This is a genomic window from Streptomyces sp. NBC_00510, assembly GCA_036013505.1.
GTDB lineage: Bacteria > Actinomycetota > Actinomycetes > Streptomycetales > Streptomycetaceae > Actinacidiphila.
Genome location: CP107851.1, coordinates 1,551,280 through 2,008,036, shown reverse-complemented (window position 1 = coordinate 2,008,036; position 456,757 = coordinate 1,551,280). Strand labels below are relative to the sequence as shown.

The following is a 456,757-nucleotide window of genomic DNA, read 5'->3' as shown; positions in this document are numbered from 1 at the left end:
CGACGGTGGCCACGGACCAGCCCTCGCCGGCGAAGAGCGAGGCGGGACCGCCGGGGCGCCGGTAGGTGGCGGAGGTGTTGTCGACCGCGACGACGTGCAGGCCCTCCAGGCCGACGGCGCCGGCGAAGGCGACGGCCTCGTGGTTGCTGCCCTCGTCCAGTTCGGCGTCGCCGACCAGCACCCACACCGCGGCGTCGGTCAGGCCCTGCGCCCGCAGCCCCAGGGCGCTGCCCACGGCGATCGGCAGCCCGTGGCCGAGCGAGCCGGAGCCGATCTCGGCGCCCGGCACGAGCACGCGGTCCGGGTGGTGACCGAGCGGCGAGCCGAAGGAGCCGAAGCCCGGCAGCCACTCCTCCGGGACGAAGCCCTTGGCGGTGAGCACCGCGTAGTACGCCATCGGGCCGTGGCCCTTGGAGAGCAGGAAGCGGTCCCGGCCGGCGTCCTCCGCGGTCCCCGGGGTCACCCGCAGCACGCGGTCGTAGAGCACCCACAACACGTCGAGGGTGGAGGTGGCGGCGGGCCCGTGCTTCTCGTCGCCGGTCATGAGCGACATCAGCCGCCGCAGGTCGTCGTAGCCGTACGCGGTGTCCGTGCTGGTCGGAGTCATAAGGAGAGGGTGCAACTTCAAGTCGGCTTGAGGTCAAGCGCTACCCTCGGGCCCATGAGCGACCCCGCACCGCGCCGCGACCGCCTGGCCATCGGTGAGCTCGCCGCCCGCAGCGGCCTGGCCACCTCGGCCCTGCGCTACTACGAGGAGCTCGGCCTCATCCGCTCCGAGCGCACCGCCGGCGGGCAGCGCCGCTACGCCCGCGCCACACTCCGCCGTGTCGCCTTCATCCGGGCCGCCCAGCGCGTCGGCCTGTCGCTGGAGGAGGCCGGCGCGGCCCTCGCCCGGCTCCCCGAGGACCGCGCCCCCAGCGCAGCCGAATGGAACACCGTCGCCCGCACCTGGACCCGCCGCATCGACGAGCAGATCGCGGAGCTCGAACGGCTCAAGGGCAACCTCACCGGCTGCATCGGCTGCGGCTGCCTGTCCCTGCGCAAGTGCGCCCTGTACAACCCGGACGACACCGCCGCCGCCAAGGGCCCCGGCGCGCGCTACCTGCTGGGCGACGAGTCGGCTACACCCCGTCGACCTTGAACGGGTCGTGCTCGGCCAGCAGCTTGTCCAGCCGGGCCTGGTCCACCCGGCTCGTGACCTGGCCGGCCTCCTGCCGGTCGCGGACGACCTTGGCGAGCGTGAACGCCGAGGTCACCACGTAGAGCAGCCCCACCGCCAGGAAGGCCCGCACCCACGGGCCGACCGGCAGATAGGCGATGCCCACGACCATCGCCCCGAGGGCGACGGCGAACGAGATCGCGGCCTGGGCCGAGAAGGCCGCGGTCGTCTGCTGCTGGATCGGATTGGCCATGATTGAAGCATCGGCCGTCGTGGCCCGCGCCACATGAGTACGGCTACTCATCCCGGGCCGGGTACCCCGTCGCGGCGGCGCCCGGCGTGCTGCGGGAATGGTGCGAGCGAGCACCCGACGACGTGCGGTATTGTTCTCGTGCGCGGTCGGCCGGGCGGGAAGCCCGGGACGAAAGCGACACCGGGACGTGGCGCAGCTTGGTAGCGCACTTGACTGGGGGTCAAGGGGTCGCAGGTTCAAATCCTGTCGTCCCGACGGTGTCGACCAGCGGGTTTGTCATTCATGACAAACCCGCTGGTTGCGTTTGCGGCACATGAGGCGCGGCCGGAGCGGTACGACCCCGGCCGGCCGCCCCCTGGCGGAGCCGCGCCGCCCCCGGCCGCCGAGGGCCGCGCGGCTCCGCCGGGGGGGCGGCCGTGCGCCGTGCCACCGGGCCGGAAAACGCTTGGACTCCACGTGGGCCGCCGCGGGACACTGCCACTTCCGGACCGCCCACTCATGCGCACCTCGGCGCCGCCGTACCGCCACGGCGGCAGCGGCACCTCCCGGAGAAACCCGCGGCAGCACGCCGCACGACACCACAGGGTGGAGATGGGATCGCCTGAATCACGCAGGTTCCGGCCGGCCAGGGGCCCGGTGCTGCTGGCACTCCGCTACTACGGAGGGGAGTTGGCCCGGTTCCGGTGGCTGACGCTTCCGGCGATGCTGTCGCCGGCCCTCGGCAACATCGGCATCAACTACGTCGCACCGCTGATCGTCGCGAAGCTCGTCGGCGGCTTCGTCGACGGCACCGCTCCCGGCATCGGCTCGACCCTGCCCTACGTCCTGGCCTTCGCCGGCGTGCTGCTGCTCGCGGAGACGCTGTGGCGCATCGGCCTGCACTGCCTGAACCGCCTCGACGCCCGCGGCATCGAGCACCTGTACGTGGTCGGCATGGACGAGCTGTTCGCCAAGGACGCGTCGTTCTTCCACGACAACTTCGCGGGGTCCCTCACCAAGCGGGTGCTGAGCTTCGCCTCGCGCTTCGAGGAGTTCGTCGACACGCTGACGTTCAGCGTCCTGGGCAGCTTCGTACCGCTGCTGTTCGGGTCGGTGGTGCTGTGGGCCTACGAACCGCTGCTGGTCGTCGGCCTCTTGGCGATGATCGCGGTGACGGCGCTGTGCGTGGCGCCCCTCATCCGCCGGCGCCAGGCGCTCGTCCGCCGGCGCGAGGAGGCGATCGCCCGGGTGTCCGGGCACGTCGCCGACAGCCTGATGAACATGGACACGGTCCGGGCGTTCGCCGCGGAGGAACGCGAGGCCGCCGAGCACCGCTCCCGTGTCGCCGAGTCGCGAAGGCTCACGCTCAAGTCGTGGGACTACGGCAACCTGCGCATCGACACCCTGGTCGCACCGCTGTCCGTGCTGACCAACGCGCTCGGCCTGCTGCTGGCGGTCACGCTGGGTGCGGGCACGCACGGCGTGGAGGCGGTCGTGGTGGCCTTCACGTACTACTCCAACGCGACGCGGATCATGTTCGAGTTCAACCAGATCTACCGCCGCCTGGAGAGCTCGATGACGGAGGCGGCGCAGTTCACCGAACTGCTGCTGAAGCCGCCCACCGTGCTCGACCCGCCCGCGCCGGAACCGCTGCGGTCCCGGGGTGCCGACGTCCGCTTCGAGCACGTGACCTTCGCCCACGGGGGCGCGGAGCCGCTCTTTGAGGGGCTCGACCTGGCCGTGCCCAGCGGTGCCAGGATCGGGCTCGTCGGCCGGTCGGGCGGCGGCAAGACCACGCTCACCCGGTTGCTGCTGCGGATGAACGACATCGACGGCGGCCGGATCCTCATCGGCGGGCAGGACATCAGCCGGCTGCGCCAGGCCGACCTGCGCAGCCTGATCTCCTACGTGCCGCAGGACCCGGCGATGTTCCACCGGTCGCTGCGGGACAACATCGCCTTCGCCCGGCCGGACGCCACCGAGGGCGAGATCCGCCGCGCGGCCATGGCGGCCCACGTCACGGAGTTCGCCGACGCGCTGCCCGGCGGCTTCGACACCATGGTCGGCGAGCGCGGGATCAAGCTCTCCGGCGGACAGCGGCAGCGGGTCGCGCTCGCCCGGGCGATCCTGCGCGACGCGCCGATCCTGCTGCTGGACGAGGCGACCAGCGCCCTGGACTCGGAGAGCGAGGTCCTCGTCCAGGAGGCGCTGTGGCGGCTGATGGACGGGCGGACGGCGCTGGTGGTGGCGCACCGGCTGAGCACGGTCGCCGGCATGGACCGGCTGGTCGTCCTGGACCGCGGGCGCATCATCGAGCAGGGCACCCACCAGGAACTGCTCACGGAGGAGGGCGCCTACGCCAAGCTGTGGCAGCACCAGTCCGGAGGCTTCCTGGACGACACCGCCGAGCGGGCCGACCTGCACTGAACCCGGTCGCCCGGTCGCCCGGTCGGTCAGGCCGTCCCGGTGGGCTGCGTCACCGCGATCGACACATCGGTGCCGGGCACCTCACGGCCGTCGTCGGTGAGGAAGCCCACGTGGACGGCATGGCCGGTCGAGCGCGTCCGCCGGCGCGCGGAGGGGCCGGACGGGCGCGGCCGGTGGCGGTCGCCCCACTGCTGCAGCGAGGCCATGACGAGGTCGAGCTCCCGCCCGGCCTCGGTCAGGTGGTAGCTCTGCCGCTGCCTGCTGCCCGGCTCCTGGTACGTGCGGGTGCACAGCACCCCGGCCTCGACGAGCAGCTTGAGGCGGGCGCTGAGGAGGTTGGGCGCGATCCCGAGCGACGTCTGGATCTCGGCGAAGCGGTGCCGCCCGGCGAAGACCTCGCGCAGCACCAGCAGGGACCAGCGCTCACCGAGGATCTGCAGGCTCCGCTCGATGGAGCAGGCCGGCTGGTCCTCCTGGGGGCCCGACACGTGCCGTCCGGTCGTCACCGCGGCTCACCTCCTACCCGATGCGGCGGAAGGACAGTGTACACCTAGGTTTCCTCCTGCTACTCAGCCCCGGGCGGGAGGGGCCCGGAGCGGCCGGGGGACGCGTCACGGCCGTTGTCGGAGGCGATGGCTACGGTGGTCGCATGCCCGATTCCGAAGACGTCCGCCGCATCGCCCTCTCGCTCCCCGAGACGGTGGAGAAGGAGGCCTGGAGCATGCCCACGTTCCGGGTCGCCGGGAAGATGTACCTGACGCTGCCCGACGACGAGACGTCCTTCGCCGTGCGCTGCCCCATGCACGAGCGGGGCGAGCTGATCGCGGCCGAGCCGGGGAAGTTCTGGGTGCCGCCGCACGAGGCCGGATCGAACTGGGTTCGGGTACGGCTCGCCGCCCTGGACGACGTGGACGAGCTCCGGGACATCGTCGCCGACTCCTGGCGGCAGGCCGCGCCGCCGCGGCTCACCGAGACGGCGGGCCCGCCCGCGGGAGCCGGCGCGTGACGTCCCCGACGACCCCGCCCCCGCCCCCGCCGCTCAAGGCCGACTTCACCTTCACCGGCCGGATCGAGCGGACCGCCACCGAGGCCGCCCGCGCCGAGGCGCACGGCGCGGACGGCGTGCTGGTCAACGAGATGCGGCACGACGCCTTCCTCCAGCTGGCCCTCGCCGCGGGCGCCACCCGGCGGGCCGACCTGGTCAGCGGCGTGGCGATCGCCTTCGCCCGCAACCCGATGACGGTGGCCACGGCCGCGTACGACGTCCAGCGGCTCTCCGGCGGGCGGATGACCGTCGGCCTCGGCTCTCAGGTCAAGCCGCACATCACGCACCGCTACGGCATGCCCTGGTCGCGGCCCGCCGCCCGCATGAAGGAGTTCGCGGGCGCGCTGCGCGCCATCTGGCACAGCTGGCAGACCGGCGAACGGCTCCGCTTCCGCGGCGAGTTCTACACCCACACGCTGATGACGCCGATGTTCGACCCGGGCCCCCTGCCGTCCGGGCCGCCCCGCATCTGGCTCGCCGGCGTCGGCCCCCTGATGACCGCCGTCGCGGGCGAGGTCGCCGACGGGCTGATCTGCCACGCCCTCACCTCCGCGGACTACCTGCGGCAGGTGACCCTCCCCGCCGTGCACAAGGCCAGGGAGTCCTCCGAGCACGCGGGGCAGCCCTTCGACGTGGTGGGCAACGCCCTGGTCGCGACCGGCCGTACGCAGGAGGAGTACACGGCGGCCCTCACCGCCACCCGCGAGAGGATCGCGTTCTACGCCTCGACGCCCGCCTACCGCGCCGTGCTCGACCTCCACGGCTGGGGCGAACTCCACGACGAGCTGCACCGGCTGTCCGTGCGCGGCCGCTGGGCCGAGATGGGCCGGCTGGTCGACGACGAGGTCCTGGACGCCTTCGCCCTCCACGGTGAACCGCGGGAGGTCGGCCGGGCCGTGCGCGACCGCTTCGCGGGCCTGTGTACACGCGTCACCGTCTCCCTCTCCCACGACACCGACGACACCCTCGCCCTCGACGTGCTGGCCGGGGTGCGGGACTGACGGGCCACCGGGCCCTGACCAGGCCCGCACGATGATCGGCGGACCCTACATCCATCCGGCCCTCGGCACCTAACTTACGGAAGCTTCACATCCGCGAACGCCGCCGTGCGGCAATGTGTCCTCATGAGATCGCGCCCGTACGTACTGATGTCCGTGGCCTCCTCGCTGGACGGATGCCTGGACGACACGAGCACGACCCGGCTGCTGCTCTCCAACGAGGAGGACTTCGACCGGATCGACGAGGTCCGCTCCGGGGTGGACGCCATCCTCGTCGGGGCCAACACCATACGGTCCGACGACCCGCGGCTGCTGGTGTGCTCCGCCGAACGCCGCGAACGGCGCGTCCGCGCCGGGCTCCCGCCGACCCCGCTGAAGGTCACCGTCACGGAGAGCGGGAAACTGGACGCCGGCGCCCGGTTCTTCACCACCGGGGAGTGCGAGAAGGTCGTCTACACGACGTCCTGCGCGAGCGACTGCCTCCGCGAACGCCTGGGTGACGTCTGCTCCGTCGTCGACGCCGGCGACCCGCTCGACGTCCGGCTCCTGCTCGCCGACCTCGCCGGGCGCGGCGTCGAACGGCTCATGGTGGAGGGCGGGGGAGTCGTCCACACCATGTTCCTCAGCGCCGGGCTCGTCGACGAACTCCACCTCGTGTACGCGCCGTTCTTCGTCGGCCAGGCCGACGCCCCGCGCATGGTGCACCCCGCGGTCTTCCCGCAGGGCCCCCAGCACCGGATGACGCTCGCGGAGACCCGGCAGATCGGCGACGTGGTGCTGCTGCGCTACCTGCCGCGTCAGGACGCCTGACCAAGCCACCAGCGGGGCCGTGCCCTGCTGCGCCGGCGCGCCCCGGCCACAGCACGTCCCGGCCGAACGGCCACAGCGGCGAGCCCAGGGCGAGCAACCCGCGAACCTGCGACGCCTGGGTGACGCCCCGCGACCCCGCGCCGCGTGACGGAAGCACTCGCGGGCCCGGCGTCAGGGGCGCCGTGCGACAAGCACAGGCCCCGGCAGCGGAAGACGCCGCCGGGGCCTCGAACGGGCCGGGTCAGGAGGCCCGGCCGCCCGCGGACGCGGACACCAGCGTGCGGGTCTCCGCCACCATCCCCTCGGCCCCCGTGAAGCCCGCGGCGGACCGCGGTGCCGGCCGGTGCCGCCACAGCCACAGCACGTCACGGCCGAACGACCAGACCAGCGAGCCCAGCGCGAGCAAGGTCAGGGCCGCGGAGACCTCCAGCGGGACCAGCCCCGAACAGGCCAGGAGCAGGACGACGCCCTGCAGTGCCGCCACCGTCTTGCGCGCGAAGCTCGGCGGGAGCGGGGCGTTGAGCCACGGCAGCACCCACGCCGCCGCCACGAAGGCGTAGCGCATGGCGCCGATCACCAGCACCCACGGGCCCAGCGTCAGGGCGAGCCGCGTGCTCAGCACCAGGATCAGGAAGGCGTCGACCTCCATGTCGAAGCGCGCGCCCAGGGCGGACGCCGTGCCCGTGCGCCGCGCGACCTTCCCGTCCACCGCGTCGAGCGCCAGCGCCACCGCGGTCAGCCCGGTCAGCAGCGGCGCGCCGTGCGCGACGCCGCCCGCCACCATCGCCGTCACGCCGCCGACGAGCACCGCCCGGGCCAGGGTCACGTGGTCGGCCGGGCCCAGTGAGCGGCGTCCCGCCCGCCGCAGGCCCGCGGCGAGCAGCGCCCAGGTGCCCGCCGCGTAGACGGTCCCGGTCAGCCAGCCCACGGTGTCCAGGCCCACGGTGGCCCACAGCGCGGCGAGCAGCGCCAGCTGGGCTGCTGCCGCCCCGGCCTGCTCGCGCCCCGCGGTGCCCCCACGGAACTCGGATCCAACGGTCATCACGGTCATGAGACGTCCCCGCTTGTCGCCTGTGCGGCACAGCCGCGTACGGTACGGGCCCGGCACCACCCGGATGGCGGGTGCCTGTTGCCCGCCATGGAGTACGGAGGAAATCGGTGGAGCGTTCGGCGCGTGCGTTCTGGCTTCGAGAACCCGGCGAGGGCGAGGTCAGGGAGGTCCCCCTGGCGGAACCCGGTCCGGGGGAGGTGCTGGTGCGCTCCCTGTACTCCGGCGTGAGCCGCGGTACCGAGACCCTGGTCTTCCGGGGCGGGGTGCCCGTGAGCCAGCACCAGGCGATGCGGGCGCCGTTCCAGGACGGCGAGTTCCCGGGGCCGGTGAAGTACGGCTACCTCAACGTGGGCGTGGTCGAACAGGGGCCGCCCGAGCTGCTCGGCCGCACCGTCTTCTGCCTCTACCCGCACCAGACCCGGTACGTCGTCCCGGCCACCGCCGTGACGCCCGTGCCCGACGACGTCCCCGCGGGACGCGCGGTGCTGGCGGGCACCGTCGAGACCGCGGTCAACGCGGTCTGGGACGCGGGCCCGCAGATCGGGGACCGGATCGCCGTGGTCGGCGCCGGCATGGTCGGCTCCAGCGTCGCCGCCGTCCTCGCCGGCGTCCCGGGCGCGCGGGTGCAGCTGGTCGACGTCGACCCCTCCCGCGCCGCCGTCGCCGAGGCGCTCGGCGTCGGCTTCGCCCACCCCGACGCGGCGGAGGGCGGCTGCGACCTGGTCGTCCACGCCAGCGCCACCGAGGCGGGGCTCGGCCGCGCCCTGGAACTGCTGGAGCCGGAGGGCACCGTCGTCGAGCTGAGCTGGTACGGCGACCGGCGGGTCAGCCTGCCGCTGGGCGAGGCCTTCCACTCCCGCCGCCTGGTCGTGCGCAGCAGCCAGGTCGGCACCGTCTCACCCTCGCGCCGCACCCGGCGCACCTACGCGGACCGGATGGCACTGGCCCTGCGCCTGCTCGCCGACCCGGTCTACGACGCCCTCGTCACCGGCGAGAGCGACTTCGAGGAGCTGCCCCTGCTGATGAAGGAGATCGCAGGCGGTGAACGTTCCGTGCTCTGTCACCGTATTGCCTACCGTCCCGGTTAGGCCTTTGGGGAAGGTTGTCCTCGCGTGTTCAGTATCACCGTCCGCGACCACGTCATGGTCGCCCACAGCTTCCGCGGCGAGGTCTTCGGACCCGCGCAGCGGTTGCACGGCGCCACGTTCCTGGTGGATGCGACGTTCCGCCGCCAGGAACTCGACGCCGACAACATCGTCGTCGACATCGGCCTGGCGACCCAGGAACTCGGCGCGGTGCTCGCCGCGCTCAACTACCGCAACCTCGACGACGAGCCGGAGTTCGCCGGGACCAACACCTCGACCGAGTTCCTGGCGAAGGTCATCGCCGACCGGCTCGCCGACCGCGTGGCCGCGGGCAAGCTCGGCGAGGGCGCCCACGGCCTGACCGGCATCTCCGTCACACTGCACGAGTCGCACGTCGCCTGGGCGAGCTACGAGCGTCCTCTGTGAGCACGCCCGCCCGCACGGCCGCCCCCGCTCCGGCGGGGGCGGGCCCCGCGTACGTCGTCCTCCCGGGCGACGTCGACGACGCCACCGCGCCCAGCGGCGGCAACGTCTACGACCGCCGTCTGAGCCAGACGCTCGCGGCGGCGGGCCGTCCGCTGCGGGAACTCCCCGTGCGGGGCACGTGGCCCCGTCCGGACACCGCCGCCCGCCAGGCCCTGGCCAAGGTGCTCGCATCGGTGCCGGACGGCGCCGTCGTCCTGCTCGACGGACTCGTGGCCTGCGGCGTCCCCGAGATCGTCGTCCCGCAGACGCGCCGGCTGCGCACCGCCGTCCTGGTGCACCTGCCCCTGGCCGACGAGACCGGCCTCGACCCCGCCGCGGCCCGCGAACTCGACGCCCTGGAGCGCGAGACCCTGCGGGCCGCCGCCGCGGTCGTCGCCACCAGCCCCTGGGCCGCCCGGCGCATCGCCGAGCGGCACGCGCTGCCCGCCGGCCGGGTCCACGTCGTCACCCCCGGCACCGATCCCGCGCCGCTCGCACCCGGCACGCAAGCCGGCACCCGGCTGCTGTGCGTCGCCTCGCTGACCCCGCGCAAGGGCCACGACCTGCTCGCCGGTGCGCTCGCCGCCGTCGCCGACCTGACCTGGACCTGCCGCTGCGTGGGGCCGCTCGGCCGCGACCCCGAACACCTCGCACGCGTACGCGCGCTGATCGGCCGGCACGGCCTCGACGACCGCGTGCACCTCACCGGCCCGCTCACCGGCGAACCCCTCGCGGCCGAGTACGCCGCCGCCGACCTGCTCGTCCTGCCGTCCCGCGCCGAGACCTTCGGCATGGTCGTCACCGAGGCCCTGATGCGCGGCACCCCCGTGCTGGCCACCGCCGCCGGGGGAGTGCCCGACGCCCTCGGCCTGGCACCGGACGGCACACCGCCCGGCCTCCTCGTCCCCCCGGACGACACCACCGAACTCGCCGCGGCGCTCCGCCGCTGGCTCGACGACGCCGACCTGCGCGGCCGGCTGCGCACGGCGGCCCGCCGGCGGCGCGAGACGCTGCACGGCTGGGAGCACGCCGCGCGGCACATGGACGCGGTACTGGAACTGCTGCGGGAGGGAACCCGATGACCACGTCCGACACCGCCCCCTTCACACCGCACTGGCTCGCGCTGCGCGAGGACGCCGACGCCGCGGCCCGCGCCGCGGACCTGCTCGACCCACTCCGCGAGCACCTCGCGGGAGCGGCCCGCGGCACCGGCCCGCTCGTCGTCCGCGACCTCGGCTGCGGCACCGGCTCGATGGGCCGCTGGCTCAGCGGACGACTGCCCGGACCGCAGCACTGGATCCTCCACGACCACGACCCCTCCTTGCTCGACCTGGCCGCGGCGAGCCTGACCGGCCTCACCGCGGGCGGCGGCCCCGTCACCGCCGAGACCCGCGAGGGCGACCTCACCCGGCTCACCGCCGCCGACCTCGCCGGGACCTCGCTCGTCACCGCCTCTGCGCTGTTGGACCTGCTCACCGCCGACGAGATCGACGCCCTCGCCGCCACCTGCAACGCCGCCGCAGTGCCCGTGCTCTTCGGTCTCTCGGTGGTCGGCGAGGTCGAACTCGGGCCCGCCGACCCGCTCGACGCGGAGATCACCGCCGCCTTCAACGCGCACCAGCGGCGCACGGCCGGCGGCCGCGCACTACTGGGCCCCGACGCCCTCGATGCCGCCGGCAGGGCGTTCACCCGGTACGGTGCCACCGTCACGACCCGCCCCAGCCCCTGGCGGCTCGGCGCGGACCGGTCCGCGCTCACCGCCGAGTGGCTGCGCGGCTGGGTGGGCGCCGCCGTCGAGCAGGAACCCGGCCTGGCCGCCCTTGCGGAGCCCTATCTGCGCCGACGGCTCGAAGACTGCGCGGCCGGGCGGCTGACCGCCGTCGTCGGCCACGGCGACCTGCTCGCCCTGCCCGGAGGTGACGCCCGGTGAGGCAACGACTGTGGGCCTGGCTGCGGCTGCTGATCGGCGCGGGCATCCTCGCCGCCCTCGTGTGGCGGCTCGGCACCGGCGCGTTCGTCGACGGCCTGCGGGTCGTCGACGGCCCCGCCGTCCTCGCCGCCCTCGCGATCGGCCTGTTCACCACCGTGACGAGCGCCTGGCGCTGGTGCCTGGTCGCCCGCCGGCTCGGCCTGCGGCTCCCGATGGCCCGGGCCGTGTCCGACTACTACCGGGCGCTGCTGCTCAACGCGGTGCTCCCGGCCGGCGTCCTCGGCGACGTCGACCGGGCGGTCCGCCACGGCAAGCACTCCGGCGACGTCGGCCGCGGCGTGCGCGCCGTCGTCCTCGAACGGGTCGGCGGGCAGGTCGTCGTCCTCGCGCTCGGCGGGGCCGTCCTGCTCACCCGACCCGCCCTGGTCACGGCCATCGCCGGGGACCTCGTGCCGGGCCGGGCCGCCGCGGAGGTCACGGCCGGGGTGCTCCTGGCCGTCGTGGTGCTCGGCGGATGGCTGCTGTGGCGGCGCGGCGCCAAGGGCCGGCAGGCCTTGGCCACCGGGCTGGCCGACGTCCGCAGCGGACTGCTCGCCCGTGGCACCTGGCCGGGCGTGGTCGCGCTGTCCGCGGCAGGACTCGCCGGTCACATCGCCCTGTTCGTGGTCGCGGCCCGCGTCGCGGGCTCGTCGGCACCGGTCACCACGCTCGTGCCGCCGCTCATCCTGGCCCTGCTCGTGATGGGACTGCCCGTCAACATCGGCGGCTGGGGCCCGCGTGAGGCCGCCGCGACGCTCGCCTTCGGCGCGGCCGGGCTGGGCGCCACGCAGGGCCTCGCGACCGCCGTCGTGTACGGGGTGCTCACCCTCGTCTCCAGCCTCCCCGGGATCGCCGTGCTCGCCCTCCCCGGCGTGCGCGCGCTCGCCGCCCGCGTTCAGCGTGCGGAGGACGGCGCCGTGCCGTCCGTCAGGGCGCGGACGAACCGGAGCCCGGGGCGGCCTTCCAGCTCGACCGTACCGGCCGACACGAACCCCGTACGGGTCAGCACCGTGCGGGAGCCCGCGTTGTCCAGCGTGGTGACCGCCCACAGTGTCGTCAGCCCGTACTCCCCGGCCGCCAGGGCGCACACTTCGTGAACCGCGGCCGTGGCGAGCCCCCGCCCGGCCGCGCTCTCGGCGATCCGGTACCCCAGCTCCGCCGACCCGTCCGTCACGTCCACCACGTTGACCCGGCCCAGCACCTCGTCGTCCGCGCCGACCAGTACGTGGAAGTGGCAGACCCCGGCGTCCTGCTCGGCGAGCAGCGCCTGGTGCCGCGCGTCGAAGTACGCGAAGTAGTCGTCGCCCCGGTCCGGTATCGACGCGGCGAAGTACGCGCGGTTCGCCCGCTCGAACTCCAGGAGCGCGGTGGCGTGGTCGGCACGGAGACGTTCCAGGCGAGGCATGGGTCGATGCTAGGGCCTGACGCGGCGGCGGCATGTGAGAGCACCCGGCGTCGGCCGCCGCTCTGCCGGTGCCGCCAAGCCCTGTCGCACAGCCCCCCACCTTCGGCCGGGGGTGCCTCCAGGCACCTCCCAGCGGAGAAGGGGGGCTCCTTTGACGACAGGGCCCAGGACCGGTGCCCGACGGCCTCCGTCACCCCCCGGCTTTCGACGGAGGTGCTGCGTCGGCTGCTGGTTGCCGCGCTCGCGCACCCCGGATGGCTGCAGGCGGCCCCGGGCCCGGCCGCTGCGGCGGCCGGAGCGGCACGGGCTGGGCCCGCATGCGGGCTGGTGTTCGTCCGCGGCTCGGTCCGGGCTCCTCGCTGCCCGGACAGCGCACGTGCCCGTCGAGGAGGGCCGTGCCCCGGGGCCGCAGGGCCGGGGCTTCGGTCCCGGGGATCGTGGCACGGTTCCCTCGGTTCCACGGGACCGTTCCGTCGCCGCCTCGGCCCGCCCGCACGCCCGGCGCGAGCTGCGACGGGCCCGCACCCGGCGGCGGCCCGCAGGGGCGGGCGCGGGAGGCGGCGCCCGGACGTCTTCCCGACCGGTGCCCCGGGCCTGACCGGCGGTCAGGCGCCGCCGCCGGTGCGCCGCGCGAGGGTCCCGTACCGCGACGACACGGCGGCAGCCCTCGGGGCACCCGCGGCACGCGGTCAGGTGGCCGGCGAGGCGGCGGCGTCGGGGCGGGCGTGGCGGCCCGGACGGGGGCTCTCGACGCGCAGGGCGTCCTTGTCGGAGACGAAGAGCGCCGCGACCGCCGAGATCAGGGCCAGGCCCGTGCAGAGCACGAAGCCGGCGTGGTACGCGCCCAGGTTGGCCGTCGTGGTGCCGCCCGCGGTCACGGTGGTGGTCCCGACCGCGGTGAGGAGCGTGGCGATGAGCGCGGTCCCGAAGGCACCGCCCAGCTGCCGCTGCATGTTGAACACGGTCGCCGCCCGCCCCGTCGAGGGAGGGGGGATCGTGGCGAAGGCGGCGTTCTGCGCCGACATCATCACGTGCCCGATGCAGTACCCCAGGACGAACAGCACCCCGCGCAGCACCCACGGCGAGGTGGCCGTCGTGAACCCGGTCATCACCGCCACGCACACGCCCATGCCGGCCGAACCGCCCACCATGAGCCACCGCGGCCCGATCCGCCGGTACAGCCGCGGGGCGATCTGCGCGGCGGCCATCACGCCCACGGCCTCCGGCCAGGTGGCCAGGCCGCTCTCGAAGGCGTTGAAGCCCAGCGCCTCCTGCAGGAACATCGGGTAGAGCCACACCGTGCCGAGGAAGACCGCGCTGAGCGGGAACATCACGACGGTGTTCGCGCGGAACAGCCGGTCCCGGAAGAGCTCCAGGTCCAGCATCGGCATCGTGATCCGCCGTTCCACCAGCACCATCGCGCCGAGCGCCGCGAGCCCCACGAACAGCGGCACGAGGATGCCCGCGGTGCCCCAGCCGTCCTTGGCGCCGTTGGTCAGCGCGTACAGCGTCAGCGACAGCCCGCCGCCGGCCAGGAGGAAGCCGACGAGGTCGAAGCGCCCGGGGCGCTCCAGCCGGTAGTCCGGCAGGAAGAGCAGCCCGAAGACCACGGCCGCGGCGCCGACCGGCAGGTTGACCAGGAAGACCCAGTGCCAGGACACGGCGTCGCACAGCCAGCCGCCCAGCACCGGGCCGACGGCCGGGGCGATCGCGGTCGGCACCATCAGCGCGCGCTGCGCCTTGATCCGTTCCGCCGGCGGGTACGCCCGGAACAGCATGGTCTGGCCGACCGGGACCAGCAGACCGCCGCCGGCGCCCTGCAGGATCCGGTACAGGGTGAGCTGTTCGAGGCTGGTCGACATCGCGCACAGCGCCGACGCCGCGGTGAAGGCGACCAGCGCGGCGAGGAACACCCTGCGGGTGCCGTACCGGTCGGACAGCCAGCCGGCGACGGGGATGAAGACCGCCAGGCTGACGAGGTAACCGATGTTGACGCCGCCCAGCCCGGAGGCCGGCACGCCGAAGTCCTCGCCGATGGCCGGTACGGCGACGTTGACGATGGTGGTGTCCATGATCGCCATGAACAGCGCGGCGACGAACACCACGGCGACCGCGGTGGTCGGCGGAATCCTGCGTGCCAAAAGGAAGCTCCTCGCTCGGGGGCGCCTCCTGCGCGGCGGACCGCGTCCGGACGACACCGGTCACGGCTTCCAGATAAGCCCGGTCCCCGGCGTGGCGCACGCCGGAGTCACCCGCGTGCGTGTATCCGCCGGTTACCGGGGCGTCAGCGGCCGGTCCAGCGGGGCGGGCGCCGGTCCAGGAACGCGGCGACGCCCTCGTGCCGGTCCTCGGAGGCCATCACGGTGCGGGTGGCCTCCTCCGTGGCCCGCCAGCCGAGTCCGTCGGAGCCGGAGAGCCACGCGTCCATCGCCACCAGGCTCGCCTGGACCGCGACCGGGGCGTTCTCGCAGACGCGCGCGGCGAGTTCGAGCGCGCCCGCGAGCGCCCCGCCCTCACCGGTGACCCGGTTGACCAGCCCGGCGGCGTGCGCCCGAGCGGCGTCGACGGGGTCGCCGGTCAGCACCATCTCCCTGGCCAGGTTGACGGGCAGCGCGCGCGGGCCGCGGAACAGCCCCGCACACGTGGGCACCAGGCCGAGCCGGACCTCCGGCAGTCCGAAACGGGCGGTCGCCGCGGCCACCACCAGGTCGCAGGCGAGGACCAGTTCCATCCCGCCGCCCAGGGCGGCGCCCTCGACGGCGGCGACCAGCGGCTTGCGCCGGTGACGGCGGATCAGCCCGTACTCGCCGCCGCGCTCGGTGACGTAGTCGCCGATGGCGTTCAGATCGCTGCCCGCGCTGAAGACCCCGCCGGAGCCGGTGAGCACCCCGGCCCACAGCTCCGGGTCGTCCTCCAGGGTGTTGAACGCCGCGTCGAGCGCCTCGGCCAGGTGCCGGTCCACGGCGTTGCGCTTGTGCGCACGGCACATCCGGATCACCAGGACGCGGCCGTGCCGCTCCGTCCGCACCAACGGCTCTACGGGCGGCTCGGGCTGGGCCATGGCGGGCACCTCCGGTCGGTGGTCGGCGGGGGGTCCCCGGGATCAGCCGACGATATCCCCGTGGCGGCGGTCGCCGGTGGACCGGGGCGGCCGCGCACGGCACGATGGCCAGGGGCTTTACGAGGAGGGTGCCTTGGAGACGACGCGGGACGGATCGACCGGTGAGACGCCGCGCTGGCTCGAGCTGGCGGAGGTGGACAACATCCGCGACCTCGGCGGTCTGCCGGTGCGGGACGGGGGCACGACCCGGCGCGGTGTGGTGTTCCGGGCCAGCACCCTCCAGGAGGCCACGGCGGACGACGTCGAACTGCTGCTCGGCCGGTACGGGCTGCGTACCGTCCTCGACCTGCGCGGCCCGGACGAGGCGGCCCGCGAGGGGCACGGCCTGCTGGCGGACGCCGCGGTGCGCCGGATGAACCTGCCGGTCAGCCGGGTACGGGCGCTGGTCACCGACACCGTCCCGGCGACGACCGCGGACGACGGCGACGCGACCGGCTTCTACCTCGGACTGCTCGACGGCAGCGGCGAGTCGCTGGTCGCCGCGGCGCGCGTCGTCGCCGACACCGACCAGCACGCCGTCGTCTTCCACTGCGCCGTCGGCAAGGACCGCACCGGTGTCCTCGCGGCCCTCCTGCTCGACGCGGTGGGCGTGCCCGCCCCCGCCATCGCCGCCGACTACGCGCTCACCGCACAGCGCGTCGTCCGCATCCGCGCCCGCCTGGCCCGCTTCCCGTCCTACCGCGACCTGCCCGCCGTGGAGCACGCCTTCATGGCCTCGGAACCGCGCGTCATGCACCGCTTCCTGGACGTCCTCCACACCGGCCACGGCGGTGCGGGCTCCTGGCTGCGCGACCGCGGCCTGACGGCGGCGGAACTCACCCGTCTGAAGGAAGTCCTGGTCACCCCGGCCCCGCACTGACCGCTGCCGTTCGTGCGGGCGCGCCCCGGTTCCGCGGTGCCGCGGTGTGCGTCCGGTAGGGGCCGAGCGCGGTCGTGCCCTCGGGCACGGCCTATGCCCGGGGCGTGCCGTCCCAGCGCCACGACGTGGGACGAGGGTGCCCGGGCAGGTCGGCGCGTCCGGTGGCCCACAAAAGGGTGGACCAGGAATCCGTGGACGACGGCGCGTGCGGAAACAGCCGGGCGAGCACCCGGGAGCACAGATCGGCAGGCGGGCTCCATACGAGATCGAGCCCTTGTGCCAGGTCGTGGGTGTGCACAAGCGTCTCCACGATCCCCATCGCGGCGAATCCCTCGGGGTCCGAGACGCCGAAGGCGTGGTGAGCGCGGGTCTGCGGTGGCGTCGTGCGCACCATGGCGACCAGCAGCGCCCCGCTCGCTTCCAGGACCTGCAGCAGACCGGCGGGCCCCGCCGCGCGGTTCGCGTGAATGGCGTTCGCCGGGCCGCCGGGCCGCCGACTCTCCCATACGAAGGGCACCTCGCCGTCCAAGGGCGGTGTCTTGGGGCCCAGTTGTGCCGCGTAGGCGAAGAGGTCGTCGCTGAGGTGCTCGACGGTTTCCCAGCAGTCCCATTCCAGCGAACCGGCCTTGCCCTCCCAAGCAGCCGGGGGCGCCTCTCGGAGGACTGCCACCGCGAGCTGCACGGCGAGGTCGAGGTCATCCGCGGTGACGGGTGACCGTGAGAGGCCGGCATCGGCTGATCGGGACATGGCAGGAGCGTACCGCGACCGAAAGGCCCCTCCCATGGGTCACCGGCCCCGCGACCTGGGCGGCCTTCCGGCGCTCTCGTCGGTGTGCGCGCTGTCAGGAGGCCCGCGGGAAGGCCGGGTGCGCCTCCTTGCCGAGGAAGGTGAAGCGGGTGTCGCCCGTGAGGTGCTCCTCCAGGGCGTCCTTGACGCCCTGGAGGGCCGGGCCGGGGAGTCCGCGCCGCATGCCGGGGCGGGGTCAGGCGGTCGGCCAGAGCGTGACGTGGATGGCGGGGCGGAAGCGGGAGGGGGTGATGCCGGTGCCGGGGGCGCCCATGACGCGGGTGGCGGCGGCGGTGTGGAGGAAGTGGAGGAAGACGTCGGTCGCGGGGGAGCGGAGGCCGGGGGGCAGGACGGTGGCGTACCAGGTGGCGTCCGCCGGGGTGGCCGGGGTGTCGAGGAGGCGCAGCTCGTCGCGCCGCAGACGGGGGGTGACCAGGTGCGCCACCGCGGGCGCCACGCCCGCGCCCTCCGCGGCGGCGTCCCAGGCCGCGGTCTGGTGCGGGAAGACCCGGACGCGGGGTTCCGGCACCCGCAGCCTGCGCAGCAGGCGTCCCGTGTCGGCGCCGGGGTCGGTGCCGGAGGCGTCGACCAGCCACGTCCAGCGGGACGGCGGTCCCGCAGGCCGGGGTGCCCGGGGTCCGGTCACCGCGACCAGCAGGGCGCGGAAGACGGGCTCGCCGATCAGCCCCCCGCCGCGCACCGCACCCAGGTCCGGGCCGAGCGCCACGTCGGCCAGGCGGTGCTCCACCAGCGCCCGCATCTCACTCGTCGTGGCGACGCCGAAGGACGTGTCGATGCGGCGGCCCGTCCGTTCGGCGAAGGCCTCCGTCAGTGAGGGCAGCACGAATTCCGCGAGCGTGCCCGCGGCCACCACGCGCAGCTCGTCGGGCCCGCCCTGCGCCGCCCGCACCGCGGCCTCCGCGTCCGCGCTCAGCGCGACCATGCGCGAGGCGACCGGGAGCAGCCGCGCGCCCGCCGGGGTGAGCCGCATCCCGCCGCCCGGCGCGCGCCGGATCAAGGGGTCGCCGAAGTGCGCGCGCAGCGCGCTGAGCGACTGCGACACGGCGGACTCGCTCACGTTCAGCGTCCGCGCCGCGGCGGTGACGGAACCGAGCCGGGCCACCAGCACGAAGGTGCTGAGCTGCGTCACGGTCACCCTTCGATTTTCCCCCTTTCACCCCGATAAGTGAAGCCTTATCGGCCCATTGCACCGGCGCCTTGGCGAGGCGCAGCATCACCGCACAGGGGGAAGGCCCGGATCCAGGAGGGCGCCATGCAGGTTCCGGCCACATTCCAGTACGCGCGGGCGACCGGCGTCGACCACGCCATCGAGCTGCTCACCCGGTACGGGCCCGAGGCCCGCGTCGTGGCGGGCGGGCACAGCCTGCTGCCGATGATGAAGCTGCGGCTCGCCCAACCGGAGGCGCTGATCGACATCAACGGCCTCGACGAGCTGACCCGCATCCGGGTGGACGGCGGTGAACTGGCCGTCGGCGCCATGGTCCGCCACGCCGACCTGCTGGCCTCGGCCGTGGTCGGCGAGCACTTTCCCGTCCTCCGCGACGCGGAGCGGATGATCGCCGACCCGCTCGTGCGCAACCGCGGCACGGTCGGCGGATCGCTGTGCCAGGCCGATCCGTCCGAGGACCTGTCCGCCGCGTTCTGCGCGCTGCGCGCGACCCTCGTCGCCCAGGGTCCGGACGGCCGGCGGGCCGTGCCGGTGCGGGAGTTCTTCCTCGGCCCGTACGAGACCGTCCTCGGCGAGGCGGAGCTGCTGCTGGAGATCAGGGTGCCGATCCGCTCGCACGCCAGCGCCTACCGCAAGGTGGAGCGCCGTGCCGGTGACTGGGCGGTCGCCGCCGCGGCCGCGGTCCTGGAACTGTCGGCGGGCGTGGTCACCGAGGCGGGCATCGGGCTGACCGCCGTCGGCGCGCCCCGGTTCGTCGCCGAGGAGGCCGAGCGGTACCTGCGCGGGGGACCGCCGGGCGAGGAGCGGTTCGCCGAGGCGGGCCGGATAGCGGGGGAGGAGTGCCGGCCCTCCGCCGACCAGCGTGGCCCCGTCGACTACAAGCGCCACCTCGCCGCCGAGCTCACCGTGCGGGCGTTGCGCGCCGCGGCCGCCCGTGCCCACGGCCAGGAGGCCTGACATGCAGATCACGGTCACCGTGAACGGCGAGCGGTACACCCGGGACGTCGAACCCCGGCTGCTGCTCGTGCACTTCCTCCGCGACGAGCTGGGCCTCACCGGCACCCACTGGGGCTGCGACACCTCCAACTGCGGGGTCTGCGCCGTCTGGCTGGACGGCGCGCCCGTCAAGTCCTGCACGGTGCTGGCGGTGATGGCCGACGGCCACGAGGTCCGCACCGTCGAGGGCCTGGCCGACGGGGCGGAACTCGACCCCGTCCAGCAGGGGTTCGTCGCCTGCCACGGACTGCAGTGCGGCTTCTGCACCCCCGGCATGATGATGACCGCCCGCTGGCTGCTCGACCACGACCCCGACCCCTCCGAGGAGGACATCCGGGAGGCCATCTCCGGCCAGGTGTGCCGCTGCACCGGCTACGAGAACATCGTGCGCTCCATCCGCTGGGCCGCCGAGCAGGGGCGCACCGCGCGACCCGCCGGAGAGACGGCGCAGGAGGCCTCCGGCCGTGAGGAGGTGCGGACATGACCACCACCGGGGAACGGCCGGTCGGCTTCGGGCGGATGACCCGCAAGGAGGACGCCCGTTTCGTGCGCGGCCACGGCACCTACGTCGACGACGTGCGGCTGCCCGGGATGCTCTACGGCGCCGTCCTGCGCAGCCCGCTGGCGCACGCGCGGATCGTGTCCGTCGACACCTCCGCCGCCGAGGCGCACCCGAAGGTCAAGGCCGTGATCACCGGACAGACCCTGGCCGGGCTGGGACTCGCCTGGATGCCGACCCTTTCGTACGACACCCAGGCGGTGCTCGCCACCGACAAGGTGCGCTTCCAGGGGCAGGAGGTCGCCTTCGTCGTCGCCGAGGACCGCTACGCGGCCCGCGACGCCCTCGAACTGATCGACGTGGAGTACGACCCGCTGCCGCCCGTCGTCGACGCCCGCAGGGCGCTCGACGCCAACGCGCCGTTGATCCGCGACGACAAGGAGGGCCAGACCGGCAACCACGTCTTCGACTGGTCCGCGGGGGACAAGGAGCGCACCGACGAGGTGTTCGCCCGCGCCGACCTCGTCGTCACGCAGGACATGCTCTACCCGCGGGTGCATCCCGCCCCGCTGGAGACCTGCGGCACCGTCGCCGACATGGACGCCGTCACCGGCAAGCTCACCGTGTGGTCCACCACCCAGGCCCCGCACGCGCACCGCACCCTCTACGCCATGGTGTCCGGCATTCCCGAGCACAAGATCCGCATCATCTCCCCGGACATCGGCGGCGGCTTCGGCAACAAGGTCGGCATCTACCCCGGGTACGTGTGCGCGGTCGTCGGCTCGATCGTCACGGGCAAGCCGGTCAAGTGGGTGGAGGACCGCTCGGAGAACCTGATGAGCACCTCCTTCGCCCGCGACTACCACATGCACGGGGAGATGGCGGCGACCGCGGACGGGCGGATCCTGGGCCTGCGCGTGAAGGTCGTCGCCGACCACGGCGCCTTCAACGCCACCGCCCAGCCCACCCACTTCCCCGCCGGCTTCTTCGGCGTCTTCACCGGCTCGTACGACATCGAGGCGGCGCACTGCGAGGTCACCGGCGTCTACACCAACAAGGCGCCGGGCGGCGTCGCCTACGCCTGCTCCTTCCGCGTCACCGAGGCCGTCTACCTCGTGGAGCGCATGGTCGACGTGCTCGCCGCCGAACTCGGCACCGACCCCGCCGAACTGCGGATGCGCAACCTGCTGCGGCCCGAGCAGTTCCCGTACCGGAACAAGACCGGCTGGGAGTACGACTCCGGTGACTACCCGCGGGCCTTGCGGCTCGCGATGGACCTCGCGCACTACGACGAGCTGCGCCGCGAGCAGGCGGACAAGCGCGGGCGCGGCGAACTCATGGGCATCGGCGTCAGCTTCTTCACCGAAGCCGTCGGCGCGGGCCCGCGCAGGCACATGGACATCATGGGCCTGGGCATGGCCGACGGCTGCGAGCTGCGCGTCCACCCCACCGGCAAGGCCGTGCTGCGGATCTCCGTGCAGACCCAGGGGCAGGGCCACGAGACGACGTTCGCGCAGATCGTCGCCGAGGAACTGGGCATCCCGCCCGAGGACGTCGACGTGGTGCACGGCGACACCGACCAGACGCCCTTCGGGCTCGGCACCTACGGCTCCCGCTCCACCCCCGTGTCCGGCGCCGCCGCCGCACTGGTGGCCCGCAAGGTCCGCGAACGGGCCCGGCTGGTCGCCTCGGCGATGCTCGAGGTGAGCCCGGACGACCTGGAGTGGACCAAGGGCCGCTGGTCGGTCAGGGGCGACCCCGACCAGGGCCGCACGATGGCCGAGATCGCGCTCGCCGCGCACTCCACCCTCGAACTGCCCGAGGGCGTGGAGGGACACCTCGACGCGACCTGCGTCTACAACCCGCCCAACCTCACCTTCCCCTTCGGCGCCTACATCTGCGTCGCGGACGTCGACGCCGGCACCGGGCAGGTCAAGGTGCGGCGCTTCATCGCGGTGGACGACTGCGGGACGCGCATCAACCCCATGATCGTCGAGGGGCAGGTGCACGGCGGGCTCGCCGACGGGCTCGGCATGGCGCTCATGCAGGTGATCGCCTTCGACGAGGACGGCAACTGCCTCGGCGGGTCCTTCATGGACTACCTGCTGCCCACCTCCGTCGAATGCCCCTCCTGGGAGCTCGGCGAGACCGTCACCCCGTCGCCGCACCACCCGATCGGCGCCAAGGGCGTCGGCGAGTCCGCCACCGTGGGCTCGCCCGCCGCCGTCGTCAACGCCGTCGTCGACGCCCTGCGACCGCTGGGGGTACGTCACATCGACATGCCCCTGACCCCGGCGGCGGTCTGGCGGGCCGCACGGGGACGGCCGTTCCGCAGCGACCTGGCGATCACCTGAGGCCCCCGATGAAGAGCACGGAACTGCTGGACCGCGCGGACCAACTGCGGCAGGGCCGCACCCCGTTCGTCCTCGCCACGGTCGTCCGTGCGCAGCGCCCCACCAGCGCCAAGCCCGGCGACAGCGCGCTGGTGCTGCCCGACGGCACCGTGGAGGGCTTCGTCGGCGGCGTCTGCGCCGAGTCGACCGTGCAACTGCAGGGGCTGCGCCTGCTGGAGACCGGGGAGTCGGTGCTGCTGCGGATCACCCCCGGCGGCGCGGAGGGCGCGGCCGGGCGCGGGGCGGACGGGGGCGGGGCGGAAGGCGAGGGCCTGGTCACCGTCGCCAACCCGTGCCAGTCCGGGGGGACCCTGGACATCTTCCTGGAGGCCCATCTGCCGCCCCTGCTGGTGCACGTGCTCGGCCACGCGCCGATCGCCCGCGCCCTGCTCGACGTCGGCCGGGCCCTCGGCTATGACGCCAGGCCCGCGGAACCCGGGACCCCGCTGCCCGACGACCTGGACGCCGTCGTGATCGCCTCGCACGGCCGTGACGAGGAGGCCTCGCTGGCCGCGGCGGTGCGCGCGGGGGTCCCGTACGTCGGGCTCGTCGCCAGCCCCCGGCGCGGTACCGCCGTCCTCGCCGGGCTCGGGCTGACACCGCAGGAGCGGGCCCGCGTCCACACCCCGGCGGGGCTGGACATCGGGGCCCGGACCCCGGCGGAGATCGCCGTGTCGGTGTACGCCGAGGTCATCGCGGTGCGGCCGCGCCCCGCCGCCCGCCCTGGCGGCCGCCCCGGCACGGGCCAGCCCGCGGCGTCCCAGCGGCCCGTCGCGCAGGCCGTGGACCCGGTGTGCGGCATGAGCGTCGCCGTCACCCCCGGCACCGTCGCGCTGACGGGGCAGGGCGGCGGCGCCGTCTACTTCTGCGGCCCCGGCTGCCGGCACGCCTACACCGACGACCCCACCCGTTACGCGCATGCCTCCTGACCCCGACGCCCTCGTCCCCGACGTCCCCGCCCTGCGCGCCCGGCTCGACGCCGCCGACTACCTCGCCGACGACGCGCTCGCCACGGCCCTGCTGCTCGCCGTCCGCATGCGCCAGCCGATCCTGCTCGAGGGCGAACCGGGCGTCGGCAAGACCGAGGCGGCCCGCGCCCTCGCCACCGTCCTCGACACCCCGCTGATCCGCCTCCAGTGCTACGAGGGGCTCTCCGCCGCGGAGGCGCTGTACGAGTGGAACTACCCGCGCCAGCTGCTCGCGATCCGGCTAGCCGAGTCCCGCGGCGAACCCCTGCGCGACGCCGACCTGTTCACCGAGGACTTCCTGATGCCGCGACCCCTGCTCGCCGCCATCACCCATCCGGGGCCCCGGCCGGCGGTCCTGCTCATCGACGAGGTGGACCGCGCCGACGACGAGTTCGAGGCCTTCCTGCTGGAGCTGCTGGCCGACGCCGCCGTCACCGTCCCCGAACTCGGCACGCGCACCGCCACGGTGCCGCCCGTCGCCGTCCTGACCTCCAACCGCACCCGTGACCTGCACGACGCGCTGAAGCGGCGCTGCCTCTACCACTGGATCGAGTACCCGGACACGGAGCGCGTCGCCGCCGTCATCCGCCGCCGCGTCCCGGGCGCGGGGGAGTGGCTGGCGTCCCGCGTGGCCGGCGCGGTGGACCGGCTGCGCGCCGACCACCGGCTCACCAAGCCGCCCGGCATCGCCGAGGCCGTCAACTGGGCGGGCGCGCTGCGCGCGCTGGGCCTCACCTCGTTCGACGCGGACGCGGCCGACCGCACCCTCGGCGCGGTCCTCAAGTACGCCGAGGACCTCGCGGCGGTCCGCGCCGAGGGTCTCGCGCACCTGGTGGACAGCGATGCATGAGGCCGGGGGTGACGCGAGTAATGCGAGGGTCGAGACGGCTCCGGTACCCGGGCTGGCGGAGGTCGTGGCCACGCTCGGCGAGGCCCTGCGGCGGGCGGGGATACCGGTGGGACCGGACAGGGCGGCGCGGTGCGCGCGGGCGGTGACCGTGCTGGCTCCGGTGACGACGCCGCAGTTGCGGCACTGCGCGCTGGCCACGCTGGTGGCGGACCCGGAGCAGATCCCGGCGTTCGACGCCGTGTTCCGGGAGGTGTTCGGCGGTGAAGGTCCCGGGCACCCGGTCGCGCGGGGGCAGCGGGGCGACCCGCCGCGGTCGTCCGCCGGGGCCGGACGTGCCGCCCCGCGGCGTGGTGCCGGGCGGCCCGCGGAGGACACCCCGGGGCGGGCGCGCGACGTCGGGACACCGACCACCGCCAGCCCCGCCGACCGCCTCGCCACCCGGGACTTCGCGGAGCTGACCGAGGACGAACTCGTCCTCCTGGCACGGGCGATGCGCGCGATCGTGCTCAACACCCCGCTCCGTCCGTCCCGCAGGCGCCGGCCCGCCCACCACGGAGACCGCATCGACCTGCGCCGTACCCTCGCCGCCGGGCGCCGCACGGGCGGGTACCCGCTGCGGCTGCGCCGCTTCGTGCCGCGGCCCCGCCGCCGCGGCCTGGTCGTCCTCTGCGACATCTCGGGGTCGATGGAGCCGTACGCCCGGGCGATGCTGCAGTTGCTCTACTGCGCGTCGCGCGGCGCGCGGGCCGAGGTCTTCACGTTCGCCACCCGGCTCACCCGGCTGACCCCCGTCCTGCGGCGGCCCGGCCTGCCCTCCGACGCGCTGGCGCGCGCCGGGCGTACGGCGCCGGACTGGTCGGGGGGCACGCGGATCGCCGCGTGCCTGGGGGAGTTCAACGAACGGTACGGACGCCGTGGCATGGCCCGCGGCGCCGTCGTGGTGATCGTCTCGGACGGTTGGGACACGGGCGACCCCGCCGTCCTCGCCCGGCACATGGCGGCGCTCGCCCGGGTGGCCTTCCGTGTCGTGTGGGTCAACCCCCGTACCGCCAGCCCCCGTTACCGTCCGCTCGTGGGCGGCATGGCCGCGGCGCTGCCGTACTGCGACGCCGTCGTCAGCGCCCACGACCTGGCGGCCCTGGGCGACTTCGCCGCCGCGCTGTCCGCGCCGGGCCGCCGCCGTGGCGCGGGGCAGGTGTGACGCAGGGCTCCACGCGGGTGTCGGTGCCGGTGTCGGGCGGTGGGTCTCAACCGCCCAGCGCCTTGGCCTCCTTCTCCGGGGCGAGGCCCACCGTGGGCCGGTCGGGGCGCTGGGGTGCCGTGCCGCCCAGCGAGCGCAGCCACTCCCAGGTGTCGGCGACGGTCTCGGCGACGGGGCGGCAGCGCAGTCCGGTGGCGAGGGCGCGGGAGACGTCGGCGGTGTGGAGCGTGTCGTAGAGCTCGCCCGGGGGGAGCCAGACCGGCAGCTCGGTCCACGGCTCGATGCCCGCGGCCAGGACCGTCTCCGGGTCCGTCCAGCGCAGTTCGGCGTCGGATCCGGTCACCGCGGCGCAGGCTTCGAGGAGTTCGCCGGTGGTGGTGTGCCCGGGTGGGCTGACGAGGTTGTAGGCGCCGCCGAGGCCGGATTCCGCGGCGTCCAGGACCCATGCGGCGAGGTCGCGGGCGTCGACGTACTGCAGGGGGAGGTCGCGGGGGCCGGGGGCGAGGACGGGGCCGCCGCGGGCGATGCGGGTGAGCCACCAGGGGAGGCGGCCGATGTTCTCGTAGGGGCCGAGGATGAGGCCGGCGCGGGCCAGCAGGGCGTGGTCGCCGAAGGACTCGGTCGCGGCGAGTTCGCCGCCGCGCTTGGCGCGGGCGTAGTCGACGTCGTGTCCGTCACCGGGCGAGGCGTCCACGACGGGTCCGTCCTCGTCGAGTCCGGCGGGGGCGGGGTAGGTGTACACGGAGCGGCTGGAGACGTAGGCGTACGTCCGGGCGCGCCCGGCCAGGAGGCGGGCGGTGTCCCGTACGGTGGCCGGTGCGCCGGACCAGGTGTCGACGACGGCGTCCCACTCGCCGTGTGCGAGGGCGGCGAGGCCGCCTTCGGTGCCGCGTTCCCCGAGCAGCACGGTGGCGCCGGGCGGCGCTTGGTGCCGGCCGCGGTGGAACACCGTGACCTCCCAGCCCCGCTCGAGCGCGTCCTCGACGACGGCGCGTCCCACGAATTCGGTTCCACCCAGGGTCAGCAGCTTCATACCGGCCACTGTGCCCCGCGGTGCGGCCGGACGTCAGCGATCACGCTGTGGGCGCAATCGTGCGGCGAGGGCGGTGAGCATGAGGTCGACGGCGGTGTCGAAGGAGCTGCCGGCCATCAGGTGCAGGTGGCCGCGGACGGCGGACAGTGCGGGGAAGGCCTGTGGGTCGACCGTCGCGGAGCGGTATTCCTGGGTCCAGGCGCGCCGGTCGGCCTCGCGCTGGGCGCGCGGCAGCGCGAGGTGGGCGGCGTCGAGGGCGGCGTGGCCGAGGACGGTGTCGATGAACGCCAGGTAGAGGGGGACGGCGCTGTCCGGTGCGAAGCCCGCCCGCAGCAGGATGCCGATGCCCGCCTCCACGGCGCGGAACTCGTGTTCGCGGCGGGTGATCCGGTACGAGGCCATGGCGGCGGCGCGCGGGTGCGCGAGGTATCCGTCGCGGACCCGTACGGCCATGTCGCGCAGGGAGGCCTGCCAGTCGTCGCCGGGGGTGAAGCCGTCCATGGCGTCGCCGATGATGCGGTCGGCGACGGCGAGCAGCAGGTCGTCGGTGTTGTGGAAGTAGCGGTAGACCGCGCTGGGGTCGCAGCCGAGGGCCGCGCCGAGGCGGCGGACGCTCAGTGCCTCGGGGCCGTGTTCGCCGATGAGGCGCAGGGCGGTGTCGACGATGAGCGGGCCGGACAGCAGGACGCCCGAGCGGGTGGGGCGGCGGCGCTTGCGTTCCCGGGGGACGCGGTCGCCGGTGGCGGCGGTCATGGGCGGGCCCTTCTCTCGGCGTCGCGCACAGTGAAGGCGCCCGGGCCGCCTTATGTCAACACCATTGACGGTAGATGAACATGGCCTGTTTCATCACAACCCCGCGCGGCTCTTCCCCGTCCGTCCTCCCTCAGAGGAGCCCCAGATGCCGACCACCGGACCCGCCTCAGCCCCCGGACCCGGCAGATCCCCCGCCCAGTTGCGCCGTTCGCTGGGTGTCGTCGACGGCGTCGCCATCGCCGCCTCCAGCACCGCGGCCACCACCAGCATCGGCGTCGGTATGGGCGCGCTCGCCGCGACCGTCGGCCTGCAGGCTCCGGTCGTGCTGCTGCTGGCCTTCCTGCCCGTGCTCGGCATCGCGACCGCGTACGCCCGGCTCAACCGCTCCGAGCCGAACTGCGGCAACGGCTACACGTGGGTCGGTGCGACCCTGGGACCGTGGCCCGGTTTCCTGACCGGCTGGGTGACCCTCGCCGGTTCCGTGGTCTTCATGGCGTACACCAGCGCCATCACCGGCTCGGTGATCCTGGCGTTCGCGAACAAGGCGGGGCTCACCGAGGTCGCGGGGCTCGCCCTGGACCCGGGGTCGACCGCGGTGAGCACCGTACTGGGCCTGGTGGTCCTCACCGGAGTCACCGTCCTGGCCGTCACGGGGGTGCGGGGCGCGACCCGGCTGCAGGCCGGGTTGCTGGTCTTCGAGTACGCCGTGCTCCTCGTCTTCTGCGGCCTGGCGTTCCTGCGCGGCGGTCACGCGGTGCGGGCTTCCTGGTTCGACCCGTTCGCCGTCCACGACGGCACGGCCTTCGCCCAGGGCCTGGTGCTCGCGGTGTTCTTCTTCTGGGGCTGGGACGCGGCGTTCAGCGTCAACGAGGAGACCCGTGACGTCGGTGACTCCGCGCGCGGCGGCACGATCGCCCTGGTCGCGATGCTCGGCATGTTCCTCTTCGCCTCCGTGGCCTTCCAGCGTGAGATGAGCCTGTCGGAGCTGATCGAGAACGGCCCGCAGGCGCTGCCCTACCTCGGTGCGAAGCTCGCCGACGAGCCGTGGGCGAGCCTGCCGCTGCTCGCGCTGATGTTCTCGGCCGTGGCCTCCGTGCAGTCCTCGGTGATCCCCACCGCCCGCGGCATGCTGGCCATGGGACGGGACCGCACGATGGGGCCCGTCTGGACCCGGATCCACCCGCGCTTCGGCACGCCCGCCGTGGGCACCGTCCTGGTCATGGCCGTCGCCGCCGCCATCGCGCTGCTGGCGATGGCCATCCCGCGGCTCAACGACATGCTGCTGGCGGCCGTCAACTCCGTCGGGCTGCTGGTGGCCCTCTACTACGGCCTGACCGCGGTCGCCTGCGCCGTCCGTTTCCGTGGCGCGCTGCGCGCCGGGCCCCGCGAGGCACTGCTGTCCGTGGTGGTGCCCGGCCTGTCCGGCGCGGTGCTCCTGGGCGCCGGCTGCTACCTCGGCCATTCGTACGCCACGATGAGCGACCACTTCGAACTCAGCCCCGGCAACGGCTGGTTCATGCTCGCGCTGCCCGGCGGGATCGTCCTGGCCGGCCTGGTGATGGCCGCCTGCGCCAAGTACCTGCGACGCTCTCCCTACTTCGCCACCGGCCGCGGCACGGACGCGGACGCCCTGACGCTGCCGATGGACCGTACGACCGTCTGACGCACTGCCCGAAGCCCGAAGCCCGAAGCCCGAACCCGGAACCGCGCACCCGAACCGGAAGCCCGGCCCCCCGCGACCCCTGCCCCTGGAGCGCACGCCATGTCCCACCCGCACGCCGACCTCGTCCTTACCGGCGGCCCGGTGCACACCGTCGACCCCGTCCTCGGCCGGGCCACCTCGGTGGCCGTGCGCGACGGCCGCATCGCCGCCGTCGGCCACGACGAGGTACGGGAGCTGATCGGGCCCGGCACCGAGGTCGTGGACCTGGCCGGGAAGATGCTGCTGCCCGGTTTCCAGGACGCCCACGTCCACCCGCTCGGCGCCGGCATCGAGCTGGGCCAGTGCCATCTCGCGGAGGCCCACGAGGCGCGGGAGTACCTGCGGCTCGTCCGCGCCTACGCGGACGGGCATCCCGGCGCAGAGTGGATCACCGGCGGTGGCTGGTCGCTGGACGCCTTCCCCGGCGGCACCCCCACCGCCGCGCTCCTGGACGGCGTCGTCGCCGACCGTCCGGTCTTCCTGCCCAACCGGGACCACCACGGGGCCTGGGTCAACTCCCGCGCCCTGGAACTCGCCGGGATCACCCGGGACACCCCCGACCCCGCGGACGGCCGCATCGAGCGCGACGCCGACGGCAACCCCACCGGGATGCTCCAGGAGGGCGCCCTCCACCTCGTCGGCCGGCTCCTGCCGCCGGTCACCCCGGGCGAGCGGACCGCCGCGCTGCTGCGTGCCCAGCGCGTGCTGCACTCCCTGGGTGTCACCGCCTGGCAGGACGCCATCGTCGGCGACTACGCGAACATGACCGACCCGGTGTCCGCCTACCATGCCCTGATCGCCGACGGGCTGCTCACCGCGCGCGTCGTCGGTGCCCTGTGGTGGGACCGGGCCCGCGGCGCCGAGCAGATCCCCGAACTCGTCGAACGGCGGGCCGCCGTGAGCCGGGGCCGCTTCCGCGCCACCAGCGTCAAGATCATGCAGGACGGCATCGCGGAGAACGGGACGGCGGCGCTGCTCGGCCCCTACCTCACCGCCTGCGGTTGCGCCTCCGCCAACAGCGGCATCAGCTTCGTGGACCCCGCGGCGCTGGCGAAGCACGTCACCGAGCTGGACGCCCTCGGCTTCCAGGTGCACTTCCACGCCCTCGGCGACCGCGCCGTCCGTGAGGCGCTGGACGCGGTGGCGGCGGCCCGTTCGGCCAACGGCTTCCGTGACACCCGGCACCACCTCGCCCATCTGCAGGTCGTCCATCCGGACGACGTCGCCCGCTTCCGCGCTCTGGGCGCCACAGCGAACGTCCAGGCGCTGTGGGCCGCCCACGAGCCCCAGATGGACGAGCTCACCCTGCCGTTCCTCGGCCCCGAACGGGCCGCCTGGCAGTACCCGTTCGGCGATCTGCTCCGCTCCGGCGCGACGCTCGCCGCCGGCAGCGACTGGCCGGTCAGCAGCCCCGACCCGTTCCAGGCCCTGCACGTCGCGGTCAACCGCCGCACCCCGGACGCCCCGGACGGCACCCCCGTCTTCCTGCCGGAGCAGCGCGTCGACCTGGCCGCCGCCATCGCCGCCTACACCGCGGGGAGCGCGTACGTGAACCACCTCGACGACACCGGCACGGTCACCCCGGGCAAGCTGGCCGACCTCGTCGTCCTCGACCGCGACCCCTTCGCCGGGCCGCCCGCGGAGATCGCCGCGACACGGGTGCTGCAGACCTTCGTGGGCGGTCAGCGGGTCTACGCGGCGCCGGACGCGTAGGCGCCCCGGCCGGTCAGTCCTCTTCGGGGCGGTCGGGGCGGACGGCGATGTGGTCGGGTTCGAGTTCGAGCATGACGCGGTTGCGGATGTCGAGGGCGTGGGTGTAGTCGCGGGGGAGCTGGAGGCGGCCGGAGCGGTCGACGGTGGCGTATTCGCTGGCGTGGACGGTGGTGCGGCCTTCGTCGTCGACGCTGGTGCGGCGCAGGACTTCGGAGGCGGTGCGGCCGTCGCGGATGGCGACGGTACGGTCGACCGCGGTGGCCACGGCCTGGTCGTGGGTGACGACGACGATGGTCGTGCCGAGCTCCTTGTTGGCGGTGCGGAAGGCGCCGAAGACCTGCTCGCCGGTGGCGGAGTCCAGCTGGCCGGTGGGTTCGTCGGCCAGCACCAGGGAGGGGTGGTTGGCCAGCGCCACGGCGATGGCGGTGCGCTGCTGTTCGCCGCCGGACATCTGCTGGGGTCGGCGGTCGGCGGCGTAGCCGACGCCCATCAGGTCCAGCAGTTCGGTGGCGCGCTTGGCGCGTTCGGTGCGGCTCTTGACGCGGCCGGCAAGGCGCATGGGCAGGACGACGTTCTGCAGGGCGGTCAGGTAGGGCAGCAGGTTGCGTGAGGTCTGCTGCCAGACGAAGCCGACGACCTCGCGTTGGTAGCGCAGGCGCGCGGCGGCGTTCATGGCGAGCAGGTCGAAGCCGGCGACCGAGGCGGCGCCGGCGGTGGGGGTGTCCAGCCCGGCCAGGATGTTGAGCAGGGTGGACTTGCCGCTGCCGGACGCGCCGACCAGGGCCATCAGTTCGCCTTGCTGCACCAGCAGGTCCAGTCCCTGCAGCGCCTGGACCTCCACGCCCTGGGCGGTGAAGATCCGCACCAGCCGGTCGCAGACGATCAACGCGTCGTGCCCGTAGGCGGGCTGCTCCCGGCTCTCGGTGACGCGCCGTTCCAGGTCCGCCAGCGTGACGTTGCCGCGCTCGGCGGTGCCGGACGTGTTCTGAGTCATGATCGTTCACCCATCCGGAGTTCGGTTCCTTCTCCCCGTCGCCCTGTCAGCCAGGCCTGTACGGCCAGCACCACACAGGCCAGCAGCACCAGCGCGGCCGCAGGCACCAGCAGCGACGCCACGTCGGTGCGCAACACCGCCCCCGACAGGTCGGTGGCGGGCGTGCGGACGGTGAAGGCGAGTGCCACCAGGTCCACGCCCGGACGTACCAGCGGCACGGTGGCCATGCTCACCAGGACACCGCCCAGGGCGCCCAGCAGGACCTGCGGCAGCATCTCCAGCACCGCCAGCCACTGCCGCTGACCGCCCGCCATGCCCATCGTTCGCAGCCGCGCCAGCAACGCCTTGCGCTGCGGCGCGTTGTGGAGCAACGACAACAGCAACGCCAGCACGCTGTACCCCGCGCCCGCCGCCACCGCCGCCAGGTACACATGCCGTGCACCCGACTGCAGCGCCGACGTCGTCCCGTACGAGGCGCGCTGCTCGGTCCGCAGCGTGACCTGCGCCTTGGGCGCGGCCTTGGCCACGAGGGCGCGCAGCGCCTGCGCGTCGATACCGGTGCCCGTCGCATAGAGCGTTGAGGGACCGTGCGCCGGTTCCTTCGTCCCGGGTGCGACCTTCGCCAGGGCGGCCCGCGACACGATCAGGAACTCGTGGTTGGGGGCCGCCGGTGTGGCGTCCTGCGTGCCCACGACGCGCACCATGACCCGCCCGACCGAGGACCTGACGCTCTCGGGGTCGCCGACGCCATTCCCGAACTTTCGCGCGATCGCCGGGGAGGCGATGGCGGGAATGGGCTCCTTCGCGCCCGAGTCGAGCTTGCCGGCGGGGAAGTCGGCGCCCAGGCCGGTGGCCGCCACGAGCTGGGCGTACGGCTTCGGATCGACGACCAGCAGGTCGAACCGGTCCCTGTCGTTGATCAGTTTCTGCCCGGATTCGATCCGGACGCCGGTGACCTCCCGCACCCCCGTGACCTTGCGGATCTGTGCGGTCAGGCCCTGCGGCAGGGCGCCGTAGCTCTGCACGCGGGCGTCCGCGCCGACCGCGGTCACCGCGGCGTGGTCGCGTCCCGACTCGACGCCGGCGAGTACGGATCCGCCGAAGGAGGTGACCGTGAGGGCAACGAGCACGGCCAGCAGTGGCAGCGCCGTGGTGGAGGGGGCGCGTCCGGCGCGGGCCAGGCCCAGGTGCAGCACCGCTCCGTTGAGCCGTGCGAAGGGCCGTGCCAGCAGCCGCACCGGCCAGGGGTACAGCCGCAGCAGCACCAGCGCGGCGACCACCGCCAGCAGCACCGGCGCCGCGGCGGTCAGTACGTCCGCGCCGCCGTCCGCCGTGCCGCGCTGCCGCAGTGCCACCACGGCGCCGGCGACGACGACCACGACCGCCAGCTCGGTCACCGTGCGGCGCCGCGACGGCCGTGCCGCGACGATGTCCTCACGCTGCTCGGGGCGCGGCCGGCGGGCCGTCGCGGCCGCCCGCAGCGGCAGGCTCACCGTGGCCAGGACGGCCACGGCGGTGGCCGACCACACGGCGAGCGCGGCGCGTTCGGCCGGCAGCAGGAGCAGCGCCACGGCCAGGCCGGCCGCAGCTGACGGCACCGCCACGACCGCGCTCTCCGCCAGCAGTCGGCCGGTGAGCGCGCCCAGGCTGATGCCGCGGGCCCGCAGCAAGGTGAACTCGGCCCTGCGCCGGGCCGCCGACAGGCCCGCCGCCATCAGCAGCACGACGGCGCCGACGGTACCCACGCCGACGGCGGCGACCAGGACCAGCGGCTGGGCGGCGGTGCGTTCGGCGACGAAGGGGCCGAGGAGTTCGGCGAGTCCCTGCTCCTCGACACGCAGGCCGCGCTGCCGGGTCTGCAACTGCGCCGCGGCAGGGCCCGCCGTCAGCGCGGACAGCCGGTCGCGCAGCGCGGGGACGTCCTGCGCGGTGAGAGCGTCGACGTCCGCGGGGTGGTGCCAGTAGGCCAGAGCGCCGTCCTGCAGACTCAGCAGGGCCTTGGTGGCGTTCTGGTCGATGAGCGCGGTGAAGTGCCAGTAGCGTACGGGATCGTTGCCCGGGCTGGGCAGCGAGCGCAGGCTGGGCCTGCGCAGGTCGGACTCCGCGTTCCACCAGGCGGCGCCGGGTGTCCGCGGAGTGACGATCCCGGTGACCCGAACGGTCATGACGGATCCGACTGCGTCCTGGAGGTGGAAGGCCGAACCGGTGCGCAGTTTCATGGCCTTGGCGGTGCGGTCGGTGATCACCGCTTCGACGCCGTGGGCGTCGGCGCCGGGCCGGGGCAGACGTCCCTCGAGGAGCCGGGTGTTCGCCGCGAGGTCGGGCTGGGCCACCAGGGTGCTCTTCGGGGGGAGCGGGTCCACCGCGGGGAACCGGGTCAGTCCGGGGTCGGTGGCGACCGTTTCCACGGAACGCACGCCGTACACGGTCCGGTCCGCGTCCAGCGCCAGCGGAGGCCGCACGAGACGCTGGAACTGCGCCTCCGTCGCCTTCAGCGACCGCGGGGTGAGCAGCGCCTCGGGGCCGAAGGGGACGGACAGCTGGGAGACCTGGAGCGACATGGTGACGCTGCGGTTCGGCATCGAGGCGTGTGACACGGTGTCACGCAGCGCGGTGTCCTCGTAGCCCTCGACGGCCCGCGGCAGGGCGGCCGCCAGGAACGCGGTGACGAACACCAGCGCGGCCAGGGCCAGCGTCCCGCCGGGGGCGGCGCGCAGCCGGGCGCGGATCCAGGAGACGTCACCGCTGCGTCGGGAACGGGGCTCGGCCACGTCATTCACCTCCTTGGCGCCGCAGCGCCTGGGCCGGGTCGGCGGACCGCCACGCGGTGAGCATGACGCCGAGCAGGGGCAGCACGGTGACGGCGATCAGCAGCACGGCCAGTGGGCCGGACGGCAGTTCCACCCGGACCTCGGGGACCGGGCTCTGCGCGCGGGCCGTCAGGACGATCAGGGGGACGACCTGCCGGGTCAGCAGTCCGCCGAGTACGGCGCCCACGCCCACCGCGACCAGGACCAGCAGGCCCTGTTCGGCGGCGATCACCCGGGCGAGCCAGCGGCGTGGGGTGCCCAGCGCCCGCAGCATCGCGAACTCCTGGGAGCGTTCGCGCAGCGCTCCGGCCGCCGCGACGACGTAGCCGACCGCGGCCAGCACCGCGGCGGTCACCACGGCGGCGGGCAGCGCGGACACCGGCCCGGCGCCGAGCGGATCGCGTTGCAGCTCGGTCCGCTGCTCGTCGCGCACCAGGAGCGAGGTGATGTCGCCGCGGGCCCGCAAGGCGGCGGCGACGCGGGCGGTCGCGCCGGGCTCGGCCGCCAGCCACCACTCGCCGGGTGCCAGGGAGCCCTGGTCGGTCCCGTTCAACAGAGTGTTGACGGAGCGCAGGTCCAGCAGCAGCGCCCCGCCGTCGGTGTCCTTGTCCTTGGGTGCGGCGGTGGGCAGGGCGCGGACGGCGGCGGTGACGCGGACCGGCACGGTCGCGCCGGCCAGCTGGATCCGCACCGGGTCGCCCACCTTCGCGCCGACCGCCCGCAGGAAGGAGTCGGTGGCAACCCCCGTCAGCGCGGCCGGGGCCTTCGGTCCCGAGGTCACGATCACGGTCGCCTGGTCGAAGCCGCTCGGCATGTACCCCTCGAGGAGCATCTGGCCGGTGTCGTACTCGACGGTCAGCGGTGTGCCCCCGCCGGAGCGCGGACTGCCGGCCCGTGTGGAGACGAAGCCGCGATCGGGGTCCTCGGTGAAGTCCCGGTTGCCCATGAGGGCGTGGGCCTGCCAGGCGGAGCGGGCCGGTACGGGTACGGCATGCGTGGCGCCGTCGGCGGCCACCGCCTGCAGGGCTGTGACGGACAGGCGGTGGTGTTCGGACGACCGGGGCACGGAGAAGCCGGCCTTGATCCCGGTGAGGCGCAGCGGCCCGGCCGGGCCGGCGCCGGGGGCCCGGCCCGCCTCGGTGGCGAAGTCCGCCTCCAGGACGTGGGGTCGGCCGTCGGCGGGGACCTCGCCCAGCGCGATGGTGTAGGGGACGCCGTAGCGGTCGGTGAAGGTCGCCGACAGCCGGTCGCCGATCTCGCTCGCCCTCGCGCGGCCGCGGGCGTCCCGGGCCTGCAGGCGGACGGTCAGGCGGAGCCGTGCCCCATCGTCCGGCAGCGTGAACCCGGCGTCCCGCGAGGCGGCGTCCTCCGTGGGACGCAGGGAGCGCAGCAGGTCCGGGAACGGCCGGTCGGTGAGGTCGTCGCGCAGACCGGTCACCCGGGAGGCCGTGGCGGTGTCCATCGCCAGCACCGTCGCCTCGCGGCCCCGGGGCAGCGGCACCGTGCTGCGGTTCGCCGGGGTCACCGCGGCGATCCCGGAGACGTGGTCGTAGACGCCGCCCTGTCCGAAGGGCTGCGTGGAGGTACCGGCGACGCGGACGTCCGCGCCCGTCATGAAGTCGGCCTGGTCGCGCTGGGACCGCTCCCAGCTCGCGTTCTCGCCGATCGCGAACATGCTGATCGACACCGCGAGGACCAGCAGCAGGGCCGGGCCGGCGCCGCGGCCGCTCCGCCGGGCCAGCTGCCATCCGGCCAGCGCGGTCGGCAGGCCTCGGGAACCGGCCGCCAGCCGCTCCCCGAGGCGGGCGGCCAGCGGCAGCAGACGCAGCGCGAGCACGGCTCCCGCCAGCAGGCAGATCGCGGGGGCCACGATGAGCACCGGATCGAGTCCGAGCTTCCCCGTGGTGTCGGTGGACAGCGCGCCCGTCCCGCCGTCGCGCCGGGACAGCTGCCAGTAGCCCAGGCCTGCCACGAGAAGCAACGCCAGGTCGGTGCCCGCCTGCACGGCACCCGGCAGCGCGCCCTTGCGGGTCCGTGCCTGCCGTTCGACTGCGTAGGTGCCCGTGCGGCGGAGCGCCGGTGAGGCCACCGCCACGGCGCAGGCGAGCGCGGCCAGCACGCCCGCCCACCAGGCCGTGGCGGTCGGTACCTCCAGCCGGACGTCCGCCCGCGCCAGGGCCCCGTGCCCGGCGAGCAGTCGCACCAGCGGCCCGGTCAGGAGCGGTGCGAGCAGTGCCGCGGGCAGCGCCAGCAGCAGTGCCTCGGCGGAGGCCAGGCCCGCGACGCGGGAGCAGGAACCGCCGCGGGCCCGCAGCTGGGCGGTCTCCTCGGAGCGTTCGCTGGCGAGCAGGCCGGCGACGAGCATCAGCGCCAGGCCCGCGAGGACGATCAGCTGCAACGCGCTGATGAGCAGCGTCGAGCGGCTCACCAGCAGATTGCGGTTGAGGTCGGCCGCCAGGGCGGGCAGCTCGCTGCTCGCCGTCGTCTCCCCCTTCAACACCGTGTCGTCCAGCTGCCCCACCGTCCGGCGGACGTCCTGGCCGACGCGGTCGAGGCGGGCGGTGGTCACGGCGGAGAAGTCTGCCCCCGCCGTCCACTGGACCTCGGCGGCCGGGACCACGCCCGAAGCAAAAGCCCGGGGATCGGTGAGCATCGGGCCGTAGGTGGTGAACGACAGCGTCCGCACGCCGCGCCCGGCAAGCGGGTCGAGCCGCCAGTACAGCGCGGACGGGTCCACGGGCTGGTACAGGCCGGTCAGCCGGACGCGCAGCGGCGGCCCGCCGCGGCGGTCGGCGAGCGTGATCACGTCTCCCGGCGTCACGCCGAGGGCCTTCGCGGCCGTGTCGGGCAGCGCGACGGGCACCGGGCCTTCGGCCTCCGGGGCGTCCGGGAAGGTGCCCTCGACCATGGTCACCCGGGAGCGGTCGAACGTGGCGAGCAGCGTGAGGTCCGGGTTGTCCGAGCGTGGCGCACCGGCGGGGCGCAGCTGCGTCGGCAGTCCGTACGCACCGGAGCGGGTACTGGACGAGACCCGCGCCGGCAGCCCGTCGTAGGCCCCCGCGAGGGTCTTGCGCACGCGGGGGTCCAGACCTCCGGTGTCCTGGTCCGTCACCTCGGACGTCACGTCGATCAGCGTCCTGGCGGCCGATGGCCCCTGGAGCGCGCGCCGCAGCCCCGCGTCCCCGACCGCGGCGCTGAACGCGGCCAGCGTGGCCACGGCGCAGGTGGTCAGGACGACGGACAGCAGCGCGGCGCCCAGCAGCAGCCGGTGCGCGCGCAGGCGCAGCAAGACGAAGCCCGGCACCAGTCCCCCCGTTCTCGATGCCCGTAACAGTGTGTTGCGAGTGGTCGACCAGATCACCGCGGAGCGGTGAGGAGTGACACAGACTACGCCCATGTCATGACGTGATCGCACACGTGTCCCCACCGTCACGCTGCGGTGAGGTCAGGAATGGGCGCGCGGATATGATCATCGCATCCGCGATGCCGTGCTCGTTACCACCGTGTGAACAGTGGTAACGAGAGAGCCCCTTATGCTGGCGGGCATGAGCGAGGGACTGCTGGAACGGCGGGAGGGCCCGGCGGGCGACGGGGCCGGCTCCGAGGCGATGGTCGTGGTGGAGGACCTGGTGCGCACCTTCGGCACCGGGGACACCGCGGTGCACGCCCTGGGCGGGGTGTCCTTCTCCGTGGCCCGGGGTGAACTGGTCGCGCTCAAGGGCCGCTCGGGCTCGGGCAAGACGACCCTGCTGAACATCATCGGCGGCCTGGACCGCGCCGACGCCGGCCGCGTCACCGTCGACGGCACCGTCCTGAACGGCCTGGGCGAACGCGAGCTGCTGGCCCTGCGCCGCGACCGCATGGGCTTCGTCTTCCAGTCCTTCGGCCTGCTGCCCATCCTCACCGCCGCCGAGAACGTCGGCGTCCCCCTGCGACTGCGCAACACCCCCCGCGGCGAACGCGAGGACCGCGTCGCCCTCCTGCTCTCCCTGGTCGGCCTCCAAGGCCACGCCGGCCAGCGCCCCGGCGAGATGTCCGGCGGCCAGCAGCAACGCGTCGCCATCGCCCGCGCCCTGGCCAACCGCCCCGCCCTGATCATCGCCGACGAACCCACCGGCCAGCTCGACGCCGACACCGGCCGCGCCGTCATGGAACTCCTGCGCGCCGTCGTCCACAGCGAAGGCGTCACCGCCCTCGTCGCCACCCACGACCCCCAGCTCCTCGCCCTCGCCGACCGCGTCCTGGAACTGCGCGACGGCCACATCACCCCCACCGACTGACCCACGTCCCGGGGCCGCCGCGCCTCCGCCGCCGGCCGGCACGGTGCAGCGCCAGGCCGGACCAGCCGGCCAGGACGAGTCCCACCGCGGTGAACCCCGACCAGAACAGCAGGGGCCCGTGCCCGACGTCACGGCGGGCGACGACCCGCTCGGGACGGTCGGCCCGGTAGACGATGGGGAGCCGGTCCCCGTGGTTCACCTGGCGGCGGTTGGTGCCCGGCGGCAGCGGGTGGGTCACCTCGGCGCCCGCCACGGTGAAGGTCACCCACAGCCGGCCGTCGCCGGAGGCGTCGCGGGCCTCGCGGACCGTGCCCACCGTGTGCACGCCGTAGCGCACGGCCAGGGTGTCCCTGGCCGTCGCGGTCAGCAGCCAGACGCCCGCCGCGAGGAACACCACGCCGGCCAGCAGGAGCGCCAGGGGATGCGCGGAGCCCTCGCCCGAGCCCCGCCCTTCCGATCGCCGGCCGCCTCGCATCGGTTCGTCCTGTGCGTCCCGTGCCCCCATGGAAGCAATTTACGGGAACCACCAGGCCCTGCGGGAGACCGAGTTGGGGGTGTGCCACGCCCACCGAAACGTCCGGGACGACGACCTCGTCGCCGTCGGAGGCCTGGCCGGCCACCTGGTGCCCGGTGACATACCGCGTGCGCGGCTGGAGGAGGCCGCCGCGCGGTTCGCCCGTGCCGCGGGGCGGCCCGCCGCCCGCACCGCCATCGGCCGACCGCGTCCGTTCCGTTTCGTCGCATCCCGGGCCGACCCGCATCCCGGGCCCTGCCACCCCGGCACCCGGCACCCGGCGCCGCTCACCGTGCCCACCGGGACGTCCGGCACGCGGATCTCCCCGTCCGCGGCCGGCGCACCCCGTAGGCTGGCGCGTGCAGCTGGTTCGCCCCGTCCGCCAGGCGGGATGCGTCGCAAGAGGGAACCCGGTGGGAATCCGGGACTGCCCCGCAGCGGTGAGCGGGAACGACCGCCGTCATACGCACTGGACGCGCAAGCGTCCGGGAAGCGACGGCCAGTAGGTGTCTGCCCGGCAGACGTGCCCGTGAGTCCGAAGACCTGCCACTGCCCGTGCCCCGCGGTGGGGCGCGGTTCCACCGGGACCTCGTGGGCGGGTCGGCGGCGGCCTTCGTGTGCCGTGCCGACGTCCCGTGCCGGGGTCCGTGCGAACTCGCGAAGGAGAGTTCCATGGCACTCACGCACATCGGTGCGACCCTCCACGGCTACCCGCGGCAGGGTCCCGACCGGGAGCTCAAGCGGGCCCTCGAGGGCTACTGGGCGGGCCGCGTCGGGGCGGAGGACCTGCTCGCGACCGCCGCGTCCGTCCGGGCGGGCGCCCGGCGCCAGATGCGCGCGGCGGGCATCACCGAGATCCCGACCGGCGGCTTCTCGCTCTACGACCACGTCCTGGACACGGCCTGGGCGGTCGGCGCCGTCCCCGCGCGCTACCGCGCGGGCGAGGTGACGGAGCTGGACGCCTACTTCGCCGCCGCGCGCGGCACGGCGGAGCTGGCGCCGCTGGAGATGACCAAGTGGTTCGACACCAACTACCACTACCTGGTGCCGGAGATCGGCCCCGGCACCGGCTTCGCCCCCGACCCGCGGGGGCAGCTCGCGCAGTACGCCGAGGCCCGGCGCGAAGGCCTGACGGCCCGTCCGGTGCTGCTGGGCCCGGTCAGCTTCCTGCTGCTGTCCAAGCCCGCGCCCGGCGCCGGCGCGGGCTTCACACCGCTCGCGCTGCTGGACCGGCTGCTGCCGGTCTACGCGTCCCTCCTGGCGGACCTGCGGGCCGCGGGCGCGGAATGGGTGCAACTGGACGAGCCCGTACTGGTCCAGGACCAGCCGCGTGCCGTGCTCGACGCCACCGCCCGCGCCTACCGCGAGCTCACCGCCGCCGCGGACCGGCCGCAGGTGCTGGTCGCCACCTACTTCGACGCCCTCGGGGAGGCCCTGCCCGTCCTCGCGCAGTCCCCCGTGGAGGGGCTGGCCCTGGACTTCACCGGCCCCGCCGCCGGGAACCTCGACGCGCTCGCCTCCCTCGGCGGCCTGCCCGGCAAGCGCCTGGTCGCCGGGGTCGTCGACGGCCGAAACGTCTGGGCCGACGACCTGGAGGCCTCGCTCGCCACCCTGGCCACCCTGCTGGGCCTGACCGACCACCTCGACGTGGCGCCCTCCTGCTCCCTCCTCCACGTCCCCCTGGACCTGGCACGGGAACGCACCCTCGACCTGCAGGTCACGCGCTGGCTCGCCTTCGCCCGGCAGAAGCTCGACGAGACCGTCACCCTGGCGCGCGCCCTGTCCGAGGGCCGCGAGGCCGTCGCCCCGCAACTGGCCGCGAGCCGTGCCGCCCGGGCCTCACGTGCCGCCTCCGCCCTCACCCACGACCCCGCCGTACGGGCCCGCTGCGCGGCCGCCGGTCCCGACGACGCCCGCCGCCCCCAGCCGTACGCGGAACGCGCCGCGGCGCAGCGGAACCGGCTCGGCCTGCCGCCGCTGCCGACGACGACCATCGGCTCGTTCCCGCAGACCGCCGACCTGCGCGCCGCCCGCGCGGCCCTGCGGGGGGGGGAAGCTGACGGCGCAGCAGTACGAGGAGCGGATCGCCGCCGAGATCCGCGAGGTCGTCGCGTTCCAGGAGAAGGCGGGTCTGGACGTCCTCGTCCACGGGGAGCCCGAACGCAACGACATGGTGCAGTACTTCGCCGAGCGGCTGGACGGGTTCCTCGTCACCCGGCACGGCTGGGTGCAGTCCTACGGGAGCCGCTACGTCAAGCCGCCGGTCCTCGTCGGCGACGTGTCACGGCCCGCGCCCATGACGCTGCGCTGGACCTCCTACGCGCAGTCGCTCACCGGCAGGCCCGTCAAGGGCATGCTCACCGGCCCGGTCACGATGCTCGCCTGGTCCTTCGTCCGCGACGACCAGCCGCTCGCCGACACCGCCCGCCAGGTCGCCCTCGCCCTGCGCGACGAGGTCGCCGACCTGGAGGCGGCCGGGACCGCGGTCATCCAGGTCGACGAACCCGCGCTGCGCGAGAGCCTGCCGTTGCGCGCCGCCGCCCGCCCCGGCTACCTGGCGTGGGCCACCGAGGCCTTCCGCCTCGCCACCTCCGGGGTCCGCGCGGACACCCAGGTCCACACCCACATGTGCTACGCGGAGTTCGGGGAGATCCTGCCGGCCATCGAGGCCCTGGACGCGGATGTCATCAGCCTGGAGGCCGCCCGCTCCCACATGGAGATCGCGGGTGAGCTGGCTGCCGCCGGCTACCGGCGGGAGGCCGGCCCCGGGGTGTACGACATCCACTCGCCGCGCGTCCCCTCGGAACGGGAGATCTCCGACCTCATCGACCGGGCGCTGCGGGCCCTGCCCGCCGAACGGCTGTGGGTCAACCCCGACTGCGGTCTGAAGACCCGGGCCCCGGGCGAGGTCCGTGCCGCGCTGGAGAACCTGGTGGCCGCCGCGCGCCGGGTGCGGGGGTGAGCGGGATGGCCCCGCGGTACAAGACCCCGGCCGACTCGGCCGTCACGCTCGCCCACATCATGAGCGAGCACGACACCAACCTGTACGGGACCGTCCACGGCGGGGTCGTGATGAAGCTCGTCGACGACGCGGCGGCGGCGGCCGCGGCCCGGCACGCCTCGGGCCCCGCGGTGACCGTCTCCGTGGAGGGGATGGCCTTCCTCCACCCGGCGCACGCCGGTGACCTGCTCACCGTCCACGCGGTCGTGGAGCACGCGGGCCGCACCTCGATGGACGTCGGCGTCCGCGTCACCGCCGAGCGCTGGGACACCCCGGGCCCTGCGACCGACGTCGTCACGGCGCACCTGGTCTTCGTGGCCACCGGCGCCGACGGCAGGCCCCGGCCGGTGGCGGAGCTCAGGCCGGCGTCGGCCGAGGACGAGCGGCGGCACGCCCGGGCGCTGCGCCGCCGCGCCCTGCGCGCCCGGCAGGCCGAGGCGGGCTGACCAGGGGGCCGGGCGGGGCGGCCGGCGGCCCCGCCCGGCGCCCGCCCCGCGTGGCCCGGGACCGGCGCCCCCTCCCAGCCGGAGGGGGCGTCTTGCCCGGGTCGTGGTGTTACGTATAACGTTCGCGCATGTCCCGTATCGCCCTGGTCACCCTCGTCGTCCGCGACTACGACGAGGCCATCGCCTTCTACACCGGCGCCCTCGGCTTCGAGCTCGTCGAGGACGAGCCGCGCCCCGGCGGCAGCCGGTGGGTCGTCGTGCGCCCGCCCGGCGGCGCCGCGGGCAGCGGGCTGCTGCTCGCCCGCGCCAAGAACGACGCGGAGCTGTCGCGGGTCGGCGACCAGACCGGCGGACGGGTCGGCTTCTTCCTGCACACCGAGGACTTCGCGGGCGACCACGCGCGGATGAGCGCCGCGGGGGTGACCTTCCTGGAGGAGCCCCGCCACGAGGCGTACGGCTCGGTCGTCGTCTTCCAGGACCCGTACGGGAACCGCTGGGACCTCCTCCAGCCCGCCGCCACCGCCCCCGCCGACCAGGAGCACACCGCGTGACCGCCCTCGACACCGACCTGATCCGCCGGCTCCCCAAGGCCGTTCTCCACGACCACCTGGACGGCGGCCTGCGCCCGGCCACCCTGGTCGAACTGGCCGCGGAGATCGGCCACACCCTGCCCGCCACCGACCCCGGCGAGCTGGCCGCCTGGTACTACGACGCCGCCAACTCCGGCGACCTGGTCCGCTACATCGCCACCTTCGAGCACACGATCGCGGTGATGGGCAACCGCGAGGGCCTGCTGCGCGTCGCCGAGGAGTACGTGCTGGACCTCGCCGCCGACGGCGTCGTCTACGGCGAGGTGCGCTACGCGCCCGAGCTGCTGGTGCACCGGGGCCTGAGCTTGGCCGAGGTCGTCGAGACCGTCCAGCAGGGCCTGGCCGCCGGCATGGCGAAGGCCGCGGCCGCGGGCACGCCGGTCCGTGTGGGCACGCTGCTGTGCGCGATGCGCATGACCGACCGCAGCCGCGAGGTGGCCGACCTCGCCGTCGCGTACCGCGACGCGGGCGTCGTCGGCTTTGACATCGCGGGCGCCGAGGACGGCTTCCCGCCCGCCGACCACCTCGCCGCCTTCGAGCACCTGCGCCGCGAGAACGTGCCCTTCACCATCCACGCGGGCGAGGCCCACGGCCTGCCCAGCATCCACCAGGCGGTGCAGGTCTGCGGCGCGCTGCGGATCGGCCACGGCGTCCGCCTCGCCGAGGACATCGTGGACGGCAAGCTCGGCCGCCTCGCGGGCTGGATACGCGACCGCCGCATCGCACTGGAGGTCTGCCCGACCTCCAACCTCCAGACGGGCGCCGCCACCTCCATCGCCGAGCACCCCATCACCCTCCTGCGCGACCTCGGCTTCCGCGTCACCCTCAACACCGACAACCGCCTGGTCTCGGCGACCACCATGACCCGCGAGATGGAGCTGCTCGTCACCGAGGCGGGCTGGACGGCGGAGGACCTGCGCGAGGTCACCGTCAACGCGCTCAAGAGCGCGTTCCTCCCCTTCGACGAGCGGAACGCGATCATCCGCGACGTTGTCCTGCCGGGCTACGAGACGGTGCTCGCCGCGGGCAGCTGACCCCCGACGGGGGTGCCGGCCCGGCTCCCGGTCCGGTACCCCGCGTGCGGCGTCCGAGGCGGTGCGCGTGCCGGGGCCGGGGAGGCCCGGTCCGCCCTTGACGCCACCGGGTCCCGTGCGAATGATGGCGCCCTCACCTGTCCGCAGGTCTCCACAGGGGGAGCCGTCACGTGACCCGCGCGCACCACCGTCCCCGTACCGTCCTCGCCATGAGTGCCGAGACCCGTGACGCCGTCCTCGGCGACGCGGCCCTCGAACGCCTCTGCCGTGCCGCCCGCGTCGACCCCGCCCTGCTCGTCGAGGACTTCGGGGACCCCGCGGTGGCGGAACCGCTCGCCGAGGCTGAGGTGCTGCTCACCGGCTGGGGCTGCCTGCCGCTGGACGAGGCGGCGCTGGCCCGCATGCCCGCGCTGCGCGCGGTCGTCCACGCCGCCGGATCGGTCAAGCAGCACGTCACCGACGCCGTGTGGCGGCGCGGCATCCAGGTCTCCACCGCCGCCGCGGCCAACGCGCTGCCGGTGGCCGAGTACACAGTCGCCGCCGTGCTGTTCGCCAACAAGCGCGTGCTGGCCTCGGCGCAGGCCTACCGGGAGGCCCGCGACCGGCCGGAGCCCCCCGACATGCCGGCCGGCATCGGCAACTACCGTCGCACCGTGGGGGTCGTCGGCGCCTCCCGCATCGGGCGGCGGGTCATCGAGCTGCTGCGCCCCTTCGACCTGCGCCTGCTCGTCCACGACCCCTACCTCGACCCCGGCGAGGCGGTCGCGCTCGGTGCGGAACCGGTGGAGCTGGACCAACTGTGCCTGCTCGGCGACGTGGTCACCGTCCACGCCCCCGAACTTCCCGAGACCCGGCGTCTGTTCGACGCCGCGCGCCTGGCGCTGCTGCGGAACGGGACCACGCTGATCAACACCTCGCGGGGCTCGCTGGTCGACACCGCCGCCCTCACCGCCGAACTGGTCTCCGGCCGGCTGCACGCCGTCCTCGATGTCACCGACCCCGAGCCGCTGCCCGCCGACTCGCCGCTCTACGACCTGCCGAACGTCCTGCTGACCCCGCACGTCGCCGGATCGCTCGGCGGCGAGCTGGCCCGGCTCGCCGACACCGCGATCGAGGAGATCGAACGCCTCGCCCGCGGCGCGCCCCTCGCCCACGCCGTCCACCGCGACGCGCTCGCACGCTCCGCCTGAGGAAGGACCGCATGGCCGCCCCCGTCCCGACCCCGGCCCAACTCGCCTGGCAGGAAGCGGGATTCGGCGTCTTCCTGCACTTCGGAATCAACACCTTCAACGGGCGGGAGTGGAGCGACGGCACCCTGAACCCGGCGACCTTCGCCCCCACGGCGCTGGACGCCCGCCAGTGGGCCCGCACCGCGGCCGAGGCGGGCGCCGCCTACGTGGTGCTCACCGCCAAGCACCACGACGGCTTCTGCCTGTGGCCCACCGCCACCACCGGCTACTCGGTGGCCGCCTCCCCCTGGAGGGACGGCGCCGGTGACGTCGTGGGCGAACTCGCCGGGGCCTGCCGCGCGTACGGACTCGGCCTGGGCCTGTACCTGTCGCCCTGGGACCGCAACGCGCCCTGCTACGAGGATCCGGAGGCGTACGACGACCTGTACGTCCGCCAGCTGACCGAACTGTGCACCCGCTACGGCCCGCTGTACGAGCTGTGGTTCGACGGCGCCGGGTCCGAGGGCCGCACGTACGACTGGGAGGCGATCGCCGCGGTCGTCGACGCGCACCAGCCGGACGCCATGGTCTTCAACATGGGCCGCCCCACGATCCGCTGGGTGGGCAACGAGGACGGTCTCGCCTGCGACCCCTGCCACTACGCCGTGGACTCCACCGGCATCAGCGTCTACGACGCGGGGCGGGCCGCCCTGGACCAGGTGCGCTACCTGCCGCCCGAATGCGACGTCCCGCTGCGCGCCAACTGGTTCTGGCAGCCCGACGACCTGCACACCCTCAAGAGCCACGACCATCTGCTGGCCATCTGGTACCGCTCGGTCGGCCTCGGCGCCGGGCTCCTGCTCAACGTGGCCCCCGACCGCCGCGGCCTGGTCGACGACGCCGACCGCGCCCGGCTGCTGGAGTTCACAGGCGAGCTGCGCCGGCGCTTCGCCGCCCCCGTCGAGGCCCTGCTGACCCGGGAGGACGACCACACCTGGACCGCCCAGTTCCCCGGCCCGGTCGTGCTCGACCACCTCGACCTGGCGGAGGACCTGACGGGCGGACAGCGCGTCCGGGAGCACACCGTCCACGCCGGCGGCCGCACCGTCGCCCGGGGCCGCACCGTCGGCGTCCGCCGCGTCCACGTCTTCCCCGAGCGGGAGGTGACCGGCCTGCGCATCCGCCTCACCGGCGACGGCGCGGCCCTGCGCCGCGTCACGGGCTACCGCACGGGCTGCGCGACGATGCCGGAGCTCCCTCAGGTGCGACCGGTGCCGCGGTAGAGGTCCAGTTCGGCGTCGAGTTCGAGGGCGAGGACGGTGGCGTACGGGTCCAGGGCGTCGGGGGAGGGCGCGTCGATCCAGGTGACTCCGGGCACGTCGTGGAGCCCGCCGGTCACGTGGTGGCCCAGCTCCGCGCCCGTGCCCACCACCGACACGCGGCGGACGCGGTTGCGCAGGCCGCGCAGCGCGATCGTCTCGCGCGGGGCGTCGAAGCACACCAGGTACAGGGTGCGGCGGTCGGCGGACAGGGTGCTGGGGCCGTAGTGGTGCCCGGCCGGCAGGCCGGCGACGGTGCCGTACACGGCGTCGGCGTGGCCGCGGATCCAGTCGCCGAGGCCCTCCAGGCGGGCCGTCTGCTCCGGGGTGATGGTGCCGTCCTCACGGGGGCCGACGTCCAGCAGCAGGTTGCCGCCGGCGCCGATCGTCTCGGTGAAGTAGCGGACCAGCTGGCGCACCGACTTGTGGCGGTGGTCGGTGTGCTGGAAGCCCCAGGAGTCGTTGACGGTCAGGCACAGCTCCCACGGCCCGGCCGGCGGTTCGACGGGGATGCCCTGCTCGGGTGTGGCGTAGTCGCCGTGGCTCAGCATGCGCGCGTTGAGGACCGTCTCCGGGTTCCCGGCGAGGATCCGCGCGGCCAGGGCGTCCAGGCCCCACTGCTCCTCGCTGCGCTCCCACTCGCCGTCGAACCACAGCAGGTCGGGCCGGAAGCGGTCGACCAGCTCGCCGACCTGGGCGTCGCGGTAGGCGAGGTAGCGCTCCCAGGCGGCCGGGTCCTCCTTGCCGTCCGCCGGGGCGGCGAAGGGGCTGGTCGCCACGTCCTCCGTGGGCGGGGCGGGGTGGACGACGCTGGGGTAGTCCGGGTGGTTCCAGTCCGAGTGGGAGTAGTAGAGCCCGACCTTCAGGCCGTGTTCGCGCAGCGCCTGCGCGTACGGGGCGATCAGGTCGCGCCCGGCCGGGGTGTGCCGGACGACCGACAGGTCGCCCTGCGCGGTGTCCCACAGGGCGACGCCGTCGTGGTGCCGGGCGGTCAGCACCGCGTAGCGGGCGCCCGCGCGGGCGAAGAGCCCGGCCCAGGCGCGCGGGTCGTACCGCGCGGCGGTGAACCCGTCGAGCTGGCGCATGTACCGCTCGTGGGGGACCTCACCGTTGTAGAAGGCCCAGGACTCGGGCACGCCGTCGACCGCGTAGATCCCGTAGTGGATGAAGATGCCGAGCTTGGCGTCGGCGAACCACGGCTGCAGGGGCATGGCTGACGAGTCCTCGGGGAGGGGGAAGACGACCGCGGGTGCGGGGATACGTCGGAGGAGTCCTGTCCTCCGCCCCGACCCTAAGGGGGATCGGGGTGACTGACAAGAAAGACCTCCGATGTATCGCCGCACCCGCTCCCGCGGCGGCTCGGCCGCTACTTCACCGACCCGGCCATGACCCCCTCCACGAAGTGGCGCTGGAAGGCGAAGAAGACCGCCAGCGGCACGATCAGCGACAGGAAGGCCCCCGGCGCCAGCACGTCGATGTTGGAGCCGAACTGCCGCATCTGGGACTGCAGGGCGACCGTGAGCGGCTGCGAGCCGCTGTCGGCGAAGATCAGCGCGACGAGCATGTCGTTCCAGACCCACAGGAACTGGAAGATGGCCAGGCTCGCGATCGCCGGACGGCCCACCGGCAGCACCAGCTTCCGGAAGATCGTCCACTCCGTCCCGCCGTCCATGCGGGCGGCCTCCAGCATTTCGCGCGGGATCTCCGCGAAGTAGTTGCGCAGCAGGAAGATGGCGAACGGCAGCCCGTACGCCACGTGGAAGAGGACCACGCCCGAGGTCGTGCCGAACAGTCCCACCGCCCCGAACAGCCGGGCCACCGGCAGCAGTCCGATCTGCACCGGCACCACGAGCATGCCGACGACCACCAGGAAGACCCAGTCGCGCCCCGGGAACTCCAGCCAGGCGAAGGCGTACCCGGCCAGGGCGGCAAGGACCACGACGGCGGCCGTGGCGGGCACCGAGATCAGGACGGTGTTCCAGAACGCCTGGGTGATCCCGCTGTCCCCGAGGATCGCGGAGTAGTTGTCGAAGGTCAGCGACCCGGGGTGGACCAGGGCGGTCCACCAGCCGGAACCGGCGTTGTCGTCGGCGTTCCGCAGCGAGGAGACGAACAGTCCGGCCGTCGGGGTGAGCCAGATCAGCGCGACGACCGTCAGCAGGACCTGGACGAGCCCCCCGCGCAGCACCGCGACCAGCCGGCCCGCCACGGAGGGACGCCCGGGGGGCCGGCCGGAGGTCCCGCCGGGCGGGGTGGGCGGAGCGGGGTGCGGAGCGGCGGTCTGCACGGTCATCGGTTGCTCCTGCGGAAGCGTCGGATGTTGAGGGCCATGGCCGGCAGCACCAGCAGCAGGAGGACGACGCCGATCGCGCTGCCCAGGCCCTGGTTGTTGCCGCCGCCGAAGGAGACCAGCCACATCTGGAGCGCCAGGACGTTGGCGTCCTCCTGCACCGGGCCCGGCGCGATGATGTACACGAGGTCGAAGACCTTCATCACGTTGATCACCAGCGTCACGAAGACCACGCCCAGCACCGGCGCGAGCAGCGGCACGGTGATCCTGCGGAAGATCTGCCACTCGCCCGCGCCGTCCATCCGGGCGGCCTCCAGCGTCTCGCGCGGCAGCGAGGACAGCCCGGCGCCGATCAGCACCATGGAGAAGCCGGTCCAGATCCACAGGTAGGCGCCGATGATCGCCGGGGTGATCAGTGTCGGGCCGAGCCAGTCGATGCCCGCGTACGGTTCCGCGAAGTTCTTCCCGGGCAGGCGGACGCCGTACGGGCCGTCCCCGGCTCCTGCGAAGCGGAAGGAACCGTCGTCACCGGTGGTCGTGGTGGCGACCACGGCATCACCCTTGGTCAGTTCCACCGCCATGTGCGGCAGGCCGCGCTCCTGGGGGTCCACGGCGCCGGGCGTGCCCCCGCCGCCCGGGACGAAGTCCAGGTAGACCACGCCGGTGACGGCGTCGTCGGAGACCTGCGCGGGCGCGGCCGGGCGGGCCTGCTTCGGCAGGGACGCGGGCGGCAGGCCGACCAGGCCCAGCGTGACGTCCTTGCCCGGCTCCACCCGCGCGACCGCCTGGTAACCGCCGTCGCCCGACTCCTTCAGCACGTCCGTGCCGCGGGGCCGGGCGCCGGGGTAGGCGGAGGAGTCGTTGAAGGTGTCGTGGACGGCGACGGCGACCGCGTTCATGACGCCGCGCTGCGGGTCCTGGTCGTACACCAGGCGGAAGGTGATGCCCGCGGCGAGGAAGGAGACCGCCATCGGCATGAAGATCAGCAGCTTGAAGGCGGTGGCCCAGCGGATCTTCTCGGTGAGCACGGCCAGGACCAGGCCGACGCCGGTGAGCAGCGCCGGCGCGGCCACGACCCAGATCGCGGTGTTGCGGACGGCCTTGAGGGTGGCCGGGTCGCTGAACATCTCCTGGTAGTTGGCGAGTCCCACGAAGCGGTCGCCGCTCGCGTCGAACAGGCTGCGGCCGACCGAGAAGAGGATGGGGTAGCCGACGAGGGCGCCGAGCAGGGCGAGCGCCGGGAGCGCGAAGACGATCGCCGTGATGCGGGCCCGGCGTGAACGCCGCCGGACGGAGGCCGGGGCGGTGCCGCCCGCCGGGGCGGGCGGCACCTTGCGGGTGAGGGCGGACATGATCCGGCCTCAGCCCTTGTACGCCTTGGCGGCCGCGGCCTCGAGCTTCGCCGCGGTGGCCTTCGGGTCCGACGGGTCGCGCAGGAAGTCCTGCAGGATCTTCCACTCGCCCTTGCCGGGCGTGCCGCCGAAGGCGGGCGGGGTCTGGTCGGACATGTCGAAGCGCACCGTGTCACCGGCGTCGACCAGGGACTTGGCGGCCGTGCGCAGGGTGTCGTCCGCGTAGGAGGCGGGGTCCAGCTTGGTGTTGGGGGAGAGGAAGCCGCCCGCCTTGGCCCAGATCTGCGCGGCCTCGGGGGTGGCCAGGTAGGCGATCAGCTCCATGGCGGCCTTGGCGTTCTTGCCGGACTTCAGCGCCACGGCGGCCTCGCCGCCGCCGACCACCGGTGCCGGGCCGCCGTCGACCGAGGGGAAGGGGAAGAACTTGGCGTCCTCGCCGACCTTGCCGCCCAGGTCACCCGAGATGACACCGCCGACGAAGTCGCCCTCGTAGACCAGGCCGGCCTTGGGGCTCTTGCCGAAGACGTGCGCGACGGAGTCCGGGAAGCTGGTGGCCAGGGCGCCCTTGCGGCCGCCCGCGAGCAGGTCGTCCTCGCCGAACAGCTGGGACAAGGTGGTGAGCGCCTTGACGACGGTGGGGTCGCTCCACGGGATCTCGTGCCGGGTCAGCTTGTCGTAGTTCTCCGGGCCGGCCTGGGAGAGGTAGACGTTCTCGAACCAGTCGGTGAGCGTCCAGCCGTCCGAGCCGCCGACGGCGAAGGCGGGCAGGCCCGAGTCGGAGACGGCGCGGGCGGCGTCCAGCATCTCCGCGAAGGTCTTGGGCGGCTGCACGCCGGCCGTCTCCAGCGCCTGCGGGCTGTACCAGACCGTCGACTTGTCGGAGGTCTTGAAGTACAGGCCGTAGTAGGTGCCGTCGACCGTGCCGAACGTCTGCCAGATCTTGGCGTAGTTCTTCTCCGCGGCGCCCTTCACCTCCGGCGACAGCGGCTGGAGCCAGCCCTTGCCCGCGAACTCCTTGAGCACACCGGGCTGCGGCACCATCGCGACGTCGGGCGAGTCACCGCCCTCGACCTTGCTGCCCAGGACGGTCGCGAAGTTGTCGCCGGTGGAGACGTACGCCACCTTCGCCCCGGTCTTCGCGGTGAAGCCGTCCAGGACCTTCTGGAAGTTCTGCTGCTCGACGCCGGTCCAGACGGCCGCGACGGTGACGGTCTGGCCCTTGAGCTTCTGGGCGCCGGCCGCCGGGCCGGAGTCGGAGGAGGCCTTGGTGTCACCGCCGCAGGCGGTGGTCGCGAGGGCCAGACCGCATATGGCGGTGGCCGCGACGAGGGTGCGCTTCATCGGGGTGGTGTCCCTTCTTCGGTGGAGTGGTGCGGAACGGTCAGGTGCGCGCCGGGTCGTGGACCCACCAGGCGGCGGCGTTGGCGGGGAGGACCCCCGGCGGGCAGGGGGCGCTGGACAGCAGCGGCTGTCCCGGTACGGGGGCGGGGACCGGCTCGTCGCCGAAGTTCACGGCGCAGACCAGGCCCTCGCCGCGGACGAAGGCGAGCACGCCGGGCGGTGCCTCCAGCCAGCGCAGCGTCCCCTCGCCGAGCTGGGGCAGCCGGGCCCGCAGGCCGAGCGCCTCCCGGTACAGGTGCCAGAAGGAACCGGTGTCCAGCAGCGCGCGGTCGGCGCTGTGCTCGGCGAACCAGTCGGGCTGCGGCAGCCACGGCCGGGCCGCGCTGCCCTCGGCGGTGAAGCCGAACGGCGAGGCGTGGCCCGACCAGGGCAGCGGCACCCGGCAGCCGTCCCGGACGAAGCGGCGGCTGCCGGTGCGGCGGAAGATCGGGTCGGTGAGGACCTCGTCCGGCAGGTCGACGACCTCGGGCAGCCCCAGTTCCTCGCCCTGGTAGACGTACGCGGCACCCGGCAGCGCCAGCATCAGCAGCGCGGCGGCGCGCGCCCGGGCGGCGCCGAAGTGCCCGGTGGGGCCGCCCGCGTACCGGGTGACGGTTCTGACCTGGTCGTGGTTGTTGAGCACCCAGGTGACGGTGGACCCGGTCCCGGCGATGTCGCGCAGCGCCTCGGCGATGGCCGTGCGGAACGCCTGCGCGTTCCAGGGGGCGCTCAGCAGGTGGAAGAAGAAGGCCTGATGGAGTTCGTCGGGGCGGACGTAGCGGGCCTGTTCGGCCGGGGTGGGGACGGAGACCTCGCCGACCAGCAGGCGTTCGCGTCCGTCGCGGGCGGTGTACTCCTCGCAGATCGCGCGCCACCGCCGCCAGACCCCGTGCACCTCGGGACGGTTCCAGGCCAGCGGGTTGACGGAGTCGCGGGACCGCTCGTCCGCCGCGGGGTCGGGGGAGTCGGGGAGCGAGGGGTGCTTGAACAGGCCCGCCGCCACGTCGATGCGGAAGCCGTCGACCCCCCGGTCCAGCCAGAAGCGCAGCACGTGCTCGAAGTGCTCCCCGACACGCGGGTCACGCCAGTTGAGGTCGGGCTGCTCCGGGGTGAACAGGTGCAGGTACCACTGGCCGGGCCGGCCGTCCGGCTCGGTCACCCGGGACCAGGCGGGACCGCCGAACATCGCCCGCCAGTTGTTGGGCGGCAGTTCGCCGTGCTCGCCGCGTCCGTCGGCGAAGTGGAACAGCGACCGGGCGGGGCCGCCCGGTCCCTCCGTCAGTGCCTCGCGGAACCACGGGTGGGCGGAGGAGCAGTGGTTGGGGACGACGTCGAGGACGGTGCGCAGACCCAGCCGGTGCGCGTCGGCCACGAGGCGGTCGAACTCGGCGAGGTCGCCGTAGAGCGGGTCGACGCCCGTGTAGTCGGCCACGTCGTAGCCGTGGTCGTGCTGCGGCGAGGGGTAGAAGGGGCTCAGCCAGATCCCGTCGACGCCCAGCTTGCGCAGGTAGGGCAGACCGGCTCGGACGCCGGCCAGGTCCCCGACACCGTCGCCGGTGCTGTCCAGGAAACTGCGCACGTAGACCTGGTAGACCACCGCGTCGCGCCACCAGGGGCGTACGGCGGTGAGTGCCGGGGAGGGGGCGGCGGCGGTGGAGGAACCGTCCTCCAGAGGGGCTGTGAACACCCGTCACCATCCTGACTGCGGGCGCGCGGACGGACACGACACTGCACGCCGCGCGGGGTGGCTCGTTATGCATGCATGTTAAGTAGCAGTGTCAGGAAGGTGTCAACGGAGCTGCCGATAGACGGCGCTTACTGGGGTGAATTGCGTGGGTAAGATCCGCAGTCGAGAACCGAGAGGGTGTCGGGGAGGCCCCCGCAGTTACTTAACAAGTAGGTATGAGGTGGGTGGTGACATCCAGCGAAGGGCGCCGCGGGATCAGCGGTCCCGCACGATCTCCCGCAGCTCGCGGTCCAGCCGTGCGACGGCCTGCTCCGGCGTGGTGTGCAGCGCCAGCGCGTCCCGGCTCACCGCCGCCACCGCCAGGCTCACCTGCTCGTAGCGGGCGCTCTTCGGGCGCGGCTTGGCCGCCCGTACGCTCTGCTCCAGCACCGGCAGGTACGGGTACCGGCGCACCAGCCCGGGGTCCTGGTACAGATCGGCCCACACCGGCGGCAGCGAGCCTTCCGTCAGGACCTGGCGCTGCACGGACTCACCCGTCATGTACGCCATGAGGTCGGCGGCCGTCCGCGGATGCCGCGAGTGCGCGTTGACCGCGAGGTTGGACCCGCCCAGCACACTGGCGCCCGGCCCGTCCGGCCCGGGCAGCGGCACCGCGCCGAAGCGCCCCGCGACCTTGGAGCCGGGCGCGGAGGCGAGGTCGTACACGTACGGCCAGTTGCGCAGGAAGAGCAGCCGGCCGTCCTCGAAGGCCTGCCGGGACTCCTCCTCCTTGAACCGCAGTGCCTCGCCTGGGATCCAGCCCTCGCGCACCCCGCGCACCAGGAAGCCCAGCCCCTCGCGGGCCGCGGCGGAGTCCACGGTGACCCGGCTGCCGTCGCCGCCGAGGATGCCGCCCCCGGCCGACTGCACCGCCTCCGTGACGTTGACGGTCAGGCCCTCGTACGGCAGGAACTGCCCGGCGTAGCCGCCGATCCCGTACTTCGGGGCGAGCGTGCGCGCCTGCCGCTCCAACTCCGCCCAGGTGCGCGGCGGATCCAGGTGCTCCCGGTCGAGGATGTCCTTGCGGTAGTAGAGCAGCCCGGCGTTGGTGACGTACGGGACCGCGTACAGCCGCTCGCGGAAGGTGGCGGTGTCCACCACCGAGGGCAGCAGCCGGTCCAGCGGCAGGCCGCGCGGGTCGACCGGCGCGATCCATCCGGCGCCCGCGAACTCGGAGGTCCACGCCACGTCGATGTTGAGCACGTCGAAGCGGTCGCTGCCGGAGCGCAGGCTGTCTGCCATCTGCGCGCGCACCTCGTCGGCCGCCTCGGGCAGTTCGACGAGGGTCGCCTTCTCCAGGGGGTGGCCACGGTTCCAGCCGTCCAGCACGTGCTGGAGGTAGCCGGTCAGATCGCGACCGGTCGCGAGGGTCACCGGGCCCCGGCCCGTCGTGCCGGGCGGTCCGTCGGCGGCGCGGGCGCCCTCGGAGGCGTATCCCGTCAGCAGCAGGGCAGCGGCGAGCAGGGTCCTGCCCGCGGCCCGCGCCCAGCGCATACGATCCTCCAGGTCCCGCTTCCGGCGACGGCGTCGTCGTCCGAAGGGACATGTATACCTGTTGGACATGCGCGATACTAGCCATTGCGGCAGGATGGCCTGCTCACCGATGATCGGGCTGGTGAGCGGCCCCTAACAAGCAGGTAGCCGGGGAGGAGGCAGGTCGAGCGTGCGCCTTCCGCTCATGGCACTCCTCGCCAAGGGGCCCGCCCATGGTTACGAGCTCAAAACGGCACTTGAGAAGCTTTTCGGTGCGGCCTATCCTCAGCCGAACATCGGCCAGATCTACGTGACGCTGGCGCGCCTGGAGAAGTCGGGACTGATCCGGGGCGAGGACGTCACCCAGTCCGGCCGGCCCAACAAGCGGATCTACGAACTCACCGACGCCGGGCAGGAGGCGGTCGCCGCCTGGTTCGACGAGCCGTCCAGCGAGCCGCGGGTGCGCGACGAGTTCTTCATGAAGCTCGCCCTCGCCCCGGCCACCGGCCTGGCCGACCAGGTCTCCCTGATCAACAAGCAGCGCCGCCACTACCTCAACCTCATGCGGGCCATGTCCCGGCTCGCCGCGGGGGAGGACCGGGACAACACCATCGCGCAGCTGCTGATCGAGGGCGCGACGCTGCATCTGCAGGCGGACCTCGACTGGCTGGAGCGCTGCCAGGAGGAGCTGGAATGAGAAGGGCCGAGCCGCCCCCCGCGGCGCCGCACATGCTCCGGGTCGAGGGCCTGGTCAAGACGCACCGCGTGGACGGCGGCGAGGTCAGGGCCGTGCGCGGGGTCGACCTGGAGGTGCGGCCCGGCGAGTTCGTCGCCGTCACGGGCCCTTCCGGCGCCGGCAAGTCCACCCTGCTGCATCTGCTCGGCGGCCTCGAACGCCCCGACCGGGGGCGGATATGGCTGGACGGGCAGCGGGTCGACCAGCTCAGCGAGGCACGCTGGGCGGTACTGCGCCGGCGCGGCGTCGGCATCGTCTTCCAGTTCTTCAACCTCGTCTCCACCCTCACCGTCGCGGACAACATCGAACTGCCCGCCCTGCTCGCCGGCCGCTCGCCCCGCCAGGTGCGCGCCGCGCGCCAGGAGTTGCTGGCCGACCTCGGCCTGACGGGCAAGGAGGACAGCACCCCCGCCGACCTGTCCGGCGGTGAGCAGCAACGGGTCGCCCTCGCCCGGGCCCTGGTCAACCGCCCGGCCCTGCTGCTGGCCGACGAGCCCACCGGCAGCCTCGACAGCAAGGGCACCCGGGAGGTGCTGCGGCTGCTGACCCGCTGCCACGAACGCGGCCAGACCATCCTGCTCGTCACGCACGACGCCAAGGTGGCCAGCGCCGCGGACCGGGTGATCAGCCTCTTCGACGGCGAAGTGGTCGACGACATCACCCTCGACGCCCCGCCGTACGCCTCGCGTCCCTCCCGTGCCGCCGCCGACGTCGTGAAGCTGCAGGGCTGACCGCCGTGCGCGCCACCGCCCGCTGGGCCCTCGCCGATCTGCGCACCCACCGCGGCCAGGCCCTGTCCATCGTCCTGGCCACCGCGGGCATCACCGTGGCGCTGCTGCTCTCCGTCGCCCTGCTGGTGTACGCGGCCAACCCCTGGCAGCGGATGTTCACCGCCACCGAGGGCGCCCACGTCTGGCTGCGCACGGACGGCCGCGCCGACACCCGCGCGCTGTCCGGGATCGACGGGGTCACCGCGGTCTCCGGACCTTTCCGCACCCTCACCGTCACCGCGCAGCACGGCCGGGAGAAGGCCGCCCTCGACCTGCGGGCCGCGGGCACGAGCCCGCCGTCGGTGGGCCGGCCGCTCATGGACCGCGGGAGCTGGCTGGACGGCGATGACGGCGCCGGCATCGTGCTGGAACGGTCGGTGGCGTCGGCGCTGTGGGCCGAGCCGGGGGACGAGATCAGCGTGACCCGCGACGGACGGCGGAGCACCGTCCGCGTGGTCGGCGTCGCCGGGACCGCCGAACCGCTCTACTCCCCGGGAGACAACCCCGGTGTCGCCTGGGCGTCGCCCACGCTGGTGAGCGGCCTCGCCACCGGCCCGGCACGGTCGGGGCAGACCGTGGGGCTGCGGCTGAAGGACCCGGCGGACACCGCCTTCGTCATCCAGCGGGCCGTCTCCGTCGTCGGACCGGACCGCGTCACGAGCGTCGCCACCTGGCGGGAGGCCCGCGCCGACGCCGAGGGCGACAACCACCTCCTCGGGCTGCTGCTCGGCCTGTTCGGGCTGGCCGCGCTGCTGGCCGCCGCGATCGCGGTGACCGGGGGCATCGCCACCCGCGTCCTGGCGTACGTCCGTGACATCTCCGTCCTGAAGGCGGTCGGCTTCACCCCGGCCCAGGTGGTCCGGATGTTCCTCGTGCAGCACGCGGTGCTCGCCACCGCCGGTGTGGTGCTCGGATCGGTGGCCGCGGAGACGCTCGCGCCGGGCATCCCCGGGCCGATGGGGGACGCCATGGGGCTGTGGCAGGGACTGCCGCAGCACACCTGGGCGCTCCCCGGTACGGCCGTGGCGACCGTGCTGGTCATCGCCCTGGCCACGGTGCTCGCCGCCTGGCGGGCCGGTCGCGTGCCGCCGATCCCCGCCGCGCGGGGGGCCGTTCCGGGACGCCGCAGGATGTCCGGCGCGGCCCGGGCCGCGCTGCGCCTGGGGACCCCGCCCGCCCTGGTGCTCGGCTGCCGCGGCGTGCTGCACCGGCCCGCACGCTCGGCGGCCGCCGTGGCCCGGCTCGCCCTGCCGGTCCTGATGATCACCGTGGCGCTGGGGACCTGGGCCACCCTCGACCGCTTCGAGCACCACCCCGAACTGCTCGGCCAGGCCGGCGCGCTCACCGCCCGCCCCAACGGCCTCACCGACGAGGCCGTCCGGCAGTTGCTCGCCGCACGACCGGAGATCGCCGCGGCACACCCGGGCGTCGACCTCCCCGCGCTCGCCCCGGGCCAGTCGCAGTCCGTCACCCTGCGGGGGATCGGCACCACCGCCGACCCCTACCCCTTCGCCGTCGCGGAGGGCCGGCGCCCCGCCGGACCCGACGAGGCACTCGCCGGGCAGGGCCTGCTCGACGCGCTGCACATCGAGGTCGGCCAGTGGGTCCGGGTCACCGTCGGCGGCACCCCGCACATCCTGCACATCGTCGGCCGCAGCATCGAGACCGGGCACGGCGGACGGGTGATCTCCGCCCCGCTCGACGTGCTGCGGGCCCAGGACGCCTCCATCGGGCCCTCGTACTACAGCCTGGTGCTGCGTCCCGGCGCCGACCGCGCGGCGGTGCGCGGCGCCCTCACGGACGCGTCGCACGGCGCCCTGGAGGTGCGCGAGGTCACCGGCCCCGGCGCCGAGCTCTCCCCGGTGCGCGGCGTGATCATCGGACTGGTCAGCGTCCTCGCGCTGATCGCCCTGGCCGAACTGTCCACGGCCGTCGGCAGCGGCATCCGCGACCACGCCCGCGACATGCGCGCCTACCGCGCCGTGGGCCTGACGCCGCAGCAGACCGTGGCGACCGTCGTGACCGGCGTCGGCCTGGTGGTCCTGGCCGCCGCCGCGGCGGGGGTCGCCGCGGGGGTGTTCGCCTCCGACTGGCTGATCGACCTGCAGGCCGGCTCCAGCGGCGTCGGCGCGGGGATCGCCCAGTCCCCGCCGGTTGCGGCGCTGGCCCTGATCGTCGGCGTGTGCGTCGCGGCGGCGGTGGCACTCTCGCTGCTGCCCGCCTCCCGCGCGGCGGGGGACCGTAATCCGCGGATGCTGTTCAACGCCCAGTGAGGGGAAGACACCGGACGCCGTGCCCCGCCGAACGGGGCCGCCGGGCAAGATCCTTGGTAAGAATGAAGCGCACCGGCCGGCCCGGCTGCGCGGTCCTTGACCGCTCTGTCGGCCGTCGTCGATGCTTGTGTTGCGGCACGTGCGGAATGTGCCGTAATGAGAAACGCCCGTCTCAGGGTTCCGTACCAGCCGAGGAGTGCCCCATGGCTCACCAGGTCCGTGCCGTCGTCGCCCGGGAGAAGGGTTCCCCCGTCAGCCTGGAAACGATCGTCGTGCCCGACCCGGGGCCCGGGGAGGCGCTGGTACGGATCCAGGCCTGCGGGGTCTGCCACACCGACCTGCACTACCGCGAGGGCGGCATCAACGACGACTTCCCGTTCCTGCTCGGCCACGAGGCGGCCGGCATCGTGGAGTCGGTCGGCGACGGCGTCACCGACGTCGCCCCCGGCGACTTCGTCGTCCTCAACTGGCGTGCGGTGTGCGGCCAGTGCCGTGCCTGTCTGCGCGGCCGCCCTTGGTACTGCTTCAACACCCACAACGCCAAGCAGAAGATGACCCTGCTGGACGGCACCGAGCTCTCCCCGGCCCTCGGCATCGGGGCCTTCGCCGAGAAGACCCTCGTCCACGCCGGGCAGTGCACCAAGGTCGACCCGGCCGTCTCCCCGGCCGTCGCCGGGCTGCTGGGCTGCGGTGTCATGGCGGGCATCGGCGCGGCCATCAACACCGGCAACGTCGGCCGCGGCGACTCCGTCGCCGTCATCGGCTGCGGCGGCGTGGGTGACGCGGCGATCGCCGGCGCCCGGCTGGCCGGCGCCGCGAAGATCATCGCGGTGGACATCGACGCGCGGAAGCTGGAGACGGCGAGGAAGCTGGGCGCCACGCACACCGTCAACTCCAAGGAGACCGACCCCGTCGAGGCGGTCCGCGAGCTGACCGGCGGCTTCGGCGCCGACGTCGTCATCGAGGCGGTCGGCCGCCCCGAGACGTACAAGCAGGCCTTCTACGCCCGCGACCTGGCCGGCACCGTCGTCCTGGTCGGCGTGCCCACCCCCGAGATGAAGCTGGAACTCCCGCTGCTGGACGTCTTCGGCCGCGGCGGCGCCCTGAAGTCCTCCTGGTACGGCGACTGCCTGCCCTCCCGTGACTTCCCCATGCTCATCGACCTCCACCTGCAGGGCCGGCTGGACCTGGACACCTTCGTCACCGAGACCATCGCCCTGGACGAGGTGGAGAAGGCCTTCGAGCGGATGCACCACGGCGACGTGCTGCGCTCGGTGGTGGTCCTGTGACGGCCGCCCGCATCGACCACCTCGTCACCTCGGGCACCTTCTCGCTGGACGGCGGCACCTGGGACGTCGACAACAACGTCTGGATCGTCGGCGACGACACCGAGGCGATCGTCGTCGACGCCGCCCACGACGCCGACGCCATCGCCGCGGCGCTGGGCGGCCGCCGCCTGCTCGCGATCGTGAGCACCCACGCCCACAACGACCACGTCGACGCCGCGCCCGCGCTCGCCGCCCGCACCGGCGCGAAGATCCTGCTGCACGGCGACGACCTGCCGCTGTGGAAGCAGACCCACCCGGAGCGCTCCCCGGACGGGGAACTGACGGACGGTCAGGTCATTGCGGTGGCCGGCACCGAGCTCACGGTGCTGCACACCCCGGGCCACGCGCCGGGCGCCGTCTGCCTGTACGCGCCGGCCCTCGGCACGGTCTTCACCGGCGACACCCTCTTCCAGGGCGGCCCGGGCGCCACGGGGCGGTCCTTCTCGGACTTCCCCACCATCATCGACTCCATCCGCGAGCGGCTGCTGACCCTGCCGCCGGAGACGGTCGTCCGCACCGGCCACGGCGACAGCACCACCATCGGCGCCGAGGCCCCGCATCTGGACGAGTGGATCGCCCGCGGCCACTGAGCCCCCGTGACCGCCGCACCCACCGGTGCGGCGGTCACCGCGGTCAGAGCGACCACCCGTAGGCGTGGTCGTTCGCGGTCACCACCGCGAGCACGACCAGGTCGGCCGCCCCCAGTGCGAGCCCCAGCACGGCCCGCCCGCGGCGGGCGGTGCCCTGGAACAGCGCCATCGAGCCCAGCACGAGGGCGGCGGGGCCGAGGACCACGCTGAAGACCAGCAGGCCCACCAGTCCGAGGACGAACGACGCCACCGCCGCGCCGTCCGCGTGGGCGCGACGCGTGCTCACGGGTGTCCCGGGCATCCCTCACCCCTCCCTTCGGTGCGCGACGCGCCGGCGTGCCGCGTACAGCGCGAGCCACCCGACGATGACGGCGGCGACGGCGAGGGTCGCGTGCAGCGGCAGATGCGCGACCGGTCCGAGCAACAGCCCGAACAGGGCCAGTGCGGCCACCAGGAACAGCATGCCGGTCCTTCCCTGTGCTCCGACGTTCCGGGAAATTCGGTGAACAGTTGTACACGGAGCTTCTGCCCACCACCGCTCCCGGAAAACGCGGACCGGCGCCCCGCGGGTGCCGGGACGCCGGTTCGGCCGGAAAGCGCGCCCGCCGCTCAGGCGCTGAGCACCCGCAGCGGCGCGCCGTCCCGGTAGGCCGCGATGTCCTCGACCGCCTGCCGGTAGAAGACCTCGTACGTCGCCTCCGTGACGTAGCCCAGGTGGGGGGTGAGCAGCGCGCCCGGCAGGCTCCGCAGGACGTCCCCGGCGGGCAGCGGCTCGGTGTCGTACACGTCCAGCGCCGCACCGGCGATCCGGCGCTCGCGCAGCGCGGCGACCAGCGCCGGGGTGTCGACGAGCGGACCGCGCGAGGTGTTGACCAGCAGCGCCGTGGGCTTCATCCAGCCCAGCTCCTCGGCGCCGACCAGCCCGGTACTGCGCGCGCTGAGCTTGTAGTGCACGGTGACGACGTCGGACTGCGAGAACAGCTCACGCTTGCCGACCGCCCGCGCGCCGCACGCGGCGGCGTGCTCCGGGTCGAGATTGGCGCTCCACGCCAGGACGCGCATCCCGAAGGCGGTGCCGATCGCGGCGACCCGCGCGCCCAGCCGGCCCAGCCCCACCACGCCCAGCGTCCGGCCGTGCAGGTCGCCGCCGATCGTGTGCTGCCACTCACCGTGCCGCATCCCGGCCGTCTCCTCGGGGAGGTGCCGGACCAGCGACAGGACGAGCCCCCAGGTCAGCTCGGCCGTGGCGTGCGCGACGCTTTCCGTGCCGCACACCGTCACACCGTGCCGGCGGGCGGCGGCCAGGTCGACGGACGCGTTCGCCATCCCGGTGGTCACCAGCAGCCGCAGCGCCGGCAGCGCCGCGAAGCGCTCCTCGGTGAAGGGGGTGCGCTCGCGCATGGCGACCACCACGTCGAAGCCGTCCAGCGCCCCGGCCAGTTCGGCCGTACCGGAGACGTGGTCGTGGAGGAAGACCACCTCGGCTCCCAGCGCGTCCCAGTCGGCGAACCGGTGCGCCGCCTTCTGATAGTCGTCCAGGACGGCGATGCGCATGGTGCGGTCTCCTCGGCTCGATCGGTCGAACGGGTGTCCCCGGGGTCTGTCCTAGTATCTGCTCGGAAAGCGGCCGGAACCCGACAGCCGCCGGAACCGGACGAGGGGTGGGCAGGTGGAGACACCCGGCAGGCGGCGCCGGCTGCGCTGGTGGCCCCGCTCGCTGTACTGGCGCCTCGCGCTCGGCTTCCTGGCGATCACCACGGTCGGCGTCGCGGCCGCGGACGTCTACGCCGCGCGGGCCCTCGCCGACGGCCTGCGGAACCGGCTGGACCAGCAGCTGGCCTCCATACGCCAGGACCGGCTCGACGAGCTGGAGGCCACCTCGGACCTCAAGCCCGCCGGGGCGACGGCCGTGGTGCTGCTCACCGACGCCATCGGCAGGGTCGTCCAGCGCGAGTCCGGCGCGATGGTGGAGCGGGCCGTCATCCGGCTGTCCAGCGCCGACCTGGACCGTATGGCCACCGCCGGCCGGGCGGGCGCGGTCGGCCCGGCCCCGATGCGGGCGGTCGTCGAGAAGCTCCCCGACGGCGGCTACCTGGTGATCGCGGAGTCCACCGCGGACGACGCGGCCACGGTGCACAACCTCGTGGTCATCGAGGCCGTCTCCGGTGTGCCGCTGGTCGCCGGCGTCGTGCTCGGCGCCCTGTACTTCAGCCGCCGCACCATCTCGCCGCTCAAGGAGATCACCGCCACCGCCCGCCGGTTCGCCGCCGAGGGCGCACTCTCGCAGCGGGTCGCCGCCCCGGTGTCGACGGCGGAGGTGGAGGCGCTGGCCGACGCCGTCAACGCGATGCTCGGCCGGGTCGACGAGGAGTTCAACCGCCGCCGCAAGGCCGAGGAGCAACTGCGCGACTTCGTCGGCGCCGCCAGCCACGAACTGCGCACCCCGCTCACCGCGATCGGCGGCTACGCGCAGCTGGTGCGCTTCGGCGCCCTCGACGACCCGGCCCGTCTGGACGACGCCATGCGCCGGGTGCAGAACGAGACCCGCAGGATGTCCGCCCTCGTGGACGAGCTGCTGCTGCTGGCCCGCCTCGACCAGGGCCGCCCCCTCGAGTGCCGCCCCGTGGACCTGGCCGAACTCTGCGCCGACGCGGTGGCCGACGCCCGCGTCGTCGACCCCGACCGCCCGGTGACCCTCGTCGTGGAACCCGGGCCCCACATGGTGACCGGCGACCCCGACCGGCTCCGTCAGGTGGTCACCAACCTGCTGGCCAACGTGGTCGCGCACACCGCCCACGACGTCCCCGCCGAGGTACGGGTCGGCCGCGAGGGCGACGAGCAGATCGTCGACGTCATCGACGGCGGGCCCGGGATACCCGAGGAACTGCGCGAGCGGATCTTCGAGCGGTTCTTCCGCGCCGGTGGCGGCACCCCCCGCCCCGCCCGCCGGGACGACCACCCCGCCCCCGGCAGCGGACTGGGCCTGAGCATCGTGGCCGCGATCGCCGCGGCGCACGCGGGCTCGGTGCGGGTGGAGGCATCGGCGTCGGGTGCGTGGTTCCGGGTGCGGTTGCCGGCGCTCACTGGCGCATGATCGCGGCGACCGCGACGGCCGTCCTGAGGACCTGGAGGTCGCGCGGGCCGTCGACGCGCCGGCCGGTCAGCTCCTCGACCCGGCGCAGCCGACGGTCGAAGAACTTGCGGCGGAGCGTGAGCAGCTCGCACGCCAGGTCGGGGTCGCCGTCGGCGGAGATCACCGCACTCAGCGTCTCCCGCAGCACCTGGTCGTCCAGCACCGGCTGCACCATGCCGACCAGCCGCTGGGCGATGTCGGGCGTCTGCGCGGCCGCGTACTCGACCAGGACGTCGTCCAGCTGGTAGACGCCGGGCCCGAAGCCCAGCGCGTCGACCACCGCGCAGACGTCGTCCACCAGCAGCTGACCCGCCGTCACCTCGTTGTAGGGCTTCCAGTGCACCGCGAGCCGGGCCGTCCCGGCGAGGTCGCGGTGGATGCGGTCCGCCAGGTCGACGGACTCCTCGTGGCGCGGCGCGGGGGTGAGCACGTACAGCCCGCGCGCCGAGGGCAGCACGGCCGTCTCGGGGCCGCCGTGGCCGCGGGCCACGGCCTCGACGTCGCCGAGGGGGAGGCCGGGCGCGCGCAGCGCCATCACGGCGTAGGCGGGCGGGGCGTAGGACGGCCCGGGCCGGGGCGGCTCCGGGACCGAGGCGGGGGCCTCCGACCCGGACCGGGCGAAGTAGCCCCGGTTCAGCTCCCGGGCCACGCGGCGCCCCGCGTCCGTCAGGCGCCGGGCGAACTCGCCGCGCGAACCGTCGGCCCCGGCCGCCGCGTGCCCGCCGGAGACCAGGATGTACTCCGTCGTCTCCTGGACGGCGACCCGCAGCGCGCTCACCGGCTCACCCCGCGCGGCCCAGGCGACCCCCTCGCCGCGGATCCGCGCGGCGGTCTGCTCGCTCCACTCTCCCGAGCCGGAGACGACTTCTATCAGGGCGGCGAACAGCTCCCGCCGCAGCGAGGGCTCGCCTCCGCCGGAGTCGGTGAATCCCAGGTCAAGACAGGAATCCAGGCCCGTGGACACCGGTGCGTGGGTGGTCATGCGCGCAAGCCAAGCACCGGAGTATCAGAGTCACATCAAAGCGGGATCAGAGTCCGCGCTGGGGATCGCCCGCCGTCACGACGGTCAGGGGATCGCCTGCTCGGTCCAGATGCACTTGCCGCCGGGAACGTAGCGGGTGCCCCAGCGCTGGCACAGCGCGGCCACCAGCTGCAGCCCGCGGCCGCCCTCGTCGGTGTCGCCGGCGTGCCGGATCCGGGGGGTGCTGAGACTGCCGTCCGACACCTCGCAGACGAGGGTGCGGCTGCGGATCAGCCGCAGGCCGATGGGGCCCCGGGCGTGCCGGACCACGTTGCCGACCAGCTCGCTGGCGATCAGCTCGGTCGTCATGACCAGTTCGCCCAGTCCCCAGGCGTCCAGCCGGCGGCGGATGTGCTCGCGTGCCTGGCCCGCGGCGAGCGGGTCCTCGGGCAGGGACCAGGAGGCGACGTCGCCGGGCGACAGGGCGTGCGTGCGGGCGATCAGGAGGGCCGCGTCGTCCCCGGCGTGCTCCTGGTGGGGGTCGAGGGCGGCGGCGACCTCGTCGCAGAGCCTTCCCAGGCGCTCGATCTCGCCCCGGCGGCCGTCAGCCGGCCGCACGGGCGCCGCGGCCGGCGCGCCGGTGAGGGCCTTCGCCAGCCCGGCCATCCCCGTGTCGATGTCCCGGCGGGAGGATTCGACGAGCCCGTCGCTGTAGAGCACCAGCAGACTTCCCTCGGGGATCTCGAGCTCCACGGTCGCGAAGGGCGGTGTGGCGGCGCCCAGCGGTGGGTCCGGGGAGTGCCCGGCGAAGTGGACGGTGCCGTCGGGCAGCACCAGCGCGGGCGGCGGGTGCCCGGCCCGGGAGAAGGCGCAGGTGCGGTTCGTGGGGTCGTACACGGCGTACAGACAGGTCGCGTAGAAGTCGTCCCCGAGGTCGCTGACCAGCTCGTTGAGGTGCGCGAGCAGCTCGTCGGGGGGCAGTTCGAGACCGGCGAGGGTGTGCACCGCGGTACGCAGCCGCCCCATGGTCACGGCCTCGGAGATGCCGTGCCCCATCACGTCCCCGATGACCAGCGCGACCCGGTCGGCGGAGAGCGGGATGACGTCGTACCAGTCCCCGCCGACCGTCGTCCCCTCGACGGCGGGCAGGTAGCGCGCCGCGGCGCTGACCGCCGCCAGTTCGGGCAGGACGCGCGGCAGCAGGCCGCGCTGCAGCTCCTGTGCCCGTCCGTGCTCGGCGTCGTACAGCCGGGCCCGCTCCAGGGCCTGGGCGACCAGCCCGCTGAGCGCGGTCAGCAGGGTGCGTTCCTCCTCGCCGAACGGGCGCGGTTCGGAGAAGGAGACGACGCAGGAGCCGACGGCCTTCCCGGAGACGATCAGCGGCAGGAAGGCCCAGGCGTGCTTCTGGGACCACTCCTGGAGGTGGACCCGGGCCGGGTACGCCTCGTGGAACTCCTTGGCGGAGGTGATGTAGCGGGGCACGCGCTCGCGGATGGCGTCGGTGCTGGGGCTGCCCTCGGCGAGCCGGGTCCGGCTGAGCCGCTCCATCAGGCCCGGGGGGTAGCCGACGAAGCCGACCACGCGCAGCAGGTCGCCCTCCAGCGTCTTGATGATCAGCCCGGTGGCGTCGAACAGCGGCAGTACGCGGTCGGCGGCGGCGGCGACGACGTCCTTGACGGTGACGGCCTCGGCGAGCGCGGTGGTCAGCCGGCCGATGTGCGCCGCGCGGTCGGCGGCGGTGCGGGCGGCGTCGGCGCGGGCCTCCTCCGCCAGCCGGTGCTCGGTGACGTCGGTGAGGTAGAGGGTCAGGCCGTCGGGCACGGGCATGACGCGCAGGTGGTAGCGGCGCGTGCCGCCGCCCCACTCGATGTCCGCGCTGACGGTCGCGTCGCCCTCGGCCGCCCGGCGGCAGTGGGCCTCGATCTCCGAGTCGTGGACACCGGGCAGGTCCCACAGCACCGCGCCGACCAGGGGCCGCCGCGCCCCGAGCAGCCGCTCGGCCTGGGGGTTGGCGAAGGCTATGCGGCCGTCGTCGTCGACCGCCAGGAAGCCGTCGCTCATGTGACGCAGGGCCCGGCCGGCGGCGTCCATCGCCACCCGGGTCTCCGTGCTGTCCCACAGCACACCGGCGAGCCGGACGGCCTTGCCGTCCGCACCGAGCACGCTGCGGCCGCGGGCCTGCACCCAGCGGAAGGTCCCGTCGGGCCGGCGGACCCGGTACTCCCAGGCGAAACCGCCGCGGGCCCGGGCGGCCTCCTCGGCGTCGGCGATCACCCAGGGCAGGTCCTCGGGGTGGACCAGCTCCACCCAGGTCTCCAGGCGTCCGTCGTACATCTGCGGGGACATCCCGAAGACGGAGCGCGCGGTCTCGTCGAGGTAGGCCTCGCCGGTGCGGACGTTCCACTCCCAGGTGCCGATGCCCACGTCGGACGGGGTCTCCCGGGGCCGGGAACCCGAGCCGCCCTCCGCCAGGCGCCAGCGTTCGCGCGACCCGACGGCCGCCGTCCGGCCCAGCCGCTCCGACACCCAAGCGGCGATCCCCCGCAGCAGCTCCCACGCGCCGGGAGCCGGCGGTACGGCGCCCGCGGTCACCACCGAGAGCGCGCCGAGCGGGCCCTCGGGGCCGGGGAGCGGTACGGCGGCGAGCCCGGACCCGCCGGGCAGCGGGCCGGGGGTCGTCTCCGTCGTGGGCAGCCACACCGGTTCGCCCCCGGTCGTCGCGCGGCCCGGCGCGGTGGCGTCCTGCGGGGGGAGGAAGAGCCAGGCCCGGGTCAGGTTCCTGGGCAGACCGCTGCTGGCGGCCAGGCGCAGGGGCACTCCGCCCCGGGCCTCCTGCCCGCGCAGGTGGACCAGTCCGCCCAAGCCGTTCAGCGCCGCCACGGCCTGCTGCAGTCCCAGTCGCAGCGCCTCTCGCTCGCCCTGGTCGTCGCCCGAGGACCGGAGCAGGCGCAGCCGCTCCGCTCCCGGCTGGTCGAGCGGCGCTTCAGGCTCCTGGGCGGCGGCTTCGTTCGGGATCGTGCCCTCTTCTCGTCGGCTTTCCTCCGAAGGCCAACATAGCGCCGCGCGCGGGCACCGTCAGCGCGAAGCCGTATCGGCCGGCGCCGCCCTCACCAGGTAGCCCGCCCCCCGCACGGTGCGGATGAGCGACTGGTCGGTGTCGCCGAGCTTCCGGCGGAGGTAGTAGATGTAGGTCTCCACGATCCCGGACTCGCCCTGGAAGTCGCAGCTCCACACGGCGTCGAGGATCTGACCCTTGGACACCACCCGGTCCGGGTTCTCCAGCAGGAAGCGGAGCAGCGCGAACTCGGTCGCCGAGACCTGGACCGGCCGGCCGTGCCGCCACACCTCGTGGGTGTCCGCGTCCAGCTCGACCCAGCCCGCGCGCAGCCGGCGCCCGGCGGGCTCGGGGGCCCGGCCCCGGCGCAGCAGGGCGTTCACCCGGGCCGCGACCTCGTTGATGTCGAAGGGCTTGGTGACGTAGTCGTCGCCGCCCAGGGCCAGGCCCCTGATCTTGTCCTCCACGGCGTCCCGGGCCGTGAGGAAGAGGACGGGCGCGTCGACCCGGGCGGCGCGGAGCCTGCGGCACACCTCGAAGCCGTCGAGGTCGGGCAGTCCCACGTCGAGCAGGATCACGTCGGCGGCGCGGTCGGCCGCCGTGCTCACCGCCTCCTCGCCGGTCCCGGCCGTGACCACGTCGAAGCCCAGGAACTGCAGCGCCATCGCGAGCATCGAGGCGATGCTCGCCTCGTCCTCCACGACCAGCACGCGGGGCTGCTGGGCCGAGACGGTCACGTTCATGCCGCGGGTCACTTCCTCCGGGCCGTATTCCGGCCGTTGTCACACAGAAGAGGAACGGATTATGTCATTCAGTCGAACCCGGACAACCCCCGTGACCGAATCGCGACGATCCGCTGCCGGCCTCCCCCGCGGAGCTGCGGATGAGCCCCCGTCAGATGCGACGTCCGGGTGTCCGGGCGATGCCTTGACAGGGGTGGGGGGCACCCCCACACTGATGTTGCGTCAACCGCAATCAGTTCCGCCATACGCACCGAGGTGTCATGATGATTCCCGTGTGCCGGCTCGCGGATCTCCCGCGTGGCGAGGCTTTCCGGCTCGAGACCGACCCGCCCGTCGCGGTGTTCCACACCGAGGAGGGCGAGCTCTACGCCGTCGACGACACCTGCACCCACCAGGACGCGTCGCTCGCGGACGGCTGGCTGGAGGGGTGCGAGGTCGAGTGCCCGCTGCACGCCTCGAAGTTCGACCTGCGCACGGGTGCGGTGGACGCGCCCCCGGCCCGGCGGCCCGTGCGGACGCACGAGGTCGTGGTCGAGGACGGCATGGTCCACGTACGGCTGTCGGCGGCCGCCCCCGGCCCGCCCTCGTGCGCGGCCGGCCGGCTCGCCGGGGGAGCCGGATGAGAGCGGTCCTCGTGGTCGGCGCCTCGCTGGCGGGGCTGTCGGCGGCGCGGGCACTGCGCGCCCAGGGGTACGACGGCCGGCTGGTGGTCGTGGGCGACGAACCGCACCGGCCGTACGACCGGCCGCCGCTGTCCAAGGAGTTCCTCGCCGGACGCGCCGACGAGGCGGCCCTGGTCCTGGAGGCGGACGGCGAGGACCTCGGGGCCGAATGGCTGCTGGGCGCCCGGGCCGTGACGCTCGACCCGGGCACGCGGGGCGTCGGGCTCGCGGACGGCCGCGCCGTCACCGCCGACGGAGTCGTCATCGCCACCGGGGCCGCTGCCCGTACGCTGCCCGGCGCGGCGGGCCCCTCCGGTGTGCACACCCTGCGCACCCTGGACGACGCCCGCGCGCTGCGGGCCGATCTGGCGCGCGGCGGGCGGCTCGTCGTCATCGGCGGCGGTTTCATCGGGGCCGAGGTCGCCTCGACCGCATACGCCCTCGGCCTGGACGTCACCGTCGTCGAGGCGGCGCCCACCCCGCTGTCGGGTCCGCTCGGCGAGACGATGGGCGGCGTCGTGTCGGGCCTCCACGCCGACCACGGCGTACGGCTGTTGTGCGGCACGGGGGTGCGGGGGACCGAGGCGGACGGCGGCGGGCGGGTGGTGGCCGTGGTCCTGGCCGACGGCCGCAGGCTGCCCGCGGACACCGTGGTCGTCGGCATCGGGGCGCGCCCGTGCACGGACTGGCTCGCCGGGTCCGGGATCGAGCTCGGCGACGGTGTCCTGTGCGGCGCGGACGGCCGGACGGGCCTGCCGGGCGTCGTCGCCGTCGGCGACTGCGCCGCCTGGTACGACCCGGCCGCCGGTGCGCACCATCGCGTGGAGCACTGGACGGGCGCCCTGGAGCGTCCGGCCACCGCCGTCGCCGCGCTGCTGTCCGGCGGCGCGGGCGGGCAACGGGCCCCCCGCCCGCCGTACTTCTGGTCCGACCAGTACGGCGTGCGCATCCAGTTCGCGGGCCGCGCCGCGGGGGCCGACACCGTCACGGTCGAGGAGGGCGTTCCGGAGGAACGCGACGTCCTCGCGGTCTACCGCAGGGGCGGGGTTCCGGTCGCCGTACTGGGGATGAACCGGCCCCGGTCGTTCACCCGTTGGCGCAAGCAGCTGGCCGCCGCCGCGTCTTGACAGCGCCGGAAGCGGCACCACATGCTGCAGTTGCGCAGTGCACACTCCGTTGCTCATTACACAACGTCCCGCAAGGAGTGCCCCGTGACCCCGACCGGCCTGCCGGACAGCCTGATCGCCACCCTCCCCGGCTCCTACTACACGGACCCCGGGATCTTCGCCCAGGAGCAGGAGCGCATCTTCGAGACGATGTGGTTCTGCGTGGCGCGCTCCTCCGAGCTCGGCAGGCCGGGCGCCTTCAGGACCGTGGACGTCGGCCGCGAGAGCATCCTGGTCACCCGGTCCCGGGACCACGCGGTGCGCGCCTTCTACAACGTGTGCCGGCACCGCGGCGCCCGGCTGCTCACCGAGGAGGGCGGCGAGGTCAGGCGGGCGTTCCAATGCCCGTACCACGCCTGGACGTACGACCTGGACGGCAGGCTCGTGGCGGCCCCCAACCTCACCAAGATGCCCGACGTGGGCCGCACCGAGTACGGGCTCGTCCCCGTCCACGTGCGCGAATGGCTGGGCTACGTCTGGGTCTGCCTGGCCGAGGACCCGCCCTCCTTCGAGGAGCAGGTGGTCGGCGAGGTGGTCACCCGGCTCGGGGACGTGGAGTCCCTGGAGCGCTACGGCATTGAGCACCTGAGGGTCGGCCGGCGGATCGTCTACGACGTCAGGGCCAACTGGAAGCTCATCGTCGAGAACTTCATGGAGTGCTACCACTGCGCCACGATCCACCCCGAACTGACCGAGGTGCTGCCGGAGTTCGCCGGTGGCTACGCCGCGCAGTACTACGTCGGCCACGGCGCCGAGTTCGGCGCGGACATCGAGGGCTTCACGGTGGACGGCTCGCCGGGACTGGACCGCATACCGGGGGTCTCCGCGGCCCAGGACCGGCGCTACTACGCGATCACCATCAAGCCGCAGGTCTTCGTCAACCTGGTGCCGGACCACGTGATCTTCCACCGCATGTACCCGGTCGCGGCCGACCGCACGGTCGTCGAGTGCGACTGGCTCTACCTGGAGGAGGTCGTCACCGCGGGCAGGGACGTCGGCCGCTCGGTGGAGCTCTTCGACCGGGTCAACCGCCAGGACTTCGAGGCCTGCGAGCGCTGCCAGCCCGCGATGGGCTCCCGGCTCTACGCCAAGGGCGGGGTGCTGGTCCCCAGCGAGCACCACATCGCCGGCTTCCACGACTGGGTGCACGAGCGCCTCGGCACGGCTCAGCCCAGGTAGCCCATGCGGTGGCTGATCTCGGCGGCCCCGGCGACCAGCAGCGGCGCGAGTTCGCGCATGCGCTCCTGCGTGAAGCGGTACGAGGGGCCGGAGGCGCTGACGGCGGCGATGACCTCGCCGTCGCGCGAGCGGACGGGGGCGGCCATCGCGTGCAGGCCGATCTCCAGTTCCTCCAGCGTCCAGGCGTACCCGCGCTCCCTGGCCTCGGCGAGGTTCTTCTCCAGCTTCGTCCGCGAGGTGAGGGTGTGCGGGGTCAGTTTCTCCAGGCCCGCGTCCGTGAGGAGTTCCGCGCGCTGCGCGGCGGAGAGGTGGGCGAGCAGGATCTTGCCGCTGGAGGTCGCGTGCAACGGCGTGAGCTGGCCTACCCAGTTGTGCGCGGTCACCGCCGCCGGTCCGCGCACCTGGTACAGGTTGATCGCGAAGTGCTTCTCCATCACGGCGATGTTGACGGTCTCGCCGATCTCCTCGGCGAGCCGTTCGCAGACCGGCCGGCCCTGCTGGGTGATGTCGATGCGGCCGGTCACCGCGCCGGCCAGGCGCACGATGCCGAAGCCGAGCCGGTACTTGCCGCGCTCGCCCGCCTGCTCCACCAGCCCGCGTGCCTCCAGTGCGCCGAGCAGCCGGAACGCCGTCGACTTGTGGACCTCGATCTCGGCGGCGACCTCGCTCACGCCGGCCTCGCCGCGCTGCGCCAGGATCTCCAGCACGCTGATGGCCCGGTCCACGGACTGGACGCCGCCCGGCTGAGAAGCGGTTGTTTCGGTATCTGCACTGAAGTTGCTCACAGCGAAACTATACGCGCGGTAAACAACGGCGTCGGGGTTCCCCGGCGGAGTCCGGACGGGAAACACGACCGAAACTCCGATGTCAAGTTGCGCGGATCGCAACCTGGTGCGCATAGCGGCACCGTACTAGCATGCTGCGCCAGTCGACCTGTCGACCGCGCGATCGAGACGAGCGAGACAAGCGAGACGAGTGAGACGAGTGAGACGAGGCTGACATGGCTCCCGTGCAGTACGACTTCGTCATCGTCGGTGGGGGCTCCGCCGGTTGCGCCCTCGCGAACCGGCTCTCCGCCGATCCGGGCAACCGTGTCCTGGTGCTGGAGGCCGGCCGCCCCGACTACCCGTGGGACGTCTTCATCCACATGCCGGCGGCGCTCACCTTCCCCATCGGCAGCCGCTTCTACGACTGGGGCTACGAGTCCGAGCCCGAGCCCCACATGGGCGGACGGCGGATCTACCACGCCCGGGGCAAGGTGCTCGGCGGCTCCAGCAGCATCAACGGCATGATCTTCCAGCGCGGCAACCCCATGGACTACGAACGCTGGGCCGAGGGCCCCGGCATGGAGCACTGGGACTACGCCCACTGCCTGCCGTACTTCCAGCGCATGGAGAACTGCCTCGCCGCCGGCCCCGACGACGAGTTCCGCGGTCACGACGGTCCGCTCGTCCTGGAGCGCGGGCCCGCCTCCAGCCCGCTGTTCCCCGCCTTCCTCGAGGCGGTCCAGGAGGCGGGACATCCGCTCACCGACGACGTCAACGGCTACCGCCAGGAGGGCTTCGCGCCCTTCGACCGCAACGTCCACCGCGGCCGCCGGCTCTCCGCCGCCCGGGCCTACCTCGACCCGGTGCGCAGGCGCCCCAACCTGACGGTGCGGACCCGGACCCTGGTCACCCGGGTGCTGTTCGAGGGCAAGCGCGCCGTGGGCGTGGAGTACGAACGCCGCAAGGGCAGCCGCGAGCAGGTGCGCGCCCGCGAGGTCGTCCTCTGCGGCGGCGCCGTCAACTCGCCCCAGCTGCTGCAGCTGTCGGGCGTCGGCAACGCCGGGGAACTGGCCGCGCTCGGCATCGACGTCGTGCACGACCTGCCCGGCGTCGGCGAGAACCTCCAGGACCACCTGGAGGTCTACGTCCAGTACGCCTGCACGCAGCCGGTCTCCATGCAGCCGTACCTGGCCAAGTGGCGCTACCCCTTCATCGGTCTGCAGTGGCTCTTCCGCAAGGGTCCCGCCGCCACCAACCACTTCGAGGCCGGCGGCTTCGCGCGCAGCAACGAGGACGTGGACTACCCCAACCTGATGTTCCACTTCCTGCCCATCGCGGTGCGCTACGACGGCTCGGCCCCGGCCGGCGGCCACGGCTACCAGGTGCACGTGGGGCCGATGTACTCCGACGCCCGCGGCTCGGTGAAGATCAGGAGCAGGGACCCGCGCGAGAAGCCCGCGCTGCGCTTCAACTACCTGTCCACCGAACAGGACCGCCGCGAGTGGGTCGAGGCGGTGCGCGTCGCCCGCGACATCCTCGGCCGGCCCGCGCTCGCCCCCTTCAACGGCGGCGAGGTCTCGCCCGGCCCCGGGGTCGAGACCGACGAGGAGATCCTGGCGTGGGTCGCCAAGGAGGGCGAGACCGCCCTCCATCCGTCCTGCACCTGCAGGCTGGGCACCGACGCGATGGCCGTCGTCGACCCGGCGAGCATGCGGGTGCACGGCGTGGAGGGGCTCCGCGTGGTGGACGCGTCCGTGATGCCCTACGTGACCAACGGCAACATCTACGCCCCCGTGATGATGATCGCCGAGAAGGCGGCGGATCTGATCCTCGGCCGTGAACCGCTGCCGCCCTCGAAGGCGCAGTTCTACCGGCACCGCGACGCCACCGCCAACTGATCGTGCCCGGTGCCGCGTTCACCGGATCAAGATGTGCCGTACACCCCGTGCCACCCCTTGACGGCCGGTGGCCGTTCGGACAGGGTGTTCCACCACAAGCAATTCGATGCGCTATGTGCAACGAAGCGAGGGCTCCGCGCGTGGCAGACCTGTACCTGGACGGAGAGTGGCGCGAGGCGGTGGCCGGAGGCCGCCGGGAGATCCGCTGCCCCGCCGACGGAGTGCTCGTCGCGACGGTCTCCGAGGCGACCGGCGCCGACGCGGAGGCCGCGGTCGCCGCCGCCCGCGCCGCCTTCGACCACGGCCCCTGGCCGCGCACCCCGGAGCGCGAACGCGGCGCCCTCCTGCTCCGCACTGCCGGCATCGTCGAGCGGGACGCCAAGGAATTCGCCCGCGCCGAATCCCTCGACACCGGCAAGCGGCTCGTGGAGAGCGAGTACGACGTCGCCGACGTCGTCGCCTGCCTGCGCCACTACGGCGGCATCGCGGGGACCTCCGCCGGACGGGTCGTCGACACCGGCCGCGACGACGCCGTCAGCCGTGTCGAGTACGAGCCGGTCGGCGTCTGCGCCCTGATCACCCCCTGGAACTACCCGCTGCTGCAGGCCTCCTGGAAGGTCGCGCCCGCGCTCGTCGCGGGCAACACGTTCGTCCTCAAGCCCAGCGAGCTGACCCCCTCCACCTCCGTGCTGCTGATGCGGGCCCTGGAGGAGGCCGGGCTCCCGCCCGGGGCCGGAAACCTCGTCCTCGGCGCCGGGACCGGGGCAGGCGCCCCGCTCGCCGGGCACCCCGGCGTCGACATGGTCTCCTTCACCGGCGGTCTGGAGACCGGCAAGCGGGTCATGGCCGCGGCCGCCGCCACGGTGAAGAGGGTCGCCCTCGAACTCGGCGGCAAGAACCCCAACGTGGTCTTCGCCGACGCCGACTTCGAGACGGCCGTGGACTTCGCGCTCACGGCCGTCTTCCTGCACTCCGGCCAGGTCTGCTCCGCCGGGGCCCGGCTGATCGTGCAGGACACGGTCCACGACGCCTTCGTCGACGAGGTCGTACGGCGCGCCCGCGCCATCCGCCTCGGCGGCCCCTTCGACCACGCCGCGGAGACCGGCCCGCTGATCTCCGCCGCCCACCGCGACAAGGTCGAGGCGTACGTCGCCGCCGGGATCGCCGAGGGCGCCGTGCTGCGCTGCGGCGGCGCCCGTCCCGCGGACCCGGCGCTCCAGGACGGCTTCTACTACCCGCCGACCGTCCTCGACGACTGCGACCAGGGCATGCGCGTCGTCCACGAGGAGTCCTTCGGGCCCGTGCTGACCGTCGAGCGCTTCACCGACGAGGACGACGCCGTCCGCATCGCCAACGACACCGAGTACGGCCTCGCCGGCGCCGTCTGGACGGGGGACGCCGGCCGCGCCCAGCGGGTCGCCCGCCGGCTGCGCCACGGCACCGTGTGGATCAACGACTACCACCCCTACGTACCGCAGGCGGAATGGGGCGGCTTCGGGCACTCGGGCGTGGGCCGGGAGCTGGGACCGACCGGCCTGGACGAGTACCGCGAGCCCAAGCACATCTGGCAGAACATCCGACCCAGGCCGCAGCACTGGTTCCGCGGCTGAACGCCCAGGAGAGGCCGACCGTGACCCCAGCACCGACCGATGTGCCGCAGCGGCGCGGCGCGTCCCACGACGAGGACCAGGACCAGGACCGGAACGCGGTCATCTCCGTGCGCGGGCTGTGGAAGGTGTTCGGGCCGAAGGCCGACAGGGTGCCGGAATCGCAGGAGCTGTGCGGGCTCGGCCGCCGTGAGCTGATGGAGCGCACGGGCTGCACCGCGGCCGTGCGCGACGTCCACTTCGACGTCGCGCCCGGGGAGGTCTTCGTCGTGATGGGCCTGTCCGGCTCCGGCAAGTCCACCCTGGTGCGTTGTCTGACCCGGCTCGTCGAACCCACCGCGGGCCAGGTCGTCCTGGAGGGCGAGGACATCCGCGCCGCCGACGCCAAACGGCTGCGCGAACTGCGCCGCAACAGGTTCTCCATGGTCTTCCAGCACTTCGGCCTGCTGCCGCACCGCCGGGTCGTCGACAACGTCGCGTACGGCCTGGAGATCCGCGGCATGGGCAGGGCCGAGCGCACGAAGCGGGCCCTGGAGGTCGTCGAACTGGTGGGCCTGGCGGGCTACGAGAACTCCTACCCCGACCAGCTCTCCGGCGGCATGCAGCAGCGCGTCGGCCTGGCCCGGGCACTGGCGGGGGACCCCGGCATCCTCTTCTTCGACGAGCCGTTCTCCGCGCTCGACCCGCTGATCCGCCGCGACATGCAGAACGAGGTCATCCGCCTCCACCACGAGGTCGGCAAGACGATGGTGTTCATCACCCACGACCTGTCCGAGGCCCTCAAGCTCGGCGACCGCATCCTGATCATGCGCGACGGCAGGACGGTGCAGTGCGGCACGGGCGACGAACTGGTCGGCGCCCCCGCCGACGACTACGTGCGCGACTTCGTCAAGGACGTGCCGCGGGCCGACGTGCTGACGCTCCGCTGGATCATGCGCGACCCGAGGCCCGACGACGCCCTCGACGGCCCCGAACTCGGCCCCGGCACGGTCGTCCGCGAGGCGACACGGGCCGTGCTCGCCGCCGAGAAGCCGGTCAGGGTCGTCGAGGACGGACGGCTGCTCGGCGTCGTCGGCGACGAGGAGATCCTCGCCGTCGTCGCGGGCCGGGAAGGCGGCGCGTGATGGCGGTCGCCGCCTCCGGGGCACGCGAACGGCTCGCGCCCGTCCGGCTGCGCCGCCGGGCCGTCGTGGCGGGCATCGTCGTGTTGTGGCTGGTGCTCTTCGCGCTCCTGCGCGGCCGGCAGACGCTCGCCCTCGCGGCGGCCGACCTGACCCCGCTGCACCGCTGGTTCAACGACGTCAACGACACCATCGGCGCGGACCGCAACAGCAACCCGCTCTTCCTCTACTTCTTCAACGAGATCCGGCTGGTCATCGACACCCTGGTGACCTTCGTCCAGACCCTGATCTCGCAGCCGCCCGACGGCCGCCCGGTGCCGCAGATCGGATGGCTCGGCGTGGTCGCGATCGCCGGCTACGTCTCCTGGGCGCTGGGCAACTGGCGCGTGGCGCTGCTGGCCGTCGCGGGCTTCACGTTCTTCGGGCTGCAGGGCCTGTGGCAGGAGAGCATGGACACCCTGGCGCTCACCGTGTCGGCGGTGCTGGTGGCGCTGCTGTTCGGCATCCCGCTGGGCGTGTGGGCCGGGCTGTCGCCGCGGGTGAACCGCGTCCTGACCCCCGTGCTCGACTTCATGCAGACGATGCCGACCTTCGTCTACCTGGCGCCGCTCACCCTCTTCTTCCTGATCGGGCCGGCCTCCGCCACCATCGCCACCCTGATCTACGCGGCGCCGCCCGCCGTCCGCATCACCGCGCACGCCATCCGCTCGGTACCCGCGACCACGGTGGAAGCGGCGGAGTCGCTGGGTTCGACCAGGGCGCAGACCCTCACCAAGGTGCTGCTGCCGATGTCGCGGCGCACCGTGGTGATGGGCGTCAACCAGAGCATCATGGCGGCCCTGTCCATGGTGACCATCGCGGCCCTCATCGACGCCCCCGGCCTCGGCAAGACCGTCGTCCAGGCCCTGCAGTCGCTCGACGTCGGCACCGCCTTCAACGCCGGCCTCGCCATCGTCGTCATGGCCATCGTCCTGGACCGGGTCACCACCGCGGCCGCCGTCAGGACGGAGCGGGGGCAGGGCTCCGGCGGCCGCCTGCGGCGCGGGCCGCTGCTCGCCGCGGGCGCCGTCGCCGCGGCGGTCGCCGCCTGGCTGTCCCACACCTACGTCTGGGCCGCGGAGTTCCCCGGCGAGGGCGGAGCGGGGCGCTCCCTGGCGAGTGCCGCCGACACCGTGACCACCTGGGCGCAGGAACACCTGTCCGGGGTCACGGGCGCCATCCGCGACGTGCTCACCAACGCCCTGCTCAACCCCTTCCAGACCCTGCTCACCGACTCCCCGTGGTGGCTCACCGGCCTCGTGCTGGTGGCCCTGGGAACGGTCCTCGGCGGCCTCGGCGCCGGTGGCACCGCGGCGGTGTGCGTGGGGCTGCTGGTGGGCACCGGGGTGTGGCAGGACGCGATGACCACGCTCGCCTCGACCGTCGTGGCGACGCTGCTGGTGCTGCTGCTCGGGGTCACGGTGGGCGTGTGGATGGGCCGCAGCGCGCTCGCCGACCGGATCGTCCGGCCGGGCCTGGACGCGGCGCAGACCATGCCGCCCTTCGTCTACCTCGTACCGTTCCTCGCGCTGTTCGGCGCGAGCCGCTTCACCGCGATCGTCGCCGCCGTCGTGTACGCCGCGCCCGTGACGGTGAAGATCGTCGCCGACGGCGTCCGGGGCGTGCCGGGGACGACCGTGGAGGCCGCGGCGGCGGCCGGGTCCAGTACCTGGCAGCTCGTCACCAAGGTCCAGCTGCCGATGTCGCGCGGCGCCCTGGTGCTCGCGACCAACCAGGGCCTGATCTACGTGCTGTCGATGGTCGTGGTGGGCGGCCTGGTCGGTGCGGGCGCCCTTGGCTACGACGTCGTGGCCGGCTTCTCGCAGGGCGAGCTGTACGGCAAGGGGCTGGCGGCGGGACTCGCCATCGTCTTGCTCGGCGTGATGTTCGACCGGATCACTCAGGCCGCGGCCGGGCGCACCACGAGGGTGCCCGGCGGGCGCTAGGGCAGGAGGCGGTAGACACATGGCAACACACCTGACGGCGGCCGGTCGGTCGGCGCGATGGCGTGCCGGGGCGGCGGGGGCCGCGGCACTGGGGCTGGTCCTCACCGGCTGCGGCGGCGCCAAGGTCGGCGGGTCGGAGGCCGGTTCCGGGGGCTCCTCCGGCAAGTGCGGCACCTTCAACCTGGCGGTCAACCCGTGGGTCGGCTATGAGGCGGACGCGGCGGTCGTGGCGTACGTCGCCGAGGAGGAGCTGGGCTGCACGGTCAAGAAGAAGGACCTCAAGGAGGAGATCGCCTGGCAGGGCTTCGGCACCGGCGAGGTCGACGCGATCCTGGAGAACTGGGGCCACGACGACCTGAAGAAGAAGTACGTCGAGCAGCAGAAGACCGCCGTCGAGGCCGGCCCGACCGGCAACAAGGGCGTGATCGGCTGGTACGTGCCGCCGTGGCTGGCGAAGGAGCACCCGGACATCACGGACTGGAAGAACCTCGACAAGTACGCCGACAAGTTCCGCACCTCCGAGTCCGGCGGCAAGGGCCAGCTCCTGGACGGCGACCCGTCGTACGTCACCAACGACGCCGCCCTGGTGAAGAACCTCAAGCTGGACTTCAAGGTGGTGTACGCGGGCAGCGAGACCGCGCTGATCCAGGCCTTCCGGCAGGCCGAGGCCAAGAAGCAGTGGCTGCTCGGCTACTTCTACGAGCCGCAGTGGTTCCTGTCGGAGGTCCCGCTCGCCAAGGTCGAGCTGCCGCCGTACGAGGCCGGGTGCGACGCCGACGCGGAGAAGGTCGCCTGCGACTACCCCGTCTACGACCTGGACAAGATCGTCAGCAAGAAGTTCGCGGGCTCCGGCAGCCCGGCCTACGACCTGGTGAAGAACTTCAGCTGGACGAACGAGGACCAGAACCTCGTCGCCAAGTACATCGCCGTCGACAAGATGAGCCCTGAGGCCGCCGCCGAGAAGTGGGTGAAGGCGAACCCCGGCAAGGTGGACGCCTGGGTCGAGTAACCCCGCGCCGCGCCACCGCGGCGCGCCGTTCCCGTGCCCGGCGGGCTGTTCCGACAGCCCGCCGGGCACCGTCGTTCCCCGGGCCGTCACCAGGCCCCCCACGGGCCGCTCCAGCCGCCTCCCGGCGGCCTTCTCCCGCCCCTGGCGGGCCTCTTGACACCCTCTCCGGCGCCCGGCACATTGAGTTGCGCAACCTGAATCATGTTGCGCTGACAGCAACTGGGAGGTTTGGCGATGACGGGACCCCGCGTGGTCATCATCGGAGCGGGTGTCGTGGGGGCGGCGCTGGCCGACGAACTGTCCTCCGCCGGCTGGACCGACGTCACGGTCGTCGACCAGGGGCCGCTCCCCGCCACCGGGGGCTCCTCGTCCCACGCCCCGGGCCTGGTGTTCCAGACCAACCCTTCCAAGACCATGACCGAACTCGCCCGCTACACCGTCGAGAAGCTCTGCTCCCTCGACGTCGACGGGCAGCCCTGCTTCCTCCAGGTCGGCGGCCTGGAGGTGGCCACCACCCCCGAGCGCCTGGCCGAACTGCACCGGCGGCACGGCTGGGTGACCTCGTGGGGCGTCGAGGCCCGGGTCGTCGGACCCGACGAATGCGCCGCGCTCCACCCGCTGCTGGACCGCTCACGCGTCCTGGGCGGCCTGTTCGTCCCCACCGACGGACTCGCCAAGGCCGTCCTCGCCGTCGAGGCGCAGACCCGGCGCGCCGCCGCGCGCGGCGTCCGCTTCCTCGAACGTCACGAAGTCCTCGCCGTCACCCAGGACGACGGCCGCGTCACCGGGGTCGTCACCGACCGCGGCGGCGAGCTCGCGGCCGACGTCGTCGTCTGCTGCGCCGGGATCTGGGGCCCCCGGGTCGCCCGGATGGCGGGCATGGAACTGCCGCTGACCCCGCTCGCCCACCAGTTCGCCTGGACCGGCCCGGTTCCCGCCCTGGCGGGCCAGGCCGCCGAGGCCGTCCGCCCGATCCTGCGCCACCAGGACGCCGACCTCTACTACCGCGACCGCCACGACCGCATCGGCATCGGCTCCTACGGCCACCGCCCCATGCCGGTCCCCGTCGACGACATCGCCGCGTTCGGTGAAACGGACGGGATGCCGTCCGTCCTGGAGTTCACCGAGGACGACTTCGCCGACGCCTGGACCGAGACCCGGTCCCTGCTGCCCGCCACCCGCGACGCCAAGGTCGAGGAGGGCATCAACGGCCTGTTCTCCTTCACCACCGACGGCATGCCGCTGCTCGGCGAGTCGCCGCAGGTGAAGGGGTTCTGGGTCGCCGAGGCCGTCTGGGTCACCCACTCGGCCGGCGCCGGCCGGGCGATGGCCGAATGGCTGGTGGACGGCCACTGCTCGTCCTTCGACCTCCACGAATGCGACGTCAACCGCTTCGAGCCGCACCAGCTCGCGCCCGACTACGTGCTCGCCCGCGACTGCCGCAACTTCGCCGAGGTCTACGACATCATCCACCCGCTCCAGCCCACGGGCGCCCCGCGCCCGATCCGCACCAGCCCCTTCCACCCCCGCCAGGAGGAGCTCGGGGCGTTCTTCCTGGAGGCCAACGGCTGGGAGCGGCCGCAGTGGTATGAGAGCAACGCCGGGCTGGTGGAGGGCCGTTCCCTTCCCGTCCCGGGCGACTGGGCGGCCCGCTACTGGTCGCCGGTCGTCGGTGCCGAGGCCCAGGTCACCCGGGAGACCGTCGCCCTGTACGACATGACCGCGCTCAAGCGCCTGGAGGTCACCGGACGCGGCGCCGCCGCCTTCCTGCAGCGGCTCACCACCGGCAACGTCGACAAGTCGGTCGGGTCGGTGACCTACACCCTGCTCCTGGACCACGACGGCGGCATCCGCAGCGACATCACGGTGGCCCGGCTCGGCCGCGACCTCTTCCAGGTCGGCGTCAACGGCAACCTGGACCTGGACTGGCTCACCCGGCACCTCCCCGCCGACGGCACCGTCGCGGTCCGCGACATCACCGCGGGCACCTGCTGCATCGGCCTGTGGGGGCCGCTCGCCCGCGAGGTCCTGCAGCCGCTCGCCGACGCCGACTTCTCCGACGCCGGACTGAAGTACTTCCGCGCCAAGCGGGCGCACGTCGGCGCTGTGCCCGTCACGGCGATGCGGCTGTCCTACGTCGGCGAGCTGGGCTGGGAGCTGTACACCACGGCGGACCTGGGCCTGAAGCTCTGGGACACCCTGCTGGCCGCCGCGCGGCCGCTGGGCGGCATCCCCGCCGGGCGCGGGGCCTTCAACAGCCTGCGTCTGGAGAAGGGGTACCGCTCCTTCGGCACCGACATGACCTTCGAGCACGATCCGTACGAGGCCGGCCTCGCCTTCGCCGTCAGGGAGGACAAGGACGACTTCACCGGCAAGGCCGCGCTCGCCCGGCGCCGGGACCAGGTGCGGCGCAGGCTCACCTGCCTGACCGTCGACGACCCGAGCGCCGTGGTGATGGGCAAGGAGCCGGTGTACGACGGCGACCGGCCCGTCGGCTACGTCACCAGCGCCGCCTACGGCTACACGGTCGGCAAGGCCATCGCCTACGCCTGGCTTCCGGCGGAGCTCGCCGTGCCTGGGCGCGCCCTCGACATCGCGTACTTCGACCGGCGCGTGGCGGCGCGGGTCGCCGCGGAACCGCTGTTCGACCCGGCCATGTCCCGCCTCCGCGGCTGACACCCCGCGGACGGCACCACCGCGAGACCTCCGACGCCGCCGCTGAGAGGAAGCCCCGCGCATGAACCCGCTGACCGCCCGCCTGTCCGAACTCGACCCCGAGGTGCACGCCGCGCTGCGCGCCGAACTGGCCCGCCAGCGGTCCACCCTGGAGATGATCGCCTCGGAGAACTTCGCGCCCGCCGCCGTCCTGGAGGCCCAGGGCTCGGTGCTGACCAACAAGTACGCCGAGGGCTACCCCGGCCGCCGCTACTACGGCGGCTGCGAGCACGTCGACGTCACCGAGCGGCTCGCCGTCGAGCGCGTCAAGGCCCTCTTCGGCGCCGCGTACGCCAACGTCCAGCCGCACTCCGGGGCGCAGGCCAACACCGCCGTGCTCTTCGCCCTGCTGCGGCCCGGCGACACCGTGCTCGGGCTGGACCTCGCGCACGGCGGCCACCTCACGCACGGGATGCGGCTCAACTACTCCGGGAAGATGTTCGACGTCGTCCCGTACCACGTCTCCGCGACCGACCACCGGGTCGACATGGACGAGGTCGAGCGGCTCGCCAAGGAACGCCGCCCGAAGATGATCATCGCGGGCTGGTCGGCGTACCCCCGGCAACTGGACTTCGCCGCCTTCCGCCGCATCGCCGACGAGGTCGGGGCGCTGCTCCTGGTCGACATGGCGCACTTCGCGGGTCTGGTCGCCGCGGGGCTCCACCCGAACCCCGTCCCGTACGCCCACGTCACCACCACGACCACCCACAAGACGCTCGGCGGCCCGCGCGGGGGAGTGATCCTGACCGACGACGCGGACCTCGCCAAGAAGCTGAACTCGGCGGTCTTCCCCGGCATGCAGGGCGGCCCCCTGGAGCACGTGATCGCCGCGAAGGCGGTCTCCTTCAAGGTCGCCGCGGGGGAGGAGTTCAGGGAACGCCAGGCCCGCACCCTGGCCGGTGCCCGCATCCTGGCCGAGCGCCTGACGCGGGACGACGCCGCGCGGGCGGGCGTGTCGGTGCTCACCGGAGGCACCGACGTGCACCTCGTCCTCGTCGACCTGCGCGCCTGCGCCCTCGACGGCCGTCAGGCCGAGGACCTGCTGCACTCCGTCGGCATCACCGTCAACCGCAACGCCGTGCCCTTCGACCCGCGCCCGCCCATGGTCACCTCGGGGCTGCGGATCGGCACGCCCGCGCTGGCCACCCGCGGTTTCACGCAGGACGACTTCGCCGAGGTCGCCGACGTCGTCGCGCTCGCCCTGCGCCCCGGGCCCGACCTGTCCGCGCTGCGGGCCCGCACCGAGGCGCTCGCCGCCGCGCACCCGCTCTACCCGCACCTGCCGCAGGACGGAGACGACGTCCGATGACCCCGCGCACCCCGGGTGCAGACCTCCCCGAGCACCCGGAATTCCTCTGGCGCACGCCCGAACCCAAGCGCTCCTACGACGTGGTCGTCGTCGGCGGCGGCGGCCACGGCCTGGCCACCGCGCACTACCTGGCGCGCAACCACGGCATCACCGACGTGGCCGTGCTGGAGAAGGGCTGGCTCGCGGGCGGCAACATGGCCCGCAACACCACGATCATCCGCTCCAACTACCTCTGGGACGAGAGCGCGGGCATCTACGAGCACGCCCTGAAGCTGTGGGAGGGCCTGGAGGAGGAACTGGACTACCCGATCCTGTTCTCCCAGCGCGGGGTCCTCAACCTCGCCCACAGCCTCCAGGACGTACGCGACGGCGTCCGCCGGGTCGAGGCCAACCGGCTGAACGGAGTCGACGCCCAGTGGCTCGACCCCGCGCAGGTGAAGGAGGCCTGCCCGATCGTCAACACCTCGCCGGACGTGCGGTATCCGGTGATGGGCGGGACCTACCAGCCCCGCGCGGGGATCGCCAAGCACGACCACGTGGCCTGGGGCCTGGCCCGCTCGGCCGACGCGGCCGGGATCGACCTCGTCCAGAACTGCGAGGTGACCGGTATCGACGTCCACGACGGCCGGGTCACCGGCGTACGGACGAACCTCGGGCCCATCGCCGCGGGCAAGGTGGCGCTCTGCGCGGCCGGCCACACCTCGGTGCTCGCGCGGATGGCCGGTTTCGACCTGCCGCTCCAGAGCCACCCGCTGCAGGCGCTGGTGAGCGAACTGCTGGAGCCCGTGCACCCCACGGTCGTCATGTCCAACGCGGTGCACGTGTACGTCAGCCAGGCCCACAAGGGCGAACTGGTCATGGGCGCGGGCATCGACGCCTACAACTCCTACACCCAGCGCGGCGCGTTCCACGTCATCGAGCGGCAGATGGCCGCCGCGCTGGAACTCTTCCCGGTCTTCGCCCGCGCCCACCTGCTGCGCACCTGGGGCGGCATCGTCGACGTCAGCCCGGACGCCTCGCCGATCGTCGGTCTCACCCCGGTCCACGGCCTCTACCTCAACTGCGGGTGGGGCACCGGCGGTTTCAAGGCCACCCCCGGCGTGGGGTGGGTCTACGCGGACACCATCGCCCACGACAGCCCGCACGCCCTGGCCGCGCCCTTCTCGCTCGAACGATTCACCACCGGCGCGCTCGTCGACGAGCACGGCGCGGCCGCGGTCGCCCACTGAGGAGCCCGATCGATGCTGCTCATCCCCTGCCCCTGGTGCGGGCCCCGCGACGAGGCCGAGTTCCACTACGGCGGTCAGGCGCACCTCGCCTACCCGCGGGACCCGGCGGCCCTGACGGACGAGGAGTGGGCCCGCCACCTCTTCTTCCGCGACAACCCCAAGGGTCCCTTCGCCGAACGCTGGATGCACAGCGCGGGCTGCCGCCGCTGGTTCGACGCGGTGCGCGACACGGCGACGAACCGCTTCGTCACCGGCGCGTCCGCCCCGGACCCCGGCCCGTCACCGGCCGTCGGCCCGGCCGCGTCCCCGCCCGCCGGCCCGACGGCGTCCCGCGCGCAGGCCGCCCCGGCCCCCGCCCCGCGGCCCGCGCGTGACCCGGCCCAGTCCTTCCGGCTCGCCGAGGGCGGGCGGATCGACCGCGCCGCGCCCCTGACGTTCACCTTCGACGGCACCACGTACACCGGCTACCGCGGGGACACCCTCGCCTCCGCGCTGCTCGCCCACGGGGTCGTCGCCACCGGTACCGGCATCAGGCTGGGGCGTCCGCGCGGCATCTTCTCCGCCGGGGTGGAGGAGCCCAACGCCCTGGTGCAGATCGAGCTCCCGTTCCCCGAACCGATGCTGCCCGCGACGACCGTCGAGCTGTACGACGGCCTCGTGGCGACCGGCCTGCCCGGTCGGGGCCGGCTCGCCACCGGGCCCGACCCGGCCCGCTACGACGCCGTCCACGCCCACTGCGACCTGCTGATCGTCGGCGCGGGCCCCACCGGGCTCGCGGCGGCGGCCGCGGCGGCCGGCAGCGGTGCGCGGGTGATCCTCGCCGACGACCAGCCGGAACCGGGCGGCAGCCTCCTCGGCAGCGGACGGCACCTGGACTGGGCCGCGGAGACCGAGGCCCTCCTCGCCGCCGAACCCGGGATCCGCATCCTGCGCCGTACGACGGTTTTCGGCCACTACGACGACAACCACGTCCTCGCCGTCGAGCGCCGTACGAACCACCTCGGCGCCGCCGCCCCCGCCCACGTCTCCCGCGAACGCGCCCACCGCGTCCGCGCCCGCCGGGTCGTCCTCGCCACCGGCGCGCACGAACGTTCCCTGGCCTTCCCCGACAACGACCGTCCCGGCGTCATGCTGGCCGGCGCGGCCCGCGCCTACGTCCGCCGCTACGGCGTCGTACCCGGGCGCAGGGCCGTCGTGTTCACCACCAACGACAGCACCGGCGACGTCGTGCGCGACCTGACCGCCGCCGGGGTGGAGATCGCGGCGGTGGTCGACGCGCGGGACGGCGCGTACGTCACCGGCACCGAGGGGACGGACCGGCTGACGGCCGTACTGGTCGGCGACCGGCGGATCGAGGCCGACCTGCTGCTGGTCTCGGGCGGCTGGAACCCCGTGGGCCACCTCTACAGCCAGGCGGGCGGCGCCCTGCGGTACGACGGGGCCCTCGGCACCTTCGTCCCGGTGCCCGGATCGACGCACCAGGCCGTGGAGTTCGCCGCCACACCCGCGGAGGGCGTGGCGGCCGCCGCCCGGGCGCTCGCGGCCGAGGGCTTCGCGCCGGCGCGGCCCCTCGTCCCGCCGGCGGAGCCGGGACCCGGGCGCCCGCCGATCGCCCTCTTCGACGTCCCCGTCCCGGCCCCCGGCCCGCGCTTCGTCGACCTGCAGCGCGACGTCACCGTCTCCGACCTGGCGCGCGCGGCCGGTACCGGGATGCGCTCGGTGGAGCACACCAAGCGGTACACCACCGCGGGCACCGCGAACGACCAGGGGAAGACCTCCGGCGTCCTGGCCTCGGGCGTCGTCGCGGGCCTGCTCGGCGTGGAGGTGTCCGCGCTCGGCACGACGACGTACCGCCCCCCGTACGCGCCGGTGTCCTTCGCCGCGCTCGCGGGCCGCGACCGGGGCGCGCTCCACGACCCGGTCCGGCTGACCGCGCTGCACGACCTCCACCTCGCCGGCGGCGCGGTCTTCGAGGACGTGGGGCAGTGGAAACGCCCCCGGTACTACCCGCGTCCCGGCGAGGACATGGCGGCGGCCGCCCTGCGCGAATGCCGGGCCGCCCGCGAGGACGTGGCCTTCATGGACGCCTCGACCCTCGGCAAGATCGACGTCCAGGGCCCGGACGCGGCGGAGTTCCTGGACCGGCTCTACACCAACCTCATGTCCACCCTGCGCCCGGGCATGATCCGCTACGGCGTCTTGTGCCGCCAGGACGGCATGGTCTTCGACGACGGCACGGTCATCCGGCTCGCGGAGGACCGCTTCCTGGTCACGACGACCACGGGCAACGCCGCGGCCGTCCTGGACTGGATGGAGGAGTGGCTGCAGACCGAGTGGCCGGAACTGCGCGCCCACTGCACCTCCGTGACCGAGCAATGGGCCACCGTCGCCCTCGTGGGCCCGCGCTCGCGCGAGGTGCTGGGCGCGCTCGCCCCCGGACTGGCCGTGGGCAGGGCCGAGTTCCCCTTCATGGCCTGGCGCGATGCGACGGTGGCGGGGCTGCCGGCCCGGGTGTGCCGGATCAGCTTCTCCGGGGAGCTCGCGTACGAGGTCAACGTCCCGCCCTGGCGCGCGACGACCCTCTGGGAGGCGGTGCGGGCCGCCGGCGCCACCCCGTACGGCACCGAGACGATGCACGTGCTGCGCGCCGAGAAGGGCTATCCGATCGTCGGCCAGGACACCGACGGCACGGTCACCCCGCAGGACCTCGGCATGGGCTGGGTCGTGTCGAAGAAGAAGCGCGACTTCATCGGCAAGCGGTCGCACGCCCGCGCCGACACCGCACGCCCCGACCGCAAGCACCTCGTCGGCCTGCTGCCCGAGGACCCGGGCCTGCTGCTCCCGGAGGGCACCCACCTCGTCGCGGACCCGGTGCTGCCCGGACCGCCCGTTCCCGCGCTCGGCCACGTCAGTTCCAGCTACCGAAGTGCCGCCCTCGGCCGCACCTTCGCGCTCGCCCTGGTCAAGGGCGGCCGGCAGCGGGTGGGGGAGCGGCTGTACGCGCCCGTCGGCGACCGTCTGGTGCCCGTGACCGTCGCCTCCCCCGTCCTCTACGACCCCGAGGGGGCCCGCCGCGATGGCTGACACCGTCACCCGATTCGGTCCGCTGTCGGCCGCGGCCGGCCGGCTCGCCGCCACGACCCGCGCCTCGGGAGGCGCCCTGCGCCTGGCCGAACTGCCCTTCCTCACGCAGATCGACCTGCGCCTGGACCCCGGGGGCCCGGCCGCCGAGGCCGCCGGGCTCGCCCTGGGCGCACCACTGCCCCTGGAGCCGTGCACGGCCGTCCGCACCGGGGACCTGGCTGTCCTGTGGCTCGGCCCCGACCAGTGGCTGGTCGTCGGGCCGCCCGGCTCCCAGGAGGACCTGGAGGCCCGTCTGCGCAAGGCCGCGGGGGAGGCGCACGTCTCCGTCACCGACGTCTCCGCCCAGCGCACCACCCTGCTGGTCTCCGGCCCCCGCGCCCGCGACCTGCTGGCCCACGGCTGCTCGCTCGACCTGCACCCGCGGGTGTTCCCCCCCGGCCGCTGCGCGCAGACCGCGCTGGCCCGCGCCCAGGTGGTGCTGGTGGCCAGGGAGGAGGTACGGGCGGGCTTCTGGGTGCTGGTCCGCTCCTCCTTCTCCGGCTACCTCGCCGACTGGCTGCTGGACGCCGCCACGGAGTACGTGTGACGTGGGCCGCACGACCCCCCTCTTAACTTGAATCCCTGATGCGCATTATCTAGCCTCAAGGTATGCGCCTGACGAAGTCCACCGACCTCGCGCTCCGCGCGGTGATGGCCCTGTCCGTCAAGGACGAGCCGTCCACCGCCCGGGACGTGGCCGAGGCGATGCGGGTCCCGTACTCGCACCTGGCCAAGGTGGTGGCCCGGCTGCAGCATCTGGGGGTCGTCGAGACCCGCCGGGGGCGCGGCGGTGGCCTGGAGCTCACCGCCGCCGGGCGGGCGGCCTCGGTCGGCCGCCTGGTGCGGGAGCTGGAGGGGGTCGGCGACGTCGTGGACTGCGAGGGTGAGACGCCCTGTCCGCTCGCCGGTGCCTGCCGGCTGCGCGGCGCGCTGCGCCGGGCGCAGGAGGCCTTCTACGCCTCCCTGGACCCGCTCACCGTCGCCGATCTGACCGCCGCGCCCACCGGACCCGTCCTGGTGGGGCTGGTCGGCTCCGGCCCGCGGGGCTGATCCGACCCACCCGAACCGACCGCCCGCCGAGGGCGGGTCTTCGTACGCCCTTTAATACGAATATCAGATACCAATTAGGGAGCCGTCCATGCTCAGCGAGAAGTCCGCAGCGACCGTCCGCGCCACCCTGCCCGCCGTCGGCGGCGCGATCTCCGAGATCACCGCGCTCTTCTACGACCGGCTCTTCGCCGCCCACCCCGAGCTGCTGAGGGACCTCTTCAACCGCGGCAACCAGGCGGCCGGCACGCAGCGCGAGGCGCTCGCCGGAGCCATCGCGCACTTCGCCACCGTCCTGGTCGAGCACCCCGGACAGCGCCCCGACGCGATGCTCTCCCGCATCGCCCACAAGCACGCGTCGCTCGGCATCACCCCGGGCCAGTACCACATCGTGCAGGAGCACCTCTTCGCCGCCATCGCCGAAGTGCTGGGCGACGCCGTCACCGAGGAGGTCGCCGCCGCCTGGGACGAGGTCTACTGGCTGATGGCGAACGCCCTCATCGCCATCGAGCAGCGGCTGTACGCCGAGCACGGCGTCCTCGCCGGCGACACCTGGCGCCCCTGGGAGGTCGCGGAGAAGGTGCAGGAGACCGAGGACGTCGTCTCCCTCCGGCTCCGTCCCGCGGACGGCCTGCCGCTGCCCGACTTCGGCCCCGGCCAGTACGTCTCGGTGCGCGTCGAACTCCCCGACGGCGCCCGGCAGATCCGGCAGTACAGCCTCTCCGGCGCCCCCGGCGACACCACCCGGCAGATCACCGTCAAGCGCGAGCGCGGCGTCGCCGGGGACCCGGCCGGCGAGGTCTCCGGCCACCTCCACGACCACGTGGGCGAGGGCGCCCTGGTCGAGCTGTCGGCCCCCTACGGCGACATCGTCCTCCACGACGACGGCGGGCCCCTGCTGCTGGCCTCGGCCGGCATCGGCTGCACCCCGATGCTCGCCATGCTGCACCGGCTCGCCGGCGACGGCTACGGCGCCCCCGTGACCGTCGTCCACGGCGACCGCACGCCGGGGCACCACGCCCACGCCGCCGACCACCGCGCCCTGACCGGGAAGCTCCCCGGGGGCAGCGCCCACTTCTGGTACGAGGACCCGGGCACCGACGCCGTCCCCGGCGACCGCACCGGCCGGGTCGACCTGTCCGGCGTCGACCTGCCGGACGGCCTGCGGGCCTACCTGTGCGGCCCGCTGCCCTTCATGCGCGCCGTGCGCAGCCAGCTCATCGAACGCGGCGTGCCCGCCGCGGACGTGCACTACGAGGTCTTCGGCCCCGACCTGTGGCTGGCCCGCGGCTGACCGGCCACACTGGTCGGATGGCGGACAAGGCGGTCAAGCGCAGCGCGGGGATCCTGCTCTTCCGCGGCACCCCGCGCGGCGCGCCCGAGGTTCTGCTGGCCCACATGGGCGGCCCGTTCTGGTCGTCCAAGGACGCCGGGGCCTGGACCATCCCCAAGGGCGAGTACGAGCCCGACGAGACCGCGGAGGCGGCCGCCCGGCGCGAGTTCGTGGAGGAACTGGGTCTGCCCGTGCCGCAGGGCGAGCTGCTGCCGCTCGGCGAGAACCTGCAGCCGGGCGGGAAGGTCGTGACCGTCTGGGCGCTGGAGGGCGACCTCGACACCGGCCTCGTGGTGCCCGGGACCTTCTCCATGGAGTGGCCCCGGGGCTCGGGCCGGGTCCGGGAGTTCCCCGAGGTCGACCGGGCCGCGTGGTTCCCGCTCGGCCCGGCCGCCCACGGGAAGATCCTCTCCGCCCAGCGGACGTTCCTCGACCGGCTGCGCCGGCTGCTCGACGGGGGCGGCGCCGGCGGAGCCGGTCAGGGGGCCGGAGAGGCGTAGATCGACTCGATCTGCGCCGCGTACTCGCTGACGATCGTGTTCCTGCGGAGCTTCAGCGAGGGCGTCAGCATCCCGTTCTCCACCGAGAACTCGTGCGGCAGGATGCGGAACGCCCGGATCGACTCGGCCCGCGAGACCGCCGCGTTGGCCATCGACACCGCGCGCTGGACCTCGGCGTGCACGTCCGGCTCGGCCATCGCGGTCCGCAGCTGGACGGCCTCCCGGTCCAGGGTGATCAGCGCCGCGACGAAGGGCCTGTTGTCGCCGACCACGATGCACTGCGAGACCAGCGGGTGCGCCCGCAGCCGCTCCTCCAGCACCAGCGGCGCCACGCTCTTGCCGCCGCTGGTGATGATGATGTCCTTCTTCCGCCCGGTGATCGTCAGGTACCCGTCCGGGTCCAGCGAGCCCATGTCGCCGGTGGCCATCCAGCCGCCGCGGCGCCACACCTCGTGGTTCGCGACCGGGTCGGCGTGGTAGCCGGCGAAGACCGTCGTCCCCCGCACCAGCACCTCGCCGTCCGGTGCGATCCGCACCGCGCTGCCGGGCAGCGGCCGGCCCACGGTGCCGAAGCGCACCTTCCCCAGCGGCTGCGCGGTCACCGCGGCCGTGGTCTCGGTCAGTCCGTACCCGTCGTAGATGGTGAGCCCGGCACCCGCGAACAGCAGCGCCAGCTCCCGGCTGAGCGGGGACCCGCCCGAGACGGTGTAGTGCACGCGCCCGCCCAGCACCTCCCGGATCCGCCCGTAGACCATCCGGTCGAACGCCGAGTGCGCCGCCCGCAGCAGCGGTCCCGGCCCCGGACCCGAGCCCAGCGCGTGCCGCTCCACGGCCTCGGCGTAGCGCACCGCCACGCTTGCCGCCCGGTCGAAGACATGGGCCTTGCCGCCGCGGGCGGCGGTGTTCCGCGCGCCCTGGATGATCTTCTCGTAGACGTACGGGACGGCGAGCAGGATGGTCGGCCGGAAGGACCGGAACGCCGGGAGGAGTTCGCCCGGAGTCAGGTCGGGCTGGTGACCGAGCAGCACGCCCCCGCGCACCGCGCAGGTGGTCACCATCAGCCCGTAGATGTGCGACATGGGCAGGAACGCCAGCACCGACGGCCGCACCCCCGGCGGGGCGAAGATCGAGCCGTACCCGGCCAGCAGCGTGTCGCACTCGGCGGCGAGGTTGGCGTGGGTGATCAGGCAGCCCCTGGGCGGCCCCGTGGTGCCCGAGGTGTAGGCGATCACCGCCACCGACTGCGGCTCGACCGCCCAGCGCAACTGGTCCAGCATCACCGGGTGGACCTGCCGGCCCAGCGCCGCCAGCCACGGGACGCACCCCGCGTCCAGCTGCCAGATCCGACGCAGCGCGGGCAGCGTGTCGCAGACGGCGCCCACCGTCATGGCGTGGTCCTCGTGCTCGACGACGACCGCGACCGCCCCGGAGTCGGCGAGGATCCAGCGGACCTGCTCGGCGGAGGAGGTGGGATAGACGGGGACGATCCGGGCGCCCACCGACCAGAGCGCGTAGGAGAACAGCGTCCACTCGTACCGGGTGCGGGCCATCACCGCCACCGGCTCGCCGAAGCGGACACCGTCCGCCACCAGACCGCGGGCCAGTTCGGCCACCTCGTCGCGGAAGGCCGCGGCGCCGACCTCCTGCCAGCGGTCGCCCTCGTGCCCCTCGCGCCGGGCCAGGACGGCCGCGTCCGGGCGCCTGTCGGCCGCGTCGTACACCGAGTCGGCGAGTCCCCCCGACCGCAGTTGCTCCGCCCGGGGCGGAAGGCTGAACTCGCGCACGGCGCCCCCTTCCCCGAGCCTGTGCCACGCCGCGGCGAGGCGGCAGGCAGGGAAGATATCCGGCTATTGGTCCACTTGCCTAGAGGTGGGGCGGAAGCGGCAGTCACTGACGCGAACGGGTACCTCGGGGCCGGTGGTTCGCGCCGACTACCATGGCCGCATCAGGCGCGTACCCCGACCGGGACGCGACCGTCCGCATCAGGAGTGTGAGCCGTGCTGCGCACCATGTTCAAGTCCAAGGTCCACCGTGCCACCGTGACCGAGGCCGACCTGCACTACGTCGGCTCCGTCACCGTGGACGCCGATCTGATGGACGCCGCCGACCTGTTGCCCGGCGAGCTGGTCCACATCGTGGACATCACCAACGGCGCCCGCCTGGAGACCTACGTCATCGAGGGCCGCCGCGGTTCGGGGGTGATCGGCATCAACGGTGCCGCCGCGCACCTGGTGCACCCCGGGGACCTGGTCATCCTGATCAGCTACGCGCAGGTCGACGACGCGGAGGCCCGCGCGCTGCGGCCGCGGGTGGTGCACGTCGACGCGGACAACCGGATCGTCGCGCTGGGCGCCGACGCCTCCGAGCCGGTCCCCGGGAGCGGAACCCAGGCGAGCCCGAACGCGGTGCCGGTCGGCTGAACGTCCGTACGAGTGGCTGTGCTATTGTCCGGATCCAACTTCGAGGTATCCGTCCAGGTGGGGTCCGGTGATCACGGGCCTCGCCGGGACCGGGAGCGTGGCGTGCTGCCGTCGTCCTCCCACAGCATTCCTCGGGCCTGACGCATCAGCAGTTCACCGGGCTCCGGCGGATCGCTGGGCTGCCACGGATCTCCGTGACGGGCCCGGACACTGTCGCTCTCGGGGGTGGGCGATGAGAGCACACTTTTGTTCGGCCCGAAAGGAACTGAGTCCCATGCACGCTGGCAGAACTGCCAGGCTGCGCACCGTGTCCCTGGTGGTCCTCACCTTCTCCCTGACGGCAGCGGCCACCGGCTGCGGCGGCGAATCGGGCGGGCAGGGCGGCGAAGTCACGGTGGGCATCGCCCTTCCCACCAAGAAGCAGACCCGCTGGATCGCCGACGGCGACAACATGGCCAAGCTGTTCAAGGCCCAGGGGTACAAGACCGACCTGCAGTACGCCGACGACAAGGTCAACACGCAGGTCGACCAGGTCGAGGCGATGATCGACCGGGGCGACAAGCTCCTGATCATCGGGGCGGTCGACGGATTCGAGCTCGGCGACGCCCTCCAGAAGGCGTCGAGGGCGGGCGTCAAGGTCATCGCCTACGACCGCCTGCTGCTGGGCTCCAGCAACGTCGACTACTACGCGAGTTTCAACAACGCCCAGGTCGGCACGATCCAGGGCAAGTACATCGAGGAGAAGCTCGGGCTGAAGTCCGGCAACGGGCCGTACAACCTCGAGGTGTTCGGCGGCGACCCCGACGACAACAACGCCGGGTTCTTCTTCAAGGGCGCGATGGACGTCCTGCAGAAGTACATCGACAAGGGCCAGCTGGTCGTGAAGAGCGACCAGACCCGCCTCAGCCAGGTGGCGACGTTCCACTGGGACGCGGCGATCGCCACCGAGACGATGGCGACCCGGCTGAGGAACCACTACAAGGGCAGCTCCACCGTGGACGCCGTCCTCTCCCCCAACGACGGCATCGCCCGCGGCGTCATCCAGGCGCTGAAGGCCGACGGCTACGGCACCACGGCCAAGCCGATGCCGATCGTCACCGGCCAGGACGCCGAGGTCGACTCGGTGAAGGAGATCATCAAGGGCGAGCAGTCCATGACGGTCTACAAGGACACCCGCAAGCTCGCGGCCCGCGCGGTCCAGATGGCCCAGGACATCCTCGGCGGCCGGCAGCCCGAGATCAACGACAAGAGCACGTACGACAACGGCAACAAGATCGTGCCGTCGTACCTGATCTCCCCGGTCGGCGTCGACAAGGGCAACTACGAGAAGCTGCTGGTCAAGAGCGGCTACATCAAGGCCTCCGACCTCGGCTGACGAAGAGGGCGCACGTACGCGGGGCCGGGAGGAACACAACGTTCCTCCCGGCCCTCGTCGTACCCGGCGGCAGCCCCGCGTCAGATGAGCACGTTCAGCGAACCCGAGCTGTGCAGACCGCCGTAGCCGCGGCCGAACTTGTCACCGAACCCGTAGTCGAAGTCGTCGAGGCCCTTGCCGAGACCGAAGGCGTGGACGCCCTTGCCGAACCCAACGCCATAGCCATAGCTCACGCTGTACTTGTAGCTGAAGCTGAACCGGTAGCCGTGGTTGTTGCACTCCTTCTTGTGGTGCTTCTTGTACTTCTTGTGGTGGCCCTTGTCGTGGCCCTTTCCGCCCTTGTTGCCCTTGCCCTTGCTGTCCTTTCCGCCCTTGCCCTTGTTGCCCTTGCTGCTGCCCTTCCCGTTGTTGTCGTCCTTGTCCTTGTAGGTCGCGTTGTCGCCGTTGTCCCCGTTGCCGCCCTTACCGCCTCCCTTGCCGCCCTTGCCTCCACCGTTGCCGTTGCCGTTGTCGTCACCGTCGTCGCCGCCGCCGCGACCGCTGTCGCCGTCGTCGTTCCAGTTGGAGACGCCTCCGCCTCCGCCTCCGCCTCCGCCGCCACCACGGCCGCCACGGCCGTTGTCTCCGCCGCCTCCGCCGTAGCCGCCGTCGTCGTCGCCGTTGCCCCGGCCTCCGCCGCCCCCGCCGCCGCGGCCGTTGTCTCCGCCGCCTCCGCCGTAGCCGCCGTCGTCGTCGCCGTTGCCCCGGCCTCCGCCGCCCCCGCCGCCGCGGCCGTTGTCTCCGCCGCCTCCGCCTCCGCCGCGGCCGCTGTCGCTGTCGCTGTCGCCGTAGCCGTTGTTCCCGTTGTCCCCGCCGTCGTCGCCGTATCCGTTGTCGTCGTCGCCGTAGTCGTCGCTGCCCTTGCTGTAGGAGCCGTTCCCGCCGTCGTCGCTGCCTGCCGTGGCGACGGCGCTGCCGGTCGAGGCGGCCAAGAGGCCGGTGGCAAGAAGTCCGGTCGCGACGCCGAGAGCGGTGCGGCGCATCAGACTGGTTCGCATGAGTGTCCTTCCTTCGGACGCGTGGCGGGCGGCGGTCGACGCCGCCCCTGCGATCCAGTCGTACGTCGCGCGGTCAACGGCCGCCCGTCGAGCGGAGCGTCCGGGCGACAGCGTGGCCAAGGAAGTGACGCAGTGCCACGAGGTACGGAACGTCAGTCCCCGCTGAGCAACAGCGTGTCGAGACCGCGAACCAGACCCCGGCGTGTCGCGGCCGCGCGAGCGGCGAGCAGGGTCCCCGCGACGTAGGGGGCGGGGGAGGTGCCCGCCTCGTGCCGGATCACCAGACGCTCGTCCGGCAGCCCGAACTGCGCCTCCACGGCGAGGGTGTAGCCCGGCAGCCGCAGCGAGTGGACCTGCGTGCCCGCGATCGACGCGCCGCGGGCCTCGGGGTGTCCCGCCGTGCGTTCCGGGTCCACGGCGTATGCGGGCCGCCGTACGGCGCCCAGTTGTTCGGCGAGCTCGCGCGCGGTACCGCTGGGGGCGTCGGGCTTGGTCGCGGAGGCGTAGTCGACGATCTCCCAGTGCGGCAGGTGACGGGCGGCCAGCCGGGCGCAGGCCTGCGCCATGGCGGCGGTCAGCGAGAAGTTCCCCGAGGCCACCACGCCGACCCCGTGCTCCTCGGCCAGCGCGGCGATCTCCTCGTAGTCCGCGCCGGACAGGCCCGACGAGCCGACCACGACGTTGACCCCGCGGACCACGGCGGTGCGCACATGACGCCCGACAGCGGTGTGCGAGGTGTAGTCGATCAGCACGTCCACGCCGTCCAGCGCGTCGTCGACCGTGCTGAAGACGGGCACCCCGAGTTCCGGACCGCCCCACACCGCCCCGAGGTCCGCGCCGGCCGCCGACCGCGCCACCGCCGTCCGCAGCCGCAGGTCCCCGGAGTCCAGGACGGCGCGCGCGACCGCCTCCCCGGTCCAGCCGGTCGCCCCGGCGACGCACACGTTCAGCAGGTCCATCCCACCAGCATGAGGCATGATCACCGTCCGTCCCGCCCGGAACCGGTCCCCCCGGGGGACCGCAGGCGCAGCCGGGCGGCGATGGAGCGGGCCTGACGGCGCATCCGGCCGGGCAGCGTCGGCGAGTGCGGCGCGGCGGCGACGAGCTGCTCCGACAGCCACAGCGAGCGCTTCTCCAGGTCCAGCTCGTCCAGCAGCCGGTCGATGTTGGCCAGCAGCGCCCCGTACAGGTCCCAGCTCTCCCAGCGCCGTTCCGTCTCCGCCCGCAGCAGCGCCGCGATCCGGTCCCGTTCCTCCCGGCCGCGCCGCAGCGCGTCCTCCAGCCGCGCCTCCGCCTGGTCCGCGCCCTCCGTGACCTGGGCGGCGATCAGCCGGCCGTAACTGTCGACGGCGTCCGCCATGTCGGCGAACAACTCGTCGATGCCGGCGGCGAGCTCGCCGGTGAACAGCGGCTCCCGCGCGCCGCGCTCGCGGTCCAGCTCCGTCAGCGAGCGGCACAGCGTCCGCATCAGCACGGTCGACACCTCCAGGGTGTCCAGTCCGCTGCGCAGGAGGAGCCGGGCCATCGCGCCCTCCGCCGGTTTCACCCGCGGGTTGAGCCGGGTCCCCTCCTCCGCCCTGCGCAGCGAGGCATCGAACCGTGCGATCTCGTTGTCCAGCCGGCGTGCGTCCATCAGCCAGGAGCGGGCCTGCCCGGCGGTGGCGCCGTCGCGGACCTCCCGCCCCATACGGAGCATCAGCGCCCGCATGTGCTCGGCCAGCTCCCGCACCGCGTCACCGGCCGGCTCCACGAAGGCGGGGGGCGGCACGACGACGTTCAGCAGCACCCCGACGACCGCCCCGACCAGGGTCTCCAGGATGCGGTCCAGCGCCTCGCCGGAGGGGGCGGGGACGGCCAGGATGAGCATCGCGCTGATCGCCACCTCGGCCACGAACTCGTCCACGCGGATGAAGTGACCGATCACCAGCGACGCCAGGATGATCAGCCCGAGGCTCCACCACGTCAGCCCGATCAGCTCCGCGAAGCCGACCGCGATGAGGACGCCCGCCACCACGCTGACCACCCGTCGGATGCCCGTGGTCACCGTCGTGTAGAGCGTCACCTGCACCACGAGCAGGGCCGTCAGCGGAGCCGTCAGCGGCGCGGGGTTGGGCAGCAGCCAGACGGCCACGGCGTACGACAGCACCGCGGCCACGGTGGAGCGCACCGTCTGCACGACGATCGGGTCGTTGTTGCGCCGCAGGAGGTCGGCGAGCGGGGCGGGGAGGACGCCGGGCACCCTGCCAGTCTCCCCACGCGCGGGACGCCGGCACCGGTCGGCGGCACGGGTTGCGCCGACCGCGTGAATACCTCGCCCCGACACGCCCCTGAGGCACCGTCGGCGGCCGCGACGGGGGCTTCATGGTCCGGGCCGGGTGTGTCCGAGCAGGGGAGCGAGGTGCCTATGGCGTGCGCGGTACGGCGCTCCAGGGCCCTTGCCGCGGTGGTCGTCCTCGCGGCCGCCGCGGTCGCGTGCGGCGGCGCGTCGCGGACGTCCGGACGGGCGACGCTCGACTGGTACAACTTCCCCGACGACTCCGGGGCGCTCCAGCAGGCCGCCGACCGCTGCAGCCGTGCCTCCGGCGGACGCTACGTCATCCGCTACAACAAGCTCCCCCGGACGGCGGACGGCCAGCGGCAGCAACTCGTACGCCGGCTGGCCGCACACGACCCCGCGCTCGACGTCCTCGGCCTGGACGTCACCTGGGCCCCGGAATTCGCCGAGGCCGGCTGGATCCGCCCGTGGACGGGCGAACGGCGCGCCGAGGCCGTCCGGGACACCCTCGCCGCGCCGCTGCGGACGGCCACGTGGAAGGGCCGCCTCTACGCGGTCCCCTACAACACCAACGTCCAGCTGCTGTGGTACCGGTCGGACCTCGTGCCGGAGCCGCCCACGACCTGGGCCGGGATGCTCGATGCGGCCCGCGCCCTGGCGAAGGCCGGCAAGCCCCACCGGATCGAGGTCCAGGGCGCCCAGTACGAGGGGCTCACCGTCTGGTTCAACACGCTCGTCGCCAGCGCCGGCGGGTCGATCCTCAACGCCGACGCGACCGCGCCCTCGCTCGGCGCGCCCGCGGTACGGGCCGCGGGCATCATGCGCGACCTGGCCGTCTCGCCCGCCGCCGACCCGTCGCTGCCCAACCAGACGGAGGACCAGAACCGGCTGGCGATGGAGTCCGGCACCGCCGCCTTCCAGCTGAACTACCCCTTCGTGTATCCGGCGATGAAGGCCGACAACCCGGAGCTGTTCCGGCACTTGCGGTGGGCCCGCTACCCGCGGGTGGACGCCGGCCGCCCCGCGCGGGTCACCATCGGCGGGATCGACCTCGCCGTCGGCGCCTACAGCCGCCGGCCCGCCCTCGCCTTCGAGGCGGCGCTGTGCCTGCGCGACCGCGACAACCAGCGGACCGCCGCGCTGCGGGGCGGCCTGCCGCCGACCCTGCGCGCCCTCTACGACGATCCCCGGATCGAACGCAGCTACCCCTTCGCGCAGGACATCCTCGCCGAGCTGGAGAACGCCGCCCTGCGGCCGCAGACCCCCGCCTACCAGAACGTGTCCATCGCGGTGTCCCACACCCTGTCACCACCCGCCGCGATCCGGCCTGCCGAGTCCGTCCGGGACCTGCGAGGTCAGATCGAGGACGCCCTGCAGTCCAAGGGGCTGGTCCCGTGACGCGGCTCTCGGAGGGCGCCCGCCAGGAGCGGCGGCTGGGCTGGCTGCTCTGCGCCCCCGCCGTGGTCGTCATGCTCGTCGTGACGGCCTACCCCGTGTTCTACGCCGTCTACCTGTCCCTGCACCGCTACGACCTGCGCTTCCCCCAGCTGGCCCGTTTCGTGGGCCTGGACAACTACGCCGCGGTCCTGAGCTCCGGGTTCTGGTGGGAGGCCTTCTGGGTGACCTGCCTGATCACGGTGGTGTCCGTGGCGGTGGAACTGGCCCTCGGCATGGCCCTGGCCGTCGTCATGCACCGGGCGGTCCTCGGCCGCTCCGCGGTGCGCACCGCGATCCTGCTGCCGTACGGCATCGTGACCGTCGTCGCCGCCTTCTCCTGGCAGTACGCCTGGACCCCCGGCATCGGCTACCTCGTCGACGCGGCGGGACAGGCCCCGCTGACCGACCACTGGAAGGCCATCGGACTGATCATCCTGGCCGAGGTCTGGAAGACCACGCCCTTCATGGCGCTGCTGCTGCTCGCCGGGCTGGCCCTGGTGCCCGAGGAGACCCTGCGCGCGGCCATGGTCGACGGCGCCGGCCGCTGGCAGCGCTTCCGGCTGGTCACGCTGCCGCTGATGAAGCCCGCCATCCTGGTGGCGCTGCTGTTCCGCACCCTCGACGCGTTCCGGATCTTCGACAACATCTACGTGCTCACGCAGGGCTCCAACGGCACGGGCTCGGTGTCGATCCTCGGCTACGACAACCTCTTCACGGCGCTGAACCTCGGCATCGGCTCGGCGATCTCGGTGCTGATCTTCCTGTGCGTGGCGGTCATCGCCTTCGCGTTCATCCGGCTGTTCGGCACGGCCGCCCCCGGATCGGAGGACACCGGACGATGAGCACGAGCCCGGCGCAGCGGCGGCGGATCGCCCGCTGGAGCGTCGTCAACACCGTCGTGGTGCTGTACGCGATGTTCCCGGTGTGGTGGATCGTCGCCCTGTCCTTCAAGGACCCCGCCACCCTCTCCGACGGCAGCTTCGTCCCCCGCACGTGGACGCTGGAGAACTACCGGGGCATCTTCGCGACCTCCGAGTTCACCCGCGCGCTGGTCAACTCCATCGGGATCGCCCTGATCTCCACCGTCGTCGCCGTCACCCTGGGCACCATGGCCGCCTACGCCGTGGCCCGGCTGCGCTTCCCCGGCAAGGGGCTGCTGATCGGCACCTCGCTGCTGATCGCGATGTTCCCGCCGATCTCCCTGGTGTCGCCACTGTTCAACATCGAGCGCTTCCTCGGGCTGTTCGACACCTGGGCCGGGCTGATCATCCCGTACATGACCTTCTCGCTGCCGCTGGCGGTTTACACGCTGTCGGCGTTCTTCCGCGAGATCCCCTGGGACCTGGAGAAGGCGGCCAAGGTCGACGGCGCCACCCCGGCCCAGGCCTTCCGGCTGGTCATCGCACCGCTCGCGGCGCCCGGGATGTTCACCACGGCGATCCTGGTCTTCATCTTCTGCTGGAACGACTTCCTGTTCGCGATCTCCCTCACCTCCACCACCACCGCGCGCACCGTGCCGGCGGCGATCGCCTTCTTCACCGGCAGCTCCCAGTTCCAGCAGCCCACCGGCTCGATCGCCGCGGCCGCCGTGGTCATCACCGTCCCGATCGTCGTCTTCGTGCTGCTGTTCCAGCGGCGCATCGTGGCCGGACTGACCTCCGGCGCAGTGAAGGGCTGAAGGACCGCACATGGCCGAGATCACCCTCGACGGCGTCACCAAGCGCTACCCCGACGGCGCGGTCGCCGTCCGCGACGTCAGCCTCGCCATCGGGGACGGCGAGTTCGTGATCCTCGTGGGGCCGTCCGGCTGCGGCAAGTCCACCACCCTCAACATGATCGCCGGGCTGGAGGACATCACCGAGGGCACCCTGCGCATCGGCGGGCAGGTCGTCAACGACAAGGCCCCCAAGGACCGCGACATCGCCATGGTCTTCCAGAGCTACGCCCTCTACCCCCACATGACGGTCCGCCAGAACATGGGCTTCGCCCTGCGGCTGGCCGGCGTGGACAAGGCCGTCATCAAGGCGAAGGTCGAGGAGGCCGCCCGCGTCCTCGACCTCACCGGCCACCTCGACCGCAAGCCCGCCAACCTCTCCGGCGGGCAGCGCCAGCGCGTCGCCATGGGCCGGGCCATCGTCCGCGAGCCCAAGGCCTTCCTGATGGACGAGCCGCTCTCCAACCTCGACGCCAAACTGCGGGTCCAGATGCGCACCCAGATCGCCCGGCTGCAGCGGCGCCTGGGCACCACCACGGTGTACGTCACGCACGACCAGACCGAGGCCATGACCCTCGGCGACCGTGTCGTCGTGATGCGCGGCGGCGTCGTCCAGCAGACCGGCTCGCCGCAGGAACTGTACGACCGGCCGCGCAACCTCTTCGTCGCCGGGTTCATCGGCTCGCCCGCGATGAACTTCCTGCCTGCCGCCGTGGAGGAGGACCGGCTGCGCACCCCCCTCGGCGACCTGCCGCTCGACGACCGCCTCCGCACCGCCCTGGCACGCCACGACGCACCGCGCGAGGTCATCGCGGGCTTCCGGCCGGAGCACTTCGAGGACGCCGCGCTCGTCGACCCCGGCCGTGGCGGCGCCACGGTCACCGTCACCGTCGACGTCCGCGAGTCCCTCGGCTCCGACGTCTACGTCCACGTCGCCCAGGAGGGCGGCGCGGCCGCCGTGGCCGCGGCGGAGCAACTGGCCGAACTCGCCGCCGACTCCGGGCTCGCCGACACCGGCGCCGGCGGCCCCGAGGTCGTCGCCCGGCTCTCCGCCAGGACCCGGGCCCGTGAGGGCGAGCGCTTGCGGCTGTGGCTGGACACCGCACAGGCCCAGGTCTTCGACCCGGCCACCGGCGACAACCTCACGCTCTCCGAACGCCCCGGCGACACGACCGCGGGGTGAGCGCATGGCCCCGGCCACCGTCCCGCCGCCGCTGCCCGGCCCCCTCGCGCACCTGGCCCCGCTCCTCGACGACTGGGGCTACCTGGCGGTCGGCGTCCTCGTCCTGCTCGACAACTGCGGCATCCCCGTGCCCGGGCAGACCGTCCTCGTCGTCGCGGCCGCCTACGCGGGCACCGGCCGGATGGACATCGCCGGCGTCGTCGCGGTCGCCGTCGTCGCGGCCGTCGCGGGCGACTGCCTCGGCTACCTCATCGGCCGCAGCGGCGGCCGCGCCTTCGTCCACCGCTGGGGCCGCTACGTCCTGCTCACCCCGGAACGCTTCGTGCGCGGCGAGGAGTTCTTCGCCCGCCGCGGCGACCTCGTCGTCCTCCTCGCCCGGTTCGTCGACGTCCTGCGCCAGACCAACGGCATCATCGCCGGCACCGCCGGCATGCCCTGGTGGCGCTTCCTGCTCTGCAACACCCTCGGCGCGGTTCTCTGGGTCGGCGTCTGGGCCGCCCTCGCCTACGCCGCCGGCACCCACCTCGGCCCCCTCTACGCCTGGCTCACCCGCTTCCAGCTCTACGCCCTGATCGCCGTGGCCCTCCTCGCCGTCGCCCTGACGGCCCGTCACATCCATCGCCGCCGCATCCGCCGCCGCGACACCGGCCCCTGAGGGGTCCTCACAGCCCGGCGCGCGCCATCAGCGTCGCCAGATCCGGCTCCGGTACGCGGACGACCCCCTGCGGGTGCCTGTTGCTCACCTTCGGGCAACGTCCGGCCCAGGACCAGGGCTTCGGACACGGGCGGCGGGGCCCGGCGGGGGCTACAGCAGGTCCTCGATGGTGATCGGCATCTTGCGGACGCGGCGGCCCGTGGCGTGGTGGACGGCGTTGGCGATGGCGGCGCCGGCGCCGACCTGGCCGATCTCGCCGACGCCTTTGACGCCGAGGGGGTTGACGACGGTGTCCTCGACCTCGACGAGCTCGACGTCGACGTCCGGCACGTCCGCGTTGACGGCGACCAGGTAGTCACCGAGGCTCGACGCCGCCCAGCGGCCGGTGCGGGCCTCCATGTGGTTGGCCTCGAGGAGGGCCTGGCCCAGGCCCCAGATCATGCCGCCGGTGAGCTGGCTGCGGGTGGTCTTGGGGTTGAGGACCCGCCCGGGGGCGAAGGCGCCGACCATGCGGCGGACCCGGACGAGGCCCAGGTCGGCGTCGACGGCGACCTCGGCGAACTGGGCGCCGAAGGTCATCAGGGCGTGCCCGTTCGCGCCGGCGTCGGGGGTCCAGGAACCCAGGGCCTCGATGTCGGGCAGGAATTGACGGCGCATCATTTCGGCGTAGGTCTCGCCGGTGCCGGGGTCGTCCCGGAGCACCATGCGGCCGTCCTGGAGCTCGACGGCCTCGGGGGCCGCACCGTGCAGCGGCGACTCCGCGTCCGCGACCGCCCGCGCGACGAGCGCGTCGCGCAGGGCGGTGGCCGCCGTGTGGACGGCCGCGCTGATCATGCCCGCTCCGGCCGAGCCGACGGCCGCGGCGATCTGGGGGAAGGCGGTGTCGCCGTTCTCGAAGCGGCACCGCCCGGCCGGCAGGCCGAGGGCGTCGGCGGCGACCTGCGTCATGGCCGTGGCCACGCCGGTGCCGAAGTCGGGGGTGGCCGCCTGCACCAGGGCCGTCCCGTCGGCGTAGAGGCGGGCGCGGGCGCGCTGCGGGGTGACGGGCTGGGCGACGGGGTAGCCGGCGCTGGCCATGCCCGTGCCGATCAGCCAGTGCCCTTCACGCCGGGAGCGCGGTCGCGGATCGCGGTCCGCCCAGCCGAAACGCTCCGCGCCGCGGCGGTAGCACTCCTCCAGCCCCCAGCTCGACCACGGCTCGCCTGTGCCGGGGTCGGTCGCCGTGATGTTGCGCAGCCGCAGCTCCAGCGGGTCCATCCCGAGGCGTTCGGCGAGCTCGTCCATCGCGCACTCCATGGCGAACATGCCCGAGGCCTCGCCCGGGGCGCGCATGAAGGTCGGCGTCATGGTGTTCGCGCGGAACAGCCGGTACTCGCCCTCGTAGTGGGGGCATCCGTAGATCTGCGAGGCGACACCGAGAGAGGGTTCGGCCCAGTCGTCGAAGTGCGAGGTGGGGGAGAGCTTGTGGTGGCGCAGCGCGGTGAGCCGTCCGTCCCCGGCCGCGGCCAGCATGATCGTCTGCTCCTGCTCCTCGCGGTGTCCCATGGAGGTGAACATCTGCTCGCGGGTGAGCGCCAGTTTCACCGGACGGCCCACCTGCCGGGCGGCGATCGCGGCGAGGGCCGGATGGTGCCAGATCATGGCCTTGCCGCCGAAACTGCCGCCCGTGTAGTGCCCGATGACCCGCACTCGGGAGACCGGCAGGCCGAGCAGCGCGGCGACCGTCTGCTGGGTGGAGGTGACGCCCTGCGTGGCGTCCCAGAGGGTGAGTTCGTCGCCCTCCCAGGATGCGGTGGTCGCCGGCGGTTCGATGGGCTGGTGGTTGTTCGCGGCGTAGGTGAAGGTGACGTCCAGCCGTACGTCGGCCTCGTCGATCCCCTTCCGCAGGTCGCCCCGGCTCATGCGGCCCGGTATGAAGCCGCCGAAGATCGCCTCGGGCACGTGGGCCCGGTCCCGGCCCTGGTCGAGGGTGGTGACGGAGGGCTCCTCCGCGTACCGCACGTGCAGCAGGCTCGCCGCGTGCTGGGCCCGTTCGTGCGTGTCGGCGACGACGACGGCGATGTGCTGTCCCGCGTAGTGGACGACGTCGTCCTGCAGGGGGAAGAAGGTCTGGCCGGGCGCCGCCGTCCCCGCCAGGGAGGGGATCAGCGGCGGCTGCGCCGCGATGGGCGGGGTGTTCTCGTGGGTGAGGACCGCGAGGACGCCCTCGGCGGCCTCGGCCTCGCCCGCGTCGATCGAGGTGATCCGCCCGCAGGCGATGTGGGCCCCGACGAGCGCGGCGTACGCCATGCCGGGGAGCGGGATCTCCGCCGAGTACCGTGCCGAGCCGGTGACCTTGGGGCGGCCGTCGACACGGTCCATGGGCTGCCCGACGGCCGGGCTCATGACGGGCTCCCGGTGAGGGTCCCGAGCGCGCGGACCACGGCGCGGCAGGCGAGTTCGACCTTGAACGCGTTCATCGCCGTGGGCCGTGCCGCGGCCAGTTCGACCCGCGCGGCCTCGTGGAAGTTCTGCGGGATCGCCGGCGCCCCGAGCAGGAACTCCTCGGCGCGTTCGGCCCGCCAGGGCCGGGTGCCCACCCCGCCGAGCGCGAGGCGGACGTCCAGCACCAGCCCGTCCGCCAGCGCCAGCGCCGCCGCCACCGAGACCAGGGCGAACTCGTACGACTCGCGGTCCCTGACCTTCAGGTAGGTGGAACGACGGGCGATCGGCACCGAGGGCACCTCGATCACGGTGATCAGCTCGCCGTGCTCCAGCGGGTGCTCCCGGTCCGGGGTGTCGCCGGGCAGCAGGAAGAACTCCTCGAAGGAGTAGGAGCGGTCACCGCCCGGGCCCTCGGTCCGGATCCTCGCGCCCAGCGCCGCCAGGGCCACGGCCACGTCCGAGGGGTGGGTGGCGATGCAGTGCGCGCTCGTGCCGAGGACGGCGTGGCCGCGGCTCGTCCCCTCGATTGCCGAGCAACCGCTGCCGGGCACGCGCTTGTTGCAGGGTGACGTGGAGTCGCGGAAGTAACCGCAGCGCACGCGCTGCATCATGTTGCCGCCCATGGAGGCCATGTTGCGCAACTGCGCCGAGGCGCCGAGCTCCAGCGCCTCGGCGACGAGCGGGAAGCGCTCCCGTACGACGGGCGACTGCGCGACCTGGCTCATCCGGGCCAGCGCGCCGATCCGCAGCGAGCCGTCGGGCATGCCCTCCACCCCGGTCAGAGGGAGGTCGTTGATGTCGACGAGCCGTCGCGGCGTGAGCACGTTCTGCCGCAGCAGGTCGATCTCCGTGGTGCCGCCGGCCAGGAAGTGGCTCTGCGGGTCGGCGATGACGGCCGCGATGGCGTCCGCCGTGCCCGTGGCGCGGGTGTAGCTGATAGGCCGCACGGTGTCACGCTCCGCTGCCGGTTCCGGGAGCGGTGTCCGGGCCCGCGTCGCGGACCGCGCGGATCGCCGCACGGATGTTGGGGTACGCGGCGCAGCGGCAGATGTTGCCGCTCATCCACTCCTTGATCTCCGCGTCATCAGAGGCGTGCCCCTCCCGCAGCAGCGCCACCGCCGACATGATCTGCCCCGGGGTGCAGTAGCCGCACTGGAAGGCGTCCTGCGCGATGAACGCCTCCTGCATCGGGTCGAGCCGGCCCTCCCGCGCGAGGCCCTCGATCGTGGTGACCTCGTGGCCCTCGCACGCGATGGCGAGCGTCAGGCAGCCCAGTACGCGCCGCCCGTCCACGAACACGGTGCAGGCCCCACAGGTGCCCTGGTCACAGCCCTTCTTGGCGCCGGTCAGCCCGAGGCGCTCGCGGAGCGCGTCGAGCAGGCTCACCCGGGGCTCGATGTCCACCGCCCGCCGTTCCCCGTTGACGTGCAGGGTGACCGGGACGGGGTCGGGGCCGCGCTCCGGCAGTACGCCGGATTCCGCCGCGGTGTTCGCCGAAACATGTGAGGACACCGGTCCACCTCCAGATCGGTCTCCCTTTCATGCTGTTTCGCCCGTCAACGACCCGCAACCGGGAACATGCCCCGCCGCGCGGCGGCCTACGGGCGGATCCGATCGCCGGGCCGTGCCCGGGCGCTCCCGGTTCCGGGTCCGCGCGGCGCGGTTACCGCTGCCGGGCGGCGTACGCCCGTGCCTTGTTGCGGTTGCCGCACACACGCATCGAGCACCAGCGGCGGCTGCGGTTCTTGGAGACGTCCCAGAAGACCCAGCCGCAGGTGTGCTCGGCGCAGCGCTTGAGGCGCGCCGCGTCGCCGGTGATCACCAGCGCGCTCCAGGCCAGGGCGATGCGGGCGAGCGCCCCTTCCACGGGCGGCAGCCCCGGCGCGGGGGACAGTGCGGGCCGGTCCTCGCCGACCGCGACGTGGACGGGCAGCCCCCGCAGCACCTCGTCGGCGGCCGCGACGGCCCCCGGGTCGGGGGTGTCGCCGACGTTGGCGCCCAGCACCTCGCGGATGCCGGCCCGCAGGCGCAGGGCGCGGTCGTGCTCGCCGGGCGTGACCGGCGTGCCGTCGTCGAGCAGGCGGCGGGAGGCGAGGAAGGCGGACAACCGGTCCGGCGCGGCCAGGTCGTCCGTGCCGAGGTCGAGGTCGACGGTGTTGGCGAAGGCCTCCACCAGGACGGCGGCGGGCGGGGGTTCGAGCACGGGGCACCTCCTGTCGCCGAAGTCTACCGGCTATCGCGAACGACGGTTAGAATGACCGGTGAAGCCGATAGCCGGTTAGTGCAGGGGGAGTTCGCATGGGGGACCACGCCCGCGTCACACCGATGAAGGACGGCGCCGGCCCGGAGGCCGCCCCCGCGACCGCGCCGCCGACGGTCCCCCGGGGCACCCGCAACACGGCCGTGCTGGTCGGCTTCACCGCGGTCACCAATCTCGCCGACGGGGTGACCAAGATGGCGCTGCCCCTGCTCGCGGCGCGGGCTTCCGGCTCGCCGCTGCAGGTCACGGCGGTGTCCCTGACGCTCACCCTGCCCTGGCTGCTGGTCGCCCTCCCCGTGGGCGTCCTGGTGGACCGCCGCGACCGCCGGGGGCTGCTGTGGGCCGCGGGCGGCGTGCGGATGGCGGCCGTGGCCTGCCTCCTCGCGGCGGCCGCCGGCGGCGGGCTCGGCATCGGGGTGCTCTGCGCGGCCGGTGCCGTCCTCGGCGTCGCGGAGGTGGTGGCGCTGACGGCGGAGGCGGCGCTCGTACCGTCCGTGGTGCCCCCGGCCGGACGTGAACGCGCCAACGCGTGGATCACCGGCGCCGAGACCGTGTGCAACGAGTTCTGCGGCCCCCTCGTCGGCGGGGTGCTGATCGCCGTGGGCACCGGTTTCGCGCTCGGCGCGACCTGGGCCGCGTACGCGCTCGCCTCGCTCGCCCTGTTCCTGCTCGCCGGGCGGGTGGCCGGGGCACGCGGCACGGGTGCGGCGGCGGACCGCGCCCCCGCCCCCGTCCGCACGCAGATCGCCGAGGGCCTGCGCCACTTGTGGCGGCACGACCTGCTGCGCACCCTCTCGCTGGTCCTCACCGTCCTGTGCTCCTGCTGGGGTGCGTGGCTGGCGCTGATGCCCCTGCACGCGACCCACACGATGGGCCTGGACGCCGGGCGGTACGGGCTGCTGCTCAGCGCCCTCGGCGTGGGCGGGCTGACCGGCGCGCTCACCGTCGGCCGGGTCAACCGGCTGCTGGGCCGCCGCGGTGCGATGTCCGCCGACATCGCCGGCACCGCCGCGATGATGGCGCTGCCCGCGCTGACCACCGCCTTCTGGCCGGTGGCCGCCGGCGCCTTCCTCGGCGGCATGGGCGGCACCCTGTGGGCGGTCAACGCCCGTACGATCGCCCAGGACATCGTGCCGGAGCACATGATGGGCCGCTACAGCGCGGTCAGCAGACTGTTCAGCTGGGGCGCCATGCCGCTCGGCGCCGCCCTGGCCGGCGTGCTGGCCGAACTGGGCGGCCCCCGGCTGGTGTTCGCGGTCCTCGCGGTCGTCGCGGCCGCGGCGCTCGTCCCGTTCCTGCGGATCGCCGCCCCGGCACGCGCCTAACGCTGGGCGTCTTCCAGCTGCCGGACGACCGCCTCCGCGACCGCGCGGGCGCTGCCCGGGTTCTGGCCGGTGATCAGCCGTCCGTCCTCGACGACGTAGGTGTCGAACGGCCGCCTGGCCATGGAGTAGTCGGCGCCGAGCTTCTTCAGCTCCTCCTGGAGGCTGTACGGCACCGCCTCGGCCCGGTGCGCGAGTTCCTCCTCGGGCCACGAGAATCCGGTCACCCGCCTGCCCCGGACCAGCGGTTCGCCGCTGCTCAGCGTCACGTTGAGCAGACCCGTCGCGCCGTGGCAGACCGTGGACACGATCCGGCCCGACTCGTAGAACCTGGCCATCAGGTCCTCCAGTTCCCGGCTCTGCGGGAAGTCGAACATCACGCCGTGGCCGCCGGTGAGGTAAATGGCGTCGTAGTCCTCGAGGTTCACGTCGGTGATCGGCAACGTGTCCTCGAGGAGGTCCATGTACTCGCGGTCGGCGTAGTGCCCGCCGGTGCCGAGCTCCCCCAGCACCTCGTGGGAGAGGCTCTCCGGGTCGAGGGGGACCTTGCCGCCGGCCGGACTGGCGATGTCCATGGTGTAGCCGTCCTGCTCGACCACGTCCCAGAAGTGCGTCAGTTCCCCGAGCCACAGCCCGGTGCGCATGCCGACCTTCTCGTACTCGTCGACGTTGGTCACGATGACCAGGATCTTCTTGGTCGCAGGCATGCCACTGCCCTCTTCCCTGCGGGATTCGGTGCTCGTCGCGGCGGTCGACACCGCTGTGGCACCCCGTCGGTTCGAGCCTAAATGCGCCATTTGGGGCAGGCAAGGCGGTCCGGCGGGCCGGGCACCGGCTACGCCACGCAGAACTCGTTGCCCTCCGGGTCCCGCATCACCACCCCGTAGTGGTCCACGCCCGGTTGGGCGAGCACGCGCAGCCGGGAGGCCCCCGCCGCGACCAGCCGGCCGACCTCGGCCTCGACCCGCTCCCTGCGGGTCTCCAGGGGGACCTCGGCCCGCTTGCCGCCCACCTTGACGTCGAGGTGCAGCCGGTTCTTGACCACCTTGCCCTCGGGCACCTGCTGGAACCAGATCCGGGGCCCGTCACCCTCCGGGTCCACTATGGAGTCGCAGCACTCCCCGTCGCCGAGCTCCTCCTCCGGCACGCCGACGGAGAGCCAGTACTCCCGCCAGGTGGGGAAGCCGTCCGGGGCGTCCTCCATCCGGTAGCGCAGCGCGTGCGCCCAGAAGCGCGCCTGCGCCCCGGGATCCGCGCAGTCGATCGTGAGCTGGAACGCGACCATGGTGTGCCTCCGTCGAAGTGGCCCGCCCGGTGCCGGCACCGGTGGGACCCATGCTGCCCGACGGGTACGACAGTCGCTCAGTCGCTCAGTCGCTCAGTCGTTCCCCTCGATCCTGAAGCCGACCTTCAGCCCGACCTGGAAGTGCCCGACCTGCCCGTCCGCCAGGTGACCGCGGATCTGCGTCACCTCGAACCAGTCGAGGTTGCGCAGGGTCTCCGAGGCACGGCTCAGCCCGTTGCGGATGGCGGCGTCCAGGCCCTCGCTGGACGAGCCGACGATCTCGGTCACCCGGTACGTGTGGTCGGTCATGGGTCCTCCCTGATCGGTGGGAACGGGCGGCTCCGCCGCCCCTCCACGGTGCCTCATCGCCCCGCGGGCCGCGAGGGGAAGGACGGCCCCGGGCGTTAGCCCACGGCGTGCCACGGGAAGGGGCTCCACATGGCCAGGGCCAACGACGAGGTCGAAGCCCTGCTCCGCGAGTACGCCGACCTCATCCGGATCACCGGCGGCGACGCGTACAAGGCGCGCGCCTACGAGAAGGCCGCCCGCGCCATCGGCGGCCACCACGAGGACGTCTCCCGGCTCGACGACAAGGGACTGCGGAAGATACCCGGCGTGGGGAAGTCCGTGGCCGAGAAGGTCTCCGAGTACCTGCGCACCGGCACCGTCCCCGCCGTCGAGGAACTGCGCGCCCGCATCCCCGCCGGCGTACGGGAGATGACCGCGATCCCGATGCTCGGCCCCAAGCGGGCCATGATGCTCTACCGGGAGCTGCACATCGCCTCGGTGCAGGAACTCGCCGACGCCATCCACGCCGAACGCCTGCGCGACCTGCCCGGCTTCGGCGCCCGCACCGAGGAGACCATCCTGCACGGCATCGGCCTGATGCGGTCCTCGGGCGGCCGGGTCCCGCTGAACGTCGCCACGGCGGTCGCCGAGGAGGTCGTCGCCGAGCTCTCCGCGCTCCCCGGTTGCGAGCGCTGCACGTACGCCGGCTCGCTGCGCCGCATGCGGGAAACGGTCGGCGACGTCGACGTCCTCGTCGCCGCCGAGCGGTCCGGGCCCTTCATGGAGGCGTTCACCCGGATGCCGGGCACCGCCGAGGTCATCGTGCGGGGCGCGAAGAAGACTTCGATCCGGACCACCAAGGGCCTCCAGGTCGACCTGCGGGTCGTGCCGCCCGACTCCTGGGGCGCGGCGCTGCAGTACTTCACCGGCTCCAAGGCCCACAACATCCGCACCCGCGGGATGGCCGTCCACCACGGCCTCAAGCTCTCCGAGTACGGGCTCTTCGACACCGCGACCGGCGAGCGCGTCGTCTCCCGCACCGAGGAGGAGGTCTACGCCCGCCTCGGGCTGCCCTGGATACCGCCCACCCTGCGCGAGGACCGGGGCGAGATCCAGGCAGGCCTGGCAGGGGAGCTCCCCGAGCCGCTCGCGCTGCGCGCCGTCCGCGGTGACCTGCACACCCACACCGACCTCACCGACGGCCTCGCCGGCCTGGAGGAGATGGTGGCGGCGGCGGCCGCGCGCGGCTACGCCTACTACGCGGTCACCGACCACGCGCCCGACCTGTCCATGCAGCGCATGACGGACGGGAAGATCCTCGCCCAGCGCGCGGAGGCCCGCCGCCTGGACCGCGCCCACAAGGGCATGCGCGTCCTGCACGGCACCGAACTGAACATCGGCCCCGACGGGGGCGTGGACTGGCCGGACGCGTTCCTGGCCGGCTTCGACCTGTGCGTGGCCTCGATCCACTCCCACTTCCACCAGGACCGTGACGCCCTCACCCGGCGCCTGGTGCGCGCGGCCGAGAACCCGTACGTCAACATCATCGGCCACCCCACCACCCGGCTGCTGGGCAGGCGCCCGGGTGTCGACGCCGACCTCGACGAGGTCTTCGCCGCCTGCGCCCGCACCGGCACGGCGCTGGAGGTCAACGCCCAGCCCGACCGGCTCGACCTCGGTGACGAACTGATCCTGCGGGCCCGCCGGCACGGCGCGAAGTTCGCCGTCGACAGCGACGCGCACTCCACCGTCCACCTGGACTTCATGCGCTACGGCGTCGGTACGGCCCAGCGGGGCTGGCTCACCGAGGACGACGTCGTCAACGCCTGGCCGCTCACCCGGCTGCGGCGCTTCCTGCGCAAGGGCGGCCGTACGCATCCGTGACCGTACCCGGGGTAGGCGCAGCGCGAGGGCCCCCTACCACGCCCGACATCGAGGAGGACACGATGCTGCTGCTGGGATTCGTGCTCATGGGCGCCACCGCCGCCTTCACCGGACTCCTGATCGCGGAGAACCTCGGCGGAGGACCCGACTACACCGTGACGCTGTTCGGCTCGGACATCGCCACCGTCAACACCCTCGGCGCGTTCCTCGCCGGTCTCGCGCTCGCCCTGGTGTTCTGCCTGGCCTCGGTCATCGCCCTGGCCGGCGCCGGACGCGAGCGCAGCCGCCGCGCGGAGCTGCGCCGGCTGCGCCGCCGGGCCCGGGCCGCCGAGACGGCGCCCGACGCCACCGCCCCGACCGCCACCGCTCCGACCGTCACCACCGGGACCCCCGACGACACGGTCACGACCACGAAGACCCCCACGGCGTCCGCCCGCCGCCGGGGCATGCACCTGTTCGGCCACTGAGCCGGAGCAGAGGCGCCGGAGCAGAAGCGCACCACCCCGGCGCACATGGCGCCCGCCCACCGGTACGTACGACGGACCGCCGAAGATGCCTCCCGGACCCGCTGCCGCCATTCTGGGAACGGGGCAGGACAAGGAGGCCGGTACGTGTCCACCGCGAAGATCTGCTGTGTGGCGGGCGCCCCGTGCTGGGTCAGCCTGATGGCACGCGACCTGGACGTGGCGAAGGCGTTCTACGGACCACTGCTCGGCTGGGAGTTCGAACCCGGTCCCTCCCGCTGGGGCCCGTACGAACGCGCACTGGTGAACGGCACGGAGGTCGCCGGCATCGGGGCCATCGCCCGGGACTGGGAGACCTCGGTGTCCTGGACCACGTACTTCGGGGTGGAGAGCGCCGACGCCACCGCCTCCGACATCCGCGACCGCGGCGGCACGGTGGCCGTGGGCCCGCTCGACTTCGACGCCGGGCGGCTGGCCCTGGTGGCCGACTCCATGGGCGCCTCCTTCGGCATCTGGGAGGGCGAGCACGGCCCCGCCCGCAAGCTGCGGATGCACGGCGCCCCCTCCTGGATCGAGCTGCGCACCCGCGACACCTTCGCCGCGGCCCTGTTCTACGGCGAGGTCTTCCACTGGGACCGGCGCGGACCCCGCTACGTCGTGGAATGGGAGAACGACCGCGTCGTCCTCTACGTCGACGGGCACAGCGTCGCGGGCATCCGCGGCGGCGGCGTCGAGGCGGCGGCCGACCCCAAGGTCCGACCGCGGTGGCACGTCTTCTTTACCGTCGCCGACGTCGACGAGGCCGTCCGGCTCGCCAAGGACCTCGGCGGCGAGGTGACCGGCGAACCCCTCGACAGCGCCTACGGCAGGGTCGCGGGCATCCGCGACCCGGAGGGCGGACTGCTCTCCCTCGTCGCCGACCACGAGTAGCACGCCGCCCGCCCACGTCCCATCGGATGAACCTCGCCCCGCCGCCGCCCCGCCGGGTCGCGGACGCCGCGGCGGGGCGCTAGGGATGCGGCCATGGAGTGGTTCACGGCACCCGACTACTGGCTGAGCCGCGTCGTCGTCCAGCGCGGCCTCGGCGTGCTCTACCTGGTCGCCTTCCTCACCGCCGCGAACCAGTTCCGCGCCCTCATCGGCGAGCACGGTCTGCTGCCCGTCCCGGACTTCCTGCGGCGCGTGCCGTTCCGCCACGCGCCGAGCCTGTTCCACCTCCGCTACTCCGACCGCCTCTTCGCCGCCCTCGCGTGGGGCGGCGTCGCGCTGTCCGCGGCCGTCGTCGCGGGCGTCACGGACCTCGTGCCGCTGTGGGCCGCCCTGCTGGTCTGGGCGGTGCTGTGGCTGCTCTACCTGTCGATCGTCAACGTCGGCCAGACCTGGTACGCGTTCGGCTGGGAGTCCCTGCTGCTGGAGGCCGGCTTCCTGGCGGTGTTCCTCGGCAACGACGAGACCGGGCCGCCCGTGCTGATCCTGTGGCTGATGCGCTGGCTGCTCTTCCGCGTCGAGTTCGGCGCCGGACTGATCAAGATGCGGGGCGACGCCTGCTGGCGCGACCTGACCTGCCTGTACTACCACCACGAGACGCAGCCCATGCCCGGCCCGCTCAGCTGGTTCTTCCACCACCTGCCGCGCGGAGTGCACCGGGCCGAGACCGCCGCCAACCACTTCGCCCAGCTGGTCGTGCCCGTCGTCCTGTTCACCCCGCAACCGGTGGCGGGCATCGCCGCCTGCGTCGTCATCGCCACCCAGCTGTGGCTCGTGCTCTCGGGCAACTTCGCATGGCTGAACTGGCTGACCATCGTCCTCGCCGTCGCCGCGCTCGACGGCTCGTACGTGGCCGCGCCGCCGCCCGGGGCGTCCGTCCCCCCGCCCGCCTGGTACGCGGCCCTGGTGATCGCCGCCACCGTCCTCGTCGCCGTCCTCAGCTACTGGCCCGCCCGCAACCTGCTCTCCCGCGGCCAGATGATGAACGTCTCCTTCAACAGGCTGCACCTGGTCAACTCCTACGGCGCCTTCGGCAGCATCAACCGGATGCGCCTGGAGGTCGTCGTCGAGGGCACCGACGCCGCCGAACCCGGCCCCGGCACCGTGTGGAAGGAGTACGGCTTCAAGGGCAAGCCCACCGACCGGCACCGGCTGCCCCGCCAGTTCGCCCCGTACCACCTGCGGCTGGACTGGCTGATGTGGTTCGCCGGGATCTCCCCGGCCTACGCGTGGAGCTGGTTCATCCCGTTCGTCGGCAAGCTCCTGGAGAACGACCCCCGCACGCTGCGCCTGCTGCGCAGCAACCCCTTCCCGCACGCCCCGCCCACCTACGTCCGGGCCCGCCTGTACCACTACCGCTTCACCGACCGGCGCACCCTGCGGGCCACCGGGGCCTGGTGGGAGCGGAGCCTGGTGCGGGAGTACCTCCCGCCGGTCGACCGCGAAGGCCTGCGACGCGAGGGCCGGTGACGGCCGCGTACCCCGGCCCAAGCCCCGGCCCCAAGCCCCGGCCCCAAGCCCGGGCCCGTACTACGGCCGCGCCGCCCTCGCGCGCGCCCTCAGTCGCGCCACGGGGTGGGACGGATCTCGAAGCCGGTGAGCCCCTCCGGCTCCTCCTCGACGACCTCCACACGGTCCACGATGGACAGCTGCGAGCCCTCGTGCGACCAGGCCACCATCCGTTCCACCGCCTCCGGCGGCCCCTCGAAGACCGCCTCGACCGTGCCGTCCGGCCGGTTGCGGACCCAGCCGGCGACTCCGCTCTCGTCCGCCGTCATACGGCAGGTGTCCCGGAAGTACACCCCCTGGACGTCGCCCGTCACGACGACCCGCCGCCGCGTCACGACGGCCGCACCTGGCGGACCGCCTCGCGGAAGGCGTCGGCGTCCAGGACGGCCGCCCCGCCGGGGTCGTTGTTGAAGTACACAAACACGTCGGAGCCCTCCGGCCAGGTGTCCGCGATGCGGTGTGCCCAGGTGGTCAGCGCCCGGGAGCCGTAGCGGGGCCACGGCCGGGCGATGCCCTCATGGAAGCGCACGTACCCCCAGTCCGCGGTACGCCACAACGGCGTCGCAGGGCGCGCCCGCCGGTCGGCCCAGCACAGCGCGGCGCCGCGGCGCTTCAGCAGGGCCCGGATCTCGGGGGTCCACCAGGAGGCGTGCCGCGGCTCGACGGCCACCCGCACGCCCTCCGGGAAGCAGTACAGGCACGCCTCCAGGACCCGGGCGTCGGCCCTCAGGTTCGGTGGCAGCTGCAGCAGCACCGGCCCCAGCCGGTCGCCGAGCCCCTCGGCGTGCGTCAGCAGCCGCCGCACCGGCTCCTCCGGGTCGCGCAGCCGCTTCATGTGGGTCAGGTAGCGGCTGGCCTTGACCGCCATCACGAAGCCCTCGGGCGTGTGCTCGCGCCAGCTCGCGAAGAGCTCCCGGGACGGCAGGCGGTAGAACGCGTTGTTGCTCTCGACCGTGCCGAAACGGCGTGCGTACTCCTCCAGCCACAGCCGCTGCGGCACCTGGGGCGGGTACAGCACGCCGCGCCAGTCCCGGTACTGCCATCCCGAGGTTCCCACGAGCACGGACATCGCGCGGTCCCTGCCGGTTGCTTGCTGCTCCCTATTCAGGGTAGGTCGTAAGGAGTCCCGCATCTCCCCGCTCGCGGGGGTGGAACCATGCACTTCACAGACCGCGCGGATGCCGGACGGCAGCTCGCCGAGCGGCTGCGGCATCTGGAATTCGACAACCCCATCGTGCTCGGCCTGCCGCGTGGCGGCGTGGTCGTCGCCTACGAGGTGGCCCGCGCCCTGCACGCACCCCTGGACGTGATCGTCGTCCGCAAGCTCGGCGTCCCGTACCACCGGGAGCTGGGCTTCGGCGCCATCGGCGAGGGCGGCGCCAAGGTGCTCAGCGACGACATCGTCCGCATGAGCCACGTCTCCCGCGCCGATATCGACACCGTCGAGCACCGCGAGGAGGCCGAGCTGGCCCGGCAGGCGCACCGCTTCCGAGAGGGTCGCCCGCGCACCCCGCTGGCCGGACGCACGGTGCTCCTCGTCGACGACGGCGTCGCCACCGGCGCCACCGCCCTCGCCGCCTGCGAGGTGGCCCGCGCCCATGGCGCCGCCCGGGTCGTGCTCGCCGTGCCCGTGGCATCGCCCCAGTCGCTGCCCGCCCTGCGGCACGCCGCCGACGACGTGGTGTGCCTGTCGGCACCGAGCGCCTTCTTCGCGGTGGGGGAGTGGTACCACGACTTCTCCCAGACCGCCGACGACGAGGTGTCCGGGCTGCTCAAGCAGGCCGCCGCCCGGGGACCGCGGACCACCGAGGTGGACCTGGCCGTGGGTGGCGAGGCCGGGGTGCGGCTCGCCGGGACGCTGACCATGCCCGCCGACGCGCGGGCCCTGGTGGTCTTCGCCCACGGCACCGGCAGCAGCCGGCACAGCCCGCGCAACCGGGCGGTGGCCGCCGCCCTCAACCAGGCCGGCCTCGGCACCCTGCTGTTCGACCTCCTCACCTCCGCCGAGGAGGCGGACCGGGCCAACGTCTTCGACGTCGAGCTGCTCGCCGGCCGCCTGGTCGAGGTCACCGGGTGGGCCCGCGGGGAGAACCTGCCGCTCGCCTACTTCGGTGCCAGTACCGGCGCGGCCGCCGCGCTGTGGGCCGCGGCCGACCCCCGGGCCGCCCCGTACGTCTCCTCGGTGGTGTCCCGGGGCGGCCGTCCCGATCTGGCCATGCCCCGGCTCGGCGAGGTCAGGGCGCCCACCCTGCTCATCGTCGGCGGCCGGGACACCACGGTCCTGGAGCTGAACCAGCGCGCCCAGGAGGCGCTCGACTGCCCCAGCCTGCTGCACGTCGTGCCCGGCGCGACCCACCTTTTCGAGGAGCCGGGAGCGCTCGACGAGGTGGCGCACCTGGCGCGCGACTGGTTGGCCGGTCACCTCCCTGCGACGGCCGGTGAGTGACCGTACCCTGAGGTCAGGGGGTGTGGAAGGGAGCAGGAGGATGCGCCGATGAGCAGCACGGTGACCATGCTGGACTCACTCCCGCCGGCCCACCGCCGAGCCTTCCTGGAGCACGCCAAAAAGGTCAGCTTCCCGCAGAGCTGGCGCATCTGCGACGAGGGCAGATTCGCCGACCGGTTCTGGGTGGTCGAGTCGGGTGCCGTCTCCATCGACATGGACGTGCCCGGCCGTGGTGCCGTGTCCGTCGAGACCCTGGGTCCCGGCGAACTCGTCGGCTGGTCCTGGCTGTTCCCTCCCTACCGCTGGCAGGTCGGCGCCCACGCGCTGGGCTCGGTGGGCGCGTACGAGTTCGGCGCGGCCGAGATCCGCGACCTGTGCCGGGACAACCCGGTGCTGGGCCAGGCCATCGTGCTGGCCGCCGCCCAGACCATCGCCCAGCGGCTGGGTTCGGCCCGGGCCAGGATGCTCGACATGTACGGCCCGCGCCTGCAGGAGCACTCCTGACCGACGGAAATCGGCCACGTGCACGGCACGCGGGGCAACTGCCGGTCGCGCTCCCCGTCCGCGAAGTCCTCGACGGGTCACCGCCGTTCAAGGCGGCGTAGCCCACGGCCCCGGTGGCCCGGGTCAGCGCACCCAGGTGTCGTCGGCGCCCCTCGTGCCGACCGGGCGGCGGAACAGCTCGTCGCGTCCCGCGTCGTACAGGACGAACGACCCGTGCGCCTGCGGGGCGGGGCGCACCGCGACCACCTCCGACTCCCGGAAGCCGGGCCACGGCTGCCCGGAGTGGCCGGCGCCCTTGACCGCCTTCGGCGCCGACAGCGGATTGCCGCCCGCGCAGCGCACCCGGGGCACGCCGCGGTCGTCGACGAGCACCGCCGTGCCCGCCTCCAGCACCGCAGCGAAGGAGGTCGCGGAGCCGTCCGCGAAGCCGTGGTCGGTGACCCTGGTGTCGGCGCGCAGCAGCGCGGGGGTGAGCGACTTCAGGTACCGCCCGATCCCGTCGGCGTCGATGCCCGCCACCCGGGCGAAGGCGGCCGCCTTGCCGGGGTCCGCGGTCAGGGATGCGGTCTGCTCGGCGACGTCGCACGCGGCCTCGCCCTTGGTGCCGCCGTACAGGCCGCGTGTACCGCCGGAGACGCTCGGCGCCCCGTACGTGGCGGAGGGCTTCGGGGTCAGGGTGGGCGCCGGGGCGTCCGGGGGCGGGGACTCCTTGGCCGTGCTCGTGGTGAAGGAGTCGGGGCCCGCCACCCGCGCCGGCTGGAGCACGATCTGCGGACGGGTCGGTGACGGGCTCCGCCCGGGCGTGGCCGTGCCTCCGTCGCCGCCCCGCGTGGCCAGGAAGACCGCCAGGACGAGCGCCGCGGCCCCCAGTGCCGCGAGCGCCGACAGCCCGGCGCTCGACGTCCACCACGGCCGGCGTGCGTGCGCGGGCGGGTCGTGGCCCGGGCCGGGGGTGCCGGGTGGCTCCTGGGGCGGGGGTGAGGTCACCCCCGCATTCTCCGTCCATCCTCCGGCCGGGCCGCAAGCCGGGACATTCCGGACGGGCGGGCTGCCGCCGGGCTGCTTAGCCTGACACCGTGACCCGGCATCCGCCCTCCGCCCCGCACCCGGCCCCGGGGCCCACCCACGGCTGGCTGCACGCACTCGCCGCGGTCGTGGCCGGGTACGCCGTCATGGTGGTCGTGGCGGCCCTGGGCCTGTGGCTCGCGGGGGCCTCCGAGCTGCCGCAGGGCGCCTTCCTGCCCGTCATCGCGGCCACCGTGGTCATGGCCGTCGGGGGCCGCGTCGGCCTGGAGGGCGGCGCGGGCACCATCGCCCGGTCGGACGCGGCGGTGACCGTCTTCCCGCTGTCCGTCGCCCTCGCCGGGGCCCTCGTCACCGCCTACGTGGTCGTACGGCCGCTGCGCCGGCACGCGGTGGTCTCCGGTGACCGGCTGCTGTGGCTCTTCGTCCGGACGGGCGTGCTGTGGGCCCTCGTCACGCTGCTGATCGCCCTCGGCGCACGCCACACCTTCACCATCTCCACGGGCGAGGAGTTCCTCAACGACCTCGGCGACCTGTTCGGCATCACCCCCACCGTCGGTTTCCGGGCCGACGTCCCGGTCACGGTCGTCGCCGGGCTGCTCTGGCTGGCCGTCGTCCTCTTCCTGGCCTTCGCCGTGTCACGGCGGGCGCCCCTGCCCTCCCGGCTGGTGCCCGTGCACACCGTCGTCCGGCCGGCCGCCCGCGCCATGGTGGGCGTCCTGCTCGCCTACGTGGTCGCCGGCGCCGTGATCGCGGTGGTCACCGCCTCCACGCGCGCGGAGCCCGCGGACAGCTTCGCCGTCGTCTTCCTCGGCCTGCCGAACGTGGCATGGCTCGCCCTCGGGCTCGGCATGGGCGCCTCGTGGCACGGCAGCGTGCAGGGGGCGCTGGGTGTGCCGATGCCGGAGGCGCTGGCCGCGGTGCTGCGCAGCGGGGACGGGGAGGCCACCCTCGACCTCGCGTCGCTCTCCGAGCACGACGGCAGGGCGTGGTGGCTGGTGGTCGCCGCCGCCGTCGCCATGCTGGGCGCCGGCTGGGCCACCGCTTGGCGCGCGCGACCCGGCACGGGGCACGTGCGCAACGCCGTCCACCTGGGGGTGGCGTCCGCGGCGGCCATGCTGCTGATCGGCGTGCTCACCCGGATCGACGCGCACTACGGCCTGTCGCTGTTCGGCATCGGCGACCCGTCCGACACCGGCGGCCTCGGCGGTTCGATCGTGCTGCTCCCGAACCTGCTCCCCGCGATCGGCATCGCCGCGCTGTGGGGCGTGGCGGCAGGCCTGCTCGGCAGCATGGCCGTCCACCTGCTGGCCCGCGGCCGCACCGCCCGCCCGGGCGCTCCGGTCGGCTGACCGGGATTCCCCGGCTGCTCGGGCGGTCGCGATCCGCGCCCGGTCGTGCCGGGCGGCCTCCCCCGGGGTTGGCCCGTCCGGGTGATCGGACAGGCCCGTGCCGGGATTCGCCCGGCGGGAGGTCTGCCGGGCCCGGGGCCGTTTCGGGTGCTCTGCGGGCGGCGATCCGGGCATTGCCGCGCTGTGGGGCCGGACGGGCCGCCTACTCCTGGCCCGGGCGAGCCGGTCGTTGCCGCGGCACCAAGGGCTGTGGCTTGATGCCTGCCGCAGGCGTGGCCCGGCACCTCCGGCCCGCCGGCGCTGCCGGCCGCCGCCCCTGGCATCCGCCTCAGGGTTCGCTCGTCCATGTGATCGGGTGGGTCTCGGTCGGGGACGCGTCGTCGCGCAGCGGCGGTTCCGCCGGGGGCGGGGGTTCGCCGGGCCGCATCGCGGGCGGGTCGGCGGCGGCGTAGGTCGCCATGCGGGCACCGTCGCAGTAGCACCAGCGGTCGTGCTCGGCGTCGAAGAGCCAGACGGCGTCGCCGTCCACGACGGCGCCGATCCGCATCCCGCTCGTTCCCCGGTCGAAGGTCTCCAGGTCGATCGTCCCGGCCGCGAGGTCCTGCACCATGGTCCGGTACGAGCCGAGCGCCTCCACCAGCCGGCCCAGCAGCGGACGGGCGTCCGCCGTGCGCGCCGGGGAGCCGCCCACCGCCGGAGGGCCCTGCGGCACCGTGATCAGCAGCCGTCCGTCCACCCACGCGGACCAGCCGTTGGAGCACACGATCCGCGCCCAGTCGCCCCGGTGCTCGGTCACCCGCACCGGCAGCAGGGGGTCCAGCCCCGCGGAGGGGCTGGAGTCGTCCGGTGCCCGCCAGGTGGGCAGTCCGCCCGCCGGGGCGACATGGGTGGGGACGAACTCCGGCTCGTACATCAGGCCTACCTCCGCATGACGGCCGGCTCGTGCTGCCGCAGCAGCCTGACCACGACGAGGCCGAAGGCCACCGACAGCACCACGAGCATGCCCATGTCCAGCAGCCACATCGCGGGAACGGGCCGGAAGAGCGGGTCCGACGTCACGTTGCTGGGTGTGAAGGCGTGCAGGTCCAGCGTCGCGGCCATCGCTCCCAGCGCCCAGCGCGAGGGCACCAGCCAGGACAACTGCTCCAGACCCGGCACCCCGTGCAGGGGCAGCAGGGCGCCGCAGAAGACGACCTGCACGATGGCGATCAGCACCAGCAGCGGCATGGTCACCTCCTCCTTGCGCACCAGGGCCGAGATCAGCAGCCCGAGCATCATCGAGGTGAACGCCAGCAGCGCCACCGCCAGCGTGATCTCCAGCAGCGGCGGCAACAGGACCCCGCTGCCGCCCTGGGGTCTCAGACGCACGCCGACGAGGGCGACCATCGTCAGGACCACCGCCTGCGCGACGGTGATCACTCCCAGGACCACGACCTTGGACGCCAGGTAGGCCGAGCGGGACAGGCCCACGGCCCGCTCCCGCTGGTAGATGACCCGTTCCTTGACGAGTTCGCGGACCGCGTTGGCGGCCCCGGTGAGCACCGAGCCGACGCACAGGATCAGCAGCACGTTGAGCGCGTTGTTCCGGCCCAGCGCACCGCCGGCCAGGGCGCGCGCCATCCCGCCCATCACGAAGGGCAGTGCCACCATGATCGCCAGGAAGGTGCGGTCGGCGGCCAGCGACGCCGTGTAGCGGCGCACCAGCGTCCACAACTGGTCGCCCCAGCCCTGCGGCTTGGGCGGCTCGAGGGGTTCGAGCTCCGCCGGGGGCTGCGGTCCCGCGGGCTCCAGCGCCGCGGCGACGTACTCGTCGTAGAGCGGGGAGGCCTCGTACTGGCCCGCCCAGTCGCGGTTCTCCTCGTTCTCGAACGCCTCGAAGGCTTCCGGCCACTGCCGGAAGCCGAAGAACGGGAGGGTCTTCGAGGGCGGCCCGTAGTAGGCCATGCGCCCGCCGGGGGCCATCACGAGCAACCGGTCGCAGACCTCCAGGCTGAGCACGCTGTGCGTCACCACGATGACCGTGCGGCCGTCGTCGGCGAGCTCGCGCAGCATCGTCATCACCGAACGGTCCATCCCCGGGTCCAGGCCCGAGGTCGGTTCGTCCAGGAAGAGCAGCGAGGGTTTGGTCAGCAGTTCCAGGGCGACGCTCACGCGCTTGCGCTGGCCGCCGGAGAGGGTGTGGACCGGCTGCTTCACCCGGGCCTCCAGGCCGAGTTCGGCGATCACCTCGTCCACCCGGGCCTGCCGCTCCTCCTTGGCGGTGTCGCCGGGGAAGCGGAGTTCGGCGGCGTACGACAGGGCGCGCCCGACGGGGAGCTGCTGGTGCAGGATGTCGTCCTGCGGGACGAGGCCGATGCGCTGGCGCAGGTCCGCGTACTCGCGGTACAGGTCGCGCCCGTCGTAGAGTACCGTGCCGTGGTTCGCGGGGCGCAGGCCGGTCAGCGCGTTCAGCAGCGTCGACTTGCCGGAGCCGCTCGGCCCGACCACCGCCAGCAGGCACTTCTCGCCGACGGGGAAGCTGATGTCGTCCAGCAGCACCTTGCCGCCGTCGTCCACCCGCACCGACAGGTCGCGGACGTTGAGCGAGACCTCGCCGGTGTCGGTGAACTGCTGCAGCTTGTCGCCGACCAGCCGGAACACCGCGTGGCCGACGTCGATGATGTCGCCCTGGTGCACGACCGCCCGTTCGACGCGCTGGCCGTCCAGATAGGTGCCGTTGTGGCTGTGCAGGTCGACGATCTCGTAGCCGCCGTCCTGCAGCGACCGCAGTTCGGCGTGGTGCCGTGAGACCAGCAGGTCCGAGACGACCAGGTCGTTGTCGGAGGCGCGCCCGATGTGGATCGTGCGGTCCGGCAGCGACCGCACCGACGTCGGGCGGCGGAAGGTGCCGGTCGCCGCGGGGGAGGCCATCGGCGGCGCCCGGTAGACCCCGGTGGGGGCCTCGGCGCTGCTCAGCCGGGCGCACGGCCCCTGTTCGGCGTGCCCGAAGCGGATGACGCTGCCCGGGCCGACGCCCCACTGCCGGACCTGCCGGCCGTTGACGAAGGTGCCGTTGGTGCTGCCCAAGTCGTGCAGCATCCAGCTGTCGCCCGCGGGCCGGATCACCGCGTGGTGCCACGACACCCGGGGGTCGTCGAGGACGACGTCACCGTCGGGGTCGCGACCGACGTGGTACTCCCGACCCGGGACCAGGATCCGGGTGTCCCCGTCGGTCTCGAGCACGAGCTTGGGCGCGGTGGGCGCGAAACCTCGCTCGGCCACGCTTCGATCGTAGCCGCGGACCGGCCGCCCCGCCTGTCCCACCTGTCCCGCAACGGGCCGTCACATGGCCCTGAGGGACGGTGCCGGGACCCTCACCACTCGGTGGGCGCGTAGTCCTTGAGGAACACCCCGTGCAGGTCCTCGCCCTGCTCGCCGCGGACGATCGGGTCGTACACCCGGGCCGCGCCGTCGATGAGGTCCAGCGGGGCGTGGAATCCCTCGTCGGCGAGGCGCATCTTGTCCGGGTGGGGCCGCTCGTCGGTGATCCAGCCGGTGTCGACGCTGGTCATCAGGATGCCGTCGGTCTCCAGCATCTCCCGCGCGCTGGTACGGGTCAGCATGTTGAGCGCGGCCTTCGCCATGTTGGTGTGCGGATGGCCCGCGCCCTTGTAGCCGCGGGTGAACTTGCCCTCCATCGCGGAGACGTTCACGACGTACTTGCGGCGGGCGGCGGCGGCCGCCATCGCCGGGCGCAACCTGCTGACCAGGATGAACGGCGCGGTCTCGTTGCACAGCTGCACTTCGAGCATCTCGACCGGGTCGACCTCGCCCACGGCCCGGCTCCAGCTGTTCGCCGCGTCGAGGTCGGGGACCAGCCCGCCGGCGTCGATCGCCGTGCCGGCCTCGATCCGGGCGAGCGAGGCCGAACCGCTCACCAGCGCCAGGTCCGTGACCTCCTGGGCCCGGGCCGACAGCTCCGCGCGCGGGGCGGGCAGCGCGGGCTGGGCACCGCTGCCGAAGGCCCCGAAGACCTCCGAGACGGGCAGCGCCCCGGCCGGGAGCGGGGCGGACTCGGCGGCCACCAGTTCCGCGTAGGCGGCGGGGGAGCGGCGCACGGTCTGCGCCGCGTTGTTGATCAGGATGTCCAGGGGGCCCTCGGCGGCCACCGAGTCGGCGAGCGCGACGACCTGGGCCGGGTCGCGGAGGTCGATCCCCACGATCTTGAGGCGGTGGATCCACTCCTCGCTGTCCGGCATCGCCTTGAAGCGCCGGATGGCGTCCGCGGGGAAGCGCGTGGTGACGGTGGTGTGGGCGCCGTCGCGCAGCAGCCGCAGCGCGATGTACATGCCGATCTTGGCCCGGCCGCCGGTGAGCAGCGCGCGGCGGCCGGTCAGGTCGGTGCGCGCGTCGCGCCGGGCACGGTTGGAGGCCGCGCACTCCCGGCACAGCTGGTGGTAGAAGGCGTCGACCTCGACGTAGCGCCCCTTGCACACGTAGCAGGAGCGCGGCCGCCGCAGGATGCCCGCGATCGCACCGGTCGTCGACGAGGAGGGCAGCAGTCCCTGGGTCTCGTCGTCGATCCGCTCGGCGGAGCCGGTCGCGGTGGACTCGGTGACCATCTTGTCGTGTGCGGTCTTGGCGGCCCGCCGGTCCTGCCGACGGCGCTGCTTCACCATCCGGTAGATGCCGGCCGTGGCCATGCGCACGGTGACCGCGTCGGGGTGGTCGATCGGCAGCTCGTCGAGCTCCCTGAGCACGCTGAGGCACAGCTCCAGGCGCGCCGGGTCGATGCCGGGGACGCCCTCCCAGGCCGTTGCCGTGCTCTGCTCGTTCTCGGTCGCCGTCATGCCCGCCGTCGTTCCCTGGATCGTGTGTTCCCACTGGTGTCCTGCGGAACTCTACGGAGGCGGGGGCGCCCGGCCAAAACGGCGGCTTTCGCCCGTGCGTCCCCGGCGGCCGCAGCCGGCGGGCCGGGGGGCGGCCCCGCGGCGGTCCACGGCGTGCCGGCGGGTCACTCCAGGGGGGCGGTGGCCTCGCTCTCGTACGCGTAGTCCCACGGCTCGTCGGCCATGTGCTCGAGGCGCTTGTAGTACGCGGCGCTGTCCGGCCACGCCTGGTGCGCCCCCGCGTCCTGCACGCTGATGGCCAGCGGGTCGTAGAGGATGCCCTCGGGGGGCTGCCCCCCGGCTCCCAGCGCGACGCCGAGGGTGAGACCGTCCCCGGGGCCGCCGTGGAGTCGGATCCTGGTGGTCATGGAGGTCACCTCCTGCATCCATGATCTCTCGCCGGGGGAGGTTTGGTGAAGAACCGGGACAGCGACCCGGCCGTGGGCCGACAGTGCGTGAGAGATCCGTTACGTTACGCTTCTCCGCCCGCTCCAACCCCCCACGAGGTGCCCGCGTGCGCGAATTCAGTCTGCCCGCGCTGGTCCCGGCCACCCTCGCCGGTGGCCTGGCCGACGTGGTGTTCGAGACCGCGGCGCAGGCCCCGGACGAGGTGCGGCTGGGCCGCAAGGAGGACGGCCGCTGGCGGGACGTGACCACGGCCGAGTTCCGCGACGAGGTGACGGCCCTGGCCAAGGGGCTGCTCGCGCACGGGGTGCGGTTCGGGGACCGGGTGGGGATCATGTCGCGCACCCGGTACGAGTGGACGCTCTTCGACTTCGCGCTGTGGACCATCGGGGCGCAGCCGGTGCCCGTCTACCCGACCTCCTCCGCCGAGCAGCTGCGCTGGATCCTCCACGACACCGGCGCCGTCGGCTGCGTCCTGGAGCACGAGGACCACGCCATGACGCTGGGCTCGGTGATCGACCGGCTGCCCGCAGTGACCCGCGTCTGGCAGCTGGACTCCGGGGCGGTGAAGCAGCTGGTGGCCGACGGGGAGCGGATCTCCGAGGACGTGGTCCACCGGCACCGGCTCGCCGTCACCCCCGACGCCGTCGCCACCGTGATCTACACCTCGGGCACCACCGGACGACCCCGGGGCTGCGTCCTGACCCACGGCAACTTCATGTGCCAGACCGACAACCTCATCGCCGGCTGGCGGCCGGTCTTCGACAGCGGCACCTCCGCGCAGCCGTCCGTGCTGCTCTTCCTGCCGCTGGCCCACGTCTTCGGCCGCATGATCCAGGTGGCGGCCGTGCGGGCGAGGGTGCGCCTGGGCCACCAGCCCGAGATGACGGCCGCCGAACTCCTGCCCGACCTGGCGCTGTTCCGGCCGACGTTCGTGCTCGCCGTGCCGTACGTCTTCGAGAAGGTCTTCAACGCCGCGCGCGACAAGGCGGAGGAGGCCGGCCACCTCGGTGTGTTCGACAAGGCCGTCGACGTGGCCGTGCGCTTCGCCGAGGCCCGCGAGCGCCGTGCGCTGGGCACTGGCCCGGGACCGAGCGCGGCGCTGCGAGTGCTGCACCGCGTCTACGACCGGATGGTGTACGCCAAGGTCCGCGAGGCGCTGGGCGGCCGGGTCCGCAACGCGGTGAGCGGCGGCTCCACCATGGGGCGGCTGCTCGGGCTGTTCCTGGAGGGCGCGGGGGTCACTGTGTACGAGGGCTACGGACTCACCGAGTCCACCTCGGCCGCCACCGCCAACCCGCCCGGGCGGGTGCGCTACGGCACGGTCGGTCTCCCCGTGCCCGGGACGGACGTGCGGATCTCGGACGAGGGCGAGATCCTGCTGCGCGGCCCGGCCGTCTTCTCCGGTTACCTCGGCGACCCCGGGGCCACGGCGCAGGCCCTGCGCGACGGCTGGCTGCACACCGGCGACCTCGGCTTCCTCGACGAGCACGGCTACCTGACGATCACCGGCCGCAAGAAGGAGATCATCGTCACGACCAGCGGCAAGAACCTCTCCCCGGCCGTCCTGGAGGAACGCGTCCGCGAGCATCCGCTGGTCGAGCACTGCCTGGTCATCGGCAACGACCGGCCCTACGTGACGGCCCTGGTGACCCTGGACACCGAGGCGACGACCCAGTGGCTGCGGCTGCGCGGCAAGGCCGAGGCCGGGCTGCAGGAGCTGGTGCGCGACCCGGAGCTGGAGACCGAGGTGCGGCGGGCGGTGTCGGCGGCCAACACGCGGGTGTCGAAGGCGGAGTCGATCCGTTCGTTCCGCGTGCTGGCCGCCTCGTTCACCGAGGAGCGGGGGCTGGTCACCCCCTCCCGCAAGCTCAGGCGCCGGGCGGTCGAGGAGGCCTACGCCGCCGAGATCGACGCGATGTACCGGCGCTGAACCGCGGTCACGGCTTGGGGAGCAGGCATCCCGGCAGCGTGAGGTCGAACCGGTTGCCCGTGGTCACGCACGTGCCGATCCCGTAGGTCTGCTCGGCGTAGTTGATGCCCTGGCGGACGGTGACGGTGCCGTTCGCGGCCACCTCGCAGGGGTTGTTGAGGGTGCAGCGGCCGCCGTCCTCGTTCCCCGTGTTGTTGATGGCGACGACCTTGCCGGTCGCGGTGTCGATGACGGGCGAACCCGAGGTGCCGCCGATGGTGTTGCACGAGGAGGTGTAGCGGACCGAGTCCTTCCAGGTCCAGTCGCCCTCCTTGAGGAGGTGGACGAAGCCGTCGATGCTGCAGCTGTAGATGGTCTTCCAGTAGCCGGAGACGACCTTGATGGCCGTGCCCTGCACCGGGTGCGTACCGGAGACCTCCAGCGCGGAGATCCCGTAGGAGGACTGGATCTGCGCATAGGTGCGGCCCAGTTGATACACCGAGATGTCGGTGTCGGTCATGGTCGCGTACGCCAGCTTGGTGGCGCGCAGCGTGGCGACCGAGCGGCCGGAGGCGTTGAGCAGGCCGAAGGTGCGTGTCGAGGTCTGGTTGACCAGCACCTCGCCGGGGTCGAGGAAGCCGCTGGTCAGGCAGTGCCCGTTGGAGAGCACCAAGGCGGGGTCGGTGGACGCGGAGCCCGGGAAGCGGATGAGCGACCCGGAGCAGTTGCTGAGCGACACCGTCCCGGCGAAGTCGACGGTGACGGCGGCCCTGGCGTCCGGTGCGGCCGCGGCGTGCCGGCCGGCCGCCGAGGCGGGGGCCGCGGACAGCCCGAGGGACGCGACCGCGGCGAGGGCCGCAAGGGCGGCCGTGAAGACTCCTCTGAGAGGTCGTTTCATGTGGGGGGTCCTCTCGAGACCGAAGTTCTTTCGGTTTTGGCATGGACATTGTTGTGAACTCGAGAGGGTGGTCACAAGAGGGCCCCATGCGGCCGGACCGCGCCCGACGCCGCGCCGGGAGCGTCTGCCGGCGGGCGCGGTCCGGTGACGGGACGTCAGCCCGGAAGCCCCACGACCCGGTCGCCCGGCCGGCGGGCGGGCGCGCCGATCCGGACGTCCGTCCCGCGCTCGTGGGGACCGGCCTGGACCGGTACGGCCGCGCGCGGTGCGGGGGCGACGGAGGCGTGACGGGCAGCGGCCGCGAGCGCCCGCCGGTCCGGGAGCGAGCCCGCCGCGATGCGGGGAAACGCCGCCACCTCCGCGGTGAGGCCGCGGGCCGCCACCACCCGGCGCACCGAGTCCATCAGGGTGTCCTCGCCGAGGAACGCCGCCTCGGTGCTGGGCCTCCCGTCGGCGTGCCGGTAGCGGATGAGCAGCGGCTGCACGTCGGCGCCGGCGTCCAGCGCGGCCTGGAACAGCGCCCGGCGGTACCGGCCTTCCTCACGGCCGCACCAGGTGCTGCCCTCCGGGAAGGCCACCACCGTCGCGCCCGAGCGCAGCACGTCCGCGACCTCCGCCACCGTGTCCGGCAGCGCGCGGATCCGTTCCCGGTCGATGAAGATCGTGCGGCCGCGCACGCACAGCCGCCCGATCACCGGCCAGTCGCGGATCTCCCGCTTGGCGACGTTGCGGCCCGGGAAGACCGCGGCGATCAGCAGGATGTCCAGCCACGACACGTGGTTGGAGACCACCAGCAGGCCGCGGCCCGGCTCCCGCGGCGCCGGCTCGGGCAGCCGCACCCGGACGCCGAAGGCCGCCGCCACCGAGCGGGTCCAGCGCCGGATCAGCCGCTCGCGCCCCGCCGGGCCGCACAGCGCGCCGAACGGCACCGAGAGCACGACACCGGTGAGCAGCACCACCAGGGCGGCGGCGTACCGCAGCAGCCGCCGGACCCGGCCCACCGCCTGACCGTCGCCGGTCACGCACGCCTGCGGGGTGCAGGGGGCGACCGGCGACCACCACGCCGCGGCCATCTCAGACCGATCCGAGCGAGCCGATGGCGCCGAAGTGGCGCAGGTAGCGCTCGTCGGTGCGCTCCAGCGAGAGCAGGATGAACAGGTCGGCGACGCCGAAGTCCGGGTCGTAGGCGGGCTCGCCGCACACCCAGGCGCCCAGCCGCAGGTAGCCGCGGAGCAGTGCGGGCAGCGTGGTACGGGCCGGGCGGACGATGCCCGCCGGGTCCCAGGGGCGGTGCGGGGAGACCAGGTACTCCTCGGGGGCCATGTTCTTGGCGGAGACCCGGTCCCACACGCCGGCGGCCAGCGCGCCGCCGTCGGTGAGCGGCACCGAGCAGCAGCCGGCGACCCAGTTGTGGCCGGTGGTCGCCATGTAGCGGGTGATGCCGCCCCACATCAGCGCGACGACGGCCCCGTCACGGTGGTCGGGGTGCACGCACGAGCGGCCCACCTCGACCATGTCGTGCTGGATCGGCGCGAGCCGGGTCAGGTCGAACTCGGACTCGGAGTAGTTGCGGCCCGCGCGGCGGGCGTTGGCGGGGGTGAGCAGCCGGTAGGTGCCGACGACCTCGCCAGTGCGGTCGTCCTTCACCAGCAGGTGGTCGCAGAAGGCGTCGAGGGCGTCGACGTCCAGGCCCGGCTCGGGCGTGTCCAGCAGGGCCCCCATCTCCCCGGCGAACACCTGGTGCCGCAGACGCTGTGCGGCCCGCACCTCCGCCTCGTCCTGGGCGAGGCTCACCGAATAGCGGGGGCGGTCGGTCGGGGTGTCGACGACGGGAGCGAGTTCGTACGAAGCGGTCATGGCGCGATTCCCTGGTCAGGGGGACGGGGACACCCTTATCTGTCCCGTCGCGGCCTTGCCTTGGCGTGTCCTTGACGGAGCGCGCAGATGTGCGCTCGCTGAAGTGCCGGTGCCGTGGGTCCGCGGGCCGCCCGCTTCACCCGGAAAGCGCTCCCAAGCGGCCTTCGAGCAGCAGCAGGAGCTCGCCGAGGATGCCCGCCAGCTCCTCGCGGCGGCCCTCCGGGAGCCCGGACAGCAGCCCCGTCTCGTAGGCGAGCTGCTCGGGCAGGACGCGGTCGACGAGCGCGCGGCCCTCCTCGGTCAGCCGCAGGTGGGAGACCCGGCGGTCCCGGCTGTCCGGGCGGCGGGCGACCAGGGCGCGCTCCTCCAGCAGCTTGATCCGCTTGGTGACCGCGGCGCCCGAGGCGAAGGTCTCCCGGGCCAGCCGGCCCGGCGTCAGCTCGCCGCCGACGCGGCGCAGGGCGATGAGGATGTCGTACTCCGGGCGGGTGAGACCTTCGCGACCCAAGGGCGTCTCGGTGACCTGCTGCAGCAGGGCGGCGCAGCGGTTCAGCCTGCCGATCACGGCGACCGGCCCGAAGTCCAGGTCCGGGTAGACGTCCTGCCACTGGCGCAGCACCGTCGCGACGGCGTCCTCCACGCGGTTGTCCTTCCTCCGTACGCCGGCGGCTCCGGCGGCGTGCGCATGATCGTACGCGTCGTCAGGGCACGGTGACGGACCGGCCGTCCCCGCGCCGACCTGCCAGCATCACGTGGCCGCGCTCCTCCGCGGCGGCGATCCGACGCTCGTGCAGGGCCCGGCTCCACCACTCGCCGGAGGCGGTGTCGGCGGCCTCGCGCAGCTCCAGGAGGGCGGCCACGAGCCGGGCCTCGCGGGCGACGGGCGCCGCGAGCTCGTGCTCCAGGCGCCGCAGCGCGGCGCCCACCCGGTGGCCCGCCCGGCGGTTCGGCACGGCGAAGCAGGCGAGCAGCCCGGCCGCGGCGCCGACGAGGGTGTCCAGCCAGCGGTCGGCCACCAGTCGGCCGGCGGGCTGCGCGCCCGCGAACTCGGTCATGATCATGGCCATGGGCGTCACGAAGGCGCTGGCGATCCAGTAGTTGCGCGCGATGGTCGCCTCGGCCGCGACATTGCACGCCAGCGCGGTCACGATGAGGGCCACGGCCCCGGTGGTCGTGAGCGGCACCAGGGCGGTGAACAGCAGCACGCCCAGGAGGTTGCCGAGCACCCGCTGCAGCGCGCGGTGCCATGACAGGGTGGTGTTGGCCGCGAAGACGGCCGCGGCGGTTACCACGGCCCAGTACGGCCGGTCCACGCCCAGGGCCATCGATCCCCACCCCGCCAGGGCGCTGCCCAGCAGGACGCGCAGCCCGACGGGGAGCAGATGCCGCAGGCCGGGGCGGTGGGGCCGCCCCGCCCGGCCGGTCCGGGTGCCGACGGAAGGGGCGGGGGTGCGCGCGGCGGGGCCGGGGTCCGGCAGGGTGCGGGTACGGCGCAGGGCCCGGGCCCACTCGGTGAGCCGGTCCGCGTCGGACGGCTCGGCGGCCTCGGCGCGCGCCAGCAGCCGCTCCAGGCCCACCAGATGGACGGTGGTCCGGGCCGCCCGCAGGGTGTGCCAGGCGGTGTGCGCCGCGAGGGTGGCCTCGTGCCGGTTGCCGGAGGTCCCCCCGTCGGTCAGCGCGCGGGCCCGGACCTCCAGGGCCCGCGCGACGGCGGTGCGCTCGGGGGCGTGCGGCCGCACGAGCACCGGGGCCATGCACACCAGCCAGGCGACGGCCCCGCCGAGCAGCACCAGCCCGGTGTGCGCGGGCACCTGCCCGAGGGTCTGCGGGACGAAGGCGGCGCTCGCCGCCACGAAGGTGAAGATCACGTTCCCGGGCGGCCCGATCCGTGTCGCGTCGCACACCACCTTGTGCACCGCCGCGAGCAGGGCGGCCACCGCCACACGGACCGGCGTCGACTCGGTCAGCGCGGCGGTGGTCAGCGCCACCCCGGCCCCGGCGGCCATGCCCAGGACGACCAGGGCGAGCGTCCGGGCCCGGGCGGCGAAGGGCAGCCCGTGCGCGTACAGGGCGCACAGTCCGCCGCCGGCGGCGTACAGCACCAGGTCCAGCCGCCCCAGGGCCAGCAGCGTCACCTCGGCCAGGCCCACGGCGACGACGACGCTGAGGGCCCGGCGGTGCCAGAGGTCCTGGACGGTGCGGAGCCGGAAGGCACCGCGGACGGGGAGGGGGAAAGCGGGCATACGGGAAAGCTTAGCAGATGTTTTACTCGTGAAAGATCTTCCGGCCGGACGGACCCGGGACGAACGCGGTGGCCGGCCCCGCTCCGGGACCGGCCACCGCGGACCCGCGCGGATCAGGCGGGGAACGCCAGCGACAGCGCGAACCGCCCCTCGGCGTCCGTCCACCAGTGCCGCAGGGCGAGACCGGCGGCGGCCAGCTCGGCCCGCACGCCCTCCTCGCGGAACTTGGCGGAGACCTCGGTGCGCATCTCCTCGCCGCGGCCGAAGTCCACGGACAGGTCGAGCGCGGGGACCTTCACGGTCACGTCCGCGCGCGCCCGCAGACGCATCTCGATCCACTCCTCCTCGCGGTCCCACACGGCGACGTGGTCGAAGTCGTCCGGGTGGAAGTCCGCGCCGAGCTCGCGGTCGATGACCGACAGGACGTTCTTGTTGAAGGCGGCCGTGACGCCCCGCGCGTCGTCGTACGCCGCCACCAGCGTCGCCTCGTCCTTGACCAGGTCGGTGCCGAGCAGCAGCGCGTCGCCCTGGGAGAGCAGGGTCCGGACCGAGGAGAGGAAACGGGCCCGCTCCTGCGGCAGCAGGTTGCCGATCGTGCCGCCGAGGAAGGCGACCAGCCGCGGCCCGGGAGTGCCGGGGAGGGTCAGGCCGTGCTGGAAGTCGGCGACGAGCGCGTGCACCGTCAGCTCACGGTGGTCGGCGAGCAAGGCGTCGCCGGCCCCTCTGAGCGCGGACTCGCTGACGTCGATCGGCACATACGTCAGCGGTGCGCCCAGCGCGCCGATGAGCAGCCGGGTCTTCTCCGAGGAGCCGGAGCCCAGCTCGACGAGGGTGCGGGCGCCGGTCGCCTTGGCGATCTCCGGCGCCCTCGCGTGCAGGATCTCGCGCTCGGCGCGGGTCGGGTAGTACTCGGGCAGCCGGGTGATCTCCTCGAACAGCTCGCTGCCGCGGGCGTCGTAGAACCACTTGGGCGGGAGCTGCTTGGGGCTGCGGGTCAGCCCGTACGCCACGTCGGCGCGCAGCGCGGCCGCGGTGGCGTCGGCGGGCAGGGTGCGGGTGAGGGTGAACGGGCTCACAGGTGCGGCTCCTTGAGCGGGATCAGCAGGACCTCGGTGGGATCGCCGAACAGCAGGTGGCGGTCGGGGACCTCGGTCCAGCGCGGACTGTCGTCGTACGGCTCGGAGGCCACGACGAGGGAGCGGCCGGGCGTGTCCAGGTACCAGAGCGTGTCGCCCCAGGCGGTACCGGCGATCGCCCGGCCGTCGGTCAGCAGGAAGTTGAGCCGTGAGTCGGGGGTCAGCGCGGCCAGCCGGCCGACGGTGTCGGCGAGCGCCTCGTCCGCGGCGGCGCCGGCGCGCAGCCGGTGCAGGGTCAGCGCCCAGGCCAGGGCGGAGTCGCAGCGCGCCTCCAAGGTCAGCAGCTCCTCGGGGGGCAGCGTGCGGGCCGCCTCGGCGACCGAGTGCGGCCAGCCGCGCAGCGCGCCGTTGTGGCTGAACAGCCAGCGGTCCGCCGTGTACGGCGCGGCGGCGGACTCGTCGGCCACCGAGCCCTCGGTGATGTCGCGGACCGCGCCGAGCAGCGCTCCGGAGCGCGTCACCCGGCACACGTCCGCGAAGGACGGGTCGTCCCAGACCGGCCCGGAGCGCCGGTAGCGCGCGGGCAGCGGATCCCCGTCCGCGTACCAGCCGAGCCCGAAGCCGTCGGCGTTGACCGTGCCGTACTTCTGCCGGCGCGGCGCCCACGACTGGCGGTACAGCGAGTGCGGCGGGTCGATGACGAGCTCGCGGAGCGCGACGGGCGGCCCGACGTACGCCAGGTGCCGGCACATCAGCCGCGCCCCCGTCTGCTCGGGGCGGCGCTCACACCTGCTCCGGGTGGGCGTCGCGGGCGGTGCGGAAGCCGGAGAAGATCTGCCGCCTGACCGGGTAGTCCCAGTTGCGGAACGTGCCCCGGCAGGCCACCTGGTCCACGGCGAACGAACCGCCGCGCAGCACCTTGTGGTCGGGGCCGAAGAAGACCTCCGAGTACTCCTTGTACGGGAACGGGGCGAAGCCCGGGTAGGGCAGGAAGTCGCTCGCCGTCCACTCCCACACGTCGCCGACCAGCTGCCGTACGCCCAGCGGCGAGGCACCGGCCGGGTAGCTGCCCACCGGGGCCGGCCGCAGGTGCCGCTGCCCGAGGTTGGCGTGCTCCGGGCCGGGGTCGGCGTCGCCCCACGGGTAGCGGCGGGAGCGGCCGCTCCCCGGGTCGTGCCGGGCCGCCTTCTCCCACTCCGTCTCGGTGGGCAGCCGGCGCCCTGCCCAGCGGGCGTACGCGTCGGCCTCGTACCAGCACACGTGCAGCACGGGCTCCTCGCGCGGCACCGGCTCGGTCACCCCGAAGCGGCGGCGCAGCCACGTACCGCCCTCCCGGTGCCAGAACAGCGGGGCGGACAGGCCGTGCTCGCGGACGTGCGCCCAGCCGGCCGGGGTCCACCAGCGCTCGTCCTCGTAGCCGCCGTCCTCGATGAAGGCGAGGTACGCGCCGTTGCTCACCGGCACGGTGTCGATGAAGAACGGCGCCACCTCGCGCACGTGCGAGGGACGTTCGTTGTCCAGCGCCCACGGCTCGGCCGAGGTGCCCATGCTGAACGGACCGCCGGGCACCAGGACCTCGGCCGGCAGCAGCGCCGTGTCCGCGGGTGCGGGCGGCGGCGGGGGCGCGGTCAGTGCCGCCGGGCCGCGACGCAGCTGATGGGTGATCAGCATCGTCTCGTCGTGCTGCTGTTCGTGCTGGGCGATCATGCCGAAGGCGAAGGCCGCGTCGGTCAGCGGCGTGCCGTGCAGCGGAGCCCGCTCCAGGATGTCCAGCACGCGGCCGCGTACCTCGGCCGCGTACGCGTGCGCCTCCGCGGGCGGCAGCAGCGGCAGCGTGGGCCGTTCCGAGCGCGGGTGCTCGAAGGCGTCGTAGATCGGGTCGATGTCGGGGCGCAGGGCCTCACGGCCGCCGACGTTCCGCAGCAGCCACTGTTCCTCCTGGTTGCCGATGTGGGCCAGGTCCCAGACCAGGGGGGACATCAACGGGGAGTGCTGCGCGGCGAGTTCATGGTCGTCGACGCAGGTGGTGAGCGCCCGGGTCCGGTCGCGCGCGGTGGTCAGGGCGTCCAGCGCCCGCCGGCGCAGGGTCTCGGGGTCGAGCGCGGGTGCGGTCACGTGCGGCTCTCCTTGCGTAGGAAGGCGTCGAGCATGTCGTCGGCGGGACAGCGGCCGCGCTGGACGTAGCGCTCGGTGAAGTCGTCCACCGCCCGCTGCACGGCCTGGTCCGCACCGAGCCGGGGCAGGGCCTCACGGGCCGCGGCGAAGCAGGTCATGGCGGTGGCGTGGAGTTCGGGGTCGGCCAGGCCGTGCCGGGCGGCGCGCCGCCACAGCGGGTTGCGCGGCGCCGGGTCCCGGCCCGCCGCGTCGGCGAGCGGCTTCACCGCCCGATAGGCGACCTCGGAGGCGGCGGCGTCGTCGAAGAGCGCCACGGCCACGGCCAGCGGCACGATCCAGCCGTCCCGCCCCGACTGCGCGTCGATCATGCGCAGTTCCAGGTAGCCGCGTGGCCGCACCGGCGGGAACAGCGTCGACAGGTGGTAGTCCAGGTCGGCGGCGGTCGGAGGCCGGTACGACCCGTCACGGATCCAGTCGCGGAAGGTGAGCCCGTCGGGCACCGTCCAGGGTGCCTCGTCGCCGCGGATGCACAGCACCGGGGCGTCCAGGGCGTAGGCGGTCCAGGCCGTCCGCGGGTCGGCCTCGGTGGGCGGGGCGAGGGTGCGCCCCGGGTCCAGGGCGGCCCACACCGCCTGCCGTGTGGACCGCCAGCCGGTCGGACGGCCCGCGCTGAGCGGCGAGTTGGCGAACGCGGCGACCAGGACCGCGCCCAGCAGGTGCGCCAGCAGCCAGCGTCTGCCGAGTCCGAAGGGGCCCGGCTCCTCCGTGCCCGAGTCCAGGCAGACCTGGACGGAGGCCGTGGAGCACATCATGGACCGGCCCGCGGGTCCTGAGCGGTCGAAGTACGTCTCCATCGCCGCGTACCGGGGCTCGTCCAGCAGCCGGCGGGGTCGTCGCCAGGGGTCGTGGCCGTGGCCCGCCAGGGCCAGGCCCTCCCGGCGGAGCCGGTGGCGTACGGAGTGGAGGTCGGCGGCCGCGGCGTTGACGCACGCGGTGAGTGAGGGGGCGGGCAGCGAGCTCAGCTCCAGCTGGCCGCCGGGCTCGGTCGTGAGCCGGGAGCGGAGGTACAGGTCGTGCAGTCCGGCGACGGCGGCGCCGAGCCGTGCGCGGCCCACCGGGCGGGCCGGGTCGTGCGGGTCGTGGAGGAACCATTCCAGTTCCACGCCTATGCGGCGCGGCGGGCCGGTCTTGAAACAGATGCCCTGGATATGTTCCTCCGCTGCTGTCTCGGTGATCGGTTCGGATGTCTCCATCCGCTGGCTGGTGCCGGGCATGGCCGGGACCTCCCGTCGAAGGCGGCTTTCCGTGTCCCGCCCGGCCACGGCCGGGCGGTGTCCGTACCACCTAAGCCCTTCGGTGCGGGCCGCTCAAGAGCGCCCTGGACGAACGGCCGAGGGACGGCAGATGACACCCGAGTCGAGGGCGGCCTCAGCCGTCCGGTCCGAATCAAGCGTGGACCGCGACCTGGCGGCCCGCATCTCCAGAGCGCGTCTGTGCAGGTCAGAGCATGGATGCCAGGACCTTCCCGGCGATCTTCCGGTCCACCGCGGCGCGTACCAGCGCCGCGGCCAGGACGGCCTCCTCGCCCTCCGGCACCAGCTCCGCCGGCTCGCCGGCCGTGCCGGGGAGCTCCAGGCGCTGCGCACCCTGGAGCACCTTCCCGTCGAAGGCGGGGGCGAATTCCGGCCACACCGCCTGCACCTCCCGCAGGAAGACGCCCGCCCCGACCGGGCCGATGCCGGGCACCTCCCGCAGCAGCCGGCACAGCCGCTCCGCGTCCCCGTCGGCCGCCGCGCGGGCCTTGCGCAGGTCGCCGTCGTACCGGTCCAGCAGCAACTGCGCGGCGTCGCCGAGCCGGGTCGCGGTCCGCTCGTCGTACCGCCGGTAGCCGCCCTCGTCCAGCACGTCCCGTCTCCGCTGCCAGGTCGCGCCGGCCGTCGGCGTGCGGATGCGGGCACTGAGCAGCATCGCGAGGACGAGCAACTGGTAGAGGGGCTGCGGGGTGTCGCGCAACCGGATGCCCGCCTCCATGGCGTACGTCTCGCCGTGGGCCGCCAGCAGCGCCTGCACCGTCGCCCGGGCGTCCCGCACGTCCCGGGCGTTCTCCGCACCCCGGTCGGCCGTCATGTCGGGCCCGTTACCGTGCGCGGTGCCCGGCGCGGCGGCCGGAGCTGGTCGTGGCACATGGGGTGCGTGTTCCCGGACGGACCGGCATGAAACGACTGCCCGGGGTGCGGGCCCGGGCCGTGGGCTCAGCGGTCCAGGAGCCCGGCGCGGTCCTGGGCGCGGTAGCACTCCAGCAGCGTGGCGAGGTCCGCGGCGGTGAAGCGGCGGTACGCCGCGCCGCAGGGTCCCTCGCCGGGCGGGGACCACCACACGGGGTCGGGGCAGCGGAAGCCCTCACGGCGCAGGGCCGCGCGCCGCACCTTGTTGGTGGCGGTGACCGGCATGCGCGGTACGACCCGTACGAAGCGCGGGGCCGACTTCGTGCCGAGGTCCGCCTGCGCCGCCAGGAACGCGGCGAAGGCGCCGGGGTCGAAGGCGGCGCCCTCACGGAGGGCCAGGGCCGCCATCACCTGGTCGCCCGAGACGGGGTCGGGGACGGCGTACACGGCGACCGCCGCGGCGGCGGGGAAGCGGGCCAGGACGTTCTCCACGACGGCGGCGGCGAGGTTCTCGCCGTCCACGCGCAGCCGGTCGTCGGCGCGGCCCGCGAAGTGGAACCAGCCGCCGGTGTCCCGGAAGAAGAGGTCGCCGGTCCAGTACCAGCCGTCGCGGGTGCGCGCGGCGACCGCCTCGGGGTTGCGCCAGTACCCCTCGAAGCGGGAGGGCCCGCGGTTGACGAGCTCGCCTATCGCCTCGTCGCCGTTGAGCAGCCGGCCCGCCGCGTCGAGGACCGCGCGGGGCCGCTCGGCGCCGGTCGCCGGGTCCACCACGGCGAGGTCGGCTCCGGGAGCGGCACGCCCGACCGCGCCGGGCGGCGTGCCGGGGGAGTGCTGGATGGCGGCCCCGCCCTCGGAGGAGCCGTACCCCTCGGTGAGGGGCACGCCGAAGCGCTCCGCGAACCGGGCCGCGTCCACGGCCCCGGCCTCGGTGCCGAAGCCCCGGCGCAGGCGGTGGTCGCGGTCGTCGGGGCGCTCGGGGGTGGCGAGCAGGTACTGCACGGCCCGCCCGACGTAGGTGAAGTACGTGGCCCCGTAGGCGCGTACGTCCGGCAGGAAGCGGGAGGCGGAGAAGGACCGGCGCAGCGCGACCGCGCCGCCGCCCGCGAGGGCGGGGGCCCAGCCGGCCATCACGGCGTTGCCGTGGAAGAGCGGCATGCACAGGTAGTGGACGTCGTCCGGTCCGAGACCCAGGAAGCCGCTGAGGGAGGCGCCCGCGTCGGCGAGCCTCCCCTGGGAGACGACCACGGCCTTGGGGGCGCCGGTCGAGCCGGAGGTGAAGTAGAGCAGGAGCCGGGAGCCGGGGTGTGTCCGGCCGCCGCGCGGCGGACCGGCGTCCTCGTACGGGCGCAGCAGGGCCGCGTACGCCGGGTCGTCCACGACCAGGATCCGCTCCGCGGGGAGGGGGAGCGCGAGACCGCGCAGCGCGGGCAGGTGCGCGTGCTCCGTGACCAGCAGCGCGCACTCGGTGTGCGCGATGTCCCGGGCCAGCTCCGCACCGCGCCGGGTCGGGTTGACCCCCACCACGGCGGCCCCCGCGCACGCCGCGGCGCCGAGCCACAGCGGAAACTCCGGGACGTTGCCCAGGAGCACCCCGAGGTGCGGCTCGGCGCCATGCGGCAGCAGGTCGGCCAGCAGCGCGGCGCGGGCGGCGGAAGCGGCCGCCACGTCATGGCGGCTGAGCCTGCGCTCCCCGTACAGCAGACCGGGGCGCCGATCGCCCCACTGGCCTTCGACGAGTTCCGCTATGGTGCGCCCCATACGGCCGCACCATAGCTGACGCCTCGTCAGATGTCAGGCCTTCGGGGCCTCCTGGTCCGCGCCCTGTTCGGCGATGGACTTGCGGACCTCGTCCATGTCCAGGTCACGGGCCTGCTTGATCAGGTCCTCGAACGCGGGCGCGGGCAGCGCGCCGGGCTGGGAGAAGACGGCCACCTTGTCGCGGATGATCATCAGCGTCGGGATGGACTGGATCTGGAACGCGGCGGCCAGCTCGGGCTGCGCCTCCGTGTCGACCTTGCCGAACACGAGGTCGGTGTTCTTCTCCGCGGCCGACTCGTAGACGGGGGCGAACATCCGGCACGGGCCGCACCAGGACGCCCAGAAGTCGATCAGGACGAAATCGTTGTTGCCCACGACCTCGTCGAAGTTGTCCTTGGTGAGCTCAACAGTGCTCATGCTTCCCTTACCTGCTTCCGGGTGCCGTCGGTCGGGACCCACTGACCGTAACCGAGGGCAGCGCTGCGCTATTCCGAACGCCGCCCTCCCGGCGCGTCCCCCCGCCGCCCCGCGGAACGGGATGCCGGGAGCCGGGCGGGGCCGGATGCTGGAGGGAGCGGGGACGTCCGTCGCCCCCGCCGGTCAGGCACGGGAGCGATCCACGGGAGCGGCCGATGGTGACGACGATGCACGCCGTACGGGCGCATCGGCGCGGCGGGCCCGAACAGCTCCGCTACGAGACCGTGCCCCGCCCGGAGCCGGACGCGGGTGAGGCGCTGGTGGCGGTGCGGGCGGCCTCCGTGACCGCCGGGGAGCTCGGCTGGGACGCGACCTGGACCGACAGCTTCGACGGCTCGGGCCGCGACCGCACCCCCACGATCCCCTCGCACGAGGTCTCCGGAGTGGTCGCCGAGGTGGGCCCCGGGGTGATCACCCCGAGGGTCGGGGACGCCGTCTACGCACTGATCCCCTTCGTCCACGACGGTGCCGCGGCCGAGTTCGTCACGCTCCCCGCGGGCATCCTGGCCGCCAAGCCCCGGCGTCTCGACCACGACGCGGCCGCCTCGGTCCCGCTCGCCGCGCTCACCGTCTGGCAGGCGCTGGCCCGGCACGCAGGGGTCACCCCGGGCCGGCATGTGCTGGTCCACGGCGCGGCGGGAGGCGTCGGCTCCTTCGCCGTCCAGATCGCCGCCGCGCTCGGCGCGCGGGTCACGGCGACCGCCGCCGCGCGCGACGCGGGCTTCGTCGCCGGACTGGGCGCGGAGCGGGTCGTCGACTACGCCGGCAGCCGCTTCGAGGACGAGGTGGCGGACGTGGACGTCGTCTTCGACGCCGTCGGCGGCGCCACGCAGGACCGCTCCTGGTCGGTGCTGCGTCCCGGCGGCCTGCTGGTGAGCATCGTGTCCCCGCCGGACGAGGAGAGCGCCCGCGCGCACGGCGCCCGCGGCGTCTTCTTCGTCGTCGAGCCGGACCGGACGGGCCTGGAGGCGGTCTCCCGGCTCATCGACGGCGGCAAGCTCACCCCGCGCGTCGACCGCGTGGTGCCGCTCGCCGAGACCCGCGCCGCCTACGAGGCGCTGGAGCACGAGCACCGCCGCGGCAAAGTCGTCATCCACGTCGCCGACGGGACCTGACCGCCCCGCGGCGGGAGAGGGCCTACGGGACGACCGTCACCGGCCAGCGGCCCGCCTTGACCAGCCGCACCGCCACCGAGCCCACGATCCGGTGCCCGGCCTTCTCGGAGGCGCCGACCACGACCGCGTCGGCCTTGAGCTCGTCGGAGGCCTGGGACAGCCCGCTGAAGGGGTCGCCCGTGAAGGTGTGGAACTCCCAGCGCAGGCTGGACACCGACTGGAAGCGTGAAGCGGCCTTCTCTATCTCCGCCTTGAGCTCGTCGGCGATCTCGGCGGTCGCCTCCGCGACCGGGGCGCCGAAGGCGGCCCCCGCCGCCAGGACCGGCTGCACGTACACGATCGCCAGCAGCGCCCTCTGGCGCCGCGCCAGCCCCGCCGCGTACGCCGCGGCGCGCCACGACGACTCCGATCCGTCCAGTCCCGCCACGATCACCTTGGGACCGTCCGTGCCCCGCTCGAAAGCCGCCTTGTCGCTCACGTTCCGAGCCTACTTGCGGGACTGCCGCGCGCGCCGCACCGGACGCGGGGAATCCGCGCCCGCGGCGAGATGACCGTCCACCAGCCGCTGCAGCGCGGAGGTGAAGACCGTCCGTTCTTCCTGGGGAAGGGCCGCCAGCAGGTCGCCGTGGACGCGCGCGGTGATCTCCCTGCCGCGGGCGACGAGCTCCCGGCCCGCCTCGGTGACGGTGATGATGCGGGCCCGGCGGTCCGTGGGGGAGGGGTGCCGCTCGGCGAGGCCGGCCCGCTCCAGCTCGTCCATGGTGACCACCATCGTGGTCTTGTCCTGCTGGGAGACCTCGGCCAGTTGAGCCTGCGTCAGCTCCCCGGGGAGCGCGTGCAGCAGCACGCAGTACCCGCGGGGGGTGAGCCCGACCTCGGCCAGCGCCGCCGCCAGCCGGTTCGTCATGGCGTGGCTGGCGTACTGCAGCAGCCCGGTGAAGTCGGGCGCGGAAACCGTGGGACCCATGGTCTGAGCCTAGCAAAAAGGTCCGTTACCGAATCATCGGTGACACGAACGATCCGGCGGGTAAATCGTTCGGCCGCGGGGGCCCGCCTGCCTACCATGGGACGGCATGAACCCCCCGTCCCGTCACCACGACGTCCCCGGCAAGCCCTCCCTCGACGGGCTCGAAGCGAAATGGTCGCGGCGCTGGGACGAGTCGGGCGTACACCGCTTCGACCGGTCGCGGCCGCGCGAGGAGATCTTCTCCATCGACACCCCGCCGCCCACGGCCAGCGGATCGCTCCACATCGGCCACGTCTTCTCGTACACCCACACCGACACCGTCGCCCGCTACCGGCGCATGCGCGGGCAGACCGTCTTCTACCCCATGGGCTGGGACGACAACGGCCTGCCCACCGAGCGCCGGGTCCAGAACCACTACGGGGTCCGCTGCGACCCCTCGCTCCCGTACGATCCCGGCTTCACCCCGCCCGAGCGCCCCGGCAGTCACCAGCGGCCCGTCTCGCGGCGGAACTTCATCGAACTGTGCGAGGCCCTCACCGCCGAGGACGAGAAGGCCTTCGAGCAACTCTGGCGCCGCCTGGGCCTGTCGGTCGACTGGACGCTCACCTACCAGACCGTCGGCGCCCGTTCGCGCGCCGCCTCCCAGCGCGCCTTCCTGCGCAACCTGGCGCGCGGCGAGGCCTACTCGGCCGAGGCGCCCACCCTGTGGGACACCACCTTCCGCACCGCCGTCGCCCAGGCGGAGCTGGAGGACCGCGAACGGCCCGGCGCCTACCACCGGCTGGCCTTCCACCGCCCCGGCGGCGGCCGGGTCGTCGTCGCCACCACCCGGCCGGAACTCCTCCCCGCCTGCGTCGCCCTGGTCGCGCACCCCGACGACGAGCGTTACCGGGAGCTGATCGGCACGAGCGTCACGACCCCGGTCTTCGGCGTCGAGGTCCCCGTCCACGCCCACCGGCTGGCCGACCCGGACAAGGGCACCGGCATCGCCATGATCTGCACCTTCGGCGACACCACCGACGTCATCTGGTGGCGCGAACTACGGCTGCCCACCCGCCCGGTCCTCGGCCGCGACGGACGCTTCCTGCCCGCGCCGCCGGCCGCCCTGCGGACGGCGCAGGCCCGCGAGGCGTACGGAAAGCTGGCCGGCGCCACCGCGCACACCGGCCGCGAGCGGCTGGTGGGGATGCTGCGCGAGCGCGGCGACCTGGAGGGCGAGCCCGAACCGGTCGTCCACGCCGTGAAGTTCTACGAGAAGGGCGACCGGCCGCTGGAGATCGTCACCACCCGCCAGTGGTACCTGCGCAACGGCGGCCGCGACGAGGCCCTGCGCGACCGGCTGCTGGAGCGGGGTCGCGAACTGCGCTGGCACCCGGAGCACATGCGCGTCCGCTACGAGAGCTGGGTCGAAGGACTCAACGGCGACTGGCTGGTCAGCCGCCAGCGCTGGTTCGGCGTCCCCGTCCCCGTCTGGTACCCGCTCGACGAGACCGGCGAGCCCGTCCACGGCACGCCGCTGGTCCCCGACGAGTCGGCGCTGCCCGTCGACCCCGGTACCGACGTCCCCGACGGCTACCGCGAGGAGCAGCGCGGCGCGCCCGGCGGGTTCACCGGCGACCCGGATGTCATGGACACCTGGGCGACGTCGTCGCTCACCCCGCAGATCGCCGCCGGATGGGGCACCGACGACGAGCTGTTCGCCAGGGTCTTCCCGATGGACCTTCGGCCGCAGGCCCACGAGATCATCCGCACCTGGCTGTTCGGCAGCATCGTCCGCGCCCACGCCGAGCAGGGCGTCCTGCCGTGGCGGCACGCCGCGATCTCCGGCTGGATCCTCGACCCGGACCGCAAGAAGATGTCCAAGTCCCGGGGCAAGGCGGTCACCCCGGGCGACCTGCTGGAGCAGCACGGCTCCGACGCCGTCCGCTACTGGGCGGCCGCCGCCCGGCCGGGCACGGACACCGCCTTCGACACCGGGCAGATGAAGATCGGCCGCCGCCTGGCCATCAAGGTCCTCAACGTCGGCCGCTTCGTCGTCACCTCCGGCGTGGTCGCGGACGGCGCGGTGGCGGAAGGCGCCGCACCGGCGGTCGCCGCGCCGCTGGACCGCGCCCTCCTCGCGGCCCTCGCGTCGACCGTCCGCGCCGCCACCGACGCCCTGGAGGAGTTCGACCACGCCCGCGCCCTGGAACGCGTGGAGTCCTTCTTCTGGGACTTCTGCGACGACTACGTCGAACTGGTCAAGGGCCGCGCGTACGACGGCGACACCTCCGCCCTCGCGACGCTGTCCACCGCGCTGTCGGTCCTGCTGCGGCTGTTCGCGCCCTTCCTGCCCTTCGTCACCGAGGAGGTCTGGTCATGGTGGCGTGAAGGCTCGGTCCACCGCGCCGACTGGCCCGACGCGGATGCCCTGCGGGCGCTCTCCGGCGACGGGGACCCGCGCGTCCTGGCCACCGCCCGCGACGCGATCACCGCGGTCCGCAAGGCCAAGTCCGAGGCGCGGCTGTCGATGCGGGCGGAGGTCGCCCGGCTCGTCGTCACCGGCCCGGCCCCGGAGCTGGCGCTCCTCGCCCTGGCCGAGGACGACGTCCGCGCCGCGGCCCGCGCGGCGGCGGTGGAACACGTCCCGGCGGCCGGTGACGCCCTGGCGTACGAGGTGCGCTTCCCGGACTCGCCCTGAACGCCTGCGACGTGCCCGCCCCGCCCGCCCGGCCGGCGCCCGGAGCCGGTGGATTGCGCCCGTCATGGGATCGGTGAGCGGTGCGGGGCGGGTGGATCGGTGAGCGACGGAACGGGCCGGTGGGGACTGGCGGCCGGGCGGGGCTGTTCCCAGCGCCGGCGGTGGCCGGGTGCTCGGGGGAGGGCGGCACGTCCTCCGCACCGCCTGAGCCGTCGGCCCCGGCCTCGGTGTCGCCCTCGCACTCACCGTCCCCGTCGGCGTCGCCCTCGGCCTCGGCGTCCGCCTCCCCCACGCGGTCCGCGTCCCCTGCGCGCTCCGCGCCCCACCCAGGGCGGGACGGCCGGCCGGGGGCACGGGTCCGGAACGGCGATCGAGCAGAACCCCAAGGGCTACGGATCGCCGGTGCCGCGCACGCCGCCGACGCCGGAGTGGACGCCGGCCACCGGTTTCCCCACCGACGCCGTCGAGGTGCCGATGCCCACGCAGCTCGGCTGACGGACCCCCGCGGCGGGCCTCAGGGCAGCGGCTGCGGAGGGCGCGGTCCCACGTAGTGCCCGCTCGGGCGCATGCGCAGCGGGGGTTCCTCGTACTCCTCCAGGGCGTGGGCGATCCAGCCCGCCGTCCGGGCGACCGCGAAGACCGTCTCGCCGGCTTCGGGGACCATGCCGGTGGAGACGGAGAGCACCGCCAGGGCGAGGTCGACGTTGGGGTGGACCGGGGTGTGACGGGCCGTCGTGGCGGCCACCTCGCGGGCGGCGGCCAGCGCCCGCTCCGCGTACGGGACGTCCTCGAGCAGCCGGAAGAGCATGACCGCGCGGGGGTCCTCGGCCCGGTAGAGGCGGTGGCCGAGCCCCGGCACACGGCGGCCCGCGCGCAGGTGGTCGGCGACGACGGCCGCCGCGCTGCCGCGGTCGAGGACCTCGGCCAGCATGCGGTGGGCGAGGCCGCTCGCGGCTCCGTGCAGCGGGCCGTCGAGGGCCCCGAGGCCGGCCGAGACCACGGCGTACGGATGCGCGCGGGCGGAGGCGGCCACGCGCACGGCGAGCGTCGAGGCGGCCAGGTCGTGGTCGATGAGCAGGACGAGCGCCGCGTCCAGCGCACGCAGTGACGCGTCGTCGGCCGGGCGACCGGACAGGCGGGACCACAGCCGCCAGGCCAGCCGGCCCTCGCCCCGGTGCGGGGTCCCGGCCGCGGGCAGAGCCCGGACCAGCGTGGGGATGAGGCCGCGGGCGGCGCCGAGCACGGCCTCGGGGGAGAGGTCGAACCGGAGCGGGTCCGCCGCGGCCGCCGCGACGGCGGTCGCCCGCAGCCGGTCCATCGGGCCGCTGTGCCCGGGCAGCACCCCGACCGCCCGCCGGGCGGCCTGCAGCGCCTGCGGTGGCGCGGTGAAACGCACCCCGGAACGCAGGACGCCGGTCCACAGCCACTCCGCCACCTCCTCGTAGCCGTACCGCTCGGCCAGGGCCGTCGCGTCGACCCCGCGGAAGTAGCAGCGGTCCCCGTCGATGAGGGTGATCGCGGTGCGCACGGGGCCCGTGCCGTCGTCCGCGGGGGGCTGCTGCGCCGCGCGCCGGTTGCGGCGCACGAGGGCGTCGACCTCCTCGGGGTCGAAGGTGCTGCCGCGCCCGCCGGGCGCGCGCCGGCTGCTCAGCAGGCCGCGGCTGACGTAGGCGTACACCGTCTCCGGCTTGACCCCGAGCCGCCCGGCCGCCTCGCGGGTGCTCAGCCGTTCCTCCGTCGTCATGACTCCATCCCACCACATATTGATTGGATCAATATTGACGGGGATTGAATCAATGATGGATGGTCGGGTCAACGCCGAGCCGTCGAAGCAGCACCGGAGGACCACCGTGACCGTCATTCCCGTCACCCCCGACGTACCCCGCGGCCTGAAGGGAGTCGTCGTCACCGAGACCTCGCTCGGCGACGTCCGCGGCACCGAGGGCTTCTACCACTACCGCCAGTACTCGGCCGTCGACCTGGCGCAGAGCCGCACCTTCGAGGACGTCTGGCACCTGATGCTGCTCGGCACGCTGCCCGACGCCGGCGGGCGCGCCGCCTTCGCCCGGCGCGTCGCCCCGCTGCGCCGGCTGCCCGCCGCCGTCCGCGACGCGCTGCCGGCCGTCGTCCGCTCCGGAGCGCTCAGCGGCCCGCTCGCCGGGCTACGTTCGGCGCTGTCCTTGCTGGGGGCGGCCGAGGGCTTCCGCCCGCTGTACGACATCGACCCGGAGCGGCGGCTGTCCGACGCGCTCGCCGCGACCGCCGCCGTGCCCACGCTGCTGACCGCCCTGTACCGGCTCGGCCAGGGCCTGGAGCCGGTCGAACCGCGCGACGACCTGCCGTTCGCGGCCAACTACCTGTACATGCTCACCGGCGAGGAGCCCGACCCGGCCCGCGCCCGGGCCGTCGAGCGGTACCTGATCTCCACCGTGGACCACGGCTTCAACGCGTCCACCTTCACCGCCCGCGTCATCGCCTCGACCGGCGCCGACCTCGCCGCCTGCCTCACCGGCGCCGTCGGCGCGCTGTCCGGCCCGCTGCATGGCGGCGCCCCGAGCCGGGCCCTGGACACCCTGGACGCCATCGGAACCCCGGAGCGCATCGACCCGTGGATCCGTGAACGCGTCCTGGCGGGCGACCGCATCATGGGGTTCGGCCACCCCGTCTACCGCACCGAGGACCCCCGTTCCCGGATGCTCAAGGAGATCGCCCGGTCCTTCGGCGGCCCGCTCGTCGACCTCGCCGTCCAGGTCGAGGCGCGGGTCGAGGCGATCCTCGCCGAGCTGAAGCCCGGCCGTGAACTCCACACCAACGTGGAGTTCTACGCCGGCGTCGTCATGGAGCTGTGCGGCCTGCCGCGCGAGATGTTCACCCCCACCTTCGCCTGCGCCCGTGTCGTGGGCTGGTGCGCCAACGTCCTGGAGCAGGCCGAGGACAGCAAGATCATCCGTCCGGCCGCCCGCTACGTCGGCCCGGTGCCGCCCCAGCCGGTGCCGGCGACGTGAGGGGTCCGCGGGCCGGTCAGGGCGCCGAGGGGCGTTCCAGCAGGAGGTAGTCGCCGTCCTCGCCCGTGTGGTGGTAGCCCGCGCCCTCGTAGAGGCGGAGGGCCGGATTGACGCGGTGGACACCGAGCGCCAGCGTCCCGTGGCCTGCCGCGCGGGCCTGCGCGGCGAACGCGTCGAGGAGGAGGCGGCCGAAGCCGCGGCGCCGCAGGGCGGGCACCACGTGCAGGCCGACCAGCAGGGCCTTGCCGTCGTCCGCCGGCATCCACATCATCGAGCCGCCCGGGCCGCCGCCGGCCTCCAGCACAAGGGTGCGGTCCAGGCACTCCACCCACAGGCCGAGGTTGAGGTCGATCGCCTCGGTCCAGGCCGCCTCGGCGGCGGGTTCCACGGCACGGATGTAGTCGCGTTCCCACCGCAGGAGCTGCGGCAGGTCCGCGGGCCGCGCGGGGCGGGTGACGGCCGTCGGGCCGGGGCTGCTGGGCACGGTGGTCACCGTAACGCCCCTGCCGGGCCCGCCGGCGGCCGGGCCGCCGCTACTCCCGGGCGGCCGGCTTGCGGTCGACCGGCGTGACCGGGGTGACGGTCTCCTCCATGGTGCGGCGGGGGCCGGACCAGGGGGCGGGGACCGCGTCGAAGAGGTAGGCGAAACGGTAGGCCAGTTCCTCGTAGTTGACCCGCCAGCCGCGGAAGTGCGGCCACGCCTCCTCGGGGGTGCGCTCCAGCGGGTAGCCGTTGGCCGCGGCGTGGGCGACGGCCGCGGCGAACTCCTCGTACGGCAGCCTGATGGTCGCGTTGGGCGAGGGGTCGGCGTCGTACGGGATCCGCCAGATCGCGGCGATGTCGCGCAGGCAGACGAATCCGGCCCGCAGGGCGAGCCGGGCCTCGGCCTGCGGGCGCCCGGGGTTGAGGGCGAGTTGCATGGCGGCGGCGTCCATGACGGCGAGCAGGGCGATCAGCCAGCTGCGGTCGGGCTGCGGGGAGCGGAACCGGCTGAGCACCGTGTAACTGGTGTGGCTCTCGCTCACCTCCGCCGCCCACCGCTCCCAGTTGCGGAACAGCTCGGTGAGGCTGTCGGTGAGCCCGATCTGGGCGTAGCGGGCGAGGATCTCCGGCCCCCACGGCGGGTTGCCCGCCCGGGCCTGCAGCAGGGTCACCTCCGCCTCGCGGCGCGAATAGGCGGCGTACAGGGTCGGCAGGTAGCCGATCTGGAGGCCGATGGTGATCGGGCCGGTCGCGGCGGCGATGAAGTCGATCACCGTGAGGTCGACGTGGTGGCTGCTGGCGAAGCCCAGCGTGAACAGCGACGACCCCGCCTCGCGCAGCGCGTCGAGCGGGGCGAGGTCGCTGACCGCCGCCTGCAGCATGGCGTAGCCCGCCCAGAACGCGACCAGCCAGCCGATCAGGTTGGCGAGGATGGACACCGCGGCCACCGGGACGAGGACGCGGTCCTTGGCCTCGGGCGTCCGGCAGCGGTCCGCGACGAACTGGAAGGGCAGGTGGACCGCCGCGTGCACCAGGCGCGTGAAGCTGGACCGGGTCGGCCGCGGGATCACCAGCGTGCGCAGCACCGAAGAGAAGGTCCCGGCGACGACCAGCGCCCCGACGAGACCGATCAGGACGCGCACTGGACTTCCCTCCCCGGACGGTTCACAGCACCCGCCGGCGGACCAGCGCGGCCAGCACCAGCACACCGGGGAGCAGGGGCAACCATACGGTGACGATGCGGTACGCCAGCACCGCGGAGGTCGCCGCCACCCCGGTGGCGCCCGCGGTGACCAGTGCCAGGACCAGGGCCACGTCCAGCGAGCCGATTCCGCCCGGGGTCGGCAGCAGGGCCGCCGCCGCGCTGCCCGCCAGGTACGCCACCGCGACGTGCGCGGCCGGCACCGGCGCGTGCAGCGACCGTACGACCGCGACCAGCACCGCGGCGTGCATCACCGGGAAGGCCAGGGAACCCGCCCACAGCGCCGCCACCCGCGCGGAACGGCCGTGCACCGCGCGGACGTCGGTGGCGACCGTGCCGAGGAACGAGCGGACGGTGCGGCGGACGTGGCGCACCGACAGCAGGACCACCAAGACCAGGCAGAGCGCCGCGCCGGCCACGAGGGCGACGGTGGGACCGGGCCGCCCGGGCACGACCTTGCGCAGGTCGAGGGCGTGCGGGAAGGCCGCGAGCAGGACCACCAGCAGCCCGATCCGCACCACGCAGGCCGCCAGCGCCCGCACGGTCAGCGCGGCCGCGGAACGACTGGGGGAGAGGCCGCAGCGCAGCAGGAAGCGCAGGTTGACGGCGTTGCCGCCGACGCCCGCCGGGAGGATGTGGTTGGCCGCGGACGCGGCGAACTGGGTGGCCAGCAGGCGTCCCGTGGGCAGTTGCTCCAGCACGGCGCCCTGCTGGGCGGCCGCCGAGCACACCCAGGCGAGCAGCGTCGCGGCCCCGGCCGCCAGCAGCCACTCGGCGTCGGCGGAACCCAGCCGGTCGGTACCGGCGTCCACCATCGGCCACTGCCGCAGGACGATCAGGGCCACCAGCAACAGCGGTGCCGCACCGACGATCTGACGTACTGGGAGGCGCCGCCACATGCCGTTCGTGCCCTTCCGGTCGCCGCGGTCGCCCGCGCTGCCGTGAGGTGCTCCCCGGCGCAGCCCCGGCCGTACCTACGCACGACCATACGGCGCGGCGACCCGTACCGCTCATCCGGCGGCGCGTCCGGCCGCCCCGTGGTACGGGGCGGGACCGGACGGCGCCCCCGGCGCGCGGGACGGCCTACAGCTCCAGGAGGCTGCCCCGGTCGTCCACGCGGTCGGCCGACTCGTCGTCGAACCAGACCGCGTCGGTGGCGAGGTAGCGGAAGCGGTGCACACCCGCCGGGAGGATCACCGACACCGTGCGGGTTCCGTCGCGGCGGGGGACGAGGGTGTGCCGGCCGGGCTCCCAGCCGTTGAAGTCGCCGACCACGCTCACGGTGCCGGGCGGGTGGTCGACGGGGAGGGCGAAGGTGATCCGCGTCTTGCGGCCGAACAGCTTGCTGCGCCTGAGCATGGGCTCTCCCTGCGGGGCGGACGAGGGACGGAGGACACGTGCGGTGCTCGGGTGCCCCACATTCTTCCGGTGCTCCGGGGAAAGTCACATACCGACTGGTCGGTGTTACGGGCTATCGTGACCCCGGACGACGTTGGTACGTACGCGGAGGGAGTCGCGGTGCGCGCGATCCAGATCACCGAATTCGGCGGGCCGGAGGTGCTTCGGCAGGTCGAGCTGCCCGATCCCGTGCCGGGGCCGGGGCAACTGCTGGTCGAGGTCTCCTCGGCGGGGGTCAACTACGCCGACACGCACTTGGTGGAGAACTCCTACCTCTCCAAGGCCACCCTGCCCCTCGTGCCCGGCGCCGAGGTGGTCGGCCGCACCGCCGACGGCCGCCGCGTGGTCGCCCTGACCGACAACGGCGGATACGCCGAGAAGGCCGTCGTCGAGGAGTACCTCGCCCACGACGTGCCCGAGGGCGTCACCGACGGCCAGGCCCTCGCCCTGGTCGTCCAGGGCCTCACCGCCTGGCACCTGCTGCGCACCTCGGCCCGCATGGCCGAGGGCGAGTCGGTGGTCGTGCACGCCGCCGCGGGCGGCACCGGCTCGCTCGCCGTGCAGCTCGCCAAGGAGTTCGGCGCGGGACGGGTCATCGCCACCGCCTCCTCCAAGGACAAGCGCGACCTCGCGCTGGAGCTCGGCGCGGACGTCGCGATCGAGGCGGACTCCACGGACCCCGCGGGGCTCAAGGAGCGGATCGTCGAGGCCAACGGCGGCAAGAAGGTCGACATCGTGCTGGAGATGACCGGCGGCCCGGTCTTCGACGCCTCGCTGGCCGCGCTCGCCCCCTTCGGCCGCCTGGTGACGTACGGACTCGCCTCCCGCGTCCCCCCGGCCCCGGTGCAGGCGGCGCAGCTCATGGGCCGCTCCCGGGCCGTCGTCGGCTTCTGGCTGATGCACTGCCTGGGGCGCCCCGGCATGTACCGCGAGCCGATGGCCGACCTGCTGGCCATGACCGCCGACGGACGGCTGAAGCCGCAGGAGGGCGGCAGGTACCCGCTCTCCGAGGTCACCCGTGCCCACGAGGACCTGCGGGCCCGCCGTACTTACGGCAAGCTCACGCTCGACCCGGCAGGCTGATCACTCCGGGCCGGCCGCGCTTTCGCCCCCGCCGTTCACGGTCCCGCGGAGGCACAATCGACAGCGGAGCACGAAGCCGCGGCCGGCGGCCCGGAGGAACGGGAGGGGCCATGGACAGGACCCGCTTCGCCCCCGACCGGGGGCTGACCACCCGCATGGTGGTCACCATGTTCATGATCGGACTGCTGTACGTCGTGTTCGTGGGCGTCCTGCTGGCCCTGCTGCGCGGTGCCTGGCCACTGATCCTGATCGTCGCGGGCGGGCTGTTCATCGCCCAGTTCTGGTTCAGCGACCGGATCGCCGCCTTCAGCATGGGCGCCCGCGAGGTCACGCCCGAGCAGGCCCCCGAACTGCACGGCGTCGTCGACCGGATCTGCGCCCTGGCCGACATGCCCAAACCGCGCGTCGCGATCGCCGACAGCGACGTCCCCAACGCGTTCGCCACCGGACGCAACGAGAAGGCGGCCCTGGTGTGCGCCACCACCGGCCTGCTGCGCCGGCTGGAGCCCGAGGAGCTGGAGGGCGTCATCGCCCACGAACTCTCCCACGTCGCCCACCGGGACGTGGCGGTCATGACGATCGCCTCCTTCCTGGGCGTCCTCGCCGGGGTGATCACCCGCATCGGACTGTGGGGCGGCCTCGGCCGCAACAGCCGCGACCCCGGCACCGCGATCGTGGTCATCCTGATCCCGCTGGTCAGCGCGCTCGTGTACTGCGTCAGCTTCCTGCTGACCCGGATGCTGTCCCGCTACCGCGAGCTGTCCGCCGACCGCTCCGCCGCACTGCTCACCGGGCGGCCCTCCGTCCTGGCCTCGGCGCTGACCAAGGTCTCCGGGCAGATGGCCCGCATCCCCACCGAGGACCTGCGCAAGGCCGAGCCCTTCAACGCCTTCTACTTCGTCCCGGCCCTCGCCGGCGGCCAGAGCCTGGCCCAGCTGCTGTCCACGCATCCCACGCTGGAGCAGCGGCTGGCGCAGCTCGGCCGGATCTCCGTCGAGCTGGGACGGCGCTGATGGGGTTCCTGGACGCGCTGCTGGGCCGCAGCAAGCCCGTCAGACCCGACCTGGACCAGCTGTTCGGGCTCCCCTCGGCGGCCGTGACCCTGGAGGCCGCAGCCGGCTTCCGGCCCACCGGCGTGGGCTCGGTGTGCTTCGCCGCCGTGGAGGGCGGCGCGTTCGCCGAGGTCCAGCAGGACGTGCGGGCGCTCCTCGACATGGACACCGGCCAGGGCGCCGTGCCGGTGGAGTCCGTCCGCGACGCGTACGGGTACACATGGCTGGTCGTCCGGCGTCCGGCCGAGGACCTGCCGGTCCTGGTCGGCGACCTCCACGCGGTCAACTCGGCCCTGGAGGGGCACGGCTTCGGCCCCCAGCTGCTCTGCTCCCTGGCCGCCTTCCGCGATGACGCCGGGCGGTCGCTGGCGCTGGTCTACCTCTACAAACGAGGCTCGTTCTACCCGTTCGCCCCGCTTCCGGGGGAGAAGCGCGACAACCCCCTGGAGCTCCAGGTCAAGGCCCTGCTCGGGAACGACCTCCGCCTCGAGGAGGACCTGGGCCGCTGGTTCCCCCTCTGGGGCGCGCCGGGCCTGGGGGGCTGAAGGGCAGGCGTTCTCACCCCCAGGGCTGCACGTCCACCACGGCCTCGACCGACGCGGGCACCTGCACATGCGGGAACTCCTCGATGCCGAGTCGGGCCGGGTCCAGGGTCCGGCCGCGGCGCTGTGGGCCGCCGGTGGTGAAGACGCCGATGCCGTTGGCGACGAGGCGTTCCGTGCCGCCCGCCGGGTGGTTGCGGACCTTGACGCGGGACGCGCCGGGGGCGCGGGTGACGAGGGTGGAGGAGCCGCCGCCGTCGAGGTTGACGGCGGCCTGGGCGCCGATGCCGGACATCAGGGAGGCGAGTTCGCGGACCGTGAGGCCATTGCCCGACTCGGCCTTCCCGTCCAGGGCCAGGAGGTACATCACGTGCCCGTCGTCGCCGAAGCCCGCCGCGGTGCGGGTCGCCGCGACGCCGTTCTCCAGGCCGACCAGGGGGTAGCCGTCGCGCAGGATCGGGTAGCCCCCGACGGCGAAGCGGTACCCGCCGCCGTACGCGGAGGCCACCAGCCGCTGCTGTACGTCGACCGCGTCGCCGGGCTCCAGCAGGCGCAGCGCCTCCGCGCCCGCCTCGCGGCCGACGAGGACCACCGCGTCGGGCGGGATCCCGCCCTCTCCCGGGCCCTCGCCGACGTCCACGACCTCGCCCTGGCTGACCATGACCTCGTAGGTGTCGGCACTGCAGGGCGCCGCGCGCCTGGTGTCGTCGCCGCAGCCGGCGCGGAGCCGGGAGGCGCTGCCCCAGTCCGAGGTGTACAGGCCGACGCCGCCGACCGGGAGCGCGTACTGGTTCAGGCCGGCGAGCGGCACCGTGCCCTCCTCGAAGCTGACCGAGCCGGCCAGCCGGAGCCGGTCGAGCCGGGCGATCCGGTCGGTGCCGACCGCGAGGACGTCCTCGGTGGTCGCGCCGGGCGGCAGCTTGGGCCCGAAGCGCTGGGCCGGCGGCACCGCCGACTTCAGGGCCCGTCCCGTGGCGACCGCCGGGCCGACCGCGGCACCGGTCGCGGGCACCCCGGGGTGCTGGGCCTCGCTCATGTTGAAGAAGTCGGCGTTGATGCCGCCCACCGCGCCCGCGGCGTCGGCGAGCCCCGAGACCGTGCCGCGTCCGGCGACGACACCGGGATGCAGCAGGTCCACCGTGACGCCCGGCGTGCGCAGATCCACCGTCAGCAGATGTCCGCGGGCCGTGCCGTGGGCTCCCCGGTAGGTGAACGTCCGGTAGTCCACGCCCGAGGCGAGCCGAGTGGTCGCGCCGTAGCGCAGCCCGTCCCCGGCGACCGCGGCGGCGGCCCCGCCGGCGCCGCCGAGCACGGCGCTCCACGCCAGCGTCGCGGAGATCGCCAGGCGCACCCGGCGGGGTCGTCGAGTCACGTCGCTCCAGCCCGAAAACCGATTATCTGACGAAAGGTCAATGGTTGCCCGGACCGGCTGGGTTGTCGCACCACCACGCCGCGCGTGACGGGGAATCCGACTCGATACGGTGAAAAGCGGGCGGGAGGGGATCTGCAGGGGGTCCACCGGGGCGGCCCCAGCCGCCCCTGCCGCCCCCGCCGTCTCAGCCGGGGAAGGCGTAGACCGTGGCCGCCTGCGCCGCGGGCTCGACGGCGCCTTCGGGGGTGAGCTCGACGTCGATGAACGCCAGCCGCCGCCCGAGCTTGGTGACACGCGCCGTGACCAGGACGTCGGTGCCCATGACCGCCCGCTGGAAGGTCGTGGACTGCTGGATGGTCGTCATCGGCCCGTAGCCCCCGCGGGCCGCGGACACCGCGATCACGGTCGCCGTGTCGGCGGCGGCCATCAGCGCCTGGCCCGACAACGCGCCGCCCTCCCGGGCCAGCCGGTCCGACCAGGGCAGCCGCAGCACGGCGTGCCGCTCCCCGGTCTCCTCGACGGAGAGCCCCAGGTCCTGCACCCAGGGCGCGAAGTTGTCGGCCAGGACCTTGTCCGCCTCGGCGGTGGTGATCGTCACGGCGGACATTCTGACCCACCGTCGGGGGCGCACACCAGGGCGCGACGAGCCCCGGTCGCGTACCCGCCGCGCGCACATGCCGTTGTGGGTATATAGCCTCGGGAGTATATTGGGGAACGTGTCCATACCCTTCGACGTGCTGGCCGAGCCGACGCGGCGGCGGATCCTCGATCTGCTCCTGGAGCGCCCCCGCCTCGTCGGCGAGCTCACCGAGCACCTCGGCCTCAGCCAGCCCGGTACGTCCAAGCACCTGCGCGTGCTCCGTGAGGCGGGCCTGGTCCGGGTGCGTGCCGAGGCGCAGCGCCGCTGGTACGAGCTGAGCCCCGAGCCCCTGCGGGAGGTCGACGCCTGGCTCGCGCCCTACCGCAGGCTGTGGGGCACCGGCCTGGACGCGCTGGAGCGGCATCTGGACGCCATGCCCGACGAGATGGAGGAGCCATGACCACGGACACCGGCGAGACGCTGACCACCGCCGACGGCCGGACCGCGCTGCGGATGGAGCGGCGGCTCGCACACCCCCCGGAGAAGGTGTGGCGGGCCCTGACCGAGCCGGGGCATCTGTCGAAGTGGTTCCCCTCCGACGTGGAGATGGAGCCGCGGGTGGGCGGCAAGGTGCGCTTCCCCTTCCGGCACGGCGAGGGCGAGGCCATGGACGGCGAGGTCACCGAGTGGGACCCGCCGCACGTCGTCGCCTACACCTGGGGCGAGGACCTGCTGCGCTGGGAGCTGGTGCCGGAGTCCCTGGGCTCGGTGCTGACCCTGACCCACACCTTCGGCGACCGCCCCGGCGCCGCCAGCTTCGCCGCGGGCTGGGACGCCTGCATCGCCGGCATCGACCCCGAGCTGGGGGGCGAGCCGGCGCCCGGGCCGGGCGACATGAAGGCGGCCCACGAGCGCTACGTCAAGGAGTTCGGTCTCGACCACGGCACCGTGGAGGAGCTGCCGGTCGGCTGGAAGGTCCGCTTCGAGCGGCAGCTGACCCAGCCGGCGGCCACGGTGTGGAAGACCCTGCTCGGCGGGGTGTCCGCGCCCGAGGTGGGCGGACCCGTGCCGCGCGGTTTCGTCGTGGGCGACTTCGCCCCCGGACCGGTGAGCGAACTGCGCCCGAAGGAGGCGCTCGCCTACCCGTGGGACCTGCACGGCCGCCACGAGGGCACCGTGCGCTGGGAGCTGACCCGCGGCACCGGGCACGGCGCGCGACTGGTCCTCACCCAGACCGGCGTCCCCGAGGTGCCCCCCGCCCTGGCGCTGGACGTCTGGCGGGACCGCGTCGAGAGCCTCGCGGCGAAGCTGGCCGCGATGCCCCGCTGACCGGTGGACGGCACGGCGCCCGGCCTCACAGCCGGCCCCGTGCCTCCTGCAGGAACTCCCGGGTGGGGCCGGCGGGCAGGGCCTGGGCGCTCATCCGGTCCAGGGCCTCGCGGAACCGCGAGACGTCCTCGCGTTCGTCGAGGTAGACGGCGCCGATCAGGCTCTCCGCGTACGCGATGTCCGGCAGTTCCGGCAGCGGGAAGCGGAAGATGTGGAACGGGCCGTACATCGCCGGGTGCGGCCCCGACGCGAAGGGCAGCACCTGCAGTCGCACCTGGGGCATCCCGCACGCCTCGATCAGGCGGTCGATCTGCAGGCGCATCACCTCGGGGCCGCCGATGGGGCGGCGCAGCACCGTCTCGTCCATCACGACCCACAGCAGCGGCGGGTCGTCGCGGGTGAGCAGCGCCTGCCGTTGCATGCGCAGCGCGACGCCGCGCTCGATCTCCTCCCGCGAGGCGTGCGGCCGCCCCGCGCGCAGCACGGCCTCCGCGTACTGCGGGGTCTGCAGCAGCCCCGGGACGTAGTGCGGTTCGTAGGCGCGGATCAGCTCGGCGGCGCCCTCCAGGCTGACGAAGGCGCTGAACCACTCGGGGAGCACGTCACGGAAGCGGTGCCACCAGCCGGGACGGTTGGCCTCGCGGGCCAGTTCCAGGAAGTTGGCGATCTCGGCGGGCTCGGTGACGCCGTAGGTGAGGAGCAGTTTCTCCACGTACGGGATGCGCAGGCCCACCTCGGCCTTCTCGATGCGGCGGACCGTGGCGTGGGTGACGTCCAGGGCGCGAGCCGCCTGCTCGTAGGAGAGGCCGGCCCTCTCACGGAGGTCCTGGAGGCGTCTGCCGAGCACCACCCGCAGCACGGTGGGAGCACTTGCCGCCCGCGCTTCAGTCACGGTCCATCCCCTCCAACACCGCTGATCCCCGCGTAGTTTGTCATGACGTCAGGGCCCGGCAAAGCATGTTGGGGACGCTTTGCAATGTGCAGAACGCACCGTACCGCGGCGGTCCGGAGGCAGGCGGGCCCACGTCCAGCCGGCCACCGCCCCGGCCCCGGACTCGGCCCCGGTTTCACGCGGGACCGAGGCCGGGGGTTTCGGCGCGGGACGCGGCTCACCAACCGGGGTGGCGATCCCACCGGGACCGCTGCCCGGCGTCGGGTTCCGGATCGGACGCCTCCCGCCTGCCCTCGTCGATCCGGGTTCCGGCGGCCGCCGCCGGGGCGGTCAGATCGTGGACCGCGGACTGGAGTTCGGGGTGCGCGTGGAGGTGCCAGCCACCGGTCAGCGCCCGGCGCAGGTCCCGCAGCGCGCTCTGCGCATCGGTGCCCGTGGCCAGGTGGCTGTAGACGGCGGCGACGGCCGGGGTGCGGCTCTGCCCGGCATGGCAGTGGAGCAGGACCCGCTTGCCCTCCTGGCGCAGCCGCAGCACCTGGCGGGCGGCCTGGTCCACGACGTGGTGGAGGTTGGCGTTCGCTCCCTCACTGTCGACCAGCCAGACGCGGACCTGCTCGACGTCGGGTGTGCCGGGCAGGAGCGGGTCCGAACCGACGCGGCAGAGCGAGACCACGGCGTCGACGTCGACCGGCTCGGTGCCCTGGGCCAGGGCCAGGTTGCCCAGGATCACCCCGTCGTCGTGCGGGTGGGGGATGGCGAAGCCGGGGTGGCCACCGTCCGGCACGCGCGGCGCCGAGGGCCAGCCGGCATCGTCGTCGTTCCCGCCCCGGGCGGTGAGCACGGCCAGCCGGACCAGGTCGGCACCCGTGAGCCCCGGCCAGCCGTTGACGGCCTGCTGCCACTCCAGCGGGATGCCGGAGCAGCCCCAGCGCGCGCCGAGCAGGGCGCCCGCGATCGCCGCGACGGTGTCGGTGTCCGTTCCGGCGCGTACCGCCGCCTCCAGGGCGAGGCGCAGGTGCCGGGCGGGGAAGCCGCCTTCGGCAGGGTTCAGTTCGGGAACAGCGGTGCGGGTGATGGCCGACCAGGCGGCCTGGAGCGCGTGGACGACCCAGCCGTTGTTGCCGAAGTGGTGCGGCGGGTTGGCCTCCGCCTCGTCCAGCCGCTTCGCCCACGTCTCCTGGCGCTCGGCCGGGAGCAGGTCCAGGCCGTCGCGCACGCCGTCGAAGGTGCCGTACAGCACCGCGGTGCGGATGCCGGAGCACCACAGCACACAGGCGTCGACGCAGTCGGGGTCCGGGTGGGTGAGCGCGCTGACGGCGATGGCGGCCTCGGCCATCGCCGCGGCGTCACCGAGGTGTGCGAGGGCGACGATCCCGGTCCGCATCAACGAGCCGTTCCCCGCGCTGCGCGCGTTGCCGGCGGTGTACTCGCGGGCGGCCTCCCTCATCGCCGTGCCCGCCGACCCAGGGGCGCGGGCGGCGGTGCTCAGGACGAGGCTGGTCTGGTTGCCGACGTCACTGGCGCCTTCGCTCAGCCAGCCCTGGAAGTTGGCGGCGATCGCGTCCAGGGCCTCCGGGTCCCGCAGATCCGCTCCGGTCGCCGCTACCTGGGCGATGCAGACCTGCATCTGGGTGTCGTCGGAGTACTCGCCGGGCTCGTACGGACCCAGGCCGCCGCCGATCATCCGCGGCTGCTGATCCTCACTCAGCGTCGCCTTGAACTCGTACGGCACACCCAGCGCGTCGCCCACGGCCGCGCCGAGCAACACCCCGGCGGCCCGGTCGGCGGCCCGCGCGTCCAGGTGGGGATGGGGTGTGGGGGTGTGGGCCACGGGCGTCCTCCAGGTGATCCGGCGGCACGTGCGGGACGGACCGAACGGCGGGTGCGGAGCGAGCGCCGTCCTGGTCGAATGCAGCGGTTCCGGGGCATCCCGGGGACTGCCGGTTCAGGACGGATCTCCGGCATGATGCCGCGTCAGCCTGGCACGAGGAGCCACTTATCGTCAATGGGACGCTATGAATGCCTGGAGGTGACCGGCGTGGTCCCGCAGGTGTGGCGGCGGCGGGCCGGACATCTGACCTGACGGTCCGTCAGACCGATCGGCCGAGCCGAACGAGCGGGGTGACCGTCGACCGTCGCTGGTCAGCGCCGTGTCCCGGGCCCGAGGCGTGGTCCGCTGCGGGGAGGGTCACGGATGAGCGGCCCGGGCCGAGTTGGGGGCGGAGTCGGATCTTCCATAGGATCCGCCAATGATCATAAGCAAACGGCTGGCGGTGGGGCTGTGCGGCCTCGCGGCCACCCTCGCCACCGCGCTCTTCCCGGCCGCGGCGCCGGCCGCCGCGGACGACGGGCCGGAGACCGCGCACGAGGCCCCGAAGGTCGAGCTCGTGCTCGACGTCAGCGGCTCGATGCGGGCCAACGACATCGACGGCAGGTCCCGCATGTCGGCGGCCAAGCAGGCGTTCAACGAGGTCATCGACGCCGTACCGGACGAGGTCCGGCTCGGCATACGCACCCTCGGCGCCAACTACCCCGGCAAGGACAAGGTGGTCGGCTGCAAGGACACCGAGGCCCTCTACCCGGTCGGCAGCGTCGACCGCACCGAGGCCAAGACCGCGGTCGCCACCCTCGCCCCCACCGGATGGACGCCGATCGGCCCCGCCCTGCAGGCCGCGGGCAAGGACCTCGCGGGCGGTGACGGCACCCGCCGGATCGTGCTCATCACCGACGGCGAGGACACCTGCCAGCCGCTCGACCCGTGCGAGGTCGCGCGTGAACTCGCCGCCGAGGGCACCCACCTGGTCGTCGACACCCTCGGCCTGGTGCCCAACACCAAGATCCGCGAGCAGCTGAGCTGCATCGCCGAGGCCACCGGCGGTACCTACACCGCCGTCGACCACGCCGACCAGCTCTCCGACCGCATCAAGCAACTCGTCGACCGCTCCGCCGACAACGTGGTCGTCACCCCCACCGTGACCCAGGGCGCCGACCGTTGCGCCGACGCCCCGCTGCTCGGGGCCGGCGTCTACAGCGACCGCGAGGCGTTCACCGAGCACCGCTGGTACCGGGTGAGCGTCACCGACGGCCAGGAACTGCGCGCCTCCGTCAGCGTCGGCGCCGACCGCGCCGTCAACCGCGACTACGGCGTCCTCGTACGGGCCGTCACCTCCGGCGGCCGGGAACTCGTCCGCGGCTCGGAAGCGGGCAGCGGACGCACCGACGTCATCTCCTCCGGTCTGCGCTACGCCTGGCCGGAGCGCGACGACGACGACGCCGCGGCCGCCCGCACCGTGTGCATCGAGGTCAGCAACTCCTTCTCCGCCCCGGACGCCGTGAAGCGCACCCCGGGCCTGCCGCTCGAACTCAGCGTCGACCTGGTCTCCTCGCCCGACGAGCCGTCCGACGTCGCCTCCTTCGGCCTGGGCCGCGGCTGGTGGCTGCTGGCCCTGCTGGTCGTGACCGGCCTCGTCGCCGGTGTGCTGTGGGGCTGGATCTCGCGCTGGCGCGTCGCCGTCTGGAGGACCAACTGATGCGTACCATCCGAACGGCGCGCCGGGCGGCCGCCGTACTGCTCGCGGGCGCGGCCCTGTTCGCCGCCGGAGCGGGCACCGCCGCCGCGGACGACGCCACGCCCAGCCCGGGCGCGAGCGGCACGGGGGCCACCGAGGAGACGGTCCAGCCCGGCACCGGTTTCCGGACCGCCGGGAACCTCCGGCCGGGGGTGCGGACCGTCCCGACCAGCGCCTCCACCGGCGACTACCTGTACTGGGTGTTCCCGGCCGCGGTGGGCGAGGTGCCCACGGTCTCCGCGACGGTCGGCCTGCCGGAGTCCGCGAGCCGGCACGGCGACCAGACCTGGCAGCTCGACGTCTACGACGGCCTGCGCCGCCGTCAGGCGTGCACCGCGGGCAAGCCGACCAGGACGGCGTCCGCGCAGGACACCCAGCTGGAGCTGAGCTGCCGGCTGCGCACCGTCCGTGCGTGGTCCGAGGCCTGGGCCGACGACCCGCTCCCGGGCGCGTACTACATCCGCCTGACCGTGCTGCGTCTCCCAGACGAGGACCTCGGCCTGCCGGTGCAGGCACAGGTCGGCACCACCTCGACGGACGCGGGCGGCTCCAAGGCCGTCGACGGCGAACTCGCCGCCCCGCTCACCCCCGTCGCCAAGGCCGGGGCCACCCTCGACCCCAACGCCGTGCCGTCCGCCTCCGCGACGGAGGAGTCCGACGAGGCGGCGGACGAGGCGGCCGACCCGAGCGCCTCGCCGGTGCCGGCCGGTCTGTCCCAGCCCGAGGACGGCTGGGGCGGCGGCTGGTGGTCCGACCGCTGGATCTGGACCGCGGCCGGGGGCGTGCTGGGCGCGCTCGCGGGCATCGGCGGCTACAGCCTCACCCGTGGACGGGGACGCCCCCGCCCGGTCGCGTAACCAGGACGTCCGGCGGCGCGCCGGTACGGTCCCGCACCGCGGGACCGTACCGGCGCGCCGTGCCATCTGGCCGTCCTACCCGGCCGTGGGCGGACGGGAATCTGCCGCGGCGCGCAGCAGTGCCGCCGTCTGCGGGTACGGGCCGCGCTCGGCCCATTCGAGCGGCGTGAGCCCCGTGCCCCGGTCCTCGCGCAGGCGGGGATCGGCACCCTGGGCGAGGAGGCGGCGCACCGTCTCGGTGTGTCCCCAGCACGCGGCCCCGCACAGGGGTGTGCCCTCGTCCCCATGACCGCTCTCGGTGTCGGGCAGGGCCCCCGCCGTGAGCAGCAGCCCCACCACGTCCGCCGCGCCGTGGGCCGACGCCGCGTACAGCGGTGTCGTCCCGTCCGCGTCCGGGAGTTCGGGGGAGGCGCCGCGCCGCAGGAGCCGGCGCACGGTCCCGGTCTCACCGCTCCTCGCGGCCCACACGAGGGCTCGGCTCAGCTTCTTGCGGCGTCTGCGGTTCACGAACGCAGGCTACGGGCGGGAGGCCCCGCCGCCGGAGCCGATCCCCAGGCGTGCGACGCGGCCCTGCTCACCGGCGGCCCAGCAGCCCAGGTCCGGGGCGCAGTCGACGGTGTCGTAGGACCCGGGGTCGAACGTCCGCCAGGTCCGGCCGCCGTCCAGGCTCAGGTCGCTGCCGGACGGCCCGACCGCGATCGCCGCGCGCGAGGAGTACGGCAGCCAGGTCACCCCCGAACGGTAGGCGGCCGGGGGGCGTCCGGAGCCGGTCCAGGTGGCGCCGCCGTCGCGGGACACCGCGGCGGCGTCGGGGGAGGCCTGGTCGGGGCGGTAGTCCCCGCCCACGGCGATCCCGTGCCGCGCGTCGCGGAACGCCAGCGCGAACACGCCCTTCGCGGGGTCGCCCGCGGGCAGGGTGGAGGCCGTCACGGTCCAGGTCAGCCCCCGGTCGCGGGAGTGCAGGACGCGGGCCTGCGACGCCCCGCCCGTCGCCAGCCACACGTCGCGCGGGCCACGGCTCACCAGGCACTGACCGCTCGCCGCGAACGAGGCCTCGCCCGCGAGCGCGGGGGGCATGCCGGCGGAGGGCAGCACCCGCCAACTGCGGCCGCCGTCACCGGTGGACAGCATCCGGTACCTGCCGTCGACCGGGTCGCTGACGGCGAGGCCGTGCCGGTCGTCGAAGAAGGTGACGCAGTCGTAGAAGGCGCGGGGGTCGGTGTTGCGGAAGGTCTCCGTCCAGGTCGCGCCGCCGTCCTGGGTGCGCAGCACACGGGACGCCTCGCCCTCGCCGATCGCCAGCACCACCGCGCGCCGCGCGTCGAACGCCTCGACGTCGCGGAACTGCAGCTCGGCGACGCCCGGTGGCGACACGTCCGCCCAGTGGCGTCCGCCGTCCACCGTGAGCAGCACCTTGCCCTCGGAACCGGCCACCCAGGCGGTGTTCCTGCTGACCGCCGCCAGCCCGCGGAACCGCGCGGTGCTGCCGGTCTCCTTCAGCTCCCAGCGCGGACCGGGCCGTTCACCCGCCGCGTGGGCCGGGGCCGCCGTCAGCGCGGCGAGCGCCGCCCCGCACAGCACGGCCGTCCACACCCGTCGCATCGTCCCCATCGTCCCCATCGGCGTCATCGGCGTCATGGCGCGGCAACGTAGCCCACCGCGCGGCACCGCACCAGACCGCCTCCGGCGCACCGCGCCGCACCGCTTCTGGTACGCGGTCGGCCCGCGCGACCGGACATCCCCTCGCCGGTGCGCCTTCCGGGAGTCCGTGGACCGCTGCCGTTGCTCAGAGCCTCAGCGGCTCTCAGCATTCCGGGCATTTCTGCCTGGAAGGTCCGTCACATCACCAAAGCGTGAGGGCTTCGGCTTGAGGACGGTCTCTCGCTTCTGTCTGCCGCTGGTGCGGCAGGGTTGCGCCACCTGCCCGCCCCGCCTCCGCCTTGTGGCGGGGGCGGGTGGCGCGGGTCTTACGGTCGGCTCCACGAGGCTTCGACACCACCGGGGCGGTGTCCTGGTCTCCGGCCACTCCGGTACCAGTCATGCAGGCCACCGCGAGTGCGGCAAGGTTGAGTGCGGCGTTGTCGTCCCGGTCGACGACCAGGTGGCAGGCGTCGCATTCGTAGGTCCGGACGTGCAGCGGCAGCTTGGCTTTCACCGCGCCGCACCCGGAGCAGGTCTTGGAGGACGGGTACCAGCGGTCGGCGGCCACGATGTGGGTGGCGTGGCGCTGGCGGGTCTTGTAGGTGAGCTGGCGGCGGATCTCGCCGAACCCGGCGTCGGCGATCCGGCGGGCGAGGCGCCGGTTGCGGAGCATCCCGGCAACGTTGAGGTCCTCGACCACGATCGTGCTGTACTCGGCGGCAACGCTCGTGGTGAGCTTGTGCAGGGCGTCCGCGCGGAGGTTCGCGACCCGGTGGTGCACGCGGTTGCGGGCGGCGTTGGCTTTCTCCCAGCGGCGGGAGGGTTGCTGTCCGGTGCGCCGGTCGGGGCCCTGGCGTCGGGAGACGACGCGGGAGGCGCGGCACAGCTGCTTGAGCGCGGTGTCGTAGTGCTTGGGGTTGGCGACGGTGCGGATCTCGCCCGTGCTGTCCGCCATCACCGCGAGGGCCTTGACTCCGAGGTCGATCCCGACCGCTGTGTCCGGACGCTTGACTCGCTCGATGTCCCGCTTCACCTCCACCTGGAAGGAGACGAACCAGCGCCCGCGCTCGTGTCGCACAGTCGCAGACAGGATCCGCGCCGTCCCGGCCTGGACGCGGGCGAGGAGCTTGAGGGTGGGCTCGTGGGTACGGATCGTGCCCAGCCTCGGCAGCGTCACATGCCGGCCGTCGGCGTCCACGCGGATCGTGCCGGTGGTGAACCGGCAGGCAAGGCGAGCCTTCCGCTTCGACTTGAACCGCGGCGCACCCATTCGGGCGCCCTTGCGCTTGCCGTTCTTCGACTTCGCGTAGTTGTCGAACGCCGCCGACGCGTTCGCCAGACCGGTGGAGTACGCCTCTTTGGAGTTCTCCTCCCACCAGTCCGCGAACCTGGGGTCGGTGTGCTTGGCCTCGTTGAACGCCTTCCGCAGCGACGGCAGCGACCACGGCCGCCACTGCGTTAGCGCGGCCTCGGGGACGCCGTAGGACTCCTCCGCGCGGCGCTGCCACCACGAGGCGGTCACCCAGCCAACAGCCCAGTTGTACGCCGCGCGGGCCGCGCCGCAGTGCGAACGCAGCGTACGCTCCTGGACGGCGTTCGGGTCCAGAGCGAAGCGGTACGCCTGCGCCACGAACCCGGACTGCGGCCGGAACTTCTTCACTCGGAGGCCTCGCCGGTTGCCACAGCCACCGCGCGAGCGGCCCGGTTCTTCGCCGCCCGCCGCCCGTACAGACGCGCACACATCGACGTCAGCACCTCGGTGATGTCGCGCACCAAGTCATCTGCTGTCTCGGTGGGGTCGAGGACGACTAGGCGCCGCCCGGACGCCGACAGGACCGCTTCGAGGTGCTCGACGCCGAACCGGGCCAGCCGGTCGCGGTGCTCGACCACGATCACAGCCGCCTGTGGGTCGGACAGAACCCGGTGCAGCTTGCGGCGCCGCCCGTTCAGCCCCGAGCCGACCTCGGTCACGACCTCCGCAACCGGCAGGCCGAGACCGGTGGCCCCCTGGACCACGCGGGCCACCTGCCGGTCAAGGTCCGGCTTCTGGTCCGCCGACGAAACCCGGCAGTACGCCACGACGCGGCCGGACGTCTCCGAGGCGGGCTCGTCGACCAGCCACGTGCCGGATGGCGTCTGGCGCACTGGGACCGGCATACGGCCCTCTTTCGCCCACGCCCACGCGGTCTGGTAGTGCACGCCGTTGCGTGCCGCCCACTCGGAAAGCTTCACGCGATCAAGATAGCGGATGAGAAAGGCTGAGATTCACTAACGAATCACGCAACAGCTGGCGGCCCCTCAGAGCGCTTGGGGCTTCCGGGTCGGCGGCGCGATGCGCCGCGCGGCCCGGGACCTGCGGTTACGACGCCCATAGTGTCCCCGCGTCGGGCGGGTCTTCCGGGGCCGTGGACCGCTGCCTCCCTGGGGCGCCTGGGGCTTCCGGGCCGCGCGACGCGATGCGCCGCGCGGCCCCCGGACCCCAACTGCGGCTGGGGGGCTCCCGGTTCGGGTGGCCGCCGGGGCGTCCCCGCCGGGCCGCGGTGCCGGTCCGGCGGGGCCGGGTCGTCAACGGGCCTGCGACAGCGTCGTCCTGGCCTGTTCGACGGCGATGGCCACCCGGGGCGACCCGCAGTCCCGGGCGAGGTCCACGGCATCCTCGGTGAGGGCTCGGGCGGTGTCGAGGTCGCCGGTCCGCGCCCGGGCGAGGGCGGCGCGCGCGGTGTAGAGGGTGCGGTCGCGCCGGTAGAAGGGGTCCTGGATCGCCAGTGCCTTCTCCAGCAGCGGGGCCGCCTCCTGCGCACGGCCGAGGTCCAGCAGCGCGATCCCGCTCTGCGCGCACAGCTCCGCCTCGTCGAACCAGTAGATCCACGACGGGTCGTCGTCGGCGGGCGCGGTGTCCAGCAGCCGCCCCGCCTCCTCCAGCGACCGGCGGCACGCCGCGTCCTCGCCGAGCCCGGCGTGGGCCCGGGCCCGGCGGGTGGCGAGCATCGCGCGGGTGCGCGAGGTCGCCCCGGCCGCGGCGGACTCGGCGGCCCGGGCCGCCGCGAGGGCGTCGTCGTGGCGGCCCGCGAACACCGCCTGAAGGCTCAGTCCCGCCCACAGGTTGGCGGCTTGAGGGCGGTCCTGTGCGCCGTGCGCGAGGCGCAGCCCGGTGAGGTAGTGCCGCTGGGCCGCCCCGTGCCGTCCGCAGTCCGTCGCCGCCCAGCCGCCCAACTGGGCCAGTCCGGCGGCGACGCGCAGCAGACGGGCGTCGAGCCCGCCCCGGTACGGTCCCCGGCGCAGCAGGTCCAGGGCGATCCGCAGATCGGCCTCGGTCCGGTGCCGTACGGCCGCGCCGCCGAGCCGGTCGTCCAGGCGGCGCAGGCCGAGCACGCCGCGCTCCAGCCAGGCCACGGTCTCCTCGCCGGCCGCAGTCCCTTCCCGGCCCGCGACGGCGTCGTCCCGCGGCGGCTCGTCCCTCCCGCCGTCCCTCTCACCGTCCGTCGCGGCCGCCCAGTCGGCGACGGCGTCGCCGAACTCCGCTCCCTCCAGCACGGGGTGGCCCCGCGGGTCGCGTCCGCCGCCGTCGAGCAGGGCGTCCAGCGCGTCGAGACCACCCGCCCGGGTCCACGGCAGCCCGTCGGGGATGCCGTCGAAGGACGGTAACCAGCCGGGCCACGGGCGGGTGTCCACCTCCCGCAGCGGTACGCCCAGGGCCCGGGCCAGGGCCCGCTGGCTGTCCCTCTCCGGCACCACGCCCCAGTGCTCCCAGCGCCACACCTTCTCCCGACGGGCCGCCATGGGCACGCCGAGGGCACGGGCGTTGTCGGCGACGACCCGGGCGAGGTCCTGGTAGCTCCAGCCGTGGCTGCGCCGGACGGACGCCAGGGGATGGGACGGTGCCGGCGCGGTGTCGTCCGCCACGGCGTTGCTCCTTCGTCTCATATTCGTACGTTCGAATATCAGGCGCGGGCGGTGCGGCGCAGGCGATCGCCGCGATCCGTCCCGATCCGTGTCCCGTGCCGTCCGGCGGCGCCCGCCGCCGTTCGGACGCGTGTGCGGGACTACATCGAGACAACAGGCCCGGACTTGAAGTGGACCTGCTCATACCGGTTGGCTTTGTGTGATCAAGCGATCACCGGACGCCGAACGGGATGCCCCGCCCCGGGCCGGACATCACGTGCGCGCCGTGGAGGCACCCCGAGGATGACTCCTCCTCCACCCCCGTTCGGTTTCTCCCGCTCCCGGGACGACCTGCGGTTCGACCCTGCCCTGGACGACGAGCCGCTGGCCGACGCCCGCGCCGCGCTCGCCCAGGGACGCTGGACCACCGCCCGCAGCCTGCTCGCCGAGACCGGCGACGACTGGGACCGGCGCGGCCACCGCCTGGTCGTCCTCGGCGAGGGCGGCGCCAGTGCCACCTGGGCCCGCGAGTGGCAGCTCGCCGAACCCGGCAGCACCGACGCGGCCGCGCTGCTGGCCTGCGCCACGGTGTTCCGCGCCGTCGCCGGCAAGGAGAAACCCGAACGGGCCCGCGAGACCTGCCTCGCCGCCGCCGCGCTCACCCCGGCCGACCCCACGCCGTGGCTCTGCCTGCTGATCCTGGCCCGCCACACCGGCACCGACGACGAGCAGATGCGCGCCTTCGACCAGGTCCGCGGCCGCCACCGCGGCCATCACCACGGCCACCACCTGATGGCCGCCTGCCTCGCCGAACGCCCCCAGGCCGCCTCCGACGGCGGGCCCTTCCACGAGGTGTACGAATTCGCCGACTGGGCCGCGGGCGAGGCGCCCGCCGGCTCACCGCTGGCCGTCCTCCCGGTCGTCGCCCACGCCGAGCTGTACCGGGTCCTCGCCACCGCCGGGACCCTGCCCGCCGATCCCGCGGCCTCCGGGCACTGGGACGGATGGCGGGCCCGGCAGGCGCTCAAGCGGGGCTTCGACTGGTGGCTGGAGTGGGACGGTGACGGGCACGACCACCCGCGCCTCCACCTCGACCTCAACTTCCTCGTCCACGCGCAGTTCCTCCAGGGCCGCAACGCCGAGGCGGCGGCCCTGTTCAACCGGATCGGCGCGCACGCCACCCGCACCCCGTGGGCCTACCCGGACCGCGACCCCAAGAAGGCCTTCCGCGCCGCGCGGGAGGCCGTGCTCGGCCCCGGCTCCCCGTAGGGCCCGCACCGCATGACGCACCAGCACCACCCCAACCCCTCCCAGGAAGGAACCGCCATGCTGACGGGCAACAGCGGGATCAGCACGTTCAAAGGCGAGGAGAGAGCCCTGCGGGCCGACCGCCTCGGCATGTCCGGCCTGCTCCTCTCCGTGGTCGCCGCCAGCGCGCCGCTGATGGTGGTCGCGGGCGTCATGCCCACCACGTACGGCGTGATGGGCATCGTCGGACAGCCGCTGCTGTTCGTGATCCTCGGCGTGGTACTCATCCTCTTCAGCGTCGGCTACGCCGAGATGAGCCGCCACGTCCACAACGCGGGCGCCTTCTACGCCTACATCGCCCGCGGGCTCGGCGGCACCGCGGGCGCCGCCGCGTCGCTCGTCGCCCTGGTGTCGTACAGCGCGATGCAGTTCGCCGTCTTCGGCCTCTTCGGCTTCGAGATCTCCGGGCTCTTCCAGACCTACCTCGACACCACGATCGCCTGGTGGATCCCGGCCGTCCTCGGCGTCCTCGCGGTCGGCGCGCTCGGCTGGCTCAAGATCGACGTCAACGCCAAGGTCCTCGGCGTCCTGCTGCTGATCGAGATCGCCCTCGTCGTCATCTTCGACGTCGCCGCCATCGGCAGCCCCGCCAAGGAGGGCCTGTCGCTGCACGCCTTCGACCCGAGCACGCTCAGCGGCGCGGGCCTGGGCACCGCCCTGTGCTTCTGCATCGCCAGCTTCGTCGGCTTCGAGCAGTCGCCCGTCTACGCCGAGGAGACCAGCCGCCCGCAGGTCGTGGTCGCCCGGGTGACCTTCCTCGCCGTCACCTTCGTCGCCGTCTTCTTCGCCATCAGCTCCTGGGCGCTGAGCGTCGCGGCCGGCCCGTCGCAGATCGTGGAGGTGTCGCAGAAGCAGGGACCGGGACTGCTCTTCGGCCTCAGCGAGTCGATCATCGGGGCCGCCTTCACCGACGTCCTGCACGTGCTGTACGTGACCGGCATGTTCGCCTGCCTGCTCAGCTTCCACAACGTCGTCGCCCGCTACGCCTTCGCCATGGGCCGCGAGGGCCTGCTGCCCCAGGCCTTCGGCCGTACCAACCCCAACAGCGGCGCCCCCGCCTTCGGCTCGCTGCTGCAGACCCTGGTGTCCCTCGGCTTCGTGGTCGCCTTCGCCGTCACCGACGGCAGCGCCGCGGCGGACCACGACCCCACCGCGCCCGTGCTGAAGCTCTTCACCTGGTTCGGCAACGTCGGCGCCCTGGGCGTCATCGTGCTGCTGGCGACCGCGTCCTTCGCCGTCATCGGCTACTTCGTCCGGCGCGGCGCGCTGCGCACCCAGGCACCGCGGATCGTCGCCTCCGCCCTCGCGGGCATCGCGCTGGTCGTCATCGCCGTCTACGCCGTCAAGGACTTCGACGTCCTGGTCGCCGGCGACGGCTCCGCCGTCTCCTGGATCCTGCCCGCCATCATCGGCGTCACCGTCGTCGGTGGCCTGGTGTACGGCGCGGTCCTGCGGGCCACCCGTCCCGAGGTGCACGCCCGCATCGGCCTCGGCAACGAGGCGTTCCGGATCGAGCAGGCGCGCGAGGCCGTGCCCGCCACCGACGCGGAGACCACCGGCTCCTGACCCCGACCGGCCCGTCGCACCCCTGGCCGGGGGAGCGGCGGGCCGGTTCCATGTCCGTAGCGCCCGACAGCGCAACGACCAACGCCGACAAGAGGGTTGCCCCGATGTCCTCCTGCTGCCACACCGACGCCGACGCCGCGCCCGCCGCGCCCCACCCCCTCGACCCGCTGACCGCCGACGAGATATCCGCCGCCCGCCGCATCCTCACGGAGGACGGCAGGGTCACCGACACGACCCGCTTCCCCCTCGTCCTGCTCGACGAGCCCGACAGGCACACCGCCGACGCCCATCGCGACGGCGACCCCGTGGTGCGCCGGCTGCGCGTGACCCTGCTGGACTCGGCCACCGGCGCCGCCGCCGAGGCACTGGTCGACGTCACGGCGGGCGTCGTCGTCGCCCACCGCGCGCTCGACACCGCGGAGGAGGGCCAGCCCCCGGTCACCTTCGAGGAGTACGAGATCGTCGAGCAGGTCGTCAAGGCCGACCCCGGCTGGCGCAAGGCCATGGCCGAACGCGGCGTCACCGACCTCGACCTCGCCGTCGCCGCCCCCCTCGGAGCGGGACCGCTGCGCTTCGAGGACCGGCCCGGCGCCCGCCTCATGCGCTCCCTGACCTGGCTGCGCTGCAACGCCTCCGACAGCCCGTGGGCGCACCCGGTGGCCGGGCTCGTCGCCGACGTCGACGTCATCGAGCGGAAGGTCGTCCGCCTGATCGACACCGGTGCCGTGCCGATCCCGCCCGAATGCGGCCGCTACGAGGCCGAGTTCAACGGCCCGGCCCGCACCGACCTGCGACCGCTGGAGATCACCCAGCCCGAGGGGCCGTCCTTCGCCCTCAGCGGCCGGCTGATGACCTGGCAGAAGTGGCGCTTCCGCATCGACTTCAACGGCCGCGAGGGCCTGGTCCTGCACCAGATCGGCTACGAGGACGGCGACCGCGTCCGCCCCGTCCTGCACCGCGCCTCACTCGCCGAGATGGCCGTCGCCTACGCCGAGCCCGGCGACGACCGCAACTGGGTCGCCTTCCTCGACGCGGGCGAGTACTCGCTCGGCCGCAACGCCAACGCCCTGAAGCTCGGCTGCGACTGCCTCGGCGAGATCACCTACCTCGACGCCGTCCTCTCCGACGACCTCGGCAACCCCGAGACGCTGCCCAACGCCATCTGCATCCACGAGGAGGACTACGGCCTCCTGTGGAAGCACACCGACATCTTCAACGACATGGCCGCCGACAGCCGTCGCGCGCGCCGCCTCGTCGTCTCCTACATCGCCACCGTCGGCAACTACGACTACGGCTTCTACTGGTACTTCCACCAGGACGGCACGATCGGCTTCGAGGCCAAGTCCACCGGCATCGTGCAGACCTCCGCCGTCGAGCCCGGCACCGCCGACGCGGTCGGCACGGAGGTCGCGCCCGGCCTGCTCGCCCCGTTCCACCAGCACCTGTTCTGCGTACGGCTGGACGCCGCCGTCGACGGCCACGCCAACACCGTGGAGGAGGTGGACGTCGTCCCCGTCCCGAGCGGGCCGGACAACCCCAACGGCAACGTCTTCACCACCCGGGTGACCCCCCTCGCCGACAGTGCCGCGGGCGGCCGTCTCGCCGACCCGCTGGCGGGCCGCCGCTGGCGGATCACCAACCCCGGTTCCCTCAACCGCATGGGCAAGCCCGTGGCGTACACGCTCGTGCCGCAGCCCGGCCCGGTCGTCCTCGCCCAGCCCGACTCGGCGGTCGCCCGGCGCATGGCCTACGGCACCAAGCACGTGTGGGTCACCCGCCACCGTCCCGAGCGGCGCTTCCCCGCGGGCGACTACCCCAACCAGAACGCGGGCGGCGCCGGACTGCCCCGCTGGACCGCGGCGGGCGAGTCGCTGGAGGACACCGAGCTGACCGTCTGGCACACCTTCGGGCCCACCCACCTGCCGCGGCTGGAGGAGTGGCCGGTCATGCCCGTCGACCACAGCGGCTTCACGCTCAAGCCCACCGGCTTCTTCGACCGCAACCCTGCGCTCGACCTCCCCAAGGAGACCCCGCGCGGCGAGGGCCACTGCCACACCGCCTGACGCGAACCCGCGCCCCGGCCCCGCGGTCCGTGCGGACCGCGGGGCCGGGGCGCACCGCTCAGGAGCGGTGCGCAGGGACGTTCTCGTGGACCCGCTTCGGGTCGGTCTCGGCGACCGGCTCCAGGATCTCCTCGATCCGCGCCATCAGCTCCTTCTCCAGGACGACGCCCGCCGCCTTGGCGTTCTCCGCGACCTGCTCGGGACGGGACGCGCCGACGATGGCCGCCGAGACGTTGGAGTTCTGCAGCACCCACGCCACCGCCAGCTGGGCCAGGGACAGCCCGGCCTCCGCGGCGAGCGGCTGGAGCTGCTGGACGGCGTCGAGCACCTCGTCGCTCATCCACCGCGAGATCATGCCCGCGCCACCCTTGTCGTCGGTGGCACGCGAGCCCGCCGGGGGCTCCTGCCCCCGCCGGTACTTGCCGGTCAGCACACCCTGCGCGATCGGCGAGAAGACGACCTGGCCCATGCCCAGTTCCTCGCAGGTCGGGACGACCTCGCCCTCGATGATCCGCCACAGGGCGTTGTACTGCGGCTGGTTCGACACCAGCGGGATGCGCAGCTCCCGCGCCATGGTGTGGGCGCGCCGGATCTGCTCCGCCGGCCACTCCGAGACGCCGATGTAGAGGGCCTTGCCCGAGTGGACGACGTCGGCGAACGCCTCCATCGTCTCCTCGAGCGGGGTGTCCACGTCGTAGCGGTGCGCCTGGTACAGGTCCACGTAGTCGGTCTGCAGGCGGCGCAGCGAGCCGGCGATCGACTCCATGATGTGCTTGCGCGACAGCCCGCGGTCATTGCGGCCCGGACCGGTCGGCCAGAAGACCTTGGTGAAGATCTCGATGCCCTCGCGGCGCTCGCCCTTCAGCGCCTCACCGAGGACGGACTCGGCACGCGTGCCCGCGTAGACGTCGGCGGTGTCGAAGCTGGTGATGCCGACGTCCAGTGCCGCGCGCACGCACGCCGTGGCGGCGTCCGCCTCCACCTGCGAGCCGTGGGTGAGCCAGTTGCCGTACGCGATCTCGCTGATGACCAGGCCGCTACGGCCGAGATGGCGGTATTCCATGGGAGCGAAGCCTCCGGTGGCGTGTCCGTGGGTGCCGGCCGGCCGGGTGCTGGCGCACCGGGGCCCGCCGGGGGCGCGGCGCCCGGTCGGGCGTCGGCCGCGGGAAAGATGGCAGGGGCAAATACATCTGATCATTACATGTCTCCGTACCGGCGCGGGGGCCGGTACCCCGGTCGCCCGCGCCGGACCCGGATCCCGGTCGCCGGCCGCCCCGGCCGCGACCGGCCTCAGCGGAAGTCCGGGGTCCACAGGCGCACCGTGGCGAAGGCGGCGCCGGGGCGGGTCCGTGCGTACACGGGGGTCCCGTCGGCGTCGAGGAACTCGACCGTCGGGCCGCCCCCGCCACGGGGCCCGGTCGCCTGCGACCTGGCCCGGATACGCGTCCCCGTCGGCTGGTTGGTGTAGGCGCTCACCCCGCTCGCCCCGTCCACCTGCCGGTACCTTCGGGACGCGACGTCCAGCCGGTACACCCCGTAGGTGTCGGTGAACCACAGCGACCCCGGGTCGCCGTACACCGGCTGCAGATCACGGCCCTCGCCCTCGAAGCCCACGGCGCTGTGCTCCGTCAGCGTCGTCGCCGTGCCCCGGCCCGACACCGCGTAGCGCACCAGCCGCGCGGCGCCGATCGCCCACAGCGCCCCGTGCTCCGGGTCGTACAGCACCCCGCGCGCCCTCGGCAGCGGCACGGTGCGGAACGGCGCGGTCTGCTCCGCGTCCGCGTACAGCCGCAGCCGGCCGGGCGCCCCGGAGGCCACCACGATCACCCCGCCCGGGATGCGCTCGATGGCGTGCGGGCTGTCGGCCGGGGTCACCGTCTGCCACACGATGGCCCCGGTGTCCTCGCGCACCATCGCCGCCCGGCCGCCGGACGCGGCCACGAGCACGACCCGCCCGTACGCCTGCGTCCTGCGCAGCCGCACGTCCGACAGGTGCTGCCAGCTCGTGCCGGCCCCGCCCGGCGCGCTCCAGCGCCAGGTCACGGCCCCGGGCCGCGACCAGTCCTGGGCGTCGGGGTCGAAGACCAGGACGCCGTTGCAGGACTGGTCGGCGGTGGCGATGGGATGGCTCTTCCGCGCGGCGTGCCGCGTCATGTCGTGCCCCCGTATGTCGTTGACGTGCCAACGAATATTCGGAGGATAGCGACGCCGGGTGCTGCCACGATGGGCCGCGTGACCGTACCGCGACCGAACGTCCACGCTTCGCCCGTATGGGAGATCGCCCCGCTCGCCGTTGACGACCCCGTGTCGAGGGACCTGCTGTGGCGGTACTACGACGACATCGTCAGCCGCTACTACGGCAGGCCGATGACCCCGCGCGAGATCGACGACCTGCTCACCGAGCACACCAGTGACGACCTCGCCGGCCCCCACGGGCACTTCCTCGTCGGCCGCCACGACGGCGAGCCGGCCGGCTGTGCGGGCGTCCGCCTCCTGGCCCCCGGTGTCGCCGAGCTGCGCCGCGTGTGGGTCGTCCCCGGTGCCCGCCGCACCGGCGGCGCCGCACTCCTGGTCACCGCCGCCGAACGCGCGGCCCGCGAACGACTGGGCGCCGCCGTGATCCGCCTCGACACCCGGGCCGACCTGGTCGAGGCACGGGCCCTGTACGCGAAACTGGGCTACCACGAGGTCCCCGACTACAACGGCGAACGCTACGCCGACCACTGGTTCGAGAAGCGTCTGGGCCGGGACTCCGGCGCGGCATAGGCCCAGGCTCGCGGCCGGGCGGCCGGGCTCCGCAATAATGCACCGGTAGTCCAGCCAGAAAGCAGGTCGCACATCGTGACGACAACGGTCTCGGTCGAGCGCAGGATCGCCGAGGAACTCGGCGTACGGGAAGGTCAGGTCACATCGGCGGTCGAGCTGCTCGACGGCGGCGCGACTGTGCCGTTCGTGGCCCGGTACCGCAAGGAGGCGACGGACGGCCTCGACGACGCCCAGCTGCGGACGCTGGAGGAGCGCCTGCGCTACCTGCGCGAACTGGACGAGCGGCGGGCCGCCATCCTGGAGTCCATCGACTCCCAGGGCAAGCTCGACGACGCCCTGAAGGCGCAGATCCTCGCCGCGGACTCCAAGGCCCGCCTCGAGGACATCTACCTGCCCTACAAGCCCAAGCGGCGCACCAAGGCGCAGATCGCCCGCGAGGCCGGCCTGGAGCCGCTCGCCGACCGCCTCCTCGGCGACCCGTCCCTGGAACCGCAGGCCGAGGCCGCCGGGTTCGTCGACGCCGACAAGGGCGTCGCCGACGCCGCGGCGGCGCTGGAGGGCGCCCGCGCGATCCTCACCGAGCGGTGGTCCGAGGACGCCGACCTCGTCGGGGGACTGCGCACCCGGATGTGGGAGCGGGGCCGGCTGGTCGCCAAGGTGCGCGAGGGCAAGGAGGAGGCGGGCGCGAAGTTCGCGGACTACTTCGACTTCGCCGAGCCGTACACCAAGCTCCCCTCGCACCGTGTGCTCGCCATGCTGCGCGGTGAGAAGGAGGAGGTCCTCGACCTCACCATGGAGCCCGAGGAGCCGGTCGCGGAGGGCCCCTCCAGCTTCGAGCGCACGATCGCCCACCACTTCGGCGTCGCCGACCGCGGCCGCCCCGCCGACAAGTGGCTCGCCGACAGCGTCCGCTGGGCCTGGCGCACCCGCTTCCTCGTCCGGCTCGGCCTCGACCTGCGCGTCCAGCTGCGCCAGGACGCCGAGGACGAGGCGGTCCGGGTCTTCGCCGCCAACCTGCGCGACCTGCTGCTCGCCGCCCCCGCCGGCACGCGCGCCACCATGGGCCTGGACCCGGGCTTCCGCACCGGCGTCAAGGTGGCCGTGGTCGACGCCACGGGCAAGGTCGTCGCCACCGACACGATCTACCCGCACGTGCCGCGCAACCAGTGGGACGCCTCCATCGCGTCGCTCGCCCGGCTCGCCGCCGCCCACAAGGTCGACCTGGTCGCCATCGGCAACGGAACCGCCTCCCGCGAGACCGACAAGCTCGCCGCGGACCTCATCAAGCGGCACCCGGAACTGAAGCTGACCAAGGCCGTGGTGTCCGAGGCGGGCGCCTCGGTCTACTCCGCCTCCGCCTACGCCTCCGCCGAGCTCCCCGAGCTCGACGTGTCGCTGCGCGGCGCCGTCTCCATCGCCCGCCGTCTCCAGGACCCGCTCGCCGAACTCGTCAAGATCGACCCCAAGTCGATCGGCGTCGGCCAGTACCAGCACGACCTGTCCGAGGTGAAACTCTCGCGCTCCCTCGACGCGGTCGTCGAGGACTGCGTGAACGGCGTCGGCGTCGACGTCAACACCGCCTCCGTGCCGCTGTTGCGCCGCGTCTCCGGCATCACCGAGGGCCTGGCCGCCAACATCGTCGCCCACCGCGACGCCAACGGCCCGTTCCGCCGGCGCACCGCCCTGAAGGACGTGGCCCGGCTCGGCCCCAAGGCGTACGAGCAGTGCGCCGGATTCCTGCGGATCCCCGACGGCGACGACCCGCTGGACGCCTCCAGCGTGCACCCCGAGTCCTACCCCGTCGTACGGCGCATGAGCACGGCGGCGGGCACCGACATCAGGGCGCTCATCGGCAACACCACGGTGCTGCGCGGGCTGACGCCGCGGGAGTTCGTCGACGACACCTTCGGTCTGCCGACGGTCACCGACATCCTCTCCGAACTGGAGAAGCCCGGACGCGACCCGCGGCCCGCCTTCAAGACCGCCGCCTTCAAGGAGGGTGTCGAGGAACTCAAGGACCTCAGGCCCGGCATGGTCCTGGAGGGTGTCGTCACCAATGTCGCGGCCTTCGGCGCCTTCGTGGACATCGGCGTCCACCAGGACGGGCTCGTGCACGTCTCGGCGATGTCCAGGAACTTCGTGAGCGACCCGCGCGAGGTGGCCAAGCCCGGCGACATCGTCCGCGTCAAGGTGCTCGACGTCGACATCCCGCGCAAGCGCATCTCCCTCACCCTCCGTCTGGAGGACGAGGCGAGCGCGCCCAAGGGCAACGCCGCCGGTGGACGTCCCGAGCGCGGCGCCCGCCCCGACCGGCCCGACCGCCGCGGCGGCAACCCGCCCCGCCAGTCCCGCGGCGGCGACCGCGACCCTCCGGCCCCCGGCGGCGCCATGGCCGACGCCCTGCGCCGCGCCGGGCTCGACAAGGGCCTCGGCGGAGGCAACAACGGCCGCCGCGGCTGATCCCACCGCCTGAGGCCCCGAGGCGCGCTCTCCCCGGCGGACCGGGGGAGCGCGCCTCGGGGTGTTCTCAGCGGCAGACCGTTCCCTCGGGCGGGAGCACGCCGCTCAGCAGGTAGCGGTCGACCGCGGCGTCGACGCACGCGCTTCCGGGCTGCAGGTAGGCGGTGTGCCCGTCGCCGTCCCAGGTCAGCAGCCGGGCCGAAGGGAGCTGCCGGGTGAGTGCCCGCGCCCAGGCGTACGGAGTGGCCGGGTCGCGCAGGGTGCCGACGACCAGGATCGGCGCCGTGGCAGGGACCGTGACGGCGCGCGCGGGCCGGGACGGGCCGACGGGCCAGTGGGCGCAGGTGCTGAGCAGCCCGGTGTAGTACGCCCCGAACTGCGGCGAGGCACGGAGGAAGGCGGGGAGCAGCGCCTCGGCCTGCGCGGGGGTGAACACGGGCCCGAGCGCCGCACTCAGACAGCTGACGGCCGTGAACCCCACATCGGCGACGGCCTCCTCCTCCGGGGCGGAGAGCCTTTGGAGCGCGGCGGTGCCGCCGGCGGCGGACACCACCTCGCCCAGGGCCAGGCGCAGTTCCTCCCACGCGGGCTGCTTGAGCCCCGACACGACGGTGACGAGCAGGTCGTCCCCCGTGACGGTGACGTCCTTGCCCTCCTGCCGCGGGCTCCGGTCGAGGCGGGCGACCAGGGCGTCCAGGATGCGGCCCGCCTCCTCGACGGAGTGGCCGACCGGGCAGTCGGGGCGGCGCGCGCAGTCGGCGGCGAAGGCCTCCCAGGCCACCTGGTAGCCGTGTGCGGGGTCCAGGAAGCGGTGGTAGCCGTCGATCGTGGGGTCCACGGCGCCGTCGAGGACCATGCGGCCGACCCGGGAGGGGAAGAGACCGGCGTAGAGGGTGCCCAGGTAGGTGCCGTAGGAGAAGCCGAAGTAGTGCAGGCGCTCGTCCCCGACGAGGGCCCGCATCAGGTCCATGTCGCGGGCCACGTCCGGAGTGCCGATGTGCGGCAGCAGCCACCCGGCGTGCCGCCGGCACGCGTCGGCGGTCTCCTCGCGGGCCTCGTCCAGGGCTTCGAAGTCCGGCTTCCCGTCGGTGAGCGGATGGGCCCCGGTGAGGGTCGCCCGAGCCTCGGTGCCGCAGTCCAACGGGGTGCTGGCGCCGACGCCACGCGGGTCGACGGCGACCAGGTCGTAGGCGGCGCGTACCGAGGGCGGGAACTCTTCGGCGAAGGCCTGCAAGCCGCCGATGGCGGAGTCACCGGGCCCGCCGGGGTTGTACAGCAGCGAGCCGATGAGGTGCGCCCCGCTCCCCGTGGACGTCAGGCGGGTGGCGGCCAGGGTGATGTCGCCCGCTTCGGGGTGTTCGTAGTCCAGCGGCGCCTTGAACGTCGTGCACTGGAAGGACGGCTCGTCCTCGCACGGTCTCCAGGCGAGCCGCTGCGCGTAGTAGCGGGCCAGTCGCGGCGGCACGGCCTCGGTGTGCACGGAGCCGGCCGGCGCCAGGCGGGTCGCGGGTGACGCCCCGCCGCGGAGGGAGGAGCACGCGGTCGCCAGGAGGGCGCACGCGCCCAGCACCGCGACGGCGCGGCGTCGTCCCTTCCCGCGTACGTGGCCCGTGTGCCGGACAGCGTCCATCGCTCAGCCTTTCTGGTGCCCTGGTGCCCTGGTGCCCTGGTGTTGGCGCGCGTCAGCCGCAGACGGTGCCGTCGGGTGGGAGCCGGCCGTGCAGGAAGTAGTCGTCGACGGCCGCGTCGACGCAGGCGCTGCCGCGCTGGTAGGCGGTGTGTCCGTCGCCGTCCCAGGTCAGGAGCCGCCCGGAGGAGAGCTGGGCGGCCAGTGCCCGGGCCTGGTCGTAGGGGGTGGCGGGGTCGCGGGTGGTGCCGACGACGAGGATCGGCGGGGCGCCGCGGGCGCTGATCCGGTGCGGGACCTGCGTGGGCCGCGTCGGCCAGTGGGCGCACATGGGGAGGAACCCGGCGTAGTAGGCGCCGAACTGGGGGGCCGCGCGGCGGAACTCGGGCACGGCCGCGAGCGTCTGCGCGGCGGTCGACCGCGGTCCCAGCGCGGAGCTCAGGCAGTTGATCGCGGCGAGGGACTGCTCATCCGGCCCTCCGTCGTCCTCCGTGCCGGGCAGCGGTCGCCAGGTGGCGGGGTCGCCCGCCGCCACCTCGCGCAGCAGGTTGCGCAGTGCGCCCCAGGCCGGAGCCGCGAGGGCCGAGGTGACCGCGGTGAGCAGATCGTCGCCGGTGGGGGAGACGCCGTGGCCGTCCCCACTTCCGGAGGCCTCGTCGAGTTCCGTCACCAGGTCGTCCAGGATGCGGCCCGCCTCCTGGACCGAGTGGCCGACCGGGCAACCGGGGCGGGTGACGCAGTCGGCGGCGAAGGCCTCCCAGGCCACCTGGTAGCCGCGTGCCATGCCGAGGGTGGCGCGGTAGGCGCCCATGTCCGGGTCGATGGCGCCGTCGAGGACCATGCGGCCGACGCGGGAGGGGAAGAGCTCCGCATAGGTGGCCCCCAGGTAACTGCCGTAGGAGTAGCCGAGGAAGCCCAGCCGGTCGTCGCCGAGCAGGGCCCGTACGACGTCCATGTCCCGTGCGGCGTCGGGGGTGCCGACATGGGGCAGGAGCCGGCCCGCGCGACGTGCGCACGCGTCGGCGACCAGAGCGAGGCCCGGCTCGGGGTCCCCGGCCGCGGCCCCGGGGACCGGCGCGCCCGTCCCGCAGTCGACCGGAGCGCTGCGGCCCACGCCCCGGGGGTCGACGCCGACCAGGTCGTACGCGGCGCGCATCGCGGGGGAGAAGCCGTCGGCGAAGGACAGCACATCGTCGACCGCCGACACGCCGGGCCCGCCGGGGTTGAGCAGCAGCGAGCCGATGCGGGCCGCGCGCGGACCGGTGGCCCTGTGGCGGACGACCGCCAGCCGGATGTCGCCCGCCTGCGGGTGGGCGTAGTCCAGGGGCACCGTCACCGTGGTGCACTGGAACGACGCCCCTTCCCGGCAGGGCCGCCAGTCGAGCCTCTGCCGGTAGTAGCGGGACACGTCCGGCGGTGCGGCCGAGGTCGCTGCCGAGGCCGCCGACGCCGCCGCCGATGCGGCCGAGGCGGCCGAGGCGGCCGGAGTGGCCGGGGCGGCCGCGGACGCGGACCGCTTCGCGCCCGCCGTCCGGTGCGGGCGCTGGGGCGAACAGGCGGTCAGCACCAGGCAGGCGCTCAGCAGCCCGCCCGCGATGCGCCTGCCCCGGCCGGACAGGGGACGCGTGGCCTGCACGGCGGCCACCGCCCGTCAGACGCAGACGGTGCCGGCGGGCGGAAGCTGACCCTGCGTCAGATAGCTGTCGACGGCGCCCTCGACGCAGGTGCTGCCCTGGTGGTAGGCGGTGTGCCCGTCGCCGTCCCAGGTGAGGAGCCGTCCGGAGGAGAGCTGCCGGGCGAGCGCCTGTGCCCACGGGTACGGGGTGGCCGGGTCGCGGAGGGTACCCACGACCAGGATCGGTGCGGCGCCGGCCGCGGTGATCCGGTGCGCCGGCTGGTTCGGGCGGACGGGCCACTGGGTGCACATCGGCAGGGTCCCGGCGTAGTACTCGCCGAACTGCGGTGCGTCGCGGCGGAATTCGGGCAGCGCCGCCTGCGCCTGCGCGACGGTCGACCACGTGCCCAGCGTGGAGCTCAGGCACGACACCGCGTAGTACGACTGGTCGCCCGGATCGGTTTCCTCGTCCACGCCGAGGAGCGCCTGTATGGCCGTGGTGTCGCCGGCCCGCACTCCCTCCAGCGCTGCGCGCAGCGCCTCCCAGGCCGGGGCCCGCAGCCCGAGGACGACCGCGCCGAGGAGGGAGTCCCCCGTGACGGTGATGTCCTTGCCCTGCCGGAGGGGGGTGCGGTCCAGCGTGGCCACCAGGGTGTCGAGGATGCGGCCGGCCTCCTGGACCGAGCGGCCCACGGGACAGTCGGGCCGGGTGGCGCACTCCGCGGCGAAGGACTTCCAGGCGACCTCGTACCCCCGGGCCTGGCCGATGGTGAAGTCGTAGCCGTCCAGGGCGGGGTCGACGGCGCCGTCGAGGACCATGCGGCCCACGTGGGAGGGGAAGAGCTCGGCGTAGGTGGCGCCCAGGTAGGAGCCGTACGAGAAGCCCAGGTAGTGGAGCCGCTGGTCGCCCAGCACGGCGCGTACGACGTCCATGTCGCGGGCGGCGTCCACGGTGCCCACGTGCGGCAGCAACCGCCCCGCGTGCCGGCCGCATTCGGCCGCGACCTCCGCGTAGCCCGCGGCCGAGGCGTCGATGTCCGCCCTGCGCGCGCCGGGGTCCGGGGCGGCCACGGGGGTGTCCGTGGCGCAGTCCACCAGGGTGCTGGCCCCGACACCTCGCGGGTCGACCGCCACCAGGTCGTACGCGGCGCGCACCGCGGGGGAGAAGGAGTCCACGTTGCCGAGCAGGTAGGCGATCGCGGACGAGCCCGGTCCGCCGGGGTTCATCTGCAGCGAGCCGACGCGTGCGGCGCCGTTCCCGGTGGCCCTCTGGCGTATCGCGGCCAGGGTGATGTCGCCTCCCTCGGGGTGGTCGTAGTCCAGTGGCACCGTGATGGTGGCGCACTGGAACGACGGCACCGCGGCGCAGGCCTTCCAGCCCGGTTCCTGCCCGTAGTAGCGGGCCAGGTCCGCCGGTGCGGCGGTGGCGGCGCCCCCGGCGGGTGCCCAGGCGGGCGTCTGCCGGACGTCGCCCGCCGCGCACGCGGTGAGCAGCAGCCCGCAGCTGCCGAGCACGGCGATGAAGCCGTGGAGCCTGCGTCGGGGTGCGTTCATGGCCACGCCTTTCTGTGCGCCGCGCGGAGCGCGGGGCGGGTGGTCGCGTCAGCGGCAGATCGCGCCGGTGGGCGGGAGCAGACCGCGCAACAGGTAGTCGTCGACGGCCGTGTCGACGCAGCGGCTGCCGCGCTGGTAGGCGGTGTGTCCGTCGCCGTCCCAGGTCAGGAGCCGCCCGGAGGAGAGCTGGGAGGCCAGTGCCCGGGCCTGGTCGTAGGGGGTGGCGGGGTCGCGGGTGGTGCCGATCACGAGGATCGGCCCGGCGCCCCGGGCGCTGACGCGCCGCGGGGTCTGCGTGGGCCGCGTCGGCCAGTGGGCGCACGTCGACAGGTCCTCGTTGTAGAACGCCCCGAACTGGGGCGAGGCCCGCAGGAATTCGGGCAGCGCCGCGAGCGTCTGGGCGGGGGTCGACCGCGATTCGAGCGCGGAGCTCAGGCAGTTGACCGCCGTCATGGACTCGTCACCGGGCGCGGTGTCGTCCTCGGAGCCCACGAGCTCCCGCAGCACGGTGGTGTCACCCGAGGTCACCCCGTCCAGCACCGCGCGCAGCGTCTCCCAGTCGGGCGCGCGCAATGCGGTGACGACCGTGCCGAGCAGGGTCTCGCCGTCGAGGCGGCCCTCCTTGCCCTGCCGCACCGGGGCGCGGTCGAGGGCGGCCACGAGGGAGTCCAGCGTGCGGCCCGCCTCCTTGACGGAGTGGCCGACCGGGCAGTGCCTGCGGCGGGCGCAGTCGGCGGCGAAGGACTCCCAGGCGATCTGGTACCCGCGGGCCTGGTTGAGGTAGGCGTGGTAGCCGTCCATGGCCGGGTCGACCGCGCCGTCCAGGACGACCCGGCCGACGCGGGAGGGGAAGAGCTCGGCGTACGTGGCGCCCAGGTAGGTGCCGTACGAGAAGCCGAGGAAGTGCATGCGGTCCTCGCCCAGCACGGCGCGTACGACGTCCATGTCCCGGGCCGCGTCGAGGGTGCCCACGTGCGGCAGCAGCCGCCCGGCGTGCCGCGCGCAGTCCGCGGCGACCTCCGCGTGGTAGGCGGCCCACGTGTTGATGACCGTGGCCTCGTCCGAAGGGAGCGCCCCCCGTGTCCCGGCGCCCGGGGGCGTGGCGGAGCCGCAGTCCACCGGCGAGCTGTGGCCGACGCCGCGCGGGTCGACCGCGACCAGGTCGTACGCGGCGCGCAGGGCGGGGGAGTACCTGTCGGCGTAGGCCCGCAGATCGTCGACGGCGGAAAGACCGGGGCCGCCGGGGTTGATCTGGAGCGCGCCGATGCGGGCGGCGCCGTGACCGCGGGCCTGCCTGCGGATCGCGGCCAGGGAGAGGTCACCCGCCCCCGGGTGCGCGTAGTCCCGCGGCACCTTGAGCCTCGTGCACTGGAACGACCGGTCCCGGCAGGGCAGCCAGCGCAACTCCTGCGTGTAGTAACGCCGCAGGTCCACGCGGATCGTGTCGTCCGCCGCGCTCGGGGAGGCCGCCCCGGCGGGAGTGGGCGCGGCGGTCCTGCGCGTGTGCGTCGCGGCGGTGCAGGTGGCGAGCAGCAGCCCGAAGGCGACCAGTACGGCGAGTGCGCAGAGCAGTCCGCGCCCGGGTATTCGGCCGGTGGCCGGGACAGCTTTCATCGCCACGCCTTCGTTTCCGCCCGTTGCGAGGCGCGGGGCTGGTCGGCATCGGTGAGCGGCCGCGGGGGCGGGCCCGGGCGCCGCGTCCCGGCAGGGAGCGGCCACGCCGTCCCCCCACCCTTCGCTGCGTAACCAGGTCATCACAGATCGTGCACAGGGGATCGCCGAGCTGGGCCGAACGCGTGAACCCGCCGTGCCACCCCTGTGCCGGCGCGCGCCACAAGTACCCGTACGCCCCCACAAGTTGACCGGTATCGCTCTGGCCCCCCGGGCCGGGCCGCGGCTAGCGTCCGCGCGTGCCCTCACCCATGCGCACCACCCGCCCCCGTACCGACCGCATCCGCATACGGACGACCTCCCTGGTGGCGACCGTGATCGCCGCCCTCGCCGCCGTCCTCCTCCCCGTGACCACCGCGCAGAGCGCCTCCGCCGGCGGGACCGTCCGGCACGGACTGAGTCGGCCGGACTACTCGTACGCCGACGCGATCCGCGAGGCGGTCTGGGTCGAGACGGGCCGCGACGACGACGGCGACGGCCGCACCGACCGGGTCGCCGCAGACATCGTGCGGCCCCGCGAGCCCGCGGCCGCCGGCCGCAAGGTGCCGGTGATCATGGACGCGAGTCCCTACTACTCGTGCTGCGGACGCGGCAACGAGAGCCAGTTGAAGACCTACGACGACCAGGGCCGCATGGTCCAGGCCCCGTTGTACTACGACAACTACTTCGTCCCGCGCGGCTACGCCGTCGTCCTGGTCGACCTGGCCGGCACCAACCGCTCCGACGGCTGCGTGGACGTCGGCGGCCCCTCCGACATCGGCTCGGCCAAGGCGGTGATTGACTGGCTGAACGGCCGGGCCAAGGGCTACACCTCCCGTACCGGGTCCCGGCCCGCGAGCGTCCGCTGGTCCACGGGCGACGTCGGCATGATCGGCAAGAGCTGGGACGGGACGATCGCCAACGGCGTCGCCGCGACCGGGGTGCGCGGACTGCGCACGATCGTGCCGATCAGCGCCATCAGCTCCTGGTACGACTACTACTTCCAGCAGGGCGCCGCCCTCTACGACTCCGGCCCCGACTGGCTGTCGGACTACGTCGAGAGCCCGGCCGCCCGCGCCCGCTGCGCCGCGGTGCAGCAGCGCATCGTGGACGGGGCGCCGCGCAGCGGGGACCTGACCGCGTTCTGGAGCGAACGCGACTACACCAAGGACGCCGGCAAGGTCCGCGCCAGCGTCTTCGCCGTCCACGGCATGCAGGACCTCAACGTCCGCACCAAGCACTTCGGCCAGTGGTGGAGCGCGCTGGCCGCGCACGGCGTGGAGCGCAAGGTGTGGCTGTCGCAGACCGGCCACGTCGACCCCTTCGACTTCCGGCGCGAGGCATGGGTGTCCACCCTGCACCGCTGGTTCGACCACTACCTGCTGGGCGTCCGCAACGGCGTGGAGCGAGAGCCCGGAGCCGACGTCGAACGCTCCCCCGACCACTGGACGACCGACCGCTCCTGGCCCCCCGCCGGCACCGGACCGGCCCGGCTGAGCCTGCGGCCCGGCACCACCTCGGGCCTGGGCACCCTGGGGCTCGGCCCGGCCGCGCCCGGCAGCACGGCGGCCTTCACCGACGCGCCCCAGGAGTGGGAGGAGGACTGGGCCGCCGGCGCGGACACCCCGAGCGCCTCCAGGGCCGTCTTCACCACCGGCACCCTCACCCGCGACCTGCGGCTGTCCGGCAGCGGCACGGTCACCCTCACCGCGTCCTCCTCGACCACCAGCGCCCACCTCTCCGCGGTCCTGGTCGACCTCGGGCCGGACACCGTCCGGGACTTCCTGGGCGCCAAGGAGGGCATCGCCGACCTGGCCACGCGCTCGTGCTGGGGCGAGAGCACGGCGGGCGACAGCGCCTGCTTCCGCGACACCGCGGCCGACACCGCCGACGTCGCCCACACCGTGGTGAGCCGCGGCTGGGCCGACCTCGGGCACACCGCGTCCGCGTGGCACGGGCGTCCGCTCGTCCCGGGCCGGCCCTACACGGCCACCGTCACCCTGGGCGCCACCGACCACGTCGTGCCCGCCGGGCACCGGCTCGCGCTGATCGTCGCCGGCACCGACGCGGGACTGGTCGAGCCCCCCGACACCACCCCCACCGTCACCCTCGACCTGGCCCGTTCGCGTGCCCTGCTGCCGCTCGTCGGCGGAGCGCGCGGCCTCGCCGCCACGACCCCGCACGCCTCCGTCGCGCAGCGCGCCGCGGACGTCCCGGCCGCCCCGCCCCGCACCGCCCGCACGGTCCCCGCGGGGCGCTGACCCCGGCCCTGCCCGTCCGCCCTCACGCATGACGAGGGCGGGCGGGTAGTGTCAGCGGGTCAGCGATAGTTGTACGAGGAAGCAACAGCACCCGTGGACAGCACCAAGAAGACCGCCGACGCCGCCCCGGCGGACGATCCCACCGCGGACCGCGGCGCGGAGCCCGAGTCCGGCATACCCGGCAGCCGCACCCGCTGGCGCCGCTGGCTCATGGACACCCGCCCCCTGCGCCACCCCGCCTACCGCCGCCTGTGGAGCTCCACCACCGTGACCGCCGTGGGCAGCCAGCTCACCGCGGTCGCCGTGCCCAAGCAGATCTACGACATCACCGGCTCGTCCGCGTGGGTCGGCTACGCGAGCATCGCCGGGCTGGTCCCGCTGGTGGTCTTCGCGCTGTGGGGCGGGGCCGTCGCCGACAGCGTGGACCGCCGCAAGCTGATGCTGTACACCAACATCGGCATCGCCGTCACCTCCCTGCTGTTCTGGGTGCAGGCCTTCGCGGGCGCCCACTCCGTCTGGCTGCTGATGGTGCTGCTCGCCGCGCAGCAGGCGGCGGCCGGCATGAACGCCCCCGCCCGCAGCGCCGCCATCGCCCGCCTGGTCCCGCCGGCGGAACTGCCCGCGGCCATGGCGCTCGGCTCCACGGTCATGCAGACCGGGCTGGTCGTCGGCCCGCTGCTCGCGGGTGTGCTCATCCCCGTCATCGGCCTGCCCGACCTCTACCTGATCGACGCGATCGCCCTCACCGCGACCGTGTGGGCGGTGTGGCGACTGCCCGCGCTGCCGCCGCTGGAGGCCAACGGGGCCCCCGTCGCCCGGCGCGGCGGCTGGCGCGAGGTCGGCGCCGGCTTCCGCTACATCACCGCCCAGCGCATCCTGCTGATGTCCTTCCTCGCCGACATCGTCGCCATGGTCTTCGGCATGCCGCGCGCCCTGTTCCCCCAGCTCGCCGACACCACCTACGCCCCTTGGGGCGAGGGCTTCGCGCTCGGCCTGCTGTTCGCCGCCATCCCCATCGGCGCCGTCGCCGGCGGGCTGTTCTCGGGCACCTTCTCCCGCTCGAAGCGGCACGGTCTGATGGTCGTCATCGCCGTCTGCGGCTGGGGCGCCGCGATCGCCGGACTCGGACTGAGCGGCAGCCTGTGGTGGGCGGCGGCCTTCCTGGCGCTGGCCGGATTCGCCGACATGGTCTCGATGGTGTTCCGCAGCGCGATCCTGCAGTCGGTCGCGACGGACGACATGCGCGGCCGCATGCAGGGCGTGTTCACGGTCGTCGTGGCGGGCGGTCCCCGGGTGGCCGACCTCCTGCACGGCACGGGCGGCTCCGCGTTCGGGACGCGTACCGCGGTCACCGCGGGCGGTGTGCTCGTCGTGGTCGTGATGCTCGGCCTGGCGGCGGCGTTCCCCGCGTTCACCCGCTACCGGGGTGCCTGAGCCATTGGGGTGCCGAGCGCCCCGGGCCCGCTGTGGCGGATTCCGGCGGCGACCCGGCCGCCGCCCCGTCCCGGTCGGGCACACGGGGGGCGGGGGCACGTCCGCGAGGTTCCGGGCGGCGCGCCGGGCCTGATCGTACCGGTTTGGTACGCCGCGAAGTCGTCCGGGGTGCGACGTGTCGCCCCGTGCGGGTGGCTGCGCCGGGCTGCCCTGGTGTTTGTGTGCGGGTTGTTTGCGCCTGCGGCGGGCATCCCCCGCCCTCCCTCCCGATTGCCCGGCGCGGTCAGTGACCGCCTCGCGCGGTCGTTGCGGGGTCGGTGCCGCGCCGGGGTACGCCCCCAGCCTTCGGCCGGGGGGACCCCCACCTCGGCGCTCGCGGCGCTGCCCCACGTCATTCGGTACCGCGACCTCCGCTCGTCTCCCCCAGCCTTCGGCCGGGGGGACCCCCATGGGGGCACCCCGCCACACCCCCTTCGGTCGTATGGGCGGCTGACGGCCGGACGGGGTTCAGAGAGCGGTCCGGGGTTGCCGCAAGTGCCTACTAACCCCCCACCGGCCGTCATGTGCTCCGACGACGGGAGGGGGTGTGGCGGGGTGCGCCCATGGGGGTCCCCCCGGCCGAAGGCTGGGGGAGTGTGCCGGCGCGGCCCCGACCCAGGCACACGGTGCGAGGCCCGCACTGACCGCGCCGGGCAATCGGGCGGGGGATGCCCGCCGCAGGCGCAAACAACCCGCACACAACAACGACACGACAACCGGGGCCGCGCGGAGCGCGGATTGCGCTCACCGGGTGAACGCGTGCGTCGATCAGCCTAGTGAGCCACAGGGTCCGGGTGCCCGCCCGGTTAAGAGTGGGGGGTACGCACCCGGAGGAGCAGCGCATGCCGCATGCCGCAGCGGGACGTCCCCGTCGGCCCCCCGCAGGGCCCGCAGCGGGACGTCCCCGTCGGGTCCCCGCGGGGCCCGCAGGGGCCGCGGTCGGGCTTTTCGCGGCACTGGTGTGCCTGCTCCACGCGTTGTGCGCGCCGGGGGCCGCGGCACTGCAGCCGCTGGAGCGGACGGCGGCCGTCGCCGTCGCCGCCGCCACGGACGAACCCGGCAAGCAGATGCACCACCCCCCGGCGAGCGTCGGGCGGCGTACCGTCCCGCAGGCGGGCCCCCAGCAGCGTGCCGGAACCGTCCAGGGGCATGCCGCCGACATCGTCCACGACACCTGCCCCCCGGATCCCGTGGGCGCCGCGCTCCGCGGTCCCGCCCGGCACGTCGCCCCCGCGGGCAGACCCGACCACCTGCACCTCGTCCTGCGCTGCTGACGGCGCCAGGCCGTCGCCGCCCGCGCGGCGGCCCGCAGCCTTGCCCGTCAGCAGGACGACAACCGCAGGAGGAACCCCACCATGCCCGTGGACATCTACGCAGCCCTGGGCGCGATCGTGCGCGCCGAGGCGGTCCGCGACCGCGAGCGGCCGGTCGCCGCCGACCGGCCGGAGACGGCCCCCGAGCGGACGACGGCGCCGGAAGCGCCCCCGCAGGAACCGAGGGAACTGACCGAACGCCACCACGAGTGACGCCCCGGCGGTCGCGCCCTGCCCGGCACCGGGCAGGGCGCGCCGTACGGGGGAACCGCGGCGCGTGATGCCGCGTTTACCCCAGTGAGTGCGGCACGTGCCGCAGACGGAGGCGGGAAGATGTCCAATCGCGCGAAGGTCGCCGTTGGCGGCGTGGCTGTCGGCCTGATCCTGCTGTGGGTCCTGCCGACGTGGCTGGCCCTGCTGGTCATCGTGGGCGTCCCCGTGGCCGCCTACCTCACCCTGGACCCTTCCCAGCGGCGCAGGCTGCGCCGGGGCGGCAGGCGCCAGATCGGCAGGTGACGGGGCGCGGGGCGTGGTCGCCGCTCAGGTGACGGAGCCCGCGGCGGCGCCGGTCCTGAGGTCGGGGCCCCAGCGGTCCAGCGCCGCTTGCAGGTCGAGCGGGCGCGGGCCGCTGAGTTCCTGCTGCGTGGGCCAGTCCTCACGGGGGACGCGCCACATGACCTCGAACTCGTTCCCGTCGGGGTCCTTGGCGTACAGCGACTTCGACACGAGGTGGTCGCTGGAGCCGACGAGGGCGCCCCGCTCGGTGAGCAGCCGGGCGGTGTCGGCCAGCTCGCCGAGCGTGCCGACCTCCCAGGCCAGGTGGTACAGCCCGACGCGGCCCTGTTCGGGGCCGGGAGCGTCCGGGCCGATGGCGAACAGCCCGAGGTCGTGGTCGTTGAGCGTGTCCTCGGCGCTGAGGAAGGCGGCGCGGCCGGGGATCTCCACGTCGACCTCGAAGCCGAAGACGGCGGTGTAGAACTCGACGGACCGCGTGACGTCACGGATGTAGAGCACGGCGTGGTTCAGACGGCGAACAGGCATGAGCCCAGGTTACGCGGTCATCATTGAAAGTTCAATGAATCCGGTCGTTAGAATGATCGCGCGATCGACCGACCGAGGGGGAGCAGGGTGACCATGACCGCGACCGTGACCGCCGTCAGCCGCGACGAGGGACACCACTTCAGCAAGCCCACCCACGACAGGATCCGGCTGCTGACCGGGCTCGGCGTGGAGGGCGACGCCCACCTCGGGGTGACGGTGCAGCACCGGTCGCGGGTGGCCCAGGACCCGACGCAGCCCAACCTGCGCCAGGTCCACCTCATCCACGGCGAGCTCCACGACGAGCTGCTCACGGCCGGCTTCGAGGTCGCCCCGGGCGAGCTGGGCGAGAACGTCACCACGCGTGGCGTCGACCTGCTCGGCCTGCCCGTCGGGACGCGGCTGCGGCTCGGCGCGGAGGCCGTCGTCGAGGTGACCGGTCTGCGCAACCCCTGCCTGCAGATCGACGGCTTCCGGCAGGGCCTGCTCAAGCAGGTCGTCGGCCGGGACGAGCACGGTGCCGTCGTCCGCAAGGGCGGGATCATGGGCGTGGTGCTGCACGGCGGAGAGGTGCGGCCCGGCGACCCGATCGCCGTCGAGCTCCCCGAAGGGCCGCACCGTCCGCTCGAGCGGGTCTGACCTCAGGACAGCGTGCAGGAGTTGACCACGTCCCCGCTCGCCGGCCGGGGAACCATGCGGTCCGCGGGCGGTGTCCGGTCCTGCTCCACCCATGAGGTCAGCGAGTCGAACGCCGCCCGGTAGCAGGGCAGGATCGGGCGCAGCCGGTCCGGATACGTGTCGTACAGCCCGTCGACGTGGTTGCCGCCCTCGATCGTGTAGTAGCGGTGCAGCGCGCCCCGGCCCGCGGAGTCGATCATGCGCGCGTAGACGTCCGAGTCGGTCGCGATCGGCAGCAGCGTGTCCAGGGTGCCGTGCAGGGTGATCATCGGCTTGCCGATGCGCCCGGTGAGCGACACCCGGCCGACGGCCCGGTGCACGGCGGCCGGGCGCGCCGCGTAGTCGTAGTCGGCGTCCGAGGCACAGGGCGCCAGGATCTCCGGCACGGTCGCACCCGCGCTCGGGCCCGGGCAGGCGGGGTCGTAGGAGGGGTCGAACTCGGCGCGGTACACCTTCTGGGTCAGGCTCCAGTACGCCTGCTGGTGGTAGGCCCACAGGAACTGCGAGCCCGGCGCGAACCCGGCCGCCAGCAGGTCGGCGTCGGTGGCGCGGCCCTGGGCGCGGGCCACCGTGACCGGCAGCGAGGTGAGCAGATTGGGGCCGTCCGCCGTCCAGAGCGTGCCCTCCCAGTCCACGCCGCCGTCGTAGAGCGCCGGGTGGTGCTCCAGCTGCCAGCGGGTGAGGTAGCCCCCGTTGGAGATGCCGGTCATGTACGTACGGTGCGGCGCGCGGCCGTAGCGGGAGGCCACCGCCGCCTTCGCGGCCACCGTGAGCTGGGTCGTGCGCCGATTCCACTCGGCCATCGCGTCACCCGGGCGCCGGCCGTCGGTGTAGAAGTCCGGCCCGCTGTTGCCCTTGTCGGTGGAGGCGAAGGCGTAGCCCTGGGCGATCGCCCAGTCGGAGATCAGGACGTCGAGCGAGTACTGCTTGCGGGTGCCGGGCGCGCCGGTGACGATCAGGCCGCCGTTCCACCGGTCCGGCAGCCGCAGCACGAACTGGGCGTCGTGCTGCCAGCCGTGCGTGGCGTTGAAGCCCGAGGTGTCGGGAAAGTAGCCGTCGACCTGCACGCCCGGCACGCCGGACGGGCGGGTGGTGCCGGCCGCCGCCAGGCCCGCTTGGTCGGCGGTGTCGGTGTACGCGGTGCCCGCCAGCGCGGTGGTCGTCATGTCGGGCAGGCAGGCCTTCTGCTGGTGCTCGGCGCCGGGCACGGTGACCCGGTCCAGCCGGGCGCAGTGTCCTGCCGTACCCGCGGCTGCCTCCGCACCGGCGGGGACCGCGGCGGCGCCGAGCGCGAGCACGGCGGCGGCGAGCAGGGGGACGCCTCTCCAGGGGCGCATGGGGAGCCTCCATTTGCACGTCGGGGATGGCTGCCGCCACATCGTGGCCGCCCGCACCCGGCGCGACCATGGCGTCGCCCCACGCCCGTACCGTCCGGCTCATGGGGCCGCGTGACATGCGTCACCGCCCGGGACGACGCTGCGCAGTACCCTTGGCCCATGCTCTTGCTCGTGCGCCGCCGTCATGTGGACTTCGTCCGCGTCACGAGCATGTCCTGTCGCCGCAGCGGCTGACCCCACCCCGCCCTTTTCCTCCCACTCGGCCCCGCGACGCCGCCCCATCACGGCCCGTCGCGCAGCGCCCGGTCATCGCCGGCGTGCCGGGTCCTCACCCTGCGGACAACACACCATGACGCTCCAGCTTCCCGTGATCGACCTCTCCGCCGCGGACCGCGGCCCCCAGGCGCGTGCCCGCCTCCACCGCGAACTGCACTCCGCCGCCCACGAGGTCGGCTTCTTCCAGCTCACCGGCCACGGCGTGACCGCCGAGGAGACCGCCGCCCTGATGCGGGCGATCCGCGCGTTCTTCGCCTTGCCCGAGGCCGACCGGCTCGCCATCGGCAACCTGAACTCCCCGCACTTCCGCGGCTACACCCGCACCGGCGACGAGCGCACCGGCGGCAGCCAGGACTGGCGCGACCAGCTCGACATCGGTGCCGAGCGCCCGCAGCACGTCCCGGCCGCCGGTGAGCCCCCGTACTGGTGGCTGGAGGGTCCCAACCAGTGGCCCGCCGACCTGCCCGAGCTCCGCGAACTCTCCCTGGCCTGGATCGACCGGCTCAGCCGCGTCGCCCACCGGCTGCTGCACGAACTGCTCGCCGCCATCGGCGCCCCCGAGGGCTTCTACGACGAGGCCTTCGCCGACGAGCCGCACCTGCACCTGAAGCTCGTCCGCTACCCGGGCACCGCCCCCACCGGCGGCGACCAGGGCGTCGGCGCGCACAAGGACTACGGCTTCCTCACCCTGCTGCTCCAGGACGAGGTCGGCGGCCTGCAGGTGGAACGCTCCGACGGCCGCTTCCACGACGTGCCGCCGCTGCCCGGCGCCTTCGTCGTCAACCTGGGCGAGCTGCTGGAGGTCGCCACCGACGGCTACCTCAAGGCCACCAACCATCGCGTGGTCAGCCCGGCCGGCGCCCGCGAGCGCTACTCCGTGCCCTTCTTCTACAACCCCCGCCTCGACGCGCGCGTGGCCCCGCTGCCGTTCGAGCACGCCCACCACGCGCCCGGCGCCACCCAGGACCCGGCCAACCCGCTCTTCTCCGAGTACGGCCGCAACGAGCTCAAGGGCTGGCTCCGCGCCCACCCCGAGGTCGCCCGCAAGCACCATCCGGAGCTCGTCGCGGCGGGGGCCGTGCCCACCGGCTGAGACGCGCGGCCCGCGCCGCCCGCGGTTACCGTGCCTGCATGGGCACGGCTCCGGCCGAGGACGGCACACTGCGGATCGGCGCACCGCCACGCTGGCTGCGCGTGCTCCCGGGCGCCCTGCTCGGCGTGCTGATCCTGGCCCAGGGGGTCACCCCGGGCGACGTCGAGCTCGGCGCCTACTACGCGGCGGTGGCCCCGCTCGCCGCGCTCACCTACGGGGTGGCGGGCACCGCGGTCCTGGCCGCGGCCGTCGTGGTCGTCATGGAGCTCCCCGTGGTGGGCTCGGGGACGATCGCCGGCGCCGAACTGGGCGCCGTCGTCCTCATCGGCGCCCTCAGCGTGGTCATCGCCGCGGTGCAGCAGCGGTTCCGGGGCCGCCTGGTGCTCGCCCGGTCGGTGGCCGAGGCAGCGCAGCTCGCCGTCCTCGCCCCGGTGCCCCGCACCGTGGGGGAGGTGCGCTGCGCCGCCCTGTACCGGGCCGCGCAGCGCGGCACCCTGGTGGGCGGCGACCTGTACGACGTGCGGACCGGGCCCTACGGCGTACGGGCGCTGGTCGCCGACGTCCAGGGGCACGGCCTCGCCGCGGTCGGCACGGTCGCGGGGCTGCTCGGCGCCTTCCGCGAGGCGGTGCTCGACCAGCGGGAGCTGCGCGGTGTGGCGGGGCGTCTCGAACGGCGGCTCTCCCTGGACGCCGCCGGGAACAGCGAGTTGTTCGTCACCGCCCTGCTGCTGGAGTTCCCCGACGACGGGTCATGGGTACGGCTGGTCTGCCAAGGGCATCCGCCCGCGCTGCTGCTGCGCGGCCGCGAGGTGCTGGAGCTGGAGTGCGATCCCGGTCCCCCGCTCGGGGCCGGACCGCCAGGACAGGCACCGGCCCTGCCGTCGGTGGTGACCCTGCTGCCGGGGGACGTGATCCTCGCGTACACCGACGGCGTCACCGAGGCGCGCGACGCCTCGGGCACCTTCTACCCGCTCGCCGAACGTCTCGCCGCCCGGCTGGCGGAGGGCGCCGACCCCTCCCCGGAGGCGGTCGTCGACGCGGTCTGGGAGGACCTGCACCGGTACGCGGGCGCGGTGGGCGACGACGTCGCCCTGCTGGCGCTGGCGCCCCGCTGACGCGGGCGGGCCGTCAGCCCTTGCTCTTCGCGGCGCGCAGCGGGGGGCGGCCCTGCAGCCGGGCGGCCTCGGTGCGGATCTCCGGGAGCTTGGCGTACAGTTCCTTGCCGGGACAGTCGGTCATGTAGGCGTCGCGGTGGCCCGCGATGACGTGGAAGACCGCCCGCTTGCCCTTCTTGAAGCGGCTCTTGCTGCTGCTGGACACCAGGGTGACCTCGCCCCGGGGATCGACGTCGGACAGCCCGAGCTTCCAGGCGGCGATCCGGGCGATCGCCTCGGTCATCGCCTGCGGCACGCTGCCCTTGGCATCGTAGGTGCCGATCGCGGCGATGCCCATGGTGTCCTTGTTGAAGCCGATCGAGTGGGCCCCGGTGACGGGGCGGTCGGAGCCGCCGGCGCGCCCCTCGTAGATCGTGCCGCACTTGTCGACGAAGAAGTTGTAGGCGACGTCGTCCCAGTGGCGGCTCTGGATGTGGCCGGAGTAGATGTCGCGGATGATCCGGGGTACGTCCGCGCACTTGTAGTCGTTGCCGCTGTCGGTGTGGTGCAGGAACACCGCCTTGACCGTGGTGCTGTAGTGCGGGGGCTCGGTGCGCAGCGACTCGTCGGCCCCCCAGCTCTTGCGCGGGACGATGACGGGCTCGTGGGCCGGGTAGAGCGGGACGCGTTGCAGCCTGGCCCGGGCGGCCAGGTCGGGGAAGGGCATGAGCTGCGGGCTCGGCGCGGGGCGGGCGTGGACCGAGGGCGGGTCGGTGTGGATGATCGCGCTGTGCACCCCGAGGGCGGCCACGGCGACGACACCGGCCGTCCCCGCGGCCGTCGCCCAGACACGTGCGGCACGCCGCGGACGTCCGGCCGCGCGGCGGCGCGCGTGCTTGGCCGCACGGTGTGAACCCATGAAATGAACATCAGCTCATATGGCCGGATCGCGTGGAGAGGACACGCCGGGCGGCCCGGAGACCTCACCCGGATGCCCTCCCCACCTCGGCCGGCCCGCTGCCGCGGGTACCTCCCGCCGCGCGGGTACGGTGCGCGGGTACGGTGCGCTACCTCAGGTACGGCCCGTCCGAGCCGACCTTGCCCGGTGCGGCGTTGGCCCCGCCCAGGTCGAGGACGTACACGCGCAGGTTGCCCTTGCCGGGCGCGTCGACCGACAGGCTCCCGCCGCTCACGGTCTTCACCGCGCCGGTCACCGCGTCCTTGTACGTGCCGTTGGGGATCCCGGTGAACATGGCGCCGCCGCTCACGGTGACCAGCGCGAAGCTGTCCACCCCGCCGGCGGCGTCGGTGTAGCGGCGCTTGAAGGCCATCTCGCCGCTGACCCCGGCGGTGGAGTACTGGCCGGTCTGCAGCGCCGGGACCGCCCGCCGGATCTGGTTCAGCCGCTGCACGTGCTTGACCAGCGGCTGCGAGAGCGTGGTGGCCACCTGCCCGGACGCGGAGCTCACCGTGCCGAAGCCGGAGGCGGTGACGTCGCCCTCCAGGTGCGCCCCGTAGTAGGCGCGGCCCGTGGACGCCAGGGGGCAGGTGGGGCCGCAGTCGATCTGCTTGCCCTTCTGGAACTCGATCTCCGATCCGTAGTAAAGCGTCGGGATGCCGCGGAAGGTCCACATCAGCGACATGTTCTCGGCCCACGCGTCGGTGCCCTCGGCGTAGCGGAAGGACGACTTGTTGGGGCCGTAGTCGTGGCTGTCGACGTAGACGACGTTGTAGGTCGCGTCATTGGTGCTGTCGTCGGAGTCCTTGCCGTTGTTGAAGGCGTTCGAGGCGGAGCCGAAGTTCATGTGCATCCGCATGTCGATGACGTTCATCCCGGAGAACCGGCTGTGGTCCGGGGTGTGGTAGCCGTTGCCGTCCAGGAGGGCGTTCGTGGACGTCGGCTGGTTGCCCGTGCCCAACTGCTCCTCGTAGGTGTACTGCTCCAGCGCTGCGGTGGTGTCGTCGTCGCTGTAGGCCCTGCGCTCCTTCCACGTGTAGAACTGCGCGGAGTGGTTGACCGAGCCGCGGTTCCACTTGTCGTTGACGAAGGCGGCGACCTCGCCGAAGACGAAGAAGTCCTTCGCCTTGTCCGCGCCGAACTCCGCCGTCACCTCGTCGTATATGGCGGGGAGGAAACGGCGGTTCCAGGTGACGCGGGGGATGTGCACGGCGGTGTCGATGCGGAAGCCGTCCACGCCCATGTCGATGTACTTGTTGTAGGCGCCGATCAGGTAGTTCTGCACCTGCGCGTTCTCGGTGTTGAAGTCCGCCAGGTCCTCGTGGAGCCAGCAGGAGCGGGAGTCCTCGCCCTCCCAGTTGCCGATCCAGCACTGGTGGTAGTACCTGGAGGGGAACATGCCGGAGGTCGGGCTCGGCCACTGGCAATTGTAGAGGGTGTAGCCCTCGGCGCTCCTCCCGCCCGTGGGGACGCCCCAGTTGACGCAGGTGTTGCCGGTGGGTTCGGCGGTCGACCACAGGTCGCCGTTGTAGTACGACTTGCCGGAGACCGGCTCGACGGTGAGGCCGTCGTAGGCGAAGCCGTCCTGCTCCTGGTCGTAGTACCAGCTCCACTGGGCGTCGCGCACGCCGTAGACGGTGGGCGTGAACAGGCCCTTGGCGCCCCAGCGGGAGCTGTGGTTGTAGACGACGTCCTGGTAGACCTTGATGCCCTTGGCGTGGGCGGCGTTGATCAGGTCCTGGTAGGAGGCGCCGGCCGACTCCAGGCGGGGGTCGACCCGGTAGAAGTCCCAGCCGTGGTAGCCGTGGTAGTCGTAGTCCGAGCGGTTGAGGACGACGGGCGTGATCCAGATCGCGGAGAAGCCGAGGCCCTTGACGTAGTCGAGCTTGTCGACCAGCCCCTTGAAGTCGCCGCGGAACATGGGGTCGCCGCCCGCGGCGTTGCCCGACTTCACGTGCTGGCTGCCGCCGCGGTCGTTGGAGGTGTCGCCGTCGTAGAAGCGGGCGGTGAGGACGAAGTAGATCGGGTCCTTGCGCGGGTCGCCGCCCAGCGGCTCGCCCGGGGTGGTCCGCGGCGCCTCACCGGTGGTGACCGTGGCGGGCGAGGAGGCGGGCGACATGTTGCCTGCCGCGTCGAGGGCCTTGACGGTGTAGCGGTAGGCGGTGCGTTCCTCCAGGCCTGTCTGGGTCGTCACGGTCGAGGTGACGTGGGCGATCGACGTGCCCTTGGTGCCGCCGGTGCGGGTGACCTCGTAGCCGGTGACGGCGGTGTCGTCGGTGGCGGCGGTCCAGCTCACCACGACCGACGTGCCGGTCGCCTGCGCGGTCACCCCGGCGGGGGCGGTGGGCGCCGTCGTGTCCGGCTCGGATGCGGCGCACGGGTCGTCGGCGTCCCGCGTCACGACCCTGTTCCGGACCGTGCTGACGCCCTCGGTGAGCTGGTAGTTGCCGCCGTTGTTGTTGTCCCAGGTGCCGTTGCCGTTGTTGAACGCGGCCTGCCAGGCGGTGGCGGTGCCGAGGTCGACGGTCCTCCTCACCCAGCCGGTGCAGGCGGCCTCCATGGCGACGCCGGGCACGGCCGTCCAGGCGCCCCCGGCCGGCGCCCAGTGCAGGTTGTACGCCGCCCAGCCGACGGTGTCCGTGGCGTAGTAGACGGTGGCGCCGTGGCCGGCCGGTTCCCCGGTGCCGCTGCACGGGTCGCTGTGGGCGACGGCGCCGTCCTTCACCGTGATCGTGCCGGTGCCCAGCTGGTAGTTGCCGCCGCCGTTGTTGTCCCAGGTGCCGCTGCCGTTGGTGAAGGTGGCCTGCCAGGCGGTCGCGGTGCCCAGGTCCACGGTCAGCTTGACCCAGCCGGTGCAGGCCGCGGCCATCCGCGTACCGGGCGGGGCGGTCCAGGAGCCGCCGGAGGGGGCCCAGTGGAGGTAGTACGACGGCCAGTCGCGGCCCGCGGTCGCGTAGTACACGGTGGCACTGCTCGCGGTGGCGCCGGCACACGGGTCGACCGTGGTCACCGTCCCGGAGGAGACGGCACTGGTGCCGGTGCCGAGCCGGTAGTTGCCGCCGTTGTTGTTGTCCCAGGCTCCGCTGCCGTTGGTGAAGGTGGCGGAGAGGCCGGTGGCGCCGCCCAGGTCGACGGTCCTGGAGTACCAACCGGTGCAGGCCGGTTGCATGGCGACGCCCGGCACGGTGGTCCAGGCACCGCCGGTGGGCGCGTAGTGCAGGTTGACGGTGGTCCACGCGGAGGCGGGACGGTAGTAGACCGTCGCCGAGGCGGCGGCGAAGGACAGGCCCGTCGGCAGCAGGCCGAGCAGCAGGCCGCCGACGAGCAACAGCACGGTGTGCAGCGCGCGATGGCGTCCAGGGCGCGCGGGTCGGGTCATACGGGGGCTCCTCGGGCGAGGGCCGCCGGGGGCGGCGGCCGGTGCGGGTGAGGCAGGCCCTCCCGCGCGCCACGAAAGGAACAGCCGTGAGTTTCCTGCAAGTTGCTGCAAGAATCTTCATGAGATTACTGGGACATGACAGGGCGGTAAAGAGGTCCCGCAGTGGGACGCTCAGTAGTAGTCGCGCATCAGCTCGGTGGCCCACGCGGGCTGGAACGCGGTGCCCAGCGGCCCGAACTCGGCCATCCACGGCTTGAGGTCGAGTACCGGCGTCCCGTCCACGGCGTCGAGCCCCGCAACGTGGACATCCAGCCCGACGACCCGCAAGATCTTGCAGCGCGACACGCCCAGGCGGTTGGGCCGGTTCTTGCCGCGCTGGGCGAAGATGCCGATCAGCGGCCACCCGGCGTTCCCGCGCGGATGGCGTGCGCCGGTCTCCACCCGCTCCTCGGGGACCCGGTCGAAGTGGAAGACGACCTCCAGGTGGGAGAAGGTGTCCAGGCCGTACAGCGCCTCCGGACCGAACTGCTCCCCGTCCAGCCGGATCACCGCCTCGACGCCGCCCCAGTCGTCGTCCTCGACCGGTACGCGGCCGCCGGTCACCCATCCCACGGGCCGTACCTCGATCGCCGTCATGTGCGCTCCTCCGCTGCCGTCGATGCGTCTCTCGCTGATCACTATGTGAGATATGGGTATCATTTGGTGGACTGCGCTGGCTAGCGTGGAGGTCATGACGCGGGAATGGGACGCCACCACCTACGACAGCCTGCCGCTGCCCCACGCGCAGTGGGGCCGCGGGACCCTGGACCGCCTCGCGCCGCGCGGCGACGAGCGGGTGCTCGACCTCGGCTGCGGCACCGGACGCGACACGGAGGCGCTGCTCGACCTGCTCCCGCACGGCCGCGTCGTCGCCCTCGACGGCTCGCTGCGCATGCTGGAGCAGCTCCGCCGGCGCCTCGCCGGACGCCTGGACCGCGTCGAGGTCGTGCACGCCGACATCACCGGCCCGCTCCCCGTCACGGGCACGGTGGACGCCGTCACCAGCGTCGCCACCTTCCACTGGATCCCCGACCACGCCGCGCTCTTCCGCGGTGTCGCAAGCGTCCTGCGCCCCGGCGGACGCCTCGTCGCCGAATGCGGCGGACTCGGCAACATCGCCGGCGTGTCGGCCGCCGTCGACGACGTCCTCGGCCCGCAGCCCGCCGTCTGGAACTTCGCGGGCGTCGAGGAGACCGAACGTCGCCTGAGGGACGCCGGTTTCACCGACGTCCAGGTCGCCCTCGTCCCCGACCCCGCCCGTCTCGAACCGGGCGCGCAACTGCTCTCGTACCTGGCCGTCGTCGTCCTCGGCGGACAGCTGGAACGCCTCCCCGGCGCGGAGCACGAGGCCTTCGTCCGCGCCGTGGCCGCGCGCCTGCCGGAGCCCGTCGTGGACTACGTCCGCCTGACGATCTCCGCGACGCGCGGCCGCGGGGGCACACGGGGGTGACCCGCGTGCCCGCCCGGTCCGTCACCGTCACAGTCGCCGCGTGATCCGCAGTTCCGTCAGGTACCGCTTGACGACGCGGCCGCCGTGGCGGCCGTCGGCCAGCGCCCGGATGCAGGCGAGCAGGCCCTCCCGCCGCGCCGCGGGAAGGGCGCGGTGGTTGGAGTAGCTGAGCAGCAGGTCGAGGTACTCGGCCGTGGTGTACGGCAGCTCGCGCTCGTAGCGGTGGAAGACGGCCGGCCCGAAGCGTCCGGAGCGGTCCGTCTCCTCGCTGTCGGTGGGGACCAGGGCCGCCGCGCGCGGCCGCAGCCCCGGGGGCGTCGCCGGGTCGAAGCGCTCGTAGCACTCCTGCACGTCCGCGAAGAAGGCCCGGGTGCCGCCGTCCACGTGATGGGTGGCGATGACGGCCAGCACCCCGCCGGGCCGCAGCGCGTCGGCGCACTTGACGACCGCCACGGCGGGGTCGATCCAGTGGAACGCCGTGGCCGAGACGACCGCGTCGAACGGCTCCTCCGGGAGCGGCCAGTCCTCGAAGGCGGAGACGACCACCTCGACGCCCGGGAACCCGGCCAGCCTGCGCCGGGCGACCGCCGCCATCGACGGGCCCAGCTCGACGGCCGTGACGCGGAAGCCGCGCTCCGCGAGCGGCACGGTGGCCTGCCCGGTCCCGCAGCCGATCTCCAGCACGCGCGCGCCCGGGCCGAGCCCCGCCACCCCGGCCAGGTCGTCGAAGAGCACGCCGGGATACCCCGGGCGGACCCGGTCGTACAGTTCGGCGTCCTCGTCGAAGACGCCCCTCAGCGAAGTCCGGTCGGTCACCCGTCGAGACTAGGGCCCGGCGCTAGTCGGGCGGCAGCGGAACGGCGGGACCCTGCGGCGACGGGAGGAGCACGTTCCGGACGTAGTCCTCGACCGCCGCGTCGAGACCCACGTCACGCTGGGCCCGCTCGGACATCAACCAGCGGTGTTCCAGCAGCTCGTGGTAGATCTGCGCGGTGTCCAGGGAGCCGCGCAGCTCGCGCGGCACGGCGCGGACCGTCGGACGGAAGACGTCGCGGACCCAGCGGTGGGCCAGCACTTCGGGGCGGGCGCCCAGCGGGTCGCCGGGGGCGTAGTCCTCCTGGCCGGCCATCCACGTCTCGAGGTCGTTGAGCAGGCTGCGGGCCTGGTTCTCCTCGGCGTCCAGGCCGGTGAGGCGGAGCAGCTGGCGCTGGTGGTGGCCGGCGTCCACGACCTTGGGCAGGAACGTGACGTCGTCACCGTCGGGCGACCGCTGGATCTGCATCTCCGCGACGTCGAAGCCGAGGTCGTTCAGCCGCCGGATGCGCCGGTCGATGTAGTGCCGCTTGGCCACCGGGTACACCGACTCGCGGGTGAGCTCGTGCCACAGCTCGTCGTAGCGGTCGGCGATGGCCTGCCCGAAGGTGACCGGGTCCACCGACGGGTGCAGCGAGCCGCCCGCCTCCAGGTCCATCAGCTCGCCGGCGATGTTCACCCGGGCCACCTCGATGTCGTACTCCCGCTGGCCGCGCGAGAGGCTGGGCTGGATCTGCCCGGTCTCGGCGTCCACCAGGTAGGCCGCGTAGGCGCCCGCGTCACGCCGGAAGAGGGTGTTCGACAGCGAGCAGTCGCCCCAGGCGAAGCCCGCCAGGTGGAGCCGGACCAGCAGCACGGCGAGCGCGTCCAGCAGCCGGTTGACCGTGCCCGGGCGCATCGTCGTCTCGAACATCGAGCGGTACGGCTGCGAGCCGCCCAGGTGGCGGGTGATCAGCACCGGCTCCAGCGGCTCGCCGCGGTCGTCGGTGCGGCCGGTGACGACGGCGAGGGCGTCGACCGCGGGTATCCCCATGCGGTCCAGGTCGCGCAGCAGCCCGTACTCGCGGACGGCCGCCCACTCGCCGACCTCCTTGACCGCCACCACCTCGTCGCCGGCCAGGGCGAACCGGACGACGTGCCGCGAGATGCCGCGGGGCAGCGCCACCAGGTACTCCTCCGGCCACTCCTCCAGCGGCACGTTCCACGGCAGGTCGAGGAGGGTCGCCGGATGGTCCGGGGAGGTCGCGGTGATCTGCAGGTCCATGGCGCCCAGTCTGCGGCAACGGGGTGATCGCGCGGGACACCGGGGCGGCGCATACGCTGCGGGGCATGAGGCAACGGCTTGTGGTCATCGGCGGGGACGCCGCGGGCATGTCGGCGGCGTCGCAGGCGCGCAGGAGGAAGGGGCCCGACGAACTGGAGGTCGTCGCCTTCGAACGCGGGCGCCGCACCTCCTACTCCGCCTGCGGCATCCCGTACTGGATCGCCGGGGACGCCACCGGCCCCGACAAGCTGATCGCCCGCACGCCCGAGAAGCACCGGGCCCACGACATCGACGTGCGGCTCGGCACCGAGGTCGTCGAGATCGACCGGGACCGCGGCCGGGTGCGCACCCGGGACGTCTTCGGGGCGGAGGACTGGACGGAGTACGACCAGCTCGTCATCGCCACCGGCGCCGTGCCCAAGCGCCCCCCGATCCCCGGGATCGACGCCGGGGGCGTGCACGGCGTGCAGATCCTCGACGACGGCGAGGACATCCTGGACGCCCTCGACAACAGGCCCGTCAGTACCGCCGTCGTGGTCGGCGGCGGCTACATCGGCGTGGAGATGGCCGAGGCCATGCTGCGGCGCGGTCTCCGGGTCACCCTCGTCGAAGCCTCCGAGCAGCCCATGGCGACCCTCGACCCGGACATGGGCCGGCTCGTGCGGGAGGCCATGGAGGGCCTCGGCATCACGGTCGTCACCGGAGCCCCGGTGCGCGAGGTGCTCACCGGGGCGGACGGCCGGGTCCGCGCGGTGGCCACCGACCAGGGCGAGTACCCCGCGGACGTGGTCGTGCTCGGGCTCGGCGTCGCCCCCAACACCGGCCTCGCCCGCGACGCGGGGCTGCCGCTGGGTGCGCACGGCGGGCTGCTCACCGACCGCGCGATGCGTGTGCGCGGGGAGGAGGCGGTCTGGGCGGGCGGGGACTGCGTGGAGGTCCTCAACCTGGTCTCCGGCGGGATGCAGCACATCGCGCTGGGCACCCACGCCAACAAGCAGGGCCGGGTCATCGGCACCAACATCGGCGGCGGCTACGCCACCTTCCCGGGCGTGGTGGGCACGGCCGTCAGCAAGGTCTGCTCCCTGGAGATCGCCCGTACGGGACTGAAGGAGTCCCAGGCCCGGGCCGCCGGGCTGCAGTACGTCACCGCGGTCATCGAGTCCACCAGCAGGGCCGGCTACTACCCCGGCGCCGCCCCGATGACGGTCAAGGCCATCGCGGAGCGGCACACCGGACGGCTGCTCGGACTGCAGATCGTCGGACGCGAGGGCGCGGCCAAGCGCGTGGACATCGGTGCGGTGGCGCTCACCGCGGGCATGACCGCCGAGCAGATGACCGGGCTCGACCTGGGCTACGCCCCGCCGTTCTCCCCGGTGTGGGACCCGGTCCTGATCGCCGCGCGCAAGGTCGACGGGAAGGTCCGCGCGGACGGCCCGGACGCCTGAGCCGTGACCGGGGGCGCTCAGGCGGGCCGTACGGCCAGCTTCTCCAGGCCCTCCAGCAGGCTGGGGAGTTCCGGCCCCCGGCCGACCGGCAGCACCTCGCCGGGCTCCTCGTCGAGCAGCACGAAGGCGATGTCGTCGGTGCGGGCCACCAGGCTCCAGCCCTCGCCGTCCACACGCAGGGTGCGTACGCCCTCGCCTGCCGCGGTCGAGCGTATGCGGCCGGGCGGCGGGGGCGTGCGGAGGTACTCCTGGGCGGCCTCCAGCGCGCGCCGCACCCCGGGGTGGATGCCGTCGGCGGCGGGAGCCGTGGGCCCGGTCCCTTCGCCCGACTCGTTCTCCGTGGGCTCCTTCTCGGTGGGCGCCTTCTCTGTGGGCGCCTTGTCCACGGGCTCCTTCTCCGTGCCGTCAGGCGCGGAGTTTGCGACGGTTGTGGCGGATGTGTCCGGGTCGCTGGAGCTGCCGGCGCCGTCCGGAGTGTCGGACTCGTCCCCGGCGTCGAGCTGTTCCCGCCAGATCCGCCACTGGAGGGCTATCTCGTCGGCCCCCAGGCGTCGCTGCGCGGGCCCCCACGTCCCGGTGTCGGGCGGCGAGAGCGGCGGGCCGTCCTCGGCCTCGGGCGGATCGTGCGGAGCGGGCACGCCGGGCGCGGCCACCGCGACCGGCAGCGGCCAGCCGGGCAGCGCGGCGACGACCGAGCGCTCGTCGGGGGAGAGGTCGTACTCCAGCCCGCAGTCCCACGCGGCGAGGGCGCACGCGACCAGCGCCGTGTCGCTGATCGCCACCGTCCACCGGGCGCCCGTCCCGTCCTGGCCGAAGACGAGGCCGTAGCCGTCGTCCGCCGGTTCCAGCCCGAGTTCGGCGCACGCCGCCGGATAGTCGTCGGCCAGGACGCCCGGGAACTGCGCGGGCGTCAGCATCGCCGCGGTGAGCACGAACAGCGCGTCGTCGTCCGTCGCGGACACGGGCATCCCCTCTCCAGTGAGTTCTCAGTGGTGGGCGCACCCTAACCACCCGGTAACACCCGCGTCGAGACCGGGGCGCGCCCTGTGGAAAACCGTTCGGTGGCCGGATCGCCGGCCTCTACGCTGACGCCATGGCCAACTCCCGTGCCCACCAGGGCGTCCGCCCGTGAAGAAACGGCGCCGTCGCCTCCGCTTCGACGGGCGGGAGTTCCTCTGGACCGCCCGCATCGGGCACGCCGAGCAGCCCGACGGCACCTGCCGCCGTGTCGTCTTCGTCCGCGTCATGGACGGGGAGGCTCCCGGCGGCCGCGCCCTCGTCGTCGATCTGGTGTCGGCCTCCGAGCCCGGTCCGTGGGGATCCTGCGCCACCGGCACCGCCCACCCGACTCCTCGCGACGTCCGCCTGCTCGTCGAGCACGCGCTCGCCGTCGGCTGGGAGCCCGGCGCACACGGCCCCCCTCTCGCGCTCACCGCGGAGAGCGGCGACCCGGGCCTTCCGGGGTTCCGGCTGCCCACGGGCGGGAACGCCCATGGGTGAGAGGGGTGATGCGGATGGCCACCTGGCTCCGGAGGTTCACCGCGGCGCGGACGCCGGGGAGGCCCGCGAAGCCCCCGCCGACGCCCGGGGTGGAGCCCTCACGCCGGGCATCACGCGAGCGCAACCTCTTCGAAGCGGCCGCCGCCCATGTCGCGGCCTCCGTCGAGGGGGACGAGGAGGCGCTCGAGGCCGCTGCGGCGCGCGTCGCGCCGGAGGCGCTGATGTTCGGGATCGGTGAACTCGCCCGGCGTGCCGTCGCGGTGCTCGCCCAGGAGCGTGGCGTACCGCCGCGGGCGGTCGCCCGGTCGCTGCTCGGGCTCCCCGAGGCGTGAGGCGTCCGCCGCCCTACCGGGCCCGGTTCGTCACATGCGGCCTTCCGCGGCGGGGGTGACCGCGGCCTCCCGCGGACCGTACCCGGGCAGGAAGAGCCTCATGGAGCAGGGGTCCTCGGCCGCCACACCGACCTCGACGCCCCAGTAGGCGCTCAGCCGGCCGGCGACGTCGACCAGCCGCCGCCGCTCCTCGGGCGAGTACGCGGGGAAGCGCACCCAGCCGCGGTCGGAGACGGCGCGGCCGAGGTCGTTGAAGAGCGTGGTCCGCGCGCGCTGTTCCTCCTCGTCCGTCAGCGGGGTCGGGTCCCCCTCGCGGGGTACCAGCCGGACGTTGTACAGCTCTCGGGTCACGCGCGGCCTCGCAGTTCTCCTCGGTCGGACGTGCCGCAGGCTACCGTCCCCGCCGCGCCGGCCGGACCCGCCGGGGGCGCAGTCAGGACTCCAGGGCGTCCAGGGTGGTGCGCAGCCAGCCGAGCTCCGCCCGCGTGGTGGCGCGTGCGATCGTCAGGACGCCCCGCCGGAACGGATCGTCCAGCTCCTCCGCCCGCAGCGGGCGGTCGCCGTCGTGGAAGAAGCTCGTGGGCTCCTCCAGGAAGGCGAGCCGGCGACGCAGCACCGCGCTTTGCAGGGCGGGGTCGTCGAGATGGCGCAGGAAGGCGAGGAGCGTGAACCAGCGGTTCTCGTCGGAGACGTCGGCGGCGTCCGGCTCCGCGAGCCGCCGGCGCAGCTCGGCGCGGCCCTCGGTGGTCAGCGTCAGCACGTGGCGCGGCGCGGCCACGGCGCCCGGCTGGGTCTCGCGGCGCAGCAGACCGGCCTTCTCCAGCCGCTTGATGGCCGGGTAGAGCGTGCTCTCGGCCACCGGTTTGACGTGCCCGGTGAGTGCGGCGATGCGCTTGCGCAGCTCATAGCCGTGCAGGGCGGCGTCGTAGAGGAATCCGAGGATCGCGAGCTCCAGCATGGTGTCATTGTGCCGCAACGACGCTGTACCTCGTTGACGTAATACATCGGCACCGATGTATAGTCTCCTCCATGCAGCAGACACGATTCACCGAGGACGGGGCGTGCATCCGCTGGACCGGGACACCCGGGACCGGCCCCGCGCTCGTCTATGTGCACGGGCTGGGCGCGGCCTCCTCCGTCTACTTCGCCCACATAGCGGCGGATCCGGCCCTCACCGGGCGGCGTTCACTCCTCGTCGACCTGCCGGGCCACGGCATCAGCGACCGGCCCGCCGCCTTCGGCTACACGCTGGAGGAGCACGCGGACGCGCTCGCCGCGGCACTCGACGCCGCCGCGACGGGCCCGGCGGAGGTGGTCGGCCACAGCATGGGAGGCGCCGTGGCGATCGTCCTCGCCGCGCGCCGGCCCGATCTGGTGGCGCGCCTGGTGCTGGCGGAGGCGAACCTCGACGCGCGTCCGCGCGTGACGGCCGGAAGCAGCGGCATCGCGGCCTTCACCGAGGAGGAGTTCGTCCACGGCGGGGGCTTCGCCCGCGTCCTGGAGCGGGTCGGCCCGCGGTGGGCCGCCACGATGCGCCTGGCCGACCCGGTCGCCCTGCACCGCACCGCCTCGTCACTGCTGCGGGGGAGCGATCCGGTCATGCGGGAACTGCTGCTCGCGTCGCCCGTCCCGCGCACCTTCCTGCAGGGTGAGTCGAGCGGTGACCTGAGCGGCCGGGCGGAGCTGGAGGCGGCCGGGGTGTCCGTCGTGACGGTCCCCGGCGCCGGTCACAACATCATGTTCGACAACGCCTACGCCTTCGTCGAGGCCATCGCGAGGAACCGCTCGTCGGTGTCGGTGTAGGAGGTCAGGGTCCACCCCGAGGACTCCAGCAAGGGCCCCAGGTTGGGCTCGGCGCGCAGGTCGTCCGGGGTCAGCTCGCGGCCCTGCCGGGCGGCCAGCGCCGCCCGTCCGATCGGGTGGAAGAGCGCCAGCCGGCCGCCGGGCCGGGTGACCCGGGCCAGCTCCCGCAGACAGGCCCCGGGGTCCGGCAGGTGCCCGATCAGCCCCGCGGCGAAGACGGCGTCCAGGGCGGCGTCGCGCAGCGGCAGCAGGGCGCAGTCGGCCAGCAGCAGGGCGCCGTGCTCCCGGCGCCCGGCCCGTACCGCCGCGGCCAGCATCTCGGGCGTCAGATCGGCGCCCACGACCGTCCCGGACGCCCCCACGGCCGCGCGCAGGAAGGGCATCGCCCGGGCCGTGCCGCACCCCGCGTCGAGGACCCTCTGGCCCTCCCGCAGGCCCAGTTCGGCGACACCGGCACGGTAGACGGGGGCGTCGTCGGGGTAGCGGGTCTCCCAGTCGGCGGCGCGGGCGGCGAAGAACGCGCGGATCTGCGCGGGGTCGGTGTGCACGACGGTCCACCTCCGGTTCGGGGCGCGCGCCGGGGCGCACGGGACGCGGGGCATCATGGTCGCATGATCCCGTTCCGTTCCGTGGCCCTCTTCCTGCTGGCCGCGCTGCTGGAGATCGGCGGCGCCTGGCTGGTCTGGCAGGGGCTGCGCGAGCACCGCGGATGGGCGTGGATCGGGGCCGGCGTCATCGCCCTGGGCCTGTACGGGTGCGTCGCCACCCTCCAGCCGGACGCCGAGTTCGGCCGCATCCTCGCCGCCTACGGCGGGGTGTTCATCGCGGGCTCGCTCGCCTGGGGGATGGTGGCCGACGGCTACCGCCCCGACCGCTACGACGTGGTGGGCGCGCTGGTGTGCCTGGTGGGCGTGGGGATCATCATGTACGGGCCACGCAGCGGCTGAAACACGCTTCGTGCGTACAGGTTCGTGCCGCACGCGATCGTCGGGGGCCGCATCCGGAAAGCACGTGGTCAAATAAGGCAGGGTTCCGTCATGGCCCGAGCGTGCGACCACCCCCGCACTAGCGTCCCGGGGCCATGGGACACATCGACCACGCCGCCTTCGGCTGGCTGACCCCGCTGCTCTCGTACGCCATGGCGTGCGTCGGCGCGGCGCTCGGACTGCGCTGCACCGTACGGGCCCTGGCCGCGACCGGCCGCTCCCGGCGCAACTGGCTGATCACCGCCGCGAGCGCCCTCGGCACCGGGATCTGGACGATGCACTTCGTCGCCATGCTCGGCTTCCGCGTCACCGGTACCGAGATCCGCTACAACGTCCCCCTGACCGTCCTCAGCCTCGCCGTCGCCATGGTCGTCGTCGGCCTCGGCGTCTTCGCCGTCGGGTACGGCCACGGCCGCTTCCGGGCCCTCGCGATCGGAGGCCTCACCACGGGTGTCGGCGTGGCCAGCATGCACTACCTGGGCATGGCCGCCGTACGCCTGCACGGCGCGGTCTCCTACGAACCGTGGCTCGTGGCGCTGTCGGTCGCCATCGCCTGGGCCGCCGCGACCGCCGCGCTGTGGGCCGCGCTCACCATCCACCGGCCCGTGGTCGTCGCCGGCGCCTCCCTCGTGATGGGCGCGGCGGTCAGCAGCATGCACTACACCGGGATGCTCGCCGTGCACGTCCGGGTCCGGCCCTCGGCGGACGTGCTGACCGGCTCCGGCGCGACAGCGTTCCTCTTCCCCCTCATCGTCGGTCTCGGCTCCTACCTCTTCCTCACCTCCGCCTTCGTCGCGCTCTCCCCGACGGCGAGGGAACACATCGCCTCCGCGACCGCCCAGCGCATCGGCGAGGGTGCCCTGTGACGCCGCCACGGGGCCGCAGAGCGCACGCGGGACTCCCCGCAGACGAGGAACCGTCCTCCCGCGCCACCGGCGGCGGGCGGAGCGGCGGGACGGCGGACCGGCTGAGCCTGCGCCCGAGGACCGTGCGCGCCAAGATCGTGTCCCTCCTCATGGTGCCCGTCGTGTCCCTGATGGCGCTGTGGGCCTTCGCCGCCGTCACCACGGCCCAGGACGTCTCCGGTCGGCTGCGCGCCCAGCGCATTGCAGAAACGATCCGTGAGCCGGTCGCCGACACCGTGACCACCCTGCAGGCCGAACGCCGCGCCGCCGCCCGCTACCTGGCCCGGCCCACCACCGAGGCCGCCACCGAACTGAGCGGACGCGCCACGGCCACCGACCGTGCCGCCGCCCTGCTGCAGCTGGGCGGCGGCCACACGGTCGCCGACGGCACCGGCCTGCCGGGCACCGCAGCGGTGCGCGTCCGGACCTTCGTCGGCGACCTGGAGCGCCTGCGCAGGCAGCGCCCCGGCATCACCCAGGGAGCGGCGGACTGGCGGCAGACGTACCGCGCCTACACCGACGCCGTGACCGACGGATTCGCGATCGGCGGCGCCCTTGCCACGGGACGCGGCGAGCGTGCAGCCCTGGAGATCGGCCGTGCCGCGGAACAACTGTCCCGCGAGGACGCCCTGCTCGCCGCGGCCGCGCTCACCCGCGGCCTGCCCACGGACCGTTACCGCGACCTGAGCGGTGCCGTCACCGCCCGCCGCGCCCTGCTCGCGGGCGCCACGGCCGACCTCGGCGGTGCCGGCCGCAGCGCCTGGCAGCGGCTGGCCCGGTCCACCGCGTACACGGACCTCGAGGCCATGGAGGACGCCGTCCTCGACGCCGGACCGGGCAAGGCCGCCGTGGACGGCGCGAGCCTCGCCACATGGGACCGGGCCACCGGACAGGTGCTGTCCGGGCTGGAGAGGTCCGCCAAGGCCGCCGCACCCGCCGACCGGCCCCTCGCGCACGGCCTGTTGAGCACCTCGGGCATCGCCGTCCTGCTCGGCCTCCTCGGCGTCGTCGCCTCCCTCTTCATCTCCGTACGGATCGGCCGCGGTCTCGTCGTCGAACTCGTCGGCCTGCGCAACACCGCGCTCGAACTCGCCCGCCGCAAACTGCCGCGCGCCATGCGGCGGCTCCGCGCCGGCGAGGAGATCGACCTCGGCAAGGAGGCGCCCCTCGGCAGGCACGGCGCCGATGAGATCGGCCAGGTCTCCGAGGCCCTGGCAACCGTGCAGCGCGCCGCGCTGCGCGCCGCCGCGGAACGCGCCGAACTGGTCAACGGGGTCTCCGGCGTCTTCGTCAACCTCGCCCGCCGCAGCCAGGTCCTGGTGCACCGTCAGCTGGCGCTGCTCGACAGCATGGAACGGCGCACCGAGGACCCGGGTGAGCTGGAGGACCTGTTCAAGCTCGACCACCTCACCACCCGTATGCGGCGGCACGCCGAGGGCCTGATCATCCTCTCCGGCTCCGCTCCCGGCCGCGCCTGGAGCAAGCCCGTACCCCTCACCAATGTGGTGCGCGCCGCGGTCGCGGAGGTCGAGGACTACGCCCGCGTCGAGGTCCGCAGGCTCCCCCTCGCGGCGGTCGTCGGTTCCGCGGTCGCCGACCTCACCCATCTGATCGCCGAACTCGTCGAGAACGCGACCCAGTTCTCGCCGCCGCACACCAAGGTGCGCGTCTACGGCGAGCAGGTCGGCAACGGCTACGCCCTGGAGATCGAGGACCGCGGGCTCGGCATGGGCAAGGAGGCCATGGCCGAGGCCAACCGGCGCATCGCCCAGACCCAGGCGCTCGACCTGTTCGACAGCGACCGGCTCGGCCTGTTCGTCGTCAGCAGGCTCGCCCGGCGGCACGACGTCAGGGTCTCCCTGCGCTCCTCCCCGTACGGCGGCACCACGGCCGTCGTCCTGCTGCCCACCGCCCTGCTCGACATGAGGGCGCCCGAAGCCCGCGCCCCACGGGGTGCCGGGACGGGGGGCGCGGCGTCCGGCCCGCACGGACCCCGCCAGGGGTCCGCGGAGGTCCCGTCCCTGGCGGTGGCCTCCCCGCGCGGCGACGGCGACGGGCAGCCGCGTCCCTCCGCGCCCCGTTTTGTTCGTCCTCCGGAACACGGGCCTCTGCCGGCGCCCGCGCCCGTATCCGTGCCCGCACCGGCCCGCGGCACGGCGCCCGCTCCCGCGTCCGTGGGCGCTCCTGTGGGCGCGCCTCCCGCCGAGGGCGGACTCCCGCGCCGCGTACGCCGTGCGAGCCTCGCCCCGCAGCTCCTGGAGCCCCGCGCACCCGAACGCGGCCCCGGGCCGCAGGACACGGGACAGGACGTCCCGGAGCGGACCGCCGAGCAGGCGCGCTCGACGATGGCCGCCTTCCGCCGCGGCTGGATCCGCGGCGGCGGCGCCGGAGCCCGTGACACCGCCGACGGGGATCCGGCACCCGCCGGCCCACGCCCCCTGCGGCCCGCCCCACAGCCCGGCGGCACCCGGCCAGGCCCGGGAGGGCCGGGCCACCACGACGGTCCGGACCCGACGCCCGGGGACGGCGAGCAGAACCACGCCCGCACCTCGGCCCGGGCACCCCGCGAAGGAGAGCACGGATGATCGACGCATCGAACCGGTCCGGTGAACTGGACTGGCTGCTGGACGACCTCACCGACCGGGTGGACGACGTCCGCCACGCCGTGGTGCTGTCGGGCGACGGCCTGGCCGTGGGCTCCTCCCGCGGGCTGACCCGGGAGGACGCCGAGCACCTGGCGGCCGTCGCCTCGGGCTTCCACAGCCTCGCCAAGGGCGCCGGACGCCACTTCGCGGCCGGCCAGGTCCGGCAGACCATGGTCGAACTCGACCACGGCTTCCTCTTCGTGGCGGCCGCGGGCGAGGGCTCCTGCCTCGCGGTGTTCACCGGCGCGGGCGCCGACGTCGGCCTGATCGCCTACGAGATGGCGCGCCTCGTCAAGCGCGTGGGCGAGCACCTGCACACCCCGCCGCGCCTCGGCGCCGCCGGCCCGGCCGCAGGCTGACCGGCGCACGGGTGATGAACGGCGCGCACCCGCGGAGCCCGGACGGCCACTGGTACGACGATGCGGCCGGGCCCCTGGTGCGCCCGTACGCCCTGACCGGAGGCCGCACCCGGCCCGGCACGGCCGTCGCCGCCCTGGACCTCATCGCCCTGGTGCTCGCCGAACCCGGCGCCGCCGACGACCCCACGCTGGAGCCCGAGCACACCGCGCTGCTCGCGCTGTGCCGGGGAGAGCCCCTGTCGGTCGCGGAGCTGGCGGCCGACGCCGACCTGCCGGTGGGCGTCGTGCGCGTCCTCCTCGGCGACCTCCTGACGCTCGGCAGCGTACGGGTGAGCAATCCCGTACCGCCGGCGCACCTACCCGACGAGCGCATCCTGCGAGAGGTGATCAATGGACTCCGGGCACTCTGAGACGCCGGTCATGGCCCTGAAGATCCTCATCGCGGGGGGCTTCGGGGTCGGCAAGACCACCATGGTGGGCGCGGTGAGCGAGATCCGGCCGCTGCGCACCGAGGAACAACTGACCGAGGCCGGGCGCCACGTGGACGACACCGGGGGAGTGGAGCGGAAGTCCACCACCACCGTGGCGATGGACTTCGGCAGGATCACCATCAGGGCGGGTCTGTCGCTGTACCTCTTCGGCACCCCCGGCCAGGACCGCTTCTGGTTCCTGTGGGACGAGCTGTCACAAGGGGCGCTCGGCGCGGTCGTGCTCGCCGACACCCGCCGCCTGGAGGACTGCTTCCCCGCCGTGGACTTCTTCGAGCACCGGAAGATCCCGTTCGCGGTCGCCGTCAACCGCTTCCCCGGCGCGTTGGAGCACCGCCCGGAGGACATCTCACGCGCCCTCGACCTGCAGGACGGCACCCCCGTCGTCCTCTGTGACGCACGGGACCGCGCATCGGGCAAGGAGGTGCTGATCGCCCTCGTCGAGCACGCCGGGCGGATGCACGCGGCACGCCTGCTGGAGTCGGTGCGCTGACGCTCCGCGGAGCGGCGGGGCACCATAGCAGAACGGCGCCGCGGAAAAAGGAATTCACAGTGCATTGAGAGGCAGCCGAACCGGGTGCGTACAGGTGGCCAGACGGGGCGCACGGGCCCCGACGCCCCTACCGCGCAAGGAGTCCAGATGCACAAGCGGATCGGTGCCGCAGTCGCCGGAACGGCCGCTGCCCTCCTCCTCGTCACCGCCTGCGGCGGGTCGAACGGCTACAACCAGGCGAGCAGCGTGGCGCCGGCGGCCCAGCAACAGGACGCGGCCCAGTCGGCCACCTCGCAGCCCGGCTCCGGGACAACCTCCGGCGACTACGGGTACGACAGCGAGACCTCGGCCGACCCCTCCTCGGGCACCGACGACGGATACGCCGGCGGTACGGACGACAGCTCCGACAGCGGCAGCGCGGACGCCGCCTCCGACAAGAAGTGGCCCATCCTGTCCGTCGTCAACGACGCCAACCTGGGCGACATCCTCGTCGACTCCAAGGGCCGCACCCTGTACCGCTTCGACAAGGACACCGACTGGCCGATGGTGTCCAACTGCACCGGCGAGTGCCTCAAGAAGTGGCCGGCGGCCAAGCCCGTCACCAAGGCGCAGGCCGAGGCCGCCGGTCTCAACCCCAAGCTCGTCAGCACTTACACCCGTTCGGACGGCACCAAGCAGCTGTCGTACAACTGCTGGCCCGTCTACTGGTACGCCGGGGACACCAAGCCCGGTGACACCAACGGCCACGGTGTGGGCGGCACCTGGTGGGCCATGGGCGCCAACGGCAAGAAGGCCAACGGCGGCAAGCCGATCCGCTGACCCGTGCCGGCGGCAGGCGCCCGACGCTCAGTCCGCCACACCGGACTCGGCGAGCACCTTGTCGATCCGCACCCGCACCAGGAGTTCACCGGGCACCCCATTGCGCGCCCCGAACTCCTCGGCGACGTCCTCGCCCATGTAGCGGGCGGCGAGCCGGGTGGCCCACTCCCGCAAGGGACCAGGCTCCTCGCTCACCTCCGCCCGTCCCCGCAGGACCACGTACGCGAACGGCGGCCGGTCATCGTCCACGCACAGGGCGACCCGGCCGTCGCGCGTGATGTTGCGGCCCTTGACCGTCTCCTTGCCCGTGTTGAACACGACGTCGTCGCCGTCCAGCAGGAACCAGACGGGCGCCACATGGGGCGTGCCGTCCGCCCGCGTCGTCGCCAGCTTCCCCGTACGCGTCCCGGCGGATACGAAGGCCCGCCACTCTTCCTCGGTCATCCTGTGTCCCATGCCCCCATCCTGCCCCGGACGGCGGCGGACGGCCTCAGGACCCGCTGGAGGGGTGCGGCGGCTCGACCTCCTGGTACAGCGGCACGTCCACCCGTCCGCGCCGCAGCAGCCGGCGCCAGAGCACCGGGTCGTACTCCTGCGGCGTGGTGGTGGCGAGGAAGTCCTCCAGTACGTCGACGAAACGCCCGGGCGCGTCATGGTGCGGGAAATGCCCGGCGTCCTCGAACAGCTCCAGCCGGCTGCCCGGCATCGCGGTGTGCGCCCTCAGCGCATGACGCACCGGGATCACCCCGTCGTGCTCGCCCCACATGATGAGGGTCGGCAGGCCCGCCGTCAGATAACTGCGGTCCATCATCGTGATGACCTGCCCCCGCAGGTCCACCCCGGCGCGCAGGGTGCGCAGGAAGGCCTGACGCGCCTCGGAGCTGTCGAGCATGAGGTAGCGCTCCAGGACGTAGTCGAAGTCGTGGCGGCCCAGCCCGAGCCCACCGGTGGTCCGCAGCAGCGGCGCGAGCAGCCGCAGCGCCCCGCGCACGGGCGGCGAAGTCGCCAGCGGCAGCGTCACTTCGGAACCCGGGCCCGCCGCCAGCCGCAGCAGCGGGTGCACCTCCGGCCCCAGACCGCCGCCGCCCACGATCACCAGGCGTTCGCACCGCTCCGGGAACTGGTAGGCGAACTGCATCGCCACGCCCGCCCCGAGCGAGTGGCCCACGACCGACACCCGGTCGACGTCCAGCACGCCCAGCAGGTCGCGCATGCCGCACGCGTAGGCCGCCACCGCGTAGTCGGCGCGGGGCTGCTCGCTGTCACCGTGGCCCAGCAGGTCCGGCGCGATGACCGTGTGCCGCCGCCCCAGCCGGGGCAGGATGTGTGCCCACGTCGCCGACGAGTCGCCGAGGCCGTGGATCAGCAGCAGCGGCGGCCCGCTGCCGCCCAGCCGGAACGCGCGCCGGTAGCCGTGGATGTCGCGATGGACCAGAGGAACGCCCTGCGAACCGTCCTCCGTGTCCGGGGCGGGACCGTAGACCCGGCGCACGACCTGTCCCCGTTCCATGCGTCCAGCGTGCGACAGCGGGGTTTCCCCCGCAATGCCGCGCCGTTAGCGCGACGTGAACGCGCTTGCGGTGGAGGGGTGGGGCCCGGCAGGGTACGTCGCTCCGTCGCGTCCCGCACCTGAGGGCGTCCGGTGGAAAGGGATTGTGAGATGTCACAGTCGGCGCCACGAAGGGGGCGTTCGTGGGTCAGACTGTGCCCCTCCCCATCGAACCCATGGTCGACCGAGGACCTCACGCATGCGCCTGCGCCCCCGCACCATCCGCACGCAACTCGTGGTACTTCTCCTGGTGCCGCTGCTCTCGCTGGCGGGTCTGTGGACGTACAGCACCTTCACCTCGGTGCGCGGGGCCTTCGCCCTCATGGGGATCGCCGACACCTACCGCTACTACGGGACCCCCGCGGACGACCTGGGGCGGGCCCTGCAGGTCGAGCGGCGCGTCGCCATCGCCTATGTGGCGTCCGACGGCGCGAGCGGCGGGCCCGAGTTGGAGAGCGCCGAGCGCACCACCGACCGGCTGCTCGCGGTCGTCCGCGACCACGCACGCGAACAGGCGCAGGGAACCAAGCTCGACCTCGCCCAGCGGCAGCGGATCACCGAACTGATCACCGCCGCGAAGGACCTGGAGCCGCTGCGCGAGGACGTCCGGCAGCGCGACGTCGGCTGGTCGATGACGCTCCACCGGTACTCGGCTGTGATCGACCCCATCTTCCGGCTGCGCGGATCGCTCGCAGCGCTCCAGAGCGGCGAGGTCGCCCGGCAGGGCGGATTCGTCATCGACCTCGTACGGGCCAGGGAACTGCTGTCCCGCGAGGACGCCATGCTCACCGCCGCGCAGCTCGGTCCCGCCATGACGGGCAGCCAGTACCGCGAGTTCATCGGCACCATCGACGGCCGCAAGCTGCTGCACTCCATCGTCGACCCCGAGTTGACCAAGGCCGCCAAGGAGCGGCTCGACGAGTTCGAGGGCGGCAGCGTCGCCTGGACACTGGACTCCATGGAGACCGCGGCGCGTTCGGCGGGCGCCAAGGACGTCGGCCTGGTCGTCTCCCAGGACCGCTGGCGCCAGAACGCCGACCGGGCCCTCGCCGAACTCAGCGACATCAACGTCGACGCCGCCCGCGAGGTCGGCGAGCGGGCCCGCGACGACGGCATGGACGTGCTCGTGCGGACCGGCGCGGTCAGCCTCGCCGGACTGTTCCTCGTCGTCCTGTCGGTCGTCATCTCCCTGCTCATCGGGCGCGGCATCGCCCGCCGGCTCACGCTGCTGCGCAACCAGGCCCTGGAGCTGTCCGGGAGGCGCCTGCCGGAGGTGCTCCGCAGGCTCCGCGCCGGCGAGGAACTCGACGACGCCGCGGTCGCCCGGGCCGCACCCGACCTGCGCTTCGGCGCCGACGAGATCGGACAGGTCGGCCGGGCCTTCAACAACGCCCAGCGTGCCGCCGTCCAGGCGGCCGTCGACCAGGAGAAGCTGCGCCGCGGGGTCTCCGCCGTCTTCACCAACCTGGCCCGCCGCAGCCAGGTGCTGCTGCACCGTCAGCTGACGCTGCTCGACGCCATGGAACGCCGCTCCGGAGACCCGGCGGACCTGGACGACCTGTTCCGCGTCGACCACATCGCCGTCCGCATGCGCCGGCACGCCGAGGGCCTGCTGATCCTCTCCGGCAACGCACCCGGCCGCGCCTGGCGCCGACCGGTCCGGCTCGCGGAGGTGGCGCGTGCCGCGGTCGGCGAGGTCGAGCACTACCAGCGGGTCGTCGTCCGGCGCATGCCCCGGGTGGCGCTGACCGGCCCCGCGATCGCCGACGTGCTGCACCTGCTGGCGGAACTCATCGACAACGCCACCGCCTTCTCGCCGCCCGACACCAAGGTCGAGGTGCGCGGCGAGGTGGTCGCGGGTGGCTACGTCCTGGAGGTCGAGGACCGCGGCCTGGGCATGAGCGCCGAGCGGCTCGCCCAGGCCAACAACGAACTCGGCGAGGCCGGCGCGGGAACGGAGCTCCCGGAGACGGACCGGCTGGGCCTGTTCACCGTCGGGCGGCTCGCAGCGCGGCAGGGGGTGCGCGTCACCCTGCGCCGCGGGCGGTTCGACGGCACGGTGGCGGTGGTGTTCGTCCCGCAGTCAGTGCTCGTGGACGCCTCGGGCGACGACCTCGAGACCGGCGAGCAGGTGCTGCGCCCGCGGGCCGTGCCCGAGCCGCCGGGGCCGGACCGGGCCGACACGGCGCCGCGCACACCACGGCCGCGGCGGGGACCGACCAGGCCGCGCGAGGAGGGGCGCACCGGGACGGGGTTGCCGAAGCGGCAGCGGCAGGCCAGTCTCGTAGCGCAACTGAGGGACGACGGGGCGCACCAGAGCCCGGCGGAGTCGCTTGGCGGGGGAGAGGAAAGGGAACGATCTCCGGAAGAGGCTCGTTCCACCATCACGGCGTTCGCCCGCGGCCTGGCCCGCGGCAGGGACGCCGCAGCACCGCAAGGGACAGCGGAGACCGGGGAGAACGGGGGATGACGGTGAGCAGTGGACTCACATGGCTGATGGACGATCTGACAGAGCGGGTGCCGCACGTCAGGCACGCGCTGGTGCTCTCCGGCGACGGTCTGGTGACCGGGGCGAGCACGAGTCTGGACCGTGCCACGGCCGAGCACCTGGCCGCCGTCTCGTCCGGGTTCCACAGCCTCGCCAAGGGCGCGGGCCGGCACTTCGACGCGGGCGGCGTGCGGCAGACGATGGTCGAGTTCGACGACGGCTTCCTGTTCGTCACGGCCGCGGGCGAGGGCAGTTGCCTGTCGGTGCTCAGCGGTGTGCAGGCCGACGTCGGGCAGATCGCCTACGAGATGACCCTCATGGTCCACCGGGTCGGTGAACACCTCGGTGTCACGCCGCGCCGGCACGACGCGGCGGCACCGGGGGAGTGATGAAGCATGAACCCGAGCCCGCCGGGAGACGAGGGCGCGCTCTGGTATGACGACGAGGCCGGTCCGATGGTGCGCGCCTACACCATCACCGGCGGCCGCACCCGGCCGGACTCCGACGGTGACGTCGACCTGATCGCCGTCATGGTCCCGGCCGTCGGTACGGCCCCGGACGACCACCTCGACGAGGAGCACCTGGCCCTCCTGGACCTGTGCCGGGACAGCCCGCTCACCGTGGCCGAACTGGCCGCGGACGCCGACCTAGCGCTCGGCGTCGTCCGCGTGCTGCTCGGCGACCTCCTCCGGGACGGCCACCTGCGGGCCATCCGGCCCGTACCGCCGGCCGAACTGCCCGACGTGGGGCTGCTCAAGGACGTCATCGACGGCCTGCGCGCCCTGTGAGCCGGGCCGTCGCCGCGGCGGCGTTGTCGGACCCCGGGCGTACGGTGACCGCATGGCTCGCGCACGTCCATCTGCGGGCCTCCGCGGCGGACTGGCTGGTCTGGGCGGCGGGCGCGGGTATCCATCCGTGGATCACCGACCACCTCACCGACCGGCCGGACCACCTGTGGTCCGCGCCGCCCAAGACCGAGGAGCCGTTCTCCACCCCGCGCGCCTGGCACATGCTCTCCGACGCGCTGCACTCCTTCGGACCGGCTCTGGACGAGGGGACGCTGAAGGTGCTGGCCTACGGCACGCTCACCCCGGCGCACGCCACGGCCTTCTGCGGCTACATCAAGATCGTCCGGCACTCGTACGGGCTGGACGCCATTCTTAAGGGGGACGCTTCCTGGCCGCGCCGCATCGAGGACCGCGACCTGCTCTACTACCTCGCCGACTCCTTCCGCGGGCGTCTGATCAAGGAGTTGCCGGCGCAGCGGGAGCACGCGTCCCCGGCAGTTCGGCAGATGGCCTACCGGGCCAAGTCGCTGCTGGTGCAATTGGCGGAGATCTCGGTCGAGGTCGCCCAGACCGTGATCGCCGACGGTGACGACGACAACCCGGTGCTGCCCTCCTGGTTCCTGCTGGAGGCCGCCCGCGACATGCCGCGCCTGGTCGAGGCACGCCGGTGAGCGGCGCGCGCGGCGACAGGTCCCGGGCGCGATCGGCACCCCGCAAGGACCCCGCGGCCGAGGCGTTCGCCGCCGGCGTCGACCTGCTGCGCCGCAACACCGCCCTCGCCGCGCTCTCCGCCGTCAACGGCCGTCTGTGCCGCAGTGAGGAGTGCAAGGAGCACCCTCGCGACGGCTGGGCCTCGGTCACCTCCAACGGCGTCGTGCACGCCGACCCCCTGCGCCGCGCAGACCCGCAGGAGTGGGCCTGGGTGCTGGCGCACTGCCTCCTGCACCTGGGCTTCGGGCACGTGCCGGCCGCCCGGGGCCCGCGCGAGCAGCCCGACCGGTTCGACCTCGCCGCCCGCTGCGCGGTGGTCAACCGCTTCCTGGACACCTTCCCCGTGGGCCGGGCGCCCGTCGCGCTGCCCCCGGTGTTCCCGGACGGCGACGAGGAACAACTGGCCGCACGCTGGCGCCGCGACGGCATCCCCGCCGGGTTCGCGGCGTGCGGCACCGCAGGCCCGCAGCCGGACCAGGTGCTCCACCCCTGGCAACCGTCCTGGAGCGCACCGGAGGACTGGACCGTCGCCTTCGCGAGCGCCCTGACCCGGACGATGTCGGCGGCCATGGACGTCGCCGGAGGCCGCCGCGAGGAGCTCACCGGGGCCCGGCGCCCGCTGCGTCCCTGGGAGCGCGCCCTGAGCTGGTTCGTCTCCTCCTACCCGCTGCTCGGCGGCATCGCCGCCGGGATGACCCTGGTCGCCGACGCCGAACTCGCCCGCGCCCAGCGGATCTCGGTGGCGGCGGTCAACGCCGAGGCGGGGGAGATCTACCTCAACCCCCTGTGCCGGTACAGCGACGAGGAATGGCGGTTCATCCTCGCCCACGAGATGCTGCACGCCGCGCTGCGCCACGGCGACCGCCGGGGCGGCCGGGACCCGTACTTGTTCAACGTCGCGGCCGACTACGTGATCAACGGCTGGCTGCTGGAGATGGGTGTCGGGCAGATGCCCGAGGGCCTGCTGCACGACCCCGACCTGGCCGGACTGTCCAGCGAGGAGGTCTACGACCGCATCGCGCGGGACCAGCGGCGGTTGCGTCGTCTCGCCACGCTGCGCGGCAAGGGCCTCGGGGACGTGCTCGGGGAGCCGCTGCCGCGCCCCGGGGAGACCGCCCCTACGTGGGTGGACCTGGACGAGTTCTACCGGCGCGGGCTGCTCCAGGGCTTCGAACTGCACCACCGCGAGCGCGGGCTCCTCCCCGCCGGACTCGTCGAGGAGATCCGCGCGCTGTCCCACCCACCGCTGCCGTGGGACGCCAGGCTCGCCCGCTGGTTCGACGAGTACGTGCCCCGTCCCGAAGCGGTGCGCAGTTTCGCCCGCCCGGCCCGTCGGCAGGCGTCCACACCGGACATCCCCAGGGCCGGCCGCGGCCACCCGCCGCAGGAAGTGGCCCGCTGCACCTTCGGCGTGGTGCTGGACACCTCCGCGTCCATGAGCCGGACGCTGCTCGGCAAGGCGCTCGGCGCCATCGCGTCCTACGCCACCGCCCGCGACGTGACGGCCGCCCGCGTGGTGTTCTGCGACGCCGCCCCCTTTGACGCGGGCTACCTGGCGGTGACCGAGATCGCCCACCGGGTACGCGTCAGGGGCCGCGGTGGCACCGTGCTGCAGCCCGGTGTCGACCTCCTCCAGCGCGCCCCGGACTTCCCGCCGACGGCCCCGGTCCTGCTGATCACGGACGGCGACTGCGACGTCCTGCGGATACGCCGCGAACACGCCTTCCTGGTCCCCCAGGACGCCCGCCTTCCGTTCACGCCCAAGGGCCCGGTCTTCCGCATGCGCTGAGGCCCGGTCGGCGGAAGGAGGCCCCCGGAGCCGGAACCGGACCGGCACCGGCACCGGCTCCCGGGAGCCTCAGCCGCCGTGCTTCCGGAACAGCCCCTCCTGGACCACGGAGACCAGCAGCCGGCCCTCGCGGTCGTAGATGCGGCCGCGGGCCAGGCCGCGCGCTCCGGTCGCGACGGGGGACTCCTGGTCGTACAGGAACCACTCGTCGGCGCGGAACGGCCGGTGGAACCACATCGCGTGGTCCAGGGAGGCCATGTCGAAGCCGCGCGGCCCCCACAGCGGCTCGACCGGTACGCGCACGGCGTCCAGCAGCATCATGTCGCTGGCGTAGGTGAGGGCGCAGGTGTGCACCAGCGGGTCGTCGCCGAGCGGGCCCACCGCGCGCATCCAGACCGCGCTGCGCGGCTCGGCGCCCTCGATCTCCTCGGCGGTCCAGCGCAGGCGGTCCACGTAGCGGATGTCGAACGGCTGCCGCCGCGCCATCCGCTCCAACTGCTCGGGCAGTTCGCCGAGGTGTTCACGGAGTTCGTCGCTCAGCTTCGGCAGGCTCTCCGGGTCCGGGACCTCGCGCATCGGCAGCTGGTGCTCGAACCCGGGCTCCGGCACGTGGAAGGAGGCGGTCAGGTTGAAGATCGTCCGGCCCTGCTGCACCGCGACCACGCGCCGCGTCGTGAAGGAGCGGCCGTCGCGGATCCGCTCCACCTGGTACACGATCGGCATCCCGGGGCGCCCCGGGCGCAGGAAGTACGCGTGCAGGGAGTGCACCGGACGGCTGCCGTCCGTGGTGCGCCCGGCCGCGACCAGCGCCTGACCCGCCACCTGTCCGCCGAACACCCGCTGGAGGCGTTCCTGGGGGCTCTGCCCGCGGAAGATGTCCTCCTCGATCCTCTCCAGGTCGAGGAGGTCCACCAGCCGCTCGGCGGGGTTGGTCATCGGGCCTGCTCCTTCGTGCGGGTGGTCGCCCTCGCGGTCACAGCGCGCCCACGGCCGTCACCTTGACCACCGCGCGGCCCTCCTCGTCGGAGGCGGTGAGGTCGATCTCGGCGGAGATGCCCCAGTCGTGGTCGCCGTCGGGGTCCGCGAAGGTCTGGCGGACCTTCCACAGCCCCTCGTCGGGACGCTCCTCGATCTGCAGCAGCTTCGGGCCGCGCGCGTCGGGCCCGGTGCCCAGGTCCTCGTACTCGTCCCAGTAGGCGTCCATGGCCTCGGCCCAGGCGTCGGCGTCCCAGCCGGCCCCGGCGTCCATCTCGCCGAGTTCGTCGAACCGCTCCAGCGCGGCCAGCTCCACCCGGCGGAACAGGGCGTTGCGCACCAGGACCCGGAAGGCGCGGGCGTTGGCCGTGACGGGCTTGACCTGGTCGGCCCGCTCCTGGGCCTCCTCGGCCGTCATCTCACCGGGGTTGGCGAGCTGCTCCCATTCGTCCAGCAGGCTGGAGTCGACCTGGCGGACCAGCTCGCCGAGCCAGGCGATCAGGTCCTGCAGGTCCTCGGACTTCAGGTCGTCCGGGACGGTGTGCTCCAGCGCCTTGTACGCGCTCGCCAGGTAGCGCAGCACGATGCCCTCGGTCCGGGCGAGCTCGTAGTGGGAGACGAACTCGGTGAAGGTCATCGCCCGTTCGTACATGTCGCGTACGACCGACTTGGGCGACAGCGGGTGGTCACCGACCCACGGGTGGCTCTTGCGGTAGACGCCGTAGGCGTGCGACAGCACCTCCTCCAGCGGCTTGGGGTAGGAGATGTCCTGGAGCCGCTCCATCCGCTCCTCGTACTCCACCCCGTCGGCCTTCATGGCGGCGACGGCCTCGCCGCGCGCCTTGTTCTCCTGGGCGGCGAGGATCTGCCGGGGGTCGTCGAGGGTCGACTCGATCACCGACAGCATGTCCAGCGCGTAGGAGGGCGACTCCGGGTCCAGCAGTTCGAACGCGGCCAGCGCGAAGGTGGACAGCGGTTGGTTGAGCGCGAAGTGCTGCTGCAGGTCCACCGTCAGCCGGACGATGCGCCCCTCCTCGTCGGGCTCGTCCAGCCGCTCCACGACCCCGCCCGCGAGCAGCGAGCGGTAGATCGCGATGGCCCGCCGGATGTGCCGCAACTGGGACCTGCGGTCCTCGTGGTTGTCCTCCAGCAGCCGACGCATCGCGTCGAAGGCGTTGCCGGGGCGGGCGATGACCGACAGCAGCATCGCGTGGGTGACCCGGAACCGGGAGGTCAGCGGCTCGGGATCGGAGGCGATGAGCTTCTCGAAGGTGCTCTCCGTCCATCCGACGAAGCCCTCGGGCGCCTTCTTGCGCACCACCTTGCGGCGCTTCTTGGGGTCCTCGCCGGCCTTCGCGAGGGCCTTCTCGTTCTCGATCACGTGCTCCGGCGCCTGGGCGACCACGAAGCCCGACGTGTCGAAGCCGGCCCGCCCGGCGCGGCCCGCGATCTGGTGGAACTCACGGGAGCGCAGCACGCGCACGCGGCTGCCGTCGTACTTGGTGAGGGCGGTGAAGAGCACCGTGCGGATGGGCACGTTGACGCCGACACCGAGGGTGTCCGTGCCGCAGATGACCTTCAGCAGCCCCGCCTGCGCCAGCTTCTCCACCAGGCGCCGGTACTTGGGCAGCATGCCGGCGTGGTGCACCCCGATGCCGTGCCGGACGTAACGCGACAGGTTGCGGCCGAACTTCGTGGTGAAGCGGAAGTTCCCGATGAGTTCCGCGATGGCGTCCTTCTCGGCGCGCGTGCACATGTTGATGCTCATCAGCGCCTGCGCCCGCTCCACGGCCGCCGCCTGCGTGAAGTGCACGATGTAGACGGGGGCCTGGCGGGTCTCCAGCAGCTCGGTCAGCGTCTCGGTGAGCGGGGTCAGCCGGTACTCGTACGACAGCGGCACCGGCCGCGTCGCCGAGCGCACGACGGACGTGGGCCGGCCGGTACGGCGGGTGAGGTCCTTCTCGAAGCGCGTGACGTCGCCGAGCGTCGCCGACATCAGCAGGAACTGCGCCTGCGGCAGCTCCAGCAGGGGGATCTGCCACGCCCAGCCCCGGTCCGGCTCCGCATAGAAGTGGAACTCGTCCATGACGACCTGGCCGATGTCGGCGTCCTTGCCGTCCCGGAGCGCTATCGACGCCAGCACCTCCGCCGTGCAGCAGATGACGGGCGCGTCCGGGTTGACGGAGGCGTCGCCGGTCAGCATGCCCACGTTCTCGGTGCCGAAGAGCTTGCACAGGTCGAAGAACTTCTCCGACACCAGCGCCTTGATCGGGGCGGTGTAGAAGGTGACCTCGTCCCGGGAGAGCGCGGCGAAGTGCGCACCGGCCGCGACCAGGCTCTTCCCCGAGCCGGTGGGGGTGGACAGGATGACGTTCGCCCCCGAGACCACCTCGATCAGCGCTTCCTCCTGGGCGGGGTAGAGGGAGATGCCCCGGCCCTCCGCCCAGGACGAGAAGGCCTCGAAGAGGGCGTCGGGATCGGGCTCTGCAGGCAGCTGATCGATGAGGGTCACACCCCCATCTTGCCTGTCCCCGGGACCAGGGGAGGAACCGGCGGTACGGAGGAAGATCGACCGGCGGTATGGTGTGCCGTCGATTACGCGTCAACTCCGCCTGCAGGCGGGTCGAAAGGGGCGGGGCACACCATGATGGGACCGGCGCACTCTATCTCCGGAGCGGCGGCATGGCTGGGGGTGGGAGCACTCGCCGCCGCGCTCGACCACCCGATGCCCTGGCCGACGCTCGTGGTCGGCGCACTGATCTGTGCCGGCGCCGCCCTCGCCCCCGACCTCGACCACAAGGCGGCCACGATATCGCGGGCCTTCGGGCCGGTCTCCCGGTGGTTCTGCGAGATCGTCGACAAGCTCTCGTACGCGACCTACAAGGCCACGCGCAAGGCCGGTGACCCGCGCCGTTCCGGTGGTCACCGCACACTGACCCATACCTGGGTGTGGGCCGTCGCGATCGGCGGGGGCGCCTCGCTGATCGCCGTGTACGGCGGGCGCTGGGGGGTCCTGGTGATCCTGTTCGTGCACGCCGTGCTCGCCGTCGAGGGACTGCTGTGGCGGCAGGCCCGGGTCTCCAGCGACATCCTGGTGTGGCTGCTCGGCGCCACCAGCGCCTGGGTGCTGGCCGACGTGCTGGACGGCACCGAGAACGGCAAGGGCTGGCTGTTCACCGAGCCCGGGCAGCAGTACCTGTGGATCGGCATCCCCATCGTGCTGGGCGCCCTCGTGCACTGCATCGGCGACGCCCTGACCGTCTCGGGCTGCCCGATCCTGTGGCCCATCCCGATCGGCCGCAAGCGCTGGTTCCCGCTGGGCCCGCCGAAGGCCATGCGGTTCCGCGCGGGCAGCTGGGTCGAGATCAAGGTGCTCACGCCGATCTTCTTCGCCGCCGGCGGACTGGGCGCGCTCGGGGCACTCGGCATCTTCGGCGGCTGAGCCCGCCACCCGCGCCACTCCGTGGCCCCGGCCGTCGCAGGACGGCCGGGGCCACGCGTATCAGCACGAACGCGCTCCGGGCCTAACCGTGCCAGGACCGCCACAGGGCGGCGTAGGCGCCGTTGGCCTCCACCAGCTGGTGGTGGCTGCCCAGCTCGCTGATCCGGCCGTCCTCCACCACCGCGATCAGGTCCGCGTCGTGCGCGGTGTGCAGCCGGTGCGCGATGGCCACCACGGTCCTGCCGTCCAGCACGCGGGCCAGCGACCGTTCCAGATGGCGGGCCGCGCGCGGGTCCAGCAGCGAGGTGGCCTCGTCCAGCACCAGGGTGTGCGGGTCGGCGAGGACCAGCCGCGCCAGCGCCACCTGCTGCGCCTGGGCCGGAGTCAGCGCGGCGCCGCCCGAGCCGACCTCGGTGTCCAGGCCGTCGTCGAGCGCCCGTGCCCAGCCCTCGGCGTCGACCGCGGTGAGCGCCGCCCACAGCTCGTCGTCACCCGCTCCCGCGCGGGCCAGCAGCAGGTTGTCGCGGAGCGTGCCGACGAAGACGTGGTGCTCCTGGTTGACCAGGGCCACGTGCTCGCGGACCCGTTCCGCGGGCATCCGGGCCAGCTGGGCGCCGCCCAGGGTGATCTCGCCGGTCCGTGGGCTGTAGATCCCGGCCAGCAGCCGCCCCAGCGTCGACTTGCCCGCCCCGGACGGGCCGACCAGGGCCAGCCGGGTGCCGGGGCGGACCCGCAGGCTCACCCCGTGCAGCACGTCGCTGCCGGCGCGGTAGCCGAAGCGCACCTCGTCGGCGTGGACGTCGCGGCCGTCCGGCGCCACCCGCTCGTCCCCGGCGCCCTGCTCGACCTCCCGGACGCCGACCAGCCGGGCCAGTGACACCTGGGCCACCTGCAGCTCGTCGTACCAGCGCAGGATGAGGTTGATCGGGTCGACCAGCATCTGCGCGTACAGCGCGCCCGTCGTCAGCTCGCCCACCGTCACGCGGCCGTGCAGGACCAGCGTCCCGCCGATCAGCAGCACCGCCGCGAGGATCAGCATGTACGTCACGTTGATCACCGGGAAGAGCACGCTGCGCAGCCACATCGTGTAGCGCTCCCACGCCACCCACTGGCGGATGCGGATGCGCGACAGCTCCTCGCGGCGGTCGCCGAGCCGGTGGGCCTCGATGGTGCGCCCGGCGTCCACCGACTCCGCGAGGACCGCCGAGACGGCCGCGTACCCGGCGGCCTCGGATCGGTACGCCCGCGGCGCGCGCCGGAAGTACCAGCGGCAGCCGGCGAGCAGCACCGGTACGGCCACCAGCACCGCCAGTGCCAGCGGCGGCGAGGTGACCGTCAGCGCGCCGAGCAGCAGGCCGCTCCACACCACGGCGATCGCCAGCTGCGGGACGGCCTCCCGCATCGCGTTGGACAGCCGGTCGATGTCGGTGGTGATGCGGGACAGCAGGTCGCCCGTGCCCGCCCGCTCCAGGACACCGGGGGGCAGCCCCACGGACCGTACGAGGAAGTCCTCGCGCAGGTCCGCCAGCATCCGCTCGCCCAGGATCGCGCCGCGCAGCCGCACTTCCCGGACGAACACCGTCTGCACGGCGAGCGCGACGGCGAACAGCGCCATGGTGCGTCCGATGTGCAGGTCGCGGTGGCCCGCCGCCAGGTCCTCGACGAGCCCGCCCAGCAGATAGGGGCCGACCATCGAGGCGACGACGGCGACGGTGTTCACCGAGACGAGCACGGCGAACGCACCCCGGTGCCGCCGGGCCAGCTCGCCGACGTAACCGCGCACCGTCGCGGGCGAGCCCACCGGCAGCGTCGTCACGTGCCGCGGCGCGGCCGGGTCGTACTCCGGCGGTTTCACGCCGATCATGCCGATCATGCGGTTTCCTCGGCTTTCTCGAGACGTGCGGTTTCCTCGGGCTCCTGTTCGGTCTCGCGGGTGACCACCGCGCGGTAGCCGAGGTCGGCCCGGAGCAGTTCGCGGTGCGTGCCGGACGCGCGCACCGTGCCGTCATCGACGAACACCACCCGGTCGGCGCGGTCCAGCAGCAGCGGACTGGAGGTGAGGACCACCGTCGTCCGGTCGGCGCGCAGCGCCCTGATGCCCTGGGCGATCCGGGCCTCGGTGTGCGTGTCGACGGCGCTGGTCGGCTCGTCCAGCACCAGGACCTCCGGATCGGCGACGAGCGACCGGGCCAGCGCCAGCCGCTGCCGCTGGCCGCCGGACAGGGACCGTCCGCGCTCGGTGATGCGGGAGCGCATCGGGTCCCCTGAGTCGTCCACCGAGGCCTGGGCGAGCGCGTCGAGCACGTCGCCGCACTGCGCCGCCGCGAGGGCCTCGGCCGCGGTGACCTGGCCGGAGGCGGGGACGTCCAGCAGTTGGGTCAGCGTTCCGGACAGCAGCACCGGGTCCTTGTCCTGGACCAGCACGGCCGCGCGGGCCGCCGCGAGCGGCAGGTCGTCCAGCGCCGTCCCGCCGAGCAGCACCGAGGGGGCGTCCCCGGTCCCGGCCGGGCTGTGCCCGCCCAGCCGGTCGGCGAGGGCGCCGGCCGCGTCCGGGTCCCCGCACACCACGGCGGTCAGTTCCCCGGCCGGGGCGAGCAGCCCCGTCAGCGGGTCGTGGAGGTCGCCCGCGGGCAGCGGTCCCGTGCCCGCCGTGGCTCCGCCGTCGTCGCCCGTGGTGTCCCGCCGCAGTGCCAGCACGGCGGCGGCGCGCTTGGCGGACGGCCGGGAGAAGGAGTACGCCATCGCGATCTCCTCGAAGCCGCGCAGCGGGAACAGCAGGAAGACCACCGTCCCGTAGACGGTGACCAGTTCGCCCACGGTGATCCGTCCGTCGAGCGCCAGCCGCGCGCCGTACCAGGTCACCGCGAGCAGCAGCAGGCCGGGCAGGGCCACTTGCACGGCGCTGATCAGCGCCCACATCCGGGCGTTGCGGACGGCGGCACTGCGGACCTCCTGCGAGGCCCGACGGTAGCGGGTCAGGAACAGCTCCTCGCCGCCGATGCCGCGCAGCACCCGCAGTCCGGCCACGGTGTCGGAGGCGAGTTCCGTGGCCTTGCCCGCCTTGGCACGCTGCTCGTCCGCGCGCCGCGTCGCGTGCGGCAGCAACGGCAGCACCGCCAGGGCCAGTACGGGGACACCCGCGGCCACGATCAGCCCCAGCTCGGGCCGGTACACCAGCAGGGCGACGGTGACGCCGACGGTCGCCAGCAGGGAGCAGGCGAAGCGGGCCAGCGCCTCGACGAACCAGCCGATCTTCTCGACGTCGCCGGTGCTCACCGCGACGACCTCGCCCGCCGCGACCCGCCGGGTGAGCAGCGAGCCCAGTTCCAGGGTCTTGCGCGACAGCAGGAGCTGCACCCGGGCGGCCGCGGAGATCCAGTTGGTGACGGCGGTGCGGTGCAGCATGGTGTCGCCGACGGCGGTCACCACGCCCAGGGCGAGGATCAGGCCGCCCGCGAGCGCGAGTCGTTCGCCGGAGCCGTCGACGACGGCCTGCACGGCGATGCCGACGGCGGCCGGGAAGCAGGCCACGGCCGCCATGTGGAGGGTGCCCCACAGCGTGGCCTTGATCTGGCCGCCGATCTGGCGCTGTTCCAGCCAGAGCAGGAAACGGAAGCCGGAGCGGGTGTCGGGGACACCCGGGTCGGCATGGGGGAGAGCGCGTAGCGACATGACGTCCCGACATCGATGCTGGGGTGGGAGGAGACGTGCCAGCGTCGCGTCATCGCGGTGACGAATTCAACCCGTTTTTTCCCGGGGCGGGGGGAACGGGACACGGTCCGCATCCGTCCTCACCGAAGGGTGCGAGGATGGAACGCGACTTCAGGGAAGAGGAGCGGTTCGAGTGAGGCGTGGGGCGGGGACGGTGGTCGTCGCGGCGGCGCTGGTGCTGCTCGCCGGCTGTGCCGGGGGCGCGGAGAAGCACCGGGACACGTCGGGGCACGCCGTGAAGCAGCCGCCGCGCGCCACCCAGGCGAGCGCCACGCGTGGGATACCGGGCGTCGGCCCCGCGCTGCGGTCCCGCATCCCGGCCGACTCCCGCCAGGTCGTCGCGGTGTACGGGGAGGGTGCGGGATCGGCCGACTCGACCATCGTGCTGTACACCCGGCAGGGCGACCTGTGGAAGCGCGAGCGTTCGTGGTCCGGGCACAACGGCAGGGGCGGCTGGACGGCCGACCACCACGAGGGGGACAAGAAGAGCCCCGTGGGTGTCTTCACGCTCTCGGACGCGGGCGGTGTCCTGCCCGAGCCGCAGGCCCGGCTCCCCTACCACCACTCGTCCGCCTTCGCCGCGCCGCGGTCGTGGTCCCGATCGCACTGGCACGACTTCGACCTCGTCATCGCCATCGACTACAACCGGGTCAAGGGCACCTCCCCGCTGGATCCCACCCGCCCCCAGGGACAGTCCAAGGGCGGCAGCATCTGGCTGCACATGGACCACGGCAGCGGCACGTCGGCGTGCGTCAGCCAGTCCAAGGCCGACATGGAGTACCTGCTGCGCACGCTCGATCCGGCGCTGCACCCGGTCGTGGTGATGGGGGACCGGGAGCACCTGGCGGCCTGACGGCGGTTCAGTACGCCCTGCCGCAGGGCCGGTAGGCCCTCTGCAAGAGCGAAGCAGAGTGTTTCCGCAAGAAGTTGAAAGTTTTTCCACGCGACATATTGACGCTACCCGCCCGCGGGGCCAGTCTCCTACCCGGAGTTCCCACGGGCGGGAACTCCGCCCCCACACTCGATGGCCCGGCGCGTGGCTGTCTTCGGGGCACCTTTGTGCCCGAACACGAAGGAGCCGCACCATGAGATCGCGTTTTCTGCGCGCGGGTCTGGCCGCCCTGCTCAGCACGGCCGGGCTCGTCGGCGTCTCGCAGCAGCCGGCCCAGGCAGCACCGCCCGGAAGCAAGGACGTCACCGCCACCCTCTTCGAGTGGAAGTTCGCCTCGGTCGCCAAGGAGTGCACCAACACCCTCGGCCCGGCCGGGTACGGCTACGTCGAGGTGTCGCCGCCCCAGGAGCACGTCCAGGGCGCGCAGTGGTGGACCTCCTACCAGCCCGTCAGCTACCGCATAGCGGGCCGGCTGGGTGACGGGACGGCCTTCAAGAACATGGTCGACACCTGCCATGCCGCCGGGGTCAAGGTCATAGCCGACGCCGTCGTCAACCACATGAGCGCCGGCTCGGGCACCGGCACCGGCGGCACGTCGTACAGCAAGTACAACTACCCGGGGTACTACCAGGACCAGGACTTCCACTCCTGCCGGACGAACATCTCCGACTACACCAACCGCGACAACGTCCAGAACTGCGAACTCGTCGGGCTCTCGGACCTGAACACCGGCAGCGACTACGTGCGCTCGACGATCGCGGCGTACCTGAACGGCCTCATCGCGCTGGGCGTCGACGGATTCCGCATCGACGCCGCCAAGCACATGGCGGCGGCCGATCTCTCCGCGATCAAGGCCAAGCTCAGCAACCCGTCCGTCTTCTGGGCGCAGGAGGTCATCTACGGTTCCGGGGAGGCCGTGCAGCCCGGCGAGTACACCGGCACCGGTGACGTCGACGCCTTCCAGGGCGCCTACGACCTCAAGCGGATCTTCACCGGTGAGAAGCTCGCCTACCTCAGCAACTGGGGCGCCTCTTGGGGCGCGGGCTACCTCGCGAGCGGCAGTTCACGCACCTTCGTCGACAACTGGGACACCGAGCGCAACGGTTCGACCCTCACCTACAAGGCGGGCGCGACCTACACCCTGGCCAACGTCTACATGCTGGCCTGGCCCTACGGCTCGCCCAACGTGTACTCCGGCTACGAGTTCTCCGACAACGACGCCGGCCCGCCCAACGGCGGCACCGTCAACGCCTGCTACAGCGACGGCTGGAAGTGCCAGCACGCCTGGCCGCAGATCGCGGGCATGGTCGGCTTCCGCAACGCGGTCGCCGGCACCGCGGTGACCAACTGGTGGTCCAACGGCAACAACGCCATCGCCTTCGGGCGCGGCAGCAAGGGCTACGTCGCGATCAACCACGAGAGCGGCTCCCTCACGCAGACCTTCACCACCTCGCTGCCCGCCGGCACCTATTGCGACGTGCAGCACGGCGGCGCCACCTACACCGTCGGCTCGGACGGCAGGTTCACCGCCACCATCGGCGCCAACGACGCGGTGGCGCTCTACACCGGCGCCCCCTGCGGCAGCGGAGGCGGCGGCACGACGCCCGCGGGCGGGGCGTCCTTCTCGGTCAACGCCACCACGGTGTGGGGCCAGAACGTCTACGTCGTCGGCAACAACGCCGCCCTCGGCAACTGGAACACCGGCAACGCCCTGCCGCTGTCCTCGGCGGCCTACCCGGTGTGGAAGCTCGACGTCTCCATGGGCGCGGGCACGTCCTTCGAGTACAAGTACATCAAGAAGGACGCCGGCGGGAACGTCACCTGGGAGTCCGGCGCCAACCGTACGGCGACCGTCCCCACGAGCGGCAAGGTGACGCTGGGCGACACCTGGCGCGCCTGACCCCTCCCTGCGCTCCGGCGCCTCAGCAGCGACCCGGCGCGGTGTCCAGGACGGCGAGCAACGCCGTCAGGGCATCGCGCTGGTCCGTGTCCAGGGGGGAGAGCAGCTCCTCGGCCGCCGCCCGGCGGGCGCGGCGCAGCCGCCGCACGGCGTCGTCGCCCTCCTCGGTGAGCTCGATGCGCACCACCCTGCGGTTGACCGGGTCGGGCGCCCTGCGGACCAGTCCCCGCTCCTCCAGGGCGTCGGTCAGGCTCGTCACCGCGCGCGGCACGACGTCCAGCCGCTCGGCGAGGTCGGCCATCCGGGGCGCGGTCCCGCTCTTGAGGATGTGCGCGACCGTGCGCAGCATGCGTGCCTGGGCCGGGGTGATGCCCACCGGCTCCAGGTGCCGCCGCTGTGCGCGGTGCAGCCGGCGGGTCAGCCACAGCAGCTGGTCGGCGAGGCGCCCGGTGCTCTCGTCGGTGTCCGCGGCGGAGGTGCGGGATTCCATGGTCAGAGAGTATCAGGATGCGGTTCATTGTGAGTATAGGTAACAATGAACTACACTCTCATCGCCTTGACATGCCCGGACCTTTCGGAGGCCCTTTGCACCCCGATCAATCCCCGCGGTGGACCCCGCCGCCCAAGGACCCCGCCCGACCCAACGACGTGCGCCGCGTCCTGCGGCTCTTCCGTCCCTACCGCGCCCGCCTGACCGTCGTCGGGCTCCTCGTCGGCGCCGCCTCACTCGTCTCGGTCGCCTCGCCCTTCATGCTGCGCGAGATCCTCGACACCGCGATCCCGCAGGGCCGCACCGGGCTGCTGAGCCTGCTCGCCCTCGGCATGATCGCCACCGCCGTCCTCAACAGCGTCTTCGGCGTCCTGCAGACCCTGATCTCCACCACGGTCGGCCAGCGCGTCATGCACGACCTGCGCACCGCCGTCTACGAGCAGCTGCAGCGCATGTCGCTCGCCTTCTTCACCCGGACCCGCACCGGAGAGGTGCAGTCCCGCATCGCCAACGACATCGGCGGCATGCAGGCCACCGTCACCTCCACCGCGACCTCGCTCGTGTCCAACCTCACCAGTGTCGTGGCCACCGTCGTCGCGATGATCGCCCTGGACTGGCGCCTGACCATCGCCTCCCTGCTGCTGCTCCCGGTCTTCGTGTGGATCAGCCGCCGGGTCGGCACCGAGCGCAAGAAGATCACCACCCAGCGCCAGAAGCAGATGGCCGCGATGTCCGCGATCGTCACCGAGTCGCTGTCCGTCAGCGGCATCCTCCTCGGCCGCACCATGGGACGCGCCGACTCCCTCACCCGCTCCTTCGCCGAGGAGTCGGACCGGCTGGTCGACCTCGAGGTGCGCTCCAACATGGCCGGCCGCTGGCGGATGTCCACCATCGGCGTCGTCATGGCCGCCATGCCCGCGCTCATCTACTGGGTCGCCGGCATCGCCGTCAACGGAGCGGGCGGTGCGGTGTCGATCGGCACGCTCGTCGCCTTCGTCTCGCTCCAGCAAGGCCTGTTCCGGCCCACCGTCAGCCTGCTGTCGACCGGTGTCCAGGTGCAGACCTCGCTCGCGCTCTTCCAGCGCATCTTCGAGTACCTCGACCTGCCCGTCGACATCACCGAGAAGGACGAACCCGTACGCCTCCCGCGGGTCCGCGGCGACATCCGCTTCGAGGGCGTCGGCTTCTCCTACGACCCGGCCACGCCCGGGCGCACCCTCGACGGCATCGACCTGACGGTCCCGGCCGGCGGCAGCCTCGCCGTCGTCGGAGCCACCGGCTCCGGCAAGAGCACCCTCAGCTACCTCGTGCCCCGGCTGTACGACGTCACCGAGGGCCGCGTCACGCTCGACGGCGTCGACGTCCGCGACCTCGCCTTCGACACGCTCGCCGCATCGGTCGGCGTCGTCTCGCAGGAGACGTACCTCTTCCACGCCTCGGTCGCCGAGAACCTGCGCTTCGCCAAGCCCGACGCCACCGACGAGGAGGTCGTCGCCGCCGCCCGCGCCGCGCAGATCCACGACCACATCGCGGGGCTGCCCGACGGCTACGACACCGTCGTCGGCGAACGCGGCTACCGCTTCTCCGGCGGCGAGAAGCAGCGCCTGGCCATCGCGCGGACGATCCTGCGCGACCCGCCGGTCCTCATCCTCGACGAGGCCACCAGCGCGCTGGACACCCGTACCGAGCACGCCGTCCAGGACGCCATCGACGCCCTCTCGGCGGGCCGTACGACCCTCACCATCGCCCACCGGCTGTCCACCGTCCGCGACGCCGACCAGATCGTCGTCCTCGACCACGGCCGGATCGTGGAACGCGGCAGCCACGACGAACTGCTCGCCCTGGACGGCCGCTACGCCGCCCTGGTCCGCCGTGACGCCCAACTCGTCCATACGGCATGATCCTCGGCCATGGGACCCATCGCGGGGGCGGAACTCCCCGGCTACCGGCAGATCGAGGCGGACGCCTGGACCAATGACCACGGCGACCTCGTCAGCCTGCACTGGTTCGACGTGCCGCCGGACATCCCCGCGCCCCTGGAGGACCTGCCGCGCCTGCGCCACGCCCTGGCCCACTACACGGCCGGGGCGGGCGGCGGCCTCATCGAGGCCGACGTCCTGCACCTGGGAACGGTCCCCACGTTGCGCCAGGTCATCAAGGTCCCCCTGCCGGACCGCCCCACCGGCCAGGCGTTCCTCGGCAGCTACACCCTGCCCCGGGCCTCCTGCAGCGCCGTCGTGAAGGTCCAGGCCCTGGAGCAGGGCACCACCGGCGTCCGGGAGGCGCAGGTGCTCATCGAACTCGGCCCCGAGCGCTACTTCATGCCCCACCCCTACGCCTCGGACCTGCGGCAGGGCCTGCCCTTCCACTGGGGCGACGCCCCCCACTACGACGCGCACTTCCCCGACCACCCGCTCACCCGGGTCCGGGACGCACTGGCCCAACTCGCCGTCTCGCTCCAGGTGGCACCGGAGTACGCGGCCCTGCCTCCCTTCGCGGGACCGGCCGCCACCACGCCGTAGACCCGGGTGAGCAAGCGCACACCCCGCCCCCGGCGAGCGCCCGCCCGGCGCCCGGCACCGGCGCTAGGGTGAGCGGCGCCGCACAGACCGCAGGAGGTAACCGATGGCCGCTTCCGACCGTTCCGCCCTGCTGCTGGCCAGACTGCTCGCCACCACGGGCACCGCCCACTTCGTGGCGCCCCGGCCCTTCGACGCGATCGTCCCGCGCGTCCTGCCCGGCGAGCCCCGCACCTGGACCTACGTCAGCGGCGCGGTGGAGCTGGCGCTCGCCGCGGGCATCGCCCTGCCCCGCACCCGCCGGGCGAGCGCCCTGCTGGCGGCCGGTTTCTTCACCGCCGTGCTCCCCGCCAACGTGAAGATGGCCCGGGACTGGCGCGACCGGCCCGCGCCCCTGCGGAAGGCGGCCTACGCCCGGCTGCCGCTCCAGGCGCCGCTCGTGCTGTGGGCCCTGAAGGTGAGCCGCGACAACCGCCCCTGACCCGCCCGCGGGGCGTTGTCGGTGCCTCGTTCTACTCTCGAACGGTGACCTCGCCCAGGAGTCTGTCCGTCGCCGTCGTCGCCGACCCCCTGGGGGCCGGCGGGCGGCTGCAGGCGCTGCACGAGGACGGCACCGCGGACGGTCCCCCGCAGACCGTCGGCGACCTCGTGACGGCCGTCGCCGAGCGCGAGGCCCGGCAGGCGCCGCGCTGGGTGTGGGCCGCCACCGACGAGATCTACCCGCCGCTGCTGGAGCGGCTCCCGGCCCGTCCGGCCCGGTGCCACGACCTCAAGCTCGTCGAGGCCCTGCTGCTCGGTTCCGAGGAGCGCTGGGGCCTGCCCCGTTCGCTGGGCGCCGGCTGGGCCCGGCTGCGCGGACTCCCCGTGCCGGACGACGCGCGCGAAGGCGGCTCCGACGACCAGCCGGTGCTCTTCGCCGCCGACCGCCATCATCTGCCGCCGGGCACCGACCCGCTGGAAGCGGTGGTCGCCGTGCACGCCGACCAGCAGCGCCGGATCGCCCTGTCCGAGCACCCCGACCGGCTGCGCCTGCTGGCCGCCGCCGAGTCCGCCGGCGCCCTGGCCGCCGCCGAGATGACCCGGGACGGCCTGCCCTGGAGCGCCGCCGCCCACGACGCGGTGCTCACCGGGCTGCTCGGCCCCCGTCCGGCGGGCGGCGTCCGTCCCAAGGTGCTGTCCGAGCTCGCCACCGGCATCCATGAGGCCCTGGGCCGCCCGGTGAACCCCGACTCGCCCGCCCAACTGCTGCCCGCCTTCGAGCGCGTGGGCGTGCGGATCACCTCGACCCGCTCCCATGTGCTGAGGGAGGTCGGGCATCCGGCCGCCGCGTTGCTGCTGCGCTACAAGGAGCTCTCCCGCATCCACAGCGCCCACGGCTGGGCCTGGCGTGAACAGTGGGCGCCCGCCGGGCGGTTCCACCCCGAGTACGTCGTCGGCGGTGTCGTCTCCGGCCGCTGGGCCACCCGCGGCGGCGGAGCGCTGCAGATCCCCCGGCAGATCCGCGCCGCCGTGGTCGCCGACCCCGGGCACCGGCTGGTCGTCGCCGACGCGGGCCAGCTGGAACCCCGCGTCCTGGCCGCCCTCTCCGGCGATCCCGGGCTGGCGGCGGCCGCCGCCGAGGGCGACCTGTACGCGGCCCTCGCGCGCACCGCGTTCGGGGGCGACCGCGCGCGGGCCAAACTGGGCCTGCTGGGCGCGATGTACGGCCAGACCAGCGGCGAGGTGGGGCCGCTCCTCGAGGTCCTGCGCCGCCGCTTCCCGGACGCCATGCGCCTGGTGGAGTCCGCCGCCCGCACCGGCGAGGGCGGCGGTGTCGTCCGGTCCCACCTCGGGCGTACGTCACCGGCGCCGTCCGCCGACCGCCAGGAGCTCACCGACGCCCAGGCCCGCGCCTGGGGCCGCTTCACCCGCAACTTCGTCATCCAGGCCACGGCCGCCGAATGGGCGCTGGCCGTGCTGGCCTCCCTGCGCCGCCGCCTGGCCGCCCTCGACGGACGGCCGCGCCTGGTGTTCTTCCTGCACGACGAGGTCATCGTGCACACCCCCCAGGAGCTGGCCCCCGCCGTGGAGCACGCCGTCGCGGAGTCCGCGGAGGAGGCCCGGCGCCTGCTCTTCGGCCCGACGCCGGTGCCCTTCCCGCTGCACACCCACGTCGTCGAGTGCTACGCGGACGCCAAGTGAGCGGCGCGCGGTCAGTCCGTCACGAGCACGACCTCCAGGGTGCGCGGCCCGTGCACGCCCTCCACCCGGTCCAGTTCGATGTCGCTGGTGGCAGAGGGCCCGGAGATCCACGTCAACGGCCGGACGGGATCCAGCCGTTCCAGCGCCTGCGGCACCGAGTCCACGACCTGCTCCGGGACGCGCACGACGACGACGTGGTGGTCCGGGACGAGCGTGATCCTGCGCCGCCCCTGGTCGGGCCCGGCGTCCAGCACGATGGTGCCGGTCTCCGCGATCGCCACCGCGCAACCGGTGACGACGCTGTCGACGGCGTCCAGTTCGCGGGCCGTCAGCGCCGCGGAATCGGCCACCCGTTCCACGTCCTGCACCGCCGAGAGCCACCGCTCCGGAAGGCCGGGCGGGACGACGACCCGGCGGGCGCCGCGCGCGGCCAGCAGGCCGGCGAGGCGGCCGGGCAGCTCCTCGCCGGTGGCGCGGTGGACGATGGCACGGTAGTCGGCGAGGTTCTCGGCCAGCAGATCGGCGGTCTGCGCGGCGTCCCGCCGTCCGTGGACGCGCAGGTAGTCACGGTCCACCGCGCCGCGCGCCGGTGCCGTCCCGCGGGGCGCGTCGGCGAGGGCGCGGCGGATCCGCCCCAGGACCTGCTCACGGGTGCTCACTTGGTGCCCTCCCTGCTCTCGGTGCTGCCGCTGTCGCTGCTGTTGCCGGCGCCGGCGGTGCCCGGTCCCCGGGTGCGCCGCCACCAGTCGCGGAAGGACTCCGCCGGCACCGACGGGACGTCCCGGGTGTCGGTCCACGCCTTCCCGGGACCCGGCAGCCGGCTCGGGTGGAACCTGCGGGTCCGCGACGCCAGCCGCTGGCCGGCGCGCAGCGCGGCCGGGTGGTCCAGCGTCCAGCGCGCCGCGCGCATGGCCGCCCGCTCGGCCGCGTGGCCCTTGGCGGGCCTGAGCGTCACCCTGTTGCCCGCCCGGGTCACCTCGCCGCCCTGCACGACGCGTTCCCGCAGGTGGACGAGGACCTCCGGGATGTCGATGGCAACCGGGCACACCTCGTAGCAGGCGCCGCAGAGGGACGAGGCGTACGGCAGCGAAGCGTCGATCGCGGTGTCCATGCCGCGGAGCTGCGGGGTGAGGATGGCGCCGATCGGCCCGGGGTAGGCGGACCCGTACGCATGCCCGCCGGCGCGCTCGTACACGGGGCAGACGTTGAGGCAGGCCGAGCAGCGGATGCAGCGCAGGGCCTGCCGGCCCACCTCGTCGGCGAGGGTGTCGGTGCGGCCGTTGTCGACCAGGACGAGGTGGAAGGCGCGCGGTCCGTCCTCGTCGGTGGTCCCGGTCCAGGTGCTCGTGTACGGGTTCATCCGCTCGGCCGTGGAGGAGCGCGGCAGGAGCTGCAGGAAGACCTCGAGGTCCTGCCAGCTCGGCAGCACCTTCTCGATGCCGACCACCGAGATCAGGGTCTCGGGGAGCGTCAGGCACATGCGGCCGTTGCCCTCGGACTCCACCACGACCAGGGTGCCGGTCTCGGCGATCATGAAGTTGGCGCCCGAGATGCCGACCTTGGCGCGCAGGAACTTCTCCCGCAGGTGGAGCCGTGCGGCCTCGGCCAGTTCGGCGGGGGAGTCGGAGAGCCCCTCGGGCGCCGGACGGCCCCAGCGGCCCATGGCCTCGTTGAAGATGTCGCGGATCTCGGAGCGGTTGCGGTGGATCGCGGGCACCAGGATGTGGCTCGGCAGGTCGTCGCCAAGCTGCACGATCAGCTCGGCCAGGTCCGTCTCGTAGGCGGAGATCCCGGCCTCGGCGAGCGCCTCGTTGAGACCGATCTCCTGGGTCGCCATGGACTTGACCTTGACGACCTCGGTCTCGCCGGTGGCGCGTACCAGGTCCGTCACGATCCGGTTGGCCTCGTCCGCGTCGACGGCCCAGTGGACGGTGCCTCCGGCGGCGGTGACCGCCTCCTCCAACCGCACCAGGTAGTGGTCGAGATGGCGCAGCACGTCGTCCTTGATCTGCTTGCCCGCCGCCCGCAGTTGCTGCCAGTCGTCGAGTTCGGCGACGGCGCGGGCCCGCTTGTCCCGGATGGTGTGGGTGGCGTGCCGCAGGTTGCCGCGCAGCGTCGTGTTGTGCACGGCCTCGCCGGCGGCGACGGGGAAGGCGGGCATGCCCAGGTAGGTGCCGCTCATCGGATGCCTCCGTAGGGCTGCTCCTCGGTCGACGCGAGGATCTCGGCGAGGTGGACCGGACGGACCTCGGAGCCGAGCCGGGCGAGGGTGCCGCCGATGTGCATCAGGCAGGAGTTGTCCACCGTGCACACGGCGCGCGCGCCGGTGGAGGTGATGTTGCGGGCCTTGTCCGCGCCCATCGCCGCGGACACGGCCGCGTTCTTGACGGCGAAGGTGCCGCCGAATCCGCAGCATTCCTCGGCGCCCGGCAATTCGACCAGCTCCAGCCCCTTCACATGGCTGAGCAGCTCCACCGGGCGGCGGCCCAGCCCCAGCATCCTCAGGCCATGACAGGTCGGATGATAGGTGACGGGATAGGGGAAGTAGGCGCCGACGTCCGTCACCTTGAGCACGTCCGTGAGGAACTCGGTCAGCTCGTAGGTGCGCGGCACGACGGACGCGGCGACGGCGGCGAGGCCCTCGCCGCGCCCCTCCGCGCGGGCCCGGTCGCCGATGCGGGGATAGTTGTCCCGCACCATCGCGGCGCAGGAACCGGACGGGGTGACGATGTAGTCGTACCCCTCGAAGGCCTTGGCGTACCGGGTGACCAGGGGCTCCGTCTCGTGCCGGTAGCCGGTGTTGAACTGCGGCTGGCCGCAGCAGGTCTGCGCGGCGGGGAAGTCCACGGTCACCCCCAGCCGCTCCAGCAGGGTCACGACGGCCTTCCCCGTCTCGGGGTACAGCGTGTCGTTCACGCAAGTGACGAACAGTGCTACGCGCATGCGGCCTCCTCACGGTCGGCACGGCCACCCGTGGGCCCATACTGCCGTATACGCCCCGCACTATGGGGCAGAGATCGGATGTCTGCGCGCCGCAGAAGGTGCCATTGACGAGCCATGTCGGGGTGTCCTAACGTCCCTGCCATCGATTGAAACCTTTCATATCAGACCCGAGAGGCCAGAGCCGACCGTGCAGCGCGTCTGTTTCCTGTTGAAGGTCCGGAAGGACCGGCTCGCCGAGTACCGCGAGCGTCACGCAGCCGTCTGGCCCGAGATGCTGGACGCCCTCTCGGCCACCGGCTGGCACAACTACTCGCTCTTCCTCCGTGAGGACGGCCTGCTCGTCGGCTACCTGGAGACCGAGGACTTCGCGGCCGCACAGGAGGCGATGGCGGCGACCGACGTCAACGCCCGCTGGCAGGCTGAGATGGCGGACTTCTTCGAGGCGCTGGACGGGGCCCGGCCCGACGAGGCCATGCGGCCGCTCGCGGAGGTCTTCCACCTGGCGTGACGTCGGGCCCGTAGCCCGCGCGGACGATCCGCCCCGCCCCGGAGGCCACCGTTCCGCTCCGCTGCTTCCGTTCGGCCGGCCGGACACAGTGGGCACCGACGCCGTCACCTATGCGTAGCATGAACCCGCGGCCTGTGGCGGGCCGGCGGCAGGAGGTAGGGCGGAGCTCGTGACACGCATGGTGGGGATCAAGGACGTCGCCCGGCAGGCGGGCGTATCGGTCGGCACGGTGTCGAACGTGATCAACCGGCCCGACATGGTCTCCGAGGACACGCGTGCCCGGGTGCTGTCGGTCATCGAGCAACTGGGCTACGTGCGCAGTGAGTCCGCCCGGCAGTTGAGGGCGGGCCGCAGCAGGATCATCGCGCTGCTCGTGCTCGACATGGCCAACCCCTTCTTCGTGGACGTCGCCTCCGGGGCCGAGCGGGCCGCCCGGGAGACCGGGCTCGGCGTCATGCTCTGCAACAGCGGCGAGAGCCCTTCGGAGGAGGCCGACTACCTCGGGCTCTTCGCCGAGCAGCGGGTGCGCGGCGTCCTGGTGACGCCGGCGGACACCAGCGGCCGGAACATCGCCTCCTTCCGGCGCCACGGCATCCCCTTCGTCTTCGTGGATCGCGTCGTGCCGAGCGCCGAGGCCTGCTCGGTGTCCGTGGACGACATCGAGGGCGGCCGCCTCGCGGTCGACCACCTCATCGAACGCGGCCACGAACGCATCGTCTACGTGAGCGGTCCGATGCACCTCGCCCAGTGCCAGGACCGGCGCACCGGCGCCCTGGACGCGCTCGCCGCCGCCGGGCTCCCCGCCGAGTCCCTGGCGCACATCGAGGCGGAGCGTCTGGACGTCCCCTCCGGACGCGACGCCGGCGCCCGGCTCCTGGGGATGGCCAACCGCCCGACCGCCGTCTTCTGCGCCAACGACCTGCTCGCGCTGGGCGTGCTGCAGGCGCTGTACGCGGCGGGCATCGCGGTGCCGGAGGAGATCGCGCTGGTCGGTTACGACGACATCGAGTTCGCGGCGGCGGCGGCGGTGCCGCTGACGTCCGTGCGGCAGCCCGCTTACCGGATGGGCCGCGCGGCCGCCGATCTGCTCATCGAGGAGACCGGGGACGCGGCGGAGGAGCACGAGCACCGGCGCATCGTCTTCCAGCCCGAACTCGTCGTTCGGGGCTCCACCCTCGGCAAGAGCGGCCGCGCCGCCCGCTGAGCCCTCCGGGGAGGGTGCCGGGCCCTGTCGGGTCGTGCCCGGCCCTCGGGCCGATCCGTTCCGCCGGAACCACGCACCTTCGCCGGGTCGGAACTCCAGGGTCGGGCCGGGCCGGGCCGTCAGCCGGCAGCGGCCACCGGTTCCGGCGTCCGGGCCGCGTCCAGGGCGCGGTCCCGTCCCCGCAGGTAGGCGCGGATCTCGCGGACCGCGCTGCGGCCGGCCCGGTTGGCGCCGATCGTGCTCGCGGAGGGGCCGTAGCCGATGAGGTGGACGCGCGGGTCGGCGGCGACCTGGGTGAGCCCCTCCAGACGGATGCCGCCGCCGGGCTCGCGCAGGCGCAGCGGGGCGAGGTGGTCGAGGGCGGCACGGAAGCCGGTGGCCCACAGGATGACGTCGGCGGTGACGTGGCGGCCGTCCGCCCAGGTCACGCCGTCCGGCGTGATCCGCTCGAACATGGGGAGGCGTTCGAGGATGCCGCGCTCGCGGGCGCGCTCCATCGCCTCGGTCATGGGCAGCCCCGTCACGCTGACGACGCTCTGGGGCGGAAGGCCGTGCTTGACGCGTTCCTCGACCAGCGCGACCGCGGCCCGTCCCTGATCCTCCCCGAAGGGGCCGGTGTGGTAGGCGGGCGGCCGCCTGGTCACCCAGGTCGTCGCGGCCGCGCCACCCGGCTCGTGGAGCTCCATCAGCAGCTGGACGGCCGAGGTGCCGCCGCCGACCACGATCACGTGCTTCCCGGCGAACTCCTCGCGCCCGCGGTACCCCGCCGTGTGCAGCTGGCGGCCGCGGAAGGCCTCCTGGCCCGGGTAGCGGGGGACGAAGGGCCGGTCCCAGGTCCCGGTCGCGTTGATCAGCGCGCGGGCAGCCCACGTGCCGGCGTCGGACTCGACCAGCAGGCGCCCGTCCGGGCCCTCGCGGACCGTGGAGACGTCGACCGGGCGGTGCACCCGCAGGTCGAAGGTGCGCTCGTAGCGGTCGAAGTACTCGGCGACGACCTCGGCGGACGGCCGGTCGGGGTCGGCGCCCTCCAGCTCCATGCCGGGCAGCGAGTGCACCCCGTGCGCCCTGCCGTACGTCAGCGTCGGCCAGCGGAACTGCCAGGCGCCGCCGGGGCCGGGGGAGTGGTCGAGGACGACGAAGTCCTCGTCCGGCCGCATGCCGTTCCGTCGCAGGAAGTACGCACCCGAGAGCCCGGCCTGCCCGGCCCCGATGACGGCGACGTCCACATCCACATGGTTCACGTTTCCACTAACTACGGGCGTTCGTGGAAGCTTCCCGCGGACACCTCGCGCCGCAGCCGGGCCACCCGCGCGGCGGCCTCCTCCAGGCGGGACAGCGGCAGGTCGCCGTCGGCGACCGCGCGGGTGGCCGCGGTCCGGATGGCCTCCAGGACGCCCGCCCCGCAACGGGGCCCGAGCTGCAGCAGGTCCACGCCCGAGAGCCAGGCCAGGACGGCCGCGCCCGGTACGCCCCAGCCCTCCACGACCTCGTCGGTGTCCAGCGGTTCGCTGATCACGACCGCGCCCTCGCCGAACTCGTCCCGCAGCAGTTCGGTGACCGCGGGGCCGCTGAGCGCGGCCGGCACGTCGACGGTGACCGCCCCGGCCCGTTCCAGGCCGCGCCGGAGCCATTCCGGCGGTCTGTGGGTCCGGCCGACGGGCAGCAGGCAGACGTCGACCAGCGCGGCGACGCGGTGCGGTGCGTACACGTGGGGGTCCCCCTCTGGCGCTCGGGCGGGCGCTGCCGACCCTATCCCGAGGGACGGCAAGTGGTCCAGACCAATCGTGGGCGGCCGCCCGAATCAGGACAGCCGCCCCCGTCGTGCGGCGCCGTTCACCGGCCTCAGGAGAGCAGCAGTGGCGCCCCGCCCGGCGCGGACGCGGGCCGGCCGTTAGCCGCCGGCACGCCCGGGAGGGGCGCGGCGGGCGCCCTCTCGAGCAGCCCCCGTGCGATCAGTTCGGGCGTGACGCCCTCACCGAACCAGTACGCCTCCTCCAGGTGCGGGTAGCCCGACAGCACGAAGTGGTCGATCCCCAGGGCGTGGTACTCCTCGATCCGGTCGGCGACCTCTGCGTGGCTGCCGACCAGCGCCGTCCCGGCCTCGCCGCGCACCAGGCCCACCCCGGCCCACAGGTTCGGCGAGATCTCGAGCCCGTCGCGTGAGCCGCCGTGCAGCGCCGGCATCCGCTGCCGACCCACCGACTCGCTGCGCCCCAGGGCCTCCTGTGCGGCGGCGACCGTGTCCTCGTCGAGGTCGTCCAGGAGCCGGTCCGCCGTGGCTCACGTCGGGGAGGCGGTGAGCGGGCGCGCACGCCGCCGCGTCCGCGGAACCGGTCGGGCGCAGGCGCCGGCGCTACGACTCGTCGCGGGAACCCGGACGGGGGCGGTGCGGGGAGGGCGCGAAAAGGCGCACGGTAACGGCGCGCGCGAAAGGCGCGCGAAGAGGTGAGGAAGCGTCAGCAGCCGCGGCGACAGGCGGCGGAGGCCACCCGCAACAGGTCGATGTGACCGCGCGTGGTGAGCAGAACGGGACGCGACATGTCCACGACCGCAGCCAGGCCGTCCACATGGCCTCAACGGCGTCTCGGCCCTCGGAACGCCCGCGCCGCCCCCGCCACGCGGCGGGTTCTCGGGTGGGCCACCATGGTCACATGGCCGACGCTTTCTCCACCCGCACCCTCGACGTCACCACCGGCAGCAGGGAGACGGTCCACGACCTGACCGGCGCCTGCGCCGACTTCCTCGACGACGTCGCCCACGGACGCGACGGGCTGCTCAACGTGTTCGTCCCGCACGCCACCGCCGGGATCGCCGTCATCGAGACCGGCGCGGGCAGCGACGACGACCTGCTGGCCGCGCTCCACGACCTGCTCCCCGCCGACGACCGCTGGCGCCACCGCCACGGCAGCCCCGGCCACGGCCGCGACCACGTGCTGCCCGCGATCGTCCCGCCGCACGCCACGCTCCCGGTGATCGGCGGCCGGCTGGAGCTCGGCACCTGGCAGTCCGTCGTCCTGGTCGACACCAACCGCGACAACCCGCGGCGCCAGGTCCGGCTGAGCTTCCTCGGATGATGCGTATCGCGGAGCCGCAGCGTCGCAGTCCTGTCGCATCGAATGTCCTTGCCCGGCGGGTGACCCTCGCGTCGATGCCGAGTGCGGCCAAGAGACCCGCGCCCCGTGTTCGAGGGTGTTCCGTCACGGCAACGCGTCACCCGTCGAGATCTCCGAACTCCTCCGCCGGTACGCCTACGCGGGAGAGGACGTCCAGCGCCTGCTGTCTCGCGGAGCCGGCGGCGGCGTCCCCGTTCTTGCGGAGGGAGCGGCTGAGCGCCGCCAAGGTGCGGGCCTCGCCCAGCCGGTGGCCGGTCCGGCGGTGTATGGCGAGAGCCTCGCGGCCGAGGGTGACCGCCGCGCCGTACGACGCGTCCGACTCCGCCAGCTCCCCCATGACGGTCAGCGCCTGACCCTCCACCACGCGAAAACCGTGGTTGCGCGCCAGGTCCAGCGCCTGCCGCGCCAAGCTGCGCGCATCCTCGTGGCGGCCCAGCTGATGGTGTGTCAGGGAGAGCCCCAGGATGCAGTCCGCTTCGGTGCGTCTGTATCCCGACTCGCGGGCCAAGGTGAGAGCCTGTTCGCCGGCCCGCAGTGATCGGTCGAGCCGCGCCAGCTTTCGGTGGGCAGCGGCGATCGTGTTGAGGAGCGCGGCCTGAATCCAGCGCCGCCCTCTGCCCTTGCCCATGGCGAAGGCACGCTCCGCCTGTTCCAGCGCCTCGTCGTGGTGACCGAGTTCGAGGTTGATCCTCGCGACGGCGTCCAGCATCATGGCGCGGTCGTTGCGGTAACCACCCTTCCTGCTGAGGGTGACCTCGGGACCGAGGGCATCAAGGCCGTCGGCCAGACGGCCTAGTTCCCAGTACACCAAGCCCAGATTCTGCAGGGCCAGACTGTGGTCGGACCAGCCGATCTCCCCGATGCGCACGATGGCCGATTCGAGGTGGTCTGCGGCCTCACGCAGGCTGCCCAGATCCCGGCAGGTCACACCGAGGACTACCAGGCCCAGTGCTTCGAGGTGGAGGTTTCCGGCTTCACGGGCGATCCGCAAACCGGTGGTGACGTGCTCGCGCGCGCTGTCGAGACGTGCCATCCCCCATTCCGCCTGGGCCATGCCGCCGAGACCCGCTGCCTCGCCCGCCGCCCAGCCGAGTCCCCGACTGATCTCGTGTACGCGTGTGTGGTGATCCATCGCCTGTCTGCCGTAGCCCCGGTCCGACGTGAGCAGTCCGAGGCTGCTGTGCATGGCCGCCTGGCCGAACAGGTCGCCTTCGGCCACGGCCGCGTCGAGGGCCGCCTGTGCGGTGGCCTGCCACGTCGACCGCGGCAGATGGAGCCAGAAGTACCCGAAGAGCGCGTTGGCCAGGTGCCAGGCGACGGCGCGGGGACCGTGGCGGCCGGCGTGGTTGATGACGGCGAGCAGGTTCGCCCGCTCCGTCTCCAGCCATCGTCCGGCTCCGGTGACGGAGGGAACGGTTGACGGATCGCCGGGGACGAGGTCGTGGGGCAGCTCTGGGAAGAGCCAGCTTCCCCCGGTGGCGCGAGCGGCGCTCAGGTACCAGATCAGGACCCGCTTCAATGCCGCCTCACGATCCGCGACGGCCTCCTCCACCTGCGCGCGCTCCCTCGCGTACTCGCGGAGGAGATCGTGGAAGAGGTATCGGCCCGCCGTCGCGGCTTCGATCAGGTGGGCCGCGGCCAAGGCGCTGAGCAGGCGTCTGGCGTGCGGCAGCGGTGCGTCCAGGAGTGCTGCCGCGACCTCGGCGGTGAAATCCGGCCCGGGGAAGAGGCCGAGCAGGCGGAACAGCCTGCGTGCGGTGGGCATGAGAACCCCGTACGACGCGGAGAAGGCCGTCCGCAGGGGTGAGGCGTCGTCATCCGGTTCCAGTGCGCCCAACCGGTTGCCCTCGGACATTTCGGTGACCAGGTCGGCCAGGCGCAGGCCCGGATCGCCCGCCAGCCGGGCGGCGGCCACGCGCAGTGCCAGCGGAAGTCTGCCGCACAGCCGGATCAGTTCGTCGGCCGCGTGCGGTTCGGCGGAGAGGCGGTCGGCTCCGAGCGTCCGGCTCAGCAGCGCGCGGGCCTCGGCCGGCTGGAGGAGGTCCAGGGGCAGGGCGTGTGCGCCGTCGCGGGCGACAAGGTCGCCGAGCCGGTTGCGGCTGGTGACGACGACGCAGCAGGACGGGCTGCCCGGGAGCAGAGCGCGGACCTGTTCCGCCGATGCCGCGTTGTCCAGCAGGATGAGCAGGCGTCTGCCGGCCAGCAGGGTCCGGTACACGCGTGCCTGCGCCTCGCCGTTCAGGGGGATCTCCGACGCCCCGAGCCCCAGGCTGCGGAGCAGGAGCTCCAGGGCTTCGCCGGACTTCAGCGGCGGCCGGTCGTGGTCGAAGCCGTGCAGGTTCACGTACAGCTGACCGTCGGGGAAGCGATCACGTACCTGGTGTGCCCAGTGCACCGCCAGAGCCGTTTTGCCGATACCGGCGGCGCCACCGATGGCGGAGATGACCACCGTGTTCCCCGGCGCCCGGCCGTGCTCCGGCGGAAGCAGCGCGTGCAGTCGGGCGAGTTCTCCGCTGCGGCCGGTGAATCCCGCAGTGCCGTGCGGCAACTCGGCCGGCACCAACGGCGCGAGGTCGCGCGACGGGTGGACGGACCGCGCCTGTGACCCCGGTCGTCTCGGTGCGGCTGCGGCCGGATCATTCAGGAGGGTGAGTTCGGACGGCCTCGGCACGGCAGGAGGCGTCGGACCGAGGAGGCAGACGTCGTCCTGGCGCAGGACGGTCTCGTACACCCGGCGCAGCTCCTCACCGGGATCGACTCCGAGCTCGTCGCGCAGGCGCACGCGCATGTTCTGGTAGGCGTTCAGCGCCTCGGCCTGACGTTCGCAGCCGTACAGGGCCCGCATGCGCAGCGCCAACAGCGACTCGTCGTACCGATCGGACGCGGACTGCGCGGCGAGGTCGTCCAGGGCATCGCCGAACCTGCGGAGCAGAACCAGACTCTCGAGCCGAGCCAGCCGCAGCGTTCGCCTGCGCTCGAGCAGTCGGTCGCGCTCGGAGTGCGCGAACGGTCCCGGCAGGTTGGCCAGCGGCTCGCCCCGGAACAGCGCGAGCGCCGCGGACAGTTGGTCCGTCGCGGCGGTCAGGTCACCGGCCGCCTTGGTCCGCAGTGCCTCGTCGCCCCGCTCGCCCAGGTCCGCCACATCGAGCCGGACGTCCTCGGCGGCGACGCGGTACCAGCCCTTGCCGCTGAGGATCACCGACTCCGTATGCGGGGTGCCCTCGGTGTCGAGTGCCCTGCGCAGCGGGTTCACATGGCTGGCCAGCACCTTGTGACCGGATGCGGGCGGTTCCAGGCCCCACACTCCGTCGAGCAGTTGCTCATGGCTCACGACGGTGCCCTGACGGAGCAGCAACGCGGCCAGCACGGCCTGTCGCTTGACGGGGCCCAGATCCAGCGGTCTTCCGTTCCGCCAGGCCCGTAGTGGCCCGAGCACCTCGATCCGAAGCCGTTGAGGAGATCCCCCGCCCATCTCCAAGCCTCCCCTGCCGTACATCATCGGAATTTCATCGGCATTGCAGCACGCCCGGTCATGGTGACGGACATGACATCGCACAATCCGCACAACCGCAGGGGGTCGGAATGACCGGAGTGGATTTGGTGGTCACCGCGTTGGCCACAGGGGCGGCGGCCGGACTTACGGACACTTCGCGCGGAGTGGTTCACGACCTCCACGCTGCGCTGAGGGACGAGATCCGGCGACGGTTGAGCGGGGGCGGCGGCACCACCATGAGCGCCGGCTACGGCGTACGGGTGCTGGACGCCCACGAGACAGACCCCGACGTCTGGCGGAGCCGGCTGCTCCAGGTCCTCACAAGCTCCAGGGTGGAGACGGACGAGGAGATCCTCGCGGCGGCCCGTGCCGTGCTCCGCGCGGAGCGCCGGACACGGCACGACTCGTTGCTCGCCCGTACGACGAGTGGGGCGCCGGTCGTGGACGACGACACGTAGGACATCGCGTTCACCCGGGGGCTGACCGCGCTACTGCCGGGCGCGTCAGGCCGGGTGCTGCAGCAGCACGCCCCGCGGGGTCGGTGATCAGCTCCAGCGGCCACATCGGCCCGTCGCCCGTTGCCGTGGATCCGCGGGCCGTGGAGCGGTGCCCGGAACTCGCGGTACCTGCTGATCGGGTGGGCGCCGTCCTCGTGGCGCCCGGTGAGGAAGGCGCACTGCGCTTGCCCCTGGCACCGGTTGAGGCCGACGTCGAGCCTCACGGGCCTCCTTCTGCCGCCTGCCCCGGCCGCCGCGGACGTCGTCGGCCCGTCGGCCCGTCAGCCCGTCAGCCAGTCCATGACCGCCCGGGCGTCGAAGGCGTCCTGCCCCCCGCGCACCAGCAGACCGGCCGTCGCGAAGGCGGGGTCGTCGGCCTGCACGGCCAGGTAGGGGACGGCGACGCACCGCATGCCCGCCCGGTGCGCCGCTTCCGCGCCGGGCGGCGCGTCCTCGACGACCACGCAGTCCGCCGGGTCCACGCCGAGCCGGGCCGCCGCCTCCAGGAACACGTCCGGGGCGGGCTTGCCGCGGTCGACCTCCTCCGCCGAGACCACGGTCGTCAGCCGGGCGTCCAGCCCGGTGCCCGCCAGCACCGCCCGGATCGCCTCGCGCGACGAGCCCGAGGCCACCGCCATGGGGTGCCCGGCCTTCGCCAGCAGCTCGACGAACGCGCGCATCCGCGGGAACACGTCGGTGGCCCCGCGGGCCAGCTCCAGGTAGAGCCGGTTCTTGCCGTCCAGCAGTTCCTGGACGGACGCCGACAGGCCGTACTCCTCGCGGAGGGTCTCCAGCGTCTCCTTGGTGCCGATGCCGATGAAGCGCCGGTGCTGCTCCCAGGTGAAGTCGTCCACGCCGTGCGCGGCCAGCAGCCGGCGGCCCGCCTCGAAGTAGTTGGGCTCGCTGTCCACGAGGGTGCCGTCGAGGTCGAATATCACCGCGGGGAGCGTCATGCCTCCCAGCATGCCAAGCCGGCGATCAAGGCGTGCGCCCGGCCGCGGCGTCCCGGCCGACCTCCCGTACCAGCGGCAGCATCCGCTGCGGCACCCGCTCGCGCAGCGCGACCTCCGTGCGGGTGCGCACCACACCCGGCACCTGGACCAGACGCTGGATCACGTCCTCCAGGTGCGCGGCGTCCCGGGCGACCACCCGGGTGAGCAGGTCGCCGCCGCCGGTGATCGAGAACGCCTCGATGATCTCGGGCACGGCGGCCAGGGCCGCGCCCGTGGCGTCCAGATGGCCCTGGGTCACCTCCAGGTGGACGAAGGCCAGCACCCGGTACCCCAGGGCCTCGGGCGACAGGCGCGGGCCGTACCCGGTGATCACCCCGTCCCGTTCCAGCCGGTCGAGCCGCGCCTGCAGGGTCCCGCGCGCCACACCCAGGATGCGGGCGTACTCGCGGACGCTGGTGCGCGGCTGTTCCAGCAGCAGCGCCAGGATGCGGGCGTCCAGCTCGTCGGCGGGCACGGGGCGCTGCCTCGCGCCGCTCAGAGGAGGGCGTCGATGGTGATCGGCAGTTCGCGGATGCGCTTTCCGGTGGCGTGGTAGACGGCGTTGGCGATGGCGGGTGCGATGCCGACCAGGCCGACCTCGCCGACGCCCTTGGTGCCGGTCGGTGTGCCGCGGTCGGGCTCACCGACGAAGACCACGTCCAGCTCCGGGATGTCGGCGTTCACGGCGACGAGGTAGTCGGCGAAGTTCCCGTTGGCGATGCGGCCGGTGCGCGGGTCGGTGACCGTGTCCTCGAACAGGGCCATGCCGATCCCGCCGACCGTACCGCCGATGATCTGGCTCCTGGCGGTCTTCTCGTTGAGGATGCGGCCGCCGTCGATCGCGGACACCACCCGGGCGACCCGGACGAGGCCGAGGTCGGCGTCGACGCGTACCTCCACGAACTTCGCGCCGTAGGCCCCGGCCATGGACATGCCGATGGTGGCCGGGTCCGGAGGTGTGCTGCTCCCGGTCGCCGTCAGCTGGGGCAGCCCGTGCCGGGAGAGGATGTCCGCGTACGACTCCCCGCGGTCCGGGCGGCCCACCAGGTGCACCCGGCCGCCGGAGGCCTCGACGTCCTCGGGGGAGGCGCCCAGCAGCGGGGAGTCGGCGTCCCCGCGCGCGAGGTCCGCGAACAGGCCCACGAGTTTGCGGCAGGCATCGTGAACGGCGTTGCCGAGCGCGCCGGTCAGACCGGAGCCGCCCGCCATCATCGAGTCGGGCATGTCGGAGTCGCCGAGGTCGAAACGGACCCTCTCCAGGGGCAGGCCCAGTTCCTCGGCGGACAGCTGCGCCATCACGGTGTACGTGCCGGTGCCGATGTCGGTCGCCGCGCTGCGCACGAACGCGCTGCCGTCGCGGTTGACGGTCGCCTCGGCCATGCACGGCGTCGCGAAGTACGGGAACATCGCGCTCGCCATGCCGTAGCCGACGAGCCAGTTGCCGTCGCGCATGGACCGCGGCTCCGGGTTCCGGTCGGCCCAGCCGAAGCGCCGCGAGCCGGCCTCGTAGCACTCCAGGATCGCCTTCCCGGACCAGGGCAGCCCGTTGCGCGGGTCGACCTCGGTGTGGTTGCGGATCCGAAGCTCCAGCGGGTCGATGCGCAGGGTGTACGCCAGCTCGTCGAGGGCCGACTCCAGCGCGAAGCAGCCCTGCGCCTCGGCCGGGGCGCGCATCGACGTCGGTACGGCGATGTTGAGCTTGGCCTGCTGGTCCCGGGTGATCACGTTCGGGCACCGGTAGGCGAACGAGGTTCCGTGGGAGAACGGCTCGAAGTCGTTGTCCTCCATGCTCAGCGAGCTCAGGCTGCGGTGGTCGAGGGCGACCAGTTCGCCGTCGCGCGTGGCGCCCATGCTGAGCCACTGCACACCGCTGGGACGGTGCCCGACGGAGGTGAACATCTGCGGCCGGGTCAGCACGAGCTTGACCGGACGCTTGGTCGACCGGGCGGCCATGGCGGTGAGGATCACGTGCGGCCACGCCCGCAGCCCGGCGCCGAAGCCGCCGCCGACGTAGGGCACCAGCACCCGCACCGAACTCTCGGGGATGCCGAAGACCATGGACAAGGTGGTGCGCACCATCGACGGCCACTGGCTGGTGTCGTGGACGGTGAGGGTGTCCTCCTCCCACACGGCAAGCGTGGCGAACAGCCCGAGCGGGTTGTTGGTGTTGTCCGCCGTGAGGTACGTGCCGCGCACGATGACGTCGGCGGCCTCCAGGGCGGCGGCCACGTCGCCGCGCGAGTGGTCCAACTTCCACGGGTCGACCACATGCTGCGCCCTCGGGTCCTGCAGGTCCAGCAGCGGCTCGCCGGCCTCGTACTCGGCGTGCACCAGCCGCGCCGCGGCGGCGGCCTGCTCCGGCGTCTCGGCCACCACGAAGGCGATGTGCTGCCCGTGGTGCATGATCCGGTCGTTGCGCAGCGGGGCGGGCGGCGCCTGCCCGAGCACCGTGGTGGGGCCGGCGCCGACCTGCGGGGCGTTCTCGTGGGTGAGCACCGCGATCACACCGGGGGAGCGTTCGGCCTCCTCGGTGTCCATGCGGACGATCCGGCCCGCGGCGATGGTGCTCTGCACCAGGGCGCCGTAGGCCTGGCCGTGGACGTTGAAGTCCATCGGGTAGGGCGCGGCGCCGGTGACCTTGCGCGGTCCGTCGACCCGGTTGACGCCCGCACCGACCAACGGCCTGCTCTCGACCGTGCTCATGCCGTCACTCCTGACACTGTCTGCAGCTCGCGGACGAGGGTCCGGCGGGCCAACGGCACCTTGAACGCCGTGCCGGGCACGGTCCAGGCGTCGCGCATCGTCGCCTCGGACGCGTCCAGGAAGGTGGCCGACGTGGCCGGAGCGCCCGTCAGCACGTGCTCGGCCTCGTAGGCCCGCCAGGGTTTCGAGCCCACTCCGCCCAGCCCGACCCGGGCCTGACGGATCGTGCCGTCCTCCACGACGAGCACCACCGCGGCCGAGGTCAGGGCGAACTCGTACGACATCCGGTCGCGGACCTTGAGGTAACCCGAGCGGGCGGACGGCGGCGGGAGCGGGATCTCGACCTCGGTGATCAGCTCGGCGTGCTCCAGGACGTTCTCCCGTTCCGGACTCTCGTCGGCCGTGACGTAGAACTCCGTGAGGGGGACGCTGCGCCGGCCCGACAGCCCCTGGACGTGCACGACCGCGTCGAGCGCCACCAGGGCGACGGCGAGGTCGGAGGCGTGCAGCGCGATGCAGTTCTCGTTCACGCCGAGCACCGCGTGCATCCTGGCCGCGCCCTGCACGGCCGCGCAGCCCGTGCCCGGTGCGCGCTTGTTGCACTCGAGCACCATGGGGTCGCGGAAGTAGCGGCAGCGGGTGCGCTGCAGCAGGTTGCCGCCGATGGTGGCCATGTTCCGCAATTGCACCGAGGCGCCCATCAGGAGGGCCTCGCGCACCACGGGCAGCCGCTCGGCGACCGTGGCGTCGGCGGCCAGCTCCTCCATCGTGGCCAGCGCCCCGACGTGGAGCGACTCGCCGCGCCGCTCGATGCCGTGCAGCGGGAGCCGGGTGATGTCGATCAGCGTCGGCGGCTCCAGGACCCCGTCCTTCATCAGGTCCAGCTGGGTCGTGCCGCCCGCGAGGCAGGACGCCGACGGGTCCTCCGCCAGCAGCCGTACGACCTCCTGGGTGTCGGTCGCCCGCACGTACTCAAAGGTGCGCATCGTAACCTCCCCCGGACGCCGCCTCGCGGATCGCGGCCACGATGTTGGGATAGGCGCCGCAGCGGCACAGGTTGCCGCTCATGAACTCCCGGATCTCCTCGTCGGAGCCGGTCCTGCCCTCGGCCATCAGCGCCACCGCGGACATGATCTGGCCGGGGGTGCAGAAGCCGCACTGGAAGCCGTCGTGGTCCATGAAGGCCCGCTGCACCGGGTGCGGTCCGTCCGCGCCGCCGACGCCCTCGATGGTGGTGATCGCCCGGCCCTCGGCCTGGGCGGCCAGTGTCAGGCAGGCCAGCACTCTCCTGCCGTCGAGATGGACCGTGCACGCGCCGCAGGCTCCCTGGTCACAGCCCTTCTTCGTGCCCGTCAGGCCCAGCCGGTCGCGCAGCGCGTCCAGCAGCGTGACCCGGGTGTCCAGGCGAAGGGTGTACGACCGGCCGTTGACGTCGAGTGTCACGACCCGCTCGATGGTTCCGGGACGGTCCACGTCCCGCTCGCTCGCCACGTCCCTCATCGCGTCCTCCTCCGGACGGGTCGGGTACGACTCGAGCCCCTCCTGGGGCGGATCCGGTGAGTTGGTTCGTCAGGCGCCGTTAAAAGGCGGGATCGACTTTTCGCGTCAATACGTCCGCCTTTCACCTCAATATACGCTGAATGGGCGTTTCGGCATGGGCCAGTGGTCCGGCGCCGCCCTGGCCGCGCGATCGACGGCCGGGCCAATGGCCCAGTGGAACGGGGCTCGCTTGAGCCAAGGGCCCTGAGGATGTTTTCCTGGAGGCGACGCTGGCGTTGCGGGAGGTACGAGGCCCCGCAGCGCCTTTTCCATGCGCGGACACGCACCGCGGCACGAACGAGGGGGCAGGGCGGGCACGTGGTGAGGCGCATGTTCATCGCACCGGACCCGGGGCGCGCGCGGCTGCGCGGCGCCTCGCGCGCGGTCCTGGGCATCGCGGGGGCGGTCGCCGCCGTGGCGGCGGCCGGGCTGCCGCTGCCCGCCGTCGTGGTCGGCGGTCTGGCCGCGCTGCTGGCGCTGTTCGTCGTCGCCGACCCCGGGCCGGCCCGGCAGGCCGCGACGACCGCGCTGATGCCCGTGGTGGGCTTCCCCGTCCTCGGGCTGGCCGCCTGTCTGCATCCCCACCCGGGCGCACGGGACGCGGCCTTCCTCGCGGTGGTCTTCGCCGGGGTCTACGCCCGGCGCTGGGGGGCGCGCGGCCACGCCCTGGGCGTCTTCGCGTTCATGATGTTCTTCATCGCCCAGTTCCTCCGGGCCGGTCCGGGACTGCTGCCGGAGCTGTACGGGGCCGTGGGCCTCGGGCTGGGCTGCGCCGCCCTCGTCCGCTTCGGCCTGTGGTGCTACGAGCGGGGGGCCGTTCCGGCGCCCGCCGTCGTCCTGCCCCAGCCCCGGGGGCTGCGCCGCCCGACGACCCGGCAGGCGTTCCAGGCGGTGCTCGCGGGCGGGATCGCGGTGGCGGTGGGCCAGGCGCTGTCCGAGGACCGCTGGTACTGGGCGGTCGGCACCGCCTGGTGGATCTTCGTGAACACCGCCTCGCGGGGCGAGACCCTCGTGCGGGGCTTCCGCCGCGTCCTGGGCACCGTCACCGGCATCGTCGCCGGGCTCGCGGTGGCGCTCCCGCTGCACGGGGCGCCCGCGCCGACCGCCGCGCTGGTCGCCGTCTGCGTCTTCGGGATCTTCTACACCGCCCCGGTCTCGTACAGCTGGATGATGTTCTTCGTGACGGTGATGGCGGGGCTGCTCTACGGCCTGCTCGGCATCCTCCACCCCGGGCTGCTGGGGCTGCGGCTGGGGGAGACCGCCGTCGGCGCCCTGGGCGCGGCCGTCGCGGTCCTGGTGGTGCTGCCGGTGACCACGCACGCGGCGACCGACGCCTGGATCCGCCGCGCGCTGCACGCGGTCCACGACTTCACCGGCGAGGCCGCCCGTCACCTCGCCGGCGGCCCGGGCGACGACCTGGCCCGCCACGTGGCGGAGCTCGACGTCCTCCTGGAACGGGTGCGGGCCGCCGTCGCCCCGCTGGTGCACCCGCTCAGCCCGATGCGGCACCGCAAGGCCCGGGCCCGTACCGTCCTCGCCCTGCTCGACGAGTGCGCCCGTCAGGTCCGCGGCCTCGCGGAGGTCGTGGCCGACCCGTACGCCTGCCACGACGAGCGCCTCACGGCGGCCTGCCACCGGGTCGAGATCGCCGTCCGGCGCCTGGTGCCCCCGGGCACGGCCGGGAGCGGCACCCCGGCGCCCGGAACGGCCACCGGGGAAGCCGCGGGCCCGCACCCGCACGCCGACCGGGCCCTGGAGCACCTGCGCAGCCTCGAGACGGCCCTCACCGGCCTGGCCGCCCCCCTCGGCGCCCCCGCGCGTTCCACGCGGGCCGGGGAGCCCGTCTGAGCACGCGCGGCAGGGGCGCGCCCCTGCCGCGCGGAGGCCCATCGGCGGCGCCGGGCGTGCGTGCCGGGTTCGTGTGCGCCCCCGGGCGGATCGGGACCGGTCACGGTCGCCACGTGACCGGATTGCGTCCAACCTGCGTCGTGATGTGTCAATTCACCTGATTCTGAGCCCTGTTCGGCGCGGCGTGCCAGGATGACTGACTCCGGACAAGCGGTGAGACCGAATCCAGTCTCGTGCCGTATCCGCGGACCGTGCGGCAAACGGTTCGCACAGGGCGGTCTTGGGGGTGCCAGGTGTGCTGAGATTTCTGCGCCGTACCGGGGGGAAGAACGAACGGCGTACCGGGCCGGGCCGCGTGCCGCCCCCGGCGGAGCACGCGCGGATGGACGGCCCGGAGCCGCTGGCCGGGTGCCCGGCGGGACACCCCCAGGCGGCCGAAGAGGACGCCGAGGCGCGGCGTCCCGAGGACGCGGCGGCCGCCTGCCCCGTCGACGGCGCGGCCGGTCAGGGCGCCCCTCCGGCCGTCCCGCACAAGGACGTGGACGTCCGCGCGCTGGCCACGGACTTCCTGCGGCAGTACCACCACGAGCTGCCCGGCGCCGCCGGCGACCCGCAGCAGCGGCTCGCCGCGGTGCTCGCCGAGATCGACGCGACGGGCACCTACCGGCACACCCACGAGGAGCTCGTCTTCGGCGCGCGCGTCGCCTGGCGCAACAGCAACCGCTGCATAGGGCGCCTGTACTGGAACTCCCTGCAGGTCCGCGACCGCCGCCACGTCGCCACCGCGCGCGGGGTGGCCCTGGAGGCCGCCGCCCACCTGAGGGTCGCGACCAACGGCGGGCGGATCCGCCCGGTCATCACCGTCTTCGCCCCGGACACCCCGGACCGCCCCGGCCCGAGGATCTGGAACGACCAGCTCATCCGCTACGCCGGCTACCCCCGGCCCGACGGCGCCGTGCTCGGCGACCCCGGCAACACCGGCATCACCGAGGTGGCCCGGCGGCTCGGCTGGTCCGGCGGCCCCGGCACGCCCTTCGACGTCCTGCCGCTGGTCGTGCAGGGCGGAGCCGAACCGCCGCGCCACTTCCCGCTGCCGGCCGACGCGGTCCTGGAGGTGCCGATCGTGCACCCGGAGTTCGACTGGCTCGCGGAGTGGGGCCTGCGCTGGCACGCCGTCCCGGCGATCTCCTCCATGTGCCTGGAGATCGGCGGCGTCTGCTACCCGGCGGCGCCCTTCAACGGCTGGTACATGGGCACCGAGATAGGCGCCCGCAACTTCGCCGACACCGACCGCTACGACCTCCTGCCGCGCTTCGCCGACCGCCTCGGCCTGGACACCGGCAGCGACCGCTCGCTCTGGCGCGACCGGGCCCTGGTCGAGCTCAACCGGGCCGTGCTGCACTCCTTCGACCGCGTCGGCGCCACCATCACCGACCACCACACCGAATCCCGGCGCTTCCTCGCCCACATCGAACGGGAGGAGCGCAAGGGCCGCCCCGTGCCCGCCGACTGGTCGTGGATCGTGCCGCCCATCTCCGGCTCGGCCACCGGCGTCTTCCACCGCTACTACGACACCGGCGACCTGACCCCCGCCTACGTCCACCACCCCGAGTCGCTCGCCCTCGCCCGCGGAGAGACGCTGGTGTGACGGGGGCAACGGGATCGGTTTCCGGCCACTGCGTTACTCTCAGCCGCCGTACAGACAATCAGCGGAAGAGGTACGGCAGTGGCCGGGCACGTTTACATCGGGTCGTTCACCTCGGCGGGCGGCAAAGGGCTGACCACCGCCGCCGTCGACCCCGATTCGGGAGCGCTGACGGTGCTGCGCGCCGACTCCGCGGTGGAGGACCCCTCCTTCCTGGTGCTCTCCGAGGACAGCGGCCTGCTCTACGCCGTCAGTGAGCACGCCGAGGCCGGCGGCGCGGCCGTGTTCTCGCTGGGCGACCCCGCCCGCCCCGAACTGCTGGGCGCCACGGTGCCGGTGGGCGGCGGCGCGCCCACCCATCTGTGCCTGCACCGGGGACACCTGCTCACCGCCAACTACGCCTCCGGCACCGTCAGCGTGCTGCCGGTCGACGACCGCGGCGCGCTCGGCGGGCCGCGCCACGTCCTGGAGCACGAGGGCGACGGCCCCGACCCGGAGCGGCAGGAGGGCCCGCACGCCCACATGGTGCTGCCCGACCCCTCCGGGCGCTGGGTGCTCAGCGTGGACCTCGGCACGGACTCCGTGCGCGTCTGCGAACTCGACGCGGACAGCGGGGAGCTGGAGGTGGAACGCGAGATGGGCCTGCGCTCCGGCACCGGACCGCGGCACCTCACCTTCCACCCGCGCGGCGACCGCGCCTACGTCATGAACGAGCTGGAGTCCGTGGTGACGGTCTGTCACTGGGACGCGGAGGTGGGCCGTCTGAAGCCCGTCGCCGAGGTCTCCGTGCTGCCCGCGGACGCCGCCGGCCCGAACTACCCCTCCGAGCTGGTCGTCTCGCCCGACGGGCGGTTCGCCTGGGCCGCCAACCGAGGGCACAACAGCATCGCGGTGCTGTCCGTCGACGACAGCGGTGACCGGCTGGAACTGCTGGAGACGGTGGACTGCGGCGGCGACTGGCCGCGCCACCTGACCCTCGACCCCTCAGGGAAGCGGCTCTACGCGGCCAACGAGCGCTCCGGCGACGTCAGCTGGTTCGACGTGGACCCGGTCACCGGCACGCCCAAGCCGGCCGGCTCGGTGGCCGTCCCGGCCGCCTCCTGCGTGGTCTTCGGCTGACGGTGGCTTCCCCGTGCGCGCAACGGCGTGGTGGTCCGCCCCCGGATCCGGTGCGGACCACCACGCCGTTGTCGTCGACGGCCCGCGGGTTCAGCCCAGCGGAGCACCCTGCGACGACTGGGCGATGCCCAGGGCCGTGGTGTACGTGGAGACGACCAGCTTGCCGATGGTGGGGTAAGGACCCAACGCGTCGGCCGCGGAGCAGTCGGCCTCCTTGGCGGCGTCGTGCAGCACCTCGGGGGCGACCTCGGGACCGACCACGTACGGCGCGAGCGCCAGGGTCGTCGAGCCGGAAGAGCGCAGCTGCTCGGCGACCTGGGCGACCGAGCCCTCGATGTCCAGCGCGGCGGCCAGCACCGGCACCGCGAGGCGTGCGGCCAGCAGCAGACCCGTCACACCTGCCGCCTGGACGGCCTCCTCGCCACCCACGGTGGCCAGGATGATGCCGTCGGCGGCCGTGGCCACCGTGAACAGGCGGGCGCGGTCGGCGCGGGCCAGGCCGGCCTCGGAGAGGCGCACGTGCAGCGCCTCCGCCAGCAGCGGGTGAGGACCGAGCACGTCGGTCACCTCGGCCGGGGAGCGGCTGTCCGCCACGGCCTGGCGGATCCGGCGCATCACCGACGGCTCGGGACCGGCCAGCAGCGGGACCACGACGGCCGCGGGGGCCTGGTCACCGCGCTCGGCGGCGGCCTGGGCCACCACGGACTCGAGCGTCGGGTACTCCTCGCCGTCGCCGTCGACGTAGCCGATGCGCGGGTCGAGACCGGAGAGCTCGATGCGGGCGATGCTGACGATCTCCTCCGCGAGACTGCGTATCGCGGAGGACGGGGTGCCGGGCACGGCGAGGACCAGCGCGGGGGCGCCCTCGGGCGTGGTCAGCGGCTCCGGGCGCCGGTGCCGCCCGGGCTGGCGGGGGCGGGGCATTCGAACGGGCAGGCCGGGTGCGGGCCCTTCGGCAGTGCTCATGGCGAGGCATGCTAGTGCCTTTGCGCGCTCTGTTGTTCGGGCGGGTCCATCGCAGGGGTTACCTGTCCGGTTCTGTCCCGATACGGCGCCGGGTCCGCGCACCCCGGCACCGTATGCGCGCCGTGATCAGCCGAGTCCGCGCGAGTCCTGCTTGAGGGCGGTGTCCACGGTGAGCGCGGAGGCGACGACCATGCTCAGCAGGGGGTCCGGCAGCTGCCGGTGGATCTGTAGCACGTAGTTGTCGGCCGTGGTGAACATCGTCTTCGCCAGGCCCTCCCACGTCTTGGTGATCCGGGCGACCTCGGTGTCGGTGTGGTCGACGATGGAGAAGTTCCAGGCACGCCAGTTCTCGGCCTTGATCGCGCCGATCTTCTGGCCGTTGACCTCGAAGGAGAAGTTGATCTTCCCGATGGCGTTCTGCTGTACGATCTCGCCGAGCGTCATGCCGTCGGCGCGCTGCACGATCACCTTGGACTTGATGAACTTCGCGGGCCGGGTCAGCAGCAGCTGCGGCTGCCCGTGGGCGTCGCGCACCTCCAGGCGCACCGACATGAACTGGTCGACGCTCGCGACGAAGCGCAGCACCTTCCGCGCGGCGCTCTGGCCGACCTGGAGCACCGAGCCGAGCTGGCGCCCCTGCTGGTCGAAGACGCTGTACTCGTTGCTCAGCTCGATGAGCTTGGCCTTCTGATTGACCACCAGGACGGGCTCGCTGAAGAGCGTGCCCCCACCCGGGCCGGTGGGGGCCACGCCGGCCTGTTGCTGCACCTGGCGCTGGATGCGCGACGGGTCGGGACCGCCGTCGACGCCCAGCTCCCAGGGGTTGTCCTTGGGCTGCGGCGGGACCTGCGCGCCGCCCGCGTGGGTGTGCTCCGTCCACTGGGACCCGTCCCAGTAGCGCAGCAGGTTCTGCGTGCCGTGCGGGTCCGGGTACCAGCCCGCCGGGGTGTTCGAATGCGTCGTCACCCGGGCAGACTAACGGCTGCCTCCGTCAGGGCAGCTGCCAGTCCACCGGATTCGTGCCCTGCCGTACCAAGAGGTCGTTGGCCCGGCTGAACGGACGCGAGCCGAAGAAGCCGCGGTCGGCCGACATCGGGGAGGGGTGGGCGGACTCCACGGCCGGCAGGTTCCCCAGCAACGGTCGCAGCTTGCGCGCGTCGGAGCCCCACAGGATGGACACCAAAGGCTTGCCGCGCGCGGCGAGCGCGCGGATGGCCTGCTCGGTGACCGCCTCCCAGCCCTTGCCGCGGTGACCTCCGGGCTTGCGCGGCGTGGTGGTGAGCGCCCTGTTGAGCAGCAGGACGCCCTGCCGGGTCCAGGGGGTCAGGTCGCCGTTGGAGGGCTGGGGCAGACCGAGGTCGGTGTTCAGCTCCCGGTAGATGTTCAGCAGGCTGCCGGGCAGCGGCCGTACCTCCGGGGCCACCGAGAACGACAGCCCGACGGCGTGCCCCGGAGTGGGATACGGGTCCTGGCCCACGATCAGCACCCGGACGTCGTCGAAGGGCTGCTGGAACGCGCGCAGCACGTTCGCCCCCGACGGCAGGTAGGTGCGGCCCGCGGCGATCTCGGCGCGCAGGAAGTCGCCCATTTCGGCGATCTTCCCGGCGACCGGCTCCAGAGCCTTGGCCCAGCCTTCTTCGACGATTTCGTTCAACGGTCGTGCTGCCACGGTGAGTCACTCTAGTGGCTCACACCGACACTCAGACCACGGCCGCCCTCACGCACAGCACATCGGGCAGGTGCGAGGCCACCAGCCGCCAGGTGTCGCCCTCGTCGGCGCTGGCGTACACCTCGCCGTTGCGGTTGCCGAAGTACACGCCGACCGGGTCCGCGTCGTCGGTGCGCAGCCCGTCGCGCAGGACCACGCCGTAGTGCTCCTGCGTGGGCAGCCCGGCGGACAGGGCCGTCCACGAGGCGCCGGCGTCCTCGGTGCGGTAGACCCGGCAGCGGTAGTCCGGCTGGTAGCGGTCGCCGCCGTCGTTGACCGGGGAGACGTACGCGACTCCGCCGCGGCGGGGGTGGGCGGCGACGGCGAAGCCGAAGTCCGCGGGCAGGCCCTTGCCGATCTCCGTCCAGCTCGCGCCGGCGTCGTCGCTGCGGTAGACCCCGCCGTGGTTCTGCAGGTACAGCCGGTCCGGGTCCTCGGCGTCCCGGTCGATCTTGTGCACGCACTGGCCGAACTCCGGGTACGGGTCGGGCAGGAACTCCGCCTTGATCCCGGTGTTGGACGCCTCCCAGCTCGCGCCGCCGTCGGCCGAGCGGTAGACCCCGCCGGAGGAGACGGCCGCGACCACCACGTCGGCGTCGCGCGGATCGGTGACCACCGTGTGCACCGCCTGACCGCCGAACCCGGCACCCCACAGCTCCCGCTGCGGGTGCTCCCACAGGCTCCGCACGAACTCGAAGGTCACCCCGCCGTCGTCCGAGCGGAAGAGCGCCCCCGGCTCCGTTCCGGCCCACACCAGGTCCGGGGCGCCGGCGCCGGCGGGCTGGATCTGCCAGACGCGCTCCAGGGAGGCGTCCGTGTCCTTGGGGAACCGCACCGCGGGCCTGGCCGGCTCCTCCCAGCTGCGCCCGAGGTCGTCGGAGCGGAAGACCGACGGGCCCCAGTGCGAGCTGTCCGCGCCGACCAGCAGCCGGGGCACGGCCCGGCGCGTGTCGATGCCCACCGAGTACACCGCCTGCATGGGGAAGTGCGGGCCGGTCAGCTCCCACGTCCCGGCGCCGCCCCGCCGTCCCAGGAACAGTCCCTTGCGTGTGCCGATCGCGAGTACGACGTCGTCCATGACGCACCATCTCCGAGCTACGGGGAATGTGTTCTGCATCACAGATTCTGCACCGCCCCACCGACAACGGGGGCCGCGGCGCGCCTCCTCCCCGCCGAAGCGTGCCGCGCCGGCCCCGGCGCGCGGTGGCCCTCGTCGGCGAACGGCCGGGCGGCGAAGGGGATTTGCCCCATCGCCGGCCCGCCGTGGAGAGCTGGTACGACAGCGGTCGAACTACGAGAATTCTCGTAATATGGGTGCATGACCGCGCAGCAGCCCCTCACCACGGCCGCCCTCGTCCCCGGCGGGAGGGTGTGCGAGCACCCGGACCGTGCGGACATCCGCCTGGAGGCCGTCCTGCACGCGTTGGCCGACCCCATGCGCCTGCGCGTGGTGCGGACGCTGGCGGCGCGGGGAACGGAGGCGGCGTGCTCCGAGGTCGAGTTGCCCGTCAGCAAGTCCACCTGCACCCACCACTTCCGGGTGCTCCGCGAGGCCGGGGTGATCAGCCAGACCTACCGGGGCACCTCCAAGATGAACGCGCTGCGCCGCGCGGACCTAGAGGCGCTCTTCCCCGGGCTTCTGGACACCGTCCTCGCCGCCGCCGACCGGCAGGGAGGGCGGCTCGGCGGGACCGCCGGCGTCGTCCGCGCCTGAACCGGAGCCGCCGGGCAGGTGGTTGAAGAGCAGGTTCAGCGCGATCGCGGTGATGCACCCCGCGCTGATCCCGCTGTCCATCACCGTCTGGAACCAGTCGGGGAAGGCGTCGTAGACCGTCGGGACGCCGACCGGCAGCAGTCCGACCGCGACCGACACCGCCACCACGGTCAGATTGCCGTTGCCGTGGAAGTCGACGGTGGACAGGGTCCGCACCCCGCTCGCCGCCACCGTCCCGAACATCACCAGGCCCGCGCCGCCCAGCACGGGTGCCGGGATCGCCGCGACCACCGCCCCCAGCTTGGGCAGCAGCCCCAGCAGCACGAGGATGCCGCCCGCGGTCGCCACCACCCAGCGGCTGCGCACCCGGGTCATCCCCACGAGGCCGACGTTCTGCGCGTAGGCGGTGTACGGGAAGGTGTTGAAGACCCCGCCGAGCACGGTCGACACGCCGTCGGCGCGCAGCCCGTCCGCGAGCCGCCGTGGTTCCACGTGGCGGCCGGTCAGCTCGCCCACGGCGATGATGTCGCCGGTCGTCTCGGTCATCGTCACGAGGGCCACGACGAGCATGGAGGCGATCGCGGCGCCCTGGAAGTCGGGCGTGCCGAAGTGGAACGGCGTGCTGATCCCCACCCAGTCGGCGCCGCCGACCGCGCCGAAGTCGGTGAAGCCCAGCGGAACGGACGCCAGGGTGCCCAGCACGATGCCCGCCAGGACCGCGACGCGCGCGAGGGCAGGGGGCGCGAAGCGCTGGACCAGCAGGACGGCCATGAGCACCGCGGCCGCCAGGGCGAGGTTCCGCGGCGCCCCGAAGTCGGCCGAACCCACCCCGCCTGCCGCCCAGTTGCCGGCCACCGGCAGCAGGCTGAGCCCGATGACCAGGATCACGGTGCCGGTGACCAGCGGCGGGAAGAACCGCAGCAGCCGCCCGAAGACCGGCGCCAGCAGGACCATCGCCACTCCCGAGGCGATGACGGCGCCGTAGATCGCGGGCAGTCCGCCGTCCTGGCCGATCAGCACCATGGGTGACACCGCCGCGAAGGTGCAGCCCTGCATGATGGGCAGCCGGACGCCGAACCGCCACCAGCCCACGCACTGCAGCAGCGTGGCGATGCCGCACACCAGCAGGTCCGCCGTGATCAGGTAGGCGAGGTCGGCGGGCGGCAGCTTCAGCGCGCCGCCGACGATGAGCGGCACGGCGACCGCGCCCGCGTACATCGCCAGCACGTGCTGGAGCCCGAACGCCCCGAGCTGGACGGCGGGCAGGACCTCGTCGACGGGATGGACGGCGGGACGGTGCGGCGGCGTCGCCATGGGCAGCTCCTCGAACGCGGCGCGGGTGAGCGGTGGAACGACGAAGTGGTGCCCGGGACCCTGGTGAGCGTAAACAGTTTGTTGATTTCGGAGGTGTTTCCCCCGGATCTCACCCTCGGATCTCACCCCGTGGGGCGCGCGGCCGCCAACAGCCCTTCCCAGTCGGGGATCTTCACGGTCGCGCGGTCCAGTGACCGCCCCAGCGCCGCCTCGGCGGCCTCGATGGCCTCCCACCCGGTCCACTCCACGGGGTCCTGCCCCAGTGCCCGCAGGCCATCGAGCGGATCGGCGTCGGCGATGCGCCGGGCCAGCAGCTCCCGTGCGTCGGTGACCAGGGCCGCCGCCGTCTGCTTGGCGCAGGGCCGGTTGGTGCCGATCACGCCGGTCGGCCCGCGCTTGATCCAGCCGGCGACGTACTCGCCGGGGGAGGGGGCGCCGCCGCGCAGCACCCGGCCCTCCGCGTTGGGCACGATGCCGAGCCGGTCGTCGAACGGCAGCCCGTCCAGGGGCACCCCGCGGTAACCGACCGACCGCAGCACCAGTCCGGCGGCGATGTCCTCGAGGACGCCCGTGCCGCGCACCCCGCCCTGCCCGTCCGGCACGGTCCGCTCGAACCGCACCCCGGTCACCCCGTCCTCGCCGAGCACCGCCACCGGCCGCAGGAAGAACCGCAGGTGGATGCGGCGGCGCCGGCCCGCCGCGGGCCGGGAGGCCCAGCCGCGCAGCACCTCCACATTGCGCCGGGCGACCGGCACGAGCCCCTGCGGATCGGCATAGGCGGGGTCGAGCGCCAGCTCCTCGGGACGGACGAGCACGTCCGCGTCGGGCAGGTCGCCGAGCTCGCGCAGCTCCTTGGTGGTGAATTTCGCCTGCGAGGGCCCGCGCCGCCCCACCATGTGCACGTCTGTGACGTGGCTGTCCGCCAGGGCCCGCAGCACCCCCTCGGGCACATCGGTGTGCCGCAGCTCCCCGGCGCCGCGGGCCAGGATGCGGGCGACATCGACGGCCACGTTGCCGACCCCGATGACGACCGCGGAGCGGGCGTGCAGCGGGAAGCCGTCGGGAGCCTCGTCGGGATGGGCGCTGTACCAGGAGACGAAGTGGGTGGCCGCGCAACTGCCCGGCAGGTCCTCCCCGGGCACCCCGAGGCGGCGGTCGGTCGCGGCGCCGACGCAGTACACCACCGCGTGGTACAGCTCCAGCAGCGCTTGCGGGGAGAGCCCCGGACCGCCGACGGCCACATTGCCCAGGAAGCGGATCCGGGGGTCCTCCAGGACGCGCCGCAGCGTGCCCTGCAGGGACTTGATCTTCTCGTGGTCGGGGGCCACCCCGTACCGGACCAGGCCGTACGGGCAGGGAAGCCGGTCGAGCACGTCGACGGCGACGTCCGGCACCGACTCCTGGCGGGTCAGCACCTCGGCCGTGTACACCCCGCTGGGACCTGATCCGACGACTGCCACACGCAGCACGGGCGCCTCCCCTTCGGCGAGGGTTGGGTTCACCTCGGCGGCCCGTGTGCCGCCCGGAACGGGCGGGACGGGCGGCCACGTCCAGCATCGCACCGAGTGACCACCGGGGGGAGGGCGCCGGAGCGTGTCGCGGTCCGGGATGTCAGCCCATGGCGCGCATCCGGGCGATCTCGGCGCTCTGCTGGGCGATCACCTCGTTCGCCCACTCGGCGACCAGGACGTTGCGGCCGTGCGTGAGCACGTCGGTGGCCATCGTCACCGCGCCGCGGTGGTGGGCGGTCATCAGGCGAAGGAACTGCCGGTCGAACTCCGCGCCGCGCGCCGCGCGCAGCGCCGCCAGCTGCGCCGCGGTGGCCATCCCGGGCATCGCGGCGTGGTCATGGTCGTGAGCGGTGGCGTGGGAGCCGCCGTTGGTCTTGAGCCAGGCCTCCATGGTGTCGATCTCCGGGCCCTGCGCGGCGTCGATGCGCGCGGCGAGTCCGCGGACCTTCTCGTCCGAGGCGCGGGTGCCCGCGAGGGCGGTCATGACAAGCGCCTGCTGGTGGTGGGCGATCATGTTCGTCACATAGGTGAGGTCCGCCGGGTTCGGGGAGTCGTCGGGCAGGGCCTTCGCCGCCTCCTCCGGGGAGAGGGTGGCGGCCTTCTCGCCCGGCGCTCCCGGCGCGATGACCGAGGGCGCGGCGGACGCGGAATCGCTTCCGGAACCCCCGTCGCAGCTGGTCAGGGCAAGTATTAACGAGGCGGTGAGGGCCAGCGCGGACAGCGTCGCAACACGATACGAAGAAAACACCAGTGCATTGTCATCTTTTGACGCGCACATGAGAAGGGCCATACTGCCGGGGTCCGCATGAAGTTCAACCGCGAACGGATACAAGGAGGACGCGGTGAAGCGCTTACGTACAGCCCTCGCTCGCCCCGGACGACTGGCGGCCCTGGCGGCCGCGGCCGTCACGCTGCTCGGACTGGCGGTTCCGGCCCCCGCCACGGCCGACGGGAGCATCCCGGGTGTCGACGAGGTCGTGACGAGCGCCAACGTCGAGCACCTGGTCAACATACCCAAGCAATCCCTCGGGGGGTTCAACACCGACCTGGCGTTCCAGGGCAGATACGCCTTCGCGGGCAACTACGACGGCTTCGTCATCTGGGACATCAGCCGTCCCACCAGCCCCAAGATGGTCAGCCAGGTCCTGTGCCCCGGATCCCAGAACGACATCTCGGTCTCCGGGAACCTGCTGGTCCTGTCCACCGACTCCTCGCGCTCGGACAGCTCCTGCGCGAGCACGAGCCAGTCCGCGGCCGAGAAGTCCTCGTGGGAGGGCGTCAAGGTCTTCGACATCAGCGACAAGGCCAACCCGCGCTACGTCGCGGCCGTGGAGACCGCCTGCGGTTCCCACACCCACACCCTCGTACCGGGCAAGCGCGACCTGTTCGTCTACGTGTCCTCCTACTCGCCCAGCGCCACCTTCCCGGACTGCCAGCCGCCGCACGACGGCATCTCCGTGGTGAAGATCCCGCGCAGCCACCCGGAGAAATCGGCCGTGACGGCCTTCCCGGTCCTCTTCCCGGACGGCGGCAACCCGGGCGTCCCGCCCACCGACACCCAGGCCCGGGTCAGTGAGACCACCGGCTGCCACGACATCACCGCGTTCCCGAAGCTGGGGCTCGCGGCCGGTGCCTGCATGGGCGACGGCATCCTGATGGACATCTCCGACCCCGAGCGCCCGAAGGTCCTCGACCGCGTCCAGGACAACGTCAACTTCTCGTTCTGGCACTCGGCTACCTTCAACGAGCGCGGCACCAAGGTCGTCTTCACCGACGAGCTGGGCGGTGGCGGCGGCGCCGAGTGCAACACCGCGATCGGTCCGCAGCGCGGTGCCGACGGCATCTACGACATCGTCCGCAAGCACGGCAAGCCCAAGCTGGTCTTCCGGAACTACTACAAGATCCCGCGTCACCAGGCCGACACCGAGAACTGCGTCGCCCACAACGGCTCGCTCATCCCCGCCAAGGGCCGCGACATCATGGTCCAGGCCTGGTACCAGGGCGGCGTCTCCGTGTGGGACTTCACCGACTCCGCGCGCCCCAAGGAGATCGGCTACTTCGAGCGCGGGCCCATCTCGACCGACACCCTGACCCTCGGCGGCTCCTGGAGCGCCTACTACTACAACGGCTACATCTACTCGAACGACATCGCCAAGGGCTTCGACGTGCTCAAGATCTCCGACAAGCGCACCGACAGCGCCCGGGGCATCCGGCTCGCCGAGCTCAACGTCCAGACCCAGCCCGACTACCGCTGAGCGGTCCCGGGCAACGGCGTTCCGCCGGGCGGCAGGTCGCCCGGCGGAACGCCGAGTTCCCAGGGCAGGCCGTAGCGCTGGAACATGTCGGCCCGCAGCCGCGGCAGCGGCATCGCCGCGCCCGGGATCAACTGCGCGAACACCCCGCCCATGAGCAGGGCCCGCAGCATCCGGTAGTCCTGCTCGGGGTCCGCCGAGCCCCACGCCCGGACGGCGCCCAGGAGCAACTCGGCCAGGCGCTGCCGCTCCTCGCACTCGCTGAACCCGGACGCCTGGAGGATGCCGGCCATGTGCGCGCGCATGACGACGGGATGGTGCACGGGCAGCGCCAGGACGGCGTCGATCGCCCGGGCCAGCACCTCGCGGCCGTCGGCGGGCCCGGGTTCCCGCTCCAGCGCCGCGGCCAGCTCGGTGTGCATCAGCCGGTGGGCCGCCGCCTGCAGCAGCAGCCGCTTGCCGGGGAAGTAGTACGACACCAGACCGCGCGCCGAACCCGCGCGGTCGGCGATGTCCCCGAGCGTCGTGGCCTCGAACCCGCGTTCCTCCACCAGTTCGACCGTCGCCTGCAGCAGACGTTCCCGTGAACGCCGGCGCATCGCTTCATTGACCGACGGTCGCCGAGGGGACATGCTTTACTCCTGCGTTGACTGGCTCGGAGCCAATATACTCAGGGCTGACCGTGCGTGAGTGGCATGCTCATGCGGGTCACGGGGGTGAGGTGCACGTACCCGGCGGCGCGGGGGACCGCCGGGTACCGCACTTCCGCACCGCCCGGCCCGGCGCCCTCACACCACCGTCACGCGGTCAGGTCCAGCACGGGCAGCAACCCCGACGGCCGCTGCTCCACCGGCAGGGGGTCCACCAGGTGCACCGCGCAGCCCAGCGCCGCCGCCCCGCCGTCCGCACGCCGGTCGTCCCCGACCATCGCGACGCGCTCCGGCGGCAGCCCCAGCCCCTCGCACGCGATGCGGAACAGCCGTGGGTCCGGCTTCTGGACGCCGTGCTCGAAGCTCAGGACGAAGACGTCCACCAGCCCTTCCAGACCGTGCGCGCGGAACACCGGCCGCAGGTCCCACCCGATGTTGCTCACCACCGCCACCGGCACGCCCCGGCGCCGCAACTCCCCGAGCACCCCCATCGCGTCCGGGTACGGTGACCAGGCGTCAGGCTCCATGTGCCGGTCGTACAGGGCTCCGTAGGCCTCCTCCCACGGCAGCTCGACCTCCCGCGCCAGCGCGGTGAACGCCGCGCGGTGGTGCTCCGCCGACAGGTCCCGCTCCTGCCACAGCCGCTCCAGCCGCGCCGGCACCCGCTCCGGCGGCGCGCCGCCCGGAAGCCCGCCGGCCCGCTCCAGGCGCTCCGCGTACGCCGCCAGCTCCGCCTTGCCGAGGGTGATCCCCAGCCGCTCCAGCACCGTGCCCAGCCAGCGCCGGGCGGGCTCGGCCCGCAGCAGGGTCCCGGAGAAGTCGAACATGTATCCCTTGATGGTCATGTCCGCCATCCTCCCCGCCCCGGCTTCCCGGTCAACACCGGAACCCGGTGTCGGCCGGGCCCTGGTCAGGAGGCGTCGAACCAGGGCTTCCCGGCCGCCCAGTGCCCGACCCAGCCGGCGAACCCCGCGTCGAACGGGCAGGCGCCCTCGCCGGTGATGTTCCACACCCGGCCGCGCTGCGGACCGGTGACGACGAGGTGCCAGTACATGCCGCAGCCGTCCGTGCCGAGCACGATCGAGCCGTGGTCGAACACCTGGGCGCGCAGCGGCGCGAGTTCCTCCTCGGGGCGGTCGTCGTCCTCCCAGATCCACGCCGACGTCAGGGGGAAGGGGCGGCCGAGGTCGCGTCCGGCCGGGTCGTCGCCCCAGTCGTCCGGCAACTCCTCCAGGCCGACGAGCCCGAAGTCGGGAGGCCCCTGGAAGGAGCCGTCGGTGATCTCGGCGACGAACGTCCGGTAGGGCTCGGGCAGTACCACCCCGTGCCGCGCCTCGAAGGCGTGGACGGCCTCCCAGCCGAGCGCCGACGCACCGCCGTCGTCGACGTCGAAGGCCGCGCGGAGCGCGGCGAGGTCCTCGGGGGAGGCGTGTTCGGTGTCCATGCCGCACATGGATACCAGCCGGTAGCGACAGCGCGGCAGGGCAGCCGCCCGGGTGCCTCGATCTCCCCTGAACCCGCACAACTTTCGGCCACGACCGGCGGGGTCCTCGTCGCCACCGTCCGTCCGGGCGGCACCCGCCACCCGGGCCGGTCCGCAGGGCGCCTCACGAGGACGTACGGTCCTGCTCCGCGGCGTCCGTGCGCCACGGTTCGCAGAGCGCTGCCGTACCGGTGAGGACGGCCGCCGCGAGCAGCCAGCCGCCCAGGACGTCGGAGGGCCAGTGGACGCCGAGGTAGACGCGGGTGAAGCCGACGCCGGCGACGGACACGAAGGCGACGGCGCAGGCGGCCACGCGCCACGGGGAGCGGGCCGGCAGGCGGAGCAGCAGCAGCCACAGCAGGGCGCCGCAGACGAGCGCGGCGGTCATCGCGTGGCCGGAGGGGAACGCCGCGTAGGCCGCCGAGTCGACGGGGTCCGGCCAGCGCGGGCGTTCCCGGCCGACGAGGGCCTTGGCGGACTGCTGGAGCACCCAGCCCAGGGTGCCGGCCAGCACCAGCCACAGGGCCTGGCGGTTCTCGCGCCGCACGAGCAGCCACACCACGGCCGCGAGCAGCAGCAGACGCATCGTCAGCGGATCCCAGACCCAGTCGGTGAGGACGCGGTTGAGCCGGGTCCAGCCGGAGTGCCGCACCGCGACGGCGTGCAGCTCCACGGTGATGCCGCGGTCGGCGGCCAGCAACGGCCCCCAGCGCGCCACGACGAGCCCGAGCAGCAGCAGGAAGGCGGCGCAGGCCGCCGCGCACTGGCTCAGGCACGCGGTGCGCAGGGCACGGTCGGGGTCCCGGACGTCGGACGGTGCGGGAGGGGCGTGCATGCAGCCGAGGCTACGTGAGCGCCCCGATTCCGGGGCCGAAGGCCACGAGCAACGGCACCACCGGGATCAGCAGCGCGCACGCGGACGCGCGGGCGCGGCCGAGGCGGGTGAGCCGCGGCGCGGGGTCCAGCAGCCTGTTGACGCGGACCGGGACCTGCGCGTCCGGTGCCGGGCAGGGGCCGAAAACGCCGCGGTCCTCGTTGAGTTCGACCAGGGCCAGGGCGGTGGTGAGCCGCCCGAAGCGGCGTGAGGCAATGTCGTCGGCGGCGAGTTCGACGAGCCGGTGCACCTGGTCACGGAACGCGGCGAAGACCGGCACCTGCGGGAAGCCCGAGGCCAGCGCGCCGGCGCTGTGCAGGAGGACGTCGTGCCGGGCCCGCGCGTGGCCCTGCTCGTGGGCGAGGACGGAGTCGAGCTGACGTCCCTTCAGGCGACGCAGGGCAGCCGTGGTGATCACCAGTTGCGGCCGCGGGCCGGTCAGCCACCAGGCGTCCGGGCGGTCGCTCTCCAGGACGACCAGCCGCTCGTCGGAGGCGGCCGCCTCACCGGGCAGCCGCGGCGAGCGGGCCCGCAGTTCGGCGCGGCGCGCCCGCTGCCGGGCGCCGGCCCTGCGGATCTCCCGGACGAGCATGGCCGCCGTCCAGATGCCGCCGCAGGCCAGCAGGACCGCCAGATAACCCGCCCACGGCCCGTAACCGGGCAGCTCGTACGCGTCGACGACGTCATGGGGCGCGAAGGCGAACAGTCCCTCGCGCAGCCAGGTCCACGTGGCGGAGGCGCTGAGGGCCATGGCCAGGAACAGGCACAGCAGGACCGCGCCGATCACGCACTGCCACACCCACAGGGCCAGCACCGGTTCCCGCTCGGGCCAGGTGGCGCGGGTGAGCAGGCGTGGGGCCATGGCGGCCGCCACCGCACCGAGCAGGAGCAGCGCGAGCGGGACGGTCATGCCGCCACACTATGAGGGCGTCACCGCACACGGGTACGTTCTTCGAGGGGAAAGTGACGCGCCTCACTGCCGTCAGAGCGTCAGGAGCATGGCGAACATCCCTATCGCCATGGACACGCGGCACGCCGAGGCCAGTTCGGGCGCGTGCGCCACCGGCACGACTCCTCCCGCCGGAGCCGCACCGGCCGCCGTGACGGTGACGGGCACCGAGAGCAGTCGGACGCCCGCCGCCAGGACGTATATCGCGAAGTACGCCAGCAGCAGCCCGGTCGTCGCGGGCGTGCCCGCGGGCGCGTGACCGGCGTGGGCCGCGCCGCCGGCGGCACCCGCGGCGCCCGCCCCGGCCATGGCCACCGCCATATAGACCATCGCCCCCGCGCCGACGGCATGGTGCAGATGGTGCGCGTCGTGCCGGGCCAGCAGCAGCGCGCGCACCGCCGCCGCGCCGAAGACCAGACCGAAGGCCGCGGCGACCCACTGCGGCGGATCGAGGACGGACACCGGCACCGCCATCACGGCCATGCCCATGCCCATCAGCGCCTCCGCACGCGCCACCCGACGCTGGTCGGGCCCGGTGCCGGGGCAGCCGAGCCGGGTGCGGAACAGGCAGTACGCCCCCGTGGCGGCGCCCAGCACCACGAGCAGCCAGGCCACCAGCGGCGGTCCGTGCATGAGCGGCCTCCTTCGGCTCCTGCCCGGAGGATGCCCGGACCCGGCGGCGCACACTCCAGCGCACGGGCGTACCGGGGGAGCGCGGCCGGGCCGCCCGCGGCCTCAGCTGCGGGCCCGCTGGGTGACCGCCACGCAGACGAGGACCGCCAGCGCCGCGGGTGCGGTCAGTGCGCCCAGGTCCTCGCCGAGCAGCGCGGCCGCCCAGACCAGCGTCAGCAACGGCTGGGCCAGCTGCAACTGGCTGGCGCGCGCGACGCCGATGGCGGCCATGCCCCGGTACCAGACCATCAGCCCGAGGAACTGGGACACCACCGAGACCCAGAGCAGCCCGGCCACCGCCCGGCCGCCGAGGTGGACCGGCTCGAGCGCGAGCGCCACCCCCGCCGCCGGCACCGTCAGGGGCAGCGCTCCGACCAGCGCCCACCCGATGACCTGCCAGCCCGGCATGACCGAGGCCAGCCGTCCGCCCTCGACGTAACCGGCCGCGCAGACCAGCAGCGACGCGAAGAGGAAGAGGTCACCCGTGGTCAGGGCGCCGCCGCCCTGCCACAGGGCGAAGCACACCACGACGGCCCCGCCCGCGACCGCGGCCGACCAGAACGGCACCGACGGGCGTGTCCCGACGCGTACGGCGGCCAGCACGGCGGTGACCAGGGGCAGCGCGCCCACGACGACGGCGGCGTGCGAGGTGTCGGTGGTGCGCAGCGCCAGGGTGGTCAGCAGGGGGAACCCGAGGACGACACCGAGCGCCACGACCGCGAGCGCCGCCCAGTGGCGGCGGTCGGGCAGCGGAGCCCGCGTGGCGGCCAGACAGGCCCCCGCCACGGCCGCGGCCAGCACACCCCGGACGGTGGTGGCGGACCAGGGGCCGAGCCCTGTGAGCGCCCAGTGTGTCGCGGGAAAGGTCAGCGAGAAGGCGGCGACGCCCAGCCCGGCGAGGGCGGTGCCACCTGTACGGCTCCCGACCGCTATCGACGGGACGGCGGTAGCGCTATTGTGTACTGTCATGACCAACGGTAGCAGTTCGGGAAATGTTGCGGACACCCTGAGAGATGAGCTCCACCGCTACTCGCCCGGTGAGAAGCTGCCGTCGAGCCGTGTCCTCGTCGAGCGCTTCGGCGTCAGCCCGGTCACGGTCTCCCGGGCCCTGGCCGCGCTCGCCGCCGAGGGCCTGGTCGTCACCCGCCCCGGCGCGGGCGCCTACCGTGCCCGGCGCGTCGCCGACGGCCCGCGTCCGGTCGACACCTCCTGGCAGCAGGTCGCCCTCACCGTCGAGGAGCACGGCGAATCCACGCCCAGGGTCGTCGACGCCTCCGGCGTGACCACCAGCCTCGCCGTCCCGCCGCCCGGGGTGATCGCCTTCAACGGCGGCTATCTGCACCCCTCGCTCCAGCCCGAGCAGGCGCTCGGGGCCGCGCTCGCCCGCGCCGCCCGCCGCCCCGGCGCCTGGGAGATGCCACCGCTGGAGGGACTGACCGCGCTACGGGCCTGGTTCGCACGCGAGGTCGGCGGCCCCGGCGGCACCCTCGGCCCCGCCAACGTCCTGGTCACCGCGGGCGGCCAGGCCGCGCTCACCACCGCGCTGCGCGCGCTCGCCCCGCCCGGCTCGCCGGTGCTGGTCGAGTCGCCGACGTACCCGGGCGCCATGGCCGTCGCCCGCGCGGCCGGGCTGCGTCCCGTCCCCGTCCCCATGGACGACGACGGCGTGCGCCCGGACCTGCTCGCCGACGCCTTCGCCGCCACCGGCGCCCGGGTCTTCTTCTGCCAGCCGCTCTTCCAGAACCCCACCGGCGCCGTCCTCGCCGCCGACCGCCGCCGGCGGATCACCGAGATCGCCCACGCCGCCGGGGCCTTCCTCGTCGAGGACGACTTCGCCCGGCGCCTCGGCCACGGCGCCGAACCGCCGCCGCCCCTGGTCGTGGACGACCCCTACGGCACCGTCGTCCACGTCACCTCGCTGACCAAGCCCACCTCGCCCAGCCTGCGCGTCGGCGCCCTCGTCGCCCGCGGCCCGGTCATGGAGCGGCTGCGCGCCATCCAGATCGTCGACAGCTTCTTCGTACCGCGCCCCCTGCAGGAGGCCACCCTCGAACTCGTCGGCGCCCCCGCCTGGCCCCGCCATCTGCGCGCCGTCTCCGCGGGCCTGCGCGACCGCCGTGACGCCATGCTCGCCGCCCTCCACCGCGAACTGCCGGGCCTGGTGTCCCGTGTCCGCGTCCCGGTCGGCGGCTACCAGCTCTGGCTGCGGCTCCCGGACGGCACGGACGAGTCCGCCCTCGCCGCCGCCTCGCTGCGCGCCGGCACCGCCGTCGCTCCCGGCCGCCCCTACTTCGCCGCCGAGGCCCCGGCCCCGTACGTCCGCCTCAGCTTCGCCGACACCAGCGGCACCGAGGAGATCGCCGAGGGCGTCCGCCGGTTCGCCGCGGCCTGCGCCGAGACCGGCGTGGACGGGGCGGGCACGGACGGGGTGGCCCGATGACCGGCACGGACGTCCCCGCACCGGCGGCACCCCTGTCCGGCGTGCTGATCGCCGACTTCGGGCGCGTCCTGGCCGCGCCCTACGCCACGATGCTGCTGGCCGACCTCGGCGCCGACGTCATCAAGGTCGAGCACCCGGACACCGGGGACGACACCCGGGCCTGGGGGCCGCCCCACGCGCACGGGGAGTCAACCTACTTCCTGTCCGTCAACCGCAACAAGCGGTCGGTCGCGCTCGACCTGCGCGACGCCGCGGACCGCCGCCGGGCCGCGGAACTGGTGCGCCGCGCCGACGTCCTGTTCGAGAACTTCCGCCCCGGCACCATGGACAAGTACGGCCTCGGCTACGACGCGGCCCGGTCCCTCAACCCCGGTGTCGTCTACTGCTCCGTCACCGGCTTCGGCACCGGCGAAGGCGCGGCCCTGCCCGGTTACGACCTGCTGGTCCAGGCGGTCGGCGGCCTCATGAGCGTCACCGGGCCCGGCCCCGGGGAGCCGGTCAAGGCCGGGGTGGCCCTCGTCGACGTGCTCACCGGCCTGCACGCGGCGATCGGCGTGCTGGCCGCACTGCGCCACCGGGACGCGACCGGCGAGGGACAGCACGTCGAGGTCAACCTGCTCTCCTGCCTACTGTCCAGCCTGGTCAACCAGGCGGGCGGCTTCACCCTCGCGGGGGTCGTGCCGGGCATCCTGGGCAACCGCCACCCCTCCATCGCGCCGTACGAGGTCTTCCGTGCCGCGGACCGCCCCCTGGTCGTCGCCGTCGGCAACGACCGGCAGTTCGCGGCGCTGTGCGAGGGCCTGGACGCACCGGAGCTCGCCCGCGACCCCCGTTACGCCTCCAACGCCGACCGCGTCGCCCACGCCGGCGAACTCGCCGAGCGGCTCGGCCGGTCGCTGCGCGGGCGCACCGCGGCCGAGTGGTTCGACCGCCTGACGCCGCTGGGGGTGCCCTGCGGCCCGGTCAACGACCTGGCCCAGGCCTTCGGCCTCGCCGAACGGCTCGGGCTCGCCCCGCGCGCCACGCTCCACGGCGACGGACCCGCCCTGGACGTCACGGCGAACCCGATCGGCCTCTCCCGCACCCCGCCCCGCTACGACCGCCGCCCACCCCGCCTGGGCGAGCACACCGACGACATCACGGCCTGGCTCGACTCGTGACCGCGGAGCCCTACGCCCGGTAACGCAGAGGGTGGTCCGCGGGGACCTCCACCACGCAGATCCGTACGGCGTCCGGATCTTCGATCCACATCTCGATCAGCCCCCAGGGCTCCTTCACGGGCTCCCGCACGATCCGGACCCCGCGCCCGGCGAAGCGGCGGTGGCACTGCGCCACGTCCTCGACCTGGAGCCACAGCTGGAGCCCGGGGGCGGGCGGCCCGTCGGCGTGCCCCGAGACCTCAAGGAAGCCCCCGCCCAGGAAGAACACGGTGCCGCGCTCCTCCCACGGCCCGAACTCGCGGTAGACCGCCAGTCCCAGGTCGTCGCGGTAGAAGGCGCGGGACCTGTCGAGATCGGTCGGCCGGAGCAGGATCCTGCTGCTCAGTACGTTCGTCACGGCCCGAAGCTACCCACGCGCCGCCGGGAAAACCGGCTGACACGGCGCCCCCGCTTCCGCGAGGCTGCCCCGCATGGACCACGGCCCCGGCGCGATCGCCCCGCTCTTCAGGACGTGCACCCGCTGCGGCGCCGAGGCCGGCTACCACGCCGGCGTGGTCGTCATCGACGGCGTGGCGCACTGGAGCGTGGAGGGCGCCTGCGAGGCGTGCGGGTCCGCCGAGGTGGAGTGCGGCCGCGACGAGGTCCCCGCGTACGTCAGCGCCGCCCTGGTCGCCGCACACGGCGAGGTGGTGCTGCGCGCCGAGCCGCTCCCCGGCGCCGCGGGCGCGCGTGCGCTCAAGACGGTGCGGGAGGTGTTCGGCGTGCCGCTCTCCGAGGTCCGCGGCCGGTTGCGCGCGCTCGCCGTGGCGGGCGAGCGGGGAACGGAGCCGGAGACGGCGCTGCTGGCCGCCCGTCTGAGGGAGGGCGGGTTCGCCGTCACCTTGGAGGCCGGGGAACCGCCCACGGGCGAGGAGCGCTTCGTGCCCACCGCGCCCGGACGCCGGTAGCCCGCCAACCCGGCCGCCCACGGCCACCCCGTCCGCACCGCCGCTCCCGTCCGCGTCGGCCGCGGCAGGGGCCGTCAGGTGCTTCTCGTCCCGGGGAGCCTGCCCGGGGAACTGCGCGAGCCGCTCGCCGACTACCTCGCGGGGGGCCGGATCCTCGTCATGGCCGTGAGCCCCGCTCCGGATCCGCTCTCCGAAGGGCCGCAGGAGAACGTCCGCCTCGGGCGGGCCACCGACGGCACCTGGACGTGGGACCTGGTCTGGGAGCAGTGGGTGCGCCGGCGCGGATGCGCGCCGCCCGAGGAGTTCGTGCGGCACGTACGGGCCAGGGGTTTCGTGCCGCCCTCCCGGCACGACCGGCTAGCCTCGGGACGAGTCGCCGCCGCAGAGAGGACACCCCCGCCATGGAGACCGCGCAGCCCGTTGCCCGCCCCGTCTTCCGTACCGCCACCCGTGAGGACGTCCCCGCCCTCGTCGCGCTGATCGAGTCGGCGTACCGCGGCGAGGCGAGCCGCACCGGGTGGACGACGGAGGCGGACCTGCTCGAGGGCCAGCGCACCGATCCCGAGGGCGTGGCGGCCGTCATCGACGGCGAGCGCAGCCTCATCCTCGCGGTCGAGGCGGACGGCGTCGTCGTGGCCTGCTGCCAGCTCGAGAACCGCGACGGGCACGCCTACTTCGGGATGTTCGCCGTGCGCCCGGCCCTGCAGGGCGGCGGTCTGGGCAAGGTGGTTCTCGCCGAGGCGGAGCGGCGGGCCCGCGAGGAGTGGGCGGCGGACGAGATGCACATGACGGTGATCACGCAGCGCGAGGACCTGATCGCCTGGTACGTGCGCCGCGGCTACGCGCGGACCGGCCGTACCAGCCCCTTCCCGTACGGCGACGCGCGGTTCGGGCTGCCCACGCGCGACGACCTCGCCTTCGAGCTGCTGGTCAAGCAGCTCGGCTGACGGCCGCCTCAGAGCCGCCCGGCCTCGACGATCCGCGACAGGAAACGCCGGGTGCGCTCGTGCGCGGGCGCGCCGAAGACGTCGGCGGGCGCGCCGCGTTCGAGCACCACGCCGCCGTCGAGGAAGCAGACCTGGTCGGCGACCTCGCGGGCGAAGCCCATCTCGTGGGTGGCGATGAGCATGGTCATGCCGTCCTCTTTGAGGTCCCGGACGACGCCCAGCACCTCGCCGACCAGTTCGGGGTCGAGCGCCGCGGTGATCTCGTCGAGCAGCAGCAGCCGGGGCCTGACCGCCAGCGCCCGGACGATCGCCACCCGCTGCTGCTGCCCGCCGCTGAGCCGGTCCGGGTACTCACGCGCCTTGCCGTCGAGACCGAGGCGGCCGAGCAGCTCGTGGGCCCGCGCCTCGGCGTCGCGGCGGGGGGCGCCGTGCACGCGGCGCGGTGCCAGGGTGATGTTGTCCAGCACCGTCATGTGCGGGAAGAGGTTGTACGCCTGGAAGACCACGCCGATGCGCCGCCGGACCGCGTCCGGGTCGGCCCGTGGGTGGGTGATCTCCTCGCCGTCCAGGAAGATCGCGCCGTCGTCGACCTCCTCCAGGAGGTTGGCGCAGCGCAGCAGCGTGGACTTCCCCGAGCCGGAGGCGCCGATCAGGGCGGTGACCGTGTGCTGCGGGACCTCCAGATCCACGTCCCGCAGCACGAGGGAGCCGCCGAAGCCCTTGCGGACCGACTCCAACCGCAGGACGGGTGACTCGGTCATACGGTGCCTCCCTGTGACTGGCGCCGGTTCATGCGCGCGGTGACCCAGTCGGTGAACCGGGTCATGGGGATGGTGAGGGCCACGAAGGCCAGCCCGGCCACGACGTAGGGGGTGTAGTTGAAGGTCTGGCTGGTGATGATCTGCGCCGCGTAGACGGCGTCGATCACCCCGGCGATGGAGACCAGGCCGGTGTCCTTCTGCAAGGACACCAGGTCGTTCAGGAGCGGTGGCACGACACGCCGCACGGCCTGCGGCAGGACGACGTGCCGGAGGGTCTGCGCACCGCTCAGCCCCAGCGAGCGGGCGGCGGCGCGCTGGCTCGGGTGGACGCTCTCGATGCCCGCCCGGAAGACCTCGGCCACGTAGGCGGAGTAGGTGAGCACCAGACCCGCGCCGCCCAGCACGACTGGGTTCGTGGGCACCCCCTGCAGGCGCAGCGCCGGGACTCCGTAGATCACCGCCAGCAGGCAGATGATCAGCGGCAGGCCGCGGAAGAAGTCGACGTACGCGACCGCCAGTGCCCGGAGCGGGAAGAACACGGGACCGCGCAGCGTCCGGACCACGGCCAGCAGCAGGCCGAGGACCAGCACGATCGCGCCGCAGATCACCAGCAGCCGCAGGTTGAGGAGCAGGCCGTCGAGGACCTTGGGCAGGGCGAGGCGCGCGTAGTGACCGCTGAGGAAGGTCTCCCGGACCCGTGGCCAGCCGGGGGAGCCCGTGATGCCCAGACAGAGCACCGCCGCTGTGACCAGGGTGCTCGTCGCGGCGATCGCCGTCGCGCGGCGCGTGCGGGCCCGCCGGTGGCGCTCCCGCTCAAGGCGCCGCTGCGACGGCGTGTACGCGTCCTTGTGCAGTTCCTCGCCGAGCGTCACTTGAGCACCGGTGCGCCGACCGCGTCGGACAGCCACTGCTGCTCCAGCTTCGCGAGCGTGCCGTCCGCCCGCAGGGCGTCGACGGCCTCGGTGACGCAGGCGGTGAGCGGGCTGCCCTTGTCCAGGACGAGGCCGAACTGCTCCTGTGCGCCGGCGGTGGTCGCGAACTGGCCGACGACCTTGGCGTCGTCCAGTTCCGCGGAGGTGATGTAGAAGGCGGTGGGCAGGTCGACGACGATGGCGTCCACCTGGCCGTTCTTGAGGGCGGCGACGGCGAGGTCGTTCTTCTGGTAGACGGCCGCGGTGCGCTCCGGCTTGATCTCGTCGTTGATGAGGTCGAGGCTCGTCGTGCCGACCTGGGCGCCCAGCTTGACCTTCTTCAGCGCGGCGACGTCCGTGGCGTTCGCGGCCGGGGAGTCCTTCAGGGCGACGACGGCCTGGCGCACGTCGTAGTAGCCGGAGGAGAAGTCCACGGCCTTCCGGCGGTCCGCGGTGACGGAGACCTGGTTGATGTCGAAGTCGAAGGACTTGGCGCCGGGGGCGAAGGCGTTGTTGAAGGCGACCGTCCGCCAGGTGACGGCGCCCTTGCCGTAGCCCAGCCGCTTCGCCACCGCGTAGGCGACCGCGGACTCGTACCCCTTGCCGTTGGCCGGCTTGTTGTCCTGGAACCAGGGGGCGTAGGCGGGGTTGTCGGTGCCGATCGTGAGGACGTCCGCGGTACGGGTGTCCAGCTTGCCCGGTGCGCAGGACGCCCCGGCCGAGGCCGGGGCGGAGCCTGCGGGCGACGAGGGGCCGCGGGAGGCGGAGTCCTCCTGCGGGGCGCACGCCGCCGCGGTGAGGCCGAGGACGAGGACCGCCGCGGCGGAGGTGAGGCGCGCGGGAACCCGGAGGGCGAATGCGGTACGCATGGCGGGACATTGGCACCGCCGGGCGCCGGATGTCCACGACATCGTGGCCGGATCCCGCATGCCGGACGGTTGTGTCGGGCGTGTTGCGGGGCGGGCGGGTCACCAGTCGGTGAGGCCGCCCTCGACCGCGCGCTTGACGGCCGGCATGTCGGTGACGACGCCGTCGAGGCCGAGGGCCCGTGCCAGCGCGAGGTCGGCGGGGGTGTTCACGGTCCAGGCGATCACCGAGATCCCCGCGCGGTGGCACTCCTGCACCAGCGCCAGGCTGATCCGCCGCAGGCTCAGGCTGACGAGCTTCGCGCCGACCGCCTGGGCCCGGGTGACGATCTCCGCGCCCATGGGGCCCTGGGCGACCAGCACGGTGCGCACGTCGGGCAGGCACTCGCGGATCTCGGCGAGCGCCTCGTCGTGGAAGGACAGCACGTCGACGCGCTCGACCAGGTCGCGCTCGCGCATCACCTCGGCCAGTACGCGGGCCGCAGCGACGTCCTTGATCTCGGCCTGGATCGGCTTGGCGACCGCGTCCAGGACCTCCTCGAACACCGGGATCCGCTCACCGGCGCCCGCGTCCAGCTCGCGCAGCTCGTCCAGGGTGAGGTCGCCGATCGGCCCGGAGCCGTCCGTGGTGCGGTCGACCTTCACGTCGTGCATGACGATCAGGGCGCCGTCCTTGCTGAGGTGCAGGTCGAGCTCGATCTGGTCCATGTCCTCGCGCTCGGCGCGGACGAAGGAGCGGAGGGTGTTCTCGGGCTCGACGCCCATGACACCGCGATGGCCGACGGTGAGAAAACTCAAGGGGGATCGCTTCCGTGCTGGGTGCTGCGGGTGATCGACGGGACGCTCGCAGCCTAGCGGCCCCTTGCGGCACAGGGCCGAACGCGGGATGAACGGCGCGGCCGCCCGCAGGAAGATCCACGGTCCGGGGCCCTTCCCGCGGAAGAATCTCCTCCGCCTCCACTTGAACGGGAGAAGCTGCCGTATATACGGTGGGCCGACAAGAGGTTCTTCAGCGAAGGAGGGGTCATGACGGAAATTCTGTCGCCGGCAGCGGCATCGATAGACAGCGCAGCCACCAGCGAGACCGGTGTGTCCGGCGGCGGCATTGTCCGGCATCCGGCATGGGCGGTCCTGAAGCAGGCGGTGGAGGAGATCCGTCCCTGGCAGAGCAAGGACGGCTCGGTCGACTTCTCCGCGGAGGGTGCGCCCGGGCGCGCCGCCGTCGAGAGCGCCCTGGACCGGGTGGTCCGCGCCGTCGAGGACCTCTCCCCGCTCGTGCCGCACGACAAGGCCTACCACGAGGCCCTGGTCGTGGACCTGCGCCGCTGGGCCGAGGGCGGCTTCGCGGTGCCGGACTTCCTCGACTCGCTGCTGGCCTTCCACCCCGCGGCCGACCGCCAGGACGGCCTGGAGCACCTCGTGGTGTTCCCGATGTACACGCAGAACGGCAACCCGGACCGCAACCTGGAGGCCGTCGCGCTGCGCGTCGTCTGGCCGCAGTGGCTGTCCGAGCTGGAGCGCACCCGCTACGACAACCCCCTCTTCGTGCCGATCACCTTCGAGGACTTCACCCCCGGGTACGACACGAACTCCGCGGTGCTCTTCCCCGAGACCGTCGCCGTCCGCGAGGCGCCCGAGCGCTTCACCTGGGGCGGCATCTTCTGCGACCGCGAGGCCGCCCGCTTCCGCGCCGTGAGCCGCGCCGCCGTGGACACCCTCGGTCTCGCGCTCCCCGAGGACGCCGAGGAACTGCTGGCGGACCAGGACCTCAGCCAGCAGACCTTCACGCTGTGGGACATGATCCACGACCGCACGCACAGCCACGGCGACCTGCCCTTCGACCCCTTCATGATCAAGCAGCGGCAGCCGTTCTGGATGTACGGCCTGGAGGAGCTGCGCTGCGACCTCACGACCTTCAAGGAGGCCGTGAAGCTGGAGGCCGAGGGCCACGGCATGGGCCGCTACGTCCAGTACGCGATCCTCTTCGACCGCCTCTTCCGCTTCCCGGTCACCGGCGACCGCGTCCGCAACTACGACGGCCTCGGCGGCCAGCTGCTCTTCGCGTACCTGCACAAGCACGACGCCGTACGCTGGACGGACAACAAGCTCCACATCGACTGGCAGCGCGCCCCGCAGGTGACCAACCAGCTGTGCGCCGAGATCGAGAAGCTCTACCGGGACGGCATCGACCGCCCCAAGCTCGTGCACTGGTTGGCCGCCTACGACCTCGTCGCCGGCTACCTCTCACCGCACCCCGGTTCGGTCTGGGCCAAGGGCCCGGAGGCCCTGGACCTCGACCAGCCGCCGCGGAAGCTCGTGGACGACGTGCTGCCGGACGAATTTCCGCTCAGCATGTTCTACGAGGCCCTGGCCAAGAAGCTGCGTGATGTGATCGCCTCGACCAAGGGCATCACGGCCCGCGGCACGGGTCAGGTGGCCGCGTGACCGATCCAGGCGAGGAGGCGGCGGAGATGACGGAAGCCAACGAGGCGGCCAGGGGACCCCTGGCCGGAGCCGTGATCGCGGTGGCGGGGGCCGGCGGCCCCGCCGGACGCGCGACGCTGCAGCGGCTGGCCCGTGCCGGCGCCTGGGTCATCGCCGCGGACGCCAACCCGGAGCGGCTCGCCGAGGCCGTGGACCTGGCCCGCTTCGACGCGGGCGGCGCCGGGATCACCGGGGACATCGTCGACCTCCTCGACCTGGACGCCACCCGCGAGTGGGCGGGCCGGATCGAGAAGGAGCACGGCCGGATCGACGGCATGGTCCACCTGGTCGGCGGCTGGCGCGGATCGGCCTCCTTCCAGGAGACCGACCTCGCGGACTGGGACTTCCTGGAGAAGCTCCTCATCCGCACCGTCCAGAACACCTCGCTCGCCTTCCACGACGGGCTGCTCTCCAGCCCCTTCGGGCGCTACGTGCTGATCAGCGCCGCCGGGGCCACCCAGCCCACCGCGGGCAACGCCGCGTACGCCGCGGCCAAGGCCGCGGCCGAGGCGTGGACGCTGGCCATGGGAGACTCCTTCCGCAAGCTCGCGGGGGAGCACGCCCCGAGCGCCGCGGCCACCGTGCTGGTGATCAAGGCCCTGGTGCACGAGCAGATGCGCAAGGAGCGCCCGAACGCCAAGTTCGCGGGCTTCACCGATGTGACCGATTTGGCCGACGCCATCGCCGACGTGTGGAACCGGCCCGCCGAGGAAGTGAACGGAACCCGCCAGTGGCTGACACCCCGCCCGTGACCGCACCCCCGACCGACGCGGTCCGGCACCACGACCCCCGGGTCCGGGGCTTCGCCAGCGACAACTACGCGGGCGTCCACCCCGAGGTGCTGGCGGCGATCGCGCTCGCCAACGGCGGCCACCAGGTCGCCTACGGCGAGGACGACTACACCGCCCATCTGCAGGAGGTCTTCCGCGGCCACTTCGGCCCGCGGGCCGAGGCCTTCCCGGTCTTCAACGGCACCGGCGCCAACGTCGTGGCCCTGCAGGCGCTGACCGAGCGCTGGGGCGCGGTCGTCTGCGCCGCCTCCGCCCACATCAACGTGGACGAGGGCGGCGCCCCGGAGCGGATGGGCGGCCTGAAGCTGCTCACCGTGCCCACCCCGGACGGCAAGCTCACCCCCGAGCTGATCGACCGGGAGGCCTGGGGCTTCGACGACGAGCACCGCGCGCAGCCGCAGGTCGTCTCGATCACGCAGTCCACCGAACTGGGCACCTGCTACACGCCCGAGGAGATCCGCGCGATCTGCGACCACGCCCACGAACGGGGCCTCGCCGTCCACCTCGACGGCTCGCGGATCGCCAACGCCGCGGCCACCCTCGGGGTGCCGCTGCGGGAGTTCACCACCGACGCGGGCGTGGACGTCCTCTCCTTCGGCGGCACCAAGAACGGGTTGTTGCTGGGCGAGTGCGTCGTGGTGCTGAACCCGGAGCGGGTGCGGGCGATGAAGCACCTGCGGAAGCTGTCCATGCAGCTCGCCTCCAAGATGCGCTTCGTCTCGGTGCAGTTCGAGGCGCTGCTCGCCGGTGACCTGTGGCTGCGCAGCGCCGGTCACGCCAACGCGATGGCCCGGCGCCTGGAGTCGGCCGTCCGCGCCGTCGAGGGCGTCACCGTCGTCCGCCCCGTCCAGGCCAACGCGGTCTTCGCGCGGCTGCCGCGTGAGGTCAGTGAACGGCTGCAGAAGCGCTACCGCTTCTACTTCTGGGACGAGTCGACCGGTGAGGTCCGCTGGATGTGCTCGTTCGACACCACGGAGGAGGACGTGGATTCCTTCGCGGCGGCGCTGGCCGAGGAAATGGCCGCCCATTCCGCCTGAATCCGAAAAGCCAGAAGGGCGTACGGGATTTCCCGTACGCCCCTCTGGGCGTTCTTTCCGTGCCCCTCGTGGGGGCGCCGGATCACGCGTTGACGCAGGCGTTGCCGAGCGCGGGGTTGAGCAGCGCGATGATGTTGACGGTGTTGCCGCACAGGTTGATCGGCACGCTGACCGGGATCTGGATGACGTTGCCGCTGGCGACACCGGGCGAGCCGACGGCGGCGGCCTGGGCCGAGGCACCGCCGTGGTCGTAGCCGCGACCGTGGTCGGTCGCGCCGGCGGCGCCTGCGGCACCCATCACGGTGGCGCCGGCGACAGCGGTCAGGGCCGCGGCCTTCGCGATGCGCATCATTCGTTCTCCTCGTGGACGATCGCTCGGTGGACCCTGATCAACGACCCCTGAGGGCACCGAATGTGGGAATCCATCCGTTCGGCCCTTGCGTCAACCGGGCAAACGTCAACGACTCGTACGGAGAGGTGATCCCGGTCTCGTAGAGCAGACCGACCGTGCCGTCGGCGAGTTCGACGAGGTCGGAGTAGGCCGCGGGACGTTCGCCGACGGGGGGTTCGGACGTCCACGAGGCGCCCTGGTCCCCGCTGACCCGGAGGGTCATCCTGCGGCGTTTCGCGGGGTAGGCCGGGCCCGAGTACAGCAGCGCCCCGTCCTGGGTGCGCAGTACGCTGCCCTGCACTTCGGGACCCTCCAGGGCGCCCTGCGGCCGGAAGATGCCGTCGATGCTGAGCCCGCCGTCGGAGCTGTAGGCGTCGGCACGGGTGGGGGCGGAGAATCCGCGGTCGTCACGGCTGTTGACGTAGACCCGGCCGCCGGGGAGTTCGGCCATCGTGCTCTCGTTGAGGTTCAGCCAGTCCCCGGGGAGGGCCTGGACGAAGCCGATGTGCCAGTCCTGGCCGCCGTTGTCGCTGTAGAGCGCGTGGGCGCCGTGCACCGTCACGCCGGCCAGGACGGACGTGTGGTTGGCGGGCACCAGCAGGCGTCCGGCGTGCGGGCCGCTCCTCAGGGCGATGGCGTGCCCGGGACCCGTCGCGTACCAGCGCCAGTTGGCGGGTTTGACCTCGGAGGTGATGTCGCGGGGCGGGGACCAGGTCAGGCCGCCCGAGTCGCTGTGCAGTTCGTAGACGAGCCGTTCCGGGCCGGTGTCGCGGCAGATCAGCAGCACGACGCGCCCGGTGCGGGGATCCACCACCGGGGCGGGGTTGCCGAAGGTCTCGGTACCGGCGTCGGCGATCAGCTGGAGCGGCTCCCAGGTGCAGCCGCCGTCGTAGGAGCGCCGGAGCACGACGTCGATGTCACCGTCGTCCGCCCCGGAGTTGCGGCGCCCCTCGGCGAAGGCGAGGACGGTGGTCCCGCCGATGCGTACGACCGCCGGGATGCGGAAGGTGTGGTACCCCTGCGTCCCGGACCGGAAGGGCACCGACGTCGCGCAGGCGGCCGGGAGCGGTGTGGCCGCCTCGCCCGCGGACGCCTGCCACCCGGCGGCCCCGGTGATCAGCAGGGCGAGGCCGGCCAGCGTGCGTCTGCCCCTGGCGGCGGCGAGTGTCATCGGGCGATTCCTCCGGGCGGCGTGCGGTCGGCCAGCGGCGCCACATTCTCACCGGTCGGCCCGAGTCGCCGTATGACACTCCGTTCGATGCTTTTCCGGTAGTTCAATATGAGGAATTAGGCCGAAACGGCGGCGGATATGCTTGACGGTTTACCGGGTCCCGCCATTGTCTGTGTCAGAGGTGTCGACCAATGAACATGCCCGGATCCTTTCGGGGGCGCTGGTCGAAAAGCCCGCGTGGAGCGATAGTTGTGCACCTGTCGTCCATGCCCATGACAGGGGGACACCCGCCATGACCCGACCGACCCCACGTCGTACGGTGCTGGCCGCCGCCATCGCGGCGGCAGCCGCGGCGACGACCGCTCCGCGGGCCTTCGCCGCGTCCGGCGCGGACGACTGCGACCTGGCCGACGACGTGGTGGGCAGGCCGGGCGCCCACGACGGCGACGCGGCCGCCGTGGACTACCGGGCCTGGACGCGATGGGCCGACTGGCACCGCGGACGGGGCTCCGGCACCGGTGTCGTGCCCGGTCCGCGCCCCGGCGTGGCGATCCTGCGGCCCACCGGCACGATGGAGTACACCGACCCGCACACCCGGATCACCGCCACGTGGGAGACCGCCACCTGGACCTCCCCCGAGCACACCCCGCGGCACCCGGCGACCGAGATCGTCGCCTCCTGGAACGCCCGCACGCCACCCGGCACCTGGATCCAGGTCGAGCTGGGCGCCACGTACACCGACGGCAGCCGGTCCCCCTGGTACGTGATGGGCCGCTGGGCCTCCGGCGACGCCGACATCAAGCGCACCTCCGTCGACGACCAGAGCGACGGCAGGAGCAGCGTCTGGACCGACACCCTCTCCGTCGACGAGCCCGCCTCGGGCCTGCGGCTCGCCTCGTACCGCCTGCGGCTCACCCTGCTGCGCACCCCCGGCTCCCGGGTCACCCCCACCGTCTGGCGGCTCGGCGCCATGGCCTCCGACGTCCCGGACCGCTTCACGGTTCCGGCGTCCGTGCCGGGCGTGGGAAGGGGGGTCGAACTGCCCGTGCCGCGCTACTCGCAGGAGATCCACAAGGGGCAGTACCCGCAGTACGACAACGGTGGCGAGGCCTGGTGCAGCCCGACGGGCTCCCAGATGGTCATCGAGTACTGGGACCGCAAGCCGGCCGCCGCCGACCTGGCCTGGGTCGACCCCTCCTACGCGGACCCCCAGGTCGACCACGCCGCCCGCTACACCTACGACAGCCAGTACGAGGGCTGCGGCAACTGGCCGTTCAACGCGGCCTACGCGGCCACGTACCACGACATGGTCGGCGTCATCACCCGGCTGCGCGGCCTGAACGACATCGAACTGCTGATCAGGGCCGGCATCCCGGTGATAACGTCCCAGTCCTTCCTCGCCGGTGAACTCGACGGCGCGGGGTACGGGACCTCCGGGCACCTGATGTGCGTCATCGGCTTCACCGCCGACGGCGACGTCATCGCCAACGACCCCGCGAGCCCCGACGACGCCTCGGTGCGCCGCGTCTACAAGCGGTCGCAATTTGAAACCATCTGGCTCAGGACGAAGCGCTACACCGCCGACGGGCAGCTGCGCAGCGGCACGGGCGGCGTCTGCTACCTGTACTGGCCCCTGCGGCCCTCGGGCCGCCAGGCCCGGGCACTGCAGCGGATCGGGGTGCTCTAGATCCCGGTGGCCCCGGCGGCCGCGGTCAGCCGCCGGAAGCCACGGGTGCGAGCGGGCGCAGCGAGAAGCTGATGCTCGGGACGGGCAGCAGGCTCGGTAGGTAGGTCGGGTAGGTCGGGTAGGTCGGGGGGAAAGCCGTCCGCCAGTCCTGGGCCGGCTGGTAGCCGGTCGCGCCGGGTAGGCCCGGGCCGCACTCCAGGCTGCCGTTGACGACGTGACAGGGCGTCCCGCCGGGCGACGGTGTCGTGTCGTCGCCGCCGCCGGCGATCGCCACGATGATCCCGACGAGAGCGGCGGCGCCGACCGTGACGAGCCCCACGCGGGTCTGGTGCTTCCTCTGCTGCTCCGCGTCGGGATCCACCACGGTCGTGAACCGCCATCCCTGGAACGACGGCTCCTTCGCGTCGCCCGGTTCCTCCGCCAGCCACGGATGCGCCGGATCGGGGGGCCCAGAGCGGTCGGGGTCCACGTCCAGGAGCGTGAGGTGGAGCCGCAGCCGGTCGAGTTGGGGCGGCTCGGAGAGCGCCTCCGTGACGAGCACGCGCAGCCCGTCGTCGGCCAGGCCGTCGCACACCAGGCGGGTGCTCCCGCCCCACAGCGGGACCCAGGCGGCCCGCCCCTCCCGGAGCAAGGTGTGGCCCACCAGCGCGTGCAACGCCTGCGCCAGCTCCTCGCCGGTGCCGTCGAACTCCTGGGCCAGTGCGCCCGGTCCGTCGTCGGCGAGCAGGCGCAGCACGGTGTCCAGCCCCGGGAGCCGCTCCCCGGTCGCGCGCGACGCGGCACGCAGGAGGTCCCAGGCGCGTGTGCCCGCCACACGATTGGCGGAGAGCTCGATCCAGCGCTCCCACGGGACGGTCGTGCGGCTGTGGGCCGGCGGACCGCGCAGTTCCTCGAGCACACGTCCCACGTCCTCGGGGAGCAGCCGGAGCGCGCCACTCCCGTCGTCCTCCCCGGGCGGGACGTCGAGTTCCCGGAGACGGCGCAGCCTGAGACCGAGCGGCGGGTGCGAGTCGCGCCGGCGCGAGCGGATGCGGTCGTCGTCCACCGGTACGCGCCGGACGCCCAGCTCACCGAGGAGCGAACGGAACGCCAGGTAGGGGTTGTCGGGGTGCATCCCCACCAGGGCGGCCGGATCGAGCCATTCCCGCTGGAACCTCCGCCACGCCACCGCGGTGCCGTGCGTCGCGCGCAGCGCCGACGCCGTCACCTCGCGCCCGGCCAGGCGCGCGGCCGTGCGGTCCGCCTCGAGCTCCTGGCGGCGTCGTACCGCGAAGGTGAGCCACCGGAAGACCAGCGCGTACAGCCGTACGGAGCCGCGCACCACGAGGTGCGGGACGGAGAACCACCTCGTCCCGGTGTTCCACTGGCCGAGGGTCGTGGCCAGGGCGGCGTCGCACCGGTACGCGACGGCCCCGAAGCGCGTGTGGCGGTGGGAGAAGTGGCCGAACTCGTGGGCCAGCACGGCCCTCAGCTCCGCGTGGGTGAGGCTCGCCAGCAGGGGCAGGCCCAGGTGGAGCCGGCGCTGCCCGGACAGCAGGCCCAGCGCGGCCCCGTCCTCGGACACGGACGCGTTGGCGTCCCCGGTCAGCAGCAGCACGTCCGGCGGGCGCGCCCCGACCCGCCAGGCGATGCCGGTGGCCAGTTCCCACAGCGCGGGAGCCTCTTCGCGGGACACCGGTACCGCGTCCGCCCGCAGCGGCGCCGCCCGGGTGATCGCGCCCAGCCCCTGGACGATGCTCAGCAGCAGCGGGACGGCGGCCGCCGCGACGATGACACCGCGCATGGCGAGGTCGGCGTGACCGTCCCGGGCCGCGAGCAGGAAGGGACCGAGCAGACCCAGCACGCCGAGCCCGAGCCCGCCGATCAGCACGACCAGACCCGCCAGCAGCACGATCGCCAACAGCGCCCGTAACGACGCCCACACCGCGCTCATCGGTCACCCCCTCCGCGTCCCCCGTGCCCCTCGATGATGCCCGCTCGCGGACGGCGTGGACCACTTGTCCACAGGCCCCTCAGCCGACCGGTACGCGCGCGTAGCGGCCCACCACGCACAGGTCGTCGCCGATGCGCGCGGCGGCCTCGAGGAGCGGGGGCAGCAGTTCGGAGCGCGACTGCTCCACGGAGCGGCGGCTGGCGTGCATGGAGACGTTGACCGCGGCCACCACCCGGCCGCCGCGGTCGCGGACGGGGACGGCGATGGACCGCAGGCCCTCCTCCAGCTCCTCGCTGACCAGGGCGTGCCCCTCGGCGGCGACCTCGTCGAGGACGCGGGCCAGACGCGGTGCGTCCGTGACGGTGTGCCGGGTCAGCCGTGTGAAGCCGGTGCGCGCGAGGTGTGCCGCGCGTTCCCGGGCGGGCAGCCCCGCCAGCAGGACGCGGCCCATCGCGGTGGCGTAGGCCGGGAAGCGTGTGCCGACCGTGATGTTGACGCTCATGATGCGGACGGTGGGCACGCGCGCCACGTACTGGATGTGCTCGCCGGACAGCACCGCCATCGACGCGGAGTCGTGCACCGCCCCGACCAGTTCGATCAGATGGGGCCGGGCGATCTCGGGGAGCGTCAGCCGCGACAGGTGGGCGCAGCCCAGCTCCAGCACGTGCGGGGTGAGCCGGAAGAGGCGGCCCTCGGAGGCGACGTAGCCCAGGTGCTCCAGGGTGATGAGGGAGCGCCGCGCGGTGGCGCGGGCCAGCCCGGTGGCCTCGGCGACGGCGGTGAGGGGGAGTTCGGCCCGGCCCCCGCCGAAGGCGGTGAGCACGGCGAGCCCGCGGGCCAGGGACTCCACGAACTCCGGTCCGAGCTCCTGCTTGGAGGCCCGCGTCCAGGCGGCGGGCGAGGGCGACGCGTCGGCGGGGGAGGGGGCGGGGGCGTCGGCGGGTCGCGAGAGGGCGTCCTCCATGGCCGCGACCGTCTCCCGCAGCCGGGGCAGCACGGCCTCGCGCAGCGACTCGGCGCTGTGCCTGCTGGTGTGGCTGACCACGCTCACCGCGCACACCGGCTTCCCGGCGGTGTCCCGTACGGGCACGGCGACGGCGATCAGTCCCGGCTCGATCAGCTGGTCGTCCGCCGACCAGCCGTGGGTACGCGCCGCGGCGACCCGCTCCGGGAAGGAGGCGGCGGCGTCCCCGTGTCCGCGGGGCAGCGCGGGGAAGCCGGTGTCCAGCGGGTCCGCCGCGCGGCGATGGCGCCAGCGCTCCCATCCGGCGTCGTCCCAGTCGCCGGCGAAGAGCGCCCCGGGGGCGCCGCGCTCGGCCGGCAGCTGGTCGCCGATGCGGAAGGTCAGGGACATCGCGCGGCGACGGGTCGCCTGGTGGACGAAGCGGACCCCGTCGCCGTCCGGCACGGCGATGGACACCGACTCGTCCAGGCCGTCGGCGAGGGCGTCGGCGAGCGGTCCCAGCAGGTCGGGGAAGCTGCTGGCGGCGAGGTAGGCGTTGCCGAGTTCCATCAGCCGGGGGGCGAGGACGGCGTCCCGGCCCTCGACCCGCAGGTACCCGGTGCGGACGAGCGTGCTGACCACCCGGTCCACCGTGGACCGCGCCAGGCCGGTGGCCCGCACGAGGTCGCCGACCGAGCGCCGGCCGTCCGCCGCGGCCAGCTCGCGCAGCACCGCCAGTCCCCGGACGAGGGGGCCGACGGCCTCCTGCGGCGGGGGAGCGGTCGCGGTGGTCAGCGGTGTCATCAGCACTCCAGCGTGGCGGAACGTCGTCGAAACCGTACCGCCCCGGAACGTTGACAGAGCGGGCGCCCGAGGATCACACTCGGGCACAAGCAATTGTGAACTTAAGTTCACTGGACGAACAAGAAGGTGGGCGCAGGATGGACAAGGTGGTCGCCTCGGCCGCTGAGGCCGTAGCGGACGTCCAGGACGGCGCGTCACTGGCGGTCGGCGGCTTCGGCCTGAGCGGCGTGCCGAACACGCTGGTCCAGGCCCTCTACGAAGCCGGGGTCAGCGGTCTCGCCGTCGTCTCCAACAACTGCGGCGCCCTCGACTCGGGCCTCGCGGTCCTGCTCGCCGCGCGCCGCATCGCCCGCGTCACCGGCAGCTACATCGGGGCCAACAAGGAGTTCGCCCGCCAGTACCTGGCCGGTGAGCTGGAGCTCGAACTGATCCCGCAGGGCACCCTTGCCGAGCGCCTGCGTGCCGGCGGCTGCGGCATCCCCGCCTTCTACACCCCGGCCGGCGTCGGCACCCAGGTCGCCGAGGGCGGCCTGCCCTGGCGCTACGACGGGGACGGAGGCGTGGCACTGGCCTCCGAGCCGAAGGAGGTGCGCGCGTTCGACGGCGTCGAGTACGTCCTGGAGCGCGGCATCACCACCGACTTCGCGCTGGTCCGCGCAGCCAAGGGCGACCGCCACGGCAACCTGGTCTTCAACAAGGCCTCCCGCAACTTCAACCCGCTCGCCGCGATGGCCGGCCGGATCACCGTCGCCGAGGTCGAGGAACTCGTCGAGCCCGGCGCGATCGACCCCGACCAGGTGCACCTGCCCGGCATCTTCGTCCAGCGCGTGGTGGCGCTCACCCCGGAGCAGGCCGCCGACAAGAAGATCGAATTCCGTACGGTCACCGCCAGGGAGGTGCTGTCCTGATGGCCTGGACACGCGACGAGATGGCCGCCCGCGCGGCCCGGGAACTGCGCGACGGCGAGTACGTCAACCTCGGCATCGGCCTGCCGACGCTGATCCCCAACCACCTCCCCGAGGGCGTCGAGGTCGTCCTGGAGTCCGAGAACGGCATCCTCGGCACGGGTCCCTTCCCCTACGAGGAGGAGGTCGACCCCGACCTGATCAACGCGGGCAAGGAGACCGTCACCGTCCTGCCCGGCGCGGCCTTCTTCGACTCCGCGCTGTCCTTCGGGATGATCCGCGGTGGTCACATCGACACCGCCGTGCTCGGCGCCATGCAGGTCTCCGCCCGCGGCGACCTGGCGAACTGGGCCGTCCCGGGCAAGCTCGTCACCGGCATCGGCGGCGCGATGGACCTGGTGCACGGTGCCCGGCGGGTCATCGTCACCATGACCCACACCGCCAAGGACGGCAGCCCCAAGATCCTCCAGGAGTGCGCCCTGCCGCTCACCGGCCGGGCCTGCGTGGACCGGATCATCACCGACCTGGGCGTCCTCGACGTCACCGACGGGGGACTCGTCCTCGTGGAGAGGGCCCCCGGGGTCACCACGCAGGAGATCCTGGACAAGACCGCGGCCCCGGTGCACGTCGCCGTCGCCGCAGAAGGGAGCGCCCGATGAGCGGGCAGCTGCGTGAGGTGTACGTCGTCGACGCCGTCCGTACCCCGGTCGGCAAGTACGGCGGCGCCCTGTCAGGAGTGCGTCCCGACGACCTCGCGGCGCACGTCGTGGCCTCGCTGGTGGCCCGTACGCCCGAGCTCGACCCGGCCCGGATCGACGACGTCTTCTTCGGTGACGCCAACGCCGCGGGCGAGGACAACCGCAACGTCGCCAGGATGGCCGCACTGCTCGCCGGGCTGCCCGTCACCGTGCCCGGCACCACGGTCAACCGGCTCTGCGGCTCCGGCATGGAGGCCGTGATCCAAGCCGCCCGCGCCGTGGCCGTCGGCGACGTCTCCGTCGCCATCGCCGGCGGCGTGGAGTCCATGAGCCGCGCCCCCTGGGTGCTGCCCAAGCCCGAACGAGCCTTCCCGGCGGGCCACCAGGAGCTGTACTCCACCACCCTCGGCTGGCGCATGGTCAACCCGAGGATGGACCCGCGGTGGACCATCCCGCTCGGCGAGAGTGCCGAGCTGATTGCCGACCGGCACGGCATCACCAGGGAGCAGCAGGACGCCTTCGCCGTCGCCAGCCACGAGAAGGCGGCCCGCGCCTGGAAGGACGGCCTGTACGAGGCCGAGGTCGTCCCGGTCGACGGCGTGGACCTGCCGCGCGACGAGACGATCCGCGACACCACCTCCATGGAGGCGCTCGCCCGCCTCAAGCCCGCCTTCCGCAAGGACGGCGGCACCGTCACCGCGGGCAACTCCTCGCCCCTCAACGACGGAGCGGCCGCGCTGCTCGTCGTGGACGAGGAGGGCCTGAAGGCCACCGGTCGCGAGCCGCTCGCGCGCATCCGCGCCTCGGCCGTCACCGGCATCGAGCCCGACTACTTCGGCCTCGCCCCCGTCGAGGCCGTCCGCAAGGCGCTGGCCAAGGCCGGCACGGGCTTCGGCGACCTCACCACCGTCGAACTCAACGAGGCCTTCGCCTCGCAGGTGCTCGGCTGCCTCGCCGGATGGCCCGAGCTCGACCCCTCGATCGTCAACCCGCGCGGCGGCGCCATCGCCGTCGGCCACCCGCTCGGCGCCTCCGGCGCCCGCATCGCCGGCGCCGTCGCCCACCAGCTCGCGGCCGCGGGCTCGGGCACCGGCCTCGCCGCCCTGTGCATCGGCGTCGGGCAGGGCCTCGCCCTCGTCCTGGAAAGGTAGGAGCCCTCCGCATGAGCAGCCGCCCCCTCACCCAGGGCCAGATCTCCGCCGAGATCGCCGACGAGCGCGCGGCCTACGCCAAGCGACGTGCCGACGGCGGCGTCGCCGAGGACCACCCCGACCGGGGCTACGCGCCCTACCGGAGCAGCGTCCTGCGGCATCCCAAGCGCCCGTTGGTGGCGGCGGGGGCGGCGGCCGGCGACCCCGAGGCCGTCGAGCTCTCGGGCCCGGTCTTCGGCGTCACCGACGTCACCGCCCTCGACCACGACCTGACGCGGCAGCACCAGGCCGAGCCGCTGGGCGAGCGCATCAAGGTCACGGGGCGCGTCCTGGACCGCGCGGGCCGGCCCGTGCGCGGCCAGCTCGTCGAGATCTGGCAGGCCAACGCCTCCGGTCGCTACGCGCACCAGCGGGACGACCATCCCGCCCCGCTGGACCCCAACTTCACGGGCGTCGGCCGCACCCTGACCGGGGACGACGGCACCTACGAGTTCGTCACCATCAAGCCCGGCGCCTACCCCTGGCGCAACCACATCAATGCCTGGCGCCCGGCCCACATCCACTTCTCGCTCTTCGGCCCGGCGTTCACCCAGCGCCTGGTCACCCAGATGTACTTCCCCGGGGACCCGCTCTTCGCATACGACCCGATCCTGCAGTCCGTCACCGACGACTCGGCCCGGCAGCGGCTGGTCGCGACGTACGACCACGACCTGTCCACCCCCGAATGGTCGCTCGGCTACCGCTGGGACATCGTCCTGGACGGCCCGGCCGCCACCTGGATCGAGGAGGGCCGATGAGCGACAAGGCACCCGCCCCCACGCCGTCGCAGACCGTCGGCCCCTTCTACGGCTACGCGCTGCCGTTCCCCCAGGGCGGCGACCTCGCCCCCGCCGGGCACCCGGACACCGTCACCGTCCACGGCTGGGTCTACGACGGCGCGGGGCAGCCCGTCCCCGACGCGCTCATCGAGGTCTGGCAGCCCGCCCCCGACGGCTCCCGGCACGGCGCCCCCGGTTCGCTGCGCCGCGACCAGGTCACCGGGGCGGTCCTGGGGCGCGACGGACTGGTCTTCACCGGCTTCGGGCGCATCGCCACCGACGCGGACGGACACTACGTGATGCGCACGCTCCCGCCCGGCGGCGTCCCGTACCTGTCGCTGATCGTCTTCGCCCGGGGTCTCCTCCACCACCTGCACACCCGGGTCTACCTCGGCGACGCCGAGGGCGACCCGCTGCTCGGCTCCCTGGAGCCGCAGCGGCGCGCCACCCTGGTCGCCACTCCGGAGGGCGGGCGCGTCCACCGCTTCGACGTCCGGCTCCAGTACGACGGAGTTCATGAGGAGACGGTCTTCCTTGCCTTCGACTGACCCCGCCGCGGACGTCGGCCTGCTCTCCCCGGTCCGGGCCGGGTCGGCCGCCGAGGAGGCGACCGGGGACGCCGCCTTCGTACGGGGCATGCTCGACGCGGAGGCCGCACTGACCAGGGCGCAGGCCGCGCTCGGGCTCGCGCCGGCGTCCGCGGCGGCCGCGGTGACCGCCGCCGCGGCGGAGCCCGGCCGGTTCGACCCGCGTGACCTCGCGCTGCGCGCCCGGGCCGGCGGCAACCCGGTGATCCCGCTGGTGGCCGACCTGACCGAGGCGGTGGGGGAGCGGGACGCGAACGCCGCCCCCTATGTGCACCGCGGCGCCACCAGCCAGGACATCCTGGACACCGCGGCGATGCTCGTCGCGTCCCGCGCGCTGCACCCCGTCCTGGACGACCTCGCCGCCGCGGCCGGGGCGTTCGGACGGCTCGCCACGGAGCACCGCGACACCCCGATGGCGGGACGCACGCTGACGCAGCACGCCGTCCCCACCACCTTCGGGCTCAAGGCGGCCGGCTGGCGCTCCCTCGTCCTCGACGCGCACGACCGGCTGACCGCCGTCCGCGGCGACCTGCCCGCGCAACTCGGCGGTGCCGCCGGCACGCTCGCCGCCTTCGGCGCCTTCGCCGAGGCGGACGGCACCGCCCCGGGCACGAGCGCCGCCACCGCTCCGCGGCTCCTCGCCGCCTACGCCGCCGAGACCGGGCTGGCGGAGCCCGTGCTGCCCTGGCATACCCTGCGGACGCCCGTCGCCGACCTCGCCGGGGCACTCGCCTTCACGGCGGGCGCGCTGGGCAAGGTCGCCGCCGACGTACTGGTGCTGTCGCGCACCGAGATCGGCGAGGTCACCGAGGGCGCCGGCGGCGGTTCCTCGGCCATGCCCCACAAGGCCAACCCCGTCCGCGCCACGCTCATCGCCGCCACGGCCCGCCAAGTGCCGGCGCTCGCCGCCGTGCTGTACGGCTCCCTGGCCGCGGAGGACGAACGCCCGGCCGGTGCCTGGCACACCGAATGGCAGCCCCTGCGCGAGGCGTTGCGCCTTGTCGGCGGCGCCGCCCGGGACGCCGCCGGACTCGCCGCGGGATTGCGCGTCCACCCGCACCGCATGCGCGAGACCCTCGGCACGACGGGCGGTCTGGTGGTCACCGAACGTCTCGCCGCGGCCCTGACCGCTCTCATGGGCCGCGGCGAGGCCAAGTCCGCCCTCGCCCGGGCCTCCAGGCGCGTCACCGAGGAGGGGATCGCCCTCGACGACGCCCTGGCGCAGGACCCGGCCCTCGGCGGCCTCCTCCCCGAGGGACGCCTCCGGGAGCTCACCGACCCCACCCGCTACACGGGGTCGGCCGGCGCGCTCGTCGACCGCGCCCTGCGCCGCCCCGGCCCCACGGGGACGTCCTCGTGACCGCCCACGCCCCCTTCCGCGACCCGGGCCGATCGGGGTACGCCATGTCCGGGGGACTTCGGACCCGGGCGGGCGCCCGCCCGGCCGCCGGGCCGTGAAGGGCGCCGTGACACCGCCGTACGCACCCGTCAGCACCATCCGCGAGGAGCCCGCATGAGCACGCCGTACGAGGCCGTGGAGCCCCGACCGCCGCACCACCGGGTGGACGGCGCCCCCGGCCTGCCGCCGCTGATCCTCGGGCCGAGCCTGGGCACCTCGCTCGCCGTGTGGGACCCGCAGGTCCCCGCCCTCGCCCGCGGCCACCGCGTCATCCGCTGGGACCTGCCCGGGCACGGCGGCAGCCCCGCCTCGCTGCTCCCGGAGGACGGCGCGGTCGAGGACCTGGCCCGCTCGGTGCTCGCCCTCGCCGACGCGCTCGGCGCCGACCGCTTCGCCTACGCCGGCGTCTCCCTCGGCGGGGCCGTGGGGACCTGGCTCGCGATCCACCACCCCGAACGGGTCGCCGCGCTCGCGATCGTGTGCTCCTCCGCCGACTTCGGCGACCCGGACGGCTGGCGGGAACGCGCTGCCCTGGTCAGGGCGAAGGGCACGGGACCCGTCGCCGACACCGCGGCCACCCGCTGGTTCACCCCGGAGTTCGCCGGTGACCCCGCCGTCGGCGCCCTCCTGGACGACCTGCGCGCCGCCGACCCGGAGGCGTACGCGACCCTCTGCGACGCCCTCGCCGCCTACGACGTACGCGCCGACCTGCCCCGGATCACCGCGCCCACCCTCGTCGTCGCGGGCCGCGGCGACCCGGCGACCCCGGTCGCGGACGCCCGTGTCCTCGCCGACGGCATCCCGGGCGCGAGCCTCACCGAGGTGGCGCACGCCGCCCACCTGGCCGGCGTCGAGCGTCCGGCCCCCGTCCTCGCGGCGCTCCTGCAGCACTTCGCCACCGAGCCGGCCGCCGACGACGGCGCCCGCCACACCGAGGGCATGGCCGTCCGCCGTGCCGTGCTCGGTGACGCGCACGTCGACCGGGCGATCGCCCGCACCACCGCCTTCACCGCCCCCTTCCAGGACTTCATCACCCGCTACGCATGGGGCGAGATCTGGACCCGGCCGGGCCTGAGCCGCAGGACCCGCAGCTGCATCACCCTCACCGCGCTGGTGGCCCACGGCCACCTCGACGAGCTGGCGATGCACGTGCGCGCCGCGCGGCACAACGGCCTGACCTGGGAGGAGATCCAGGAGGTCCTGCTCCAGTCCGCCGTCTACTGCGGCGTTCCCGCGGCCAACGCCGCGTTCGCCGTGGCGAACCGCATCCTCGAGGAAGAAGAGGAGTAGGAGAACACATGCAGCAACACACCACCGTCGGCATCGTCGGCGCCGGCCCCGCGGGCCTCCTGCTGGCCCGTCTGCTCCATCGCTCCGGCATCGACTGCGTCGTCCTGGAGAGCCGCGACCGCGACTACGTCGAGCAGCGCCAGCGCGCCGGGATCCTGGAACAGGGCACGGTCGACGTGCTCCGCTCGTCGGGCGCGGGCGCGCGCCTGGACCGCGAGGGCCTGGTCCACGACGGCATCGAGCTGCGCTGGGACCGCCGCTCCCACCGCCTGGACTTCCCGGCCCTCACCGGTGGCCGGCGCGTGTGGGTCTACGCCCAGACCGAGGTCGTCAAGGACCTGATCGCCCTCCAGCTCCAGGACGGGGCGCCGCTGCTGTTCGGCGCCCATGTGCACGCGGTCGAGGGGGCGGACACGGACCACCCGGTGGTCCGCTACCGCCACGAGGGCCGGGAGAAGACCCTCACCTGCGACTACGTCGTCGGCTGCGACGGCTTCCACGGCGTGACGCGCGCGGCGGTCCCGGAGCACGCCCGGCGGACATACGAGCGGGTGTACCCCTTCTCGTGGCTGGGGATCCTCGCCGACGTCGCGCCGTCCTGCGAGGAGTTGATCTACGCCCACTCGCCCCGCGGCTTCGCGCTGCACAGCATGCGCTCCCCCCAGGTCAGCCGGCTCTACCTGCAGGTGCCGGGCGGCACCGATCCCGCCGACTGGTCCGACGAGCGGATCTGGGACGAACTGGACGCCCGCTTCGCCGTCGACGGGGACTGGAAGCTGGAGCGCGGCCCCATCACCTCCAAGGCCGTGCTGCCGATGCGCAGCTTCGTGACCGAGCCGATGCGCTGGGGCCGCGTGCTGCTCGCCGGCGACGCCGCGCACATCGTGCCGCCGACCGGCGCCAAGGGCCTCAACCTGGCCGCCGCCGACGTCATCGTCCTGGCCCGTGCCCTCGCCGACCTGGCGGAGACCGGTTCCACCGCCCTGCTCGACGCCTACTCCGACACCTGCCTGCGGCGGGTGTGGCGTGCCGAGCACTTCTCCTGGTTCATGACCACGACCCTGCACACCGACCCGGCGCAGAGCGACTTCGACACCCGGCTGCAGATCTCCCAGCTCGACCGGATCGCCGCCTCCCCGCACGCGGCGGCCGAACTCGCCGAGAACTACGCGGGCCTGGAGATCGGCTAGCCGGAGCCGGACCTCGTGGGCCTTGCCTCATGTGGCGCCCCGGCGGCCGCAACCACATCGCGCGGGCTTACGGTGAGACGTATGGAAGGCAACGGCACGCCGGTCGGCCGGCGCGTGGTACTCGGGATGCTCGGGCTGGGCGCCCTGGGGGTGACGTTCGGCAGCCGCGTGCAGGACGGCCTGGACTCGGCGCTCTCCCAGGTGGCGGGGAAGGACCCCACCGGGCTCAGCGGACTGCTCCCCGGGGGCGGCGGCTTCCGCATCTACAACGTGGCGGACTCCGTTCCCCACCGGGACGCGACCGACTACCGCCTCACCGTCTCCGGCCTCGTCGACCGGAAGGCCACCCACACCCTGGCCGACCTGCGGGCGATGCCGCAGACCAGGATGGTGCGCGACGTGCAGTGCGTGACCGGGTGGCGCGTGCCGGGCACGCCCTTCGAGGGGGTGCGGCTGTCCCACCTCCTCGACCTTGCGGGCGTGCAGGACGGTGCCGGTGCCGTGCGCTTCACCTGCTTCGACGGGGTCTACAGCGAGAGCCTCACCCTCGAACAGGCCCGCAGGGACGACGTCCTGGTCGCCCTGCGGATGCAGGACAAGCCGGTGACCACGGCCCACGGCGGCCCCGTGCGGCTCTACGTGGCGCCGATGTACTTCTACAAGTCCGCCAAGTGGCTCTCGGGCATCGAGGTCACCCAGGACGTGCGGCCCGGCTACTGGGAGCACTACGGCTACGACGTCGACGCCTGGGTCGGCCGCTCGAACGGACGCCACGATGACCCCACGTCCTGAGACCGTGCGCCGCTTCACCCGCGGCGAGCGCTGGGTGCACCGCAGCACGGCCGCCCTGATGCTGGTCTGCCTCTTCACGGCGGCGGCCCTCTACCTGCCCCCGCTCGCCGAACTCGTCGGCCGCAGGCGGCTGGTGGTCACCGTGCACGAATGGTCCGGCATCGCCCTGCCGCTGCCCGCCCTCGCGGGCCTCGCCTCCCGCGCCTTCCGGCGCGACCTGCGGCTGCTCAACCGGTTCGCCCCGTACGACCGGGACTGGCTGCGGGACGCGCTGCGCCGCGTGCCCCACGACCTGCGTGTGGCGGGGAAGTTCAACGCCGGGCAGAAGCTGTACGCGTCCTTCGCCGCGGGCGCGGTGCTCGTCATGCTCGGCACCGGGCTGCTGATGATGTTCCCGCACCTGAGCGGCTTGGTGTGGCGTACCGGCGCGACCTTCGTCCACGACTGGCTGGCCCTGGCGGTGGCCGTGGTGGTCGCGGGACACCTGTGGATGGCGGCCAACGACCCGCAGGCGCGGCTGGGGATGCGCACCGGGTTCGTCACGCCGCAATGGGCGCGCCGTCACCATCCGCGGTGGGAGCGTACGGAGTCCGGGGAGCCCCGGGAGCACGGCGGGTCCGGGGAGCACGGGGACCGGCCGCGCACGCCCGCCGCCTGACGTCCCGTAGGGGCGGACGGGCGGCCCGCGGGCTCAGCGGGTCAGTGAACCAGACAACGGTGTCAGCCTCTTGACGTGCCGTCGACGTCCACCGTCGGCGGCATGTCGTCATGTTCATGCAAGTTTTGCCGTCCGGCATCTACTCGCATAGACCCCTGGGGCCCCATTCTGGCTTCGCACGCCAGTACCACCTGTTCGGTTCCGCATCCGGTTGCACCGCCATGCCCGCGCGTCACACCGCGCCCGTCAGTGACTGGAGTCCCCATGCGCCGAATCACGACCGGCTTCGCCGCCACCGCGGTCGCCGCCGTCGCCACCGTCGTCTTCACCGTCCCCGCCCAGGCCGCCCCCGCCGACAAGGCCCAGGTGCTCGCCGGTTGGACCCAGACCAGCGCCTCGAGCTACAACGCCTGGTGGTCCGCCCGCGGCAACCAGGGGGCCTGGGCGGCCTACGGCTTCGACTGGTCCACCGACTACTGCAGCAGCTCCCCGGACAACCCCTTCGGCTTCCCGTTCCAGAACTCCTGCGCCCGGCACGACTTCGGCTACCGCAACTACAAGGCGATGGGCTCCTTCTCCGCCAACAAGAGCCGCCTCGACAGTGCCTTCTACGAGGACCTCAAGCGCATCTGCGCCGGCTACGGCGGCGCCACCGCGACCGCCTGCAACAGCACCGCCTGGACCTACTACCAGGCGGTCAAGGCCTTCGGCTGACCCGTACGCCGAGCGGCCCGGCACCGGTCGTTCCGGTGCCGGGCCGCTTCGCGGAGCCGGGTCAGGCGACCGTACCGGACTTGGCGATCTCGATGCGGGCGCTGGTCGCGCCGGTGCGCGAGCCGAGCGACTCGATCTTCTTGACGATGTCCATGCCGTCGACGACCTCGCCGAAGACCACGTGCTTGCCGTCGAGCCAGTCGGTGACGATCGTGGTGATGAAGAACTGCGAGCCGTTGGTGTTCGGGCCCGCGTTGGCCATGGAGAGCTGGCCGGGCTTGGTGTGCTTGAGCTGGAAGTTCTCGTCGGCGAACTTCTCACCGTAGATGCTCTTGCCACCGGTGCCGTTGCCGGCGGTGAAGTCGCCTCCCTGGAGCATGAAGTCGGGGATCACGCGGTGGAAGTGCGAACCCTCGAAACCGAAGCCGTGCTCGCCGGTGGCGAGCTCACGGAAGTTCCGCGCGGTCTTGGGGACCACGTCGTCGAACAGGGTGAACACGATCCGTCCGGCGGGCTCGCCGTCGATCGTGATGTCGAAGAACACGTCGTTGCTGTTCATGCGCCCATTTTCGCATCCATGACGCCCGGCCTCCGACGCGCCCCGCGGAAACGCGCTTGACGGGTGACCCGGCCGGACACCAGCATCCGGGGCATGCCCGAACCCGTGACCTTGGAAGGCAAGCACGTCCGCCTGGAGCCGCTGAGCGACGCCCACGCGGACGGGCTGCTGCGCGCCGCCGACGAATCCCGCGACACGTACGCCTACACAAAGGTGCCGGCCGACCGCGAGGCGATGGCGCGCTACGTCGAGGAGGCCCTCCAGGACCAGGCGACCGGGGCCGCGCTCCCCTTCGCCGTGCGGGACGTCCAGAGGGACGCCCTCATCGGCTCCACGCGGTTCCTCGATCTCGACCACTGGACGGCCACCCCGGCCTGGCCCGCCGGCCGCTCGGTGCCCCGCAGCGGCGCGGTGCCCACCGTCGCCGAGATCGGCAGCACCTGGCTCGCCGCCTCCGCCCAGCGCACCCCCTGCAACACCGAGGCGAAGCTGCTGCTGCTCACCCACGCGTTCGACGTGTGGGACGTGTTGCGCGTCACCCTGAAGACGGACGCGCGCAACGCGCGCTCCCGTGCGGCGATCGAGCGCATCGGCGGCCGCTTCGAGGGCATCCGCCGCGCCCACACCCTCGCCGTGGACGGCACCGTCCGCGACAGCGCGTACTACTCCATCCTCGCCGGCGAGTGGCCGGGCGTCCGCGGCGCGCTGGAAGCCCGTCTCGCCTGAGCCGGGCGCCGACGCGACCGGGCCGGCCCCCGCGGGGCCGGCCCGGTCCTGTGCGTGGGGCGGTCGTTACGGGACGCGGACGCCCGCCTCCGCCGAGAGGCGGTCGATCTCGGCGAGCTCTTCCGCGGTGAGCGGGCCCGCGTCCAGGGCGGCGAGGTTCTGGTCGAGCTGGGCGACGCTGCTCGCGCCGATGAGGACGGAGACGACCCGCGGGTCGCGCAGCACCCAGCTCAGGGCCAGCTGCGCCAGGGTCTGGCCGCGCTCGCCGGCGAGCTTGTTGAGGGCGTGCAGGAAGGTGAGCTTCCGCTCGGTCAGGGCGTCGCGCTTGAGGAAGTGGCCGAGCGCCATCCGCGAATCGGCCGGCACGCCCTCGAGGTAGCGGTCGGTGAGCTGGCCCTGGGCGAGCGGCGAGTACGCGATGAGCGCGGTGCCGGTGTCGCCGACGGCGTCGAGGACGCCGGCCTCCGGGTCGCGCTGGAGGATGCTGTAGGCGGCCTGGTGGATCAGCAGCGGGGTGCCCAGCTCGCGCAGGATCTCCGTCGCCCGGCGGTGCGCCTCGGCGGGGTAGTTGGAGATGCCGGCGTACAGGGCCTTGCCCTGGCGGACCGCGGAGTCCAGGGCGCCCATGGTCTCCTCCAGGGGCGTGTCCGGGTCGAAGCGGTGCGAGTAGAAGACGTCCACGTGGTCCAGGCCCATGCGGCCCAGCGACTGGTCCAGCGACGAGAGCAGGTACTTGCGGCTGCCCCACTCGCCGTACGGTCCCGGCCACATGTCGTACCCGGCCTTGGTCGCGATGAAGAGCTCGTCGCGGTACGGGCGGAAGTCCTGGGCGAAGAGGGTGCCGAAGTTGGCCTCGGCCGAGCCGGCGGGCGGGCCGTAGTTGTTGGCCAGGTCGATGTGGACCACGCCACGGTCGACGGCGCGGCGCAGCACCGCGCGCTGGTTCTCCAGCGGCGAGGTGTCGCCGAAGTTGTGCCACAGGCCCAGGGACACGACGGGCAGCAGCACCCCGCTGCGCCCGGTCCTGCGGTATTCCATCGAGGCGTAGCGGTCGTCGGCGGCGAGGTAGGGCACGCGAGGGCTCCCGGGCGATGTAAGAAAATGTGCGGGATTGGGAGGCTACCGTCGCCCAATCGGCGCTGTCACGTCCGTTTTCCGGACGGCGGCCGTCGTGCACGTCCCCTTCCCGCCCCACCGGAGGGGTGGTTGTGGCGCACGCCACACAACGGACCGCCCCGGAGCGGCCCGTCCGGGAATCGCGGACCCTCCTCGGCGGTTGGATCCGGGGGGCGTTCCTCCGGGGGGACCTCAGGACGGCGCGGTCCGGGGCGGGTTGGACCGGAACACGTCCTGCCTTATCCGGCATTAAGCCGCCTAACCGGACATATGCGTCCACAGTGCATGCGTAGGGAATCGATGCGTGATGGGTGTCACGCGCCGAACACGCAGCGGAGGCCGCGGGCGACGCAGCGTCGAATTTTCCCACCGGATTTCACCGGGTGATGTCGCGCAATTACCGTGGGCCAGTTTTCCGCCTACACAGAGCGGACACTTCTCACGTAAAGTCACAGAAGCGAATGATCGACTTGCGGTCCGCCGGGGGGCGTGATTCCGGTCCTTGCTCCGGGACGATTCCGTCGTTTAGCTTCCAGATCTCGCAGGACAAATTCCTGCGAGATTCTTCCGGGTAGAACGCCTAGTCCTGCCGCTGCCCGGACGCCGGATGACAAGACCGCACGGCAGGAGCGGGGGACCCAGGTAGTTTGCCGTTCCCGTTGGTCTCGGGACGGCTAGGGGTGAAGTCGCAGCGACATGCCTTTATTTGGCATGCCCCATTGCGGCCGGGCATCTCCAGCCCGAACCCGACAGCTTACCTCGCAGGCGTCGGAGAGGAATTCGGCATGCCCGGTAAGGGAAAGCACCGTCGTCCGCGGAACACCCGCATCACCCGTATCAGCGCGCTGGCCGGCACCACCGGCGCAGCCGTGGCGCTCCCGATCGTCGGCGCCACCGGTGCCCACGCCGCTCCCGTGAGCGTCTGGGACAAGGTCGCGGCCTGCGAGAGCACCAACAACTGGTCCATCAACACCGGTAACGGCTTCTACGGCGGCCTGCAGTTCACCCAGAGCACCTGGGCCGGCTTCGGCGGCACGAAGTACGCCCCGCGCGCCGACCTCGCGACCAAGGCGGAGCAGATCGCCGTCGCGGAGAAGGTCCTCGCGACCCAGGGTCCGCAGGCCTGGCCCGTGTGCGGTCCCAAGGCCGGTCTGACGAAGGCCATGGCCAACCCGTCGGCCACCCCGGAGAGCGTCTCCGGCACCGCCGCGAAGCCGGCCGCCAAGCCCGCCGCCCCCGCCAAGAAGGCCGAGGCGCCGAAGGCCGCCACCGCCAAGCCGAAGAGCACCGGCGGCTCCTACAAGGTCGCCGGCGGCGACACCCTCTCCAAGATCGCCAACGCCCAGTCGGTCGAGGGCGGCTGGCAGAAGCTGTACGCGAACAACGAGTCGGTCATCGGCGGCGACCCGAACCTGATCTACCCGGGCCAGGTCCTGTCCCTGGGCGAGAAGGCCGCCGCCAAGAGCGCGCCCAAGGCCGCGAAGGCCGCCCCGGCCGCCAAGCCGGCCGCCGCCAAGGCCGCCAGCACCTCCGGCTACACCGCCCCGCTCGACCACGTCACCCTGGGCACCGCCTACCACCAGGCCGGTGCCATGTGGTCCAAGGGCTACCACACCGGTGTCGACTTCATCGCCTCGACCGGCACCAAGGTGAAGTCGATCGCCGGCGGCACCGTGGTCTCCGCGGGCTGGGGCGGTTCGTACGGCAACCAGGTCGTCGTCAAGCACGCCGACGGCCGGTACTCGCAGTACGCCCACCTGTCCTCGCTGTCGGTCTCGGCCGGTCAGACGGTCTCCGCCGGTCAGCAGCTGGGCCTGTCGGGCGCCACCGGCAACGTGACCGGTCCGCACCTGCACTTCGAGGTGCGCTCCACTCCCGACTTCGGCTCCGACATGGACCCGCTGGCGTACCTGCGCGCCCACGGCGTCAACGTCTGATCGAACTGATCCACCGTCATCCGGCAGTAGGCTGTGCCCTGTTCCCCGCTTGTGGGGAACAGGGCACATGCCTTTGGTCTGTGACCGAAAACGGATCGAATATTTCCATTTCTTGTGTCCTCTCGAACGGTCGATCAGTAGCCTCTCTCGCACATGGTCGTGTCCACGACCACGCATCCTGATCGCCGACGAGCTGGAGCCGTTGATGGAGCGTCCTGCCTGGGCCCCCCAGGGGATCGATCTTTCCGTGCCGAGCGTGTCCCGCATCTACGACTACTACCTGGGCGGCTCGCACAACTTCGAGGTCGACCGGGAGGCGGGACGGCGGGCCATCGAGGCCTTTCCGGGGCTGCCGAAGATCATGCAGGCCAACCGGGCGTTCATGCGCAGGGCCGTGCGTTACTCCGTCGACCAGGGCATCACCCAGTTCCTCGACATCGGCTCCGGCATCCCCACCTTCGGCAACGTCCACGAGGTCGCCCAGGCCGCCAGTCCCGGCGCACACGTCGTCTACGTCGACCACGACCCGGTCGCCGTCGCCCACAGCCGTGCCGTGCTGGAGGGCCACGAGAACGCCGCCATCGTCGCCGCCGACCTGCGCTCGCCCCGTGACATCCTGGACAGCGCGCAGGTGCGCGGGCTCATCGACCTGGAGCGCCCGGTCGCGCTGCTGCTTGTCGCGGTCCTGCACTTCCTCGAGGACGCCGACGAGCCGGCCAAGGCCGTGGCCGAACTGCGCGACGCCATCGCCCCCGGCAGCCTGCTGGTCGTCACCCACGCCTCGGTCGAGGGAGGCCCGCGCAGACCCGAGGAGGGGGAGCGGGTCGAAAACGTCTACCGCAGCGCGAGCTCGCCGCTGATCATGCGGTCACGGGCCGAGGTCGAGCGCTTCTTCGACGGCTTCGACCTCGTCGAACCCGGCCTGGTCTCCGCGCCGTTGTGGCGCCCCGACGGCGCGGACGACGACGAGCTCGACCCGGTCGTCTTCAGCGGGTACGCGGGCGTCGGCCGCAAGGCGTGACCGTGAGCAGGGAGCCCGGCCCGGAGCCGGAGCCCGCCGACAGCCTGCGGCGCTTCGCGATCATCTGGAGCCGGGCGATCTACCCGGCCACCGCCACCTCCATGACACGCGGCGAGTTCGAGGAGTACCTGCTCCCGCTCGCCGCGCGTCTGGACGCCACGCTGCGCGCGCAGCCCTTCGACCCCCGCCCGGCCGCGGAGGTCGGCGCCGCGCTCGTGGCCGCGCACTGCACCGACCCCGAGGCGCTGCCCCGCATCCTCGACGTCGTCGACGCCTACCTGCTGCTGTACTGCCCGCCCGGCCCCGCCCTGTTCCCCGAGGACGGCCGCACCCGCTGCAACCGCCTCCAGCACTGGGTGGCCGCCGGGTACGCCCGCGCCCTGCAGGAACGCACGCGGACCGAGCAGGAGGCCCTCTCCAAGGCGGCGCTGGCCGCCCGGGCCGCCACCGAGCAGGCCCTGCACGAGAGCGAGGTCCGTTTCCGGGCGGTCTTCCAGGACGCGTCCATAGGCATCGGCATCGCCGACATGGACGGCCGCATCCTGGACGTCAACGCCGCCCTCACCACCATGTTCGGCGGCCTGGAACGCCACATCCGCAGCAGGAACGTCTACGACTGGGCGCACCCCGACGACGCCCCCGAGGTCTGGGAGATGCAGCGCCAGCTCAACCGGGGCGAGCGCGACCACTACCGCATCGAGAAGGCCTACTACCGGCCCGACGGCACCGCGCTGTGGACCAACCTGACGGTCTCCCTGCTGCGCGACGCCGGCGGGACCCCGCAGTACATGCTCGCGCTGATGGAGGACATCACCGAGGAGCGCCTGCTCAGCGAGCGGCTCCGGCACGAGGCGACCCACGACGCGCTCACCGGCCTGGCCAACCGCAACCTCTTCTTCGAGCGCCTGGAGCAGACGCTGAACGGCCCCGAGGGCGTGGGCGTCGGCGTCTGCTACCTCGACCTGGACGGCTTCAAGGACGTCAACGACAGCCTCGGCCACGCCATCGGCGACCGGCTCCTGGTCGCCGTCGCCGAACGCCTCCAGGCCTGCGTCAGCTCGCCCGACCAGCTCGTGGCCCGCATCGGCGGCGACGAGTTCGCCGCACTGGTCGTCAACCCCGCCAGCCGCGCGGACATCACCGGCCTCGCCGACCTGATCCTGGCCGCGCTGGCCGACCCGATCCGGGTGGACGGCCGCGAGCTGTCCGTACGGTGCAGCATCGGCATCGTCGAGGGCCAGGCCGGCTCCCTGGGCCCCGCCGAGGTGCTGCGCAGCGCCGACATCACGATGTACCGGGCCAAGGCCGCGGGCGGGAACCGCTTCGAGCTGGCCGACCCCGACTCCGACGCGCGCGCCATCACCCGGCACGGGCTGACCAACCGGCTGCCGACGGCCCTGGAGCGCGGCGAGTTCTTCATCGAGTACCAGCCGCTGGTACGGCTCGGCGACGGCAGCGTCCGCGGCGCCGAGGCACTGGTGCGCTGGTGCCATCCGGTGCACGGGATCCTCGGTCCCGACCAGTTCATCCCGCTCGCCGAGAGCACCGGGCTGATCGTGCCGCTCGGCCACTGGGTGCTGCAGCAGGCCGCCTGGCAGGCCCGGGACTGGCAGTTCCCGCGCAGCGACGGCCACCCGCTGCGGATCAACGTCAACCTCTCCCCGGCCCAGCTCGGCCACCCCGGCCTCGTCCCGGAGACCCTCGCGGTGATCAAGGACGCCGGGCTGGAGCCGACCGCGCTGTGCCTGGAGGTCACCGAGAGCGCCTTCATCGGCGCCGACGAGGAACTGCTGCGCCCGTTGCGGGAGTTCGCCGAACTCGGCATGGCCATCGCCCTCGACGACTTCGGCACCGGCTACTCCAACCTCGCCTCCCTGCGCCGGCTGCCCATCACCACGCTCAAGCTCGACCGCTCCTTCACGCGCGGGATGCAGCAGCAGCAGGCCGACCCGGTGGACGTGAAGATCGTGGAGATCGTCGTCGACCTGGCGCACACCCTCGGGCTGTCGGTGACGGTGGAGGGCGTCGAGACCGGCACCCAGGCCGAGCACCTGCGCGCGCTGGGCTGCGACACCGCGCAGGGCTGGTACTACGCGAGGCCCGGCCCGCCCGACCGCCTCCACTCGCTCTCGCTGGTCGACACCACGCCCTGAGCACAGGGGCGGGGGCACGGCGTCCACCGGCTCAGGGACGCACGTCGAGGACGTCGAGGAACCGCCGCAGAGCGTCGTTGAACTCCTCGGGCCGCTCCAGGTTCGGCAGGTGCCCGGCGTCCTCGACGACCACGAGCCGCGAGCCGCGGACAGCCGCGTGCATGGCCTCGGCCTCGGCGACGGGGGTGTACACGTCGTCCCGGCCGACCACGATCAGCGTGGGCACCCGGACCGCGGTCAGCACGGCCCCGTAGTCGGGCCGCCGGGCCCGGCCGCGCAGGGCCGCCGCGGCGCCCTCCGGGGAGGTGCCGCGCATCATCCGCAGCACGTGCGCGGCCACTTCGGGGAGCGCGGTCACGTTGCGGGGCGTGATCATCCGGTCGAGCACCTCGCTGGCGTAGCCGGCCATCCCCTCGGCCGGCAGCCGCTCGGCCATCGCGTCCCGGGCCCGCCGCCCCTCCGCCGTCTCGGCGCCGGGGAAGGTGTCGGCGAGCACGAGCCCGGCCACCCGGCCGGGGAACAGCCGCTGGAACTCCATGACGATCTGACCGCCCATCGACAGCCCGCCGACGACGGCCTCCGGTACGCCCAGGTGGTCCATCAGGGCGGCGATGTCGCGCGCGAAGGTCTCCAGCGGGGTGACCCCCGGGACCACCTCGCTCGCGCCGTAGCCGCGCAGGTCCGGCACGACCACCCGGCGGCCGGCCGCCGCCGCGGGGACCTGCGGGGCCCACATCGAGCGGTCGAAGGGATGGCCGTGCACCAGCACCAGGGGGGTGCCGGGCCCGTCCCCCTCGTCGTCGTACGCCAGTGTGACGCCGTTGACCGATGCCGTCGCCAAGGGGATCGCCTCGTCTCGCATGTTCGCCGTCCCGCAGGGGAGTTGACCGCGATGCTAGGTTCCCCGCCCCGCTCGGTGCAATAGCATCTTTGCTCTCGGTGCAATAGGGGAATCGCTTCAAAGGGGGAACAGTGAGGGACGACTACCGCACGGTCGCCGACGCCGTGGCGGCCGACATCGCCGCCGGACGGCTGCGCCCCGGCGACCGGCTCGTACCGCAGCGGACCTTCGCGCGGGCGCACGGCATCGCCAACTCCACGGCGATCCGCGTCTACGCCGAACTCGCCCGCCGCGGCCTGGTCGTGGGCGAGGTGGGACGCGGCACCTTCGTGCGTGCCGCACCGCCCGCCACGGGACCCGCCCTCGCCGAGCCGGCACCCCAGCGGATCGACCTGGAGCTGAGCCACCCCGTCGCCGAGGGCCAGTCGCAGCTGCTCGCCCCTGCGCTCGCCGCGCTGCAGCGCCCCGACGTCCTCGGTGCCGCGCTGCGCCCGCTGACCGCCGCGGGCACCCCGGCCGCGCGCGACGCCTTCGCCGAACTGCTCGCCCGTACCGGCCCACGCCCCGACCCCGGGCGGCTGCTCTTCGCGGGCAACGGACGCCAGGCCATCGCCGCCGCCCTGGCCGCGCTCGTCCCGCCCGGCGGCCGGCTCGCCGTGGAGGCGCTCACCTACCCCGTGGTCAAGGCGCTCGCCACGCGGCTCGGGATCGCGCTCGTCCCCGTCGCCTGCGACGAGCACGGGTTGCGTCCCGACGCCCTCGCGGAACTCCACCGGGCCGCCCCGCTGCACGCGCTCTACACCCAGCCCACCCTGCACAATCCGCTCGGCGTCACCATGCCGGAGGGCCGCCGGGCCGAACTCGCCGACACCCTCGGCCGGCTGGGCCTGCACGCCGTCGAGGACGCCGTCTGGGGATTCCTCGCCGCGGACGCCCCGCCGCCGCTCGCGGCGTACGCCCCCGACCGCGTGGTCCTGGTCGACAGCCTCTCCAAGCGGCTCGCCCCCGGGCTCACCGCCGGCGTCGTGCTCACTCCGCGGGAGCTATCCGCCCCGGTTTCCGCGGCCTTGCGCTCGGCGGCCACGGCGGCCTCCGGTTTCGCGCTGGCCGCCGCCTGCCGGTGGATCGCCGACGGCGCCGTGGACGCGGTGGTGGCGGCCAAGCGGCGTGACGCGGCCGCGCGGGCCCGCATCGCCGCCGAGCGCCTCGCCGGGTTCTCGGTCACGGCGGATCCGCGTGCCTGCTTCTGCTGGTGGCGGCTGCCCGGGCCCTGGCGCGCCGACACCTTCGTCGCGGCCGCCGCCCGGCAGGGCATCGCCGTCACCCCCGCGGCCGCCTTCGCCGCGGGCCGCGGCAGCGCGCCGCACGCCGTACGGATCGGCCTCGCCTCGCCGTCCCCGCAGGTCCTGGGCGACGCGCTGGGCGTCCTCGCGCGGATCGCCAGGGGCGGTCCAGAGGACAATTGCGCCGACTGATCACAAGGGGCGGCGAATCCTAGCGAGTCGCCCGCACATGCCTCCGGAAAATGCCCCAACTCACCTTTTTCGCGTACGGGATGAGTAACGTTCCGTGCTGTTCCGTATACCAGAAGTGGCGGCGAAGGGGTGCGCGTGCCCGGCATAGACGAGTGCCTTTCCGAGGCGCTGGCGATTCCCGGTGTGCTCGGGGCGAGCGTGGTCGACTGGAGCAGCGGCCTGCTCCTCGGGGCGGTCGGGCAGGAGCCGGGACACGGTCACGAGGCGGCCGCCGCGGACACCACCGAGGCGGCGCGGGCGGTCGTGGAGGGCGGTACCTTCACCGCGAAGGAGTCCGGAAGGGTGCCGGTCGAGGACATCATCATCACCGCCCCGGGGAGTTACCACCTCATCCGCTTCCTCGACACCTCCTTCGACAGCGACGTCATCCTCTACCTGTGGCTGGACCGGTCGATGGCCAACCTGGCCGTCGCCCGGCTCGGGCTGCAGTCCATCGCCGAGCGGCTGGTGCTCGTATGACGGGCACGGAGGCGGGGCGGCCGGCACTGGCCGTGCGCGGTCTGCCCCGGCGCATTCCGGCGCGCGGTGGCGCGCCGGCCCAGGTCCGCGCCGGGGTGGTGGGCGCGTACGCCTTCACCGCCGCGCTGGCCCGGCTCGCGGAGGCGAGGGCCAGCGGGGCGCTGTACGGATCGGCGGGGGCGGTCTACCTGCGCGAGGGGGCGATCGTCCACGCCGAGAGCCCCTGCGCCCCCGACCTCGGGGTACGGCTCATGGCCTGCGGGCTGCTCTCCCCGGACCAGTGGCGCGAGGCGGTCACCACCGCGAGCGCCGAGCGTGGCGTCGGCGGGCACCTCGTCGACACCGGGCGGGTGGCCCGCGGGGAGCTCGAGCTGTGCCACCTGCTGGCGCTCTTCGACGCCGCCTACTTCACCCTGCTGCCCGACTCGGAACCCGACCGGTTCCAGCCGGGTGCCACCTCCCGGCTGGGTCCCATCTCCCGGCCGGTCCCCGCCCAGCGCGTGGCCAGGGAGGCGCAGCGGCGCCGCGCGCAACTGGAGCGGGCCTGGCCGTGGGACGACACCGACGCCGGCCCCGTCGTCCCCCGCTCCGAGGGCGAGGTGCGGGGCGGCCGGGCCAGGGCCCCCACGCCCGCCCAATTGGCGGTGCTGGCGGCGGCGGACGGATCCCGTACGCCGGTCCAGATCGCCTGGCACCTGGGACGTTCCGCCTTCGCGACCCTGCTGGACGTCCGTCGGCTGGCCGCGACCGGCCGGATCAGCATGCCGGTCCGCGCCCAGGCACCCGCGGCTCCGGCGCGCTCAGCGCCCGTGCCGCCCGCGTCGGTGCCGCCCGCGCCGCTGCCACCGGTGGCGCCTGCGCCCTTCGCCCACGGCGGACCGCAGCCGGCGGTCCTGTCGTCCTCCGATCCCTCAGTCGCCCTGTTGCTACGACTTCGTGCCGCCCTGGAGGCCCGCCTGTGAGCGCCCTGCCGACCCGCCCGGCGCCCGCCGAACGACCGTGGAGGAAGGCTCTGCGGCAGCTCGCCGGAAGGAGACAGCTGGTGGCACTCGAAGCCGATGTACTGGCCGAACTCCGGAGCCTGCGGGCGAGGGTGCCGCACCTGACGGGCGGGCTCGTCGCCAGCGTCGACGGCCTGGTCGTCGCGCACGACCTGAGCGGGCCGGAACCGGAGGGGGTCGCCGCGCTGACCGCCGCGGCACTGGGCGTGGCGGCCCGCATCACGGAGGCCACCGAATGCGGCGGCTTCCGGGAACTGCTCGTCAGGGGCGACCGCGGGTACATCGCCGCCTACGCCGCCGGCGGGGCCATGGCCCTCGCCCTGGTGGCGGGACCCGGCTCCAACGTGGGCCGCCTGCACCTGGAGGCACGCCGATCCAGTCGACGGATCGAGGATCTCGTCGACCTCGCGCTCCAACGTCAGGAGCGGAAATGACCGTAGGACCCAGCTCATCAGCCGACAAGCCGTCGGGCACCGCACGCGGCCGCGCCGTTACCGGACCCAGGCATTCGTCACGTCAGAGAACTCAACGACAAGGAAGTGAGACCGCAATGGCCAACACCGAGACCGCGCTGAAGGATGTAATGACGTCGATCGAGGGCGTCCTGGGCGTCGCTCTCGTGGACTACGGCAGCGGCATGGCCCTGGGCACCCTCGGGGGCTCCAAGGACCTCGACCTGACCGTCGCGGCCGCGGGCAACACCGACGTGGTCCGCGCCAAGATGCGCACCATGGAGATGCTCAACCTCAAGGAGCACATCGAGGACATCCTGATCACGCTCAACACCCAGATCCACATGATCCGGCTGCTGACCGGCCGCTCGGGCAAGGGGCTGTTCCTCTACGTCGCGCTGGACAAGGATCGGGCGAACCTGGCGATGGCCCGCCACCAGCTCAGGCGCATCGAAGCCGACCTGGAGGTCTGACCCGCCCCCCACGAGCCCGCGGCCGAGGGCGGCCCGGCACATGAGGCGCAAGCCGCCGTGTGCCGGGCCCCGCCCTGCCGGGACCGGGGTCACGCGGCCTCGGCGACCGGCGGGCGTGCGGCGAACATGCGCTCCACGGGGCTCCGTTCGGCCTCGTCCGGCTGGAGGCTGCGGCACGAGGTGCCGGCCGTGCTCCCCGACATCAGGCTGGAGCAGGACCCGGGCTTCTTGTCGTCGAGACCGAGGATGTGGCCCAGCTCCTGCGTCGCGATCTGCGTCGGGTCGTAGCCCTCGTCCACCGCCCGGCGGCCGATGTGGACGGTGCCGCGGCCGGGTTCCTCCTGTTCCGCGTAGGACCAGCCGTCGAAGGCGACGATGGTGACGTCCGCGACCCGGCCGGGCGCCACCGGCACGAAGGTCACGTTGTCCACCGCCTCGGCCCACGCGGCGACGGCGCCGGCGACCGCGCCGGTGAACTCGCCCGCCGCCCGGGCGTCGTAGGTGACGGTCACCGGTGCGGGCGCCGCCGCGTAGGCACCCGGCGACACGAGCGCGCCGACCGCGCCCGCGGCCGCCACGGCCATCAGCACCGAGCGGCGCCGGAGGTGGGGGATACGGGGCATGGCGAGGCTCCTTCGTCCTGGGGGCGGGTGCGTGCCCGTCCCGCCGGTCGGCGGTCGCGCACACGCCTCCGGTAGGCCTTGGCCGTCGGTGCACGTCACGTCGCTGATGTTCGGGACTTGACGGTGCGATCCGACCGGCGGTGGTCCTCGCGGAGGGCGACGGGACGGGGCCCCCGCGGCCCGCTACCGGCTCGTGGCGGACGCGGGTGCCGAGGGCGACGCGGCGGAGTGCCCGCCGTGGTGCGCCCCCTCCTCGACCCTGCCGCCCAGCTTCTCGCGCACCGGCGCCAGCGCCTCGGGATCCGCCTCCACCACCCAGCGCTCCCCGATCAGGTAGGAGCCGCCGTACGGCTCCGCCTCCTCCAGCCACGACTTCTGGCCGGCCTCGCTGGCGAAGGTGAGCATCACATAGGCACCGCGTGCCGTCGTGCACGCCCCCTGGCGCAGCTCCTCCACGTCGGTCTGCAGCTGCGGGGTGCACCCGACGGCCTCGCCGATCCGCTCCAGGGCGACCGGACCGCCCGCCGCATCCGTGTCCTGGCCGCCGCAGCCCGCCACCGCCAACGCGACGACCGCCACCGCGGCCACCTTCGGGCCCCACGAACGGAACACGGACACCGGCATCACCTTTCCTCGACTCCTGGCGCGGGCGGCACACGCCCCGCACGCGCACCGCGCGCGGGACGACGCTAACCCGAACGGCCCCATGACCCGTACAGCCTTGCGAAAAGCCCGCCCACGGGCGCGCGGTATGAAAAAATCCGCCGCCGCACGCTCCGGAGGGCCTGGCACCCCGTGACTCCGACACCTCCGATCGGGCATACTCCAACGCGCCGAAGCCGCAGGTCGGACCATGCCGTGACCCGGCAGGAGACCATCGGTCTACGGTCGACAACCCGGTAGCGCCGCCACACCCTGTGCGGACGCCGCCGCAGCGCCCGACAGGGAGGAGAGTGCCGCCATGTCCCACGACGGCCTTCAGCCGGTGGACCGACAGCTTCCCACCGAGGAGGCCCGCGACCTGCTCGCGCTCGTACGCGAGCTGGCCCAGCGGGAGATCAAGCCCAGGGCGGCCGAGGAGGAGGACGGGGGCGTCTTCCCGCGCGAGGTCTTCCGCCTCATCGGCGAGGCGGGGCTGCTCGGACTGCCCTACCCGGAGGAGTACGGCGGCGGTGGCCAGCCGTACGAGGTCTACCTGCAGGTCCTGGAGGAACTGGCGGCGGCGCGCCTGACCGTCGGTCTCGGGGTGAGCGTGCACACCCTGGCCTGCCACGCGGTCGCCCAGTTCGGCAGCAAGGAGCAGCGCACCGAGCACCTGCCGGCCATGCTCGGCGGCTCCCTGCTTGGTGCCTACAGCCTTTCCGAGCCCGCCTCCGGCTCCGACGCCGCGTCTCTGCGGACCCGTGCCACCCGTGAGGGCGACGCGTGGCGGATCGAAGGCACCAAGGCGTGGATCACCCACGGCGGTGTCGCGGACTTCTACACGGTGCTCGCCCGCAGCGGCGCCGAGGGCCCGCGCGGCATCACCGCGTACCTGGTGCCCGGCGACGCGGAGGGCCTGACCGCGGCGGTCCCGGAGAAGAAGATGGGCATGAAGGGGTCGCCCACGGCCCAGGTCCACTTCGACGGCGTGACCGTCCCCGACAGCCGCCGCGTCGGCGACGAGGGCCAGGGCTTCACCATCGCGCTGGCCGCGCTCGACTCCGGCCGCCTCGGCATCGCCGCCTGCGCCATCGGCGTCGCCCAGGCCGCGCTCGACGAGGCGCTCGCGTACGGGATGACCCGGCAGCAGTTCGGCCGTCCCGTCGTGGACTTCCAGGGGTTGCGCTTCATGATCGCCGACATGGCCACCAAGATCGAGGCCGGCCGGGCGCTGTACCTCGCGGCGGCCCGGCTGCGGGACGCGGGCCGGCCGTTCACCCGGCAGGCGGCCATGGCCAAGCTGTTCTGCACGGACGCCGCGATGCAGGTGACCACGGACGCGGTGCAGCTGCTCGGGGGCTACGGCTACACCGCCGACTTCCCCGTCGAGCGGTACATGCGCGAGGCCAAGGTGCTGCAGATCGTCGAGGGCACCAACCAGATCCAGCGCATGGTGATCGCCCGCAGCCTCGCGGGGCCGGAGAGCAAGGAGCGCTGAGACGGTCGTGCCGCGCCGCCCGGCGGGGGCGGCGCGGCACCGTGCGTACGGGGGCGCGGGTCAGGCCGCGCGCTGGAACGGCACGCGGATCGGCCGCGAACCGGGTCCGCCCACGTGGGAGAACGGCTGCGTGCGCCAGTCCAGCCCGGCGGGGAGCGTCAGCAGCGCGCCCCACTCCGTGTCGTCGTCCCGGGCGTCGCCGGGGGCCGGCGAGGCCTCGGCGGTGGCACGCCCCGAGCCGGGGCAGACCGTCAGCCCGAAGGGGTTCCACGGCGAGGCGCACAGCGCGTGCTGGGGCAGGACGTCCTCGTCGGTGAAGAGCGCGATCGGGCGGGCACAGTCGGGGCAGTGCACCCGGAAGATCTCAAAGCCTTCGTCGTCGAAGGCGTCTTCGGCGTCGTCCGCCGTCAGCAGCTCGAACGGCTCGCGACGTTCGTGCTCCTCCTCGAGCGCCACCAGCGTGCGTTCGCCGCGGCTGTGTCGTGCATGGGTGCGCATGGGTGCATCTCCCCCTCAGAAGAACGCCCACCAGCGGGGCAGACCGGGCTCTCGGCCTCGGCCATAGCGAGCATTTCCCGCCACCCGCCCGCGGTAATCACCGCCACTCCGAAAGGCGTTGACATCGGGTGTGGCCTTCGTCACACAGCCCTCCGCGAGGGTGTCCCGCGCCCCCGCCGGCGATGCCGTGCGCCCGCTCCGCGCCCTTCCTGTGGTCAGTCCCCGCGCGTCGCCCCGGCGTCGTGCGGCGGTGCCGTGCTCTTCCTGACGACCAGTCTGACGCCCAGCTCCATACGGGTGTTGCTCTTGTCGCCGACCTCGTCGGGCTGGGACAGCCGGAGCAGCATCCGGGCGGCCTCCTCGGCCATCTCGACCAGCGGCTGGTTGACGGTGGTGAGCGACGGGCTCGCCCACTGGGCGAGCGGGATGTCGTCGTAGCCCACCACGGACAGGTCGCGCGGCACCTGCAGGCCCTTGACCCGGGCCGCCTCCAGGACGCCGAGCGCCTGCAGGTCGCTGCCGGCGAAGATGGCGGTCGGCGGGTCGGGCCGCTCCAGCAGGGCGATGGCCCCGTCGTGCCCGCCCTGGACGTGGAAGTCCCCGTAGCGGATCAGGTCGTTGTCGACGGTGAGCCCCGCCATGCCCATGGCCGAGCGGAAGCCGTCGAGGCGGGCCAGGGAGCACAGCATGTCGTCGGGCCCGGTGATGATGCCGATGCGGCGGTGGCCGAGGTCGATGAGGTGCCGGGTGGCCGCGACGCCGCCGGCCCAGTTCGCCGAGCCCACGGACGGGACGTCGGGTTCGGGATCGCCGGCCGGGTCGATGATCACGAAGTTGATGGCCCGTGAACGCAGCTTGCGCTTGATGTCGTCGGGCAGCGAGGAGAAGACCAGGACCACGCCGAGCGGCCGGCGGCGCAGCACGCCCTCGATCCACTCGGGTCCGGGGGCGTGGCGGGTGCCGCTCTCGGTGAGCACCACGCTCATGTTGCGGCTCTTGGCGACGTTCTCCACGCCCCGGATGAGCTCCATCGCCCAGACGCTCTCGAGCTCGTGGAAGACGATCTCGATCAGCCGCGACTCGGGCTGGGTGGGGGAGGGGCGCTGGTAGCCGTTCGCCTCCAGCAGGCGCTCGACCTTGCTCCGGGTCGGCGCGGCCACATCGGGACGTCCGTTGAGCACCTTCGAAACTGTCGAAAGTGACACGCCCGCTTTCGAAGCCACGTCGGCCAGGGTGATCCGGCCCTCGGTCTCATCATCACGCATGCGGCACAGGATAGAGCACCGCCGTTCGGTAACGGTTTGGTCGCGTCAATTCCACGCTGTTGACCCCGGCGAAGGGGGAGCCTACGGTCCGTCGTCAGGCGAATTTCGGCAAAGCGGCCGAAACTTTCGAGAGGTCGATCATGAAGAAGCGTGCGTGGTTCCCCCGTGCCGTCGCCGGCGGCGCGACACTGGCACTGGGCCTGACCCTGACCGCCTGCGGCGGTGATGGCGCCTCCGCGGGAGGCGATTCCGGGACGATTCACGTCCTCGTGTACGGCGACTCCGCGAACAAGGTGGAGAAGGCGATCGTCGCCGAGTTCAACAAGACCTCGAAGGTCAAGGCCGTCCTCGACACGGTCCCCGGTGCGGACTACCAGCAGAAGCTGCAGACCGTCATCAACACCAAGCAGGCCCCCGACGTCTTCTTCAACTGGGGTGGCGGCAGCATCCAGCCGTTCGTGAAGGCCGGTCTGCTGCTCCCGCTCGACGACTTCATCAAGAAGGACCCGGGCCTGAAGGACAACTTCCTGTCCTCGGTCTTCAACACCGCGGTCGTCGACGGCAAGTCCTACGGCGTGCCGATGCGCGGCACCCAGCCGGTGCTGATGTTCAACAACAAGAAGGTCCTCGCGGACGCCGGCGTGCAGCCCCCGCAGACCTGGGACGAGCTCATCGACGCGGTCAAGAAGCTCAAGGCCAAGGGCGTCACCCCGATCGCGCTCGGCGGCGGCGACCAGTGGCCGACGCTGATGTGGTTCGAGTACCTCTACGACCGCGTCGCCGGCCCGGAGCTGTTCACCAAGGCGCTCGGCGGCGACAAGAGCGCCTGGGAGAGCGAGGACAGCAAGAAGGCGCTGGGCATGCTCAAGGAGCTCATCGACGCCGGCGCCTTCGGCACCAACTTCGACTCGGTGAAGTTCACCGACGGCGGCTCGCCCCAGCTCCTCGCCAGCGGCAAGGCCGGCTTCGAGCTCATGGGCTCCTGGGAGTACTCCACGCAGCAGGACGCCAGCCCGGACTTCGCCAAGAACGACCTCGGCTACACCAACTTCCCGACCGTCACCGGCGGCAAGGGTGACGCCGCGAACGTCGTCGGCAACACCAACAACTTCTACTCGGTGCTGAAGAAGACCGAGCACCCGGAAGCCGTCGCGGACTTCCTCAAGCTGATGTACTCCGACGACTTCGTGAAGCAGCAGCTGGCCATCGGCAACCTGCCGACCACCACGAACACCACCAAGTTCCTCGACTCGGCCGACAACCCGGACTACCTGAAGTACCAGTTCGACCTGGTCCAGAAGGCGCCCTCGTTCCAGCTGTCGTGGGACCAGGCCTACCCGCCGTCGGGCATCACGCCGATCCACCAGGCCGTGCAGCAGTTCTTCAACGGCCAGGTCGACGCGGACGGCTTCATCAAGGCCATGCAGGCCCTGCCCACCTCCTGAGAGCGACGTCCCGCATGGTCTCCCTCACTGCCTCCGTGACGGGCAAGCGGCAGACGCAGCGCCCGGCCGGCCGTACCATCGGCCGGCCGGGCCTCGCCTGGGCGCTCCCCGCCACGATCTTCTTCGCCCTGTTCGCCGTCGTACCGCTGGTGCTGGTCGCGGTCCTCTCCTTCACCACCTGGAGCGGACTGGGCTCGCCCGAGTACGCGGGCTTCGACACCTGGGTCCGGGTCTTCCAGGACCCCGTCATGATCAAGAGCCTCTGGCTGAGCGTGCTGCTCACCGTGCTGGGCGTCGTCGTCCAGACCCCGCTGAGCATCCTGCTCGGCGTCTGGGCGGCCGGTCCCCAGCGCAACCGCGCCGTGCTGTCGGCGGTCTTCTTCGTGCCGCTGCTGCTGTCCGCGACCGCCGTGTCGGTGCTGTGGCGCGCGCTGCTCGACCCGAACTTCGGTGTGCCCTCGCAGGCACGCTGGCTGTTCGGCGACGGCAACCTCTTCGGCACGCAGACCGCCGCGATCGGCGTGCTGGTGTTCGTCAGCACCTGGCAGTTCACCCCGTTCCACGCCCTGATCTACCAGGGCGCGACCCGGGCGATCCCGCAGGTGCTCTACCAGGCCGCGCAGATCGACGGCGCCGGCACCGTACGGCAGTTCTTCCACATCACGCTGCCGCAGCTGCGCAACTCGATCATCACCTCGATGATCCTGATGATCGTCGGCGGTCTCACCACCTTCGACACGGTGCTGATCCTCACCCAGGGCGGCCCCGGCACCGACACCACCATCAGCGCCTACTACATGTACGACAAGGCCTTCAAGGGGTTCGACTTCGGCGCGGGCGCCGCGGTCGCGCTGATGCTCGTCGTCGTCGCCACCGTGATCTCACTGATCGTCGTCCGCGTCTCCGGCTACGACAAGATGGCCGGCACCAAGGAGGGGCTCTGATGAGGCGCCGCCCCAACTACCTGGCGGGCCTGGGCGCCCTGCTGTGGCTCGCGCTGGTGGGCCTGCCGCTGTACGTCATGCTCGGCGCCACCGTGCAGACGCGCGCCGAGTACAGCGCCAACGGCCCGCTGGCCTTCCCCCGCTCCTTCACGCTGGACAACTACGTCCAGGACTTCAGCAACGGCTTCGGGCAGTACTTCCTCAACACGGTCGTCGTCACGGTCAGCGTGGTGGCCATCGTGCTGCTGCTCGTGCCGCCGCTGGCGTTCACCATCGTCCGCAACCGGGGCCGGGGCACCTCCGGGGTGTTCCGGCTCTTCCTGCTGGGCCTGGCCATCCCCGCGCAGGCCGTGATCGTCCCGATGTTCTACGTCATCAGCAAGGCCGGGCTCTACGACAACCTCATCGGCATCATCCTGCCGACGGCGGCGTTCTGCCTGCCGGTGTGCACGCTGATCCTGACCGGCACGATGCGCGACATCACCTCCGACCTGTTCGAGGCGATGGCCATGGACGGCGCCTCCGTCCGGCGGACCTTCTTCCAGCTCGTCCTGCCGCTGTCCGGTAGCGGACTGTCGACGATCGTCGTCTTCTCCGCCCTGCAGGCGTGGAACGGCTTCCTCTTCCCCCTCGTGCTCACCCAGTCCGAGGAGACCAAGGTGATCACGCTGGGCCTCTACAACTTCCGGACCCAGTACGGCATCAACATCCCCGGCCTGCTGGCCGCCGTGGTGCTGTCCACGATCCCCGTCCTGCTCGTCTACCTGTTCGCCCGCCGTGCCCTCGTGCAGGGGCTCATGGGCGTCGGAGGAAAGTGAACGACAACGTGACCGCCGACTCCCGCGTCGAGGCGCTGATCCGCGACATGACCCTGGACGAGAAGATCGCCCAGCTCTACGGCGTCTGGGTCGGCGCCTCCAGCGAGGGCGCCGAAGTGGCCCCCCACCAGCACGACATGGACGAGCCGCCCCGCCTGGACGACCTCCTGCCGGACGGCCTCGGCCAGCTCACCCGGCCCTTCGGCACCGTCCCCGTCGACCCCGCCCTGGGCGCGCTGTCCCTGATGCGCACCCAGCAACGGATCGCCGGGGCCAACCGGTTCGGCATCCCGGCCATGGCCCACGAGGAGTGCCTCGCGGGCTTCGCGGCCTGGGGCGCGACCACCTATCCCGTCCCGCTGTCCTGGGGCGCCTCCTTCGACCCCGAGCTGGTCCGGGTGATGGCCGCGGCCATCGGCCGCGACATGCGCTCGGTCGGCGTCCACCAGGGTCTGGCCCCGGTCCTCGACGTCGTGCGCGACGCGCGCTGGGGCCGGGTCGAGGAGACCATCGGCGAGGACCCGTACCTCGTCGGGACCATCGCCACCGCGTACATCCAGGGCCTGGAGTCCGCGGGCATCGTGGCCACCCTGAAGCACTTCGCCGGCTACTCCGCCTCCCGCGCCGGGCGCAACCTGGCGCCGGTCAGCATGGGCCCGCGGGAGCGCGCGGACGTCGTCCTGCCGCCCTTCGAGATGGCGGTCCGGGAGAGCGGCGTCCGGTCCGTGATGCACGCGTACACCGACACCGACGGCGTCCCCTCGGCCGCCGACGAGGAGCTGCTGACGGGGCTGCTCCGGGACGCCTGGGGCTTCGACGGGACCGTGGTCGCCGACTACTTCGGGATCGCCTTCCTCAAGACCCTGCACGGCGTCGCCGCCGACTGGGCGGACGCCGCGGGCACCGCGCTGCACGCCGGCGTGGACGTGGAGCTCCCCACCGTCAAGACCTTCGGGCAGCCGCTGCGGGACGCCGTCGCCGCGGGCCTGGTCGACGAGAAGCTCGTGGACCGCGCGCTGCGCCGCGTCCTGACCCAGAAGGCGCAGCTCGGCCTGCTCGACCCCGGGTGGAGCCCGGTGCCGTCCGCGCTCGCCGGGGCCGACCTCACCGACCCGCAGGGCCTGCGCGGCACGGTCGACCTGAACTCCACCGCCCACCGGGACCTGTCGCGGCGCCTCGCCGAGCGGTCCGCCGTCCTGCTGAGCAACGACGGCACCCTGCCCCTGGCGCGGCCCGCCCGCATCGCGCTCGTCGGTCCCCAGGCGGAGACCCCGACCGCCGTGCTGGGCTGCTACTCCTTCCCCGTGCACGTCGGCGCGCAGCACCCGGACACCCCGCTCGGCATCGACCTGCCCACGCTGCGCCAGGCCCTGGTGGCGGAGTTCCCCGGCTCCGAGATCGTGACCGTGGCGGGCTGCGGCGTCGATGACAGCGATGTCTCCGGCATCGCGGCGGCCGTGCGCGCGGCCCTCGACGCCGACGTGGTGGTCGCCGCGCTGGGCGACCGCGCCGGGCTCTTCGGCCGCGGCACCAGCGGTGAGGGCTGCGACGCGGAGTCGCTCACCCTGCCCGGCGTGCAGCAGCGGCTGCTCGACGCGCTCCTCGACACGGGGACGCCCGTCGTGCTCACCCTGCTGGCCGGCCGCCCCTACGCCCTCGGACGGGCCGTGGACGAGGCCGCGGCCGTCGTCCAGACCTTCTTCCCGGGACAGGAGGGCACCCCGGCCCTGGCCGGAGTGCTGAGCGGGCGGATCAACCCGTCCGGGCGGCTGCCGGTGAGCGTGCCCCGGCACCCGGGCGTCCAGCCCTCCACCTACCTCGCCGCGCCGCTCGCGCGGGCCAGCGAGGTCTCCAACATCGACCCGGCCGCGGCCTTCGGCTTCGGCCACGGGCTGACGTACACGGCCTTCGAGTGGTCCGCGCCGGAGGTGCACGGCGGCGCCGACGGCCGGGCCGTCACCGGCACCGACGGCGAGGTCGAGCTGTCCTTCACCGTCCGCAACACCGGCGGGCGCGCGGGCAGCGAGGTCGTCCAGGTCTACCTGCACGACCCGATCGCCTCCGTCGTCCAGCCGGTGCAGCGGCTCGTCGGCTACCTCCGGGTGCCGCTGGAGGCGGGCGAGGCGCGGCGCATCGGCGTCACGGTCCCCGCCGACGTCGCCGCCTTCACCGGCCGGGACGGCCGCCGCGTCGTGGAACCGGGGGAGCTGGAGGTGCGGCTGGGGGCCTCCAGCACCGACGTCCGGTTCACCGTACGGGCCGAACTGACCGGCCTGGCACGGCAGGTGGACCACACCCGGCGGCTGCACGCGCTGGTCACCGGCGCACCGGAGGAGTCCAGGTGAGCCTGCCCGAAGGGACGGGGGAGGCGGCCGTGTCGACGGCGAACGTCGTCAACCCCGTCCTGCCGGGCTGCCATCCCGACCCGAGCGTCTGCCGGGTCGGGGCCGACTTCTACCTGGTGACCTCGACGTTCGAGTACTTCCCGGGCATCCCGGTGTTCCACAGCCGCGACCTGGTCCACTGGCGGCCGATCGGGCACGTCCTGGACCGGCCCTCGCAGGTGGACCTCGGCACCGTCGCCTCCTCCGAGGGGATCTTCGCCGCGACGATCCGGCACCACCAGGGCCGCTTCTACGTCGTGACCACCCTGGTGGGCGGCACCGACCGGGGCGGCACCTTCGTCGTCACCGCCACCGACCCCGCCGGGCCGTGGAGCGACCCGGTGTGGCTGGACGACGCGCCCGGCGTCGACCCCTCCCTGTTCTTCGACGACGACGGCCGCGCCTGGTGCACCGGCACGCGGCTCGCGGAACCGGGGGAGTGGGAGGGGCAGACCGACGTCTGGCTGCGGGAGTTCGACGCCGCGCAGCTGACGCTGACCGGCCCCGAGCACCTGCTGTGGCGCGGGGCGCTGCACGGCGCCGTGTGGGCCGAGGGACCCCACCTGTACACGGTGGACGGCCGCTACTACCTGCTGGCGGCGGAGGGCGGCACCGAGCACGGGCACGCCGTCAGCGTCGCCCGCGCCGACCACGTCACCGGTCCGTACACCGGGAACCCGGCCAACCCGGTGTTCACCCACCGGCACCTGGGCCGTGACTTCCCCGTCGTGGGCGTCGGCCACGCCGACCTGGTGCGTACGGCGGAGGGGCACTGGTGGGCGGTGCTGCTGGGCAGCCGTCCGTACGGCGGGTACCACCCCAACCTCGGGCGGGAGACCTTCCTCGTCCCGGTGCGCTGGGAGGACGGCTGGCCGCTCTTCGCGCCCGGAGTCGGCACCACGCTCGGCCCGTTCCGTCCGCCCGCGGTCGCCGGGTCCTCGGACGGGCCCCACCGGGAGCCGGTGCGCGACGACTTCGACGGCCCACGGCTGGACCCGCGGTGGAACCAGGTGCGCACCGGGGAACCCTTCTGGTCGCTCACCGGACGTCCCGGCTCGCTCCGGCTGCCGCTCGGGCCTTCCACGCTCGCCGAGGCCGGCACCCCCTGTTTCCTGGGCCGGCGCCAGCAGCACCAGGACGTCAGCGTGTCCGCGCTCCTCGACGTGGCGCCCGGGACGCCGCAGGAGTGGGCGGGGCTCGCCGTCCGCCAGTCCGAGGCGGACCATCTGGTGCTCGCGGTGGCCGGTGACGGGCGCGGCGGCCGCCGCGTGCTCGCCGCGGTCCGTACGCGGGGCGAGCAACACCTGGTCGCACAGGCGCCGTTGCCCCCGGGCCCGGTGGTCCTGCGCATCCACGCCGAGGGCCAGCGCTACGGGCTGCGCTACGCCCCCGCCGGCGCCGGGCCCGGGGCGGAGGCCGAACTGACCTCCGTGGACGGCGGATTCCTCAGCTCGCCCCGCGCGGGTGGCTTCCTCGGCGTCTGGCTCGGCCCGTACGCCACCGCCCACGGCGCCTCCTCCACCACCGTCGCCGACATCGACTGGTTCGACTACCGGCCTCTCGCCCCCTGACCACGGAGCCGACGTTGTTCACCGATCTCCCCGAGGCCGAACTGCGGGACCACCGCAGCACCCAGACCGCGCCCGCCGACTTCGACGACTTCTGGCGGACGACGCTCGCCGAGTCGCGCGCCGCCGGGACCGCGGCCGTCACCGTCACCCCCGCGCCCGGTCCGCGGCTGCACACGGTGCGCGTCTTCGACGTCACCTTCCCCGGCTACGGCGGTGAACCGGTGCGGGCCTGGCTGCGGCTGCCGCACGGTGCCGAGGGACCCCTGCCCGCGGTCGTCCAGTACGTCGGCTACGGCGGCGGCCGGGGCCACGCCCTGGACAACCTGCTGTGGGCGTCGGCGGGTTTCGCCCACCTCCACATGGACACCCGTGGCCAGGGGTCGGGCTGGAGCCGCGGCGACACCCCCGACTCCGGCACCACGGGCCCGCAGGCCCCCGGGATGATGACCCGCGGCATCGACGACCCCCGCACGTACTACTACCGCCGCCTGTTCACGGACGCCGTCCGTGCCGTGGACGCGGTCCGCACGCTGCCCTCGGTGGACCCCGGCCGGATCGCCGTCCTCGGCGCGAGCCAGGGCGGCGGCACCGCGCTCGCCGTGGCCGCCCTCGCCCCCGAGGTCCACGCCCTGGTGGCGCACGTCCCGTTCCTGTGCGACTTCCCCCGGGCCACGGTGATCACGGACGCGGACCCGTACCGCGAGATCGGCCGCTACCTCGCCGTGCACCGCGGCAACGCCGAGCGGGCCATGCGCACCCTGTCCTACTTCGACGGCGTCAACTTCGCCGCCCGCGCCCGGGTACCGGCCCGCTTCTCCGCGGCCCTGATGGACGAGATCACGCCGCCCTCGACGGTCTTCGCCGCGTACAACGCGTACGCGGGACCCAAGGAGATCGCCGTCTGGCCCTGGAACGGGCACGAGGGCGGCGCCATCGACGACGACGAGGAGGCACTGGCCTTCCTGCGCTCACGGCTTTGACGCCCCGCCCCGGCAAACCTGTTGCCGGGTACCGGACCCCCGGCTACGGTCGCCCCCATGTCGCTGGGCATGTACCGCCACGTCCTCATCCGGCCCGTCCTGACCTGGGGGGCCGTGGCCGTGGGAGCGCGGATGCCGGTGGCCATGGCACCGCTCGCGCTGGTGTTCCTGGTGCGGGAGCGGCCCGGTGGCTACACGTTCGGGGCGCTGCTCGCCGCCGCCTACGTGATCGGGGAGATCGTCGGGGCGCCCCTGCTCGGCATGCGGCTGGAGGCCGAGCGGGCACGGCCGCAGCTGGCGGTGGGGCTCGCGGCGGGGGCCGTGGGCTTCGCCGGGCTCGGGGTCCTGCCCGATGCCCACCCCGTCGTCCTGGCCGGCTTCGCGTTCCTGGCGGGGGCCGCTCCCGCCGCGGCCCCGGGTGGCATGCGGCAGCTGCTCACCTCGATCGTGCCGGAACGGGCCGTGACGCAGGCCCTGAGCGCCGAGTCGGTGCTGACCTTCGGGATCTGGGCGGTGAGCCCGGCCGCGGTGACGGGGCTCGCGCTCGGCGTGGCCCCGTACACCCCGCTGCTGCTCGCCGCCGTCCTCATGGCGGCCTCGGTGGCCGGGCTGTGGGCACTGCCCGCGGGATGGCGGACCGACCACCGGGACCGCGGTGGTGAGTCGATGCTGCGGATCACGACCCGGGCCTGGCCGGTCTACGTCACAGGCGCCGCGTCCCTGTCCCTGCTCGCCCTCGCCGAGCTGATCCTGCCGGCACTCCTGGAGCACCGGGGGATCGCACTCGGCCTCGCCGGGCCGCTGCTCGCCGGGTTCGCAGCGGGGTCGGGGGTCGGGTCCTTCCTGTACGGCCTGCGCGCCGGCTGGCCGGGGCGGTTGCCCGTGCAGTCGCTGGTCCTGCTGCTCGCGGTGTCGGCGTGCGTGGCGCTCGTCGCCGTACTGCCGTCGGCGCCGTGGATGGGCGCGATCCTGCTCGTCGCCGGTGTCCTGCAGGCCGGGGCGATGCTCACCCGGAACCTGCAACTGCGGCAGGTCCTGCCCGCCAGCGCGCTCGCCGCCGGCTACTCGGTGATGTACGCCGCCGTGGGCGCGGGCTACGCCGCGGCGGGCAGTCTCTCCGGTGCGCTGCTCAGGGTGGTCGGGCCGGACGTCGCGATCCTGGCCGGTGTCGGTCTGACCCTCCTGCTCACCGTCGTCGCGGCGGCCGGGGAGCGGTCGATGCGCGGGCGTACCGCCGGGGTCGGCCCAGTCCTCGGCACCGCGGCGGACGGCGCGCCGGTGAGCGGTCGCGATGACGCCCAACGCAGCCTGTAGCCGCGCCGGACGGAGCGGGTGGTGCCCGGGGCCACCGGCGGCCCGGCCACGACGGGAGGCCGCGCCCGGGGCCCGTTCACGGAGAACCGGCACCGGCGGCCGGGCCGTGGCCTAAGCCTGCGGCCCGGGCAGCGGCTCACCGGTCTCCAGCAGCGTCTTCAGGCCCGAAACGAGGGCGGGCCAGCCCTGGGAGACCATGCCCAGCACCCCGCTGTCCGGGTCGTGGGCCTCGTGGACGACGGTCAGTCTGACCGTCTCCCCGAGCGATTCGATCTCGAACGTCACCTGGGAGCGGCGATCCCCGGCCAGCCGGGCGCGCACCTCCTCGCTCACCCCCGCGTTCTCCGCCCACTCCGGGGTGAAGGTGTGCCAGGTGTAGGAGAGCCGGCGCGGCGGATCGGACTCCAGCACGACCTGGGCGGGATCGGTGGTGCGGGCGCCGCCCTCCTCCCAGACCATGGCCGAGCCGGCCGCCCAGTCGGTCTCGAAGGCGACGCCCCAGTAGCGGCGCGTGAACGCCGGGTCGGTCAGCGCCTGCCAGAGGCGCTCGGGCGTGGTGCGGACGTAGGTCGTGTAGACGAATGCGGACTCGCTCATGGGTGCCTGCTCCAATGCCCTCTGGAGGTCGGCGAGCGCCTGCGCGCGCTCGCGGTCGTACCGGTCGATCCATCGTTCGGCGACGGCGTTGATCGGTGCGGCGTTGAGGTAGTGCAGCTTCTCCCGGCCCCGCCGGACCGTGGTGACCAGCCGGGCCTCCTCCAGCACGGCCAGGTGCTTGCTGACCGACTGGCGGGCCATGTCCAGCCCCGCGCACAGCTCGCGCAGGGTCTGCCCGTTGCGCGCGTTGAGGCTGTCCAGCAGCCGCCGGCGGCTGGCGTCGGCCAGCGCCTTGAAGACCTCGTCCATCCCGCTTCCCCGCCGTCCCGAAAACGCAGCCGTCCGGCTGCCTGTCGAACATAGGCAGCCGGACGGCTGCATGTCAACGTGATGCGGCCGAGGGTGTGGGGGCGGGGGCGTGGGGGCGCGCCGCTACCCGGCCCGCAGGTCCCGTACGCGGCGGATCTTGCCGACGGACCGCTCGACGGTGTCGGGGTCGACGACCGTCACCTCGACGCTGACGCCCACGCCGTCCTTGACGCCCGCCGCGATGGAGCGTGCCGCCTCCTCGCGCGTGGCGGCCCCGGCATCGGGGCGCGCCTCGACGACGACCTCCATGTGGTCCATGCGGCCGCGCTTGGTGAGCCGGATCTGGAAGTGCGGGGCCACGCCGGGCGTGCGCAGCACGATCTCCTCGATCTGGCTGGGGAAGACGTTCACCCCGCGCAGGATGATCATGTCGTCGGAGCGGCCGGTGATCTTCTGGATGCGGCGGAAGGCGGGGCGCGCGGTGCCGGGCAGCAGCCGGGTCAGGTCGCGGGTGCGGTAACGGATGATCGGCAGCGCCTCCTTGGTGAGGGAGGTGAAGACCAGCTCGCCCTCCCCGCCCTCCGGTACCGGCTCGCCCGTGATCGGGTCCACCACCTCGGGGTAGAAGTGGTCCTCCCACACGTGCAGGCCGTCCTTGGTCTCCACGCACTCCTGGGCGACGCCCGGGCCGATCACCTCGGACAGGCCGTAGATGTCGACGGCGTGGATGTCCATGCGCTCCTCGATCTCCCGGCGCATCTCCTCCGTCCACGGCTCCGCGCCGAAGATGCCGATCCGCAGCGAGGTGCCGCGCGGGTCGACGCCCTGGCGCTCGAACTCGTCCAGCAGGGTCAGCATGTACGACGGGGTGACCATGATGATCTCGGGCTGGAAGTCCTGGATGATCTGCACCTGACGGGCCGTCATGCCGCCGGAGGCGGGGATCACCGTGCACCCGGCGCGCTCCGCGCCGTAGTGCGCGCCCAGGCCGCCGGTGAACAGGCCGTAGCCGTAGGAGACGTGCACCTTGTGGCCGGGGCGCCCGCCGGCGGCGCGTATGGAACGGGCCACCACGTCGGCCCACATGGACAGGTCGTTCTCGGTGTAGCCCACCACGGTCGGCAGGCCGGTCGTGCCACTGGAGGCGTGGACGCGGCGCACCTGGTCCATGGGCACGGCGAACATGCCGAAGGGGTAGTTGTCGCGCAGGTCGGCCTTGGTGGTGAACGGGAAGCGCGCCAGGTCGTCCAGGCTCGCGCAGTCCTCGGGGCGCAGCCCGGCCCCGTCGAACTTCTTCCGGTAGGCCTCGACGTTGTCGTACGCGTGGCGCAGCGTCGCCCGGAGCCGGGTGAGCTGCAGCTCCCGCAGCTCTCCGGGGCCCAGCTTCTCGGCGGCGTCCAGCAGGCCGTCGGGGAGCGGCTCTCCCAGGCGCGCCCCCGCGGTCGCCCGGTCCGTCGGCTCGCTGCTCATCCGTTCTCCTTCGTGCGTCCGATGCTGCGGCTGCGCCCGCGGAACTCCGCCACCACCTGGTCGCCCCGCAGGATGCTCACGTCGTAGATGCCGCTGCGGCCGAAGCGGGTGCGCTCCTGCGCGGTGGCGACCAGTTCGTCGCCCTCGTGGACGGGGGCTACGAAGGAGATGTCCGCCCCGGCGGCCACCGTCACCGGGCCGTGGCTGTTGCAGGCGCAGGCGAAGGCGGTGTCGGCGAACAGGAAGAGGTAGCCCCCGTGGGCGATCCCGTGCCCGTTGACCATCGCGGGCGTGACGGTCATGCGCACCACGGCCGTCCCCTCGCCGGTCTCCAGCAGCTCGATGCCCAGGCTCTGCGACGCCTTGTCGGCGGCGAACATGCTCTCCGCCGGGCCCTGTGTCGCGTCCATGGCATCCCTCACGATCGTCACCACCCTTGTGAACCGACCGAACATTCGGTTAGCGTGCGGCACCCAAGGTAATCCAGCATCCGAACTGCCTGTCAAGAGGTGGAACGCATGTCCCAGCCCCTCCCCGCGCGACCCGCAGACGAGGTCTTCCTGATCGACGGCGCGCGCACCCCGCAGGGCCGTTACGGCGGCGCCCTGGCCTCCGTGCGCCCCGACGACCTGGCGGCCCTGGTGGTCGGCGAGGCCGTGAGCCGCGCCGGGATCCCGGCCGGTGCCGTGGACGAGGTGATCCTCGGCGCCGCGAACCAGGCGGGCGAGGACAACCGCGACGTCGCCCGGATGGCCGTGCTGCTGGCCGGCCTGCCGCACACGGTGCCCGGCTACACCGTCAACCGGCTGTGTGCCTCCGGGCTCACCGCCGTCGCCTCGGCGGCGCAGGCGATCCGCTCCGGCGAGGCCGACCTGGTGGTCGCCGGCGGTGTGGAGTCCATGACCCGTGCCCCCTGGGTGATGGCCAAGCCCGGCACCCCGTGGGCCAAGCCCGGCGAGGTGTACGACACCTCCCTGGGCTGGCGCTTCACCAACCCGCGCTTCACCGCCAAGGACACGCTGTCCATGGGGGAGACCGCGGAGGAGGTCGCCGCCCTGGACGGGATCAGCCGCGCCGACTCCGACGCCTTCGCGCTGCGCAGCCACCGGCGGGCCGTCGCGGCCCAGGAGGCCGGCCGTTTCGACCGCGAGATCGTGCCGGTCGCCGTCAAGGGCGGCGAGGTCACCCGTGACGAGGGCCCGCGTCCCTCCACCACCCTGGAGAAGCTCGGGACCCTGCGGACCATCTTCCGCGAGGAAGGCATCGTGACCGCCGGCTCCTCCTCGCCGCTCTCCGACGGCGCCGCCGCCCTCGTGGTCGCCGGCCGCGCGGCCGTCGAGCGGTACGGCCTCACGCCCCGCGCCAGGATCGTCACCACCGCCACCGCCGGAGTCGAGCCCCACTTGATGGGCCTCGGTCCCGTCCCGGCGACGGAGAAGGCCCTCGCCCGCGCCGGATGGCAGACCGGCGACCTGGACGCCGTCGAACTCAACGAGGCCTTCGCCGCCCAGGCCCTCGCGGTCGTCCGCCGTCTGAAGCTGGACGAGGAGCGGGTGAACGCCGACGGCGGCGCGATCGCGCTCGGCCACCCGCTGGGCTGCTCGGGCGCCCGCATCCTGCTCACCCTCCTCGGCCGCCTGGAGCGCGAGGGCGGCCGCCGCGGCCTCGCCACCCTCTGCGTGGGCGTCGGCCAGGGTGTGGCGATGCTGGTGGAGCGGGTGTGAGCGCAGGCTTCGGAGGACCGCGGGCGACCGTCGTCCACAGGGCTTGCCGGGTGCGGCAAAGTTCGTCAGACTGTAACCGAACGAATGGTCGGTAGGGGAAGCTGGTATCGATGACCACACCGAACGCCACCGTGCCGGCGGAGGGCGCGCAGGCGCCGCTCCAGGAGCACTTCGACGCCACGATCGCGCGGGACCAGCGCATCGAGCCGCGGGACTGGATGCCCGACGGCTACCGCAGGACGCTGATCCGGCAGATCGCGCAGCACGCGCACTCGGAGATCATCGGCATGCAGCCCGAGGGCGAGTGGATCACCCGTGCCCCGTCGCTGCGCCGCAAGGCCATCCTGTTCGCGAAGGTCCAGGACGAGGCCGGCCACGGGCTGTACCTCTACTCGGCCGCCGAGACCCTGGGCATCGACCGCGCGGACCTCACGCAGCGTCTGATCGAGGGCCGCCAGAAGTACTCCTCGATCTTCAACTACCCGACCCTCAGCTTCGCCGACGTCGGCGTCATCGGTTGGTTCGTCGACGGCGCGGCGATCTGCAACCAGGTGCCACTGTGCCGCTCCTCCTACGGGCCGTACGCCCGCGCCATGGTGCGCATCTGCAAGGAGGAGTCCTTCCACCAGCGCCAGGGCTATGAGCTGCTGATGACGATGATGCGCGGCACCCAGGCCCAGCGGGAGATGGTGCAGGACGCGGTGGACCGCTGGTGGTGGCCGTCGCTGATGATGTTCGGCCCGCCCGACGGCGACTCGCCCAACTCGGCCGCGTCGATGGCCTGGAAGATCAAGCGCCACAGCAACGACGAGCTGCGCCGGCGGTTCGTCGACATGACCGTCCCGCAGGCCGACAAGCTCGGCGTGACCCTGCCCGACCCGGAGCTGCGCTGGAACGAGGAGCGCGGCCGGCACGACTTCGGCACCCCCGACTGGTCGGAGCTGCAGCGCGTCATCAGCGGCGACGGGCCGTGCAACGCCGAGCGGATGGCACGCCGCCGCTCCGCACACGAGGAAGGCGCCTGGGTGCGCGAGGCCGCGACCGCCCACGCCGCCAAGCAGGCGGCCCGGGCAGAGGAAGGAGCCGTGGCATGAGCACCACCGGCGACAGCACGACCCGGGCCGAGTGGTCCCTGTACGAGGTGTTCGTCCGCGGCAAGCGCGGCCTGAACCACGTCCACGTCGGCTCCCTGCACGCGGCCGACGACCGCATGGCCCTCACCCACGCCCGCGACCTGTACACGCGGCGCAACGAGGGCGTGAGCATCTGGGTGGTGCGCTCGGAGCACATCGCCGCGTCCACGCGGGACGAGAAGGACCCCTTCTTCACGCCCAGCGCCGACAAGGTCTACCGGCACCCCACCTTCTACGACATCCCCGAAGACGTCCCCCACATCTAGGAGCAGGGCATGAGCGACGAGCACGTCTACCTGTCCCTGGCCGAGGGGCACGACGACAGCGACGCCCGCTGGGCCTTCGGCACCGGCTTCGAGGACCCGCTGCACGGCGTCGACACCGCCGTGCCCGAGGGTGTGGACGCCGCGGAGCTGGCCGCCCACTGCCTGGCGCTGGGCGACGACGCCCTGGTCGGTGCCCAGCGCCTGGCCGAGTGGTGCACCCGCGCGCCGGAGTTGGAGGAGGAGGTGGCCCTCGCCAACATCGGGCTCGACCTGCTCGGCCAGGCCCGTCTGCTCTACTCCCGCGCTGGTCAGGTGGACGGCACCGGCCGCGACGAGGACGCCTACGCCTACTTCCGGGACGCCGCCGACTTCCGCAACGTCCGCCTGGCCGAACTTCCCTGCGGGGACTTCGCGTTCTCCATGGCCCGGCTGCTCGTCACGTCCTGCTGGCGGCTCGCCGTCTTCGAGCGGCTCGCCCGCTCCGCGCAGGACCCGGTGCTCGCCGCCGTCGCCGCCAAGGGCGTCAACGAGCTGACCTACCACCGGCAGTACGCCGCCGAGTGGGTGGTACGGCTCGGCGACGGCACCGAGGAGTCGCACCGCCGCATGCGGGCCGGCCTGGAACAGGTCGCCCCCTACCTGGAGGAGCTGTTCACGGCCGGCGCCACGTGCGGGGCCGACCCGGCCGGTGTGCGGGACGAGGTGACCGCCGCGCTGCGCCAGGTCACCGAGGCCGCCGGGCTGCCTCCGGTCCAGGCCGATCCCCTGCCCGGCCACGGCCGTGAGGGTGACCGCACCGAACACCTCGCCCCGCTGCTCGCGGAGTTGCAGGGCGTTGCCCGCGCACACCCCGGAGCGCTCTGGTGAGCGCCGTGACCGTGCTCACCGACGCGCACCGGGCGGCCCGCGTCGCCGCCGAGGTGCCGGACCCCGAACTGCCCATGCTGACCCTGGCCGACCTCGGCGTCCTGCGTGACGTCGAGGTCACCGGGGACGGCACGGTCGTGGCCGCCCTCACCCCCACGTACTCGGGCTGCCCGGCCATGGCGGAGATGCGCGCCGACGTGGCCGCCCGGCTGCGCGCCGCGGGCTTCGACCGGGTCGAGATCCGCACCGTCCTGGACCCGCCGTGGACGACCGACTGGATCACCCCCGAGGGCCGCCGCAAGCTCGCCGAGCACGGCATCGCACCCCCCGGTCCCGCGCCCCGGCGCGCCGCCGGGCCGGTGCCGCTGGTGCTCACCGCCACCCGGCGCGACGTCGCCTGCCCCCGCTGCGGCTCGGCGGACACCGAGGAGACCTCGCGCTTCGCCGCCACCTCCTGCAAGGCCCTGTGGCGCTGCCGTGCCTGCCTGGAGCCGTTCGAGTACGTCAAGGAGATCTGATGGCCCCGACCATCCCCGCCCCGCAGGCGCCGGCCCCGCGCGTCCGCCGCCGCCCGGCCTTCCACGCCCTGCGGGTCGCCGCGGTCGAGCCGCTCTGCGAGGACGCCGCCGCCGTCAGCTTCGACATACCGCAGGAGCTGGCCGGGGAGTTCGCCTTCGCGCCCGGTCAGTCCCTCACGCTGCGCCGCGAGGTCGACGGCCGGGACGAGCGACGCTCGTACTCCATCTGCTCGCCCGCCGGCGCCACCCCCCGCATCGGGGTGCGCGTGGTGCCCGGCGGCCTGTTCTCGTCGTGGCTGGTGCACGAGGTGCGCCCGGGCGACACCGTCGAGGTCATGGGCCCCACCGGCGCCTTCACGCCCGACCTCAGCGCGCCCGGGCACCATGTGCTCATCGCCGCGGGCTCCGGCATCACCCCGATGCTCTCCATCGCCGAGTCCGTCCTCGCCGCCGACCTCGGGTCCCGGGTCACGCTCTTCTACGGCAACCGGCGCACCGACACCGTGATGTTCGCCGACGAGCTCGCCGAGCTGAAGGACCTGCACCCCGCCCGGTTCCAGCTCGCCCACGTGCTCTCACGGGAGCCGCGCGAGGCCGAGGTGCTCTCCGGCCGCCTCGACGCCGGACGGCTCGCCACCCTCGTCGAGGGCCTCGTCGACGTCCCGAACGCCGACCACTGGTGGCTGTGCGGCCCGCACGGCATGGTCGTCGACGCCCAGCAGGTCCTCGCCGGCCTCGGCGTGCCCGGGGAGCGGGTGCACCAGGAGCTGTTCTACGCGGACGACGAGCCCGTGACCCCGGTGCACCACGAGGACGCCGTGGCCGAGGGCCCGGTCAGCCAGGTCACCATCGTCCTCGACGGCCGTACGACCACGGCCGCGCTGCCCCGTGACCGCAGCGTCCTCGACGGCGCCCAGCGCACCCGCCCCGATCTGCCCTTCGCCTGCAAGGGCGGCGTCTGCGGTACCTGCCGCGCGCTCGTCACCGACGGCAAGGCCGAGATGCGCCGCAACTTCGCCCTCGAGGCGTCCGAGGTCGACGCGGGCTACGTGCTGACCTGCCAGAGCTACGCGGAGTCCGACAACCTGACGGTCGACTACGACAGCTGACGCCTCCTCGGCGCCCCCCACCCCCCGGAACCGGTTGGTAAGGTCGGCCCGGGGGTGGGAGGTGGACGACGTGCTGAGCGAGGTCGGCGAGGTCTCCGACGCCGGGCCGTTCGTGCACCCCGCGCTGTTCTACCGGAACGCACGGGAGTACACGGCCGCCACGGTGCCTTTCCTGCTGGACGGGATGGCCGCCGGGGAGCCGGTCGCCGTGGCCGTGCCCCCACCCCGTATCGCCCAGTTGCGCGCCGCGTTGGGCCCGCGCGGCGCCGAGGTGCACTGGGTCGACATGGAGCGGGCCGGGCGCAATCCCGGCCGCATCATCCCCGGTGTGCTGCGGGCCTTCGCCGACACCCGGCCCACCGGACGGGTACGGATCATCGGGGAGCCCGTCTGGCCCGGGCGGAGCGTCCTGGAGTACCCGGCGTGCGCCCAGCACGAGGCACTGATCAACATGGCGTTCGCCGGACGCCCCGTGACGATCCTGTGCCCCTACGACGCCGCCCGGCTGGACGCCGCGGTGCTGGCGGAGGCCCGCGCCACGCATCCCGTGGTGGTCGACGGCGGCCGTGAGGAACGCAGCGCGCACTACGCACCGCGCCGGGTGATCGCCGCGCACAACCGGCTGCCGCAACCCCCCCACGGCGCCTTCGCCTTCGGCTTCGCGGAGCCGCAACTCGCCGACGCCCGGCACGTCGCGACGGCCGAGGCACGCCGACTGGGCCTGGGCGGCGAGCGGCTCGCCGAGTTCTCCCTCGCGGCCGGCGAACTGATCACGAACAGCGTGCTGCACGGCGGCGGGTCGGGCGTCGTCCGCGTCTGGGCGGGGGACGGCCACGTGGTGTGCGAGGTGCACGACCGCGGACTGCTGACCGACCCGCTCGCCGGCCGCCACCCCGCGTCGCGGGACCGGCCCCACGGCAGGGGCCTGTTGATGGTCCACCGCATCGCCGACCTGGTGCGCCAGCGCACCGCAGGCGACGGCACCACCATCCGCTTCTACCTGCGAGGCTGACCGCCGGCGCGGGACCGGCGAGCGCGCCGCGCTCGCCGGTCCCGCGCCGACGGTCACCAGAGCGGTCAGCGGCCGAAGACGTCCTTGCCCGCGTCCTTGCCCTTCTCCACGGCCTGCTTGGCGTCGCTGGCGACTTGATCCTTCTTCCCCTTCATGCGCAGGCTCTCATTGCCGGTCACCTTGCCCGTGGCCTCCTCCGCTTTGCCCTTCATCTTCTGGCCGGTGTGCTTGACCTTCTTCTCGGCACCCATGGGTTTCTCCTTCCAGGGCTCGATCAGCGCTCCCCTCCGCCTGCCCGGAAGATCCTGAATAAAACCATTTGCTCGGATTCTGCAGATGGCGGCCCAGCAAGGCGCCCCCGAACACCACGAAACCCACCCCGATCAGCCAGCACTGCACGATCAGCACCGTGCCGACGGCCCCGTACGAGACGGCGTTGGTCACGATCAGCGGGGCGAACACGAAGGAGGAGAAGACCCGCAGCCCGATGAGGCCGACCATCGTCGCGACGGCCCCTGGCGCCAGCGCTGCCAACGGCACCTGCCCGGCCAGCAGGAAGTACTGGCCCCACCAGAAGAAGACGAAGCCCAGCACGACGGCCGTGCCGCCGCGGAACACCGTGTCCGGCCACCCCCCGCCCAGCACCACCCCGCTCTGCGCCTCCGCGAACAGGTACGCGGTCAACGCCGCCAGCCACACCGCCCGCCGCCACACGTGGTGCCACGGAGTGGGCGGCACCTGCCAGATCCGGGTGTACCCGACCTCGACGCACGCCGCGAAGGAGAGCCCGAAGAGCGCCAGCGCCAGCAGGCTCAGACCGCTCGTGGAGCTGATCACCTTGCGTGGCGCGGCGAACAGCTCCCGCACGGCCTCCGCGGGCCGCGCCGACAGGCCCATGCCGTCCACGACCCACTGCGCGAAGCCGTTGCCGTGGAAGGGCAGGGCCGCGGCGACCACGATCAGCAGCGGGACCAGCGTCACCAGACCGAGTGCCGCGAACCCCATGGAGCGCTGCAGCAGCTCCAGTTCGCCCCCCTGGTGCCACATGCGGCCCGCCCGTGAGTCCCGCCACGACCGGTACGGATGCCGGAGCCACCGGGCCGCCCCACCTGCCATCGCGGGGGCCTCAGCGCACGGGGGCGCGGTCCGCCGCGAGGCGTGCCGTCTCCACCCGGGTTCCCAGGGGTTCTGAGCGCATGGCTCGTCCTCCTTGCTCAGGCCTGCTCGGCGGGCGGGATGCCGCTGCGGCTCGCTGCCCGGGCCTCATGAGGTGCACCTTCCCCGTACGACCCGGACGAACCGAACGGCGGGGCGAGCCCCGGTACGGCGCGCAGCGAGGTGCGCCCGGCGCGCCACGCGCCCAGCAGGTGCTCCTCCAGGCGCCGCTCCACCAGCGCCATGGCACGGATCCCCAGGACGACGTCGGCGGTGAGGTGCGGTTCGCGGGCCAGCAGGTCGCCGATGACGTCGCGACGCAGCACCTGCTCGTGCACCGCGTCGGCCTCGACGTGCTCCTCGTAGAAGTGCCGGCAGGCGGCACCGCCGCCGAGCCGGTCGATGGCCTCCACCGTGCGTCGGGCGGACGGCGGGGTGGCGATCTCGGCGGCCGCGAAGTGCCCCACGAGCGCCCCGCGCAGTTCCCGGCGCAGGCCCAGCCAGGAGATCAGGTTCACCGTGGCGAGGGTGACGGCCGGTACGGCGTCCACGTAGTGGCCGTAGGAGGCGTCCAGCCCGGCGTCCCGGAGCAGGTCGGCGTAGAGCCGCGCGTGCACGCGTTCTGCGCGCCCGCGCCCGAACTCGTCGTACTCGACGGCCACGAGAGCGGCCTTCGCCCGGCCGGTGAGCCTTGGGATGACCCATGCGTGCGGATCGGCCTCCTTCAGCTGGTAGACCGACCGGTGCACGAAGTACTCCCGCAACTGCTCCCAGGTGCCCTCGTCGCGGAGGAAGTGCGACACACCGAGCCCGTCGCGCGGCTCGCGCAGCAGCCCCTCCAGTTCCCGGTCGAGGGCCGCGCGGGCCGCGGCGCCGCCCGGGGCGGCCGGCAGCTCGGCGCGCAGGGCCGCCCCGAAGGAGCCCTCCATGGCGCCGCGCAGCGCGAGCAGTCCCGGATCCCACTCCCAGCCGGGGTGCACCCCGGCGAAACCCCGGTAGTGGAGTTCGTAGCAGACGTGCAGTGCGAGCTGTACGTCCTCGCCGTACGGATCGGCGGCCTCGACCGCCCCGGTGGACACCGGCAGGGCGGTTCCCGGCGGCCCCTGGGTGAGGGTGCCGAGCACGGCCCGGGAGAGGGGGCCGCGCGGTGCGGGCGGTGTGGGCTCAGCGGTCCGGGGACCGGTCGAGAGGTCGCAGACCGCGTCCATCGGGTCCTCCGTGGGTCGGTGCGGGGACGTCGTCGGCGTACGGGCGTCCGCCGGTGCCCCTGCCCGCTGACGCCGGGGGCATGCGGCCGTCCGTCGCCGTCTGCTCGACCAGCATGTCCACGGCGGCGCGGGGGCCGCCCGCCGCCGCGGCCCGCCGCTGCCGGTCGGCGCCGCTCCCCGTCCGGGCGAGGGCGGCCGTGGCCTCGCGGACGAAGGCCAGGTCGCCGGTGTCCTCCAGCGCGGGCGCGACGCGCCGGAGCAGCTCGTCACGCAGCGCCGTGGCGGGCACGCGGGTCTCCTGGACGGGGTGGATCCCCGGGCCCGACATCCCGTAGCGGGCCGCCGACCAGAGCGCGGCCGCGGCGAGCTGAGCCGTCATGCGCGGGGCCGGGACGCCCCTGGAGAGGTCGTCGAGCGCCGTGCGCACGAGCGCCCGCGTGAGCGCGGCCTGCAACGCCGTCTCCCATGTCGCGCCCAGCGCGTCCGCGACCCGGACCTCCACCGTGGGCAGCCGCGGCGAGGGCCTGGCCAGCCAGAACGTCATGGCGTGGTCCACCAGCACCCCGCAGGCGACCAGCCGGTCGACCTCGGCGTCGTGCTTCGCCGCCGACGCGAACCACGGGGGGATCCCGGAACCGGGGAACCGCGCCTGGTCCAGCACGCGCCAGCTGGCGTAACCGGAGTCGCGGCCCCGGTCGTAGGGCGAGTTGGCCGACAACGCGAGCAGCGTCGGCAGCCACGGCCGCAGGTGGTTGAGGACCGCGACGGCGGTCTCCCGGTCCGGTACGCCCACGTGGACGTGGCAGCCGCAGGCCCGGTAGCCGGTCGCCTGGCTCTCGTAGATGCCGGCGATCGCGGCGTAGCGCTCGCCCGCACTGATCCCGGAGGGGCCGTCCAGTACGGGCGTTCCCGAAGAGACCAGCCGCGTGCCCTCGGCGGCGGCGGCGTCGACCAGCAGGCGGCGCGTGGCCGCCAGCTGGCCGGTCAGCTCGGGCAGGCCTGTGGCCACGCCGGTGGCCGACTCGATCTGCGCGGCCGACAGCTCGTGCTGCAGTGCGACGTCCGGCGCCGGCGGCGGCACGCACGAGGCCCGGGCGATGACGGCGGCCGCGCCGTCGACCAGTCGTCCGGTCCGCGGGTCGACCAGCAGGAACTCCTCCTCGACCCCGAAGGTCAGGCCGCCCGCCGGCGCCCGGTCGTCCACATCGCCCATGCACCCCCCTTACCCCGCCCGCGCCGCGCCGGACCCGGCCGGCCGCACGCGGAGGCCTCGGGGGCGGGCACAGGAGTCATCCGCCCGGGGCGACACGACCGCGCCACGCGCCCGTCTCGCTGCCCCGTTCCTCGATGAAGTGCTTGAAGCGCCGCAGGTCGCCACGTGCCCGCCGGTCCACGACGCCGAGGGCGTCGGCGGCCTTCTCCGCGAGGCCGGAGGTCTGGAGCTCCATGGCCAGGTTGACCCGGGTGTGCGAGGCGTCCAGCTCCTGGAACGTCACGACGCCGCGTTGCCGGACGTCCCCGGTGACGGTGCGCCACGCGACCCGCTCGTCCGGCAGCTGGTCGATGATCTCCGTGTCGAATTCCCGGCGGGCACCGGCGACGTTCGTCACCCAGTGGTTGTGCCGGTCGTCGACCTGCGTCACCTGTTCCACGCCCTCCATGAAGTTCGGGAACTCCTCGAACTGGGTCCACTGGTTGTACGCGGTGTGCAGCGGGACGTCGACGTCGACGGATTCGCTGATCGTGCCCATGGGTCCTCTCCTTCCGAGGAAGCGTCGCTGGGTCGGCTTCCCGGTGCGGATGTGCCTAATCGTTCCGATCCGGCGGTCGGCCGGGTCCGATGTTTGGTGCGGTGCCCTCGGGTAGCGGAGTGAGATGTGGCTTTTGTGTCCACCCGGCGTGTACCGGCCCCAGGACGACACCTCCCTGCTCGGCGAGGCCCTCCGCCGCGAGAGGCTGGCCGACTGCGCCGACGTGCTGGACCTCGGCACCGGATCCGGCGTCCTCGCCCTCGCGGCGGCATCCCGGGGCGCGGCCCGCGTCACCGCGGTGGACGCCTCCGCACGGGCGGTGTGCGCCGCCCGGCTCAACGCGCGTCTGAACGGCCTGCGCGTACGGGTGCTGCGCGGCGACCTCACGGCACCGGTCGCGGGGCGCCGCTTCGACCTGATCGTCGCCAATCCCCCGTACGTGCCGTCCCCGTACGCCCACCACGCCCGCCGGGGCCTGTCCCTGGCCCGCAACGCGGGACCCGACGGGCGGGCGCTGCTCGACCGCGTCTGCGCGGAAGCCCCGCCCTTGCTGCTCCCCGGCGGTGCCCTGCTGCTCGTCCAGTCCGGACTCTGCGGCGTGGAGCGCACGCTCCAGCGGCTCGGCGGCGCCGGACTACGGCCCGCCGTCACCGAGCACCGGCGCATCCCCTTCGGGCCGCTGCTGCGACGCCGCGCGGCATGGCTGGCGGCACAGGGGCTCATCGAGCCCGGCGAGGAGAAGGAAGAGCTGGTGGTGATCCGTGCCGAACGCGCGCCATGACCCCTACGACGACCCCGCCGACGGCCCCGCACCCACCCGCGTGACCCTGACCGCGGACGGCCCGATCCTCATCGAGGGCCCCGTCGAGGTCGTCCTCGACGACGGCCGCACCGTCCGCTCCGACCGGTTCGTCGTGGCCGTGTGCGCCTGCCGCCGCAGCGAGCGCTACCCCTGGTGCGACACCAGCCACCGCCGCGGCCCCCCACGGCCCACCCGGCGCGGGAGTTCGCCCCTGGGGTGATTGTGCGATGCTCACAGGGTGAGCCAGGGTGAGCCACGACGGGGTCGCTTCCGCGTCCGGTGGCCGGCCGGACGAGCGGTCCGCGGCCGACCAACTGGCTCGCACCGTCGCACGGCTGCGCGCCGAGCTCGACGAGGAGCGGCTCGCCGCACCCGCCCGGGCCGCGACCGAACGGGCCAAGGGTGTGCTGATGGGACGCCTCGTGCTGGGCCCCGGTGCCGCCCAGGAGGAGCTGGAGCGGCGCGCCGGCCGGGCCGGTCACACCGTGCTGGAGGAGGCATGGGCGCTGCTCGGCGACATCCACACCTCCCGCGTGCCGCGACCCCCGCCGTCGCGGCAGCCGGCACCGGCCCCCGAGGCCGACGTTGCTGCGTCGGCGCCCGACGGCGATCTCCGCTCCCTCTTCACCTCGTCCCGGTACACCTCCCGGCACCACCGCCCCCCGGGCCCGCAGGGGATCGGCTCACGCACGCCCTGGGCCCCGCGAACCCGCGCGACGACACGTGCCTGCTCTGCGTCCGCATCTGCGCCTGACCGGAGCTCGCCACGCGGACGGCCCGCAGGGGGAGAGCCGTCCGGCCCTGGCAAGGGCCTGGGCGCCGTCGGGGGTGACGCCTCGCAGCCGCGCCAGTCGCCGGCTCGTGTCGAGGAGGCGGCCTCGTGGCGTCGCAGGCCACGGCGCGGGCACGGGTGACGGCGAGGACGTAGTCGAAGGCGTCCCGGCGGGCCACCGTCAGGTCGTCCCGCTGGGCGTCCGGGCCCACGGTGCCGCTCGCGCGCGGCGGGTCCGGATCCGTGCCCGGTCGGCCGGGCACGGGCGGCCCGGAGCGGTCCGCCGGCCGGGACCCCGGCGCCGCCGCCGGCTGGCCGCGGCCCGTACGGGATCCGACCGGCCGGTCGGCCGGCTTCGGACCCGTGCGCCCGGTCGGCGGCCGGCGACGAGCGCACGGCCCGTGCGGGCTGCGCGCCCCTTCCCCGTCCGCGCCGCCGCCGTGCTCACCCCGGCCCCGGCACGTCGACCTCGCGCCACCGCTCGCGCCCGGCCGGGACAGGGCGGCCGGATACCGTCGGCGTCCGGGGACCCTGTAGGTTCTTGCGCTGTGGAGGAGCTGGACCGGCAGATCGTGGAACTTCTCGTGGCCGACGGGCGCATGAGCTACACCGACTTGGGCAAGGCCACCGGCCTGTCCACGTCCGCGGTGCACCAGCGCGTACGGCGCCTGGAGCAGCGCGGGGTGATCCGCGGGTACGCGGCGATCGTGGACCCGGAGTCGGTGGGGCTGTCGCTGACGGCGTTCATCTCGGTGAAGCCCTTCGACCCGAGCGCACCCGACGACATCGCCGACCGGCTCGCCGAGGTCCCCGAGATCGAGGCGTGCCACAGCGTCGCGGGGGAGGAGAACTACATCCTCAAGGTCCGGGTGGCGACCCCGATCGAGCTGGAGCACCTGCTCGCGAAGATCCGCACCCTGGCCGGGGTCTCCACCCGCACCACGGTGGTCCTCTCCACGCCGTACGAGGCGCGCCCACCGCGCGTCTGAGCGCCCCACGGCGCCCTGACCCACCGCACCATCCCGTCCCCTCGCCCCCCACCGGGGCCCGGGCGGGCCCCAACATCACATCGCGAGGCGAAACCCAGTGCCGCACACCACGAACGAGCCGACCACCAGCGGATCCGGCGCGAGCCGCACCGTGCTGCTGCGCGGCGGCAACGTCTACAGCCCCGCCGACCCCTTCGCGACGGCCATGGTCGTCGACGGCGGCACGGTCGCCTGGCTCGGCTCGGAGGGCGCCGCGGAGTCCTTCGCCGCGGGCGTCGACGAGGTGATCGACCTCGCCGGTGCGCTGGTCACCCCCGCCTTCACCGACGCCCATGTGCACACCACCGCCACCGGCCTGGCGCTGACCGGCCTCGACCTGGCCCCCGCCCGCGACCTGGCCGACGCCCTCGCCAGGGTCGCCACGTACGCGCAGGCCAACCCCGGCCACCGGGTGCTGCTCGGCCACGGCTGGGACGAGAGCCGCTGGCCGGGCCAGCGCCCGCCGACCCGCGCGGAACTCGACGCGGCGACCGGCGGCCGGCCCCTGTACCTGACCCGCGCCGACGTCCACTCGGCGGTCGTCACCACTGCCCTGCTGGCCTTGGTCCCCGGTGTCGGGACGATGGCTGGCCACCACCCGGACGGGCCGCTCACCCGCGACGCCCACCACGCGGTCCGGCGCGCTGCTTACGCCGCCGTCACGCCCGCGCAACGCGCCGCCGCGCAGCGCGCCGCACTCGCCCACGCCGCCTCGCTCGGCATCGGCGCCGTCCACGAGTGCGCGGGCCCGGACATCTCCTCCGAGGACGACCTCACCACGCTGCTGCGGCAGGCCGCGGCCGAGCCCGGACCGCGCGTGTACGGCTACTGGGCCGAGGCCGTGACCGGCGCCAAGGACCTGGAGCGGATCCGGGACCTGGGCGCCGTCGGCGCGGGCGGCGACCTCTTCGTGGACGGCTCCATCGGCTCCCGCACCGCCTGCCTGCACGCCCCGTACACGGACGCCCCCGCCGTCGGCGGCACCGCCTACCTGGACGCGGCGGCGATCGCCGACCACGTGGCCCTGTGCACCGAGGCGGGGGTGCAGGCGGGTTTCCACGCGATCGGTGACGCCGCCGTGGCCGCCGTCGCGGAGGGGATCCGCGAGGCCGCCCGCCGGGTGGGCCTGGACCGGGTGCGCGCGCTGCGGCACCGCGTCGAGCACGCCGAGATGATGACCGAGGACACCGTCGCCGCCTTCGCGGAGCTGGGCCTGGTCGCCTCCGTGCAGCCCGCCTTCGACGCCGCCTGGGGCGGTGAGGACGGCATGTACGCCCAGCGGCTCGGCGCCGAGCGGGCCAGCACCCTCAACCCGTTCGCCGCCATGACCCGGGCCGGCGTGCCTCTCGCCCTCGGCTCCGACAGCCCGGTCACACCGCTCGACCCCTGGGGCACCGTGCGCGCCGCCGCCTTCCACCGGACCCTCGAGCACCGCATCTCCGTCCGCGGCGCGTTCAACGCGCACACCCGCGGCGGCTGGCGCGCCGTGGGCCGCGACGATGCGGGCGTCCTCATGCCCGGCGCACCTGCGGACTACGTGGTGTGGCAGGCCGGTGACCTGGTGGTCCAGGCCCCCGACGAGCGGGTCGCCAACTGGTCCACCGACCCGCGCTCCGGCACCCCCGGTCTGCCCGAACTCACCCCCGGGCTGCCGCTGCCGACGGCACTGCGCACGGTGGTCGGCGGCCGTACGGTCTTCGCACGGCCGAACGAGTGACGGGTCAACGGCCGATGCCCCCGAACGGTTCTCCGTCGGGATGGCGTGGAACTTTCCCCGGCCTCGCGTTGACCTGCTGATTTGGTCAATCCGCGCAGGTCAAACGGCTGTTGACAGGCGACGGTCGGGGGCGAGTAGGTTCGGCCGGGTCCACCACCGGACGTCCGACCGGATCTCCGTGCGCCGACGGCCGCAGCTGGGCCACGGGGCGTCGCGCCGTACGGCGTGCGCCACTGGCAGCCAGGTCCAGCGCTCGCGGCACGGAACGCGGTCCGCCTCATCGAGAGGCTCCGCCCGGTCGGCAGGTGTGACCCGGGAGGGGCCCGGACGCCCAGTAGACAACGGCCTTGTCGCCGATCCGCAGCCAGCGGGTCCCAGGTCGGCCCGAAGGGCGTTCCGGGCCCCGAGCAGTTCACGCCCCTCCCGCGCCGCACGCCCGCCGCGGGAGGCTTTGCCCGCCCGGGGTCCGCGGACAGGGCCGTTGGAGGTACGGTCACTCTCACACAGTGACCACCTGCAGGAAGGCCGCGTACCTTGCGACCGCGCTCCGACGCCGCACCGGCCCCCGCCGCGCCGCCGGCGACGTCCGTAGAACCGCCGCCGCCACCCGCTCCGGCACCCGGCCGCATCGCCCGCACGGCGCGCGCCGTGCGGGCGAACGCGCGGCGGTCGGCGCTCGCCGCGCTGTGCGGCCTGGCCCTGGCGGCCGCGTTCCCCCCGTACGGGGTGTGGCCGCTGTCGGTCGCGGCCGTGGCGGGCCTCGCGCTGCTGACCCGGGGCCGTACCGCCCGCCAGGGCGCGTGGCTGGGCTTCGCCTTCGGACTGCCGTTCTTCGTGTGGCTCCTGGTGTGGCTGCGGGTGATCGGCTGGGACGCGGTCGTGGGCCTGTCCGTGATCGAGGCGGCCTTCGTCGCCGTGCTCGGCGCGGGTCTGGCGGTCACGTCGCGGCTGCGCGCCTGGCCGCTGTGGGGCGCCTGCCTGTGGGTGGCGGAGGAACTCGCCAGGGACCGGCTGCCGTTCGGCGGCTTCCCGTGGGGCAGGCTGGCCTTCGCGAACACCGCCACCCCCTTCACCCCGCTCGCCGCGCTCGGCGGCGCGCCGCTGGTGACCTTCGCCGTCGCGCTGTGCGGTTCGCTGCTGGCCGCGGCGGCGGTCGCCGTGTGGCGGCTGCGCAGGGGCCCGGTCGTCTTCGGCCCGCGCCGTTACGTGCCCGCCACGACGGCGGCGGTGCTGGCCGTGGCCACCTTCGCCGCGGGGTACGCGGTGCCGGTGCCCACCGCGGCCGACGACACCGTCCGGGTGGCCATCGTGCAGGGCAACGTCCAGCAGCCGGGCATGCACTTCCTGGGCCGGCCCCTGAAGATCCTCAACAACCACGTCGAGGCGACCCTGAAGCTCGCCGAGGACGTCAAGGCGGGCCGTGCGCCCAAGCCCGATCTGGTGATCTGGCCGGAGAACTCCTCCGACATGGACCCGTTCTCCGAGCCCCAGGCCTACGCCCTGATCACCAAGGCGGTCCGCGCCGTCGGCGTCCCCGTCCTCGTCGGCGCCCTGGTCGACGGCCCGGACGCGGACCACGTCCAGAACGAGGGCATCGTCTGGGACCCGGAGAGCGGCCCCGGCGACCACTACACCAAGCAGCACCCGGTGCCCTTCGGCGAGTACGTGCCCTTCCGCGAGCAGCTCACCAAGGTCATCAAGCGGCTCGACCAGGTCCCGCGCGACTTCTACCCGGGCAAGGGCAGCGGCGTCCTGCAGATCGGCCCGGCGAAGCTCGGCGACGTCATCTGCTTCGAGGTGGCGTACGACGGGATCGTCCACGACACCGTCACCGCGGGCGCCCGCGCCCTGGTCATCCAGACCAACAACGCCACCTACGGCCGCACCGGCCAGCCCGAGCAGCAACTGGCGATGTCCCGGCTGCGCGCCGTCGAGCACGGCCGCGCCGTGGTCACGGCGGCGACGAGCGGCATCACCGCCGTCGTCGCCCCGGACGGGCGGATCGAGCAGCAGACCGAGGAGTTCACGCAGACCGTGCTCAGCGCCCGGCTGCCGCTCCGCGACGATCTGACCGTCGCCGACCGCGTCGGCTCCGCTCCCGAATGGACCCTCGCTATGGTGGGCCTGCTGTCCTGGGCCGCAGCGATCATGCTGGGCAGGCGAGGACGTACCGAGACGGAGGAACAGCAGTGAGCGATGGCGGTGGGGTCACCCGTGGCGCAGCCCAGGGGAGGGCCTTCGGGCCGCTCGGCTCGGTTCTCGTGATCATCCCGACGTACAACGAGGCCGACAACGTCAAACCGATCGTCGCCCGGGTCCGCGCGGCCGTGCCCGAGGCGCACGTCCTCGTCGCCGACGACAACAGCCCCGACGGCACCGGCAAGCTCGCCGACGAGCTGGCCGCCGCCGACGACCACGTCCACGTGCTGCACCGCAAGGGCAAGGAGGGGCTGGGCGCCGCCTACCTGGCCGGCTTCCGCTGGGGCATCGAGCGGGACTACGGCGTGCTCGTCGAGATGGACGCCGACGGCTCGCACCAGCCCGAGGAGCTGCCGCGTCTGCTGACCGCGCTCAAGGGCGCCGACGTGGTGCTCGGCTCCCGCTGGATCCCCGGCGGCCGGGTGGTCAACTGGCCGAAGTCCCGCGAGTTCCTGTCGCGCGGCGGCAGCACCTACTCGCGGCTGCTCCTCGACGTGCCCCTGCGCGACGTGACGGGGGGCTACCGGGCGTTCCGCAAGGAGACGCTGCTGGGCCTGGGCATGGACGAGGTGGCCTCCCAGGGCTACTGCTTCCAGGTCGACCTCGCCTGGCGCGCGGTGAAGTCCGGCTTCCACGTCGTCGAGGTCCCCATCACCTTCGTGGAGCGGGAACGCGGCGACAGCAAGATGAGCCGGGAGATCGTCGCCGAGGCGCTGTGGCGGGTCACCGCCTGGGGCGTCGGCTCCCGTGTGAAGCAGCTGACGTCCGGGCGGCGCCGCGGCTGACCGGCCCTCCGGACTCCGGCGGGGAACAGGCACAATGGTGCGTATGACGATCAGCTCCCCGCCGCCGGCCGGACCGCGGCAACCGGGCGGTGACGGGCGTCCGCGGCGGCGTTCGCGCCCCGGGACGTGGATACCGCTCGGTGTGGCCGCCTACGCGCTGCTGGAGATCTGGCTGCTCATCCTCGTGGCCGGGGCCGCCGGCGGGCTCACGGTCCTCGTGCTGCTCGTGGCGGGCTTCGTGTGCGGGGCGCTGGCCGTACGGCACGCCGGGCGCAGCGCCTGGCGGGCGCTGAACGAGGCGATGCGCTCCGGAGGGCCGGAGCGGGACCGGGAGGAGCCGAAGGGCTCCGGCGCCGGGAACGGCGGCAGCGGCGCGGCGCCGATCATGATCGGCGGCCTGCTGCTGATGATGCCCGGGCTGATCTCGGACGTGGCGGGGCTGCTCTTCCTCTTCCCGCCGACCCGCTCCCTGCTGACGAGGGCGGGCGCGCGCGCCCTGGACCGCCGGGCGTCCGCCGCCCGGGAGCGGGGCGCCGGCTCGGGCTCGCTGGGTGATCTCTTCGCACAGGCGCGCGCCGCCGAGGAGCAGATGCGCATCCACCGCCCCGACGGCAAGGTGATCCAGGGCGAGGTCGTCGACCACGGCCCCGAGCAGGACGACGAAAACCCCGGGCCGCGGCACTGAGGCCACGCTCGCCCGGGGCGCACGTCTGATGGGGGCCCGCCCCTCACGGGCCCAGTTCCTTCGGTCAGGCGCTCTTGCGGTGGTCGCGCGGATGTACCGCGATGTTCATGGCGCCGGAGCGCAGAACGGCCAGCCGTTCGGCCAGGACTTCCTCCAGCTCCTCGACCGTGCGCCGCTCCATGAGCATGTCCCAGTGCGTACGCGCGGGCTTGCTCGTCTTCTCCTCCGGGCCCTCTCCGTCGACCAGGAGTGCGATCTGGCCGCAGGCGCGGCACTCCCACTCCGGCGGGATCTCGGCCTCCACCGAGAACGGCATCTCGAATCGATGTCCGTTCCGGCATGCGTACTCAACGGTCTGGCGCGGTGCCAGATCGATGCCGCGGTCGGTCTCGTAGCTTGTCGCCCCGAGTCGCGTGCCGCGGAGAGCTCGCTCACTCATGAATCGTGCCTCCCGGGCTGTGTCGCCCACAGGACAGGTGTCGCTGTCGTCGTCATCCGGTCAACGTCCGGTCGGCGGTGAAGATTCCCGTTCCCGGGAGGTGCGTCGCCCGTCGTGCCGCCCCTTTTTGTACCCATCGACGCCCGTTTTGTCACATCTCGCGAGAGATGTCACCCTGCGTTCTGGTATCTTTAGCGCGCAGTAACGGCCCGTCCGACGGCCAACGGCGTACACTACCGCGCCGCACCCATCCGCACTAAATCGTCTCGGGGACCGGATTGCCGGCGGCCGCCACCGCCCGCCGCATCGGCACCCTGGCCAGCAGCACGAACCCGATGACGAAGAACGCCACCAGGGACACGATCGCGTCCCGGTAGCTCCCGGTCAGCTGGTACGTCAGACCGAACAGCAGCGGCCCCAGCCAACTGGTGCCCCGGTCGCTGACCTCGTACACCGAGTAGTACTCGGCCTCCTTGCCGCGCGGGATCAGGTGCGAGAAGAGCGAGCGCGACAGCGCCTGGCTGCCGCCCAGGACCATCCCGATGGCCGCGGCCAGACAGTAGAACGCCACCGGCTCGCCGGCCGGCAGGAAGAAGCCGGCCCCGATCGTCACCGTCCACGCCACCAGCGAGCCCAGCACCGTACGGCGCGCCCCGTACCGCGCCGCGAGCCGGCCCAGCAGCAGGGCGCCGAAGACGGCCAGCACCTGCACCAGGAGGATCGCGCCGATCAGGGCCGTCTCGTCCAGCTCCAGCTCCTCCGAGCCGTAGAGCGAGGCCTGCGAGATCACGGTCTGGATGCCGTCGTTGTAGATGAGGTACGCCAGCAGGAAGGCGAGGGTGAGCGGGTGGCGGCGCATGTCCCTCAAGGTGTCCGCGAGTTGACGCCAGCCCTGGCGGAGCGAACCCCCGCCCTTGACCGCCGGCCCGGCGGACCGGCGGCCCGGCGCGGTGTCGCGCAGCCGTATCAGCGGGACGAGCGTGAAGGCCGCCCACCACAGGCCGGCCGACGCCAGGCAGATCCGCACCGCCATGCCCTTGGAGACGCCGACCGCGTCGTGCCCGAGGAACAGCGCCAGGTTGGCGACGAGCATCAACGCCCCGGCCGCGTATCCGAACGCCCAGCCCCGCGAGGAGACCGCGTCCCGCTCGTGGGGTTCGGCGATCTCCGGCAGGAAGGCGTTGTAGAGGACCATGGCCGAGGCGAACGCCACGTTGGCGACGATCAGAAGTGCGCCGCCGAGGAGGTAGCGGTCCCCGGTCACGAAGAACATCGCCGTCGTCGCCGCGGCGCCGACGTACGCGAAGGTCCCGAGCAGCGCCTTCTTGCGCCCGGTCCGGTCCGCGACGGCCCCGGCGAGCGGCATCACCAGCACGGACAGCAGCACCGAGGCGGAGACCACGTACGCGAAGTACGCCCCGGCGCGGACCGGTATCCCGAGCGGGTGGACGTAGCCGTCCGGGCCCGCGGCGGCCTCCGCGACGTCGGTGAGGTACGGCCCCAGGAAGACCGTGATCACACTGGTGGAGAAGACCGAGTTGGCCCAGTCGTAGAAGTACCAGCCGCGCTGTGCGCGCCGCCGCTCGTGCGCCGGGGCGGCGGTTCCGTCCTGCACCGCCATGCCCTGCGCCTCGCCCGTGGTCACCCGTGGTTCCTGCCGATCCGTGTCGTGCGCCCTGCCGATGTGATCGGTCATGATGCCATCCACGGGCGGGGTGGGGGAGGGGGATCATCCGCCGGATTCCTCCGTTCATCCGGCGGACGCCTCCAGTCCGTCCGACCCGTGCACGGGACTGCCCCCGGGCCGCCGCGTGGGCGGCCCGGGGGCAGAACGGTCAGCCTGTGTCGCGGAGGTCCGCGACGGTCAGGCGCGACCGCCGTTCATGCGCCGGCGACGCAGCATGTAGACGCCGCCACCGGCACCGGCGAGCAGGAGCGAGGCGCCGAGCAGGGTCTCCGGGGTGTTCATGCCCATCGAACCGCCGAAGCCGGTGTCGGGGCCACCGCCGTTGCCGCCGCCGTTGCCCCCACCGCCGCCGCCGTTGCCGCCGCCGCCACCACCGTTGCCGCCGCCGCCGCCGTTACCGCCGCCGCCGCCGTGGCCGCCCTTGCAGCCCTTGTTGCCGCCGCCGCCGCCGTTGCCGCCCCACGAGTCGTCCATGTTGCGGCCGTCGTCGGACGCGCTGCCGAAGCTCTGGGCGGTCAGGTCGTTGCCGTTCTTGTTGTCGTCGCTCCCGTTGTCGTCGCTTCCGTTGTCGTTGCTGTCGTTGCTGTCGTTGCTGTCGTTGTTGCCGCTGTCGCCGCCGTTGTCGCCACCACGACCGCCGCCGTCGTTCCCGCCGCCGCCGTAACCGCCGCCGCCGCCGCCGTTGCCGCCGCCGCCGCCGTTTCCGCCGCCGCCGTTGCCGCCGCCGCCGTTGCCGCCGCCGCCGTAACCGCCGCCGCCACCACGACCGTTGTCGTCGCCGCCGCCCCACCACGACTCGCACCGGTCGTCGCCGCCGTAGCCGCCGTGACCGCGCCCGTAGCCGCCACCGCCGCCACCGTGGCCGCCGCCGTAGCCGCCACCGCCGTGGCCGCCGCCGTAACCGCCGTGGTCGTCACCGCGACCGCCGCCCTCACCGTGGCCGCCGCCCTCACCGCGACCGCCGCCCTCACCCTGGCCGCCGCCCTCACCGCGACCGCCGCCGTCGGCTTGGCCCTCGCTCGCGCTCGGGCTCGGCGAAGCCCCGCTGCCGGTGACCTCGAACCGGCCGGTGTAGGTCTGACCCGTGGTGCAGGTCACCGTGACGGTGTGAATGCCTGGAGTCGCCCAGTCGGAAACCTTGAACTGGCCCGTTCGCGTGGAGTTGGCGTTCGGGTTGGTGTCCGTGGTCGTCAGCACGAAACTTCCGTCGGCGTCGCTGACGCCGTTGGCAGTCTGGCCGACGGCGCAGGGGTTGCCGTTGGTGGAGACGGTCACCGTCTCGCCGGACTTGACGGCGAGCGGCGAGATGACGAGCTGGTCGCCCGGGAAGGCGGACGCCATGGACGCCGGGTAGATCACGGCGGCGGCCGTCAGGGTCGCCGCTGCGAGAATGCGTGAACCACGCATGGGGTGAACCTCCTTGCGGGACGGGGCAGGAGGGATTGGGGCTCCCTCGACACGAACTGCGACCGCGTCCTTGAGATCCATGGCACGAGGGCGGAGATCTTCACGCACCTCGGAATCGGCACAGGCCTTCCCCCGGACGGGGCATCAGAATTCCGGCCCGAACAGCGTTGTCGCAGGTGGGGAGGCATACCCGCGGCGGCGTCAGAAAAATGTGAAGAGCTCGTCAAACGGGTGACCGGCAACCCGCCCGACAACGCGGCGACGGGCAGTCAGCCGATGGCATGTCAGGCGACGTGGCGTCAGCAGATCGCCGGACCGCGACCCCCACGACAGCCGCGCCCCGCCGCACCCACGGAGCGCGGCTGGATTCGATCGCCCTGCGGCAACGCGAGTTCGTGGGCGACGATCTCACGCGGATTCACCAGAACGGCTCACCGTCTGGGTTCGTGCACCTTCGCCGCGAGAGCCCGAGGTGCTCGCGTCCCGGGCGAACGCGGCCGCGCGCCACGGGCCGGCGAACCGCAGGGCAGGGAGCCGGGGCTTGCTGAACCCGGCGCCGCCGGGGCGGCGTTGGCTGGCGCAGGCGAGCACGGGCCGGGCGCCACGGGCGGACTCCGTACGACCCGCGCCCACCCCGGCCACGGCAGGCGGCCGCGCGACGGGGTGTGCCGCCCGCGGCCAGGCTCGCCGGTACGAGGCCTGTCCGACCCCGCCGCCTGGCGCCCCGGCCGCAGAGCGGTCCGCGGCCGGGAAGGCGACCGGCAGCCACGGGGCGCGCGCGTGGTACACGACGCCCATGGCGACGGCCAGCGAGCGCAGGCCGTCGAGGCCTGGCGCGTGCGGCTGGTGAGGACCCATCAGGACACGGTCGGCATCATCGGCGCTCGTCCTGGCAGCGCGGCGCCGGATTGCCCCCGCTGCCGCAGCGCCGCCACCCGATCGGGTGGGGAGCACATTGCCCGGTTGGCGCTGATCCATCCGCGTTTGACGCATACTTCGGTTTAACATCATTTATGACGGACTGTCACTCATGACCTGCCGGTCGGAGCTGAAGGACTGCGATGCTGCGAAACTCCGGGGATCACACCACCCCCGTGCCCTGGTACGGACAGCCCGACGCCTGGTACGGGCAGCCCGACCCCTGGTTCGGCCAGCCGTTCGTGCCCGGGCGCACGGCGGACGCGGCACGCGAGCCCGGCCGGCCGGGCCGCGCGCCGCAGCCCCCGGCCCGGGCCCGGCCCACCCCGCCCGCCCCACAGGCGGGACAGCCGCCCGCGAAGAAGCGGAAGGCGAAGGGCACATCCACCGCGAAGGCACAGCCTCCGGCGAAGGGCCCCGCGAGGCCTCCGGCACCGCCTGCCGCGAAGCCGCCCGCGTCGGCTCCGGTGAAGCCTCCGGCACCGGCACCGGCACCGGCACCGGCACCGGCACCGGCAGCGGCGAAGTCACCCGCCTCGGCTCCGGTGAAGCCTCCGGCACCGGCACCGGCACCGGCGAAGTCACCCGCCTCGGCTCCCGCGAAGCCGCCGGCCCGGCCCGCCGGCAAGGGCTCCCGTCCGGTCGCCGATGCCGCACCGGCCCGAGGCGGGACCGCGGAGCAGACCCGGCGTCAGCCCCTGCGCCGTCCCGGCCGTCCGGCCGGCGGTGCTGCCAGGCCTCTCCGGCAGCTGAAGCTCACGCGGCGCGGCCGCGGCGCGGTCGGGGTGCTGGTGTGCTCGGTCCTCGTCGCCGGGGTGGTGCTCACCTTCCAGGGCTTCGCCGGGATGGACGGTCCGCCCCAGCCGTCCGCGGCCTCCGCGGCGCTGTCCGACGCGGCGGCGATCAAGGCGCCGCCGCCGCTCCCGCCGGCCCAGCCGACACGCATCCGCATCCGCTCCGTGAGCATCGACGCGCCGATCATGAACGTGGGGCTGGACAGCCGCGGCGTGATCGCGGCCCCGCCGCTCGAGAAGGCGGGCGAGGCCGCATGGTTCAAGGACTCGGTCAGCCCGGGGGCCCGGGGCTCCTCCGTCATCGTGGGGCACGTCGACAACGAGAGCGGGCCCGCGGTCTTCTACAGCCTGGGGGCGCTGAAGAAGGGCTCGACCATCGACGTCGTCCGGGACGACGGCACCACGGCGATCTTCACCATCTACGGCATCGAGGTGTTCACCAAGGCCGAGTTCCCCGCCAAGCGCATCTACGGGGACACCAATGACCCCGAGCTGCGCGTGATCACCTGCGGCGGCACCTACAGCAAGGACTCGGGGTACTCGGGCAACGTCGTGGTCTTCGCCCGCATGTCCAAGACGAAGGAGGCCAAGGTGTGACGGGTGCCTGCGGGCGACGGGTACCGGCCGTCAGGTCCAGGCCCCGCGTTCGGTGTACACCGCGCGCAGGGCCTCCAGCCGGTCCGTCATGATCCCGTCCACGCCCAGGTCCAGCAGGGCGCGCATCCGGGCCTCGTCGTTGATCGTCCACACGTGTACCTGCAGGTCCAGTCTGTGCGCCGCCGCGAGGAACGCGGGGTCGACGACCCGGATGCCGTACGCCTGCTCGGGCACCTGCACGCACACCGCGCCGCGCCGCCGCGCCGCGGCGAGGAGCAGCCGCGCGGCGGCACGGCCGCCGCGCGAGAGCAGCCGTAGCTCCGCCACGCCCCGGGTGCCCAGCGAACTGGCCAGCCGCGGGCCGCCCAGCGCGCGGGCCCGGACCAGCCGGGCCTCGGAGAACGAGCCCACGCACACCCGGTCCCAGGCGTCCGCGCGGCGCACGGCCTCCACCAGGGGCTCGACCGCCGCGTCCGACTTGGTGTCCACGTTCCAGCGGGCGTCCGGGAACTCCTCCAGCAGTTCCTCGAACAACGGCACCGGCTCGCGGCCCGCCACGCGGGCCCGGCCCACCTGGCTCCAGGGCAGGTCCGCGATCCGCCCGCGCGTGTCGGTGACCCGGTCCAGGGCCGCGTCGTGGAAGGCGACCAGGACGCCGTCCGAGGTCAGGTGGACGTCGGTCTCCAGGTAGCGGTAGCCGAGGTCGACGGCCCGCCGGAAGGCCCAGGCGGTGTTCTCCAGGCCGTCCGCCGTGCCTCCGCGGTGGGCGAAGGCGATCGGGGCCGGGCTGTCCAGGTACGGATGGCGTATCGCACTCACTCCGGCAGTATGGCGCGCCCCTCCGGCGTGTCCGCCACCGGCCGCCCCCCACGGGCGACGACCACGGATTCGTCCGCCGGCCGCGACCGCGGCAGCTCGAACAGCCGCAGGAAGAACTGGGCCAGCGGCCCGATCGACACCGCGTAGACGACCGTGCCGATCCCGACGCTGCCGCCGAGCACGAAGCCGACCGCCAGCACGGTCACCTCGATCGCGGTGCGCACCAGGCGGATCGAGCGGCCCGTGCGGCGGTGCAGGCCCGTCATCAGGCCGTCGCGGGGGCCGGGGCCGTACCGGGCGGTGATGTAGAGGCCGGTCGCCACGCCGTTGAGCACCACGCCCGCCACCAGCAGCGGGATCCGCACGCCGAGACCGTGCGGCTGGGGCAGCAGGGCAAGGGTCGCGTCCATCGACAGGCCGACGACGAAGACGTTGGAGACGGTGCCGAGGCCCGGCCGCTGCCGCAACGGCCACCACAGCAGCAGGACGAGCGCGCCCACCGCCACCGAGACCAGGCCGATGCTGACACCGGTGTGCCGCGAGATGCCCTGGTGGAGGACGTCCCATGGGTCGAGACCCAGCGCGGCACGCACCTGCAGGGCCGCGCTCGCGCCGTAGAGGGCCAGTCCTGCGTACAGGTGCAACAGACGGCGTGCTGTTCTGGATTGGCCCTCCACGGGACCCCCCTATGGCCATGACGAGTGGATGCGCGACACTATGTGGCATGGTCCTGGGAGAAATCCATGGCCAATATGCGGAAGGTGGACCGGAAACCATGTCGCAGTGGACCGCAACGGTAGGGGTCACTCATCTCGCGCGCTTGCTCGAGCCCCGTCCGGCGCAGCGTGCCACCGGCCGCCGCGTCCCCGCCTACCGGGGGCTCGCCGACGGCATCCGGGTCCTGGTCCTGGAGGGACGCGTGCCCGTGGCCGCGCGGCTCCCCGCGGAACGCGAGCTGGCGCTCGCCCTGGCCGTCAGCCGCACCACCGTCGCCGCCGCGTACGAGGCGCTGCGCGCCGAGGGCTTCGCCCGGTCACGGCGCGGCGCCGGCACGTGGACCGCAGTCCCGGAGGGCCACGCCCTGCCGACCCGCGGCTTGGAGCCGCTGCCCCCGGACGCCGCGGGCACCGTCATCGACCTCGGCTGCGCGGCGCTGCCCGCCCCCGAGCCGTGGCTGACGCGTGCGGTCGAGGGCGCCCTGGCCGACCTGCCGTCCTACTCGGCCACCCATGGCGACTTCCCCGCGGGACTGCCCGTGCTGCGCGAGGCCATCGCGGCCCGCTACACCACGCGCGGCATCCCCACCCTCCCCGAGCAGATCATGGTGACCACCGGCGCCATGGGCGCCATCGCGGCCGCCGTGCGCCGCCTGGGCGCCCCCGGCGAGCGTGTCGCCGTCGAGTCGCCGAGCTACGCCAACGTCCTGGAACTGCTGCGCGAGAACGGCGCCCGGCTCGTCCCGGTCGCCATGCGCGAGGGGCTCGGCGGCTGGGACCTCGACGCCTGGAAGCGCGTCCTGCGCGACGCGGCGCCCCGCATGGCCTACGTCATGCCCGACTTCCACAACCCCACCGGCACCCTCGTCCCCGACGACCAGCGCCGCGCCCTCGTCGAGGCCGCCCGCGCCGCCGGGACCGTCCTCGTCGCCGACGAGACCATGGCCGAGCTGCCGCTCGACGCCGCGGCCTCCGCGCCGCGCCCGATGGCCGCCTTCGACCGCGGCGGCAGCGTCATCACCGTCGGCTCCGCGAGCAAGGCCATCTGGGCCGGGCTGCGCATCGGCTGGGTCCGTGCCGCGCCCGACGTCGTACGCCGCCTCGTCAGCGCCCGCGCCTACCTAGACCTCGGCTCGCCCGTCGTCGACCAGCTCGCCGTGGCCTGGCTGCTGCGCACCGGGGCGTGGGACGACGCGGTCGCGGCCCGTCGCGAACGGGCCCGAGCCCACCGCGACGACCTCGTGGCGGCGCTGCGCGAGCGGCTGCCCGACTGGGAGTTCGCCGTCCCGTCCGGCGGCATGACCATGTGGGTGCGGACCGGCGACGTCTCCGGCTCACGCCTCGCCGTCGCGGGCGAGCGCCTCGGCGTCCGCGTCCCCTCGGGTCCGCGCTTCGGCGTCGACGGCGCCTTCGAGGGCTACGTCCGGCTGCCCTTCACCGTCGGGGGGCCCGTCGCGCGTGACGCCGTCGAGCGCCTGGCGGCGGCCGCGCAGACCGTCCGCGACGGAGGCGGCTCCGAGGGCGAGGGCACCGGGCTCTTCGTGGCGTGACATGGCCTGACGTGGCCTGACGAGCCGCCGGACAGGAGCCGGGGCGGCCCGCCTGGCGAGCCGTCCCGGGCGGGGACGCCGTACGGCTCAGCGGCCGTCGGGGAGCTCCGTTAGGCGGAGGCGGAGCTCGACCTCCTGGTCGCCGGAGACCGAACCCTGCTCCTCGAGGCGGAAGGAGTCGCCGAGCACCTTTTTGACCTCGCGTACGTGACGGGGCCCGCCGGAGAGGTCCGCGGTCAGGGAGCCGTCGAGGTGGACGGGGCCGAGTTCGTGGCCGTGGCTGCGGGTGTCGACGGAGGCGGCCCACACGGTCGGGTGGGAGGACCCGGGGCGGGGCTCCACGGCCTCGGTGAGCGACTCGCCGGGACGTGTCGGGAAGGCGGCCTCCAACGCGCCGAGCACGGCTCCGGCGTCCTGCCGCTCGCAGCCGGTGAGGAGGACGTCGACGTGGGAATTGGTGTGATGACTGCTCATCAGCGGTTCTCCTCTCGCGGGAGGCCCGGCACGGTGCGTCCGGCACCGCAAGCCGCGCCCCTCTTCAGCGTAGGACGGTGACCGGGTACCCGCAGCGGGCGCCCTGCGCGCCCGGCGCGTAGAGCGAGGCCGGGGTCACGTTCCGTCGCGGCCGGCGTGGGCGGCGCCCGCGATGGTCCGGCTGGCGGCCCCCGCGTGGGAACGGGGGCCACCACCGGCGCGGGCGGCTAGAAGGTGAGCTTCCAGCTGTTGATGTAGCCGGTGTCCTGGGAGGCCACGTCCTGCACGCGCAGCTTCCACGTGCCGCCTGCGACCTCGCTCGAGGCGTTGACCGTGTACGTGGCGATGACGTTGTCCGCGGAGTCGCTGCTGCTGGAGTTCTTCAGCCGGTAGCTGCTCCCGTCCGGGGCGACCAGGTCCACGACGAGGTCCCCGCGCCAGGTGTGCCGGATGTCCACGCCGACCGCGAGGGCCGCCGGGGCGTTGCCGCTGATGCCGCTGACGGTGATCGAGGACGTCACGGCCGCGCCGTTGTCGGGGACGCTGACGTCCGCGGTGTTCTCGAAGACCGTGCCGGGCGGGGGAGCGGTGGCGGTGCCCAGGGTCCAGATCGCGTTGGCGATCGCGTCGCTGTTGTTGTCCAGCGCGGTGTCGTTGATGTTCGACGCCGTGTCGCAGGAGGAGTGGTAGCAGCGGTCGAAGGCCTGCCCGGCCGTGCCGCCCCACTTCTGCGCCTGGGCCGAGGTCTTGGTGTAGTCGGCGCCGGAGAACAGCCCGCCGACCGGGATGCCCGCGTTCTTGAAGGGCGCGTGGTCGGAGCGGCCGTCGCCCTCGGTCTCGATCTCGGTCGCGATCCCCTTGGCGGTGAAGAAGTCCTTGAAGACCTTCTCCAGTGCGGCGTTGTCGTCGTAGACGAAGTAGCCGGGGTTGGGCGAGCCGATCATGTCGAAGTTCAGGTAGCCGTCGATCTTGGCCCGGTCGGTGGTGGCCAGGCCGTTGACGTACGCCTTGGAGCCGATCATGCCCAGCTCCTCGGCGCCCCACCAGCCGAACCGCAGGTGCTTCGTGGGCTGCAGGTTCTCGCGCGCGACGGCCAGGGCGGTCTCCAGGACCGCGGCGGAGCCGGAGCCGTTGTCGTTGATGCCGGGCCCCGCGGTGACCGAGTCGAGGTGCGCCCCCGCCATGATCACGTGGTTGGTGTCGCCGCCGGGCCAGTCGGCGATCAGGTTCCAGCCGGTGGCGCCGCCGGAGGTGAACTGCTGGAGCGCGGTGGTGTAGCCGGCGGCGTCCAGCTTGGCCTTCACGTAGTCGATCGAGGCCCGGTACCCGGCTCTGCCGTGGGCACGGTTGCCGCCGTTGGCGGTGGCGATCGACTGCAGCTGGCTCAGGTGCGCCTTGACGTTCGCCACCGGGATGTCGGGGGCGGCCGCGAGGGCGGCGGGCCGTGCGGAGGCGGGTGTCGCTGACGCGGGTGTCGCGGAGGCGGTGAGCAGGGCCGCGGCGAGCGCGGTGGCGGCCCCGGCCGCGACGATCTTGAATGCGGGCACAGGTCACTCCGGTGTGTGGGGGATGGAGTTGCGCGGGACTGTGCGGGCGGTACGGAGGCACGCTTGACGTGTGCATGCCTGGGCGCATCCTGTGGGCCGCGGGGCCTTCCGTCAAGAGCGCATACCGGACGCCGCGTTCCGGGAACCGGGCGCGCTAGGGTCGTGGCATGGCTGACGACGAAGGCCCTGTGCGGGTCGACGCCTGGATCTGGTCCGTACGGCTCACCAAGACGCGCTCCATGGCCGCCACCGCATGCCGTGCGGGGCACGTGCGGGTCAACGGCGAGCGCGTCAAGCCCGCGCACGCGGTCCGCCCCGGTGACGAGGTGCGGCTGCGCGGTGCGGGGCACGAGCGGATCGTCGTCGTCACGCGCCTGGTGCGGAAGCGGGTCGGCGCCGCCGTCGCCGCGGAGTGCTTCGTCGACAACAGCCCTCCGCCGCCCACCCCCGAACAGGTGCCGGCCCCCGTCCTCCGCGACCGCGGCACGGGCCGGCCGACCAAGCGGGACCGGCGGGACATGGAGCGGCTGCGCGGCACGCGCTGAGACGGGGCGGTCGGCGGTCAGCCCGTGGCGGTGCCCGGGAGGCCGAGGGCGGTGAGACGCGCGCGTGCCTCGTCGAGCTGCGGCCAGGCGTCCGTTCCGGCGAGCAGCGCCTCGCCGGAACGCTGCTCCCGGGCGGCGCCCGCGCGGTCACCCGCGAGCGCCAGGGCCTCGGCCAGATGCAGCCGGCACAGCCCCTCCGCCACGGGATGGCGCAGACCGCTCAGCACCGTGAGGGCGGCCTCGAACTCCCGGACCGCCGTGGCGGGATCGCCCAGCAGGACGAGCAGGCCACCGAGGTCCCCGCGGGCGGAGGCGGTCCCCGGCGCGTTGCCCAGCTCCTCGAACAGGCGCAACGCCGTACGGTGACAGGCCAGCGCGGTCGCCGTGTCCCCCTCCTCGCGGGCGACCAGGCCCAGGCCGCCCAGACCGTACGCCTCGCCCAACCGGTTGCCGGCGCGACGGTGGACCGCCACGGCCTCCTCCGCTGCGGCCCGGGCCTCGGCGACGCGGCCCAGCCGCAGGTACGCGGCCGCGGCGAGCCCGCGCAGCTGGGCGTACGCGGGTGAGGAGCCCGCCCCGTCCGCCAGCAGTGCCAGCGCCCGCTCGGCTTCCCGCGCGGCCTCGTCGAACTCCCACCGCACCAGGTGCACCGTGGCCAGTTTCCCGAGCGCGTCGGACTCGTCGGGGGGCATGCCGAGCGCGCGGTACAGAACCCGCGCACGGCGCAGGTGGTGCAGGGCCTCGGCGGTTCCGCCCGTCTGCCGCAGTACGTCCCCGAGGTGGCGGTGCGCGTCCGCCTCCCACTTGGTGTCGCCGGTGCGGCCCGCCAGCTCCGCCGCCTCCCGCAGCAGGGGCGCCGCCTGCTCCAGGTTGCCGTCCGCGCCGTGGATGGAGCCGATGACCAAGGCGGCGCGCGCGGTGACGCGCGCGTCGCCGGCCGCCCGTCCGGCATCCTCGGCCGCCTGCCAGACCCGCAGCCGCTGCGCGTGGTAGTGCTGCAGGTGCCAGCCGTGCTCGGCGGCCTCGGCCAGCCGGAACACGCGCTCGGGAGCGCCGGCCGCCGCGCCCTGCCGGGCGACCGAGGCGAGGTTGGCCGCCTCGTCCGCGATCCAGCGGGGCGGGTGGTCCCGGGCGGCGGCCGCGTACCAGTCCAGGAGGCGTTCGGTGATGCGGTCCGCGGAGCCCGGTGGCTCCTCCGCCACGAGCCGTTCGCGGGCGAAGAGCCGGATCAGGTCGTGCAGGCGGTACCGCTCCCCGCCCGCGCCCTCCACGAGCTGCGCGTCCACCAGGCGGTCGAGCCCGTCACGCGCCTCGGACCCGCCGGTCCCGGCCAGCGCGGCCGCCGCCCCCACGGGGAACTCCCCGCCCGGGAAGGCGCCGAGCCGCCGCAGCAGGCGGCGGTCCCGCGGGGCCAGGTCCTCGTAGGCGGTGCCGAGGGTGGCGCGGACGGCCCAGGCGCGGAAGCGGAGTTCGTCCAGCCGGGTCCGTTCGTCCTCCAGCCTCCGGGCGAGTTCGGCCACCGCCAGCCGGGACCGGGCGGCGCGCGCGCCCGCCACCCGGATCGCCAGCGGCAGCCCCCCGCAGGCCCGGACCACCGCCGCGGCGGCCTCCGCGTCGGCCGCGCCGCCGTCCGATCCGCTGACGCGGGCCAGCAGCACGAGGGCGTCGGCGGTGCCGAGTGGCGCGAGCTCGAACGCGACCGCCTCGGGCAGATCGGCCGGCAGCGGGCGGCTGGTCACGATCGCCGCACATCGTGGGCCCGCGGGCAGCAACGGCCGTACCTGGGCGGCGTCCTGGGCGTCGTCCAGGACGACCAGCAGCCCGCGGTCCGCCACCAGGCTGCGGTAACGCGCCGCCAGGGCCTCGGCGTCGCCGTACGGGGCCGGTTCGGCGTCGCCGAGCGCGGCCAGGAACCGGGCGAGCGCCTCGTCCGGGGGCATCGGATCGCCGCGCCCCGCGCCGAGGTTCACGTACAGCTGGCCGTCCGGATACGCCGCGCGCAGCAGATGCGCCAGCCGGTTGGCCAATGTCGACTTGCCGACTCCCGGTGGGCCGGCGATCGCCACCACCCGGGCGCCGCCCGCGATCGCGGCCCGCAGCGCCGCCTCGTCGGCCTCCCGCCCGGTGAAGTCGGCGACCTCGGGCCGTAGTTGCGCGGGGGTGAGACGCGGGGCCGGATCCGTTGCGACCGCGGTGGACGGCGCCGCGGGGAGTTGGAGACGCTGCTGCCACAGGGCCAGCCCGGCTGCGGCGACCGCACCCGCGCCGACCGCGGGCCAGGCCCAGGCCGCCAACGGGCGGAGCGCGGGCGGCAGGACGCCTCCGGTGGCGACGTTCACCGCGACGGCCAGGGCCACCGACAGCACGCCCGACGCCAGTGCCAGCAGCCCGAGCACCCAGCCTCGCCGCACCGCCCCACCCCCAAGACCACCGCCGCCCGGTCCCGCGCAGGATCCCGCGAACCCCACCCCTCGCGGAAGTGCCCCGCCCCACGGAGGCGCGGTGCGTCCGGGCACGGGCATGCCCCGGGGAACGCGGTTGCCGCCCGCCGGCGCCGCGGCCTGCCGCCGGACGCGCGGACGCTCGGCGCATGGGTAGGGGGCACCCAAGGTGCCGGACGCTTCGCGTGCCGTGTGGGCCCGTCGGCGCCCGCACGGTACCGGTGGCCGGCATCGCCAGGCAGGCCACGGCCTCGGCCTCGGGTGTGCCTTGGATCCGTCAACGCCCGCTTCCTGGGCCCTCGTCACGCCCCGACGGCGACGTCAGGAACCGGAGGGGCTGTCGGACCCCGGGTCCTGCACGCGTCACCCGGGTGGCGTGTCGGCACCGGCTCCGTGATGCGGGGCAGGTACCCGGCCGCTGGGGCGACGCCGGGACACCCTGTGCGGCCGACCGGCGGGCGTGGGCTGGGCGATGCCCGCGGGAACCCGCCATCCCCGCGCCCGGCGTGGCGCGCGGGGGCGGCTCGCGGGCACGCCGTCACTCGTTGTGGAGGACCTGCGCGATGGTCAGGCGGGCCGCACGGCGGGCGGGGAGGTAGGCGCCGAGGACCGCGATGGCGATGCCCGTCAGGGCGAGGGCGGTCAGGGCCGGGGGGTGCCAGACGTCCGTCATGTACGGGGGGAGGGTCAGGTCGACCGCGTCCACCATGCGCGGGACGACCTGCCGGTAGCCCCAGATGCCCAGCGGGACGCCGAGTGCGGAGCCGAGGGCGCCGAGGGCGGCCATCGAGGTCGTCATCATCACCGTGACCTGCCGCGGGGTCATCCCGATGGACTTGAGCATGCCCAGGTCGCGGCGCCGGTCGCGGGTGTTGAGGACGACCGTGTTGAAGACGCCGAGCGACGCGACGACGGCCAGCATCGCGGTGAGCACCGAGGCGGAGCCGACGACGGTCTGGGTGATGGCGTTCGGGCCCGTGACGGCCGGGCTGACGCCCGGGTCGGCGGCCGCGGCCGCGCGGGCGTAGGCGGCCGGGTCGGTGCCGTCGCGGAGCTTGACGTGATAGGCGATGGGCTTCTCCTCGGGGGCGAGCGCCGTGAACGTCGGCCAGTCGGCGACGAGCAGTTCGCCGTTGCTCTCCATGAACGCGCCGACGACGGTCACCTCCTCGCTCCGGTCGCCCTTCCGCAGCCGCACGTCGTCGCCGACGCGCACGCCCGACTGCCGGAGCCAGGCCGTCCCCGCGACGACTTCTCCGGCCCGTCGCATCCAGCGGCCCTCGGTGAGCACGCCGTCCAGTTCGGGCCCGTCGCCGCGGCGGCCCTCGAGCATGGCCTTGCGCGTGGAACCGGCGACCGTCACCTCCACGTCCCCCCGGGCCGTGATCCCTGCGACTCCGGGCAACGAGCCGAGCAGGGAGCCGAGTTCGGGGTCCGTGTGTTCCGGGTCGACGACCTCGCCGTGCCGCACGTTGCTCGCGTACACGGTGACCTGGTACGCGTCCCGGCCCGCGCTGCCGAACCGGGTCATCGTCGTGGCCAGGCCGGACGCGAACGTCACCGTGGTCACGCCCAGGACCACCGCGGCCACCGTGAGGGCGCTGCGGCCGGGCCGGGCGAACGGCAGCCCCAGGCCGAGGCTCACCGAACGCGGCAGCCGGCTGCCGGCCAGGCGTCGCTGGACACCCAGGGCGCGCCCCGCCCGCGGGGCGGTGCCCGCGCTGATCGCCCGCGCCGCGGACAGCCGGTGCGCGCGCAGCGAGGGGGCCAGCGCGGCGAGGACGCAGACGGCCGGCATGCCGAGCAGGGCGAGCACGTTCACCCACGGCGCGATGCCGACGCTGTCGTGGAACACGCCCGCGTCGGGTCCGGTGAACGTGAACTCGAAGAAGGGCCCCGCCAGCAGGTTCCCGGCGACCACGCCGACGGCGCAGCCCAGGACCGCGGGCGCGGTCACCATCACCAGGTACACGGCGAGCACCTGTCCCGGTGTGAACCCCAGGGCCTTGAGGATGCCGATGTGCCGGAAGCCGGAGATCACGGCGCCGCTCACCACGTTGGCCACGATCAGCACGGACACCACGATGCCGAGGATGCCGAAGGCCATCAGATACGGCGCGTACGCCCGCGCCGCCCCGCCGATCCGGTGCTTGAGCGTGAGGTACGACTCGGAACCGGCGAGCGCGCCCTGCGGGAGCCGTGCGGTCACCGTCCCGAGCTGCTCGCGGAGCCGGGCATCCGACGACGCGTCGGAGAAGCGGAGGAGCAGCTGCGTGGTGGCCGGGTGCAGCGCGTCGATCTGGGCGGGCGCCACCCAGGCGTCGGCGGTGCGGCTCAGGTCGAAGGCGAAGCCCACGATGGTGAGCGTGGGACCGGAGGGGACCGGGATGCGTTTGCCCAGGTCGTCGGCGGTCCAGTCCGGCTGCCGGTTGAGGACCACCTCGCCGGGCGCGGTCGCCCAGCGGCCCGCCCAGAGGTCCAGCCGGTCCACCGCCCCGCCCGGCTCCGCCCGGCCGACGACGGTGACCTCGCCGAAGACCCCGTATTTGGCGGTGTCCCGCGGCAGCTCGACCGTGGCCTGCGGGAACGGTCCGGAGACGGCCTCTACGCCGGGTTCCCTTGCCGCCTCGGCCAGTTGGGCGTCCGAGGTCCTGGACCGGTCGAACGCGGCCACGACATGGGGCCCGTGCTGCTTGCCGAAGGCCCTGTCGAAGGGCGCGGAGGCCGCGTCGACCAGTCCGAGCGCGACGACGATCGCGCCCGTCGAGGTCAGGGTGACCAGCGCGATGACGAGGGTCTGGAGCCTGCGCCGCCGTACGGCCGCCCGCGCGGCCCGCCACACCGCCCTCATGCGGACGGCTCCAGGGTGTGCTGCCCGGTCACCCGGCCGTCGGCGAGGGTGACCAGGCGGCTGGCGCAGCGGCGCGCGAGGTGCTCGTCGTGCGTGACCAGGACGAGCGTCTGCCCGATCTGGTTGAGGTCGAGGAGCAGGTCCATCACCTGCTCGCCCGCGCGGCTGTCCAGGGCGCCGGTCGGCTCGTCGGCGAGCAGCAGGGCGGGCCGGTTCATCAAGGCGCGTGCCACGGCGACGCGTTGCCGTTCGCCGCCGCTCAGCACGGCCGGATAGGCGTTCGCGCGGTCCGCGATGCCGAGTTCCTCGAAGAGTTCCAGGGCGCGCCGCCGGGCCGGCCGGGCGGGGGTGCCGGTCAACTGGGCGGCGAGCGCGACGTTGTCCAGCGCGGACAGGTCGTCGACGAGGTTGAAGAACTGGAAGATCATGCCGATGCGGCGCCGCCGGTACAGGGCGAGGCCCCGCTCGCTCAACCGCCCCACGTCCTCGCCGTGCACCAGCACCGTGCCGGACGTGGGCCGGTCCAGACCGGCGATCATGTTGAGCAAGGTGGACTTGCCGCACCCCGAGGGGCCCATCACCGCGACCGCCTCCCCGGCGCGGATCTCCAGCGTGACGCCGTTCAGGGCCGTCGTCTCGCCGTATTCCTTGCGTACGCCGTCGAGCCGTACGACGGGTTTCCCGCTGTTGTCCTCAGTGACCATGCACAGGACGCTAGGTGTGCGGCGCGGCCTGGACATCCCTCCCCGGATGGCACCTTGCCGGGGATCTCATCCTGGGGATGCAGGAACCCTGCATCCAGGGGCTGATGCGTCCGGGGTGGTCGTCTGCGAAGGTGATCCCGTGGCGAAGGGGGGAGCCGGACGTGCTGGTCGTGGCGCTGGGGGTGGCGTGCTTCGCCGCCGTGTGCCTGGCGGTGGCCCTGGTGCGCACGCGGCGCCGCTGGCAGGCGGCCGTGGGGGAACGCGGCTGGCTGCTGGAGCGGGAACGGGAGAGCGCGGCGCGCGCCGCGGTGGCGGCCGAACGGGACCGGATCGCGCGGGAGTTGCACGACATCGTCAGTCACAATGTCAGCCTCATGGTGGTCCAGGCCGGGGCGGCGCGTGAGGTGCTGGGCACCATGCCGGACGAGGCCGCGGCGGCGCTCCGGGCGGTCGAGGACGCGGGGCGCGGCGCCATGACCGACCTCCGGCACCTGCTGGGACTGCTGGCGCCGTCCCCGGACGGCGTGGACGGCGAGGACGCCGGGGCCGGGGAGCCTGCTCCGGGTGGGTCCGGCGACGAGGGCGTCGAGGCGCTGGCCCCGCAGCCCGGCCTGGACCGGCTGGGGGCGCTCGTCGACCGGGTCTCCTTCGCCGGGCTGCCCGTCGAGGTGCGCGTCTCCGGCGAACCGCGCCCCCTGCCGCAGGGCATCGACGTGACGGCGTACCGCATCGTCCAGGAGGCGCTGACCAACGCGCTCCGGCACGGCGACGGAGGGAAGGCGGAGGTGACGGTGCGGTACGCGGAGCGTGCGTTGCGCGTCGAGGTGCTCAACACCGGCCCCAGCGTGCTGAACGGAGCCGGGAGCGCGCAGCCCGCGCAGTCCGCGCCGGCCCGCGCCGTGGCGCGCCGCCGTGAGGGCACCGGACGCGGTCTGCTGGGCCTGCGCGAACGGGTCGCGGTGTACGGGGGAGACCTGGACGCCCGGCGCCGCCTCGGCGGCGGTTACCGGGTCAGGGCGCGCATCCCGCTGGACCGGCCGTGACGGCGGCCGCGGACGGGGCGGCCCCCCGCGTGCTGATCGCCGACGACCAGACCCTCATCAGGACGGGCTTCCGGCTCATCCTCACCGCGCGCGGCATCACGGTGGTCGGCGAGGCCGCGGACGGCGCGGAGGCGGTCGCCGAGGCACACCGGCTGCGGCCGGACGTCGTGCTGATGGACATCCGCATGCCGGTCATGGACGGCCTGGAGGCCACCCGCCGCATCCTGGAGCGGACCCCGCAGTGCCGGGTGCTCATCCTGACCACCTTCGACCTGGACCGCTACGTCTACACGGCGCTGTCGGTGGGGGCGAGCGGCTTCCTGCTCAAGGACGTCACCCCGGAGCACCTGGCGGCGGCCGTACGGCTGGTCGATACGGGGGACGCCCTGCTGGCGCCGTCGATCACGCGGAGGCTGGTGGAACGCTTCGCGTCCGGGGCCGCGGCCGCGCAGGACGGGCCTTCGGTCCACGCCGACCTCGCCGCCCTGACCCCCCGTGAGCTGGAGGTCCTCACGCTGCTGGGCCGCGGCCTGTCCAACCTCGAACTGGCCGCGGAACTGACGCTGAGCGAGGCGACGGTGAAGTCGCACGTCGCCCGCATCTTCGCGAAGCTGGCGCTGCGCGACCGGGCCCAGGCGGTGGTGCTGGCCTACGAGACGGGCCTGGTGCGGCCGCGCGGCCTCGGTGCCGGGGGCTCCCCGGAGCGGTGACCCCGCCGCCTTCGGACGGCCGGTGAGGCGCCCGGTCCGCGAGGCACCCGCGCCCTCCCGAAGCCCGTGCGCGGGTCGGTGCTCCAGGACCGCGCTCAGGCGCCGGGCGCGGCCGGCGGGGTGTGAACCTCCGCGGCGTCAGGCGCAGTCCGCCGCGCGGACGGGTTCCGGCACGGGGAGGTGCCGCCGCGGCGATGGTGACGCCGCCGGGGCTCCCGGGGCGATGAGCCCCGGCAGACGGGTCTGGTGAGGGTGCGGCCCGGGACGCTCGGTGCCGAGGGCTCCCCGGGCGGTGCGCCCTCGCCGGGACGCGCTCAGGGCAGGGGCGCCACGTAGACCCAGGCGCCGTCGTGGCGGACGAAGCGGCTGTTCTCCTCCATCGCGTCGTGCTCGCCGCGCAGGCTGTAGTGCGCGCGGAAGGCGACGGTGCCCTCGCTGTGGAAGGCGCTGCCGTCGGTCGTGGCGAGGATCTCCAGCCGTTCCCAGCGCAGGTGGTGGTCGAGGTCCAGCTCCGCGGGCCGGGTCTCCGGGTGCCAGGTGCGCAGTACGTACGCCGCGTCGTGCACCGCGTAGGCGCTGTAGCGGGAGCGCATCAGGGCCTCGGCGGTGGGGGCGGCGGCGTGGCCGCAGTGGTAGCGGCCGCAGCAGTCGCCGTACGTGGCGGGCAGCCCGCAGGGGCAGGGCGTGCCGGGGGAGTGCGGCACGGGACGGGAGTGGGGGCGCGGGGCGGAACGGCGGCCGGGGCGGGACTTGGGCATGCCGCCATTGTGCACGGCTGCCGTGGGCGTGCCCGGAGGCCCCGTGACCACCGGCGATTCCCCCCGGGTAGCCTGCGGGACGGCAAGATCTCCGCCCGACCCCGAGGAGCCCCCGTGCCGCAGCCGAGGATCGCCCTGGTGACCACCGCGCACCTTCCGGAGGGCGCCGTCGACCGCGACCTGCCCCTGCTGCGGGACGCCGTCGCGGCGGCGGGCGCCGAGGCCGTCATCGTGCACTGGGACGACCCGGACGTCGACTGGGCCGGGTTCGACCTGGTGGTCATACGGTCGACCTGGGACTACACCGTGCGCACCGAGGAGTTCCTGGCCTGGGCCGACCGCTGCGGCGCCGCGACCACCCTGTTCAACCCGCCCGCGGTCGTGCGCTGGAACTCCGACAAGCGCTACCTCGGCGAGCTGGCCTCCCTCGGCGTGCCCGCGGTCGCCACCCGCTACCTCCCGCCGGGCGGCGGCACCGGCGGGCTGCCCGGCGACCGGGATTTCGTGGTCAAGCCCGCCGCGGGCGCGGGCGCCCGCTACGCCGCGCGCTACCGCCCCGGCCAGCACGAGGAGGCGCGGGCGCACGTGGCGCGGATGCACGAGGAGGGCCTCACCGCGATGGTCCAGCCCTACATGCCGCGGATCGACACCACCGGCGAGCGCGCCCTGGTCTTCCTCGGCGGCCGGTTCCTGCACGCCATCGCCAAGAACGCCGTGCTGTCCCCGGACACGCGCTACGACCAGCGCAAGGTCGCCCACCCCGGGGTGCGCCCCTGGATTCCGACCGAGGCCGAACTGGCCGCCGCGGAGCGGGCGCTGGCAGCCGTACCGGGCACGCCGGAGCTGCTCTACGCCCGGGTGGACCTGGTCGACGCCGAGGACGGCACCCCGTGCGTGATGGAACTGGAGCTCATCGAGCCCAACCTGTTCCTGGCGGACCACCCGGGCTCGCTGCCCGTGGTCGCCGGCGCGATCGTGCGCGCCGCGGGCTGAGTCTCAGCGGGTCACGGGCAGCCCGGCACGCGCGGCGGCCGTCGCGAGGACCTCGCGCAGCATGGCGGGGGTGAGCCGCCCGGTGAAGGTGTTCTGCTGGCTGACGTGGTAGCAGCCGAACAGGTGCAGCGGCGGCTCCCCTTCCGCGGGGGCCGCCAGTTCCACGTGCGCGCCGTGCCCGAACCGGGGCAGCGGCCGCGGCAGCCGGTACCCGGCGCCGCCGAGCACGGGCAGCAGCGCCTGCCAGCCGAACGCGCCGAGGACGACGATCGCACGCAGCGTGGGCCGCAGCAGTTCCAGCTCACGCACCAGCCAGGGGCGGCAGGTCAGCCGCTCCTGGGGGGTGGGCTTGTTGGCGGGCGGCGCGCAGTGGACGGGTGCGGTCACCCGTACCCCGTACAGCTCCAGGCCGTCGCCGCGTTCCGTGGAGGTGGGCTGGGAGGCCAGGCCGACGGCGTGCAGCGCCTCGAACAGCACGTCGCCCGAGCGGTCGCCGGTGAACATCCGGCCGGTACGGTTGCCGCCGTGCGCGGCGGGGGCCAGACCGACCAGGGCCAGCGCGGCGTCCGGCGGGCCGAAGCCCGGCACGGGACGGGCCCAGTACTCCCACCCGGCGAAGGCGCGGCGCCGGACCCGGGCGGTCTCCTCGCGCCAGGCGACCAGCCGCGGGCAGGCCCGGCAGCCGGTCAGCCGCTCGTCGAGCGCGGCCAGGTCCCCCGCACCGGGCGCGGCCAGGGCGGGGAAGTCCGCCGATTCCTGCTGCACCGTGCGCCGTCCCTTCGCGGCCCGTACGGCGGTCGCAGGGCCCGCCCCCACGCTACCCACCAGGCCCCCGGCCCCGCCGCAGGGGCGCGGCGGGGCCGGGGGAACGCGCCGGGGAGAGCGCGGGGTCGGGCGTGGGGTCAGGCGCGGGCCGGCTCCGGTTCCGCCGCCGCACCGGACGGTTCCGCCCCGTCCGCGGCGGACACGGGGCGCAGCCCCTCGCCCTCGACGTCGACGTTCGGCAGGATCCGGTCCAGCCAGGACGGGAGCCACCAGGCGCGCCTGCCCAGCAGCGCGAGCACCGCGGGGACGATGGCCATGCGCACGATGAAGGCGTCGAAGAAGACCGCGATCGCCAGCCCGAACCCGATCGACTTGATCATCGCCTCGCCGGAGCCGATGAACCCGGCGAAGACGGCGATCATGATGACCGCGGCGGCGGTGACCACCCGGGCGCCGTGCCGGAAGCCGGTGACGATGGCCTGCCCGGGCCGCTCGCCGTGGACGTGCGCCTCGCGGATCCGGGTGACCAGGAAGACCTCGTAGTCCATGGCGAGGCCGAAGACCACGCCCACGAGGAAGATCGGCATCATCGACATGATCGGGCCGGTCTGCTCGACGCCCAGGAGCGAGGCGAGCCAGCCCCACTGGAAGACCGCGACGACCGCGCCGAGGGCCGCGGCCACCGAGAGCAGGAAGCCGAGGGCGGCCTTCAGCGGGACGAGCACCGAACGGAACACGACGATCAGCAGCACGAAGGCGAGGCCGACGACGAGCGCCAGGTAGGGCAGCAGCGCGTCGGTGAGCTTCTGCGAGGTGTCGATGTTCAGCGCCGTGGTGCCGGTGACGGAGACCTTGGCACCGGTGCGCTCGGTGATCCCGTCACCCGTGGTGCGGATCGCCTTGACCAGGTCCTCGGTCTCGGCGCTGCTCGGCTTGGACGCGGGCACCACGTTGATGATCGCGGTGTTCCCGGCCTTGTTGAACGTCGCCGGGGTCACGGCCGCCACGTCGTCGAGCCCCTTGATGTCCGCGATGGCCTCCCGGACCGCGCCCCGGGGGTCGGCGGCGCCCTTGACGTCCGCGACCACGACGAGCGGCCCGTTGAAACCGGGGCCGAAGCCCTCCGACAGCAGGTCGTACGCCCGGCGCTGGGTCGTCGAGACGGGCTGGGAGCCGTCGTCGCCGAGGCCGAGTTCGATCGACGCGGCCGGCACGGCCACCGCGCCGAGCGCCGCGACGCAGACGAGCAGGACGGCGACGGGCCGCCGGATGACGAACCGGGCCCAGCGGGTGCCCATGTTGGGACGCTCCGTGGGGGGCCTGCGGTGGGCGTGGTGCGCGTTCCCGTCGCGGCGGCGGAACAGGCCCCCGGCGTCCGCCGGCCGGACGCGCCGGCCGGCGAAGCCGATGAGGGCGGGCACCAGGGTGAGGGCGATGAGGACCGCGATGACGACCGTGCCGGCGGCGGCCACGCCCATCTTCGTCAGCATCGGGATGTTGACGACCGACAGCCCCACGAGCGCGATCACGACGGTCAGCCCGGCGAAGACCACGGCGGAGCCCGCGGTGCCGACGGCGCGGCCGGCCGCCTCCTCGCCCTGCCGCCCCTCGGCGAGTTCGGCGCGGAAGCGGGACACGATGAACAGGGCGTAGTCGATGCCCACGGCCAGGCCGATCATCATCGCCAGGATCGAGGTGGTGGACCCCAGGTCGAGGGCGCTGGCGAGCGCGGTGATGGAGCTGACGCCGATGCCGACGCCGATCAGCGCCGTGACCAGGGGCAGGCCGGCGGAGACCAGCGAACCGAAGGTGATCACCAGGACGACGGCGGCGACGGCGATGCCGATCACCTCGGTGGACCCGGTCTCCGGGCTCGTCTGGAGCGCGTCACCGCCGATCTCCACGGTCAGCCCGCTGTCGCGGGCGTGCCCGGCGGCGGTCTCCAGTTCCTCGCGGGAGGAGTCCCGCAGCTCCATGCCGGGGACCTCGTACGCCACGCGGACGTAGGCGACGGTCCGGTCCTCGCTCACGGCCTTGGCCGTGTACGGGTCGTCGACGGAGGCGACCTCGGTGCCCTGCCGCAGCTCTTTCACGACCTGCCGGACGGCCTTCTTGTTGGTGCTCTCCGTCATCTTCCCGCCGGCGGGGGCCTTGAAGACCACGCGGGCGGTCGCGCCGTCGGATCCGGCGCCGGGGAAGCGCTCGTCGAGGAGGTCGAAGGCCTTCTGGGACTCGGTGCCGGGCACGGAGAAGGAGGAACTGCCCGCGGCGGGCGCGTTGGCGGCGTCGACACCGGCGAGGGCGAGCAGCGCCACCCAGATCAGGACGACGAAGTGCCGTCGCCGGAAGGCGAACCGGCCGGTCCGGTAGAGGAATGTGGCCACGGGGGCGTACTCCCTGTCGGGTTCGTGGGTCGGTGGAGGAGGGGCGCCGTCAGGGAGCGGGCGCGGGAACGGGGCCGGGGCGGACGCCGAGCGCGGGCAGGATCACCGCGTCGAGGAAGGCCAGCAGGTACCTCTGGGTGGGCGGGACGCCTTCGAGCACCTGCCGGGTGGCGAAGGCGCCCAGCAGCATCTGCACGAGGTAGGGGATCGCCGGGTTGTCCGCGCTGATCTCCCCGCGGTCGACGGCGCGCCGCAGCAGGGCGTCCAGGCCCGAGCGCTCCGGCTGGATCATGACCTCGCGCAGTGCGTGCAGCAGGTCGGGGTGGGCGTGCAGGGCCATGGCCAGACCGCGCATGAGCGCGCAGTCGCGCTCCAGCCGCCGGTCGTCCTCGAGGGTCAGCAGGGCGCGCAGGTCGCCGCGGAGGCTCCCGGTGTCGACGTCCCCGGCGCTGACGGGCTTCTCGTGCCGCAGCGCCATGGCGACCAGCTCGGCCTTGCCGCCCCACTGGCGGTACAGGGTGGCCTTGCTGCAGTGACCGCGGGCGGCGACGGCGTCCATGGTCAGGGCCTCGTAGCCGACCTCCCGGAGCAGGTCGAGGGTGCTCGCGTAGACCGCGGCCTCGCGTTCCGGGGTGAGGCGGCTGCCGCGGCGGGCGGTGACCGGGGCGGTGACCGGTGCGGGCATGGGCCCTCTCCCTCCTAAACGAAACGGTTTCGTACTCGTCTGAGCATAGGGTCGGAGTCCATCGAAACGAAACGGTTTCGTACGTGGTCTGTGTCACGCCGTGGACGGGAACTCCCGGAGGAAGCCTCAGAAGGCGTGGCGGATGCGGAGCCACGGCGCGTGCTCCGCGGCGAGCGCCAGCAGCCGGCGTACGGACGCCGCCTTCTCCGCGGCGCGGTAGCGCATGTTCAGGTCCCCGTTCTGCGAGCGCTTCGGCTCCTGCAGCGCGGGGCGCCACAGCAGTTCCTCGGCCCGGGGATGCCAGCCCAGGTTGACCCCGTGCAGCCCGGCGTTGTGGGTGAGCATGATCACCTCGGCCGCGGCCTGGGCCTTCACCGCCGCCGGAGGACGTCGTCCAGGTGCCGGAACAGCTCCGCCCACGCGGCCTGCCAGCCGGGGCGTACGACGACCGGCGACAGGTTGAGGTGCACCTCGTACCCGGCCTCCAGGAAGTCGCCCGCGGCGGCGATCCGTTCGGCCACCGGGCTGGTGCGGACGTCCAGCAGCCGGGAGTCCTCGGGCGGCATCAGCGAGAAGCCCTCGTGCGTCCCCGGGGGTCGAGCCGCAGCAGGTCGGGGTTGACGAACTTGGTCGCGAAGGAGGCCTTCGCCGTGGGCCACTGCCGGAAGGCCGATACGAGGTCGGCGGTGTTGTCGCTGATCAGGGCGTCCACCGAGCAGTCGCCGTTCTCGCCGATGTCGTACACCCACGCCCGCGGGTCGCACTGGTTCGGCGCGGGCTTGCGGCCCTGCCCGGCGACGTGCCGCGCGATGCGGCCGATGACGCGGTCGATGTTGGTGAAGGTGGTGACCGGGTTGGCGTAGCCCTTGCGGCGCGGGACGTAGCAGTAGGCGCAGGCCAGGGCGCAGCCGTTGGAGGCGCCGGGCGCGATCCAGTCGGCCGAGCGGCCGTTGGGGCGGACGGTGAGCGTCTTCTTCACCCCGAGGACCAGGGTCCGCGTCTTCACCCGCACCCAGCGCGCGGCGTTGCCCTCGTTGCCGTGCAGGCCCGGGATCCGCCAGTGCGACGGCACCTCGACGACGACGGCGTCCGGGAAGCGGGCGAGGATCTCCCGCCCCCGCGGGGACGCGGCCGCCTCCGGCTCCGCGTAGACGGTGCGGACGTCCAGCAGACGGGCGGCGGCGGGGGAGTCGCGGAAGGACGCGCCGCCCCCCGCCGTGTGCCGCGCGGGCAGGACGTCGTCGAGCGGGAAGAGCCCGTCCGGTTCCGGTGCCACCGTCCCGACCCTACCCGGACGGGCGGGGCCGCCCGGGTAGCCGGCGTGCGGCGTCGCGGTCGCCTCCCGGCCGGGCCGCGGGGCCGGGCCCGGGCGCGGCCCGGCCGCCCGTCACGGGACGGCGGGGCCGGTGATCATCCGGCCGTGCCGGTCGTATGGCCAGGCGTTGGCGACGCAGCCGTGCAGGCCCTTGATCTGCTGCATCATCGCCGGGGCGGGCCGCCCGGGACCGGGGCAGCCACGGTGGCCGCGGCCGAGACGGTGGCCGACCTCGTGGTTGACGATCAGGGCGCGGTACTCGGCCGGGCGGCCCTTGTAGTACGGGCTCAGCAGCACCCAGCGCTTGAGGTTGACCACGACGTCCTTGCCGCCGCTGCAGTTGACCTCGCCGCCGGTGTCCAGGCCGTACCGCGCGCACAGGGCGTCCGTGGTGTCCGGGGTGGCCAGCCGTACGAGGAAGTCGTACGGCGGCGCGGCGACGCGCCGGAAGGCGGCGCCGGCCGTCGTCCAGCCGCGCTTGTCGGCGAGTATGCGGTCGACCTCCGCGGCCACCGAGGCGGCGGAGAACCCGGTGCCGTCCTCGACCTCCACGCCGTACCGCAGCGGGGTGCCGTGCCCGATGGTCCGCCGGCTGCCGGGGGCCTTGGTGAACCTGCCGTCGCCGTGCTCCGGCACCCGGGTCGCGGTCGGGGTCGGCGTTGCCGTCGGCGTCGGCGTCCGTGGGGGTGCCGAAGGCGGCAGGGCGGAGGCGGCCGGGCCGTGCCGTCCGGCCGCGGGGACCGCCCGCTCGTGGGCGTTCTGAACGGCCGGCACCGCGCACAGTGCGCCGGCGCAGACCCCGAGGACCGCGAGGCGCGGCACCGTCACACGCCACCGGGGCTTCGTCGCGGGGGCTCGGTCCGTCCGGCGGTGCTTCATACGTCGTACTCCATACGGCCGCGTGTGAACCGGCGGTGGGCGCCGGAGCTCACGCTCCTCTCACGGTTGTGCGGTCATGCCTGCGGGCAGCGCGACGCCGGCGGAAGGGCTCGACGGGTGCTCCGGCGAACCCGGACCCGCGCAGGTCACAGGCAGGTCCGGCTTTCAAGTATGCGCAGGGAGGTGAACGGGAGGTGAGCCCTCAGGCTTCCCGCGACGCTGCCAGCCGGGCCGCGGCGCTGTCCAGGAGCATGTCGAGGGCGGTGGGGTAGGCGCTGCGGTTCATGCGGTCGACCAGCAGGCCGGCGGTGGCCGCGATGTGCGGATGGGTCCGCGCCGGGAGGCGCGCGTACGTCTCCCGCCACACGTCCCGGTCGGCGGACCGGGCGGCCTCGGGCAGGGCCAGGGTCGCCGCGTCCAGCGCCGCGAAGGCCAGGGCCTGGTCGATGAAGGCCTGGTAGATCGCGACCGCGGCGGGGTCGGGGAACCCGGCGGTGCGCAGGATGCCCAGGACGGTCTCGTCGGCCGCGGTCTCGTGGGCGCGGCCGGAGACCCGGCTGGCGGTGAGCACCGCCGCCTGCGGATGGGCGAGGTACGCCGTGTGGATGCGCAGCCCCAGGTCGTGCAGGTCGGCGCGCCAGGTGCCGGTGGACCGCCAGCCCTCCACCGCCCGGCCCATCAGGTCGTCCGCGATGGCCAGGGTGAGGTCGTCCATGCCGCGGAAGTAGCGGTACAGCGTGCTCGGGTCGGCGCCGAGCGCGGTGCCCAGCCGGCGCACGGTCAGCCCGGCGGAGCCGTGCTCGCGCAGCATCCGCAGCGCGGTGTCGACGATCAGCCGGTGCGAGAGCACCGCCCCGCTCCTGGTGGGGCGGCGGCGCCGGCGTGCCGCCTCCTGGACGACCTTCTTGGGCACGCGCCCCTCCCTTCCGTCTGGGCCGACCTTATGCCAACACCATTGACCATACGTCTCGCGGCGGCGTTTCATCCCTGGGCAGAGGCGCCTCCGCCTCGGAAACGGAGACTTGACAGCCATGCGTGTACTGCTTGTGGGAGCCGGCGGAGTGGGTACCGCCATCACCCGGATCGCCGCCCGCCGCTCGTTCTTCGAGGCCATCGTCGTCGCCGACCGGGACCTCGCCCGCGCCGAGGCCGCGGTCGCGGCCGCGGACGACGGGACGGGCCGGTTCTCCGCCGCCCGCGTCGACGCCTCCGACGAGGCCGCGGTCGCCGCGCTGCTTGCCGAGCGGCGCTGCGACGTCCTGCTCAACGCCACCGACCCGCGCTTCGTGATGCCCCTGTTCGGCGCCGCCCTCACCGCCGGCGCCGACTACCTCGACATGGCGATGTCGCTGTCCCGCCCGCACCCGGAGCGCCCCTATCAGGAGTGCGGGGTCAAGCTCGGCGACGCGCAGTTCGAGCGGGCCGCCGAATGGGAGAAGGCCGGACGGCTGGCCCTGGTCGGGATGGGCGTGGAGCCGGGCCTGTCGGACGTCTTCGCCCGCTACGCCGCCGACGAGCTGTTCGACGCGATCGAGGAGATCGGGGTGCGCGACGGCGCGAACCTCACCGTCGACGGCTACGACTTCGCACCGTCGTTCAGCATCTGGACCACCATCGAGGAGTGCCTCAACCCGCCGGTGGTCTACGAGGCCGGACGCGGCTGGTTCACGACCCCGCCCTTCAGCGAGCCCGAGGTCTTCGACTTCCCCGAGGGCATCGGCCCCGTCAGTTGCGTGAACGTCGAGCACGAGGAGGTGCTGCTCATGCCGCGCTGGGTCGACGCGGGGCGCGTCACCTTCAAGTACGGCCTGGGGGAGGAGTTCATCGGCACCCTCAGGACCCTCCACCAGCTCGGCCTGGACCGTACCGAACCCGTCGCGGTGAGCAGCGACCTGGGAGCGGCCCGGGTCAGCCCGCGGGACGTGGTGGCCGCCTGCCTGCCGGACCCGGCGACGCTGGGCGAGCGCATGCACGGCAAGACCTGCGCCGGGACGTGGGTCAAGGGGACGAAGGACGGTCGGGCGCGCGAGGTGTACCTGTACCACGTCGTCGACAACCAGTGGTCGATGCGCGAGTACGGCTCGCAGGCCGTCGTCTGGCAGACGGCCGTCAACCCCGTCGTGGCGCTGGAACTGATGGCCGCGGGCACCTGGGAGGGCAGCGGGGTCCTCGGCCCGGAGGCCTTCGCACCCCGTCCCTTCCTCGACCTGCTGAGCTCCTACGGCGCCCCGTGGGGCGTACGGGAGTCCTGACAGCCGGCCAGCCAGTCGGCGATGGCCGCGGTGATGGGCTGCCCCGTCGCCAGCTCGACGAAGCCGAACTGCCCGCCCTGGTTGCACTCCAGGAACCACCAGGTCCCGTCGGTGTCCTCGGCGAAGTCGAAGGCGCCGTAGGCGAGTCCGGCCGCGGCCATGTACTCCCGCACCGAGCGCGCGATGCGTGCCGGCGGCTCGACGGGCTCCCAGTCGGCGTCCTCGGGGCTGCCGAACCGGCCGTCGACCTGGTCGGGGCCGGACTTCTTGCGGGCCGCGAACAGCCCCGTCCCCACGCAGGTCAGCCGGATGTCGGCGGCCTTGGGTATGTACTGCTGCAGCAGTGTCGGCCCGGCGGCCACCGCGGAGAAGTCGGCGTCCGGGGCGACCAGTGTGGTCGGCAGCGCCATCGGCGGATCGCCCGGGTGCGTGCCGGAGACCGACTTGACGACCAGCCGCGGATGCTGCTCGGCGAACTCCCTTGCCGCCTGCGGGAAGGTGGTGATGAGCGTGGCGGGGACCGCGAACCCGCAGTGGTGCGCGGTGAACAACTGCCACGGCTTGTAACGGGCCTGCGCCGCGGCGCCCGGGTGGTTCATCCACCGGGCCCGCACGCAGCGCAGCGCCCCGTACAGTGCTCCGCCGGCCTCGGCGGTCAGCCACGCGGACTGCTCCGCCGCGCCCGCGCCGGGTGTGCCGGGTCTTCGGATCCAGATCGAGCGCACGCTGTCCATGCTCACCATGCGCTCCTGGACCGACAGGTACCCGCGTACGTCACCGCGTACGTACTCGGCGGACATGGACACCTCGCCGGGCAGGTCCGCAGGGTCCAGGCGGACCACCGGCGTCCCGCGGTCGTGCAGCGCGGCCACCACCAGGTCGGCTGTCACGTCCTCGGGTGAGGTGAGGATCAGGACGGTCATCGGGTTCGGGGTGCTCAGTCGTCGAAGTGCGTCTTGGAGCCTGCGGTGGAGACGGTGGCGGCCGTGGCGAGCAGCAGCGCGCGGTCGGTGATGACGGGGCGTCCGTCGGGGAGCACGTTCAGCTGCAGGGCGGAATCGTAGGTGTACGGCGAGACAAATGTTTCGGGTGTGGCCGGCCGGGCATGAATCAGCGCGAACGGTCGCATGGCTTCTCCTCACTACTCCTGCGCGTCGGGCAGCAACCAGCTCCAGTGCCCAACTGCGGCCCTACGTATGAGACTCACATGGGCCCCTGAACCGTTCCCTGTTACCGGTGTGACGCAGGTAACTATACGTGCCTGAAGTGCATTGAGTTCGCTACACAGAGTGACGAGGCGACTCTCGTTCGTAGGTATCGCCAGGGGGCACCGGTGTTCGCGTACCCCCTGCACGGCCGAGGTTGCGCACCGTCACGGAGCTCGTCGTCCGCGGTCCTCCTCCAGGGCCAGCACCTCGGGCAGGTTCCCCAGCCGCTCCAGCCCCCGAACCGCCCTCGCCGTACGGTGGTTGGCGGCGAGCAGGTCCCGGTGCCGGTGCACGAAGGACCAGTAGCCGGTGGTGTACGGGCAGGCGCGCTCGCCCGTCCGTTCGGCGGGCCGGTAGGCGCAGCCCTCGCACAGGTCGCTCATGCGGTGGATGTAGGCGCCGGCCGAGGTGTACGGCTTGGTGGTCATCAGCCCGCCGTCCGCGTACTGGGACATCCCGACCACGTTCGGCGCCATCACCCAGTCGTGGCCGTCGACGAAGCAGCGGTGGAACCAGTCCGTCAACTCCGCCGGGTCCCAGCCGTGTTGGAGGGCGTGACTGCCCAGCACCATCAGCCGGGGGATGTGGTGGGTCCACCCCGTGTCGCGGACCTGGGCCAGCACCGTCGACAGGCAGCGCGCCCGCACCGCTTCCGCGTCCAGTTCCAGGAACCAGCGCGGCAGCCGTGTGTGGTGGCGCAGTTCGTTGCGGTGCCGGTAGCCGGCGCCGAAGTGCCAGTACAACTGCTGTACGTACTCCCGCCATCCGGCGACCTGCCGGACGAAGCCCTCCACGCTGTTCAGCGGCGCCTCACCGGACCGCAGGGCGCGCTCCGCCCTCTCGACGCACTCGGCGGGGTGCAACAGCCCCAGGTTCAGGGGGGCGGAGAGCAGGCTGTGGCTCATCACCGGGTCCCCGGCGAGCATGGCGTCCTCGTAGCGCCCGAACTCCGGCAGCCGGTGCGCGACGAAGGTGCGCAGCGCCGACAGGGCCTCGCGCCGGGTCGCGGGGAACATGCGGGGGCCGTCGCGTCCCACGAAGCGGACCCGGCCCTCGCGCTCCCAGCGGTCCAGGTCGCGCCGCACCTCCTCGTCGATCGCGTCCTCGTGCGGCCGCCAGGGCGGCGGCACCCCGAGACCGTCCCGGTCGCGCGGCGGCGGCTCCCGGTTGTCGTGGTCCAGGTTCCAGCGGCCGCCGGCCGGTTCGCCGCCGTCCATCAGCAGGTCGTGGGAGCGGCGCACCCAGCGGTAGAAGTCCTCCAGCAGCAGGCGTCCGCCGGAGCGGCCCTCCAGCCACCCGGCGAAGTCCTCGCGCGGCACCAGGAATGCGCGGTCCGGCAGCACCTCGACCCGGTCCAGCGACTCCACCAGCCGCAGCGCGGGCCGGGAGCTCGGCCGGCACACGGTCACGCCCGCGTCGCCGACCGCCTCGCGCAGCCCCTCGCGGTAGGTGTCGGCCCGCACGTAGCGCACGCGGTCGGCGAGTTCGGCCGCCCGGTGCCGCATCGCGGACAGCAGGAGATGGGCCTTGGCCCGGTGCGAGCGGCGCCGGGCGAACGCCGAGCGCGCCTCGATCATCACCACGGGGACGCCGGGGTCGAGGAAGTGCGGCCCCAGCTGGTCGCCGAAGAGCCAGTGCGGACGTGGCGCCATGCGGGCTGCCTCCGGTGCGACGTCGGACGGGACGTCCGGGATGTGCGGGATGTCCCGGGCGGGGGACATCCTTCAGCACGGCGGTGCCCGGCGCCCGCAACGGCGCCCGTGGCGGTCCGGCCGTGTCGTCGTACCGGAGTACCGGAGTACCGGAGTGGGCGCCCCGGGCCGCGTCACCCGCCCTGTGCGCCGCCGGGCGGGGTGACGTCACGCTGCCAGCGGATCTCGCCGTCCACGACGAGGGACGTGGGGGCCAGGCCCGCGGCCGCGGCGACCGCCCCGGACGCGTGGTGCCCGGGGTGGACGTGGGCGACGACGCGGTCCACGGGGAGCGCGGCGAGCCAGGCGACGAGGGCGACGGCCGCCTCGGTGGCGATGCCCCGGCCCTGCCAGGGGGACCCGACCACCCAGGCGACCTCCGCGACCGTGCCGTCCGGCGTGTCCCACGCCACCGTCGCCTGCACGGTGCCCGCGAGGCGGTCGTCCGCGCGGAGCCGGATCACCCAGTTCCACCAGGACACGCTCGGGTCCCCGGAGCCGGCGACCAGGCGGGCGTAGCGGGCGCGCAGGCCCGGCGCGTCGTACGGCGTGCCGCCGGTGAACTCGTGGAGCCGGGGGTCGCCGAGCACGGCGGTCATCTCCTCGGCGTGCTCCACCAGCAGCGGTTCGAGCACCAGCCGCGGCGTGGTGAGCGTCTCGGGGCCGCCGGGCCGCAGGGGCGGCGTCACCTGGCGAGCCCGAACAGCCGGACGGCGTTGCCGTGCAGGACGCCCCGCGTCCACGCGTCGCCCAGCTCCAGCCGCGTCAGCGCCTCCAGGGCGTGCGGGTACGCGTACGGGATGTTGGGGAAGTCGCTGCCGAACAGGACGCGCTCCCCGAGGTCGGCCAGCCGCCCCCGCTCCGGGGGAGGGAAGGGCGCCTCGGCCTCGCTGAAGTCCGTGAAGGCCATCGTCGTGTCCAGGTGCACGCCCTCGTACCGCCCGGCGAGCTCCAGGAACGCCCCGTACTCGGGCATCCCCATGTGGGCGACGACCAGCCGCAGCCGGGGGTGCCGGGCCAGCAGCCGCGCGATCGGGCCGGGACCGGTGTGGCGGCCGGGGACGGGCCCCGACCCGCAGTGGGTGACGACGGGGACGCCGCTGTCCGCGAGCAGCCCCCAGACGGGGTCGAGCAGCGGGTCGTTGGGGTCGAAGGCCCCGACCTGGACGTGGCACTTGAAGACCCGGGCGCCCGCCTCCAGCGCCTGCCGGACGTAGCCCGGCGCCTGCGGCTCCGGGAAGAAGGTCGCCGTGTGCAGGCAGTCGGGCGTCCGGGCGGCGAAGCCGGCGGCCCAGGAGTTCAGCCAGGCGGCCATCGCGGGCTTGTGCGGGTAGAGCATCGAGGTGAAGGCGCGCACCCCGAACGCCCGGAGCGTGGCCACCCGCGCGTCCTCGTCGGTGCGGTACGCGATGGGCCACCGCCGGCCCGTGAGCGGGCCGGCGGAGTCGAAGTACGCCCAGACCTTGGCCAGCACGCGGTCCGGCATGAAGTGCGTGTGCACGTCCACGATCCCCGGCAGGCCCAGGCCCTGCCAGAGCTCCCTCACCCGTACGGCGTCGTCCGGCGGCGCCACGTCCGTCACCTCTGCCACTGTGCCTCCTCCATGGCGGTGATCCTCACACGAACCGCGGCCCGCCGGGGCTGCGGCCCTTGTCAACGGCATCGCGCATCCATAGCATCGCCAGTGTTACAGCAATACTGTCATGCTCGTTGCGAAGCCGGAGGCCCCCGATGACCGAGGCGGGAACGCGACCCGGGGAAGCGGCCTCCGCCGGCGGGCCGCTCGCCGGTGTGCGCGTGGTGGAGCTGGCCGGCATCGGCCCGGCCCCGTTCGCCGCCATGCTGCTCGGCGACCTCGGCGCCGACGTCGTCCGCGTCGACCGGCCCGGCGGCTCACGGCTCGGCATCGACCCGGCGCACGACGTCACCAACCGCAACAAGCGCTCCGTGGTCGCCGACCTCAAGAGCGAGGAGGGCGCCCGGCTGGTCCTGGACCTCGCCGCCCGCGCCGACATCCTGCTGGAGGGCAACCGCCCCGGCGTCGCCGAACGCCTCGGCGTCGGTCCCGCCGATTGCCACGCCCGCAACCCCCGCCTCGTCTACGGCCGGATGACCGGCTGGGGCCAGGACGGGCCGCTCGCCCCGCGCGCCGGGCACGACATCGGCTACATCGCCGTCGCCGGGGCCCTCGGGATGATCGGCTCCGGCGACGGACCGCCCGCGGTCCCGGCCAACCTGCTCGGCGACTACGCGGGCGGCTCCCTCTACCTCGTCACCGGCGTCCTCGCGGCCCTGCACCACGCCCGCGCCACCGGCACCGGACAGGTCGTCGACGCGGCCATCGTCGACGGCGTCGCCCACCTCGGCGCGATGATCCGCGGCATGGTCGCCGCCGGCGGCTGGCAGGACCGGCGCGGCGCCAACCTGCTGGACGGCGGCTGCCCCTACTACGCCGTCTACGAGACCGCCGACGGCGGCTGGATGGCCGTCGGCGCCCTGGAACCCGCCTTCTACGCGGAGTTCGCCCGGCTGCTCGACCTCCCACAGGACGCCCCGGACCGGGGCGACCTCGGACGCTGGGACGAGCTGCGTGCCGTGATCGCGGCCCGCTTCAAGTCCCGTACCCGCCAGGAGTGGACGGAGGTCTTCGAGGGCAGCGACGCCTGCACGGCGCCGGTGCTGTCGCTGACGGAGGCCGCGGCCCACCCCCACCTGGCCGCCCGCGGCACCTTCGCCGGCGCCGGCGGCATCACCCAGCCCGCTCCCGCCCCGCGCTTCTCCGCCACCCCCGGGGCGCTGCGCCGTCCGCCCGCGATGCCCGGCGCGCACACCGCCGAGGTCGCCCGCGACTGGGACCTGCCGGCGCCCGCCCCCGGGGCCGCGCCGCCCAACACCACCCTCGTCGAGCAGGCCGGGGACCGGCTCCCGTAGCCGGGCCACCGGCGGAAGGCAGGCACAAGCATGCAGCGCGACCTCTTCACGGCCGAGCACGAGGCGTTCCGGGAGACCGTGCGGACCTTCCTCGCCAAGGAGGTGCTGCCGCATCACGAGCGCTGGGAGAAGGCCGGCATCGTCGACCGCGAGGCCTGGCTCGCCGCGGGCCGCCAGGGCCTGCTCGGCCCGGCCGTCCCCGAGGAGTACGGCGGCGGGGGCAGCGACGACTTCCGCTACGCGGTCGTGCTGGCCGAGGAGTTCGCCCGCGCGGGAGCGCACGGGCTCGCCCTCGGCCTGCACAACGACATCATCGGCCCGTACCTGACCGGACTGGCCACCGAGGAGCAGAAGCGGCGCTGGCTGCCAGGCTTCTGCAGCGGCGAGACCATCACGGCCATCGCCATGACCGAGCCCGGCGCGGGCTCCGACCTGCAGGGCATCCGCACCACCGCCACCGACGCGGGCGACGCCTACGTCCTCAACGGCTCCAAGACCTTCATCTCCAACGGGATCCTCGCCGACCTCGTCGTGGTCGTCGCGCGCACCACCCCCGAAGGCGGCGCGCGGGGGCTGAGCCTCCTCGTCGTGGAGCGCGGCATGCCCGGCTTCGAACGCGGCCGCAACCTCGACAAGATCGGCCAGAAGGCCCAGGACACCGCCGAACTCTTCTTCCACGACGTACGGGTGCCCAAGGAGAACCTGCTCGGCACCGAGAACCAGGCCTTCTTCCACCTGATGGCCAACCTCGCCCAGGAGCGGCTCACCATCGCCGTCGCCGCGGCGGCCGCCGCCGAGCACCTGCTGGACCTCACCACCACCTACGTCAAGGAGCGCGAGGCCTTCGGCCGGCCACTCGCCCGGCTGCAGCACATACGGTTCGAGATCGCCGAGATGGCCACCGAGTGCGCCGTCACGCGCACCTTCGTCGACCGCTGCGTCGGCGAGCACGCGGCGGGCCGCCTCGACGCGGTGCACGCGTCGATGGCCAAATGGTGGGCGACGGAACTGCAGAAGCGGGTCACCGACCGCTGTCTGCAACTGCACGGCGGGTACGGCTACATGAGCGAGTTCCCGATCGCCAAGGCCTTCACCGACGGACGCATCCAGACCATCTACGGCGGTACCACGGAGATCATGAAGGAGATCATCGGCCGTTCGCTGCTCGGCTGATCCGGCCCCATCCCCGCCCGTCACCCCCCACCGGCACCGCCACCGACATCCCCACCGACATCCCCACCGACACCCTCATCGAAAGGCACCCGACGTTGAGCACCGACGCCTACGTCTACGAGGCCATCCGCACCCCGCGCGGGCGCGGCAAGGCCAACGGCTCCCTGCACGGCACCAAGCCCATCGACCTGGTCACCGGCCTCATCGACGAACTGCGCCGCCGCCTGCCGGGCCTCGACCCGGCCGCGATCGACGACATCGTGCTCGGCGTCGTGACCCCGATCGGCGACCAGGGCTCCGACATCGCCAAGACCGCCGCCATCGCCGCCGGGCTGCCCGAGACCGTGGCGGGCGTCCAGGAGAACCGCTTCTGCGCCTCCGGTCTGGAGGCCGTCAACATGGCCGCCGCCAAGGTGCGTTCCGGCTGGGAGGACCTGGTGCTCGCGGGCGGCGTCGAGTCGATGTCCCGCGTCCCCATGGGCTCCGACGGCGGGGCCTGGGCCATGGACCCGATGACCAGCTACACCACGGGCTTCGTGCCCCAGGGCGTCGGCGCCGACCTCATCGCCACCATCGAAGGCTTCAGCCGTCACGACGTGGACTCCTACGCCGCCGAGTCGCAGGCGCGCGCCGTCGAGGCGTGGAAGGAGGGGCGCTTCGACCGCTCCGTCGTCCCCGTCGTCGACCGCAACGGCCTGGTCGTCCTCGACCGCGACGAGCACATCCGGCCCGGCACCACCGCGGAGAGCCTGGCCGGCCTCAAGCCTTCCTTCGCCACGATCGGCGAGGCGGGCGGCTTCGACGCCGTCGCGCTGCAGAAGTACCACTGGATCGAGAGGATCGACCACGTCCACCACGCGGGCAACTCCTCCGGCATCGTGGACGGCGCTGCCCTGGTCGCCATCGGCAACCGCGAGACGGGCGAGCGCTTCGGCCTGACCCCGCGCGCCCGCATCGTCTCCGCCGCGGTCTCCGGCTCCGACCCCACCATCATGCTCACCGGCCCCGCCCCCGCCTGCCGCAAGGCGCTCGCCAAGGCCGGGCTGACCGTCGACGACATCGACCTCGTCGAGATCAACGAGGCCTTCGCCGCCGTCGTCCTGCGCTTCATGCGCGAGATGGGCCTGAGCCACGACAAGGTCAACGTCAACGGCGGCGCCATCGCGCTCGGCCACCCGCTCGGCGCCACCGGCGCCATGATCCTGGGCACCCTGATCGACGAACTGGAGCGCCGCGACCAGCGGTACGGACTCGCCACGCTGTGCGTCGGCGGCGGCATGGGCATCGCCACCGTCGTCGAGCGTCTCTGACCTCCTGTCCCGCACCCCGCAACGGAGCCGACCGAACATGACCGCTCTTCCGACGAACACCACCATCCGCTGGGAACAGGACGGGACCGGGGTCGTCACCCTCGTCCTCGACGACCCGAACCAGTCCGCCAACACCATGAACCAGGCCTTCAGGGAGTCCCTGCGGGCCGTCGCCGACCGACTGGAGGCGGAACGCGACTCCGTCCGCGGCGTCATCGTCACCTCCGCCAAGAAGACCTTCTTCGCCGGCGGCGACCTCAAGGACATGATCAAGGCGGGTCCCGAGGACGCCCCGCAGATCTTCGAGGCCGGCCTGGCCATCAAGCGCGACCTGCGCCGCATCGAGACCCTCGGCAAGCCCGTGGTCGCCGCCGTCAACGGCGCGGCCCTCGGCGGCGGTTACGAGATCGCGCTGGCCTGCCACCACCGCGTCGCGCTCGACGCCCGCGGATCGAAGATCGGCCTGCCCGAGGCGACCCTCGGCCTGCTCCCCGGCGGCGGCGGGGTGGTCCGCACGGTGCGGCTGCTGGGCATCACCGACGCGCTGCTGAAGGTGCTGCTGCAGGGCAACCAGTACGACCCGCGGCGCGCGCTGGAGAACGGGCTGGTGCACGAGGTCGCCACGGACCACGACGACATGCTCGCCAAGGCGCACGCCTTCATCGACGCCCACCCCGAGTCCGCGCAGCCGTGGGACGTCAAGGGCTACCGCATCCCCGGCGGCACCCCCAGCACCCCCGCGTTCGCGGCCAACCTGCCCGCCTTCCCGGCCAACCTGAGGAAGCAGCTCGCCGGCGCCCCCTACCCGGCGCAGCGCAACATCCTCGCCGCCGCCGTCGAGGGCGCCCAGGTCGACATCGACACCGCCTTCACGATCGAGGCCCGCCACTTCACCGAGCTGGTGACCGGCCAGATCGCGAAGAACATGATCCAGGCCTTCTTCTTCGACATGCAGGCCGTCAACTCCGGTGCCAGCCGCCCCAAGGACGTCCCGGCCCGGCAGGTCGCCAAGGTGGCCGTGCTCGGCGCCGGCATGATGGGCGCGGGCATCGCCTACTCCTGCGCCAAGGCGGGCATCGAGGTCGTCCTGAAGGACGTCACCGCCGAGGCCGCCGAGCGCGGCAAGGCGTACTCCGCGGGACTCCTCGACAAGGCCCTGGCCAGGGGCCGCACCACCCAGGAGAAGCGGGACGAGCTGCTCGCCCGGATCCACCCCACCGCCGACCCGCAGGACCTGGCGGGCTGCGACGCCGTCATCGAGGCGGTCTTCGAGGACCCCGCCCTGAAGCACAAGGTCTTCCAGGAGATCGAGGGCGTGGTCGCCCCCGACGCCCTGCTGTGCTCCAACACCTCCACCCTGCCCATCACGCTGCTCGCCGAGGGCGTACAGCGCCGCGAGGACTTCATCGGCCTGCACTTCTTCTCGCCGGTCGACAAGATGCCGCTGGTCGAGATCATCAAGGGCGCCCGCTCCGGCGACGAGGCGGTCGCCCGCGCCTTCGACCTGGTCCGGCAGATCCGCAAGACCCCGATCGTCGTCAACGACTCGCGCGGCTTCTTCACCTCGCGTGTCATCGGGCACTTCATCAACGAGGGCGTCGCCATGGTCGGCGAGGGCGTCGACCCCGCGACCGTGGAGCAGGCCGCCGCCCAGGCGGGCTACCCCGCCAAGGTGCTCTCCCTGATGGACGAGCTGACGCTCACCCTGCCCCGCAAGATCCGCGAGGAGTCGCGGCGCGCGGTGGAGGAGGCCGGCGGCACCTGGCAGCCGCACCCGGCCGACGCCGTCATCGACCGCATGGTCGAGGAGTTCGGCCGCCCCGGGCGCAGCGGGGGCGCCGGCTTCTACGACTACGCGGACGGCAGGCGGGCGGGCCTGTGGCCCGGACTGCGCGAGCACTTCACCAAGCCGGAGGCGGCGGCCCTCCCCTTCGAGGACCTCAAGGAGCGCATGCTCTTCGCCGAGGCGCTGGACACCGTCCGCTGCCTGGAGGAGGGCGTCCTCACCTCCGTCGCCGACGCCAACATCGGCTCCATCCTGGGCATCGGCTTCCCCGCCTGGACCGGTGGCGTCCTGCAGTACGTCAACGGCTACCCCGGCGGCCCGGCCGGCTTCCTCGCCCGCGCCGAGGAGTTGAGGGCCGCCTACGGCGAGCGCTTCGCGGCACCGGAGCTGCTGGTGCGCAAGGTCGAGCGGGGCGAGACCTTCACCGACGGCTGACCCGAACGGCGGGCCGGGACGCACCGGCCGGTACCACGGTGCCGCGGCCCCCGCACCCGGGGGACCGCGGCACCGTCGTCTCAGTCCTCGCCGCGCCCCCGGTCGCCGAGCCCGGCGGCCGTGGCCCGCAGCTCCTCGGCGAGCGACCGCTGGAAGGCGGTGACCAGGGCCTGGACGACCATCGGCTGCAAGTCGTCGGTGAGCCTGCGCATCCGGGCCCGCTCCTCCGGCGCCGGGCGTCCGGCCACGTACGGCTGCCACACCTCCTGCTGGAAGAGCCGGTGCAGCTCGTGGGCGACCGCGCGGGCGTGCTTCAGCACGATCTCCCGGGTGGCGAGCAGCGTCTCCAGCGGGATCGGCACGTCCAGCAGGCGCACGCCCAGGTGCAGCAGGGCCGGGTTCACCAGCAGCACACCGGGGTCCGGGGTGGGGTGCAGGACGCCCATCGCCGCGAGCCGGTCCAGGTCATGGCCGCTCAGCGGCCGGCCCGCCCGCTGCTCCAGCCTGTCGCGGGCCAGCTCCTCCGCGGCGTCGGGCATCCAGGTCGCCACCAGCGCCCGGTGCAGCGCGAGGTCCTCGGGGGTGATGTCGGCGGGCAGCTGGTCCAGGTAGCGGCCGATCGCGGCCAGCGTCAGTCCCTGCCGCTGCAGCTCCTCGATCAGCGCCAGACGGGCCAGGTGGTCCGGCCCGTACAGACCGACGCGGCGGGTGCCCAGTTCCGGCGGCGGCAGCAGGCCCTTGGCACTGTAGAAGCGGATCGTGCGCACCGTCGTACCGGACCGTGCCGCGAGCTCGTCCACCGTCAGACGCGGCTCCTCGGCCGCCGGCGCGGTCTGCCGGGCGGGGGACTGCGTCATGCGCCGGATCTCGCTCTCTGCCTCGCCGCGCTGGTCATGACACCAGTATGACCGGTCACGGTGCGCAGCCGGGGCCGCGCCGGCGTCCGCGGCGGGCCAGGACCGGTCCCCGCCGTCGCACGGGGCCCGCGGCGGCTCACGCGGGCCGGACCGCGCCCGGCACGAGCAGGAGGACGCCCCAGCCGAACAGCAGCCCGAGGGACCGTGCCCTCCCGGGCACGCGTGCCCGGGGGAGGGTCGCTGAACTCACGCCACACGCCGCACCTGTCGAGGAGTCCGGCCGGCGGTGCTGGTCGCGCGGGCCTCAGGACCCCGCGGGGCGGCGGGAGTCGGGGTTCGCGTCGCCATGGGTGCCGCGCGGGGCGGCCATGCCGACCAGCGCGATGTCGTCGTGGGGGCGGTCGGCGAGCCATTCGGTGGTGCGCATCTCCACGTGCTCGACCAGGGCCTCCACGGGCATGCCGACGCACCCGGCCATGGTCGTCTTCAGGCGTTCCGAGCCGAAGAACTCACGGCCCGTCACCCCGCCGCGGGCCTCGGTGACGCCGTCCGAGTAGAGCAGGCAGCTCTCCCCGGGCTGCAGCACCGTGGTGAAGGTCGTGGCCCGTACGTCGGGCACCGCGCCGATCAGCGTGCCGGTCGTGTCGGCCTCCTCCACCTCGCCGGAGGCCCGCAGGATGAGCGGGGCCGGGTGGCCGCCCGCGGTGAGCCGCAGCCGCACCTGGCCGTGGCCGAGCGGGGTGACACCCGCCAGCACCATGGTCGCGAACCGCGCGTGCGCGGTGTTGAGGAGCGCGTGGTTGAGCAGGGTCAGCAGCCGCACGTGGTCGGTCTCGACCAGGCGCAGGGCGCTGAGGGTGTTGCGGATCTTGCCGGTGAGGACGGCGGCCTCCAGGCCCTTGCCGCACACGTCCCCCAGGACCACGGTGCTCTCGCCGTCGGAGTCCACCGCCGGGTAGGCGTCGTAGAAGTCCCCGCCGATGCGGAGCGTCTCGCGGGCCGGCCGGTAGGAGCCCGCGACCTCGGTGCCCCTGATGGGCTTCAGCCGCGGCGGCAGCAGGTCCTCCTGGAGCAGGGCGGCGCTGCGCGCCTGTTCGGTGTAGAGGACGCAGGCGCAGATCGCGGCGCCGGCCCGGGCGGCGAAGACCCGGGCGAAGGTCTCCTCCTCGACCGTGAACGGCCCGCCGAGGCGCCGCATCAGGATGAGCGCACCCGCCGGGACCCCGTTGCCCGGCAGCGGGGTCACCAGCACCGACACCGGGGCGCCGAAGTCCTCGGGGACCACCCAGTCCGGGGTCTGCGCGGGGTCGATCCAGCCGGACGGCACCGAGGGGAACCCGGCCAGCGCCTCCGCCAGCCCCGGCACCTCGGCGGGATCGGCGGACAGCGCGCGCTCCTCCACGCCCGGGCGGCCCGCGACGGCCCGGGTCAGCCGCAGCCGCCGCCGGTCGGGCGGGGTGACGACCACCGCGGCGTCGGCGAGCCGCGAGGCGGCCAGTTCGGCCGTGGCGGCCACGCACGTGCGCAGGTTGAGCGAGGAGAGCAGCCGGGCGGACGCCTCGGCCAGGAACGCCGTCCGTTCCTGGGCCAGCCGCAGTTCGCGGTCGGCGCTGCGGGCGTCCGTCACGTCGGTGAGGTACCAGGCGTGGTGCCCGCCCGGGAGGTCGGCGCGGCGCGCCGTGACCTGCCGGCTCCCCACGCCGCCGTGGGCGTTGGACGCCCCGGAGGCGTCCGCCGTGGTCAGCCACGCGGGCGCGGTACCGGCGAGCGGGCGGCCGGGCACCGCGTGCGGCGCCCAGGAGGTGACCACGGCGTTCACGGCGCGGATCACCCCGGCGCGGTCGCACACCACGACACCGGTCTCGGTCAGGGACTCGATCAGCGCGCGCAGCACCCGCTGCCCGACCCGAGCGGAGGTGCCTGACCCCTGCTCTCGAGCCATTGGTGAGCGCGGAGGCGGGAGAGACGTCACGATGCGGTAGGAGCAGGGCCGGGGCCGTGTGGGACCGTCGGGCTCGCTCCGGTCACCCTCTCGTACCTGGACGAAGGTTGGCTGGGCAAACAGTTGCCCTTCGGCAAGAGTCTTCCCCATCGCCCGTCACCGGGCAAGCTCCTCCCAGCGGTTCACCGCCAGTCCAGGCACACGATCAGCGCGTCGTCCTCGGCCTCCGGCAGGACGCGGTGACCCGGCAGTTCGCCCAGGATCGCCCGCGGGACGTCCGCGGCCGGAAGCAGCCGGGTGGCCAGGGCCGCGCGGGCCAGGGCCCGTTCGCCGTAGGTCTCGCCTGCCGGGGAGGCGGTCGCGTACACGCCGTCGCTCACCACCAGGAGCCGGTCGCCGGAGCGCACCTCGAACGGCTGCGGCACGTACGGGGTGTCCTCGAACATGCCCAGGGGGAACTGCGCCTCGAAGCCGAGCGTCTCCACCGCCGAGCCGCGCAGCCGGTACACGCGCGGCGATCCGGCCTCGACGACCTCGGCCGCGCCGGTCGCCAGGTCGAAGCGCATCAGCAGGACCGAAACGTACCGTTCGCCCCGGTGCCGGGCGTAGACGGCCTGGTCCGCGAGCGCCGCCTGGTCGGCGAGGGGGACGCCGGCCCGCCGGGCGTTGCGCAGCGCGTTCACGGTGAGGCTGGTCAGCAGGGCGGCCTCGATGCCCTCTCCCATGCCGTTGGTGACGGTCAGTGTGAGGTCCCGCTCGGAGGCCGACCAGTCGAAGTTGTCGCCGTGGATGTCGTACGCGGGCTCCAGCTGGGCGCCGAGGGCGTACTCGGGGCGGGCGCACGCGCGTCCGGGCAGCAGCTCCCACTGCACCTCCGCGGCGAGGGTCAGCCGCTCCCGGCGGCGGGCGCGCAGGTAGCGGTCGGTGTCCCGGTCGGCGACGAGGAGGTGGTGGCCGAGGATCTCCGCGATCTCCGCGAGGTCCCGGACCTCTTCCGGCGCGGGTTCGCCGGGGAGGCCGACGCTCAGCACGCCGATCCGGTCACCGCGCACGCTCACCGGCAGGTGGAGGCGCACGCCGTCCTCGGCCGCCGGCTCGGCGAACGGTTCCTGGGCGCCGAAGCACCGGCCTTCGGGCGTTCCCGCGACGGGTACGGCGGCCTCCGCGGGTTCGGGCGCGGAGACCGGCTGGAGCACCGCCAGGCCGTAGTCGGCGAGCAGGATCTCCACGGAGCGGGCCGCGCAGTGCGTGCGGAGGACCTCCGCGAGGGCGGCGGGCAGGGCGTGCGGCGGCGCCGCGCGCAGGGCGCGTTCGGCGGCGAGCGGGGCGTGTCGGTTCACCGGGGTGCGACGGTCCTTCTGGGTCCGGGGGCGGGTCGGTTAGCGTGGAGGCGCGCCGTTCGGCGCGACCTGTCCTGTCTTCGTCTACCCGCTCGCCCGCGGTACCTCGCGGGCGGCGCGCCGTGAGGAGGTGCCCTTGCCCGCAACCGCCGGATCGCAGCGGGACGCCGCCGTGGCCGCGGCGTCGTCCGTGGTCGAGGCACTGGAGGTGCTGTGGGGCCGCGGCCGGGAGGCGGGCGACCCACCCGTGCCGCCCTCGCAGTTGCGCGTGCTGTTCGCGCTGGAGGGCAACGAGGGGATCAACCTGAGGACGCTGTGCGACGTCCTGGGTGCCGCGCCGCCCGCGGTGAGCCGGCTCTGCGACCGGCTGCAGGCGGTGGGGTACCTCACCCGGGACGCCAGCCCCACCTCGCGCCGGGAGGTGTGCCTGTGGCTGACGCCGCGAGGTGCCGCCTTCCTCGCCCGGCTGCGGGAACGCCGGGAGCAGGAACTGGCGACGGTCGTGGCGGCGATGCCCGAACGTGCCCGGCGCGCGCTGCTGGAGGGGCTGACCGCGTTCCGCTGCGCCGCCGAGGCGACGGGGCTCGGTGCCGTACGACCGCTCCCCGGCGACCGCAGCCACACCGCGTAGCCGTCCGGCCCGCGCTCCCCGCCGTGCGTCCGGCGCCGGGGACGTTGGCCGGCGCGGCGCTCTCCGTGCAATTGTTGCGTTCGACTACTGTTGCCAAACGGCAATGATCGAAGATGATCGGCACTGTCCCAAAGGGCATCCGGCCAGGGTGCCGGTCGCGTACGATCCCATCGCCCCACCTGGGGCACCGCAGGGGTGGGGAGACGATGTGGAAGGCAACACGCTGACGCCCCCCGAGGGCGTCATCCCCAGACAGGGCGACGGCCGGCGCAGCCGGCTGTCCGTCCTCCTCGTCGAGGACGACGCGGGAGACGCGCTGCTCGTCGAGGAACTGGTCGCCGACAGCGGGGTGCCCGTCGAACTGCGCTGGGTGCGCACGCTGGCCGAGGCCGGCACCGAACTGGCCGCCCGCCCCGCCGACTGCGTCCTGCTCGACCTGCACCTGCCCGACGGCCAGGGCCTCGACGCCCTCGGCCGGGCCCTGTCGCTCACCGACCGCGCCGCCGTCGTCGTGCTGACCGGTCTGGCCGAGGAACGGACCGGCCTCGCCGCGCTCTCCGCCGGGGCCCAGGACTACCTGGTCAAGGGGCGCGTCGAGGGCGAACTCCTCGGCCGCGCGCTGCGCTACGCCGTCGAACGCAAGCAGGCCGAACGCGCGGCGCTCGCCCTGCGGGCCAGCCAGATGCGGGCCCAGGAGAACGCCCGCCTGGAGCGGGGACTGCTCCCGCTGCCCATGCTGCGCACCAAGGACGTCACCGTCACGCCCCGTTACCGCCCCGGCCGGGCCGACTCCCTGCTCGGCGGGGACTTCTACGACGTCGTGGAGACCACCGAGGGCGTCGTCCACACCCTCATCGGGGACGTCTCCGGGCACGGGCCCGACGAGGCCGCGCTCGGCGTCGGACTGCGCATCGCCTGGCGCACCCTGGTCCTGACGGGGGTCGAGGGCGCTCGGCAACTCGCCCTGCTGGAACAGGTGCTGGTGGCCGAACGCGCCGCCCCCGAGATCTTCGCCACGGCCACCATCCTCACCCTCGCCCCCGACCGCCGTACCGCCCGGGTGTGGCGGGCCGGCCACCACGGACTGCTCAACCTGACCCCGGAGGGCACCGTCGAGTACACCGAGCCGCCCCGCGGGCCCGCGCTGGGCGTCGTGCCCGGCGTGGGGGAGTGGCCCGAGGGCCGCCTGGAACTGCGTCCCGGGCAGTCGCTGATGCTCTTCACGGACGGGCTGTTCGAGGGCCGCACCGACCAGGGCCGGCTCGGTGAGGAGGGCCTGCTCGCACTGGCCAGGCAGCACGCCACCCTGCCCCCCTCGGAGTTCGTCGACACCCTGATCGCGCGCGCCGAGGCCCTGGCCGCCGACCACGGCGGCCTGGACGACGACCTGGCCGTGGTCCACCTCACCTGGAACCCCTCGCCGTGACCGCCGCCCGCGCGCGGCCGACCGCCCAGGACCGGATCGTGCCGGTCCTCGCCGCCCTGCCGGCAGCCGCCGAGCGGGAACCCGTACCGCAGGAAGGATCCGCGTGAACCTGCAGGAACCGGAACCGATCATCGTGCTGCTCGTCGAGGACGACCCCGGCGACGAACTGATGACCCGCGAGGCGTTCCAGGAGAACAAGGTCCGCAACGTCCTGCACGTCGTGCGGGACGGCGAGGAGGCCCTGGACTTCCTCAACCGGCGCGGCGCCCACGCCGGCGCGCCGCGCCCCGGCCTGATCCTCCTCGACCTGAACCTGCCCCGCTTCGACGGCCGTCAGGTGCTCGCCGAGATCAAGGCCGACGCCGACCTGTGCACCATCCCGGTCGTCGTCCTCACCACATCCGAGGCCGAGGAGGACATCCTGCGCAGCTACACGCTGCACGCCAACGCGTACGTGACCAAGCCGGTGGACTTCGACCGGTTCATCGAGGTGGTCCGGCAGATCGACGACTTCTTCGTGACGGTGGTCAAGCTCCCGGGCCGCTGAACCGCGCCCGGCGCCGGCGGCCCGCCGCCGCTCAGACCCTCCGCCAGCGGGCCATCGCCCAGGAGAACACCCCGAACAGCCCCAGGCCCACCGCGACCACGGCCAGCAGCCACGGCCCGGCGGGGGTGTCCCGGAACGTGCGCAGCGTGTCGTCCAGCCCCTTCGCCCGGTCCGGGTCGAAGCGCACCGCCGCGACGACGACGAAGCAGCCCGCGGCGGCGAACACCACGCCCCGGCTGGCCCCGCCGGCCACCCCGAGGAAGTCGACCACCCTGCGGACCCGCGGCGACATCGCCCCCGTCCGCAGGTGCTTGCGGAACTTCCGCAGCAGGGCCCGCACCGCGATCCACCCCCCGGCCCCCGCCAGGGCCAGGCCCGCCGCCCCCACCAGCCAGCGGCCCATGGGCCAGTCCAGGGCGTGCGCGGTGACGTCCTTGGAGGTCTCGTCGCTCGACCCGCCCCCGGAGGAGCCGTCCACCGCGAAGGTCACCACGGAGTACGTCACGAAGGCGTAGAAGACCGCGCGGGCCGCGGACATCAGCCGCTTGCCGGCCTTGTCCCCGTCCGGCCCCGCCGCGCCGAACGCGGCCTCCGACAACCGCCACAGCGTCATCCCGGCGAAGCCCACCGCCAGGGCCCAGACCAGGAACCCGCCGAAGGGCTGCGCCGCCAGCCGGGCGACCGCGCCGCCCCGGTCGGCCTGTTCCGAGGACCCGTCGAAGGCGACCTGCAGGGCCAGCACGCCCAGCAGCGCGTAGATGACCCCGCGCGCCGTGAGGCCCGCCCGCGCCCCGGCGCGGATCGCCTTCTTCCCCTGCGTCCCGGGCCGTACCGCGCCCGTACCCACCGTCGTGCCCACACCGGCCTCCCTGCCCCAAGTGCTCCGGTCCACCGGGTGCCCCGTCGTGGGCGGAACACACCCGGCGACACCGGGGCGCGCGGCTGCGTGGAGCGCCCGGCCGGGGGTATCCGCGTGGTGCGAACACACTTCCGGCCAGGGGCCGGACGAGGTTGGGGTTGAGGTGGAGATGGAGATCTCGAGCATCATCAGTGCCATCGTGATCGGTCTGGTCGTCGGTGTGCTGGGGCGTCTGGTGGCGCCGGGGCGGCAACCGATCGGCGTGCTGTGGACGATCGTCGTCGGCATCGTGGCGGCCTTCATCGGCAGCGCGATCGCCCAGGGTTTCGGCGTCGCCGACACCGACGGCGTCGACTGGATCGAGTGGCTGATACAGATCGGCCTCGCGGCCGTCGGAGTGAGCCTGCTGTCACGGAGCAAGGCGCGGCGGTGAGCACCGCGGTCCGGCCGCCCCCGCCCGGGGGCGGCCGGACCGTGTCAGGGACGGCGACCGGTCCGGTCGCCGTCCTCGTCATGCCCCGGGCACGCCGCGCGCGGCAGGGGCCCCTGATGGTAAGTCACCTATGACGTGCACGACCGAGGAGTGGGAGGGTGCCATGTCGCGTGACGACGCGGACGGCCGGACCGGCCCGGGAGACGGGCGCGACGAGACCGAGGACGAGCGCGCGGACCGGAAGTGGGGCGAGCTCATCCAGGAGGTGCGGGTCGCCCAGACGGGCGTGCAGATCCTCTTCGGTTTCCTGCTGACGGTCGTCTTCACGCCGCACTACCAGCGGCTCGGCAGCACCGACCACACGATCTACATCGTCACGGTCGTGCTCGGCGCCTGCGCGACCGGGGCGCTGATCGGCCCGGTCTCCTTCCACCGGATCGTCTCCGGCCGCCGCATCAAGCCGCAGGCCGTGCGCTGGGCCTCGCGGCTCACCTTCGTCGGACTCGTGCTGCTGCTGGCGACGATGACCTCGGCGCTGCTCCTGGTGCTGCGGGCCGCCACGCACGACGGCTATGTGCCGTGGCTCGTCGCCGGCGTCCTGGTCTGGTACCTGGTGTGCTGGTACGGACTGCCGTTCTGGGCCCGGTACCGGCACACGGGCGACTGAGCCGCGACGCGGGACACGCGAACGCCGTGGCCGGGAAACCCCCGGGTTTCCCGGCCACGGCGTTCGCGTCGTGCGGTCCTCAGACGTGCAGGACGCGGTCGACGAGGTCGCGGTAGCCCCGCAGGGCCACGCGCAGCCGCTCGGTGTCGCCGTCGTCGTGCTCGCCGGCCCGCCAGCCCGAGCGCAGTTCGTCGCGCCGGCTGCGCAGTTCCTCGACCAGCCGCTCGGTGGCCTCGCCGAGGACCTCGTCGGCCTCCTCGACGGCGTGGCGCGGCTCGTCGACGAAGCCGCCGACCGCGTGGTGCAGGCGCTGCTGCAGCTTGTCCACCGCGCCGTCCACCCGCGGCGTCGCGCCGGGGGCGGGCACCCGCTCGTCCTGCGCCGGCCGCCGGGCCGCCGCGGGCCGCTCCGCGCCGCCGGGCTTGTCCGCTGCCGCGGGCTTCCCGACCGTCGCGGGCCTCTCGGCTGCCGAGGGCTTGCCGGCTTCCTCGGGCCGCGACCATCCGGCGGGCCGGTGCGCGGCGGGCGCCTCGCTCTTCTTCCCCGTGGTCTGCGGTGCCTGGGAGGACCGCGGTTCGCGGGTGCCACCCGCCACGGGGGACGTCCGCTCGTCGGGGGTCCGCTCGGCGGAGGCCTCGGCCGGGCCGTTGCGTACCTCGCGGCCGGTGCCGTCGGTCTCGCCGGTTCCGTCGGTTCCGTCGGTGTCGCGGTGCTCGTGCGTGGGATTCATCGGCTGCTCCAGGTCGGCATGTGGAAGCGGTGGGAGCCGCGTCGGCCGGAGCCCGTGTCACCTGCGCCGTCCTCGCGCGAGGTGGTGCGGGGCTCCTTGTCCACCGCGATGAGGTCGTCGAACAGCGCCCGGGCGTGGAGCAACCGAGCGCGCAGTTCCTCGGTGTCCGCCGCGGTGCGGTCACCGTCGTTCCGGGGTTCCGAGACCCCGCGCAGGTCGCGGTAGGCCTGGAGGTGCCGCGGGCGGTGGACCGACAGGGCGTCGATCTGCTCGCCCGAGGTGTGCTCCGGGAAGCCGCGGTCGTGCGCCAGCCGGTCCAGCAGCTTCGACGCCTCCTGCATGGCCTGCGCGGGGGAGTCGACGAACCGCTCCTGCAGGGCGGTCCACCGGGCGCGGTACTCCTCGGCCTGACGTGCGCTCAGCGGCTCCGGGGTCAGGCCGCCGTGCCGGTCGACACGCTCCTGCAACTCCCGGTGCGCCGCGTCCGTGTCGCCGTCGTGCCGGGCGACCGTGCGTTCGTACTCCGGTCCGAAGCGGCGCCTGAGCTGCCCCGTGCCGCCGCCGCGCCGCGACATGACGGCCGCGGCGAGGACGATCAGGACAACGAGGACGACCGCCCCGATGATGATGCCCGTGGTCATGGTGTGCCTCCTGGGGGCCGTCGTCGGGCCCCGGCATTCGAACTGACCTTGATGCGGGTCCTTGGTGTGCTCACGGTGCGTGTTTCCGCAATCCGTTCGTCCACACGTACGACGTAGGGAGGTGACGGTGCGTCAGCGCGGCAGGTGCACGTGGATGACCTTGCCGCCCGCGCGCAGGAGCGTCACCCGGAAGTCCCGGGCCAGCCGGCGCACCAGGCGCAGGCCGTAGCCGCCGGGCAGGAAGCGGTCGGAGGGCTGGGGCGTGGCCGGCAGCCGGTCGTTGTGGTCCTGGACGGAGACGCGGATCGCGTCCGGTACCGCCACCACGTCGAGGGCCGCCAGCCCGCCGCCGTACCGGAAGGCGTTGGTGACCAGTTCGGAGACGACCAGCAGGCAGTCCTCGACCCGCTCCGGATCCACGCCTGCGAGCCGGGCGCGGGCGAAGTCACGCGCCTCGCCGATGGTGGTGGGCAGCGGCCGGTCCGCAGTGGCGGGCCGCACGATCCCGCCGCCTTCCGCGTCTAGGTCAATGCTGTACACGCACGATCACCCCGTAGGCATCATCGGTCCCTCTGTGGTCTGCCCCTACTGGCCGGTCCTACGCTGCCTTTGGCGCGATTCTCGTTCTTCCGGGATCGGGGGGAATGCTTCGCGGAGGAGGGGGTACCCGAGGGGCAACGTACGGGAACATGACGTAGAGGTGCAGAGGTGCGAGGAGGAGCCGTGATCGCCCACGTGAGCGGGACGAGCACCGGGGTCGAGAGCCCCGAGGTCGACGTACTGCCGCAGATCACCGACCCGAGCAGCGTGGCCCCCACGAGCGCGCGCCGGCTGTCCAAGCTCTTCCTCGAGCGCCTGACGGTGCTCGAGGAGGGCACTCACGAACACCAGTACGCCCGTAACACCCTGATCGAGATGAACATGTCGCTCGTGCGGTTCGCGGCCAGGCGCTTCCGCGACCGCAGCGACGAGATGGAGGACATCGTCCAGGTCGGCACGATCGGGCTGATCAAGGCCATCGACCGGTTCGACATCTCGCGCGAGGTCGAGTTCACCACCTTCGCGGTGCCGTACATCGTCGGTGAGATCAAGCGGTTCTTCCGCGACACCACCTGGGCCGTGCACGTGCCGCGCCGCCTCCAGGAGCGCCGGGTGGAGCTGGCCCGCGCCCGGGACGAGCTGTCCTCCCGGCTGGGCCGCGCCCCCAAGGTGAGCGAGCTCGCGGCGCTCATGGACATCTCCGAGGCCGAGGTGGTCGAGGCCCAGGTGGCCTCCAACGGTTACACCGCCTCCTCCCTCGACGCCGCCATGAACGGCGACGACGGCGACGACGGCGAGACCGTGCTCGCCGACTTCATCGGCGCGGTCGACCCCGCCATGGAACTCGTCGAGGACCTCGGCTCCCTCGCACCGCTCGTCGTGGAGCTCGGCGAACGCGACCGGCAGCTGCTCCATCTGCGCTACGTGGAGGAACTGACGCAGGCCCAGATCGGCGAGATCATGGGCTGCACGCAGATGCACGTCTCCCGGCTGCTCTCGCGCACCCTGGCCCGGCTGCGGGCCGGACTGCTCCAGGACGGCTGCGCCTGACCTCCACCCCGTCCCCCGCCACGTGCCCGCGCCCGGTCCCTTCGGGCGCGGGCACGCGCGCACCGCCTACGATGCGCGGATGACCGATCACGATCACGTGGCGCCGGACCGCCGCTTCCGCCCGCTGGTCCGGATGACGGCCCGCGACCCGCACGAGCCGCACCGGGTCGCCACCCCGCTGGAACTGCTCTTCGACCTCTGTTTCGTGGTGGCGGTCGCCCAGGCCGGCGCCCGGCTGGTGCACGCGGTCGCCGAGGGTCATGCCGGGCGCGGTGTCCTCGGCTACTGCCTGGTCTTCTTCGCGATCTGGCTGGCGTGGATGAACTTCACCTGGTTCGCCTCGGCCTTCGACACCGACGACGTGCCGTACCGCATCGCCACCTTCGTCCAGATCACCGGCGTCCTGGTCCTGGCGGCCGGGGTTCCCCGCGCCTTCGACGCCAACGACTTCTCGATCGCCGTGGCCGGCTACATCATCATGCGCGTCGCACTCGCCTTCCAGTGGCTGCGCGCGGCACGCAACGCGGCCGGACCGGCACGGACCACGGCACTGAGCTACGCCGCCGGTCTGGTCGTCGTCCAGGTGGGATGGGTCGTTCTGCTGCTCCAGCCCGTCGGCGGGCTGTGGAACTGGGGCTTCCTGATCCTGGCCGTCGCGGAACTCGCGGTGCCCGCCTGGGCCGAGCGGGCGCAGCGCACCACCTGGCACCCGCACCACATCTCCGAGCGCTACGGCCTCTTCACCATCATCGTGCTCGGTGAGTCGGTGGCCGCCGCGACGGTGGCCGTGCAGTCCGCCCTCGACGAGTCCACCGCGCTCGGCGAGCTGCTGCCCGTCGCCATCGGGGGACTGCTCATCGTCTTCTGCGCCTACTGGATCTACTTCGCCATCCCCATCCACCAGCACCTCACCAGCAGCGCGCGGGCGTTCCTTTGGGGCTACGGGCACTACCTCGTCTTCGGCTCGGCCGCCGCCATCGGGGCGGGGCTGGAAGTGGTGGTCGAGCAGGCCGTGCACAAGGCCCACATCTCGCAGACGGCCGCCGCGGCCGCCGCCACGCTGCCGACCGCGCTCTTCCTGCTGACGGTCTGGCTGATCCACTCCCGCAGCGCCAAGCGCGGGTTCGCCGAGCACGCGGTGCTGCCCGCCTGTGCCCTGGTGGTGCTCGCGAGCACCTTCTGCGGGAGTGCGGCGGTGCCGGTGGCGGGGCTCGCCATGGCGGCGGCGGTCGCCGTCGGCGAGGTGCTGCACTCCCGCCACTCCCGCCGCCTGCCGGCCGCCTGAGGACGGCGGAGGGGGTGCCCCGCCGGAGGACGGGGCACCCCTGCCCGGTGTGCCGTCAGGGGAACGAGACCACCGTGGACGGCGTGGTCGAGGTGCCGGAGGTCGCGGCACCGGTGCTGTTGATGACGTGGTCGTACTGGCCCATGCCGCCCAGGGAGACCACCAGGACGTCGTGCATCTTGATCCCGGACTTCACCGGGACCTCGAAGCCGTGGTCCATGCGGATCGTCGGATCGGTGGTGAAGTTGCAGTAGCTGCCCAGGCCCCAGGCCTCGTGGGTGTTCACCGAGTCGTCCACCTTGTAGGCGGCCCAGCCCTTCGTCGCGCCGTTCTGGATGGCGGCCTGGTTGGGGGCGTCGTAGGCGATCTCGTTCTGGAAGAAGACCGTCCTGCCCCGCTCGCCGCTCCACTGGACGTCGTACTTCTTGAAGTGCTCGACGAACAGGCCGGTGACCAGGACGTCGTCGCCGTTCACGCGCAGGCCGTAGTCGGCCGGGTTGGTGTCCCAGCCCACTCCGGCGCCGTGGTCGGCGCGCCAGATCCAGGTGTGGTCGATGACGGTGTCGTCGCTGTTGACCTCCATGCTGGTGGTCGCCTTGCCCGGTCCGGCGCCGCCGATGCGGATGAAGACGTCCTGCACGGTCGTCGGGTTGGCGGCGTGGTCGGCGGCCGCGCCCTGCGGGCCGACCTGGAGCAGCACCTGGGAGTTGACCGCACCGGCGTCGATCAGGAAGCCGGCCAGCTTCACTCCGTCGACGTCGGCGACCTTCATGGCGGTGACGCCGTTGTCGGGGATGACCGTCGCGAGCCCGAGGCCCAGCACGACCGTGTCGGCGCGGGTGACGTTGATGGTCTGGTCGACGTGGTAGATGCCCGGGGTGAACAGCAGGTTGAGGCCCTGGGCGAGCGCGGCGTTGATGGTGGCGGCCGTCGCGCCCGGCTTGACCACGTAGAACTGGCTCAGCGGGATCGACGAGCCCTGCGGCGCGCCGTTGCCCCAGCTGGTGCCGCGGGCGTTGGTGCGCTTGGCCGGCACGAAGACCTTGTAGTCGTTGCCGTCGAGGTACAGGAAGGGCTTCTCACGGGAGACGGGGGTGGTGTCGAGCGTGGTGTACGGCGGGTTGGGGAAGCTCTGCGCGGGAGCGCCCTGGACGCCGGAGAAGACCATGTTCCACACGCCGTTGGTCCAGCCGCCGACCGAGCTGTCGCGGGTGTACCACTGCTGCTGCGAGTACGGGCCCACGGTGCCGTCGATCTTGCTGTCGGCGATGTAGCCGCCGCTGGCCCAGCCGTAGCCGTTGGGCGCGAGGTTGAGGCCGCCCTTGACGTGCATGCGGCGGAAGGGCGCGGCCTGGGCGACGGCCCAGCGGTCGGTGCCGGAGACCGGGTTGAGGGCGAGGTTCTCCGCGGAGCGCCAGAAGTTCTGGGTGGCGTTGCCGTTGAACCAGCCGGCGTCCACGGTGACGTCGCCGTTGAAGGTGGTGTCGTCGGGGGAGAGGCCGAGCCCGGCGATCGAGGTGTAGAAGCCGATGTTGGCGTTGATGTTGTTGTAGGTACCGGGCTTGAACAGCAGCGCGTAGCGTCCGGTGCCGAACTGCGCGGACTCCTGCTGCTGGAAGACCTGGTCCAGCTTGGCCTGGATGCCCGGGGTCGAGGGGTCGAAGATCAGGACGTTCGGGCCGAGGTCGCCGCCGCCGGGGATCACCGGGCCGGTGCCGCCGTCGGTGGTGTGCACGGCGAGCTCCCACAGCGAGTAGCCGTATGCGGTGGCGCGGGTGGTGCCGTACACGCGCAGGTAGCGGCCGGTGCCGCTGACGGCGCGGGTCTCGGTGCCGCCGGCGCCGGTGGTCGTGGAGGCGACCGTGGTCCAGTCGGTGCCGTTGGCGGAGAGCTGGATCTGGTAGGCCTTGGCGTAGGCGGCCTCCCAGGTGAGGACGACCTCGCAGACGCTCTGGGAGCCGCCGAGGTCCACCTGGATCCACTGGGGGTCGCTGAAGGCGCTGGACCAGCGGGTTCCGGCGTTGCCGTCGACGGCGCCGGCGGCGGTGAAGGAGCCGTTCTCGGTGGAGGAGGCGGTGGCGGTCCTGCCCTGTGCGGCATTGGCGGTGCCGCAGGCGGCGGCGTGGGCCCCGGTGAGCGGTCCGGCCGGGACGGTGATCAGGGCGAGCAGCACCGCCAGGAGGGCGATCAGCCCCAGGGGTCTGCGGCGGGCGGCATTGACTTCGGGTCTCATAGGAACTCCTGTGTCAGCCTCACGACTTAATTTAGGGCGTGAGTTAAGACGTGACAGAAGTCGCGGTCAAGTGTCCTCGCAGAAAGTGTTTCTGACGGGTTAACAGCTCGGCTGCCGCTGCAGGCCCTTACGTCGCCGTGACCTGCAGGGAGTCTCATCCGTTCGGAACTTGAACGCGAGCAGCCCCATCCGGGCCACCCGAAGCTCTCCGCACCAATCTTGACGTGAAGTCTTGACGCCATCCGGGTCGCTCGGTTGACTGCCGCCGCAGCAGCCGGAACCGGCTCGGGTACCGGTTCCGGCCGCTGCCACCACCATGCCCCCGTTCCCCACGCGTCCCCGCGCTTTCCGCCGCCCGGGTTGGCGTCCGGCAGAAGGGCCGGCTCCACGGGTCCCACAGATGATCTTCACGGGTTAGACTCCGCAGGTGTCCGAACTCCGCACACTGGCCCTCGGGTTCCGGCAGGCGATCGTCGACTGCCCCGACCCGGGACTGGTTTCCCTGGAGCGTTTCCCGTACGGCTCGTGCGGGGACGCCTCGATCCTCCTCGGCCAGTACCTGTACGAGAACGGCCAGGGCGTGTGGACCTACGTCAGCGCCTGGGAGAACCGCGCCTCCCACGCGTGGATCGAGAAGAACGGCCTGCGCGTCGACATCACCGCCGACCAGTTCGACGGGGTCGACGCCCCCGTGATCATCGCCTCGGGAGGTGGCTGGCACGACCGCTTCACGGTCGACCCCACCGCCTCCCACGGCGCCCTCATCGACGTCCGCGAGGACTTCGCCCGTCACGAGATGCGCGAGGCCTACCGCCGGCTGACCGGCATCATCCGGCGGCACCGTCCGTCCGGGTCAGGTACCGTTTCCGCGCACGGCGGACGGGTACACGGGAGCGAGGGAGGCAGACATGGACCTGGGTGACTGGTCGACCACGGCCCTGGTGATCGTCGCGGCGGCTGTCGTGGTGATGCTCGTGGTGGCCGTGGTGCTCGTGGTGAAGATGGCGCGGATCCGCGCCCTGCTGCGCAGCGCCGACGTGCCGCGCTCGGGCAAGCTGGCCTTCTGGGCCGCGGTGATCTACCTGGTGTGCCCGGTGGACCTGCTGCCGGATCCGATCCTCATCGACGACATCGGTGTGCTGCTGCTGGCCCTGCGGTCGCTGAAGAGCGCGGCCGACGGACAGCTGCCCGTCGGCCGCGACCGCGCCCGGACGCTCCCGAAGAGCCCCGTGGCCTGACCCGCCCCGCGGTCCGGGGGAGGGCTCAGCCCGTCCGCTCCGCGTCCCCCGGCTGCCTCTCGGGCTGGGCGACCGGCAGGCACACGGTGAAGCGCGTGTCGCCGGGGCTCGACGCGACCCGGATGTCGCCGTGGTGCTTGTTGACCACGATGCGGTACGAGATGTCCAGGCCCAAGCCGGTGCCCTCGCCCACCGGCTTGGTGGTGAAGAACGGCTCGAAGATCCGCGGCCGGATCTCCGGGGAGATGCCGGGACCGGTGTCGCCCACCTCCACCACCAGGCGGTCCGGGCCGTCCCACGAGCTGCGCAGCGTCAGGGTGCCCGAACCGTCCATGGCGTCCAGGGCGTTGACGATGAGGTTGGTCCACACCTGGTTGAGCTCGGCGCCGTACGCCTGGATCTGCGGCAGGCTGCGGTCGTACTCCTTCACGACCCGCACCCCGCCGGGGATCTTCGCGTGGAGCATCGTGAGCGTCGCGTCGAGCAGCGCGTGGACGTCCACCGTCTGCTGCGGCGCCCGGTCGAGCTGCGAGTACTGCTTCGCGGCCCCCACCAGTCCGGAGATCCTGGTGACGGCGTCGTCGATCTCGCCCATGAGCAGTTCGGTGTCGAGGGTGTACGTGAGCCAGCGGATCGCCGCCTCCAGCCGGTCCTCGCCGACCGCGTCGACCACGGAGTCCAGCCACTCGGCGTCCACCCCGCCCGCGACCAGCGTCGAGGACAGCTCCCAGGAGCCGTTGACGCCGTGGTCCTCGAGCCAGTCCGTCAGCTCGTCCTCGGCGTCGGCCGCCTCCAGCGCCGACCGCTCGGGCGCCGACGCCATGCGCTTGATCGCGGCGTCCTGCAGCTCGACCAGCTGGTGCAGCTGCCGGGTGTCGAGCCGGCCGTCCGCGATCATCGCCAGCTTGTGCCGCATGCCGGCCACCCGGTCGCGCAGCGCCGAGGTGGCGCGCACCGCGGCGGCGGCCGGATTGTTCAGCTCATGGGTGAGCCCGGCGGACAGCGAGCCCAGCGCCAGCAGCCGCTCGCGCTCCCCGACGATCGTGTTCTGCTTGCGGTAGCCGAAGAACGCCCCCTCCAGCAGGTGCACCGCCATCGGGAACCACGAGCGCATCGCCCCGGCGAACTCCTCGGCCGGGATCACGAAGAACTCGCAGTCGGTGACCGCCTTCAGCGAGTTGGGGTACGTCTGCTCCACCCGGTCCCCGAGGTACGCCTGCGTCGCCCCGGCGTACACGCCGCGCAGGTCGGTGCGGTTGACCTCCACCACGTCGCCGTGGACCAGGCGGCCCAGCGACACCGTGCCGCTGAGCAGCACGTAGAAGCAGGTCGCCGGATCGCCCTCGGCGTAGACGGGGTTGTTCGCCGGGACCCGCTCCACCCGGCCCTGTTCGCCCAGCCAGTCCAGTTCCTTCTCGCCGAGCGACTCGAACAGGAACAGGGTCCGCAGCTGCTCCGGCCCGAGCCGGTCCGTCGTGGTCACTGCGCCTCCAGATATCGGTGCACCAGGGATACGGCCATCGCGCCCTCGCCGACCGCGGAGGCCACCCGCTTGACCGACTCCGCCCGCACGTCACCGGCGGCGAAGACACCCGGCACGCTGGCCTCCAGGTGGTACGGGTCACGGGGGAGCGGCCAGCCCGCGGGCCGCTTGCCGCCGCCGATCAGGTCCGGGCCGGTGACCACGAAGCCGCGCCGGTCCCGCTCCACGACACCCTCCAGCCAGTCCGTGCGGGGTTCGGCGCCGATGAAGACGAACAGGAACGAGGCGTCGACGGTGGTCACCGTGCCGGTCTTCGCGTCGCGGAGCATCAGTTGCTCCAGGTGGTCGCCGCCCTTGCCGCCGACGACCTCGGTGCAGGGGCTGACCTTGATGTTGTCGATGGCCGCGATCTGGTCGATCAGGTACTGCGACATCGAACGCTGCAGGTCCGCGCCGCGGATCAGCAGGTGGACCCGGCACGCGTTGCGGGAGAAGTAGACGGCCGCCTGCCCGGCCGAGTTGGCCCCGCCGACGATGTAGACCTCCTGGCCCGCGCAGTTCATGGCCTCGGTCATCGCCGAGCCGTAGAAGACCCCGGCGCCGGTGAACTCCGCCAGCCCCGGCGCTTCGAGCCGCCGGTAGGACACCCCGGTCGCCAGCACCACCGTGTGCGCCGCGATGGAGGAGCCGTCACCGAAGGACAGCACCCTCCCGCTGCCCACCGCCTCCAGCGCGACCACCTCCCGGGTGCTGAGGATCTCCGCCCCGAACTTCGTCGCCTGCCGGCGGGCCCGGTCGGTCAGCTGGGCGCCGGAGACGCCGTCCGGGAAGCCGAGGTAGTTCTCGATGCGGCTGCTCTGCCCCGCCTGGCCGCCGGTCGCCCGGCGTTCCACCAGCACCGTGCGCAGACCCTCGGACGCGCCGTACACCGCCGCGCCCAGCCCCGCCGGGCCGCCGCCGACCACCACCAGGTCGTAGAAGTCGGAGGCCGGGACGGTGCTCAGCCCCACGTGGGCGGCGAGTTCGGCCTCCGTGGGCCGCACCAGCGTCGTCCCGTCCGCGGTGACGACCAGCGGTACGTCGGCCGGCGTCAGCCCGGCCGCGGTCAGCAACTGCTCGGCCTCGGGCTCCTCCGCGGGCAGCCAGCGGTAGGGCACCAGGTTGCGGGTGAGGAAGTCACGCACCTTGAACGAGGGCGCCGACCAGCGGTGGCCGACCACGCGGGTCTCGGACGCCGTCGGGTCCGGCGTGGTGATCCACGCGTCGAGCAGGGTGTCGATCACCGGGTAGAGGTTCTCCTCCGGCGGACTCCACGGCTTCAGCAGGTAGTGGTCGAGGTCGACGATGTTGATGGCGTCGATGGCCGCGCTGGTGTCGGCGTACGCAGTCAGCAGCACACGGCGGGCCAGCGGGAAGAGGTCCATCGCCGCCTCGAGGAACTCCACCCCGTTCATCTTCGGCATGCGGTAGTCGGCGAGCATCACCGCGAGTTGTTCCCCTCGCAGCTTGATCTCCCGCAGCGCGCTCAGGGCCTCGTCCCCGGAGGTGGCGCGCACCACCCGGTAGCGGTCCCCGTACCTGCGGCGGATGTCCCGGGCCACGGCGCGGGACACGGCCGGATCGTCGTCGACGGTCAGGATCGTCGGATTCGCCATGTGACCATCATTGCTCCCCGGCGGCCGTCGTGCGCAGTAAACCGAACAGTCGTGCTTGCACCTGCGGCCGGGGACCCGCCGCAGGCCGCGGGCACGCTCCGGGACGTCGTGACGGACGGTGCGCCCCCGCGCACCGTCCGCCCGGTCAGGCGTCCTCGACGGCGACGGCGGCCACGGTGTCGTAGAAGGAGAGATGGCCCGTGATCTCGGGCACCGACGCGAGCGGCTCCTCGTAGACCCAGGCGACGTCGTTGTGGTCGCCGTACGACCAGTAGGAGGCGACGCCCTTGTAGGGGCAGGTCGTGTTGGTGTCGCTGGCGCGGAAGAGCGCGAGGTCCACGTCCTGCGGCGGGATGTAGTAGCGCACCGGCAGACCGGTCTCGTGGACCAGTACCGGCCGCCGGGTCTCGGCCACGACCTTGCCGTCGATCGTGACGGTCACGTGCTGGGTGCCGGGTACCGCGTCCACGCGGTGACCTCGGCGGCTGTCCGTGGGGGGCATGGTCTTCCCTTCCTCGGGTCCGTCCGGATCCGGTGCAACGGCGGCGGTGCCGCCGCACATTCCCCGGGCGCCCCGGGGTCCCCCGCATGCACGCATCTGCGTGACTCCGGCGGCGGTCCCCCGTTGGCCCTTCAAGATCACAGTGAAGGAGGTCCGCCCGATGAGCACCCGCCGTCACCAGAAGGGCCGCAAGCACCGCACGGTCAATCGCACACCGAGGCCCGTCGCCCCCGTCCGTACCGCCCCGGTGGCCGCACCGGTGGCCTCGCCGGTCCCGCCCGCCCCTTCCGGCACCGCGGTACCCGCCCCCGCCCCCGTCCCCGCCCCCGTCCCCGCCCCGTCCGTGCCTCCGGGAGCGTCGACCGCCCGGCCCCCGGCCCCAGCGCCAGTCCCGGTCCCGGCCCCGGCGCCTGCCCGGACGCCTGCCGCGGCCGCCGTGCCGGCTCCCGCCGAGCCCCGCCCCGAGGAGTCCGGCCTCGCCCGCACGGCGCTCAAGACCCTCCAGGAACTCCGCGCGGCCGGGAGCGACGGGACGACCATCGACGCCCTGAGCGCCAGCGTCGGCTACCAGCCCGCGACCATCGCACGGCACATCGACAGCCTCGCCGCCCACCACCTGGTCCACCAGCGGGACGGCCGCTGGTACGCCGTGGTCACGTCATGACCGCGGGCGTGGCGGCCGGCCGGTGGCGCGCTCCCCGCAGAGGTCCACGACGCTGAACCCCAGGCGCCGGTGGGTACCGATCGCCGTCGTCCGCCACGCCCACACCGAGCGCGCCGCCGTCCTGCCCTGCCTGACGGGTCCGGCAGCGGGCCCTGGCGCGGCGGTCAGCAGGTGCGGAAGACGTGGCCCGGCTCCCCGGCGGGCGCGACGTCGCGGTCGCGGAGCACCACCGCGAGGCGGGCGCCCCAGCGGCGGCAGGTCGCCGTGAAGTCGGCGGCGTCGTACGCCACGACGAGGACGCGGCCGTCGTACGCGGAGGCGTACCGGCCGCACTCGTCGTACGCGCCGCACTCCTCGGCGACCGCGAAGTCGAAGCCGATGGCGGCACGGCGGGGGAGGAGCTCGGCGGTGTTCTTCTGGGCGACGGCCAGCCCCGCCGCATGGGCGCGTGCGGCGAGCAGCCGGGCGAACGCGGCGTTGTCGGCCGCCGTGAGCAGGCCGTCGGAGCGCTCGAAGGAGTCGAGGTTGTCGGGCTCGACCGCCTGGAACCCGCGCCGCGCGCAGTCGTCGATCCAGGCGCCGACGATCTCCGCCAGCGCCGTCCGCCCGGCGGCGGTGGAGGTGTCCAGCAACGCCTCGTCCCACTCGTCGTCCATGACGAGCCCGCCGTCCCCGTCGCGCAGCAGCAGGCCCGGATTCCGGGCGCGCCACCGGGACAGCTCGCCGGGCTGGGCCTGGAAGGCGTTGACGTAGCAGACCGAGTAGACGCCCGGGGCGGGCCGGTCCGCGCGGTCGCGGGAGACCACGCGCACGCCCTTCGGCGGCGGATAGCCGCCGCCGATCTGGTAGTCGAAGGACGCCCCCGCCTCCGGCGGCACCACACGCGGGGCGGCGGAGGGGCGGTCGCCGGTGCCGCACCCGGTGGTCAGCGCCAGGGCGGCCACGACGGCGGCGAGGGCGGCGGGGACGGCACGCGGTGCCGCGCATGGGTCGGGGAAGGGCACACGCGCTCCTGGACGGCGAAGGCCGGGCGGGGGAGCACCATCCTCCCGTCCGGCCCCGTGGTGCCCTCGGCCGGGTCCGCGCCGCGGCTCACATGAAGCCGCCGCCGGTCCAGTGGGTGCCGGTGAGCCACACGAGCGCGATGAGCGTGTCGATCGCGCCCAGGACGACGGCGATCAGCGGGAGCACCGGCTTGGCGCCGCGGAAGATGCGGCCCATGGCGAGCCAGCCGCACACGACCGCGGCCGGGCCGAGGACGATGCCGAGAACGAAGAATCCGGCGACCGCGCAGATCAGGCCGACGACGCCCAGGGTGTCGGGGCTCGCGCCGGTACGGGTACCGCTGCTGTGGGGCATGGTTCCTTCCTCCGTGGGTCGGCGCCCGCTCCGCGGCACGGAACGGGCGGTCCTCTACGGGGTCCGGATACCCCCGTCCGGCACGCTCAGCACCCGTCGGGGCGGCCACGGCCCGCCGCCCGCGGACCCGTTGCGCCACGGGTTTCGCCGCCAAGCCGATGGTCGCCGCCCGGCGGGTCCTCCCCGACCGTGCCTTCGACGCCCTCGTCCGCCGTGCCGGCGGGGTCGGCGCGTGACGGGGCCGCCCGGTCCGTGCGGACGGGGCGGCCCGTGGCGGGAGCCGGCGGTGAAGCCGGTCAGCCGGTCAGCCGGTGAACAACTGCTTGAGCTTCAGGCCGAGTTCGTAGACGCCGTAGGCGAAGGGCGCGCCGACCCACAGCCAGGCGACGACCATGAGCGGCAGCCGGCCGCCCCCGGCGGAGGCGTCGGCGGTGGGCGCGGGGTTCGGGGCGGTCATCGGACGGCTCCTTGCGACTCGGGTCCGGTCGTGGCCTTGGGCTCGGCGGACGGTCCGTCATGGTGGCGCGGATGGACCGGTCGTACCAGCTCGTTGGCGACGAAGCCGATCACCAGCAGCACCATCATGATGACGAAGGACGTGGAGTAGAGGTCGGGTCCCGTCCGTCCCGCCGACTTCTCGTGGTCGGCGATCGCGTTCACGATCAGCGGCCCGAGCACGCCGGCCGTGGACCAGGCGGTCAGCAGCCGTCCGTGGATCGCGCCCACCTGGTACGTCCCGAAGAGGTCCTTGAGGTAGGCGGGCACGGTGGCGAACCCGCCGCCGTAGAAGGACAGGATGACGGCGGCGGCGATGATGAACAGCGGCTTGGAGTCGTCGCCGAGCAGGGCGATGAGCAGGTACAGCAGCGCCCCCGCGCCGAGGTAGAGGCGGTAGATGTTCTTCCGCCCGACCAGGTCGGAGGTGGAGGACCAGGTGATCCGGCCGAGCATGTTGCCCAGCGACAGCAGGCCGACGAAACCGGCGGCGGCGGTGGCCGTCACCGGGGTGGAGGTGTTCGCGAAGAAGTCGGTGATCATCGGCGCGGCCTTCTCCAGGATGCCGATGCCCGCCGTCACGTTCATGCAGAGCACCACCCACAGGCACCAGAACTGCGGGGTGCGCAGCGCGTTGCGCGCCGACACCTGCGCGGTGGTGACGAGCGGGCGCACGGCGTCGGTCGCCGGGGTCCAGCCGGCCGGCCGCCAGTCGTCCGCGGGGACCCGGACCAGCAGCACCCCGAAGCTCATGAAGACCGCGTAGACCAGGCCCATCACCAGGAAGGTCTGCCCGATGCCGGAGGAGTCGGCGCCGAAGGAGGACAGCAACTGCGTCGACCAGGGCGACGCGATGAGCGCGCCGCCGCCGAAGCCCATGATGGCGATGCCCGTGGCGAGCCCGGGCCTGTCGGGGAACCACTTGATGAGCGTGGAGACCGGCGAGATGTAGCCGATGCCGAGGCCTATGCCGCCGACGAGGCCGTAACCGAGGACGATCAGCCAGTACTGGCGCGTGGCGGCGCCCAGGGCCGAGATGAGGAAACCGGAGGAGAAGCAGAGGGCCGAGACGCACATGGCCCACCGGGGCCCGTTGCGCTCGACGAGCGTGCCGCCGAACGCGGCCGACAGCCCGAGCATGACGATCGCGAGCTGGAACGGCAGCGCGGACTGGGTGCCGCTCAGCCCGAGCGAGGACTCCAGCGGGGGTTTGAACACGCTCCAGGCGTACGCCTGCCCGATGGCGAGGTGGATGGAGAGTGCGGCCGGCGGTACCAGCCAGCGGCTCCAGCCCGGCGGTGCGATGGTGCGGGCACGGGTGAGGACGTCGGGTACGCCCGTTGACGCCATGGCGAGTACCTCCGTGAGGGGACATGATCCCGTGGACCGTACAACTTTCATTCATCCCTGGGTAGGGCGTCGGACGATGAACTTGCCCCGGCGGCGGGCGAGTCCGGACTCCGCACGGTATCCGGCCCTTCCTCGGCGGACCGGCGCCCGCAGGCGCGGCTCACGGCCCGAGCGGACATGGGGGATTCGGCTGGATCCGTCCATATCAATTCGTAATAGGGGCGATAACGGATGCTCTGTCCGGCTATGAGTGGTTGGCGTTATCGTGTCCGGTGTTAGCCGATTCGGGCTATCACCGGAAACGCCGGACGTGGCCGGTCAGAGGTGACCCATGCATGCGATAACGGACAGCTACGACTACGTGGTCGTCGGCGGCGGCACCGCGGGCAGCGTGCTCGCCGCGCGCCTCTCCGAACGAGGCGGCGCACGCGTGCTCCTGCTGGAGGCGGGCGGCGACCGGCCACCGGCCGCGGCGGCGTCGCCGCCCGCCTGGCCGACGCCGCTCGGGACGCAGTCGAACTGGGGCGACACCACCGTCCGGCAGTCGGCGACGGGCACCACCACCCCCCTCGCGCGCGGCCGCGGCCTGGGCGGCGGGTCCACCATCAACGCCATGACCTTCGTGCGCGGTCACCACTCCGGCTACGACGCGTGGACCGCGGGCGGCGCGAAGGGCTGGGGCTTCGACGACCTGCTCCCGTACTTCAAGCGCAGCGAGAACGCCCCCGGGCGGGACCCCGTGCTGCGCGGCGTCGGCGGCCCCTTGACCGTGGGGCCCGCCGGCCCGCCCCATCCGGTCGTGGCCGCGCTCCTGACGGCGGCGACCCAGACCGGGTACCGGCGGGCGGCGGACATCTCCGGCGGTCTGGAGGAGGGCTTCGGCTGGAGCGACCTCAACATCGTCGGAGGCCGGCGGCAGAGCGCCGCCGACGCCTACCTCACCCCCGCCCGGCACCGCCCCAACCTGACCGTGGTGACCGGTGCCCTGGTCCACCGCCTGCTCCTGCGCGACGGCCGGTGCGTCGGGGTGGAGTACGGGCACGCCGACCGCACCGGCACCCGCACCGTCGCGGTCGGGTGCCGCGGCGAGGTCGTGCTCACCGCGGGCACCATCGGTACGGCGCAGTTGCTGATGCTCTCCGGCGTCGGCCCGAAGGCGCACCTGCGGGACATGGGCATCGACGTCGCCCTCGACCTGCCGGGCGTCGGGACGAACCTGCACGACCACCCCCTGGCCGCCGTCGTCCACCGCGCCGCCCGGCCCGTTCCGCCCGGGACCGACAACCACGGCGAGGCCGTCGGCCTGGTCCGCAGCCGGCTCGGCATCCGCGACCCCGACGTGCAGGTGCTCCTGGTCGGCGCGCCGGGAGACCCGCCGGCGCCGGACGTGCCGGACGGGCAGGGGTACCGGATCGCGGTCTCCCCGATGCGGCCGTACAGCCGCGGCTCCGTACGGCTCGCGAGCGCCGCACCGGGCGTCCTGCCGCTGGTGGACCCGGACTACTACGGCGACGAACGCGACCTGACCACGATGGTCGAAGCGCTCTTCCTGGCACGGGAGATCGGCCGGGCGCGCGCCCTCGACGGATGGCGTGCGCACGAGGTCTCGCCCGGCCCCGACGTCAAGGACGACGCCGGCCTGCGGGCGTACGCGCGCAGCACCCTGGCCTCGTACATGCACCCCGTCGGCACGTGCCGGATCGGCATCGACGACCTCGCCGTCGTCGACACGGACCTGCGCGTGCACGGCATCGACGGCCTCCGGATCGCCGACGCCTCCGTGATGCCCGCCATCCCCTCGGGCAACATCGCCGCCACGGTCTACGCCATCGCCGAACGCGCGGCGGACCTCCTCAGGCGCTAGCCAGCCCCCCCTCGGCCCGGATCCGGCCACCCTCACCGGCCGGATCCGGGCGCCCGCACATCCCCGCAGCCCAGACGAAGGACCGACGCGACATGGCATCACCCGCACCGATCGACCTGGCCGGCCTCCTCCAGCGGGTGGTGGGCGTCACCGGGGCGGCGCTGGGGTCCCCCCTCGCCCCCTCGGCGATCGGCCTCGCCCTCTGGAACACCGACCTGCGGTGCACGTGGGTCAACGACTCGCTCGAGGACTATGACGGCATCCCGCGGGAGCGACGGCTGGGACGCCGCCCGGACGCGGCGCTGCCCGCCGGGGCACGCGCGCTGGAGGCGGTGATGCGCCAGGTGCTCGCGACGGGCACTCCCGTCGCGGGCCGCGAGTACCTCGTGCCGGCGGTGGACGGCGTGCGCCGCGAGGGGGCGTACTCCGTCTCCTGCATCCGCCTGGAGGACGCGGCGGGCCGGCCGATGGGCGTGTGCCTGGTCGTCCTGCGGATCACGGGCGGGCACCGGCCCGGCGACCGCCTGGCGCTGCTCGGCGAGGCCGGTGCCCGCGTCGGCACCACCCTGGACGTCATGCGCACCGCGCAGGAACTGGCCGCGTTCACCGTCTCGTGCCTCGCCGACTACGTCACGGTCGACCTCGCGGACACCCTGCGGCTCGGTGAGGAGCCGCTGTCCCGGCTCGGCCCGGACGGCGACTACCTGCCGGTGTTCCGCCGGGCGGGACTGGCCTCGGTCCGCGAGGGCGCGCCCGAGGCGGTCTCCCGGGTGGGCGACGTGGTGTACGTGCCGTCGTCCTCGCCCCTCAAGCGCGTGCTGTCCACCGGCCGCTCGCTGCTCGAACCGGTCCTGGACACCGCCTCCGCGTGGCTCAGCCGGGACCCGGCACGGGCCGGGAAGATCGACGAGTTCGGGATGCACTCGCTGATGATCCTGCCGCTCAGGGCCCACGGCGTCGTCCTGGGGGTGGTGTTGTTCCTGCGCACCGACGACCCGCGGCCGTTCGACGAGGACGACCTGCTGTTCGCCGAGGAACTGGTCGCCAGGGCCGCGTTGAGCCTGGACAACGCACGCCGCTACACGCACGAGCGCGCCACGGCCCTCGCCCTCCAGCGGGGCCTGCTCCCGCGCCGGGTGTGCGGCGGCCCCTCCCTGGACGTGGTCTCCCGCTTCCTCCCGGCGGACCTCGAGGACGGTGTGGGCGGCGACTGGTACGACGTGATCCCGCTGCCGCGCGACCGGGTGGCGCTCGTCGTCGGCGACGTGGTCGGCCACGGCATCGACGCCGCGGCCACGATGGGCCGGCTCCGGACGGCGGTGCGGACGCTCGCCGATCTCGACCTGGCTCCGGAACAGCTCCTCGCCTACCTCGACCAGGCGATCATCCGCCTCGCCGAGGAGGAGGGCGAGGGCCTCCACACCGCCTCCGTGAGCGCCACCTGCCTGTACGCCGTCTACGACCCCGCCTCCCGCCGCTGCACCATGGCCAGGGCCGGGCACCCGCCGCCCGCCGTCCGCCACCCCGGAGGCGGCGTCACCTTCCTCGACCTGCCCAACGGCACACCGCTCGGCCTCGGGATGCCCCCGTACCAGGCCGCCGAGGTGGAACTGCCCGAGGGCAGCCTCCTCGCCCTCTACACCGACGGCCTCATCGAGGACCGCCGGCACGACGTCGACACCGGGATGGAGCGCGTGCGCCGCGCCCTCGACCGGCCCGGGCTGCGCCTTGACGACCTCTGCTCGGCGGTGCTCGGCACCCTGCCGAGCGCGACGCCCCCCGACGACGTCACCCTCCTCATCGCCCGCACCCGCGCGGTGTCCCCGGCGCCCTCGCGCCCCCGGTGCCCGGCACCGTTTCCCGGCAACCGATTCCAGAGGTAGGTCTCCATGACCGCGTTCCACGTCTCCTCCGCCGGCGCCGAGGACATCGGCCGGCTCTCCGACTGGGCCGACGACGAGGGATGGAACCCCGGCAGGTCCGACGGGCAGGCCTTCTTCCCCGCCGATCCGGCCGGCTTCCTGTTCGGGAGGCTCGACGGTGAACCCGTCGCCTCGGTCTCCGCGGTGCGCTACGGGGCCGACTTCGGGTTCGTCGGCCTCTACATCGCCCGGCCGCCCTTCCGCGGCCAGGGCTACGGGTTCCGGGTCTGGCGCGCCGGGCTCGACCACCTCGCCGGCCGCAACGTCGGCCTCGACGGGGTCGTCGCGCAGCAGGAGAACTACCGCAGGTCGGGGTTCAGCACGGCCTGGCGGAACATCCGTTACCAGGGCACGCCGTCGGGCGGGGTCATGCCCGGCGGCGTCGCCCTGATCGACGCCAGGAGCGTCGGATTCGGCGAACTGGCCCGCTACGACCGCCGGTTCTTCCCCGCCGCGCGCGACGCCTTCCTCGCCTCCTGGATCACCCTTCCGGACCGCACCGCCCTCGCGGCCGTCGCCGACGGCCGCCTGCAGGGCCTCGGGGTGCTGCGCGCCGCCCGCGGCCCGTCCCGCGTGGGGCCGCTGTACGCCTCGTCCGCGAAGGTCGCCCTCGCGCTCCTCATGGGGCTGGCCCGGACCGCACCGGGGGAGCCCCTCGTGATCGACGTCCCCGAGCCCAACGAGGCGGCCGTGCGTCTGGTGGAACACCTCGGTCTGGCACCCGCGTTCGAGGCCGCGCGCATGTACACGGGCCCGGTCCCCGACGTCGACCTGGCCGGCATGTACGGCGTCACCAGCCTGGAGCTCGGATAGGGCCAGGCACCGCTCCGGGCGGCCTCCCCCCGGTCGGGGAGGCCGCCCGGAGGGGCGTGCGCGGGGGCGTCACTGGTTGATGGTGTAACTGTCCCCGTAGACCTTCCACTTGAGCGGGGGGTTGAGGTCGAGGTTGCCGTTGTTGAGGAAGACGCGCTGCTCCGTGTCGACCCGGGTGGTGTCGCTGTGCGCCTCCTCGGTCTTCATCGCCGCCTTGCGCGCGTCGAGGAAGGCGTGGAGGTACGTCGTCTCGTCGCCGCCCTGCGCGGGGGTCCTGGCCTTGGACAGGGCGGTCCTGCGGATGCCGCCGAAGCTGACCTTGTCCTCGCCGGGGCCGTGCATCACGATCGCGTCGTAGTACGCGAACTGGCCGAGCGCGCGCAGCCCGTCCGCCTTGGCCTGCTCGACCGCGGGGTCGAAGTAGACGCGGTCGCGTTCGTCGTCCTGCGCCTGCTGGAACGCCTGGTCGGCGGCGGCGCTGCGCCAGGCGCTCTCGAAGCCGGAGCCGAGGCCGCTGTGCGAGTCGGTCCCGTTGACCCGGCGCAGTGCGGGCAGGTAGCGGGCGAGCGGGTTGCCGGGCTTGCGGTCGGTGTACAGCTCGACGAGCTCGAGCATGTCCCCGGTGCCGGAGCAGAAGCCGATGATGCCCGCGGTGTAGCCGCGGCCGTCGCCGATGTCCTCGATGTACTTGTACTGGGCCTTCCAGTCCAGCGAGGAGTTCTCGGCGCTGGACACCAGCTGCATGGCGATGTCCTTCTTGTGCGGGTCGTCGAGCCCGACGCCGGCCGCGGCGGCGGCCGGCTGCCCCGGCGCGGCCGAGGCCAGGGAGCCGACGCCGACGGCCAGGACGCCCGCGGTCAGAGCGGCGGTCGCGTAGAGGACGGCGCGCCGGCGGGGGAGGGTGCGTGCATGACGGTGTGGGGGGATCTGCACGGGTGACTCCGTGGGTCAGAAGTTAGGAAACCTTCCTAACAGAGCCACATTGAAGCACCGGGCCAGTCGAACGCCAAGAGGTTCGAACAAAAACGCCGCATGCCATCTGTCCGAAGAATCAGGGGAGTTGGCAGCCGCCGCCGGATGGGCGGACGCCTCCGCCCGGGGCCATACGTCTCCCGCATGCGCGGTTCGCGGCCCGGAGGCAGTCTGGACGGGAAGAGGCGGAGGAGGTGATACCCGTGCCGGACGGGTTCCCTTCCGCCCCGTCGCACCCCGAGGCCGGGGAGCGGACGGACCAAGGCCTGCTGGCCCCGGCGCTGTTCGCGATGATGGACGGCGTGCGGGCGCACGCGGGCGGGATCTACCTCCTCGCCCCCGGTGAGCCGGTGCTGGAGATGGCCGTCATGGCCGGCCTGCCGCGCGCCTTCGCCGCACCGTGGGAACGGGTGGGGCTGGGCGCCCCGATCCCCGTGGCGGAGGCACTGCGCGAACGCCGGCTGGTCTGGGTCGGCGGCGAGGAGGAGATGGCGCGCCGGTACCCGCGGATCGCGCTCGTCCTGCCATACCCGTTCACCCTTGCCGCGCTGCCCGTCGAGACCGCCGGCGCCGCCTTCGGCTCGGTGTTCGTCACCTGGCCGGGCGCCCATCCGCCCGAGCTGGCCGACTGGGAGCGCGAGCACCTGGTCACCGCCTGCGACCGGCTCGCCCGGCACCTGGAACACGAGGCCGCCGCGGGCCGGCCGGTCCGGCGCGGGCGGGACGTGACGATCGGCGCCCCGGTCGCCGGGGTCTCCTCGGCGGTCGAGGCGGTGCGCATGGTGGGCCGGCTGCCGGACGGACTGTGCTCCCTCGACCTCGACGGACGGGTCACCTACGCCAACGGGGCGGCGTCCCGCCGGCTGGGCGTACCGGTGCGCAAGCTGCTCGGGCACCCGCTGTGGCGGACGCTGCCCTGGCTCGACGACCCGGTGCACCAGGAACGGCACCGGGCTGCGCTGATCAGCCGGCAGCCCACCTCGTTCACCGCGTTGCGCCCACCGGGCGACTGGCTCACCTTCCAGCTCCATCCCAGCAGCAACGGCGTCAGCGTCCGCATCTCGCCGGCCCGCGGCCCGGTGGCACAGGCGCCGGTGGTGCCCGGCGGCGCGCACGGCGTGACGCAGCCCGCGGTCGGACTGGTGGCCATCTCCCACCTCGTGAACCTGTCCGGGGCACTCACGGAGGCCGTCTGCGTGCAGGACGTGATCGACCTGGTCGCCGAGGAGATCATGCCCGCGGTCGGCAGCCGGGTGGTGGCCATGGTCGCCCCGGAGGCCGGGAGGATGCGCGTGCTCGGCCACCGGGGATACCGGGATCCGTCGATCGTCGACCGGTACGACGGCATCTCGATGTCGGCGCCGGTGCCCGCCGCCCAGGTGCTGGCCGGCGGTGCGCCGGCGTTCCTGGAGTCCGAGCAGGAGATGCGGGAGCGCTTCCCCGACCGGCCTCCGGTCGCCGACGGCATGGCGGCCTGGGCCTACCTCCCGCTCATCGCCTCCGGCCGTCCCGTGGGCACCTGCGTGCTGGGATATCCCGAACCGCACCGCTTCGGGGCCGACGAGCGGGCCCTGCTGACCAGCCTCGGCGGGCTGATCGCCCAGGCCCTGGAAAGGGCGCGGCTCTACGACACCAAGCACCGGCTGGCCCACGGCCTGCAGTCCGCGCTCCTCCCGCGGACCCTGCCGGTGCTCCCCGGCCTTGAGGCGGCGGCGAGGTACCTCGCGGGCACCGAGGGCATGGACATCGGCGGCGACTTCTACGACCTGCTGTCCGTGGGGGACCGGGCGGCCGCGGTGATCGGCGACGTGCAGGGGCACAACGTCACCGCGGCGGGCCTGATGGGCCAGGTCCGCACGGCGGTCCGGGCGTACTCCGCCGTCGGGCAGTCCCCCGGCCAGGTGATGGAGTGCACCAACCGGCTGCTGCTCGACCTGGACGTCGATCTCCTCGCCAGCTGCATCTACCTGCACCTCGACCCGGACGGGCAGCGGGCGATGGCGGCGGGCGCGGGCCACCCGCCCCCCTTGCTGCGGGAACCGGGTGGCCATGTGCGGGCGCTCGACCTCGCCCAGGGCCCGCTGCTGGGCATCGACGCGGAAGCGGTCTACCGCACCGTCGAGTTCCCGTTCCCGCCGGGCTCGGTGCTCATGCTCTACACCGACGGGCTGGTCGAGTGCCCGGGGACGGACGTCGACGCCGAGCTGGCGGACCTCTCGGACCACCTCGCAGTGGCCGGCGAGCTGCCGCTGGACCGGGTCGCCGACGGTGTGCTCGCCCTCACCGCCGAGCGCCGGCGGCGCACCGACGACATCGCGCTGCTGCTGCTGCGTTCTCTGACGCCGCCCCGGTGACCCGGGTGCAGTCGCAGTCGCAGTCGCAGTCGCAGACGCGGACGAGCGCCGCGCGCCGTCGTGGGACGGTGCGCGGCGCCCGGTCCGCGGCTCAGCCCTGGCGGGCCTTGAAGCGGGGGTCCCTCTTGTTGATCACGTAGACGCGGCCGCGACGGCGGACGATCTGCGAGCCGGGGGCGTTCTTGAGGGAACGCAGCGAGGCACGTACCTTCACCGGTCGCCTCCTTTCGGACGGTTCTTGATCCGCCCATGCCAACGCAGGGAGGGCGCGGTTTCTTCCCGCCGGTTCCCGGTGCCGGGGCCCTGGAGCGCCGGGGGCAGGATGAGGGCCATGAGTTCCCCCTCCGACGGCCCCGCCGTCCCCTCGCCGCCGCGCCCGCTCGTCCGCTCCCCGCACGAGCGGGTCGTCTTCGCCCGCGGGAGGGGTGCCCAGGACCGGGTCGCGGACGCGATCACCGCCTTCGCCGGATCGATGGCCTTCGTCTACGTCCACATCGTCTGGTTCGCGGTCTGGATCCTGCTCAACCAGGGGCTCGTGGGGCCGGGCGCCGTCTTCGACCCGTACCCCTTCGGGCTGCTCACCATGATCGTCAGCCTGGAGGCGATCTTCCTCTCCACCTTCGTCATGGTCAGCCAGAACCGCCAGGCCGCCCGGGACAACATCCGCGCCGACCTCGCCTTCGAGACGAACGTGCGCTCCGAGGTCTGGACCGCGCACATAGGCCGGGCCCTGGGCCTCGACCCCGAGGAGGTCGAGCGGAACGTCCGGCAGCTCATCGCCGAGAGCCGGGCCCGGATGGAGGTCACGGCCCCGCCGGCGACGGCGGCCGCGGAGCCGCCCGCGTCATGACCCCTCGTCGTCCGGGTCCGCGCCGCCCAGCGGACCGGGGCTGGTGAAGTCCGGGCTGGAGTACCCGGGCGACTCGAAACCCGGCGACTCGAAACCGGGCTCCGCGACGACCGCGACCTCCGGCTCCGGGACCTCGTACTCCGGGATCGGCGGGGGCGGCGGTACGGCTCCGCCGTCCCCGGTGCCGGGGTCGGTGCCCGGACCGGGGCCGTCGGCCGAGGTGGAGAACCCCGGACTGCTGAAGCCCGGGCGGTGCCGTGCCGCGCCCCCGGGCGCGTCGTCTCGGCGGTACGTCATGGTCGTCCCCCTCCCCGGAGGGCTCAGCGCCGCCGCCCGCGGTACCCCGACCAGCGGGCGCCCGCGCCCGAGCCGACCCCGCCGAGGTGCGCGGCGAGCAGCGTCAGCCCGACCAGCAGCAGGCTCGTCGGCGTGAACACGGCTTCCGTCGCCGTCCCGGTGGCGTTGATGATGAACGCGACCGCGAAGACGACGGCCGCAACGATGGCCAGCATCGTCCCTCCCAGTGGTCCGGGGGCGCGCCCTCGTGCCGCCCCTTCCCCCACCGTCTGCCCCCGGACCGGCCCCCCAGTCGGCCGGGACCGGTCAGCGCCCCCCTGACGGTGTCCGTGGGAGCGCTCACAGCCTAGGATTCCGCGGTGACCGGACGATGAGCCAGTGCCGTCTCATCACCCCGCGCCCTCGTGCACCCGGAGTCCCCGCATGGCGTCGCCGCACGGCCCGCTCGACCACCGCTACCGCGGTGAGCACCCGATCCGCACCCTCGCCTACCTCTTCCGGCACGACCGCGGCCGACTGGCCCTGGCCGTGCTGGCGTTCATGGTCAAGCACACCCCGATCTGGCTGACCCCGCTGGTCACCGCGCAGATCATCGACGTCATCGTGCAACACCGGCCGCTGTCGGGCATGCTGCTCGGCACCGGCGTGCTGCTGCTGATGCTGGTCCTCAACTACCCCTTCCACCTGCTGTACGTGCGCTGCTGGTACGGCAGCGCCCGCCGCACCGGCACCCGGCTGCGCTCCGCGTTGTGTCAGCGCATGCAGCAGCTCTCCATCGGCTACCACGCGAAGGTCAACTCCGCGGTCCTGCAGACCAAGGTCATCCGGGACGTCGAGGCCATTGAGCAGGCGGTCCAGCAGACCGGCGACATGGGCCTGTCCGCGCTCGCCACGCTGCTGGGCGCGCTGGTGGTCATCGCCGTGCAGGCACCGTCCTTCCTGCCGGTCTTCCTGGTCGTCGTGCCCGCGACGTCCGCACTGGTGATGTGGCTGCGGGGGCGGCTGCGCGAGTCCAACGAATCGTTCCGCCAGGAGGTCGAGCAACTCTCCTCGCGGGTCACCGAGATGACCACCCTCATCCCCATCACCCGCGCCCACGGCCTGGAGTCCACCGCGCTGCGCCGTGTGGACGGCACGCTCAGCCAGGTCCTCACCGCGGGGCTGCGCCTGGACCGGCTCAACGGCCGCTTCGGCTCCCTCGCCTGGATCGTCCTCAACGTCCTGGGCACCTGCTGCCTGCTCGGCTCCGCGCTCGCCGCGTACCACGGCTGGCTCGGCGTCACCCCCGGCGACGTCGTCATGCTGACCACCTACTTCTCCGCCCTCACCGCAGCCGTGACCACCCTGCTCAGCCTCACCCCCGTGGTCAGCAAGGGACTGGAGTCGGTGCGTTCGGTCGGCGAGGTGCTGCAGGCGCCCGACCTCGAGCAGAACGCGGGCAAGTCCGAGGTGGCCGCCGTCCGCGGGCGGGTGGACTTCCAGGGCGTCGGGTTCACCTACGACGACGCGGCCGACCACTCGGTGCGTGACTTCTCCCTCTCCGTCCGCCCGGGTGAGACCATCGCGCTGGTGGGCGCCTCGGGGGCCGGCAAGTCGACCGTCCTCAACCTCGTCATCGGCTTCCTGCGCCCCACCGAGGGCCGGATCCTGCTGGACGGGGCGGACATGGAGACCCTGGACCTGCGCAGCTACCGCCGCTTCGTGTCCGTCGTGCCGCAGGAGTCCATCCTCTTCGAGGGCACCATCCGGGAGAACGTCGCGTACGGCATGCCGGGCGTCCCCGAGGAGGCGGTACGGGAGGCCCTGCGGGCGGCCAACGCCCTGGAGTTCGTGGAGCGGTTGCCGGCCGGTCTCGCCACGGTCGTCGGCGAGCGGGGCGCCCGGCTGTCCGGCGGCCAGAAGCAGCGCCTGGCCATCGCCCGCGCGCTGATCCGCGACCCCCGTGTGCTGGTGCTGGACGAGGCGACCTCCGCCCTCGACTCGCGCTCCGAGGCCCTCGTCCAGCAGGCGCTGGAACGTCTGGTGCGCAACCGCACCGTCTTCGTGGTGGCCCACCGGCTGTCCACCATCCGCAACGCCGACCGCATCGTCGTCATGGACGGCGGAAGGATCACGGAGGTCGGTTCGCACGAGCAACTGCTCCGCGCCGGCGGCCCGTACGCCGCGCTGCGCAGCGCCCAGACCGCCTGAGCCCGCCGGCCCGCACGCGCCCGGGGGCGCCCTCCGCGTTCGCGGAGCGGCGCCCCCGGGGGGTTTCCGTGCGGATCGGGCCGCGGGTCAGCGGCGGTGGTGGTTGACGACGTGGTGGTGACGGTGCGTCCGGTGCCCGTGCCAGCGGTGGTGATGACGCTTGCCGTGGTGGCTGTGGTGGCCGCGCCCGTGGTCACCGTGCGTGGCGTGCGTGCCGTGGGCGCGGACGGACTCCGGCGTGACGGCGCCGGCGCCCGCCGCACCGCCCAGGACGACGGCCACGGCCACACCGACCGCGGCCACGAAACGGGAAACGCGCATGGATCGACTCCTGTCTCCGCGGGTGCCGTGGGCACCCGCACGGGTGGGACACGAGAAGCGTCGGGCCTCGGGGTGCCGGTTAAGGCGCGGCACGCCCGTATTGGCACTCGATTTGCTGGAATATGACGTTCTGCGGAACCGGCGCCTGTAGGCGATCCGGGGATGCCCGCGCCGCCGCGGCATCGCGTGGCCGGGCGGAGCCGCAGGTCAGGGACGGTGCGATGTTTCGGGCACGGCGTCCGGGGCAGGTGCCCCACGTCCCGGCCCGTGGCCGGGGACGGCGCACGGACAGGTGATGGTGACGGTGGACGACACCGGCTTCGGCACCCTGCTGAGCGGGCTCCTGCAGCGCTGCCACGAGGTCGCCCCGGAGGAGTGGGGCGCCGCCCTCGCACGTGCCGCCCACCAGCTGGGCCTGGACGACGTGACGGTCCTCCTCGCCGACGTCCAGCAGTCCCGGCTCGTCCCGCTGCCGGGCGACCCGGCTCGCGGTGCGCGCCGCGCCGTGGCCGTCGACGGCACGCCCGCGGGCGCCGCCTACCGGACGGTCTCCCTGCGCCTGAGCGAGCGGGACGACCGGATCACGATGTGGCTCCCGCTCGTGGACGGCGTGGAGCGGATCGGCGTCATGGAGGTCACCTCCCGCCGGATCGACCCCGAACTGCTCGCCCGCTGCCGCGCGCTCGCCGACGTGACGAGCCTGGCGATCGCTTCCGGGACGGGGTCGAGCGACGACATGCTGCGGCTCGTCCGCAGCCGGCCGATGAGCGCCGCCGCGGAGCTGGTGTGGGCCTTCCTGCCGCCGCGGACCCTCGGCACGACCGAGGTGACCTCCAGCGCCGTGCTGGAACCCGCGTACGAGATCGGCGGCGACGCCTTCGACCACAGCCTCCAGGAGGACCACCTGCACCTGACGGTGGTCGACGCGATGGGCCACGACCTCGCCTCGGGGCTCGTGGCGGCGGTCGCGCTGGCCGGCTGCCGGGCGGCCCGGCGCGCCGGCGCCGACCTGGGCGAGATCGTCAAGTCCGTGGACGAGACCCTGGCCGAGTGGATCCCGGACCGGTTCGCGACCGCGGTCTTCGCCGACCTCGACGTCCGCAGCGGCCGGTTCGCGTGGGCGAACTGCGGGCACCCCGCGCCCCGGCTGATCCGCGCCCGGCACGTGGTCACCGGCGCCCTGGAGCGCGACGCGGACCTGCCGCTCGGCCTCGGTCCGGAGTGCGGCGGCCGCCCGCGCTCGGTCCACTCCACACGGCTGGAACCCGGTGACCGGATCCTCCTCCACACCGACGGCGTGACCGAGTCCCGCGCGGAGGGCGGCGACGAGTTCGGCGAGCGGCGCCTCACCGAGTACGTCGTGCACGCCACCGCACTGGGCGACCCCGCTCCGGAGGTCCTGCGGCGGCTCGTCCACGCGATCCTGGCGCACCGGCACGGCCGTCTCGACGACGACGCCACCGTCCTGCTCGCCGAGTGGCACCCCACCCGCTGAACACACGTGCCCGGAGCGGTTTCCACCGCGCGGCCCGGGGCAGCCGCATTCCGACGACCCACGGACCGCCCGCGTGGTGGCGGACACGGTCGGTGCCGCGGCCGTCGCGCAGCGCGACGGCCGCCGAGCGCCCGCCGGGTGTCCCCGAGAGACATGCCCTGATCGGGAATGTTATGTGGTGTAAATCACGTTCGAACGGGTATGCGGTGTCGAGAAGACCTGAGGAGGCGCCCAGCCGTGGACACACGCAACGGCCACCCGACCAGCACCCGCATCCCCCGCGACCAGCAGATACGCACCTGCCGGCCTGCTGTCGTGAAGGAAGGCCGGGGCAATCCGCCGCAGCGGGAGCCCGACAGCGGCAAGGAATGGAACATCGTCAGGGGCGAGGACTGAGGGACCCGAGCCCCCTTGTGACGGAACGGGACCACTGCCGGGCGCCGGTGGGAAGGCGGAAGCGGTCGTGCGGACCGTGGGCGCGCCCACCGGTGGGGTGGTGGTCCCGTTCGCGCGTCGTCGTCAGCCCCTCGCGTCGGGTGCCTGCGCCGACCATGAGATGAGCGGCGGCCGTACGGCGGCGCACAGCGGGCCTCCCCGGGCGTCGGTGAGGCCCAGCCGCCCGACGAGCATCCCGGAGCGTACGGCCTCGCGGAGCGTCCCGGTCTCGACGCCGTCGAGCATGAGCTTGGCGCGGCGGAACATCGTGAAGCCGCCATCACCCGCCACCGTGCCCCAGGACAGGTAGACGAAGCGGGCGCCGGGGCCGCCCTGGACGTAGGGGCCCGTGACGTCGACGCCGTCAGGGGTCTCATGGACCCGGCAGTCGAGGTCCCACGTCGCCGCCGCGGCGTCCCCCGGCCGCGGGTCCAGGAGTTCCGAGGGACGGGCGCGGCGCTGCACGGCGACGTGGACGCCGGCGTGGTCGCCGAAGCCGCGGCCGGGCAGGTCGCGCGCCTCGATGCGGAGCCGCACGGTCAGCCCCCCGCCGTCACGAGCCGGAACGCCAGGCACACCACGGACGTCGCGTCCTCGACGGGGGTGCCCGCGCGTTCCCAGAAACGGCGGTGCCCGGCCTGCCAGTCGGTGAGGGAGGCGTCCCCCTCACCCTCGGCGGCGGCGTGCTCCCACGTCACATCCGCGAAGGACGTCACCTCCACGCCCGTGATCTCGATGACGCCCACGCAGCGGCTCCCCCGGTCCAGCAGGGCCAGCCGCTCGCCGACGAACTCCAGCCCCTCGGACTCCTCGACGTACTCGGACAGCAGTCCGGTCGTCGCGGTCTTCCTGCCCGCCAGGACCAGGGAGTTCAGCTCGTCCCGCAGCGCGTCGGGCGTGCCGAGTTCCATGGAGCGCATTCCGTCGACCCGCGGCCACATCGGCGTACCGCCCCTCGGTGCGTGGTAGTGCCGTCCGCGGGATCATCACACGACGGGTGTCACCTCCGCCAGGAACGGTGGGTCCGCTCCCGCCCGCCCGCAGGTCAGAGCCGCGACGCGCGCGGCGAGTTCCAGGGCGTCGGCCACCGCGGGCGGCACGGGACCGCCGTCCGCGGCCGCGCGCAGCCGCCCGCGGGCCGCCGCCCCGCCGAGCAGCCCGGCGGAGAGGAGACCGGCGAGCAGACCCGCCATGAAGGCGTCACCGGCGCCGATCGTGTCGACGACCTCCACCCGGTGGGCGGGGACACGGTGCCGTCCCCCCGGTGCCCAGTGGGCCTCGGCGCCTCCCGCGCCCCGGGTGAGGACGACCAGGCGGGGACCGCGGCGCGCCCAGTCGGCGGCGACGTCGCCCGGATCACGTCCGGGGTGGAGCCACCCGAGGTCCTCCTCGCTGGCCTTCACCACGTCGGCGAGCGCGACCAGCCGTTCGACGCGCGGCCGTTCGGTCTCGGGCGGACCGAGCAGCGCGGGCCTGAGGTTCGGGTCGTACGAGACGGTGTGCCCACGCCGCCGGACCGCCGCGACCAAGGCGAACAGCCGCCCCGCACCCGGCTCCAGCGCGGTGGCGACCGAACCGGTGTGGAGATGCCCCGGCACGCCGAGCGGCCCGACCGGGGGGAGGTCCCAGGTGATGTCGAACCGGTACGCGGCGCTGCCGCTGCCGTCGAGTTCGGCCCTGGCCGTGGACGTCGGGGCGTCCACGACCGACCCCGGCAGCAGCGCGACGCGTCCCTCCGTCAGCCGTTCGACCAGTGCGTCGCCGTGCGCGTCCCGGCCGATGCGGGTGGCCAGGGTGACCGGGTGCCCGAGCCGGGCCAGACCGAGCGCGGTGTTGGCCGGGCTGCCGCCGGGGTGGGCGTACCGCGTCCCGTCGGGCCCGACGACCACGTCGGTCAGCGCCTCGCCGGCGACCAGCGTGGCGGGCGCGGTCACGGCCGCACCAGGATCTTGCGGCCGACGCCCGCCGCGAAGCGCTCGATGGCGTGGGGGTAGTCGGTGAGCGGGAAGCGGTCGCTGATGAACACCCCGGGGTCCAGCACCCCGGCGGCGAAGAGCTCGGCGGCCCGCTCGTAGCTGTGCAGGACCGCCATGGAGCCCGTGATGGTGATCTCCTCGTTGTAGATCCGGTACGGCTCGATGACCGCGCGGGCGGCGTAGTCGGCGACCCCGAACTGCAGGAAGGTGCCGCCCCTGCCGACCCGTTGCAGCCCGTCCTGGATCGCGGAGGCGTTGCCGGTGGCGTCCACGACGACCTCCCAGCCGCGCGGGCGGGCGATCTCCTCCGCCGAGCCGGCCGTGTTGTCGCAGCCCAGCAGCCGTGCGGTGGCGAGCCGTTCGGGGTTGACGTCGACGACGTCCACGCCGGCCGCCCCCGTCCGCTTGGCGAGCTCCAGCATCATCAGGCCCATCGTTCCCGAGCCGTAGATCAGCACATGGGCGCCGAGCCGGCTGCGCAGCACGTCGTAGCCGCGCACGGCGCACGACAGCGGCTCGATCAGCGCGGCGTCGGCGGTCGCCACGTGGTCGGGCAGGACCACGCAGTTGGCGACCGGCGCGACGGCGAACTCGGAGGCGCCGCCGGGCTCGGTGACCCCGATCGCGGCCCACCGCTCGCACAGGTTGCCGCGGCCCAGGCGGCAGTAGTGGCACTCGCCGCAGTGCAGCGAGGGGTCGACGGCGACCCGGGCGCCGACCGCCACCTCCGTGACGGCAGAGCCGACCGCGACCACCTCGCCGGCGAACTCGTGCCCCGGCACGATCGGCAGCGTCGGCGCGAACTCGCCTCGCAGGATGTGCAGATCGGTTCCGCACAGGCCGCAGGCCGCGACCGCGACCACCACGTCCCGAGGACCGGGGGCGGGGTCCTCGACGGTGGCGAGCTCGATCTTCCCGGGCTCGGCGATGACGACTGCCTTCACTTGACGGCTCCCAGTGACAGGCCCTGGACCAGTCGGTCCTGGGCGGCGAATCCGGCGACGAGGACGGGCAGGGACACCACGACGGCCGCGGCGCAGACCTTGGCGAGGAAGAGTCCCTGGCTGGTGACGAATGAGGTGAGGAAGACCGGCGCGGTCACCGAACGGACACCGGTGAGCACCCGGGCGAAGAGCATCTCGTTCCAGCTGAAGATGAAGCAGATCAGCGAGGTGGCGGCGATGCCGGGGGCGGAGACGGGGATGACGATGCGGCGGAAGACGGCCGGCAGTCCGGCGCCGTCGATCGCGGCGGCCTCGAGGATCGCCACCGGGATCTCGGCGAGGAAGGACCGCATCATCCAGACCGCGATCGGCAGGTTCATCGAGGTGTAGAGCAGGACCATCAGCCAGACGTTGTCCAGCAGCCCGAGGTTCTGCGCCACGAGGTAGACCGGCAGCAGCCCGGCGACCGCGGGCAGCATCTTCGTCGACAGGAAGAAGAACAGCACGTCGGACCACTTGCGGACGGGACGGATCGACAGCGTGTACGCGGCGGGTATCGCCAGTGCCAGCACCAGGAGGGTGGAGGCCAGGCTCGCCGTCAGGGAGTTGACCAGGGCGGGCCACGGGCCGGCACCGGTGGCGGCGCCGAAGAACTCCCGGTAGCCGTCGAGGGTGAGCCCGGCGCCGAGGGAGGGCGGGTTGGTGGCGGCGTCCGTCTCGCTGTGCAGCGAGGTCAGCACCATCCACGCGATCGGCGCGACGAACAGCAGGGCGGCGGCCCAGGCGACCAGCCCCCACAGGGAGGCGGAACGACGCCTGCGCGCGCCGGGCGCGGCCACGGCGCTCATGAGGACTCCTCCTTCAGCAGCGTCGACACCAGGCGCAGCGCGAGGGTGGCGACGACGATGGTCCCGGCGACCACGACCACGCCGGCCGCCGACGCCCGGCCGTAGTCGTGCGCCTTGTAGAAGGACTCGTAGATCGTGTACGGCAGGTTGGCGGTGCCCAGGCCGCCCGAGGTGAGGGTGAAGACCGCGTCGAAGTTCTGCACGACGTAGACCGAGCCCAGCAGCGCGGCCAGTTCGAGGTAGCGCCGCAGATGGGGCAGGGTCAGGAAGCGGAAGACCTGCCAGGCGTTCGCGCCGTCCACCCGGGCCGCCTCCACGGCCTCCGTGGAGCGGCTCTGCAGTCCGGCGAGCAGGATCAGCATCATGAACGGGGTCCACTGCCACACCAGCGAGGCCCCGACCGCCCCGAGCGGCATCGAGGTGATCCAGTCCGGCTGCGGCGGGCGTTCGCTGCCGAACAGCTGCCACAGCCAGGTGAGGGCGCCGTTGAACAGTCCGTACTCGGGGTTGTAGAGGGCGTGCTTCCACAGCAGCGCCGAGGCGACCGGCACCACCAGGAACGGCGCGATCAGCAGGGTCCGCACCAGCCCGCGGCCGCGGAAGCGCCGGTCCAGCAGCAGCGCCAGGCCCAGCCCCAGCACGAGGCTGACCAGGACGACGCCGGCCGTGAGCCAGACGGTGGTCAGGACGGACGCCCGCAGGTCGGCGTCGCCGAACACGTCGGCGTAGTTGGTCAGTCCGGTGAAGCCGCGCCGGTCGGGGTAGAGGGCGTTCCAGTCCATGAAGGAGATCACCAGCGTGGCCACGAAGGGCAGCTGGGTGACGACCACCATGAAGACCAGCGCCGGCATCAGGGGCGCGCGCCGGGCCCACGCGGCGGCCCGGCCGGGGCCCGCGGTCCGGGCGGCCACCGCCCGGACCGATGCCCGGCCGCGCACCTCCTCCGTGACGGCGCTCGACGTACCGGTCATGGCCGAATCACCCGTTCCGGTACTGGGCGGCGACCTTCTCCGCGAGTTGCTGGGCCTTGTCCAGCGCCGCGTCCACCGAGGTGCGCCCGGCGATCGCGGAAGCGATCTCCTGCGAGACCTTGGTGCCGAGGTCCGGGAACTCGGGGATGTCGACGAACTGGATGCCGAGCGTCGGCCGCGGCTGGACGCCCGGGTCGCGCGGGTCGGCCCCGGCGATGGCCTCCTCGGTGGCCTTGGCGAAGGGGCCCGCAACCTTCAGGTAGTCCGCGTTCGCGTACGTGGAGGTGCGCTTGCCCGCCGGGACGCGGGCCCAGCCGAGCTTCTTGCCGACGAGTTCCTCGTAGCCCTTGCCGGACGCCCAGGCCACGAACTTCGCCGCGTCGTCCTGGTGCTTGCTCGCCTTCTGGATGCCCCAGGCCCAGGTGTACAGCCAGCCGGAGTTGTCGGTCCTCACCACGGGAGCCGGGGCGTAGCCGACCTTGCCGGCGACGGGGGAGTCGGCGCTGTCGAGGATCCCGGCCGCCGAGGTGGCGTCGTACCACATGGCGGTCTTGCCCTGTTGGAAGGCGCCCAGGCACTCGGCGAAGCCGGCCTGCGGTGCGCCCGCCTCGCCGTGCTCGCGGACCAGGTCGACGTAGAACTTCGTCGCCTCCTTGAAGGCGGGCGCGTTCACCTGGGCCTGCCAGTCCTTGCTGAACCAGGTGCCGCCGAAGGTGTTGACGACGGTGGTCAGCGGAGCCATCACCTCGCCCCAGCCGGGCAGCCCGCGCAGGCAGATGCCCTTCATGCCGGGCTCGGCGCCGTCGGCCTTCGCCGCGAGGCCGGCGACCTGCTGCCAGGTGGGGCGGTCGGGCATGGTGAGGCCCTTCGCCTCGAACACGTCCTTGCGGTACATCAGGAACGACGACTCGCCGTAGAACGGCTCCGCGTACAGCTTCCCGTCGGCGCCGGTCAGGCTCTCCCTCATCGACGGCAGGATGTCCGCCTGGTCGAAGTCCGGGTCCTTGGCGACGGTGTCGTCCAGCGGGGCCAGCCAGCCGTTCTTGCCGTAGATCGGCGCCTCGTAGTTGCTGATGGACGCGACGTCGTAGGTGCCGGCCTGGCTGGAGAACTCCTGGCTGATCTTGTCGCGGACGTCGTTCTCGGGCAGCACCGTGAAGTTGACCTTGATGCCGGTGCTCTTGGTGAAGTCCGACGCGGTCAGCTTCTGCAGGTCCAGCATCTGCGGGTTGTTGACCATGAGGACGTTCACGGAGGCGCCGCCGCCCTCGACGTCCCCTCCGCCGCCACCCGCGCCGGCGCAGCCGGTGGCGAGCAGGGCCGTGCAGGCCCCGAGTGCGGTCAGCCGGACGGCGGCGCGGCGCCGTGGCGCCCTTGCGCGGTCGGTGTCGGTCCTGGGCATGGGGAGGCCTTCCTGTGAGGGGGATCCCGGCGGCGGGCCCGCGGCCCGGGGCGCGTCGGGGTGTGCCGGGGCGACCTGCGGCGGCTCGCGCGCAGGGTGGAGGGGGAGTGCGGTGGATCAGACGCGGATCACGTTGGGGCCGAGCAGCGAGTAGCGGTGGGCCTCGGGGGCCGGCAGGCCCGTGTCGGTGACGATCGTCTCGAAGTCGCCGATCTCCGCGAACCGGCAGAAGCTCGAGGCGCCGAACTTGGTGTGGATCCCGACCAGGACGCGGCGCCGCGCGGAGCGCACCGCCTGCGCCTTGACGTCCGCGACGACGGGATCGGGGGTGGTCAGGCCGAAGTCGCGGGATATGCCGTTGGCCCCCATGATCGCCAGGTCGATGACGAAGGAGGACAGCATCTGGGTGGCCCAGGAGCCGACGGTGGCCAGGGTGCGGCCCCGTACGCGGCCCCCGAGCAGCAGCACGGTGGTCTCGGGGGACTGGGCGACCGCCGCCGCGGTCGGCAGCGAGGCGGTCACCACGGTCAGCGGGCGGTCGGTGGGGAGCAGCGCCGCCAGCAACTGCTGGGTGTAGCCCTCGTCGATGAAGACGGTCTCCGCCTCGCCGAGCAGCTTCACCCCCGCCGCGGCGATCCGGCGCTTGCCCTCCACCTGGTGGGTCTCGCGGCGGGCCAGGTCCGTCTCGAAGCCGGCGCTCTCCACCGGGTACGCCCCGCCGTGGGTCCGGCGGACCAGCCCGCGCCGTTCCAGCTCGCTGAGGTCCCGGCGGATCGTCTCCGGTGCCACCTTGAAGTCCGCGGCCAGTGCGGTGACCTCCACCCGTCCGGCCTGCCGCACCAGGGCCAGGATCCTGTGCTGCCGTTCGTCGCCGCGCATGGCCGCACCTCCCTGGTCCCGGTTCCGTCATGGCCGTTCGGGCATCGGCCGCCCGTTTCCGCCCGTCCGAGATTTATACCGCCGGGCGGAGCGGTGCGGTCAGCCCGTACAAGGGCGGAGTGCGCCCGCTTCTGCCCGCTTCCGGAAGTGAGGTGACGCAGGTCGGCGATGGTCCGACCCGATCACGCCAGTGAGTTTGCGGGTTTTTCTGCGTTTGGGTGATCATCGGGTGACGTGCGGCCGGCGGACGACGGGAGCGGCGCAACGATGAGCAGGTGGCGGAAGACCCTCGACCGGGCCGGCATCACCGACCCCGCCCTGTGCGAGGCGTACACCGCCCAACGCCGCCTGGTGGCGCACTTCGACCGGGCCTCGTACGCCGCCGTGCGGCTGCTGCTGCCGGCGCCGCTCGTCCCCGACGCCCTCGCGGCCACCGCCTTCATGCACCACAGCGATGACCTGCTGGACCGCGGTCCGGACGGCCGCGGCGCCTTCGCCCTGTGGGACGCGCAGGTCCGCGCGGCCCTCGCGGGTGATCCGGCGGACCCGCTGACGCGTGCCCTCGCACATACCGTCACCCGGCGGCCGGCGCTCCGCGGCATCGTCGCGGACTACCTCGTCGCCGCCCCCGCCGACGCCGAGTGGCGCGGCCTCCCCACCGAGGCCGACTTCCAGGCCTACGTCGACGCGTACTCGCTGCCCGCCTTCCTCCTCGTCGCGGGACTGCTCGCGCCGCCCACCGGTTTCGACGCCTACCGTGCCGCCTGCCGCACCTTCATCGAGGCCGCCCAGCGCCTGGACTTCCTGGAGGACATGGCCGAGGACCTCGCGGACGGCCGGCTGGGCGTCCCCGAGGACGCCCTGGCCCGCCACGGCCTGAGCCGCGCGGCCCTGGCCCGGGACCCCGACCCGGCGTCGGTGGCCGCGCTCGTCCGCGACCAGGCCGGGCTGGTGCGGTCCGGCTTCGCCGGCGCCCGCGCACTCGTGGACCTCGTCCCGGAGCCCAACCGCCCCATGGTCAGGGCCCTCATCGCGCTCCAGGGGCACCGGTTGCGCAGCGCGGAGCGCGCCGGCGCGACGCTCGCCCGGCGGCCCGCCCCGCGTCCGCTGGGTCCCGCCCTGCTCACCCTCGCCGGCGCGTACGCGAGCACCTTCCGGCACCGCGCGCGGCCCTAGGCCGTGTCGTCCGGCACTGCCGCGTCACGCCGTGGACGAGCCGGGCGGGCGGTGCCGGCCCGTGGGCCCGTGGCGAGGATCTCGGAGAGGCTCACGGCGGGACAGCCGAGCATCCCCGTCAGCACGCGCCGCTGGCGCTCGGTCAGAGGGGCGACGAAGACCGCCGCGTCGGCATCGGCCGCTTCGCAGACCGCGGCTGCCTCACGGACCTTCCCGTGGCTCAGCAGGGTCCGTGAGGAATAGGGCAGGGCCATCTTCGTGACCCCGCCGTCCGAGACACCGCGCCGCTGGACGATCCGCCCGACGACCCGGGCACCGCGCGCCGCCAGTTCCGCGGCCGCCGAATCCATGAGCGCGGCGAAGTCCTTCTCCTTCGCGGAGAAGAGGCCGACGACCACGACACCGGCCCCCGCCAACTCCACGGGCGCGACCTGGCGCTCGCCGGGCCCCGGTCCCGCAGGGCGAGCCGGACGCCGGTCGCGCCGTCGGGGCTGGTGCATGACCGACAGGGTAGACGCCGGCGCCCCGCCTCCGGTGGCGATACGCGTGGTGCCGCCGACCGGGGCCCAAAGAGCAGGCCGAGCGGCCCATCGCCCCGGAAAGCCCGCCTAATACCTCCGTCCTGCCGCCGGGTTGACGGGAATTCACGGCGGTGAGAATTATCCGGGCGGGAACTTCCTGTTTCCGTTTCCGTCGGCATGTGGCGTCGCGGAGAAGTTAGTATAAGGTTCAAGAATCGGTCGTCCGGGTGGGGGCCGGCGGGAGGCCCGTACGAGAACCGCCCGGCTCCCGAGACCGTTCACCACACGGCACCGGCGAGTTATCACGTCCCGGCTCCCGCCGCGCACTTCGAGGCATTCGGTGGCGACCAGGCGGATCCGTACCGCGATTCCCGCGAATACCGGAGCTGAAATCCGGAAATCGAAGGAGAGCACAGGGGGCCGGGCCGTCGGGGACGTCATTTCCGTCGGCCTCGCCACCTTCCGCTTGTCCTTCCCCTTTCCCTTCCGGTTCCTTTTCCCCGCGCGCTTCCGCCGATCGCCTCGGCCACCTCGGCGAGCGCGGCGAAGGTGTGGCCGCTGACGAACTCGTCGCAGTGGGGGAGCGCCGCCGCCATGCCGCCGGCGAGCGGAAGGTAACCCGGCGCCGCCTTGCGGGGGTTGACCCACACGACGCGGTGCGCCAGCCGCCGCAGCCGGGCGGCCTCACGCCCCACCGCCCGCGGGTCCTCGCCCTCCCAACCGTCGGAGAAGATCACGACGACCGCGCCGCGTGCCATGCCGCGGCGGCCGAAGCGGTCGTTGAACTCCGCCAGCGCGTGCCCGATCCGGGTGCCGCCCGACCAGTCCGACGCGGCGGCCCCCGCCCGGCGCAGCGCCGCGTCCACCCCGTTCCGCCCCGAGTGGCGCAGCACCGGGGTGAGGCGGGTCAGGCGCGTGGCGAAGACGAAGACCTCGGCGGCCACACCGACCGCCGCCGCGCGGGGGAAGAGCCTGAGGTAGGCACGGGCGTACGGCTCCATCGAGCCCGAGACGTCGCAGAGCAGCACCAGCGGGCGGCGCCGCAGCCGGGGGCGCGACCGGGCCAGGCGCACGGGCTCCAGCCCCGTCGTGCGGATCGCGCGCAGCGTGCGGCGCGGGTCCACCCGGGGGCCGTGCGGGTCGGTGTCGCGGCGCCGGGTCCTGCGCAGCGGGGTGCGCAGCACGATCAGCTCCATCAGCCGGTCCAGGGCGGCCAGTTCCGCCGCGTCCAGGGCGGCGAAGTCCTTGTGGGCGACGACCTCCGCGGTGCTGCCCAGCGTCGGCGCCGTCCCCGCACGGCCGTCCGCCTCCTCCCCGGTGCGGGGCGCGGCCACCGTGCGCGCCGGCCCCGTCCCGGCGGGGGCCGGGCCCGGTGCCGTGCGGGCGCCGGGGGACGGGGCCGCCCGCGCGGCGTCCCCGGCGGCGTCCGGTGGGGCGGCGGCACGGTCGCCGCGCTCCGCGGGAACGCCCCCGAGTCCGCCGAACACACCCTCGAAGACCCGCTCGAAGGGTGCGACGAGTTCCCGGTCGGTGACGAAGGCCAGCCGCGCCGTCCAGTACAGGGCGTCCCGGTCCACCGGCGGCACCAGCCGCAGCGACCGCAGGAAGCACACCGTCCGCTCGGGGGTGACCGGCAGGCCCGCGCGGCGCAGCGCCTCGCCGAGCCGGCCGCCGAACTCCGCCGTGTCGAACAGCGGCAGTTGCCGCGTCGGCCCGGACGCCGGCTCAGGCGTCACGGCCGCTGCCCACGAGCCACTCCAGGCCCCGGTCCCGCACCAGTTCCTGGTCCTCCCGGTACTTCAGCAGCGTGCCCAGGGTCGCCCCCGCGGCCTCGGCGTCCAGGCGCCGTACGCCGAGCAGGGCGAGCGCCGCGAGCCAGTCGATGCTCTCGGCGATGCCCGGGGCCTTCTGGATCTCCAGGCTGCGCAGCCGCCGCACCGCCGTGGAGATCGCCTCCGCGAGTTCCGCCGAGGTCCCGGGCACCCGGCGGCGGACGATCCGCACGAGGCGCTCGGGGTCGGGGTAGTCGATCCAGTGGTAGAGGCAGCGCCGCTTCAGGGCGTCGTGCAGATCACGGGTGCGGTTCGAGGTGAGCACCACGACGGGCGGCACCACGGCACGGATGGTGCCGACCTCGGGGATCGTCACGGCCGACTCGGCCAGCACCTCCAGCAGGAAGGCCTCGAAGTCGTCGTCCGCCCGGTCGATCTCGTCGATCAGCAGCACCGCGGGCTCCGGGCCGGGATGGGTGAGCGCGGTCAGCACCGGGCGCCGCAGCAGGTACTCCTCCGTGAACAGGTCGGCCTCGGCGAGCCGTTCACCGCGCGCCTCGGCGAGCCGGATGCCCAGCAACTGGCGCGCGTGGTTCCACTCGTACAGGGCCTCCGCCGCGTCGAGGCCGTCGTAGCACTGCAGCCGCACCAGCGGGCCGCCCAGCACACCGGCCAGCGCCTTCGCCGCCTCCGTCTTGCCGACCCCGGCCTCGCCCTCCAGCAGCAGCGGCTGCGGCAGCCGCAGCGCCAGGAACAGCGCGGTGACCAGCCCGGGGTCCGCGAGGTAGCCGCGTTCGTCGAGCGCCCGGCGCAGACCCGCGGGGTCCGGGACGCGCTCCTGCGTGAACGTGCTCACCGCGCCTCCGCGTAGCGGGCGGGGTCGGCCTCGAACGCCGTGCGGCAGCCCGCGCAGCAGAACCAGCGGCGCTCGCCCCCGGCGTCGGAGTGCGGGGTGTCCGGCACGGCGGCCACCGTCATCCCGCAGACCGGGTCCAGCGCGGTGGGCGGTGCGGGCTCTCCCGCGGCGGGCGGCTCGCCCACCGGGGCCGCGCTCTGCGTCCCCTCCCCGCCCCGCACCGAGGCGACCACCTCGGCGAGGATGGACAGCGCGATCTCGCCCGGCGTACGGGCTCCGATCCACAGGCCCGCAGGCGTACGGACCGCGTCCTGCTGCTCCCGCGTCAGGTCCAGCCCGCCGACCACCGCCGCCCCGCGCCGGGGACTGGCCACCAGCCCGACGTACGGCACGCCCGCGCGCACCGCCGCCGTCAGCGCGGCCTCCTCGTCACGCCCGTGCGAGGCCACCACGACAGCGCGGACCCCGGACAGCGACTGCGTGGTGAACCCGCCGGCGGGCGGCCCCGCGACCTCGTAGCCGAGGGCGGGGCCGAAGCCGGTCAGGGCCCGGGCGATGGGCGTGTCGCCCAGCACCAGGACGCGCGGGACGGGACGCCGGGGTTCGAGGAAGATCTCCAGCTCCCCGCCCGACAGGCACGGGTTGCGCAGGCTCAGTGCCCCGTCCTCCGCCTCGGGCTCCACGCCGGCGCCCTCGTCCGCCGCCTCCGGGGAGATCCGCAGCAGCAGCGCCTCGCCGCTGGCCAGCGTCCGCAGCGCCTGCGCGCGGACCGTGGCCTCCGCGCAGACGCCGCCGACGAACCCCTCGATCCGGCCGTCCTCCAGCACCACGGCGGTGTCGCCGGGGCGCGCGCTCGCCGGGCGGCGGGCGCGCACCACGGTCGCCCTCACGAACGGGACGTGGCGCGCGGTGAGTTCGGCGATCCGCGCGTCCAGCACCGGGGCCTGGCTCATTGCGGCGCCTCGACCTGGCCGTGCCGCATCGCCTGCCACACCCGGCCGGGCGTGAGCGGCATGTCGGCGTGACGCACGCCGATCGCGTCGAGCACCGCGTTGACCACCGCGGGGGGCGAGCCGACGGTCGCGGACTCGCCGATGCCCTTGGCGCCGATCGGGTGGTGCGGGGACGGTGTGACGGTGTGCCCCAGCTCCCAGGCCGGCACCTCCAGCGCGGTCGGCAGCAGGTAGTCCATGAAGGAGCCGGACAGGCAGTTGCCGTCCTCGTCGAAGCCGATGAACTCCATCAGCGCCATGCCGACCCCGTCCGCGAGGCCGCCGTGCACCTGCCCCTCGATGATCATGGGGTTGATGCGCGTCCCGCAGTCGTCCACCGCGATGAAGCGCCGCACCTTCACCGCGCCCGTGCCCGGGTCGACGTCGACCACGCAGATGTACGCCCCGAACGGGTAGGTCAGGTTGGGCGGGTTGTAGACCGTGGTGGCCTCCAGATGCCCCTCGACGCCCTCCGGCAGCTCCAGCGCCCCGTGCGCGGCCAGCGCGATCTCCTGGATCGTCCGGGTCATCGCCGGGTCGCCCTTGACCGACCAGCGGCCCTTGGTCCACTCCAGGTCGTCGGGCGACACCTCCAGCATCGCCCCCGCGATGATCCGCGCCTTGTCCCGCACCTTGCGGGCCACCAGCGCGGCGGCCGCGCCCGACACGGGGGTGGAGCGGGAGCCGTAGGTGCCGAGCCCGAAGGGCGTCTGGTCGGTGTCGCCGTGCACCACGTCGATGTCCTCGGGCGGGATGCCCAGTTCCTCGGCGACGATCTGCGCGAACGTGGTCTCGTGGCCCTGCCCCTGCGTCTGCACGCTCAGCCGCACCACGGCCTTGCCCGTGGGGTGGACGCGCAGCTCGCAGCCGTCGGCCATGCCCAGGCCCAGGATGTCCATGTGCTTGCGCGGGCCCGCGCCGACCGTCTCGGTGAAGAACGACAGCCCGATGCCCATGAGTTCACCGCGTTCGCGCTTGTCCGCCTGCTCGCGGCGCAGCTCCTCGTAGCCGGCGAGGTCCATGGCTTTGCGCAGGCAGGCCGGGTAGTCGCCCGAGTCGTACTCCCAGCCGGTCTTGTTCTGATAGGGGAACTGCTCGGGCCGCAGCAGGTTGAGCATCCGCAGCTCTGCGGGGTCGGCGCCGAGTTCGGCCGCGAGGCAGTCCACCATGCGCTCGATCAGGTACACCGCCTCGGTGACGCGGAAGGAGCAGGCGTAGGCGACGCCGCCCGGCGCCTTGTTGGTGTAGACGCCGGTGACCTCGCAGTGCGCCGCCTCGATGTCGTACGAGCCGGTGAAGATGTGGAAGAAGCCCGCCGGGTACTTCGTCGGCTGCGCCGTGGAGTTGAAGGCGCCGTGGTCGGCGAGGACCTTGACGCGCACACCGAGGATTCGGCCCTCGCGGGTCGCCGCGATCTGACCCGTCATGTGGTAGTCGCGGGCGAAGGAGGTGCTCATCAGGTTCTCCGAGCGGTCCTCCACCCACTTGACCGGCTTGCCCGTGACGATCGAGCCGACGACCGCGCACACGTACCCGGGGTAGATGCCGACCTTGTTGCCGAAGCCGCCGCCGATGTCCGGGGAGATGACCCGGATCTTGTGCTCGGGCAGCCCCGCGACCATCGCGTACAGCGTGCGGTGCGCGTGCGGCGCCTGGGTGGTCGTCCAGAGCGTCAGCTTGCCGTCGACCGGGTCCATGGAGGCCACCGCGCCGCAGGTCTCCAGCGGCGCGGGGTGCACGCGCGGGTAGAGCATCGTCTGCTCGACGACGACCTCGGCGTCGGCGAACACCTCGTCGGTGGCGGCCCGGTCGCCGGCCTCCCAGTCGAAGATGTGGTTGTCGGTGCGGCCCTCCAGGTCGTCCCGGATGACCGGAGCGGCCGGGTCGAGGGCGCGGCGGGCGTCGATGACGGGGTCGAGCGGCTCGTAGTCCACGTCGATCAGCTCGATCGCGTCGCGGGCCGCGTAGTGGTCCTCGGCCACGACGAAGGCGACCTCCTGGCCCTGGAAGCGCACCTTGTCGGTGGCGAGCACCGCCTGGGTGTCCATCGACAGCGTCGGCATCCACGCCAGCCCGAGCCCGGCCAGCGTCTCCCCGGTGATCACGGCCTTGACCTTGGGGTGCGCCTCGGCGGCGGAGGTGTCGATGGACACGATCCGGGCGTGCGCGAACGGGCTGCGCAGCACCGCGCCGTGCAGCATGCCCGGCAGCTTCACGTCGTCCACGTAACGGCCCTTGCCGCGGACGAAGCGCGGGTCCTCCTTGCGCTTCATCCGGCCGAAGCCGATCGGCCGCTCCTCGGCGGCGGGCGCGACGGGTTCCTCGACGGTGGTCATGCCTGGCTCCCCGCTTCCGCACGGCTGTCCGCCTCGTGGGCGGCGGCCCACCGGATGGCCTTGACGATGTTGAGGTAGCCCGTGCACCGGCACAGCTGCCCCGAGATGGCCTCGCGTACCTCGTCCTCGGACGGGTCGGGGTTGCGGTCCAGCAGCGCCCGGCCGCTGAGCATCATCCCCGGGGTGCAGAAGCCGCACTGCAGCCCGTGCTCCTCGATGAAGCCCTGCTGCACCGGGTCGAGGCGGTCGCCGTCCGCCAGCCCCTCGACGGTGCGGATCTCATGGCCCTCGGCCATGGCGGCCAGGACCGTGCAGCTCTTGACCGGCTCGCCGTCCATCAGCACCACGCAGGTGCCGCAGTTGCTGGTGTCGCAGCCCCAGTGCGTCCCGGTCAGCTCCAGGTCGTCGCGGAGGAACCGGACGAGCAGATGGCGGGCCTCCACCTCACGGGTGTGGTCCTCGCCGTTGACGTTCACCGTGATCCGCACGTCCGTCATCCCTCCTTCGCGGCCGCGGCCGGGGCGGTGGCCCGGGCGACGGCGCGCCGCAGGGCCCTCTTGGTCAGTTCTCCGGCCAGATGCCGCTTGTACTCGGCCGGTCCGCGGCTGTCGGTGACGGGCGAGCAGCTCGCCGACGCCACGCGCCCGGCCTCCTCGACGAGCTCCGGCGACGGCTCACGGCCCTCCAGCAGCTCCTGCACCGCCTCCGCGTGCAGCCCGTCGGCGCCGACCGCCGCCAGACCCACCCCGACGTGCGTCATGCGACCGTCGTCGAGGGAGAGCGCCACCCCGGCCGCCGCCACCGCCCAGTCACCGGCCTTGCGCTCCAGCTTCTCGTAGGCGCTGCCGGAGTGGGCCAGGACCGGGAAGCGCACCTCGGTGAGCATCTCTCCGGCGCCGACCGCCGTCTCGTACGGTCCGCGGTGGAAGTCGGCCATGGCGACGGTGCGTTCGCCGTCCGCGCTGCGGATCACGGCCACCGCGTGCAGCGCCGCGCACACCGCCGACAGGTCCTCGGACGGGTCGGCCTGGCACAGCGAGCCGCCGATGGTGCCGCGGTTGCGGACCGGCGGGTCGGCGATCACCCGCTCGGCGTCGTGGATGATCGGGAAGTGCCGGCCGACCAGCGGCGACTCCAGCAGGGTGCGGTGCCGGGTGAGGGCGCCGACCCGCAGCTCGCCGCCGGTCTCGTCGATGTGGTCGAGTTCGGTGAGGTCGTTGATGTCGACGAGCACCTCCGGCCCGGCCAGGCGCAGCTTCATCATGGGGAGCAGGCTGTGCCCTCCCGCGAGGACCCTGGCCTCCTCGCCGAAGCGCCCCAGCAGTTCCAGGGCCTCCTCCACGCTCTGCGCCCGTTGGTACTCGAACGAAGCGGGTACCTGCACGGCACCCTCCTTCCCTGCCCGGACGGTGGACGGTGTGGGTCGCGATGCGGAGTGCATGTGGGGGGAACACTCGCGCCGCGGGCGGGGTCGGTCAACGGCAACTGAAGAGAATGGTTAATACGGACTGAGACAGTTGACGCTCGAACAGATGTAATGTCCCCATGACGCTCACGCAGTTGAGGGCCTTCGTCGCCGTGGCCCGACTGGGATCGGTCAAGGCTGCCGCCGAGTCGCTGGGCGTCACCGAGCCCGCGGTGTCCGGGGCCGTCGCGGCGCTCCGCCGCGAACTGGGCGACGTCCTCTTCATCCGCGCGGGCGGCGGCATCAGCCTCACCCCGGGCGGACAGCGCCTGGCCGCGGGAGCCGCCGAGATCGTCGGCCTGGCGGAGGAGACCCGCCACCGCGTACGGCAGGCCAGCGCCGGCACCGTCCAACTGCGCGTGGCGTCCACCGAGACCGGTGCCGAGCAGGTGCTGCCCGCCCTTCTCGCGTCGTTCGGACGGCGCCAGCCCGACCTGGACGCCGACACGCTGGCGGTCCCCGTCGGCGTCTTCGGCGAACTGCTCAGGGACCGCAGGGCCGACGTCACGATCGGGCCCGCGCCGGCCCCGCACCCGGCGATCGAGTCCGTGCCCTTCCTCCGCTTCCAGCTGGTCGTCGTCGCGGCGCCCGGTCACCCGTTGCGGCAGCACTCCCGTATCGCCCCCGGGCGGCTCGGTCGCGAGCCCTGGCTCTTCGGCCCCGCCGGCATGGACCCCGACACCCTCGCCGGTGCCTTCCTCGCCCGCATCGGCGTCGACCCCGCCAAGGCCACCGCCTTCCCGAGCGTGACCGCCTCGCTCAACGCCGTCGCCGCGGGCGACGGGGTGACGCTGGCCCTGCTCCACGTCGTGCGCGAGGAGTTGCGGCGCTCGCACCTCGTCGTCCTCGACGTCCTCGGCATGCCGATCAACGGGATGCTGTACGCGAGCACCCTCGCCTCCGACCGCCGCTCCGCGGTCGCCGCCGCCCTGTGCCGGTTCGTCACCACCCCCGCCGCCACGCAGGCCCTGCTCGCCCGCTCCAACGGCGTCCCGCTCACGGAGTTCCGGCCGCCCGTCCACGTCACGCTCTGGAGCTGAGGCCCGGGCGTGCGGGTTCCTCGGGCGGCCCCGGGATCGGCGTCTTAAGCGAACGCTGAACTGCGCGTTGACGGCCCGCGACGGCGGGCCCAAGGTGTGGGCACCGTCCGGGACCGCCGATGACGCCACGACCGGAAGAGAGGTCTGCCCTCGATGGACTTCACCAACGAGTTCCGAGTGAGCCTGCCGCCGGACCAGGCCTGGGCCCTGCTCACCGACGTCGAGCGGATCGCACCGTGCATGCCGGGCGCCCAGCTCACCGGGCGGGACGGCGACACGTACAACGGCCTCGTGAAGGTGAAGGTCGGCCCGGTGACCGTCCAGTACAAGGGCACCGCCGCCTTCGAGGAGCAGGACGCCGCGAGCCGGACCGCGGTGCTGCGGGCGCGCGGCCGTGACGCCCGGGGCCAGGGCAACGCCGACGCGCGCATCACCGCGCGGCTGGTTCCCGAGGGCGAGGCGACGATGGTGACGGTGGAGACCCGGCTGACGGTCACCGGGAAGATCGCGCAGTTCGGCAAGGGCATGATCGAAGAGGTCAGCAGGAAGCTGCTGGGCCAGTTCGTGGAGGCCCTGGAGCGGCAACTGGCCGAGGAGCGCGTCCCCGAGCCCGCCGCGGTGGGCGGGGGCGGAGGTGGCGGCGGGGACGGTACCGAGCCGTCGACCACGGCACCGGTGCCCTCGACGCCTCCGGCTGCGGAGAGCACCGAGGCGGAACGGGAAGGGGCCGCGGAGGGGGGCTCGCAAGGCGACGCCGAAGACCCGGCACCCGCGCGCGAGCCGGCACCCGGCCCGGCGCGGCCCACGGCGGAACCCGAGCCGATCGACCTCATGGGCGTCGCCAGGGGCGCCGTGCTCAAGCGGGCGATCCCGGCCGCCGTCGCGGTCGTCGTGCTCGTCCTGCTCATCGTCTGGCTCGTCTGAGGCCCGCGGTGCGAGAGCTCGCGGGCCCGCTCCGGGCCTGGTACGCGGCGGGACGCACGATCGGACTCGCCACAGTCGTCGGCGCCTACCGCAGCGCGCCCCGTCCCCCGGGCGCGGCGATGGCCGTGTCCGCCGAGGGCGACGTCGCCGGGAGCGTGTCCGGCGGATGCGTCGAGGCCGCCGTGTACGAGGTGGCGCGGGAGGTCGTCCGTACGATGACGCCGCAGCTGCAGCAGTACGGGATCAGCGACGACGACGCCTTCGCCGTCGGCCTCACCTGCGGCGGTACCATCGACGTCTTCGTCGAGCCGGTCTCCCCGGCGACCTTCCCCGAACTGCCCGCCGTCCTCGACGACATGGCGGCGGGCCGGGCGGTCGCGGTGGCCACGGTGGTCGCCGGTCCGGGTGCCGGGACCCGCATGGTGGTGCGCCCCGGGGCCCGCTCGGGCGGTCTCGGCTCCGCCGTCCTCGACGACGCCGTCGCCGGGGACGCCCGCGCCCTGCTGGCCCGCGGCACGAGCGCGCAGCGCCGCTACGGCGAACGGCGGGTCTTCGTCCGCTCCTACGCGCCGCCGCCCCGCCTGCTGGTCTTCGGCGCCACCGACTTCGCCGCCGCCCTCGCCCGCCAGGGCGCGCTCCTCGGCCACCGCGTCACGGTCTGCGACGCGCGCCCCGTGTTCACCACCGCGGCCCGCTTCCCCGACGCCCACGAGGTCGTCGTCGAATGGCCGCACCGCTACCTCGCCGCGGAGTCCGCGGCGGGCCGCGTCGACGCCCGTACGATGGTGGCCGTCCTCACCCACGACCCGAAGTTCGACGTGCCGCTGCTGGAGGTGGCCCTCCGCCTCCCGTTCCTGGGTTTCGTCGGGGCGATGGGTTCCCGGCGCACGCACGATGACCGCCTCGAACGCCTCCGGCACGCGGGCCTGACCGACGCCGAACTCGCCCGCCTAAGCTCGCCGATCGGCCTCGACATCGGCGCCCTCACCCCTCAGGAGACGGCAGTTTCCATCGCCGCCGAGATCATCGCCGGAAGGCGCGGCGGCTCCGGGTCCCCGCTCAGCGGCACGACGGGACCGATCCACGCCGCGGCGGTCCCCGCGGGACACGGCGCCCGCTGATGGGCCTTGATCTGCGGGGGGACCGAGCCCCGCGGACCGGGAGGGTGAGCGTGCCGGCTTCGTCGCCGTCCACCGTGGGCGGTCCGGACACCCTGCGCGCTCTGCAGGAGCGGGCGGCCCGCGCGCTTCCGGCCGCGTACGTCGAGGTCACCGAGGGGTGGTGGCTGCGGCACGCCCCCGGCTGCTCCTGGTGGGTGGGCACGGTCCTGCCCCACGGGGCCGACGGGACCGGCCGGTTGGCCCACCGGGTCGCCGCGGCCGAGGAGTTCTACGCCGCCCGCGATGCCACCGCCCGGTTCCAGATCAGCCCGGGGGCCTGCCCGCCCGGACTCGACGCCTTCCTGGAAGAGCGCGGCTACCGCCCCGGGAGCCCGATGTCCTTGCGCACGGCGCGGACCGCCCGGGTACGCGAGCAGGCCGTGGCGGGCGCCGCCCCGCCGGTCCGGCTGGAGGACCGCCCCACGGACGGCTGGTTCGGCGTGTGGCGCGCGGTGCACGGTGTGCACGGCGGCTCCGGCTCCGAAAGGGACCTTCTGCACCGCGTGGAACGGCCCTCGGCCTACGCGTGCGCCACGATCGGCGGCGAGGTCGTCGCGGTGGGCCGCGCCGTCGCCGACACCGGCTGGGCGGGCCTGTTCGGCATGGCCACCCTCCCCGGCGCCCGCGGCAAGGGCGCGGCCCGCGCCGTCCTCGCCGCACTCGCGCACTGGGCCGCCGGGCAGGGCGCGGACGGCATGTACCTGCAGGTGGAACGCGACAACGCCCCCGCCGCACGGCTCTACGACCGGGCAGGCTTCAGCGAGCTGTGCGCTTACCACTACCGGACCGCGCCGTGAGCCCAGACGGGCGGTCGCCGCCGGGGACCCACGGGTCGTCGGCCCGGAGGGCTCAGCCCGTCTCGGCCGCGGCGAAGGAGACGTCCGCGGTGTCGACGGTGCCGCCGCGGCGCCCGGGGGCGCTCTGGTGCTTCCAGTAGAGGTTGGTGTGCGCGATCACCGACTCCGGGGCCGGCGCCCCGTAGGCGCTGAGGTCCTCCGTGGTGTGCGCGTCGCCGACGAGCGTGACGTCGTAGCCCCGGACGAGCCCGCCGTGCAGGGTCGAGCGGACGCAGGCGTCGGTCTGGGCACCCGTGACGACGAGCCGGCCCACGCCGCGGTCGGCGAGCACCGCCTCCAGCTCGGTGTCCTCGAAGGAGTCCCCGTAGCGCTTGTGGATCAGCGGCTCCGGCTCCTCGCGCACGAGCTCCGGCACGTACTGCCAGCTCTCGCTGCCCTTCTGCAGGCCTTCGTCCGAGTGCTGCACCCAGATCACGGGCACGTCCTCGGCCCGCGCCTTGCCGAGCAGGGTGTTGATGTTGGCGATGACGTCGTCCCGGTTGTGGGAGCCGGCCACCACCCCGTTCTGCACGTCGATGACGAGCAGCGCGGTGTTCGGACGGTCGGAAAGGGTCGTCATGGGGACTTCCAGTCTCTCGTCACGGTGCCTGTGTCGTCCCCACCCTAGGCCGGGCCACCGACAATCCAGCCCGGTCGGCCCGGCCCCGGGTCGCCGGAGGACTAGTCAAGCGGGTCCAGCGTGAGGGACGCCTGTTGCGGGTTGGCGTCGTTGACCAGCGACTCGTGGTTGCCCACGTCGTCGAAGGCGAAGGCGTACGCCTTGCCGTCGGCCATCCGCCCGTGGATCTCTCGGGCGTACTGGTTCGTCACGGAGTCCTGGTAGAAGCCGGCCGCGCTCGTGTCCGGCTGGGCGGGGTTGGTGAGCAGGGTGGTGCGGTTGAAGCCGGCGCACAGCGTGCGCGAAATCGGGCCGCGCACGAGGTCGTTCGGTGCGTCCAGCAGCTTGTGGCAGCCGAGGACGCTGTCCGCGTCGGGCTTCTGGAACGAGGTGACGACGGTCCCGGAGGCGTCGGTGAAGTTCATGACGTCGCCGGAGACCCGTCCGTAGTACTTCGTACCGGGCCGGTCGCCGAAGGGGGTCACCGTGAGCGTCGCGGTGGAGTACTTCTGCCAGACGCGGTTGACGTAGTCGTCCATCACGGTGCGCGGGAGCGCGCCCGTCTCGATCCCGTGGCCGGGGGAGAGGGCGCGGAGCACGGTGCCGTCGGCGCGGGTCTGGACGAGGTTCGCCCAGCCGCCCGTCCGGCCCCGCAGGGCGGCGAAGAAGCCGTTCCAGCCGCCCCGCACGAGGTGCCCGGTGGTGGTGCTGCTGCCGTCGGCGCGCTGGAGGCCGACCGCGTACGGGGCGGAGAACATGTCCACCTGCGTGCTGTTGATCCACAGCCCGGAGTCGTTGAGGGTGTACTCGGACCAGTTGAAGAGGATGTCCCGGTTGGGGTCGGACGGGTTCTGCACCGCGGGCTGCACCAAGCCCCCGGTGGTCAGCCGGAAGTCCAGCTTCCGGCCGTAGGAGAAGTAGACACGGCCGGAGAACCTGGGGAGCCGGATGGTGACGGACCTGCCGTTGGCGGGGCCGGCGATCGAGGCGTCGGGCGCCGGGGTCGGCGGGTTGCCCCCGGCCGGCCAGGGGTGGAAGGTGCCGTTGGCGTCGGCCCAGCCCTGGCGGCCGGTGGCGAGCTCGGTGCCCAGGTCGTAGAGGTACACGGGCTCGTTGCGGCCCGAGTTGTTGGTGATCGTCAGCGGGATGGTGGCGGGGACGGCGGCCTCGGCGCGGGGGGACGTGGTGCCGAGGACGGCGAGGCCGACCGTCATCAGCAGCGCGGCCGGCAGGGCCGCGAGGGGCTTGCGTCGGATGTGCACGCGCTTCCTCCTTGTGTGGGGGCGGAGGGACGCCACGAGGGGCGAAAAGGTGCTGAGAGCGCTCTCAAGCGTCGAGGCGTGAGGCGGACATGTCAATCCATGGTGTCAGGGTTGTTGAGCACCCCATGCGATCAGGGCCGCCCCGGGGACGGGTGAGGGGGCAACCGCCGTACAGCTTGGAGCCGTCCAGCCGGAACGAGGCGTGACCGTGCTCCAGCGCCTGCGCGAACGGGCCGTCGGTGAGCGGCCGGTAGCCGCCCTCGTCCCAGGCGATGACCGTGCCGCCGCCGTACTCCCCGGCGGCGATGACACCCTCGGAGTCCGACCGCTCCGGCGGGTGGTCCCCGGTCGGCACGGCGCGGAAGCCGAAGTGCACGCCGCCGGCGCCTCCTTCGCGGGCGCGGGCGGCTCCCCTCACGTCGCGGGCTGCGGGCTGGGGCCCGGCGGCGGGAGCGGCCCGGGTTCGGGCCCGGGGCCCGGCGGCGTGGGGTCCGGGGGCACGGGGTCCGGCCCGGGCGGCGCGGGCGTGGGCGGCAGCGGGTCCGGGCCGACCGGCGGCGGCACGGGCCCGGGCGCCGGACCCGGCTCCGGTCCCAGGGGGCCGGGCGACGGGGTGGGGTTCGGGGGCACCGGATCGTTGGGGGGCGTGGCGTTCGTCGTCATGCGTTCCTCCCGGTTCGGGCCGTTTCCGCTGAGGGGCGCGTACCCGGGAGCCCGCCGCTCACGCGGCCCGGCCTCAGGAACCATGGCCCCGACCGTCCGCCGGCCGTGCCCCCGGCAGCCTGCCTCGGGCGGCGGCCAGCGCGGCCTCCACGTCCGTGGTCCCCGTGGCGACGCACAGCGTGTGCGCCACGTCCTCCACCCGGCTGCGCGCCGCGGGCCCGCCGTCGTCGGCGCTCGCCGCCCGCAGCGTCTCGTACTGCTCGACCAGCATGTGCAGAACCACGGGATGGGCCATCAACATGATCGGGATCCCTCCGTCACGACACCGGGACATTCTGCGACTCCGCGACCGAGTACCCCTCATCCCTTCCGCCATTCGGGGTAAGGAACAGGCATGGGCGGGTGGTGGAGGGGGCGGTGATGGAGGGTTCGGGGCTCACGGAGCGCGAACGGCGTGCGCTGGCGGAGATCGAGGACCTGTTGCGCGACGACGACGTACTGGAACGTCAGTTGCGCACGATGCGCGTGGACCCGGAGCCGGGCCCACGAACGGGCCCGGGCCCGGCCGACCTGTTGCGGAGGCCACGCGCCCTGCTGCTGGCGCTGCTGGCGATCGTGTGTTTCGGGCTGCTGATCGCCGCGACCGTCACGACCCTGCTCGCGGTCGTGTGCGCCTTCGTGGTGACGTGGCTGGTCACCCTGTTCGTGGCGGTCCGCCTGCCGGGTCCGGCCCGCCGCGCGGGCGCCCGGCGCCGCCGCGGCCGGCGCCGCTGACCCGGCGCCGCCGCGTCCCACGGCCGCGCGAGCCCCCGGACGCGCCTGCAGGGGTGTCCGGGGTCAGGGCGGGTGCCGCCCGCGGGTGGGCCCACAGGGGGGACGGGATCGGGGCAGGGGACCGGGACCGTTCACCCGCTGCGGGCGGCGCGGCGGCGCAGCGCGCGGCGCTCCTCCTCGGACGTACCGCCCCAGATGCCGGGAGACTGCCCGGTACTGAGCGCCCACTCCAGGCAGTCGCCGACCACCGGGCACCTCTCGCAGACCGCTTTGGCGCGGGCTTCCTGCCCCGCACCCGGGCCTGAGGAGCTGACCGGGAAGAACAGTTCCGGATCCTCGTCTGCGCAAGCGGCGCTTCGCCACCAGCCCATCGTTTCGACTCCTTCCGGAGGAAGCGTTCGGGGGTGCCACGGACATTGCCGTGCTGCGTCGCGTACCCGGTGTGGCGCGGCCGATGCCGCCCGATCCGTAGAACGATCCGGAGCCGATCGCGCGGAGGCTCACTGAGGCAGGCGGTCCCAGAACGAGCAGTGGTGGGCGGAGTACGCGTCGACGGGGTGGATTCCGCCTGGTCCGGGAGCCAACGACTGCACCGACCGCGCGAGAGGTGACGAAGGGCGCAGGGCAGGCCAGAGAGGGGCGCCGGGGGTGTTCGGGTTGCCGGTGCGCGCGAAGTTCGTCCAGTAGTCGACCATCCGGTCGGACAGGGCGCGCTGGGCGTCGGTCAGCGGTCGCTCGGTGGGGAAGGAGGAGAACAGGAACGGCATCTCGAAGCCGTGCGCCGCACCGTAGGGGAAGTCCGGGTCCGCCGGCAGACCGGCGAGGACTGGAGCGTCCGGATCGCTGAACTCGTAGCCGTAGAGGGGGAGGCCGGGGGCACGAGCGGCGATGGCCCGGCCGGCTGCCAGTGTGGTGCACGTGAGGGATCGATCGGTCAGCACCGCGGCCCAGGCCAGTGCGGGCGTGGGGTGTCGTGCCGCCGGATACCGTGCCTCGATCGCGGGGGCCGCGGGCCCGAAGGCGTCCACCAGACGGGCGCGGTAGTCGTTCTCGGTGCGGATCGGGAACGCGGCGAGCGACAGGCCGACGAACATCCGCATCTCATCGTGGTTGGTGCCCTGGACGACCGGCACGCGGTGGAAGCGTCCGGACGCCAACGCCCGGTCCGGCGCCACGGGCAGCAGCGGATTGCCGAAGGCGGGCCGGTTGAAGGACTGCATCAATTGCGCGGTGGCCAGGCGATCCGTGCTCTGCCCGCGCAGGCACGCCAGCACCTCCTCTCCGCCGCCCGCTGTGCAGCCCAGTTGCCGGGCGGCTTCCGCACCGGCCGTCTGGACCTCGCGCTGTGAGGCGAACGGCTCGTACGCCGGTGTGCCGGGTCCGAGAGCGCCGCGTGGAAAGGACATGTGGCAGGAACCGCTCTGGAGCACGGCCCGCTGGAAGAGTCCGGCGGCCGCCGGCGAGGTGAGGTGCGCACAGATGCTGAGGGCGCCCGCGGACTCACCGAAGAGCGTGACATTGCCCGGATCACCGCCGAAGCGCTCCGCGTTCGCCCGCACCCAGCGCAGGGCGGCCTGCTGGTCCGCCAGGCCGAACGGCGGGGCGGAGCCCAGCCCGGGGTGGCCGAAGTAACCGAAGATCCCCAGCCGGTAGTTGACCGTCACGACGACCGTGTCACCCCGGACCGCCAGTTGTCCCGTGCTGTAGTCACTGCCGGAACCGCCCAGGAACGCACCGCCGTGCAACCACATCAGCACGGGCCGCCTCTGCCCGGCCGGCTTCGGCGTCGGCATGGTGACGTTGAGGTAGAGGCAGTCCTCCGACCCGAGGACCGCGCCCGCACCTGGTGCCGGCATCTGCACACAGGGCTGAGCCGCCGTCGTCGCATCCCGGACGCCCTGCCACGCGGCGGCGGGCACCGGGGCGCGCCAGCGCAGCGGTCCGGTCGGCGGTGCGGCGTAGGGGATGCCGTCGAAGGTGGTGTGCGAGCCGTGTGACACCCCGCGTACCAGGCCGTGGTCGGTCCGTACGACGGCACCGCTCTGCCTCGCGGAGTGCGGGGAACCGGGTGGTGCGCCGGTCGCCGGCACGGCGGTGCCCGCGAGTAGTGCCGCCGCGCAGAGCAAGGGGAAGAGCACCGCACGGAGCCTGTCTCTTCGGTACGGACCCGGTGCTGTCGTGGTCGGGGACATGCGTATCCACCCTTCTTGGTCGGACGGGATCGGACGGGATCGCCGCACGAGGCCGCACGAGGCCGGTCAGGCCCGAACGAGGCCTGGGCGGTGGGGAAAGCGGTGCGGACCGACGTGGCCGGTGATCAGTACGCTAGGACCTCCCGCGCGCTGGAGGTTCAAGAGCCTGTGACGCAAGACACGTGGAGCATCGGTGAACTCGCGGCCGGAACGGGGGTCCCGGTGAAGACCCTCCGCTACTACTCCGACAGCGGTCTGCTGCCCGTGGCCGCCCGTAGCACCGGTGGTCATCGGCGCTACGGTCCTGAGGCGTGGGAACGGATCCGTCTCATCAGACGCTTACGGGCGCTGGACACTCCGATCGCGACCATCACGCAGGTGGTCACCGGTGAGCGCTCCCTAGGCGAACTGGTGGCGACCGAGCTCGAAGCGGTGCAGGAACGACTGGCCGAACTGCGGTGGCGCCAGGCCACACTCAAGTCCCTGGACGAGGCCCCGGGCGAGGAACGGCTCCGGCGTCTGGAGATCCTCTCCCGCGTGCAGCGGCTCCCGCAGGCGCATCGCACCCTCACCGACCACTGGTATCGCGAGCTGTCCGCGGCCATGCCCAAGCGCCGGCTCGACATCATGATCGCCATGCTCTGCCCCGACCCGCCGCAGGACCCCGATCCCGCTACGGTCCTGGCCTACGCCGAGCTTCATCTGCTCATCTCCACCCCCAGTTTCACCCGCTGGACCCAGGACCACGACGAAGAGATGAGGGACGGCCCGGCCTTCTACGGGGAGATCGACGATGCCGCCGCTGCGACGGCCGCCGCTTTGGCCCAGGGCCTGTCGCCCGGCGCCGGGGATGCGGTGAACGCCTTCGTGTCCGCCCACGCGCGAGCCCGCCGGGAGTCGGACACCCCCGCCTTCCGCGCATACCTGCACGGGCTGGTGTCGAGGTCGTCCGGCTTCGACCCCCGCCTGGAACGCTATTGGGGCCTGGTCGGCACCGTCACCGGCGGACGGGTGCTGAACATGACGGTGGCTCACAGATGGCTGACCGAGGGGCTGTCGATCTCGATAGCCGACGGTGCACCTGAGGGGAGCCCGGTTCCGCGGACTCCCGAGCGTGCGCACCGAGTGGTTCCGGGCGAGATCGACTGCTGAAGCGCGCGTACGGCGGTCGGCGAGGGGAACGGCTTCCCCGTCCTGCCGCGGCCCCGCCGGCCGTCGCGTTTCCTACGATGGCGTCATGACGATCTTCAGGCCGGAGCAGCCGCAGATACGCGTCCTGTACGACGAGTCCCGCCGGGACTGGCGGGAGCCGGCTCGTCCGCGCCCCGTCCGGCTCTACCTGTGGGAGCCGGTGCAACCCCCGGCCGTGTCCGCCCCGTTGGTCGTCGTGTCGCACGGCACCGGAGGTTCGGGCGGCGCCATGGAGTGGCTGGCAGGTCCGCTGCGCGAGGCGGGTTTCCGGGTGCTGGCCCTGGACCACCACGGCAACAACTTCGTCGACGGCTACGAGCCGGAGGGCTTCCTCCACGTGTGGGAGCGGCCACGGGACGTCTCCTTCGCCCTCGACGCGCTCGCCCGGGAACAGCCTTTGGGCCCGGTCGGCGCGGCGGGCTTCTCCGTGGGCGCCCACACGGCGGTGGCGCTCGCCGGGGCGCGCCTCGACCCGGACGTCCTGCGGGCCGTGCTGTCGGGGGCCGTACCGGTGCCGGACATCCCCGAGTTCCCCGGTGTGCTCGAGGCGCACCGGAAGAAGTACCCGGACGACCCGTCGGCGCGGGGCGCGATCGACGGAGCCGGGGCGGACCTGTCGGACGCGCGGGTGCGGGCGGTCTTCCAAGTGGCCCCGGGCGTCGGGGGTTTCGTGACCCCGCGGAGCCTGGCGGCCGTGCGGGTGCCGGTGGGGATCCGCTGGGGCGGTGCCGACACGGTCAACCCGTACGACGTCGACACCAGGCCGTACGCGGAACACGTCCCCACGGCGAGCGTCCGCTGCGCCGGCCCCGACGTCCGCCATGACGACTTCTTCGCGCCGGAGCCCGCAGACCCGGACGTCCGCTTCCGGGTCGGCAGGGAGGCAGCCGACTTCTTCGTGCGGCACCTGCGCTGACCGTGTCCACGCGGTGTCCACGGTGGCGGCCGGGACCGGGAGAGGTTCTCACCCGCTGCCCGGCTCCGGCCCCCGGGCTGCGCGCCCCCCAGTCTCCCGGACCGCGGGGAACGACGCCTGGAAGGCCAGCCGGCGGTCGGCGTCGGCGGCGATGTCGCCGAGGAGCCCGTCCAGCGCCAGGAACACCTCCCAGCGTTCGGCGCCGGTCGCCGCGGCCAGCCGGTCGACGACCAGGTCCTCAAGCTCCGTGACGCGTTCGCCCTTCCAGACCTTGTCGGCCACGCTCACCAGCAGGTCCTCCAAGGTGACGGCCGCGTCCGTCCACGAACCGTGGGTGGCCGCGAAGCGCGCCAGGCGCGGTGGGACGCCCTGCGCCCGCAGCA

The 456,757-nt window shown here is 73.7% G+C and carries 416 protein-coding genes, 1 tRNA gene, 6 pseudogenes and 2 riboswitches (2 of these 425 running past the window's edge); of the genes and pseudogenes, 209 read left to right on the top strand and 214 right to left on the bottom strand.

What is annotated here, in order from left to right; all coding sequences use genetic code 11:
* Window positions 1-607, bottom strand: the 5' portion of a protein-coding gene (locus tag OG937_08960; GenBank protein WUD71816.1) for a transketolase. Its footprint begins 95 nt before the window's first position; 607 of the gene's 702 nt are visible here — the first part of the coding sequence; its start codon is at window positions 605-607; its stop codon lies beyond the left edge, outside the window.
* Window positions 608-661: 54 nt separating this feature from the next.
* Between OG937_08960 and soxR the strand changes: the two genes are divergently transcribed.
* On the top strand, window positions 662-1,141 hold the full coding sequence (gene soxR / locus OG937_08955) for a redox-sensitive transcriptional activator SoxR (GenBank protein WUD71815.1): 480 nt from the start codon (window positions 662-664) through the stop codon (window positions 1,139-1,141).
* Here the strand turns inward: soxR and OG937_08950 are convergent.
* Window positions 1,122-1,412 carry a YiaA/YiaB family inner membrane protein gene (locus OG937_08950; protein WUD71814.1) on the bottom strand — a complete coding sequence of 97 codons (291 nt, stop codon included), beginning with the start codon at window positions 1,410-1,412 and terminating at the stop codon, window positions 1,122-1,124. The two genes, soxR and OG937_08950, sit on opposite strands and share 20 nt — an antisense overlap.
* A 181-nt stretch (window positions 1,413-1,593) precedes the next feature.
* On the opposite strand from OG937_08950, the gene OG937_08945 reads away from it, so the two are divergent.
* Window positions 1,594-1,667: transfer RNA gene (locus tag OG937_08945), tRNA-Pro, on the top strand.
* A 336-nt stretch (window positions 1,668-2,003) separates the two neighbouring features.
* Window positions 2,004-3,818: an ABC transporter ATP-binding protein/permease gene (locus OG937_08940; protein WUD71813.1), complete on the top strand. Its 1,815-nt coding sequence runs from the start codon at window positions 2,004-2,006 to the stop codon at window positions 3,816-3,818.
* 26 nt (window positions 3,819-3,844) lie between these two features.
* Here OG937_08940 and OG937_08935 read toward each other — a convergent pair whose 3' ends face one another.
* Window positions 3,845-4,324 (bottom strand): helix-turn-helix transcriptional regulator, encoded by a 480-nt coding sequence (locus OG937_08935; protein ID WUD71812.1) that lies wholly within the window; start codon window positions 4,322-4,324, stop codon window positions 3,845-3,847.
* A 143-nt stretch (window positions 4,325-4,467) separates the two neighbouring features.
* On the opposite strand from OG937_08935, the gene OG937_08930 reads away from it, so the two are divergent.
* From OG937_08930 to OG937_08920, 3 genes are all read left to right on the top strand, one after another.
* On the top strand, window positions 4,468-4,824 hold the full coding sequence (locus OG937_08930; GenBank protein ID WUD71811.1) for an MmcQ/YjbR family DNA-binding protein: 357 nt from the start codon (window positions 4,468-4,470) through the stop codon (window positions 4,822-4,824).
* A complete protein-coding gene (locus tag OG937_08925; GenBank protein ID WUD71810.1) occupies window positions 4,821-5,864 on the top strand; it encodes a TIGR03617 family F420-dependent LLM class oxidoreductase in 1,044 nt (347 codons plus the stop codon). The genes OG937_08930 and OG937_08925 overlap by 4 nt, the downstream gene beginning before the upstream one ends.
* Before the next feature lie 123 nt (window positions 5,865-5,987).
* A complete protein-coding gene (locus OG937_08920) occupies window positions 5,988-6,671 on the top strand; it encodes a dihydrofolate reductase family protein (GenBank protein ID WUD71809.1) in 684 nt (227 codons plus the stop codon).
* A gap of 241 nt (window positions 6,672-6,912) precedes the next feature.
* On the opposite strand, the gene OG937_08915 is transcribed toward OG937_08920, so the two are convergent.
* Window positions 6,913-7,722: a CDP-alcohol phosphatidyltransferase family protein gene (locus OG937_08915; GenBank protein WUD71808.1), complete on the bottom strand. Its 810-nt coding sequence runs from the start codon at window positions 7,720-7,722 to the stop codon at window positions 6,913-6,915.
* A 107-nt stretch (window positions 7,723-7,829) separates the two neighbouring features.
* On the opposite strand from OG937_08915, the gene OG937_08910 reads away from it, so the two are divergent.
* The 5 genes and pseudogenes from OG937_08910 to OG937_08890 all read left to right on the top strand — a co-directional run bounded on the left by OG937_08910 (window position 7,830) and on the right by OG937_08890 (window position 12,101).
* A complete protein-coding gene (locus OG937_08910) occupies window positions 7,830-8,810 on the top strand; it encodes a zinc-binding alcohol dehydrogenase (protein ID WUD71807.1) in 981 nt (326 codons plus the stop codon).
* 24 nt (window positions 8,811-8,834) lie between these two features.
* Entirely contained in the window at window positions 8,835-9,233 is a 399-nt protein-coding gene (locus OG937_08905) for a 6-carboxytetrahydropterin synthase (GenBank protein ID WUD71806.1), read from the top strand.
* On the top strand, window positions 9,230-10,354 hold the full coding sequence (locus OG937_08900) for a glycosyltransferase family 4 protein (GenBank protein ID WUD71805.1): 1,125 nt from the start codon (window positions 9,230-9,232) through the stop codon (window positions 10,352-10,354). Before OG937_08905 ends, OG937_08900 begins: the two co-directional genes overlap by 4 nt.
* The gene (locus OG937_08895) at window positions 10,351-11,202 is read left to right on the top strand and encodes a class I SAM-dependent methyltransferase (GenBank protein ID WUD71804.1); all 852 of its coding nucleotides are present in this window, start codon (window positions 10,351-10,353) and stop codon (window positions 11,200-11,202) included. The genes OG937_08900 and OG937_08895 overlap by 4 nt, the downstream gene beginning before the upstream one ends.
* Window positions 11,199-12,101 (top strand): annotated as a pseudogene (locus tag OG937_08890) (flippase-like domain-containing protein). Before OG937_08895 ends, OG937_08890 begins: the two are co-directional and overlap by 4 nt.
* 35 nt (window positions 12,102-12,136) lie before the next feature.
* Here OG937_08890 and OG937_08885 read toward each other — a convergent pair.
* From OG937_08885 to OG937_08875, 3 genes are all read right to left on the bottom strand, one after another.
* Entirely contained in the window at window positions 12,137-12,646 is a 510-nt protein-coding gene (locus tag OG937_08885; GenBank protein WUD71803.1) for a GNAT family N-acetyltransferase, read from the bottom strand.
* Window positions 12,647-13,335: 689 nt separating this feature from the next.
* Window positions 13,336-14,787, bottom strand: a complete 1,452-nt coding sequence (locus tag OG937_08880; GenBank protein WUD71802.1) for a multidrug efflux MFS transporter — start codon at window positions 14,785-14,787, stop codon at window positions 13,336-13,338.
* 143 nt (window positions 14,788-14,930) lie between these two features.
* Window positions 14,931-15,707, bottom strand: a complete 777-nt coding sequence (locus OG937_08875) for an enoyl-CoA hydratase-related protein (GenBank protein ID WUD71801.1) — start codon at window positions 15,705-15,707, stop codon at window positions 14,931-14,933.
* Window positions 15,708-15,840: 133 nt separating this feature from the next.
* On the opposite strand from OG937_08875, the gene OG937_08870 reads away from it, so the two are divergent.
* Window positions 15,841-16,626 carry a tyrosine-protein phosphatase gene (locus OG937_08870; protein ID WUD71800.1) on the top strand — a complete coding sequence of 262 codons (786 nt, stop codon included), beginning with the start codon at window positions 15,841-15,843 and terminating at the stop codon, window positions 16,624-16,626.
* A gap of 91 nt (window positions 16,627-16,717) precedes the next feature.
* On the opposite strand, the gene OG937_08865 is transcribed toward OG937_08870, so the two are convergent.
* From OG937_08865 to OG937_08855, 3 genes are all read right to left on the bottom strand, one after another.
* The gene (locus OG937_08865; protein WUD71799.1) at window positions 16,718-17,374 is read right to left on the bottom strand and encodes a hypothetical protein; all 657 of its coding nucleotides are present in this window, start codon (window positions 17,372-17,374) and stop codon (window positions 16,718-16,720) included.
* Window positions 17,375-17,468: 94 nt separating this feature from the next.
* Window positions 17,469-17,597, bottom strand: a complete 129-nt coding sequence (locus tag OG937_08860; GenBank protein WUD71798.1) for a hypothetical protein — start codon at window positions 17,595-17,597, stop codon at window positions 17,469-17,471.
* A gap of 12 nt (window positions 17,598-17,609) precedes the next feature.
* Complete coding sequence (locus OG937_08855) at window positions 17,610-18,569, bottom strand: LysR family transcriptional regulator (GenBank protein ID WUD71797.1); 960 nt, start codon at window positions 18,567-18,569, stop codon at window positions 17,610-17,612.
* 117 nt (window positions 18,570-18,686) lie between these two features.
* Between OG937_08855 and OG937_08850 the strand changes: the two genes are divergently transcribed.
* From OG937_08850 to OG937_08825, 6 genes are read left to right on the top strand one after another with little or no spacing between them, the layout of a single operon-like run.
* Window positions 18,687-19,559 (top strand): xanthine dehydrogenase family protein subunit M, encoded by an 873-nt coding sequence (locus OG937_08850; GenBank protein ID WUD71796.1) that lies wholly within the window; start codon window positions 18,687-18,689, stop codon window positions 19,557-19,559.
* Window position 19,560: 1 nt separating this feature from the next.
* Window positions 19,561-20,082, top strand: a complete 522-nt coding sequence (locus OG937_08845; protein ID WUD71795.1) for a (2Fe-2S)-binding protein — start codon at window positions 19,561-19,563, stop codon at window positions 20,080-20,082.
* Complete coding sequence (locus tag OG937_08840) at window positions 20,079-22,451, top strand: aerobic carbon-monoxide dehydrogenase large subunit (protein ID WUD71794.1); 2,373 nt, start codon at window positions 20,079-20,081, stop codon at window positions 22,449-22,451. The genes OG937_08845 and OG937_08840 overlap by 4 nt, the downstream gene beginning before the upstream one ends.
* An 8-nt stretch (window positions 22,452-22,459) precedes the next feature.
* A complete protein-coding gene (locus tag OG937_08835; GenBank protein ID WUD71793.1) occupies window positions 22,460-23,419 on the top strand; it encodes an XdhC family protein in 960 nt (319 codons plus the stop codon).
* On the top strand, window positions 23,409-24,308 hold the full coding sequence (locus tag OG937_08830; protein WUD71792.1) for a MoxR family ATPase: 900 nt from the start codon (window positions 23,409-23,411) through the stop codon (window positions 24,306-24,308). The genes OG937_08835 and OG937_08830 overlap by 11 nt, the downstream gene beginning before the upstream one ends.
* The gene (locus OG937_08825; GenBank protein ID WUD71791.1) at window positions 24,301-25,509 is read left to right on the top strand and encodes a VWA domain-containing protein; all 1,209 of its coding nucleotides are present in this window, start codon (window positions 24,301-24,303) and stop codon (window positions 25,507-25,509) included. The genes OG937_08830 and OG937_08825 overlap by 8 nt, the downstream gene beginning before the upstream one ends.
* Window positions 25,510-25,555: 46 nt before the next feature.
* On the opposite strand, the gene OG937_08820 is transcribed toward OG937_08825, so the two are convergent.
* Together OG937_08820 and OG937_08815 are read right to left on the bottom strand one after the other, a co-directional pair.
* Window positions 25,556-26,542, bottom strand: a complete 987-nt coding sequence (locus OG937_08820) for an NAD-dependent epimerase/dehydratase family protein (GenBank protein WUD71790.1) — start codon at window positions 26,540-26,542, stop codon at window positions 25,556-25,558.
* 33 nt (window positions 26,543-26,575) lie between these two features.
* Window positions 26,576-27,295 (bottom strand): TetR/AcrR family transcriptional regulator, encoded by a 720-nt coding sequence (locus OG937_08815; GenBank protein WUD71789.1) that lies wholly within the window; start codon window positions 27,293-27,295, stop codon window positions 26,576-26,578.
* A 145-nt stretch (window positions 27,296-27,440) separates the two neighbouring features.
* Between OG937_08815 and OG937_08810 the strand changes: the two genes are divergently transcribed.
* Both OG937_08810 and OG937_08805 read left to right on the top strand, forming a co-directional pair.
* Window positions 27,441-28,958 (top strand): APC family permease, encoded by a 1,518-nt coding sequence (locus tag OG937_08810; protein ID WUD71788.1) that lies wholly within the window; start codon window positions 27,441-27,443, stop codon window positions 28,956-28,958.
* Window positions 28,959-29,057: 99 nt separating this feature from the next.
* On the top strand, window positions 29,058-30,710 hold the full coding sequence (locus tag OG937_08805; protein ID WUD71787.1) for an amidohydrolase: 1,653 nt from the start codon (window positions 29,058-29,060) through the stop codon (window positions 30,708-30,710).
* A 13-nt stretch (window positions 30,711-30,723) separates the two neighbouring features.
* Here the strand turns inward: OG937_08805 and OG937_08800 are convergent, their stop codons facing one another.
* From OG937_08800 to OG937_08790, 3 genes are read right to left on the bottom strand one after another with little or no spacing between them, the layout of a single operon-like run.
* Window positions 30,724-31,704 (bottom strand): ATP-binding cassette domain-containing protein, encoded by a 981-nt coding sequence (locus tag OG937_08800; protein WUD71786.1) that lies wholly within the window; start codon window positions 31,702-31,704, stop codon window positions 30,724-30,726.
* Complete coding sequence (locus tag OG937_08795) at window positions 31,701-34,475, bottom strand: hypothetical protein (GenBank protein ID WUD71785.1); 2,775 nt, start codon at window positions 34,473-34,475, stop codon at window positions 31,701-31,703. Before OG937_08795 ends, OG937_08800 begins: the two co-directional genes overlap by 4 nt.
* A gap of 1 nt (window position 34,476) precedes the next feature.
* On the bottom strand, window positions 34,477-37,818 hold the full coding sequence (locus tag OG937_08790) for an ABC transporter permease (GenBank protein WUD71784.1): 3,342 nt from the start codon (window positions 37,816-37,818) through the stop codon (window positions 34,477-34,479).
* A 304-nt stretch (window positions 37,819-38,122) separates the two neighbouring features.
* On the opposite strand from OG937_08790, the gene OG937_08785 reads away from it, so the two are divergent.
* Window positions 38,123-38,794 carry an ABC transporter ATP-binding protein gene (locus OG937_08785; GenBank protein WUD78678.1) on the top strand — a complete coding sequence of 224 codons (672 nt, stop codon included), beginning with the start codon at window positions 38,123-38,125 and terminating at the stop codon, window positions 38,792-38,794.
* On the opposite strand, the gene OG937_08780 is transcribed toward OG937_08785, so the two are convergent.
* Window positions 38,778-39,299: a hypothetical protein gene (locus OG937_08780; protein WUD71783.1), complete on the bottom strand. Its 522-nt coding sequence runs from the start codon at window positions 39,297-39,299 to the stop codon at window positions 38,778-38,780. The genes OG937_08785 and OG937_08780 overlap by 17 nt on opposite strands.
* Window positions 39,300-39,674: 375 nt before the next feature.
* Window positions 39,675-39,857: riboswitch (cobalamin riboswitch) on the top strand.
* Between the two features lie 123 nt (window positions 39,858-39,980).
* Here OG937_08780 and metE point away from each other — a divergent pair.
* From metE to OG937_08750, 6 genes and pseudogenes are all read left to right on the top strand, one after another.
* Window positions 39,981-42,270, top strand: a pseudogene (gene metE, locus OG937_08775) (5-methyltetrahydropteroyltriglutamate--homocysteine S-methyltransferase).
* 5 nt (window positions 42,271-42,275) lie between these two features.
* Complete coding sequence (locus tag OG937_08770) at window positions 42,276-42,755, top strand: acyl-CoA thioesterase (protein WUD71782.1); 480 nt, start codon at window positions 42,276-42,278, stop codon at window positions 42,753-42,755.
* A gap of 128 nt (window positions 42,756-42,883) precedes the next feature.
* Entirely contained in the window at window positions 42,884-43,306 is a 423-nt protein-coding gene (locus OG937_08765) for a VOC family protein (protein ID WUD71781.1), read from the top strand.
* Window positions 43,303-44,379 carry an adenosine deaminase gene (locus tag OG937_08760; GenBank protein ID WUD71780.1) on the top strand — a complete coding sequence of 359 codons (1,077 nt, stop codon included), beginning with the start codon at window positions 43,303-43,305 and terminating at the stop codon, window positions 44,377-44,379. The genes OG937_08765 and OG937_08760 overlap by 4 nt, the downstream gene beginning before the upstream one ends.
* 209 nt (window positions 44,380-44,588) lie before the next feature.
* Window positions 44,589-45,569, top strand: a complete 981-nt coding sequence (locus OG937_08755; protein WUD71779.1) for a hydroxyacid dehydrogenase — start codon at window positions 44,589-44,591, stop codon at window positions 45,567-45,569.
* 11 nt (window positions 45,570-45,580) lie between these two features.
* Window positions 45,581-46,831 carry an alpha-L-fucosidase gene (locus OG937_08750; GenBank protein WUD71778.1) on the top strand — a complete coding sequence of 417 codons (1,251 nt, stop codon included), beginning with the start codon at window positions 45,581-45,583 and terminating at the stop codon, window positions 46,829-46,831.
* Here the strand turns inward: OG937_08750 and OG937_08745 are convergent.
* The 6 genes from OG937_08745 to OG937_08720 form a co-directional block, all read right to left on the bottom strand.
* Window positions 46,807-48,078 carry an alpha-L-fucosidase gene (locus OG937_08745; GenBank protein WUD71777.1) on the bottom strand — a complete coding sequence of 424 codons (1,272 nt, stop codon included), beginning with the start codon at window positions 48,076-48,078 and terminating at the stop codon, window positions 46,807-46,809. The genes OG937_08750 and OG937_08745 overlap by 25 nt on opposite strands.
* Window positions 48,079-48,233: 155 nt before the next feature.
* Window positions 48,234-49,064 carry a carbohydrate ABC transporter permease gene (locus tag OG937_08740; GenBank protein WUD78677.1) on the bottom strand — a complete coding sequence of 277 codons (831 nt, stop codon included), beginning with the start codon at window positions 49,062-49,064 and terminating at the stop codon, window positions 48,234-48,236.
* 92 nt (window positions 49,065-49,156) lie between these two features.
* On the bottom strand, window positions 49,157-50,509 hold the full coding sequence (locus tag OG937_08735; GenBank protein WUD71776.1) for an ABC transporter permease subunit: 1,353 nt from the start codon (window positions 50,507-50,509) through the stop codon (window positions 49,157-49,159).
* Window positions 50,510-50,518: 9 nt separating this feature from the next.
* Window positions 50,519-51,850, bottom strand: a complete 1,332-nt coding sequence (locus OG937_08730) for an ABC transporter substrate-binding protein (protein ID WUD71775.1) — start codon at window positions 51,848-51,850, stop codon at window positions 50,519-50,521.
* Between the two features lie 40 nt (window positions 51,851-51,890).
* Window positions 51,891-53,561: a glycoside hydrolase family 13 protein gene (locus OG937_08725; GenBank protein WUD78676.1), complete on the bottom strand. Its 1,671-nt coding sequence runs from the start codon at window positions 53,559-53,561 to the stop codon at window positions 51,891-51,893.
* Between the two features lie 270 nt (window positions 53,562-53,831).
* Window positions 53,832-55,109, bottom strand: coding sequence for an ABC transporter substrate-binding protein (locus tag OG937_08720; GenBank protein ID WUD71774.1), 1,278 nt, complete (start codon window positions 55,107-55,109; stop codon window positions 53,832-53,834).
* A gap of 169 nt (window positions 55,110-55,278) precedes the next feature.
* On the opposite strand from OG937_08720, the gene OG937_08715 reads away from it, so the two are divergent.
* From OG937_08715 to OG937_08695, 5 genes are all read left to right on the top strand, one after another.
* Window positions 55,279-55,785, top strand: a complete 507-nt coding sequence (locus OG937_08715) for a PadR family transcriptional regulator (GenBank protein ID WUD71773.1) — start codon at window positions 55,279-55,281, stop codon at window positions 55,783-55,785.
* Entirely contained in the window at window positions 55,782-56,555 is a 774-nt protein-coding gene (locus tag OG937_08710) for an ABC transporter ATP-binding protein (protein WUD71772.1), read from the top strand. Before OG937_08715 ends, OG937_08710 begins: the two co-directional genes overlap by 4 nt.
* A 5-nt stretch (window positions 56,556-56,560) precedes the next feature.
* Entirely contained in the window at window positions 56,561-58,867 is a 2,307-nt protein-coding gene (locus OG937_08705; protein WUD71771.1) for an FtsX-like permease family protein, read from the top strand.
* Between the two features lie 203 nt (window positions 58,868-59,070).
* Window positions 59,071-60,156, top strand: coding sequence for an S-(hydroxymethyl)mycothiol dehydrogenase (locus OG937_08700; protein ID WUD71770.1), 1,086 nt, complete (start codon window positions 59,071-59,073; stop codon window positions 60,154-60,156).
* Window positions 60,153-60,785, top strand: coding sequence for an MBL fold metallo-hydrolase (locus OG937_08695; protein ID WUD71769.1), 633 nt, complete (start codon window positions 60,153-60,155; stop codon window positions 60,783-60,785). The genes OG937_08700 and OG937_08695 overlap by 4 nt, the downstream gene beginning before the upstream one ends.
* Window positions 60,786-60,828: 43 nt before the next feature.
* Here the strand turns inward: OG937_08695 and OG937_08690 are convergent, their stop codons facing one another.
* From OG937_08690 to OG937_08680, 3 genes are all read right to left on the bottom strand, one after another.
* Complete coding sequence (locus OG937_08690) at window positions 60,829-61,086, bottom strand: DUF4190 domain-containing protein (GenBank protein ID WUD71768.1); 258 nt, start codon at window positions 61,084-61,086, stop codon at window positions 60,829-60,831.
* 3 nt (window positions 61,087-61,089) lie between these two features.
* Window positions 61,090-61,248 carry a hypothetical protein gene (locus OG937_08685; GenBank protein WUD71767.1) on the bottom strand — a complete coding sequence of 53 codons (159 nt, stop codon included), beginning with the start codon at window positions 61,246-61,248 and terminating at the stop codon, window positions 61,090-61,092.
* 146 nt (window positions 61,249-61,394) lie between these two features.
* Window positions 61,395-62,339 carry a D-2-hydroxyacid dehydrogenase family protein gene (locus OG937_08680; protein ID WUD71766.1) on the bottom strand — a complete coding sequence of 315 codons (945 nt, stop codon included), beginning with the start codon at window positions 62,337-62,339 and terminating at the stop codon, window positions 61,395-61,397.
* 115 nt (window positions 62,340-62,454) lie between these two features.
* On the opposite strand from OG937_08680, the gene OG937_08675 reads away from it, so the two are divergent.
* Window positions 62,455-63,879, top strand: coding sequence for a HAMP domain-containing histidine kinase (locus OG937_08675; GenBank protein ID WUD71765.1), 1,425 nt, complete (start codon window positions 62,455-62,457; stop codon window positions 63,877-63,879).
* Here OG937_08675 and OG937_08670 read toward each other — a convergent pair.
* The 3 genes from OG937_08670 to OG937_08660 form a co-directional block, all read right to left on the bottom strand.
* Window positions 63,866-64,900 carry a helix-turn-helix domain-containing protein gene (locus tag OG937_08670; GenBank protein WUD71764.1) on the bottom strand — a complete coding sequence of 345 codons (1,035 nt, stop codon included), beginning with the start codon at window positions 64,898-64,900 and terminating at the stop codon, window positions 63,866-63,868. The two genes, OG937_08675 and OG937_08670, sit on opposite strands and share 14 nt — an antisense overlap.
* An 84-nt stretch (window positions 64,901-64,984) precedes the next feature.
* Window positions 64,985-67,759, bottom strand: coding sequence for a SpoIIE family protein phosphatase (locus OG937_08665; protein ID WUD71763.1), 2,775 nt, complete (start codon window positions 67,757-67,759; stop codon window positions 64,985-64,987).
* A gap of 195 nt (window positions 67,760-67,954) precedes the next feature.
* Window positions 67,955-68,677, bottom strand: coding sequence for a response regulator transcription factor (locus OG937_08660; GenBank protein ID WUD71762.1), 723 nt, complete (start codon window positions 68,675-68,677; stop codon window positions 67,955-67,957).
* A 260-nt stretch (window positions 68,678-68,937) separates the two neighbouring features.
* Here OG937_08660 and OG937_08655 point away from each other — a divergent pair, with 260 nt between their 5' ends.
* From OG937_08655 to OG937_08645, 3 genes are all read left to right on the top strand, one after another.
* Window positions 68,938-69,300 (top strand): bifunctional 3-phenylpropionate/cinnamic acid dioxygenase ferredoxin subunit, encoded by a 363-nt coding sequence (locus tag OG937_08655; protein ID WUD71761.1) that lies wholly within the window; start codon window positions 68,938-68,940, stop codon window positions 69,298-69,300.
* Window positions 69,297-70,466 carry an FAD-dependent oxidoreductase gene (locus OG937_08650; protein ID WUD71760.1) on the top strand — a complete coding sequence of 390 codons (1,170 nt, stop codon included), beginning with the start codon at window positions 69,297-69,299 and terminating at the stop codon, window positions 70,464-70,466. Before OG937_08655 ends, OG937_08650 begins: the two co-directional genes overlap by 4 nt.
* Before the next feature lie 84 nt (window positions 70,467-70,550).
* Window positions 70,551-71,684 (top strand): aromatic ring-hydroxylating dioxygenase subunit alpha, encoded by a 1,134-nt coding sequence (locus OG937_08645; GenBank protein WUD71759.1) that lies wholly within the window; start codon window positions 70,551-70,553, stop codon window positions 71,682-71,684.
* Here the strand turns inward: OG937_08645 and OG937_08640 are convergent.
* Window positions 71,672-72,469, bottom strand: a complete 798-nt coding sequence (locus tag OG937_08640) for an IclR family transcriptional regulator (protein WUD71758.1) — start codon at window positions 72,467-72,469, stop codon at window positions 71,672-71,674. The two genes, OG937_08645 and OG937_08640, sit on opposite strands and share 13 nt — an antisense overlap.
* 215 nt (window positions 72,470-72,684) lie before the next feature.
* On the opposite strand from OG937_08640, the gene betA reads away from it, so the two are divergent.
* The 13 genes from betA (at window position 72,685) to OG937_08575 (ending at window position 91,327) form a co-directional block, all read left to right on the top strand.
* Window positions 72,685-74,349: a choline dehydrogenase gene (betA, locus tag OG937_08635; GenBank protein WUD71757.1), complete on the top strand. Its 1,665-nt coding sequence runs from the start codon at window positions 72,685-72,687 to the stop codon at window positions 74,347-74,349.
* A 140-nt stretch (window positions 74,350-74,489) separates the two neighbouring features.
* A complete protein-coding gene (locus OG937_08630) occupies window positions 74,490-75,959 on the top strand; it encodes an aldehyde dehydrogenase family protein (protein WUD71756.1) in 1,470 nt (489 codons plus the stop codon).
* Between the two features lie 20 nt (window positions 75,960-75,979).
* A complete protein-coding gene (locus OG937_08625) occupies window positions 75,980-77,080 on the top strand; it encodes a glycine betaine/L-proline ABC transporter ATP-binding protein (protein ID WUD71755.1) in 1,101 nt (366 codons plus the stop codon).
* The gene (locus OG937_08620; protein ID WUD71754.1) at window positions 77,080-79,062 is read left to right on the top strand and encodes an ABC transporter permease subunit; all 1,983 of its coding nucleotides are present in this window, start codon (window positions 77,080-77,082) and stop codon (window positions 79,060-79,062) included. Before OG937_08625 ends, OG937_08620 begins: the two co-directional genes overlap by 1 nt.
* Window positions 79,063-79,081: 19 nt before the next feature.
* Window positions 79,082-80,071: an ABC transporter substrate-binding protein gene (locus tag OG937_08615; protein WUD71753.1), complete on the top strand. Its 990-nt coding sequence runs from the start codon at window positions 79,082-79,084 to the stop codon at window positions 80,069-80,071.
* A 234-nt stretch (window positions 80,072-80,305) separates the two neighbouring features.
* A complete protein-coding gene (locus OG937_08610) occupies window positions 80,306-82,747 on the top strand; it encodes an FAD-dependent oxidoreductase (GenBank protein ID WUD71752.1) in 2,442 nt (813 codons plus the stop codon).
* Between the two features lie 61 nt (window positions 82,748-82,808).
* Window positions 82,809-84,095, top strand: coding sequence for a serine hydroxymethyltransferase (locus OG937_08605; protein WUD71751.1), 1,287 nt, complete (start codon window positions 82,809-82,811; stop codon window positions 84,093-84,095).
* Window positions 84,092-85,324 carry a sarcosine oxidase subunit beta family protein gene (locus tag OG937_08600; protein ID WUD71750.1) on the top strand — a complete coding sequence of 411 codons (1,233 nt, stop codon included), beginning with the start codon at window positions 84,092-84,094 and terminating at the stop codon, window positions 85,322-85,324. The genes OG937_08605 and OG937_08600 overlap by 4 nt, the downstream gene beginning before the upstream one ends.
* A 12-nt stretch (window positions 85,325-85,336) precedes the next feature.
* On the top strand, window positions 85,337-88,408 hold the full coding sequence (locus OG937_08595) for a sarcosine oxidase subunit delta (protein ID WUD71749.1): 3,072 nt from the start codon (window positions 85,337-85,339) through the stop codon (window positions 88,406-88,408).
* A complete protein-coding gene (locus OG937_08590; GenBank protein ID WUD71748.1) occupies window positions 88,401-88,994 on the top strand; it encodes a sarcosine oxidase subunit gamma in 594 nt (197 codons plus the stop codon). Before OG937_08595 ends, OG937_08590 begins: the two co-directional genes overlap by 8 nt.
* Window positions 88,995-89,056: 62 nt before the next feature.
* A complete protein-coding gene (locus OG937_08585; protein ID WUD71747.1) occupies window positions 89,057-89,497 on the top strand; it encodes an Rrf2 family transcriptional regulator in 441 nt (146 codons plus the stop codon).
* A gap of 88 nt (window positions 89,498-89,585) precedes the next feature.
* A complete protein-coding gene (locus OG937_08580; GenBank protein ID WUD71746.1) occupies window positions 89,586-90,788 on the top strand; it encodes a globin domain-containing protein in 1,203 nt (400 codons plus the stop codon).
* A 17-nt stretch (window positions 90,789-90,805) separates the two neighbouring features.
* Window positions 90,806-91,327: an NUDIX domain-containing protein gene (locus tag OG937_08575; protein ID WUD71745.1), complete on the top strand. Its 522-nt coding sequence runs from the start codon at window positions 90,806-90,808 to the stop codon at window positions 91,325-91,327.
* Here the strand turns inward: OG937_08575 and OG937_08570 are convergent.
* A complete protein-coding gene (locus OG937_08570; protein ID WUD71744.1) occupies window positions 91,306-93,111 on the bottom strand; it encodes an AMP-dependent synthetase/ligase in 1,806 nt (601 codons plus the stop codon). The genes OG937_08575 and OG937_08570 overlap by 22 nt on opposite strands.
* Before the next feature lie 213 nt (window positions 93,112-93,324).
* Here OG937_08570 and OG937_08565 point away from each other — a divergent pair, with 213 nt between their 5' ends.
* The gene (locus OG937_08565) at window positions 93,325-93,747 is read left to right on the top strand and encodes an aspartate 1-decarboxylase (GenBank protein WUD71743.1); all 423 of its coding nucleotides are present in this window, start codon (window positions 93,325-93,327) and stop codon (window positions 93,745-93,747) included.
* 274 nt (window positions 93,748-94,021) lie between these two features.
* Entirely contained in the window at window positions 94,022-95,122 is a 1,101-nt protein-coding gene (chvE, locus tag OG937_08560) for a sugar ABC transporter substrate-binding protein (protein ID WUD71742.1), read from the top strand.
* Between the two features lie 80 nt (window positions 95,123-95,202).
* Here the strand turns inward: chvE and OG937_08555 are convergent, their stop codons facing one another.
* The 3 genes from OG937_08555 to OG937_08545 all read right to left on the bottom strand — a co-directional run bounded on the left by OG937_08555 (window position 95,203) and on the right by OG937_08545 (window position 98,398).
* Window positions 95,203-96,159: a hypothetical protein gene (locus tag OG937_08555; protein ID WUD71741.1), complete on the bottom strand. Its 957-nt coding sequence runs from the start codon at window positions 96,157-96,159 to the stop codon at window positions 95,203-95,205.
* Between the two features lie 152 nt (window positions 96,160-96,311).
* Window positions 96,312-97,118, bottom strand: coding sequence for a 4-hydroxy-tetrahydrodipicolinate reductase (gene dapB / locus OG937_08550; GenBank protein ID WUD71740.1), 807 nt, complete (start codon window positions 97,116-97,118; stop codon window positions 96,312-96,314).
* 20 nt (window positions 97,119-97,138) lie between these two features.
* Complete coding sequence (locus OG937_08545) at window positions 97,139-98,398, bottom strand: aromatic acid exporter family protein (GenBank protein ID WUD71739.1); 1,260 nt, start codon at window positions 98,396-98,398, stop codon at window positions 97,139-97,141.
* Window positions 98,399-98,563: 165 nt separating this feature from the next.
* Between OG937_08545 and OG937_08540 the strand changes: the two genes are divergently transcribed.
* The 5 genes from OG937_08540 to OG937_08520 are packed head-to-tail and all read left to right on the top strand — an operon-like array spanning window position 98,564 to window position 103,423.
* The gene (locus tag OG937_08540; protein ID WUD71738.1) at window positions 98,564-99,832 is read left to right on the top strand and encodes an ABC transporter substrate-binding protein; all 1,269 of its coding nucleotides are present in this window, start codon (window positions 98,564-98,566) and stop codon (window positions 99,830-99,832) included.
* Complete coding sequence (locus tag OG937_08535; protein ID WUD71737.1) at window positions 99,829-100,713, top strand: sugar ABC transporter permease; 885 nt, start codon at window positions 99,829-99,831, stop codon at window positions 100,711-100,713. The genes OG937_08540 and OG937_08535 overlap by 4 nt, the downstream gene beginning before the upstream one ends.
* Entirely contained in the window at window positions 100,710-101,549 is an 840-nt protein-coding gene (locus tag OG937_08530) for a carbohydrate ABC transporter permease (GenBank protein ID WUD71736.1), read from the top strand. The genes OG937_08535 and OG937_08530 overlap by 4 nt, the downstream gene beginning before the upstream one ends.
* 10 nt (window positions 101,550-101,559) lie before the next feature.
* A complete protein-coding gene (gene ugpC, locus OG937_08525; protein ID WUD71735.1) occupies window positions 101,560-102,768 on the top strand; it encodes a sn-glycerol-3-phosphate ABC transporter ATP-binding protein UgpC in 1,209 nt (402 codons plus the stop codon).
* 4 nt (window positions 102,769-102,772) lie between these two features.
* Window positions 102,773-103,423: a DedA family protein gene (locus OG937_08520; protein ID WUD71734.1), complete on the top strand. Its 651-nt coding sequence runs from the start codon at window positions 102,773-102,775 to the stop codon at window positions 103,421-103,423.
* Between the two features lie 150 nt (window positions 103,424-103,573).
* Here OG937_08520 and OG937_08515 read toward each other — a convergent pair whose 3' ends face one another.
* The 4 genes from OG937_08515 to OG937_08500 form a co-directional block, all read right to left on the bottom strand.
* Complete coding sequence (locus tag OG937_08515) at window positions 103,574-105,808, bottom strand: xanthine dehydrogenase family protein molybdopterin-binding subunit (GenBank protein ID WUD71733.1); 2,235 nt, start codon at window positions 105,806-105,808, stop codon at window positions 103,574-103,576.
* Entirely contained in the window at window positions 105,805-106,794 is a 990-nt protein-coding gene (locus OG937_08510; protein WUD71732.1) for a xanthine dehydrogenase family protein subunit M, read from the bottom strand. Before OG937_08510 ends, OG937_08515 begins: the two co-directional genes overlap by 4 nt.
* 4 nt (window positions 106,795-106,798) lie before the next feature.
* Window positions 106,799-107,314 (bottom strand): (2Fe-2S)-binding protein, encoded by a 516-nt coding sequence (locus tag OG937_08505; GenBank protein ID WUD78675.1) that lies wholly within the window; start codon window positions 107,312-107,314, stop codon window positions 106,799-106,801.
* Window positions 107,315-107,510: 196 nt separating this feature from the next.
* A complete protein-coding gene (locus tag OG937_08500) occupies window positions 107,511-108,050 on the bottom strand; it encodes a CGNR zinc finger domain-containing protein (protein ID WUD71731.1) in 540 nt (179 codons plus the stop codon).
* A 122-nt stretch (window positions 108,051-108,172) separates the two neighbouring features.
* Here OG937_08500 and OG937_08495 point away from each other — a divergent pair, with 122 nt between their 5' ends.
* On the top strand, window positions 108,173-109,432 hold the full coding sequence (locus tag OG937_08495; protein WUD78674.1) for an MFS transporter: 1,260 nt from the start codon (window positions 108,173-108,175) through the stop codon (window positions 109,430-109,432).
* Here OG937_08495 and OG937_08490 read toward each other — a convergent pair.
* The 3 genes from OG937_08490 to OG937_08480 all read right to left on the bottom strand — a co-directional run bounded on the left by OG937_08490 (window position 109,429) and on the right by OG937_08480 (window position 111,023).
* Window positions 109,429-110,136 carry a type 1 glutamine amidotransferase domain-containing protein gene (locus tag OG937_08490; GenBank protein WUD71730.1) on the bottom strand — a complete coding sequence of 236 codons (708 nt, stop codon included), beginning with the start codon at window positions 110,134-110,136 and terminating at the stop codon, window positions 109,429-109,431. The two genes, OG937_08495 and OG937_08490, sit on opposite strands and share 4 nt — an antisense overlap.
* Before the next feature lie 128 nt (window positions 110,137-110,264).
* Window positions 110,265-110,714 carry a VOC family protein gene (locus OG937_08485; GenBank protein WUD71729.1) on the bottom strand — a complete coding sequence of 150 codons (450 nt, stop codon included), beginning with the start codon at window positions 110,712-110,714 and terminating at the stop codon, window positions 110,265-110,267.
* A gap of 93 nt (window positions 110,715-110,807) precedes the next feature.
* A complete protein-coding gene (locus OG937_08480; GenBank protein ID WUD71728.1) occupies window positions 110,808-111,023 on the bottom strand; it encodes a dodecin family protein in 216 nt (71 codons plus the stop codon).
* A gap of 129 nt (window positions 111,024-111,152) precedes the next feature.
* Here OG937_08480 and polX point away from each other — a divergent pair, with 129 nt between their 5' ends.
* The 4 genes from polX (at window position 111,153) to OG937_08460 (ending at window position 115,807) form a co-directional block, all read left to right on the top strand.
* Window positions 111,153-112,886: a DNA polymerase/3'-5' exonuclease PolX gene (polX, locus tag OG937_08475; GenBank protein WUD71727.1), complete on the top strand. Its 1,734-nt coding sequence runs from the start codon at window positions 111,153-111,155 to the stop codon at window positions 112,884-112,886.
* A 62-nt stretch (window positions 112,887-112,948) separates the two neighbouring features.
* Window positions 112,949-113,353 (top strand): hypothetical protein, encoded by a 405-nt coding sequence (locus OG937_08470; GenBank protein ID WUD71726.1) that lies wholly within the window; start codon window positions 112,949-112,951, stop codon window positions 113,351-113,353.
* A 144-nt stretch (window positions 113,354-113,497) separates the two neighbouring features.
* Complete coding sequence (locus OG937_08465; protein WUD71725.1) at window positions 113,498-114,280, top strand: VOC family protein; 783 nt, start codon at window positions 113,498-113,500, stop codon at window positions 114,278-114,280.
* A gap of 93 nt (window positions 114,281-114,373) precedes the next feature.
* On the top strand, window positions 114,374-115,807 hold the full coding sequence (locus tag OG937_08460) for a lipase maturation factor family protein (GenBank protein WUD71724.1): 1,434 nt from the start codon (window positions 114,374-114,376) through the stop codon (window positions 115,805-115,807).
* Between the two features lie 89 nt (window positions 115,808-115,896).
* On the opposite strand, the gene OG937_08455 is transcribed toward OG937_08460, so the two are convergent.
* Window positions 115,897-116,181, bottom strand: a complete 285-nt coding sequence (locus tag OG937_08455; GenBank protein WUD71723.1) for an acylphosphatase — start codon at window positions 116,179-116,181, stop codon at window positions 115,897-115,899.
* Window positions 116,178-116,915, bottom strand: a complete 738-nt coding sequence (locus tag OG937_08450; protein WUD71722.1) for a DUF72 domain-containing protein — start codon at window positions 116,913-116,915, stop codon at window positions 116,178-116,180. Before OG937_08450 ends, OG937_08455 begins: the two co-directional genes overlap by 4 nt.
* 87 nt (window positions 116,916-117,002) lie before the next feature.
* On the opposite strand from OG937_08450, the gene OG937_08445 reads away from it, so the two are divergent.
* Window positions 117,003-118,292: a phosphoribosyltransferase gene (locus tag OG937_08445; protein WUD71721.1), complete on the top strand. Its 1,290-nt coding sequence runs from the start codon at window positions 117,003-117,005 to the stop codon at window positions 118,290-118,292.
* Window positions 118,293-118,340: 48 nt separating this feature from the next.
* Window positions 118,341-118,796 (top strand): cyclic nucleotide-binding domain-containing protein, encoded by a 456-nt coding sequence (locus OG937_08440; GenBank protein WUD71720.1) that lies wholly within the window; start codon window positions 118,341-118,343, stop codon window positions 118,794-118,796.
* A gap of 123 nt (window positions 118,797-118,919) precedes the next feature.
* Here OG937_08440 and OG937_08435 read toward each other — a convergent pair whose 3' ends face one another.
* Complete coding sequence (locus OG937_08435) at window positions 118,920-119,783, bottom strand: hypothetical protein (GenBank protein WUD71719.1); 864 nt, start codon at window positions 119,781-119,783, stop codon at window positions 118,920-118,922.
* Between the two features lie 89 nt (window positions 119,784-119,872).
* Here OG937_08435 and OG937_08430 point away from each other — a divergent pair, with 89 nt between their 5' ends.
* Window positions 119,873-121,171, top strand: a complete 1,299-nt coding sequence (locus OG937_08430) for a streptophobe family protein (GenBank protein WUD71718.1) — start codon at window positions 119,873-119,875, stop codon at window positions 121,169-121,171.
* Window positions 121,172-121,499: 328 nt separating this feature from the next.
* Here OG937_08430 and OG937_08425 read toward each other — a convergent pair whose 3' ends face one another.
* From OG937_08425 to OG937_08410, 4 genes are all read right to left on the bottom strand, one after another.
* Complete coding sequence (locus tag OG937_08425; protein WUD71717.1) at window positions 121,500-122,084, bottom strand: hypothetical protein; 585 nt, start codon at window positions 122,082-122,084, stop codon at window positions 121,500-121,502.
* A gap of 5 nt (window positions 122,085-122,089) precedes the next feature.
* On the bottom strand, window positions 122,090-124,432 hold the full coding sequence (locus OG937_08420; GenBank protein WUD71716.1) for an FHA domain-containing protein: 2,343 nt from the start codon (window positions 124,430-124,432) through the stop codon (window positions 122,090-122,092).
* A gap of 92 nt (window positions 124,433-124,524) precedes the next feature.
* Window positions 124,525-126,000, bottom strand: a complete 1,476-nt coding sequence (locus OG937_08415; protein WUD71715.1) for an SDR family NAD(P)-dependent oxidoreductase — start codon at window positions 125,998-126,000, stop codon at window positions 124,525-124,527.
* 164 nt (window positions 126,001-126,164) lie between these two features.
* A complete protein-coding gene (locus tag OG937_08410) occupies window positions 126,165-126,407 on the bottom strand; it encodes a hypothetical protein (protein WUD71714.1) in 243 nt (80 codons plus the stop codon).
* Window positions 126,408-126,553: 146 nt separating this feature from the next.
* On the opposite strand from OG937_08410, the gene OG937_08405 reads away from it, so the two are divergent.
* Window positions 126,554-128,377 (top strand): AMP-dependent synthetase/ligase, encoded by a 1,824-nt coding sequence (locus OG937_08405; protein WUD71713.1) that lies wholly within the window; start codon window positions 126,554-126,556, stop codon window positions 128,375-128,377.
* A 7-nt stretch (window positions 128,378-128,384) separates the two neighbouring features.
* Here OG937_08405 and OG937_08400 read toward each other — a convergent pair whose 3' ends face one another.
* From OG937_08400 to trxA, 12 genes are all read right to left on the bottom strand, one after another.
* Window positions 128,385-129,254: a serine protease gene (locus OG937_08400; GenBank protein ID WUD71712.1), complete on the bottom strand. Its 870-nt coding sequence runs from the start codon at window positions 129,252-129,254 to the stop codon at window positions 128,385-128,387.
* Window positions 129,255-129,409: 155 nt separating this feature from the next.
* Complete coding sequence (locus tag OG937_08395) at window positions 129,410-130,327, bottom strand: 1-acyl-sn-glycerol-3-phosphate acyltransferase (GenBank protein ID WUD71711.1); 918 nt, start codon at window positions 130,325-130,327, stop codon at window positions 129,410-129,412.
* Window position 130,328: 1 nt separating this feature from the next.
* The gene (locus tag OG937_08390; protein WUD71710.1) at window positions 130,329-131,111 is read right to left on the bottom strand and encodes a GNAT family N-acetyltransferase; all 783 of its coding nucleotides are present in this window, start codon (window positions 131,109-131,111) and stop codon (window positions 130,329-130,331) included.
* A gap of 136 nt (window positions 131,112-131,247) precedes the next feature.
* Entirely contained in the window at window positions 131,248-131,751 is a 504-nt protein-coding gene (locus OG937_08385; GenBank protein ID WUD71709.1) for a MarR family transcriptional regulator, read from the bottom strand.
* Window positions 131,752-131,812: 61 nt separating this feature from the next.
* On the bottom strand, window positions 131,813-133,354 hold the full coding sequence (locus OG937_08380) for an FUSC family protein (GenBank protein WUD71708.1): 1,542 nt from the start codon (window positions 133,352-133,354) through the stop codon (window positions 131,813-131,815).
* Window positions 133,355-133,467: 113 nt separating this feature from the next.
* Window positions 133,468-134,430, bottom strand: a complete 963-nt coding sequence (gene egtD / locus OG937_08375) for an L-histidine N(alpha)-methyltransferase (GenBank protein ID WUD71707.1) — start codon at window positions 134,428-134,430, stop codon at window positions 133,468-133,470.
* Window positions 134,427-135,182, bottom strand: coding sequence for an ergothioneine biosynthesis protein EgtC (egtC, locus tag OG937_08370; protein WUD71706.1), 756 nt, complete (start codon window positions 135,180-135,182; stop codon window positions 134,427-134,429). The genes egtD and egtC overlap by 4 nt, the downstream gene beginning before the upstream one ends.
* A 31-nt stretch (window positions 135,183-135,213) precedes the next feature.
* Complete coding sequence (gene egtB, locus OG937_08365; GenBank protein WUD71705.1) at window positions 135,214-136,545, bottom strand: ergothioneine biosynthesis protein EgtB; 1,332 nt, start codon at window positions 136,543-136,545, stop codon at window positions 135,214-135,216.
* Window positions 136,542-137,819 carry an ergothioneine biosynthesis glutamate--cysteine ligase EgtA gene (egtA, locus tag OG937_08360; protein ID WUD71704.1) on the bottom strand — a complete coding sequence of 426 codons (1,278 nt, stop codon included), beginning with the start codon at window positions 137,817-137,819 and terminating at the stop codon, window positions 136,542-136,544. The genes egtB and egtA overlap by 4 nt, the downstream gene beginning before the upstream one ends.
* A 226-nt stretch (window positions 137,820-138,045) precedes the next feature.
* Window positions 138,046-138,672 (bottom strand): endonuclease, encoded by a 627-nt coding sequence (locus tag OG937_08355; protein WUD71703.1) that lies wholly within the window; start codon window positions 138,670-138,672, stop codon window positions 138,046-138,048.
* A 125-nt stretch (window positions 138,673-138,797) separates the two neighbouring features.
* Complete coding sequence (locus tag OG937_08350) at window positions 138,798-140,468, bottom strand: AMP-binding protein (GenBank protein WUD71702.1); 1,671 nt, start codon at window positions 140,466-140,468, stop codon at window positions 138,798-138,800.
* A gap of 33 nt (window positions 140,469-140,501) precedes the next feature.
* Window positions 140,502-140,885, bottom strand: coding sequence for a thioredoxin (trxA, locus tag OG937_08345; GenBank protein WUD71701.1), 384 nt, complete (start codon window positions 140,883-140,885; stop codon window positions 140,502-140,504).
* A 215-nt stretch (window positions 140,886-141,100) separates the two neighbouring features.
* Here trxA and OG937_08340 point away from each other — a divergent pair, with 215 nt between their 5' ends.
* A complete protein-coding gene (locus tag OG937_08340) occupies window positions 141,101-142,060 on the top strand; it encodes an NADP-dependent oxidoreductase (GenBank protein WUD71700.1) in 960 nt (319 codons plus the stop codon).
* A 22-nt stretch (window positions 142,061-142,082) separates the two neighbouring features.
* Here OG937_08340 and OG937_08335 read toward each other — a convergent pair whose 3' ends face one another.
* Complete coding sequence (locus OG937_08335; protein WUD71699.1) at window positions 142,083-142,538, bottom strand: universal stress protein; 456 nt, start codon at window positions 142,536-142,538, stop codon at window positions 142,083-142,085.
* A gap of 9 nt (window positions 142,539-142,547) precedes the next feature.
* The gene (locus OG937_08330) at window positions 142,548-143,027 is read right to left on the bottom strand and encodes a MarR family winged helix-turn-helix transcriptional regulator (protein WUD71698.1); all 480 of its coding nucleotides are present in this window, start codon (window positions 143,025-143,027) and stop codon (window positions 142,548-142,550) included.
* Window positions 143,028-143,133: 106 nt separating this feature from the next.
* Here OG937_08330 and valS point away from each other — a divergent pair, with 106 nt between their 5' ends.
* On the top strand, window positions 143,134-145,707 hold the full coding sequence (gene valS / locus OG937_08325) for a valine--tRNA ligase (protein ID WUD71697.1): 2,574 nt from the start codon (window positions 143,134-143,136) through the stop codon (window positions 145,705-145,707).
* A gap of 514 nt (window positions 145,708-146,221) precedes the next feature.
* Here valS and OG937_08320 read toward each other — a convergent pair.
* On the bottom strand, window positions 146,222-147,451 hold the full coding sequence (locus OG937_08320) for a citrate synthase (GenBank protein WUD71696.1): 1,230 nt from the start codon (window positions 147,449-147,451) through the stop codon (window positions 146,222-146,224).
* Between the two features lie 106 nt (window positions 147,452-147,557).
* Between OG937_08320 and OG937_08315 the strand changes: the two genes are divergently transcribed.
* A complete protein-coding gene (locus OG937_08315; GenBank protein ID WUD71695.1) occupies window positions 147,558-148,712 on the top strand; it encodes a citrate synthase/methylcitrate synthase in 1,155 nt (384 codons plus the stop codon).
* A 16-nt stretch (window positions 148,713-148,728) separates the two neighbouring features.
* Here the strand turns inward: OG937_08315 and OG937_08310 are convergent, their stop codons facing one another.
* The 4 genes from OG937_08310 to OG937_08295 form a co-directional block, all read right to left on the bottom strand.
* A complete protein-coding gene (locus OG937_08310) occupies window positions 148,729-149,196 on the bottom strand; it encodes a GNAT family N-acetyltransferase (protein ID WUD71694.1) in 468 nt (155 codons plus the stop codon).
* A gap of 49 nt (window positions 149,197-149,245) precedes the next feature.
* Complete coding sequence (locus tag OG937_08305; protein WUD71693.1) at window positions 149,246-150,337, bottom strand: hypothetical protein; 1,092 nt, start codon at window positions 150,335-150,337, stop codon at window positions 149,246-149,248.
* Window positions 150,338-150,359: 22 nt separating this feature from the next.
* On the bottom strand, window positions 150,360-151,295 hold the full coding sequence (locus OG937_08300) for a flippase-like domain-containing protein (protein ID WUD71692.1): 936 nt from the start codon (window positions 151,293-151,295) through the stop codon (window positions 150,360-150,362).
* 184 nt (window positions 151,296-151,479) lie between these two features.
* A complete protein-coding gene (locus OG937_08295) occupies window positions 151,480-151,755 on the bottom strand; it encodes an isoamylase early set domain-containing protein (GenBank protein ID WUD71691.1) in 276 nt (91 codons plus the stop codon).
* 159 nt (window positions 151,756-151,914) lie between these two features.
* On the opposite strand from OG937_08295, the gene OG937_08290 reads away from it, so the two are divergent.
* The 3 genes from OG937_08290 (at window position 151,915) to OG937_08280 (ending at window position 154,474) form a co-directional block, all read left to right on the top strand.
* Entirely contained in the window at window positions 151,915-152,877 is a 963-nt protein-coding gene (locus OG937_08290) for a zinc-binding dehydrogenase (GenBank protein ID WUD71690.1), read from the top strand.
* A 110-nt stretch (window positions 152,878-152,987) separates the two neighbouring features.
* Entirely contained in the window at window positions 152,988-153,890 is a 903-nt protein-coding gene (gene htpX, locus OG937_08285) for a zinc metalloprotease HtpX (GenBank protein WUD71689.1), read from the top strand.
* Entirely contained in the window at window positions 153,890-154,474 is a 585-nt protein-coding gene (locus OG937_08280; GenBank protein WUD71688.1) for a hypothetical protein, read from the top strand. The genes htpX and OG937_08280 overlap by 1 nt, the downstream gene beginning before the upstream one ends.
* A gap of 13 nt (window positions 154,475-154,487) precedes the next feature.
* Here OG937_08280 and OG937_08275 read toward each other — a convergent pair whose 3' ends face one another.
* A complete protein-coding gene (locus OG937_08275) occupies window positions 154,488-155,843 on the bottom strand; it encodes a phosphodiester glycosidase family protein (protein WUD71687.1) in 1,356 nt (451 codons plus the stop codon).
* Window positions 155,844-156,027: 184 nt separating this feature from the next.
* Window positions 156,028-156,441 carry a PaaI family thioesterase gene (locus OG937_08270; GenBank protein WUD71686.1) on the bottom strand — a complete coding sequence of 138 codons (414 nt, stop codon included), beginning with the start codon at window positions 156,439-156,441 and terminating at the stop codon, window positions 156,028-156,030.
* Window positions 156,442-156,559: 118 nt separating this feature from the next.
* Between OG937_08270 and OG937_08265 the strand changes: the two genes are divergently transcribed.
* The gene (locus OG937_08265) at window positions 156,560-156,883 is read left to right on the top strand and encodes a metalloregulator ArsR/SmtB family transcription factor (GenBank protein ID WUD71685.1); all 324 of its coding nucleotides are present in this window, start codon (window positions 156,560-156,562) and stop codon (window positions 156,881-156,883) included.
* Window positions 156,880-157,752: an SRPBCC family protein gene (locus OG937_08260; GenBank protein ID WUD71684.1), complete on the top strand. Its 873-nt coding sequence runs from the start codon at window positions 156,880-156,882 to the stop codon at window positions 157,750-157,752. Before OG937_08265 ends, OG937_08260 begins: the two co-directional genes overlap by 4 nt.
* A gap of 25 nt (window positions 157,753-157,777) precedes the next feature.
* On the opposite strand, the gene OG937_08255 is transcribed toward OG937_08260, so the two are convergent.
* Window positions 157,778-158,644, bottom strand: coding sequence for a helix-turn-helix transcriptional regulator (locus OG937_08255; protein ID WUD71683.1), 867 nt, complete (start codon window positions 158,642-158,644; stop codon window positions 157,778-157,780).
* A gap of 217 nt (window positions 158,645-158,861) precedes the next feature.
* The gene (locus OG937_08250) at window positions 158,862-160,475 is read right to left on the bottom strand and encodes an ADP-ribosylglycohydrolase family protein (protein WUD71682.1); all 1,614 of its coding nucleotides are present in this window, start codon (window positions 160,473-160,475) and stop codon (window positions 158,862-158,864) included.
* Window positions 160,476-160,893: 418 nt separating this feature from the next.
* On the opposite strand from OG937_08250, the gene OG937_08245 reads away from it, so the two are divergent.
* Both OG937_08245 and OG937_08240 read left to right on the top strand, forming a co-directional pair.
* Window positions 160,894-162,174 (top strand): VWA domain-containing protein, encoded by a 1,281-nt coding sequence (locus OG937_08245; GenBank protein ID WUD71681.1) that lies wholly within the window; start codon window positions 160,894-160,896, stop codon window positions 162,172-162,174.
* A complete protein-coding gene (locus OG937_08240) occupies window positions 162,174-163,070 on the top strand; it encodes a hypothetical protein (GenBank protein ID WUD71680.1) in 897 nt (298 codons plus the stop codon). Before OG937_08245 ends, OG937_08240 begins: the two co-directional genes overlap by 1 nt.
* A gap of 75 nt (window positions 163,071-163,145) precedes the next feature.
* Here the strand turns inward: OG937_08240 and OG937_08235 are convergent, their stop codons facing one another.
* The 5 genes from OG937_08235 to OG937_08215 all read right to left on the bottom strand — a co-directional run bounded on the left by OG937_08235 (window position 163,146) and on the right by OG937_08215 (window position 168,614).
* Complete coding sequence (locus OG937_08235) at window positions 163,146-163,577, bottom strand: ankyrin repeat domain-containing protein (GenBank protein ID WUD71679.1); 432 nt, start codon at window positions 163,575-163,577, stop codon at window positions 163,146-163,148.
* 9 nt (window positions 163,578-163,586) lie between these two features.
* On the bottom strand, window positions 163,587-164,690 hold the full coding sequence (locus OG937_08230) for an oxidoreductase (protein ID WUD78673.1): 1,104 nt from the start codon (window positions 164,688-164,690) through the stop codon (window positions 163,587-163,589).
* A 223-nt stretch (window positions 164,691-164,913) separates the two neighbouring features.
* Window positions 164,914-166,371, bottom strand: coding sequence for an IS607 family element RNA-guided endonuclease TnpB (gene tnpB / locus OG937_08225; protein WUD71678.1), 1,458 nt, complete (start codon window positions 166,369-166,371; stop codon window positions 164,914-164,916).
* Window positions 166,368-166,943: an IS607 family transposase gene (locus OG937_08220; GenBank protein WUD71677.1), complete on the bottom strand. Its 576-nt coding sequence runs from the start codon at window positions 166,941-166,943 to the stop codon at window positions 166,368-166,370. The genes tnpB and OG937_08220 overlap by 4 nt, the downstream gene beginning before the upstream one ends.
* 333 nt (window positions 166,944-167,276) lie before the next feature.
* The gene (locus tag OG937_08215; GenBank protein ID WUD71676.1) at window positions 167,277-168,614 is read right to left on the bottom strand and encodes a hypothetical protein; all 1,338 of its coding nucleotides are present in this window, start codon (window positions 168,612-168,614) and stop codon (window positions 167,277-167,279) included.
* 282 nt (window positions 168,615-168,896) lie between these two features.
* Between OG937_08215 and OG937_08210 the strand changes: the two genes are divergently transcribed.
* From OG937_08210 to OG937_08200, 3 genes are all read left to right on the top strand, one after another.
* Complete coding sequence (locus tag OG937_08210; protein WUD71675.1) at window positions 168,897-169,862, top strand: hypothetical protein; 966 nt, start codon at window positions 168,897-168,899, stop codon at window positions 169,860-169,862.
* A 57-nt stretch (window positions 169,863-169,919) separates the two neighbouring features.
* Window positions 169,920-171,467 (top strand): APC family permease, encoded by a 1,548-nt coding sequence (locus OG937_08205; GenBank protein WUD78672.1) that lies wholly within the window; start codon window positions 169,920-169,922, stop codon window positions 171,465-171,467.
* 104 nt (window positions 171,468-171,571) lie between these two features.
* The gene (locus OG937_08200) at window positions 171,572-173,530 is read left to right on the top strand and encodes a primary-amine oxidase (protein ID WUD71674.1); all 1,959 of its coding nucleotides are present in this window, start codon (window positions 171,572-171,574) and stop codon (window positions 173,528-173,530) included.
* Window positions 173,531-173,588: 58 nt separating this feature from the next.
* Here the strand turns inward: OG937_08200 and OG937_08195 are convergent, their stop codons facing one another.
* Window positions 173,589-174,593: an aldo/keto reductase family protein gene (locus tag OG937_08195; protein ID WUD71673.1), complete on the bottom strand. Its 1,005-nt coding sequence runs from the start codon at window positions 174,591-174,593 to the stop codon at window positions 173,589-173,591.
* A gap of 227 nt (window positions 174,594-174,820) precedes the next feature.
* A complete protein-coding gene (locus OG937_08190; protein ID WUD71672.1) occupies window positions 174,821-175,684 on the bottom strand; it encodes a DUF6528 family protein in 864 nt (287 codons plus the stop codon).
* Between the two features lie 69 nt (window positions 175,685-175,753).
* Between OG937_08190 and OG937_08185 the strand changes: the two genes are divergently transcribed.
* Entirely contained in the window at window positions 175,754-176,296 is a 543-nt protein-coding gene (locus OG937_08185; GenBank protein ID WUD71671.1) for a GNAT family N-acetyltransferase, read from the top strand.
* Window positions 176,297-176,371: 75 nt separating this feature from the next.
* Window positions 176,372-178,756, top strand: coding sequence for an RNA-binding transcriptional accessory protein (locus OG937_08180; protein WUD71670.1), 2,385 nt, complete (start codon window positions 176,372-176,374; stop codon window positions 178,754-178,756).
* A 67-nt stretch (window positions 178,757-178,823) separates the two neighbouring features.
* On the opposite strand, the gene OG937_08175 is transcribed toward OG937_08180, so the two are convergent.
* From OG937_08175 to OG937_08160, 4 genes are read right to left on the bottom strand one after another with little or no spacing between them, the layout of a single operon-like run.
* Window positions 178,824-180,386 carry an alpha/beta hydrolase gene (locus OG937_08175; protein ID WUD71669.1) on the bottom strand — a complete coding sequence of 521 codons (1,563 nt, stop codon included), beginning with the start codon at window positions 180,384-180,386 and terminating at the stop codon, window positions 178,824-178,826.
* A 52-nt stretch (window positions 180,387-180,438) separates the two neighbouring features.
* Window positions 180,439-182,019, bottom strand: coding sequence for an alpha/beta hydrolase (locus OG937_08170; protein WUD71668.1), 1,581 nt, complete (start codon window positions 182,017-182,019; stop codon window positions 180,439-180,441).
* 15 nt (window positions 182,020-182,034) lie between these two features.
* Window positions 182,035-183,552, bottom strand: a complete 1,518-nt coding sequence (locus tag OG937_08165; protein ID WUD71667.1) for an alpha/beta hydrolase — start codon at window positions 183,550-183,552, stop codon at window positions 182,035-182,037.
* Window positions 183,553-183,600: 48 nt separating this feature from the next.
* Window positions 183,601-185,166 carry an alpha/beta hydrolase gene (locus OG937_08160; GenBank protein ID WUD71666.1) on the bottom strand — a complete coding sequence of 522 codons (1,566 nt, stop codon included), beginning with the start codon at window positions 185,164-185,166 and terminating at the stop codon, window positions 183,601-183,603.
* Between the two features lie 308 nt (window positions 185,167-185,474).
* On the opposite strand from OG937_08160, the gene OG937_08155 reads away from it, so the two are divergent.
* The 5 genes from OG937_08155 (at window position 185,475) to OG937_08135 (ending at window position 190,765) form a co-directional block, all read left to right on the top strand.
* Window positions 185,475-187,463, top strand: a complete 1,989-nt coding sequence (locus OG937_08155; GenBank protein WUD78671.1) for a Xaa-Pro dipeptidyl-peptidase — start codon at window positions 185,475-185,477, stop codon at window positions 187,461-187,463.
* A 174-nt stretch (window positions 187,464-187,637) separates the two neighbouring features.
* Window positions 187,638-188,897, top strand: coding sequence for an MFS transporter (locus OG937_08150; protein WUD78670.1), 1,260 nt, complete (start codon window positions 187,638-187,640; stop codon window positions 188,895-188,897).
* A gap of 998 nt (window positions 188,898-189,895) precedes the next feature.
* Entirely contained in the window at window positions 189,896-190,210 is a 315-nt protein-coding gene (locus OG937_08145) for a hypothetical protein (protein ID WUD71665.1), read from the top strand.
* Window positions 190,211-190,291: 81 nt separating this feature from the next.
* On the top strand, window positions 190,292-190,462 hold the full coding sequence (locus OG937_08140; protein ID WUD71664.1) for a hypothetical protein: 171 nt from the start codon (window positions 190,292-190,294) through the stop codon (window positions 190,460-190,462).
* A 120-nt stretch (window positions 190,463-190,582) separates the two neighbouring features.
* Window positions 190,583-190,765 carry a hypothetical protein gene (locus tag OG937_08135; protein WUD71663.1) on the top strand — a complete coding sequence of 61 codons (183 nt, stop codon included), beginning with the start codon at window positions 190,583-190,585 and terminating at the stop codon, window positions 190,763-190,765.
* A 24-nt stretch (window positions 190,766-190,789) separates the two neighbouring features.
* Here OG937_08135 and OG937_08130 read toward each other — a convergent pair whose 3' ends face one another.
* Window positions 190,790-191,290, bottom strand: a complete 501-nt coding sequence (locus OG937_08130) for a VOC family protein (GenBank protein ID WUD71662.1) — start codon at window positions 191,288-191,290, stop codon at window positions 190,790-190,792.
* Window positions 191,291-191,383: 93 nt separating this feature from the next.
* Between OG937_08130 and OG937_08125 the strand changes: the two genes are divergently transcribed.
* A complete protein-coding gene (locus OG937_08125) occupies window positions 191,384-191,926 on the top strand; it encodes an MOSC domain-containing protein (GenBank protein WUD71661.1) in 543 nt (180 codons plus the stop codon).
* 2 nt (window positions 191,927-191,928) lie between these two features.
* Here OG937_08125 and OG937_08120 read toward each other — a convergent pair whose 3' ends face one another.
* Complete coding sequence (locus OG937_08120; protein WUD71660.1) at window positions 191,929-193,302, bottom strand: tannase/feruloyl esterase family alpha/beta hydrolase; 1,374 nt, start codon at window positions 193,300-193,302, stop codon at window positions 191,929-191,931.
* 349 nt (window positions 193,303-193,651) lie between these two features.
* Between OG937_08120 and OG937_08115 the strand changes: the two genes are divergently transcribed.
* Window positions 193,652-194,671, top strand: a complete 1,020-nt coding sequence (locus OG937_08115) for an isopenicillin N synthase family oxygenase (protein ID WUD71659.1) — start codon at window positions 193,652-193,654, stop codon at window positions 194,669-194,671.
* Between the two features lie 38 nt (window positions 194,672-194,709).
* Window positions 194,710-195,786 (top strand): serine/threonine-protein phosphatase, encoded by a 1,077-nt coding sequence (locus OG937_08110; GenBank protein ID WUD71658.1) that lies wholly within the window; start codon window positions 194,710-194,712, stop codon window positions 195,784-195,786.
* Between the two features lie 13 nt (window positions 195,787-195,799).
* Here OG937_08110 and OG937_08105 read toward each other — a convergent pair whose 3' ends face one another.
* The 3 genes from OG937_08105 to OG937_08095 all read right to left on the bottom strand — a co-directional run bounded on the left by OG937_08105 (window position 195,800) and on the right by OG937_08095 (window position 200,738).
* Window positions 195,800-196,684, bottom strand: a complete 885-nt coding sequence (locus OG937_08105) for a peptidoglycan recognition protein (GenBank protein ID WUD71657.1) — start codon at window positions 196,682-196,684, stop codon at window positions 195,800-195,802.
* A 148-nt stretch (window positions 196,685-196,832) separates the two neighbouring features.
* Window positions 196,833-200,102 carry an alpha-amylase family glycosyl hydrolase gene (locus tag OG937_08100; protein ID WUD71656.1) on the bottom strand — a complete coding sequence of 1,090 codons (3,270 nt, stop codon included), beginning with the start codon at window positions 200,100-200,102 and terminating at the stop codon, window positions 196,833-196,835.
* 171 nt (window positions 200,103-200,273) lie between these two features.
* Window positions 200,274-200,738 (bottom strand): SAM-dependent methyltransferase, encoded by a 465-nt coding sequence (locus OG937_08095; protein WUD71655.1) that lies wholly within the window; start codon window positions 200,736-200,738, stop codon window positions 200,274-200,276.
* A 94-nt stretch (window positions 200,739-200,832) separates the two neighbouring features.
* Here OG937_08095 and OG937_08090 point away from each other — a divergent pair, with 94 nt between their 5' ends.
* On the top strand, window positions 200,833-201,591 hold the full coding sequence (locus OG937_08090; GenBank protein WUD71654.1) for a methyltransferase domain-containing protein: 759 nt from the start codon (window positions 200,833-200,835) through the stop codon (window positions 201,589-201,591).
* 27 nt (window positions 201,592-201,618) lie between these two features.
* Here OG937_08090 and OG937_08085 read toward each other — a convergent pair whose 3' ends face one another.
* Window positions 201,619-202,407: a class I SAM-dependent methyltransferase gene (locus tag OG937_08085; GenBank protein WUD71653.1), complete on the bottom strand. Its 789-nt coding sequence runs from the start codon at window positions 202,405-202,407 to the stop codon at window positions 201,619-201,621.
* Window positions 202,408-202,429: 22 nt separating this feature from the next.
* Window positions 202,430-203,668: a DUF4032 domain-containing protein gene (locus tag OG937_08080; protein ID WUD71652.1), complete on the bottom strand. Its 1,239-nt coding sequence runs from the start codon at window positions 203,666-203,668 to the stop codon at window positions 202,430-202,432.
* Window positions 203,669-203,733: 65 nt separating this feature from the next.
* Here OG937_08080 and OG937_08075 point away from each other — a divergent pair, with 65 nt between their 5' ends.
* Window positions 203,734-205,113 (top strand): FAD-dependent oxidoreductase, encoded by a 1,380-nt coding sequence (locus OG937_08075; protein ID WUD71651.1) that lies wholly within the window; start codon window positions 203,734-203,736, stop codon window positions 205,111-205,113.
* A gap of 17 nt (window positions 205,114-205,130) precedes the next feature.
* Here the strand turns inward: OG937_08075 and OG937_08070 are convergent, their stop codons facing one another.
* Window positions 205,131-206,081: a hypothetical protein gene (locus OG937_08070; GenBank protein WUD71650.1), complete on the bottom strand. Its 951-nt coding sequence runs from the start codon at window positions 206,079-206,081 to the stop codon at window positions 205,131-205,133.
* Window positions 206,082-206,241: 160 nt separating this feature from the next.
* Between OG937_08070 and OG937_08065 the strand changes: the two genes are divergently transcribed.
* Together OG937_08065 and OG937_08060 are read left to right on the top strand one after the other, a co-directional pair.
* Complete coding sequence (locus OG937_08065) at window positions 206,242-206,613, top strand: hypothetical protein (protein ID WUD71649.1); 372 nt, start codon at window positions 206,242-206,244, stop codon at window positions 206,611-206,613.
* Window positions 206,614-206,621: 8 nt separating this feature from the next.
* The gene (locus tag OG937_08060) at window positions 206,622-206,945 is read left to right on the top strand and encodes a hypothetical protein (protein ID WUD71648.1); all 324 of its coding nucleotides are present in this window, start codon (window positions 206,622-206,624) and stop codon (window positions 206,943-206,945) included.
* Between the two features lie 30 nt (window positions 206,946-206,975).
* On the opposite strand, the gene OG937_08055 is transcribed toward OG937_08060, so the two are convergent.
* Window positions 206,976-207,296 carry a hypothetical protein gene (locus OG937_08055; GenBank protein WUD71647.1) on the bottom strand — a complete coding sequence of 107 codons (321 nt, stop codon included), beginning with the start codon at window positions 207,294-207,296 and terminating at the stop codon, window positions 206,976-206,978.
* Window positions 207,297-207,378: 82 nt separating this feature from the next.
* The gene (locus OG937_08050; GenBank protein WUD71646.1) at window positions 207,379-207,903 is read right to left on the bottom strand and encodes a PadR family transcriptional regulator; all 525 of its coding nucleotides are present in this window, start codon (window positions 207,901-207,903) and stop codon (window positions 207,379-207,381) included.
* 71 nt (window positions 207,904-207,974) lie between these two features.
* Between OG937_08050 and OG937_08045 the strand changes: the two genes are divergently transcribed.
* Window positions 207,975-208,748, top strand: coding sequence for an alpha/beta hydrolase (locus OG937_08045; GenBank protein WUD71645.1), 774 nt, complete (start codon window positions 207,975-207,977; stop codon window positions 208,746-208,748).
* On the opposite strand, the gene OG937_08040 is transcribed toward OG937_08045, so the two are convergent.
* Window positions 208,697-209,353, bottom strand: coding sequence for a class I SAM-dependent methyltransferase (locus OG937_08040; GenBank protein ID WUD71644.1), 657 nt, complete (start codon window positions 209,351-209,353; stop codon window positions 208,697-208,699). The genes OG937_08045 and OG937_08040 overlap by 52 nt on opposite strands.
* A 6-nt stretch (window positions 209,354-209,359) precedes the next feature.
* On the opposite strand from OG937_08040, the gene OG937_08035 reads away from it, so the two are divergent.
* The 7 genes from OG937_08035 (at window position 209,360) to OG937_08005 (ending at window position 215,443) form a co-directional block, all read left to right on the top strand.
* Entirely contained in the window at window positions 209,360-209,695 is a 336-nt protein-coding gene (locus OG937_08035) for a YnfA family protein (GenBank protein ID WUD71643.1), read from the top strand.
* A gap of 134 nt (window positions 209,696-209,829) precedes the next feature.
* On the top strand, window positions 209,830-210,600 hold the full coding sequence (locus OG937_08030; protein WUD71642.1) for a hypothetical protein: 771 nt from the start codon (window positions 209,830-209,832) through the stop codon (window positions 210,598-210,600).
* A gap of 122 nt (window positions 210,601-210,722) precedes the next feature.
* Entirely contained in the window at window positions 210,723-213,224 is a 2,502-nt protein-coding gene (locus OG937_08025) for a nitrate- and nitrite sensing domain-containing protein (protein ID WUD78669.1), read from the top strand.
* Entirely contained in the window at window positions 213,221-213,643 is a 423-nt protein-coding gene (locus OG937_08020; GenBank protein ID WUD71641.1) for a roadblock/LC7 domain-containing protein, read from the top strand. Before OG937_08025 ends, OG937_08020 begins: the two co-directional genes overlap by 4 nt.
* Before the next feature lie 14 nt (window positions 213,644-213,657).
* Window positions 213,658-214,053 (top strand): DUF742 domain-containing protein, encoded by a 396-nt coding sequence (locus OG937_08015; protein ID WUD71640.1) that lies wholly within the window; start codon window positions 213,658-213,660, stop codon window positions 214,051-214,053.
* Window positions 214,034-214,624 (top strand): ATP/GTP-binding protein, encoded by a 591-nt coding sequence (locus tag OG937_08010; GenBank protein ID WUD71639.1) that lies wholly within the window; start codon window positions 214,034-214,036, stop codon window positions 214,622-214,624. Before OG937_08015 ends, OG937_08010 begins: the two co-directional genes overlap by 20 nt.
* Window positions 214,625-214,771: 147 nt before the next feature.
* Window positions 214,772-215,443 carry a hypothetical protein gene (locus OG937_08005; protein WUD71638.1) on the top strand — a complete coding sequence of 224 codons (672 nt, stop codon included), beginning with the start codon at window positions 214,772-214,774 and terminating at the stop codon, window positions 215,441-215,443.
* A gap of 27 nt (window positions 215,444-215,470) precedes the next feature.
* On the opposite strand, the gene OG937_08000 is transcribed toward OG937_08005, so the two are convergent.
* Together OG937_08000 and OG937_07995 are read right to left on the bottom strand one after the other, a co-directional pair.
* Window positions 215,471-215,899 carry a PPOX class F420-dependent oxidoreductase gene (locus OG937_08000; protein ID WUD71637.1) on the bottom strand — a complete coding sequence of 143 codons (429 nt, stop codon included), beginning with the start codon at window positions 215,897-215,899 and terminating at the stop codon, window positions 215,471-215,473.
* A 34-nt stretch (window positions 215,900-215,933) separates the two neighbouring features.
* Window positions 215,934-216,953, bottom strand: coding sequence for an alpha/beta hydrolase (locus OG937_07995; protein ID WUD71636.1), 1,020 nt, complete (start codon window positions 216,951-216,953; stop codon window positions 215,934-215,936).
* A 238-nt stretch (window positions 216,954-217,191) separates the two neighbouring features.
* On the opposite strand from OG937_07995, the gene OG937_07990 reads away from it, so the two are divergent.
* The 5 genes and pseudogenes from OG937_07990 (at window position 217,192) to OG937_07970 (ending at window position 222,768) form a co-directional block, all read left to right on the top strand.
* Window positions 217,192-219,462: a nitrate- and nitrite sensing domain-containing protein gene (locus OG937_07990; protein ID WUD71635.1), complete on the top strand. Its 2,271-nt coding sequence runs from the start codon at window positions 217,192-217,194 to the stop codon at window positions 219,460-219,462.
* Window positions 219,459-219,869 (top strand): roadblock/LC7 domain-containing protein, encoded by a 411-nt coding sequence (locus OG937_07985; GenBank protein WUD71634.1) that lies wholly within the window; start codon window positions 219,459-219,461, stop codon window positions 219,867-219,869. The genes OG937_07990 and OG937_07985 overlap by 4 nt, the downstream gene beginning before the upstream one ends.
* Window positions 219,870-219,875: 6 nt before the next feature.
* A complete protein-coding gene (locus OG937_07980; GenBank protein WUD71633.1) occupies window positions 219,876-220,268 on the top strand; it encodes a DUF742 domain-containing protein in 393 nt (130 codons plus the stop codon).
* Between the two features lie 56 nt (window positions 220,269-220,324).
* Window positions 220,325-220,939 (top strand): annotated as a pseudogene (locus OG937_07975) (MoxR family ATPase).
* Entirely contained in the window at window positions 220,936-222,768 is a 1,833-nt protein-coding gene (locus OG937_07970) for a hypothetical protein (protein ID WUD71632.1), read from the top strand. Before OG937_07975 ends, OG937_07970 begins: the two are co-directional and overlap by 4 nt.
* Before the next feature lie 69 nt (window positions 222,769-222,837).
* Here the strand turns inward: OG937_07970 and OG937_07965 are convergent, their stop codons facing one another.
* Together OG937_07965 and OG937_07960 are read right to left on the bottom strand one after the other, a co-directional pair.
* Window positions 222,838-223,704 (bottom strand): acyl-CoA thioesterase II, encoded by an 867-nt coding sequence (locus OG937_07965; protein ID WUD71631.1) that lies wholly within the window; start codon window positions 223,702-223,704, stop codon window positions 222,838-222,840.
* 37 nt (window positions 223,705-223,741) lie between these two features.
* Window positions 223,742-226,255, bottom strand: coding sequence for a DUF3516 domain-containing protein (locus OG937_07960; GenBank protein WUD71630.1), 2,514 nt, complete (start codon window positions 226,253-226,255; stop codon window positions 223,742-223,744).
* Window positions 226,256-226,387: 132 nt separating this feature from the next.
* Between OG937_07960 and OG937_07955 the strand changes: the two genes are divergently transcribed.
* The gene (locus OG937_07955; protein ID WUD71629.1) at window positions 226,388-227,185 is read left to right on the top strand and encodes a metal-dependent hydrolase; all 798 of its coding nucleotides are present in this window, start codon (window positions 226,388-226,390) and stop codon (window positions 227,183-227,185) included.
* Window positions 227,186-227,267: 82 nt separating this feature from the next.
* On the opposite strand, the gene OG937_07950 is transcribed toward OG937_07955, so the two are convergent.
* Together OG937_07950 and OG937_07945 are read right to left on the bottom strand one after the other, a co-directional pair.
* Complete coding sequence (locus OG937_07950; protein WUD78668.1) at window positions 227,268-229,049, bottom strand: ABC transporter ATP-binding protein/permease; 1,782 nt, start codon at window positions 229,047-229,049, stop codon at window positions 227,268-227,270.
* A gap of 5 nt (window positions 229,050-229,054) precedes the next feature.
* Entirely contained in the window at window positions 229,055-230,857 is a 1,803-nt protein-coding gene (locus tag OG937_07945) for an ABC transporter ATP-binding protein/permease (protein ID WUD71628.1), read from the bottom strand.
* Between the two features lie 172 nt (window positions 230,858-231,029).
* Here OG937_07945 and OG937_07940 point away from each other — a divergent pair, with 172 nt between their 5' ends.
* Both OG937_07940 and OG937_07935 read left to right on the top strand, forming a co-directional pair.
* Window positions 231,030-231,749 (top strand): L,D-transpeptidase family protein, encoded by a 720-nt coding sequence (locus tag OG937_07940; protein WUD71627.1) that lies wholly within the window; start codon window positions 231,030-231,032, stop codon window positions 231,747-231,749.
* A gap of 232 nt (window positions 231,750-231,981) precedes the next feature.
* Window positions 231,982-233,688, top strand: a complete 1,707-nt coding sequence (locus tag OG937_07935) for an alpha-amylase family glycosyl hydrolase (GenBank protein WUD71626.1) — start codon at window positions 231,982-231,984, stop codon at window positions 233,686-233,688.
* A 22-nt stretch (window positions 233,689-233,710) separates the two neighbouring features.
* On the opposite strand, the gene OG937_07930 is transcribed toward OG937_07935, so the two are convergent.
* Window positions 233,711-234,178, bottom strand: coding sequence for a MarR family transcriptional regulator (locus OG937_07930; protein WUD71625.1), 468 nt, complete (start codon window positions 234,176-234,178; stop codon window positions 233,711-233,713).
* A 158-nt stretch (window positions 234,179-234,336) separates the two neighbouring features.
* On the opposite strand from OG937_07930, the gene OG937_07925 reads away from it, so the two are divergent.
* The 4 genes from OG937_07925 (at window position 234,337) to OG937_07910 (ending at window position 238,878) form a co-directional block, all read left to right on the top strand.
* Window positions 234,337-236,079, top strand: a complete 1,743-nt coding sequence (locus OG937_07925; GenBank protein ID WUD78667.1) for an ABC transporter ATP-binding protein/permease — start codon at window positions 234,337-234,339, stop codon at window positions 236,077-236,079.
* 9 nt (window positions 236,080-236,088) lie between these two features.
* A complete protein-coding gene (locus OG937_07920) occupies window positions 236,089-236,700 on the top strand; it encodes a hypothetical protein (protein ID WUD71624.1) in 612 nt (203 codons plus the stop codon).
* Between the two features lie 103 nt (window positions 236,701-236,803).
* Window positions 236,804-237,178, top strand: a complete 375-nt coding sequence (locus tag OG937_07915) for a hypothetical protein (protein ID WUD71623.1) — start codon at window positions 236,804-236,806, stop codon at window positions 237,176-237,178.
* A 44-nt stretch (window positions 237,179-237,222) separates the two neighbouring features.
* Window positions 237,223-238,878, top strand: coding sequence for a bifunctional 3'-5' exonuclease/DNA polymerase (locus OG937_07910; protein WUD71622.1), 1,656 nt, complete (start codon window positions 237,223-237,225; stop codon window positions 238,876-238,878).
* A gap of 11 nt (window positions 238,879-238,889) precedes the next feature.
* Here the strand turns inward: OG937_07910 and OG937_07905 are convergent, their stop codons facing one another.
* The 3 genes from OG937_07905 to OG937_07895 are packed head-to-tail and all read right to left on the bottom strand — an operon-like array spanning window position 238,890 to window position 241,821.
* Window positions 238,890-239,537, bottom strand: a complete 648-nt coding sequence (locus tag OG937_07905; protein WUD71621.1) for an LUD domain-containing protein — start codon at window positions 239,535-239,537, stop codon at window positions 238,890-238,892.
* On the bottom strand, window positions 239,534-241,060 hold the full coding sequence (locus OG937_07900) for a LutB/LldF family L-lactate oxidation iron-sulfur protein (protein ID WUD71620.1): 1,527 nt from the start codon (window positions 241,058-241,060) through the stop codon (window positions 239,534-239,536). Before OG937_07900 ends, OG937_07905 begins: the two co-directional genes overlap by 4 nt.
* Window positions 241,057-241,821 (bottom strand): (Fe-S)-binding protein, encoded by a 765-nt coding sequence (locus tag OG937_07895; GenBank protein ID WUD71619.1) that lies wholly within the window; start codon window positions 241,819-241,821, stop codon window positions 241,057-241,059. Before OG937_07895 ends, OG937_07900 begins: the two co-directional genes overlap by 4 nt.
* A 187-nt stretch (window positions 241,822-242,008) precedes the next feature.
* Between OG937_07895 and OG937_07890 the strand changes: the two genes are divergently transcribed.
* Together OG937_07890 and OG937_07885 are read left to right on the top strand one after the other, a co-directional pair.
* Window positions 242,009-242,329: an L-rhamnose mutarotase gene (locus OG937_07890; protein WUD71618.1), complete on the top strand. Its 321-nt coding sequence runs from the start codon at window positions 242,009-242,011 to the stop codon at window positions 242,327-242,329.
* 178 nt (window positions 242,330-242,507) lie between these two features.
* Window positions 242,508-243,533, top strand: a complete 1,026-nt coding sequence (locus OG937_07885; GenBank protein WUD78666.1) for a LacI family transcriptional regulator — start codon at window positions 242,508-242,510, stop codon at window positions 243,531-243,533.
* Between the two features lie 119 nt (window positions 243,534-243,652).
* On the opposite strand, the gene OG937_07880 is transcribed toward OG937_07885, so the two are convergent.
* The 3 genes and pseudogenes from OG937_07880 to OG937_07870 form a co-directional block, all read right to left on the bottom strand.
* Complete coding sequence (locus tag OG937_07880) at window positions 243,653-244,774, bottom strand: NAD(P)/FAD-dependent oxidoreductase (protein WUD71617.1); 1,122 nt, start codon at window positions 244,772-244,774, stop codon at window positions 243,653-243,655.
* A gap of 11 nt (window positions 244,775-244,785) precedes the next feature.
* A complete protein-coding gene (locus OG937_07875; GenBank protein WUD71616.1) occupies window positions 244,786-245,241 on the bottom strand; it encodes a hypothetical protein in 456 nt (151 codons plus the stop codon).
* Window positions 245,242-245,375: 134 nt separating this feature from the next.
* A pseudogene (locus OG937_07870) lies at window positions 245,376-245,813 on the bottom strand (LLM class flavin-dependent oxidoreductase).
* A gap of 371 nt (window positions 245,814-246,184) precedes the next feature.
* On the opposite strand from OG937_07870, the gene OG937_07865 reads away from it, so the two are divergent.
* A complete protein-coding gene (locus OG937_07865; GenBank protein ID WUD71615.1) occupies window positions 246,185-246,607 on the top strand; it encodes a secondary thiamine-phosphate synthase enzyme YjbQ in 423 nt (140 codons plus the stop codon).
* Between the two features lie 136 nt (window positions 246,608-246,743).
* Here OG937_07865 and OG937_07860 read toward each other — a convergent pair whose 3' ends face one another.
* Window positions 246,744-250,013, bottom strand: a complete 3,270-nt coding sequence (locus OG937_07860) for a tetratricopeptide repeat protein (GenBank protein WUD71614.1) — start codon at window positions 250,011-250,013, stop codon at window positions 246,744-246,746.
* A 290-nt stretch (window positions 250,014-250,303) separates the two neighbouring features.
* Here OG937_07860 and OG937_07855 point away from each other — a divergent pair, with 290 nt between their 5' ends.
* On the top strand, window positions 250,304-250,597 hold the full coding sequence (locus tag OG937_07855; protein WUD71613.1) for a hypothetical protein: 294 nt from the start codon (window positions 250,304-250,306) through the stop codon (window positions 250,595-250,597).
* 320 nt (window positions 250,598-250,917) lie between these two features.
* Here OG937_07855 and OG937_07850 read toward each other — a convergent pair whose 3' ends face one another.
* From OG937_07850 to OG937_07830, 5 genes are read right to left on the bottom strand one after another with little or no spacing between them, the layout of a single operon-like run.
* Window positions 250,918-251,589, bottom strand: coding sequence for an HAD family phosphatase (locus OG937_07850; GenBank protein WUD71612.1), 672 nt, complete (start codon window positions 251,587-251,589; stop codon window positions 250,918-250,920).
* 25 nt (window positions 251,590-251,614) lie between these two features.
* Complete coding sequence (locus tag OG937_07845; protein ID WUD71611.1) at window positions 251,615-252,103, bottom strand: Lrp/AsnC family transcriptional regulator; 489 nt, start codon at window positions 252,101-252,103, stop codon at window positions 251,615-251,617.
* Between the two features lie 20 nt (window positions 252,104-252,123).
* Window positions 252,124-254,331 (bottom strand): xanthine dehydrogenase family protein molybdopterin-binding subunit, encoded by a 2,208-nt coding sequence (locus OG937_07840; GenBank protein WUD71610.1) that lies wholly within the window; start codon window positions 254,329-254,331, stop codon window positions 252,124-252,126.
* The gene (locus OG937_07835; GenBank protein WUD71609.1) at window positions 254,328-255,317 is read right to left on the bottom strand and encodes a xanthine dehydrogenase family protein subunit M; all 990 of its coding nucleotides are present in this window, start codon (window positions 255,315-255,317) and stop codon (window positions 254,328-254,330) included. Before OG937_07835 ends, OG937_07840 begins: the two co-directional genes overlap by 4 nt.
* Window positions 255,304-255,831, bottom strand: coding sequence for a (2Fe-2S)-binding protein (locus OG937_07830; protein WUD71608.1), 528 nt, complete (start codon window positions 255,829-255,831; stop codon window positions 255,304-255,306). The genes OG937_07835 and OG937_07830 overlap by 14 nt, the downstream gene beginning before the upstream one ends.
* A gap of 369 nt (window positions 255,832-256,200) precedes the next feature.
* Between OG937_07830 and OG937_07825 the strand changes: the two genes are divergently transcribed.
* The 3 genes from OG937_07825 to OG937_07815 all read left to right on the top strand — a co-directional run bounded on the left by OG937_07825 (window position 256,201) and on the right by OG937_07815 (window position 260,482).
* Window positions 256,201-257,718 (top strand): FUSC family protein, encoded by a 1,518-nt coding sequence (locus OG937_07825; protein ID WUD71607.1) that lies wholly within the window; start codon window positions 256,201-256,203, stop codon window positions 257,716-257,718.
* A 382-nt stretch (window positions 257,719-258,100) separates the two neighbouring features.
* Window positions 258,101-259,366 carry a nitric oxide synthase oxygenase gene (locus OG937_07820; protein ID WUD71606.1) on the top strand — a complete coding sequence of 422 codons (1,266 nt, stop codon included), beginning with the start codon at window positions 258,101-258,103 and terminating at the stop codon, window positions 259,364-259,366.
* A gap of 78 nt (window positions 259,367-259,444) precedes the next feature.
* Window positions 259,445-260,482 carry a lactonase family protein gene (locus OG937_07815; protein WUD71605.1) on the top strand — a complete coding sequence of 346 codons (1,038 nt, stop codon included), beginning with the start codon at window positions 259,445-259,447 and terminating at the stop codon, window positions 260,480-260,482.
* Between the two features lie 90 nt (window positions 260,483-260,572).
* On the opposite strand, the gene OG937_07810 is transcribed toward OG937_07815, so the two are convergent.
* The 4 genes from OG937_07810 to OG937_07795 form a co-directional block, all read right to left on the bottom strand.
* Window positions 260,573-261,448: a hypothetical protein gene (locus OG937_07810; protein ID WUD71604.1), complete on the bottom strand. Its 876-nt coding sequence runs from the start codon at window positions 261,446-261,448 to the stop codon at window positions 260,573-260,575.
* Between the two features lie 126 nt (window positions 261,449-261,574).
* Window positions 261,575-262,414, bottom strand: coding sequence for a phospholipid scramblase-related protein (locus OG937_07805; protein ID WUD71603.1), 840 nt, complete (start codon window positions 262,412-262,414; stop codon window positions 261,575-261,577).
* Between the two features lie 25 nt (window positions 262,415-262,439).
* The gene (locus OG937_07800) at window positions 262,440-263,117 is read right to left on the bottom strand and encodes a uracil-DNA glycosylase (GenBank protein WUD71602.1); all 678 of its coding nucleotides are present in this window, start codon (window positions 263,115-263,117) and stop codon (window positions 262,440-262,442) included.
* A 31-nt stretch (window positions 263,118-263,148) separates the two neighbouring features.
* On the bottom strand, window positions 263,149-264,234 hold the full coding sequence (locus OG937_07795) for an exo-alpha-sialidase (GenBank protein WUD71601.1): 1,086 nt from the start codon (window positions 264,232-264,234) through the stop codon (window positions 263,149-263,151).
* 240 nt (window positions 264,235-264,474) lie between these two features.
* Here OG937_07795 and OG937_07790 point away from each other — a divergent pair, with 240 nt between their 5' ends.
* Window positions 264,475-264,870 carry a helix-turn-helix domain-containing protein gene (locus OG937_07790; GenBank protein ID WUD71600.1) on the top strand — a complete coding sequence of 132 codons (396 nt, stop codon included), beginning with the start codon at window positions 264,475-264,477 and terminating at the stop codon, window positions 264,868-264,870.
* On the opposite strand, the gene OG937_07785 is transcribed toward OG937_07790, so the two are convergent.
* From OG937_07785 to OG937_07775, 3 genes are all read right to left on the bottom strand, one after another.
* The gene (locus tag OG937_07785) at window positions 264,772-266,184 is read right to left on the bottom strand and encodes a purine permease (GenBank protein WUD71599.1); all 1,413 of its coding nucleotides are present in this window, start codon (window positions 266,182-266,184) and stop codon (window positions 264,772-264,774) included. The two genes, OG937_07790 and OG937_07785, sit on opposite strands and share 99 nt — an antisense overlap.
* Window positions 266,185-266,306: 122 nt before the next feature.
* Window positions 266,307-267,653, bottom strand: a complete 1,347-nt coding sequence (locus OG937_07780) for an FAD-dependent oxidoreductase (GenBank protein ID WUD71598.1) — start codon at window positions 267,651-267,653, stop codon at window positions 266,307-266,309.
* A gap of 142 nt (window positions 267,654-267,795) precedes the next feature.
* Window positions 267,796-268,443: a DUF305 domain-containing protein gene (locus OG937_07775; protein WUD71597.1), complete on the bottom strand. Its 648-nt coding sequence runs from the start codon at window positions 268,441-268,443 to the stop codon at window positions 267,796-267,798.
* A 142-nt stretch (window positions 268,444-268,585) separates the two neighbouring features.
* Here OG937_07775 and OG937_07770 point away from each other — a divergent pair, with 142 nt between their 5' ends.
* Complete coding sequence (locus OG937_07770; protein ID WUD78665.1) at window positions 268,586-269,950, top strand: hypothetical protein; 1,365 nt, start codon at window positions 268,586-268,588, stop codon at window positions 269,948-269,950.
* On the opposite strand, the gene OG937_07765 is transcribed toward OG937_07770, so the two are convergent.
* The 7 genes from OG937_07765 to OG937_07735 form a co-directional block, all read right to left on the bottom strand.
* A complete protein-coding gene (locus tag OG937_07765; protein WUD71596.1) occupies window positions 269,941-270,579 on the bottom strand; it encodes a TetR/AcrR family transcriptional regulator in 639 nt (212 codons plus the stop codon). The genes OG937_07770 and OG937_07765 overlap by 10 nt on opposite strands.
* A 167-nt stretch (window positions 270,580-270,746) precedes the next feature.
* On the bottom strand, window positions 270,747-271,442 hold the full coding sequence (locus OG937_07760; GenBank protein ID WUD71595.1) for an HAD-IA family hydrolase: 696 nt from the start codon (window positions 271,440-271,442) through the stop codon (window positions 270,747-270,749).
* 65 nt (window positions 271,443-271,507) lie between these two features.
* Window positions 271,508-272,041, bottom strand: coding sequence for an SMI1/KNR4 family protein (locus OG937_07755; protein WUD71594.1), 534 nt, complete (start codon window positions 272,039-272,041; stop codon window positions 271,508-271,510).
* 163 nt (window positions 272,042-272,204) lie between these two features.
* Window positions 272,205-272,915, bottom strand: coding sequence for a phosphatase PAP2 family protein (locus OG937_07750; GenBank protein ID WUD71593.1), 711 nt, complete (start codon window positions 272,913-272,915; stop codon window positions 272,205-272,207).
* A gap of 10 nt (window positions 272,916-272,925) precedes the next feature.
* Entirely contained in the window at window positions 272,926-273,864 is a 939-nt protein-coding gene (locus OG937_07745) for a M56 family metallopeptidase (protein WUD71592.1), read from the bottom strand.
* Window positions 273,865-273,936: 72 nt separating this feature from the next.
* Complete coding sequence (locus tag OG937_07740; protein ID WUD71591.1) at window positions 273,937-274,536, bottom strand: DUF5134 domain-containing protein; 600 nt, start codon at window positions 274,534-274,536, stop codon at window positions 273,937-273,939.
* 102 nt (window positions 274,537-274,638) lie between these two features.
* Complete coding sequence (locus OG937_07735; protein WUD71590.1) at window positions 274,639-275,544, bottom strand: DMT family transporter; 906 nt, start codon at window positions 275,542-275,544, stop codon at window positions 274,639-274,641.
* On the opposite strand from OG937_07735, the gene OG937_07730 reads away from it, so the two are divergent.
* Window positions 275,543-277,015 (top strand): PLP-dependent aminotransferase family protein, encoded by a 1,473-nt coding sequence (locus OG937_07730; protein ID WUD71589.1) that lies wholly within the window; start codon window positions 275,543-275,545, stop codon window positions 277,013-277,015. The two genes, OG937_07735 and OG937_07730, sit on opposite strands and share 2 nt — an antisense overlap.
* Window positions 277,012-278,175, top strand: a complete 1,164-nt coding sequence (locus OG937_07725) for a CoA transferase (protein ID WUD71588.1) — start codon at window positions 277,012-277,014, stop codon at window positions 278,173-278,175. The genes OG937_07730 and OG937_07725 overlap by 4 nt, the downstream gene beginning before the upstream one ends.
* Window positions 278,176-278,185: 10 nt before the next feature.
* Here the strand turns inward: OG937_07725 and OG937_07720 are convergent, their stop codons facing one another.
* A complete protein-coding gene (locus OG937_07720; protein WUD71587.1) occupies window positions 278,186-278,572 on the bottom strand; it encodes a VOC family protein in 387 nt (128 codons plus the stop codon).
* 73 nt (window positions 278,573-278,645) lie between these two features.
* Here OG937_07720 and OG937_07715 point away from each other — a divergent pair, with 73 nt between their 5' ends.
* Complete coding sequence (locus OG937_07715; protein ID WUD71586.1) at window positions 278,646-279,122, top strand: hypothetical protein; 477 nt, start codon at window positions 278,646-278,648, stop codon at window positions 279,120-279,122.
* Window positions 279,123-279,523: 401 nt separating this feature from the next.
* Complete coding sequence (locus OG937_07710) at window positions 279,524-280,069, top strand: GNAT family N-acetyltransferase (GenBank protein ID WUD71585.1); 546 nt, start codon at window positions 279,524-279,526, stop codon at window positions 280,067-280,069.
* Window positions 280,070-280,077: 8 nt separating this feature from the next.
* On the opposite strand, the gene OG937_07705 is transcribed toward OG937_07710, so the two are convergent.
* From OG937_07705 to OG937_07690, 4 genes are all read right to left on the bottom strand, one after another.
* Entirely contained in the window at window positions 280,078-280,830 is a 753-nt protein-coding gene (locus tag OG937_07705) for an amino acid ABC transporter ATP-binding protein (protein ID WUD71584.1), read from the bottom strand.
* Window positions 280,827-281,702, bottom strand: a complete 876-nt coding sequence (locus OG937_07700; protein ID WUD71583.1) for an amino acid ABC transporter permease — start codon at window positions 281,700-281,702, stop codon at window positions 280,827-280,829. Before OG937_07700 ends, OG937_07705 begins: the two co-directional genes overlap by 4 nt.
* A complete protein-coding gene (locus OG937_07695) occupies window positions 281,699-282,610 on the bottom strand; it encodes an ABC transporter substrate-binding protein (GenBank protein ID WUD71582.1) in 912 nt (303 codons plus the stop codon). Before OG937_07695 ends, OG937_07700 begins: the two co-directional genes overlap by 4 nt.
* A gap of 99 nt (window positions 282,611-282,709) precedes the next feature.
* Window positions 282,710-283,405, bottom strand: coding sequence for a glycerophosphodiester phosphodiesterase family protein (locus OG937_07690; protein ID WUD71581.1), 696 nt, complete (start codon window positions 283,403-283,405; stop codon window positions 282,710-282,712).
* Between the two features lie 228 nt (window positions 283,406-283,633).
* On the opposite strand from OG937_07690, the gene OG937_07685 reads away from it, so the two are divergent.
* From OG937_07685 to OG937_07675, 3 genes are read left to right on the top strand one after another with little or no spacing between them, the layout of a single operon-like run.
* The gene (locus OG937_07685) at window positions 283,634-285,052 is read left to right on the top strand and encodes a DUF6421 family protein (protein ID WUD71580.1); all 1,419 of its coding nucleotides are present in this window, start codon (window positions 283,634-283,636) and stop codon (window positions 285,050-285,052) included.
* A gap of 26 nt (window positions 285,053-285,078) precedes the next feature.
* The gene (locus tag OG937_07680) at window positions 285,079-285,843 is read left to right on the top strand and encodes an SDR family oxidoreductase (protein ID WUD78664.1); all 765 of its coding nucleotides are present in this window, start codon (window positions 285,079-285,081) and stop codon (window positions 285,841-285,843) included.
* On the top strand, window positions 285,822-286,919 hold the full coding sequence (locus OG937_07675; protein WUD71579.1) for a low specificity L-threonine aldolase: 1,098 nt from the start codon (window positions 285,822-285,824) through the stop codon (window positions 286,917-286,919). The genes OG937_07680 and OG937_07675 overlap by 22 nt, the downstream gene beginning before the upstream one ends.
* Window positions 286,920-287,001: 82 nt before the next feature.
* On the opposite strand, the gene OG937_07670 is transcribed toward OG937_07675, so the two are convergent.
* On the bottom strand, window positions 287,002-287,271 hold the full coding sequence (locus tag OG937_07670) for a chaplin (protein WUD71578.1): 270 nt from the start codon (window positions 287,269-287,271) through the stop codon (window positions 287,002-287,004).
* A gap of 37 nt (window positions 287,272-287,308) precedes the next feature.
* Window positions 287,309-288,481, bottom strand: a complete 1,173-nt coding sequence (locus OG937_07665; GenBank protein WUD71577.1) for a glycoside hydrolase — start codon at window positions 288,479-288,481, stop codon at window positions 287,309-287,311.
* 292 nt (window positions 288,482-288,773) lie between these two features.
* Between OG937_07665 and OG937_07660 the strand changes: the two genes are divergently transcribed.
* A complete protein-coding gene (locus OG937_07660; GenBank protein WUD71576.1) occupies window positions 288,774-290,168 on the top strand; it encodes a peptidase C39 family protein in 1,395 nt (464 codons plus the stop codon).
* 25 nt (window positions 290,169-290,193) lie between these two features.
* Here the strand turns inward: OG937_07660 and OG937_07655 are convergent, their stop codons facing one another.
* On the bottom strand, window positions 290,194-292,101 hold the full coding sequence (locus OG937_07655) for a M48 family metallopeptidase (protein ID WUD71575.1): 1,908 nt from the start codon (window positions 292,099-292,101) through the stop codon (window positions 290,194-290,196).
* A 79-nt stretch (window positions 292,102-292,180) separates the two neighbouring features.
* Window positions 292,181-293,848, bottom strand: coding sequence for a helix-turn-helix domain-containing protein (locus OG937_07650; GenBank protein WUD71574.1), 1,668 nt, complete (start codon window positions 293,846-293,848; stop codon window positions 292,181-292,183).
* Window positions 293,849-293,985: 137 nt separating this feature from the next.
* On the opposite strand from OG937_07650, the gene OG937_07645 reads away from it, so the two are divergent.
* The 11 genes from OG937_07645 to OG937_07595 all read left to right on the top strand — a co-directional run bounded on the left by OG937_07645 (window position 293,986) and on the right by OG937_07595 (window position 304,050).
* Window positions 293,986-294,756, top strand: a complete 771-nt coding sequence (locus OG937_07645; GenBank protein WUD71573.1) for a CoA transferase subunit A — start codon at window positions 293,986-293,988, stop codon at window positions 294,754-294,756.
* Complete coding sequence (locus OG937_07640) at window positions 294,756-295,412, top strand: CoA transferase subunit B (protein ID WUD71572.1); 657 nt, start codon at window positions 294,756-294,758, stop codon at window positions 295,410-295,412. The genes OG937_07645 and OG937_07640 overlap by 1 nt, the downstream gene beginning before the upstream one ends.
* Window positions 295,409-296,602 carry a thiolase family protein gene (locus OG937_07635; GenBank protein ID WUD71571.1) on the top strand — a complete coding sequence of 398 codons (1,194 nt, stop codon included), beginning with the start codon at window positions 295,409-295,411 and terminating at the stop codon, window positions 296,600-296,602. The genes OG937_07640 and OG937_07635 overlap by 4 nt, the downstream gene beginning before the upstream one ends.
* Before the next feature lie 11 nt (window positions 296,603-296,613).
* A complete protein-coding gene (gene pcaH / locus OG937_07630; GenBank protein WUD71570.1) occupies window positions 296,614-297,399 on the top strand; it encodes a protocatechuate 3,4-dioxygenase subunit beta in 786 nt (261 codons plus the stop codon).
* The gene (gene pcaG, locus OG937_07625; protein WUD71569.1) at window positions 297,396-297,968 is read left to right on the top strand and encodes a protocatechuate 3,4-dioxygenase subunit alpha; all 573 of its coding nucleotides are present in this window, start codon (window positions 297,396-297,398) and stop codon (window positions 297,966-297,968) included. Before pcaH ends, pcaG begins: the two co-directional genes overlap by 4 nt.
* Window positions 297,937-299,367 (top strand): 3-carboxy-cis,cis-muconate cycloisomerase, encoded by a 1,431-nt coding sequence (pcaB, locus tag OG937_07620; protein ID WUD71568.1) that lies wholly within the window; start codon window positions 297,937-297,939, stop codon window positions 299,365-299,367. The genes pcaG and pcaB overlap by 32 nt, the downstream gene beginning before the upstream one ends.
* A gap of 153 nt (window positions 299,368-299,520) precedes the next feature.
* Window positions 299,521-300,696, top strand: a complete 1,176-nt coding sequence (gene pcaC, locus OG937_07615; GenBank protein WUD71567.1) for a 4-carboxymuconolactone decarboxylase — start codon at window positions 299,521-299,523, stop codon at window positions 300,694-300,696.
* 8 nt (window positions 300,697-300,704) lie between these two features.
* A complete protein-coding gene (locus OG937_07610; protein WUD71566.1) occupies window positions 300,705-301,886 on the top strand; it encodes a 4-hydroxybenzoate 3-monooxygenase in 1,182 nt (393 codons plus the stop codon).
* An 81-nt stretch (window positions 301,887-301,967) separates the two neighbouring features.
* A complete protein-coding gene (locus OG937_07605; protein WUD71565.1) occupies window positions 301,968-302,678 on the top strand; it encodes a molybdopterin-dependent oxidoreductase in 711 nt (236 codons plus the stop codon).
* Window positions 302,662-303,336 carry a cytochrome b/b6 domain-containing protein gene (locus tag OG937_07600; GenBank protein WUD71564.1) on the top strand — a complete coding sequence of 225 codons (675 nt, stop codon included), beginning with the start codon at window positions 302,662-302,664 and terminating at the stop codon, window positions 303,334-303,336. The genes OG937_07605 and OG937_07600 overlap by 17 nt, the downstream gene beginning before the upstream one ends.
* 264 nt (window positions 303,337-303,600) lie before the next feature.
* Window positions 303,601-304,050, top strand: a complete 450-nt coding sequence (locus tag OG937_07595) for a phospholipase (GenBank protein ID WUD71563.1) — start codon at window positions 303,601-303,603, stop codon at window positions 304,048-304,050.
* A 61-nt stretch (window positions 304,051-304,111) separates the two neighbouring features.
* On the opposite strand, the gene OG937_07590 is transcribed toward OG937_07595, so the two are convergent.
* Window positions 304,112-304,609, bottom strand: a complete 498-nt coding sequence (locus OG937_07590; GenBank protein ID WUD71562.1) for a peptidylprolyl isomerase — start codon at window positions 304,607-304,609, stop codon at window positions 304,112-304,114.
* A gap of 93 nt (window positions 304,610-304,702) precedes the next feature.
* Between OG937_07590 and OG937_07585 the strand changes: the two genes are divergently transcribed.
* Window positions 304,703-305,335, top strand: coding sequence for a GNAT family N-acetyltransferase (locus tag OG937_07585; GenBank protein WUD71561.1), 633 nt, complete (start codon window positions 304,703-304,705; stop codon window positions 305,333-305,335).
* Between the two features lie 66 nt (window positions 305,336-305,401).
* Here OG937_07585 and OG937_07580 read toward each other — a convergent pair whose 3' ends face one another.
* Window positions 305,402-306,409 carry an aldo/keto reductase gene (locus OG937_07580; GenBank protein ID WUD71560.1) on the bottom strand — a complete coding sequence of 336 codons (1,008 nt, stop codon included), beginning with the start codon at window positions 306,407-306,409 and terminating at the stop codon, window positions 305,402-305,404.
* A 633-nt stretch (window positions 306,410-307,042) separates the two neighbouring features.
* Window positions 307,043-307,232, top strand: a riboswitch (cyclic di-AMP (ydaO/yuaA leader).
* A 4-nt stretch (window positions 307,233-307,236) separates the two neighbouring features.
* Here OG937_07580 and OG937_07575 point away from each other — a divergent pair.
* The 3 genes from OG937_07575 to OG937_07565 all read left to right on the top strand — a co-directional run bounded on the left by OG937_07575 (window position 307,237) and on the right by OG937_07565 (window position 311,562).
* Complete coding sequence (locus OG937_07575; GenBank protein ID WUD71559.1) at window positions 307,237-308,388, top strand: transglycosylase family protein; 1,152 nt, start codon at window positions 307,237-307,239, stop codon at window positions 308,386-308,388.
* 205 nt (window positions 308,389-308,593) lie between these two features.
* Entirely contained in the window at window positions 308,594-309,409 is an 816-nt protein-coding gene (locus OG937_07570; protein ID WUD71558.1) for an SAM-dependent methyltransferase, read from the top strand.
* A 2-nt stretch (window positions 309,410-309,411) separates the two neighbouring features.
* The gene (locus tag OG937_07565; protein ID WUD71557.1) at window positions 309,412-311,562 is read left to right on the top strand and encodes an EAL domain-containing protein; all 2,151 of its coding nucleotides are present in this window, start codon (window positions 309,412-309,414) and stop codon (window positions 311,560-311,562) included.
* A gap of 31 nt (window positions 311,563-311,593) precedes the next feature.
* Here the strand turns inward: OG937_07565 and OG937_07560 are convergent, their stop codons facing one another.
* Complete coding sequence (locus OG937_07560) at window positions 311,594-312,403, bottom strand: alpha/beta hydrolase (GenBank protein WUD71556.1); 810 nt, start codon at window positions 312,401-312,403, stop codon at window positions 311,594-311,596.
* Between the two features lie 131 nt (window positions 312,404-312,534).
* On the opposite strand from OG937_07560, the gene OG937_07555 reads away from it, so the two are divergent.
* From OG937_07555 to OG937_07535, 5 genes are all read left to right on the top strand, one after another.
* The gene (locus OG937_07555) at window positions 312,535-313,878 is read left to right on the top strand and encodes a PLP-dependent aminotransferase family protein (GenBank protein WUD71555.1); all 1,344 of its coding nucleotides are present in this window, start codon (window positions 312,535-312,537) and stop codon (window positions 313,876-313,878) included.
* 135 nt (window positions 313,879-314,013) lie between these two features.
* Window positions 314,014-314,397 carry a hypothetical protein gene (locus OG937_07550; protein ID WUD71554.1) on the top strand — a complete coding sequence of 128 codons (384 nt, stop codon included), beginning with the start codon at window positions 314,014-314,016 and terminating at the stop codon, window positions 314,395-314,397.
* The gene (locus tag OG937_07545) at window positions 314,394-315,359 is read left to right on the top strand and encodes a transcriptional regulator (protein WUD71553.1); all 966 of its coding nucleotides are present in this window, start codon (window positions 314,394-314,396) and stop codon (window positions 315,357-315,359) included. The genes OG937_07550 and OG937_07545 overlap by 4 nt, the downstream gene beginning before the upstream one ends.
* Window positions 315,360-315,439: 80 nt before the next feature.
* Complete coding sequence (locus OG937_07540) at window positions 315,440-315,832, top strand: roadblock/LC7 domain-containing protein (protein ID WUD71552.1); 393 nt, start codon at window positions 315,440-315,442, stop codon at window positions 315,830-315,832.
* 116 nt (window positions 315,833-315,948) lie between these two features.
* Entirely contained in the window at window positions 315,949-316,323 is a 375-nt protein-coding gene (locus OG937_07535) for a hypothetical protein (GenBank protein ID WUD71551.1), read from the top strand.
* 89 nt (window positions 316,324-316,412) lie between these two features.
* Here OG937_07535 and OG937_07530 read toward each other — a convergent pair whose 3' ends face one another.
* Both OG937_07530 and OG937_07525 read right to left on the bottom strand, forming a co-directional pair.
* A complete protein-coding gene (locus OG937_07530) occupies window positions 316,413-316,946 on the bottom strand; it encodes a snapalysin family zinc-dependent metalloprotease (protein WUD71550.1) in 534 nt (177 codons plus the stop codon).
* A gap of 183 nt (window positions 316,947-317,129) precedes the next feature.
* Complete coding sequence (locus OG937_07525; GenBank protein WUD71549.1) at window positions 317,130-317,564, bottom strand: hypothetical protein; 435 nt, start codon at window positions 317,562-317,564, stop codon at window positions 317,130-317,132.
* 343 nt (window positions 317,565-317,907) lie between these two features.
* Here OG937_07525 and OG937_07520 point away from each other — a divergent pair, with 343 nt between their 5' ends.
* Window positions 317,908-319,086, top strand: a complete 1,179-nt coding sequence (locus tag OG937_07520) for an acyl-CoA dehydrogenase family protein (GenBank protein WUD71548.1) — start codon at window positions 317,908-317,910, stop codon at window positions 319,084-319,086.
* 60 nt (window positions 319,087-319,146) lie between these two features.
* Here the strand turns inward: OG937_07520 and OG937_07515 are convergent, their stop codons facing one another.
* A complete protein-coding gene (locus tag OG937_07515) occupies window positions 319,147-319,584 on the bottom strand; it encodes a hypothetical protein (protein WUD71547.1) in 438 nt (145 codons plus the stop codon).
* Window positions 319,585-319,799: 215 nt separating this feature from the next.
* Complete coding sequence (locus OG937_07510) at window positions 319,800-320,849, bottom strand: LacI family DNA-binding transcriptional regulator (protein ID WUD71546.1); 1,050 nt, start codon at window positions 320,847-320,849, stop codon at window positions 319,800-319,802.
* Window positions 320,850-320,989: 140 nt separating this feature from the next.
* On the opposite strand from OG937_07510, the gene OG937_07505 reads away from it, so the two are divergent.
* Genes OG937_07505 through OG937_07475 form a run of 7 tightly spaced genes read left to right on the top strand, consistent with a single transcriptional unit; the run spans window position 320,990 to window position 330,305 of the window.
* On the top strand, window positions 320,990-322,294 hold the full coding sequence (locus OG937_07505) for an extracellular solute-binding protein (protein ID WUD71545.1): 1,305 nt from the start codon (window positions 320,990-320,992) through the stop codon (window positions 322,292-322,294).
* Window positions 322,295-322,308: 14 nt separating this feature from the next.
* Entirely contained in the window at window positions 322,309-323,238 is a 930-nt protein-coding gene (locus tag OG937_07500) for a sugar ABC transporter permease (GenBank protein WUD71544.1), read from the top strand.
* On the top strand, window positions 323,238-324,056 hold the full coding sequence (locus OG937_07495) for a carbohydrate ABC transporter permease (protein ID WUD71543.1): 819 nt from the start codon (window positions 323,238-323,240) through the stop codon (window positions 324,054-324,056). Before OG937_07500 ends, OG937_07495 begins: the two co-directional genes overlap by 1 nt.
* Window positions 324,057-324,103: 47 nt before the next feature.
* Window positions 324,104-326,401: a glycoside hydrolase family 3 C-terminal domain-containing protein gene (locus OG937_07490; GenBank protein ID WUD78663.1), complete on the top strand. Its 2,298-nt coding sequence runs from the start codon at window positions 324,104-324,106 to the stop codon at window positions 326,399-326,401.
* On the top strand, window positions 326,398-328,011 hold the full coding sequence (locus tag OG937_07485) for a glycoside hydrolase family 43 protein (protein ID WUD71542.1): 1,614 nt from the start codon (window positions 326,398-326,400) through the stop codon (window positions 328,009-328,011). Before OG937_07490 ends, OG937_07485 begins: the two co-directional genes overlap by 4 nt.
* A gap of 14 nt (window positions 328,012-328,025) precedes the next feature.
* The gene (locus OG937_07480; GenBank protein ID WUD71541.1) at window positions 328,026-328,991 is read left to right on the top strand and encodes an acetylxylan esterase; all 966 of its coding nucleotides are present in this window, start codon (window positions 328,026-328,028) and stop codon (window positions 328,989-328,991) included.
* A gap of 57 nt (window positions 328,992-329,048) precedes the next feature.
* Complete coding sequence (locus OG937_07475) at window positions 329,049-330,305, top strand: MFS transporter (GenBank protein ID WUD71540.1); 1,257 nt, start codon at window positions 329,049-329,051, stop codon at window positions 330,303-330,305.
* A 111-nt stretch (window positions 330,306-330,416) separates the two neighbouring features.
* Here OG937_07475 and OG937_07470 read toward each other — a convergent pair whose 3' ends face one another.
* From OG937_07470 to paaI, 3 genes are all read right to left on the bottom strand, one after another.
* Window positions 330,417-331,211, bottom strand: a complete 795-nt coding sequence (locus OG937_07470; GenBank protein WUD71539.1) for a metalloregulator ArsR/SmtB family transcription factor — start codon at window positions 331,209-331,211, stop codon at window positions 330,417-330,419.
* Between the two features lie 123 nt (window positions 331,212-331,334).
* The gene (gene paaF / locus OG937_07465) at window positions 331,335-332,681 is read right to left on the bottom strand and encodes a phenylacetate--CoA ligase (protein ID WUD71538.1); all 1,347 of its coding nucleotides are present in this window, start codon (window positions 332,679-332,681) and stop codon (window positions 331,335-331,337) included.
* Window positions 332,678-333,091, bottom strand: coding sequence for a hydroxyphenylacetyl-CoA thioesterase PaaI (gene paaI / locus OG937_07460; protein ID WUD71537.1), 414 nt, complete (start codon window positions 333,089-333,091; stop codon window positions 332,678-332,680). Before paaI ends, paaF begins: the two co-directional genes overlap by 4 nt.
* A gap of 108 nt (window positions 333,092-333,199) precedes the next feature.
* Here paaI and OG937_07455 point away from each other — a divergent pair, with 108 nt between their 5' ends.
* The 7 genes from OG937_07455 to OG937_07425 all read left to right on the top strand — a co-directional run bounded on the left by OG937_07455 (window position 333,200) and on the right by OG937_07425 (window position 339,310).
* Complete coding sequence (locus tag OG937_07455) at window positions 333,200-334,405, top strand: thiolase family protein (GenBank protein WUD71536.1); 1,206 nt, start codon at window positions 333,200-333,202, stop codon at window positions 334,403-334,405.
* A gap of 110 nt (window positions 334,406-334,515) precedes the next feature.
* Complete coding sequence (gene paaA, locus OG937_07450; protein ID WUD71535.1) at window positions 334,516-335,499, top strand: 1,2-phenylacetyl-CoA epoxidase subunit A; 984 nt, start codon at window positions 334,516-334,518, stop codon at window positions 335,497-335,499.
* The gene (gene paaB / locus OG937_07445; GenBank protein WUD71534.1) at window positions 335,496-335,804 is read left to right on the top strand and encodes a 1,2-phenylacetyl-CoA epoxidase subunit B; all 309 of its coding nucleotides are present in this window, start codon (window positions 335,496-335,498) and stop codon (window positions 335,802-335,804) included. Before paaA ends, paaB begins: the two co-directional genes overlap by 4 nt.
* 9 nt (window positions 335,805-335,813) lie before the next feature.
* Window positions 335,814-336,671 carry a phenylacetate-CoA oxygenase subunit PaaC gene (gene paaC / locus OG937_07440; GenBank protein ID WUD71533.1) on the top strand — a complete coding sequence of 286 codons (858 nt, stop codon included), beginning with the start codon at window positions 335,814-335,816 and terminating at the stop codon, window positions 336,669-336,671.
* Window positions 336,668-337,189: a phenylacetate-CoA oxygenase subunit PaaJ gene (gene paaJ / locus OG937_07435; GenBank protein ID WUD71532.1), complete on the top strand. Its 522-nt coding sequence runs from the start codon at window positions 336,668-336,670 to the stop codon at window positions 337,187-337,189. The genes paaC and paaJ overlap by 4 nt, the downstream gene beginning before the upstream one ends.
* The gene (paaK, locus tag OG937_07430; protein WUD71531.1) at window positions 337,189-338,298 is read left to right on the top strand and encodes a phenylacetate-CoA oxygenase/reductase subunit PaaK; all 1,110 of its coding nucleotides are present in this window, start codon (window positions 337,189-337,191) and stop codon (window positions 338,296-338,298) included. The genes paaJ and paaK overlap by 1 nt, the downstream gene beginning before the upstream one ends.
* A 70-nt stretch (window positions 338,299-338,368) precedes the next feature.
* The gene (locus OG937_07425; GenBank protein WUD71530.1) at window positions 338,369-339,310 is read left to right on the top strand and encodes a sensor histidine kinase; all 942 of its coding nucleotides are present in this window, start codon (window positions 338,369-338,371) and stop codon (window positions 339,308-339,310) included.
* Window positions 339,311-339,375: 65 nt separating this feature from the next.
* On the opposite strand, the gene OG937_07420 is transcribed toward OG937_07425, so the two are convergent.
* The 5 genes from OG937_07420 to OG937_07400 all read right to left on the bottom strand — a co-directional run bounded on the left by OG937_07420 (window position 339,376) and on the right by OG937_07400 (window position 343,424).
* On the bottom strand, window positions 339,376-339,489 hold the full coding sequence (locus OG937_07420) for a hypothetical protein (GenBank protein WUD71529.1): 114 nt from the start codon (window positions 339,487-339,489) through the stop codon (window positions 339,376-339,378).
* Window positions 339,476-340,357: a YihY/virulence factor BrkB family protein gene (locus OG937_07415; protein WUD71528.1), complete on the bottom strand. Its 882-nt coding sequence runs from the start codon at window positions 340,355-340,357 to the stop codon at window positions 339,476-339,478. The genes OG937_07420 and OG937_07415 overlap by 14 nt, the downstream gene beginning before the upstream one ends.
* 167 nt (window positions 340,358-340,524) lie before the next feature.
* Window positions 340,525-341,673 (bottom strand): iron-containing redox enzyme family protein, encoded by a 1,149-nt coding sequence (locus tag OG937_07410; protein ID WUD71527.1) that lies wholly within the window; start codon window positions 341,671-341,673, stop codon window positions 340,525-340,527.
* Window positions 341,630-342,886: a glutamate--cysteine ligase gene (locus OG937_07405; protein ID WUD71526.1), complete on the bottom strand. Its 1,257-nt coding sequence runs from the start codon at window positions 342,884-342,886 to the stop codon at window positions 341,630-341,632. Before OG937_07405 ends, OG937_07410 begins: the two co-directional genes overlap by 44 nt.
* A gap of 76 nt (window positions 342,887-342,962) precedes the next feature.
* Window positions 342,963-343,424 (bottom strand): SRPBCC family protein, encoded by a 462-nt coding sequence (locus tag OG937_07400; protein WUD71525.1) that lies wholly within the window; start codon window positions 343,422-343,424, stop codon window positions 342,963-342,965.
* Between the two features lie 124 nt (window positions 343,425-343,548).
* Between OG937_07400 and OG937_07395 the strand changes: the two genes are divergently transcribed.
* The 8 genes from OG937_07395 to OG937_07360 all read left to right on the top strand — a co-directional run bounded on the left by OG937_07395 (window position 343,549) and on the right by OG937_07360 (window position 351,412).
* Window positions 343,549-344,205 carry a methyltransferase gene (locus tag OG937_07395; protein ID WUD71524.1) on the top strand — a complete coding sequence of 219 codons (657 nt, stop codon included), beginning with the start codon at window positions 343,549-343,551 and terminating at the stop codon, window positions 344,203-344,205.
* Complete coding sequence (locus OG937_07390) at window positions 344,186-344,446, top strand: CDGSH iron-sulfur domain-containing protein (protein WUD71523.1); 261 nt, start codon at window positions 344,186-344,188, stop codon at window positions 344,444-344,446. The genes OG937_07395 and OG937_07390 overlap by 20 nt, the downstream gene beginning before the upstream one ends.
* 28 nt (window positions 344,447-344,474) lie before the next feature.
* Window positions 344,475-345,140, top strand: a complete 666-nt coding sequence (locus OG937_07385) for a hypothetical protein (GenBank protein WUD71522.1) — start codon at window positions 344,475-344,477, stop codon at window positions 345,138-345,140.
* A gap of 406 nt (window positions 345,141-345,546) precedes the next feature.
* Entirely contained in the window at window positions 345,547-345,987 is a 441-nt protein-coding gene (locus OG937_07380; protein ID WUD71521.1) for an Lrp/AsnC family transcriptional regulator, read from the top strand.
* A gap of 205 nt (window positions 345,988-346,192) precedes the next feature.
* Window positions 346,193-347,743 carry an amidohydrolase gene (locus OG937_07375; GenBank protein ID WUD78662.1) on the top strand — a complete coding sequence of 517 codons (1,551 nt, stop codon included), beginning with the start codon at window positions 346,193-346,195 and terminating at the stop codon, window positions 347,741-347,743.
* Between the two features lie 534 nt (window positions 347,744-348,277).
* On the top strand, window positions 348,278-349,936 hold the full coding sequence (gene lnt / locus OG937_07370; GenBank protein ID WUD71520.1) for an apolipoprotein N-acyltransferase: 1,659 nt from the start codon (window positions 348,278-348,280) through the stop codon (window positions 349,934-349,936).
* The gene (locus tag OG937_07365) at window positions 349,933-350,727 is read left to right on the top strand and encodes a polyprenol monophosphomannose synthase (protein WUD71519.1); all 795 of its coding nucleotides are present in this window, start codon (window positions 349,933-349,935) and stop codon (window positions 350,725-350,727) included. Before lnt ends, OG937_07365 begins: the two co-directional genes overlap by 4 nt.
* Before the next feature lie 43 nt (window positions 350,728-350,770).
* The gene (locus OG937_07360; protein WUD71518.1) at window positions 350,771-351,412 is read left to right on the top strand and encodes an FxsA family protein; all 642 of its coding nucleotides are present in this window, start codon (window positions 350,771-350,773) and stop codon (window positions 351,410-351,412) included.
* A 64-nt stretch (window positions 351,413-351,476) separates the two neighbouring features.
* Here OG937_07360 and OG937_07355 read toward each other — a convergent pair whose 3' ends face one another.
* The 4 genes from OG937_07355 to OG937_07340 form a co-directional block, all read right to left on the bottom strand.
* The gene (locus OG937_07355; GenBank protein WUD71517.1) at window positions 351,477-351,851 is read right to left on the bottom strand and encodes an RNA polymerase-binding protein RbpA; all 375 of its coding nucleotides are present in this window, start codon (window positions 351,849-351,851) and stop codon (window positions 351,477-351,479) included.
* A 256-nt stretch (window positions 351,852-352,107) separates the two neighbouring features.
* Window positions 352,108-353,472 (bottom strand): MFS transporter, encoded by a 1,365-nt coding sequence (locus OG937_07350; protein ID WUD78661.1) that lies wholly within the window; start codon window positions 353,470-353,472, stop codon window positions 352,108-352,110.
* Window positions 353,473-353,715: 243 nt separating this feature from the next.
* Window positions 353,716-354,945: a hypothetical protein gene (locus OG937_07345; protein WUD71516.1), complete on the bottom strand. Its 1,230-nt coding sequence runs from the start codon at window positions 354,943-354,945 to the stop codon at window positions 353,716-353,718.
* Between the two features lie 1,081 nt (window positions 354,946-356,026).
* Window positions 356,027-356,491 (bottom strand): hypothetical protein, encoded by a 465-nt coding sequence (locus tag OG937_07340; GenBank protein ID WUD71515.1) that lies wholly within the window; start codon window positions 356,489-356,491, stop codon window positions 356,027-356,029.
* 163 nt (window positions 356,492-356,654) lie between these two features.
* Between OG937_07340 and OG937_07335 the strand changes: the two genes are divergently transcribed.
* The gene (locus OG937_07335) at window positions 356,655-357,254 is read left to right on the top strand and encodes a class F sortase (protein ID WUD71514.1); all 600 of its coding nucleotides are present in this window, start codon (window positions 356,655-356,657) and stop codon (window positions 357,252-357,254) included.
* Between the two features lie 30 nt (window positions 357,255-357,284).
* On the opposite strand, the gene OG937_07330 is transcribed toward OG937_07335, so the two are convergent.
* Window positions 357,285-358,073 (bottom strand): glycerophosphodiester phosphodiesterase, encoded by a 789-nt coding sequence (locus tag OG937_07330; GenBank protein WUD71513.1) that lies wholly within the window; start codon window positions 358,071-358,073, stop codon window positions 357,285-357,287.
* Window positions 358,070-358,750 (bottom strand): hypothetical protein, encoded by a 681-nt coding sequence (locus OG937_07325; protein WUD71512.1) that lies wholly within the window; start codon window positions 358,748-358,750, stop codon window positions 358,070-358,072. Before OG937_07325 ends, OG937_07330 begins: the two co-directional genes overlap by 4 nt.
* Window positions 358,751-358,848: 98 nt before the next feature.
* Between OG937_07325 and OG937_07320 the strand changes: the two genes are divergently transcribed.
* Entirely contained in the window at window positions 358,849-360,339 is a 1,491-nt protein-coding gene (locus OG937_07320) for a PLP-dependent aminotransferase family protein (GenBank protein WUD71511.1), read from the top strand.
* Window positions 360,340-360,426: 87 nt separating this feature from the next.
* Here the strand turns inward: OG937_07320 and OG937_07315 are convergent, their stop codons facing one another.
* Window positions 360,427-360,813, bottom strand: a complete 387-nt coding sequence (locus OG937_07315; protein WUD71510.1) for a hypothetical protein — start codon at window positions 360,811-360,813, stop codon at window positions 360,427-360,429.
* A 227-nt stretch (window positions 360,814-361,040) separates the two neighbouring features.
* Window positions 361,041-362,360, bottom strand: coding sequence for a M28 family metallopeptidase (locus OG937_07310; protein WUD71509.1), 1,320 nt, complete (start codon window positions 362,358-362,360; stop codon window positions 361,041-361,043).
* Window positions 362,361-362,527: 167 nt separating this feature from the next.
* Here OG937_07310 and OG937_07305 point away from each other — a divergent pair, with 167 nt between their 5' ends.
* Window positions 362,528-362,905, top strand: a complete 378-nt coding sequence (locus OG937_07305; protein ID WUD71508.1) for a S4 domain-containing protein — start codon at window positions 362,528-362,530, stop codon at window positions 362,903-362,905.
* A 17-nt stretch (window positions 362,906-362,922) separates the two neighbouring features.
* On the opposite strand, the gene OG937_07300 is transcribed toward OG937_07305, so the two are convergent.
* From OG937_07300 to OG937_07290, 3 genes are all read right to left on the bottom strand, one after another.
* Window positions 362,923-365,316, bottom strand: coding sequence for a tetratricopeptide repeat protein (locus tag OG937_07300; GenBank protein ID WUD71507.1), 2,394 nt, complete (start codon window positions 365,314-365,316; stop codon window positions 362,923-362,925).
* Between the two features lie 568 nt (window positions 365,317-365,884).
* Window positions 365,885-368,197, bottom strand: coding sequence for an FtsX-like permease family protein (locus tag OG937_07295; protein ID WUD71506.1), 2,313 nt, complete (start codon window positions 368,195-368,197; stop codon window positions 365,885-365,887).
* Window positions 368,194-368,901 carry an ABC transporter ATP-binding protein gene (locus OG937_07290; protein WUD71505.1) on the bottom strand — a complete coding sequence of 236 codons (708 nt, stop codon included), beginning with the start codon at window positions 368,899-368,901 and terminating at the stop codon, window positions 368,194-368,196. The genes OG937_07295 and OG937_07290 overlap by 4 nt, the downstream gene beginning before the upstream one ends.
* 161 nt (window positions 368,902-369,062) lie before the next feature.
* On the opposite strand from OG937_07290, the gene OG937_07285 reads away from it, so the two are divergent.
* Window positions 369,063-369,944, top strand: coding sequence for a histidine kinase (locus OG937_07285; protein ID WUD71504.1), 882 nt, complete (start codon window positions 369,063-369,065; stop codon window positions 369,942-369,944).
* Complete coding sequence (locus OG937_07280) at window positions 369,941-370,654, top strand: response regulator transcription factor (protein ID WUD71503.1); 714 nt, start codon at window positions 369,941-369,943, stop codon at window positions 370,652-370,654. The genes OG937_07285 and OG937_07280 overlap by 4 nt, the downstream gene beginning before the upstream one ends.
* Window positions 370,655-370,968: 314 nt before the next feature.
* Here the strand turns inward: OG937_07280 and OG937_07275 are convergent, their stop codons facing one another.
* Window positions 370,969-371,412 (bottom strand): YchJ family metal-binding protein, encoded by a 444-nt coding sequence (locus OG937_07275; protein WUD71502.1) that lies wholly within the window; start codon window positions 371,410-371,412, stop codon window positions 370,969-370,971.
* A 114-nt stretch (window positions 371,413-371,526) separates the two neighbouring features.
* Here OG937_07275 and OG937_07270 point away from each other — a divergent pair, with 114 nt between their 5' ends.
* A complete protein-coding gene (locus OG937_07270; protein WUD71501.1) occupies window positions 371,527-372,405 on the top strand; it encodes a hypothetical protein in 879 nt (292 codons plus the stop codon).
* Between the two features lie 3 nt (window positions 372,406-372,408).
* Here OG937_07270 and OG937_07265 read toward each other — a convergent pair whose 3' ends face one another.
* The 6 genes and pseudogenes from OG937_07265 to OG937_07240 all read right to left on the bottom strand — a co-directional run bounded on the left by OG937_07265 (window position 372,409) and on the right by OG937_07240 (window position 379,346).
* Window positions 372,409-373,140, bottom strand: coding sequence for a uracil-DNA glycosylase (locus OG937_07265; GenBank protein WUD78660.1), 732 nt, complete (start codon window positions 373,138-373,140; stop codon window positions 372,409-372,411).
* A gap of 167 nt (window positions 373,141-373,307) precedes the next feature.
* Window positions 373,308-375,554, bottom strand: a complete 2,247-nt coding sequence (locus OG937_07260; protein ID WUD71500.1) for an MMPL family transporter — start codon at window positions 375,552-375,554, stop codon at window positions 373,308-373,310.
* Window positions 375,555-375,603: 49 nt separating this feature from the next.
* The gene (locus OG937_07255; GenBank protein WUD71499.1) at window positions 375,604-376,239 is read right to left on the bottom strand and encodes a TetR/AcrR family transcriptional regulator; all 636 of its coding nucleotides are present in this window, start codon (window positions 376,237-376,239) and stop codon (window positions 375,604-375,606) included.
* Between the two features lie 126 nt (window positions 376,240-376,365).
* A pseudogene (locus OG937_07250) lies at window positions 376,366-377,473 on the bottom strand (spore photoproduct lyase family protein).
* 153 nt (window positions 377,474-377,626) lie between these two features.
* Window positions 377,627-378,433, bottom strand: coding sequence for a DUF3152 domain-containing protein (locus tag OG937_07245; GenBank protein ID WUD71498.1), 807 nt, complete (start codon window positions 378,431-378,433; stop codon window positions 377,627-377,629).
* 202 nt (window positions 378,434-378,635) lie between these two features.
* On the bottom strand, window positions 378,636-379,346 hold the full coding sequence (locus OG937_07240; protein ID WUD71497.1) for a TetR/AcrR family transcriptional regulator: 711 nt from the start codon (window positions 379,344-379,346) through the stop codon (window positions 378,636-378,638).
* A gap of 118 nt (window positions 379,347-379,464) precedes the next feature.
* On the opposite strand from OG937_07240, the gene OG937_07235 reads away from it, so the two are divergent.
* On the top strand, window positions 379,465-380,685 hold the full coding sequence (locus OG937_07235) for a saccharopine dehydrogenase NADP-binding domain-containing protein (protein ID WUD71496.1): 1,221 nt from the start codon (window positions 379,465-379,467) through the stop codon (window positions 380,683-380,685).
* On the opposite strand, the gene tgmB is transcribed toward OG937_07235, so the two are convergent.
* From tgmB to OG937_07210, 5 genes are all read right to left on the bottom strand, one after another.
* Window positions 380,652-381,608, bottom strand: coding sequence for an ATP-grasp ribosomal peptide maturase (gene tgmB / locus OG937_07230; GenBank protein ID WUD71495.1), 957 nt, complete (start codon window positions 381,606-381,608; stop codon window positions 380,652-380,654). The genes OG937_07235 and tgmB overlap by 34 nt on opposite strands.
* A gap of 14 nt (window positions 381,609-381,622) precedes the next feature.
* Window positions 381,623-381,814, bottom strand: coding sequence for a putative ATP-grasp-modified RiPP (tgmA, locus tag OG937_07225; GenBank protein WUD71494.1), 192 nt, complete (start codon window positions 381,812-381,814; stop codon window positions 381,623-381,625).
* Between the two features lie 243 nt (window positions 381,815-382,057).
* Window positions 382,058-383,545 carry a cryptochrome/photolyase family protein gene (locus OG937_07220; GenBank protein WUD71493.1) on the bottom strand — a complete coding sequence of 496 codons (1,488 nt, stop codon included), beginning with the start codon at window positions 383,543-383,545 and terminating at the stop codon, window positions 382,058-382,060.
* Between the two features lie 173 nt (window positions 383,546-383,718).
* Window positions 383,719-384,273, bottom strand: coding sequence for a GNAT family N-acetyltransferase (locus tag OG937_07215; GenBank protein WUD71492.1), 555 nt, complete (start codon window positions 384,271-384,273; stop codon window positions 383,719-383,721).
* Entirely contained in the window at window positions 384,270-385,175 is a 906-nt protein-coding gene (locus OG937_07210; protein ID WUD71491.1) for an amidohydrolase, read from the bottom strand. The genes OG937_07215 and OG937_07210 overlap by 4 nt, the downstream gene beginning before the upstream one ends.
* Window positions 385,176-385,315: 140 nt before the next feature.
* Here OG937_07210 and OG937_07205 point away from each other — a divergent pair, with 140 nt between their 5' ends.
* From OG937_07205 to OG937_07190, 4 genes are all read left to right on the top strand, one after another.
* Complete coding sequence (locus OG937_07205) at window positions 385,316-386,515, top strand: CoA transferase (protein WUD71490.1); 1,200 nt, start codon at window positions 385,316-385,318, stop codon at window positions 386,513-386,515.
* Between the two features lie 30 nt (window positions 386,516-386,545).
* A complete protein-coding gene (locus tag OG937_07200; protein ID WUD71489.1) occupies window positions 386,546-387,688 on the top strand; it encodes an acyl-CoA dehydrogenase family protein in 1,143 nt (380 codons plus the stop codon).
* A gap of 95 nt (window positions 387,689-387,783) precedes the next feature.
* The gene (locus tag OG937_07195) at window positions 387,784-388,998 is read left to right on the top strand and encodes an acetyl-CoA C-acetyltransferase (protein WUD71488.1); all 1,215 of its coding nucleotides are present in this window, start codon (window positions 387,784-387,786) and stop codon (window positions 388,996-388,998) included.
* Between the two features lie 37 nt (window positions 388,999-389,035).
* Window positions 389,036-391,219, top strand: coding sequence for a 3-hydroxyacyl-CoA dehydrogenase NAD-binding domain-containing protein (locus OG937_07190; GenBank protein WUD71487.1), 2,184 nt, complete (start codon window positions 389,036-389,038; stop codon window positions 391,217-391,219).
* Between the two features lie 80 nt (window positions 391,220-391,299).
* Here the strand turns inward: OG937_07190 and OG937_07185 are convergent, their stop codons facing one another.
* The 3 genes from OG937_07185 to OG937_07175 form a co-directional block, all read right to left on the bottom strand.
* Entirely contained in the window at window positions 391,300-392,076 is a 777-nt protein-coding gene (locus OG937_07185) for a MerR family transcriptional regulator (GenBank protein ID WUD71486.1), read from the bottom strand.
* A 304-nt stretch (window positions 392,077-392,380) separates the two neighbouring features.
* Window positions 392,381-394,018, bottom strand: a complete 1,638-nt coding sequence (locus OG937_07180) for a serine/threonine-protein phosphatase (protein WUD71485.1) — start codon at window positions 394,016-394,018, stop codon at window positions 392,381-392,383.
* A 182-nt stretch (window positions 394,019-394,200) separates the two neighbouring features.
* On the bottom strand, window positions 394,201-395,358 hold the full coding sequence (locus OG937_07175; protein WUD71484.1) for a serine/threonine-protein phosphatase: 1,158 nt from the start codon (window positions 395,356-395,358) through the stop codon (window positions 394,201-394,203).
* Between the two features lie 136 nt (window positions 395,359-395,494).
* Here OG937_07175 and OG937_07170 point away from each other — a divergent pair, with 136 nt between their 5' ends.
* From OG937_07170 to OG937_07160, 3 genes are all read left to right on the top strand, one after another.
* Window positions 395,495-395,989, top strand: a complete 495-nt coding sequence (locus OG937_07170; protein ID WUD71483.1) for a MarR family transcriptional regulator — start codon at window positions 395,495-395,497, stop codon at window positions 395,987-395,989.
* Window positions 395,990-396,212: 223 nt separating this feature from the next.
* Window positions 396,213-397,415 (top strand): SpoIIE family protein phosphatase, encoded by a 1,203-nt coding sequence (locus OG937_07165; GenBank protein ID WUD78659.1) that lies wholly within the window; start codon window positions 396,213-396,215, stop codon window positions 397,413-397,415.
* Window positions 397,416-397,524: 109 nt separating this feature from the next.
* Window positions 397,525-397,962: a response regulator gene (locus tag OG937_07160; protein ID WUD78658.1), complete on the top strand. Its 438-nt coding sequence runs from the start codon at window positions 397,525-397,527 to the stop codon at window positions 397,960-397,962.
* A 31-nt stretch (window positions 397,963-397,993) separates the two neighbouring features.
* Here the strand turns inward: OG937_07160 and OG937_07155 are convergent, their stop codons facing one another.
* The gene (locus OG937_07155) at window positions 397,994-398,821 is read right to left on the bottom strand and encodes a DUF1206 domain-containing protein (GenBank protein WUD71482.1); all 828 of its coding nucleotides are present in this window, start codon (window positions 398,819-398,821) and stop codon (window positions 397,994-397,996) included.
* A gap of 169 nt (window positions 398,822-398,990) precedes the next feature.
* Here OG937_07155 and OG937_07150 point away from each other — a divergent pair, with 169 nt between their 5' ends.
* Window positions 398,991-399,254, top strand: coding sequence for a GlsB/YeaQ/YmgE family stress response membrane protein (locus OG937_07150; protein ID WUD78657.1), 264 nt, complete (start codon window positions 398,991-398,993; stop codon window positions 399,252-399,254).
* A gap of 163 nt (window positions 399,255-399,417) precedes the next feature.
* Complete coding sequence (locus tag OG937_07145) at window positions 399,418-399,921, top strand: DUF6328 family protein (protein ID WUD78656.1); 504 nt, start codon at window positions 399,418-399,420, stop codon at window positions 399,919-399,921.
* Between the two features lie 79 nt (window positions 399,922-400,000).
* Here the strand turns inward: OG937_07145 and OG937_07140 are convergent, their stop codons facing one another.
* The 3 genes from OG937_07140 to OG937_07130 all read right to left on the bottom strand — a co-directional run bounded on the left by OG937_07140 (window position 400,001) and on the right by OG937_07130 (window position 401,832).
* Window positions 400,001-400,651: a hypothetical protein gene (locus OG937_07140; GenBank protein WUD71481.1), complete on the bottom strand. Its 651-nt coding sequence runs from the start codon at window positions 400,649-400,651 to the stop codon at window positions 400,001-400,003.
* A complete protein-coding gene (locus OG937_07135; protein ID WUD71480.1) occupies window positions 400,648-401,292 on the bottom strand; it encodes a hypothetical protein in 645 nt (214 codons plus the stop codon). Before OG937_07135 ends, OG937_07140 begins: the two co-directional genes overlap by 4 nt.
* A 132-nt stretch (window positions 401,293-401,424) precedes the next feature.
* Complete coding sequence (locus OG937_07130; protein WUD71479.1) at window positions 401,425-401,832, bottom strand: ATP-binding protein; 408 nt, start codon at window positions 401,830-401,832, stop codon at window positions 401,425-401,427.
* A 183-nt stretch (window positions 401,833-402,015) separates the two neighbouring features.
* Here OG937_07130 and OG937_07125 point away from each other — a divergent pair, with 183 nt between their 5' ends.
* Together OG937_07125 and OG937_07120 are read left to right on the top strand one after the other, a co-directional pair.
* Window positions 402,016-402,882, top strand: a complete 867-nt coding sequence (locus tag OG937_07125; protein ID WUD71478.1) for a SigB/SigF/SigG family RNA polymerase sigma factor — start codon at window positions 402,016-402,018, stop codon at window positions 402,880-402,882.
* 79 nt (window positions 402,883-402,961) lie between these two features.
* Window positions 402,962-404,167 carry a low temperature requirement protein A gene (locus OG937_07120; protein ID WUD71477.1) on the top strand — a complete coding sequence of 402 codons (1,206 nt, stop codon included), beginning with the start codon at window positions 402,962-402,964 and terminating at the stop codon, window positions 404,165-404,167.
* A gap of 55 nt (window positions 404,168-404,222) precedes the next feature.
* On the opposite strand, the gene OG937_07115 is transcribed toward OG937_07120, so the two are convergent.
* Window positions 404,223-406,400, bottom strand: a complete 2,178-nt coding sequence (locus OG937_07115; protein ID WUD71476.1) for a discoidin domain-containing protein — start codon at window positions 406,398-406,400, stop codon at window positions 404,223-404,225.
* Between the two features lie 427 nt (window positions 406,401-406,827).
* Between OG937_07115 and OG937_07110 the strand changes: the two genes are divergently transcribed.
* Together OG937_07110 and OG937_07105 are read left to right on the top strand one after the other, a co-directional pair.
* Entirely contained in the window at window positions 406,828-407,322 is a 495-nt protein-coding gene (locus tag OG937_07110) for a hypothetical protein (GenBank protein ID WUD71475.1), read from the top strand.
* The gene (locus OG937_07105; protein WUD71474.1) at window positions 407,309-407,638 is read left to right on the top strand and encodes a YkvA family protein; all 330 of its coding nucleotides are present in this window, start codon (window positions 407,309-407,311) and stop codon (window positions 407,636-407,638) included. Before OG937_07110 ends, OG937_07105 begins: the two co-directional genes overlap by 14 nt.
* Window positions 407,639-407,663: 25 nt before the next feature.
* On the opposite strand, the gene OG937_07100 is transcribed toward OG937_07105, so the two are convergent.
* The 3 genes from OG937_07100 to OG937_07090 all read right to left on the bottom strand — a co-directional run bounded on the left by OG937_07100 (window position 407,664) and on the right by OG937_07090 (window position 411,278).
* Window positions 407,664-409,121, bottom strand: coding sequence for an ATP-binding protein (locus OG937_07100; GenBank protein ID WUD71473.1), 1,458 nt, complete (start codon window positions 409,119-409,121; stop codon window positions 407,664-407,666).
* On the bottom strand, window positions 409,118-410,776 hold the full coding sequence (locus OG937_07095; protein ID WUD71472.1) for an FAD-dependent oxidoreductase: 1,659 nt from the start codon (window positions 410,774-410,776) through the stop codon (window positions 409,118-409,120). The genes OG937_07100 and OG937_07095 overlap by 4 nt, the downstream gene beginning before the upstream one ends.
* 145 nt (window positions 410,777-410,921) lie before the next feature.
* Entirely contained in the window at window positions 410,922-411,278 is a 357-nt protein-coding gene (locus OG937_07090) for a DUF427 domain-containing protein (protein ID WUD71471.1), read from the bottom strand.
* Window positions 411,279-411,438: 160 nt separating this feature from the next.
* On the opposite strand from OG937_07090, the gene OG937_07085 reads away from it, so the two are divergent.
* Window positions 411,439-411,942 (top strand): hypothetical protein, encoded by a 504-nt coding sequence (locus OG937_07085; GenBank protein WUD71470.1) that lies wholly within the window; start codon window positions 411,439-411,441, stop codon window positions 411,940-411,942.
* A 164-nt stretch (window positions 411,943-412,106) separates the two neighbouring features.
* Here the strand turns inward: OG937_07085 and OG937_07080 are convergent, their stop codons facing one another.
* From OG937_07080 to OG937_07065, 4 genes are all read right to left on the bottom strand, one after another.
* Window positions 412,107-412,886 (bottom strand): endo alpha-1,4 polygalactosaminidase, encoded by a 780-nt coding sequence (locus OG937_07080; GenBank protein WUD78655.1) that lies wholly within the window; start codon window positions 412,884-412,886, stop codon window positions 412,107-412,109.
* Between the two features lie 148 nt (window positions 412,887-413,034).
* Window positions 413,035-413,301 carry a hypothetical protein gene (locus tag OG937_07075; GenBank protein WUD71469.1) on the bottom strand — a complete coding sequence of 89 codons (267 nt, stop codon included), beginning with the start codon at window positions 413,299-413,301 and terminating at the stop codon, window positions 413,035-413,037.
* A gap of 304 nt (window positions 413,302-413,605) precedes the next feature.
* Window positions 413,606-413,758: a hypothetical protein gene (locus tag OG937_07070; GenBank protein ID WUD79091.1), complete on the bottom strand. Its 153-nt coding sequence runs from the start codon at window positions 413,756-413,758 to the stop codon at window positions 413,606-413,608.
* On the bottom strand, window positions 413,755-415,146 hold the full coding sequence (locus tag OG937_07065; GenBank protein WUD71468.1) for an OFA family MFS transporter: 1,392 nt from the start codon (window positions 415,144-415,146) through the stop codon (window positions 413,755-413,757). The genes OG937_07070 and OG937_07065 overlap by 4 nt, the downstream gene beginning before the upstream one ends.
* Before the next feature lie 331 nt (window positions 415,147-415,477).
* Between OG937_07065 and OG937_07060 the strand changes: the two genes are divergently transcribed.
* The 3 genes from OG937_07060 to OG937_07050 all read left to right on the top strand — a co-directional run bounded on the left by OG937_07060 (window position 415,478) and on the right by OG937_07050 (window position 419,745).
* Window positions 415,478-417,010: a GMC family oxidoreductase N-terminal domain-containing protein gene (locus tag OG937_07060; protein ID WUD71467.1), complete on the top strand. Its 1,533-nt coding sequence runs from the start codon at window positions 415,478-415,480 to the stop codon at window positions 417,008-417,010.
* Window positions 417,011-417,102: 92 nt separating this feature from the next.
* Window positions 417,103-418,893 (top strand): SpoIIE family protein phosphatase, encoded by a 1,791-nt coding sequence (locus OG937_07055; GenBank protein ID WUD71466.1) that lies wholly within the window; start codon window positions 417,103-417,105, stop codon window positions 418,891-418,893.
* Between the two features lie 6 nt (window positions 418,894-418,899).
* On the top strand, window positions 418,900-419,745 hold the full coding sequence (locus OG937_07050) for a GNAT family N-acetyltransferase (GenBank protein ID WUD71465.1): 846 nt from the start codon (window positions 418,900-418,902) through the stop codon (window positions 419,743-419,745).
* 69 nt (window positions 419,746-419,814) lie between these two features.
* Here OG937_07050 and OG937_07045 read toward each other — a convergent pair whose 3' ends face one another.
* Window positions 419,815-420,591, bottom strand: a complete 777-nt coding sequence (locus OG937_07045) for a chitosanase (protein WUD78654.1) — start codon at window positions 420,589-420,591, stop codon at window positions 419,815-419,817.
* A 329-nt stretch (window positions 420,592-420,920) separates the two neighbouring features.
* Between OG937_07045 and OG937_07040 the strand changes: the two genes are divergently transcribed.
* On the top strand, window positions 420,921-423,071 hold the full coding sequence (locus OG937_07040; GenBank protein WUD71464.1) for a SpoIIE family protein phosphatase: 2,151 nt from the start codon (window positions 420,921-420,923) through the stop codon (window positions 423,069-423,071).
* 91 nt (window positions 423,072-423,162) lie between these two features.
* Here the strand turns inward: OG937_07040 and ykgO are convergent, their stop codons facing one another.
* Window positions 423,163-423,285, bottom strand: coding sequence for a type B 50S ribosomal protein L36 (gene ykgO / locus OG937_07035; GenBank protein ID WUD71463.1), 123 nt, complete (start codon window positions 423,283-423,285; stop codon window positions 423,163-423,165).
* A 117-nt stretch (window positions 423,286-423,402) separates the two neighbouring features.
* Here ykgO and OG937_07030 point away from each other — a divergent pair, with 117 nt between their 5' ends.
* A complete protein-coding gene (locus tag OG937_07030) occupies window positions 423,403-423,921 on the top strand; it encodes a DUF1003 domain-containing protein (GenBank protein ID WUD71462.1) in 519 nt (172 codons plus the stop codon).
* Here the strand turns inward: OG937_07030 and OG937_07025 are convergent.
* Together OG937_07025 and OG937_07020 are read right to left on the bottom strand one after the other, a co-directional pair.
* Complete coding sequence (locus tag OG937_07025) at window positions 423,916-424,218, bottom strand: hypothetical protein (protein ID WUD71461.1); 303 nt, start codon at window positions 424,216-424,218, stop codon at window positions 423,916-423,918. The genes OG937_07030 and OG937_07025 overlap by 6 nt on opposite strands.
* Window positions 424,219-424,241: 23 nt before the next feature.
* Complete coding sequence (locus OG937_07020; GenBank protein ID WUD71460.1) at window positions 424,242-424,433, bottom strand: hypothetical protein; 192 nt, start codon at window positions 424,431-424,433, stop codon at window positions 424,242-424,244.
* Window positions 424,434-424,641: 208 nt separating this feature from the next.
* On the opposite strand from OG937_07020, the gene OG937_07015 reads away from it, so the two are divergent.
* The gene (locus OG937_07015; protein WUD71459.1) at window positions 424,642-426,408 is read left to right on the top strand and encodes an ABC transporter ATP-binding protein/permease; all 1,767 of its coding nucleotides are present in this window, start codon (window positions 424,642-424,644) and stop codon (window positions 426,406-426,408) included.
* 87 nt (window positions 426,409-426,495) lie between these two features.
* Here the strand turns inward: OG937_07015 and OG937_07010 are convergent, their stop codons facing one another.
* The gene (locus OG937_07010) at window positions 426,496-426,729 is read right to left on the bottom strand and encodes a hypothetical protein (protein WUD71458.1); all 234 of its coding nucleotides are present in this window, start codon (window positions 426,727-426,729) and stop codon (window positions 426,496-426,498) included.
* A 295-nt stretch (window positions 426,730-427,024) separates the two neighbouring features.
* Here OG937_07010 and OG937_07005 point away from each other — a divergent pair, with 295 nt between their 5' ends.
* Window positions 427,025-428,224, top strand: a complete 1,200-nt coding sequence (locus tag OG937_07005; protein ID WUD71457.1) for a serine/threonine-protein phosphatase — start codon at window positions 427,025-427,027, stop codon at window positions 428,222-428,224.
* A gap of 237 nt (window positions 428,225-428,461) precedes the next feature.
* Window positions 428,462-428,620 (top strand): hypothetical protein, encoded by a 159-nt coding sequence (locus OG937_07000; GenBank protein WUD71456.1) that lies wholly within the window; start codon window positions 428,462-428,464, stop codon window positions 428,618-428,620.
* Between the two features lie 123 nt (window positions 428,621-428,743).
* On the opposite strand, the gene OG937_06995 is transcribed toward OG937_07000, so the two are convergent.
* From OG937_06995 to OG937_06960, 8 genes are all read right to left on the bottom strand, one after another.
* Window positions 428,744-429,196, bottom strand: coding sequence for a DUF5990 family protein (locus OG937_06995; GenBank protein WUD71455.1), 453 nt, complete (start codon window positions 429,194-429,196; stop codon window positions 428,744-428,746).
* Window positions 429,197-429,198: 2 nt separating this feature from the next.
* Window positions 429,199-429,570 carry an ASCH domain-containing protein gene (locus OG937_06990; GenBank protein ID WUD71454.1) on the bottom strand — a complete coding sequence of 124 codons (372 nt, stop codon included), beginning with the start codon at window positions 429,568-429,570 and terminating at the stop codon, window positions 429,199-429,201.
* Window positions 429,571-429,645: 75 nt separating this feature from the next.
* On the bottom strand, window positions 429,646-430,593 hold the full coding sequence (locus OG937_06985; GenBank protein WUD71453.1) for a carbohydrate kinase: 948 nt from the start codon (window positions 430,591-430,593) through the stop codon (window positions 429,646-429,648).
* Window positions 430,590-431,579 (bottom strand): zinc-dependent alcohol dehydrogenase family protein, encoded by a 990-nt coding sequence (locus tag OG937_06980; protein WUD71452.1) that lies wholly within the window; start codon window positions 431,577-431,579, stop codon window positions 430,590-430,592. The genes OG937_06985 and OG937_06980 overlap by 4 nt, the downstream gene beginning before the upstream one ends.
* Window positions 431,576-432,427: a carbohydrate ABC transporter permease gene (locus OG937_06975; GenBank protein ID WUD71451.1), complete on the bottom strand. Its 852-nt coding sequence runs from the start codon at window positions 432,425-432,427 to the stop codon at window positions 431,576-431,578. The genes OG937_06980 and OG937_06975 overlap by 4 nt, the downstream gene beginning before the upstream one ends.
* Window positions 432,424-433,398: a sugar ABC transporter permease gene (locus OG937_06970; GenBank protein ID WUD71450.1), complete on the bottom strand. Its 975-nt coding sequence runs from the start codon at window positions 433,396-433,398 to the stop codon at window positions 432,424-432,426. Before OG937_06970 ends, OG937_06975 begins: the two co-directional genes overlap by 4 nt.
* Before the next feature lie 7 nt (window positions 433,399-433,405).
* A complete protein-coding gene (locus tag OG937_06965; protein WUD71449.1) occupies window positions 433,406-434,800 on the bottom strand; it encodes a sugar ABC transporter substrate-binding protein in 1,395 nt (464 codons plus the stop codon).
* Between the two features lie 117 nt (window positions 434,801-434,917).
* On the bottom strand, window positions 434,918-435,679 hold the full coding sequence (locus tag OG937_06960) for a DeoR/GlpR family DNA-binding transcription regulator (GenBank protein WUD71448.1): 762 nt from the start codon (window positions 435,677-435,679) through the stop codon (window positions 434,918-434,920).
* 267 nt (window positions 435,680-435,946) lie between these two features.
* Between OG937_06960 and OG937_06955 the strand changes: the two genes are divergently transcribed.
* On the top strand, window positions 435,947-436,855 hold the full coding sequence (locus OG937_06955; protein ID WUD71447.1) for a squalene/phytoene synthase family protein: 909 nt from the start codon (window positions 435,947-435,949) through the stop codon (window positions 436,853-436,855).
* On the opposite strand, the gene OG937_06950 is transcribed toward OG937_06955, so the two are convergent.
* From OG937_06950 to OG937_06920, 7 genes are all read right to left on the bottom strand, one after another.
* The gene (locus OG937_06950) at window positions 436,852-437,355 is read right to left on the bottom strand and encodes a hypothetical protein (GenBank protein WUD71446.1); all 504 of its coding nucleotides are present in this window, start codon (window positions 437,353-437,355) and stop codon (window positions 436,852-436,854) included. The two genes, OG937_06955 and OG937_06950, sit on opposite strands and share 4 nt — an antisense overlap.
* 458 nt (window positions 437,356-437,813) lie before the next feature.
* Window positions 437,814-439,112, bottom strand: a complete 1,299-nt coding sequence (locus tag OG937_06945) for a VWA domain-containing protein (protein ID WUD71445.1) — start codon at window positions 439,110-439,112, stop codon at window positions 437,814-437,816.
* A complete protein-coding gene (locus OG937_06940; protein ID WUD71444.1) occupies window positions 439,102-440,004 on the bottom strand; it encodes a MoxR family ATPase in 903 nt (300 codons plus the stop codon). The genes OG937_06945 and OG937_06940 overlap by 11 nt, the downstream gene beginning before the upstream one ends.
* Window positions 440,001-440,957 carry an XdhC family protein gene (locus OG937_06935; protein ID WUD71443.1) on the bottom strand — a complete coding sequence of 319 codons (957 nt, stop codon included), beginning with the start codon at window positions 440,955-440,957 and terminating at the stop codon, window positions 440,001-440,003. Before OG937_06935 ends, OG937_06940 begins: the two co-directional genes overlap by 4 nt.
* Window positions 440,954-443,332: an aerobic carbon-monoxide dehydrogenase large subunit gene (locus OG937_06930; GenBank protein WUD71442.1), complete on the bottom strand. Its 2,379-nt coding sequence runs from the start codon at window positions 443,330-443,332 to the stop codon at window positions 440,954-440,956. Before OG937_06930 ends, OG937_06935 begins: the two co-directional genes overlap by 4 nt.
* Complete coding sequence (locus tag OG937_06925) at window positions 443,329-443,829, bottom strand: (2Fe-2S)-binding protein (protein WUD71441.1); 501 nt, start codon at window positions 443,827-443,829, stop codon at window positions 443,329-443,331. Before OG937_06925 ends, OG937_06930 begins: the two co-directional genes overlap by 4 nt.
* Window positions 443,826-444,716, bottom strand: a complete 891-nt coding sequence (locus tag OG937_06920; protein WUD71440.1) for a xanthine dehydrogenase family protein subunit M — start codon at window positions 444,714-444,716, stop codon at window positions 443,826-443,828. Before OG937_06920 ends, OG937_06925 begins: the two co-directional genes overlap by 4 nt.
* A gap of 161 nt (window positions 444,717-444,877) precedes the next feature.
* Between OG937_06920 and OG937_06915 the strand changes: the two genes are divergently transcribed.
* From OG937_06915 to OG937_06900, 4 genes are all read left to right on the top strand, one after another.
* Window positions 444,878-445,837 carry a LysR family transcriptional regulator gene (locus tag OG937_06915; GenBank protein ID WUD71439.1) on the top strand — a complete coding sequence of 320 codons (960 nt, stop codon included), beginning with the start codon at window positions 444,878-444,880 and terminating at the stop codon, window positions 445,835-445,837.
* Between the two features lie 153 nt (window positions 445,838-445,990).
* Window positions 445,991-446,761 (top strand): SRPBCC domain-containing protein, encoded by a 771-nt coding sequence (locus OG937_06910; GenBank protein WUD71438.1) that lies wholly within the window; start codon window positions 445,991-445,993, stop codon window positions 446,759-446,761.
* A gap of 8 nt (window positions 446,762-446,769) precedes the next feature.
* Window positions 446,770-447,882, top strand: coding sequence for an XdhC family protein (locus tag OG937_06905; GenBank protein ID WUD71437.1), 1,113 nt, complete (start codon window positions 446,770-446,772; stop codon window positions 447,880-447,882).
* 50 nt (window positions 447,883-447,932) lie between these two features.
* Window positions 447,933-448,718 (top strand): GNAT family N-acetyltransferase, encoded by a 786-nt coding sequence (locus OG937_06900; protein ID WUD71436.1) that lies wholly within the window; start codon window positions 447,933-447,935, stop codon window positions 448,716-448,718.
* A 52-nt stretch (window positions 448,719-448,770) separates the two neighbouring features.
* Here OG937_06900 and OG937_06895 read toward each other — a convergent pair whose 3' ends face one another.
* From OG937_06895 to OG937_06880, 4 genes and pseudogenes are all read right to left on the bottom strand, one after another.
* Window positions 448,771-449,337 (bottom strand): cysteine hydrolase, encoded by a 567-nt coding sequence (locus OG937_06895; protein ID WUD71435.1) that lies wholly within the window; start codon window positions 449,335-449,337, stop codon window positions 448,771-448,773.
* Window positions 449,338-449,438: 101 nt separating this feature from the next.
* A complete protein-coding gene (locus OG937_06890; GenBank protein WUD78653.1) occupies window positions 449,439-450,590 on the bottom strand; it encodes a glycoside hydrolase family 64 protein in 1,152 nt (383 codons plus the stop codon).
* Between the two features lie 178 nt (window positions 450,591-450,768).
* Window positions 450,769-450,996 (bottom strand): annotated as a pseudogene (locus OG937_06885) (3'-phosphoesterase).
* A gap of 378 nt (window positions 450,997-451,374) precedes the next feature.
* On the bottom strand, window positions 451,375-451,602 hold the full coding sequence (locus OG937_06880; GenBank protein ID WUD71434.1) for a DUF5133 domain-containing protein: 228 nt from the start codon (window positions 451,600-451,602) through the stop codon (window positions 451,375-451,377).
* A 119-nt stretch (window positions 451,603-451,721) separates the two neighbouring features.
* Here OG937_06880 and OG937_06875 point away from each other — a divergent pair, with 119 nt between their 5' ends.
* Window positions 451,722-452,075 carry a hypothetical protein gene (locus OG937_06875; protein ID WUD71433.1) on the top strand — a complete coding sequence of 118 codons (354 nt, stop codon included), beginning with the start codon at window positions 451,722-451,724 and terminating at the stop codon, window positions 452,073-452,075.
* Window positions 452,076-452,206: 131 nt separating this feature from the next.
* Here OG937_06875 and OG937_06870 read toward each other — a convergent pair whose 3' ends face one another.
* Together OG937_06870 and OG937_06865 are read right to left on the bottom strand one after the other, a co-directional pair.
* A complete protein-coding gene (locus tag OG937_06870; protein WUD71432.1) occupies window positions 452,207-452,446 on the bottom strand; it encodes a WhiB family transcriptional regulator in 240 nt (79 codons plus the stop codon).
* Window positions 452,447-452,575: 129 nt separating this feature from the next.
* Window positions 452,576-454,213 carry a carboxylesterase family protein gene (locus OG937_06865; protein WUD71431.1) on the bottom strand — a complete coding sequence of 546 codons (1,638 nt, stop codon included), beginning with the start codon at window positions 454,211-454,213 and terminating at the stop codon, window positions 452,576-452,578.
* 222 nt (window positions 454,214-454,435) lie between these two features.
* Between OG937_06865 and OG937_06860 the strand changes: the two genes are divergently transcribed.
* Window positions 454,436-455,419: a MerR family transcriptional regulator gene (locus tag OG937_06860; protein ID WUD71430.1), complete on the top strand. Its 984-nt coding sequence runs from the start codon at window positions 454,436-454,438 to the stop codon at window positions 455,417-455,419.
* Between the two features lie 85 nt (window positions 455,420-455,504).
* A complete protein-coding gene (locus tag OG937_06855; protein WUD71429.1) occupies window positions 455,505-456,374 on the top strand; it encodes an alpha/beta hydrolase in 870 nt (289 codons plus the stop codon).
* A gap of 48 nt (window positions 456,375-456,422) precedes the next feature.
* Here OG937_06855 and OG937_06850 read toward each other — a convergent pair whose 3' ends face one another.
* Window positions 456,423-456,757, bottom strand: partial view of an HD domain-containing protein gene (locus OG937_06850; GenBank protein ID WUD78652.1) — the 3' portion only. 244 nt of this gene lie beyond the right edge of the window; only the last 335 of its 579 coding nucleotides appear in the window; its start codon lies beyond the right edge, outside the window; it ends in the stop codon at window positions 456,423-456,425.

Excerpts from the sequence above, each read along its gene's own strand:
- OG937_08320 (WUD71696.1), bottom strand. The coding sequence starts at position 147,451 with ATGACGACGGAGGAACGGCTGAGCACCCGCGAGGCGGCCGGGCGGCTC.
- OG937_07660 (WUD71576.1), top strand. The coding sequence starts at position 288,774 with ATGACCCGACCGACCCCACGTCGTACGGTGCTGGCCGCCGCCATCGCG.
- OG937_08690 (WUD71768.1), bottom strand. The coding sequence starts at position 61,086 with ATGCCCGGGACACCCGTGAGCACGCGTCGCGCCCACGCGGACGGCGCG.
- OG937_07795 (WUD71601.1), bottom strand. The coding sequence starts at position 264,234 with ATGGACGACGTCGTACTCGCGATCGGCACACGCAAGGGACTGTTCCTG.
- OG937_08800 (WUD71786.1), bottom strand. The coding sequence starts at position 31,704 with ATGACTCAGAACACGTCCGGCACCGCCGAGCGCGGCAACGTCACGCTG.
- OG937_08860 (WUD71798.1), bottom strand. The coding sequence starts at position 17,597 with ATGCGGCGCGGACTCCCCGGCCCGGCCCTCCAGGGCGTCAAGGACGCC.
- OG937_06990 (WUD71454.1), bottom strand. The coding sequence starts at position 429,570 with ATGGAACTCGGCACGCCCGACGCGCTGCGGGACGAGCTGAACTCCCTG.
- OG937_08520 (WUD71734.1), top strand. The coding sequence starts at position 102,773 with ATGGCCCCGGCCACCGTCCCGCCGCCGCTGCCCGGCCCCCTCGCGCAC.
- OG937_08605 (WUD71751.1), top strand. The coding sequence starts at position 82,809 with ATGAACCCGCTGACCGCCCGCCTGTCCGAACTCGACCCCGAGGTGCAC.
- pcaC (WUD71567.1), top strand. The coding sequence starts at position 299,521 with ATGAGCACGCCGTACGAGGCCGTGGAGCCCCGACCGCCGCACCACCGG.
- OG937_07955 (WUD71629.1), top strand. The coding sequence starts at position 226,388 with ATGATGGGACCGGCGCACTCTATCTCCGGAGCGGCGGCATGGCTGGGG.
- OG937_08100 (WUD71656.1), bottom strand. The coding sequence starts at position 200,102 with ATGACCCGACCCGCGCGCCCTGGACGCCATCGCGCGCTGCACACCGTG.
- OG937_07825 (WUD71607.1), top strand. The coding sequence starts at position 256,201 with ATGTTCATCGCACCGGACCCGGGGCGCGCGCGGCTGCGCGGCGCCTCG.
- OG937_08095 (WUD71655.1), bottom strand. The coding sequence starts at position 200,738 with ATGACGGCGATCGAGGTACGGCCCGTGGGATGGGTGACCGGCGGCCGC.
- OG937_07010 (WUD71458.1), bottom strand. The coding sequence starts at position 426,729 with ATGCGCGTTTCCCGTTTCGTGGCCGCGGTCGGTGTGGCCGTGGCCGTC.
- OG937_08005 (WUD71638.1), top strand. The coding sequence starts at position 214,772 with ATGCACAAGCGGATCGGTGCCGCAGTCGCCGGAACGGCCGCTGCCCTC.
- OG937_06855 (WUD71429.1), top strand. The coding sequence starts at position 455,505 with ATGACGATCTTCAGGCCGGAGCAGCCGCAGATACGCGTCCTGTACGAC.
- egtA (WUD71704.1), bottom strand. The coding sequence starts at position 137,819 with ATGCCCGGCACCAGCCAGCGGATGGAGACATCCGAACCGATCACCGAG.
- OG937_07740 (WUD71591.1), bottom strand. The coding sequence starts at position 274,536 with ATGCACGGACCGCCGCTGGTGGCCTGGCTGCTCGTGGTGCTGGGCGCC.
- OG937_08050 (WUD71646.1), bottom strand. The coding sequence starts at position 207,903 with ATGCTGGAGCTCGCGATCCTCGGATTCCTCTACGACGCCGCCCTGCAC.
- OG937_07075 (WUD71469.1), bottom strand. The coding sequence starts at position 413,301 with ATGCCCCACAGCAGCGGTACCCGTACCGGCGCGAGCCCCGACACCCTG.
- OG937_07500 (WUD71544.1), top strand. The coding sequence starts at position 322,309 with ATGGTCTCCCTCACTGCCTCCGTGACGGGCAAGCGGCAGACGCAGCGC.
- OG937_08125 (WUD71661.1), top strand. The coding sequence starts at position 191,384 with ATGACCGCGACCGTGACCGCCGTCAGCCGCGACGAGGGACACCACTTC.
- OG937_07545 (WUD71553.1), top strand. The coding sequence starts at position 314,394 with ATGACGGGCACGGAGGCGGGGCGGCCGGCACTGGCCGTGCGCGGTCTG.
- OG937_07470 (WUD71539.1), bottom strand. The coding sequence starts at position 331,211 with ATGGACGAGGTCTTCAAGGCGCTGGCCGACGCCAGCCGCCGGCGGCTG.
- paaA (WUD71535.1), top strand. The coding sequence starts at position 334,516 with ATGACCACACCGAACGCCACCGTGCCGGCGGAGGGCGCGCAGGCGCCG.
- OG937_08765 (WUD71781.1), top strand. The coding sequence starts at position 42,884 with ATGTCCCGTATCGCCCTGGTCACCCTCGTCGTCCGCGACTACGACGAG.
- OG937_07935 (WUD71626.1), top strand. The coding sequence starts at position 231,982 with ATGAGATCGCGTTTTCTGCGCGCGGGTCTGGCCGCCCTGCTCAGCACG.
- OG937_07745 (WUD71592.1), bottom strand. The coding sequence starts at position 273,864 with ATGACCGTCCCGCTCGCGCTGCTCCTGCTCGGTGCGGTGGCGGCCGCC.
- OG937_07135 (WUD71480.1), bottom strand. The coding sequence starts at position 401,292 with ATGACCACGGGCATCATCATCGGGGCGGTCGTCCTCGTTGTCCTGATC.
- OG937_08230 (WUD78673.1), bottom strand. The coding sequence starts at position 164,690 with ATGGGGACGATGGGGACGATGCGACGGGTGTGGACGGCCGTGCTGTGC.
- OG937_07360 (WUD71518.1), top strand. The coding sequence starts at position 350,771 with ATGACGATCAGCTCCCCGCCGCCGGCCGGACCGCGGCAACCGGGCGGT.
- OG937_08875 (WUD71801.1), bottom strand. The coding sequence starts at position 15,707 with ATGGCCCAGCCCGAGCCGCCCGTAGAGCCGTTGGTGCGGACGGAGCGG.
- chvE (WUD71742.1), top strand. The coding sequence starts at position 94,022 with ATGCACGCTGGCAGAACTGCCAGGCTGCGCACCGTGTCCCTGGTGGTC.
- OG937_07375 (WUD78662.1), top strand. The coding sequence starts at position 346,193 with ATGGTCGTCGACGGCGGCACGGTCGCCTGGCTCGGCTCGGAGGGCGCC.
- OG937_07405 (WUD71526.1), bottom strand. The coding sequence starts at position 342,886 with ATGGGCGATGTGGACGACCGGGCGCCGGCGGGCGGCCTGACCTTCGGG.
- OG937_07475 (WUD71540.1), top strand. The coding sequence starts at position 329,049 with ATGTCGCTGGGCATGTACCGCCACGTCCTCATCCGGCCCGTCCTGACC.
- OG937_06950 (WUD71446.1), bottom strand. The coding sequence starts at position 437,355 with ATGCACCAGCCCCGACGGCGCGACCGGCGTCCGGCTCGCCCTGCGGGA.
- OG937_07820 (WUD71606.1), top strand. The coding sequence starts at position 258,101 with ATGGACGGCCCGGAGCCGCTGGCCGGGTGCCCGGCGGGACACCCCCAG.
- OG937_08810 (WUD71788.1), top strand. The coding sequence starts at position 27,441 with ATGCCGACCACCGGACCCGCCTCAGCCCCCGGACCCGGCAGATCCCCC.
- OG937_07640 (WUD71572.1), top strand. The coding sequence starts at position 294,756 with ATGGCCTGGACACGCGACGAGATGGCCGCCCGCGCGGCCCGGGAACTG.
- OG937_08200 (WUD71674.1), top strand. The coding sequence starts at position 171,572 with ATGTCCTCCTGCTGCCACACCGACGCCGACGCCGCGCCCGCCGCGCCC.
- OG937_08575 (WUD71745.1), top strand. The coding sequence starts at position 90,806 with ATGGCGGACAAGGCGGTCAAGCGCAGCGCGGGGATCCTGCTCTTCCGC.
- OG937_06870 (WUD71432.1), bottom strand. The coding sequence starts at position 452,446 with ATGGGCTGGTGGCGAAGCGCCGCTTGCGCAGACGAGGATCCGGAACTG.
- OG937_07785 (WUD71599.1), bottom strand. The coding sequence starts at position 266,184 with ATGGCGACGCCGCCGCACCGTCCCGCCGTCCATCCCGTCGACGAGGTC.
- OG937_08425 (WUD71717.1), bottom strand. The coding sequence starts at position 122,084 with ATGTACGAGCCGGAGTTCGTCCCCACCCATGTCGCCCCGGCGGGCGGA.
- OG937_07015 (WUD71459.1), top strand. The coding sequence starts at position 424,642 with ATGGCGTCGCCGCACGGCCCGCTCGACCACCGCTACCGCGGTGAGCAC.
- OG937_08000 (WUD71637.1), bottom strand. The coding sequence starts at position 215,899 with ATGGGACACAGGATGACCGAGGAAGAGTGGCGGGCCTTCGTATCCGCC.
- betA (WUD71757.1), top strand. The coding sequence starts at position 72,685 with ATGGCTCCCGTGCAGTACGACTTCGTCATCGTCGGTGGGGGCTCCGCC.
- tgmA (WUD71494.1), bottom strand. The coding sequence starts at position 381,814 with ATGCGACCGTTCGCGCTGATTCATGCCCGGCCGGCCACACCCGAAACA.
- OG937_06965 (WUD71449.1), bottom strand. The coding sequence starts at position 434,800 with ATGCCCAGGACCGACACCGACCGCGCAAGGGCGCCACGGCGCCGCGCC.
- OG937_08380 (WUD71708.1), bottom strand. The coding sequence starts at position 133,354 with ATGCCCGCTTTCCCCCTCCCCGTCCGCGGTGCCTTCCGGCTCCGCACC.
- OG937_08615 (WUD71753.1), top strand. The coding sequence starts at position 79,082 with ATGGCAACACACCTGACGGCGGCCGGTCGGTCGGCGCGATGGCGTGCC.
- OG937_07120 (WUD71477.1), top strand. The coding sequence starts at position 402,962 with ATGACCGATCACGATCACGTGGCGCCGGACCGCCGCTTCCGCCCGCTG.
- OG937_07410 (WUD71527.1), bottom strand. The coding sequence starts at position 341,673 with ATGGACGCGGTCTGCGACCTCTCGACCGGTCCCCGGACCGCTGAGCCC.
- OG937_08020 (WUD71641.1), top strand. The coding sequence starts at position 213,221 with ATGATCGACGCATCGAACCGGTCCGGTGAACTGGACTGGCTGCTGGAC.
- OG937_07060 (WUD71467.1), top strand. The coding sequence starts at position 415,478 with ATGCATGCGATAACGGACAGCTACGACTACGTGGTCGTCGGCGGCGGC.
- OG937_07050 (WUD71465.1), top strand. The coding sequence starts at position 418,900 with ATGACCGCGTTCCACGTCTCCTCCGCCGGCGCCGAGGACATCGGCCGG.
- OG937_07020 (WUD71460.1), bottom strand. The coding sequence starts at position 424,433 with ATGCTGGCCATCGTTGCGGCCGTCGTCTTCGCGGTCGCGTTCATCATC.
- OG937_07685 (WUD71580.1), top strand. The coding sequence starts at position 283,634 with ATGACGGAAATTCTGTCGCCGGCAGCGGCATCGATAGACAGCGCAGCC.
- OG937_07315 (WUD71510.1), bottom strand. The coding sequence starts at position 360,813 with ATGAGCAGTCATCACACCAATTCCCACGTCGACGTCCTCCTCACCGGC.
- OG937_07710 (WUD71585.1), top strand. The coding sequence starts at position 279,524 with ATGGAGACCGCGCAGCCCGTTGCCCGCCCCGTCTTCCGTACCGCCACC.
- OG937_08160 (WUD71666.1), bottom strand. The coding sequence starts at position 185,166 with ATGAAAGCTGTCCCGGCCACCGGCCGAATACCCGGGCGCGGACTGCTC.
- OG937_07400 (WUD71525.1), bottom strand. The coding sequence starts at position 343,424 with ATGGGCACGATCAGCGAATCCGTCGACGTCGACGTCCCGCTGCACACC.
- pcaG (WUD71569.1), top strand. The coding sequence starts at position 297,396 with ATGAGCGACAAGGCACCCGCCCCCACGCCGTCGCAGACCGTCGGCCCC.
- OG937_07735 (WUD71590.1), bottom strand. The coding sequence starts at position 275,544 with ATGACAGTACACAATAGCGCTACCGCCGTCCCGTCGATAGCGGTCGGG.
- OG937_07990 (WUD71635.1), top strand. The coding sequence starts at position 217,192 with ATGCGCCTGCGCCCCCGCACCATCCGCACGCAACTCGTGGTACTTCTC.
- OG937_07765 (WUD71596.1), bottom strand. The coding sequence starts at position 270,579 with ATGTCCCCTCGGCGACCGTCGGTCAATGAAGCGATGCGCCGGCGTTCA.
- OG937_07930 (WUD71625.1), bottom strand. The coding sequence starts at position 234,178 with ATGGAATCCCGCACCTCCGCCGCGGACACCGACGAGAGCACCGGGCGC.
- OG937_07205 (WUD71490.1), top strand. The coding sequence starts at position 385,316 with ATGACCGAGGCGGGAACGCGACCCGGGGAAGCGGCCTCCGCCGGCGGG.
- OG937_07810 (WUD71604.1), bottom strand. The coding sequence starts at position 261,448 with ATGAGCACTGCCGAAGGGCCCGCACCCGGCCTGCCCGTTCGAATGCCC.
- OG937_08165 (WUD71667.1), bottom strand. The coding sequence starts at position 183,552 with ATGAACGCACCCCGACGCAGGCTCCACGGCTTCATCGCCGTGCTCGGC.
- OG937_08015 (WUD71640.1), top strand. The coding sequence starts at position 213,658 with ATGAACGGCGCGCACCCGCGGAGCCCGGACGGCCACTGGTACGACGAT.
- OG937_07065 (WUD71468.1), bottom strand. The coding sequence starts at position 415,146 with ATGGCGTCAACGGGCGTACCCGACGTCCTCACCCGTGCCCGCACCATC.
- OG937_08245 (WUD71681.1), top strand. The coding sequence starts at position 160,894 with ATGATCATAAGCAAACGGCTGGCGGTGGGGCTGTGCGGCCTCGCGGCC.
- OG937_07090 (WUD71471.1), bottom strand. The coding sequence starts at position 411,278 with ATGCCCCCCACGGACAGCCGCCGAGGTCACCGCGTGGACGCGGTACCC.
- OG937_08785 (WUD78678.1), top strand. The coding sequence starts at position 38,123 with ATGGTCGTGGTGGAGGACCTGGTGCGCACCTTCGGCACCGGGGACACC.
- OG937_08835 (WUD71793.1), top strand. The coding sequence starts at position 22,460 with ATGAAGAGCACGGAACTGCTGGACCGCGCGGACCAACTGCGGCAGGGC.
- OG937_08330 (WUD71698.1), bottom strand. The coding sequence starts at position 143,027 with ATGGGTCCCACGGTTTCCGCGCCCGACTTCACCGGGCTGCTGCAGTAC.
- OG937_07505 (WUD71545.1), top strand. The coding sequence starts at position 320,990 with ATGAAGAAGCGTGCGTGGTTCCCCCGTGCCGTCGCCGGCGGCGCGACA.
- OG937_07695 (WUD71582.1), bottom strand. The coding sequence starts at position 282,610 with ATGCGTACCGCATTCGCCCTCCGGGTTCCCGCGCGCCTCACCTCCGCC.
- OG937_07755 (WUD71594.1), bottom strand. The coding sequence starts at position 272,041 with ATGGACACCGAACACGCCTCCCCCGAGGACCTCGCCGCGCTCCGCGCG.
- OG937_07900 (WUD71620.1), bottom strand. The coding sequence starts at position 241,060 with ATGAGCGGCACCTACCTGGGCATGCCCGCCTTCCCCGTCGCCGCCGGC.
- OG937_07025 (WUD71461.1), bottom strand. The coding sequence starts at position 424,218 with ATGACGTACCGCCGAGACGACGCGCCCGGGGGCGCGGCACGGCACCGC.
- OG937_08490 (WUD71730.1), bottom strand. The coding sequence starts at position 110,136 with ATGCCTGCGACCAAGAAGATCCTGGTCATCGTGACCAACGTCGACGAG.
- OG937_08590 (WUD71748.1), top strand. The coding sequence starts at position 88,401 with ATGGCTGACACCGTCACCCGATTCGGTCCGCTGTCGGCCGCGGCCGGC.
- OG937_08660 (WUD71762.1), bottom strand. The coding sequence starts at position 68,677 with ATGAACGTGACCGTCTCGGCCCAGCAGCCCCGCGTGCTGGTCGTGGAG.
- OG937_07345 (WUD71516.1), bottom strand. The coding sequence starts at position 354,945 with ATGCGTGGTTCACGCATTCTCGCAGCGGCGACCCTGACGGCCGCCGCC.
- OG937_08850 (WUD71796.1), top strand. The coding sequence starts at position 18,687 with ATGCAGGTTCCGGCCACATTCCAGTACGCGCGGGCGACCGGCGTCGAC.
- OG937_07585 (WUD71561.1), top strand. The coding sequence starts at position 304,703 with ATGCCCGAACCCGTGACCTTGGAAGGCAAGCACGTCCGCCTGGAGCCG.
- OG937_08205 (WUD78672.1), top strand. The coding sequence starts at position 169,920 with ATGCTGACGGGCAACAGCGGGATCAGCACGTTCAAAGGCGAGGAGAGA.
- OG937_07085 (WUD71470.1), top strand. The coding sequence starts at position 411,439 with ATGAGCACCCGCCGTCACCAGAAGGGCCGCAAGCACCGCACGGTCAAT.
- OG937_07005 (WUD71457.1), top strand. The coding sequence starts at position 427,025 with ATGGTGACGGTGGACGACACCGGCTTCGGCACCCTGCTGAGCGGGCTC.
- OG937_07235 (WUD71496.1), top strand. The coding sequence starts at position 379,465 with ATGCGTGTACTGCTTGTGGGAGCCGGCGGAGTGGGTACCGCCATCACC.
- OG937_08610 (WUD71752.1), top strand. The coding sequence starts at position 80,306 with ATGACGGGACCCCGCGTGGTCATCATCGGAGCGGGTGTCGTGGGGGCG.
- dapB (WUD71740.1), bottom strand. The coding sequence starts at position 97,118 with ATGGACCTGCTGAACGTGTGCGTCGCCGGGGCGACCGGCTGGACCGGG.
- OG937_07605 (WUD71565.1), top strand. The coding sequence starts at position 301,968 with ATGGAAGGCAACGGCACGCCGGTCGGCCGGCGCGTGGTACTCGGGATG.
- OG937_07705 (WUD71584.1), bottom strand. The coding sequence starts at position 280,830 with ATGACCGAGTCACCCGTCCTGCGGTTGGAGTCGGTCCGCAAGGGCTTC.
- OG937_07995 (WUD71636.1), bottom strand. The coding sequence starts at position 216,953 with ATGGAACGGGGACAGGTCGTGCGCCGGGTCTACGGTCCCGCCCCGGAC.
- OG937_08805 (WUD71787.1), top strand. The coding sequence starts at position 29,058 with ATGTCCCACCCGCACGCCGACCTCGTCCTTACCGGCGGCCCGGTGCAC.
- OG937_08700 (WUD71770.1), top strand. The coding sequence starts at position 59,071 with ATGGCTCACCAGGTCCGTGCCGTCGTCGCCCGGGAGAAGGGTTCCCCC.
- OG937_07115 (WUD71476.1), bottom strand. The coding sequence starts at position 406,400 with ATGAGACCCGAAGTCAATGCCGCCCGCCGCAGACCCCTGGGGCTGATC.
- htpX (WUD71689.1), top strand. The coding sequence starts at position 152,988 with ATGGACAGGACCCGCTTCGCCCCCGACCGGGGGCTGACCACCCGCATG.
- OG937_08140 (WUD71664.1), top strand. The coding sequence starts at position 190,292 with ATGCCCGTGGACATCTACGCAGCCCTGGGCGCGATCGTGCGCGCCGAG.
- OG937_07665 (WUD71577.1), bottom strand. The coding sequence starts at position 288,481 with ATGACACTCGCCGCCGCCAGGGGCAGACGCACGCTGGCCGGCCTCGCC.
- OG937_06930 (WUD71442.1), bottom strand. The coding sequence starts at position 443,332 with ATGACCACCGTCGAGGAACCCGTCGCGCCCGCCGCCGAGGAGCGGCCG.
- OG937_08730 (WUD71775.1), bottom strand. The coding sequence starts at position 51,850 with ATGAAGCGCACCCTCGTCGCGGCCACCGCCATATGCGGTCTGGCCCTC.
- OG937_08820 (WUD71790.1), bottom strand. The coding sequence starts at position 26,542 with ATGAAGCTGCTGACCCTGGGTGGAACCGAATTCGTGGGACGCGCCGTC.
- OG937_07350 (WUD78661.1), bottom strand. The coding sequence starts at position 353,472 with ATGGCGGTGCAGGACGGAACCGCCGCCCCGGCGCACGAGCGGCGGCGC.
- OG937_07295 (WUD71506.1), bottom strand. The coding sequence starts at position 368,197 with ATGAGGGCGGTGTGGCGGGCCGCGCGGGCGGCCGTACGGCGGCGCAGG.
- OG937_07790 (WUD71600.1), top strand. The coding sequence starts at position 264,475 with ATGACCGCGCAGCAGCCCCTCACCACGGCCGCCCTCGTCCCCGGCGGG.
- OG937_06970 (WUD71450.1), bottom strand. The coding sequence starts at position 433,398 with ATGACCGGTACGTCGAGCGCCGTCACGGAGGAGGTGCGCGGCCGGGCA.
- OG937_08240 (WUD71680.1), top strand. The coding sequence starts at position 162,174 with ATGCGTACCATCCGAACGGCGCGCCGGGCGGCCGCCGTACTGCTCGCG.
- OG937_07355 (WUD71517.1), bottom strand. The coding sequence starts at position 351,851 with ATGAGTGAGCGAGCTCTCCGCGGCACGCGACTCGGGGCGACAAGCTAC.
- pcaB (WUD71568.1), top strand. The coding sequence starts at position 297,937 with ATGAGGAGACGGTCTTCCTTGCCTTCGACTGACCCCGCCGCGGACGTC.
- OG937_07030 (WUD71462.1), top strand. The coding sequence starts at position 423,403 with ATGAGTTCCCCCTCCGACGGCCCCGCCGTCCCCTCGCCGCCGCGCCCG.
- OG937_08895 (WUD71804.1), top strand. The coding sequence starts at position 10,351 with ATGACCACGTCCGACACCGCCCCCTTCACACCGCACTGGCTCGCGCTG.
- OG937_08750 (WUD71778.1), top strand. The coding sequence starts at position 45,581 with ATGGCCGCCCCCGTCCCGACCCCGGCCCAACTCGCCTGGCAGGAAGCG.
- OG937_07915 (WUD71623.1), top strand. The coding sequence starts at position 236,804 with ATGGCCGCTTCCGACCGTTCCGCCCTGCTGCTGGCCAGACTGCTCGCC.
- OG937_07255 (WUD71499.1), bottom strand. The coding sequence starts at position 376,239 with ATGCCCGCACCGGTCACCGCCCCGGTCACCGCCCGCCGCGGCAGCCGC.
- OG937_08400 (WUD71712.1), bottom strand. The coding sequence starts at position 129,254 with ATGAAACGACCTCTCAGAGGAGTCTTCACGGCCGCCCTTGCGGCCCTC.
- OG937_08815 (WUD71789.1), bottom strand. The coding sequence starts at position 27,295 with ATGACCGCCGCCACCGGCGACCGCGTCCCCCGGGAACGCAAGCGCCGC.
- OG937_06935 (WUD71443.1), bottom strand. The coding sequence starts at position 440,957 with ATGAGCCAGGCCCCGGTGCTGGACGCGCGGATCGCCGAACTCACCGCG.
- OG937_07140 (WUD71481.1), bottom strand. The coding sequence starts at position 400,651 with ATGAATCCCACGCACGAGCACCGCGACACCGACGGAACCGACGGAACC.
- tgmB (WUD71495.1), bottom strand. The coding sequence starts at position 381,608 with ATGACCGTCCTGATCCTCACCTCACCCGAGGACGTGACAGCCGACCTG.
- OG937_08470 (WUD71726.1), top strand. The coding sequence starts at position 112,949 with ATGCTGCTGCTGGGATTCGTGCTCATGGGCGCCACCGCCGCCTTCACC.
- OG937_06895 (WUD71435.1), bottom strand. The coding sequence starts at position 449,337 with ATGACGACCCTTTCCGACCGTCCGAACACCGCGCTGCTCGTCATCGAC.
- OG937_08135 (WUD71663.1), top strand. The coding sequence starts at position 190,583 with ATGTCCAATCGCGCGAAGGTCGCCGTTGGCGGCGTGGCTGTCGGCCTG.
- OG937_07220 (WUD71493.1), bottom strand. The coding sequence starts at position 383,545 with ATGGCGCCACGTCCGCACTGGCTCTTCGGCGACCAGCTGGGGCCGCAC.
- OG937_07655 (WUD71575.1), bottom strand. The coding sequence starts at position 292,101 with ATGAGCGCGGTGTGGGCGTCGTTACGGGCGCTGTTGGCGATCGTGCTG.
- OG937_08735 (WUD71776.1), bottom strand. The coding sequence starts at position 50,509 with ATGTCCGCCCTCACCCGCAAGGTGCCGCCCGCCCCGGCGGGCGGCACC.
- OG937_07835 (WUD71609.1), bottom strand. The coding sequence starts at position 255,317 with ATGCGCACCTTTGAGTACGTGCGGGCGACCGACACCCAGGAGGTCGTA.
- OG937_07495 (WUD71543.1), top strand. The coding sequence starts at position 323,238 with ATGAGGCGCCGCCCCAACTACCTGGCGGGCCTGGGCGCCCTGCTGTGG.
- OG937_08670 (WUD71764.1), bottom strand. The coding sequence starts at position 64,900 with ATGACCACCCACGCACCGGTGTCCACGGGCCTGGATTCCTGTCTTGAC.
- OG937_08540 (WUD71738.1), top strand. The coding sequence starts at position 98,564 with ATGGCGTGCGCGGTACGGCGCTCCAGGGCCCTTGCCGCGGTGGTCGTC.
- OG937_07610 (WUD71566.1), top strand. The coding sequence starts at position 300,705 with ATGCAGCAACACACCACCGTCGGCATCGTCGGCGCCGGCCCCGCGGGC.
- OG937_08495 (WUD78674.1), top strand. The coding sequence starts at position 108,173 with ATGAAGGACGGCGCCGGCCCGGAGGCCGCCCCCGCGACCGCGCCGCCG.
- OG937_06890 (WUD78653.1), bottom strand. The coding sequence starts at position 450,590 with ATGACGGTCGGCCTCGCCGTCCTCGGCACCACGTCCCCCCGCGCCGAG.
- OG937_07985 (WUD71634.1), top strand. The coding sequence starts at position 219,459 with ATGACGGTGAGCAGTGGACTCACATGGCTGATGGACGATCTGACAGAG.
- OG937_08185 (WUD71671.1), top strand. The coding sequence starts at position 175,754 with ATGGGCCGCGTGACCGTACCGCGACCGAACGTCCACGCTTCGCCCGTA.
- OG937_08940 (WUD71813.1), top strand. The coding sequence starts at position 2,004 with ATGGGATCGCCTGAATCACGCAGGTTCCGGCCGGCCAGGGGCCCGGTG.
- OG937_07600 (WUD71564.1), top strand. The coding sequence starts at position 302,662 with ATGACCCCACGTCCTGAGACCGTGCGCCGCTTCACCCGCGGCGAGCGC.
- OG937_08300 (WUD71692.1), bottom strand. The coding sequence starts at position 151,295 with ATGTGGCGGCGCCTCCCAGTACGTCAGATCGTCGGTGCGGCACCGCTG.
- OG937_08410 (WUD71714.1), bottom strand. The coding sequence starts at position 126,407 with ATGACCACCAGGATCCGACTCCACGGCGGCCCCGGGGACGGTCTCACC.
- OG937_08340 (WUD71700.1), top strand. The coding sequence starts at position 141,101 with ATGGTGACGACGATGCACGCCGTACGGGCGCATCGGCGCGGCGGGCCC.
- OG937_08035 (WUD71643.1), top strand. The coding sequence starts at position 209,360 with ATGATCCCGTTCCGTTCCGTGGCCCTCTTCCTGCTGGCCGCGCTGCTG.
- OG937_08350 (WUD71702.1), bottom strand. The coding sequence starts at position 140,468 with ATGGGGCGCACCATAGCGGAACTCGTCGAAGGCCAGTGGGGCGATCGG.
- OG937_07145 (WUD78656.1), top strand. The coding sequence starts at position 399,418 with ATGTCGCGTGACGACGCGGACGGCCGGACCGGCCCGGGAGACGGGCGC.
- OG937_08655 (WUD71761.1), top strand. The coding sequence starts at position 68,938 with ATGATGATTCCCGTGTGCCGGCTCGCGGATCTCCCGCGTGGCGAGGCT.
- trxA (WUD71701.1), bottom strand. The coding sequence starts at position 140,885 with ATGAGCACTGTTGAGCTCACCAAGGACAACTTCGACGAGGTCGTGGGC.
- polX (WUD71727.1), top strand. The coding sequence starts at position 111,153 with ATGGCCAGGGCCAACGACGAGGTCGAAGCCCTGCTCCGCGAGTACGCC.
- OG937_07830 (WUD71608.1), bottom strand. The coding sequence starts at position 255,831 with ATGAGGGACGTGGCGAGCGAGCGGGACGTGGACCGTCCCGGAACCATC.
- OG937_08445 (WUD71721.1), top strand. The coding sequence starts at position 117,003 with ATGCACTTCACAGACCGCGCGGATGCCGGACGGCAGCTCGCCGAGCGG.
- OG937_07575 (WUD71559.1), top strand. The coding sequence starts at position 307,237 with ATGCCCGGTAAGGGAAAGCACCGTCGTCCGCGGAACACCCGCATCACC.
- OG937_06955 (WUD71447.1), top strand. The coding sequence starts at position 435,947 with ATGAGCAGGTGGCGGAAGACCCTCGACCGGGCCGGCATCACCGACCCC.
- OG937_07895 (WUD71619.1), bottom strand. The coding sequence starts at position 241,821 with ATGCGCGTAGCACTGTTCGTCACTTGCGTGAACGACACGCTGTACCCC.
- OG937_08210 (WUD71675.1), top strand. The coding sequence starts at position 168,897 with ATGACTCCTCCTCCACCCCCGTTCGGTTTCTCCCGCTCCCGGGACGAC.
- OG937_08040 (WUD71644.1), bottom strand. The coding sequence starts at position 209,353 with ATGATGCCCCGCGTCCCGTGCGCCCCGGCGCGCGCCCCGAACCGGAGG.
- OG937_08710 (WUD71772.1), top strand. The coding sequence starts at position 55,782 with ATGAGAAGGGCCGAGCCGCCCCCCGCGGCGCCGCACATGCTCCGGGTC.
- OG937_07920 (WUD71624.1), top strand. The coding sequence starts at position 236,089 with ATGGGACCCATCGCGGGGGCGGAACTCCCCGGCTACCGGCAGATCGAG.
- OG937_08070 (WUD71650.1), bottom strand. The coding sequence starts at position 206,081 with ATGCCCGTGTCCGCGACGGACGACGACGCGCTGTTCGTGCTCACCGCG.
- OG937_08845 (WUD71795.1), top strand. The coding sequence starts at position 19,561 with ATGCAGATCACGGTCACCGTGAACGGCGAGCGGTACACCCGGGACGTC.
- OG937_08780 (WUD71783.1), bottom strand. The coding sequence starts at position 39,299 with ATGGGGGCACGGGACGCACAGGACGAACCGATGCGAGGCGGCCGGCGA.
- OG937_07510 (WUD71546.1), bottom strand. The coding sequence starts at position 320,849 with ATGCGTGATGATGAGACCGAGGGCCGGATCACCCTGGCCGACGTGGCT.
- OG937_07515 (WUD71547.1), bottom strand. The coding sequence starts at position 319,584 with ATGCGCACCCATGCACGACACAGCCGCGGCGAACGCACGCTGGTGGCG.
- egtC (WUD71706.1), bottom strand. The coding sequence starts at position 135,182 with ATGTGCCGGCACCTGGCGTACGTCGGGCCGCCCGTCGCGCTCCGCGAG.
- OG937_07865 (WUD71615.1), top strand. The coding sequence starts at position 246,185 with ATGGCCGACGCTTTCTCCACCCGCACCCTCGACGTCACCACCGGCAGC.
- OG937_07840 (WUD71610.1), bottom strand. The coding sequence starts at position 254,331 with ATGAGCACGGTCGAGAGCAGGCCGTTGGTCGGTGCGGGCGTCAACCGG.
- OG937_07290 (WUD71505.1), bottom strand. The coding sequence starts at position 368,901 with ATGGTCACTGAGGACAACAGCGGGAAACCCGTCGTACGGCTCGACGGC.
- OG937_08580 (WUD71746.1), top strand. The coding sequence starts at position 89,586 with ATGCTCAGCGAGAAGTCCGCAGCGACCGTCCGCGCCACCCTGCCCGCC.
- OG937_08260 (WUD71684.1), top strand. The coding sequence starts at position 156,880 with ATGACCACGGACACCGGCGAGACGCTGACCACCGCCGACGGCCGGACC.
- OG937_07415 (WUD71528.1), bottom strand. The coding sequence starts at position 340,357 with ATGTGGCACCAGGGGGGCGAACTGGAGCTGCTGCAGCGCTCCATGGGG.
- OG937_08190 (WUD71672.1), bottom strand. The coding sequence starts at position 175,684 with ATGACGCGGCACGCCGCGCGGAAGAGCCATCCCATCGCCACCGCCGAC.
- OG937_07070 (WUD79091.1), bottom strand. The coding sequence starts at position 413,758 with ATGACCGCCCCGAACCCCGCGCCCACCGCCGACGCCTCCGCCGGGGGC.
- OG937_08830 (WUD71792.1), top strand. The coding sequence starts at position 23,409 with ATGCCTCCTGACCCCGACGCCCTCGTCCCCGACGTCCCCGCCCTGCGC.
- OG937_08075 (WUD71651.1), top strand. The coding sequence starts at position 203,734 with ATGAGGCAACGGCTTGTGGTCATCGGCGGGGACGCCGCGGGCATGTCG.
- OG937_08010 (WUD71639.1), top strand. The coding sequence starts at position 214,034 with ATGGACTCCGGGCACTCTGAGACGCCGGTCATGGCCCTGAAGATCCTC.
- OG937_07715 (WUD71586.1), top strand. The coding sequence starts at position 278,646 with ATGGACCACGGCCCCGGCGCGATCGCCCCGCTCTTCAGGACGTGCACC.
- OG937_08595 (WUD71749.1), top strand. The coding sequence starts at position 85,337 with ATGCTGCTCATCCCCTGCCCCTGGTGCGGGCCCCGCGACGAGGCCGAG.
- OG937_07095 (WUD71472.1), bottom strand. The coding sequence starts at position 410,776 with ATGGCGAATCCGACGATCCTGACCGTCGACGACGATCCGGCCGTGTCC.
- OG937_07185 (WUD71486.1), bottom strand. The coding sequence starts at position 392,076 with ATGACGCAGTCCCCCGCCCGGCAGACCGCGCCGGCGGCCGAGGAGCCG.
- OG937_07490 (WUD78663.1), top strand. The coding sequence starts at position 324,104 with ATGACCCTGGACGAGAAGATCGCCCAGCTCTACGGCGTCTGGGTCGGC.
- paaF (WUD71538.1), bottom strand. The coding sequence starts at position 332,681 with ATGAGCAGCGAGCCGACGGACCGGGCGACCGCGGGGGCGCGCCTGGGA.
- OG937_08585 (WUD71747.1), top strand. The coding sequence starts at position 89,057 with ATGCGCCTGACGAAGTCCACCGACCTCGCGCTCCGCGCGGTGATGGCC.
- OG937_08090 (WUD71654.1), top strand. The coding sequence starts at position 200,833 with ATGACGCGGGAATGGGACGCCACCACCTACGACAGCCTGCCGCTGCCC.
- OG937_07645 (WUD71573.1), top strand. The coding sequence starts at position 293,986 with ATGGACAAGGTGGTCGCCTCGGCCGCTGAGGCCGTAGCGGACGTCCAG.
- OG937_08080 (WUD71652.1), bottom strand. The coding sequence starts at position 203,668 with ATGGACCTGCAGATCACCGCGACCTCCCCGGACCATCCGGCGACCCTC.
- OG937_08395 (WUD71711.1), bottom strand. The coding sequence starts at position 130,327 with ATGGCCGCGGCGTGGTGGTCGCCGGTCGCCCCCTGCACCCCGCAGGCG.
- OG937_08280 (WUD71688.1), top strand. The coding sequence starts at position 153,890 with ATGGGGTTCCTGGACGCGCTGCTGGGCCGCAGCAAGCCCGTCAGACCC.
- OG937_07760 (WUD71595.1), bottom strand. The coding sequence starts at position 271,442 with ATGACCATCAAGGGATACATGTTCGACTTCTCCGGGACCCTGCTGCGG.
- soxR (WUD71815.1), top strand. The coding sequence starts at position 662 with ATGAGCGACCCCGCACCGCGCCGCGACCGCCTGGCCATCGGTGAGCTC.
- OG937_07670 (WUD71578.1), bottom strand. The coding sequence starts at position 287,271 with ATGATGCGCATCGCGAAGGCCGCGGCCCTGACCGCTGTCGCCGGCGCC.
- OG937_08915 (WUD71808.1), bottom strand. The coding sequence starts at position 7,722 with ATGACCGTGATGACCGTTGGATCCGAGTTCCGTGGGGGCACCGCGGGG.
- OG937_07730 (WUD71589.1), top strand. The coding sequence starts at position 275,543 with ATGACCAACGGTAGCAGTTCGGGAAATGTTGCGGACACCCTGAGAGAT.
- OG937_08030 (WUD71642.1), top strand. The coding sequence starts at position 209,830 with ATGGGACACATCGACCACGCCGCCTTCGGCTGGCTGACCCCGCTGCTC.
- OG937_08770 (WUD71782.1), top strand. The coding sequence starts at position 42,276 with ATGGCCCCGCGGTACAAGACCCCGGCCGACTCGGCCGTCACGCTCGCC.
- OG937_08530 (WUD71736.1), top strand. The coding sequence starts at position 100,710 with ATGAGCACGAGCCCGGCGCAGCGGCGGCGGATCGCCCGCTGGAGCGTC.
- paaI (WUD71537.1), bottom strand. The coding sequence starts at position 333,091 with ATGGACGCGACACAGGGCCCGGCGGAGAGCATGTTCGCCGCCGACAAG.
- OG937_06880 (WUD71434.1), bottom strand. The coding sequence starts at position 451,602 with ATGTTGATGGCCCATCCCGTGGTTCTGCACATGCTGGTCGAGCAGTAC.
- OG937_08480 (WUD71728.1), bottom strand. The coding sequence starts at position 111,023 with ATGACCGACCACACGTACCGGGTGACCGAGATCGTCGGCTCGTCCAGC.
- OG937_08755 (WUD71779.1), top strand. The coding sequence starts at position 44,589 with ATGAGTGCCGAGACCCGTGACGCCGTCCTCGGCGACGCGGCCCTCGAA.
- OG937_07200 (WUD71489.1), top strand. The coding sequence starts at position 386,546 with ATGCAGCGCGACCTCTTCACGGCCGAGCACGAGGCGTTCCGGGAGACC.
- OG937_07980 (WUD71633.1), top strand. The coding sequence starts at position 219,876 with ATGAACCCGAGCCCGCCGGGAGACGAGGGCGCGCTCTGGTATGACGAC.
- paaC (WUD71533.1), top strand. The coding sequence starts at position 335,814 with ATGAGCGACGAGCACGTCTACCTGTCCCTGGCCGAGGGGCACGACGAC.
- OG937_08390 (WUD71710.1), bottom strand. The coding sequence starts at position 131,111 with ATGACCGCTTCGTACGAACTCGCTCCCGTCGTCGACACCCCGACCGAC.
- OG937_08555 (WUD71741.1), bottom strand. The coding sequence starts at position 96,159 with ATGCGAACCAGTCTGATGCGCCGCACCGCTCTCGGCGTCGCGACCGGA.
- OG937_08930 (WUD71811.1), top strand. The coding sequence starts at position 4,468 with ATGCCCGATTCCGAAGACGTCCGCCGCATCGCCCTCTCGCTCCCCGAG.
- OG937_07885 (WUD78666.1), top strand. The coding sequence starts at position 242,508 with ATGGTGGGGATCAAGGACGTCGCCCGGCAGGCGGGCGTATCGGTCGGC.
- OG937_08920 (WUD71809.1), top strand. The coding sequence starts at position 5,988 with ATGAGATCGCGCCCGTACGTACTGATGTCCGTGGCCTCCTCGCTGGAC.
- OG937_08515 (WUD71733.1), bottom strand. The coding sequence starts at position 105,808 with ATGAGCCCGGCCGTCGGGCAGCCCATGGACCGTGTCGACGGCCGCCCC.
- OG937_08155 (WUD78671.1), top strand. The coding sequence starts at position 185,475 with ATGCGCACCACCCGCCCCCGTACCGACCGCATCCGCATACGGACGACC.
- valS (WUD71697.1), top strand. The coding sequence starts at position 143,134 with ATGAACCCCCCGTCCCGTCACCACGACGTCCCCGGCAAGCCCTCCCTC.
- OG937_07055 (WUD71466.1), top strand. The coding sequence starts at position 417,103 with ATGGCATCACCCGCACCGATCGACCTGGCCGGCCTCCTCCAGCGGGTG.
- OG937_07570 (WUD71558.1), top strand. The coding sequence starts at position 308,594 with ATGGAGCGTCCTGCCTGGGCCCCCCAGGGGATCGATCTTTCCGTGCCG.
- OG937_07455 (WUD71536.1), top strand. The coding sequence starts at position 333,200 with ATGTCCCAGCCCCTCCCCGCGCGACCCGCAGACGAGGTCTTCCTGATC.
- paaB (WUD71534.1), top strand. The coding sequence starts at position 335,496 with ATGAGCACCACCGGCGACAGCACGACCCGGGCCGAGTGGTCCCTGTAC.
- OG937_08110 (WUD71658.1), top strand. The coding sequence starts at position 194,710 with ATGGGCACGGCTCCGGCCGAGGACGGCACACTGCGGATCGGCGCACCG.
- OG937_07650 (WUD71574.1), bottom strand. The coding sequence starts at position 293,848 with ATGACACCGCTGACCACCGCGACCGCTCCCCCGCCGCAGGAGGCCGTC.
- OG937_08120 (WUD71660.1), bottom strand. The coding sequence starts at position 193,302 with ATGCGCCCCTGGAGAGGCGTCCCCCTGCTCGCCGCCGCCGTGCTCGCG.
- OG937_07245 (WUD71498.1), bottom strand. The coding sequence starts at position 378,433 with ATGAAGCACCGCCGGACGGACCGAGCCCCCGCGACGAAGCCCCGGTGG.
- OG937_06975 (WUD71451.1), bottom strand. The coding sequence starts at position 432,427 with ATGAGCGCCGTGGCCGCGCCCGGCGCGCGCAGGCGTCGTTCCGCCTCC.
- OG937_07395 (WUD71524.1), top strand. The coding sequence starts at position 343,549 with ATGTGGCTTTTGTGTCCACCCGGCGTGTACCGGCCCCAGGACGACACC.
- OG937_08685 (WUD71767.1), bottom strand. The coding sequence starts at position 61,248 with ATGCTGTTCCTGGTGGCCGCACTGGCCCTGTTCGGGCTGTTGCTCGGA.
- OG937_08825 (WUD71791.1), top strand. The coding sequence starts at position 24,301 with ATGCATGAGGCCGGGGGTGACGCGAGTAATGCGAGGGTCGAGACGGCT.
- OG937_07530 (WUD71550.1), bottom strand. The coding sequence starts at position 316,946 with ATGCCCCGTATCCCCCACCTCCGGCGCCGCTCGGTGCTGATGGCCGTG.
- OG937_07305 (WUD71508.1), top strand. The coding sequence starts at position 362,528 with ATGGCTGACGACGAAGGCCCTGTGCGGGTCGACGCCTGGATCTGGTCC.
- OG937_08865 (WUD71799.1), bottom strand. The coding sequence starts at position 17,374 with ATGTCCCGATCAGCCGATGCCGGCCTCTCACGGTCACCCGTCACCGCG.
- OG937_07150 (WUD78657.1), top strand. The coding sequence starts at position 398,991 with ATGGAGATCTCGAGCATCATCAGTGCCATCGTGATCGGTCTGGTCGTC.
- OG937_06915 (WUD71439.1), top strand. The coding sequence starts at position 444,878 with ATGACGCTCACGCAGTTGAGGGCCTTCGTCGCCGTGGCCCGACTGGGA.
- OG937_07950 (WUD78668.1), bottom strand. The coding sequence starts at position 229,049 with ATGATCGGCGTGAAACCGCCGGAGTACGACCCGGCCGCGCCGCGGCAC.
- OG937_07965 (WUD71631.1), bottom strand. The coding sequence starts at position 223,704 with ATGACCAACCCCGCCGAGCGGCTGGTGGACCTCCTCGACCTGGAGAGG.
- OG937_07945 (WUD71628.1), bottom strand. The coding sequence starts at position 230,857 with ATGTCGCTACGCGCTCTCCCCCATGCCGACCCGGGTGTCCCCGACACC.
- OG937_06875 (WUD71433.1), top strand. The coding sequence starts at position 451,722 with ATGGAGGGTTCGGGGCTCACGGAGCGCGAACGGCGTGCGCTGGCGGAG.
- OG937_06910 (WUD71438.1), top strand. The coding sequence starts at position 445,991 with ATGGACTTCACCAACGAGTTCCGAGTGAGCCTGCCGCCGGACCAGGCC.
- OG937_08680 (WUD71766.1), bottom strand. The coding sequence starts at position 62,339 with ATGCGCATCGCCGTCCTGGACGACTATCAGAAGGCGGCGCACCGGTTC.
- OG937_06960 (WUD71448.1), bottom strand. The coding sequence starts at position 435,679 with ATGCGCGGCGACGAACGGCAGCACAGGATCCTGGCCCTGGTGCGGCAG.
- OG937_08175 (WUD71669.1), bottom strand. The coding sequence starts at position 180,386 with ATGGACGCTGTCCGGCACACGGGCCACGTACGCGGGAAGGGACGACGC.
- OG937_08485 (WUD71729.1), bottom strand. The coding sequence starts at position 110,714 with ATGGTCGCGTTCCAGCTCACGATCGACTGCGCGGATCCCGGGGCGCAG.
- OG937_07750 (WUD71593.1), bottom strand. The coding sequence starts at position 272,915 with ATGCACGCCCCTCCCGCACCGTCCGACGTCCGGGACCCCGACCGTGCC.
- OG937_07595 (WUD71563.1), top strand. The coding sequence starts at position 303,601 with ATGCGCCGAATCACGACCGGCTTCGCCGCCACCGCGGTCGCCGCCGTC.
- OG937_07535 (WUD71551.1), top strand. The coding sequence starts at position 315,949 with ATGGCCAACACCGAGACCGCGCTGAAGGATGTAATGACGTCGATCGAG.
- OG937_08105 (WUD71657.1), bottom strand. The coding sequence starts at position 196,684 with ATGGGTTCACACCGTGCGGCCAAGCACGCGCGCCGCCGCGCGGCCGGA.
- OG937_08450 (WUD71722.1), bottom strand. The coding sequence starts at position 116,915 with ATGTCCGTGCTCGTGGGAACCTCGGGATGGCAGTACCGGGACTGGCGC.
- paaK (WUD71531.1), top strand. The coding sequence starts at position 337,189 with ATGGCCCCGACCATCCCCGCCCCGCAGGCGCCGGCCCCGCGCGTCCGC.
- OG937_08045 (WUD71645.1), top strand. The coding sequence starts at position 207,975 with ATGCAGCAGACACGATTCACCGAGGACGGGGCGTGCATCCGCTGGACC.
- OG937_08840 (WUD71794.1), top strand. The coding sequence starts at position 20,079 with ATGACCACCACCGGGGAACGGCCGGTCGGCTTCGGGCGGATGACCCGC.
- OG937_07520 (WUD71548.1), top strand. The coding sequence starts at position 317,908 with ATGTCCCACGACGGCCTTCAGCCGGTGGACCGACAGCTTCCCACCGAG.
- OG937_08195 (WUD71673.1), bottom strand. The coding sequence starts at position 174,593 with ATGGAATACCGCCATCTCGGCCGTAGCGGCCTGGTCATCAGCGAGATC.
- ugpC (WUD71735.1), top strand. The coding sequence starts at position 101,560 with ATGGCCGAGATCACCCTCGACGGCGTCACCAAGCGCTACCCCGACGGC.
- OG937_07635 (WUD71571.1), top strand. The coding sequence starts at position 295,409 with ATGAGCGGGCAGCTGCGTGAGGTGTACGTCGTCGACGCCGTCCGTACC.
- OG937_07105 (WUD71474.1), top strand. The coding sequence starts at position 407,309 with ATGGACCTGGGTGACTGGTCGACCACGGCCCTGGTGATCGTCGCGGCG.
- OG937_06925 (WUD71441.1), bottom strand. The coding sequence starts at position 443,829 with ATGACGGACGTGCGGATCACGGTGAACGTCAACGGCGAGGACCACACC.
- OG937_08295 (WUD71691.1), bottom strand. The coding sequence starts at position 151,755 with ATGCTCAGGCGCAGCAAGCTGTTCGGCCGCAAGACGCGGATCACCTTC.
- pcaH (WUD71570.1), top strand. The coding sequence starts at position 296,614 with ATGAGCAGCCGCCCCCTCACCCAGGGCCAGATCTCCGCCGAGATCGCC.
- OG937_08720 (WUD71774.1), bottom strand. The coding sequence starts at position 55,109 with ATGCGCTGGGCGCGGGCCGCGGGCAGGACCCTGCTCGCCGCTGCCCTG.
- OG937_08060 (WUD71648.1), top strand. The coding sequence starts at position 206,622 with ATGCGGATGGCCACCTGGCTCCGGAGGTTCACCGCGGCGCGGACGCCG.
- OG937_07680 (WUD78664.1), top strand. The coding sequence starts at position 285,079 with ATGACGGAAGCCAACGAGGCGGCCAGGGGACCCCTGGCCGGAGCCGTG.
- OG937_07725 (WUD71588.1), top strand. The coding sequence starts at position 277,012 with ATGACCGGCACGGACGTCCCCGCACCGGCGGCACCCCTGTCCGGCGTG.
- OG937_07590 (WUD71562.1), bottom strand. The coding sequence starts at position 304,609 with ATGAACAGCAACGACGTGTTCTTCGACATCACGATCGACGGCGAGCCC.
- OG937_08460 (WUD71724.1), top strand. The coding sequence starts at position 114,374 with ATGGAGTGGTTCACGGCACCCGACTACTGGCTGAGCCGCGTCGTCGTC.
- OG937_08440 (WUD71720.1), top strand. The coding sequence starts at position 118,341 with ATGAGCAGCACGGTGACCATGCTGGACTCACTCCCGCCGGCCCACCGC.
- OG937_08950 (WUD71814.1), bottom strand. The coding sequence starts at position 1,412 with ATGGCCAATCCGATCCAGCAGCAGACGACCGCGGCCTTCTCGGCCCAG.
- OG937_07180 (WUD71485.1), bottom strand. The coding sequence starts at position 394,018 with ATGGCTCGAGAGCAGGGGTCAGGCACCTCCGCTCGGGTCGGGCAGCGG.
- OG937_07275 (WUD71502.1), bottom strand. The coding sequence starts at position 371,412 with ATGCCCAAGTCCCGCCCCGGCCGCCGTTCCGCCCCGCGCCCCCACTCC.
- OG937_07850 (WUD71612.1), bottom strand. The coding sequence starts at position 251,589 with ATGACGCTCCCCGCGGTGATATTCGACCTCGACGGCACCCTCGTGGAC.
- OG937_08600 (WUD71750.1), top strand. The coding sequence starts at position 84,092 with ATGACCCCGCGCACCCCGGGTGCAGACCTCCCCGAGCACCCGGAATTC.
- OG937_08885 (WUD71803.1), bottom strand. The coding sequence starts at position 12,646 with ATGCCTCGCCTGGAACGTCTCCGTGCCGACCACGCCACCGCGCTCCTG.
- OG937_08650 (WUD71760.1), top strand. The coding sequence starts at position 69,297 with ATGAGAGCGGTCCTCGTGGTCGGCGCCTCGCTGGCGGGGCTGTCGGCG.
- OG937_08620 (WUD71754.1), top strand. The coding sequence starts at position 77,080 with ATGGCGGTCGCCGCCTCCGGGGCACGCGAACGGCTCGCGCCCGTCCGG.
- OG937_08355 (WUD71703.1), bottom strand. The coding sequence starts at position 138,672 with ATGACGGCCGACCGGGGTGCGGAGAACGCCCGGGACGTGCGGGACGCC.
- OG937_08130 (WUD71662.1), bottom strand. The coding sequence starts at position 191,290 with ATGCCTGTTCGCCGTCTGAACCACGCCGTGCTCTACATCCGTGACGTC.
- OG937_07190 (WUD71487.1), top strand. The coding sequence starts at position 389,036 with ATGACCGCTCTTCCGACGAACACCACCATCCGCTGGGAACAGGACGGG.
- OG937_08415 (WUD71715.1), bottom strand. The coding sequence starts at position 126,000 with ATGACGGCGACCGAGAACGAGCAGAGCACGGCAACGGCCTGGGAGGGC.
- OG937_08745 (WUD71777.1), bottom strand. The coding sequence starts at position 48,078 with ATGCCCCTGCAGCCGTGGTTCGCCGACGCCAAGCTCGGCATCTTCATC.
- OG937_08115 (WUD71659.1), top strand. The coding sequence starts at position 193,652 with ATGACGCTCCAGCTTCCCGTGATCGACCTCTCCGCCGCGGACCGCGGC.
- OG937_07320 (WUD71511.1), top strand. The coding sequence starts at position 358,849 with ATGTCGCAGTGGACCGCAACGGTAGGGGTCACTCATCTCGCGCGCTTG.